The 458552-nt window shown below is 71.4% G+C and carries 409 protein-coding genes, 2 tRNA genes, 2 pseudogenes and 2 riboswitches (1 of these 415 only partly in view); of the genes and pseudogenes, 156 read left to right on the top strand and 257 right to left on the bottom strand.

Features of this window, described 5'->3' with window-relative positions; genetic code table 11:
* A protein-coding gene (locus ACQPZZ_RS16220) for an RICIN domain-containing protein (protein WP_432932891.1) crosses the window boundary here: on the bottom strand, nt 1-767 show its 5' portion. It extends 313 nt beyond the left edge of the window; only the first 767 of its 1080 coding nucleotides appear in the window; it begins with the start codon at nt 765-767; its stop codon lies off the left edge, out of view.
* A gap of 748 nt (nt 768-1515) precedes the next feature.
* Nucleotides 1516-3963, bottom strand: a complete 2448-nt coding sequence (locus ACQPZZ_RS16215) for a glycoside hydrolase family 2 protein (RefSeq protein WP_432932889.1) — start codon at nt 3961-3963, stop codon at nt 1516-1518.
* A 632-nt stretch (nt 3964-4595) separates the two neighbouring features.
* Here ACQPZZ_RS16215 and ACQPZZ_RS16210 point away from each other — a divergent pair.
* The 6 genes from ACQPZZ_RS16210 to ACQPZZ_RS16185 all read left to right on the top strand — a co-directional run bounded on the left by ACQPZZ_RS16210 (nt 4596) and on the right by ACQPZZ_RS16185 (nt 13490).
* Nucleotides 4596-6155, top strand: coding sequence for an ABC transporter substrate-binding protein (locus tag ACQPZZ_RS16210; RefSeq protein WP_432932887.1), 1560 nt, complete (start codon nt 4596-4598; stop codon nt 6153-6155).
* Between the two features lie 4 nt (nt 6156-6159).
* Nucleotides 6160-7155, top strand: coding sequence for an ABC transporter permease (locus ACQPZZ_RS16205; RefSeq protein ID WP_432932885.1), 996 nt, complete (start codon nt 6160-6162; stop codon nt 7153-7155).
* Complete coding sequence (locus ACQPZZ_RS16200; protein WP_432932883.1) at nt 7152-8915, top strand: dipeptide/oligopeptide/nickel ABC transporter permease/ATP-binding protein; 1764 nt, start codon at nt 7152-7154, stop codon at nt 8913-8915. Before ACQPZZ_RS16205 ends, ACQPZZ_RS16200 begins: the two co-directional genes overlap by 4 nt.
* Entirely contained in the window at nt 8912-9769 is an 858-nt protein-coding gene (locus ACQPZZ_RS16195) for an ABC transporter ATP-binding protein (RefSeq protein WP_432932881.1), read from the top strand. The genes ACQPZZ_RS16200 and ACQPZZ_RS16195 overlap by 4 nt, the downstream gene beginning before the upstream one ends.
* Before the next feature lie 42 nt (nt 9770-9811).
* Nucleotides 9812-11374, top strand: a complete 1563-nt coding sequence (locus ACQPZZ_RS16190; RefSeq protein ID WP_432932879.1) for a cellulase family glycosylhydrolase — start codon at nt 9812-9814, stop codon at nt 11372-11374.
* A gap of 88 nt (nt 11375-11462) precedes the next feature.
* Nucleotides 11463-13490 (top strand): beta-galactosidase, encoded by a 2028-nt coding sequence (locus ACQPZZ_RS16185; RefSeq protein WP_432932878.1) that lies wholly within the window; start codon nt 11463-11465, stop codon nt 13488-13490.
* A 184-nt stretch (nt 13491-13674) separates the two neighbouring features.
* On the opposite strand, the gene ACQPZZ_RS16180 is transcribed toward ACQPZZ_RS16185, so the two are convergent.
* From ACQPZZ_RS16180 to ACQPZZ_RS16155, 6 genes are all read right to left on the bottom strand, one after another.
* A complete protein-coding gene (locus ACQPZZ_RS16180) occupies nt 13675-14892 on the bottom strand; it encodes an ROK family transcriptional regulator (RefSeq protein ID WP_432932876.1) in 1218 nt (405 codons plus the stop codon).
* A 511-nt stretch (nt 14893-15403) separates the two neighbouring features.
* On the bottom strand, nt 15404-15688 hold the full coding sequence (locus ACQPZZ_RS16175; protein ID WP_432932874.1) for an SAM-dependent methyltransferase: 285 nt from the start codon (nt 15686-15688) through the stop codon (nt 15404-15406).
* The gene (locus ACQPZZ_RS16170) at nt 15630-15911 is read right to left on the bottom strand and encodes an SAM-dependent methyltransferase (RefSeq protein WP_432932872.1); all 282 of its coding nucleotides are present in this window, start codon (nt 15909-15911) and stop codon (nt 15630-15632) included. Before ACQPZZ_RS16170 ends, ACQPZZ_RS16175 begins: the two co-directional genes overlap by 59 nt.
* Nucleotides 15912-15939: 28 nt before the next feature.
* Nucleotides 15940-17235, bottom strand: a complete 1296-nt coding sequence (locus ACQPZZ_RS16165; RefSeq protein ID WP_432932870.1) for a cellulose binding domain-containing protein — start codon at nt 17233-17235, stop codon at nt 15940-15942.
* Nucleotides 17236-17774: 539 nt separating this feature from the next.
* Nucleotides 17775-19133, bottom strand: coding sequence for a glycosyl hydrolase (locus ACQPZZ_RS16160; protein ID WP_432934415.1), 1359 nt, complete (start codon nt 19131-19133; stop codon nt 17775-17777).
* 344 nt (nt 19134-19477) lie between these two features.
* Complete coding sequence (locus ACQPZZ_RS16155) at nt 19478-21694, bottom strand: alpha-galactosidase (protein ID WP_432932868.1); 2217 nt, start codon at nt 21692-21694, stop codon at nt 19478-19480.
* 158 nt (nt 21695-21852) lie between these two features.
* Between ACQPZZ_RS16155 and ACQPZZ_RS16150 the strand changes: the two genes are divergently transcribed.
* The 7 genes from ACQPZZ_RS16150 to ACQPZZ_RS16120 all read left to right on the top strand — a co-directional run bounded on the left by ACQPZZ_RS16150 (nt 21853) and on the right by ACQPZZ_RS16120 (nt 30971).
* The gene (locus ACQPZZ_RS16150; protein ID WP_432932866.1) at nt 21853-22977 is read left to right on the top strand and encodes an ROK family transcriptional regulator; all 1125 of its coding nucleotides are present in this window, start codon (nt 21853-21855) and stop codon (nt 22975-22977) included.
* A gap of 46 nt (nt 22978-23023) precedes the next feature.
* Nucleotides 23024-23944, top strand: a complete 921-nt coding sequence (locus ACQPZZ_RS16145) for a carbohydrate ABC transporter permease (RefSeq protein ID WP_432932864.1) — start codon at nt 23024-23026, stop codon at nt 23942-23944.
* An 11-nt stretch (nt 23945-23955) separates the two neighbouring features.
* Nucleotides 23956-24903 (top strand): carbohydrate ABC transporter permease, encoded by a 948-nt coding sequence (locus ACQPZZ_RS16140; RefSeq protein ID WP_432932862.1) that lies wholly within the window; start codon nt 23956-23958, stop codon nt 24901-24903.
* 31 nt (nt 24904-24934) lie between these two features.
* Entirely contained in the window at nt 24935-26272 is a 1338-nt protein-coding gene (locus ACQPZZ_RS16135) for an ABC transporter substrate-binding protein (RefSeq protein WP_432932860.1), read from the top strand.
* 204 nt (nt 26273-26476) lie between these two features.
* Nucleotides 26477-27424 (top strand): substrate-binding domain-containing protein, encoded by a 948-nt coding sequence (locus tag ACQPZZ_RS16130; protein ID WP_432932858.1) that lies wholly within the window; start codon nt 26477-26479, stop codon nt 27422-27424.
* A gap of 440 nt (nt 27425-27864) precedes the next feature.
* On the top strand, nt 27865-29331 hold the full coding sequence (locus ACQPZZ_RS16125) for a glycosyl hydrolase (protein WP_432932856.1): 1467 nt from the start codon (nt 27865-27867) through the stop codon (nt 29329-29331).
* Between the two features lie 173 nt (nt 29332-29504).
* Nucleotides 29505-30971, top strand: coding sequence for a ricin-type beta-trefoil lectin domain protein (locus ACQPZZ_RS16120; RefSeq protein WP_432932854.1), 1467 nt, complete (start codon nt 29505-29507; stop codon nt 30969-30971).
* A 539-nt stretch (nt 30972-31510) separates the two neighbouring features.
* On the opposite strand, the gene ACQPZZ_RS16115 is transcribed toward ACQPZZ_RS16120, so the two are convergent.
* A complete protein-coding gene (locus ACQPZZ_RS16115; RefSeq protein WP_432932852.1) occupies nt 31511-32842 on the bottom strand; it encodes an extracellular catalytic domain type 1 short-chain-length polyhydroxyalkanoate depolymerase in 1332 nt (443 codons plus the stop codon).
* 440 nt (nt 32843-33282) lie between these two features.
* Here ACQPZZ_RS16115 and ACQPZZ_RS16110 point away from each other — a divergent pair, with 440 nt between their 5' ends.
* Nucleotides 33283-34281: a LacI family DNA-binding transcriptional regulator gene (locus tag ACQPZZ_RS16110; protein WP_432932850.1), complete on the top strand. Its 999-nt coding sequence runs from the start codon at nt 33283-33285 to the stop codon at nt 34279-34281.
* Between the two features lie 303 nt (nt 34282-34584).
* Here ACQPZZ_RS16110 and ACQPZZ_RS16105 read toward each other — a convergent pair whose 3' ends face one another.
* The 3 genes from ACQPZZ_RS16105 to ACQPZZ_RS16095 form a co-directional block, all read right to left on the bottom strand.
* Nucleotides 34585-35922: a cellulase family glycosylhydrolase gene (locus ACQPZZ_RS16105; protein WP_432932848.1), complete on the bottom strand. Its 1338-nt coding sequence runs from the start codon at nt 35920-35922 to the stop codon at nt 34585-34587.
* A gap of 994 nt (nt 35923-36916) precedes the next feature.
* Complete coding sequence (locus tag ACQPZZ_RS16100) at nt 36917-37192, bottom strand: DUF6461 domain-containing protein (RefSeq protein ID WP_432934413.1); 276 nt, start codon at nt 37190-37192, stop codon at nt 36917-36919.
* Nucleotides 37192-37704, bottom strand: a complete 513-nt coding sequence (locus tag ACQPZZ_RS16095) for an Lsr2 family DNA-binding protein (protein ID WP_432932846.1) — start codon at nt 37702-37704, stop codon at nt 37192-37194. The genes ACQPZZ_RS16100 and ACQPZZ_RS16095 overlap by 1 nt, the downstream gene beginning before the upstream one ends.
* 544 nt (nt 37705-38248) lie before the next feature.
* Between ACQPZZ_RS16095 and ACQPZZ_RS16090 the strand changes: the two genes are divergently transcribed.
* Nucleotides 38249-39430: an IS481 family transposase gene (locus ACQPZZ_RS16090; protein WP_432932844.1), complete on the top strand. Its 1182-nt coding sequence runs from the start codon at nt 38249-38251 to the stop codon at nt 39428-39430.
* Between the two features lie 36 nt (nt 39431-39466).
* Here the strand turns inward: ACQPZZ_RS16090 and ACQPZZ_RS16085 are convergent.
* Nucleotides 39467-39540: transfer RNA gene (locus ACQPZZ_RS16085), tRNA-Pro, on the bottom strand.
* Between the two features lie 92 nt (nt 39541-39632).
* Here ACQPZZ_RS16085 and ACQPZZ_RS16080 point away from each other — a divergent pair.
* Nucleotides 39633-40067 (top strand): hypothetical protein, encoded by a 435-nt coding sequence (locus ACQPZZ_RS16080; protein ID WP_432932842.1) that lies wholly within the window; start codon nt 39633-39635, stop codon nt 40065-40067.
* Between the two features lie 9 nt (nt 40068-40076).
* Here the strand turns inward: ACQPZZ_RS16080 and ACQPZZ_RS16075 are convergent, their stop codons facing one another.
* Nucleotides 40077-40412 carry a DUF6458 family protein gene (locus tag ACQPZZ_RS16075; RefSeq protein ID WP_432932840.1) on the bottom strand — a complete coding sequence of 112 codons (336 nt, stop codon included), beginning with the start codon at nt 40410-40412 and terminating at the stop codon, nt 40077-40079.
* 118 nt (nt 40413-40530) lie between these two features.
* Here ACQPZZ_RS16075 and ACQPZZ_RS16070 point away from each other — a divergent pair, with 118 nt between their 5' ends.
* The 5 genes from ACQPZZ_RS16070 to ACQPZZ_RS16050 all read left to right on the top strand — a co-directional run bounded on the left by ACQPZZ_RS16070 (nt 40531) and on the right by ACQPZZ_RS16050 (nt 46240).
* The gene (locus ACQPZZ_RS16070) at nt 40531-41181 is read left to right on the top strand and encodes a hypothetical protein (RefSeq protein ID WP_363636357.1); all 651 of its coding nucleotides are present in this window, start codon (nt 40531-40533) and stop codon (nt 41179-41181) included.
* Nucleotides 41178-42068, top strand: coding sequence for a hypothetical protein (locus tag ACQPZZ_RS16065; RefSeq protein ID WP_432932838.1), 891 nt, complete (start codon nt 41178-41180; stop codon nt 42066-42068). Before ACQPZZ_RS16070 ends, ACQPZZ_RS16065 begins: the two co-directional genes overlap by 4 nt.
* A 7-nt stretch (nt 42069-42075) precedes the next feature.
* Entirely contained in the window at nt 42076-42270 is a 195-nt protein-coding gene (locus ACQPZZ_RS16060; protein WP_030509495.1) for a hypothetical protein, read from the top strand.
* A 239-nt stretch (nt 42271-42509) separates the two neighbouring features.
* Nucleotides 42510-44243, top strand: coding sequence for an ABC transporter ATP-binding protein (locus ACQPZZ_RS16055; RefSeq protein WP_432932836.1), 1734 nt, complete (start codon nt 42510-42512; stop codon nt 44241-44243).
* Nucleotides 44240-46240, top strand: a complete 2001-nt coding sequence (locus ACQPZZ_RS16050) for an ABC transporter ATP-binding protein (RefSeq protein ID WP_432932834.1) — start codon at nt 44240-44242, stop codon at nt 46238-46240. Before ACQPZZ_RS16055 ends, ACQPZZ_RS16050 begins: the two co-directional genes overlap by 4 nt.
* Before the next feature lie 48 nt (nt 46241-46288).
* Here ACQPZZ_RS16050 and ACQPZZ_RS16045 read toward each other — a convergent pair whose 3' ends face one another.
* From ACQPZZ_RS16045 to ACQPZZ_RS16035, 3 genes are all read right to left on the bottom strand, one after another.
* A complete protein-coding gene (locus ACQPZZ_RS16045; RefSeq protein ID WP_432932832.1) occupies nt 46289-47587 on the bottom strand; it encodes an NAD(P)/FAD-dependent oxidoreductase in 1299 nt (432 codons plus the stop codon).
* Nucleotides 47588-47602: 15 nt separating this feature from the next.
* On the bottom strand, nt 47603-48019 hold the full coding sequence (locus tag ACQPZZ_RS16040) for an ATP-binding protein (RefSeq protein ID WP_432932830.1): 417 nt from the start codon (nt 48017-48019) through the stop codon (nt 47603-47605).
* A 120-nt stretch (nt 48020-48139) separates the two neighbouring features.
* On the bottom strand, nt 48140-48919 hold the full coding sequence (locus ACQPZZ_RS16035) for a SigB/SigF/SigG family RNA polymerase sigma factor (RefSeq protein ID WP_432932828.1): 780 nt from the start codon (nt 48917-48919) through the stop codon (nt 48140-48142).
* Between the two features lie 186 nt (nt 48920-49105).
* Between ACQPZZ_RS16035 and ACQPZZ_RS16030 the strand changes: the two genes are divergently transcribed.
* A complete protein-coding gene (locus ACQPZZ_RS16030; protein WP_363636370.1) occupies nt 49106-49462 on the top strand; it encodes an STAS domain-containing protein in 357 nt (118 codons plus the stop codon).
* 53 nt (nt 49463-49515) lie between these two features.
* Here the strand turns inward: ACQPZZ_RS16030 and ACQPZZ_RS16025 are convergent, their stop codons facing one another.
* Nucleotides 49516-50226 (bottom strand): GAF and ANTAR domain-containing protein, encoded by a 711-nt coding sequence (locus tag ACQPZZ_RS16025; protein WP_363636372.1) that lies wholly within the window; start codon nt 50224-50226, stop codon nt 49516-49518.
* 97 nt (nt 50227-50323) lie between these two features.
* On the opposite strand from ACQPZZ_RS16025, the gene ACQPZZ_RS16020 reads away from it, so the two are divergent.
* From ACQPZZ_RS16020 to ACQPZZ_RS15995, 6 genes are all read left to right on the top strand, one after another.
* Nucleotides 50324-52129 carry a SpoIIE family protein phosphatase gene (locus tag ACQPZZ_RS16020; RefSeq protein WP_432932825.1) on the top strand — a complete coding sequence of 602 codons (1806 nt, stop codon included), beginning with the start codon at nt 50324-50326 and terminating at the stop codon, nt 52127-52129.
* A gap of 136 nt (nt 52130-52265) precedes the next feature.
* Entirely contained in the window at nt 52266-53195 is a 930-nt protein-coding gene (locus tag ACQPZZ_RS16015) for an anti-sigma factor RsbA family regulatory protein (RefSeq protein WP_432932823.1), read from the top strand.
* Between the two features lie 114 nt (nt 53196-53309).
* Entirely contained in the window at nt 53310-54362 is a 1053-nt protein-coding gene (locus ACQPZZ_RS16010; RefSeq protein ID WP_432932821.1) for a glycosyltransferase, read from the top strand.
* Nucleotides 54363-54452: 90 nt separating this feature from the next.
* Entirely contained in the window at nt 54453-55910 is a 1458-nt protein-coding gene (locus ACQPZZ_RS16005) for a hypothetical protein (protein ID WP_432932819.1), read from the top strand.
* A 127-nt stretch (nt 55911-56037) separates the two neighbouring features.
* A complete protein-coding gene (locus ACQPZZ_RS16000; protein ID WP_432932817.1) occupies nt 56038-57063 on the top strand; it encodes an RNA polymerase subunit sigma-70 in 1026 nt (341 codons plus the stop codon).
* A gap of 86 nt (nt 57064-57149) precedes the next feature.
* Entirely contained in the window at nt 57150-57590 is a 441-nt protein-coding gene (locus ACQPZZ_RS15995; RefSeq protein WP_432932815.1) for a hypothetical protein, read from the top strand.
* Between the two features lie 4 nt (nt 57591-57594).
* On the opposite strand, the gene ACQPZZ_RS15990 is transcribed toward ACQPZZ_RS15995, so the two are convergent.
* Nucleotides 57595-58650 (bottom strand): PucR family transcriptional regulator, encoded by a 1056-nt coding sequence (locus ACQPZZ_RS15990; protein ID WP_432932813.1) that lies wholly within the window; start codon nt 58648-58650, stop codon nt 57595-57597.
* A gap of 83 nt (nt 58651-58733) precedes the next feature.
* Between ACQPZZ_RS15990 and ACQPZZ_RS15985 the strand changes: the two genes are divergently transcribed.
* The 4 genes from ACQPZZ_RS15985 (at nt 58734) to ACQPZZ_RS15970 (ending at nt 62007) form a co-directional block, all read left to right on the top strand.
* Nucleotides 58734-59645 (top strand): proline dehydrogenase family protein, encoded by a 912-nt coding sequence (locus ACQPZZ_RS15985; protein WP_432932811.1) that lies wholly within the window; start codon nt 58734-58736, stop codon nt 59643-59645.
* Nucleotides 59645-61318 (top strand): L-glutamate gamma-semialdehyde dehydrogenase, encoded by a 1674-nt coding sequence (pruA, locus tag ACQPZZ_RS15980; RefSeq protein WP_432932809.1) that lies wholly within the window; start codon nt 59645-59647, stop codon nt 61316-61318. Before ACQPZZ_RS15985 ends, pruA begins: the two co-directional genes overlap by 1 nt.
* 132 nt (nt 61319-61450) lie before the next feature.
* Complete coding sequence (locus ACQPZZ_RS15975) at nt 61451-61738, top strand: type II toxin-antitoxin system Phd/YefM family antitoxin (RefSeq protein ID WP_363636392.1); 288 nt, start codon at nt 61451-61453, stop codon at nt 61736-61738.
* Nucleotides 61735-62007, top strand: coding sequence for a type II toxin-antitoxin system RelE family toxin (locus tag ACQPZZ_RS15970; RefSeq protein WP_432932807.1), 273 nt, complete (start codon nt 61735-61737; stop codon nt 62005-62007). Before ACQPZZ_RS15975 ends, ACQPZZ_RS15970 begins: the two co-directional genes overlap by 4 nt.
* 7 nt (nt 62008-62014) lie before the next feature.
* Here the strand turns inward: ACQPZZ_RS15970 and ACQPZZ_RS15965 are convergent, their stop codons facing one another.
* Together ACQPZZ_RS15965 and ACQPZZ_RS15960 are read right to left on the bottom strand one after the other, a co-directional pair.
* Complete coding sequence (locus ACQPZZ_RS15965) at nt 62015-62347, bottom strand: putative quinol monooxygenase (RefSeq protein WP_363636396.1); 333 nt, start codon at nt 62345-62347, stop codon at nt 62015-62017.
* A 13-nt stretch (nt 62348-62360) separates the two neighbouring features.
* Nucleotides 62361-63359 carry a serine hydrolase domain-containing protein gene (locus tag ACQPZZ_RS15960; protein WP_432932805.1) on the bottom strand — a complete coding sequence of 333 codons (999 nt, stop codon included), beginning with the start codon at nt 63357-63359 and terminating at the stop codon, nt 62361-62363.
* 124 nt (nt 63360-63483) lie between these two features.
* Between ACQPZZ_RS15960 and ACQPZZ_RS15955 the strand changes: the two genes are divergently transcribed.
* Nucleotides 63484-64086 (top strand): copper chaperone PCu(A)C, encoded by a 603-nt coding sequence (locus tag ACQPZZ_RS15955; RefSeq protein ID WP_432932803.1) that lies wholly within the window; start codon nt 63484-63486, stop codon nt 64084-64086.
* On the opposite strand, the gene ACQPZZ_RS15950 is transcribed toward ACQPZZ_RS15955, so the two are convergent.
* The 4 genes from ACQPZZ_RS15950 to ACQPZZ_RS15935 all read right to left on the bottom strand — a co-directional run bounded on the left by ACQPZZ_RS15950 (nt 64081) and on the right by ACQPZZ_RS15935 (nt 67960).
* Nucleotides 64081-65157: a hypothetical protein gene (locus ACQPZZ_RS15950; RefSeq protein WP_432932801.1), complete on the bottom strand. Its 1077-nt coding sequence runs from the start codon at nt 65155-65157 to the stop codon at nt 64081-64083. The two genes, ACQPZZ_RS15955 and ACQPZZ_RS15950, sit on opposite strands and share 6 nt — an antisense overlap.
* Nucleotides 65158-65214: 57 nt before the next feature.
* A complete protein-coding gene (locus ACQPZZ_RS15945; RefSeq protein ID WP_363636404.1) occupies nt 65215-65880 on the bottom strand; it encodes an esterase/lipase family protein in 666 nt (221 codons plus the stop codon).
* A 157-nt stretch (nt 65881-66037) separates the two neighbouring features.
* The gene (locus ACQPZZ_RS15940; RefSeq protein ID WP_432932799.1) at nt 66038-67168 is read right to left on the bottom strand and encodes a PP2C family protein-serine/threonine phosphatase; all 1131 of its coding nucleotides are present in this window, start codon (nt 67166-67168) and stop codon (nt 66038-66040) included.
* Nucleotides 67169-67960: an alpha/beta fold hydrolase gene (locus ACQPZZ_RS15935; protein ID WP_432932797.1), complete on the bottom strand. Its 792-nt coding sequence runs from the start codon at nt 67958-67960 to the stop codon at nt 67169-67171. It abuts the gene before it with no gap.
* Between the two features lie 230 nt (nt 67961-68190).
* Between ACQPZZ_RS15935 and ACQPZZ_RS15930 the strand changes: the two genes are divergently transcribed.
* A complete protein-coding gene (locus ACQPZZ_RS15930) occupies nt 68191-68352 on the top strand; it encodes a CBS domain-containing protein (protein ID WP_432932795.1) in 162 nt (53 codons plus the stop codon).
* Nucleotides 68353-68417: 65 nt separating this feature from the next.
* Here ACQPZZ_RS15930 and ACQPZZ_RS15925 read toward each other — a convergent pair whose 3' ends face one another.
* Together ACQPZZ_RS15925 and ACQPZZ_RS15920 are read right to left on the bottom strand one after the other, a co-directional pair.
* The gene (locus ACQPZZ_RS15925) at nt 68418-68945 is read right to left on the bottom strand and encodes a hypothetical protein (RefSeq protein WP_432932793.1); all 528 of its coding nucleotides are present in this window, start codon (nt 68943-68945) and stop codon (nt 68418-68420) included.
* A 74-nt stretch (nt 68946-69019) separates the two neighbouring features.
* Nucleotides 69020-71419 (bottom strand): ThuA domain-containing protein, encoded by a 2400-nt coding sequence (locus tag ACQPZZ_RS15920; RefSeq protein ID WP_432932791.1) that lies wholly within the window; start codon nt 71417-71419, stop codon nt 69020-69022.
* Nucleotides 71420-71860: 441 nt separating this feature from the next.
* On the opposite strand from ACQPZZ_RS15920, the gene ACQPZZ_RS15915 reads away from it, so the two are divergent.
* From ACQPZZ_RS15915 to ACQPZZ_RS15905, 3 genes are read left to right on the top strand one after another with little or no spacing between them, the layout of a single operon-like run.
* On the top strand, nt 71861-72271 hold the full coding sequence (locus ACQPZZ_RS15915) for a hypothetical protein (protein WP_363636418.1): 411 nt from the start codon (nt 71861-71863) through the stop codon (nt 72269-72271).
* A 21-nt stretch (nt 72272-72292) separates the two neighbouring features.
* Complete coding sequence (locus ACQPZZ_RS15910; protein ID WP_432932789.1) at nt 72293-72766, top strand: DUF6789 family protein; 474 nt, start codon at nt 72293-72295, stop codon at nt 72764-72766.
* A complete protein-coding gene (locus ACQPZZ_RS15905) occupies nt 72763-73578 on the top strand; it encodes an SDR family NAD(P)-dependent oxidoreductase (protein WP_432932787.1) in 816 nt (271 codons plus the stop codon). The genes ACQPZZ_RS15910 and ACQPZZ_RS15905 overlap by 4 nt, the downstream gene beginning before the upstream one ends.
* A 112-nt stretch (nt 73579-73690) precedes the next feature.
* On the opposite strand, the gene ACQPZZ_RS15900 is transcribed toward ACQPZZ_RS15905, so the two are convergent.
* Nucleotides 73691-74116 carry a PPOX class F420-dependent oxidoreductase gene (locus tag ACQPZZ_RS15900; protein ID WP_432932785.1) on the bottom strand — a complete coding sequence of 142 codons (426 nt, stop codon included), beginning with the start codon at nt 74114-74116 and terminating at the stop codon, nt 73691-73693.
* Between the two features lie 17 nt (nt 74117-74133).
* On the opposite strand from ACQPZZ_RS15900, the gene ACQPZZ_RS15895 reads away from it, so the two are divergent.
* A complete protein-coding gene (locus ACQPZZ_RS15895; RefSeq protein WP_432932783.1) occupies nt 74134-75009 on the top strand; it encodes an MBL fold metallo-hydrolase in 876 nt (291 codons plus the stop codon).
* Here ACQPZZ_RS15895 and ACQPZZ_RS15890 read toward each other — a convergent pair.
* Nucleotides 74960-75481 carry a hypothetical protein gene (locus ACQPZZ_RS15890; protein WP_432934715.1) on the bottom strand — a complete coding sequence of 174 codons (522 nt, stop codon included), beginning with the start codon at nt 75479-75481 and terminating at the stop codon, nt 74960-74962. The two genes, ACQPZZ_RS15895 and ACQPZZ_RS15890, sit on opposite strands and share 50 nt — an antisense overlap.
* Between ACQPZZ_RS15890 and ACQPZZ_RS15885 the strand changes: the two genes are divergently transcribed.
* The 3 genes from ACQPZZ_RS15885 to ACQPZZ_RS15875 all read left to right on the top strand — a co-directional run bounded on the left by ACQPZZ_RS15885 (nt 75434) and on the right by ACQPZZ_RS15875 (nt 77073).
* Nucleotides 75434-75907 (top strand): NucA/NucB deoxyribonuclease domain-containing protein, encoded by a 474-nt coding sequence (locus ACQPZZ_RS15885; RefSeq protein ID WP_432932781.1) that lies wholly within the window; start codon nt 75434-75436, stop codon nt 75905-75907. The genes ACQPZZ_RS15890 and ACQPZZ_RS15885 overlap by 48 nt on opposite strands.
* Nucleotides 75908-75924: 17 nt before the next feature.
* Complete coding sequence (locus ACQPZZ_RS15880) at nt 75925-76569, top strand: hypothetical protein (RefSeq protein WP_432932779.1); 645 nt, start codon at nt 75925-75927, stop codon at nt 76567-76569.
* A gap of 342 nt (nt 76570-76911) precedes the next feature.
* Nucleotides 76912-77073 (top strand): hypothetical protein, encoded by a 162-nt coding sequence (locus ACQPZZ_RS15875; RefSeq protein ID WP_432932777.1) that lies wholly within the window; start codon nt 76912-76914, stop codon nt 77071-77073.
* A gap of 140 nt (nt 77074-77213) precedes the next feature.
* On the opposite strand, the gene ACQPZZ_RS15870 is transcribed toward ACQPZZ_RS15875, so the two are convergent.
* The 3 genes from ACQPZZ_RS15870 to ACQPZZ_RS15860 form a co-directional block, all read right to left on the bottom strand.
* On the bottom strand, nt 77214-77705 hold the full coding sequence (locus ACQPZZ_RS15870; RefSeq protein ID WP_432932775.1) for a hypothetical protein: 492 nt from the start codon (nt 77703-77705) through the stop codon (nt 77214-77216).
* 541 nt (nt 77706-78246) lie between these two features.
* Nucleotides 78247-79245, bottom strand: a complete 999-nt coding sequence (locus tag ACQPZZ_RS15865) for a M48 family metalloprotease (protein ID WP_432932773.1) — start codon at nt 79243-79245, stop codon at nt 78247-78249.
* A 192-nt stretch (nt 79246-79437) separates the two neighbouring features.
* Entirely contained in the window at nt 79438-79743 is a 306-nt protein-coding gene (locus ACQPZZ_RS15860) for a hypothetical protein (protein WP_432932771.1), read from the bottom strand.
* 699 nt (nt 79744-80442) lie between these two features.
* Here ACQPZZ_RS15860 and ACQPZZ_RS15855 point away from each other — a divergent pair.
* Nucleotides 80443-82671, top strand: a complete 2229-nt coding sequence (locus tag ACQPZZ_RS15855) for a M4 family metallopeptidase (protein ID WP_432932769.1) — start codon at nt 80443-80445, stop codon at nt 82669-82671.
* 64 nt (nt 82672-82735) lie between these two features.
* Here the strand turns inward: ACQPZZ_RS15855 and ACQPZZ_RS15850 are convergent, their stop codons facing one another.
* The 3 genes from ACQPZZ_RS15850 to ACQPZZ_RS15840 form a co-directional block, all read right to left on the bottom strand.
* On the bottom strand, nt 82736-85630 hold the full coding sequence (locus ACQPZZ_RS15850; RefSeq protein ID WP_432932767.1) for an ATP-binding protein: 2895 nt from the start codon (nt 85628-85630) through the stop codon (nt 82736-82738).
* Nucleotides 85631-85867: 237 nt separating this feature from the next.
* Nucleotides 85868-86605: a lysophospholipid acyltransferase family protein gene (locus tag ACQPZZ_RS15845; RefSeq protein WP_432932765.1), complete on the bottom strand. Its 738-nt coding sequence runs from the start codon at nt 86603-86605 to the stop codon at nt 85868-85870.
* A 96-nt stretch (nt 86606-86701) separates the two neighbouring features.
* Nucleotides 86702-87640 (bottom strand): alpha/beta fold hydrolase, encoded by a 939-nt coding sequence (locus ACQPZZ_RS15840; protein ID WP_432932763.1) that lies wholly within the window; start codon nt 87638-87640, stop codon nt 86702-86704.
* A gap of 223 nt (nt 87641-87863) precedes the next feature.
* Between ACQPZZ_RS15840 and ACQPZZ_RS15835 the strand changes: the two genes are divergently transcribed.
* The gene (locus tag ACQPZZ_RS15835) at nt 87864-88454 is read left to right on the top strand and encodes a TetR/AcrR family transcriptional regulator (RefSeq protein WP_432932761.1); all 591 of its coding nucleotides are present in this window, start codon (nt 87864-87866) and stop codon (nt 88452-88454) included.
* Nucleotides 88455-88661: 207 nt separating this feature from the next.
* Here the strand turns inward: ACQPZZ_RS15835 and ACQPZZ_RS15830 are convergent, their stop codons facing one another.
* Both ACQPZZ_RS15830 and ACQPZZ_RS15825 read right to left on the bottom strand, forming a co-directional pair.
* Nucleotides 88662-90404, bottom strand: coding sequence for a thiamine pyrophosphate-binding protein (locus ACQPZZ_RS15830; RefSeq protein ID WP_432932759.1), 1743 nt, complete (start codon nt 90402-90404; stop codon nt 88662-88664).
* Nucleotides 90401-91174 carry a cyclase family protein gene (locus ACQPZZ_RS15825; protein WP_432932757.1) on the bottom strand — a complete coding sequence of 258 codons (774 nt, stop codon included), beginning with the start codon at nt 91172-91174 and terminating at the stop codon, nt 90401-90403. Before ACQPZZ_RS15825 ends, ACQPZZ_RS15830 begins: the two co-directional genes overlap by 4 nt.
* A 143-nt stretch (nt 91175-91317) precedes the next feature.
* Here ACQPZZ_RS15825 and ACQPZZ_RS15820 point away from each other — a divergent pair, with 143 nt between their 5' ends.
* The 4 genes from ACQPZZ_RS15820 to dhaM all read left to right on the top strand — a co-directional run bounded on the left by ACQPZZ_RS15820 (nt 91318) and on the right by dhaM (nt 95088).
* Complete coding sequence (locus ACQPZZ_RS15820; protein ID WP_432932755.1) at nt 91318-92874, top strand: hypothetical protein; 1557 nt, start codon at nt 91318-91320, stop codon at nt 92872-92874.
* 111 nt (nt 92875-92985) lie between these two features.
* Nucleotides 92986-93978, top strand: a complete 993-nt coding sequence (gene dhaK, locus ACQPZZ_RS15815) for a dihydroxyacetone kinase subunit DhaK (protein WP_432932753.1) — start codon at nt 92986-92988, stop codon at nt 93976-93978.
* Between the two features lie 29 nt (nt 93979-94007).
* On the top strand, nt 94008-94631 hold the full coding sequence (dhaL, locus tag ACQPZZ_RS15810) for a dihydroxyacetone kinase subunit DhaL (RefSeq protein ID WP_432932751.1): 624 nt from the start codon (nt 94008-94010) through the stop codon (nt 94629-94631).
* A gap of 82 nt (nt 94632-94713) precedes the next feature.
* Nucleotides 94714-95088 (top strand): dihydroxyacetone kinase phosphoryl donor subunit DhaM, encoded by a 375-nt coding sequence (dhaM, locus tag ACQPZZ_RS15805; protein WP_363636450.1) that lies wholly within the window; start codon nt 94714-94716, stop codon nt 95086-95088.
* A 33-nt stretch (nt 95089-95121) separates the two neighbouring features.
* On the opposite strand, the gene ACQPZZ_RS15800 is transcribed toward dhaM, so the two are convergent.
* On the bottom strand, nt 95122-97917 hold the full coding sequence (locus ACQPZZ_RS15800) for a BTAD domain-containing putative transcriptional regulator (protein ID WP_432932749.1): 2796 nt from the start codon (nt 97915-97917) through the stop codon (nt 95122-95124).
* A 116-nt stretch (nt 97918-98033) separates the two neighbouring features.
* Here ACQPZZ_RS15800 and ACQPZZ_RS15795 point away from each other — a divergent pair, with 116 nt between their 5' ends.
* Together ACQPZZ_RS15795 and ACQPZZ_RS15790 are read left to right on the top strand one after the other, a co-directional pair.
* Entirely contained in the window at nt 98034-98486 is a 453-nt protein-coding gene (locus ACQPZZ_RS15795) for a carboxymuconolactone decarboxylase family protein (protein WP_432932747.1), read from the top strand.
* Nucleotides 98487-98521: 35 nt separating this feature from the next.
* Nucleotides 98522-98812 carry a hypothetical protein gene (locus ACQPZZ_RS15790; protein WP_432932745.1) on the top strand — a complete coding sequence of 97 codons (291 nt, stop codon included), beginning with the start codon at nt 98522-98524 and terminating at the stop codon, nt 98810-98812.
* A 51-nt stretch (nt 98813-98863) separates the two neighbouring features.
* Here ACQPZZ_RS15790 and ACQPZZ_RS15785 read toward each other — a convergent pair whose 3' ends face one another.
* Entirely contained in the window at nt 98864-99379 is a 516-nt protein-coding gene (locus ACQPZZ_RS15785; RefSeq protein WP_432932744.1) for a MarR family winged helix-turn-helix transcriptional regulator, read from the bottom strand.
* Nucleotides 99380-99445: 66 nt separating this feature from the next.
* Between ACQPZZ_RS15785 and ACQPZZ_RS15780 the strand changes: the two genes are divergently transcribed.
* The 3 genes from ACQPZZ_RS15780 (at nt 99446) to ACQPZZ_RS15770 (ending at nt 101318) form a co-directional block, all read left to right on the top strand.
* Nucleotides 99446-99820, top strand: a complete 375-nt coding sequence (locus ACQPZZ_RS15780) for an HGxxPAAW family protein (RefSeq protein WP_432932742.1) — start codon at nt 99446-99448, stop codon at nt 99818-99820.
* A gap of 26 nt (nt 99821-99846) precedes the next feature.
* Nucleotides 99847-100659 carry a hypothetical protein gene (locus ACQPZZ_RS15775; protein WP_432932740.1) on the top strand — a complete coding sequence of 271 codons (813 nt, stop codon included), beginning with the start codon at nt 99847-99849 and terminating at the stop codon, nt 100657-100659.
* A 110-nt stretch (nt 100660-100769) separates the two neighbouring features.
* On the top strand, nt 100770-101318 hold the full coding sequence (locus tag ACQPZZ_RS15770; RefSeq protein ID WP_432932739.1) for a hypothetical protein: 549 nt from the start codon (nt 100770-100772) through the stop codon (nt 101316-101318).
* Between the two features lie 52 nt (nt 101319-101370).
* Here ACQPZZ_RS15770 and ACQPZZ_RS15765 read toward each other — a convergent pair whose 3' ends face one another.
* Entirely contained in the window at nt 101371-102111 is a 741-nt protein-coding gene (locus tag ACQPZZ_RS15765; RefSeq protein ID WP_432932737.1) for a DUF5984 family protein, read from the bottom strand.
* A gap of 80 nt (nt 102112-102191) precedes the next feature.
* Between ACQPZZ_RS15765 and ACQPZZ_RS15760 the strand changes: the two genes are divergently transcribed.
* Complete coding sequence (locus ACQPZZ_RS15760) at nt 102192-102566, top strand: PH domain-containing protein (protein ID WP_363636466.1); 375 nt, start codon at nt 102192-102194, stop codon at nt 102564-102566.
* A gap of 377 nt (nt 102567-102943) precedes the next feature.
* Here the strand turns inward: ACQPZZ_RS15760 and ACQPZZ_RS15755 are convergent, their stop codons facing one another.
* Nucleotides 102944-103396 carry a hypothetical protein gene (locus ACQPZZ_RS15755; RefSeq protein ID WP_432932735.1) on the bottom strand — a complete coding sequence of 151 codons (453 nt, stop codon included), beginning with the start codon at nt 103394-103396 and terminating at the stop codon, nt 102944-102946.
* Between ACQPZZ_RS15755 and ACQPZZ_RS15750 the strand changes: the two genes are divergently transcribed.
* Nucleotides 103395-103805, top strand: a complete 411-nt coding sequence (locus ACQPZZ_RS15750) for a hypothetical protein (RefSeq protein WP_432932733.1) — start codon at nt 103395-103397, stop codon at nt 103803-103805. The genes ACQPZZ_RS15755 and ACQPZZ_RS15750 overlap by 2 nt on opposite strands.
* 294 nt (nt 103806-104099) lie before the next feature.
* Here ACQPZZ_RS15750 and ACQPZZ_RS15745 read toward each other — a convergent pair whose 3' ends face one another.
* The 7 genes from ACQPZZ_RS15745 to ACQPZZ_RS15715 form a co-directional block, all read right to left on the bottom strand.
* Nucleotides 104100-104480, bottom strand: a complete 381-nt coding sequence (locus ACQPZZ_RS15745; RefSeq protein ID WP_432932731.1) for a hypothetical protein — start codon at nt 104478-104480, stop codon at nt 104100-104102.
* Nucleotides 104481-104691: 211 nt separating this feature from the next.
* Nucleotides 104692-105168, bottom strand: a complete 477-nt coding sequence (locus ACQPZZ_RS15740) for a deaminase (RefSeq protein ID WP_432932729.1) — start codon at nt 105166-105168, stop codon at nt 104692-104694.
* Nucleotides 105165-105857 carry a RibD family protein gene (locus tag ACQPZZ_RS15735; RefSeq protein ID WP_432932727.1) on the bottom strand — a complete coding sequence of 231 codons (693 nt, stop codon included), beginning with the start codon at nt 105855-105857 and terminating at the stop codon, nt 105165-105167. Before ACQPZZ_RS15735 ends, ACQPZZ_RS15740 begins: the two co-directional genes overlap by 4 nt.
* Nucleotides 105858-106296: 439 nt before the next feature.
* Entirely contained in the window at nt 106297-106551 is a 255-nt protein-coding gene (locus ACQPZZ_RS15730; protein WP_346227803.1) for a Smr/MutS family protein, read from the bottom strand.
* A gap of 84 nt (nt 106552-106635) precedes the next feature.
* Nucleotides 106636-107055 carry an SsgA family sporulation/cell division regulator gene (locus tag ACQPZZ_RS15725; protein WP_432932725.1) on the bottom strand — a complete coding sequence of 140 codons (420 nt, stop codon included), beginning with the start codon at nt 107053-107055 and terminating at the stop codon, nt 106636-106638.
* 66 nt (nt 107056-107121) lie between these two features.
* A complete protein-coding gene (locus ACQPZZ_RS15720; protein ID WP_432934411.1) occupies nt 107122-107565 on the bottom strand; it encodes a type II toxin-antitoxin system CcdA family antitoxin in 444 nt (147 codons plus the stop codon).
* A gap of 183 nt (nt 107566-107748) precedes the next feature.
* The gene (locus ACQPZZ_RS15715; RefSeq protein WP_432932723.1) at nt 107749-108177 is read right to left on the bottom strand and encodes a CBS domain-containing protein; all 429 of its coding nucleotides are present in this window, start codon (nt 108175-108177) and stop codon (nt 107749-107751) included.
* 131 nt (nt 108178-108308) lie between these two features.
* Between ACQPZZ_RS15715 and ACQPZZ_RS15710 the strand changes: the two genes are divergently transcribed.
* Nucleotides 108309-109784 (top strand): aminopeptidase P family protein, encoded by a 1476-nt coding sequence (locus tag ACQPZZ_RS15710; protein WP_432932721.1) that lies wholly within the window; start codon nt 108309-108311, stop codon nt 109782-109784.
* A gap of 18 nt (nt 109785-109802) precedes the next feature.
* Here the strand turns inward: ACQPZZ_RS15710 and ACQPZZ_RS15705 are convergent, their stop codons facing one another.
* Nucleotides 109803-110744 (bottom strand): cation diffusion facilitator family transporter, encoded by a 942-nt coding sequence (locus ACQPZZ_RS15705; RefSeq protein WP_363636478.1) that lies wholly within the window; start codon nt 110742-110744, stop codon nt 109803-109805.
* 38 nt (nt 110745-110782) lie between these two features.
* Between ACQPZZ_RS15705 and ACQPZZ_RS15700 the strand changes: the two genes are divergently transcribed.
* The 3 genes from ACQPZZ_RS15700 to ACQPZZ_RS15690 all read left to right on the top strand — a co-directional run bounded on the left by ACQPZZ_RS15700 (nt 110783) and on the right by ACQPZZ_RS15690 (nt 113555).
* Nucleotides 110783-111250 (top strand): MarR family winged helix-turn-helix transcriptional regulator, encoded by a 468-nt coding sequence (locus ACQPZZ_RS15700; protein ID WP_363636480.1) that lies wholly within the window; start codon nt 110783-110785, stop codon nt 111248-111250.
* Between the two features lie 125 nt (nt 111251-111375).
* Complete coding sequence (locus tag ACQPZZ_RS15695) at nt 111376-112023, top strand: LppX_LprAFG lipoprotein (RefSeq protein ID WP_432932719.1); 648 nt, start codon at nt 111376-111378, stop codon at nt 112021-112023.
* The gene (locus ACQPZZ_RS15690; RefSeq protein WP_432932717.1) at nt 112020-113555 is read left to right on the top strand and encodes an MFS transporter; all 1536 of its coding nucleotides are present in this window, start codon (nt 112020-112022) and stop codon (nt 113553-113555) included. The genes ACQPZZ_RS15695 and ACQPZZ_RS15690 overlap by 4 nt, the downstream gene beginning before the upstream one ends.
* An 18-nt stretch (nt 113556-113573) precedes the next feature.
* Here ACQPZZ_RS15690 and ACQPZZ_RS15685 read toward each other — a convergent pair whose 3' ends face one another.
* On the bottom strand, nt 113574-114041 hold the full coding sequence (locus tag ACQPZZ_RS15685) for a MarR family winged helix-turn-helix transcriptional regulator (protein WP_432932715.1): 468 nt from the start codon (nt 114039-114041) through the stop codon (nt 113574-113576).
* 62 nt (nt 114042-114103) lie between these two features.
* Here ACQPZZ_RS15685 and ACQPZZ_RS15680 point away from each other — a divergent pair, with 62 nt between their 5' ends.
* From ACQPZZ_RS15680 to ACQPZZ_RS15670, 3 genes are all read left to right on the top strand, one after another.
* Nucleotides 114104-114481, top strand: a complete 378-nt coding sequence (locus tag ACQPZZ_RS15680) for a cupin domain-containing protein (protein ID WP_363636489.1) — start codon at nt 114104-114106, stop codon at nt 114479-114481.
* Between the two features lie 111 nt (nt 114482-114592).
* Nucleotides 114593-115009 (top strand): cupin domain-containing protein, encoded by a 417-nt coding sequence (locus tag ACQPZZ_RS15675; protein WP_432932712.1) that lies wholly within the window; start codon nt 114593-114595, stop codon nt 115007-115009.
* Nucleotides 115010-115227: 218 nt separating this feature from the next.
* A complete protein-coding gene (locus tag ACQPZZ_RS15670; RefSeq protein ID WP_432932710.1) occupies nt 115228-115686 on the top strand; it encodes a DUF6220 domain-containing protein in 459 nt (152 codons plus the stop codon).
* Nucleotides 115687-115894: 208 nt separating this feature from the next.
* On the opposite strand, the gene ACQPZZ_RS15665 is transcribed toward ACQPZZ_RS15670, so the two are convergent.
* The 3 genes from ACQPZZ_RS15665 to ACQPZZ_RS15655 form a co-directional block, all read right to left on the bottom strand.
* Nucleotides 115895-118624, bottom strand: coding sequence for an arabinofuranosidase catalytic domain-containing protein (locus ACQPZZ_RS15665; protein WP_432932708.1), 2730 nt, complete (start codon nt 118622-118624; stop codon nt 115895-115897).
* Between the two features lie 451 nt (nt 118625-119075).
* Nucleotides 119076-119723 carry a response regulator gene (locus ACQPZZ_RS15660; RefSeq protein WP_432932706.1) on the bottom strand — a complete coding sequence of 216 codons (648 nt, stop codon included), beginning with the start codon at nt 119721-119723 and terminating at the stop codon, nt 119076-119078.
* On the bottom strand, nt 119714-120961 hold the full coding sequence (locus ACQPZZ_RS15655) for a sensor histidine kinase (RefSeq protein ID WP_432932705.1): 1248 nt from the start codon (nt 120959-120961) through the stop codon (nt 119714-119716). Before ACQPZZ_RS15655 ends, ACQPZZ_RS15660 begins: the two co-directional genes overlap by 10 nt.
* Nucleotides 120962-121101: 140 nt before the next feature.
* Here ACQPZZ_RS15655 and ACQPZZ_RS15650 point away from each other — a divergent pair, with 140 nt between their 5' ends.
* A complete protein-coding gene (locus tag ACQPZZ_RS15650; protein WP_432932703.1) occupies nt 121102-121335 on the top strand; it encodes a hypothetical protein in 234 nt (77 codons plus the stop codon).
* Nucleotides 121336-121492: 157 nt separating this feature from the next.
* Here the strand turns inward: ACQPZZ_RS15650 and der are convergent, their stop codons facing one another.
* The 3 genes from der to ACQPZZ_RS15635 form a co-directional block, all read right to left on the bottom strand.
* Nucleotides 121493-122923: a ribosome biogenesis GTPase Der gene (der, locus tag ACQPZZ_RS15645; protein ID WP_432932701.1), complete on the bottom strand. Its 1431-nt coding sequence runs from the start codon at nt 122921-122923 to the stop codon at nt 121493-121495.
* A 147-nt stretch (nt 122924-123070) separates the two neighbouring features.
* A complete protein-coding gene (gene cmk / locus ACQPZZ_RS15640) occupies nt 123071-123718 on the bottom strand; it encodes a (d)CMP kinase (protein ID WP_363637242.1) in 648 nt (215 codons plus the stop codon).
* A 154-nt stretch (nt 123719-123872) separates the two neighbouring features.
* The gene (locus ACQPZZ_RS15635) at nt 123873-124517 is read right to left on the bottom strand and encodes a MerR family transcriptional regulator (protein WP_432932699.1); all 645 of its coding nucleotides are present in this window, start codon (nt 124515-124517) and stop codon (nt 123873-123875) included.
* Nucleotides 124518-124643: 126 nt separating this feature from the next.
* On the opposite strand from ACQPZZ_RS15635, the gene ACQPZZ_RS15630 reads away from it, so the two are divergent.
* The gene (locus ACQPZZ_RS15630) at nt 124644-126836 is read left to right on the top strand and encodes an MMPL family transporter (RefSeq protein ID WP_432932697.1); all 2193 of its coding nucleotides are present in this window, start codon (nt 124644-124646) and stop codon (nt 126834-126836) included.
* A gap of 105 nt (nt 126837-126941) precedes the next feature.
* Here the strand turns inward: ACQPZZ_RS15630 and ACQPZZ_RS15625 are convergent, their stop codons facing one another.
* The gene (locus ACQPZZ_RS15625; RefSeq protein WP_432932695.1) at nt 126942-127724 is read right to left on the bottom strand and encodes a hypothetical protein; all 783 of its coding nucleotides are present in this window, start codon (nt 127722-127724) and stop codon (nt 126942-126944) included.
* A 254-nt stretch (nt 127725-127978) separates the two neighbouring features.
* Between ACQPZZ_RS15625 and ACQPZZ_RS15620 the strand changes: the two genes are divergently transcribed.
* Entirely contained in the window at nt 127979-129097 is a 1119-nt protein-coding gene (locus tag ACQPZZ_RS15620; RefSeq protein WP_432932693.1) for a MerR family transcriptional regulator, read from the top strand.
* Entirely contained in the window at nt 129094-130581 is a 1488-nt protein-coding gene (locus ACQPZZ_RS15615) for an MFS transporter (protein WP_432932691.1), read from the top strand. Before ACQPZZ_RS15620 ends, ACQPZZ_RS15615 begins: the two co-directional genes overlap by 4 nt.
* Here ACQPZZ_RS15615 and ACQPZZ_RS15610 read toward each other — a convergent pair.
* From ACQPZZ_RS15610 to ACQPZZ_RS15570, 9 genes are all read right to left on the bottom strand, one after another.
* Entirely contained in the window at nt 130538-131632 is a 1095-nt protein-coding gene (locus ACQPZZ_RS15610; RefSeq protein WP_363636516.1) for a prephenate dehydrogenase, read from the bottom strand. The two genes, ACQPZZ_RS15615 and ACQPZZ_RS15610, sit on opposite strands and share 44 nt — an antisense overlap.
* 169 nt (nt 131633-131801) lie before the next feature.
* Nucleotides 131802-132161, bottom strand: a complete 360-nt coding sequence (gene aroH / locus ACQPZZ_RS15605; RefSeq protein ID WP_363636518.1) for a chorismate mutase — start codon at nt 132159-132161, stop codon at nt 131802-131804.
* 114 nt (nt 132162-132275) lie between these two features.
* Nucleotides 132276-134258: a pseudouridine synthase gene (locus ACQPZZ_RS15600; RefSeq protein WP_432932688.1), complete on the bottom strand. Its 1983-nt coding sequence runs from the start codon at nt 134256-134258 to the stop codon at nt 132276-132278.
* The gene (scpB, locus tag ACQPZZ_RS15595; RefSeq protein ID WP_432932686.1) at nt 134258-134860 is read right to left on the bottom strand and encodes an SMC-Scp complex subunit ScpB; all 603 of its coding nucleotides are present in this window, start codon (nt 134858-134860) and stop codon (nt 134258-134260) included. Before scpB ends, ACQPZZ_RS15600 begins: the two co-directional genes overlap by 1 nt.
* Nucleotides 134861-134966: 106 nt before the next feature.
* Nucleotides 134967-135842, bottom strand: a complete 876-nt coding sequence (locus ACQPZZ_RS15590) for a segregation and condensation protein A (protein WP_432932684.1) — start codon at nt 135840-135842, stop codon at nt 134967-134969.
* A 43-nt stretch (nt 135843-135885) separates the two neighbouring features.
* Entirely contained in the window at nt 135886-136773 is an 888-nt protein-coding gene (locus tag ACQPZZ_RS15585; protein WP_432932681.1) for a ParA family protein, read from the bottom strand.
* Nucleotides 136774-136859: 86 nt separating this feature from the next.
* Nucleotides 136860-137798 (bottom strand): site-specific tyrosine recombinase XerD, encoded by a 939-nt coding sequence (locus ACQPZZ_RS15580; protein WP_432934408.1) that lies wholly within the window; start codon nt 137796-137798, stop codon nt 136860-136862.
* Nucleotides 137799-137812: 14 nt separating this feature from the next.
* Nucleotides 137813-138442: an NUDIX domain-containing protein gene (locus ACQPZZ_RS15575; protein ID WP_432932680.1), complete on the bottom strand. Its 630-nt coding sequence runs from the start codon at nt 138440-138442 to the stop codon at nt 137813-137815.
* Complete coding sequence (locus tag ACQPZZ_RS15570) at nt 138439-140109, bottom strand: CTP synthase (protein ID WP_432932678.1); 1671 nt, start codon at nt 140107-140109, stop codon at nt 138439-138441. Before ACQPZZ_RS15570 ends, ACQPZZ_RS15575 begins: the two co-directional genes overlap by 4 nt.
* Nucleotides 140110-140265: 156 nt before the next feature.
* On the opposite strand from ACQPZZ_RS15570, the gene ACQPZZ_RS15565 reads away from it, so the two are divergent.
* Nucleotides 140266-140961: an acyltransferase gene (locus ACQPZZ_RS15565; protein ID WP_432932676.1), complete on the top strand. Its 696-nt coding sequence runs from the start codon at nt 140266-140268 to the stop codon at nt 140959-140961.
* A 100-nt stretch (nt 140962-141061) separates the two neighbouring features.
* Nucleotides 141062-141640 (top strand): Uma2 family endonuclease, encoded by a 579-nt coding sequence (locus ACQPZZ_RS15560; RefSeq protein ID WP_432932674.1) that lies wholly within the window; start codon nt 141062-141064, stop codon nt 141638-141640.
* A 48-nt stretch (nt 141641-141688) separates the two neighbouring features.
* On the opposite strand, the gene ACQPZZ_RS15555 is transcribed toward ACQPZZ_RS15560, so the two are convergent.
* The 3 genes from ACQPZZ_RS15555 to uvrB form a co-directional block, all read right to left on the bottom strand.
* Nucleotides 141689-142294, bottom strand: a complete 606-nt coding sequence (locus tag ACQPZZ_RS15555; protein WP_432932672.1) for a DUF4126 domain-containing protein — start codon at nt 142292-142294, stop codon at nt 141689-141691.
* A gap of 126 nt (nt 142295-142420) precedes the next feature.
* On the bottom strand, nt 142421-142969 hold the full coding sequence (locus ACQPZZ_RS15550) for a hypothetical protein (protein WP_432932670.1): 549 nt from the start codon (nt 142967-142969) through the stop codon (nt 142421-142423).
* Between the two features lie 261 nt (nt 142970-143230).
* Nucleotides 143231-145342 (bottom strand): excinuclease ABC subunit UvrB, encoded by a 2112-nt coding sequence (uvrB, locus tag ACQPZZ_RS15545; RefSeq protein WP_432932668.1) that lies wholly within the window; start codon nt 145340-145342, stop codon nt 143231-143233.
* A 239-nt stretch (nt 145343-145581) separates the two neighbouring features.
* Here uvrB and ACQPZZ_RS15540 point away from each other — a divergent pair, with 239 nt between their 5' ends.
* Genes ACQPZZ_RS15540 through ACQPZZ_RS15530 form a run of 3 tightly spaced genes read left to right on the top strand, consistent with a single transcriptional unit; the run spans nt 145582 to nt 148138 of the window.
* Entirely contained in the window at nt 145582-146619 is a 1038-nt protein-coding gene (locus ACQPZZ_RS15540) for a hypothetical protein (protein ID WP_432932666.1), read from the top strand.
* On the top strand, nt 146616-147323 hold the full coding sequence (locus tag ACQPZZ_RS15535; protein ID WP_432932665.1) for a hypothetical protein: 708 nt from the start codon (nt 146616-146618) through the stop codon (nt 147321-147323). Before ACQPZZ_RS15540 ends, ACQPZZ_RS15535 begins: the two co-directional genes overlap by 4 nt.
* Nucleotides 147296-148138 carry an inositol monophosphatase family protein gene (locus ACQPZZ_RS15530; protein ID WP_432932663.1) on the top strand — a complete coding sequence of 281 codons (843 nt, stop codon included), beginning with the start codon at nt 147296-147298 and terminating at the stop codon, nt 148136-148138. Before ACQPZZ_RS15535 ends, ACQPZZ_RS15530 begins: the two co-directional genes overlap by 28 nt.
* 17 nt (nt 148139-148155) lie before the next feature.
* Here ACQPZZ_RS15530 and ACQPZZ_RS15525 read toward each other — a convergent pair whose 3' ends face one another.
* The 6 genes from ACQPZZ_RS15525 to ACQPZZ_RS15500 form a co-directional block, all read right to left on the bottom strand.
* Nucleotides 148156-148761, bottom strand: a complete 606-nt coding sequence (locus ACQPZZ_RS15525; protein WP_432932661.1) for an energy-coupling factor transporter transmembrane component T family protein — start codon at nt 148759-148761, stop codon at nt 148156-148158.
* The gene (locus ACQPZZ_RS15520; protein WP_432932659.1) at nt 148758-149432 is read right to left on the bottom strand and encodes an energy-coupling factor ABC transporter ATP-binding protein; all 675 of its coding nucleotides are present in this window, start codon (nt 149430-149432) and stop codon (nt 148758-148760) included. Before ACQPZZ_RS15520 ends, ACQPZZ_RS15525 begins: the two co-directional genes overlap by 4 nt.
* Entirely contained in the window at nt 149433-150578 is a 1146-nt protein-coding gene (locus tag ACQPZZ_RS15515; RefSeq protein WP_432932657.1) for a thiolase family protein, read from the bottom strand.
* A 14-nt stretch (nt 150579-150592) separates the two neighbouring features.
* Complete coding sequence (locus ACQPZZ_RS15510; RefSeq protein ID WP_432932655.1) at nt 150593-151975, bottom strand: AMP-binding protein; 1383 nt, start codon at nt 151973-151975, stop codon at nt 150593-150595.
* A gap of 7 nt (nt 151976-151982) precedes the next feature.
* Nucleotides 151983-152594 (bottom strand): biotin transporter BioY, encoded by a 612-nt coding sequence (locus ACQPZZ_RS15505; RefSeq protein ID WP_432932653.1) that lies wholly within the window; start codon nt 152592-152594, stop codon nt 151983-151985.
* 129 nt (nt 152595-152723) lie between these two features.
* Nucleotides 152724-153569, bottom strand: a complete 846-nt coding sequence (locus ACQPZZ_RS15500) for an NAD(P)H-binding protein (RefSeq protein ID WP_432932651.1) — start codon at nt 153567-153569, stop codon at nt 152724-152726.
* A 109-nt stretch (nt 153570-153678) separates the two neighbouring features.
* On the opposite strand from ACQPZZ_RS15500, the gene ACQPZZ_RS15495 reads away from it, so the two are divergent.
* Nucleotides 153679-154080, top strand: a complete 402-nt coding sequence (locus ACQPZZ_RS15495) for a winged helix-turn-helix transcriptional regulator (RefSeq protein ID WP_432932649.1) — start codon at nt 153679-153681, stop codon at nt 154078-154080.
* Between the two features lie 63 nt (nt 154081-154143).
* On the opposite strand, the gene ACQPZZ_RS15490 is transcribed toward ACQPZZ_RS15495, so the two are convergent.
* Nucleotides 154144-155334: an SLC13 family permease gene (locus ACQPZZ_RS15490; protein ID WP_432932647.1), complete on the bottom strand. Its 1191-nt coding sequence runs from the start codon at nt 155332-155334 to the stop codon at nt 154144-154146.
* 77 nt (nt 155335-155411) lie between these two features.
* On the opposite strand from ACQPZZ_RS15490, the gene ACQPZZ_RS15485 reads away from it, so the two are divergent.
* Nucleotides 155412-161321: a TIR domain-containing protein gene (locus tag ACQPZZ_RS15485; RefSeq protein WP_432932645.1), complete on the top strand. Its 5910-nt coding sequence runs from the start codon at nt 155412-155414 to the stop codon at nt 161319-161321.
* Between the two features lie 49 nt (nt 161322-161370).
* On the opposite strand, the gene ACQPZZ_RS15480 is transcribed toward ACQPZZ_RS15485, so the two are convergent.
* From ACQPZZ_RS15480 to ACQPZZ_RS15470, 3 genes are all read right to left on the bottom strand, one after another.
* Nucleotides 161371-161925 (bottom strand): TetR/AcrR family transcriptional regulator, encoded by a 555-nt coding sequence (locus ACQPZZ_RS15480; RefSeq protein ID WP_432932643.1) that lies wholly within the window; start codon nt 161923-161925, stop codon nt 161371-161373.
* On the bottom strand, nt 161918-162778 hold the full coding sequence (locus ACQPZZ_RS15475; RefSeq protein ID WP_432932642.1) for an alpha/beta fold hydrolase: 861 nt from the start codon (nt 162776-162778) through the stop codon (nt 161918-161920). Before ACQPZZ_RS15475 ends, ACQPZZ_RS15480 begins: the two co-directional genes overlap by 8 nt.
* 68 nt (nt 162779-162846) lie before the next feature.
* Nucleotides 162847-163686 carry a helix-turn-helix transcriptional regulator gene (locus ACQPZZ_RS15470; protein WP_432932640.1) on the bottom strand — a complete coding sequence of 280 codons (840 nt, stop codon included), beginning with the start codon at nt 163684-163686 and terminating at the stop codon, nt 162847-162849.
* Between the two features lie 240 nt (nt 163687-163926).
* Between ACQPZZ_RS15470 and ACQPZZ_RS15465 the strand changes: the two genes are divergently transcribed.
* The gene (locus ACQPZZ_RS15465) at nt 163927-164949 is read left to right on the top strand and encodes an aldo/keto reductase (protein WP_432932638.1); all 1023 of its coding nucleotides are present in this window, start codon (nt 163927-163929) and stop codon (nt 164947-164949) included.
* A 289-nt stretch (nt 164950-165238) separates the two neighbouring features.
* Here the strand turns inward: ACQPZZ_RS15465 and coaE are convergent, their stop codons facing one another.
* Together coaE and ACQPZZ_RS15455 are read right to left on the bottom strand one after the other, a co-directional pair.
* Nucleotides 165239-165844: a dephospho-CoA kinase gene (gene coaE, locus ACQPZZ_RS15460; protein ID WP_432932636.1), complete on the bottom strand. Its 606-nt coding sequence runs from the start codon at nt 165842-165844 to the stop codon at nt 165239-165241.
* A 59-nt stretch (nt 165845-165903) separates the two neighbouring features.
* On the bottom strand, nt 165904-167424 hold the full coding sequence (locus ACQPZZ_RS15455) for a hypothetical protein (RefSeq protein WP_432932634.1): 1521 nt from the start codon (nt 167422-167424) through the stop codon (nt 165904-165906).
* Nucleotides 167425-167509: 85 nt separating this feature from the next.
* Between ACQPZZ_RS15455 and ACQPZZ_RS15450 the strand changes: the two genes are divergently transcribed.
* Both ACQPZZ_RS15450 and ACQPZZ_RS15445 read left to right on the top strand, forming a co-directional pair.
* A complete protein-coding gene (locus ACQPZZ_RS15450) occupies nt 167510-168673 on the top strand; it encodes a sensor histidine kinase (RefSeq protein ID WP_432932632.1) in 1164 nt (387 codons plus the stop codon).
* A complete protein-coding gene (locus ACQPZZ_RS15445) occupies nt 168670-169326 on the top strand; it encodes a response regulator transcription factor (protein WP_363636578.1) in 657 nt (218 codons plus the stop codon). Before ACQPZZ_RS15450 ends, ACQPZZ_RS15445 begins: the two co-directional genes overlap by 4 nt.
* A gap of 88 nt (nt 169327-169414) precedes the next feature.
* On the opposite strand, the gene ACQPZZ_RS15440 is transcribed toward ACQPZZ_RS15445, so the two are convergent.
* The 5 genes from ACQPZZ_RS15440 to ACQPZZ_RS15420 form a co-directional block, all read right to left on the bottom strand.
* Nucleotides 169415-169885 carry a GNAT family N-acetyltransferase gene (locus ACQPZZ_RS15440; protein ID WP_432932629.1) on the bottom strand — a complete coding sequence of 157 codons (471 nt, stop codon included), beginning with the start codon at nt 169883-169885 and terminating at the stop codon, nt 169415-169417.
* Nucleotides 169886-169977: 92 nt separating this feature from the next.
* Complete coding sequence (locus ACQPZZ_RS15435; RefSeq protein ID WP_432934406.1) at nt 169978-170391, bottom strand: sigma factor-like helix-turn-helix DNA-binding protein; 414 nt, start codon at nt 170389-170391, stop codon at nt 169978-169980.
* A 2-nt stretch (nt 170392-170393) separates the two neighbouring features.
* Nucleotides 170394-170570, bottom strand: coding sequence for a hypothetical protein (locus tag ACQPZZ_RS15430; protein ID WP_432932627.1), 177 nt, complete (start codon nt 170568-170570; stop codon nt 170394-170396).
* 147 nt (nt 170571-170717) lie between these two features.
* Nucleotides 170718-172184 carry a 30S ribosomal protein S1 gene (gene rpsA, locus ACQPZZ_RS15425; protein WP_432932625.1) on the bottom strand — a complete coding sequence of 489 codons (1467 nt, stop codon included), beginning with the start codon at nt 172182-172184 and terminating at the stop codon, nt 170718-170720.
* A 206-nt stretch (nt 172185-172390) separates the two neighbouring features.
* Entirely contained in the window at nt 172391-173437 is a 1047-nt protein-coding gene (locus ACQPZZ_RS15420) for a polysaccharide deacetylase family protein (RefSeq protein WP_432932623.1), read from the bottom strand.
* Nucleotides 173438-173511: 74 nt separating this feature from the next.
* Here ACQPZZ_RS15420 and ACQPZZ_RS15415 point away from each other — a divergent pair, with 74 nt between their 5' ends.
* Entirely contained in the window at nt 173512-174318 is an 807-nt protein-coding gene (locus ACQPZZ_RS15415; protein WP_432932621.1) for a DUF2127 domain-containing protein, read from the top strand.
* A gap of 51 nt (nt 174319-174369) precedes the next feature.
* On the opposite strand, the gene polA is transcribed toward ACQPZZ_RS15415, so the two are convergent.
* Nucleotides 174370-177051, bottom strand: a complete 2682-nt coding sequence (gene polA / locus ACQPZZ_RS15410) for a DNA polymerase I (protein WP_432932619.1) — start codon at nt 177049-177051, stop codon at nt 174370-174372.
* A 98-nt stretch (nt 177052-177149) separates the two neighbouring features.
* On the opposite strand from polA, the gene ACQPZZ_RS15405 reads away from it, so the two are divergent.
* Complete coding sequence (locus ACQPZZ_RS15405; protein ID WP_363637246.1) at nt 177150-177530, top strand: PaaI family thioesterase; 381 nt, start codon at nt 177150-177152, stop codon at nt 177528-177530.
* A gap of 290 nt (nt 177531-177820) precedes the next feature.
* Here ACQPZZ_RS15405 and ACQPZZ_RS15400 read toward each other — a convergent pair whose 3' ends face one another.
* Genes ACQPZZ_RS15400 through ACQPZZ_RS15380 form a run of 5 tightly spaced genes read right to left on the bottom strand, consistent with a single transcriptional unit; the run spans nt 177821 to nt 182764 of the window.
* On the bottom strand, nt 177821-178675 hold the full coding sequence (locus tag ACQPZZ_RS15400; RefSeq protein ID WP_363636594.1) for a hypothetical protein: 855 nt from the start codon (nt 178673-178675) through the stop codon (nt 177821-177823).
* A 21-nt stretch (nt 178676-178696) separates the two neighbouring features.
* Nucleotides 178697-179548: an ABC transporter ATP-binding protein gene (locus tag ACQPZZ_RS15395; protein ID WP_363636596.1), complete on the bottom strand. Its 852-nt coding sequence runs from the start codon at nt 179546-179548 to the stop codon at nt 178697-178699.
* Nucleotides 179545-180474, bottom strand: coding sequence for an ABC transporter ATP-binding protein (locus ACQPZZ_RS15390; protein ID WP_363636598.1), 930 nt, complete (start codon nt 180472-180474; stop codon nt 179545-179547). Before ACQPZZ_RS15390 ends, ACQPZZ_RS15395 begins: the two co-directional genes overlap by 4 nt.
* Nucleotides 180464-181450, bottom strand: a complete 987-nt coding sequence (locus ACQPZZ_RS15385) for a branched-chain amino acid ABC transporter permease (protein ID WP_363636600.1) — start codon at nt 181448-181450, stop codon at nt 180464-180466. The genes ACQPZZ_RS15390 and ACQPZZ_RS15385 overlap by 11 nt, the downstream gene beginning before the upstream one ends.
* Nucleotides 181451-181462: 12 nt before the next feature.
* Nucleotides 181463-182764 carry an ABC transporter permease subunit gene (locus ACQPZZ_RS15380; RefSeq protein ID WP_432932616.1) on the bottom strand — a complete coding sequence of 434 codons (1302 nt, stop codon included), beginning with the start codon at nt 182762-182764 and terminating at the stop codon, nt 181463-181465.
* Nucleotides 182765-183038: 274 nt separating this feature from the next.
* Between ACQPZZ_RS15380 and ACQPZZ_RS15375 the strand changes: the two genes are divergently transcribed.
* Nucleotides 183039-183479, top strand: coding sequence for a hypothetical protein (locus tag ACQPZZ_RS15375; RefSeq protein WP_432932614.1), 441 nt, complete (start codon nt 183039-183041; stop codon nt 183477-183479).
* Between the two features lie 99 nt (nt 183480-183578).
* Here the strand turns inward: ACQPZZ_RS15375 and ACQPZZ_RS15370 are convergent, their stop codons facing one another.
* Both ACQPZZ_RS15370 and ACQPZZ_RS15365 read right to left on the bottom strand, forming a co-directional pair.
* Entirely contained in the window at nt 183579-184868 is a 1290-nt protein-coding gene (locus tag ACQPZZ_RS15370; protein ID WP_432932612.1) for an ABC transporter substrate-binding protein, read from the bottom strand.
* Nucleotides 184869-185066: 198 nt separating this feature from the next.
* Nucleotides 185067-185663 carry an ANTAR domain-containing response regulator gene (locus ACQPZZ_RS15365; protein ID WP_346227737.1) on the bottom strand — a complete coding sequence of 199 codons (597 nt, stop codon included), beginning with the start codon at nt 185661-185663 and terminating at the stop codon, nt 185067-185069.
* Between the two features lie 121 nt (nt 185664-185784).
* On the opposite strand from ACQPZZ_RS15365, the gene ACQPZZ_RS15360 reads away from it, so the two are divergent.
* Nucleotides 185785-185858: transfer RNA gene (locus ACQPZZ_RS15360), tRNA-Leu, on the top strand.
* A 484-nt stretch (nt 185859-186342) separates the two neighbouring features.
* Here the strand turns inward: ACQPZZ_RS15360 and ACQPZZ_RS15355 are convergent.
* Nucleotides 186343-187521 carry a PucR family transcriptional regulator gene (locus ACQPZZ_RS15355; protein WP_432932610.1) on the bottom strand — a complete coding sequence of 393 codons (1179 nt, stop codon included), beginning with the start codon at nt 187519-187521 and terminating at the stop codon, nt 186343-186345.
* A gap of 187 nt (nt 187522-187708) precedes the next feature.
* Between ACQPZZ_RS15355 and ACQPZZ_RS15350 the strand changes: the two genes are divergently transcribed.
* The 7 genes from ACQPZZ_RS15350 (at nt 187709) to ACQPZZ_RS15320 (ending at nt 193447) form a co-directional block, all read left to right on the top strand.
* Nucleotides 187709-188599, top strand: coding sequence for an ABC transporter ATP-binding protein (locus ACQPZZ_RS15350; protein ID WP_432932608.1), 891 nt, complete (start codon nt 187709-187711; stop codon nt 188597-188599).
* Nucleotides 188596-189480, top strand: coding sequence for an ABC transporter ATP-binding protein (locus ACQPZZ_RS15345; RefSeq protein ID WP_363636615.1), 885 nt, complete (start codon nt 188596-188598; stop codon nt 189478-189480). The genes ACQPZZ_RS15350 and ACQPZZ_RS15345 overlap by 4 nt, the downstream gene beginning before the upstream one ends.
* Complete coding sequence (locus tag ACQPZZ_RS15340) at nt 189480-189659, top strand: hypothetical protein (protein WP_432932606.1); 180 nt, start codon at nt 189480-189482, stop codon at nt 189657-189659. The genes ACQPZZ_RS15345 and ACQPZZ_RS15340 overlap by 1 nt, the downstream gene beginning before the upstream one ends.
* A gap of 6 nt (nt 189660-189665) precedes the next feature.
* Nucleotides 189666-190370: an ABC transporter permease subunit gene (locus ACQPZZ_RS15335; protein WP_432934403.1), complete on the top strand. Its 705-nt coding sequence runs from the start codon at nt 189666-189668 to the stop codon at nt 190368-190370.
* 142 nt (nt 190371-190512) lie between these two features.
* Nucleotides 190513-191613, top strand: coding sequence for a branched-chain amino acid ABC transporter permease (locus ACQPZZ_RS15330; RefSeq protein WP_432934401.1), 1101 nt, complete (start codon nt 190513-190515; stop codon nt 191611-191613).
* Entirely contained in the window at nt 191574-192860 is a 1287-nt protein-coding gene (locus ACQPZZ_RS15325; protein WP_432932604.1) for an ABC transporter substrate-binding protein, read from the top strand. Before ACQPZZ_RS15330 ends, ACQPZZ_RS15325 begins: the two co-directional genes overlap by 40 nt.
* A 161-nt stretch (nt 192861-193021) precedes the next feature.
* Nucleotides 193022-193447, top strand: coding sequence for an acyl-CoA thioesterase (locus ACQPZZ_RS15320; RefSeq protein ID WP_363636621.1), 426 nt, complete (start codon nt 193022-193024; stop codon nt 193445-193447).
* A 13-nt stretch (nt 193448-193460) separates the two neighbouring features.
* Here ACQPZZ_RS15320 and ACQPZZ_RS15315 read toward each other — a convergent pair whose 3' ends face one another.
* The 8 genes from ACQPZZ_RS15315 to gltB all read right to left on the bottom strand — a co-directional run bounded on the left by ACQPZZ_RS15315 (nt 193461) and on the right by gltB (nt 208137).
* Nucleotides 193461-194069: an NAD(P)-dependent oxidoreductase gene (locus ACQPZZ_RS15315; RefSeq protein WP_363636623.1), complete on the bottom strand. Its 609-nt coding sequence runs from the start codon at nt 194067-194069 to the stop codon at nt 193461-193463.
* Entirely contained in the window at nt 194066-194236 is a 171-nt protein-coding gene (locus ACQPZZ_RS15310) for a hypothetical protein (RefSeq protein ID WP_432932601.1), read from the bottom strand. Before ACQPZZ_RS15310 ends, ACQPZZ_RS15315 begins: the two co-directional genes overlap by 4 nt.
* A 200-nt stretch (nt 194237-194436) precedes the next feature.
* Nucleotides 194437-196230, bottom strand: coding sequence for an ABC transporter ATP-binding protein (locus ACQPZZ_RS15305; protein WP_432932599.1), 1794 nt, complete (start codon nt 196228-196230; stop codon nt 194437-194439).
* A gap of 224 nt (nt 196231-196454) precedes the next feature.
* Nucleotides 196455-198236 (bottom strand): ABC transporter ATP-binding protein, encoded by a 1782-nt coding sequence (locus ACQPZZ_RS15300; protein WP_432932597.1) that lies wholly within the window; start codon nt 198234-198236, stop codon nt 196455-196457.
* Between the two features lie 140 nt (nt 198237-198376).
* A complete protein-coding gene (gene pyk / locus ACQPZZ_RS15295) occupies nt 198377-199810 on the bottom strand; it encodes a pyruvate kinase (protein ID WP_363636631.1) in 1434 nt (477 codons plus the stop codon).
* A 442-nt stretch (nt 199811-200252) separates the two neighbouring features.
* Nucleotides 200253-201893 (bottom strand): S8 family peptidase, encoded by a 1641-nt coding sequence (locus ACQPZZ_RS15290; RefSeq protein WP_432932594.1) that lies wholly within the window; start codon nt 201891-201893, stop codon nt 200253-200255.
* Between the two features lie 177 nt (nt 201894-202070).
* Entirely contained in the window at nt 202071-203555 is a 1485-nt protein-coding gene (locus ACQPZZ_RS15285) for a glutamate synthase subunit beta (protein WP_432932592.1), read from the bottom strand.
* A gap of 55 nt (nt 203556-203610) precedes the next feature.
* Nucleotides 203611-208137, bottom strand: a complete 4527-nt coding sequence (gene gltB, locus ACQPZZ_RS15280) for a glutamate synthase large subunit (protein WP_432932590.1) — start codon at nt 208135-208137, stop codon at nt 203611-203613.
* Nucleotides 208138-208295: 158 nt separating this feature from the next.
* Here gltB and ACQPZZ_RS15275 point away from each other — a divergent pair, with 158 nt between their 5' ends.
* Nucleotides 208296-209888 carry a bis-aminopropyl spermidine synthase family protein gene (locus ACQPZZ_RS15275; RefSeq protein WP_432932588.1) on the top strand — a complete coding sequence of 531 codons (1593 nt, stop codon included), beginning with the start codon at nt 208296-208298 and terminating at the stop codon, nt 209886-209888.
* A gap of 535 nt (nt 209889-210423) precedes the next feature.
* On the opposite strand, the gene ACQPZZ_RS15270 is transcribed toward ACQPZZ_RS15275, so the two are convergent.
* Nucleotides 210424-210579 (bottom strand): hypothetical protein, encoded by a 156-nt coding sequence (locus ACQPZZ_RS15270; RefSeq protein ID WP_432932586.1) that lies wholly within the window; start codon nt 210577-210579, stop codon nt 210424-210426.
* Between the two features lie 283 nt (nt 210580-210862).
* Here ACQPZZ_RS15270 and ACQPZZ_RS15265 point away from each other — a divergent pair, with 283 nt between their 5' ends.
* The gene (locus tag ACQPZZ_RS15265; protein WP_432932584.1) at nt 210863-211570 is read left to right on the top strand and encodes an ABC transporter ATP-binding protein; all 708 of its coding nucleotides are present in this window, start codon (nt 210863-210865) and stop codon (nt 211568-211570) included.
* A complete protein-coding gene (locus tag ACQPZZ_RS15260; RefSeq protein WP_432932582.1) occupies nt 211567-213621 on the top strand; it encodes a hypothetical protein in 2055 nt (684 codons plus the stop codon). The genes ACQPZZ_RS15265 and ACQPZZ_RS15260 overlap by 4 nt, the downstream gene beginning before the upstream one ends.
* A 43-nt stretch (nt 213622-213664) precedes the next feature.
* Here the strand turns inward: ACQPZZ_RS15260 and ACQPZZ_RS15255 are convergent, their stop codons facing one another.
* The 25 genes from ACQPZZ_RS15255 to ACQPZZ_RS15135 all read right to left on the bottom strand — a co-directional run bounded on the left by ACQPZZ_RS15255 (nt 213665) and on the right by ACQPZZ_RS15135 (nt 241878).
* Nucleotides 213665-214573 carry a hypothetical protein gene (locus tag ACQPZZ_RS15255; RefSeq protein WP_432932580.1) on the bottom strand — a complete coding sequence of 303 codons (909 nt, stop codon included), beginning with the start codon at nt 214571-214573 and terminating at the stop codon, nt 213665-213667.
* A complete protein-coding gene (locus ACQPZZ_RS15250; protein ID WP_363636647.1) occupies nt 214570-215289 on the bottom strand; it encodes a VIT1/CCC1 transporter family protein in 720 nt (239 codons plus the stop codon). Before ACQPZZ_RS15250 ends, ACQPZZ_RS15255 begins: the two co-directional genes overlap by 4 nt.
* Nucleotides 215286-216314 carry a prolipoprotein diacylglyceryl transferase gene (gene lgt / locus ACQPZZ_RS15245; protein WP_363636649.1) on the bottom strand — a complete coding sequence of 343 codons (1029 nt, stop codon included), beginning with the start codon at nt 216312-216314 and terminating at the stop codon, nt 215286-215288. The genes ACQPZZ_RS15250 and lgt overlap by 4 nt, the downstream gene beginning before the upstream one ends.
* A 73-nt stretch (nt 216315-216387) precedes the next feature.
* On the bottom strand, nt 216388-217371 hold the full coding sequence (locus tag ACQPZZ_RS15240) for an ADP-ribosylglycohydrolase family protein (protein WP_432932578.1): 984 nt from the start codon (nt 217369-217371) through the stop codon (nt 216388-216390).
* A 105-nt stretch (nt 217372-217476) separates the two neighbouring features.
* Nucleotides 217477-218166 carry a hypothetical protein gene (locus ACQPZZ_RS15235; protein WP_432932576.1) on the bottom strand — a complete coding sequence of 230 codons (690 nt, stop codon included), beginning with the start codon at nt 218164-218166 and terminating at the stop codon, nt 217477-217479.
* A 387-nt stretch (nt 218167-218553) separates the two neighbouring features.
* Nucleotides 218554-219300 (bottom strand): DsbA family protein, encoded by a 747-nt coding sequence (locus ACQPZZ_RS15230; RefSeq protein WP_432932574.1) that lies wholly within the window; start codon nt 219298-219300, stop codon nt 218554-218556.
* Between the two features lie 51 nt (nt 219301-219351).
* Nucleotides 219352-219921 carry a DoxX family protein gene (locus ACQPZZ_RS15225; RefSeq protein ID WP_432932572.1) on the bottom strand — a complete coding sequence of 190 codons (570 nt, stop codon included), beginning with the start codon at nt 219919-219921 and terminating at the stop codon, nt 219352-219354.
* A 136-nt stretch (nt 219922-220057) separates the two neighbouring features.
* Entirely contained in the window at nt 220058-220852 is a 795-nt protein-coding gene (gene trpA / locus ACQPZZ_RS15220) for a tryptophan synthase subunit alpha (protein WP_432932570.1), read from the bottom strand.
* A 23-nt stretch (nt 220853-220875) separates the two neighbouring features.
* Entirely contained in the window at nt 220876-222096 is a 1221-nt protein-coding gene (gene trpB, locus ACQPZZ_RS15215; protein ID WP_432934399.1) for a tryptophan synthase subunit beta, read from the bottom strand.
* A 50-nt stretch (nt 222097-222146) separates the two neighbouring features.
* Nucleotides 222147-222971: an indole-3-glycerol phosphate synthase TrpC gene (trpC, locus tag ACQPZZ_RS15210; RefSeq protein ID WP_432932568.1), complete on the bottom strand. Its 825-nt coding sequence runs from the start codon at nt 222969-222971 to the stop codon at nt 222147-222149.
* A gap of 145 nt (nt 222972-223116) precedes the next feature.
* Nucleotides 223117-223548 carry a DUF2752 domain-containing protein gene (locus ACQPZZ_RS15205; protein WP_432932566.1) on the bottom strand — a complete coding sequence of 144 codons (432 nt, stop codon included), beginning with the start codon at nt 223546-223548 and terminating at the stop codon, nt 223117-223119.
* A 5-nt stretch (nt 223549-223553) separates the two neighbouring features.
* Nucleotides 223554-223907 carry a CD225/dispanin family protein gene (locus ACQPZZ_RS15200; RefSeq protein WP_432932564.1) on the bottom strand — a complete coding sequence of 118 codons (354 nt, stop codon included), beginning with the start codon at nt 223905-223907 and terminating at the stop codon, nt 223554-223556.
* A 57-nt stretch (nt 223908-223964) separates the two neighbouring features.
* Complete coding sequence (locus tag ACQPZZ_RS15195) at nt 223965-224354, bottom strand: DUF4190 domain-containing protein (RefSeq protein ID WP_432932562.1); 390 nt, start codon at nt 224352-224354, stop codon at nt 223965-223967.
* 173 nt (nt 224355-224527) lie between these two features.
* On the bottom strand, nt 224528-225154 hold the full coding sequence (locus tag ACQPZZ_RS15190; RefSeq protein WP_432932560.1) for a Trp biosynthesis-associated membrane protein: 627 nt from the start codon (nt 225152-225154) through the stop codon (nt 224528-224530).
* The gene (hisI, locus tag ACQPZZ_RS15185) at nt 225151-225501 is read right to left on the bottom strand and encodes a phosphoribosyl-AMP cyclohydrolase (protein ID WP_346227706.1); all 351 of its coding nucleotides are present in this window, start codon (nt 225499-225501) and stop codon (nt 225151-225153) included. The genes ACQPZZ_RS15190 and hisI overlap by 4 nt, the downstream gene beginning before the upstream one ends.
* Before the next feature lie 107 nt (nt 225502-225608).
* Nucleotides 225609-226571: an LLM class flavin-dependent oxidoreductase gene (locus ACQPZZ_RS15180; RefSeq protein ID WP_432932557.1), complete on the bottom strand. Its 963-nt coding sequence runs from the start codon at nt 226569-226571 to the stop codon at nt 225609-225611.
* Nucleotides 226572-226602: 31 nt separating this feature from the next.
* Complete coding sequence (locus ACQPZZ_RS15175; protein ID WP_432932555.1) at nt 226603-228801, bottom strand: peptidase domain-containing ABC transporter; 2199 nt, start codon at nt 228799-228801, stop codon at nt 226603-226605.
* Complete coding sequence (lanM, locus tag ACQPZZ_RS15170; protein WP_432932553.1) at nt 228798-231629, bottom strand: type 2 lanthipeptide synthetase LanM; 2832 nt, start codon at nt 231627-231629, stop codon at nt 228798-228800. Before lanM ends, ACQPZZ_RS15175 begins: the two co-directional genes overlap by 4 nt.
* 83 nt (nt 231630-231712) lie before the next feature.
* Complete coding sequence (locus tag ACQPZZ_RS15165; RefSeq protein ID WP_363636677.1) at nt 231713-231916, bottom strand: hypothetical protein; 204 nt, start codon at nt 231914-231916, stop codon at nt 231713-231715.
* Nucleotides 231917-232018: 102 nt separating this feature from the next.
* Nucleotides 232019-235018, bottom strand: coding sequence for a type 2 lanthipeptide synthetase LanM family protein (locus tag ACQPZZ_RS15160; RefSeq protein WP_432932551.1), 3000 nt, complete (start codon nt 235016-235018; stop codon nt 232019-232021).
* 89 nt (nt 235019-235107) lie between these two features.
* Complete coding sequence (locus tag ACQPZZ_RS15155) at nt 235108-235293, bottom strand: plantaricin C family lantibiotic (RefSeq protein ID WP_432932549.1); 186 nt, start codon at nt 235291-235293, stop codon at nt 235108-235110.
* A gap of 141 nt (nt 235294-235434) precedes the next feature.
* Nucleotides 235435-235761 carry a helix-turn-helix domain-containing protein gene (locus tag ACQPZZ_RS15150; RefSeq protein WP_432934397.1) on the bottom strand — a complete coding sequence of 109 codons (327 nt, stop codon included), beginning with the start codon at nt 235759-235761 and terminating at the stop codon, nt 235435-235437.
* 970 nt (nt 235762-236731) lie between these two features.
* Nucleotides 236732-238120: an ATP-binding protein gene (locus ACQPZZ_RS15145; protein WP_432932547.1), complete on the bottom strand. Its 1389-nt coding sequence runs from the start codon at nt 238118-238120 to the stop codon at nt 236732-236734.
* A gap of 136 nt (nt 238121-238256) precedes the next feature.
* Nucleotides 238257-240062: an ABC transporter ATP-binding protein gene (locus tag ACQPZZ_RS15140; RefSeq protein ID WP_432932545.1), complete on the bottom strand. Its 1806-nt coding sequence runs from the start codon at nt 240060-240062 to the stop codon at nt 238257-238259.
* Nucleotides 240063-240099: 37 nt separating this feature from the next.
* Nucleotides 240100-241878, bottom strand: coding sequence for an ABC transporter ATP-binding protein (locus ACQPZZ_RS15135; RefSeq protein ID WP_432934395.1), 1779 nt, complete (start codon nt 241876-241878; stop codon nt 240100-240102).
* A 306-nt stretch (nt 241879-242184) separates the two neighbouring features.
* On the opposite strand from ACQPZZ_RS15135, the gene ACQPZZ_RS15130 reads away from it, so the two are divergent.
* The 3 genes from ACQPZZ_RS15130 to ACQPZZ_RS15120 all read left to right on the top strand — a co-directional run bounded on the left by ACQPZZ_RS15130 (nt 242185) and on the right by ACQPZZ_RS15120 (nt 243400).
* Nucleotides 242185-242820, top strand: a complete 636-nt coding sequence (locus ACQPZZ_RS15130; RefSeq protein WP_432932543.1) for a TIGR03085 family metal-binding protein — start codon at nt 242185-242187, stop codon at nt 242818-242820.
* A gap of 102 nt (nt 242821-242922) precedes the next feature.
* Nucleotides 242923-243087: a hypothetical protein gene (locus ACQPZZ_RS15125; protein WP_363636687.1), complete on the top strand. Its 165-nt coding sequence runs from the start codon at nt 242923-242925 to the stop codon at nt 243085-243087.
* Between the two features lie 151 nt (nt 243088-243238).
* Nucleotides 243239-243400 (top strand): hypothetical protein, encoded by a 162-nt coding sequence (locus tag ACQPZZ_RS15120; protein ID WP_167530286.1) that lies wholly within the window; start codon nt 243239-243241, stop codon nt 243398-243400.
* A 373-nt stretch (nt 243401-243773) separates the two neighbouring features.
* Here ACQPZZ_RS15120 and ACQPZZ_RS15115 read toward each other — a convergent pair whose 3' ends face one another.
* Nucleotides 243774-244061: a chorismate mutase gene (locus ACQPZZ_RS15115; protein WP_432932541.1), complete on the bottom strand. Its 288-nt coding sequence runs from the start codon at nt 244059-244061 to the stop codon at nt 243774-243776.
* Nucleotides 244062-244291: 230 nt separating this feature from the next.
* Here ACQPZZ_RS15115 and ACQPZZ_RS15110 point away from each other — a divergent pair, with 230 nt between their 5' ends.
* Nucleotides 244292-244522 (top strand): hypothetical protein, encoded by a 231-nt coding sequence (locus ACQPZZ_RS15110; RefSeq protein WP_363636692.1) that lies wholly within the window; start codon nt 244292-244294, stop codon nt 244520-244522.
* Nucleotides 244523-244562: 40 nt separating this feature from the next.
* Here ACQPZZ_RS15110 and hisF read toward each other — a convergent pair whose 3' ends face one another.
* From hisF to hisD, 9 genes are all read right to left on the bottom strand, one after another.
* The gene (hisF, locus tag ACQPZZ_RS15105; protein WP_363636694.1) at nt 244563-245333 is read right to left on the bottom strand and encodes an imidazole glycerol phosphate synthase subunit HisF; all 771 of its coding nucleotides are present in this window, start codon (nt 245331-245333) and stop codon (nt 244563-244565) included.
* Between the two features lie 63 nt (nt 245334-245396).
* On the bottom strand, nt 245397-245816 hold the full coding sequence (locus ACQPZZ_RS15100) for a RidA family protein (protein ID WP_363636696.1): 420 nt from the start codon (nt 245814-245816) through the stop codon (nt 245397-245399).
* Nucleotides 245813-246538, bottom strand: a complete 726-nt coding sequence (gene priA / locus ACQPZZ_RS15095) for a bifunctional 1-(5-phosphoribosyl)-5-((5-phosphoribosylamino)methylideneamino)imidazole-4-carboxamide isomerase/phosphoribosylanthranilate isomerase PriA (RefSeq protein ID WP_363636698.1) — start codon at nt 246536-246538, stop codon at nt 245813-245815. The genes ACQPZZ_RS15100 and priA overlap by 4 nt, the downstream gene beginning before the upstream one ends.
* Nucleotides 246539-246542: 4 nt before the next feature.
* On the bottom strand, nt 246543-246926 hold the full coding sequence (locus ACQPZZ_RS15090) for a hypothetical protein (RefSeq protein ID WP_363636700.1): 384 nt from the start codon (nt 246924-246926) through the stop codon (nt 246543-246545).
* Between the two features lie 134 nt (nt 246927-247060).
* A complete protein-coding gene (hisH, locus tag ACQPZZ_RS15085) occupies nt 247061-247693 on the bottom strand; it encodes an imidazole glycerol phosphate synthase subunit HisH (protein ID WP_363637258.1) in 633 nt (210 codons plus the stop codon).
* Nucleotides 247690-247842: a hypothetical protein gene (locus ACQPZZ_RS15080; protein ID WP_363636702.1), complete on the bottom strand. Its 153-nt coding sequence runs from the start codon at nt 247840-247842 to the stop codon at nt 247690-247692. Before ACQPZZ_RS15080 ends, hisH begins: the two co-directional genes overlap by 4 nt.
* Nucleotides 247842-248447, bottom strand: a complete 606-nt coding sequence (hisB, locus tag ACQPZZ_RS15075) for an imidazoleglycerol-phosphate dehydratase HisB (protein ID WP_363636704.1) — start codon at nt 248445-248447, stop codon at nt 247842-247844. The genes ACQPZZ_RS15080 and hisB overlap by 1 nt, the downstream gene beginning before the upstream one ends.
* Nucleotides 248444-249520, bottom strand: a complete 1077-nt coding sequence (locus ACQPZZ_RS15070) for a histidinol-phosphate transaminase (protein WP_432932536.1) — start codon at nt 249518-249520, stop codon at nt 248444-248446. The genes hisB and ACQPZZ_RS15070 overlap by 4 nt, the downstream gene beginning before the upstream one ends.
* The gene (gene hisD / locus ACQPZZ_RS15065; RefSeq protein WP_432932534.1) at nt 249517-250824 is read right to left on the bottom strand and encodes a histidinol dehydrogenase; all 1308 of its coding nucleotides are present in this window, start codon (nt 250822-250824) and stop codon (nt 249517-249519) included. The genes ACQPZZ_RS15070 and hisD overlap by 4 nt, the downstream gene beginning before the upstream one ends.
* A 199-nt stretch (nt 250825-251023) precedes the next feature.
* Between hisD and ACQPZZ_RS15060 the strand changes: the two genes are divergently transcribed.
* From ACQPZZ_RS15060 to ACQPZZ_RS15050, 3 genes are all read left to right on the top strand, one after another.
* Nucleotides 251024-251788: a DeoR/GlpR family DNA-binding transcription regulator gene (locus ACQPZZ_RS15060; RefSeq protein WP_432932532.1), complete on the top strand. Its 765-nt coding sequence runs from the start codon at nt 251024-251026 to the stop codon at nt 251786-251788.
* 74 nt (nt 251789-251862) lie between these two features.
* The gene (locus ACQPZZ_RS15055) at nt 251863-252219 is read left to right on the top strand and encodes an arsenate reductase family protein (RefSeq protein ID WP_432932530.1); all 357 of its coding nucleotides are present in this window, start codon (nt 251863-251865) and stop codon (nt 252217-252219) included.
* Nucleotides 252220-252370: 151 nt separating this feature from the next.
* Entirely contained in the window at nt 252371-253255 is an 885-nt protein-coding gene (locus ACQPZZ_RS15050; RefSeq protein WP_432932528.1) for an alpha/beta fold hydrolase, read from the top strand.
* A gap of 295 nt (nt 253256-253550) precedes the next feature.
* Here the strand turns inward: ACQPZZ_RS15050 and ACQPZZ_RS15045 are convergent, their stop codons facing one another.
* Nucleotides 253551-256109, bottom strand: coding sequence for a DUF222 domain-containing protein (locus ACQPZZ_RS15045; protein WP_432934393.1), 2559 nt, complete (start codon nt 256107-256109; stop codon nt 253551-253553).
* A gap of 293 nt (nt 256110-256402) precedes the next feature.
* On the opposite strand from ACQPZZ_RS15045, the gene ybaK reads away from it, so the two are divergent.
* Both ybaK and ACQPZZ_RS15035 read left to right on the top strand, forming a co-directional pair.
* Nucleotides 256403-256900, top strand: a complete 498-nt coding sequence (gene ybaK, locus ACQPZZ_RS15040; protein WP_363636717.1) for a Cys-tRNA(Pro) deacylase — start codon at nt 256403-256405, stop codon at nt 256898-256900.
* Nucleotides 256901-256977: 77 nt separating this feature from the next.
* Nucleotides 256978-258450 carry an amidase gene (locus tag ACQPZZ_RS15035; protein WP_432932525.1) on the top strand — a complete coding sequence of 491 codons (1473 nt, stop codon included), beginning with the start codon at nt 256978-256980 and terminating at the stop codon, nt 258448-258450.
* On the opposite strand, the gene ACQPZZ_RS15030 is transcribed toward ACQPZZ_RS15035, so the two are convergent.
* Nucleotides 258447-258932, bottom strand: coding sequence for a hypothetical protein (locus tag ACQPZZ_RS15030; RefSeq protein ID WP_432932523.1), 486 nt, complete (start codon nt 258930-258932; stop codon nt 258447-258449). The two genes, ACQPZZ_RS15035 and ACQPZZ_RS15030, sit on opposite strands and share 4 nt — an antisense overlap.
* A 128-nt stretch (nt 258933-259060) precedes the next feature.
* Here ACQPZZ_RS15030 and murA point away from each other — a divergent pair, with 128 nt between their 5' ends.
* From murA to ACQPZZ_RS15010, 4 genes are all read left to right on the top strand, one after another.
* Complete coding sequence (murA, locus tag ACQPZZ_RS15025) at nt 259061-260365, top strand: UDP-N-acetylglucosamine 1-carboxyvinyltransferase (protein ID WP_432932521.1); 1305 nt, start codon at nt 259061-259063, stop codon at nt 260363-260365.
* A 52-nt stretch (nt 260366-260417) separates the two neighbouring features.
* Nucleotides 260418-263177, top strand: coding sequence for a transglycosylase domain-containing protein (locus ACQPZZ_RS15020; protein ID WP_432932519.1), 2760 nt, complete (start codon nt 260418-260420; stop codon nt 263175-263177).
* A 65-nt stretch (nt 263178-263242) separates the two neighbouring features.
* On the top strand, nt 263243-263623 hold the full coding sequence (locus ACQPZZ_RS15015) for a hypothetical protein (RefSeq protein WP_432932517.1): 381 nt from the start codon (nt 263243-263245) through the stop codon (nt 263621-263623).
* A 4-nt stretch (nt 263624-263627) separates the two neighbouring features.
* On the top strand, nt 263628-266162 hold the full coding sequence (locus ACQPZZ_RS15010; RefSeq protein ID WP_432932515.1) for a tetratricopeptide repeat protein: 2535 nt from the start codon (nt 263628-263630) through the stop codon (nt 266160-266162).
* Between the two features lie 18 nt (nt 266163-266180).
* Here the strand turns inward: ACQPZZ_RS15010 and ACQPZZ_RS15005 are convergent, their stop codons facing one another.
* From ACQPZZ_RS15005 to ACQPZZ_RS14995, 3 genes are all read right to left on the bottom strand, one after another.
* On the bottom strand, nt 266181-266369 hold the full coding sequence (locus tag ACQPZZ_RS15005; RefSeq protein WP_432932513.1) for a hypothetical protein: 189 nt from the start codon (nt 266367-266369) through the stop codon (nt 266181-266183).
* Nucleotides 266370-266512: 143 nt separating this feature from the next.
* The gene (dnaE, locus tag ACQPZZ_RS15000) at nt 266513-270034 is read right to left on the bottom strand and encodes a DNA polymerase III subunit alpha (protein WP_432932511.1); all 3522 of its coding nucleotides are present in this window, start codon (nt 270032-270034) and stop codon (nt 266513-266515) included.
* A 79-nt stretch (nt 270035-270113) separates the two neighbouring features.
* The gene (locus ACQPZZ_RS14995; protein ID WP_432932509.1) at nt 270114-271142 is read right to left on the bottom strand and encodes a chorismate mutase; all 1029 of its coding nucleotides are present in this window, start codon (nt 271140-271142) and stop codon (nt 270114-270116) included.
* 369 nt (nt 271143-271511) lie between these two features.
* Between ACQPZZ_RS14995 and ACQPZZ_RS14990 the strand changes: the two genes are divergently transcribed.
* On the top strand, nt 271512-274202 hold the full coding sequence (locus ACQPZZ_RS14990; RefSeq protein ID WP_432932507.1) for a serine/threonine-protein kinase: 2691 nt from the start codon (nt 271512-271514) through the stop codon (nt 274200-274202).
* A 190-nt stretch (nt 274203-274392) separates the two neighbouring features.
* Here ACQPZZ_RS14990 and ACQPZZ_RS14985 read toward each other — a convergent pair whose 3' ends face one another.
* A complete protein-coding gene (locus ACQPZZ_RS14985) occupies nt 274393-274884 on the bottom strand; it encodes a hypothetical protein (RefSeq protein WP_363636737.1) in 492 nt (163 codons plus the stop codon).
* Between the two features lie 236 nt (nt 274885-275120).
* A complete protein-coding gene (locus ACQPZZ_RS14980) occupies nt 275121-275894 on the bottom strand; it encodes a MerR family transcriptional regulator (RefSeq protein ID WP_432932505.1) in 774 nt (257 codons plus the stop codon).
* A gap of 203 nt (nt 275895-276097) precedes the next feature.
* On the opposite strand from ACQPZZ_RS14980, the gene ACQPZZ_RS14975 reads away from it, so the two are divergent.
* Complete coding sequence (locus ACQPZZ_RS14975) at nt 276098-276802, top strand: GNAT family N-acetyltransferase (RefSeq protein WP_432932503.1); 705 nt, start codon at nt 276098-276100, stop codon at nt 276800-276802.
* 15 nt (nt 276803-276817) lie between these two features.
* Here ACQPZZ_RS14975 and ACQPZZ_RS14970 read toward each other — a convergent pair whose 3' ends face one another.
* Together ACQPZZ_RS14970 and rpsD are read right to left on the bottom strand one after the other, a co-directional pair.
* Nucleotides 276818-277345: a hypothetical protein gene (locus tag ACQPZZ_RS14970; protein ID WP_432932501.1), complete on the bottom strand. Its 528-nt coding sequence runs from the start codon at nt 277343-277345 to the stop codon at nt 276818-276820.
* Between the two features lie 119 nt (nt 277346-277464).
* Complete coding sequence (gene rpsD / locus ACQPZZ_RS14965; RefSeq protein ID WP_432932499.1) at nt 277465-278079, bottom strand: 30S ribosomal protein S4; 615 nt, start codon at nt 278077-278079, stop codon at nt 277465-277467.
* 67 nt (nt 278080-278146) lie between these two features.
* Between rpsD and ACQPZZ_RS14960 the strand changes: the two genes are divergently transcribed.
* The 7 genes from ACQPZZ_RS14960 (at nt 278147) to ACQPZZ_RS14930 (ending at nt 286431) form a co-directional block, all read left to right on the top strand.
* On the top strand, nt 278147-278866 hold the full coding sequence (locus ACQPZZ_RS14960) for a DUF2470 domain-containing protein (protein ID WP_432932497.1): 720 nt from the start codon (nt 278147-278149) through the stop codon (nt 278864-278866).
* Nucleotides 278867-279150: 284 nt separating this feature from the next.
* Nucleotides 279151-280563, top strand: a complete 1413-nt coding sequence (locus ACQPZZ_RS14955) for a PLP-dependent aminotransferase family protein (protein WP_432932495.1) — start codon at nt 279151-279153, stop codon at nt 280561-280563.
* Between the two features lie 436 nt (nt 280564-280999).
* A complete protein-coding gene (locus ACQPZZ_RS14950) occupies nt 281000-281740 on the top strand; it encodes an AfsR/SARP family transcriptional regulator (RefSeq protein WP_432932493.1) in 741 nt (246 codons plus the stop codon).
* A 58-nt stretch (nt 281741-281798) separates the two neighbouring features.
* Entirely contained in the window at nt 281799-282341 is a 543-nt protein-coding gene (locus tag ACQPZZ_RS14945) for a dihydrofolate reductase family protein (protein WP_432932491.1), read from the top strand.
* Nucleotides 282342-282627: 286 nt separating this feature from the next.
* Nucleotides 282628-284463 (top strand): cellulose binding domain-containing protein, encoded by a 1836-nt coding sequence (locus tag ACQPZZ_RS14940; RefSeq protein WP_432932489.1) that lies wholly within the window; start codon nt 282628-282630, stop codon nt 284461-284463.
* A 187-nt stretch (nt 284464-284650) separates the two neighbouring features.
* Complete coding sequence (locus ACQPZZ_RS14935) at nt 284651-285799, top strand: sensor histidine kinase (protein WP_432932487.1); 1149 nt, start codon at nt 284651-284653, stop codon at nt 285797-285799.
* On the top strand, nt 285796-286431 hold the full coding sequence (locus ACQPZZ_RS14930) for a response regulator (protein ID WP_432932485.1): 636 nt from the start codon (nt 285796-285798) through the stop codon (nt 286429-286431). The genes ACQPZZ_RS14935 and ACQPZZ_RS14930 overlap by 4 nt, the downstream gene beginning before the upstream one ends.
* 54 nt (nt 286432-286485) lie before the next feature.
* Here the strand turns inward: ACQPZZ_RS14930 and ACQPZZ_RS14925 are convergent, their stop codons facing one another.
* Nucleotides 286486-287916 carry a M1 family metallopeptidase gene (locus ACQPZZ_RS14925; protein WP_432932483.1) on the bottom strand — a complete coding sequence of 477 codons (1431 nt, stop codon included), beginning with the start codon at nt 287914-287916 and terminating at the stop codon, nt 286486-286488.
* A 63-nt stretch (nt 287917-287979) separates the two neighbouring features.
* Entirely contained in the window at nt 287980-290811 is a 2832-nt protein-coding gene (locus tag ACQPZZ_RS14920) for a M14 family zinc carboxypeptidase (RefSeq protein WP_432932481.1), read from the bottom strand.
* 412 nt (nt 290812-291223) lie between these two features.
* On the opposite strand from ACQPZZ_RS14920, the gene ACQPZZ_RS14915 reads away from it, so the two are divergent.
* The gene (locus ACQPZZ_RS14915) at nt 291224-293194 is read left to right on the top strand and encodes a protein kinase domain-containing protein (RefSeq protein WP_432932479.1); all 1971 of its coding nucleotides are present in this window, start codon (nt 291224-291226) and stop codon (nt 293192-293194) included.
* Between the two features lie 93 nt (nt 293195-293287).
* On the top strand, nt 293288-294913 hold the full coding sequence (locus ACQPZZ_RS14910; protein ID WP_432932477.1) for a protein kinase domain-containing protein: 1626 nt from the start codon (nt 293288-293290) through the stop codon (nt 294911-294913).
* A gap of 44 nt (nt 294914-294957) precedes the next feature.
* On the opposite strand, the gene ACQPZZ_RS14905 is transcribed toward ACQPZZ_RS14910, so the two are convergent.
* Genes ACQPZZ_RS14905 through ACQPZZ_RS14895 form a run of 3 tightly spaced genes read right to left on the bottom strand, consistent with a single transcriptional unit; the run spans nt 294958 to nt 296865 of the window.
* Nucleotides 294958-295887, bottom strand: coding sequence for an RluA family pseudouridine synthase (locus tag ACQPZZ_RS14905; RefSeq protein WP_432932475.1), 930 nt, complete (start codon nt 295885-295887; stop codon nt 294958-294960).
* A complete protein-coding gene (gene lspA, locus ACQPZZ_RS14900) occupies nt 295880-296506 on the bottom strand; it encodes a signal peptidase II (protein ID WP_432932473.1) in 627 nt (208 codons plus the stop codon). The genes ACQPZZ_RS14905 and lspA overlap by 8 nt, the downstream gene beginning before the upstream one ends.
* Nucleotides 296470-296865: a TraR/DksA family transcriptional regulator gene (locus tag ACQPZZ_RS14895; RefSeq protein WP_363636771.1), complete on the bottom strand. Its 396-nt coding sequence runs from the start codon at nt 296863-296865 to the stop codon at nt 296470-296472. Before ACQPZZ_RS14895 ends, lspA begins: the two co-directional genes overlap by 37 nt.
* Before the next feature lie 808 nt (nt 296866-297673).
* Here ACQPZZ_RS14895 and ileS point away from each other — a divergent pair.
* Nucleotides 297674-300832 carry an isoleucine--tRNA ligase gene (gene ileS / locus ACQPZZ_RS14890; protein ID WP_432932470.1) on the top strand — a complete coding sequence of 1053 codons (3159 nt, stop codon included), beginning with the start codon at nt 297674-297676 and terminating at the stop codon, nt 300830-300832.
* 89 nt (nt 300833-300921) lie between these two features.
* Here the strand turns inward: ileS and ACQPZZ_RS14885 are convergent, their stop codons facing one another.
* From ACQPZZ_RS14885 to mraZ, 19 genes are all read right to left on the bottom strand, one after another.
* On the bottom strand, nt 300922-301116 hold the full coding sequence (locus ACQPZZ_RS14885; RefSeq protein ID WP_432932468.1) for a DUF3099 domain-containing protein: 195 nt from the start codon (nt 301114-301116) through the stop codon (nt 300922-300924).
* Between the two features lie 74 nt (nt 301117-301190).
* A complete protein-coding gene (locus ACQPZZ_RS14880; RefSeq protein ID WP_432932467.1) occupies nt 301191-303494 on the bottom strand; it encodes a hypothetical protein in 2304 nt (767 codons plus the stop codon).
* A 46-nt stretch (nt 303495-303540) separates the two neighbouring features.
* Nucleotides 303541-304404, bottom strand: a complete 864-nt coding sequence (locus ACQPZZ_RS14875) for a DivIVA domain-containing protein (protein ID WP_363636777.1) — start codon at nt 304402-304404, stop codon at nt 303541-303543.
* A gap of 49 nt (nt 304405-304453) precedes the next feature.
* Nucleotides 304454-304741, bottom strand: a complete 288-nt coding sequence (locus ACQPZZ_RS14870) for a YggT family protein (RefSeq protein WP_030509057.1) — start codon at nt 304739-304741, stop codon at nt 304454-304456.
* Between the two features lie 83 nt (nt 304742-304824).
* Nucleotides 304825-305352 (bottom strand): cell division protein SepF, encoded by a 528-nt coding sequence (locus tag ACQPZZ_RS14865; RefSeq protein ID WP_432932464.1) that lies wholly within the window; start codon nt 305350-305352, stop codon nt 304825-304827.
* Nucleotides 305353-305486: 134 nt separating this feature from the next.
* Nucleotides 305487-306185, bottom strand: coding sequence for a YggS family pyridoxal phosphate-dependent enzyme (locus tag ACQPZZ_RS14860; protein ID WP_432932462.1), 699 nt, complete (start codon nt 306183-306185; stop codon nt 305487-305489).
* A gap of 24 nt (nt 306186-306209) precedes the next feature.
* Complete coding sequence (gene ftsZ / locus ACQPZZ_RS14855; RefSeq protein WP_363636784.1) at nt 306210-307658, bottom strand: cell division protein FtsZ; 1449 nt, start codon at nt 307656-307658, stop codon at nt 306210-306212.
* 247 nt (nt 307659-307905) lie between these two features.
* Nucleotides 307906-308577, bottom strand: coding sequence for a cell division protein FtsQ/DivIB (locus ACQPZZ_RS14850; RefSeq protein WP_432932460.1), 672 nt, complete (start codon nt 308575-308577; stop codon nt 307906-307908).
* Between the two features lie 43 nt (nt 308578-308620).
* Nucleotides 308621-310045: a UDP-N-acetylmuramate--L-alanine ligase gene (gene murC, locus ACQPZZ_RS14845; RefSeq protein WP_432932458.1), complete on the bottom strand. Its 1425-nt coding sequence runs from the start codon at nt 310043-310045 to the stop codon at nt 308621-308623.
* Nucleotides 310042-311121: an undecaprenyldiphospho-muramoylpentapeptide beta-N-acetylglucosaminyltransferase gene (gene murG, locus ACQPZZ_RS14840; RefSeq protein ID WP_432932456.1), complete on the bottom strand. Its 1080-nt coding sequence runs from the start codon at nt 311119-311121 to the stop codon at nt 310042-310044. Before murG ends, murC begins: the two co-directional genes overlap by 4 nt.
* Nucleotides 311118-312488 (bottom strand): putative lipid II flippase FtsW, encoded by a 1371-nt coding sequence (gene ftsW, locus ACQPZZ_RS14835; protein WP_432934391.1) that lies wholly within the window; start codon nt 312486-312488, stop codon nt 311118-311120. Before ftsW ends, murG begins: the two co-directional genes overlap by 4 nt.
* 110 nt (nt 312489-312598) lie before the next feature.
* Entirely contained in the window at nt 312599-313975 is a 1377-nt protein-coding gene (gene murD, locus ACQPZZ_RS14830; protein ID WP_432932454.1) for a UDP-N-acetylmuramoyl-L-alanine--D-glutamate ligase, read from the bottom strand.
* Entirely contained in the window at nt 313957-315033 is a 1077-nt protein-coding gene (gene mraY / locus ACQPZZ_RS14825) for a phospho-N-acetylmuramoyl-pentapeptide-transferase (protein ID WP_432932452.1), read from the bottom strand. Before mraY ends, murD begins: the two co-directional genes overlap by 19 nt.
* A complete protein-coding gene (locus ACQPZZ_RS14820; protein ID WP_432932450.1) occupies nt 315030-316397 on the bottom strand; it encodes a UDP-N-acetylmuramoyl-tripeptide--D-alanyl-D-alanine ligase in 1368 nt (455 codons plus the stop codon). The genes mraY and ACQPZZ_RS14820 overlap by 4 nt, the downstream gene beginning before the upstream one ends.
* A gap of 60 nt (nt 316398-316457) precedes the next feature.
* Nucleotides 316458-318029: a UDP-N-acetylmuramoyl-L-alanyl-D-glutamate--2,6-diaminopimelate ligase gene (locus ACQPZZ_RS14815; RefSeq protein ID WP_432934389.1), complete on the bottom strand. Its 1572-nt coding sequence runs from the start codon at nt 318027-318029 to the stop codon at nt 316458-316460.
* Nucleotides 318030-318153: 124 nt separating this feature from the next.
* Nucleotides 318154-319884, bottom strand: coding sequence for a peptidoglycan D,D-transpeptidase FtsI family protein (locus ACQPZZ_RS14810; protein WP_363636804.1), 1731 nt, complete (start codon nt 319882-319884; stop codon nt 318154-318156).
* 953 nt (nt 319885-320837) lie between these two features.
* Nucleotides 320838-321689, bottom strand: coding sequence for a hypothetical protein (locus ACQPZZ_RS14805; RefSeq protein WP_432932448.1), 852 nt, complete (start codon nt 321687-321689; stop codon nt 320838-320840).
* Nucleotides 321686-322609, bottom strand: a complete 924-nt coding sequence (rsmH, locus tag ACQPZZ_RS14800; RefSeq protein ID WP_432932446.1) for a 16S rRNA (cytosine(1402)-N(4))-methyltransferase RsmH — start codon at nt 322607-322609, stop codon at nt 321686-321688. Before rsmH ends, ACQPZZ_RS14805 begins: the two co-directional genes overlap by 4 nt.
* Before the next feature lie 286 nt (nt 322610-322895).
* On the bottom strand, nt 322896-323327 hold the full coding sequence (gene mraZ, locus ACQPZZ_RS14795; RefSeq protein ID WP_079318531.1) for a division/cell wall cluster transcriptional repressor MraZ: 432 nt from the start codon (nt 323325-323327) through the stop codon (nt 322896-322898).
* Between the two features lie 479 nt (nt 323328-323806).
* Here mraZ and ACQPZZ_RS14790 point away from each other — a divergent pair, with 479 nt between their 5' ends.
* The 3 genes from ACQPZZ_RS14790 (at nt 323807) to ACQPZZ_RS14780 (ending at nt 328670) form a co-directional block, all read left to right on the top strand.
* Entirely contained in the window at nt 323807-324787 is a 981-nt protein-coding gene (locus ACQPZZ_RS14790; protein WP_363636809.1) for an AAA family ATPase, read from the top strand.
* 161 nt (nt 324788-324948) lie between these two features.
* Nucleotides 324949-326190 carry a DUF58 domain-containing protein gene (locus ACQPZZ_RS14785; protein ID WP_432932443.1) on the top strand — a complete coding sequence of 414 codons (1242 nt, stop codon included), beginning with the start codon at nt 324949-324951 and terminating at the stop codon, nt 326188-326190.
* Nucleotides 326191-326225: 35 nt separating this feature from the next.
* Nucleotides 326226-328670 (top strand): transglutaminase TgpA family protein, encoded by a 2445-nt coding sequence (locus ACQPZZ_RS14780; RefSeq protein WP_432932441.1) that lies wholly within the window; start codon nt 326226-326228, stop codon nt 328668-328670.
* A gap of 157 nt (nt 328671-328827) precedes the next feature.
* Here ACQPZZ_RS14780 and ACQPZZ_RS14775 read toward each other — a convergent pair whose 3' ends face one another.
* The 16 genes from ACQPZZ_RS14775 to ACQPZZ_RS14700 form a co-directional block, all read right to left on the bottom strand.
* On the bottom strand, nt 328828-329205 hold the full coding sequence (locus tag ACQPZZ_RS14775) for a DUF3040 domain-containing protein (protein ID WP_363636815.1): 378 nt from the start codon (nt 329203-329205) through the stop codon (nt 328828-328830).
* Between the two features lie 147 nt (nt 329206-329352).
* Nucleotides 329353-330597, bottom strand: coding sequence for a DNA polymerase IV (locus ACQPZZ_RS14770; RefSeq protein ID WP_432932439.1), 1245 nt, complete (start codon nt 330595-330597; stop codon nt 329353-329355).
* Nucleotides 330598-330639: 42 nt separating this feature from the next.
* Nucleotides 330640-331362 carry a methyltransferase domain-containing protein gene (locus ACQPZZ_RS14765; protein WP_432932437.1) on the bottom strand — a complete coding sequence of 241 codons (723 nt, stop codon included), beginning with the start codon at nt 331360-331362 and terminating at the stop codon, nt 330640-330642.
* A gap of 85 nt (nt 331363-331447) precedes the next feature.
* Entirely contained in the window at nt 331448-331858 is a 411-nt protein-coding gene (gene nusB, locus ACQPZZ_RS14760; RefSeq protein WP_363636821.1) for a transcription antitermination factor NusB, read from the bottom strand.
* 1 nt (nt 331859) lies between these two features.
* Nucleotides 331860-332420, bottom strand: a complete 561-nt coding sequence (efp, locus tag ACQPZZ_RS14755) for an elongation factor P (protein WP_346228513.1) — start codon at nt 332418-332420, stop codon at nt 331860-331862.
* Nucleotides 332421-332445: 25 nt separating this feature from the next.
* Nucleotides 332446-333504, bottom strand: a complete 1059-nt coding sequence (locus ACQPZZ_RS14750; RefSeq protein ID WP_432934387.1) for a M24 family metallopeptidase — start codon at nt 333502-333504, stop codon at nt 332446-332448.
* Between the two features lie 117 nt (nt 333505-333621).
* Nucleotides 333622-335412 carry an FtsX-like permease family protein gene (locus ACQPZZ_RS14745; RefSeq protein ID WP_432932434.1) on the bottom strand — a complete coding sequence of 597 codons (1791 nt, stop codon included), beginning with the start codon at nt 335410-335412 and terminating at the stop codon, nt 333622-333624.
* A 5-nt stretch (nt 335413-335417) separates the two neighbouring features.
* Nucleotides 335418-336176, bottom strand: coding sequence for an ABC transporter ATP-binding protein (locus ACQPZZ_RS14740; RefSeq protein ID WP_432932432.1), 759 nt, complete (start codon nt 336174-336176; stop codon nt 335418-335420).
* Nucleotides 336173-336706, bottom strand: coding sequence for a PadR family transcriptional regulator (locus ACQPZZ_RS14735; protein ID WP_432932430.1), 534 nt, complete (start codon nt 336704-336706; stop codon nt 336173-336175). The genes ACQPZZ_RS14740 and ACQPZZ_RS14735 overlap by 4 nt, the downstream gene beginning before the upstream one ends.
* A 178-nt stretch (nt 336707-336884) precedes the next feature.
* The gene (locus ACQPZZ_RS14730) at nt 336885-337919 is read right to left on the bottom strand and encodes an LLM class F420-dependent oxidoreductase (RefSeq protein WP_432932428.1); all 1035 of its coding nucleotides are present in this window, start codon (nt 337917-337919) and stop codon (nt 336885-336887) included.
* Nucleotides 337920-338032: 113 nt separating this feature from the next.
* A complete protein-coding gene (locus ACQPZZ_RS14725; RefSeq protein WP_432932426.1) occupies nt 338033-338833 on the bottom strand; it encodes an SAM-dependent methyltransferase in 801 nt (266 codons plus the stop codon).
* Between the two features lie 77 nt (nt 338834-338910).
* A complete protein-coding gene (locus ACQPZZ_RS14720) occupies nt 338911-339486 on the bottom strand; it encodes a nucleotidyltransferase family protein (protein WP_432932424.1) in 576 nt (191 codons plus the stop codon).
* The gene (locus ACQPZZ_RS14715) at nt 339483-340586 is read right to left on the bottom strand and encodes an XdhC family protein (RefSeq protein WP_432932422.1); all 1104 of its coding nucleotides are present in this window, start codon (nt 340584-340586) and stop codon (nt 339483-339485) included. Before ACQPZZ_RS14715 ends, ACQPZZ_RS14720 begins: the two co-directional genes overlap by 4 nt.
* The gene (locus ACQPZZ_RS14710; protein WP_432932420.1) at nt 340579-341799 is read right to left on the bottom strand and encodes a vWA domain-containing protein; all 1221 of its coding nucleotides are present in this window, start codon (nt 341797-341799) and stop codon (nt 340579-340581) included. The genes ACQPZZ_RS14715 and ACQPZZ_RS14710 overlap by 8 nt, the downstream gene beginning before the upstream one ends.
* Nucleotides 341792-342694 carry an AAA family ATPase gene (locus ACQPZZ_RS14705; protein ID WP_363636837.1) on the bottom strand — a complete coding sequence of 301 codons (903 nt, stop codon included), beginning with the start codon at nt 342692-342694 and terminating at the stop codon, nt 341792-341794. The genes ACQPZZ_RS14710 and ACQPZZ_RS14705 overlap by 8 nt, the downstream gene beginning before the upstream one ends.
* A 114-nt stretch (nt 342695-342808) precedes the next feature.
* Nucleotides 342809-343150 (bottom strand): ArsR/SmtB family transcription factor, encoded by a 342-nt coding sequence (locus ACQPZZ_RS14700; RefSeq protein WP_432932418.1) that lies wholly within the window; start codon nt 343148-343150, stop codon nt 342809-342811.
* A gap of 87 nt (nt 343151-343237) precedes the next feature.
* On the opposite strand from ACQPZZ_RS14700, the gene ACQPZZ_RS14695 reads away from it, so the two are divergent.
* Nucleotides 343238-344524: an MFS transporter gene (locus ACQPZZ_RS14695; RefSeq protein WP_432932416.1), complete on the top strand. Its 1287-nt coding sequence runs from the start codon at nt 343238-343240 to the stop codon at nt 344522-344524.
* Between the two features lie 34 nt (nt 344525-344558).
* Nucleotides 344559-345173, top strand: a complete 615-nt coding sequence (locus tag ACQPZZ_RS14690) for an HD domain-containing protein (protein ID WP_432932414.1) — start codon at nt 344559-344561, stop codon at nt 345171-345173.
* Between the two features lie 62 nt (nt 345174-345235).
* Here the strand turns inward: ACQPZZ_RS14690 and ACQPZZ_RS14685 are convergent, their stop codons facing one another.
* Complete coding sequence (locus tag ACQPZZ_RS14685; RefSeq protein ID WP_363636847.1) at nt 345236-345502, bottom strand: DUF4031 domain-containing protein; 267 nt, start codon at nt 345500-345502, stop codon at nt 345236-345238.
* 1045 nt (nt 345503-346547) lie between these two features.
* On the opposite strand from ACQPZZ_RS14685, the gene ACQPZZ_RS14680 reads away from it, so the two are divergent.
* Nucleotides 346548-347141 carry a hypothetical protein gene (locus ACQPZZ_RS14680; protein WP_432932412.1) on the top strand — a complete coding sequence of 198 codons (594 nt, stop codon included), beginning with the start codon at nt 346548-346550 and terminating at the stop codon, nt 347139-347141.
* A 33-nt stretch (nt 347142-347174) separates the two neighbouring features.
* Here ACQPZZ_RS14680 and ACQPZZ_RS14675 read toward each other — a convergent pair whose 3' ends face one another.
* Complete coding sequence (locus ACQPZZ_RS14675; RefSeq protein WP_432932410.1) at nt 347175-348308, bottom strand: epoxide hydrolase family protein; 1134 nt, start codon at nt 348306-348308, stop codon at nt 347175-347177.
* 89 nt (nt 348309-348397) lie between these two features.
* On the opposite strand from ACQPZZ_RS14675, the gene ACQPZZ_RS14670 reads away from it, so the two are divergent.
* The 6 genes from ACQPZZ_RS14670 (at nt 348398) to ACQPZZ_RS14645 (ending at nt 355876) form a co-directional block, all read left to right on the top strand.
* Entirely contained in the window at nt 348398-349363 is a 966-nt protein-coding gene (locus ACQPZZ_RS14670; protein ID WP_432932408.1) for a helix-turn-helix transcriptional regulator, read from the top strand.
* A gap of 69 nt (nt 349364-349432) precedes the next feature.
* A complete protein-coding gene (locus tag ACQPZZ_RS14665; RefSeq protein ID WP_432932406.1) occupies nt 349433-350287 on the top strand; it encodes an ABC transporter permease in 855 nt (284 codons plus the stop codon).
* The gene (locus ACQPZZ_RS14660) at nt 350260-351063 is read left to right on the top strand and encodes an ABC transporter ATP-binding protein (RefSeq protein WP_432932404.1); all 804 of its coding nucleotides are present in this window, start codon (nt 350260-350262) and stop codon (nt 351061-351063) included. Before ACQPZZ_RS14665 ends, ACQPZZ_RS14660 begins: the two co-directional genes overlap by 28 nt.
* Nucleotides 351060-352049 carry an ABC transporter substrate-binding protein gene (locus ACQPZZ_RS14655; RefSeq protein ID WP_432932403.1) on the top strand — a complete coding sequence of 330 codons (990 nt, stop codon included), beginning with the start codon at nt 351060-351062 and terminating at the stop codon, nt 352047-352049. Before ACQPZZ_RS14660 ends, ACQPZZ_RS14655 begins: the two co-directional genes overlap by 4 nt.
* Nucleotides 352046-353251 (top strand): LLM class flavin-dependent oxidoreductase, encoded by a 1206-nt coding sequence (locus tag ACQPZZ_RS14650; RefSeq protein ID WP_432932401.1) that lies wholly within the window; start codon nt 352046-352048, stop codon nt 353249-353251. The genes ACQPZZ_RS14655 and ACQPZZ_RS14650 overlap by 4 nt, the downstream gene beginning before the upstream one ends.
* Before the next feature lie 99 nt (nt 353252-353350).
* The gene (locus ACQPZZ_RS14645) at nt 353351-355876 is read left to right on the top strand and encodes a CHAT domain-containing tetratricopeptide repeat protein (RefSeq protein WP_432932399.1); all 2526 of its coding nucleotides are present in this window, start codon (nt 353351-353353) and stop codon (nt 355874-355876) included.
* A gap of 21 nt (nt 355877-355897) precedes the next feature.
* Here the strand turns inward: ACQPZZ_RS14645 and ACQPZZ_RS14640 are convergent, their stop codons facing one another.
* From ACQPZZ_RS14640 to ACQPZZ_RS14620, 5 genes are read right to left on the bottom strand one after another with little or no spacing between them, the layout of a single operon-like run.
* On the bottom strand, nt 355898-356857 hold the full coding sequence (locus ACQPZZ_RS14640) for an ATP-binding protein (protein ID WP_432932397.1): 960 nt from the start codon (nt 356855-356857) through the stop codon (nt 355898-355900).
* A 9-nt stretch (nt 356858-356866) separates the two neighbouring features.
* Nucleotides 356867-357190 carry a hypothetical protein gene (locus ACQPZZ_RS14635; protein ID WP_432932395.1) on the bottom strand — a complete coding sequence of 108 codons (324 nt, stop codon included), beginning with the start codon at nt 357188-357190 and terminating at the stop codon, nt 356867-356869.
* 31 nt (nt 357191-357221) lie between these two features.
* Nucleotides 357222-357692, bottom strand: a complete 471-nt coding sequence (locus ACQPZZ_RS14630) for a hypothetical protein (RefSeq protein WP_432932393.1) — start codon at nt 357690-357692, stop codon at nt 357222-357224.
* Nucleotides 357693-357716: 24 nt separating this feature from the next.
* Nucleotides 357717-358205, bottom strand: a complete 489-nt coding sequence (locus tag ACQPZZ_RS14625) for a hypothetical protein (RefSeq protein ID WP_432932391.1) — start codon at nt 358203-358205, stop codon at nt 357717-357719.
* Between the two features lie 32 nt (nt 358206-358237).
* Complete coding sequence (locus tag ACQPZZ_RS14620; protein ID WP_432932389.1) at nt 358238-358828, bottom strand: hypothetical protein; 591 nt, start codon at nt 358826-358828, stop codon at nt 358238-358240.
* Between the two features lie 188 nt (nt 358829-359016).
* Between ACQPZZ_RS14620 and ACQPZZ_RS14615 the strand changes: the two genes are divergently transcribed.
* Nucleotides 359017-360327 carry a macro domain-containing protein gene (locus tag ACQPZZ_RS14615; RefSeq protein ID WP_432932387.1) on the top strand — a complete coding sequence of 437 codons (1311 nt, stop codon included), beginning with the start codon at nt 359017-359019 and terminating at the stop codon, nt 360325-360327.
* Nucleotides 360328-360335: 8 nt separating this feature from the next.
* Here the strand turns inward: ACQPZZ_RS14615 and ACQPZZ_RS14610 are convergent, their stop codons facing one another.
* Both ACQPZZ_RS14610 and ACQPZZ_RS14605 read right to left on the bottom strand, forming a co-directional pair.
* Nucleotides 360336-361961 carry a CATRA conflict system CASPASE/TPR repeat-associated protein gene (locus tag ACQPZZ_RS14610; protein ID WP_432932385.1) on the bottom strand — a complete coding sequence of 542 codons (1626 nt, stop codon included), beginning with the start codon at nt 361959-361961 and terminating at the stop codon, nt 360336-360338.
* Nucleotides 361962-361968: 7 nt separating this feature from the next.
* The gene (locus tag ACQPZZ_RS14605) at nt 361969-362328 is read right to left on the bottom strand and encodes a CATRA system-associated protein (protein WP_432932383.1); all 360 of its coding nucleotides are present in this window, start codon (nt 362326-362328) and stop codon (nt 361969-361971) included.
* Between the two features lie 428 nt (nt 362329-362756).
* On the opposite strand from ACQPZZ_RS14605, the pseudogene ACQPZZ_RS14600 reads away from it, so the two are divergent.
* Nucleotides 362757-363745, top strand: a pseudogene (locus ACQPZZ_RS14600) (IS5 family transposase).
* A gap of 19 nt (nt 363746-363764) precedes the next feature.
* Here the strand turns inward: ACQPZZ_RS14600 and ACQPZZ_RS14595 are convergent.
* The 6 genes from ACQPZZ_RS14595 to ribD all read right to left on the bottom strand — a co-directional run bounded on the left by ACQPZZ_RS14595 (nt 363765) and on the right by ribD (nt 368580).
* Nucleotides 363765-364214 carry a PH domain-containing protein gene (locus ACQPZZ_RS14595; protein ID WP_363636879.1) on the bottom strand — a complete coding sequence of 150 codons (450 nt, stop codon included), beginning with the start codon at nt 364212-364214 and terminating at the stop codon, nt 363765-363767.
* A gap of 146 nt (nt 364215-364360) precedes the next feature.
* Nucleotides 364361-364831 (bottom strand): 6,7-dimethyl-8-ribityllumazine synthase, encoded by a 471-nt coding sequence (gene ribH, locus ACQPZZ_RS14590; RefSeq protein ID WP_432932380.1) that lies wholly within the window; start codon nt 364829-364831, stop codon nt 364361-364363.
* A gap of 114 nt (nt 364832-364945) precedes the next feature.
* A complete protein-coding gene (locus ACQPZZ_RS14585; protein WP_363636883.1) occupies nt 364946-366235 on the bottom strand; it encodes a bifunctional 3,4-dihydroxy-2-butanone-4-phosphate synthase/GTP cyclohydrolase II in 1290 nt (429 codons plus the stop codon).
* Nucleotides 366232-366867, bottom strand: coding sequence for a nicotinamide mononucleotide transporter family protein (locus tag ACQPZZ_RS14580; protein ID WP_363636885.1), 636 nt, complete (start codon nt 366865-366867; stop codon nt 366232-366234). The genes ACQPZZ_RS14585 and ACQPZZ_RS14580 overlap by 4 nt, the downstream gene beginning before the upstream one ends.
* Nucleotides 366864-367460 (bottom strand): riboflavin synthase, encoded by a 597-nt coding sequence (locus tag ACQPZZ_RS14575; protein ID WP_363636887.1) that lies wholly within the window; start codon nt 367458-367460, stop codon nt 366864-366866. The genes ACQPZZ_RS14580 and ACQPZZ_RS14575 overlap by 4 nt, the downstream gene beginning before the upstream one ends.
* A 1-nt stretch (nt 367461) precedes the next feature.
* On the bottom strand, nt 367462-368580 hold the full coding sequence (gene ribD, locus ACQPZZ_RS14570) for a bifunctional diaminohydroxyphosphoribosylaminopyrimidine deaminase/5-amino-6-(5-phosphoribosylamino)uracil reductase RibD (protein ID WP_432932377.1): 1119 nt from the start codon (nt 368578-368580) through the stop codon (nt 367462-367464).
* 133 nt (nt 368581-368713) lie between these two features.
* A riboswitch (FMN riboswitch) is annotated at nt 368714-368865 on the bottom strand.
* Between the two features lie 338 nt (nt 368866-369203).
* Between ribD and ACQPZZ_RS14565 the strand changes: the two genes are divergently transcribed.
* The 5 genes from ACQPZZ_RS14565 to ACQPZZ_RS14545 all read left to right on the top strand — a co-directional run bounded on the left by ACQPZZ_RS14565 (nt 369204) and on the right by ACQPZZ_RS14545 (nt 375241).
* Nucleotides 369204-370223: an ABC transporter permease gene (locus ACQPZZ_RS14565; RefSeq protein ID WP_432932376.1), complete on the top strand. Its 1020-nt coding sequence runs from the start codon at nt 369204-369206 to the stop codon at nt 370221-370223.
* 32 nt (nt 370224-370255) lie between these two features.
* Nucleotides 370256-372052 carry an ABC transporter substrate-binding protein gene (locus tag ACQPZZ_RS14560; RefSeq protein ID WP_432932374.1) on the top strand — a complete coding sequence of 599 codons (1797 nt, stop codon included), beginning with the start codon at nt 370256-370258 and terminating at the stop codon, nt 372050-372052.
* Between the two features lie 76 nt (nt 372053-372128).
* On the top strand, nt 372129-373109 hold the full coding sequence (locus ACQPZZ_RS14555; RefSeq protein ID WP_432932372.1) for an ABC transporter permease: 981 nt from the start codon (nt 372129-372131) through the stop codon (nt 373107-373109).
* Between the two features lie 39 nt (nt 373110-373148).
* Nucleotides 373149-374213 (top strand): ABC transporter ATP-binding protein, encoded by a 1065-nt coding sequence (locus ACQPZZ_RS14550; RefSeq protein WP_363636897.1) that lies wholly within the window; start codon nt 373149-373151, stop codon nt 374211-374213.
* A complete protein-coding gene (locus tag ACQPZZ_RS14545) occupies nt 374210-375241 on the top strand; it encodes an ABC transporter ATP-binding protein (protein ID WP_432932370.1) in 1032 nt (343 codons plus the stop codon). Before ACQPZZ_RS14550 ends, ACQPZZ_RS14545 begins: the two co-directional genes overlap by 4 nt.
* A 22-nt stretch (nt 375242-375263) precedes the next feature.
* Here the strand turns inward: ACQPZZ_RS14545 and rpe are convergent, their stop codons facing one another.
* From rpe to pyrR, 22 genes are all read right to left on the bottom strand, one after another.
* Complete coding sequence (gene rpe / locus ACQPZZ_RS14540) at nt 375264-375935, bottom strand: ribulose-phosphate 3-epimerase (RefSeq protein ID WP_363636901.1); 672 nt, start codon at nt 375933-375935, stop codon at nt 375264-375266.
* Nucleotides 375936-376188: 253 nt separating this feature from the next.
* A complete protein-coding gene (locus ACQPZZ_RS14535; RefSeq protein WP_432932368.1) occupies nt 376189-377076 on the bottom strand; it encodes an MBL fold metallo-hydrolase in 888 nt (295 codons plus the stop codon).
* 231 nt (nt 377077-377307) lie between these two features.
* The gene (locus ACQPZZ_RS14530; protein WP_432934385.1) at nt 377308-378591 is read right to left on the bottom strand and encodes an RsmB/NOP family class I SAM-dependent RNA methyltransferase; all 1284 of its coding nucleotides are present in this window, start codon (nt 378589-378591) and stop codon (nt 377308-377310) included.
* 504 nt (nt 378592-379095) lie between these two features.
* Nucleotides 379096-380025: a methionyl-tRNA formyltransferase gene (fmt, locus tag ACQPZZ_RS14525; protein ID WP_432932366.1), complete on the bottom strand. Its 930-nt coding sequence runs from the start codon at nt 380023-380025 to the stop codon at nt 379096-379098.
* Entirely contained in the window at nt 380025-380573 is a 549-nt protein-coding gene (def, locus tag ACQPZZ_RS14520; protein ID WP_363636909.1) for a peptide deformylase, read from the bottom strand. The genes fmt and def overlap by 1 nt, the downstream gene beginning before the upstream one ends.
* Nucleotides 380574-380619: 46 nt before the next feature.
* The gene (locus ACQPZZ_RS14515) at nt 380620-381861 is read right to left on the bottom strand and encodes a hypothetical protein (protein ID WP_432932364.1); all 1242 of its coding nucleotides are present in this window, start codon (nt 381859-381861) and stop codon (nt 380620-380622) included.
* Nucleotides 381862-381884: 23 nt separating this feature from the next.
* On the bottom strand, nt 381885-383567 hold the full coding sequence (locus ACQPZZ_RS14510) for a hypothetical protein (protein WP_432932363.1): 1683 nt from the start codon (nt 383565-383567) through the stop codon (nt 381885-381887).
* A gap of 40 nt (nt 383568-383607) precedes the next feature.
* Nucleotides 383608-386118: a primosomal protein N' gene (locus ACQPZZ_RS14505; RefSeq protein WP_432932361.1), complete on the bottom strand. Its 2511-nt coding sequence runs from the start codon at nt 386116-386118 to the stop codon at nt 383608-383610.
* 138 nt (nt 386119-386256) lie between these two features.
* A complete protein-coding gene (gene metK, locus ACQPZZ_RS14500; RefSeq protein ID WP_363636917.1) occupies nt 386257-387444 on the bottom strand; it encodes a methionine adenosyltransferase in 1188 nt (395 codons plus the stop codon).
* Between the two features lie 187 nt (nt 387445-387631).
* A complete protein-coding gene (locus ACQPZZ_RS14495) occupies nt 387632-388000 on the bottom strand; it encodes a hypothetical protein (protein ID WP_363636919.1) in 369 nt (122 codons plus the stop codon).
* Nucleotides 388001-388068: 68 nt separating this feature from the next.
* Nucleotides 388069-389367: a bifunctional phosphopantothenoylcysteine decarboxylase/phosphopantothenate--cysteine ligase CoaBC gene (coaBC, locus tag ACQPZZ_RS14490; RefSeq protein WP_432932358.1), complete on the bottom strand. Its 1299-nt coding sequence runs from the start codon at nt 389365-389367 to the stop codon at nt 388069-388071.
* A gap of 14 nt (nt 389368-389381) precedes the next feature.
* A complete protein-coding gene (gene rpoZ / locus ACQPZZ_RS14485; protein ID WP_030508986.1) occupies nt 389382-389645 on the bottom strand; it encodes a DNA-directed RNA polymerase subunit omega in 264 nt (87 codons plus the stop codon).
* Nucleotides 389646-389658: 13 nt separating this feature from the next.
* Nucleotides 389659-390219, bottom strand: coding sequence for a guanylate kinase (gene gmk / locus ACQPZZ_RS14480; RefSeq protein WP_432932356.1), 561 nt, complete (start codon nt 390217-390219; stop codon nt 389659-389661).
* Between the two features lie 122 nt (nt 390220-390341).
* The gene (mihF, locus tag ACQPZZ_RS14475; RefSeq protein WP_030450375.1) at nt 390342-390665 is read right to left on the bottom strand and encodes an integration host factor, actinobacterial type; all 324 of its coding nucleotides are present in this window, start codon (nt 390663-390665) and stop codon (nt 390342-390344) included.
* A 276-nt stretch (nt 390666-390941) separates the two neighbouring features.
* Nucleotides 390942-391640: an orotidine-5'-phosphate decarboxylase gene (pyrF, locus tag ACQPZZ_RS14470; RefSeq protein WP_432932355.1), complete on the bottom strand. Its 699-nt coding sequence runs from the start codon at nt 391638-391640 to the stop codon at nt 390942-390944.
* Entirely contained in the window at nt 391637-392611 is a 975-nt protein-coding gene (locus tag ACQPZZ_RS14465; RefSeq protein WP_363636928.1) for a dihydroorotate dehydrogenase, read from the bottom strand. Before ACQPZZ_RS14465 ends, pyrF begins: the two co-directional genes overlap by 4 nt.
* Nucleotides 392612-392632: 21 nt before the next feature.
* The gene (locus ACQPZZ_RS14460) at nt 392633-393490 is read right to left on the bottom strand and encodes a dihydroorotate dehydrogenase electron transfer subunit (protein WP_363636930.1); all 858 of its coding nucleotides are present in this window, start codon (nt 393488-393490) and stop codon (nt 392633-392635) included.
* Between the two features lie 74 nt (nt 393491-393564).
* Nucleotides 393565-396843 (bottom strand): carbamoyl-phosphate synthase large subunit, encoded by a 3279-nt coding sequence (carB, locus tag ACQPZZ_RS14455; protein WP_432932352.1) that lies wholly within the window; start codon nt 396841-396843, stop codon nt 393565-393567.
* A complete protein-coding gene (gene carA, locus ACQPZZ_RS14450) occupies nt 396836-397951 on the bottom strand; it encodes a glutamine-hydrolyzing carbamoyl-phosphate synthase small subunit (RefSeq protein ID WP_432932350.1) in 1116 nt (371 codons plus the stop codon). Before carA ends, carB begins: the two co-directional genes overlap by 8 nt.
* Nucleotides 397948-399249: a dihydroorotase gene (locus ACQPZZ_RS14445; protein WP_432932348.1), complete on the bottom strand. Its 1302-nt coding sequence runs from the start codon at nt 399247-399249 to the stop codon at nt 397948-397950. The genes carA and ACQPZZ_RS14445 overlap by 4 nt, the downstream gene beginning before the upstream one ends.
* Nucleotides 399250-399275: 26 nt before the next feature.
* A complete protein-coding gene (locus tag ACQPZZ_RS14440) occupies nt 399276-400211 on the bottom strand; it encodes an aspartate carbamoyltransferase catalytic subunit (protein WP_432932347.1) in 936 nt (311 codons plus the stop codon).
* A complete protein-coding gene (pyrR, locus tag ACQPZZ_RS14435) occupies nt 400208-400765 on the bottom strand; it encodes a bifunctional pyr operon transcriptional regulator/uracil phosphoribosyltransferase PyrR (RefSeq protein WP_363636940.1) in 558 nt (185 codons plus the stop codon). Before pyrR ends, ACQPZZ_RS14440 begins: the two co-directional genes overlap by 4 nt.
* Nucleotides 400766-401234: 469 nt before the next feature.
* Between pyrR and bldD the strand changes: the two genes are divergently transcribed.
* Complete coding sequence (bldD, locus tag ACQPZZ_RS14430) at nt 401235-401729, top strand: transcriptional regulator BldD (RefSeq protein WP_030508976.1); 495 nt, start codon at nt 401235-401237, stop codon at nt 401727-401729.
* A 121-nt stretch (nt 401730-401850) separates the two neighbouring features.
* Complete coding sequence (locus tag ACQPZZ_RS14425) at nt 401851-403095, top strand: arginine deiminase (protein WP_432932346.1); 1245 nt, start codon at nt 401851-401853, stop codon at nt 403093-403095.
* A gap of 157 nt (nt 403096-403252) precedes the next feature.
* On the opposite strand, the gene ACQPZZ_RS14420 is transcribed toward ACQPZZ_RS14425, so the two are convergent.
* Together ACQPZZ_RS14420 and ACQPZZ_RS14415 are read right to left on the bottom strand one after the other, a co-directional pair.
* Nucleotides 403253-403690, bottom strand: coding sequence for an SAV_6107 family HEPN domain-containing protein (locus tag ACQPZZ_RS14420; RefSeq protein WP_076432068.1), 438 nt, complete (start codon nt 403688-403690; stop codon nt 403253-403255).
* A 399-nt stretch (nt 403691-404089) separates the two neighbouring features.
* On the bottom strand, nt 404090-404950 hold the full coding sequence (locus ACQPZZ_RS14415) for a L,D-transpeptidase family protein (protein ID WP_432932344.1): 861 nt from the start codon (nt 404948-404950) through the stop codon (nt 404090-404092).
* 127 nt (nt 404951-405077) lie between these two features.
* Here ACQPZZ_RS14415 and ACQPZZ_RS14410 point away from each other — a divergent pair, with 127 nt between their 5' ends.
* Together ACQPZZ_RS14410 and ACQPZZ_RS14405 are read left to right on the top strand one after the other, a co-directional pair.
* Nucleotides 405078-405554, top strand: a complete 477-nt coding sequence (locus ACQPZZ_RS14410; protein ID WP_432932342.1) for a YbaK/EbsC family protein — start codon at nt 405078-405080, stop codon at nt 405552-405554.
* Nucleotides 405555-405597: 43 nt separating this feature from the next.
* Nucleotides 405598-406170 carry a GNAT family N-acetyltransferase gene (locus ACQPZZ_RS14405; RefSeq protein ID WP_432932340.1) on the top strand — a complete coding sequence of 191 codons (573 nt, stop codon included), beginning with the start codon at nt 405598-405600 and terminating at the stop codon, nt 406168-406170.
* A gap of 41 nt (nt 406171-406211) precedes the next feature.
* Here the strand turns inward: ACQPZZ_RS14405 and metF are convergent, their stop codons facing one another.
* Nucleotides 406212-407141, bottom strand: a complete 930-nt coding sequence (gene metF / locus ACQPZZ_RS14400) for a methylenetetrahydrofolate reductase [NAD(P)H] (RefSeq protein WP_432932338.1) — start codon at nt 407139-407141, stop codon at nt 406212-406214.
* A gap of 138 nt (nt 407142-407279) precedes the next feature.
* Here metF and ACQPZZ_RS14395 point away from each other — a divergent pair, with 138 nt between their 5' ends.
* A complete protein-coding gene (locus ACQPZZ_RS14395) occupies nt 407280-408347 on the top strand; it encodes a polyprenyl synthetase family protein (protein WP_432932336.1) in 1068 nt (355 codons plus the stop codon).
* A 100-nt stretch (nt 408348-408447) separates the two neighbouring features.
* On the opposite strand, the gene thiE is transcribed toward ACQPZZ_RS14395, so the two are convergent.
* The 3 genes from thiE to ACQPZZ_RS14380 are packed head-to-tail and all read right to left on the bottom strand — an operon-like array spanning nt 408448 to nt 410727.
* The gene (gene thiE, locus ACQPZZ_RS14390) at nt 408448-409101 is read right to left on the bottom strand and encodes a thiamine phosphate synthase (RefSeq protein WP_432932332.1); all 654 of its coding nucleotides are present in this window, start codon (nt 409099-409101) and stop codon (nt 408448-408450) included.
* 29 nt (nt 409102-409130) lie between these two features.
* Nucleotides 409131-409505, bottom strand: coding sequence for an Rv2175c family DNA-binding protein (locus ACQPZZ_RS14385; RefSeq protein ID WP_363636957.1), 375 nt, complete (start codon nt 409503-409505; stop codon nt 409131-409133).
* 43 nt (nt 409506-409548) lie between these two features.
* Nucleotides 409549-410727 (bottom strand): NAD(P)/FAD-dependent oxidoreductase, encoded by a 1179-nt coding sequence (locus ACQPZZ_RS14380; RefSeq protein WP_363636959.1) that lies wholly within the window; start codon nt 410725-410727, stop codon nt 409549-409551.
* Nucleotides 410728-410927: 200 nt separating this feature from the next.
* Nucleotides 410928-411038, top strand: a riboswitch (TPP riboswitch).
* On the opposite strand from ACQPZZ_RS14380, the gene thiO reads away from it, so the two are divergent.
* From thiO to pknB, 4 genes are all read left to right on the top strand, one after another.
* On the top strand, nt 411027-412163 hold the full coding sequence (gene thiO, locus ACQPZZ_RS14375) for a glycine oxidase ThiO (protein ID WP_432932330.1): 1137 nt from the start codon (nt 411027-411029) through the stop codon (nt 412161-412163). It overlaps the preceding riboswitch by 12 nt.
* Nucleotides 412160-412360, top strand: a complete 201-nt coding sequence (thiS, locus tag ACQPZZ_RS14370; RefSeq protein ID WP_363636963.1) for a sulfur carrier protein ThiS — start codon at nt 412160-412162, stop codon at nt 412358-412360. The genes thiO and thiS overlap by 4 nt, the downstream gene beginning before the upstream one ends.
* 2 nt (nt 412361-412362) lie before the next feature.
* Entirely contained in the window at nt 412363-413127 is a 765-nt protein-coding gene (locus tag ACQPZZ_RS14365; protein ID WP_432932328.1) for a thiazole synthase, read from the top strand.
* Between the two features lie 207 nt (nt 413128-413334).
* The gene (pknB, locus tag ACQPZZ_RS14360) at nt 413335-415404 is read left to right on the top strand and encodes a Stk1 family PASTA domain-containing Ser/Thr kinase (protein ID WP_432932327.1); all 2070 of its coding nucleotides are present in this window, start codon (nt 413335-413337) and stop codon (nt 415402-415404) included.
* Nucleotides 415405-415721: 317 nt separating this feature from the next.
* Here the strand turns inward: pknB and alc are convergent, their stop codons facing one another.
* The 9 genes from alc to uraD all read right to left on the bottom strand — a co-directional run bounded on the left by alc (nt 415722) and on the right by uraD (nt 423824).
* On the bottom strand, nt 415722-416687 hold the full coding sequence (alc, locus tag ACQPZZ_RS14355; RefSeq protein WP_432932325.1) for an allantoicase: 966 nt from the start codon (nt 416685-416687) through the stop codon (nt 415722-415724).
* Nucleotides 416684-417988: an allantoinase AllB gene (allB, locus tag ACQPZZ_RS14350; protein ID WP_432932323.1), complete on the bottom strand. Its 1305-nt coding sequence runs from the start codon at nt 417986-417988 to the stop codon at nt 416684-416686. The genes alc and allB overlap by 4 nt, the downstream gene beginning before the upstream one ends.
* A gap of 131 nt (nt 417989-418119) precedes the next feature.
* Entirely contained in the window at nt 418120-419277 is a 1158-nt protein-coding gene (locus ACQPZZ_RS14345) for a glycerate kinase (protein WP_432932321.1), read from the bottom strand.
* Between the two features lie 31 nt (nt 419278-419308).
* Nucleotides 419309-420676 (bottom strand): 8-oxoguanine deaminase, encoded by a 1368-nt coding sequence (locus ACQPZZ_RS14340; RefSeq protein WP_432932320.1) that lies wholly within the window; start codon nt 420674-420676, stop codon nt 419309-419311.
* Nucleotides 420677-420774: 98 nt separating this feature from the next.
* Nucleotides 420775-421266 carry a (2Fe-2S)-binding protein gene (locus tag ACQPZZ_RS14335; protein WP_432932318.1) on the bottom strand — a complete coding sequence of 164 codons (492 nt, stop codon included), beginning with the start codon at nt 421264-421266 and terminating at the stop codon, nt 420775-420777.
* Complete coding sequence (locus ACQPZZ_RS14330; protein ID WP_432932316.1) at nt 421263-422123, bottom strand: FAD binding domain-containing protein; 861 nt, start codon at nt 422121-422123, stop codon at nt 421263-421265. Before ACQPZZ_RS14330 ends, ACQPZZ_RS14335 begins: the two co-directional genes overlap by 4 nt.
* A gap of 3 nt (nt 422124-422126) precedes the next feature.
* Entirely contained in the window at nt 422127-423005 is an 879-nt protein-coding gene (gene pucL, locus ACQPZZ_RS14325; RefSeq protein ID WP_432932314.1) for a factor-independent urate hydroxylase, read from the bottom strand.
* A gap of 1 nt (nt 423006) precedes the next feature.
* Nucleotides 423007-423354: a hydroxyisourate hydrolase gene (uraH, locus tag ACQPZZ_RS14320; protein WP_363636983.1), complete on the bottom strand. Its 348-nt coding sequence runs from the start codon at nt 423352-423354 to the stop codon at nt 423007-423009.
* Nucleotides 423351-423824, bottom strand: coding sequence for a 2-oxo-4-hydroxy-4-carboxy-5-ureidoimidazoline decarboxylase (gene uraD / locus ACQPZZ_RS14315; RefSeq protein ID WP_432932312.1), 474 nt, complete (start codon nt 423822-423824; stop codon nt 423351-423353). Before uraD ends, uraH begins: the two co-directional genes overlap by 4 nt.
* Nucleotides 423825-423960: 136 nt before the next feature.
* On the opposite strand from uraD, the gene ACQPZZ_RS14310 reads away from it, so the two are divergent.
* The gene (locus tag ACQPZZ_RS14310; protein ID WP_432932310.1) at nt 423961-424800 is read left to right on the top strand and encodes a deoxyribonuclease IV; all 840 of its coding nucleotides are present in this window, start codon (nt 423961-423963) and stop codon (nt 424798-424800) included.
* A 594-nt stretch (nt 424801-425394) separates the two neighbouring features.
* Here ACQPZZ_RS14310 and ACQPZZ_RS14305 read toward each other — a convergent pair.
* Nucleotides 425395-425651 (bottom strand): annotated as a pseudogene (locus ACQPZZ_RS14305) (ATP-binding cassette domain-containing protein); the annotation flags it as partial.
* Nucleotides 425652-425665: 14 nt separating this feature from the next.
* Here ACQPZZ_RS14305 and ACQPZZ_RS14300 point away from each other — a divergent pair.
* Complete coding sequence (locus ACQPZZ_RS14300; RefSeq protein ID WP_432932308.1) at nt 425666-425878, top strand: hypothetical protein; 213 nt, start codon at nt 425666-425668, stop codon at nt 425876-425878.
* Between the two features lie 33 nt (nt 425879-425911).
* Here ACQPZZ_RS14300 and ACQPZZ_RS14295 read toward each other — a convergent pair whose 3' ends face one another.
* Nucleotides 425912-426640, bottom strand: coding sequence for a LytR/AlgR family response regulator transcription factor (locus tag ACQPZZ_RS14295; RefSeq protein WP_363636989.1), 729 nt, complete (start codon nt 426638-426640; stop codon nt 425912-425914).
* Between the two features lie 216 nt (nt 426641-426856).
* Between ACQPZZ_RS14295 and ACQPZZ_RS14290 the strand changes: the two genes are divergently transcribed.
* On the top strand, nt 426857-428221 hold the full coding sequence (locus ACQPZZ_RS14290; protein WP_432932306.1) for a sensor histidine kinase: 1365 nt from the start codon (nt 426857-426859) through the stop codon (nt 428219-428221).
* A gap of 43 nt (nt 428222-428264) precedes the next feature.
* Here ACQPZZ_RS14290 and ACQPZZ_RS14285 read toward each other — a convergent pair whose 3' ends face one another.
* Nucleotides 428265-429407 (bottom strand): sensor histidine kinase, encoded by a 1143-nt coding sequence (locus ACQPZZ_RS14285; protein WP_432932304.1) that lies wholly within the window; start codon nt 429405-429407, stop codon nt 428265-428267.
* A gap of 27 nt (nt 429408-429434) precedes the next feature.
* A complete protein-coding gene (locus ACQPZZ_RS14280; protein WP_363636995.1) occupies nt 429435-430055 on the bottom strand; it encodes a molybdopterin-dependent oxidoreductase in 621 nt (206 codons plus the stop codon).
* Nucleotides 430056-430306: 251 nt separating this feature from the next.
* Here ACQPZZ_RS14280 and aroF point away from each other — a divergent pair, with 251 nt between their 5' ends.
* Complete coding sequence (aroF, locus tag ACQPZZ_RS14275; RefSeq protein ID WP_432932301.1) at nt 430307-431347, top strand: 3-deoxy-7-phosphoheptulonate synthase; 1041 nt, start codon at nt 430307-430309, stop codon at nt 431345-431347.
* A gap of 170 nt (nt 431348-431517) precedes the next feature.
* Here aroF and thiI read toward each other — a convergent pair whose 3' ends face one another.
* Both thiI and ACQPZZ_RS14265 read right to left on the bottom strand, forming a co-directional pair.
* Entirely contained in the window at nt 431518-432714 is a 1197-nt protein-coding gene (gene thiI, locus ACQPZZ_RS14270; RefSeq protein WP_363636999.1) for a tRNA uracil 4-sulfurtransferase ThiI, read from the bottom strand.
* A 235-nt stretch (nt 432715-432949) separates the two neighbouring features.
* Nucleotides 432950-433975: a 6-phosphofructokinase gene (locus tag ACQPZZ_RS14265; protein ID WP_432932299.1), complete on the bottom strand. Its 1026-nt coding sequence runs from the start codon at nt 433973-433975 to the stop codon at nt 432950-432952.
* A 263-nt stretch (nt 433976-434238) separates the two neighbouring features.
* Here ACQPZZ_RS14265 and ACQPZZ_RS14260 point away from each other — a divergent pair, with 263 nt between their 5' ends.
* Entirely contained in the window at nt 434239-435147 is a 909-nt protein-coding gene (locus ACQPZZ_RS14260) for a bifunctional helix-turn-helix transcriptional regulator/GNAT family N-acetyltransferase (RefSeq protein ID WP_432932297.1), read from the top strand.
* Between the two features lie 220 nt (nt 435148-435367).
* Here ACQPZZ_RS14260 and ACQPZZ_RS14255 read toward each other — a convergent pair whose 3' ends face one another.
* Entirely contained in the window at nt 435368-435826 is a 459-nt protein-coding gene (locus tag ACQPZZ_RS14255; protein WP_432932295.1) for a winged helix-turn-helix transcriptional regulator, read from the bottom strand.
* An 87-nt stretch (nt 435827-435913) separates the two neighbouring features.
* On the opposite strand from ACQPZZ_RS14255, the gene ACQPZZ_RS14250 reads away from it, so the two are divergent.
* On the top strand, nt 435914-437134 hold the full coding sequence (locus tag ACQPZZ_RS14250; RefSeq protein ID WP_432932294.1) for an MFS transporter: 1221 nt from the start codon (nt 435914-435916) through the stop codon (nt 437132-437134).
* Nucleotides 437135-437247: 113 nt separating this feature from the next.
* On the opposite strand, the gene ACQPZZ_RS14245 is transcribed toward ACQPZZ_RS14250, so the two are convergent.
* Nucleotides 437248-438330, bottom strand: coding sequence for an alkaline phosphatase PhoX (locus ACQPZZ_RS14245; RefSeq protein ID WP_432932292.1), 1083 nt, complete (start codon nt 438328-438330; stop codon nt 437248-437250).
* Between the two features lie 458 nt (nt 438331-438788).
* On the opposite strand from ACQPZZ_RS14245, the gene ACQPZZ_RS14240 reads away from it, so the two are divergent.
* The 3 genes from ACQPZZ_RS14240 to mmuM all read left to right on the top strand — a co-directional run bounded on the left by ACQPZZ_RS14240 (nt 438789) and on the right by mmuM (nt 444133).
* Nucleotides 438789-439826, top strand: coding sequence for a MerR family transcriptional regulator (locus ACQPZZ_RS14240; protein ID WP_432932290.1), 1038 nt, complete (start codon nt 438789-438791; stop codon nt 439824-439826).
* 4 nt (nt 439827-439830) lie between these two features.
* Complete coding sequence (locus ACQPZZ_RS14235) at nt 439831-442461, top strand: VIT domain-containing protein (protein ID WP_432932288.1); 2631 nt, start codon at nt 439831-439833, stop codon at nt 442459-442461.
* 817 nt (nt 442462-443278) lie between these two features.
* The gene (mmuM, locus tag ACQPZZ_RS14230; protein ID WP_432932286.1) at nt 443279-444133 is read left to right on the top strand and encodes a homocysteine S-methyltransferase; all 855 of its coding nucleotides are present in this window, start codon (nt 443279-443281) and stop codon (nt 444131-444133) included.
* A 96-nt stretch (nt 444134-444229) separates the two neighbouring features.
* Here mmuM and ACQPZZ_RS14225 read toward each other — a convergent pair whose 3' ends face one another.
* Both ACQPZZ_RS14225 and ACQPZZ_RS14220 read right to left on the bottom strand, forming a co-directional pair.
* Complete coding sequence (locus ACQPZZ_RS14225) at nt 444230-445768, bottom strand: MDR family MFS transporter (RefSeq protein ID WP_432932285.1); 1539 nt, start codon at nt 445766-445768, stop codon at nt 444230-444232.
* Between the two features lie 227 nt (nt 445769-445995).
* Nucleotides 445996-446694 carry a lysophospholipid acyltransferase family protein gene (locus ACQPZZ_RS14220; RefSeq protein ID WP_432932283.1) on the bottom strand — a complete coding sequence of 233 codons (699 nt, stop codon included), beginning with the start codon at nt 446692-446694 and terminating at the stop codon, nt 445996-445998.
* A 118-nt stretch (nt 446695-446812) separates the two neighbouring features.
* On the opposite strand from ACQPZZ_RS14220, the gene ACQPZZ_RS14215 reads away from it, so the two are divergent.
* Nucleotides 446813-447577 carry an alpha/beta hydrolase gene (locus ACQPZZ_RS14215; RefSeq protein ID WP_432932282.1) on the top strand — a complete coding sequence of 255 codons (765 nt, stop codon included), beginning with the start codon at nt 446813-446815 and terminating at the stop codon, nt 447575-447577.
* Between the two features lie 12 nt (nt 447578-447589).
* Nucleotides 447590-448057 (top strand): hypothetical protein, encoded by a 468-nt coding sequence (locus ACQPZZ_RS14210; protein ID WP_432932280.1) that lies wholly within the window; start codon nt 447590-447592, stop codon nt 448055-448057.
* Between the two features lie 46 nt (nt 448058-448103).
* Here the strand turns inward: ACQPZZ_RS14210 and ACQPZZ_RS14205 are convergent, their stop codons facing one another.
* The 7 genes from ACQPZZ_RS14205 to ACQPZZ_RS14175 all read right to left on the bottom strand — a co-directional run bounded on the left by ACQPZZ_RS14205 (nt 448104) and on the right by ACQPZZ_RS14175 (nt 454253).
* Nucleotides 448104-449306 carry a hypothetical protein gene (locus tag ACQPZZ_RS14205; RefSeq protein ID WP_432932278.1) on the bottom strand — a complete coding sequence of 401 codons (1203 nt, stop codon included), beginning with the start codon at nt 449304-449306 and terminating at the stop codon, nt 448104-448106.
* Nucleotides 449307-449472: 166 nt separating this feature from the next.
* Nucleotides 449473-450285 carry an endonuclease/exonuclease/phosphatase family protein gene (locus ACQPZZ_RS14200; protein ID WP_432932276.1) on the bottom strand — a complete coding sequence of 271 codons (813 nt, stop codon included), beginning with the start codon at nt 450283-450285 and terminating at the stop codon, nt 449473-449475.
* Nucleotides 450286-450289: 4 nt separating this feature from the next.
* A complete protein-coding gene (locus tag ACQPZZ_RS14195) occupies nt 450290-451231 on the bottom strand; it encodes an ROK family glucokinase (protein WP_363637030.1) in 942 nt (313 codons plus the stop codon).
* A 202-nt stretch (nt 451232-451433) separates the two neighbouring features.
* Nucleotides 451434-451880 carry a DUF5304 family protein gene (locus tag ACQPZZ_RS14190; protein WP_432932274.1) on the bottom strand — a complete coding sequence of 149 codons (447 nt, stop codon included), beginning with the start codon at nt 451878-451880 and terminating at the stop codon, nt 451434-451436.
* Entirely contained in the window at nt 451877-453037 is a 1161-nt protein-coding gene (locus ACQPZZ_RS14185; protein ID WP_432932272.1) for an ArsA family ATPase, read from the bottom strand. Before ACQPZZ_RS14185 ends, ACQPZZ_RS14190 begins: the two co-directional genes overlap by 4 nt.
* Nucleotides 453034-453471: an SRPBCC family protein gene (locus ACQPZZ_RS14180; protein ID WP_432932270.1), complete on the bottom strand. Its 438-nt coding sequence runs from the start codon at nt 453469-453471 to the stop codon at nt 453034-453036. The genes ACQPZZ_RS14185 and ACQPZZ_RS14180 overlap by 4 nt, the downstream gene beginning before the upstream one ends.
* A 14-nt stretch (nt 453472-453485) precedes the next feature.
* Nucleotides 453486-454253, bottom strand: a complete 768-nt coding sequence (locus tag ACQPZZ_RS14175; RefSeq protein WP_432932268.1) for a metallophosphoesterase family protein — start codon at nt 454251-454253, stop codon at nt 453486-453488.
* Nucleotides 454254-454490: 237 nt separating this feature from the next.
* Between ACQPZZ_RS14175 and ACQPZZ_RS14170 the strand changes: the two genes are divergently transcribed.
* The 3 genes from ACQPZZ_RS14170 to ACQPZZ_RS14160 all read left to right on the top strand — a co-directional run bounded on the left by ACQPZZ_RS14170 (nt 454491) and on the right by ACQPZZ_RS14160 (nt 458548).
* Nucleotides 454491-456290 carry an AMP-dependent synthetase/ligase gene (locus ACQPZZ_RS14170; protein WP_432932266.1) on the top strand — a complete coding sequence of 600 codons (1800 nt, stop codon included), beginning with the start codon at nt 454491-454493 and terminating at the stop codon, nt 456288-456290.
* Nucleotides 456291-456523: 233 nt separating this feature from the next.
* A complete protein-coding gene (locus ACQPZZ_RS14165; RefSeq protein ID WP_432932264.1) occupies nt 456524-457357 on the top strand; it encodes an SAM-dependent methyltransferase in 834 nt (277 codons plus the stop codon).
* Nucleotides 457358-457531: 174 nt separating this feature from the next.
* Nucleotides 457532-458548 carry an RNA polymerase sigma factor gene (locus ACQPZZ_RS14160; protein WP_432932262.1) on the top strand — a complete coding sequence of 339 codons (1017 nt, stop codon included), beginning with the start codon at nt 457532-457534 and terminating at the stop codon, nt 458546-458548.
* The last annotated feature ends 4 nt before the right edge of the window (nt 458549-458552 follow it).

Below are 458552 nucleotides of genomic sequence, written 5' to 3'. Positions count from 1 at the left end.
GTACCCGCGTTCTGACTGGCGCCGTACACATCCAAGCATCGACCCGACTGCGCACCCACCAGGGCGAACGTCCCGGTGGGGCTGGTGGAGCCGCTGAGCGCGGCGGTGACGGCAGGGTACCAGCGGCTCTCAAGCTTCTGGATCCCGGATGTGTCGTTGGGATGCACTCCGTCGACGGTGTCTGTGGCGGTGTTGAAGCCCGACCACTGGTCCACGACTGTGATCGGCGACTGAGCGGTGCTGTTCGCCTGCGCCCATCCGGGGATGGCGTTGTTCAAATTGATCGCGCCTTGCGCACAGTCGGTGCAGCCGCTTGGAGTCATCGGCGGGATTTTGGCGATGATGAGCTTGGTGTTGGGGTTGCTGGCGCGCATCTGGCCCAGCAGCTTGGAGTAGGCAGTTGTGATCGTGGACGCGGGGAAGTGGCTCCACACGTCGTTGGTCCCGAGCATCATCAACACGATGTCGGGATGAGTCGCCGACAGCCATCCGGGCAGGTTGTTGTTGTTGGCGATCCCGGTAGCCGAGTAGCCACCGTGCCCTTCATTGTCGACGTCGAAAGAACCCGAGCAGTACGGGTTGTGTAACGTGCCGACGAAGTCGATGTTGGTGTAGCCGGTCTGCTGCAAGTGCTGCCACAAAAGGGCGCGCCAGCATCCGTTGGAGCCGGTGATGGAGTCGCCGAGCAACATGATTCGGGTCGGCGCGAGGGCCATGGCGGGACTGCTGACGAGTTGCGAGCCCGCCGCGACCAGTATGGCCAGCATAAGGAGCACAAGCCGGCGCAATGGGCGGTGGAGTGATGGTGTGCGCATGGTTCTCCCTGACGGCATGGACGTTGAACGTGCGGTGAGGGGGTGGTCAGGCCGGGCGACGCCAGAAGCGCCGGCCCGCTCCCGGATTACTTTGACTTGGGGACCTCGTCGCGGGTGACCACGTGGCCAGCCTCCGGCGGTTATGAACACGAATTGTTACGTTAAAACCGTCGTTCTGCCTAGTGGATCTGTTGTTCCAGAGCTGGTCCGATCAGCGCGGTCCGATGAGACATGGAGGTCACGGCCGGACCGGGTGTCCAGACTGAGCAGTGAAACGGATGAAACGTACATCACCTTCAAGCGTCAAAAGCTGTGTATGAGACCGGGTGAACGTGCTCCCTATCGGGTGATCAGGGCGTGCCGGTGGCCTCGGCGTCGGCTGACAGCCGATCGATCCCATCGGGCTGCGACAGGGCGGGCGGCGCGGCCAGGAGATGGTGCTCTATGTGCGGGTACGACGGTGTCGGCGCGGCGATGACGATTGCGCCGCGAGGACCTTTGCCGAGCAGGTGCCAGGGCTGACGGTCCGCTATCGCCACTACAGGGTTCGGCCTCGTGATCGGTGACGACGTGCAGCAGCACGGGCCGATCGTGCTCGGCGAGCAGCTCTTCGATGCCCGCGATGAACTCCAGGAAGAGGGGTTCGCACCCGGCAGGCGCGGCGGCCTTACGAGCACCAGGCCAACAGGGCTGCCCGCGCTCACGGTGCCGCTGTCGTCAGCTCGTTGGCGCTGCACAACACGCCGGGAGCGGCGAGGGCGGACGGGTCGTCCAGCACAGCTGAGGTCCGCACGAAGAATGTGTGTGATTGCCCGGCCGGCAGTGAAACCAGCATCTCGTCCACCACCGCGTCGGCGGCGACCTTGTCGGCCAGCAGTGCGATATCGCGGGTGAAGGAGACGGCCTGTACCCCGACCCGATAGCCGCCGGGCGTCCTCTCGACCGTCGTGGTCAGCGATGCAGGCTCGTACGCCAGGTCTCGGTCCTCCCCGAACAGGTGACAGACGCGGACGGCGCCGACGGCCATCACCAGCACCTCTCGCTTGGCGTCGGCCGGTTCGAGCAGGTCTTCGGGCAGTTCGACGGACGCCACCGACCGAGGCGGCACGGCGAGGGCCAGATGGGCGGTGGCCAGCACGTTCCCGGCGAACGTCTGCCGGATGGCGAGCACCGTCCCCGTCCAGGTCTCGTCGTGGTCATTGACGGCGATCAGAACGGTCCGGCCGTCCCTCGGCTGCACGGTGAGCAGCCGGGGTGCGAAAGCGTGCTTCAGGGCGTAATAGAGGGGCTTGGGTCGTCCGTCGCCGTCCACGGCCGCCCAGGATGTGACCGGCCAGCAGTCGTTGAGCTGCCACACCAGAGCCCCGGCGGTCCGCGGCCACCAGGAGCGGAAATGTTCGATGCCGAACGCGACGGCGCGGGCCTGGTTGAGCTGTGCCGCCCAGTGCCAGTCCTCGAAGGAGGCAGGGACGGGAAGGTGCGGCTCCATTCCCCGATCGATCTTGACGCCGCCATTGTCGGCCTTCTGATGAAGCAGGAACCCCGGGGAGGTCGGCGTCATCGGCTCGTCGTGGATCCATCTGGTCAGGGTGCGCCAAGCGGGCGGTCCCTGGAAGCCGAACTCGGCGCAGAAGCGAGGGATCTGGTCGCGGTAATGCGAGTAGTCGACCTCGTTCCAGACGGCCCATTCGTGCCGGGTGCCGTGGTCCTCGTCATTCGGCGGCAGGCCGACGGGGCTGTAAGGACTACCGGGCGAGTAGGGTCTGGTGGGGTCGAGCTCGGCCACGATTCTCGGCAGCAGTTCGGTGTAGTAGCCGAGCCCCCAGGTGCGCCCCTGCAGCGTGTCCCGCCAGCCGGGCCAGTCCGTGAAGGCGACCAGGTTCTCGTTGTTGCCGTTCCACAGTGCCAGTGAGGGATGGGAGACCAGGCGGGTGACGTTCTCGCGCGCCTCGGCCTCGACCTCGCTCCGCAGCGGCTCCTCCTCGGAGTAGAAGGCGCAGGCGAAGGGGAAGTCCTGCCACACGAGCACGCCCCGCTCGTCGCAGACGTCGTAGAAGTCGTCGCTCTCATAGATGCCGCCACCCCAGACGCGCAGCATGTTCATGTTCGCCGCGACGGCCTGATCGACCCTGCGGGTAATCCGCTCACGGTCGACCCGAGTGAGGAAGTGATCGTCGGGAATCCAGTTGGCGCCTTTGGCGAAGACAGGCCTGCCGTTCACGACGAAGGTGAAAGGGCTGCCGATGTCGTCGGGGCCAGTGTCAAGAGTGATCGTGCGGAAGCCGACGCGGCGCCGCGCAACGTCCACCGGCCGGTCTTCCTGGAGGAGCGTGACCGTCAGGTCATACAACGCCTGGTCACCGTAGCCGACCGGCCACCACAACCGCGCCTGCGGTACCAGCACGGTGACTGTGGCCGCGCCACCGGATACGGGCACCCGCTGGGAGCGGTCTCCCACGTTGACCGTGATGCTGTAGTCGCCGGCGCAGGCATAGTCGAGTTCCACATGTACCTCGACGCGGCCGGTGCCGTCCGGATCCATGGTCACCAGCGGGCGTACGCGGGAGAGCCGGGCGGTGCGCCAGCGCTCCAGCCGTACCGGCTTCCAGATGCCGGCGGTCTGCAGGTCGGGGCCCCAGTCCCAGCCGAATGAGCAGGCCATCTTTCGGATGGCGTTGTACGGATGTGGGTACGCGCGCTTGCGCGAACCCAGTTTCTCCTCCACCTGCTCGGCATGGTTCAGGGCGGAGTGGATCGTCACCTCGAGTTCGTTTGCGCCGTCCCGCAGGGTCTCGCCCACGTCGAAGCGATATCCGCGATGCATGTTGGCGGTGCGGCCGAGAAGCCTGCCGTTGAGGCGTACCGTCGCGACCGTGTCGATGCCGTCGAATACCAGGTCCACCCGTTCCCCGGACCGCGCGGCCGGTGCCTGGAAGGTCGTCGCGTACCTCCAGTCGGCGCGGTGCATCCATATCAGCTCGGCTTCGTTCCGGTCCAGGTACGGGTCCGGGATGAGGCCTGCCGCCATGAGGTCGAGGTGCGAGCTGCCTGGCACCCGCGCCGGGATGTCGCGGCCGGCAACGGCATCCGGGATGGCCTCCCCGGCTGCCCGCAGGTGCCACTCTTCGTGCAACAACTCGCGGATCATTCGCGTCCTCTTCTCTCAGATGCCCGGAACAGCGATCTGGGGTATTTCTTAGGTAACTTACTGAAGTTAGTCAAGTATCGCTTTGGGAGCGCATGCTGCCGGCGGCATCCGGGAGAAGGCGCGCTCAGGACGCGCGGTGAGTTCGCTGGCCGACATCATCGACCTCGAAGTGCGTGTACTGACCGGGCCGACTTCGCCGTCGCGGGCTCGGCCCACCTCCCGGTCGTCCAACAGGAGCTCCGGCGGACGGCCTTCTCTCTCGCCGCACACACCGGCCAGCGCCCCCGGCTCGCGGCCGGCGGATCAGCGCCGAGATCGCAGGCCCGGCGGGAGCCGGTGGCGATGACCAGGCCGACGCGGCTGATCGTGCCTGCGGCCCTGATGGCGTCCTACCTGAAACTTTCACAACCCATTGACTTACTTAAGTCATCGAATTAAGAATGCTCACCACCGTTCGAGAGGACCCGTCTGCTATGTCCGTGAAGACATCCTGCGCGTTCACTCGCGCAGCTGCTGGACTCGCCGCATTCCTAATCGTCACCGGATGCTCCTCGTCAGGAGGTTCGCCGGGACAGGCCGCCGGAGCGACGTCCGGGGCCGGCGGCTCGGCGGCCTCCTCCGAGCCTCTGGTCGTGTACACCGGCGGGTCAGGTGATATCCAGCCCATCTTCAACCCCTACCTCCCAGGGGCCCTCGGCGGCGGAGGCACGTTCTTCGAGTCGTTGTTCTTCTACAACATCGTCCGCAGCGAGGCGCCCAGGCCCCGGCTTGGCGAGAGCTTCTCCTGGAACGACGACGGCACGGAGTTGTCGATCACGCTGCGCAGCGGCGTCAAGTGGTCCGACGGCCAGCCGTTCACCGCCAAGGATGTCGTGTTCACGCTGAGAATGATCGCGGAGCACAAGGCCCTGAACGGCACGGGCTACCGGGGCAAGGCGACCGCCACCGACGACACCCACGTGGTGATCAAGTTCGACGAGCCGTCCTTCCTGGACGGCCCGCAGATACTCGGCAGGATCTGGATCGTGCCCGAGCACAAGTGGAAGGACATCCCCGACCCCACCAAGGAGCAGCTACGAGAGCCCGTCGGCACCGGACCCTATCTGGTGGATGAGCTCAAGCCCCAGGCGTTAACGCTGAAGGCGAACCCCGGCTACTGGGGCGGCGAACCTGCCGTGAAGAAGATCCGTTTCCCCTCGCTGTCGGGCAACCAGTCCGGCGCCACCGCCCTCAAGGCGGGCCAGATCGATTGGCAGACCGGACCGGTGCCGGACATCGCGAACGTGGAACAGAGCTACCCCGGGTACAAGTTGATCATCACCCCGATCAACCAGATGGTGCTGGACACCTGCGCCAATGCCGACCTGGGGTGTAAGGGCCCGCAGACCGACCCCGCCGTCCGCCAGGCGATCTACTATGCCGTCAACCGGACCCAGTTGAACGCGCTGGCCTTCGAGAACACCAGCACCGAGATCTCGCCGAGCATGGCCCTGCTGCAGCGGGACCAGGCGGTCATCTCCGGCCGGCTGCAGAACAAGGTCGCGCCGATGCAGCCGGACGCGGCGAAGGCGCAGCAGATCCTCGAGAGCGCGGGCTACACGAAGGGCGCCGACGGGATCTACGCCAAGGACGGCAAGCCCGTGAAGCTGACGCTCAAGACGGTCGCCGGATGGACCGACTACATCACCGCGGCCGACACACTGAGTCAGCAACTGGCGAAGGCCGGCATCAAGGTCACCGCACAACAGCTGTCGTACAACGAATGGGCCGGCGCGCGAGGGCGCGGCGACTTCCAGCTGATGCTCGACTCGTTGGGCCAGGGCCCGGCCGCCGACCCGTTCTACGTCTACAGCTACTCCTACAGCACCGACAGTACCGACAAGGTCGGCGAGACATCCGGGACGAATTTCAGCCGCTTCTCCGATCCTGACGTGGACAAGGCCATCGCCGAACTCAAGAAGATCAACGTGTCGGACACCGCGGCGCGGCAGCCGTACTTCGACACGATCCAGACCCGCATCGAGCAGTCGATGCCCTATATCCCATTGCTCACCCAGGGGACGATCAACATCTACAACGCCAGGAAGTTCACCGGCTGGCCGACAAAGGAGGACCTGTACGCCTTCCCGGCGGCCTGGCAGGCCCCGGACGCCTCGGAGACCTATCTGCGGCTCAGGCCCACGGGCAAGTGAGCCGATGCGGTACTACCTCCGCAAGTTCGGTTTCTACCTGGCCGCCTTGTGGGCGGCGGTCACACTGAACTTCTTCATCCCCCGGATGATGCCGGGCGACCCCGTGAGCATCCTGATGGCGAAGCTGCAACAGCGGGGCGGCTCGGTGAACCCCGAGGCTCGCAGAGCCTACGAACTGCTGCTCGGCACCGACACGGGCGAGCCGTTGGCCAAGCAGTATCTGTCCTATCTCGGCAACATGCTGCACGGCGACTTCGGAATCTCGGTCAGTGCCTACCCGGTGCCCGTCTCGGAGGTCATCGCGACCTCCCTGCCCTGGACGGTCGTGCTGGTGGGCATCGCGACGGTGCTGTCGGTCCTGGTCGGCGTCGGGCTGGGAACGGTGGTGGGATGGCGGCGGGGCACCTGGCTCGACTCGCTGGTGCCCGCGACCACGGTGCTGGCGGCGGTGCCCTACTTCTGGCTGGCGCTCGTCCTCGTCGCCGTTTTCGGGTCCGCGCTGGGCTGGTTCCCGCTCATCGGCGGCTACGACGTCGACTTCACCCCCGGGTGGAACCTCGACTTCCTCGGCTCGGCCGTCCACCACGGCATCCTGCCCGCGCTGACGATCGTGATCTCTTCGGTGGGCGGCTGGCTGCTGGGAATGCGCAACATGATGGTGTCCACGTTGTCCGAGGACTATGTGCTCACCGCCACCGCGAAGGGGCTGCCGAACAGGCGCGTGATGATCTGGTACGCCGCCCGCAACGCGGCACTGCCGTCGATTGCCGGGTTCGCCATCTCCCTCGGATTCGTGGTGGCCGGCTCCATCGTCACCGAACAGGTGTTCTCCTACCCCGGCATCGGCTCCAAGCTGCTGGAGGCCGTGCAGAACAACGACTACGCGCTCATGCAGGGCATCTTCCTGGTCACGACCGTGGCGGTGCTCGGAGCCAACCTTGTGGTCGACCTGCTCTACAGCGTCATCGACCCCCGAACCCGCGCGGGAGCGAACGCATGACCGATCTCGGTCCGAATTCCCCGGCGCCCCGGCGCGCCGTGCTGCCCCGGTTGTCGCCCAAGCTGGTCACCGGGCTCGCTCTGATCGCCGCGATCACCTTGTTCGGCGTCGCCGGCCCGCTCTTCGCCGGCGATCCGGACGCGATCAACGACATCGGACTGACTTCGCCCGGCGAAGGCCACGTCCTCGGCACCACGCAGATGGGCCAGGACGTGCTGGCCCAGATCGCGTACGCGACCAGGGGATCGCTCTACATCGGCGTGCTCGTCGGCGTGCTGGCCACGGTCCTGTCGGCGCTGTTCGGCATCGTGGGCAGCTATGTCGGCGGCGCGGTGGACGAGGCGTTCTCGCTGTTCTCCAACGTGATGCTGGTGATCCCCGGTCTCCCGCTGGTCATCGTCATCTCCGCGTTCGTACCACCCGAGCAGCGGGGGGCGTGGACCATCGCGGTGGTGCTCGCGATCACCGGCTGGGCCGGGTCGGCCCGGGTGCTTCGCGCGCAGACGCTGACGCTGCGCAACCGGGAGTACGTCCTGGCCGCCCGCGTGGCAGGGGAGCCGGCATGGCGGATCATCACCGTCGAGGTCCTGCCGAACCTCCTGCCGCTGCTGGCCTCCCAGTTCGTGTTCTCGGTGATCGCGGCGATCCTGTCGGAGGCGGGCCTGTCGTTCCTCGGGCTTGGCGCCTCGAATTCCTCCACCCTCGGCACGATGCTCTACTACGCCCAGAACGGCTTCGCGCTGCAACGCGGCGCGTGGTGGTGGTTCGCGCCGCCGGGCCTGATCATCGCACTGTTCGGATGCGGCCTCGCACTGGTCAACTTCAGCATCGACGAGATCATCAACCCCAAGCTGCGCGCCGTACCGCGCCGGATCCCGCACCGGCGGCGCGACCCGGCGCCGGTGGAGCGGCCCTCGCACGACACCGTGGTGAGCGTGCGGAACCTTTCGGTGGCCTACGGGAACACGGTGCGGGCGGTCAAGGACGTGTCGCTGGACGTACGGCGGGGCGAGATTCTGGGCCTGGCGGGCGAGTCGGGCAGCGGGAAGACGACGCTCGCGTACGCGATCAACCGCCTGCACCGGCCGCCGGCGGAAGTCACCGCCGGATCGGTCACCTTTCACAACCGAGACGGCGGGGACGTGGACGTGCTCGCCCTGCCGCCCGGCGAGCTGCGGGCCTTCCGGTGGTCCCAGCTGTCGGTGGTGTTCCAGGGAGCGATGAACTCGCTGAACCCTGTCATGACGATCCGGGCGCAACTGGAGGACGTACTCACCACGCACCGCCCCCAACTGCCGCGGAGCGATCGCCGGGCGCGCTGTGCCAAGGCGCTGGAGCTGGTAGGCGTGGACCCGGCACGGCTGCGCTCCTACCCGCACGAGCTGTCCGGAGGCATGCGACAGCGCGTCATGATCGCGATGGCCATGCTGCTCGACCCCCAGGTCATGATCATGGACGAGCCGACCAGCGCCCTGGACGTGGTGGTGCAACGGGGCATCCTCCGCGAGATCCTGCGTCTGCGCGACGAGCTGGGGTTCGGGATCGTGCTCATCACCCACGACCTGCCCCTCCTACTTGAGGTGAGCGACCGCATCGCCGTGATGCGGGGCGGGGAGATCGTCGAGTGCGCCGCGACCGAGGAAATCCTCGCCGGACCCCGCCATCCCTACACCCGGCGCCTGCTCGAATCGTTTCCCAGCCTCACGGGTGAGCACGGCGCGTTCGTCCGCACCGGTGAGGCCACCGGAGGTACACGGTGACGACGCTCGACGTGAAGGATCTCGTCAAGGACTTCCGCATCCGAGATGGCCTGCGCGGACGGCGGCTGCGGGCCGTGGACCACGTCTCGTTCACGCTCACACCCGGCCGTACGGTCGCCCTGGTCGGCGAGTCGGGTTCGGGCAAGTCCACGATCGCCAGGATCATCGCCCGGCTGGAACGGCCCACCGCCGGACAGGTCGTCCTGAAGGACGAGCACGGCGGCCGGGTGCCCGACCGAGCGTATCGCGACCACGTGCAGATGGTTTTTCAAGATCCGTTCTCCTCACTGAACCCCTTCCACACTGTCGAGCACCATCTGACCCGCCCGCTGCTGCTGCACAGGCAGGCCCGTACCGGTGCCGATGCCCGGAAGAAAGCCGCCGACCTGCTGGAACGGGTCAACCTGCCCGCGCGCGACATCGCCCACCGCCGCCCACACGAGCTGTCCGGCGGCCAGCGGCAGCGAGTCGCCATCGCTCGCGCGCTCGCGCCGGGGGCGAAGGTGATCGTGGCCGACGAGCCCGTGTCCATGCTGGACGTCTCCATCCGGCTGGGCGTGCTGAACCTGCTGGCGCGCCTGCAACGCGAGGAGAACCTGGCCGTCCTCTACATCACACACGACCTGGCCACCGCACGGCACTTCTCCGACGACATCCTCGTGCTCTACCGGGGCCGGGTTGTGGAGCGCGGCCCGGCGGACGAGGTCATCCTCGACCCGCGGCACCCCTACACCCAGCTCCTCGCCGCCGCCTCGCCCAATCCGGAGGCGCGTGGCCGTTCTTTCGACATCGATGCGGCGGCTGTCGTGGCCGCCGGCGAGGCCCCCGCCTACGACCATCGGATCCAGTCGTGAGGCGGCAGATCTCCGGATCCACAAGGTAGAAAGAGGAGATCCATGAAACATCGCGTCGCGTTAGTGACGGCGGCCGTCGGCCTCGTGGCCGCGGGCGCCGCGCTCGTGAATGCACCGGCCTCAGCCGCCGCCAGCGGCTGCTCAGTGAAATACAAGGTCACAGGTGAGTGGTCGGGCGGCTTCCAGGGTGACGCCTCGATCACCAATCTGGGCGACCCGCTGACCAGTTGGACGCTGGAGTTCGATTTCCCCAATGCCGGTCAGGGTGTGAACAATGGCTGGAGCGCCGACTGGTCGCAGTCCGGCGCCCACGTCACCGCCAAGAGCTTGAGCTGGAACGCCAAGGTGGCCACCGGCGCCTCGGTGTCGATCGGCTTCATCGGCAAGTGGAGCGGGAGCAACCCGGTTCCCACCGCGTTCAAGGTCAATGGTGTCGCCTGCATCGGCCAGTCCCCCAGCCCCAGCCCCAGCTCAAGTCCCAGCGCAAGTCCCAGCTCGAGCCCCAGCGCAAGTCCCAGCTCGAGCCCCAGCGCAAGTCCCAGCTCGAGCCCCAGCGCGAGTCCGAGCCCTGATCCCGGTGGCCCCGCGCCGCAACTGCACGTCTCCGGCAACAAGATCGTCACTGCGGACGGCAAGCCGTACCGGCTGCTGGGCGTCTCCCGTTCCAGCGGCGAGTTCGCCTGCGTCCAGGGCAAGGGGATGTGGGACTCCGGCCCGGTGGACCAGGCGTCGGTCGACGCGATGAAGAGCTGGAACATCCACGCCGTCCGCATCCCGCTCAACGAGGAGTGCTGGCTCGGCCTCAACGGCTCGCCCAGCGGCACCGCCTACCAGCAGGAGGTCAAGAAGTACGCGGACCTGCTGGTCGCCAACGGCATCACGCCGATCCTCGACCTGCACTGGACCTCGGGCGCCTACAGCAACGGACCGGACTGGCACTGCAAGGACGCCACCGCGACGTGCCAGAAGCCGATGCCGGACGCGCAGTACGCTCCCCAGTTCTGGACCGGCGTCGCGAAGACCTTCAAGGGCGACAACGCGGTGGTCTTCGATCTGTTCAACGAGCCGTACCCGGAGGTCGGCAGCGACTGGAACAAGACCTTGGGCTGGCAGTGCCTGCGAGACGGCGGCACCTGCACCGGCATTCCCTATGAGGTGGCCGGCATGCAGGACCTCGTCGACGCGGTCCGGGCGACCGGCGCGACCAACGTCCTCATGGTGGGCGGCCTGGAGTGGGCCAACGACATGCGGGAGTGGCTGGCGTACAAGCCGAACGACCCGCTGAACAACATCGCCGCATCCTGGCACTCCTACAGCTTCAACGCCTGCGCCACGGCGTCCTGCTGGGACAGCCAGATCGCTCCGCTCGCCGCCAAGGTCCCCGTGGTGACCGGCGAGTTCGGCGCGGACAACTGCGGCTACGACTACATGGACCAGCTCACGAAGTGGGCCGACAAGAACGGCGTGTCGTACCTCGCCTGGACCTGGAGCCCGTGGGGCTGCAGCACGGGCGCCGTGCTCATCAAGGACTACGCCGGCACCCCCGAGCCCGGCATCGGCGAGGGCTACAGGGCGCACCTGCTCACCCAGAACCCGTACGCATGATCACCTGTCCTGACCGCAGGTGACAGTGCCGGGCCCAGCCACCGGACCGCGGTGGCTGGGCCCGTAACGGCTCGCCAAGGAGCGTCACATGACCAACCCTCGTATGCACGCCTTCAGGAGCCGCCTGGGCGGCCTGGCCTACGGAGGCGACTACAACCCGGAGCAGTGGGACCGTGCCACCTGGCGAGAGGACGTCCGGCTCATGCGTGAAGCCGGGGTGAACCTGGTCTCACTTGGGATCTTTGCCTGGGTTTCGATCGAACCGGAGCCCGGAAAGTACGAGTTCGACTGGCTCGACGAAGTCATGGACCTCCTGCACGAGGGCGGCGTCAGCGTCAACCTGGCCACCCCCACCGCCGCGCCGCCCGCCTGGCTCACCCAACTGCACCCGGACGTGTTCCCCATCATGGAGGACGGCCGGCCTCTCGGTCTGGGCAGTCGCCAGCACTTCGACCACTCCTCCCCTGTCTACCGCGAGTACGCCGCGAACATCGTCACCCGGCTCGCCGAGCGCTACTCCTTCCACCCGGCGCTGGCGATGTGGCACATCAACAACGAGTACGGCCCCACCTCGTACAGCGATGCCGCCGCCGACGGCTTCCGCCGCTGGCTCCAGCGCAGGTACGGCGACCTCGACACCCTCAACGACGCCTGGACCACCCGCTTCTGGGGCCAGGTCTACACCGACTGGGAGCAGATCGAGGTGTCCAACGTCATGGGCGTCTGGATGAACCCCGCCCGCCGCCTCGACTTCCGGCGCTTCACCTCCGACTCCCTGCTCGAGTGCTACCTCGCCGAGCGTCACATTCTCCGCTCCTTCCGCGACGACATCCCCGTCATGACCAACCTGATGCCCCTTTACCCGCACGCCGACTACTGGAAGTGGGCACCTGAGCAGGACGTCGCCACCCTCGACATCTACCCCGACCCCGGCGACCCCGGTTCGCACATATCGGCCGCCTTCCACTACGACATGTTCCGCTCGCTCAAAGACGGCCAGCCGTGGATGGTCATGGAGCAGGCCGCGAGCGCCGTCAATTGGAGAGACCTCAACCTGGTCAAGGAGCCTGGGCGGATGCGGCTCGGCTCGCTGCAGGCACTGGCCCGCGGATCCGACTCGGTGATGTTCTTCCAATGGCGGGCCGCCCGCGGCGGGCAGGAGCGGTTCCACTCCGCGATGGTTCCCCACTCCGGGCCGGACTCGCGGACCTTCCGGGAGGTCGCCGACCTCGGACGCGAGCTGAAACTCCTCTCCCCCGTGGCGGGCACCACCATGCGGCGCGCCGACGTCGCGATGCTGTTCGACTGGGACGGCCGGTGGGGGCTGGAGGACACCGGACGGCTGCCCCGCAACGACTTCGACTATTGCGATACCGTGCTGCGCCACCACCGGCCGCTGTGGGAGCATCACCACACGGTCGATGTCGTGTCGCCCAAGAGCGACCTGACACGGTACAAGGTCCTGATCGTCCCCAATGCGTACCTGATCGGCGACGAGGGCGTGGCGGCCGTCACCGAGTTCGCCCGTACTGGCGGCACGGTTGTGATGTCCTTCTTCTCAGGTGTCGTCGACGAGTGCGACCGTGTCCGCCCCAACGGCTATCCGGGGGCCTTCCGCCATCTGATCGGAGCGAAGATCGACGAATACTGGCCGGCGCGTCCTGGCGAGCGGTTCACGGTCCAGTTCGCCGACGGGCGCACCGCCACCGCGAGCTGGTGGCGTGAGGACATCCATCTCGAAACCGGCACCGCGCTGGCGACGTACGCTGACGGGCTGCTGGCGGGGCACGCCGCGGTCGTCACGAACGCCCACGGCTCCGGACGGGTCGTCTACCTCGCGACCCTCCTGGAGGACGCCGCCTTCGACGCCGTACTTCTGGACGCTGTCCGGAGCGCCGGCGTGAGGGACCCCTTCCCCGGCGTCCCCGCCCACGTCGAGTGCACGGTACGCGAAGACGAGCGGAACGCGTATCTCTTCCTGCTCAACCACAGTCCCGACATGGCCGTCACCGTTCCCCTGAACCGCCCGGGAACCGACGTTCTCACAGCCGCTCCGGCCGCCGGGGAGATCACGTTGGTCCCCCTCGGCGCCGCGGTCCTTCAAAGGACTCGGTGAACCATTGCTATCCGGTCACGCTCCGAAGGGGTTGTCGATGGGAAGCCGGTGACGCCGGCGCATACAGCACGTCAGGGACTCCATCAGCGCCGCCACTTTCTGTGGCCTGCCTCCACTCAGGAACGCGCGCAGGTGGCGGTCGATGATCCGCCGCCGAGCAAGCCGGAGAGCGACGCCTTCTATGTCAGGCCCGTGCGTCCAGTTGCAGGGAGGCAAGCTCGCTTTGCAGGACGAGTACGGCTCCGCCGATCGCGGCCGCGTCCGATCCGCTGACCGAGGTGACCACCCGCACCGGGTGCGCCCGCCGGGCGAAGGTGCGCCGTTGTACCTCTTCTTCGATCACTGACTGGTATATGGGTCCGGCCGTGGCGAAACTGGGGCCGGCGAGCACGATCAGATCAAGGTCGAACAGGCTGGTCATAGTGACGGCGGCGGTGCCAAGGTGGCGGGCGGAGCGCTCGATGAGGTCGCGTGCCGTCGGGTCTCCAGCGATGGCGGCGGTCGCGATTCGTGCGAAACCGGTCACGACGTCTGTGGCGGCAGGACTGAGCTCCAGTTGCCGGCCGAGGCTTGACTCTTCCATTGCCTGCCTGATCACGGCAGTGGGCTCCGCGTAGTTCCCAAGGCAGCCGTAGTTGCCGCAAGCGCAGGGTTCTCCGTTGATGTCGATGGTGATGTGGCCTATTTCGACTCCGTTGGAGGAGATGCCGCGATACACCTCGCCGTCGACGACCACGCCGCCGCCGAGTCCGCTGGCCATGTAGATGCACCCGAAGGTGTCCTGCTCCACCGCGCCCAGCCAGTGCTCTCCCATCGCCGCGGCCGCCGCGTCGTTGTCAAGCAGTACTGGCTGGCCCAGGATCTCGGACAGGCGCGGCGCGACCGGGTATCCGAACCATTCCGCGGTCGGCTGATGAGTGAGCAGCACGCCCGCTTCCCGGTCTTGGGGCCCGTAGGTCGCCAGCCCCACTCCGAGCACCTTGCCTCGGTCGACTCCGGCCGCGTCGAGCAGGGCGTCCACTCGCGAGGCCACCAGAGAGAGGGCTTGCTCGGGAGGCAGCAACGCCGTACCGGGAAACGAGGTCCTCGCCACCTGCCGACCCGTCAGATCGACGATGACGATGACGCAGATGTTGCGTTCGAACAAGATGCCAACGGCGTACCGCGCATGCGGATTGAGCTGCAGCAGCGTCGGAGGCTTACCACCGGTCGATGCGCCGCGCCCGACCTCGAGGACCAGCCCTAGGTCCATGAGCTCACGGACGACCTGGGTGATGGTCGCCGCCGTGACTCCGGTATTGGCGGCGAGCTCAACCCGGCTGATGGTGCGTGCCTTCCGGATACTGTTGAGCACCATGCCGCGGGTTTTCGGCCTCCCGGCCCCGATGGGGCTGGTTGCCATTAGGCCTCCTTGAAGCCACCGACCGACCACAGGTTGTGATGTTGGTGGGGACGTGTCTCATGTGATTCAGCGATAACCGTTCATTGATCAACCAATGAACTATCCTCCCATCGTCCTGTGCAGTTGTCGTATACGGCTGCGCTGCCGACGGTGGCGACCCGCCCTGGGATCGATGCGAGAGCATGTCAGAGATCGAGCTTCCCCCGTTCTCTGGACACCTGACCTGAGGTCGCCCCCGATGGGTGGCCAGTACCTCGGTGTAGGAGACGAGGGAGAAGGGTCGGTACCGCCGGCGTTGGCGCGCCGCATCAAGAACCCGGGCGACCTGCTCGCCTGCTCGGCAGGGGGCGACAGGCAGTCGAAGGGCACAGCACATGATCACGCTCGCCCGGCGGCCGGTGAGGATCTCCAGCAGCAGCATCCTCATAACCGGCCCGGACCTCGGTGTGGGAAAAGAGCGCCTCCGGCTGCCGCAGGTCGGCCTCGATCACCGTCGTCATCACCGTCCCGGTCAGCAGAGCCGGCCGTGGGCCAAGATGATCGGGTCCTTGTCCACATAGACCACCCGCGCGTCGGGGTCGACCTCCTGCGCGATCTCGTGAAGGTTGCTCTGGGTGGGGATACCCGTGCCGATGTCCAGGAAGTGGGACCTACCCGACTTAGCGAGATGGCGCACAGTCGTAGGAAGGCACGGTCGGCGCGCACACCTCACGCGTGCCGGGCGACCGCCGGAGCAGTTACTCGGGCGCTTCGCGGTCGGTCGCGAAGTTGTCCTTGCCTCCCGGCAGATAGTCATACACCCGGGCCTGGTGCGCCACCGCGGCGTTGATCCGCGTAGCGGGCTGTGCTGGCGCGCACCGTATCCTCCGGCCCGTCTCGATCTGGGTCGCTCCCCTGATCGCGGGACCGTCTTGTCGAGGGCCGCCCGTCCTCGCCCGCTCATGGCGGGCAGTCCCTGGACGAGCGGCCCTCGGTGGTCGGGCAGGTGTGGTCGGCCTCCTTGCGAGATGCCCCCGCATGCCCGTCAGGAGCCTCCTGCGTTGGTGTCTATGGGCTGGTGCAGGTGAGGGCGGCGGTTGAGGGTGTGCCCGCGGCGATGAAGCCGAAGGTGGTGGAGGTGGACGGCTGGAGGGAGCCGTTGTAGGAGACGTTGCTCACCGATACGGCCGAGCCGCTGGTGCTCAGCGTGCCGTTCCACACCTGGCTGATGCTCTGGCCGCTGCTCAGGGTCCACGTGACCGTCCACCCGTTGACGGCCGAGGCGCCCGCCGTCACGGTGACCTCGCCCTGGAAACCACCCGGCCACGAGTTGACCGTACGGTAGCTCGTAAGGCAGGGCCCACCGGGCACCGGCGACGGCGAGCTCGATGGCGACGGGGTGGGCGAGCTCGTCGGCCCGCCGGATGGGACGAGCGGACAGGTGTTGCGGTAGGTCCTGATGCCGGTGGAGTCCTTCAACGACGGGCACAGGAACTGGGTGTAGCGGGTGTCGTCGTCGACGAAGGTCTTCAGCCAGGGGATGAGGATCCGCATCTCGAGCGTGTTCGGCTGGGTCGGGAAGCCGTGACCGGCCCCGCTGAGCTCCAGGTAGGCGCTCTCCGTCGTGGACGGCAGCGTGTTGTACAGGTTGACGACGGAGGACGGGGTGACGGTCCCGTCGTTCTGGCCGGAGATGAGCATCGTCGGCACCCGGTCGTTGGTCAGATTCCCCGACGGCATGAACGGCATCAGCCCGACCGCGGCCTTCAGCGACGGACGCTGGACCGCCGCGCCGAGGGCTCCGCCGCCGCCCATGGAGTGGCCGATCACCGACAGGCGGTTGGCGTCGACCCTGGTGCGCACCGAGCTCTTCTGGGTGAGGTAGTCCAGCGCGGCGAGCAACTGGGTCGCCCGCGCCGTGTCCCAGTCGTTGGGGCTGTTGGTCTCGACACCGATCACGACGAAGCCGAAGGATGCCAGCCAGTGCCCCATCCAGGCTTCTTCGACGGCGAACCGGGCGGTGTAGCCGGGCATGATTCCCACCGCGCCGAACGTTCCCTGGCTTGTGTCCGTCGGGAAGTAGATCGTCCCACCGTTGAAGCCGTTGCCCGGCGGCACGCTGACCTCCGCGGTGGCGAAGGTTCCCCTCGTGGCCGAGACGCTGGCCAGAGTCGGGTCCGGCCCACGCTGGTACGCACTGTCCGCAGCCGACGCCGGGCGAGTCGCGACCCCGGCCGCGAGCATTCCCAGGACGGCCACGACCGCGGCCGCGGCCCGCCACCATAACCGTCCCGAGGAGCCGGGCTCCGGCCGGCCGGTTCCGGAACCCGGCGCCCTGGTGGGCTTGTCGTCGTTTTGTGGCACGGAGGTACCTCCCTAAGGTATCGGCGAAGGAGATGGGTCAGGCTCTCCCTGAGACGACAGCAGTGGCGTGGCTGCGCTCCGGCCCGTCCGCGGCGGAGCCGGTCGCAGAGGTGTCGAGCCTGCCGACCGCGTCCGCGCTACACGGGGGTACCGGTCCCGTGAACACGGCGGACCGGCAGGTCAGTTGCAGGCGATCGAGAGGCTGTCGTTGACGACGTCGGACTGGCCGGCGGTGCCGTGATCCCGAAAGACGCCGATCCCGACGGTGAGGGTCCCGGCGGCACCAGGACCGGCGCCGCCGAGATCCTTTTCATGGTTCCTCCGCTCAGGGGAGGGATGGTCTGGAAGAACCCCCGAACCCTCGGTGCCGTGCCACTGTCAGGCGCCAGCACGACGCCGAGAGCTAGGTGCGGGCTGCGATGCCGCCGCCGGGCGTGATCACCGACTCCGGGTCGCCGGAGCTGGAGCATTTCGGGCAGGTCACATACCCCGGCGCTTGAGGACAGGGACAGCGGATGCCGGGTCGCGCCGGGCGGTCGTCACCTCAGGTTCGGTACTTCGTCGCGGGTTACGACGTAGCCGCTGTTGTAGACCGTCCTGAGGTAGTTGGCGTCCTGGCCGGTGATCCAGTTGCTGTTCCAGGTATTGAACAGCACCCAGCGGGTGCCGGTGGACTGGAGCTGGGCCGGGTCGGGGATGGCGCCGTTCTCGTGCAGGGCGATCGGAATGGTGGTTCCCACGATGTTCCTGGTGGTGTTGAACATCGACGTCAGCGGCCCGCGGTCGTTCACGTAGGTGTCCGCGCCGCCCACGTCGACGTACGCCCTGCCCGGATAGAACGAGGCGTCCGGGGAGCCGTTGTACGGCATGAGCCACACCAGGTTGTGCACGCCCTTGGTCTTGGTGAAGTAGTCGAACTGGAACTTGTACAGGCGCTGGTACTGCGCGCCGCCCTCCTTGCTCCACCAGAACCACGTACCGCCGGCCTCGTGGTACGGCGCCCACAGCACGGCGACGTTCTGGGACTGCAGCTGGAGCAGCGCGCCGGCGGCCTCGTTGAGCTCACCGATGTAGGAGTTGTACTCAGCTGTACCGGGAGTCAGGGTTCTCGTGATGGAGGCCGTGCCGCCGTAGTTGCACCGACTGGTCGCGGGGGCACCCACGTGCCACCGGAACAGCGGGATGCCCCCCGCGTTCCACCAGGCGGCGGCCCGGTTGATGGAGCCCGGGCGGTCGCACATGTCCATCCCGCGGATCGCCGGGACCTTGCCCGTGTTGTTGTAGATGAAGTTGAACTCGTTCTCGCTGCCGTTCGTCTCCTGCTGACCCGAGATGATGTGGTTGCCGTACTGGCTGTACAGGTAGCAGAGCAGGCGGCGGGCCGCAGCGGTGGCCTGGGGGTCGACGGGCGACGCGTTGCAGGTCTGGCCGCCGGTCGGGGTGGGCGAGGGGTTCGGGTTGCCGCCCCCCTGCGTCCATCGCTGGTTGGCCTGGCCGTTGCAGTTCCACAGGTTCACGGCGGTGCCGTTCGCGGTGCCCTGGTTGTAGACGTCGAGGCACAGCCCGGACTGGACTCCGGTGATGCTGCCGTCGGAGTTGAGGCGCCACTTCTGGTTGGCGCCGCCGTTGCAGTCCCAGATCTCCACCTTGGTGCCCGGGGCGGTGCCGCCGGCGTACGCGTCCACGCAGCGAGTGCCGTTGAAAACGCGCAACTCACCCGCGGAGGTGAACTCGAACGCCTGGTTGGCCTGCCCGTTGCAGTCCCAGATCTCCAGGAGGGCGCCGTTGGTGTTGCTGTTGTCGGTGACGTCCAGGCAGCGGTTGGAGCCGACGCCGACCAGCGGCGTCGGCGCCGCCGCGGCTGGAGACGCCAGAGCGGTGAGAGCTGCGGCGACCATCGCTGCCACGAGCGAAACGGTGACGGCCAGGCGTGACGCAGGCCGCCGTCTGGCTAACTCGACAGGGGGGGTGGTCATGAGACTCCTCGGTGAGAGCTGGGCCCGCGGTGATCACGGCATTACCAAAATTGTGACGTTAAAATTCCCGTCGCAACAATCGACTAGCCACCCGCTGAGAGGGTCACGTCAAGAACGCTCAGCTCAGCTGCTTAGCGGGGAGGGGCGGCTTTCCAGGTACGGATGAAAATTTCAGCTGAGACCGAAAGAAAGCCGAAAAGTCGATACCGGACCACTCACCGCCTCTCCGGACTCTTCTGCGGGGCGGCGGCGGTCGCCGTCGACGGTCAGCGGAGGCGGTGATGTCTGCGCAGGACGATCATGTCGCTGCGGTAGTCGGCACCGATCGGTTCCCAGGCCGCCGACCGCAGACCGACTGCCATGAGGACCGACCCGTGCCAAAGAGAGCCTCGCCGCAGGAGACCCGGGCCGTCGCCGGTCCCGCCCGCGTCCACCACCTCGTAGAGCGCGTCCGGGTCCAGCCCGGCCAGGCGCAACCAACGTGGGCCGCGCTTGGCGTTGCCGTACGGGTTGTAGATCAGCACGACGACCTCGTCGTCCAGGACGTACTGGACCGCGGAGCGATCCTGGCCGGGCGTGCCGGCCAGACGGTACTGCCGGCCCTGCTGGATCACCCGCCGAATCGACTTGTACGCGTCGATGAGCTCCGCGGCTTCGTCCAGGTCCTGCTGGGACCATGTGGTGAGGTCGCCGCCGATGCCCAGAACCCCCGACATGGCCACGTGGAACCTGTATCGCAGCGGCGCGGACCGGCCGGTGTTCGGGTTGGGCGAGTCGGTGACCCACGCGGACATCGTGCCGGCCGGGTAGATCTGGGAGAACCCGTGATGGACGATCTGCCGGTCCCGGGCGTCGGTGTTGTCGGAGGGCCAGACCTCGTCGGTGTGGCGCATGATCCCGAAGTCGACGCGCCCTCCACCACCGGAGCACGACTCGATCCGCAGATGGGGATGGCGCTTCCTCAGCAGCTCCATCACCCTGTAGACGTTGCGCGTGTGCTCGATCCACAATCGGTCCTGCGCCGGGCCTGCCTCCGGCCATCCGGCCTGCGTGAAGGGCCGGTTCATGTCCCACTTGAGATAGTCGAGACCCAGGTCGCCGACCAGGCGGTCGAGCCAGCCCAGGGCCCAGTCACGGACCTCGGGGCGGGCGAAGTTCAAGACGAGCTGGCTGCGTTTCTCGTCGTGGCGCCGGTTGTCCATGCGCAGGATCCAGTCCGGGTGTGCGCGATAGAGCTCGCTGTTCGCGTTGACCATCTCGGGCTCGACCCACAGGCCGGCCTTCATGCCGAATCCCCGGATACCGTCGAACAGCCCGCGCAGCCCGTCGGGGAAGCGTTCGGGGTGAGGCCACCAGTCGCCGAGCGAGCGGGTGTCGTCGTCGCGGCTGCCGAACCAGCCGTCGTCGACGACGAACAGCTCTACTCCGAGTGACGCTGCGATCTTCGCGAGGGCGAGCTGGCCGGCCTCGGTCACGGCGAAGGTGGTGGCTTCCCAGGAGTTGTAGAGGACCGGCCGCTCCTCCTGTGGCGTGGGCAGGATGTGCCGGCGCGCGTGATCATGCCAAGCCCGGCTGGCCGCGCCGAACCCGCCTCTGGTGTACAGGCCCAGGACCGGAGGAGTGGTGATCTCATCGCCTGGGCCGAGCCTCCAGCGCACCCCCTCGTGCCCGAATCCCGCGGACACCGCCACGCCGCCTTCGGGCCGGTGGGTGACGGTGAGCCGCCAACTGCCGCTCCAGGCGAGCGCCACCCCCCAGACCTGACCGTGCTCCTCGGTCGCATCACCGGGGTCGATCATTATCCATGGGCTCGCCTGATGGCTTGTGATGCCCTGCCGACTGGTGAAGGTGAGCTCCCCGATCGGCAATGGTGCGCGTTGCAGCTGGAACTCCTCTGCCCAGGCACCGAAGACGCCGCTGTAGCGGTAGACGGCCGAGTCGGGCACGAACCAGCTGCCGGAGTCGAATCTGGTGATCTCGATGGGCGCGTCGCCCGTGCCTCCCCGGTGTCGTACGGTCGCCCAGCGTTCGATGACGTCGCTGTCGTGGAAGACGCGCACGGACAGCACCAGTTCGAAAGGGAAGCAGCGGTCTTCCAGCGCTATGTCCAGCCGGTCCCCCCCGGCTTCGGTGGTGACGGACACTCCGGCCAGCCGCAACTCCAGCGACCGCACCTGCCCGAAGGCCACCTGGACGGACGGCACACCCCACCGGCAGCCGCCGTCGACCGGCAACAGCTCCTCGATCTCGACGGGACGGGAGAAGCTGGTCATGTGCCTCCTGGCGCCCCCGGGGTTCGCCGGCCCTCCGCTCATGCCCGCCACCCGTCGCGCCGCCTCGAGCGAGAGCGCGGGACCCCAGTATCGCTGGAGCGGTGCCGCCTCTCCCGTCTCCGGGTCGACCTCCACGCTGATCACGTAGGTGGAGTTGGGTGTGGTCAGCGCCCACCACCCTCCGTCTGCATCGAGTCTGTCCACCGGCATGGCGCACACCTCACCTAATTTGTGTATCAGGTCAACTAAGACGACCGTAGTAGACGAATTGTTACGTTGGAAGGGGGAGATTGAGAACGAGTTGCTTGACATAGTGCACAAAAGAGGCGAACCATTGCCTCGTGCTCTCACACCCCGCAGGACAGCCTGTGCGAATCACCGACGCCATGCGCGCGGTGTTCGTCGAACTGCTGGTCCACGGCCCGATGTCACGGGCGGAGGTGGCCCGGCGGCTTGACCTGTCTCCGTCCGCGCTGACGAAGGTCGCCAAACCGTTGCTGGACGCGGGCTACCTGATCGAGCAGTCGAGCGACGGCCAGAAAGGGGTCGGCCGGCCCTCCCAGCCGCTCCAAGTGGACGCGTCCCGGCTGTCGTTCATCGGGATCAAGCTGACTGCCGACGAGTTGTTCGCTGTGCGGGCCGACATGACCGCCGTCATTCAGGACCAGCTCTCACTGCCCCTGGCGGGTCACGATGTCGACACTATCGTGGCGCAGATCGCCGAGGTCGTACGGCGTCTTACAGAAGCTCACCGGGACGTCGCGGGGGTGGGCATCAGTCTGGCCGGAACCGCGACGCCGGGCGACCCGGTGGTGGGCACATCTCCCTTCCTCGGCTGGAGCCAGGTCCCGCTGGCCCGGCTCGTGGAGGAGGCGGTCGGTATCCCCACCGTCATCGACAACGACGTGCGCGCCCTCACCGTGGCTCAGCAGTGGTTCGGCGAGGGCGTGGGACGCTCCTCATTCGCCCTCCTCACCGTCGGCGCCGGAATCGGCTGCGGGCTCGTCCTCGGCGGTCGGGTCGTGACCGGCAGGTCCGGCGCAACCGGCATGATCGGGCACCTGGCAATAGACGACCGGGGCCCGCTGTGTGAGCGCGGACACCGTGGCTGCGCCCGCGCCTACGCCACCTCCACGGCGATCCGCCGCACGATAGCCATCACGCTCGACCAGCCCGATCTCACCTTCGACGACTGCCTCGAGCTCGCCCGCCGGGGACAGCCGGTGGCCCGCCGGGTCCTCGATGACGCCGGCCGGGCCCTGGGGCAGGTGATCGCCACCGTAGCCAACATCATCGGCCCGGAACTGGTGATCCTGTCCGGCGAGGCCGTCCATATGTACCCTCTCTGCGCCGATGCCCTGCAGGCGGCGCTCACCCAGCACACCCACTGGACGTCCACCCCCGTACCGGTGAGCGTCAAGCCCTTCACCTTCGCCGAATGGGCCCGCGGGGCGGCGGTTTCCGCTCTGCAGCATCTGCTTCTGCACAGCTGACCCCCACGAGCGGCCCGTTCTCGGCAGGGGGAGCAAGGAGGACCGGTTGAGCATCCCCCATCCCTCCGTCCGCCCGGCCGGCCCGACAGGTCGGCCGCGACGCCGCGGCGACCTCGTGCCAGCCGTCGCGTTCGTTCTCCCGGCGGGGATCGGGTTCGCGCTCTTCTACCTATGGCCGGCGATACGCGGCCTCTATCTCGGCTTCACCTCCTACAACGTCTTCACACCGCCGCGGTTCGTCGGCCTGGACAACTACAAACGACTCCTCGGCGACCATCTGTTCTGGAACGCCATGAAGGTCACCGCCGAGTACGTCGTCATCAACATCGGCGTCCAGACCGTGACGGCCCTGCTGCTCGCGGTGCTCATGCACCGGCTGACCAGGTCCCTCGTCGTTCGAGGGGTGATCCTGTTGCCGTTCCTCGTGGCCAACGTGATCGTCGCGCTGGTCTGGTTCTGGATGCTCGACTTCCAGATCGGCGTGGTCAATCAGGTGCTCGACTGGCTGGGGCTGGAGCGCGTCGCCTTCTTCGGCGAGCCGGACCTGGCCATCCCGACCATCGCCCTGGTCAACACCTGGCGGCACCTCGGCTACACGGCGCTGCTCATCTTCGCCGGGCTTCAGATGATCCCACCCGCGGTTTATGAGGCCGCCGCGATCGACGGCGCGTCGGAACGGCAGATGTTCTTCCGCATCACCCTTCCCCTGCTGCGTCCCGTCATGGCGCTCGTCCTGGTGCTGACCGTGATCGGATCCTTTCAGATCTTCGACACCGTCGCCGTGACGACGTCCGGCGGGCCGATCAACGCCACGAGGGTCATCTACTACTACATCTTCGACATGGCGTTCAACCGCTTCTCTTTCGGTTACGCCGCCGCCCTGTCCTCGGTGCTGTTCGTGCTGCTGGTCGGGATCGCCTACATCCAGCTCCGGCTTACCCGAGCCGGTGAGACGGACCTCGCCTGAGAGGAGGCGCGATGCTCGACCTGGCAGACGCGCGTGCCACGGAAGAATCTCGTTCCCCGAGGATCGGCGCCCGCTTCTCACCGCCGAAGATGCGCTGGGGACGGGCCGCCGCCTGGGCGGTCCTGATCCTTGTCATGCTCGTGACCCTGTTCCCGTTCTATTGGATGCTGCGTACATCGTTGTCCAACACAAGAGCGTTGGCGGCCGGGTCGGCGAGCCTGCTTCCCGTCGACTTCACCTTCGGGGCGTACAAGCGAGTGCTGGGTCTGTCGCCCCCTGCGGAGGCGATCGCCGAGGGCGGGACGGGCGCGACCCTGAACTTCTGGCTCTACCTGCGCAACTCCGTGATCGTCGCGACGACCGTCACGATCGGTCAGGTCTTCTTCAGCAGCATGGCCGCCTACGCATTCGCGCGGATGCGGTGGCCGGGGAGAGACGTGATTTTCCTGATCTTCCTCAGTGCGCTGATGGTCCCGCCGATCTTCACCACGTTGCCGAACTTCGTCCTCATGAAGGATCTCGGGCTGCTCAACACCTATCTGGGAATCGTCCTGCCCGGGCTGCTGATGACACCGTTCGCCGTCTTCTTCCTCCGGCAGTTCTTCCTGGGCATCAACCGTGAACTGGATGAGGCGGCACGCCTCGACGGCGCCGGGCACGCACAGATCTTCCTGCGGATCATCCTGCCGGTGGCCAGGATGCCGATCACGACGCTGGCCGTCCTGGTCTACATCGGTGTATGGAACGACTACTTCTGGCCCCTGCTGGTCGGCAAGGACGAGGGCGTGCGTGTCCTTACGGTGGCGCTCGGCATCTTCCGGTCCCAGACGCCGCAGGGCAGCCCGGACTGGGCCGGCCTGATGGCCGCGACACTCGTCGCCGCCCTCCCCGTCATCGTGATCTTCGCCATCCTCGGCCGCCGGGTCATCGACTCGCTCGGCTACACCGGCGTCAAGTGACGCTCCACCCCCCACTATGAAGAGGTCTGCAATGAAGGGACGCATCTCCGTTCTCGCCGTCGCGGCGCTCCTACTGGCCGGATGCAGTCAGTCCGGCGGCGACTCGGGCTCCGGGCCCGTCACCGTCAACTACTGGATGTGGGACGCCAATCAGCAGCCGCAGTACCAGGCCTGCGCCGACGCCTTCCACAAAGCCAATCCCAAGTACACCGTCAAGATCAGCCAGTACGGGTGGGACGACTACTGGAGCACCCTCACCGCGAGCTTCGTGTCCGGAACCGCCCCGGACGTCTTCATCAGCCACCTGTCGAACTACCCGCAGTTCGCCGCTCAAGGGCAACTGCTGCCCATTGACGACTTCGTGGCCCGCGACAAGATCGACCTTTCGAATTACCAGAAAGGCCTCGCAGATCTCTGGGTCACCAAGGACGGCAAGCGCTACGGGCTGCCCAAGGACTTCGACACCGTCGCTCTCTTCTACAACAAGAAGAAGCTCCAGGAGGCGGGGGTCGAACCGGGTGAGCTGGACAACCTCCAGTGGAACCCCCAGGACGGCGGCACCTACGAGAAGCTCATCGCTCATCTGACCGTGGATGCGAGCGGCAAGAGGGGCGACGAGCCGGGGTTCGACAAGAAGCATGTCGCGACGTACGGGTTAGGCCTGAACGCCTCAGGAGGGGGATTCGGCCAAACCGAGTGGAGCATGTACGCGATGAGCGACGGCTGGGACTACGCCGACCAGAACCCCTGGCCGACGAAGTTCAACTACGCCGACCCCAAGTTCAAGGAGACCATCAAGTGGTTCACCTCCTTGATCGACAAGGGATACGTGCCTTCACTCGCGATCGCCACCTCCGGCGTGGCCCAGATGGACGCCTACGGCGCCGGCAAGTACGCGATGGTGACCGAGGGAAGCTGGAACACCAAGGCGTACTGGGCGCTCAAGGGAGTCGAGTCGGGCATCGCCCCGGTGCCCATCGGCCCTATCGGCAAGCGAGCGAGCCTGTTCAACGGCCTGGCGGACAACATCTCCGCCACGACCAAGAACCCCGAGGCCGCGTGGGCGTGGGTGAAGTTCCTGGCCTCCCCCGCGTGCCAGACCGACATCGTCGCCGATCACGGTGTCATCTTCCCCGCCATCAAGGACGCCACCGTCCGCGCGGAGAAGGCTTTCGCCAAGCAGGGCATCGACGTCCAGCCCTTCACCATGCACGTCGAGCAGGGCACCACGCATCTCGCCCCCATCGCCGACCATTGGGCCGACATCTCCGCGATCATGACGGAGACGATGGACGCCATCTTCTCCTTCAAGGCTTCCGTCGAGTCCCTCGACCAGGCCAACGAGAAGGTGAACGGGCTGTTGCGCTAGCACCGACAGCGACCTCGCGTGTTCCGGCAGCGGAAGCCATACCGCACGGTGGCGAACGCCGTATGCGAGGCAGCGGGATCCGCTGTCATCGTCGCGGCCGGGACATCCACGTCCGCGATCCTCCCGGCACCGGACGAAGACGCCGACGGTCGGCGGCTACGTCACCTTCACCAGCGTCAACAGTGACCGTGGCTCGAGGTCTGGGTGGCGCGACCACCGACGCCGCGGGCCGGCTCACCGCATATGGACATCGAACTTATGAAACAGCTCGAATTCACTGATGACGGATCGGCCCGACGGCTCCGCGGGGTATCCGGCCGCCTGGTCGCTGCGATCGTCACTGATATCGCCAGCCCTTTCTACTCCGAGGTCAATCGGGTCACCGAGGACCGTCTGGCCGAAGACCACTGCATGATGCTGATGTGCGGCATCGGTCTTCAGGCGGACCAGGAGGCCCGGATGCTGACATGGCTGCAGGAACAGGGGGTTCGCGGCATCGTGATCTCCCCCGTCCGCGACGACCTGACCCGGCTGCAGGAGATCAGCGGGCGCGGCACTCCCGTGGTCCTGCTCGACCGTCTGCCGGGCCGGGCGGACCTGTGTGCGGTCAGTGTCGATCACCGAGCGGGAGGCATCCTGGCCGGGGAGCATCTCCTGCGGCTGGGCCATCGGCGGATCGCGTTCCTGGGCCCCTCTCCGGTCACGGTCACGGCGGTGAAGGAGCGGCGGCAGGGTCTACGCGAGGCCATGCGGGACGCGGGACTGGACCCCGATCGCGACCTCGTCGACATCAGAGTGCCCGCTCCCAACCTCGTCGAGGCCGCCGACGCCGCGGTGAACATGATCGTGACGATGAAGGATCCGGTGACGGCAATCGCCTGCATGAACGACATGACGGCCCTCGGGGTGTTACAGGGGCTCGGCCGCCATGGCGTTCACGTGCCCGAGGAGATATCGGTCATCGGCTACGACGACGTCACCTTCGCCTCCCGTCTCGCCCCGGCCCTCTCCACAATCCGCCAACCCACTCATGCACTGGGACGCACGGCGGCGGAGTTGCTGCTCGAGGAGGCCGAGCCGGGACACCAGCACAGAACGGCTCGCTTCCAGCCACAACTGATCGTCCGAGCATCGACCGCGAAAGCCGGATGACCGGTCACACTCGGGCCCACCTCATCGGGAGGGTCTTCGTGGCGTACCCAGAGGACGGCATGCGGTCAGACGGTCACCCTGGTGGGACTGCAAGGGAGTGGCCATCGGAGTCCGACACGCACGAGGCGTCCGCCCGACGGAAGGCGTTCCCTCCACGGCCGGGAGAGGAACATCCGTCAGCCTGCCGACCGAAACTTTCATCAGCCCCACCATAGACAGAGCGCGACAACTCGCGATTGACCTGCGGATACTTCGGATTCCTGGAGCAACCACTGTTTTGAATCAGCGCCCATCTGGGCGTTCCCAAATTTTAACGTCACAATTCTGATTTATATCCGTATGCCGGGGCTGAGAACGGACGTCGTCCCCGGGGCCTATCCGTCTCCCCACGTCGCCTTCTCCACCTCGGCCTCCGCACCCGTCACCAGACAGGAGATCTCATGCCCTCTCGAGGATCCGTTCTCATCCGGCTGCTGCGATTACCGTTCCGCGCCACACTCGCGGCCTCCATAGCCGTCGCCCTGCTCACCACCGTTGTCGCCCTTGTGGCCGCGCCGGCATCGGCGGCGACGACAGCGCTGGTCGGCGTCGGCTCCAACCGCTGCCTGGACGTCACCGACAACAGCAACACCAACGGCGCCCTCCTGGAGATCTGGGACTGCAACGGGCAGGCCAACCAGGCGTTCGAGTTCACCTCCGCGGGTGAGTTGCGCGTCTTCAACGGCACTCGCTGCGTGGACGCGTACGCCGGCGGCACCGCCCCGGGCACCAAGGTGGAGATCTGGGACTGCAACGGCGGCGCCAACCAGAAGTGGCGCCTCAACTCCGACGGCAGCATCACCGGAGTCCAGTCCGGGCTGTGCCTCGACGTCTACAACCAGGGCACCGCGAACGGTACCGCCGTGAACCTGTGGAACTGCAACGGCCAGGCCAACCAGCGATGGACGCAGGGGGGCGGCAACCCGAACCCCTCGCCCACCCCGACCGGCGGCCAGACCTGCAACGCGTCGCCCGCCGACCCCCAGGCCACCGCTGCGGCCCGCCGCCTGCTCTGCTACCTGTACAGCCAGTACGGCAACCACATCATCTCGGGTCAGCAGGAGTCGACCTGGGTCGGCGGCCCCGACTACGAGATGAACTACATCCGCAACAACACCGGCAAATACCCGGCCATCCGGGGCATGGACCGCGGCGACTCGCCCGACTTCGGAAGCCGGGCCTTGAGCTGGTGGAACTCCGGCGGGATTCCGATGGTCGGCTACCACATGGGCTCCCCCGCCCAGGGCACCGACGGGTACGCCGGTTCCCAGATGAACGCCAACATCAACGCCGCGCTGACGCCCGGGACGGCCGACTACAACCGCTTTATCCAGCGTCTGGACGGAGTGGCCGCGGAGCTGGCCAAGGTCCAGGCCGGAGGTGGCGCGGTGATCTGGCGGCCCTTCCACGAGGCCGGCGGCACCTGGTTCTGGTGGAGCAAGGAGGGCGGCAGCCAGTACGTGCGACTGTGGCGCTTCACGTTCGACTACCTCACGAAGACAAAGGGCATCCACAACTTGGTCTGGCTGCTCCCCTACAACGGTCAGCCCCAGTCCTCCTTCTATCCGGGCAAGGCCTACGTGGACATCGCCGGGGCCGACACTTACGCCGGTGACCACGGGCCGTTGACGTCGCTGTTCAACTCCACGCGGAGCATCGCCGGCTCGAGCATCCCCATCGCGCTGCACGAGAACGGGCCCATCCCCGACCCCGACCAACTTCAGTCGACGGCCACCCGCTGGGTGCTCTTCAACACCTGGCACACCGACTGGATCACCAACACAGGCACCAACCCGGTCTCGCTGCTCCAGAAGGTCTACAACAGCTCGTACGTGGTGACCCGCGACGAGGTCCCCAACCTGAGATGAACTGGCGGGCCGGTCGGCGGCTTGCACGCCGACCGGGCTCGGGCACGAGGGCCTGGGCGGCCCGGCTGACCGTCGCCCGGCCGACTCAGACGGCACAACCATGCGTGCCGCAGGTGTCGCAATCACGCCTACCTGCAGATCCACTTCCGAACAGCACGAGTCACGGAGAAAAGATGAGCATCAGCGGACACCGGCTGAGCCGCGTGTCCCCGGTCGGCATGATCCTCGCCCTACTGCTGGGTTACTTCAGCATTCAGGCGGGCAACGCCGCGCCGGCGCACGCAGCGACCGGACAGTTCCACGGTGTGAACTGGGCAGATCCTCGGGACAACTTCCTGTGGGACGAGAACGTGCCGGTCGGGCTGTCCAAATTGGACAACTACTCGGTTACCTACACCAAGGCCACCGCGATTCTGAAAGGTTTCCAGGGCCTGGGCGCGAACACGGTCCGGTTCGGGATCAATCCGCAGACCACCTCGTCGTCCTGGTGGAACAGCCTGGTCGCCGCCTACGACGCGGCCAGCGCGCTGGGCATGAACGTCATGATCGCCCCGTGGACCCCGCCCGACGGCAGTGGCCGCTTCGCCGACATCAACGCCTTCTACCGGATGTGGACCACCGTCATCGGCAAGTACGGCGGCAAGAACAACTTCTACTTCGACATGGCCAACGAGCCCTGGGGCTACAGCGCCGGCGAGCTGACCAACCTTGCCGCCGACTGGCTGGGGCGCTACACGAGCATCCCGCGCAACAGGATGATCATTCCAGGGCTGTGGTCGGACATCGATCTGTGCGCGGTGGGCGGCGACTCGCGGCTGAACGGCACCCTGCTGTCGATCCACATGTACACCCTGGGCGGGGAGACCCACCCCACCGAGGCCGACTGGGTTACCAGCTTCAAAGGCCGTTTGTGCGGGTACGCCGACCGGGCCGTGCTGACCGAGTTCGGCGTGCCCATGAACACCGGGGTGAACTACAACGGCCCCCGTGACGGCAACAACAACGTCTCCTACTTCTACGCGCTCACCGACACGGTCCGTAGCCTTGGCATGGGATCGCTCCTGTGGACGGGTGTCAAGCAGGCCAACCAGACGCAGGGCCCCGGCCCCTGCTTCAACGCCTCCTGCGCGATCACGTCCCTGAACGGCAGCGGCACCAACCTGTCGCTGACCATCACCAACCAGTCCGGCCTCGACCGCCTCCAGTGGGGCTGGGGAATCGGCACCAACCCCGGCGGCAACCCCGGTGGCGGTAACAGCGGGGTGCTGCGCGGCACGGGCTCCAACCGGTGCCTGGACGTGCCCAACGCGGCGACGGCCAATGGCACGCTGCTGGCGATCTGGGACTGCAACGGCGGCGCCAACCAGAGCTGGACCTACCTGTCGAACGGCGGGCTGCAGGTCTACGGCAACAAGTGCCTGGATGTGCCCGGCCACGCCACCGCCGCGGGCACCCGGGTGCAGATCTGGGACTGCAACGGCGGTGCCAACCAGCAGTGGAATCTCAACTCCGACGGCACCGTGGTCGGCCGCGAGTCCGGGCTGTGCCTGGACGTGACCAGCGGGGGCACGGCGAACGGCACCGCAGTGGAGATCTGGAACTGCACCGGCGGCGCCAACCAGAAGTGGACCCGACAGTAGTAACCAGCACAGCCTGAAGCTTCAGGCTCGGCCCACAAAACCTCGAAGCCGGATGCGGACCGGGTGCACGAACGTGGCACCCGGTCCGCGACGTCACAACCTCAGTGCCCCTCATCCGGCGCTCATCCCGACAGAACCCCAGCCAGTCGCACAGCGTTGATGGAGACCGAGCGGGCGGAGACCGTGCTGCGGGAGCTGAGCACCCCGCTGCTCATCCACCAACCGCGCTCCTCGTGCTCGACCGCTGGGATGAGGACGGCCTGCTCGACACGCTGAAGGGCGGCTGCATCGCCTACTCCCCCTGGCGCAGGGCCCGCTGACGGGTCGCTACCTGGACGGCACCGTGCCCCGCTGCCGCCCGAGGAGCTGGCGGAGATCGAGCGCCTTCTCCGAACGGCCCCCTCGGCGCGCCCGCCCATTCCGCGCCGCGCCTAGTGAAGGGGCGGGCCGCGCGCGGGGCGGATTCCCGCGCGTTGGTCCCGCCCCCTCACGCCTCCGCAGGGCGCGCTCCCGGAGTCCGAGAGCGCGGGTGGGTCACGTCAGGCGACCGCGCAGTTCGCTCCGTTGAGGCTGAAGGACGAGGGCTTGCCGGTATTGCCGTTGTGGCCGGCTTGGAATCCGAAGGACGTCGACGCGCCGGGTGCGATGGTCCCGTTGTAGGCGGCGTTCTTCGCGGTCACCTGGCCGCTCGACGGGGAGATGGCGGCGTTCCAGGCGGAGATCACCGTCTGCCCGCTCGGCAGGGTGAAGGTGAGCGACCAGGAGTTGATCGTGGACGTGCCGGTGTTGCTGATGGTGACGTCCGCCGTGAAGCCGGTGTTCCAGGCGTTCATGGTGTAGGCGACCCGGCACGGACCGTCCGGCGAGGACGGCGACGGGGACGGGGACCGGGTCGGAGAGGGAGACGGGCTGGGGGTGGGCGAGGGCGATCGGGTGGGAGAGGCAGACGGGCTGGGGGTGGGGGCGCTGCCGTCCAGGCCGAAGAAGTGCACGACCTCGTCGGCGAGGATCTGCAGGTTGTGCGGCTGGCCCTGCTCCTTGATGGCCTCGACCTGGCTGCCGTACCGAGTGCGGGTCCACGTGGACCTCGGGATGTTGTACTCCGTCGAGGTGGGGGTCTGGCTAACCCCGAGGACGTCGGTCCACTGCTTGATCTCTTCTTCGAAGTTGTGGAAGTAGAGCACGTCGTCGTTGGTTCCGTGCCACAACTGCATCCGCGGACGAGGGCCGGTGTAGCCCGGGTAGGCGTTGCGGACGAGGTCGCCCCACTGTTGCGGGTTCTTGGTGATGGTGCCGGTGGCGCAGGCGGTGCTCCAGCTGTCGCTGCCGGCGAAGCAGCCGAATGGCACTCCGGCGAAGGCGGCGCCGGCCTTGAATACGTCCGGGTAGGAGCCCAGCAGGACATTGGTCATCATGCCGCCGGAGGAGTGGCCGGTGACGTAGACGCGGTTGGGGTCGCCTCCGTTGTGCTGCTCGACGTAGCGGACCATCGAGACGATGCCGAGGGGGTCGCTGCCGCCGTTGTGGGTGAGCGCGGCTTGGGAATGGACGTCCCAGCAGCCGTCGCTGCTGCTCGCGGAGGGGTAGACGACGATGAACCCGTACCTGTCGGCCAGGGAGGCGAACTGGGTGCCGGAGTAGAAGTCGCGACCGGTGCCGTGGCACCAGTGCACCCCGACGAGGATCGCGGGGTGTGCCGGCACGTTGTTGGGGACGTACAGGTACATCTTCAGGTTCGTCGGGTTGGTCCCGAAGTTCGTGATCTCCTGAAGCGTCGCCGCCGACGCCGGGACCGCGTTGCCCACGAGCGTGGTGAGCGCGAGCACGAGGGCGGCGAACAGTGCCGCCAGCGCTCGGAATCTACTGGCCAATGGATACTCCCTTTCCAGGTCGCATGACCTCGTCTTGTGGTCGCCCCGCCGGTGTGCGCAGGGCTCAGGGCCGCCGAAACGTACAGCCCGCCCGGATCGGGGCCAGGGCGCCGATCCGTTTCCGCGACCCGGGCGCACGTGGCGGGCGAGCGCCGGCAGGCCGGGCGTCGAATCCGGATGCCCGGGTGGGCGGCCTGCCGGTAGCGTGTATGGAGCCGGAGAGACAGCTGCGGGATACGGCGAGCTCGGAAGCCGGCTGTACTGGGCACGTCCGGAGATGCCGGCCGAGAGAGATTCGGGCGATCTCCATCCCCTACCCGCTCATGCAGGCGCAACCTGGTCTCGAATTCGATCAAGTTCAATGAGTCCCGATGCTCTGCCCGTGCGCCGCCGGTTATTGTGAACAAGTGGCGAGTGGTGCTGCATCTCTTGGACGAGGTATGCGCGCGGTCGCGCAACAGGCCGGTGTCTCGGTGACCACGGTCGCCAACGTGCTCAACAGGCCGGAGATCGTGGCTCCCCCGACTCGTATGCGAGTGGAGGAGGCCATGAAGCGGGTCGGCTTCGTCCGTAACGGACTGGCTCGCCAGCTTCGCGGGGTGCCGAGCCGCTTGGTCGGCGTGGTCGTTCTCGACATCGCCAACCCCTTCTATGCCGAGGTCAATCGGGGAATCGAGGATCGCCTGGCGGAAGACCAGTGCATGATGCTGCTCTGCAGCATCGGCCCGCAGGCGGACAAGGAGACCCAAACACTGACATGGCTCCAGGAGCAGGGGGTTCGCGGCATCGTCATCTCTCCTGTCCGTGACGACCCGGCGCGATTGGAGGAGATCAGCGGACAGGGCACACCCGTCGTCCTGCTGGACTATCTTCCGGACGAAGCCGACCTGTGCGCCGTCGGCGTCGACCACTACGGGGGAGGCCGCCTGACCGGCGACCATCTCCTGGAGCTGGGTCACCGGCGGATCGCCTTCCTCGGCGGCCCTACCACCGTCAAGGCGGTCAAAGAACGCCGCCAGGGGCTTCGCGACGCCCTCCAGGACGCCGGGCTGGACCTCGCACACAGCCTCGTCGACATCGATATGCGCCCGGCCAACCTCGTCGACGCCGCTGATGCGGCGATCGACAGGCTCATGCTGATGAAGGATCCCGTCACGGCGATCGTCTGCATGAACGACATGGCGGCCCTGGGTGTCCTGCAGGGACTCGATCGCCATGGCGTTCGCGTCCCCGATGAGATGTCGGTCGTCGGCTATGACGACATCGCCTTCGCCTCCCATCTCACCCCCGCCCTCACCACGGTCCGCCAGCCCACATACGAGCTGGGATGTGTGGCGGCGGAGCTTCTGCTTGAGGAGGCCGAGCCTGGACACCGCCATAGAACGGTCTGCTTCCCGCCCCAGCTGATCGTCCGCGCGTCGACCGCGGACGCCAGATGAGGCGTTGTCGCGCAGGTGCTCACGCACGGCCGACACGGCAGCCCTTCTTCCGGCTTGCCGTAGTCCTGCGGTTGTCGGCGGCCGGGTACATGAGGCGCGTCCAATTCGAGTCGTCTCCAGGAGTCGTGGGCGGATGAAGACCGGTAGCCGTCCGCGCCTCGGTTTCGACGCGGGGGCATCGTCTACGCGTGAATCAAGTCGGTCGAGGAGTGGCGAGGTCTGCCGTGTCTTCCGTCCGCGCTCGGCCGGCGGCACCGGGCCGGGTGCCTCGCCGCACCGGGCCCGGCCCGTGCCTTCGTTCCGTCAGGTCGCGGTGCAGGACAGCGTGGGGACGCTGTTGCTGCCGTTCCACGACCCGAGGAATCCGAAGGTCGTGGAGGCCCCGGCGCCGAGGCTGCCGTTGTAGCTCATGTTGCGGGCGGTCACGCTGGATCCGCTGCTGCTGATGGTCGCGTTCCAGGCGTTGGCGACGGTCTGGCCGTTGGCGAAGGTCCACGTCACGGTCCAGCCCTTGATCGCCGAGCTGCCCGCGGTGACCGCGGCCTCACCCTGGAAGCCGCCGCTCCACTGGCCGACCACCTTGTAGGTGGCCGAGCAGCCGCCGGGCTTGGGCGACGGCGAGGCGCTCGGAGACGGCGAGGCGCTGGGCGACGGCGAGGGGCTGCTGCCGCTGTAGATCGACGCCTCCTTGGCGGTCGCCTTGATGCCGTTGGCGCCGTTGAAGATCCTCGTGCCGAAGGTGGTGAGCTGCTTCGGGTCGAAGTTGACCGTCATGTCCAGGATCGGGTCGCTGTTGCCACTCCACGACCAGGCGATCCAGCCGAGACCGCGCGACTGCGCCTCGGACAGGATCGTCTCGTGGTCCACCTCGCCCGACTGGAACTGCCAGCCGAACTCGCCGATGACCAGCGGCCACCCCTTGGCCTGGAACCGGTTGAGGTAGTCGACGATGCTGGAGGCGGTGTTGAACACGGCGTACATGTGGATCGACAGCACGGTGTTGTGCCGGCTGTCGGCGTCGAGGATCGTCTGGGCGTTGTCGCGCATGACGTACTGCCAGTCCTGGCCCCAGTTGGGCGCGTCGACCATGAGCAGATGCTCGAAGCCGTTGCTGCGCATCTTCTTGATCGCGTTGGCGGTGGCGTCGGTCCACTGGGCGGCGTTGGTGTTGCCGATCGGCTCGTTGCCGATGTTGATCACGACGTAGTTCTCCTGACCGGCCAGGACGCTCTTCTGGCTGATCCAGTAGTTGACCGCCTCGTCCAGTGAGGCCGCGGCGCCCTCCTCGCCGTACCCGGTGGTGTCGTGCACCTCCAGCACGCAGATCAGCCGGTTCTGCTTGCACAGCGCGACCACGTTGGCGACGTCGTTCGACGGCCCCCACCGCTTCCCGCTGCCCAGCACCACCCGTACGGTGTTGGCGCCGAGCGCCTTGATGTTCGCGAACGAACTGGTCTGGCCGGTGTACCAGACGTGGGGGTGGTTGACGCCCCGCATGATGAATTCCCGGCCGTTGGCCTCGACGATCTTCGTGCCGCTGACGTGCAGGCCCACGGCCGCGGACGCGGGCTGGACCGAGACCAGGATCGACGCCAAGGCCGCGAGTACGGCGGCGCCGAAGGCGAGAAGCTTTCTCCTCATGTACCTACCTCGTGATCGAGGGCCGACAGTTTCGGGGCGAAGGGGAGCGCCGGCCCGACCCACGTGGCCACGGAGGTGAGCGGCGCGATTGTAACGTTGCGAATTGCGGATACGAGCGGCGTCACGACTAACTGAAACGGTTAAAGGGCAGCGCTAGTCATCCGTCTCGTCAAGGCGCCCCGTCAGGCCTTGTTCGCGTTGCCGGGACCATGAGTCGTCTACCAGCTTCATCACAACTTCATGCGGGGAACGACGGGTGAAAGATTCATGATAGGGAGAGTGGCGCGGGGTGTCGTTCGATCACGTACAAGCGTGAACACGCCCCCTCCCAAAACCGGTTACGCGGGCCCAAGCCGCGAACCACTTGGCTGACCGCCCCAATCGAGGCGGCCCAGGTATCCGATATTGAGCACGAGGCTGTGACGCCTGTTCCTGAGATAGTGCTCTTAGGGAGTCCTTCTTTACCTTGTAGATCTAACGTCGTGCGGGATCGGCGGGACCTTTGTGTTCCGACGGCCCTGACGCCAGACCGCCCGGCCGGAAGGGAGACGGCGCCGGCTCAGTGGCCCCAGTGGCGAGCTGCTCGACCTGCGCCGTGAGCCGTACCGGGGACGTGGCAGCCAGGCGGGCCCAGGCGTTGAATCCCACGCGTTCACCTCTTCCGATCACACGCACGATCAGTAGACCGAGAAGCCGTGTGGCTGCGTCAAGAAGCACCAGTGAACACTAGCCCCGAACGCCTTTGCCCCACCGTTCGAGCTCAACTTGAACCACAATTACGGGCAGGATTAAAAACACGATAAGGGACAATCCGACGCCTTCCGTAGCCGACCCCATGACCCCAGCGGAAGCACCTCCGACTATCGTCCGGCTTCAAGTCGGCCCGGAGAACTCGCAGTTGACCATCCGGCCTCTGCGCCGGTTCGGATCAGCCGGTCCGCCACCGGTGCACCTGATCTGGCCCGCACCGGGCACCGAGGCGGCAGAGCCGGCTTCAACGGGGGATCGCGGCACCGAGAACGGGACGCTCAATGTGCGCGGGTGTGACCACGACGCCGGAGATTCGGCCGGCGAGCGCCAGAACGGCCTGGATGGCGTTGTCGATCCAGTCGTCGGAGGCCGGGTCGATGCCGAGCTCGCGAAGATGCCGGTTGAGCCGGTCGGGTGCGGTGCCCCACCGGGTTCCGGGCCAGCAGGGATCGAAACCGGTGACAAGCTCACCATCGAGGGCGTAGGCGAAGTCGTGCCTGGCGGCGTAAACGTGTCGCATCACCGCGACGGCCTCACCGCCATCGCGGGACAGCTCACCGATGCCTCGCGTTGCACGCCGCGCCAGCCGCACTCCTCGATCACGATGGTCCAGTCCCCCACCCGCCGTACCACGACGATCTCGGTACGGCTGGAGTCGGGGTACTCATCCACATCGATCAGGCGGATGCGTTCCGGGGCGGCGCCCAGCCGTCGGAGCACCTCGTGCTCCTCCACTCCCCTGACGAGGGTGATCGTGTAGATCGGTCCCAGCGGGCCCTCGTCCTGCCACGCATAGTCTTCCGGCGAGGCACCGGGCGTGCGGGCGGTGGCATGGACCGCCTCGGTCTTTTCAGCTCGCTCATACGCGTCAGGGTTGGCGGCGAAGAATGCCTCGATGAGCCCGTGCCCGACCCGGCCGCGCTCGCTGACCGGGTGTCCGTTGGCCCGTGCCCACTCCCGGATCGCCAAGTCGATGTCACGCCCGTACGCCAGTTGGGTGACACGCAGCGGAGTGAAGTCGGCGTCGGACATGATCGGAACCTACCGATCCTCGCCACAGGTGACAACGCACTGCTCCCAGCCGCGGCTCGTAGCTTTCCGCGTCCCCGGCGTCGGTATGGCGAACGACGGTCACCAAGTCGTAGCCAGGAGGGTCGCCACGGCAGCCACGGGCGTCTGCTATGGCTTCCTGCTGCGGATGCGTTGTCGACCAAGTTCGCACCGCTTCAAAGCGAGGTCCCTTACGGTGTAGATCTCTCGGTCCGTTTGAACACGAGGCGCTCCCCCGGCTAGAGGACCGGCGAACGCGGTGACACGCTGGACATACATCTGCCACCGGGCGGCACCGTACGGGAGGGCGACTCTTGATGACACCTGGGTGACACAACAGAAAAGCCACAATCCCCGATCTTGGGAACTGTGGCTCTGACCTGCTAGAACAGTGTCGGGACGGCGGTGTTGTGGTTCAGGACATAGGAAACGGGTGTCTCGAGACATAGGAAACCCCGGTGGGCGCGTGTCTCCGGAGATGGGAAACACGGAGAGTTAGGGCCTGCGGGCGGTTGAGAGTCGGCCCGTGTCGAAGGCCAGACTCATCATCACGGCGGTCGTCGAGGGCCGCTCACAGGCGGAGGTCGCCCGCTGCTACGGCGTCTCCAAGGGCTGGGTGTCCAAGCTCGTCGCCCGCTATCGGGCTGAGGGCGAGACAGCGTTCGAGCCCCGATCCAGACGACCCAAGACCTCACCGACGGCGATCGACGCCGAGATCGTCGAGCTGATCGTCCGCCTGCGTAAGGAACTGTCCGGCCAGGGCCTGGACGCCGGGCCGGACACCATCGCCTGGCACCTGCACCACCATCACCAGGTCACCGTGTCCCGGGCGACGATCAGCCGCTACCTCACCCGCGCCGGCATGGTCACCCCCGAGCCGGGCAAACGGCCACGCTCGTCCTACATCCGCTTCCAAGCCGAGCAGCCGAACGAGACCTGGCAGGCCGACTTCACCCACTACCGCCTGGCCGACGGCACCGACGCCGAGATCCTCACCTGGCTGGACGACCACTCCCGCTACGCCCTGTCGGTGACGGCCCACCCCCGTGTCACCGGCCCGATCGTGCGGGACACCTTCCGCCACGCGGTGGCCGCCCACGGCGTGCCCGCCTCCACCCTGACCGACAACGGCATGGTCTTCACCACCCGGCCGGCCGGCGGCCGCGGCGGCCGCAACGCCTTCGAAAGCGAGCTGCGCCGCCTGCACGTGACCCAGAAGAACTCCACCCCCAACCACCCCACCACCTGCGGAAAAGTCGAACGGTTCCAGCAGACCATGAAGAAATGGCTGCGCGCCCAGCCCGACCAGCCCGCCACCATCGGCGACTTACAAACCCTCCTCGACTGCTTCGTCGACGCCTACAACCACCACCGCCCCCACCGGTCGTGGCCGCACCGGGCCACCCCCGCCGCGGCCTACAGCACCCGGCCCAAGGCCCAACCGGCCGGCACCCGCGAGGGCGACACCCACACCCGGGTCCGGCACGACCGCGTCGACCACACCGGCGTCGTCACCCTCCGGGTCGGCGGCCGGCTCCACCACATCGGCATCGGACGAACCCACGCCCGAACCCACGTCATCCTGCTCGTCGACGATCTCCACGTCGGCGTGGTCAACGCCACCACCGGAGAGCTCCTCCGCGAGCTGATCATCGACCCCACCCGCGACTACCAACCCCAGTACACGAAGAAACCCCCGAACCCGTAGGTTCGAGGGTTTTCGATGTCTTGCGACATCACAGTGTCGGGACGGCGGGATTTGAACCCACGACCCCTTGACCCCCAGTCAAGTGCGCTGCCAAACTGCGCTACGTCCCGTTGCCCTGGTCTCCCTGGGCACATCCAAACCTTAGCGCAGATTCCGCCCTCGTGCGTACACGAACCGCGCCGGTGGGCCTAGGCTGGCGATCATGGGGAGGAAGGCGCGCATCGACCAGGAAGAACTCGTCCGGCTGGCGGCGGAAGGATGGACCAACGCCCGCCTCGCGGAGCACTTCGGGGTCACGGAGTCGGGCGTCCTGCAGGCGAAGCGCGCGGCCGGTCTGTCCAAGCCGATGACGGACCACAGCCGTGCCCTGCCGTGGAAGCTGCGGCGCGAGCACAGCCAGAGCGGCCCCGCCACCAACCTGCGGAGCCTCTCCGCCGCGGCCCAGGGGCGCCAGGTCCCCAAGGACAAGCTCAACACCGCTCTACGGTGGGCGGGCCGGCTGGTCGACAACGGACTGGACATCGCCTACGACCCCGAGCAAGGCTTCCACGAGGTGCCGGCCCGGGACGACTCGCACGTCGCCCGGGTCCTCGCCGAGGCCCGCGACGCCACGAACGCGGCGGGCACCACTCCCTGACCGTACGGCTCACACACCGTCGCGCGGCAGGGGCGTGGTCTCCTCGCGTACGTGCACGTGGCGCTCACCCGGGTGAACGGCGGTGTGCGACTCGGTCTCGTGGACGTGGACGTGCGGTTCGGCCGCCGGGTCCACTGTGTACATCGTGTCCGGCTCGATGGTCTCCACCGTCTCCTCCGTCCGCGGACGGCGGGTGTAGCGACCGGTCAGCACCATTCCGACGACCCCCACGGCCATGAGAATCCAGCCGATCATTTGAAGGTCGATTCCAGGAACGTCCCATTTGACGGCGAACGCGAGGACCGCGCCGACCGCGATGAAGGCGAGACTGGCCCCGAAGCCCATGGCTACCTCCTCTGCTGGTCAACGGCCCTTTACCCCGAGAATTCGCGATTACGCAAGGCGTGAAGGCCGTATTCCCGGGCAGTGCGGATGAACAACGCACTCACCCCTGGAGGCAGATATGAACGCCGCAGCATGGGTGGCCGTGGTGATCGTCGCCGTGCTGGTGATCCTGGCAGTCGGCTACCTTGTGTCGGCACGCAACCGTCGGCGCCACCTGCAGGACCGTTTCGGACCCGAGTACGAGAGGACGGTGCGGGAGAGCGACAGCCGCCGGGAGGCCGAGCAGGACCTGCGCGCCCGTGAGGAGCGCCACGCCAAGCTGGACATCCGTCCGCTCGACCCGCGGACCCGCGACCGGTACGCGAGGAAGTGGACCGAGGTGCAGGAACGGTTCGTCGACGCTCCCGGCTTCGCCGTGACCGAAGCGGACGCGCTGGTCACCGCCGTCATGGCGGAGCGCGGCTACCCCACCGACGACTTCGAGCAGCGTCTGAGCGACCTGTCGGTGGCCCACGCCGCCACGCTCGACCACTACCGCAACGCCCACGACATCAGCAGCCGCGCCGCCCGGCAGGACGCCACCACGGAGGAGCTCCGCCAGGCGATGGTCCACTACCGCGCGCTGTTCGAGGAGCTTCTCGGCGACGGCGCCGACGCCGAGGTGAACGGCCACGTCCACGACACCCTGAACGGCGACACCCACGTGACCGACGGCTATGACGGCGCCTCGATTGGCCGTCACGCGGACGTACGGAAGGCGGGACGATGACGATGCGGACGAACAGGTACGACGAGCGCGGCGAGGTCGCCGAGCAGCCGACTCCCGAGACCCCCGAGCCCCTCGAGGAGGAGGCGCGCAGAGAAAGGGCTCTCGCGGACGCCGAGCGGGACGAGCACGAGGGTCCCGGCCCGGTCTACTCCCCCAGCGACGCGTACACCGCCGGCTACGCGGACGGGACGGCGCAGGACACCGGCGCCGACCGTGCGCGCGATGACGCGGTGACGGACGGGACGGCCGACGCGGATGCGGAGGGCTCCCGCTTCCGGGAGCCGTACGGCCAGGCGGGCGACGACGTCCTCACGTCGCCCCGGACCGGCGGCAGGCACACGGAGGAGAGCGACCGCCTCGTCGCGGGCGGCCCTGTGGACGCCGACGACCCCGCCCCCGCTCCCGCCACCGGCATGTACGAGACCCGCGGAGACGACACGGACACGGCCGGCACCGGATACGCCCGGGACGACCTGACGGCCGCCGGCACCGCGACCTCCACCGACGCCACGACCGGCACCGGCACCGGCACCGATGCCACGGCGGACACCACTGCTGACGCCACCGCCGCTACCACGACCGGTCTCAGCGTGGACGGCCCCGTGGCCTACCCCGTCACGACCACGACCGCCGCCTCGGGCGCGGCGTCCGTGCTGGACGAGGCGCTGGAGGGCCGGTGGCGCGAGATCAAGACGGGCTTCGTCGACGATCCCCGCCGGTCCATCGAGCAGGCGGACGCACTCGTGGAGGAGGCTCTGTCGGCCCTCACCAGCCGCCGGCAGGCGCTGCTCGACAAGTGGAAGGACGACGAGCGGGGCGACACCGAGGCGCTGCGCCTGGCCCTGCACGAGTACCACGCGTTACTGGCCCACCTGACCCGGAAGTGAGGTAACAATGCTAGCCATCGCCGCGGCGGTCGTCTTCGGGATCGCCTTCCTCCTCGATCTCCTCAACGCGAGCATCGGCATCGGCCTGACCGCGCTGCTCGCCCTCGGCCTGTGCCTGCTCTCCCTGCACCAGGCCGGCGTCGGAACCGCCGGGGTGAACTCCTGGCGCGGCGGCTGGCGCGGCGGACGCGTCCGTCGCTGACCCCGGCCACTCCCTCTGCCGAAGACTCACGGGTCTCGCGGGACACCGTCCCGCGAGACCCGTTGTACGCGCGGTCGCGCCACCGCTTGACGGCGTCCGGACGGCCGGGTTTCCCGGCGGCGATCGGGCGACGGCCCGTGTTCGCTCCTGCCGAAAACCACGGGTGACCGAGCTAGCTGCTCATATACCGTGTTCCGCATGATTTTGCCCCTCCCGCGACGCGCTCCTGGACCGCGGCCATGCTGAGCAGGCTGCTCCGCACGTACCTGCGGCCCTACTCGCCGGCGCTCACATTGGTGGTGCTGTTCCAGCTCGTCGGCACCATCGCCTCCCTGTACCTGCCGAGCCTGAACGCCGACATCATCGACCAGGGCGTCGCCACCGGCGACACCGGATACATCGTGCGCACCGGCGGGTGGATGCTGACCGTGTCCCTCGTGCAGATCGCCTGCTCGATCGCGGCGGTCTATCACGGCGCCCGGGTGGCGGCGGGGTTCGGCCGGGACGTCCGGTCGGCGGTGTTCCACCGTGTGAGCGGCTTCTCCGCGCGGGAGGTCGCCCACTTCGGAGCGCCCTCGCTGATCACCCGCAACACCAACGACGTGCAGCAGATCCAGATGCTCGTGGTGATGACCTGCACGATGCTGGTCGCCGCGCCCATCATGGGGGTCGGCGGCATCATCATGGCCCTGCGTCAGGACGTCGGGCTGTCCTGGCTCATGCTGGTCTGCGTGCCCGTGCTGCTGATCTCGATCGGGCTGATCGTCTTCCGCATGGTCCCGCAGTTCCGCGCCATGCAGACCCGCATCGACGTGGTGAACCAGGTGCTCCGCGAGCAGCTTTCCGGCATCCGCGTGGTGCGGGCCTTCGTTCGGGAGCGTGAGGAGACCCGCCGGTTCGCCGAGGCGAACGACGCGCTGACCGGGACGGCACTGCGCGTCGGGCGGCTGACCGCGCTCATCTTCCCCACCGTGATGTTGATCCTCAACGCCTCCAGCGTCGCGGTGCTGTGGTTCGGCGCCGCCCGGGTGGACAGCGGTGAGATGCAGGTGGGCGCCCTCACCGCGTTCCTCATGTACCTGCTGCAGATCCTCATGTCGATGATGATGGCCACCTTCATCTCGATCATGATTCCGCGTGCCGCGGTCTGCGCCGAACGCATCTCCGAGGTGCTGGACACCGAATCGTCGGTGCGCCCGCCCGGCGATCCCGTACGGCAGGTGGACCGCCGGGCCGACCTGGAGTTGCGTGACGTCGAGTTCCGCTATCCGGGCGCGGCGGCGCCGGTGTTGTCCGGTGTCTCCTTCCGCGTGACCGCGGGACAGACCACCGCCGTCATCGGCAGCACCGGGTCGGGCAAGACGACCCTGGTCTCCCTGGTGCCCCGGCTGTTCGACGCCACGTCGGGCGCCGTCCTGATCGACGGGGTCGACGTACGCGACCTCGACCCCCAGATGCTCTGGACCCGCATCGGCCTGGTACCGCAGAAGCCGTACCTGTTCACCGGCACCGTCGCGAGCAACCTGCGGTACGGCAACCCGGACGCCACCGACGAGGAGCTGTGGGAGGCACTGGAAATCGCCCAGGCCCGCGACTTCGTCGAGGCGATGCCCGAGGGCCTGCAGGCGCCGATCTCCCAGGGCGGCACGAACGTGTCCGGCGGGCAGCGCCAGCGCCTGTCCATCGCCCGCGCGCTGGTCGCCAAGCCTGAGATCTATCTGTTCGACGACTCGTTCTCGGCCCTCGACCTGACGACCGACGCCCGGCTACGCGCCGCGTTGCGCCCGTACACCGCCGACGCCGCCGTGGTGATCGTCGCCCAGCGGGTCTCCACCATCGCCGACGCCGACCAGATCGTCGTCCTGGACGACGGCGTCGTCGCCGGCATCGGCACCCATGAAGAGCTGCTCGGCTCCTGCCCGACGTACACCGAGATCGTCGAGTCCCAACTGACCGCGGGGAGTGCGGTATGAGCGACCGGCCCACAGCACCGGCACGACCGCGGCCCGCCGGAGGTGGCGGTTTCGGTCCCTTCGGCGGCGGGCAGATGCCGGCGGAGAAGTCGATGAACTTCGGCCCCTCCGCCCGGCGGCTGCTACGGCGGCTGAATCCCGAACGGCCGAGGCTCCTGGCCGTGGTCGGCCTCGCGGTGATCAGCGTCGTGTTCTCCGTCATCGGGCCGAAGCTGCTCGGCCGCGCGACTGATGTGATCTTCAGTGGTGTGATCGGCGGACGGTTGCCCGCGGGAACGACCAAGGAGCAGGCCGTGCAGGCGCTGCGCGCCTCCGGCCACGGCGATTTCGCCGACATGCTCGCGGGGATGGACGTCGTCCCCGGCCACGGCATCGACTTCGGCGAGCTGGGCACCGTCCTGGCGTGGGTCCTCGGGCTCTACCTGGCCGCCTCGCTGTTCATGTGGCTGCAGGGCTACCTGCTCAACGACGTGACGCAGCGTACGGTCTTCCGCCTCCGGGCCGACGTCGAGGACAAGCTGAACCGGCTGCCGCTGAGGTTCTTCGACGGCCAGCCGCGCGGCGAGCTGCTCAGCCGGGTCACCAACGACATCGACAACGTGTCCCAGACGCTGCAGCAGACGCTGAGCCAGCTGCTGAGCTCGCTGCTCACCGTGATCGGCGTGCTGGTCATGATGTTCGTGATCTCGCCGCTGCTCGCGGCGATCGCCCTGGTCACGATCCCGGTCACGATGATCGTCACCGGGCAGATCGCCAAGCGTTCACAAAAGCAGTTCGTCGCGCAGTGGGCCCACACCGGCACGCTGAACGCCCACATCGAGGAGGCGTTCACCGGTCACGAGCTGGTGAAGGTCTTCGGCCGGGGCCCGGAGGTCGAGCAGGTGTTCCGGGAGCGGAACGAGGCGCTGTACAAGGCGAGCTTCGGCGCCCAGTTCATCTCCGGGATCATCATGCCGGCGATGATGTTCATCGGGAACCTCAACTACGTCGCCATCGCGGTCGTCGGCGCCGTACGGGTGGCCGGCGGGTCGATGAGCCTGGGCGACGTCCAGGCGTTCATCCAGTACTCCCGGCAGTTCACCCAGCCGCTGACCCAGGTCGCCTCGATGGCCAACCTGCTGCAGTCGGGGGTGGCCTCCGCCGAACGGGTCTTCGAGCTGCTGGACGCCGAGGAGCAGAAGCCCGACCCCGCCGACCCCGCACTGCCCGCCACCCGGCGGGGGCGCGTCGAGTTCGAGCACGTGTCCTTCCGGTACGAGCCCGAGCAGCCCCTCATCGAGGACCTGTCGCTGGTGGCCGAGCCCGGGCACACGATCGCGATCGTCGGCCCGACCGGCGCGGGGAAGACCACGCTGGTCAACCTGATCATGCGCTTCTACGAGCTGGACGCGGGCCGCATCACCCTCGACGGCGTCGACATCACCGCGATGCGCCGCGAGGACCTGCGTTCCCAGATCGGCATGGTGCTCCAGGACACCTGGCTGTTCGGCGGGACGATCCGCGACAACATCGCCTACGGCGACCCCCGGGCGACCGACGAGGAGATCCAGGCCGCGGCGCGGGCGACGTACGTCGACCGGTTCGTCCGCACCCTGCCCGACGGGTACGACACGGTGATCGACGAGGAGGGCGGCAACGTCAGCGCCGGCGAGAAGCAGCTGATCACCATCGCCCGCGCCTTCCTCGCCAACCCGTCCCTGCTCATCCTGGACGAGGCGACCAGCTCGGTCGACACCCGCACCGAGGTCCTGGTGCAGCACGCGATGGCCGCGCTGCGCAGCGACAGGACGAGCTTCGTCATCGCCCACCGGCTGTCCACGATCCGCGACGCCGACCTCATCCTGGTGATGGAGGCGGGGAGCATCGTCGAGCACGGCACCCACGACGAGCTGCTCGCCGCCCGGGGCGCCTACCACCGGCTGTATTCGGCCCAATTCAACGGGGCGCTGGTCGCCGGCGCCCTGTCCGGCGACGACGCGACCACCGCGGCGCAGTGAGCGGTGCCGCGTGACCCCGGGTCACGCGGCACCTCTCGACAGGCCAGGTCACGAACGGGCGGACAGGGTGAACTCCTTGCGCGGTTCCTCGATGGCCCCCATCGCGATGATCTCCCGGGGGAAGAACAGCCCGAGCGTCCAGTCCATGAGGATCCGGGTCTTCTTGTTGAAGGTGGGCATCCGCGTCAGGTGGTAGGTGCGGTGCATGAGCCAGGCGGGGAACCCGCGCAGCTCCCGGCCGTAGATCTGCGCGACGCCCTTGTAGAGCCCCAGGGTCGCCACCGACCCGGCGTACTTGTGCCGGTACGGCCGCTGGGGCTGCCCGCGCAGCGCCGCCAGCAGGTTGTCGGCCAGCCTCCTGGCCTGCCGTACGGCGTGCTGGGCGTTCGGCGGGCAGAACTCGCCCGGCCGGGTCAGATCGGGCACGGCGGCTGAGTCGCCCGCGGCGAAGGCGAAGTCGGCACCGTGCACGCGCAGGTATGGATCGACCCTGATCCTGCCCTTCTTGTCCAGGGGCAGGTCGCCCGCGGCGACCAGCGGGTTCGGCTTGACGCCCGCCGTCCAGACGAGGGTGTCGGTGTCGAACTCCTCGCCGTCGCTCAGCACGATGTGGCAGCCCTCGGCGGACTTCAGCAGTGTGCTCATGCGGATCTCGATGCCGCGCTCGCGCAGCTGCTGGACCGTCCACTTGCCCATGTCGGCGCCCACCTCGGGCAGGATCCGGTCGGTGGCCTCCACGAGGATCCAGCGCATGTCCTCGGGGTTGATCCCGTCGAAGTACTTGAGGGCGTCGGCCGCCATGTCCTCGAGCTCGGCCAGGGCCTCCACGCCGGCGTAGCCGCCGCCCACGAACACGAACGTGAGAGCCCTGCGGCGGACCTCGGGGTCCGGTGTGGACGCCGCGATGTCGAGACGGCCGAGCACGTGGTTGCGCAGGGCGATGGCCTCTTCGATGGTCTTGAAACCGATGCCGTGGTCGGCCAGGCCGGGCACGGGCAGCAGCCGTGAGATCGAGCCCGGCGCCATGACCAGGTAGTCGTAGTCGATGGTGAGGTCGGGCCCCTCGTGCGGGGTGAACTCCGCCCTGCGGTCGGCCAGCCGCACCTGGGTGATCCGTCCGCTGAGGATCTGGCACCTGTTCAGCACCCGCCTGAGCGGGACGACGACGTGCCGGGCCTCGATGTTCCCTGCGGCCGCCTCCGGCAGGAAGGGCTGGTAGGTCATGTAGGAGTCGAGGTCCGCGACGGTCACGAGCGCCTCGCCGCGGCGGAGCCTGCGCTGCAGGCGGAGTGCTGTGTACATGCCGACGTATCCGCCGCCGACGATCAGAATCCGTGGGACAGCCATGGCTGTCCCCTACCCCTACTCAAGGAGGAAACGCATCGTCACCCTGGTTCCCCTGGGACCGGTGGTGACCTGGAGGTCGTTGCTCAGCAGGCGCGCCACCCACAGCCCCATGCCGCTGGTCGCGTCCTCCGGAGGCGGGTCGTGACCCGGTTCGCCCTCCAAACGCCACTCCCTGCCGTCGTCGTGGACGGCGACCACCAGGGCCGGCCCCTCCCGCCAGATACCCAGCCGGGCCTTGGTAGACCCGTGGGTGACCGCGTTGGTGGCGACCTCGTTGAGCGCGACGAGGAAGTCGCCTATCGCGTCTTCCCGCATGCCGCGACGCAGCGCCTCGGCGGCGGCGAACTCCCGCAGATCGGGCAGGTCGGCTAAGGAGAAGGCACGCTCCCTGGCCGCTCCGGTGACGTGCGCGGGAACGCCGTCATCTTTCACCCGGTACACGCCTCCCGCCGGAAATGTGGCCGTCTCAGAATCCATGGGCTGTGGGCAGGACGAAGATACCCCGGGACACCGCCGTGGCACAGGCGGTGTCCCGGGCATCGTCGCATCCTCTCATCCCGCGACGAGCTCCGCCCGGAGCTGGTCGAGGGTCTTGCGAAGGATCCGCGAGACGTGCATCTGCGATATGCCGAACTCCGCCGCGATCTCGGCCTGCGTCATGTTGCCGTAGAACCGCAGCAGGAGGATGTTCTTCTCCCGCTCGGGGAGAAGGTCGATGAGAGGCTTCAGCGCCTCGGCGTCCACCAGGGTGTCGAGCGCGTCGTCCTCTTCGGGGATCACGTCGCCGAGGGCGGCGGCGTCGTCGTCGGCGCCGATCGGCGCGTCGAGGGAGAGCGTGCTGTACGCCGCCGAGGCGTCCATGGTGAGGAGCATGTCCTCCTCGGACAGGCCCATCTTCTTGGCGAGCTCGGCGACGGTGGGGAACCGGCCCAGCTCCTGGGTCATGTCGGCGACGTGCCGGTTCAGTTCGGCCCGGCGCTCCTGGTAGAGGCGGGGCACCCGGACGGCCCAGGTGCGGTCCCGGAAGTGCCGCTTGACCTCACCGGTCATGGTGACCATGGCGTACCCGCGGAAGCTGTGGCCCAGGGTGGGGTCGAAGCCGTTGATGGCCTTCATGAGGCCCACGTACGCGGCCTGGAGGAGATCTTCCATCGGCTCGCCGCGGTTGAGGTACCGCCGGGCGATGTCCCTCGCCATCGGGCGGTGCATTTCGACGATCTTCTCACGGAGGCGTTCCCGCCGCTCCTCGGACAGTCCGCCCTCGGCCAGCTCGGCCAGGAGCTCTTCGGCGGTCGGATTGCTGACGGTCTCTGCACGGACCTCGGCAGCCATCTGCGCAGTCCCCTCGTATTTTCTCGCGAGGGCGCCTACGCGGTGGGGTCACCAAGCAGAAGGCACGCCTCGCTACAGTGTCGAGACGAGGCCCTCTGCTGGACCTCTGCTTCAGTATATTGCCCCAAAATCAGGAGTATCACCACCCCTTCGGCACCAGTAATGTTGCCGCAGAGGAGGCGCGAGGTGTCTAACAACGGACTGCTGTCCCTGACGTCCAGTATGGCGGGGGACATTGTGGTGATCCACGTGAACGGTGTCCTCGACGCCACGACCCGTGACCAGTTCTCGGACTATCTCGACGCCGCGGCGGACGACCACGGCCCCGACATGATCCTTGACCTGGGCGGCGTCACCTTCATGGACTCCCGGGCGCTGGGCCTGATCGTGCACAACTGGCAGCGCTCGACCACGGCCGGCGGCAACTTCGCGCTGGTCTCGGTGCAGTATCCGAACTCCAAGGTGATGTGGGTGACCGGCCTGTCGGAGCGGCTGCCCCTGTTCGACACCCTCGACGAGGCCCTGGCCGCGTTCGCCGCCTGATCCCGCCGCCCCGCTGTCACAACCCGCTGCCGCCGCCCGCGCGTACGGCCCGCTCAGGCCGGGGCGGCCCCGCCGTGCTTCTGCTGGTGCTCGGTGACCAGGAGCTTGGCCAGATCGGCCACCTTGACCTGATGGTGCTGCGACACCCGCCTGAGCTCCTCGAACGCCTCCTCCGCGGAGCAGCCGCTCTTCGACATGATGATGCCCTTGGCCTGGTCGATCACCGATCGGCCCGCCAGCGCCTCCTGCATCTGCGCGGCGCCGGTGAGGACGTCGTCGAACTCCCAGATGTTGGCCAGCGCCACGGTGACCTGCTCGCGCAGCAGGGCCATGAGCGAGCCGCCGGAGGTGAACACGCCGGGGCGCACGCCGTACAGGCCGATGATCGCGACGGCGCCCTCCACGGCGATCGGCACCACGAGGACCGACCGCACCCCGTGCCGCACGGCGGTGGCGGCGTAGCGGGACCAGCGGGACTCGCGCATCACATCGGGGATCGTCACCGGGCGCCCGGTGGACAGCGCCTCCCTCGACGGGCCCTCGCGCAGGCCGCGCTCCCGGTCGATCAGCACGGTGAGCTCGCTGTGGGAGGCGGCCAGCAGCACCCGCTCCTCCATCCACAGTTCGGCCGTGCCGCCGGCGCAGCCGGGCACGCCTCGCGCCACCGCCTCGGTGATGCCGCGCAGGACACTCTCCGCCGACGTGCCCTCCGTCACACGGCCCAAAGCCGCGAGGTCACGCGCGAGAATGGATGTCGTCTCCATGGTAGAAAGACCATTCCCATAGTTTCCGGGTTAATCCAGGCTGGATCGATTAGACCCGGGGTTTGGCGTAGCGTCTACGTCGAGAGAGGGGGGCAGCTTGCCCGACACCGCCGAGCTCGAGCGCGCGTTGAGCGGGCTCGCCGACCGCATCGCCACCCTACGGGACGATCCCGATCCGGGTGCGATGCTACGGGAGCTGGACGCCGCCGAGGAACTGTGCCGCAAGGCCCTGAGTGAGCTGGTGCGCAGTCGCAGGCGCAGGGACGGCGGCAGCCAGCGCGAGCAGAAGCTGCTGCGCCAGGTGTTCCGCGCGCTGCCGATCCCTGTGATCATCATGGACACGGGCGGCACGGTGCGCCGCATCAACAACGAGACCACCCGCCTGCTCGGCAGCCCCGCCGGCTATCTCATCGGCCGCGCCTTCCCGCTGCTCGTCGACGTGACCGCCCGCGCCGCGTTCCGGCAGCGCCTCGCCGCCGTCCTCCACGGCGACGACAGCGCCTCCTTCCAGACCCGGCTGGCCCACCAGGGCCGCGCCCACACCGTACGGCTGGTGCTGAGCCGCCTGCGGATGCCGGGCGAGCCGCAGGAGATGATCGCCGGGGTCGTGCTGCCCACCGAGGTCCAGCTGCCCGAGCCGGCCGCGCGGACGGGCGCGCCCGACGACGCGGCGGTCCTGGCGGCGGCCAGACGGCACGAGCTGCTGTCGCGGCTGACCGGGCTGCTGCTGGACGAGGAGAGCCTGCGCGAGCCGGTCGCCCTGCTGCGGGCGGCCCGCCTGCTGGCCGCCGAGACGGCCGACTGGGTGATCGCGGACGTCGTCAGGGACGGCGACCTGGTCCGCTCGGTCGTGATGGGACCGAGTGACCAGCCGGTCGGGCGGCTGCAGCGGACGGTCGAGGAGGCCCCGCCCGCGCTGGCGCCGGTGGTGGAGCAGGTGCTGGCCACCCAGAGCGGCGTCGTCCACGAGATGCTGAGCGACGACTCCCTGCTCGGCGGCGACATGCTCCAGGCGATGCGCGCGGGTTCGCTGCTGAGCGTGCCGATCCGTACCGACGACGAGGCGCGCGGCGTGCTCACGCTGGTACGGCTGCGCGACCGGCAGCCGTTCGGCCTGGCCGATCTGGGCCTGATGGAGGAGATCGGCCTGCACCTCGGCCTGGCGATGCGGGCGCAGCAGGGGTTCCAGCGCCGGGCGCAGGCCGCCGACACCCTGCAGACCGGCGTGCTCCCCCGCACACTGCCCGACATCCCCGGTTTCGAGATCGCCGCCGCCTACCACCCCGGCTCCGGCATGCGTGCCATCGGCGGCGAGTTCTACGACGTGTTCCCCAGCAAGAACGGGTGGGGCTTCGTGATCGGCAGCGCGGCGGGGCGAGGCGAGGAGGCCGCCGCCGTCACCGCCATGGTCCGCAACGGCCTGCGCGTGCTGAGCGTGTGGGAGGACGACCCGGGACAGGCCCTGCGCAAGGTCAGCGACGCCCTCGTCGCGCAGAACACGGGCCTGTTCGTGATGGCCGCCGCCGGCTTCGTCCGGGGCCGCAAGGTGCGGCTCGCCTCCGCGGGCCATCATCCCGCCGCGCTGATCCAGCCGGGCGGCGGTGTCCGGTTCCACGAGGGCGGCGGCGTCCCGCTGGGCTTCGAGGAGGGTTCGGTGCCCGCGACCGAGGAGCTCACGCTGTCGGCCGGAGAGGCGCTGGTGCTGTACAGCGACGGCCTGGTGGGCGCGCAGAGCCCCGGCGGGGACAACTATGGCGAGCAGCGGCTCACCGAGACCCTCGCCCGCTGCGCCGGGCAGCCCCCCAGCGCGGTCGTCAAGGCCATCGAGGAGGACCACCGGGCCTTCTGCGGCAGCCACGCGGTCGACGAGATCACGCTCCTCTCGCTGCGCCGATCCCGCTGACGGGATTTGCCGCCCCCACCGCGAAGTGGTGGACTGGAGTCAGCGCGATGCGTGGGGGCGATCGCATGGGCGAACGAAGCAATAGGCACAGCGCGAATCGCTCATGCGACTCCGAGCCGTCAGGCGAGGAGGCGGCATGAGCGCGTTGGTTCACGAGGCCGGTCTGTACGGCTCCGACGACGAGTTCCTCGAGATCGCCGTACCGTTCGTCCGGGACGGGCTCGACGGCGGCGAGCCGGTGATGGTCACCACGACCGCCGGAAACCTCGAACTCCTCGGCGCCGCCCTCGGTGACGACGCCCGGCGCGTCGACTACGCCGAGAGCGCGTACTTCGGCCGCCGCACCGCGCATCGGGCGACGGCCTTCCTGCGCTATTGGGAGCGGAACGCGGCGCGCGGGCGGGTCCGCATTCTGGCCGAGCCGGTGTGGGCGGGCCGCTCTTCCCGCGACGTCGTGGCCTGGAAACGGATGGAATCGGGCCTCAACGTCATCCTCGCCGGCACGGGCGTGTGGATGATCTGCCCCTATGACACCAGGGCGGCCGATCGCGGCCTCGTCGAGGACGCCCTGCGCACCCATCCCGCGATCAGCACCGGCGGCCGGGGGCGGCGGGTGTCCCCCGCGTACGCCGACCCGGCACGGTTCATCGGCGAGTGCGATCGGCAGCCGCTCCCGCAGGCTCCCCCCGGGGCCGCGGTCGCGCGGATCGGCCACCTGCACCGCGTACGGCACTTCGCCGGCCGGCAGGCCCTGCTTCACGGGCTGCCCGAGGACAGGGTCGCGATGCTGTGCGTGGCCGTGCACGAGGCGGCTCGCTACCTGGGCCTGCCGCTGACCGCCCGGGTGTGGGAGACGTTCGGGGCGCTGGTGTGCGACCTGTGGGCAGGCCGGGGGACCCGATGCGATCCGCTCGCCGGTTTCACGCCGCCGGGCGAGGCCGAGCGTCCCGAGGACGGCCTGTGGCTGGCCCGCCAGATCTGCGACTACGTGGACATCCGGCAGGAGGAGGGCGGCCGCCGGATCAGGCTGGAGGTGGCGACGTCGCGGCTGCAGGAGAGCGCGTGATTTTTCCCGATTAGGCGTTTAGCGCGAATCAGAGTAAGGTAAACATCATCTACATCGATCGTGCCTAGGACGCAGGCACACCCTTTCAAGCGCCTTCCTGTCTTGAGGTGTGCCATGGATATCGCGATCGTCTCCGCGCACGAACTGACTCCCGACACTCCCGCCATCGCCCGTGAGCTGGGCAGGGGCCACCGGGTGACCGTCTACACCCGGTCGAAGGTCACGGTGGACGGTGTCGAGCACGTGCCCGCCGGACCCGATGTGGAGCTGTCGGAAAGCGACCTCCTGCCCTACATCTCGGATTTCAGCGACGGCCTGCGGCGCAGGTGGCGGGAGCACCGCCCGGACATCATTCACGCCTACTCGTGGTCGAGCGGCCTGGCCGCCATCGCGGGTTCCGAGGGCCTGGGCGTGCCGGTCACCCAGACCTTCCACAGCCACTACGACGACAGCCGGAGCGCCGCGCCGGTGCGACGGCTGGAGTGCGCGATCGGACGCCGGGCCAGGGCGGTCATCGCCGCCTGCGCCGACGAGGAGTCCGAGCTGATCCGGATGGGCGTCCCCCGCCGTAACATCTCGGTCGTCCCGCACGGCGTGGACATCGAGCGCTTCCGCCGTCAGGGCCCCGCCTTCCCGAGGGGCGAGCGGCCGCGCCTCCTGCACGTGGGGCACGTGGGCGCCGACTACGCCGTGCACGCGCTGCGGGCCGTACCGGACGCCGAGCTCGTGATCGCCGGTGGCGACGACCAGAGCGTCGAGCGGCTGCGGGCCCTCGCCGGGGAGCACGGCGTGGCGGACCGCGTGGAGATGCTCGGCATGGTTCCGCACACCGCGATGCCCAAGCTCATGCGCAGCGCCGACCTGGTGCTGTCGCTGCCGCCGACCGTCCCCACGGGCACGGCGGCGCTGGAGGCCATGGCCTGCGGGATCCCGGTCATCGCCTCGGCCTCCGGGGCGCACCTCGACTCGGTGGTGGACGGCGTGACCGGATTCCTGACCCGGCCCGACCGCCCGCTGGAGATCGCGCACCGGATCCGCCGCCTGCTCGGCGACGCCACCCTGCGTACGGCCATCGGCTACGCTGCCGCCGACCGCGCCCGTTCCCGTTATTCGGTCGAGCGAATCAGCATGGAACTGCTTCGCGTATACGAGAAGACGTGCGCGTAAAGGCAAGCGATATTACCGGATTTAGGCCGTTATCTGAGTGAAATCATGTGATTAACTCGGCTCATGTCACGTCATGGGCCTGGTTTAGCGGTGGCGGCGGCGATGCTCATCGCCGCCGCCACGGCCTGTTCGAGCGAGGACTCCACGAAGGTGTTCAACGCCGGGAGCGAGTCCACCGCACAGGGGTCCGCGTCCTCCCCGGGTTCGTCCGGCGCGCCGCCGGGCAACGCGAACGCGGCGGGGCTGAGCGCGACGCGGACCGCCGCGGCTGCCGCCGGTTCCGGCGACGAGGCCGCACACAAGACCTCGGGAAAGATCGCGGGCAAGAGCGCGGACGAGAGCGGTGGGGAGGCCGCCGACAGGGTCGCGGAGAAGATCGGCGACATCCCCGCGGCTCCCGCGCCGCGTCCTTCCCCCCTCCTTTCCTCCGTCCCCTCCCCCGGTCTTTCCTCCGGACCGCGGGCGACGCCTTCGCCCACGGCCGCGGCCGAGCCTGCGATGCGGCTCGCGCGGTCCGCGGACGAACCGGTCGTGGTGGACGCCATCCAACCGGAGGACGTGCCCCGGGCGGAGCGCGTGCCCGTCGGGGTGAGCCCCGGAGCCGGGGGCGGGACCGCACGGGAGTCCTCCTCCCCGCCGTCGCGCGCGCCGTCCCCGGTCCCGTCGCGTACACCATCCCCGGTGGCGTCGCGCGCGCCGTCCCCCGCACCGCTCGCCCGCCCCAGCGGCGCCTCCGCGGGCGGCTGGGGCAGCCCGGCCCTGGCCGAGGACTTCGGCGGCGAGGCGCTGCGCCTCACCGGAGGCGGCGGCGACATGGACCTGTCCGGCTCGTCGGTCCAGCGGTACGGCCGCTGGGAGGTCCGCGTCCGGGCCGATGAGGGCGCCGCACCCGTCGCGTTGCTGCGGTCTGTCCAGTCGCAGGCCCGGCCGCGCGAAAACTCGCGGCACCGCGGCTCCCGGTACGGCAACTCCCGGCACGAGTCGTCGCGGTACGGCAGCTCGCAATACGGCGACTCCCGGTACGACAGCTCACAGTACGGCAGCTCACAGTACGGCGACTCCCGGTACGGCAGTTCGCAGTACGACGCGTCGCGGTACGGCAGCTCGCAGTACGACGACTCCCGGTATGACGACTCGCGGTACGGCAGCTCGCAGTACGACGACCCGGGATATGGAGACTCGCCGTACGACTCGGGATACGCGGATCCCCGGTACGACAGCCCGGAATCCGGGGGCACCGACGACCGGCAGACGGAAGACGCGGCGATCGGCGTGGCCGCGATCGGCGGGCGCAGCGCGGAGCTGTCCGTGCGGCAGGGCCGGGAACAGGCCCGGGCCGAGATGCCGGCCGACTTCACCCAGTGGCACACGATCGCCGTCGACTGGCTGCCCGGCCGGGTGACCTTCTGGCTGGACGGCAGGCAGGTGTGGAACTACACCGGTCCGTACGTCCCCCGGTCCGAGGGGATGGGCCTGGTGCTGCGCAACTCCGGCGGCGGCACGGTGTACGTCGACTCGGTGAGGATCTACCGGGCTCCGGAGCGGTAACCTGCCGGATGATCTCGATGCGTGACGGAGACGCGGGGCGGGTGTGAGCGGACAGGACGGCACGGCCGGGCGGCCCACGGCGGAACCGACCGCGGACCCGGATGGGAAACCGACGGCGGAGCCGGCTGTGGAGGCGGTCCGGGCGGGCGACGAGGCCGTGTTCGGGGAGCTCGCCGCGCGTCACCGGCACGAGCTGCGGGTGCACTGCTACCGGATGCTCGGGTCGTTCACCGATGCCGAGGACCTGGTGCAGGAGACGCTGCTGCGGGCCTGGCGCGCGCGGGAGAGCTTCGAGGGGCGCTCGACGTTCCGGGCGTGGCTGTACCGGATCGCCACGAACGCGTGCCTGGATGCGCTGTCCGGCCCGGCCCGCGCCCGCGAGGTGGCGGCGGACACCTCGCGGAGCCCGGGGCGTCCGGCTCCGGCCGACGTCCCCTGGCTCCAGCCCTATCCGGACGGACTGCTCGACCTGGCGGCGCCGGACGACGGCGGGCCGGACGCGGTGGCCATCGCCCGGGAGACCGTCGAGCTGGCGTTCCTGGCGGCGATCCAGCACCTTCCCCCACGGCAGCGGACGGTGCTGATCCTCCGTGACGTGGCCGGCTGGCCGGTGACCGAGACCGCCGAGGCGCTGGAGATGAGCGTCGCCTCGGTCAAGAGCGCGCTGCAGCGCGCCCGCGCGACGCTGCGCGCCCGTCTGCCCAGGCGGCGGGCGGACTGGGCCGCGGCCACCGAGCCCAGCCGGGACGAGCTCGACCTGCTGGAGCGGTACGTCACCGCCTCGAGGAACGCCGACCTGACGGCGCTGGCGGAACTGCTGCGCGAGGATGTCCGGCAGGCCATGCCGCCCGCCGCCCTGGTGTTCGACGGGCGCGCGGCCGTGCTCGGCATGTGGCGGCCGGTCCTGGAGGGCGAGGAGCGCTGGGGCGAGTGGCACTGCGTCCCGCTCGCGGTGAACCGGCAGCCCGCGGTGGCGAACTACGTGCGGCGGCCCGGTGAGATCTTCTACACCGCGGTCAACATCGACGTCCTGAGTGCCGAGGACGGCCTCGTCACGGAGATCACCACCTTCGGTCCCGAGCTGCTGCCCCTCTTCGGCCTGCCGCTCTCCATCGGCCCTTCCGCCACCGACCGGGCCGTTATCGGATCGTGACACCGATCGCCCGTCCGGACCGATTCCCTCATCCCGCCCGCACCGTCTCACGAGCGGTATCGCACGAACGGGAGAAGGAGAACACCATGCCGGACATCATCGAGACGACGCAGCCGGACGAGCAGGTCAGGGCGCTGGACCGGCTGGTCGGCTCATGGCGCGTGACGGGCGGCGCGGAGGGCACGGTCACCTACCGCTGGATGGAGGGGGGATTCTTCCTCATCCAGGACATCCGGCTGGAGCAGGACGGCCGGCCGATCGTCGGTTTCGAGGTCATCGGCCGCGAGAGGCCCTACGGGGCGGACGCCCCCAGCGAGGACATCAAGTCCCGCTACTACGGCGGCGAGGGCGACACCCTCGACTACGTCTACGAACTCGACGGCGACACACTGACCATCTGGGGCGGCGCGAAGGGGTCTCCCGCGTACTTCCAGGGCACCTTCACCGCCGATGGCGACGCGATGACCGGCGGCTGGCACTACCCGGGCGGCGGGGGCTACGAGTCGAACATGACCCGGATCGGATAGCCCGTCACGGATGGGTCGGGAGCAGGGCCGCCGCCTTCAGCGACAGGTGGAGCAGCAGGCGGTCCTCCCCGTCGGCGAGGTCGAGCCCGGTGAGGTGGCCGGCCTTGCCGAGGCGGTAGTACAGCGTCTGCCGGTGCACGCCCAGCGCCGCCGCCGTCTCCTGGACCTGCCCGGCGTGGTCCAGGTAGGCCTCCACGCTCGCCGCGATCCGGGGCGTGAGGGCGGCGGACTCGGCGGCGAGGTCGGCCAGGTCGCGCGGGGTCAGCCGGGCCAGCAGCCGGTAGACGCCGAGCCCGCTCCAGTCGGCGACCGGGGCGTGCCGCTCGACGTGCTCGGCCACCCGCAGCGCCAGCAGCGCCTCCCGCCAGCTCTGCCACGCCTCCCCCGGGTCGTCGCGCGGGCCCCCGACGCCGGCGGCCATGCCGTACAGGCCGTGCAGGAGGCGCGCGACGTGCGCGGCCTGCGCGGCGGGCGCCAGCACCGCGAGGAGCGGCGCGTCCATCGCCGTCCCGGTCACGTCCGGGTCGGCCAGCACGCCGCGCGGCAGCGTACGGGGCGGTCCCGGCACCTCCGGCGGCGTCCGGACGGCCACCGCCGTCACCGGGCCCTCGACCTCGACGCCGGCGGCGGCGCGGACCGCGGGATCGGCCGAGAAGAACTCGCGCAGCGGGGCGTGCCGCCCGCGGGCCTGCGTGGCCAGCAGCGCGGCCACCCGGCCGACCAGCGGCGCGACGGCGGCCAGGCGTTCGTCGGTGAGCTCCCCGGATTCGAGCGCCCACAGGTAGCCGTAGGTCACTCCGCCGTGCCGCAGCGGCACGCACACGCGGCCGAGCAGGCCGGGCAGTCCGGGGATGCGCACCGGGCCCGTCGCGGTGGCGATGCCGTACGCCTCGAAGTGGGCGCGTACCTCGTCGGAGGCGTGCCTGCGCAGGATCGACTCCTGCCGCACGCGGTCGATGTCCCCGCTCTGCGCGCCGTACGCCAGCAGGTTGAACGAGCGGTCCTCCAGTGTCACGGAGGCGTCGAGCAGGCGGGAGATCTCATCGACGATGTCTTGCATGCTGACATTCTTGTGCATTTGTCGAAAAATGCTGTGGCGGATGTCCGTGGAACTTCCGTGACGTGCGGATTTAGCCTGAGGCCATGCTCGGTTCCCTGCTTCTCGCGGGCTCACGCAGCCCGCTCGCCCGCCGGGCCGTGTCGGGGCTCCCGCTCACGCGCAAGGTCGTCGACCGCTTCGTGGCCGGAGAGTCCGCCGCGGACGCCGTCGCCGCGACGCGCCGCCTGACCGGCTCCGGGCTGTCCGTCACGATCGATCATCTGGGCGAGGAGGTCCGGGACCCCGGGACCGCCGTCGCCGCCGCCAAGGCGTACGTCTCGCTGCTGGAGGAGCTGCGGCCCCTCGGCCTCGGCACCCGGGCCGAGGTGTCGGTCAAGCTGTCGGCCGTGGGCCAGGCCCTCGACCCGGGCATGGCCCTGGAGAACGCGCGGCAGATCTGCGCGGCGGCCCGGGAGTGCGGCGCCACGGTCACCCTGGACATGGAGGACCACACCACCGTCGACGCGACGCTCGGCGTGCTGCGCACGCTGCGGGAGGACTTCCCGGAGACGGGCGTGGCGATCCAGGCCTACCTGTTCCGCAGCGAGGCCGACTGCCGCGATCTCGCGGGCTCGCGGGTGCGGCTGGTCAAGGGCGCCTACGCCGAACCCGCGTCGGTGGCCTGGCAGAGCAAGGCCGAGGTCGACCGCGCGTACGTGCGGTGCCTGCGCGTGCTCATGAACGGCACGGGCTACCCGATGGTGGCCACGCACGACGACCGGCTGATCGCGATCGCCGAGTCGCTCGCGGTGGGCGCCGGGCGCGGCACCGGCGACTACGAGTTCCAGATGCTCTACGGCATCCGGGCCGACAGGCAGGCGGCGCTGGCCGCGGCCGGGTCGCGGGTGCGGGTCTACGTCCCCTACGGCGACGACTGGTACGGCTACTTCATGCGCCGCCTCGCCGAGCGCCCGGCCAACGTCGCCTTCTTCCTTCGCGCTCTGAGGGGTAAATGATGAATGCGATCACCGAGGTCCCGGTGCCGGCGAACGAGCCGGTGCACGCGTACGGACCGGGCAGCGCCGAGCGCGCGGCCCTGGAGACCCGGGTCAAGGAGCTGTCGGGGACGTCCCTCGACCTGACGATGACGATCGGCGGCGAGCGGCGCATGGCCGGCGGCGCCCCGATCGACGTCGTGCAGCCGCACAACCACGCCGCCGTGCTCGGCCGAACGGCCGACGCCACCGCGGCCGACGTGCGGGCGGCGGTCGACGCGGCGCTCGAGGCCGCGCCGCGCTGGCGGGCCCTGCCGTTCGAGGAGCGCGCCGCGGTGTTCCTCAGGGCCGCCGAACTGCTCAGCGGCCCGTGGCGGGCCACGCTCAACGCGGCCACCATCCTCGGCCAGTCGAAGTCGGCGCAGCAGGCCGAGATCGACGCCGCGTGCGAGCTGATCGACTTCTTCCGGTTCAACGTCGCCTACGCCCGGCGGCTCCTCGCCGAGCAGCCGCAGTCGTCGCCCGGCGTGTGGAACCGCATGGAGTTCCGCCCGCTGGAGGGCTTCGTCCTGGCGATCACGCCGTTCAACTTCACCTCCATCGCGGCCAACCTGCCGGCGTCGGCGGCGCTGATGGGCAACGTCGTGGTGTGGAAGCCGTCGCCGACGCAGCAGTTCGCGGCGCACTTCACCATGCGGCTGCTGGAGGCGGCCGGGCTGCCGCCCGGCGTGATCAACATGGTCACCGGCAACGGCGCCGCCGTCTCCGAGGTCGCGCTGCCCCACCCCGAGCTGGCCGGGATCCACTTCACCGGCTCGACGGCCACCTTCCAGCACCTGTGGCGCACGGTCGGGGAGAACATCACGGGCTACCGGGGCTACCCGCGGCTCGTCGGCGAGACCGGCGGCAAGGACTTCATCCTGGCCCACCCCTCCGCGGAGCCCGGCGTGCTGTCGACCGCGCTGCTGCGTGGCGCCTTCGAATACCAGGGCCAGAAGTGCTCGGCGGCCTCCCGGGCGTACGTGCCGCGCTCGCTGTGGACCCGGATGCGCGACGACTTCGTCTCGGCGGCCGAGTCGCTCACCGTGGGCGACGTGTCGGGCGACCTGTCCACGTTCATGGGCGCGGTGATCAACGCGCGCGCCTTCGCCAAGCACAGGGACGCGATCGACCGGGCGCGGTCGGCGGACTCCATCGAGGTGCTCACCGGCTCCTACGACGACTCGGCCGGCTACTTCGTGCGGCCGACCGTGCTCGAGTGCGCCGATCCCTCGGACGAGGTCTTCGTGAAGGAGTACTTCGGCCCGATCCTCGCCGTCCACGTCTACGACGACGCGTCGTACGACACCGTGCTCGACCAGATGGAGAGCGTCGCGCCGTACGCGCTGACCGGGTCGGTCATCGCGCAGGACCGGTACGCGATCGCCGACGCCACCGAGCGGCTGCGCTTCGCGGCCGGCAACTTCTATGTCAACGACAAGCCCACCGGCGCGGTCGTCGGGCAGCAGCCGTTCGGCGGGGCCCGCGCCTCGGGCACCAACGACAAGGCCGGCTCGATCTTCAACCTGATCCGCTGGGTCAACGCCCGCACGATCAAGGAGACCTTCGTGCCCCCGGTTGTGAGCGGTCCTTACAAGGGCGACGTGCCGCAGGGCGGCTGGCAGCAGCCCGACCTCGGCGACCTCGGCTACTGACGGGCCGCGATGCCCTCGGAACCCGATGCGGGGTTTCGAGGGCATCGCCGTGCATCCCCGCTCACCTCAGCCCCATGGCCCTGTTGGCCGACTTGCCGGCCGGAATTCCGGCTAGACGACTACCATGGACGCATGGAGATAATCCCGATCAGTGAGGCCAAGGACCGGCTGACCGAGCTGGCCGATCGGGCCGCCCGTGAGCACGACCACTTCACTCTCACGCGCAACGGCCGCCCGCACGCGATGATCGTGTCAGTGGCTGAGTGGGAATCCCTGCAGGAGACGCTCGAAATCCTCGCCGACCCCGAGATGCGCGCCGATCTCGTCGAGGCCACCGCCGCCGAGGCGAGGGGCGATGTGACGACCGAGGAGGAGATGGCCGCCATCATGGCCGCTCGTCTCGGCAAGGCGAGTGCGTGAGCGACCGATACAGCGTCCTGCTCGCTCCGCCGGCGCGCCGCGCCCTCAGTGGCGGTCTCCCGGAGGAGGTGGCCGCCGCCGCCCGGGAGCTCATCACCGGCGCTGTGGCCCGTGAGCCGTGGCGGGTGGGCAAGCCCCTCCAGGAACCGTACGAAGGGCTGTACGTCGCCCGGCGCGGCACCTACCGGGTGGTCTACCGCATCGACGAGGACAAGCACGCCGTGACGATCCAGACGATCAAACATCGGCGGGACGCCTACCGGTTCTGAGGTCGTCTCAGTCCTCGGCGGGGACGGCCATCTCGCCGAGGAGGGACCAGTCGTCCTGCGGAACCGTGACGTTGACGATCCTCGGGGTCTCGGCGAGGTGGGGCGGCAGCGTACGCCGGGCCGTCCGGAAATGCTCCGACCCCACGTGCGCCGCGCCGGCCTCGTCGTCCCGGAACGCCTCGACGAGGACGTACTCTGCCGGGTCGTCGAGGCTGCGCGACCAGTCGAACCACAGGCAGCCCGGCTCGGCGCGGGTCGCCTCGGTGAACTCACGGGTGATCTCCGGCCACCGGTCGGCGTGCTGCGGCAGCACCCGGAACTTCGCGGTGATGAAAATCATCTGGCGTCTCCTCTCACAGGATCGCAGGCAGGACCACGTCCTCCAGGACCGCTCTCGGCGCGGTGTCCTGGCCCGGCCCGTTGTAGTCGCCGGCGGTGACGGCCACGACGAGATCGAGATCGGGCAGCAGGAACAGCCGCTGGCCGCCGTTGCCCATGGCCGACGCCCGCCCGTCCGGCCCCGCGTACCACAGGTACCCGTAGGAGACGCCCTCCCAGGCGGGCACACGCGGGCGCAGCATCTCCTCTGTCCAGCCGGGGGCGACTGTCCGGTCGAGCACCGCCTGCCCGATCCGGGCGAGACCGCGCGGCGTCAGGCGCAGGCCGGAGGCGGCCAGGGCCCTCCCGTCCGAACCGGCCAGCCATTCGAAGGCCCCCACGCCGAGCGGCTCGAACAGCGCGGTGCGGGCGAACTCCTCAAGGCGGAGGCCGGTGCCCCTCTCCACGATGGCGCCGACGAGGGCCGCGGCGCCGCCGCTGTAGCGCCACCGCTCGCCCGGCTCCTCCACGAACGGGCACTCCAGCACGTAGCGGCAGCGGTCCGGCGCCATCTCCATCGCGATCTCGCTGTTCGCCGGGCTGGTGTAGGGCGCGCTTTCGTCCCATTCCAGGCCCAACGTCATCGTCAGCGCGTGCCCGATCGTCAGCCCGGCCAGGCGGGGATCCGCCGCCAGGTCGGCGTACTCGGGGAAGGCGGTCAGGATCGGCTCGCCGGGCTCCGGCACCAGGCCGGACTCCAGCGCCAGGCCGTACAGCAGCGCAACCACGCTCTTGGTGACCGAGCGCACGTCGTGCAGCGTGCCCGGCCCGAAGTCCACGTGGCCGAGCGGGGTGTTCAGCGCGTGGTCGTCGCCGCCGCCGTACCACTCGAGGACGACATGGCCGTGCCGGGCCACCACGACGCCGTGCAGAGCCGGCGCCCCGCCCCGCCGTACGAGGGCCTCCAGGCGGTGGGACAGGTCCGGCGCGAACCCTGCCTTCTCCGGGGCCTTCTCCGGGGAGATCGACTGCATGCGTTTCCTCCGCTTTCTCGGCAATTCCTCCGTGTCCGAAGCCTCGCATTATTTCCGGGCGGTAGGCCACTGCCAGAGGGGGTACCGAGCCCGAAAGACGCCATCCGAGCGAGCCGAGGTCGACATGCGCAGGATCCTGGCGGCTCTATGCATCGCGACCGCGGCCGTCACGGCCTGCGGCGACATCAAGCAGGACTACTACACCCAGACGATGCCCCAGAACGACGGGGCGAACGTGAACCTGCCCGGTCTGCTGCTCCGCAACGCCTTCATCATCGGCTCGCAGCAGCCCGCCCCGCCGGGGACCGACATGCCGATGTACATGATGCTGCTCAACGAGAGCGGCCGCACCGACCGCCTGGTGTCGGTGGACACCGGGGGCCTGTTCCGGGGGGCCCGCCTGCCCGCCGGCGGCCTGGAGATCCCCGGCGGGAAGTACGTCGGCGGGACGCCCGTCCCTCAGGTGCAGCTCGCCGGCCTCACCCGCCCGCTGGGCAGCGGCGGCACGATCCCCGTGACGTTGCGGTTCCAGAACGCGGGGACGGTGCGGATCGACGTCCCGATCCTGCCGCCCGCGCAGTGGAGGAGCACCTACTCCCCCTGGCCCGGCGCGTCACCCACTCCGTCACCCAGCCCACCGGCCAGTCCGTCGCCCAGTCCGCCGCCCAGCCCGCCGCTCAGTCCGTCGCCCGGTTCCTCGCCGGCCGTCTCGCCGAGCCCGTCATGACCCGTCCCGGATCTCGCGGTGGACGGCAGGGTTCGCCGCGATGATCTCCTCGGCGACCGCACGCAGGCGGGGCAGGTAGGCGCTCACCTCGCTCGCCCTGCGCCGCAGGTCGTCCGGCGACCCGGCGCTTAGGTCGGCCGCCAGGTCCGCGAACCCGCCGAGGTGGCCGTTCTCCCCCGGCGCGTCCGCGGCGAGGATCTTCAGGCACCGGGCGTACGTCGCGGCGATCCAGAAGACGGCCTCGCGGTGCAGTCCCCGCGCGACGAGGTCGCGGCTGCCGTCGACCGCCACCGGCCGCGCCGCCTCGGTGATGTCGGCCGAGAAGGGGAAGGGCGTGCGGGCCGTGGCCGCCGCCGCGTCGAACGCCCTCGTCATCGTCGTGATGTGGACGGCGACCCGCTCGGGGGTCAGGTGCGCGCAGCCGAGCAGGCCGAGCAGTTCCTCGTAGACGTCCATCCGGCCGTACGCCCGCAGGAGTTCGCGGACGGCCGGGTAGCGCAGCCGTACGGTGGGGTTGCGCAACCCGGCGGTGAGAAGCACGTGGGTCGTGATGCCGGCCGGGAACAGCCAGGCCGTGACCTGATCGTGGAACGGCCGGCGGGCGTCGAGCCCCGCGAGCCCGCCGGTGATGCGGCGCTCGGCGTCCTCGCACCGCAGGCGGACCCAGCGCCGATCGGCGAAGCCCGCCGCCACGGCGGCACGGAGCCGGGCCAGCCGCCCGGTGGGGTCGGCGATCAGGGTGCCGGGGTCGCCGGCGCGGAAGGCGCCGGCCAGGTGGCAGGAGGCCAGCACGTCGCGTGCGGAGGTGAGCCGGTCCCAGGACAGGTACGTGACCTCGACGAGCACGCCCTCCCACGGGATCTTGCCGAGCTTGGGCGGCGCGACGGGGTCGGTGACCACGACCGACACGTCGACGTCGGAGGTGGGCGGCAGCACCGCGTCGGGGTCCGCCCAGGCCGTCGAGCCGGTCAGGAAGGCCCCCGCGAAGTTCGGGGCGGCCGCGGCATGGCGGGCGACCCAGCGTGCCGCCGCGGCCCGCGCGTCCCGGACCCGTGTTCCCGGTGTCGTCATCCCGCCATCATGGCGCGGCCGGGCGGCCACGGGGCCGCCCGGCCGGGAAGGAGGGGGTCAGCTGTTGAACAGGTCGCGGATGCCGGACATCGCCTGAACATTGCTCAGGATCGACAGGTGGTCGACGCAGGCGAGGGTGTGGTTGTCCGCGCCGGACAGCCGGGTGCTGGTGTAGGGGATGATGATGCCGTCGCAGGGCGACACCCAGGTGCCGTACTTCGCCGATCCCGGCGTCTCGTCACCGCTCAGCGAGATGATGTACGCCGAGCCGGGCAGCATCTCGATGCACGAGACGTAGACGGTGCAGGCACTGGCGTAGGTCGTGCCGTGGTTGGCGCCGGCCAGTGAGGCGACGTGGTCGACGTTGGCCGCTCCGCCGAGCTTCTGCAGGTAATACCGCGTCACCAGGCCGCCCATCGAGTGGTTGACGATGTCGACCTTGGACGCGCCCGTGCCGGCCTTGATCTGGTTGACGAGGGCGGCCAGGCCCTGGGCGCTGATGATGTTGGACCCTGCCCAGTTGTAGTTGTAGCCGTACAGCCGGTTGCTCTGCCAGCCGTTCGCCACGAGGTACGCCTGGAGGGCGGCGAAGTTGGTGCTGTTGCCCGTGTAGCCGTGCACGAAGACGACGGGGTTGTGGGTCGCCGCCTGGGCGGGGACGGCGGGAGCGAGGAAGCCGAGCAGGGCCAGGATGCCGAGGAGGGGGCCGACGATCCTACGCATGAGATCTCCTTGCCGTGGGGGATGACAGGAGTCTCGCGATCGGTTCGGGTCACGGCATCGGGGAAATCACCAGTCGCCGTCCCCCGTTTCACCGCGAGTCGCCGCGGCGGGCGGGGGGACACGGCCCTCACGGGGCGGGGCCGCGACGGCGGCGCGATCAGCCGGGGATCTTCAGCACGACGACGGCGATGTCGTCACGGGGCAGCCCGGACTGGAAGGCGACGACCTCGTTGACGACGGCGTCGGCGATTTCGTCCGCCTCCATGCCGCGGGAGGCGGACAGCAGGCGCCGCAGCCGCGCCTCGCCGTACAGCCCCTCGCCGCCGCGCGCCTCGATGACGCCGTCGGTGTAGAAGAGGACCGCGTCGCCCGGCGCGAGTTCGACCTCGACGTCGGTCAGCCTGACCTTGGGCAGCAGGCCGAGGACGTTGCCCGGTCTCCCGATCTCGCCGACCGCGTCCCCCCTGGCCCGCAGCGGGGGCGGGTGACCGGCCAGGGAGAGCGTGAGCCGGAAGTGGTGATCGGCGGGCACGAGCTGGCCGTACACGGCTGTCACGAACCGGCCCGCCCGCTCGTGCAACAGGGTCCGGTTGAGCGCGGACAGGACCGCGGAAGGGCTCGGCTCACGGATCGGCGCGGCCCGCAGCGTGTAGCGGGCGAGGCTCGTGACGACGGCGGCCTCCACCCCCTTGCCGCACACGTCGCCGAGGGCGAGCGCCCAGCCGGCGTCGGTCTCGTACATGTCGTAGAAGTCGCCGCCCACCAGGTCGCCGTCCCCGGCAGGCCGGAACGCGCCGGCGACCTGCAGGCCCGGGATCCGCGGCAGGGCCGGGGGGATGAAGCTGCGCTGCAGAGTGCGGGCGAGCTCGCGCGCCTCCGCCTCCGACCGCTCGGCGCGCTGGCGGGCACGCAGCAGCTCGCGCTCGTACTCCCGCCGGTCGGTCGCGGCGAAGACGCAGAAGCGGATGACCCTCGGATCGTCCCGCATGACCGCGTTGAGCAGCACCGGCAGCCGGGTGCCGTCGGCGCGGCGCACGTCGACCGCGATCTCGCGGACGACCGACTGCATCGCGAGCAGCGGGGCGAAGTGGGTCTCATAGAAGATGCGGTCGCCGACCGCCAGCAGGTTCTGGATCCGCATGCCGCCGGTGAGCTCGCCGGGGTCGTATCCGGTGAGCTCCAGCAGCGTCCGGTTGACCCGGATGATCGTCCCGTCGGGCAGCGTGGACAGGTGACCGCAGGGCGCGTGCTCGTAGAGCTCCTCGAAATCCCCCTCGGCGAGGCTCACCTAGAGGAACGCCTTGATCGCGGCGATGGTCTCCTCGGGCGCGCTCAGGTTGGGGCAGTGCCCGGTCGCCCGCATCAGCACCAGCTCGCTGCCGGGGATGTTCTCGTGGACGTACTTGCCCACCTCCACGGGGGCGATCACGTCGTCGGAGCACTGCAGGATCAGGCAGCGCCCCGGCACGCGGGACAGGTCGGCGCGGTTGTCCGACATGAACGTGACGGTGGCGAACCGCTTGGCGATCTCCGGGTCGGTACGGCAGAAGCTGTTGGTCAGCTCGGTCCCCAGCTCGGGGCGGTCCGGGTTGCCCATGATGACCGGTGCCATGGCGCTGGACCAGCCGAGGTAGTTGCTGTCGAGCGACTCCAGCAGCTCCTCGATGTCGGCCACGCTGAAACCGCCGACGTAGCTCTCGTCGTCGATGTAGCGGGGTGAGGGCCCGACCATCACCAGCGCCCCGAACCGCGCCGGCTCCCTGATGGCCGCCAGCGCGCCGATCATCGCGCTCACCGAGTGGCCGACGAAGACGGCGTCGCTCAGGCCGAGCTCGGCGCAGATGTCCAGCACGTCCTGCGCGTACCCCTGCAGAGACGAGTAACGCTCGGGCGAGTAGGCCGACAGGTCGGAGTCACCGGACCCCACGTAGTCGAACAGGACGATCCTGTACTCGTCCTCGAAGGCGGGAGCGACGAGGCGCCACATGTTCTGGTCACACCCGAAGCCGTGGGCGAAGACCATCGGGCGGCCGTCCGGCCGGCCGGTGATTCGCACGTTGTTACGCACCATCACGCTCATGACGCGCAAGCGTACAAAGCATTTCACTTCGCGTGTGATTCGGGGCAGTCGTGTATGCCGCGCCTTCGGGGATAGGCGGCGGGGGTCCCCCACTCCCCCGGAGGCGTCATGGGCGCCCTTCCCATGCGGACCACCGCACCTACGTCAGTGCTGGTGGACGCCGGTCTCCCGGGCCTCGGGATGATCGCTCTCGGTTTCCCGCCGTCCCCCAGGACGGTCGCCGACAGGGTGTGGCGTGGGGTTCCCGACCGCGGCCGTCCGGCCGCGCGCATGACCGCCTGCCCGTCGTCGACGGTCACACGCTGGTGGGCATCGTCGCGCTGGCCGACGTGGCCCGCGCCCTGCCCGATCGCCCGGTGGGCGACCTCGTGGACGCCATCAGCACCGACTGATGCGCGCCGCCGCACGGCGGGCGTCTTTCCGGGCCCCGGTCCTCCCGGCCGGGGCCCGGCGCCTGTCATCCCGCCTCGCCGTGTCCGGTCACCTGACCGAAGGTCCTGCTGCCGGCCAGCTCCGAGAGTTGCACCGTGTCGACGCCGTCGCAGACCAGCTCGGTCGACGCGATCACCGCACGCACCGCCGGGGAGTCCTCCCCCGGCACGGCCACGGTCGCGGTCTGCAGGTAGGTCCAGTCACGCAGCGCCTGCACCGATGCGGCGGGCAGCCGCGTCGAGTACTCGATCACCAGGGCGTCGTCCTTGACGAGCAGGTGATCGAGGCTCGCCCTGGTGGGGATGTCCTGGTCTGTGGGGCTGTAGAAGGACTGGGCCGGGTGCGTCCAGGAGGTCGCCTCGCCGGGCGGCGTGCGCGGCCGCATGTCACACGTGACGGGGGACGCCGCCGTGCCCGCCCCGGAGCCGGTCGCGGCCGGGGGCACGGCGGAGGACGCGGCCGAGGAGGACGCGGCGGAGGTGGCCCCGCCGCACCCGGCGCAGAACGCGAGCGACGCCACGGCGAGTGCGACCCGGGTGAGGGCCTGGCGCATCGATCCACTCCTGGTCTCGTCGAGAGGCGCCGGCGGCCCGGGCGCGGTGCGCGCCCGGGCCGCCGGAGCGGGGGTCAGCGCCCGCTGACCTTGAGGGACGCCGAACGGGAGACGATCTCGCCGGTCGGGTCGGTCACGCGGACCCGGTACTCGGAGCCGGACAGCTCCGGCGCCGCCGTGACGGCGATCGCGAAGGACGTCTCGCCGGTCATGTCGGTCCACTCGGGCGAGCCCGGCGACTTCACCTGCCACTGGTAGGCGACGTTCCGGCCCTCGGCGGTAGCGGAGAAGACCACGTCCTCACCGTTGTGCACGGCCGTCGTCTTGGGCTGGGACACGAACCTCAGGTGGACGCTCTTGTCGTCGAGCGCCTTCATCCAGTCGACGAGCTCGTGGGCCCGGTCCCGGAGCGTGCTCTGGGCACGTCCGCCCAGGTGGCCGGAGTCGGCCGTCTGACGGAACGCCTTCGCCTGCGCGAGCGCCTCGGCGTAGTCCTTCACCAGGTAGGCGTCGTACGACGCGGTGAGCGCCTGGTTCAGGCGGGCGGCCAGGTCGGCGCCGACGGTCCCGTCCGCCGCACCGGCGGCGACGAGCTTGCGCAGTTCCTCGTGGCTGACGCAGTTCGCCTCGGTCTGTCCGGCGGCCCACTTGATGCCCTCGAGCATGTTCTTCTGGAACAACGGGTCGAGGGTGTTCGCCCAGTTGTGCAGCAGCGCCTGGGAGAACGAGCGCCCGCCGTCGTAGTTCTGGCACCACGAGATCGGGTGGTCGGCGCCCTCCACGCGGCCCGCGGTGGCGCCGATGCTGCCCACGTACGTCGACTCGTTCAGCGTCTGCAGGACGTGCGTCTTCTGGCGCGGCAGGCCGACCCAGTTGTAGAGCTCGTCGACGATCTTCAGCGTCTCGGGGAACTGGCGCGTGGCCGGGTTGGTGCCGTCCTCGGTCACCAGTTCGCCGATGTTGCAGGCCCCGCAGGTGTTCTGGAGACCGCTGCCGTTGGAGCCGTGGTTGTCGAACTCGCCGCCGGCCAGGCCCTTGTACCAGTCCCACCCGTGCATGGAGTCGGTGGCGCCGTGCAGGGCGACGAAGCCGCCGCCGTTGTTGACGTACTGCTTGAGGACGGCCTGCTCGTCGACCTTGACGTTCGGGTCGGCCTGAGTGGGGCGGGCCGTGGAGAACACGCCGTTGCCGACGCTGGAGACGCCGACGACCACGTCGTACTGCGACAGGCGCTCGATGCTCTCGAAGGGGTTCGGCACCGAGACGTCGGGGCTGAGGTAGTCGTACACGTCGACGTCGAAGTTGTTGGCCCGGCCCATGTCCTGGATCACGGCCATGGTGAGCGGGATGTGCTCGTGCCGGAAGGCGCCCGGCTGGTTGCCGAAAAGGAGGACCCGGAACTTCGGCTTCTTGTTGCGCACGGACTCGGTCGGGAGCCGGAACGGGGCACGCTCCATACCGGGCGCCGCGCTCACGGTGACGCCGGTGGCCACGTCGGGGTGCTTGACCCCCCGGAGCTCCTCGACCAGGTAGGCGGCGTCCTTCACGAGGGAGTCACGCATGCGGCCCTCGGGCACGACCTGGCCGGCCAGCGCGCCGAAACGCGTCAGCGCGGTCACGGCGGCCTCTCCGCCGGCGTCGGCCTGGGTGAGCAGCGCCAGCAGGCGGTCGCCGTTCGACGCCGAGACCTTGCCGGCGGTGACGTAGCGCTGGACGAGGGCGCGGAGGTCCGCGACCGAAGTGGTGATCTGGAAGGTCAGGGTGTACTTGGCGCCGTTGCCGGCGGCGTCGCCGAGGGTGACCGCCCACGTGTGCGCGCCGACGGACAGGGTGGCCGGGTCGAGCGGCAGCGGGTAGGTCCACGTGCCGTCGATCCACATGTCCCGCACCGCGGCGCCACCCGATCCGGGGGTGGGGTCGGTCCGCGTCGGTGTGATGGAGGAGGCCGCCGCGCTGTGCGGCACCTTGCCGCCCGAGACGCCCGGCCACGCGGCGACCGGCGGCTTGGTGTCGATCCGTACGCTGATCGTCTTGGCGGCCGAGGCGTTGCCGGCGGCGTCGACCGCGACGTAGCGGACCGTGCTGTTGCGGTCGCCCCTGACGACGTAGGTGGCGGTGCCGCGGGTGCCGCTCCGTACGGCCGGCACCTCGACGGTGGCCTCCGTCCCCACCGTCACGCGGAACGACGCGACGGCGTCGTCGTCCGTGGCGGACAGGTTCAGCGTCACCTCGTCATTGGTGAACCAGCCGTTGGTCCCGGTCGTGGTCGACGGGGTGTACGCGGTGTTCGTCGCACCGTTGTAGTTGGGCTCGGCGACCGGCGACAGCGTGGCCGTGTCGAGAACGGGCGCCGCTCCGGACTCGGCGGCGGCCGCCAGGCCCGGAGAGCCCAGCACCAGGGCCGGCACCGCGAGTACGGCCGAGGCCAGAGCGGATCGCGACCGCAGCCTGGGACGTGTGCGCGAGGATCGCATGTCACTCCTCTTGTCGGGACGAAAAGCGCATCGCGCTCGGACGCCGACCCCACGAGCGCCGACCCAGGTGAGGGGAAGGTCTGACGGATAACGCGATGACTTCCGGAAGTGTGCGGCCCGCCTCGAAACTTTGTCAATCATCTGACAAAGTCTCGTTCGCAACAAAAAAAGTTACTGACAAAAAGTGCGAAACTTAGGAAGGTTGTGTCAGAACTTCTCCCACTGTAACCAGAAGTCTGTCCGGCTCGCGTCGATCGCCGGGTCCAGGCGGCGAGGAGTCGCGGACGGCGCCGGGACACCGCGCCCTGTTTGAGCCCGGTCGTGAGGGTATGGCGGCTTTGCGGCGCCCTCCCCGCCGGGAGCCGGGGGCGGCGCCGCGACGACGGGGCCCGCAGCGCTCGATCCGCGGGCCCCGGGACCGAGGCGCCGGGAGGGCTAGCGATGACCGACGACACCACCGCGGGCAAACCGGAGCGCTACGCGTTCGACTTCGACCCCCGATTCGCCCCGCTGCTGTCCGTCCTGGGCATCCGCCCGGACACCGCCGGCGTCCTGGTCGGCCCGGGCACCCTGCGGGTCCGCTTCGGGCCGTGGGTGACCGAGACTCCGCTGGCCAACGTCTCGGGAGTCGAGACGACCGGCCCCTACTCCCCGTTCCGGGCGATCGGGGTCCACGTGTCGCTCGCCGACCGGGGCCTGACATTCGCCACCAACGCCCGCAAAGGGCTGTGCGTGCGGTTCCACGAGCCGATCCCGGGCGGCGAGCCGTTCGGGCTGCTGCGCCATCCCGGCCTGACCGTGACGGTCGCCGATCCCGCGGGACTCGCCGAGAAGCTCTCCCGGCGCCTGTAGCAGTCACCTGAAGGGAGAACCTTGATTCGCCAACTCGTACGCGGCGCGGCGGCCGGCGCGCTGTCCACGGTAACGATGAGCGCGGTGATGCTCGCCGGGCGGAAGGCCGGCCTGATGCCGGGCCAGCCGCCCAAGCACATCGTGAGGGCGGCCCTGCCGGGCCACCGGCACCGGCCGAAACCCGGGGAGAACGTCCTCGGCGCCGCCGCGCACCTGGGCTTCGGCGCCGCGTGCGGCGCGGCGTTCGCGCTGCTCACCCGCGGGCGAAGGCCCGGCGTCCCCCTCGGCGTGGGCTACGCGCTGCTGGTCTGGCTCGGCGCCTACGAGGGCTGGGTGCCCGCACTGAACATCCTGCCGCCCGCCTCGCGCGACCCCGCGCGCGGCCGCCCGGCCGTCATGGCCGCGGCGCACGTGGTGTACGGCGCCACGCTGGCACTCACGGTCCGCGCGACGCGCGGAGCGGGCGGACGACACGATTCGAAGGAGGACGGATGACGACGACGGAACGTCCGCTGGCGCTCGTGACGGGCGCCTCCAGCGGCATCGGCTACGAGCTCGCCAGGCAGTTCGCCCAGCACGGCTTCGACGTGGTGGTCACGGCGGAGGACGCGGAGCTCGACGCCGCGGCCGAGTCGCTGAAGGAGTACGGCGGGCAGGTCATCCCGGTGCGCGCCGACCTCACCCGGTACGACGAGGTGGAGCGCCTGTGGACCTCGGCCGTCGCGGCCGGCCGCCCGCTGGACGCCGTTGCGATCAACGCGGGCGTCGGGGTGGGCGGCGCCTTCGCCCGCGACACCTCGCTGGCGGCCGAGCTCAAGCTCATCGAGCTCAACGTCACCTCCGCCGTGCACCTGGCCAAGCGCGCCGTGGCCGCCATGACCACCCTCGGCAGGGGGAAGATCCTGTTCACGTCGTCGGTCGCCGCGCTCACACCCGGGCCGTTCGAGGCCGTGTACGCCGCCAGCAAGGCGTTCCTCCACTCGTTCTCCGAGGCGCTGCGCAACGAGCTGAAGGACTCGGGGGTCACCGTCACCTCGCTCCTGCCGGGCCCGACGGACACCGAGTTCTTCGAGCGGGCCGGCATGGAGGACACACGGGTGGGCTCGGGCAAGAAGGACGACCCGGCCGAGGTCGCCCGGCAGGGCTTCGACGCGCTGATGAAGGGCGATGACAAGGTCGTCGCCGGGTCGTTGGCGAACAAGGTGCAGGGCGTGGCGGGCAGGCTCACCCCGGACACGGCCAAGGCCGCCATGCACCGCCGCATGGCCGAGCCCGGCAAGGGCGACACGTCCGAGAAGGACGAATAGGCCCGTCCGGCGAGCGGGGAGCCCGGTCGGCGGTGAGAGCGGTGAGGGGAGGAATCGCCCCTCGCCGCGTCTCCGGCGGCCCACGGCGTCGCCCGGCCGAGCGCGAGACGGCTCAGGAAGCGACGTCCTTGAAGGCGACGACCTTGCCGACGCGCAGCCGCACCAGGAACTCCCCCGGGACGCCGTTGCGCCGGCCGTACTCCTCGGCCCGGTCCTCCCCCATGTAACGGCCGCCGAGCACCGCCGCCCAGTGACGCACCTCGTCGAGGTCGTCCGACAGCGTCGCCTCCCCCTCGAGCATCACGTACGAGTACGGCGGCCGCTGGTCGTCGACGCACAGGGTCGCGCGTGGTTCGCGCCGAAGTTCGCGGGCCTTCACGCTGCTCTCGTGGGTGGTGAAAACCACGTCGTCCCCGTCGAGGGCGAACCAGATCGGGGTGACGTGCGGCCGCCCGTCCGCCCTGGTGACGGCGAGTTTGCCGGTCTTGGTGCCGCTCGCCGCGAACTCCCGCCACTCCGCCTCGGTCATCTGTTCCATGGCCTCGAACCTAGGACATGTCCGGGCCGTTCCCGGCACACGTATTCCGACCCGCACCGCGGTCCCAGGAGGACTGTCATGCCCACGCACAGCATCGCCTTCGGCGACGTCCAGGTCACACGCATCGTCGATACGACCACGTCGGCTGGAACCCGCGGTCGCGCGACGGCGAATGGGTGCCCACCTTTCCCAACGCCACGTACCTGATCCCCCGCGCCGACAACCTCTACTTCGACCCGGACACCGCCCACCGCGGCCGGGCTCCGCGCGACGAGCACGAGCGCGTCCGCTGGGAGGGCAGCACGCTCGTGTTCAACGACAGCATCGCCCCCGTCCACCGAGCCGGACAAGCGGTGCTGTGGGAGGACGCCCACCGCATCGACGGCAACCTGCTGCTGGAGGCCGCGCCGGGCCACACTCCCGGTTCGTCCGTCCTCACTCTGCGCTCGGGCACCGACCGCGCCGTCTTCGTCGGGGACATGCTGCACAGCCCTGTCCAGTCCTTGAAGCCGGCTGGAACAGCTGCTTCTGCGACGACCTCCAGCTCTCGGCCACGACCCGCCGCGCCTATCTCTCGCGCGCCGCCGAACTGCGCGAGATCGTCATCCCGGCCCACTGGCCGGGGCACGGAGCCGCCGAGGTCCGGCGCGATGGCGACGGCTTCGCCCTCTCCTCTTGGGCCGCCTTTCCCCGCAGCCGATTCAGTCAGTAGCGATCGCCTGGAACAGGAGCGCTGGAGCCTGCCCATGACCTGCGCATCTCGGTTCTCCCTCCGTGCCGGGACGAGGCGGGCGGTGTCTCCGGATTGCGCTGCTCGCGGGGCTCGAGGGCTCCCAGGGATTCCTAGAGGGCGGCCTGTGCCGCCTCGGCGACCCGCTTCGCGACCGATGTGAGGGCCTGCCCCGCCGCGGTGACTTCGTTGATGTACGCATGGAAGAGGCCGGTGTCGCCGTGATCCAGGCTCTGCCGGCAGTGCCCGCCGGCTTTCTCCAGCTGGGTGGTGAACGTCCGCCAGAATGATTGGATCCCGGGGTCGGGAGCCGGGAAGTAACGCTTCGCGTCGCGGGCGATCTGCCCCATGTCGGCGCACACGGGGCGGATACGGGCCGGATCGATGCCGCCGTGCCCGGAGGCCGCAGCATCCTTCAGATCCGCGTCAAGGCGCTTGAGGTCGGTGATGTAGCGATCCTGCAGGTCCTTTCCACCGAGGAACCACCAGGAACCCACCTGCAGACGCCTGGTCCTGTCCGGGACGGTCATGTCGTCGACGGGCACCGACCACTGCGGTTCAGGCCCGAGGGCGCGTCCGGACGAGCTATGTGTTGCGGCGACGGTTGCCGCCACCGCTGTGGCGGACAACGTCACCACGCAGAGGCGACGGGCGGTGAGTGCACCTCGCGCCCGTCCCTCTCCCGGCAGAACAATAAATCCTGGAAGAAAAAAATAACACCAAGAGTCGCGACCTGTGCAGGAAGCTGTTGTCCGATTACCGATCGCAAAGACGCCGTACTCGGCGACAAGCGTTACCATAAGGTCTACGCGTGCGACGAGTTCCCATTCCAGTCCACCATGCAAGGGACCTGGGTCTCCGTTGAAAGACTCAACAGCCCTGGCGCCTATGCGTGCTCAGTCCGGCCCGCCTGGTACGTGCGCAATACCGAAGACGGGGGGCAGCTCGCCGCCTTCTACGGCACGGAACGCATCCTTGCTGTAGACGGGAATCGTAGGAAGACTACATTGGACTACTTCTACGTAGAAGCATACGTGCCCGGGCAGAATCCGCAACACTAGCTGTATGATTCGAGAACATGCCTCAGGATCGCATCGCGGCGATCCTGGGGCCCCGGCTACCCGGAAAGGCCTGTGGACTCATTCTGGATGAGATCGTCGCTCGCTATGATGACATTTTGGATCGCCTCGGTCTTGACACCTTCGCATATACAGTGACGATCCCCGACGCCGGTTTTCTCGCAATTGAGGATGCTGTACGTCGCCTTGGATTCGACTCCGCCGCAGTGCACGGTCCCGGAGGGTCGCAACCCAGCGGAGGTATTTCCCTGTACCAGGTCGGTACTGGTCTCGTCACTCTGGACTGGACCAACCCAAGCGATGACCGCAAACAGGTGACCGATCGGCTCGCCGGCGAAGGGTTCCGGCACTGGTACCTGTCCTTTGACATCGAAGGAAACACCAGTTTGTACGCCCGCTACGGGAAGGCCGAAGGGTACCTCGATCACCCCGAGCCAGTAGACATCCCCTTCACTGATTGGAGGGATTGCCTCGGTCCCCTGAGTCGCTATACGGAGTTGCTTGTGAGCGGCTACGACAATGAGGAGGAGGCGCAGGTGGACATTACGGCGGCATGCCTGGCATTGATCGAGGCGGAAAGCGGCGTCCGCTTGAACGAGGAACTGATGGATAGCCATAAATCAGTTTTGGCGATATCTCACTAACAGGGGTATCGCTAACCTCGATCTTAGCGCCCATCCGGTGGCTGGCTGAGCGATTCGGCTAGCACCGTGCTCGGAGGCCCCTGTCGGTGTCGCCGCAGATTGCTAGAGAGGCTCAATGGCTGGGGTTACGGGGGTCGGAAGTCTAGACCGGTCTTGGCGAGGAAGCCGGTGACGAGGGCGGGGCCGTATTGTCTCCGTTTGAGCCGGTTCTTCACCAGGGCGATCAGCTGATCGACGGTGCGCATGGCGAGATTGGCCGGGCGTATGGATCGACAGATCGCCGAGACGGCCCGGTCGACCGTCGCCGGAGCCCTGCCGAGAGTGGTCAGGTGGGCGATGTAGTTGAGGACCGTTGCCGTGGTGGCCGGCAGCGGGGACGCGCCGTTGGCGGCGCACCAGTCGGGCCTGCTGGAGCAGTTCGGCGGCCTCGTCGCTGAGGACCTCCTCCACGGCGGCGAGGTCCATGGGGCGAGGGACGATATATCCCTCGATGGTCGGTTCTAGCTCTACCTCGCCGCGCATGTCCGAACTACCTCAAGACCTTCGAAGCTGGTTTCCGATAAAAGTCATTATCGGAATTCAGAGTTCATCGAATCAAGCGGGGACGGTAGGGCGTCCCGAGTTGTGCGAGCGCCTCTCTGTTCTTAGTGACGGTCAGGCCAAAACTGCAGGAGAAAGACTTCGGCCTCGTACTCCTCGGCCCCCAACTCGAAGTACTCGACATCTTCGGGATTTATTTCGACCTCGCGAGCCGACAACCTGACCCGCCAGTGCATGGCACGCGTGCCCAAGTCGACCTGAAGCGGACTCGCCACTTCGTCATCGTCCTCGAGATGGACGACCCCCGAGGTCGCCCGAAACTGAACGACGATCTGCTCATCCCAAACATCGCTCGGCGTGGGTGGTGGCTCAGCAGTCCAGACCTCGAAGACGAACCTGCCCCTCATCAGTTCCATCACGTCGTCGCGCCTTACGATGGACTCGATAACCATCAGGTTCTGAGTGGTGGAGCATAATTCGCCGCCCAAGAGCCGCGCATCCTCTGTGTCGATGGTCGGACCATCGGCGTCAGCGAGCAGGTAGCGTCCATATCTGCGCTGGAAGATGTCTTCGACGGTAATCAGCAGCTCAGCCATAAGCGCTTATGCTGGCACAGACGGCGGGACAACTCGGCCCGAGTTGGGTGGTTCCCCTCGGCCCCGAGCTATGTCGCTGCGCGCTGTTGCCCGAGTCTTGTAGGCATCTGGGCGCTTGGGACATGTGCCGCGGAGAGTTCACCAGCGTCGATGTCCGCCGTATCCGCATAAGTTCCGGCGCCAGATGGTGCGGACTGGTCCGCGGCGGCAGAACGTTTGGTGGAACTACTGCCAGGACGGCCAGGGCGGGCGAGGCCGGAGCAGTTCGCGGCCACCGCTCCTGCTCCCAGCCACAACCCGGCCCGCACGCCGGAGGGCATGCGGCGCCCTGTGAGCACCGCGTGGGCCACGGCCCGCCACAGCGCGGTCCCGGCCACCCCGCTGGTCAGTCCCGCTGCCACCAGCGCAGTCGTCGTCCGGGCCGACCAGGTGTCGTTTGCGAGTTACCAGTAGGCCTGCGCCTGAGCTTCGATCAGCAGAGCGGCGGCCCCGGTCAGGAACATCGGCAGCGCCTGCACACCGAACAGTGCCGCCGGATCGGTCAGAGCGTCCCGGCGCAACTCCCAGCGCGGATGGGTGCGCCACACTTCGACGAAGAAGCCGAGTGCCCGGCGCAGTCTGCCCTGGGGCCGGCCGGATGCGGTGAACGCCCAGCCGCGCGGATCCGCGCCCCAGCGCACCGCGGCGAGGTCCGCGTAGATCTCCCGGTTGCGCAGCACGTCGGAGCGGGCGAGATGGACCAGCGTGACCATGACGACCACAAGCAGCAGCTCACGCGTCGCATACGGTGCGTAACGGGCCAGAACCGCGACCGGGCGGAAGCGGGGATGTCGCTGAGCTCCCAGACGACGTACGACAGGAGCACCAGGCCGATGAACACTCGCCACACGGCGATGGTGGTGTAGGTGAGAGTGACGTCGCCGTTGCGGACGTGGGCGAACTCGTGCAGGGCCACCGCTCGGAAGGCGGTGGGGTCGGTGCTCATGCGGGCGAGCAGGCCGCCGTGCAGGCACACGATCGGCCGGCGGTTGCTGCCGAAGACCACCGCGCTGGTGGATGCTGCCGCCGGGTCGACGACGACGCGCGGCAGGCGGTCCAGTCCGGCCACCGCCGCGAAGTCCGCCAGCCTGCGCCGGATCTCGCCGTCGTGGTCGATCGCCTCCAGCGGGACGAAGCGGCCGCGCCGTGCCTTCCATCGCGGTAGGCACCGAAACAGCACGACGGTAGCGGTCACCAGCAGGGCCGGCCACAGCAGGGTCAGCCACAATGGCGCCTCAGGCTCGAAGCGGTCCCGGCATGTTTGGACGGCCGCGAAGTATCGGGTGATCCTGGCGGCATAGGATTGTATGCCCTGGTTGGGATCACCTCCGGCGGCGAGTAAGCAGCCGTAGTTGTCCGCGCCGTAGAGCCGGTTGATCACGCTCTGCATCATCGAGCCACTACTCACCAGCAGCAGGACCAGCAGCAGCGTGAACCGCACGGTCGTGCCTGCGACCATCGACCGCTCGTCGATTCGTGGCGGGGCAACCATGCTGCCCATCGCTGGTCCGGCACTGCGGCGCCGCCGCTGTCCGGGCCGCCCGGTTCGTCGGCGTCGTCCTGCGCGGAGACCAGTGCGAGCCTGCCCGTTACGGCGTCGGCGATGAGCCGCGCGCGGCCGTCCTCCAGCCCGTGCTTCACGGCCGTCTCGACGACCTGCCGGTGGATTCCGGCAAGCTGTTCACGTGTCAGGTCAGGGACGACCACGGCTGGAGCCGGCCTGCGCAGGAGCTTGCCGCAGCACGGCTTTCGTCCCCTTGGCCGCGCCTTCCCCGGCCGCGCTCCCGATCCGCCGCGCGCCCTCCTCGACCACCAGCCACACCACCGGAGTCACCAGCGCTGCGACCTCGCCCAAGCCGAACCCCAACGGTTCGCGCCGACCGCCCCTGCGGCCCAGCCGCCGTATGACCGCGTCGGGGTCGAGCCCGGCCAGCCCGTCCACGAGCACGAGTTCCTCCGGCGCGATCTCGGCCACCACATCGCGGACCACGTCGAGCACGCTGGTCCCGTCCGCCTTATGCGCGTTGTCGCTGCCTGATAAAGCTGCTTCCGACCTCACGGCATCCCCACTTTGTCGCATCCCGCACCGAATACGGCAGCGCGCAGGAGCACTATCGTGACCGCAGTAGCCTGACGACGCCGGCGAATTCGCGAGATGTTCGCATTCACCCTCGCCGCTCCCCGTTCAGCCAAGCATGGCTGCCGACGTCCACCAATCGGTGAATCCGGACAGGCCGCAAATGATTCCTTTCTGGCGCCGCCACGGCGACAGCCTCGATGTACCGGCAGAAGGCGCCCGCTCGCCGGCCGTGGTCTTACGGCATACGCACAAAGCCAGTCGCTTTTCGGTAGATGTACGGATATCGCTACGGATGTTCGAGCCCCGAGCGGGGTTCTAACGTCGCGCACGAGCCGGATTCCCCGGCCGGGTCGGCGAAACGAGGCGCTGCGTGACGTAAATCCCTCCTTTTCTCCCAGCCGTTTCCGCCATGGGAGAGACGTTCCCGCTCGTGCCCGCCACGGCGGGAACACGCGTTTCCGCTCGTGCCCGTCGCGGCGGATACCACCCTCCATTTCTCTCATCACCCCCCGAATCCCACCAGTGTCCGTTGCCCGGGCTCGTGTCCCGGAGGCGCGACCGCCGGTGTCCGCCCACAAGGCGGGACGCCACGTGGGAGGCAGAGAAAGGACGACGCCCATGAGGCGCACAGCACTGCTCGCGGCGGCCGCCGCACTGGCCGTGACCGGCGTGGTGGCACCCTCCACCGCCGCTGTGGCGAAGCCCCCACCCGGCAGTGAGAGCGCGGTGAAATCCCTCGCCGACGACCCGGCGCAGCGGGCCGCTGCCGCCGCCGACCAGGCCGTCGCGAGCGGCATGGACGACCTGCGCGTGTCCCCCGGCGAGACCTACCGGCGCACCGCCGTGACGGCGGGCGGCGGCATGTACTACGTCACCTACGAGCGCTCCTACAAGGGCCTGCCCATGGTGGGCGGCGACGCCGTCGTGGTCACCGACGCGAACGGGCGGGTGCGCGACACCGAGGCGGCGACCGGCGCACTCCCCCTGGGCGTGCCGACCTCGCCGGCGGTCGGCGCCGAGACGGCCGCCGCGACGGCGAGGACCGTGCTCTCCCGGGTCGACGACACCGCGGCCCCGCGCCTGGTGGTCCTGACCTGGGGCGACAGGCCGCGTTTGGCGTGGGAGGCGCTGGTCGCCGGCATCGCCGACGGCAGGCCGAGCAAGCGGCACGTGTTCGTCGACGCGACCACCGGCGAGATCGCCGACTCCTACGACGAGGTCAAGGCGGGCACCGGCAACGGCTACTACTACGGCACCGTCACCATCAACACGAGCGGCTCGGGCAGCTCGTACTCGATGACCGACTCCACTCGCAGCGGCATCAGATGCGGCGGGCAGAACGGCTCGGCCTACACCGGCACCGACGACTCCTGGGGCAACGGCAGCGGGACCAACCTGGAGACGGCCTGCGTGGACGTGCTCTACGACGTCCAGCGGGAGTGGGACATGCTGCGCGACTGGCTCGGCCGCAACGGCATCAACGGCAACGGCGGCGGCTTCCCCGCCCGCGTGGGCCTGGCCGACGTGAACGCGTACTGGAACGGCAGCTACACCAACTTCGGCCACTCGCAGGACAACGCCCGTCAGGCCACGCCGATCGACGTCGTGGCGCACGAGTTCGGCCACGCCATCTTCCAGACCACGCCCGGCGCCGCCGGCTCCGGCAACGAGAACGGCGGCATCAACGAGGGCACCGGCGACATCTTCGGCGCGCTCACTGAGGCGTACGCCAACAACCCGAACGACCCGCCGGACTACCAGGTGGGCGAGGAGGTCGACCTCGTCGGCGACGGGCCGATCCGCTACATGTACAACCCGTCCCTCGCAGGCGACCCCAACTGCTACTCCTCCTCGATCCCGCGCACGGAGGTCCACTCCGCGGCCGGCCCGCTCAACCACTGGTTCTACCTGCTCGCCGAGGGCTCGTCGCCGGGCGGCGGCAAGCCGAGCAGCCCGATCTGCTCCGGCGGCCCCTCCTCGGTGACCGGCGTCGGCATCCAGAAGGCCGGCAAGATCTACATGGGCGCGCTGATGCGCAAGACCTCGACCTGGAAGTACGTCAACGTCAGGACCGCGTCGCTCGCGGCGGCGGTCGAGCTGTACGGCGCGAGCAGCGCCGAGTGCGCGGCCACCGCGGCGGCGTGGAGCGCGGCCGGCGTGCCGGCGCAGTCGGGCGAGCCGAGCTGCGGCTCCTCGGGCAACGACTTCTCCCTGTCGCTCAGCCCCACCGGAGGCACGGTGACGCCCGGCCAGTCGGCCACGACCACGGTCGCGACGGCCACCACCTCGGGTAGCGCGCAGACGGTGAGCCTCAGCGCCTCCGGGCTTCCGTCGGGCGCCACCGCGAGCTTCAGCCCGTCGTCGGTGAGCTCCGGCGGCTCCGCCACGCTGACCGTCTCCACCAGCGCGTCGACCCCGGCCGGCGCCTACACCGTCACCGTCACGGGCAGCGGGTCGTCGGGCGGCCACACCGCGGCGTACACGCTGACCGTGTCGGGCAGTTCGGGCGGGCGCACGTTCACCAACGGCACCGACTACACGATCAACGACCTGACCACGATCACCAGCCCGATCACCTCGACCGCCACGGGCACCGCGGTCTCCCCGGTCAAGCTCAGCGTGACGATCTCGCACAGCTGCGCCGAGGACCTGCGGATCAGGCTCCAGGGCCCGAACGGCACCTGGTACACGGTCAAGTCCAGCGGCGGCCTGAGCTGCACGTCGTTCGGCACCCGGACCTACTCCGTCCCGGTCACACAGACGGCGGCGGGCACCTGGACCCTCGAGGTCCGCGACCAGTACACCTACGACACCGGCTACCTCGACTCGTGGAGCGTCACGGTCTGAGCGACGACGGCGGAGATCCCCGGGACCGGACACGGTCCTGGGGATCTTCCGTGTCCACGGCCGGTCAGGCGGGCGGCGCGATCTGGGTCCGCGACCGTACGCCGAGCTTGCGCAGCACGGTGGCGACATGGGTCTCGACCGTTCGTGTGGACAGGAAGAGCACGTCGGCGATCTCGCGGTTGGTCCTGCCGAGCGCGACGAGCCTGGCGACCTCCCGCTCCCGCTGCGACAGCCCGCCGGCGCCCCGCCGCCCGCCGCGCGGAAGCGGGACGTCCACCCCGATGTCGCGCAGCGCCCGCCTGCACCGGGCGGCGTCGTGGGTGGCGCCGAGCCTGCCGTACCAATGCGCGGCGTCCCGCAGGCCCGCCGCCGCGGCGCCGTCCCCGAGCGCGAGCCCGGCCCGCGCCTCGCCTTCGGCGGCCCGCGCCGCCGCGTACGGCTGGGGCAGGGCGGCGTACGCCTCCCGGGCCCGGGCGAAGAAGGCGGCGGCGTCGGCGTACCGCGCTCCGGCGGCGGCGAGCGCGCCGCCGGCGGCGTCGAGCGCGGCGTGCGCGGCGGGCGCGATGCGGCCCGCGATCCCGGCGGCGTACTCGTCCACCAGCTCCGCCGCCATCGCGATGCGTCCGGCCCCGGCGAAGGCGGCGACGGCGGACGGGACCACGCTCGCGCCCCACACCCACACGCCCTTGCGGCGCAGCCGCACGACCGCCCGCTCGGCCTCCGCGACCGCCTCGTCCACCATCCCGCGGGCGAGATGCAGATCGACGAGCCCTCCGGCGGCGGCCGTCACGATCGGGACGTTCCCGGCGTCCGGCGCGTCGAGCCCCGCGCGCCGGAACTGCCTGACCGCCTCCTCCCATTCACCCGTCGCCAGGGCGAGCAGCCCGAGCACCAGCCAGAGGTCCACCGCGATCAGCGGCGTCTCCGTGGCCGACTCCGCCAGGGACGCCGCCCTGTCGCGGAGTCCGTCCCACCGCCCCGTGAGCCACTCCCTGCGGATCACGGAGGCGTCGAGGAGAAAGGCGGGATACTGCGCCCCCGTCTCCAGGGCGAGCCGCCGCCCGTCCCTGGCGAACCGCTCGGCCGCCGCGTAGAGCCCCACGGTCGTCGCGGAGTTGTGGAGGTTGCAGTACGCCCGGGCGACCTCCCGCCGGACCGCCGTACGCGGGTCGGCGACCGGAAGCCGGGCGGCGACGTCGAACGCGCCGGGCGAGCCGGTCGTCATCGCGAAGGAGGCCCGGTTGGCCAGGACCGCGGCCGACAGCTCCGGGTTGTCGGCGGCGGCGACGAGCGCCTCGGCACGGGCCATCCACTCGGCGTGCTCCGCCAGCGACTCGGTGCCCCATTCCGGCATCGCCATGCTGGCCCAGCCGCGGGCGGCCAGCGTCGGCCGGTCGCTCAGCTCGGCGAGGGCGGCCATGATCTCCGGGCGGCCCGCCGCGGCGTCACCCGCCTGGTTGGACAGGACGACGCCGAGATTGAGCCGCACCTCGCCGCGCACGTCCCGCGAGAGGAAGTCGCCCCGAAGCACCTGGCGCAGCAGCCGCACCACCCGCTGGTGCGACAGGCCCGTCGCCGCGAAGCGGCTCAGCATCAGCACCAGCGGGCCCCGGCCCCGCACCGGCAGATCGGGATCGTCGAGCATGCCCTCGATCACCTCGATCGCCAGGGCGGTGTCGCCCAGCGCGGCGGCCTGCTGGGCGGCGGCGGTCCCGTGGCGCACCCAGGCCTCGGTGTCCCCCGCCCGCCGGGCGTGGAAGGCCAGCTGCACCAGCGGCGGCGCGTCCATCGCGGCGAGCGCGGCCGTCGCCCGCACGTGCGCCGACCGGCGTTCCGGGCCAGGGACGGCGTCGTAGACGGCCTGCTGGGCCAGCGCGTGGCGGAAGCCGTACCGGCCTCCGGGATGCTCGTGCAGGACCCCGGCGCGCAGCGCCTCGGCCAGCCCGGCTGAGCCCGTCTCGGTGAAGTCCGTCTCGGCGGAGTCCGGCCCGGCACGGCTCGCACCGGCGCAGCCGCCGCCGACCGCGGTGATCAGATGCTCGCTCGCGGGGAGCCGCAGCACCGCCGCCGCCCGGACCGCTCTCGCCGCCGGCGGGGACAGACCGGCGATCCGCTCGGCCATCGCCTCGCGCAGCAGCAGCGGCACGCCGGCCCGGTCGACGGCGCGGTCGAGCGCGTCCGGGTCGTCCGCGCCCGGCGGGGAGGCGGGCAGGGAGCGGACCAGCTCCTCCACCACGAAGGGGATGCCCGCCGTCCGCTCGTGCAGCCGCGCGACGAATCCCGGAGACAGGTCGGAGCGCTCCAGCAGCGCGCCGGCCAGGCCGGCCACGCCGGACACGTCCAGCGGCGCCAGCCGTACGACCAGGTTGGCCGTGTCCGGCTGATGCCGGTAGGCGCGGCCGAGCGGCGGCCCGGCCGAGCCGTCCCTGCGGTAGGTCGCCACCACCGCCAGTCCCCGCGGCGGCTGACCGGCCAGGAAGCGCAGCAGGTCGAGCGTGCCGTCGTCGGCCCAGTGCAGGTCCTCGACGACGAGCACGGCCGGTCCGACGGCCGCCAGCAGTGCGCGTATCGCGCGGAACACCCGGTGGCGTTCGGCCCGCGGGTCGTCCAGAGGCTGCGGCGACGGCGGCAGCGCGCCGGCCAGTTCGGGGAGGTGACCGCGGAGCGCCCCGGTGACCGGGTTGAGCCGGTTCGCCGCCGGGAGCCGTTCCCCGACATCCCGCAGCGCCTCGAATACCGGCCCGTACGGGAAGGGCTCGCGGATCTGGTGGCAGTAGCCGAGCAGGACGGCCCGGTCGCCCGACGGCAGGCGATCGAGCGCGGCGCGGACGAGCCGGGTCTTGCCGATGCCCGCCTCGCCCTCCACCAGCGCGACCGCCGGCGGGCGGGTCACCGCGTCGATGAGAGCCCGCAGCTCAGCCGCGCGTCCGACCAGTGGGGGCGGGGGCAGGATGCTCATGCACGGCTCCAAGGTACGGACTGCGGGCCCCCGTGTCGGTACGGCTCAGTTATCCCCGCCTCTTGACCCCCGGTCAACCCTCCGGCGTAACGGCCGTGTTGCGGAATCGGACAGACCTCCGCGGCCCCGCTCGTGGCCTTCTCAGGAGGAGGGCGTCGGGCGATGCCGCTGGGGCGCGGATGGAGAAGAGCGGCGAAACGGCGCAGGGAGCCGGCGGCGGCTGCGGGTGGCCGGCGGCTACTTGGGGCGCGGCCGGGCAGCGGCGTCGAGGGCGGCGGCCTCCTCGGGGGTGGGCGCCGTGCCGCCGAGGTGGGCCGGCTGCCACCACACGCCCCGCCGCTGGTCGGGGTAGGTCCGCTGGGCCTCGTCGAGCAGGTCCGCCAGCCGCCGTCGCAGGTCGCCGGTGAGGGCGGCGATGTCGTCGCCCGGCATCGGGTGCATGGGCTCGCCGACCAGGATCGTGATCGGGACGTGCCGCTGCAGCAGCCTGCGGGGCCGGCCCTTGGTCCACAGCCGCTGGCCGCCCCACAGAGCGATCGGGATCACGGGCACCCTCGCCTCGGCCGCCATGCGGATCGGCCCGCTCTTGATCTCCTTGACCGTGAACGACCTGCTGATCGTCGCCTCGGCGAAGTTGCCGATGATCTCGCCGTCCTTGAGGGCCCGTACGGCGGCGTCGTAGGCTCCCGTCCCGGCCGACCGGTCCACGGGAATGTGATGCATGCCGCGCATCAGCGGGCCCGACACAGGGTGGGCGAAGACCTCCTTCTTCGCCATGAACCGGACCAGCCGCCCGGCCGGGTGGGCGGCGAAGCCGGCGAAGATGAAGTCGAGGTAGCTGACGTGGTTGCTCACCAGGACCGCGCCGCCGCTGCGGGGTATCCGCTCCGTCCCCTCCATGCGGAACTTCAGGTCGAGCAGTTTGAAGGCGGTCAGCGCGGTCCGCAGGACCGGCGGGTACACGATCTCAGCCATGCCTGAAACCGTAACCTACTCAGCCGTAACTTAACCGGGCCGCTCGTGACTCCGCGCGGACTGGGGCGGTGCGCAGTCGGGCAGGCCTGACCGGTGTCAGTCGCCGTCGACGATGAAATCGGCTATGGCGGCAGCGACGGCTTCGGGCTGCTCATCGGGGATGAAGTGTCCGGCGTCGGGCACGACGACTCCGGTGGCGTCGTCGGCCCATGGGCTGATGGAGGCCGCCATGTCCGGGATGGAGCCATGGCTGCTGGAGATTCCGAGGATGGGCACGGTCAGGTGCTGCCGCTTGAGCGCCTCGTGGTTCTTGCGTGCCGACTCGGCGGCGTCTCGGTAGTAGGCGAGGGAAGCGCGGAGGCCACCGTCGACGGCGACGGCCGCTGCGTAGTGGTCGAGCTCGGCGTCGTCGAAGGTGTTGGGAGAGAGGGCCTTCGTTTTCAGGAACCAGCCGACGTAGTCCCGTTCGCGGCCGGCAAGCAGCGTCTCGGGCAGGTCGGGCACAAGGTGGAACGCGAAATGCCAGGTCTTCCACGCCCGATCCGGGTCGGTGGGAATCGCGTCGGGGAGGGTGATGCCGGGAATTCCGGCGTCGAGCAGAGCGACCCCGCGCAGCTGGCTCTCGAATTTGAGTGCGAGGGAGAAAGCGACCCAGGCGCCGATGTCGTGGGCGACCAGCCAGTAAGTCGGCACTCCGAGAGCTTTCACCGCGGCGTGGACGTGCGCTGCGACCGTGTGCGTGTCGTAGCTGCGCTCCGGACGCTCGGAGTGGCCCTGACCCGGCAGGTCGATCGCGACGACGCGAAACCGGTCGGCGAGGCTGGGCATGACCCTTCGCCATGCCCACCAGGTCTGCGGGAATCCGGCGAGCAGGACAACGGCCAGGCCGGTCGGCCGGCCGCCTTCGACGGCATGAAGGCGGACGCCGTCGGCGTCGACCCAGCGGTGAGTGAATCCCGCCAGGTCGTGCAGGGGCAGGTCGCGGACAGGATTACTTTTGGAGACATGCCAAGCGCTGGTCGCAGGGTCGGTCACGGGGATCCTCCATCGGTGTCAGGTGTGCTGGGTTCGGTGCTTCGCCCGAGGACGACGGCGGCGGCTGGCACTACCTGATGTGCTTGTCGCGCTGTCGCGAAGTGTGGGGGACGCCCGGCCAGGACGATGCTTGGACGCTAGCACATCTTGAACTGATCGGTTCAGAATAGACTGGGTGCGCAGCGCAGCCCGAGACAACGACACACCGGCAGGGAAGTGCCACGTGGCAGGCAAGAAGCAATTCGACATGGACACCGCACTTGACGCCGCGATGATCCAGTTTTGGCGCGCCGGCTACGCCGACACATCAGTGGACGATCTGTCCCGGGCAACCGGCCTGAACCGCAGCTCCATCTACTCCTCGCTCGGTGACAAGGACACGCTCTTCCTCCGCTGCCTGGATCGCTATGCCGCGCGCTACGGCGCAAAGTACGACGCCGCCCTGTCGTGTGCAGCCTCGGAGCCCCTTGCAGCCCTTCGTGCGTTCTTCGACGTCACCCTCGAACGCATCGCCGATCCCGAACTGCCGGATGGATGCCTGGTTGCCCAATCGGCCATGGCGATCCCGGTGCTGAGCCCGAAGGTCGCGGCACACGCGAAGGACGCGCTGGGCTTCCAGCGCTTGCGTCTACGCGCCGCACTGAAGGCCAGCCGATTGACCGAACAGGACGCCGAGGCCTTCGCTGAACACGTGGCGGCCGTGAACCAGTCTCTCGCCGTCATGAGCAGAGCTGGGGCGAGCCGGGCGCAACTTCTGGCCATTGTGGGCGTAACCGTCGACGCGCTCTCACAGGCGTTGCGCACGCGCACCTAGGCCCCAGGGCAACAGCTTGTGCCGCCGATCAGGGGCGATGCCCCGCACGGCTCGCGGCCGATGTAACCCTGTCCCGGCCGTGTGAGGGCGTGATACCCCACGACAGCCCCCGCAGGTGTGTCACTCACGCCCGTTGGGCGAAAAGCGACCGCTGCCTTACCGAACGCGAGCCGGCCGTCGTACCGCCGGACTCGGTGCGACCCGCGGTCAGTGGCCCCGGAACGCCTCCTCCAGCCACCACGACGGGCGGTCGGCGGTGACCTTCGCGTGGACGAGCAGGGGTCTGTCGCGCGGGCCCTTCAGCCATTCGGCGACCCCCGACAGGTCCTCCTCGCGCCGTACGGTCACCGCGTCGAAGCCGAAGCCCGCCGCGATCCGGGCGATGTCGGCGGGCGGGAAGGTGACCGTGCCGAGCGGGAACCCGTGCGGGCCGAAGTGATGGACCTCCGCGCCGTACCCGTCGTCGTCGTAGACCACGACCACCATGGGCAGGCCGAGCCGTACGACCGTCTCCAGTTCGGCGACGCCCATCAGGGCCCCGCCGTCGCCGAGCGCGGCGACCGTCAGCCGGTCCGGCCGCGCGACGGCCGCGCCGATCGCGGTGGCCAGGCCCAGCCCGACCGCCTGGAACGCCTGGGTGAAGCAGAACGCGCCGCCATCCGGGACCGTGAGGAACATCGACGGATATCCCATGAAGTTTCCGGAGTCGACGGCCACCACCCGCTCCTGCGGAAGCAGGTCGTCGAGCCCGATCGTCAGCGTGCGGGGGTCGATCCGCCCTCCGGCGCTCAGGTCCTCGTACGGCACGTCGCGCCAGCGCCCCTCGCGGGCGATGCGCTCGGCGATCTCCGGGGCGCGGTAGCCCCGCGTCCCCGCCTCTCCCCCGGCCGCGGGTTCGCCGAGCAGGGCGGCGACCGCCCGCGCGGTCTCGCGTACGTCGCCGACCACGCCGAGGTCGATCTCGCGGTGCACGCCGAGCGCGTCCGAGTCGAGGTCCACCTGGACGACCCTGGCCCGCGGCCCGATCAGCGCGCCGTGCCGGGTGGTCCACATGGTGAACGAGCAGCCCCAGCCGACGACGAGGTCGGCGCCGCGGATCAGCTCGGCCGCGAGCGGGGTGGCGAAGCCGCCGCTCACGTCAAGGTCCCACGGGCTGCCGTGGAAGTTGCCCTTGGCGACCGCCGAGGTGGCGAACAACGCCCCCACCCGCTCGCCGAGCGCCTCCAGCTCCCGCCGTGCGCCCCGGGCTCCCCGACCGGCCACGAAGACCGGCCGCTCCGCCTCCGCCAGCATCCGCGCGAACCGGGTCAGCTCGTCGGACGGCTCCGCCGGGAGCCCCTCCGGCTCCTCGTCGTTCTCGATGGGGAACGTCAGGCCCCAGGCCGCCGGCACGCGGTTCGCCACGTCGCGGTGCGCGCCGCCACGGCCGGCCAGCAGTTCGCGTACGGCCTCGGCGGCCTCCTCGGGCAGCGTCTCGGCCTGCACGTCGAGGGGCAGGTTGAGCACCACCGTCCGGCGCCCGAGCAGGGCGGCGAGGAAGGCCATCACGGTGTCGTCCACGACCGTGGCGGCCGACCCGACCCTGGCGCAGTGCGCGCCCACGGCCTCGGCGAGCGCGGTCTGGTCGATCCGGAAGTTCGAGGTGGGCGAGGTCACCTCGGGAGCGAGCACCAGCATCGGGGTCCGGCTCTTGGCCGCCTCGGTGACGCCGGTCAGCGCGTTGGTCAGGCCCGGCCCCTGGTGGACGGTGAGCACGGCCACGGTGCCGCTCATCCGGGCGTACGCGTCCGCCATCGTCGCGGCCCCGCCCTCGTGCCGCGCGGGGACATACCGCACGCCGTGCTCGATCAGGGCGTTGGTGAGGTGGAAGTTGCCGCTGCCGACGACGCCGAAGGCCGCCCGTACGCCGAGGGCGGCGAGGGCCGCGCCGACGGCCTCCGCGACGTTCACCGCTCCACCAGCGCGAGCACGCGGACCGGGCTGCCGGAGCCGCCGACGATCGGCAGCGGACCCGCGACCACCACCGCGCCCGTCGGCGGCAGCCGGTCGAGGTTGCGCAGCTGGGTCAGGCCGTACTTCCCCGCACCGAGCAGGTAGGAGTGGCAGGGGAAGGGAGGGTCGAGCGAGGGGGCGCCGCCCGCGTCGGTGCCCACGGTCTCCACGCCGATGCCCGTGATGGGCGTCTGTTCGGCGAGGTAACGGGCGCAGTCGGCCGACATGCCGGGCGTGTGCGAGCCCGTCTCGTCGGCGTTGAGGAACTCCGCCTGGTCGTGGGCGCGCACGTCCCAGCCGGTGCGGTACAGCAGCCAGCCTCCGTCGGGCAGCGGCCCGTGCTCGGCCTCCCACGCCTTCACGTGGTCGATCTCCAGCAGGAAGTCGGGGTCGGCGGCCGACTCGGCGCTGAAGTCGAGCACCACGGCGGGGGCGATCAGCTTGGCGGGGGCCACCTGCGACACGTCCTCGCCGTCGCGCCCGGTCACCCAGTGGTTGGGGGCGTCGAAGTGCGTGCCGGTGTGCTCGCCGGTGGTGAAGTTGTTCCAGTACCAGGCCGGCCCGCGGTCGTCGTACCGGCTGATCTCCTGCAACGTGAACGGCACCGTCTGGCCGAACGGCTCGGGCAGCAGCAGGATCGGCGTCGTGTCACTCAGCGGCGCGGTGAGGTCGAGCACCTCGATCCCCCCGCTCCGGATGCCGTCCACCAGATCCCGCAACACCGACATCGCGCCTCCCAACAGTCAGGACACCCCTGTGATCCTCCTACACGCCACCTCCGAACGCCACATCGGACGCGGGTGAACCGTACGACGCCCTTGATCGTCCAACCTCACGCGGGTTGTGCCGGACGGACGAGACGAGGTGACCGGTGAGCTTCCGAAGCCCGGGAACGGCCGCGGCGTGGCTCGGCCATCCCGCGACCCTCGCCGCGATCGCCGTGCTCCTCGTCAACGACCACCTGCTCAAACGCCTGTGGCCCGGCGTGGTCACCGGCAAGCTGAGCGACGTCGCGGGCATGCTGGTCGCCCCGCCGCTGGTGGCGCTCGCCGCGGCCCTCCCCTCGGCCCTGGCCGCGACCCTGGCCGTCCGGCGCCCCGCCGCCCCGGCTCCCGGGAGCGCCTCGCGGGGCGCCGCCGTCGCGCCCGGGGAGGCGGGCAGGCGGACCGCCCTGGCGGCGATCGCGCTGACCGGCGCGGTCTTCGCCCTCGTGAAGACCACGCCGTTCGGAGCGCGGGCGGCCGCCGAGGCATGGTCGCTGTTCACCCCCTCCGCCGGCGTCGTCATGGACCCGGCCGATTTGGTCGCCCTGCCCGCCCTCGGGCTCGCCTGGCTGGTCCGGCTGCGCGCCGTGGGGACCGCCGCGCGGGTCCGGCGTGCCGTACGGCGGGCCCGGCTGCTGGTCGCCCTGCCCACCGCCGTCCTCGCGGTCACGGCCACGGCCGCGCCCTTCATCCCGCCGTCCGCCGTGCACGTGGAGGCGCACGACGCCGTGATCGTCGTGTACACCAACGGCTACCCACGGTCGGGGGTCGCGACGAGCGATCAGGGCCGGACATGGCATCGCTGGACCAGCCCGCCGGCGGAGAAGTCGTCGCGGACCACCGCCTGCGTCCCCGGCGAGCCGAGGCGCTGCTACCGGGTGGTCCCGCCTCTGCTCCTGGTCGAGCAGTCCGACAACGGGGGAGCCACCTGGACGACGGCCTGGGAGGTCCCCGCCGCCCGGCGGCACTACATGTACCGGAACCTCGACACCTACGAGGGCGACCGTGCCGACAGGGCGGAGTCCATGGCCGTGGCGGTCCTGCCGGTGCCCGGGGGGCACCTCGTCGCCGTGGCCAACGGCCGCGACGGCGTGGCGTTGCGCGACGTCGCCGGACGATGGCACCGGCTCGGTCTCCTCGGGTACGAGGACCTGTCCGAGCAGGCGGCCATCCCCCTCTCCACCCCGGGAGAACACATCGAGGCGGAGACGGGGACGGCCTACCTCGTCGCGCTCACCGTGCTGCTGGCCGCTCTGGGGTTCGCCGGGTGCCGCCGCCGGTCGCCGTTCGGGTTCACGACCGCCGGGTTCCTCTCCTGGGTGGGCCTGTACATGACGGTGAAAGGCCCACCGGGCCTCTACGGCTTGCCCTTCACGCTCATCGGCGTGCCGCTCGTGACGATCGGGGGCATCGTGCTGGCCTGCATCGCCGCGTACACCCGCACCCGGGGACTGGCGTCGATCGTCGCGGCGCCGCTGACCTTCGCCGCGATCTATCTGCCCTATCGGGGCTGGAGCGCCGGCTGGCCCGGCGACTACGGCACCGCCACGCTGCTGGCGATCGTGCTGTGCGGCGCGGCCGTCGTCCTCGGCGCGTATCCCGCGATCAGGGCCCGGGGCGGCTACGGCAGGGTCGCGCGGGCCCTGCGTTCCCGCATGCGCTGACCCTGCCCCCCGGCGGCGGGCGACCCCCGGCGGGGCCCGCACGGCGCTTGCGGCTTCGCGAGGAACGGCGAAGCTGGAGAGCACGACCACCACGGCAGTAGGGAGCGCATCGTGAAGAAGCTCATCAACAGTGCCGACAGCCTCGTCACCGACGCGCTGCGCGGCATCGCCGCGGCGCACCCCTCGCTCCGCGTGGACGTCGACAACAGGGTCGTCTTCCGCGCGGACGCTCCCAGACCGGGCAAGGTCGGCCTGGTCTCCGGCGGAGGTTCGGGACACGAACCGCTGCACGGCGGGTTTGTCGGTTACGGCATGCTCGACGCGGCCTGCCCCGGCGAGGTCTTCACCTCCCCCGTCCCCGACCAGCTCATCGAGGCCACCAAGGGGGTGGACGGCGGCGCGGGCGTGCTGCACGTCGTGAAGAACTACACCGGCGACGTGCTGAACTTCGAGATGGCCGCCGAGCTCGGCGGCGACGAGGGCGTCGAGGTGGCGACCGTGCTCGTCAACGACGACGTGGCGGTGCGGGACTCCCTGTTCACAGCGGGCCGCCGGGGCACGGGGGCCACGGTGTTCGTCGAGAAGATCGCCGGCGCGCTGGCCGAGACCGGCGCGCCCCTGGCCGAGGTGGCGCGGGTCGCCCGGGAGGTCAACGAGCGCAGCCGCTCGTTCGGGGTGGCGCTGACGCCCTGCACGGTGCCGGCCGCGGGCAAGCCCACCTTCGAGCTGGGCGACACGGAGATCGAGCTCGGCGTCGGCATCCACGGGGAGCCCGGCCGCACCCGGGCCCCGCTGCGCGAGGCCCGCGAGATCGTGCGCACCGCGATGGACGCGATCGACGCCGACCTGCCACTGTCCGGCGAGACGCTCGTCATGGTCAACGGCATGGGCGGCACGCCGCTCATCGAGCTGTACGTCGTCTTCGCCGAAGTGGAGGCGTATCTGCGGGAGAAGGGCGCGACGGCCGTACGCAGCCTCGTCGGCAACTACGTGACCAGCCTCGACATGCAAGGCTTCTCGGTGACGACGTGCTCGCTGACCGGCGAGCTCACCCGGCTATGGGACGCGCCGGTGGAGACACCCGCGCTGCGCTGGGGCCGCTGACCGCACATCGGAAACTCTGGAGTCCCCTGGTGAACAGCCGGTTCTTCGCCTCCTGGATCGACGAGATCGCCGCCGCCGTGCGGGCGCGGCGCGACCACCTCACCCAGCTCGACGCCGCGATAGGCGACGCCGACCACGGCGCCAACCTCGACCGCGGGTTCACCGCGGTGCGGGAGGCGCTGGCCGGCGCCTCCCCGCAGACCCCCGGCGCGCTCCTCGTCCTCGTCGGCTCCACGCTGATCCGCAAGGTCGGCGGCGCCTCCGGCCCCCTGTACGGCACCGCCTTCCGCGAGATGGGCAAGGCGTTCGGCGAGGCCGCCGAGATCTCGCCGGCCGAGCTGAGCGCGGGCCTGGACGCGGCCCTGGCCGGGGTCCGGCGTCTCGGCGCCGCCGAAGGCGACAAGACCATGGTCGACGCCCTCGCCCCGGCCGCGAAGGCGCTGGCGCAGGCCGTACGGGACGGGCTGAGGCAGGAGGAGGCGCTGGAGGCGGCCGCCGCCGCGGCCGGGCAGGGGGCCGAAGCGACGATCCCGCTGCAGGCGCGCAAGGGGCGGGCCAGCTACCTGGGGCCGCGCAGCGTCGGCCACGAAGACCCCGGAGCCGCCTCGACGGCGCTCATCCTCGGCGCGCTGAGAGCCGCCGCCTCCGTATGACCCCGAGCCGGGGCCGGGCCGTGAGAAACGGAGCCCGGTGCACACCGGCGTGTCCGCTGCCGAACGACTTCAGGGATGGCGAATGGTTGGCATCGTACTCATTTCGCACAGCAGCGGCCTGGCCGCCGAGGTGGCCGCGCTGGCCAGGCAGATCGGCGGCGCGCAGGTGCCGCTGTCGGCGGCGGGAGGCACCGAGGACGGCGGCCTCGGCACGAGCCCCGACCGGGTGACCGCCGCCATCGAGGAGGTGGACCGGGGGGACGGCGTCGTACTGATCCCCGACCTCGGCAGCTCCGTGCTCACCGCCCGGCTGCTGGAGTCCCCCGGCGAGATCGTGATCGCCGACGTGCCGTTCGTGGAGGGGGCCGTCTCCGCGGTCGTCGCGGCGGGCGGCGGGGCCTCTTTGGACGGTGTGCTGGCGGCGGCGGAGGAGGCGTGGCACGTACGCAAGCTATGAGGGAGCCGTCCTGCGGCAGCACCGGTCACGACCTCACGAGGTGAATCCGGGCCCGCCTTCCGGCCCGACGGCGCGCTTCAGGAAGTCGCGGACCTCCTCGGCCTCCGGAACACCGAGCTCCTCGTAGAGGCCGAGAGCCAGCCCCCCGTGCTCGTGGGCCCGCTCCGCCCGCCCGAGCGCGAGGTGGGCGCGTGCCAGCCCGTAGTGCGCACGCGCCTGCTCCGGCCGGCTGCGCGCCAGATCGGCGAGCGCGAGCGCGGCCGTGTGCTCCTCGGCCGCGCGGGACGGATCGCCCGCCGCCTCGGCCAGCCCGTTGAGCGCGGCCGCCTCGTCGGCGGTGTTGCCGAGCGTGCGGTGGACGGCCGCGGCCTGCTCGTGGCGGGTGCGTGCCCGCGCGAGCTCGCCCTGGTGCCGCAGGACGACGCCGAGGTGATCGAGGACCACCGCCTCTCCGGCCGGGTTGCCCAGTTTGCGGTGGAGCGCCAGCGCCAGGTCGAGATCGCGCCGGGCCTCCTCCGTACGGCCGTCCCGGTCGAGGACGAGGGCGAGGATGGCGAGCACGTTGGCCTCGCCCCAGGCGTCGGCGCCGATGCGGGTGAGGTCGAGCGCCTGCTTGAGATGGCGCTCCGCCTGCGTGTCCCGGCCGAGGCGCAGGGCGACGTTCCCCAGGGTGAGCAGCGCCCTGGCCCGCTCGCCGGCCTCCTCGCACACGTCGAGGGCCTGGTGGGCATGCTCCTGCGCCCGCTCGTACTCGCCGAGCCGCCAGTAGGTCCACGCCAGGTCGGTGAGCGCTCGCGCCTCGACCTCGCGGTCGCCGAGCATGCGGCTGCGCCGGAGCGCCAGGCTGTGCAGCGTGAGCGCGTCGTCGTGGTGCGCCTGCAGGTCGAGGTAGGGGCGCATCGCCAGGGCCAGCATGCCGAGGCAGATCTCGGGCCCGTGGACGGCCGTCGCGATGATGTTGGAGCGCTCGGCGTCGAGCCAGGCGATCGCCTCGGCGGCGTCGCGGACGGGCGCGATCGGGGCGGCCGGCTGGGGGATGCCCTCCCGCTGGCTCACCGTGTAAGGGAAGAGCCGGTCCATCGCCGCACGGGAGCGGTGCAGGTAGTAGCCGAGCAGCCGCATGAGGGCGCCGTCGTCCTCGGCGAGCGAGCGGGCGTGCTCGCGGAGCAGGTCGTGGAAGGTGTATCGGCCCGGTTCGAGCTGCAGGAGCATGTGGGCGTCGAGGAGGCCTTCGAGGAGCTCCTCCGCCTCGTCCTCCGGAATCCCCGCCAGCGCGGCCGCGCCGCAGGCGTCGATGTCGCGGCCGGGCACCAGCCCGAGCAGGCGGAACATGCGCTGCTCCGCCTCGTGGAGTTGCGCGTAGGAGAGGGCGAAGGCCGCCGACACCCCGTCCAGGAGCCGGCGATGGTCCCGCAGGCGGCCGGCCAGATAGGACACGGTCCAGCGCGGGCGGTGCTGGAGGCGGGCGGCGCAGATCCTCAGGGCGAGCGGGAGACGCCCGCACAGGCGCAGCACCTCGTGTACGGCCTCCGGCTCGTGGCGGGCGCGTTCGCCCACGATCCGCTCGAACAGCTCGGCGGCGTCCGCCTCGTCCAGCACGTCGACCGACAGCGCCTGGGCGCCGTCCAGGTCCACGAGCCGCCGTCTGCTGGTGATCAGAACGAGGGTGTCGGAGTGCCCCGGCAGCAGGGGGCGCACGTGCTCCGCGTCGCGCGCGTTGTCCAGCACGGCGAGCACGCGCCGATCGGCCAGTTCGGCGCGCCACATGGCGCTCCGCTCGGCCAGGGCGACCGGGATGCGGCCGGCGGGCACCCCGAGCTGGCGGAGGAGCGCCTCCAGCGCGGCGGCGGCGTCGAGCGGCTCCCGGCCCGCGGTGTGGGCCCGCAGGTCGATGAAGAGCCGGCCGTCCGGATAGCGGGCGGCCAGCCGGTGGGCCACGTGGACGGCGAGCGTGGTCTTGCCGATCCCCGCCATGCCGTCGATCGTGACGACCGCCGGAACGCGATGGCCGTCGGCGAGCCGCTCCAGCTCGGCGGCCCGCCCGGAGAAATCGGGGATGTCGTAGGGAAGGAAGGTGGAGCGGCGCGGCGGGCCGGAGACCACCGGCGCCGCGGCGGCCGGGCGCAGGGCCGGGTCATCCGCCAGGACCGCCCGCTCCAGTTCCGTGAAGGCGTGTCCGGGGTCGAGGCCCTGTTCGTCGGCGAGAGCCGTACGGTAGGCGCGCGCGGCGGCCAGGGCGTCGGGCTGCCGTCCCGCCCTGTGCAGGGCCAGGACGAGATGGCCGTTGAGCTTCTCGCGGAGCGGGTTGGCGGCCACCTGGACGGCGAGCTCGTCGAGCAGATCGCCGTGCCGCCCGGCGGCGAGCTCGCCCTCCACCAGGCGCTCGTACGCCGACAGACGCCGGTCGTTCCAGAGCTCGCGGACGCCGGCGACGTAGTGCGCGTACACGTCCTCCAGCGCCTCGCCGCTCCACAGGTCCAGGGCCCTGCGCAGCTCGCCGGCGGCCACCAGCTCGACGAACTCCTGCGCGTCGACCTGTCCGGGCTCCGGCTGCACGAGGTAGCCGCCGGCGCGCGTCTCGAGGAGCCGTACGGCTCCCGCGGCGCGCAGCACCTTGCGGATCGCGGTGATCGAGGCATGGATCTGCGATCGGGCGGTGTCGGGCCGCTCGTAGCCCCACATCGCCTCGATCAGCCGCTCGATCCCGATCACCCGGCCGGCGTTCAGCAGAAGGTAGGCCAGGACAGCCCGATGACGTGGGGCGATACCCGTCAGAGGCGCGCCGTCGACCGTCACCTGGACGGGGCCGAGAAGGGTGAAGCCCAGCATCGTCCCCCCATAACCCCTGCATCGTGCGCGCATAGCGAATGTATCAATCCGGGCCGCCAGTCTGATCTCACCCGAACAGAGACGGCTCTCTCGGGAGCCGAGACGGAGGAAACACGATGGAAGCCCGGATGAAGAACCCCGCCACGATCATTCCCGCCGCGATGCAGCCGATCATGGAGCTGATGAAGGCGGCCCAGTCGCAGGGCCTCCCCCAGGAGCTCATGGAGATGATCCACCTGCGGGTCAGCCAGATCAACGGGTGCGGCTTCTGCGTCGACGCCGGACTCAAGAACCTGCGCAAGCTCGGCGAGAGCGACGAGCGCATCGGCCTGGTCGGCGCCTGGCGCGAGACCCCGTACTACACCGACGCCGAGCGGGCCGCCCTGGCGCTGGCGGAGGCTTCGACCCGGCTGGCCGACCGCGCCGACGCCGTCTCCGACGAGGTCTGGGACAACGCCGCCGACCACTTCGACGAGAAGCAGCTGGCCTCGATCCTGCTGATGACCGCCGTCACCAACCTCTTCAACCGGCTCAACGCCCCGATCAGGCAGATCGCCGGCAGCTGGTGAGCCCTACCCCTCAACGTGCAGAAGGAGAAACCGGCATGTCCGCCGTCCGCTCACACCGCTACTCCGTCGCCGAGGCCGACCTGGAGGAGTTCCTGGCCCGCAGGAGCTCGCTGATCGCGACCGTCAGGGAGGGGCACCCCGGCCTCACCCGCACCGTGCTGGTCCAGCTGCAGGACGGCACCTACACCGACACCTGGCACTGGGAGAGCGGCGAGCAGATGGGCGCGGCGCTCGCCGCGCTGCCCACCTTCCCTGAGGCGCCGCTGACCATGGCCCTGACCAAGGACGCCACCGCCCTGGACGGCCGGGTCGTCGACGAGCGCTGAGCCCCTGCGACCGTCGTCCGCCGAAGCCCGTGGAGGAGCCGGCCGGCCGCGTCAGCGGCTCCGCGTACGCCGGGTGCGGGGCGTGCCGGCGAGCTGGTCGCGCCGGATCTCCTCCAGATAGGTCCGCATGAGATCGCCCGCGCGGCTGAACCAGTCGGACAGCACGGCGATCTCCGCGGGCGTGTAGTCGGCGAACAGGTCGTTCAACCGCCGGTAGAAGGGCTCGTAGACGGCCGCGGCGGTGGTGAACGCGGCTTCGTCGGCGACGACGCGCACCCGGCGGCGGTCGGCGGGGTCCGGTTGCCGGTGCGCGTACCCGGCCCGTTCGAGGCGGTTCAGCACGCCGGTCACCGCGCCCGTGGTCAGGCCGGCCTGCTCGGCGAGCGCGCCCGCGCTGATCGGATCGTCTCCCGCCGCCAGGATGAAGCCCAGACAGGTGACGTCGGTGACGTTCAGCCCGAGCCGCTGGGCGATGTCGTGCTGCCCGACCAGGCTGAGCGCGATCAACTGATCCATGCCGGCCAGTGCCTGCTCGGGTGTCGCCTCCGGGCGCGGCTTGCCGTCCATCCCCAATCTCCTTAGTATCTAAGATGTTTAGTTCATGAGATAAGTATCTCGCCGTCAAGGAGAATCATGAGCGGCATTCACGATGACGTCGATCTCGGGCACACTGTCGCGGGCTGGACCGGCTGCGTCGTCGTGCTGTGCGGCTGCGCGACGGTGGGGGTGGCGATGTGCGCCGCCTCGCTCCCCGGCGTCTGGCTCGGTCTCGGCGTGATCGCCCTGGGCGGCCTGGTCACCTGGGCGCTCCACCTCGCGGGCTGGGGCAAGCCCAGCGGCCCCCGGCCTCCGGAGCAGTGGGACTGGCGGGTGAAGGACCCGATGACGGGCCACGGCGACTGTCTCGCCTGCCGTCTCACGGGCCAGGCACCCCGCACTGGAGGCGCCGACGATGCCGTCCGCGAGGAACCCGCCCTCTCCGAAATGTCGGTGATCGCCAACCGCTGAGTTTCGCCCTGTCCCAGCATCGTGCGGTGCTCGATCACGTACTCGATCAACGGTGCGACGACCTCTACCGTGCCGCGGAGGCGGAGGACGCCCCCCGCTTCCTGGCGACCCTACAGGACCTGTGGGAGAGGACAGAGGAATCGGACGCGCCCATCGCGAACGCCCTCCTCGTCCGCCTGTGCGGCCTGTTCGACCGGCTGCCTCCCGGACTCGGCGCGCGGCTGTCCGTGATGAGCGGCGCGATGGTCGAGAACGGAGCCGATCCCGCCCCGCTGGTCGACCCCGTGGTCGTGGGACTGTGCGACGCGCTGGAGCACTCCGCCGAGTTCGCCCGCGCCTGGCGCGCGGTCACCGACCGGCGCCTCCCGGAACCCGGTCCGCAGGATCGGGTGGTCCTCGGCGCGGCGCGCGTGCTCTCCGGCCCCTTAGGACTGCCGGGACGGTTCGGACTCGGCCGCCGGCTGCCCTTCGCCCGCGCCCTCGACCTGGCCGCCGGCTGGGCGCTCGCCGAGGACTGGAGCGCGGCCGCGACCACCGTGCTCCAGCGGTCGGCGGCCATCCGCGCGGACCTCTCCCGGCGCCCGCGACTCGCCGCGGCGGTCGCCGCCACAGAGGAGGACCGCCCTGACCTGTGGTGCCTGCCGAGGCTCCTGGCCGTACTCGACGACGAGCCGCTGCTCGACGGGCACCGCGTGCTGGTCCTGGACGAGCCGTCGCACCGCCATACGTGGAACATCGGCCGCACCTATCCGATGATGCGGCCGTCGATCACGCTCGACCGGGTGCTGCCGGAGGAGGAAGCGCGCATGTGGTCGTCCCGGGTGGCTCCCGGTCCATGACCCCCTCCCCCGCAGGCATCGACGGCTCAGCCGGGGGTGGGCGGGCATACCGCCGAGACTCGGGGGTATCGGTTCTCGTCATGCGTCGTCTGACCCGTGTGATCCTGCCGATGGCAGTGGTCCCCGCCGTGATCTCCGGCTGCGGGACTTTCGATCCCCATCTGATCGTCAACGGAACCTCCTACTCGGACGGGCCCGCCGCGATCGTCATGCTGCCGGACACGCTCGCCCACCGGCCGTACTCTCTGGGCGGCTGGAACATGTGCCTGGACCGGCCCGGTTCCGCCACCATCACCAAGGTCGAGCCGATCCGGCCCTACAACGACATCGTGATCCAGGCGTTCTCGTCCCGTCCGCATGCCGGCCCGGGGCTCGGCAACGCCGAAAAGCCGCTGACCGAGCTGGGCTTCCCCGCCCGCAGCCCCGCCGTCACCACGGTCTGCGACGAGAACGACCCCCACACCGAGCTCGCCCTGCAGTACGGGAAGACCCGCGACGACAGCGCGGGGGCCGAGGGCGTCCGCATCACCTACACCTCCGCCGGCCGTCGGCACACGGTCGACTTCCATCTCCGGGTGCTGCTGTGCGCGCCCGACGACCCCGTCGAGCGATGCGGAAAGACGTACGAAGAGCTTCAGACGTCGAGCGACGACGACTAGCGGCGGCCGCGTCGGCGACGTGGCCACCGTCGAACAGCGCGTCGACTCCCGGTCATTCCTGCACCGCCACGCCCTGGTGAAGCTCTGTCACTCCGGCGCGGACGGCTGTCCAGTCGGTTTCCGGCGCATCCCGCAGGGCTCGCGCCAACCACGTCATTCGATCGGCGTGCTCGGCGCGCAATTGCTCCAGATCAAGTGGAATGCCGTTCGGCGCCCCGGTCCTCTCCAACGCCCTGATTCTCCGTCCCATGGCGGTCATGAGGTCATGATGGAAGCGCCGGACGGCGGCGAGGAACGACTCGGATGGAATGACGACCTGACCGGATGGAGGAGCCGTGAACCGGACATCGCCGTCGTCGTCGTTCCGCCACGTCACCGTCACCACGTCGAGATCGTCCCTGACGGTACGCCACGCCCTGATGCGGGGCGGTTGCCGGAGGTAACCGAGATCCAAGGTGTGTCCGCCGTGCCAGACCGCGGCGGTCGACGCCGCATCGCTCTCCACCGGCTCCCAGGAGTCGGGGTCCGCGGCGACGAAATCGAGGAGATCGGCCGGCACCGCTTCGAGGACGGCCGGTGTCAGCTCGATGGGGTCTTCCCATAGGCGAGCCAGGTAGTAGTCGACATAGGGGGTCTGCCCGGGTGCTTCCTGCATGTGGCGCAACAACTCGTGACCGGCCAGTTCGATCCAGTACCAGCCATCGGTCAGCCCGAACCAGTGCAGGCTCCGATCCTCATCACCCCATGGAGCAACCCTGCCCAGGGGTGTCAGCACGAAGCGGAACCTGATCATCAGTGTGCTCCTCATCGGCTGATTCGTCCCGTCGGAACCATAACCGGCATACCTGTCCTTTGCGCAGCTAAGCTCGTCAAATGATCGACTTCAACAACGGCTCCCTCTTCAAGCTGAATCCGTGCCACCCACAAGAGGTCGGCCCGGCCGTGGCACCTCTCCTGCTCCACGGCGAACAGATCGTCTCCTCCTACAAAACGGTCCGGGACTTCGTCGTCTTCACCGACAAGCGCATCATCGCGGTCAACGTCCAGGGCTTGACCGGCAAGAAGCGCGACTTCTCCTCCCTGCCCTACAGCAAGGTCCAGGCATGGTCGGTCGAGACCGCCGGAAACTTCGACCTCGACTCCGAACTGGAGCTCTGGTTCAGCGGCCTGGGCAAGGTCCGTTTCGAGTTCAAGGGCAACTCCGACGTCATCCGCCTCAGCCACATGATCGCCGGCTACGTGCTTTGACGCGCTTCCCGACCTGAAGCCGAAGGCCGGGAATTGCGTCCGTGCCTCGCGTCGACGCGGCACCTGTGAGGCCTCCCTGCCCGCACGAGTCGCTGCGGGAGGCACTCAGGGAGACCAACGGGGCGGTCGTCTGCGGCGCCCCCGCTCGATCACCTCGCTCCGCTCGTCCGAGATCTTCACGTCATCCCGGCTGCGGTGATGGTCGTTCTTGTCATGCGACGGACCTTGCGGTGACGGCTTCTCCACGTTTCCCAGGCGACGCGCTCGCGTCCGGGAGAACATTGACGAACACTCGGAACCCCCGCCACCCGACGAAGGAGCCTCGACCTGCCGGCGAGAGTGGCCGATGTCGCGGTCGACAAGGCCACCTACGGCTCTCAATCGCGATGTGGAGAAGTCGGCAACCAGGGACTGGTCCTCCTGTTCACGTCGGGGGTTTCACGAGACAGGAGGTCGGACGTGACTTCGATCGGCTCCTCGGCCCCCGGATCGAAGGGCCCTTCACGACCGCCCCAGCGCGCCCGGACCTCCTGGCTCAATCGCGTCCACTGGGAGATGGTGAGCGCCCTGGCGGGCATTGCCGGGTTGATCGTCGCTCTTGTCGCACTTCGGCCGGATGGAGAACCTGGATCAGGGATGACGTCGGCGTCACCGACACCGACGGTGACAGTGACGGTGACCTCCTCGATTCCGGTTACCGGATCGGCGGCCCCGTCGTCCCGCTCTCGTTCCAGCACACACACGAAGCCGACGGCCGAAAAGGACCGGCCGACCGAGCCGACGGCCGAGGAGGACCCGCCGACCGAGCCGACGGGGTCGGCGTGCGTCATGACGCCGGGCGAGTGCCGGCTGGAGGCGATGCTCGGCTCGGCGGACGTGAGGAACTGCCGGCCTGCCGCTCGTCCTCCGGCCGACGCGGTGGCCGCTCTCGACTGCACGGCCGTCCGGCCGGGTCCGGTTCACGACCCGATGATCGTGCTGTTCCGCAGCGACACCGACGCCGAGACGTGGGTGGAGTCGTATTGGTGGGCTCTGCACGATGGCCGGGGAGGCAACTGCGCGACCGGGGCCGAGTACAAGGGCACATGGGTCAGGGGCAAGCTGCTCTGCACCATCAACGGGCCCTACTACGCCATGTCCTGGACATACAAAGGCCGGTCCGTGGCCGTCACAGCCGAGGCTCCGGCCCCGCAGCCGCTGTACGCCTGGTGGCAGGGCCTTTCACTGCTGAGCGGCTGAACGCAGGCCGGGCATCCGATCCGGCCCCAGACAGTCAGGTCTGGCGTAACTCAGCCACTACCGGCTCCTTCCGCCAGTGCTCGAGTTCCGCGTCCACCCCTGGTAGAGGCGAGGCGCCTTCACTTCCATTGGAAGTGATCGGCCGCCGTTCTGGCCTGCGGCAATCCTGACGTCTTCCATTGACTTTTGGCGTTTTACCGCCCCGGACGGAACCAGAACGGAACTGAGGGGCACCTGTCGATGTAAGGGATTGTGCGGCTCGGTTGCTGTACTTGGCTGACAGAAGTCGGGTCCTCAAGCCATGGCGTGCTGAGCAGCCATCAAAGCGTCAAAGAGGCGCCACCCGTCCAGTTCCTTTGTACCGGGCCCCGTGGGCAACTCTCCGCGCGCCGCTGCAATCTGGAGGAGGCGGCGGACGGTCTTAGGCTCGTAGAGGTTCAACCAGTTCTGTTCGGGGAGCGCTACCACGGTGCCGGCCTCGAAGTAGGTGTTGGAAATGATCCTGTCCGGGCCGGGCCGGAAGACCATCGACAGGCGGGAGCGTGAGTCCTCCCGCCAGAGCGACAGGATTAGACGGCAGTTCTCATACCGGTTCCTGTCGAGCTTCTGGCGTACAGACCAGAGCCACCTAGTGTCGCCATCGACGAGGTGGCGCACCCTGCGATCGTTCTTCACAACTTCGTCCTATAGTTGGCCGCCGCCGACTTCCCATATTCGCCATCGCCCGAATCTCGTCAATTGCAGGATAGTCAGCACGCTTGAAAGTGGGCACCTCTTTTTCAGTCGAGGCTTCAATCTCCTGATGTGAGCACCCAGAGGGACCTTTGGGGTAGTGGTGGCAGATAGAACATCTGTTGTCATATGCATTCGAAGCTGACTCCAGAATTCAACCGCCTCCTGTTGCAATTTGACTCGGCATGCCTACGGCGCCGGCAGCAGCGGCCAGATCGAGCACTTCGAGCACTTCGATGCCGTTGCCCGCGAGGAGTTCAACCCCTTGGCAGTCAGCGACAAACAGGCTCGGCTCACGCCATGCGATGACAACTCGGGGGATGCCCGCCTCGATGATGAGCTGAGTACATGTGCGCGGTCGCGATCGGCGTTCGGAGCAGGGCTCCAAGGTGCTGTATATCGTCGCACCCGTAAGGTCAGGCCCATCCATCATGTTGAGCTTGGCGAGGGCTGCTTCCTCCGCATGCACGTGCGGATCTGTCTCCCGAGAGTATCCGCGAGAAACCTCCCTGCCTTCGCCGTCCACAACGATCGCACCAACCGAAAATGCGGTCGTCGATGGCGGGCACTTTCGAGCAAGCTCGATAGCGGCCATGAGCCACTGGCGATCGCTCGGAGTAACCGCACTCATGATGTGGAATCCCCCGATGCTTCCTTTGGAAGGTAGCGAATCAAAACGACGTCGCCGATGGAGCGGACCTCGGCAACCTTCATCCTATGGGCAGAGCCTCCGGGGAACTTGCCGGCGCTGACGAACCTTGGGGCTGCCGAGTCGCCGACGAAGATGGGAGCGACGGCTAGGTGTATCTCGTCGGCCAGGCCCTGAGTAAGGAACTGCGTGTGGATCGTGCCGCCGCCCTCGACCATGAGATGCCGAACGCCTCGCTCCCCCAGGTCGTCGAGCATCACGCCAAGGTCGACAGTGGGGCCGGTGCTCACTACGTCCGCGAGATCGTCGAGCGTTTCGCGGACCTTGGTCGCTGCGGTGTCGGGGCAGTAGACGACCTTTTCCCCGCCGTGGTGCCAGAACTTGAGATCACGGCTCAGGTCGCCGCTGGCTGTGATCGTCACCTTGAGGGGGTAGGCCGGAAGCCCTCGGGAGACTCGCTGGGCACGTCGTTCCTCGGAGTCGACCAGTAGGCGCGGGTTGTCACGGCGCATGGTGGTTGCGCCGATGAGGATCGCATCGGTGTTGGCTCGTACTTCGTCCACTCGGTCGAAGTCGGCGGCGTTGGAGAGTAGGAGCCGTGCGGGGGTTGTGTCGTCGATGTAGCCGTCGACGGACATGGCACAGCTCAAGACCACATAGGGGTGCGGCATGGCGTGATTCTGTCCTATGGAGCTGGGGGAATCTAAGCCTGGTGGGCGACGAGGCCGTCGAAGGCCTGGCGGAACTCGGCCACTGCCGGCACCTTCTGCCAGCGCTCAAGTTGCCTGTCCAAGCGCGTCAGTTCGGTCATGATCTGGGCTGATCCGGTGGCCGCCGCGATGCTGAGAGCCTCCGCGCCGACCTTCGCGGCCTGCTCGGGCTCGCCCGCTCCAGCAGGATGTACGTCGTGGTCTCTGGATGGCCGATGGCGTAAGACCATTCAAGCGCGCGGTCTGTCCAGTACTGCGCGGAACGGAAGTCGCCGGCGTCGTGGGACGACCACCCGCAGAACTCGGCGTACTGCGTCTGAACGTGCAAGAGGTCGCGGGCATCGGCACCGCGGAGGCCCTGGCGAAGTTGCCGCTTCACGCTGGCAGACGCGAGGTGCCCTTACTTCCACTGGAAGTAGACGAACAGACGGCCGTGGTTCTTGGCGTCCTTGTCGATCCGGTGGTAGAGGGCCTTGATCTCCTTCTGCTCCAGGAACCGCAGCACCTTTTTCTTGAGCTGGCCGGACCCCTTGCCGGGGATGATCTCCACCTGGGTCGCCTTCTTGCGTACGGCCTCCTGGATGATGCCGTGCAGCGCCTTGTCGATCTCGCTGCCCTTGTTGTAGATGTCGTGGAGATCCAGCTTCAGCTTCACGCGACCGAGTCTAGGTCGCCCCGATCCGTGCGGGACAGACGGAGAACCGCCGAACTCCCCCTTCGCGGCGAACGGGCCGAGCCCCTAATACCCGCGTTCGTCTCCTCCCTCGTCGCCCGGGAAGCCGGAGACGAGAGCAGCGAACTCACGGTCCCAATCGATGTGCTCGCCCTCACGGCCCGGAGGCACCAGGGCGATCGTCTCCGCGAGGAACGCCCCGAGTGGATGACGCGGAAGCCACAGGGACAGCGCGTCCGGGGAACTCGGATGGACGGTGGCGAGGAGCCAGTCCGGGTCGTCGGACGGAAGGAGATGGAGCGAGGCGGACTCCACCGGCAGATTGGCGCCCTCCACGAGGACCGTCCTGGCGACGTCGACGGAGGGGCTCCCCGGAACAAGAAGCCGTACGAAGTACGGGTCTCCCGTCCGGTACACCAGAAACGCGGTCAGCGCGATGTCAGGCCGGTCGACGTGGTGCAGGACAAGACTCGTGCTCGCATTCACGACCACAACACTCCAGGGAAGACTTGGCGGGGGAACCATGGACTGCGGAGTACCGCGCCGGCGCCGCTAAACGTTCCACTTCAGCAGAGGGCGCGCGGCGGACCAGACCTCGCTCGCACCTTCGAGGACACCGCGCTCGTACGCCCTCTCCAGCTCGTAACCGTCCGGGTCCTCCCCTATGTAGGGGTCACACGTGAGCTCCACGATCGTCTCGTCGCTCTGCCAGCGCGCGTTCGGGACCTCTCCCGCCACCAGTTTCAGCTGGTAGACCGACGCCTCCTTCTTGGCCCACCGGACGCCCACGTCATAGCCCTGTTCGTACTTCTTGCGCATGATCTCCGGCATGGTGGCCTGGAGGCGTTCGGCGACCGCCTCGATGCCGTCCATGACCTTCTCCTCGAGCCGCGCGCGCCGGACGGCCTCCCCGAGAGCGTCCTGACAGATGCCCGAAATGGGCAGGTCGTAAGCCCTGACCTGCTCGGCCAGCTCTTCGGGAACCGAGATGTTCATACGCACGAATGCCAACCTCCGATACACACCGCTTACACAACATCATTACACAACGAGTGTGTATCGCACAACGCGTATGGAGGGACGGACTCCGGCCTGCGAGTCACCTGGTCGCGCCGCAAGCGCGCCATTGACGTTCTGCCGGAGTGCCAGGGCGTACGTCCGGTCCGGCCAGGGCTCCTGTCAGCCGTTGATGTAGCCGACCAGAGCCTCTTTTTCGCTCTCCAGCTCCTGGATGGAGGTCTTGACGACGTCGCCGATGCTGACGATGCCGGCCAGGCGGCCGTCGCGGACCACGGGCACGTGCCTGATCCTGTGGTTGGTCATGGTGCGGCGCAGGTCGTCGACGTTGGCGTCCGGACCGCAGGTGCGCACCTCCGCGGTCATGATCGACGAGACGGGCATGGCGAGCAGCGCGGCGCCGTGCTCGTGCAGCCTCCGCACGACGTCACGCTCCGACACGATGCCGTCGATGGACAGGCCGTCCTCCGAGACCACGACCGCGCCGATGTTGAGCTCCGCCAGCCGGGCCAGAAGCTCGGACACCGTGGCGTGCGGAGGAACGGTCGCCACACCTGTTCCCTTACTCTGCAAAATCGTCCCGATGAGCATCGACACCGCCTCTCAGGGGCACCCGGGGGGATGTCCCCCGCTTCCGCTCCCGCCGGCCGGCCGGAGCGGCGAATCCCGTTTCCCCAGGCAACAGCGGTCCTCTTACCTCGTCAAGGGTTCCCACCCCTACGATGGCGAAATATCACCGCACCCTGATCCACCGCACCCTGATCCACCGCACCCTGATATCACCTCACCCTGGGGGCACGCCGATGGCCGAGAAGCTCAACACCGGGAGCCATGACCTCCCGATCTCCGACGCGCTCGCGGAATTCATGCGCGACGGGTGGGCCGGCACGCGCGCGGACGTGGCGCCCCTGCCGGTCGCCGCGTACGCGGCCAAGCGGCGCGCGCGGCTCGCCGAACGCCTCCCCGGTGAGCGGCTCGTCATCCCCTCGGGCACGCTGCGGGCCCGTAGCAACGACGACGATCACCGGTTCCGTACGCACAGCGCGTTCGCGTACCTGACCGGCGGCCAGCAGCCCGACGACGTCCTGGTCATCGAGCCGTCGGGCGAGGCGCGGCTGTTCCTGCGCCCCCGCCCGTCCCGCGCCGAGTCGCAGGAGTTCTACCGCGACCGGCGGTACGGCGAGTTCTGGGTGGGCCGCCGGTTCGACCTCGCCGAGGCAGAGGCGGCGTACCAGATCGAGTGCGCGCACATCGACACGCTGCCGGCCGCGCTGAGCGGACCGGCACGCGTGCTGCGCGGGGTGGACGCCGCGGTCGACGCGCTCGTCTCCCCCGCCGGGGACGATCGCGACGCCGAGCTGGCCGCGGTGTTGTCGGAGCTGCGGCTGGTCAAGGACGAGTGGGAGATCGCCGAGCTGCAGCAGGCGGTGGACGCGACCGCGCGCGGGTTCGAGGACGTCGTACGCGCGCTGCCGGCGGCCCTCTCGCATCCGCGCGGCGAGCGGTACGTCGAGGGCGTCTTCGGTCTGCGCTCCCGGCTGGAGGGCAACGCGGTGGGCTACCAGTCCATCGTGGCCTCCGGGGCGCATGCCTGCGTGCTGCACTGGATCCGCAACGACGGGCGGCTCGACCCCGCCGAGTTGCTCCTGCTGGACGCCGGGGTCGAGGGCGACAACCTGTACACCGCCGACGTCACCCGGACGCTGCCGCTGTCGGGACGGTTCAGCCCGGTACAGCGGCAGGTGTACGAGCTGGTCTACGAGGCGCAGACGGCCGCCATCGCCGTGCTGCGGCCGGGGGCGCGCTTCCGCGAGTTCCACGAGACCGCGATGCGCGTCATCTCCGACGGGCTGCGCGAGTGGGGCGTGCTGACGCGGGCGCAGGCGGACGCGGGCCTGCATCGGCGCTACACCCTGTGCAGCAGCGGCCACATGCTGGGCCTGGACGTGCACGACTGCGCCAGGGCGCGGGCGGAGACCTACCTCGACGGCGTGCTCGAGGAGGGCCAGGTGCTGACCGTGGAGCCGGGGCTCTACCTTCAGCCCGACGACCTGACGCTGCCGCCGGAGCTGCGCGGAATCGGCGTCCGCATCGAGGACGACCTCGTGATCACGGCCGACGGCGCGCGGCTGATGTCGGCCGCGCTGCCCCGCCGGCCCGACGAGGTCGAGTCGTGGATGGCCGCCCTGTCGGGGTGAGCGAGCGGGCTCGCCGGGTCACCCCTCCCTGACGGCCGACCGGCCCGGGGTGGGGTCGAGGAAGACCTGCCGGATTTCAGGGAACCGCTCGGTGAGCCGGCGCTCCACCTGGTCGGAGGCGAGTTCCAGCCGCTGCCCCGACGTCTCGTCGCGGAAGTCGATCTTCGCCGCGACCATGACCTGGCCGGGGCCCAGCATGACGGTGACCAGCTCGACGACGGCCTCGACCTCCGGCTGGGCGGCGAGCTCGCCGTGGATCTTCTCCTGCAGTCCGCGCGGCGCCGCCTGGCCGATGAGCAGCGAGGCGTTGTTCCTGATCAGGGTCAGCGCCACGCCGAGCAGCAGCAGCCCGATGACGATCGACGCGACACCGTCCCACACGGCCGAGCCGGTGAGCTGCGACAGCAGCAGGCCGACGCCGGCCGTCGCGATGCCGATCAGCGCGGCGGAGTCCTCCAGCACGACGGCCTTGAGCACGGTGTCGGAGGTGCGCTGGAGCAGCCGCCCGGGGCTCACCCGCCAGCGCCGGGCCTCGCCGCGAAGCTGCCGCACAGCCCGCCACAGGGAGATCGACTCGATCCCGAAGGAGACCGCGAGCACGAGGTACGACACACCGATGTCGCCCAGGTTCTCCCCCGCGGTGATCGTGTGCCATCCGTGCGTGAGAGAGAACCCCGCTCCCACGACGAGCGTGAAGCAGGCCGCCACGATCGCCCACAGGTAGGCGGCCCGCCCGTGACCAAGTGGATGACGGGAGTCCGCGGGGCGTTCGCCGTGCCGGATCGCGGCGAACAGCACGACCTCGGTGGCCGTGTCGGCCGCCGAGTGGGCGGCCTCCGACAGCATCGCCGAGGAGGAGCTCATCAGGCCGGCCACGAGCTTGGCCAGCGCGATCGCGAGGTTGGCCGCGCCCGCGATCACGACGGTGCCGAGGCTCTCACCGTTCTCGCTGTCAGGCATTCCGCTCCGTCCGTAGAACTGATCTTATGCTGGTCGTCATGGACGCCCCCCTTTGGCTCACCCCGCAGGAGCAACGCGCCTGGCGGGCACATCTGGCCGCCCATCGCCTGCTCTTCCTTCAGCTCGACCGGGAGTTGCAGGGCACCGGGCTGTCGCTGAACGACTACGAGATCCTCGTCAACCTCTCCGAGAGCCCCGGCCGCCGCATGCGCATGAGCGAGCTGGCCGACGCCACGATCCAGTCGCGCAGCCGGCTGTCTCACCAGATCTCCCGGATGGAGGCCGCGGGCCTCGTGATCCGGCAGGACTGCGAGGACGACCGGCGCGGCACGTTCGCCGTGCTGACCGACCAGGGCTGGGAGAAGATCCAGCGGGTGGCGCCGGACCACGTGGCGAGCGTCCGCCGGCACTTCATCGATCTGATGACCTCCGAGCAGTTGTCCGCCCTGGAGCAGATCTACGCGCCGATCGTGGACCACCTCCAGGCGGTGCGCGGCGCCCGGTGAAAGGGCGCCGCACGGCGGCGGACGGCGCGGGATGAGCACCGGTCCCGACTGCCCCTGACAGATCACGCCAAACCGATTCCCGCGGCGTGCGCGTGCCGCCCCCACGCGCTCGCTACGATCCGGCTGTGCGAACAATCCTGGGGCTCGTCGTGGCCGGCCTGCTGCTCACGACCGCCTGCAGCGCGAAAAGCGAGCCGGCTCTGCCGGACGGTCCGGCCTTGCTGAAGCGCTCGGCCGACGCCATGCGGACGGTCAAGACGGTCGCCTTCACCATCGAGACCAAGGACAAGCCCGCCGTACCGGTGCGGCACGCCGAGGGCAGCCTCACCCGGGAGGGCGACGCCAAGGGCACGCTGCAGATCGAGGTCCTCGGGCTGCAGGAGATCGAGTTCGTGCTCGTCGGCGACAAGGTCTACTTCAAGGGCCCCACCGGCGGCTTCCAGACGATGACCCGGCAGCAGCTCACGGCCCTCTACGACCCCTCCGCCGTGCTGACCGGCGTACCCGACCTGCTGTCCACGGCACAGGACGTCCGGCCGCAGGCCGAGGAGAAGGTCGGCGACGCCGCCGCCTACCGGGTGACGGCCGCGCTGTCGCAGAAGGTGCTGGCGACGCTGGTCCCCGGCGTCCAGCAGAACGTCACCGGCACGGTCTGGGTCGACAAGGCCACCGGCCGGTTGCTCAAGCTCGACCTGCCGCTCACCGGGGGCTCCGTGGACGTGAGCCTGGGCGACTACGACGCCCCCGTGACCATCGAGCCTCCCGCGTCGTGACGGACACCACCGGGCAGACGGCGGCGGCCGGGACGACCGGCGGGCCGGCCACGCCTCGCCGGAGGCTCGCGCTCGGCGTCGGCGGAGCCGCCGTGCTGCTCGCCGCGCTCGACGCGTACGTGGTCGTCACCGTGCTCGTGGACGTGGCCGCCGACGTCGGCGTGCCGCTGAACCACCTGGAGCGGGCGACCCCGGTCGTGACCGGGTTCCTGCTCGGCTACGTCGCGGCGATGCCGCTGCTCGGCCGCCTGTCCGACCGGTACGGCAGGCGCGCGCTGATCCACGCGTGCCTGGCCGGGTTCGCCGCCGGCTCCCTCGTCACCGCCCTGGCGGCGAGCGTCCCGGCGCTGGTCGCGGGCCGTACGCTCCAAGGCGTCGCGGGCGGCGCGCTGCTGCCGATCACCATGGCCCTCATCGGCGACCTGTGGGACGAGCGCGCCCGGCCGGTGGCGCTCGGCGCGGTCGGCGCGGCGCAGGAGCTCGGCAGCGTGCTCGGCCCGTTGTACGGCGCGGGCCTGGCCGCGGTCGCCGGATGGCGCGGGATCTTCTGGGTCAATCTCCCGCTCGCGCTGCTGGCCGCCGTGGCCGTGCAGGTGGCCGTCCCCGCCGGACGCGAGCCGTACGGCCGGCGCTCCGGCGAGGTGAGCACGGCGAAGACGGACGCGGGCGGCGGCGTCCTGCTCGCGCTGGCGCTCGGCCTGCTGGTCGCCGGACTCTACAACCCCTCCCCCGGCACAGCCGTGCTGCCGCCGTGGGGACTGCCGTGCGTGGTCGCCGGGGCGATCGCGGCCGTGTCGTTCGTGCTGTGGGAGATCCGCTCACCGGTCCGGCTGCTCGACCTGACGGGCGTGCGCCGGACGCCGCTGCTCGCCACGCTGGCGGTGAGCCTGCTGGCCGGTGCGGCGCTGCTGGTCACGCTGGTCGACGTGCAACTCGCCGCGCAGACGCTGCTCGCCAGGGACGCGGTGGGCGGCGCCCTGGTGCTCACCCGGTTCCTCGCCGCACTGGCGGTCGCGGCGTTCCTCGGCGGGCTCCTGGTGCGGCGGTTCGGCGAGCGCCCGGTGGCCGTGGCGGGGATGGCGGTGGCCGCCGCGGGCTACTGGATGATCTCCCGGTGGCCGCTCGACCTGGCCTCCGCCGGCGTGCGGATGGACGTCGACCTCGTGGTGGCCGGCCTCGGCCTCGGGGTGGTGATCGCCCCGGTCTCGTCGGCGGTGCTGCGCCTGGTCTCGGCGGCGCAGCACGGCGTGGCGTCGGCGGCGGTCGTGGTGGCCAGGATGATGGGCATGCTGCTGGGCGTGGCCGCGCTGTCGGCCTGGGGCTTCCACCGCTTCCAGTCGCTCACCGCGCACCTCGACACGCCGCTGCCGTTCGGGGTGGACGCGGCCGAGTACGCCCGCAGGCTCGCGGATTACACGGCGAAGGTCCAGGCGGCGCTGCACGCGGAGTACACCGAGATCTTCCTGATCACCTGCGGGCTGTGCGTGCTCGGCGCGGCCGCCTCCCTCGCCCTGCCCCGCCGCCGCGCCTGACCTCACACCGGGACCGGGTCAGGCGCCGAACCAGCCGGGCACGTCGAGGCGGAAGACGTCGGGCGGCGTCACCTTCCTCAGGTCGGTCTCCAGCTCCCTGAGCCGCTCGTCGCCGATGACGGCGGCCCAGCGCGCCCGCAGGTCGTCGAAGATCCGGGCCGAGCGCACCAGCATGTCCGTCCCCGACGGCGTGAGCCGCACGATCTTGCGGCGCGTGTCGCGGGGGTCGCGGGCGCGCTCCACGTAGCCGAGGCGCTCCAGCGCCTCGATGGTCTTGCCCGCCGCCTGCTTGCTGACGCCCAGCGTGCGGCCCAGCTCAACCGCGGTGGTGCCCTCGGTGCCGATCGCCTGCATGACGAACCCGTGCATGGGACGGGCATGCGGGTGCCCCTGACGGGCGAGCTCGGCGTGCAGTTCGTCGATCAGGACGCGAAAGCCCAGGAAGAGCCGCAGGGGCAGCTCGAAGCCGGGCGGGTCGTTTGACACAGATAGACAACCAGGTTCACTATTAACGACAACGACGTTGTCTATCTTAGGAGACGCCGGCGATGCCTGTCATCCGTCATGCCCAATGCCGCAGATCCGAGACCCCCGCCGGGGTCATGACCACCTTCGCCTCACCCACCCTCGGCGACGCCACGCGGGCCGTGTGGCGCGTCGAGGCGATCCCCGGGACGAGCGGGCCGCTGCACGACTTCGACGCCGAGCAGGTGTGGACGTTCCTCGGCGGCGCCGCCACCGTCGAACTCGGCGGCGAGACGTTCACGGTCGCGCCCGGGGACACCGTGGTCATGCCGCCCTCGACCCCGCGCCGCGTCACCGCGGGCGCCGGTGAGGGCTTCACCGCCGTCGTCACGGCCCCCGCCGGAGCCAGGGCCATCCTGCCCGACGGCACCGTGCACGGCGTGCCGCCCTGGATCGCCTGACCCCGTCCCTTCATCCCGTCCCCGGCTCTTCTGGCCCCCGGCCCGGCCCGCCGCGCCGTCGGCCGCCCGGCTCCGCGCCCGGGCTCCCTCTCTCACATCAAGGAGTCACCCATGCCCGTCATCCGTTCCGCGGACAGCCGCAGGAGCACCACCCCCAACGGCGTCATGACCACCCTCGCCTCGCCCACGCAGGGAGGCGCGACCCAGGCCGTGTGGCGAGTGGACATGCCCGCGGGCAACAGCGGCCCCTACCACGCCTGCGACGGAGAGCAGGTGTGGACCTTCCTGTCGGGCGGGGCGACCGTCGAGCTCGGCGACGAGACTTTCGCCGCCGCGACGGGCGACACCGTCGTCCTGCCCGCCAACGTGGGCCGTCAGGTGCACGCCGGCACGCAGTCGGGCTTCAGCGCGATCGTGGTCGCGCCGGCCGGATGCGAGGTCTACAACCCCGGGGGCGTCTCCGCCCCCGACGCGTGCGATCTCGCTCCCCGGGGGAGCGACCGGCTCGTGCCGCCCTGGGTCCGCTGACGAGTCCGCACTCCTCACCGCGGAGCGGGCGCGGGCCGTACCGGCCGGGCGGGACGCGCACGCTTTCCCGGCGGCGAACTTCCCGGTGGACAGGGGCGGCTGTCCCGGGTGCCCGGGACAGCGCACGGTCCACCATTGCGGGCGTACCGTTCGCGGCTCTTCGCCGCCGCCCCGCAGAACCCCCGGGGCACTTCCCTTCCCGACTGAGGAGGCCCCAAATGCGCAAGGTGTTCTTCGGGTTCGCCGTTCTGCAGCTCGTCGCCGTGCTCGCCCAGTTCTATCTCGCCACGTTCGGCGCGTTCGAGACGCCGCACCCGGCGCCGGGCGATCCGGACGCCGCCATCGGCTACCACGCCATGAACGGCACGATGATCATGCCGCTCCTGTCGTTGCTGACGACGGTCGTGGCCCTGATCGCCCGTGCGGGCGGCAAGCTGGTGGGCCTGTCGATTCTGCCGTTCGTGCTGGTCGCTGTGCAGCTGTTGGTCATCTTCTCGCTGGCGGAGATCGCGGGGTGGACCGAGAACTCGACCACGACCGGCAGCCTCGTGGTCCTCGGCTTCCACGCCCTCGACGGCGTGGCCATCCTCGCCGTCGCCGTCATCCTGGTCCAGCAGGCCCGCGCCCTGATGAAGGCGACGGCCGGGACTCCGGTCGCGGAACGCGTCGCGGCCTGACCACCACGCGTCTGATCGCTCTCGATCGGATCCTGTTCGTCCCGGTCGCGGCCGCGTGGGCGGCGACCGGCACCTACCCGGTACCACAGCCACCAGAACTCCAGCGCCGCCGTGCCGCTGGGTGCCGGACGCCCGGCCGGGTGGTTGCCGCCGTTCCGGTGCCCGCCGTTGTGCGGCGGGCACCGGAGACGCCCGGCGACCGATCAGGTCACCTGGCGTTCGCCGCACCCGGCGTCGGCACGGTGGTCGTGATGAAATCGCGGCAGAGACTGTCGGTGTCGTTGCCGTCAGGCCAGCGGGCGTTGCTCCGCCCGGCGCCGGCGGCGGCGCCGGCCACCACCGCGATGCAGCCGCCCCTGCCCTGGTCGGCTTCCATGACGGCGAGCTCGGGGCTCGTGATGGTGCCGTTGCCGCTCGAACTGCTCTGCTGGGACCCGTAGACGACGGCGTCGACGACCAGGGCGCCGGTGGCGTCCCGCAGCGCGATCGAGCCGGCACTCGTGGACAGCGCGCCCCCGAACCACTGGTCGGGCGCCGGTGACCCCTGGTAGCCCGCCGTCGTGACCAGGGGGTCGACCACGGCCGCGCCGGTCGCGTGGCCCTGGTCCAGCGGACTGTCGAGCGTGATGCCGCCGCCCAGTGCCTGCACCGCCGCGCCGCTGGTGTGCGGCAGGCGCGTCGCCGGTGAGAAGCTGACGCCCGTTCCCGGGTCGGACACGTCGACGCCCGGCTCGTGGGCGAACCGCAGCGGGGCGGCCAGATCCACGCCCGTGCCGTTCGCGCCGGTGGTGCCGACGTTCGTGACCGTGACGACCTCCTCGTTCTCGCCGGTGTCCACCGTCAGCTTGTCACCGGGCGTCATGGCGGAGTCGGCCGCGACCTTGATGTTGGTCGCGCCCGCGGGCGCCGCCGCCGACAGGGTCGTCTGCGTGGCCGCCTTGCCGACCGCGGTGACCGTGGCCTGCTCGTAGGCGGCGCCCGAGTCGATGCCGATCTGCTGGCCGACCGTGAAGCCGGTCGCGTTCGTGACGGGCACGTTGGTGGAGCCGGCGGGAATCGTGATCCACGGCCCCGTCGAGACGGGCACGAACAGCGTGGTCGGGGTGCTCGCCGCCGTCCCGACCGCCTGGATCGTGCGGGTCTCCCGCTTGGCGCCGGTGTCGACCTCGATCCGCCGGCCGGCCGCGAAGCCGGTCGTGCTCCTGACGTTCACGGTGGTGGCACCCGGGCTCAGCGGAGCCGCCAGCCCCGAGGCGGACAGACCGAGCAGGTAGTAGGCGCCGCTCGCGAGCTTCGTCCCGGCCGGGATCTGCGCCAGCGTGGTGCCGGCCGAGCCACTGGGAGTGTTGGTCAGGGTCCAGCCGGACAGGTCGACGTCGACGTCGGAGGCGTTGTAGAGCTCGACGAACTGGTCGGTCGTGTTGCTGCTGGTGCGGTAGCGGACCTCGTTGATCCTGACCGGGATGACGTCGCGCACCGCCTGGGCGGTCTCGGTCGACTGCCTGCCCTTGACCGGGCCGGACGGGTTCGTCCACTCGGCCTTGCCGGTCAGGAAACCGGCGCCGGTCGCCGCCGCGGAGGTGACCGTGAAGGTCGCGCTCACGCTCTCACCGGGCGCGACCCGGTCGAACGTCACCGACTTGTCGTCGGTGCCCTTGACCAGGGCGGACCACCCCTTGGGCGCGGACATGCCCAGCTTGACGCCCACGGCGGCCGATCCCGTGGTGTTGGTGAACGTCTCGGTGACATCCTGGGCCGAGCCCCGCGTGAACGTCGTGGCCCGCGACAGGGTCAGCCGCTGTACGTCGTACCTAGCGGCCACGATGTTGGCCTGCACCGCGTCCGTGGTGGCCTCGGCCGGGTAGCCCTTCGTCATCACACCCTCGTAGAAGGTGCCGGACGAACCGTTGCCGTTGTCACCACCGGTGCCGAGGAGGACGGCCCCCTTCTTGTGCATCGGGTAGTAGCTGGCGTTGGTGAGCGACCCGGGACGGATTCCGCTGTAGAAGGTCGTCAGCGCGCCCTCCTGCGCGTTGCCGCCGCGCAGATCCCACTGGTTCCCGCCGCCGCCGTCGACGACGGCGGTGACGAACCGCCAGGAGTCGATCGTCGGATCGGCCGGGTTCTGCTTCGCGTTGTAGCCGGAGAACAGGCCCGCCTCCATGTCGGACATGATCCACGGGCCGGGGCCGCTGCCGCTTCCCCAGGCCGTGGCGGTGCCGAAGTAGGTGGTCTCCATGGTGCCGGTGCCCACGGCGCGGCCGTTGGTCGAGGCGTTGCCGTAGTCGAAGCAGCAGCCGCTGTCGTAGTGCGTGCCGTCGATGACGTAGTAGATGCCCTCCGGCTCGTCCCCCTTCGGAAGGCCGGTGGCGTTGTTGTTGCGGTACCCCATGCCCGGCATGATGTAGACGCCGTAGGCCTTGTGGCCGCCGATCGTGATCGGCGCCATGTCCGCGATCGAGAGGGTGTCGAATCCGCCGACGTCCGGGCCGCGGAAGGTGCCGGGGGGCGCCTGGTAGAGGTGGTTGCCCTTGCCGGACTGGTCGTAGATGGTGGTGATCAGGCAGATCGTGCCGGCGCAGAAGGAGTCCTGCTCCGCCGCGTCGGCGTACCCGCCCGCGTCCGGGAACGGCACGGCGGCGGGTCGGACGACGCCGATGTCCTCGACCGCGTTGTCGGATGTGCGCCTGATTCGGTACAGCGGGCCGTCGTAGGAGGCGTACAGCGCCCGCGTGGTGCTGTGGGCGGCCACGCAGGGGGTGCCGCCGTCGGCGTAGATGTCACATGGGCCCTGCGGCCTGGCCGGGGCGGCCGGCTTCGCCGCCTGCGCCGGGGACGTCATCGGCGCCAGCGTGAACGTGGCGCCGACCAGGGCGAGCGCGGTCGCCGTACGAGCGGCGAGCCTGCGTCGGATGCGTCGGGTGGGGGGTCCGAACATGTTGGATCGACTCCTCCATGTGTGCCGCTCGGCTGAGCCGAGCCTTCCTGGGCCGTGCGCCGGCCGATGCCCGCACCTGCGGTCGTCCGGGCGCGCCCCGCGGGACATGGGTGGTTCCGCCCGGGGCGTCTCTGCCGGCGCATTTTTTGTGTTAGCGCTAACATTTATGGGAGCGCTAACATCACCAGTAATTCGAGATTGGGGGATTTGTGGGGGAATCGGATGGCGTACGCTTGATCAGCCGCCCTGACTATTTCACCGGGCGTGCGTTACGTCAAGGTTGCGAACGGTGATATCGGCCCGCCCCTTTCCGGCCGGACTCACCGCCGGAAACCGGAGCACGACGTCGTCCCGAGACTCCTCACCCCGGCCGCCCGACTGACCTCCCGGCCGGGCCAGGGCGTCCCGGCCCGGCCGTGGGCGGCGAACACCGCCGGACCCGCAGGACCGGTCAGGAACGCAGATAGGCCAGCACCGCGAGGACGCGGCGGTGCTGGTCGCCGTCGTCGGCGTGCAGGCCGAGCTTGGTGAAGATGCCGCGGATGTGCTTTTCCACGGCGCCCTCGGTGACGACGAGGCGGCGGGCGATCGCGGGGTTCGACCTGCCCTCGGCCATCAGCTCGAGGACCTCCCGTTCGCGTGGCGTCAGCGAGACCAGCGGGTCGTCGCGCCGCCGCCGCACCATCAGCTGGGCGACGACCTGCGGGTCGAAGACCGTCCCCCCTGCCGCGACCCGCCGCAGGCCGTCCATGAACTCCTCGACGTCGACCACGCGGTCCTTCAGCAGGTAGCCGACCGCACCGCGGGCGTCGGCCAGCAGGTCGTCGGCGTAGGACACCTCGACGTACTGCGACAGGATCAGCACGGGCGCGCCCGCGACCTTCTCCCGCGCCTCGACGGCGGCGCGCAGGCCCTCGTCGGTGAACGTCGGAGGCATCCGCACGTCGACCACCGACACGTCGGGACGGTGGGCGACGACGGCGTCGACCAGGTCCTCCCCCGTGCCCACGGCCTCGACGACCTCGCAACCGAACTCCTCCAGCAGGCGGACGAGCCCCTCCCGGATGAGGACGGCGTCGTCGGCCACCACTACGCGCACGGAACCTCCGCCGTGATCAGTGTCGGCCCGCCCGCCGGCGACCGCACCGACAGCTCGCCGTCGACGGCCCGCAGCCGGTCGGCCAGGCCGGACAGGCCGTGTCCCTTGGCGACATGGGCGCCGCCGACCCCATCATCCCCGATCGTGAGCATGAGCGTGTCGCCGATCCTGGTCAGCCCGACCGAGCAGGACGTCGCCCTGCTGTGCTTGGCCACGTTGGTGAGCGACTCGGCGGTCACGAAGTAGATCGTGTTCTCGATGAGCGCGGGATACCGCTCGGCCGTCTGGACGTCCAGCTCCACCGGCACCGTGCAGCGGCCGGCCAGAGCGGCGAGCGCCGGGGCGAGGCCGCGGTCGGCGAGGATCGGCGGGGCGATGCCGCGCGACAGCGCCCGCAGCTCGTCCAGGGTCTCCCGGGTGGCGCTGATGGCCTTGCCGATCGTGTCGTGCGCGGCGGTGGCGTCCTTCTGCAGTTCCCGCTGGGCCCGCGACAGCTCCATCGCCAGGTGGACCAGGCGTTGCTGGGGTCCGTCGTGGATGTCGCGCTCCAGGCGGCGCAGCGCGTTCGCCTCGGCGTGCGCGGCGGCGTGACGGCCCTCGGTGAGGTCGTCGATGCGCTCCTGCAGCTCGGCGACGCCCGTCAGCAGCGCCCGGCCCAGCGACGCCTTGATCAGCGCGCAGGAGCGGACGACCGGGTAGAGCGTGAGCGCGAAGACCGCCCCCATGGCGACGTAGAAGACGCTGTTCACGACGTAGCCGCGCCCGAGGCCGAGCAGTTCGGGGAGCTCGTGGTTGTCCGGGATGTTCGACAGGATCCACCCGAACAGCGGGTAGGTCAGCCCGAAGAGCGTCACCGCCCACCAGGTGACGGTCACGCAGAATGTCACGATCGCGACCGGGAAGGTCAGCAGCGCGTACAGCGCGTCGAGCCAGGGCTGGCCCCCGGCGAGCGGGGTGACGGTCTTGCGGAACACGCCCGCCCCGGGCGGCGATACGGGATACCGCGGCCGGGGCATGTCCCTGCCCAGCACCGCGCGCATCCGGAGCCGTTCGACGTCGCCCATCCCCCGGGCGATGAGGAGGGTGAGAGCGAGGACTGGCACGCCCAGCCAGACCACCAGCAGACCGGCGCCGGCCGACAGGCCGGCCACCGTGAGGCAGAACGTGATGACCGCGAGGGGGAACCCGACGAGGATATAGACCGTGTCGCCGCCGAGGCGGGAGAGAAGTCGGCGCATGTCCCCAACGTTATTGAGCCGCCCGCCGGAGATCGATCCGGCGGGCGGCAGTCCCGGGGGTAGGGCATTCCCTACCAAGGGGCCCCGGCGGCCCCGACCAGGATCCTCAACAGCTCGTCCGGGGCGTCGCGCATGAGGTTGTGCCCGCCGTCCAGGGCGTACGTCGCCTCGACCGCTACCTCGACCTGCTGACCGGCATCGCCGAGCGCGCCGGAGCCGCCGATCCGCCGATCCTCGGGCGCCAGTTGCTCATGCTGGTGGAGGGCGCCACCGTCGTCGCCGCGCACCACGGCGCGGCCGGCACGGGCGAGCAGGCCCGCCGGGCCGCGCTCGCCCTGCTGTCGGCCGCCGCCCGAGGCGGCGGCGAAGACTGACGCCCGGAGCGGCGGCAGGGACCGAAGCGGCAGGCGGCGGAGACCGGCGTTCGGCCGGTGGCCCGGGGATGCCCTCTCCCCGCCCCGCAAGCCGGGACATCACCGCGCCGACCGGCCGGAAAGCTCCTGCCCGCTCCGGTCCTCACATCTCGCGGGCCTACTTCTTCTTGCGCTTCTCGCGGATCTTCATCGTGACCTCGATCGGAGAGCCCGCGAAGCCGAACTCCTCGCGGATGCGGCGCTCGATGAAGCGCCTGTAGGTCTCCTCCAGGAACGCCGAGGTGAACAGCACGAACTTCGGCGGCTCGGTCGACGCCTGGGTGGCGAACAGGATCTTCGGCTGCCGGCCCCCGCGCACCGGCGGCGGGGTGGCCTGCACCAGTTCGGTGAGGAACTGGTTGAGCCGGGCCGTCGGCACCCGCGTGCCCCACGACTCCAGAGCCCGTTCGATGGCCGGTGCGAGCTTCTCGACGTGACGGCCGGTCTTCGCCGAGATGTTCACCCGCAGCGCCCAGGGCGTGCGGACGAGCTGCCGGTCGATCTCCTTCTCCAGGTAGTACCGCCGGTCCTCGTCGACCAGGTCCCACTTGTTGAACGCGACCACCATCGCCCGGCCCGACTCGATCACCAGGCCGATGATCCGCAGGTCCTGCTCGGTCAGCACCTCGGAGGCGTCGATCAGCACGACCGCCACCTCCGCCCGCTCCAGCGCGGCCCGCGTGCGCATCGCCGCGTAGAAGTCCGCGCCCTTCAGCTCGCGGTCACGCCGCCGGATGCCCGCGGTGTCGATGAACCGGTACGTCGTGCCGCCCAGCTCGACCAGCTCGTCCACCGGGTCGCGGGTGGTGCCGGCCATCGGGTCGACGAGCACCCGCTCCTCTCCGGCGAGCTTGTTGAGCAGCGACGACTTGCCCACGTTGGGCTTGCCCAGCAGCGCGATCCTCCGCGGGCCCCGCCGCTCGCCGAACGTCTGCGGCGGCGTCTCCGGCAGCGCGTCGAGCACCACGTCGAGCAGGTCGCCGCTGGCGCGGCCGTGCAGGGCCGAGACGGGGTGCGGCTCGCCCAGCCCGAGCGACCACAGCCCGCTCGCCTCCAGCTCCATCTGCTGGTTGTCGACCTTGTTGGCGGCCAGCACGACCGGCTTGCCCGAGCGGCGCAGGACCGCGCCGACGGTCTCGTCGGAGTCGGTGACCCCGACGCTCGCGTCCACCACGAAGAGGATCACGTCGGCCAGCTCGGCGGCGATCTGCGCCTGCTCGGCGATGCGCAGGGCCATGCCGGTCGCGTCCGGGTCCCAGCCGCCGGTGTCGACCAGCGTGAACCGCCGGCCCCGCCAGGTCGCCTCGTAGGTGACCCGGTCGCGGGTCACGCCCGGCACGTCCTCCACGACCGCCTCACGGCGGCCGATGACGCGGTTGACCAGCGTCGACTTGCCGACGTTGGGGCGCCCGACCACGGCGACGACCGGCAGCGGGCCCGAGTCGGGCTCCCGCTCCGCCTCCTCGGCGGAAAGCTCGGCGAGCTCGGCCTCGATCCAGCCGCCCTCGTCCTCGTCGTACTCCCCCGTCACGTCCATACCCTGCCTCATCGGCTGCTCTTCCCGTTCTCCCCGGCCTCCCGTGAGGCCTCCCGGCGGACCGCTTCCGGGGCCGGGCTCGTTCGTACGTCGCACCGCGTGGCCAACCCCGGCGCGGCAGACGCGGCGCGGGAGGCGGTCAGGCGGGGCGTGCGGGCGTCAGGCCCGCTCCTTGACGAGCCGGAGCACCTCGGCGATCACCTCGTCCAGGTCCAGCGGCGTCGTGTCCAGCTCCACCGCGTCCGCGGCCATCGCCAGCGGATCGGCCTTGCGCGTCGAGTCGAGGGCGTCACGCCGGGCCATCGCGGCCTTCTGCGTTTCCACGGTCGTTCCGTCCAGCTCGGCCGTACGGCGCAGGGCGCGCGCCTCGGCGCTCGCCGTGAGGTAGATCTTGACGGGCGCGTCCGGCGCGACCACGGTGCCGATGTCGCGGCCCTCGACCACGATTCCCCCACCCGGGAGGGACTCGGCGATGATCTCCCGCTGCAGGGCCACCAGCCGGCGGCGCACCTCGGGCACGGCGCTCACGGCCGACACCGCGCCGGTCACCTCGGGGCCCCGGATCGGCCCGTTGACGTCGACGCCGTCCACGGTGACGCCCGGCGCGTCGGGGTCGGTGCTCATCACCAGTGCGGGCTCGGCGGACCTCGCGGCGATCTCGGCGGCGTCCTCCAGGTTCACGCCCCGCTGGAGCATCCACCAGGTGACCGCGCGATACATGGCGCCCGTGTCGAGGTAGCGCAGGCCCAGCGCCCGCGCGACGCCCCGCGAGGCACTCGACTTGCCCGATCCCGAGGGACCGTCCATGGCGACGACCAGACCCGACACCGGCTCTCCTTCTCCCTTTCGAATCGTCGTCCCCGAGGCTACCGGGATACCGCCGGAAAGCGTGCATCGGCGGCGGGACGGGGATTCCCGCACAATGATCCCGCGTTCGCCGGCGGCGCCCGCGAGACGGCTCTCAGGCGGTCTCCTCGGCGGTCCCGCCGAGGAGCCGGGCCGCCCGCGCCTCCTGGGCCAGGCGGCGCAGGGAGGCGATCACAGGATCGCCGAGAGCGGTCCAGATCACGATCGCCTCGGCCATGGCGTGCAGGTCGCCCCGCCGGCTGATCGCCCGCACCTCGGTGTCCGCCAGGTGCTCGGCGGCCTCGGCGTAGGTCTCCAGCAGCTCCAGGTAGTCGTCCTGGCCGAGGCGGTTCAGGGTCGCCAGCGCGTCCGCCAGCGTCCGCCTGGCAGGATTGCCGGGCTTGACCTGCCAGCCCCGCCGGGCGATCAGGTCCTCGACCTGCGCGGCGGCGTCGTCCCCGGCGTCGTCGCCGGCGCGTTCTCTGGGCGGGGTCAGCGCGTACTGCGCCTTGCCCAGCACGTCGAACTCCGAGATGCCGGAGGAGAAGATCAGAGCGAGCGCCTGACGGGCCGAGGCCACCGGCAGCCCGCCGACCTCGACCAGCGCCTTGGCCAGCCGCAGCCGCCTGACGTGCTCCTCGCCGTACCGCGCCTGGTTGGGGCCGGTCCGCTCGCCCTGCGGGACCATACCCTCTCGCATGTAGTACTTGATCGTGGGGATCGGGACCCCGGTCCGCCTGCTCAGCTCCGCGATCCGCATGTCCCTCTCCCTCGCCGCACCCTCCCAGGATAGGCCCGGGGCTTGCCCATGCCCACAGATATGGATAGCGTCGCTATTGATAATTATGGATAGTGACACTCTTCACTATTGGAATGGGGTAAGCGCATGTTCGGCGCTCTCGGCCGCTTCGCGGCCCGTCACCGTCGCCCGATCCTGCTGGGCGCCCTGCTGTTCACCGTGGTCGCGGGCGTGTGGGGCGCCGGTGTCTTCGGCCGCCTCGGCGGCGGCGCGGGCTTCGACGACCCCGGCAGCCCGTCCTCGCACGCCGATCGCCTGCTCGCGGGACCGCTGGGCCGCCACACGGCCGACGTCGTCGTCCTGTACGAAAGCGACCGCCTCACCGTGGACGATCCCGCCTTCGCCGGGCCCGTACGCCGGGCCCTCGACGCGGTCCCCCGCCAGGACGTCGCACGCCTGGAGTCGTACTGGTCGACCGGCTCGCCCGGTTTCGTGTCGCACGACCGGCACGCGACGTACGTCACCGTGCAGTTCCGCTCCCCCGACGATCAGGAGCGCGTACGGGCCCTGCGCGGCATCCGGGACAGGTTCGAGGCCGAGGGCCTGACCGTGCGGTTCGGCGGCCTCACGGCCATGACCGACCAGGTCAACGGCACGATCGCGCGTGACATCGGCCTGGCCGAGGCGATCTCCGTGCCGATCCTGCTGATCCTGCTTGCGGTGGTCTTCCGCAGCCTCCTGGCGGCGGCGCTTCCCCTGGCCGTCGGCGTGGTCGCCGCGCTCGGCACGATGGCGGTGCTGCGCCTGGTCACCCTGGTCACCGACGTCTCGACGTTCGCCATCCAGGTCGTCACGATGCTCGGCCTCGGCCTGGCGATCGACTACGCGCTGCTCGCGGTCACCCGGTTCAGGGAGGAGATCGGCAGGGGCGCGTCCGCCGAGACGGCGGTGGAGCGGACGACGGCCACGGCGGGCCGGACGATCGCGTTCTCCGGCGCGGTCGTGGCGCTGTCGTTCGCGGGGCTCGCGGTCTTCCCCTCGCGGTTCCTGCAGTCGATGGCGTACGCGGGCGTCGCCACGGTCGTCCTGGCCGTGCTGACCTCCCTCACCGTGCTGCCCGCGCTGCTGGCGGCCATCGGCCGGAGGGCCGGCGGAAAGGGACTCGGCCGGCGGGCCGGCCAAAGGGGGTTCGGCCGGCGGACCGGCAACGCCGGGTCCACCGCCTCCGGTGAGCGGTGGTATCGCCTGGCTCACGCCGTCATGCGGCGGCCCCTCGCGAGCGCCCTCGCCGTCGTCGCGGTGCTCGTGGCGCTCGGCCTGCCGTTCCTCGGCGTGAACTGGGCCCGCCCCGGCGACTGGGTGCTGCCCTCCGGCGCCGACGCGCGCGTCGTGACCCGGGAACTGGCGGAGCGCTTCGCCGCCGACCCGGCCAAGGTCGTGACGGCCGTCGTCGAGTCGCCGCGCGCCCTGGATCGGCCGGTGCTGGACGGCTACGCCGCCCGCCTGGACGCGGTGCCCGGCGTGGAGGGCGCGTCCGTCACCGGGACCACCGGCACTCTCGCCAGGATCACCCTCGGCTACGCGATGGACCCGATGTCCCGCGAGGCCGTGCGGATGGTGGCGGGCCTGCGTGCGGTGCCGCCTCCGGCCGGGGCCGCCGCGTCGTTCACGGGAATGCCCGCCTCGCGGGTGGACATCGTGGACATGGTCGTCTCCCGCCTGCCGTGGATGGCGCTGTTCGTGGCCGTGGTGTCGATCGTCATGATGTTCCTGGCGTTCGGCTCGGTGATCCTGCCGATCAAGGCGGTGCTGCTGAACCTGCTGTCGCTGTCGGCGTCCTTCGGCGCCATCAAGCTGATCTTCCAGGACGGGCGCCTGGCCGGGCTGCTCGGCGTCGAACCCGTCGGGGCCGTCGACGTGAACTTCCCCGTGCTGATCGTCGCGATCGCCTTCGGGCTGGCGATGGACTACGAGATGTTCCTCTTGTCGCGGGTACGCGAGGAGCGCGAGCGCGGCGCCGGTCCCGCGGAGGCGATGGCGCGCGGGCTGGCCCGGACGGCCGGGGTAGTCACCAGCGCCGCCCTCCTCGTCGCCGTGTCCGTCGCCGGGTTCGCCTTCTCCAACGTGACGATCATGAAGATGATCGGGATCGGCCTGGTGATCGCGGTCGCCGTGGACGCGACGATCGTGCGCGGCCTGCTGGTGCCTGCCACCATGCGGCTGCTCGGCGAACGGGCGTGGTGGGCGCCCCGGCCCCTGGCCCGCTGGTGGCGGCGGCACGGCCTGCCGGAGCACGCTCCCGCGGCGCCGTCTCCCAAGAAGGCGGTCACCGGCTCCTGATCGGAACGACGGGTCGACGAACCGCCGGATGCGGGCCCACATGTCCGGAGGAGGGCCGGGCGACCCGGCCCTCCTCCTCGATCGTCCGATCCCCGGGCGATCGCTCTAGGCGACGATCGCGATGACCGACTTGACGTATCCGACGGCGTCGAGCGCGGTCTTCACCGTGCCGTCGAGGTTGAGCTTGACGCTGTTCTGGCAGCTCCACGTGTACCCCGAGGAGGCACGCCAGGCCGTCGGCAGGGAGGAGATGGTGCCTGACTTGTTCCAGTTGTGGTCGCGGGATCCGGAGTCGAACGTCCCGTGGAGCCGCCCGAAGGTCTCGAAGACGAAAGCCGAGCCCGACGACGTGCGGACGACGCAGACGCCCGAGAAGTTGTAGCTGGTGCCGCCCGAGTCGTGCATGTGCCCGGACCACTGGTACGTCCCGTCGCGGTACACGGTCAGCGAGGTCCAGCCACCGACCGGGACCCCTCCGCTGAAGTTGACCCTGCGGTTGATGACGATCGGGGACGCGATGCCGGAGGACGAGGCCCGGCGACCGGCCGCGGCGGCGTTGTCGTTGCGCACCTGCTGACGTACGGCCGGCGTGACGCAGACGTCGTCACCGGTGAAAGCCTCGCGCCAGACGTAGCCCGTCACGCAGGTGTGCGGGCCGTATGCTCCGTTGGTCCAGCGGGAGAACCTGACGCTGTTGTCCTTGGCGGTCTGCGTGCGGACGGCCGGGGTGACGCAGACGTGGTCGGAGGGGCGTGCCTCGCGCCAGACGTAGCCGCTCACACAGGTGTCGGGGCCGTAGTCGGCGGCGGACGCGGAAGTGGCGACGGCGGGGAGGGCGGTGAGGCCGGTGATCGCGGCGGCGACCATGCCGAGAGCGGTGCGCTTCATGATGATCTCCTCAGGGGGTGGCTCCCGGCGTTTCCCCTGGCTGCCGGGCTTGTGCACTCAGTGAACGGCCGCCCCCTTGCAGGTCCCTTGATCTCCGCTGGCCGATCCGCGCTGCAAGCGAACGTCAAGGCGGCGGTCCGTCAGGGCGGGCCCCACCGCGTCCGCGTGTGGCTTCCTCCGCGTGTTGACCTTGCCCCTGGGTGAAGCCGCAGCATCGTCGGCACCGGCTATGACGGCCGGGACGAGGAGGAGTGGTGCGTGAGCTGCTGACCATCGGGACATTCGCGCGGGCCGCCCGGCTGTCGCCCAAGGCGTTGCGGCTGTACGACGAACTCGGGCTGCTGCGGCCTGCCGCGGTGGACGGCGAGTCGGGATACCGCTACTACGACCCCGGCCAGCTGGAGCAGGCCCGCCTGATCGCCTGGTTGCGGCAGATCGGCATGCCGCTGGCGCGCATCCGGCAGGTGTGCGACCTGCCCGCGCCGGACGCCGCCGAAGAGGTCGCCGCCTACTGGCGGCAGGTCACGGCCGAGACCGAGGCCCGCGGCAGGCTCGCCGCCTTCCTCGTCGATCACCTGTCGGGAAGGGGCAGTGCCATGGAGGACACCACGGCCGTGCTGGGCATCCGGTACGCCGCCCGGTCGGAGCCGGGCCGGGTGCGGACGAGCAACGAGGACATCGCCTACGCCGGTGAGCGGTTGCTGGCGGTGGCGGACGGGATGCGCGGCCCGGGCGGCGACCGCGCCGGTGCGGCGGCGGTCGACGCGCTCAAGCGCGTGCGGAGCCTGTCCGTGCCCACCGCCGACCTGCTCGCCGCGCTCGCCGACGCCGTCGGCGACGCCGAGCGGGCCATCAAGGACATCGCCGCCTCGACACCGTCGGGACAGGTGGTCACCACCCTGACCGCGCTCGTCCGGTCCGGGCCGCGGCTGGCACTGGTGCACATCGGCGACACCCGGGCGTACCTGCTCCGCGACGGTGGGCTGTTCCAGATCACGCATGATCACACGTACGTGCAGTCGCTGATCGACGAGGGCCGGCTCACTCCCGAGGAGGCCGTCTCCCACCCGCGGCGCTCGCTTCTGGTCCGCGCGCTGACCGGTACGGGAAACCACCCGCCGGATCTGTCGATGCACGACGCCGTCCCCGGCGACCGGTGGTTGCTCTGCTCGGACGGGCTGCCGAGCGTCGTGCCGGCCGCCGTGCTGCGCGAGACGCTCGCCGGTCCCGGAGACCCGCAGCAGACCGCCGACGAGCTCATCGACCTGGCGTACGCCGCCGGCGCCCCCGACAACGTCGCCTGCGTGGTCGCCGACGTGGTGGCGGATGAGGAGGAATCCGCGGGCGCCGGCGACGGCGGGGCCGCGCGATGAGCGCCACGAGCGTGCGGGCGCCCCGTTCCCGATCCTTCGCCGTCGACTGCCGGCCGCTGGCCATCCCGGCGTTCCGGCGGATGTGGGCCGCCTCGGTGATCTGTGCCGTGGGCGGATCCTTCAGCGTGGTCGCGGTGCCGACGCAACTGTTCACGGTCACCGGCTCGTCGGCGGCCGTGGGAGCCGCCGCGGCGGTGTCGTTCGCCGCGCTGGTCGTGGCGGCGCTGGGGAGCGGCGCCCTCGCCGACGTGATGGACCGGCGGACGATGCTGCTGGCCGCCGACCTCGGCCTGGCGCTGGCCTACACGACCTTGTGGGTCCAAGCCGTCCTGGGCGGCCGTTCCGTCCCCGTCCTGCTGGTTGCCGTGGCGTTGCAGGGGCTGGCCTTCGGGACGGTCATGACGACGACGGGGGCCACCGTACCCCGCCTCGTCCCGGCCGAGCTGCTGCCGGCGGCCAACAGCCTCAGCTCACTGGTCCGCTACAGCGGGTCGATCCTGGGGCCGGTGCTCGCCGGTGCGCTCGTCCCGGTCATCGGGCTCGGCACGCTGTACCTGTTCGACGCCGTCGCGCTGCTCGCCGTGGTGTGGGCCGTCGCCATGCTGCCACCGCTGCCGCCGCTGCCGTCGCCTCCCGCCGTGGGCCCTGCGGGCGCGGTGGGCGGGGTGGGCCCTGCGGGCCCTGCGGGCGCGGCGAGCGCGGCGAGCGCGGTAGGCCCTGCGGGCGGGGCCGACGGTGGCCGGAGCTCCTCGGCGACCGGCCGGACACTGGCCGGGTTCCGCTATCTGGCGGCCAACCGATTGCTGGTGGCGGTGCTGGCCGTGGATTTCGCGGCCATGGCCTTCGGCATGCCGTCGGCGCTGTTCCCCGAACTGGCCCGCGACGCCTTCGGCGGCGCGGCCGGGGGCGGCCTGGAGACGGGGCTGCTCTACGCGGCCTACCCCGCCGGGGTCTTCCTGGCCGGAATGCTGTCAGGCACGTTCACCCGTGCCCGGCGCCACGGCGCCCTCGTGGCGGGCGCCGCCATCGCCTGGGGGATCGCCGTCGTGCTCGTCGGCCTGGCCGTCGAGCTGTGGATCGCGCTGGCGGCGCTCGTGCTCGGCGGCGCGGTGAATTTCGTGCTGAGCACCTTCCGCACCACGATCATGCAGGCGCACACCGCCGACGCCATGCGCGGGCGCGTGCAGGGCGCGCTCACCGTCGTGCTGGTCGGGGGACCACAGATCGCGAACCTGCTGCACGGTATTGCCGGCGCTGCGCTTCACGATGTCGCCGGCGCGCTGTACGGCCCACGCCTCGCGATCTGCGCCGGGGGGCTGCTCACCGTGGTCACCGTGGCGGCGATCGCCTGGGCGAACCCAGGCCTGCGCCACCACACGGCCCCCGCGCCGCGTGCGGCGGCTGCCCGGACGCCGCCGGGCGGCCTGCCGCGGGACCGGGTCAGCCCGGCACCTGCCAGCCACGCTCCCGCAGGCCCTCGCTGAGCAGGTCCGCCGCCTCCGGCTGGACGTACAGCTCGGCCGCGCCGAGCGGCAGGCCGGGGGCGTGCTCCAGGCGGATGTCCTCGATGTTGACGCCGGTCTCGCCCGCGGCCTGGACCAGGCGGGCCAGCTCGCCGGGACGGTCGCCGATGAGCACCTGGACCACCGCGTACGTCCGCGCCGGGCCGCCGTGCTTGCCGGGGATCCTGCCGGTCCCCCGCACACCGCGCGACAGGAGCTCGGTGACCTCCCCCATGGCCGCGCCGTCACCCGCCAGCGCGCGAAGCGACCGGGCGGCGGCGCTCAGATCGTTCACGAGCGCCTCCAGCACCTCGGCGACGGGCAGCGCGTTGCCCGCGAGGATGCCGGTCCACAGCGACGGGTCGCCTGCGGCGATCCTCGTCACGTCGCGCACGCCCTGCCCCGACAGCCCGAGCGCCGTCTCCGACGCCTCGGCCAGCCGGGCGGCCACGGCGGCGGCCGTGACGTGCGGAGCGTGCGAGACGACCGCGACGGCGCGATCGTGCTCGGCCGCGGGGATCCGCACGGCGTTGCCGCCGCACAGGGAGATCAGCCGCTCCACCGCGGCCACCGCCCGCGGGGACGTCTCGTCCGTCGGGCAGTACGCCCAGGGGCGGCCGAGGAACAGGTCGGCGCGGGCCGCCGCCGGTCCGGACCGCTCACGGCCCGCGAGCGGGTGCCCCGCGACGTACGCCGACAGGTCACAGCCCAGCTGGGCGGCCTGGGCCAGCGGGAGCGCCTTCACGCTCGCCACGTCGGTGTAGAAGCGGGCGCTGTCGCGCTTTTGCAGGTCGAGGAGTTGCTGCGCCACGAACTGGGGCGGCACGGCGATGACCGCGAGGTCCGCCCGCTGCTCACCGGTCCAGTCCTCCCCCGCGCCCAGCCCACGCGCCAGCCGTACGGCTGCCGCGTCCCGGTCGGCCAGGAAGACCCGCACGTCCCGCTGCCGCAGCGCCAGTGCGATCGACGTGCCGATCAGGCCCGTCCCGATAACGACCACACTGCCGATCTCGGCGTCCTCGATGGGAGTCATCGTGCTCTTCCTGCCGTCGCCGTCCCCAGGCGCGCTGTCCTGTGACGGATGCCTTATGGGGAATTATGGTTGTCTGCGGACCCGCCGCCTCGAACTGCCGGACGAGGGCCTACGGAGCGACGTTCATCGGGCGGTGCTCATCGGTTATCGGGGCGGTGTCCGCGCGCCGTCACTGGGCGATGTCCACGCGCAACGCCACGGCGCCGCGCAGGTACACATGCTGGATCTCCTGCCGGGGACGGTCCGTCTGCACATGGGCCATCAGCCGCACCACGCGCGGGAGCGCGCCCGGCACGTCGATCTCGGTCGCGCACAGCAGCGGCACGTCGTGGAACCCGAGCTTGCGCGCGGCCAGCGCGGGGAACTCGGCGGTCAGGTCGGGTGTGGACGTGAAGATCACGCTGATGACGTCGTCGGTCGTGAGGTTGTTACGCCCCATCACCTCGGTCACCAGTTCCGTCGTCCCGGTGAGGATCGCGTCTCGATCGTTGCCGTCGACCTGGATGGCTCCGCGAATCGCCCGCACCATGTCGTAACCCCTCTCTGGGACGGGCCGGTCTCCTCCGGAGAGAAGCCCGGCCCATCTACGCACTTTCCGCCAATTCTTCCCGGCTTGAGGCTTTCGCCCGCCGCGCGGGAAAGGCTACAGGCCGACCGCCGCGTACAGCTCACCGATCTCCTGCACGGTGAGCGCGCGTACGGTTCCCGGCTTGAGCCGCCCGAGCTTGACCGGACCGAACTCGATGCGGGCCAGGTCGATCACCCGGTGCCCGACCGTCTCCAACAGCCGCCGGACGATGTGCTTGCGCCCTTCGTGCAGGACGACCTCGACGAGCGCCTGCTGGCCGTGCTCCTGCACGACGCGGAACTCGTCCACCTTGGCCAGGCCGTCCTCCAGCTCCACGCCCTTGCGCAGCACCTTGTGCAGATCGCGGGCGACGGGACCGGGCACCTTGGCCCAGTACTTCTTCTGCACGCCGTAGCTCGGGTGGGTCAGCCGGTGGGCCAGCTCGCCGTCGTTCGTCAGCAGCAGCAGGCCCTCGGTCTCGGTGTCGAGACGCCCCACGTGGAACAGCCGGGGCGCGAGATCCTGCACGTAGTCGTTCAGGCACGGCCGGCCCTCGGGGTCGTCCATCGTGCTCACCACACCGATCGGCTTGTTGATCGCGTAGTAGACGGTGTCCGAGGACGTCGGGATGCGCTTGCCGTCGACGTGGATGACCTGCTTGGCGGGATCGACCCGGGCGCCGAAGCGGCGCACCGTCTGGCCGTCCACCGTCACCCGGCCGTCGCCGATCATCTCCTCGCAGGCGCGCCGGCTGGCCACCCCGGCCTGGGCGAGCACCTTCTGCAGCCGCTCACCGCCCGGCACCTCGGTCGTGTCGCGCTCGTCGGTGTAGCCCTCGTCGTAGAAGTCCGGGTCGCGCAGCGGCTGCTTGGACGTCTTGAACGGGTTGCTCGCGCCGGAACTCCTGGGACCTCCCGCCGGCCGGGCCGCGCCCCGCGAGCCCGCGCCCGCTCCGGCCCCCGTGCCCGTTCTCGGGCCGCCGAACCTGCCGCGCCCGCCGCCCACGCGGCCGATCGTCTGCACCTCGTCACGGCTCGCCCGGCCCCTGCCGCCACCGCTCGCGGCACGGAAGTCGCCGCGCCCGGCTCGCGCACCCCGGACCTCACGGTCACCGCGCTCGCCCCGGTCGCTCCACGCCGGACGGCCGCCGCGCTCGCTCCGGCCGTCCCGGTCGCCGCGCTCGCTCCATGCCTGACGGTCGCCGCGCTCGCTCCGCGCCTGACGGTCTCCGCGCTCGCTCCATGCCTGACGATCGCCGCGCTCGCCGCGGCTGTCGTACCTGTCGCGATCGCCGGTCCTGCCGCCGCGCTCCTCGTCGCGGAAGGCCGGCCGTCCGGTCGCACGCCCCGTCTCCCGGGCCGTCTGGTAGCCGCCGTCGCGGTCGCGCAGCCGGTCCCGGCCGCCCTCCGGCCTGCCATAGCGGCCGCGCGAACCGGTCCCCTCGGTACGGAACGAGGGACGGTCGGCGGAGAAGGCCTCCCGGGTGCCGCGCTCCTGGCCGGAAGCGCGGTCGCGGTCGAAGTCACGCTGGGAACCACGGCCGTTGTCCCGGTCGAAGCCACGACCGGCGTCACGGCCACCCTCGGGCCTGCCGTACCGGCCGCGGGGTCCGCTCCGCTCGGCGCGGAAGGAGGACCGGTCGCCGCCGCGGTCCCGCTCGCCGCCGGAACGCGCGTCGCGGCGGCCGGAGTCGTCGTAACGACCGGTGTCACCATAGCGGCCGCGGGAACGGTCACCACGGGCGTCGCCGGTGCGGCGGTCGCCGTACCGGTCGCCGCGCGGTGCGCCCTCGTCACGGAAGCGCCTGGAGTCCGGCCTGTCCGACCTGTTGTCGGGCCTGGAGTCGGATCTGGAGTCCGACCTGTCGGGCCTGTCGGACCTGGAGTCGAAACCGTACCCGGGCCGGGAACCAGTGACGCGGGAGCCTCCGCGCCGGTCGCCCTGGGGGCCGAAACCGCCCGAACCCCCGCGGGATCCACGCGGGCTCGCGCCCTGCTGACCGGTGCTCCGGCTCCGACCGCGTCCCTCACCGGACGGGGTGCCACGCCTGTTGTTCACTACTTCTGCTCCTCAAGAATTTCCACGTCGTCCGGGAGGAACGGGGCGAGTTCGGGAAGCTCGTCAAGGCTCCGCAACCCCAGTCTCTCCAGGAAGTAACTCGTCGTCCGGTAGAGCACCGCCTGGCTCTCCGGGTCGGTTCCGGCCTCTTCCACGAGGCCACGTGCGACCAGCGTCCGCATGACGCCGTCGCTGCTCACGCCGCGCACCGCCGCCACCTTGGCCCGGCTGACGGGCTGCCGGTAGGCGACCACGGCGAGGGTCTCCAGCGCGGCCTGCGTCAGCCGCGCCTGCTGGCCGTCCCTGACGAACCTCTCCACCAACGGGGCGCATTCGGCCCTGGTGTAGAAGCGCCAGCCTCCGGCCACCTCTCGCAGGTCGAAACCCCGCCCGGAGGCCGTGTATTCCTCAGACAGCGCGCGGATCGCGGCGGCCACCTCCGCCGTGGGACGTTCGAGCACCTGCGCGAGGGTCACCTCGGCGACCGGCTCGTCCACCACCATGAGGATCGCCTCGAGGGCCGCGGTGAGCGCCGGCCCCACGGCCGGCGCCCCCTCCCCGGGGCTTGCGTCGCCGGAGCCGGGGGTGTCGCTCACTTCCATCGCTCCTCGCTCGTCGTGCGGGTGGTTCCGTCTCTGCCGTGCCGTCGCCGGCGCCGCTCTTCGGCGCTTCCCGTCCGGCGCCTCGGCACGACCGGAGCCGCCCGTCTCACTCGTCCCGTGCGGCGGCCGCCTCGTCGGGCCGCTCCTCGCGCCGGCCGTCGTCGTAGTCGTCGCCGACCGTGACGTCGCCGTCAGCGGTTCCCGTCCAGGTGACGTACAGGTCGCCGAGCGGTTCGACCTGCTCGAAGGAGACCGCGGCCTCCCGGAACAGCTCAAGGACGGCCAGGAAGCGGGCGACGACCTCGAACGTCCCCGCGCAGTCGGCGGTCAGCGCCCGGAAGGTCGCCGTCTGCAGCCGCCTCAGCCGCTCGACAAGGATAGCGGCTTGCTCCCGGACGCTCGCCAGCGGTTGATAGATGTGCGAGACCGACACCGACGGCGGAGCCTTCGGGGTGAAGGCCCTTGCCGCGATCTTGGCGAGCTGCTCGGGCCCGATGCCGAGCACGAGTTCCGGCAGCAGATCGGCGAAGCGCTTCTCCATCGGCACGACGCGCGGGAAGCGCAGCGCCTCCTCGGCCATCCGGCCGGAGAAGATCTTCGCGACCTCCTTGTACGCCCGGTACTGCAGCAGCCGCGCGAACAGCAGGTCGCGGGCCTCCAGCAGTGCGAGGTCCTCCTCGTCCTCCACCTCTCCGGTGGGCAGGAGCCGGGCCGCCTTGAGGTCGAGCAGGGTCGCCGCGACGAGCAGGAAGTGGCTGGTCTGGTCGAGGTCCCACTCCGGGCCTCGCGACCGGATGTACGCGATGAACTCGTCGGTGACCTTGTGCAGGGACACCTCGGTGATGTCCAGCTTGTGCTTGGAGATCAGCCCGAGCAGCAGGTCGAACGGCCCCTCGAAGACGTCCAGGTGCACCTGGAAGCCGCTCTGCGCGCTCTCCTCGCTCCCCTGGTCGGTCTCCTGGCCGGTCGTCACACCTGCCATTGTCCCCTACCGGCGTGTACGCCCGGCACCTACGTCATCACTGTCAGACGCGGGCGGGCCATCTGGCCAGCAGCTCGCGGGCCAGCTCGCGGTAGGCGGTGGCGCCCATCGAACCGGGGTCGAACTGCGTGATGGGCTCCCCCGCCAAAGTGGCGTCGGGGAAGCGCACCGTCCGGTTGATGACGGTGTGGAACACCTTGTCGCCGAAGCCCTGCATGATCGTCTGCAGCACCTCGCGGGCGTGCAGCGTCCGCGGGTCGTACATCGTGGCGAGCAGGCCGTCGATCTCCAGGTTCTTGTTGAGGCGCTCCTGGACCTTGCCGATCGACTCCATCAGCAGCGCCACGCCACGCAGCGCGAAGAACTCGCACTCCAGCGGGATCATCACGCTGTGCGCGCAGGTCAGCGCGTTGACCGTGAGCAGGCCGAGGGACGGCTGGCAGTCGATCAGGCAGATGTCGTAGTGCGGCAGCAGGGGCTCCAGGGCCCGCTGGAGGGCGTACTCCCGCGCGACCTCGTTGACGAGCCGGATCTCCGCACCGGACAGGAAGATGTTGCTCGGCAGGAGCTGCATGCCCTCGACGGTGGTGTCGATCAGCACGTCCTCGACCGTGACGTCGGGCTCCTCCATGATGAGGTCGTAGACCGTCGCCTCGAGCGGCCGGGGGTCGATGCCGAGACCGACCGACAGCGCACCCTGCGGGTCGAAGTCGACGAGCAGGACCCGCTGGCCCACCTCGGCGAGCGCCGCGCCCAGGTTGATCGTGGTCGTCGTCTTGCCGACGCCACCCTTCTGGTTCACCATCGCGACGATGCGCGCGGGCCCGTGCGACTCCGGCGGTGTCGGCTCGGGGAACACCGGACGGGGACGGCCGGTAGGCCCGATCGCGCCGGGAGCGCCCACCCACGTCCCGTCTGTGGTCGCAGTCACCTGTTGGTCCTCCCTGACGGCCCTCGAACCTGATCGAATCTAAAGGGTAGGCACGTGGTCGGCAAGGCGGCGCGCCACGGGCGTCTTTACAAATGCAACGCGCGGGGATGCGCCGCCGCGTAGACCTCCCGGAGCTTGTCGACCGTCACCAGGGTGTACACCTGCGTGGTGGTCACCGAGGCGTGGCCGAGCAACTCCTGGACAACCCTAACGTCGGCGCCCCCGTCCAGGAGGTGGGTTGCGAACGAATGGCGCAACATGTGCGGCGATACACCGGACAGTCCGGCTCGTTCCGCCGCCGCCTGAAGCACCTCCCAGGCGCCCTGCCGGGTGAGCCGCCCGCCCCGCGCGTTGAGGAACAGCGCGGGCGTCCCCCGGCCGTGCGCCGCCAGACCGGGCCTGGCCCTGACCACGTACGCGTCGAGTGCCTGGCGGGCGAAGCGGCCGAGGGGCACGATCCTGGTCCGCCCGCCCTTGCCGCGCAGCCGCACCTGCTCCTCGACGTTGTCCGGGCCTGTGGGCACGTCGTCCACCGCCAGCCCGACGGCCTCGGAGATCCGGGCGCCCGTGCCGTACAGGACCTCCAGCAGCGCGCGGTTGCGCAGGGCGAGCGGCGACTCCTCGGGGCCGCAGGCGGCGATGAGCCGCTCGACCTCCGCGACGGTGATCGCCTTGGGGAGCCGCCGGAGCTGCCGCGGCGGGCGCACCTCGTGCGCGGGGTCGTGACCGGCCACGCCCTCGCGGAGGGCGAAGCGGTGCAGCCCGCGCACGGCCGACACGGCGCGGGCGGCCGAGCTGGCGACCAGCGCCGGATGGTCCTCGTCGCCCTCCCGCAACGCGGCGAGGAAGGCGACCACGTCCGACTCGTCGACCTGCGCGAACGTCTCGAGCCCGCGCGCCCGCAGATGTTCGACGTATCGGCGCAGGTCGCGGCGGTAGGACGCGAGCGTGTTGGCAGACAGCCCCCGCTCCACCGCCAGATGGGCGAGGTAGCTGGACAGCACCGCCTCGGGCTCGCTCAGGATGTCTCCCTACGGACTCATGCCTCCGGCGCGTCGGCGGGACGAAGGCCCTTGAATCCGTCGGCGGAAGCAGCGTACGCGGCGAGGATACCGGCGACGGCAGGAGAATTGTGGATCATTCCGCTCAGCGCCTTGCCGACCGCCGTGGCCAGGGGGATCCAGACCGCCGGCATGTCGGTCTCCTCGTGGTGGCGCACGTAGGTGTTCTCCTCGTCGGGGATCGGCTCCACGCCGCGGGCCAGGAAGACCCGGATGCGCTCGTCCGACATGCCCGGGGAGGTGCGCAGGTCGACCAGCGTGTGCCACGTGCGCGCCCGGTAGGCGGCCTCCTCGGCGAGCTCGCGCGCCGCGCACTCCACCAGCGGCTCGCCCGGCACATCGCGGATGCCGGCGGGCAGCTCCCACAGCAGGCGCCGGGCGGGGTGCCGGTACTGGCGGATCAGCAGCACCCGGTCCTCGTCGTCGAGGGCGAGCACCGCGACCGAGCCGGGGTGGACGACGTAGTCGCGGTCGGCGGTCACCCCGCCGGGCATCTCGACGGTGTCGGTGCGCACCGTGATGATCCGCCCGGCGAAGCGCTCGGCGGAGGCGACGACGTTCCAGGACTCCTCGGAGTCCTCCACATTCACCGTGTTCTCCGTGGTCACTTGGCCCGCCCCGCCTTCGCCGCGTTCTCGCGCCGGCCCGCGTACTCCAGCGCGGCCTGGACCAGCCCCTTGAACAGGGGATGCGACCGGGTCGGGCGGGAGCGGAACTCGGGGTGGGCCTGCGTGCCGATGAAGAAGGGGTGCTGGTCGGTGGCCAGCTCGGCGTACTCGACGAGGCGGCCGTCGGGCGACAGGCCGGAGAACACCATGCCGACCTTCTCCAGCCGCTCCCGGTAGGAGTTGTTCACCTCGTAGCGGTGCCGGTGCCGCTCCTCCACCTTGGCCTTGCCGTACAGGCGGCGGGCCAGCGAGCCCTCCACGAGCTTGGCCGGGTAGAGGCCGAGCCGCATGGTGCCGCCCATGTCGCGCTCCCCGGCGACGACGTCCTTCTGGTCGGCCATGGTGGAGATGACCGGGTTGACGGTCTCGGGGTCGAACTCCGTGCTGTCGGCGCCCTCGATGCCGGCCAGGTTGCGGGCCGCGTCGATGACGATGCACTGCATGCCCAGGCAGATGCCGAGCAAGGGAACGCGCTGTTCGCGCGCGTGCCGTACGGCGCCGACCTTGCCCTCGATGCCGCGCACGCCGAAGCCACCGGGGATCAGCACGCCGTCGACGCCGTCCAGCTCGCGGGCCGCGCCCTCGGGGGTCTCGCAGTCGTCGCTCTTGACCCAGCGGATGTTCACCCGCGCGTCGTTGGCGAAGCCGCCCGCGCGCAGCGCCTCGGTGACCGACAGGTACGCGTCGGGCAGGTCGATGTACTTGCCGACCAGCGCGATCGTGACCTCCTTTGCCGGGCGGTGGACCCGGCGCAGGAGCTGGTCCCACTCGGTCCAGTCCACGTCGCGGAACGGCAGGCCGAGCCGGCGCACCACGTACGCGTCGAGCCCCTCGGCGTGCAGGACCTTCGGGATGTCGTAGATCGAGGCCGCGTCGATCGCCGAGACGACCGCGTCCTCGTCCACGTCGCACATCAGGCTGATCTTGCGCTTGAGCGAGGTGGTGATCGGACGGTCCGAGCGGCAGACGATCGCGTCGGGCTGGATGCCGATGCTGCGCAGCGCGGCGACCGAGTGCTGCGTGGGCTTGGTCTTCAGCTCCCCGCTCGGGCCGATGTACGGCAGCAGGGAGACGTGCAGGAAGAAGACGTTGTCGCGGCCGACCTCGTGGCGGACCTGCCGGACGGCCTCCAGGAACGGCAGCGACTCGATGTCGCCGACGGTGCCGCCGACCTCGGTGATTACCACGTCGACGTCCGGTCCGGCCATGCCGCGGATGCGGTCCTTGATCTCGTTGGTGATGTGCGGGATGACCTGGACGGTGTCGCCCAGGTACTCGCCGCGGCGCTCCTTGGCGATCACGTTCGAGTAGACCTGGCCGGTGGTGACGTTCGCGGAGCCGTGCAGCTCGGTGTCGAGGAAGCGCTCGTAGTGGCCGACGTCGAGGTCCGTCTCGGCACCGTCGTCGGTGACGAACACCTCGCCGTGCTGGAAGGGGTTCATCGTGCCGGGGTCGACGTTCAGGTAGGGATCGAGCTTCTGCATCGTGACGCGGAGGCCGCGAAGCTTGAGGAGACGACCGAGGCTGGAGGCCGTGAGTCCCTTGCCGAGACTGGAGGCGACGCCGCCCGTGACGAACAGATGCTTGGTTTGTGCGGCGCTGCGCAAGAGGAGCTCCCGTGGTCGATGTCGATCCGGCCGTCCGGATTGGACGCCGCGATGCCCACGGGCTCTCAGAATATCAAACGCTGGGCAACATTGGGCTTGCCACGTGCGCTAACCCGCCATAGCCGACAAGCCGACCTAACGGTAACTTGTCGCGTTATGTCGTTCGTGAAGCGCGCCGTCGGCCGTCTGGTGCACCGAGGGTGGGCCTACGTGCGGGAGGCCGCGGCGATCAGCCCGGCCGCACCCGCGGACTACCGGTTCCGCAGCATGGGCGAGGGAGTGTGCCTGTCCTTCCCCCAGGGCGCCATCTTCGGCGAGCAGTGGATCGAGATCGGCCCGCACACGCTCGTCGGGGAGCGGGTGTCGATCTCCGCCGGCATGGGCCCCGGCGTGGACCTCGGGCCCGCCTCGATCGTGCGGATCGGCCGGGGCTGCTCGATCGGCAGGGGCAGCCACATCGTCGGCCACCAGTCCATCGACATCGGCGACGACGTCTTCACCGGCCCCTACGTCTACATCACCGACCAGAACCACGTGTACGACGACCCGGAGACGCCCATCGGCCGGCAGTGGCCGCGCAACAAGCCGGTCTCCATCGGCTCGGGTTCCTGGATCGGGACGGGGGCGATCATCCTGCCGGGGACGCGGATCGGCCGCCAGTCGGTGGTCGCGGGCGGCGCCGTGGTGCGCGGCGAGTTCCCCGACCACTCGGTCATCGCCGGCGTCCCCGCCAAGATCGTCCGACGGCACTCCCCCGACCTCGGCTGGCACAGCCCCTCTGCCGCCCGCCGTACCTCCCCGCTGCCCGCCGACCCCCGCCTCCGCCCCGAGCACGAGTCGCGTACGGCCTGACCGAGCGCCGGCGACCTTCAGGAGAACGAGTCGCCTCCGACTACCGTGGGTGGCAGGATTGTCATGTCGAGTGATCGCTCTAGTGAGAGGAGGACACCGGATGACCGCGGCTTTCCCCGAGTGGTTCTATCCCGGTCCGCCGGGCGGATGGACCGCCGACATGCTCGACCACCTTCCCCCCGACGCCCCCGCGCACGTCGAGCTGATCGATGGGTCTCTCATCATGATGTCCCCCCACACCGCGTTCCACATGTTCATGCTGCGACTGCTTGAGCGGGAGCTCACGCCTCCTCAGGACCTGTGTGTCATACGCGAGATGAGCATCACCCTTGGTCTGCGGCAGCGGCCCGAACCGGACCTCATGATGGTCAAGCGCAGCGCGCTGACCGACCTCAAGACGACTTCCTTCCGACCGGAGGACGTCCAGCTAGTGGTCGAGGTGGTCTCTCCCGAGTCGGCGGAAAGGGACAGGATGACGAAGCCGATCAAATATTCCAATGCCGGCATCAAATACCTATGGCGCATCGAGCTGGAGGATCAGGAGCCGGTCGCGTACACGTTCGAGCTGGAGCCGAGCGTGAAGGCGTACGTGCCGACCGGGATCCACCGCAAGCGCCTCGCGACCTACGTCGGCTTCGACGTGGACATCGACCTGGACCTGAGCCGGTTCCTCGACTGATCCACCCTGTGGAGCGTCGGCGCGAGACGCGGATGCCGCGCCCCGCTCTCAGCCGGGCGACGCGGCGGCCCGGGCGCGGCGAGCCGCCCGATAACGCCGCACCCTGCGAATGAGCCGCCAGGCCACGAACGCCAGCAGCGCCAGCGCCACCACCACCAGGACGGGCAGGAAGATCGCGATCAGGCTCATGCCGAGCGAGCCCACGTCCTCGACCGTGCTGACGACCGGCGCACCCACACCCACCGTGGTGGCGTTCACCACCGGCCGCGCGGTGGCCTTGATCGTATGCACGGTGAGGGCGACGGCGATTCCCAGCAGCCAGCCGACCGCCGGGTGTTCGGCCATCCACGCCGAGTTGTCGATCTTCGCCGCGGCCGCCGTGGCGCTGAAGACCACGCCGCCCGCGGCGGGCCGCACCGCCGTCTGGATCATGTCGTTGACGTGGTCGACCACCGGCACCTTGTCGAGCACGAACTCGGCGATCATCAGCACGGCGACGATCGCGAGGACCCAGGTGTCGGACAGCCAGGCGTACTCGTGCGGCAGTCGCACTGCGTCGGTGAGCCGCGCGAGCACGCCGACGAGCAGCAACGGGATGTACGCGTTGAGCCCGGCGGCGGTCGACAGCCCGAGCCCGGTGAGCGCCGCGAACATGAGCACCTCCTCCGGCCGGTGGGGCGATCCCACCTTCCCGTCAACGGACGGCGCCGGCGCCGTGTCCCCGGCTTCTCCGGCGAATCGGCCCTGCGACACCCCACGGGCGCCGCGGAACTCGCGGCGTCACTGCCCTTGCCGGCCGGCGGGTTCGAGCACCAGCACGGCGGTGTCGCCCTCGACTCGTGCGAGCCGCAGGCCGACGTCGCCGATGCGGCCCGGCCTGCTCACGCTGATCGTCAGCGCTCCCCTGACCCGGCAGCGGTCGTTGTAGCAGCTCCGGCTGATGCCGATGTTCGTGCCGTCGACGACCGTCGAGGTGCCGGTGAAGGTGAGCCTCACGGCGTCTTCCCGCAGCCCGATCACCGTGATCTCGTCCACACCGAGCCCCGGATCGATCGGGATCCGGTCCCCTTCGCGCACTCGTGCCTCGCAGTCGCCGTCCCGGCACCCGGTGAGGTCGCTCGGCGTCGCCGACGTGCTGGGGACCGGCGCCGGCACCGGCGTCGCGGACGGGCCGGGAGAGACGGGGGCGAGCATGACCGGCCGGCTCACCGGCGTCGTGGCGGACGACCGCGCCGCACCCCCGCCGCAACCGGCGAGGAGCACGGTCACCGACCCGGCGGTGAGCGCGAGGCGAACGGCGGGGCCGGACGCGATGGTCGTCGAACGCATGATTTCCCCGATTGCCACAGACGGACTCGCCCGGCGGCAGCCGCTCCGCATGAGCCGCTCCCACAACGCGTGGAAGCGCATCCACACGCGGACGAATGCGTTCCCCGCACGAGCCCAGGTCAACCACGCTTCGCACCGTGCGCCGCTCAACTCCTCACGAACTGAAACGGCGTTTCCCCCGGATGCGGCGCTGCGGTTCGGCGCGATTTTTGTCGCGCGCTCATCCGCTGCCGGACGGGATATCGCGTGCTCATCGCGCCGTCACTTCACGCCGGCCTCGCGCATGTCGCGGACCTCCCGCTTGAGCTCCTTGATCTCGTCGCGCAGCCGGGCCGCCACCTCGAACTGCAGATCGGCGGCGGCGTTGTGCATCTGCTCGGTCAGCGACTCGATCAGCGACTCCAGCTGAGCACGTGGCATCTCCCCCGCGATCGCCTTCGCGTGCTGGCCCGCCCCGCGCGACGCGAGGCCGGGCACCGGCGCCTTGCCACGCGACTGCTGGCGCCCGGCGCCGCCGAGAAGCTGCGCGGTGTCGGCGTCCTCCCGGACAAGGCTGTCCAGGATGTCGGCGATCTTCTTGCGCAGCGGCTGCGGGTCGATGCCGTGCGCCTCGTTGTAGGCGATCTGCTTGGCCCGGCGCCGGTTGGTCTCCTCGATCGCCCGCTCCATGCTGGGCGTGATCTTGTCGGCGTACATGTGGACCTGACCGGACACGTTGCGGGCCGCGCGGCCGATCGTCTGGATGAGCGAGGTCTCCGAGCGCAGGAAGCCCTCCTTGTCGGCGTCGAGGATCGACACCAGCGACACCTCGGGCAGGTCGAGGCCCTCACGCAGCAGGTTGATGCCGACCAGCACGTCGAACTCGCCCAGCCGCAGCTCGCGCAGCAGCTCGATGCGGCGCAGCGTGTCGACCTCGCTGTGCAGGTAGCGGACCCGGATGCCGTTGTCGAGGAGGTAGTCGGTGAGGTCCTCGGCCATCTTCTTGGTCAGCGTGGTGACCAGGACCCGCTCGTCCCGCTCCGCCCGGGCCCGGATCTCCTCCATGAGGTCGTCGATCTGGCCCTTGGTCGACTTGATGATCACCTCGGGGTCCACCAGGCCGGTGGGGCGGATGACCTGCTCCACCACCTCGCCCTTGCTGCGGCCCAGCTCGTACGGCCCCGGCGTCGCGGACAGGTAGACGGTCTGCCCGATACGCTCCAGGAACTCCTCCCACTTGAGCGGGCGGTTGTCCATCGCCGACGGCAGGCGGAAACCGTGGTCGACCAGCGTCCGCTTGCGCGAGGCGTCGCCCTCGTACATCGCGCCGATCTGCGGGACGGTCTGGTGCGACTCGTCCAGGACGAGCAGGAAGTCGTCGGGGAAGAAGTCGAGCAGCGTGTGCGGCGGGCTGCCCTGCTCGCGGCCGTCGATGTGCCGCGAGTAGTTCTCGATCCCGGCGCAGGTGCCGACCTGGCGCATCATCTCGATGTCGTAGGTGGTGCGCATGCGCAGCCGCTGGGCCTCGAGCAGCTTGCCCTGCCGCTCCAGGTCGGCGAGCCGCTCCGCCAGCTCCGCCTCGATGCCGGCGATGGCCCGCTCCATCCGCTCGGGACCGGCCACGTAGTGGGAGGCGGGGAAGATGTGCAGCTCGTCGTCCTCGGCGACGACCTCCCCGGTCAGCGGGTGCAGCGTCGCCAGCTTCTCGATCTCGTCGCCGAACATCTCGATGCGGACGGCCAGCTCCTGGTAGACCGGGATGACCTCGACCGTGTCGCCGCGCACCCGGAACGTGCCCCGGGTGAAGGCCAGGTCGTTGCGCGTGTACTGCATGTCCACCAGCCGCCGCAGCAGCTGGTCGCGCTCGATCTGCTGGCCGACCTTGAGCCCGACCATCCGGTCGACGTACTCCTGCGGAGTGCCCAGGCCGTAGATGCAGGAGACCGAGGCGACGACCACCACGTCGCGGCGTGACACCAGCGACCAGGTCGCCGAGTGGCGCAGCCGCTCGACCTCCTCGTTGATCGAGGAGTCCTTCTCGATGTAGGTGTCGCTCTGCGGGACGTACGCCTCGGGCTGGTAGTAGTCGTAGTACGACACGAAGTACTCGACCGCGTTGTTGGGCAGCATCTCGCGCAACTCGTTGGCGAACTGGGCGGCGAGCGTCTTGTTCGGCTGCATGACCAGCGTGGGGCGTTGCACCCGCTCGATGAGCCAGGCCACCGTCGCGGTCTTGCCGGTGCCGGTGGCGCCCAGCAGGACGCTGTCCTTCTCACCGGCCCTGACCCGGCGCTCCAGCTCCGCGATCGCCGTGGGCTGGTCGCCGGACGGCGTCATTTCGGTGACGACCTGGAAGGGCGCGACCTTCCGCTGCAGGTCCGTCATGGATGTCATCGGCCGCTCAGCTCCTCACTCGCCCCGTCCACCGGCGCGGGCGGCCGCACAGACACGCGCGCCCGCTCCGGTTCACCTCCATAACCTACGCGCGGTCACCGACAATTCCGCTCCCCGCGCCCCGCCCGCCCGGTCCCGCGGGAAAGCCGCACGTCACCCGGCGGGATCTTGGCCGGACCATGACCCTGTCGTTACGATTCGAGCCGGGGCCGACACTGACGGGATGGCGGGGCTGACCTATGGCGGGGTTGCGAAGTGCCGTCGGCCAGTCGCTCGCGTGGGCGGCCAAGAACATCGACGGCGCCATCGCCCTCGTGCTGGCCGTGGCCGTGGGCGTGCTCGGCGTGCTGCCCGACGAGGTGATTCCCGAGAAGGTGAAGTCGCAGCTCGTCAGCGGCACCACGCTGGTCGTCCTGGCCCTGGTCGCGACCGCGCTGCTGCGCGACCGGGTCCGGCAGGAGCCCGTCGAGGAGGCCATGCACGCGACCTCGGGCGTCCTCACGCGGCTGCCCGAGCGCCTGGACCGGCTCGACGAGCTGGAGGACCTGGTCGCGGGCACCCGCCGGGCCCTGGAGGACATGGCGGTCATCCGCATCCTGGGCAGTCAGCACGAGATCGCGCAGGCGCACGCGGACGCGCGGCGGGGCACCGACCGCTGGACGTTCAAGGGCGGCACCGGCACCTACATGCGCGCGGTCACGCTGCCCGAGTGCGTGGCCGCCGCGCGGCGGGAGAAGCGTCACCTCACGGTCCGCCTGGAGATCATCGACCCGACGGACGAGGCGGTGTGCGAGAGCTACGCGCACTACCGCAGGTCGCTGTCGGACCGCCCGGACGGCACCGGCGAGGTGTGGACGACCGACCGGGCCAGGAAGGAGTCGTACGCGAGCGTCCTGGCCGCGTTCTGGTACCGCCAGCGGTACGGCCTGCTCGACATCGCGGTGGGGCTCTCGCCGGTCATGACGACCTTCCGCTGGGACATGTCGGGCCGCGCCCTGATCATGACGTCGGAGGACCCCAACCGGGCCATCATCGCCTTCAGCGGCTCGTTCTTCTACGAGAGCTGCGGCACCGAGCTGCGCACGAGCTTCGAGCAGGCCCGCCGCGTGCCGGTCGACCGCTACCGCTCGGTGCCGTTGAGCGACGAGCCGACCGTCGAGGAGGTCCGGAGGCTGTTCGAGCGCGTCGACCTCCCGCTGCCCAAGTCGTTCACCGACCGCGACGTGGTCGAGGTCACCCGCAAGGCGTTGCGCGCCAAGGATCCCTACGCGCCATGAGATATCAGGACGTGCTCGACGTGCTCGCCGGCGGAAGCGCCCGCGAGTGGGCCCTCGGTGTGCTCGGCGGGATCGCAGAGGGCGGCCCGCGCGGCTCGGGCGGCTCGGGCGGCCCGCGCGGCTCGGGCGGCCCGCGCGGCTCGGGCGTGCGGGGCGTGCGGCACCCGCTGGGGTTCCTCTGCCTGCCGCTGGTCCGTGAGGGAGACCTCGGCGTGTGCGTGCACGTCTGGACCGCCTCGGCGCGGCGCGCCCGCAGCACCACCTCCCAGGTCCACTGCCACAGCTGGGACCTGGTCAGTCACGTCCTCTACGGTCAGGTGCGCAACGTCCACGCCGTGGTGACCGACACCACCCGCTCCCCCACGCACCGCGTCTTCGAGGTGGTCAGCACCCCTTCGGGTGACGTCATCCGCCCCACCCCGAGGACCGTCGCGTACGCGCCCGGGCGCGCCGAGCTGTTCGGCCCCGGGGACACCTACACACTCGTCGCGGGCGCCTTCCACAGCAGCGTCATCCCGGAGGACGGCGAGGCCGCGACCGTGGCGCTCGGCCGCGGCAGGCCGGGCCTGGGCGATCTTTCGCTCGGGCCGCTCACCACGCCTCTCCACCACGTCAGGCGGGAACGCCTCGACGACGCCGAGACCGCACGTGCCGCCGAACTGGCCAGGAGGAGCCTGTGGACCTCGAACACGCCAGACGGGTAGCCGTCGAGGCCGCCCTGTCCGCCGGGGCCGTGCTGCGCGAGAGCGCGCCGGGGGCGGTCGCCGTCCACGACAAGGGCGGGTCGGGCGACGTCGTCACCGACCTCGACCTGGCCGCGGAGAAGCTGATCCTGGACCGCATCCGGGCCGACTTCCCCTCCCATCGGATCGTGGCCGAGGAGTCGGGCGTCCACGGCGGCGAATCCCCGGACGGCGGGTGGACGTGGCTCGTCGACCCCCTCGACGGCACGAACAACGTGGCGATCGGCCTTCCGGCCTACGTCGTGGGCCTGGCGCTGTGCGAGGGCGGCCGCCCGGTGCTCGGGGTGGTCCACGAGCCGCTCTCCGGTCACACCTGGTCGGCCGTCACGGGCGCCGGGGCCCTCGGGCCGGCGGGGCCGCTGACCGGGCCGCCCCGCCGTGACCTGCCGCACGGCCCGGTGCTCGCCTGGACGCAGGGCCACGGGGTCTCCCGGCGGGATCCGGCGGCACGGTCGCTGAAGATGACGATGGACGCCCGCGCCCGGCGGGTGCTCCAGCTCTGGGCGCCGCTGCTGTGCTGGGCGATGCTCGCCCGCGGCGACATCGACGGCATGATCGGCTACCGCGCGGAGGGACTCGACCTGCCCGCGGGGGCCCTGATCGCGCGGGAGGCCGGTGTGGAGATCCTGGGGCTCGACGGCGGTCCTTTCGAGGCGTCCGCCGAGGGCCCGCCCGAGGACCGCAGCTTCGTCGCCGGGCCGCCCGCCCTGGTCGGGGACCTGCTCGGCATGGTCGCCGAGGCCCGCCGCCTGGCGCCCGCCCTGCCGCCGCTCTGACTTTCCGCAGACCCAGGTCAGTCGTCGAGACCGCGCGCGGCGAGAGCCTCGCCCAGCGCGTCGGCGTGCCGCAGGGCGCCCACCACCAGCGGGACGGCGAAGGCGCGCGGGCTCCGCTCGACCCCCCTGGCGCGCTGGGCCTCCCGCACCCGGGCGACCAGATCCGCGATCACCGGCACGCTGCGCAGCGTGAGCGACAGCAGCAGCGACACGCGGAACGGATCGAGGCCGGCGAACCTGACGGGGGCGAGGCAGCGCTCCAGGCAGGCCATGAGCGCGCTGGTGCGCGTCGTGAGCGTGACCAGCCCGGCCAGGGCGACGGCGAGCACGACCCGGAGCGTCGAGGACGCCGCCGTGGGCAGATCCGCGAACACCAGCTGCACGCCGAACAGGGCCACGGCGAACCAGCGGACGGGCCGCACCTGCGCCCAGGCCGCGGCGAGCCCGACCCCGGAGAGGGCGTACAGGAGCACCACGACGGCCGCGGCGCCCGCCAGCGCCGCGGGCGAGCGCAGCAGCAGAAGCGCGGTGCAGGACAGGGCGAGCCCGGCGAGCTTGGCCCCGGCGGGCAGCCGGTGCAGGAGCGAATCGCCGGGCACGTAGGCGCCGGTGAGCCCGCTCACGCCATCATCTTCCTGTAGTGGCCGATCGCGGCGGCGGGCTCGGCGTCGGCGACGACGCGCCCCTCGTCGATCACGAGCACGCGGTCGAAGTCCTCCAGCAGCGGGAGGTCGTGGGTCACCACGACCACCTGCTGCGGAAGAGCCCGGAGCAGCGCGGCGACCTGCCGGGAGTGGCGCAGGTCGAGCAGCGTGGTCGGCTCGTCCATGACGAGGATCTCCGGTTCGAGCACCAGGACCGAGCAGAGGGCGAGCAGCTGCTTCTGACCGCCTGACAGGTGATGCGCGGGGTGGTCGGCGTGCTCGCCCAGACCGTACCTCTCCAGGATCTCCCGCACCCGGCGCTCGACCTCCTCGCGGGTCAGCCCCTTGCGGCGCAGCGAGAAGGCGACGTCCTCGGCCACCGTGGGCATCACGATCTGCGCGTCCGGGTCGGTGAACACGAACCCCACGCCGCGCCTGATGCGGGCCGCGTCGCGGCGGGTGTCGAGCCCCGACACCGTCACGGTGCCCGACGACGGCAGGACCAGGCCATTGACGAGACGGGCGAGCGTGCTCTTGCCCGACCCGTTGGCCCCGACCACGCCCACGCGGCGCTCGGTGAGCGAGGCGGTCACGCCGCGCAGCACCTCGCGCTGCCCGAGCCGCACATGGACGTCCTCCAGCCGGATCACTCACACCACCTCGAACAGGGCGGCGATCCCGAGCCCGCCGCCGACCGCCACCGCCGCCAGGCCCAGCGTCCCCTGCGGCGCCCCTAGGAGCCGGCTGAACAGCCGGGTCACCACCACGGCGCCGCTCGCGCCCCAGGGGTGGCCGAGGGCGAGCGCGCCGCCGTCGGCGCACACCCGATCGGTGTCCGCGCCGAGGGGGTCGAGACCGAGCGCGTCGGTGACCGCGAGCACCTGCGCCGCGAACGCCTCCACGATCTCCACCGCCGCCACCCTCTCCAGGTCCGTGCCGGTCCGCCGCAGCACGCGCCGTACGGCGGGCACCGGTCCCCACCCGGGGAGCGCGGGATCGCAGCCGGCGACGGCGCCGGCCAGCAGGCGCAGACCGGGCAGGCCGGCCGCCGCGCGCAGCCGCTCGGGCACGACCGCGACGGCCGCGGCCCCGTCGCTCACCGGGGAGGAGTTGCCGGCCGTCACCGTACCGCCCGGCACGAACGCGGCGGGCAGCCGGGCCAGCGACTCCGGCCGCAGCACGCGCGGGCGCTGGTCGTCCGTCCGGCCGCCGATCGGCACGATCTCGCGCGTGAACCGGCCCGCCTCCCGGGCGGCCAGCGCCCGCGCGTGGCTCCGGCAGGCGTACGCGTCCTGGCGTTCGCGGGTAACGCCGCGCGCGGCGGCGAGCGCCTCGGCGGCCGGGCCCATGTCGGGGTCGGGGTGCCCCTCCGGAGCGAACGGCGCCCGCTCGTACGGCACGCCCGGTCCGCCCCCGCGCCGGTCGAGCCGCAGCGGCGCGGTCGAGGCGCTCTCGACGCCCCCGGCCACGACCAGGTCCGCGTCGCCGCTGCGCACCGCCTGGGTGGCCAGCAGGATCGCGGCGAGACCGCTGCCGCACTGCCGGTCGACGGTGACGCCGGGCACCTCGTGACCCATCCCCGCGGCCAGCGCGCAGACCCGTGCGAGATTGCCCCCGGGTCCCGTGCAGTTGCCCAGCACCACATCGTCCACGGGGACGCCGAGGTGCGCCACGTCGCGGGCGACCGCCTCGATGACGGGCGCGGCGAGCCGATCGGCCGTCAGGGTCCGGAACGCGTGACCGGCCGTGCCGATGGGAGTGCGGCGGGCGGCGACGACGACGGCGTGCTCGTCCATGTCACTCGTCCATGTCAGGTGAGCCGCCTCAGGCCGGGGTCGTCACCCGCGGCCAGCCTGGTGGCGAGGAGCCCGCGGGCCGGCTTGCCCGCAGGGGTCCGAGGCAGGGACTCGGCGGCGTACCAGCGCCGGGGCCGCTGCGCCGGGTCGAGTTCGGCCCGCGCCGCCGCCTCCAGCGCGGCCCTCGACGCGCCGTCGCCCGCGGCGCCCCCCTCGACGACCGCGGTGACCACGGCGCCCAGGTAGGGGTGCGGCGTGCCGACCACGACCACGTCGTCCACTCCCGGCACCTTCCTCAGCACCTCCTCGACGTCCTCCGGCACCACCGTGGCGCCGCCGGTCTGGATCGCGCCGTCGCCCCGGCCGCGCAGCCGCAGGACCTCACCGGGCCGGTGCGGCTCCGCCAGGTCGCCGACCGTCATCCAGCCGTTGTCCTGCCGCAGGGGGCCGGTCGCACCGGCCAGGTAACCGTCGCAGAGCCACGGGGAGCGCACCCACACCTCGCCCAGAACCTGTCCGGGCGGCACCCTGACGTCGATCTCCACCCCGGGGAACGGCCGCAGCCCGGCGCCGTCGGCGTCCACGGCGACGAACGACAGCTCGGTGGCGCCGTAATAGGACACGACCCGCACTCCGGCCGCGGCGGCCCGGGTGCGGGCCCCGGCGTCCAGGGCCGCCCCGCCGACCACGGCCGTACGCAACCGGCCTCCGGCCTCGCCCAGGGCGTCGAGCACGGCGGGCAGCCGGTGGGGCACCACGTGGACCGCGGTGGCCCGCCGCAGCGGCTCGGCCAGCCCGCCGGGTGACCATCGGCCGGGGACCACGGCCGTCGCACCCGCCGCCAGCGCGTGCACCGCGGCGAAGCCGTACAGGGAGGAGACCAGCGGGCCGGGGATCAGCACGACGTCGTCAGGGCCGATCCCGGTCAGCGCGTCCAGGTGCGTGAACGACCCGGTCCAGGAGGCGCGGGTGCGCACCACCGCGCGGGGCCTGCCGGTGCTGCCCGAGCTGAAGCAGGCCCAGGTGAGGTCGTCCGGCGCGGGACGGTGCTCCACGGCCGGGCCGTCCGCCTCCGGCAGCGGGACGTCGAAGCGGGCGGCGACCGGCACAGCGGCCATGACCTGCGCCCGTCGTTCCTCGCTCCAGGCGTGGTCGCACAGCAGCGGCGTGGCTCCCGCGAGGTCGGCGGCGAGCACGGCGACGAGCAGGGCCACCGGGTCGGCCTGGGCGGCCGCCACGAGCGCGCCGCGGCCGATGCCCTCGTCGGCGAGGGCGCGGGCGGCGCGGCCGGCCCGGTCCGCGAGTTCGGCGTAGGTGAGGTCGCCTCCCGGACCGGACACCGCGATCCGGTCGGGGCGGACAGAGGCGTGCCGCATGACCTGGGCGGCTACCGGCACGGGCGCGTCACCGCCCGCCTGCGCGCAGCCGCTCGCTGTGCACCGCGGGGACCGCGTCGGGGTAGGCCCGCTGGGTGCCCCGCGCCACGAGCGACGCCAGCACCGCCTTGGCCAGGTCGCCCGGCAGGAAGGCGGCGCTGAGCAGCGCGGTCTTGCCCAGGGACAGCCCGGTGACCAGGGCCTGAACGGGGATGCCGCACAGGTAGACCACGCCGACGCCGCCGGCGAGGCAGGCGATCACCAGCCGCACCGTGCCCGGCGCGCGGCCGCCGCGTTCGACGATCCATCCGGTCAGGGCCGCGCCGGGAAGCCAGCCGATCAGGAAGCCGGCCGAGGGACCGGTGAAGACGCCGAGCCCGCCGCGGCCGCCGGCCAGCAGCGGCAGCCCCGCGGCGACCAGCACGAGCAGGACCACCACGGCGAGGGCGGACCGCCACGTCCCCAGGATCACCCCGGCCAGCATGACACCGAGTGTCTGCAACGTGATCGGCACCGCGTCGCCGAAGAGGTTCAGCGCCCCCGGCAGGCCGAGCACGGCGATCAGCGCGGCGAAGACGCTGACTCTGGCGATGTCCGCCGCGGGGAAGCGCCTCCGCGGCGTGCTCTGTTCGTCAGTCACGGATCGATCCCATACCAAGACCCTCCGCACGGCGAATGAGGATTCCCACAACATTCCGCCGTGTCGTTCTCACCCGCGCCCATAGCCGCCGGCCGCCCGGTGACCAGAACTCCGGAGGCGACGTCGCAGTTACCGGAAGGCTTCGGCGTTGCGGCGGGCCCACTCGGCGAAGGGGCGGGGCGCGCGGCCCAGCACGTGCTCGACATCCGGGCTGAGCCGCAGTTCGGCGGCGCTGGGCTCGCCGAGGACGGCCAGCGAGGTCTCCACGGACGCCTCCGGCATGAACGGCGCCATCCGCGCCCGCGCCTCGGCCCGGGTCAGCTCCACGAACCGCACCGGCTCACCGAGGGCCGCCCCGATCGCCTCGGCCTGCTGCCGGGGCGTGACGGCCGCCGGTCCGTTCAACACGTAGGCACGGCCCGCGTGTTCGTCCTTGCGCAGAGCCGCGGCCGCGACCTCCGCGATGTCCGCAGGATCGATCACCGGGATCCCGACGTCGCCGAACGGCGCGGCGACCGTCCGCTCGGCGCGTACCGACTCCGCCCAGGCGTAGGCGTTGGACGCGAAGACGCCGGGCCGCAGGATCGTCCAGGCCAGGCCCGACTCGCGCACCGCCTCCTCGACCGCCCGCATGACGCCTCCGTGGGACTCCGACTCCGGCCTGGTCACCACGCCCTGCGAGGAGAGCAGCACCACCCGCGCGATCCCGGCGGCCCTGGCCACGTCCAGGATGGCCCTCGGGTCGAGCCCGACGCCGCCCGTGCCGCCGTCGTGCAGGAACAGGGCCTCGGCGCCGTCGAAAGCGGGCCGCAGGGTCTCCGGCGCGGCCAGGTCGGCCCGTACGTGTCCGGTCCCCCTCGGCAGGTTCACCGGGGCTGTGCCCCTCGACACCGCCGTCACCCGCTCCCCGGCCTCCGCCATGGCCCGCACCAGCGACCGACCGACGTTCCCGGTCGCACCCGTCACCACAAACATGATCGACTCCCGCGTCTTTCCCAGTGGTCTCTCGCGATGACGGCGACGCTAACAGCCTCTGTATAGTAGGTACCTAGAGGAAAGTGACTACCTCAGAGGGGTGCAACCCGTGGCGACCGAGACGAGCCCGCCGGCGGCCGACCCCACGGCCGACCCCGAACTGGCCTGCCCGATCTCCCCTGTCGTCGACATCGTGTTCAGCCGGTGGACCTCGCCCATCCTCTGGTCGCTCCACGCCTTCGGCCGCCAGCGGTTCGTCGAGCTGGAGCGGCGCATCGAGAACATCACCCCCAAGGTGCTCACCCAGCGCCTGCGCCAGCTGGAGCGCGACGGCCTGGTCGTCCGCACCTACCATCCCGAGGTGCCGCCGCGCGTCGAATACGAGATCAGCGAGCTCGGCCGCACCCTCTCCCCGGTCTTCGCCCAGATCGCCGAGTGGGCCGCCACCAACCTCGACCACGTCGAACGGGCGCGGCGACGCTACGACGACGCCGGGGCGCCCCGCGGCTGAACCGTCCGCGAGCGCCGGGGCGGCCCTCGGGGCGGCTCGGGCGTGAGGATCAGGCGGTGAGAATCAGGCGGTGAGGATCAAGACGGTCACCGTCGCGGCGAGACCGGTCACGGCGAGACCCGCGCCGGTGGCGACGAACTTGGCCAGCGGCACCCGCACGTCCCCCCGCCGGCACCACTCGAACCACAGCAGCGTCGCGAGCGAGCCCCAGGGCGTGATCACCGGGCCGAGATTGGTGCCCGCGAGCAGCGACAGCAGCTGGGTGTGGTTCGCCGCGGGGATGACCTGCTCACCCGCGACGTACGCCGGGAGGTTGTTGAGCACGTTGGACAGGCCGGCCCCGGCGGCGGCGGCGCGGTAGGCGCCGTCCCCGTCGCCGCCCGCGCCGACGAGCGCGCGCATCACGTCCGCCAGGCCGAGGCGGCTGAGCGTCGGGACCACGAGGAACAGCCCGGTGACGAAGACCAGCAGCCGCCATGGGACGAGGCCCCACACGAGCTTGGCGCGGTCGCGCCAGGCGAAGGCGCCGACCACCGCCACCGCCGCGACGAGGGCCGCGACCTCGATCTTCACCCCCGCCAGGAGCGCGGCGATGAACAGCAGGCACGCCACCCCCGCGACGCCGAACAGCACCCGGTCGGCCACCGGCACCGGAGGCGGAGGCACGTAGCGGTCCTCGCCCCGCTCGCCGCGCCGCCAGTAGAACGCCCACAGGAACGCCATCGTCACCGCGATCGACACGACCTGGGGCGCCCACATCCGCGCGGCGAACTCCTGCGTGGTCAGCGCGACCCGATCCATGGCGAGCAGGTTGGTGAGGTTGGAGACCGGCAGCAGCAGGCTCGCGGTGTTGGCCAGCCAGACCGTGGTCATCACGAGCGGCAGCGGCGCGATCTTCGCGCGCGGCGCCAGGGCCAGCATGACCGGAGTCAGCAGGACGGCCGTGGTGTCCAGGTTCAGGAAGATCGTTACGAGCGAGGCGAAAGCCGTACAGAACAGGAAGAGAACGGCGTAGCTGCCCCGGCCGCCGATCGCGATGCGGGTCGCGATGACGTCGAAGACCTGCGCCTCCTTGGTCAGCTCCGCCAGCACGATCACCGCGCCGAGGAACAGCAGGAGTGGGGCGATGCGTTCGATGCTGTCCCTGGCCTCCTCGGCCGGCAGCAGGCCGGTGGCCACGAAGACCAGGCCCGCCGCGAGCAGCCCGAACCTGATCCAGTCGAGAACGCTCAGTCTCCGCAGCCCGGTCGCCACGCGCACACCCTATCTCGCCGTCCCGAGGATGATCGAACCCCTCCAAAGCGTCGGTGGCAGCGGTAATACTGGGCCTCATGACGCACAGCGGGCGGGGGGACGCGCGGACCGAGATCTTCGTCAGTTACTCCCCCGCCGACGAGCGGTGGGCGACGTGGATCGCCTGGCAGCTCGAAGCCGCGGGCTACCGCACGATGCTGCAGGCGTGGGACTTCGTGCCGGGCACCAACTTCATCGACTTCATGGACCGCGGGGTGAGCGAGGCCGACCTGGTCGTCGCGGTGCTCACCCGCAACTACCTGGGTTCGCGGTACGGCAGGCTCGAATGGCAGGCGGCGCTGCGCGCCGATCCCGGCAACCCGTCCAACAAGCTCGTGACGGTCCGGCTGGAGGACTGCCCGCTCGACGGACTGCTGTCCACGATCACCTGGGTGGACCTCCTCGGCGTGACCGACCCCGCCGAGGCGCGGCGGCTGCTGCTGACCCGGATCCGGCAGGCGCTCGCCGGGCGCGCCAAGCCGGCCGAGCCGCCCCGCTTCCCCGCGGGGCCGGGTGCGCATGCCCTCCAGCCGCCCGCCGACCCCGCGCCCCCCGCCGTACGGGTGCGCCGGGCCCGGCGCACCCCGGCCGCCGAGCCGGCGTTCCCGACGGCCGAGCGCGCGGGCGGCGCCTCCTCTGTGACCGTGCTGCACGTCGCCGGGCCCCGGTTCGGGCGCGGGCTGGCCGAGGCGGACGAGCCGCTCGACGCGGGCGAGCTGCAGGCGAGCGTGTGGGCCGACCTGACCCGCCTCGCCGACGCCGGGGTGCCCAGGCCCGACCTGCTGATGGTGACCGGCGACCTCACCGAGTCGGGCAGCATCCGCGAGTGCGAGCAGGCGCTGGCGTTCCTCACCGGGCTGCGCGTGCTGCTGGGGCTGGAACCCGGGCGGCTGGTCGTCGTCCCCGGGCCGCGCGACGTCACCAAGGCGGCCTGCCGGGCCTACTTCGCGACCTGCGAGGCCGACGACGTGCGCCCGCAGCCGCCGTACTGGCCGAAGTGGCGGCACTTCTCCACCTTGTTCGCGGAGCTGTACCAGGGCCTCGACGGCCCGGCCTTCGACAGCGCGCAGCCCTGGACGCTGTTCGAGCTGCCCGAGCTGCGCGCCGTCGTCGCCGGGATCAACTCCACGATCGCGATGAGCCACCGCGAGGAGGACGACTACGGCTTCGTCGGCGAGGCCCAGGCGGCGTGGTTCGCCGAGCGGCTGCGGCCGTTCGAGGGCTGGCTGCGGATCGGCGTCGTCGCCCACCCCCCGCGACCCGGGCTGCGGGACTCCGCCACCCTCGAGCGGCTGCTCGGCTCCCGGCTCGACCTGCTGGTGCACGGGCGGGGCCCCCGGCGCGGCGGCCCTGAGGAGGTCTGGGACCTGGAGGGGCTGCCGTGCGTGCCCGCGCTCGCCCCGGGCCGTCATCAGATTCTCCAGCTCACCCCCGAGGGGCTGCGCCGGTGGACCAGGGACCGGCCGGAGCTGGGCGACCCCGAGGTCGTGCCGTACGGCTGGCGCGGCTGGCGGCCGCAGGCCCCCTCCCCGGCGGCTCCGGAACCGCCGGCACAGGAGCCGGAGGAGCCCGCGGGCCCGGCCGACCTGCTGCTGGACCGGATCGCCGAGGTCTGCGAGACCCGATTCGAGCGGGCCAAGATCCGCCGCGTCGCGGGCGACCCGCCGCGCCTGCTCGTCACCCACCCCGAGGACGGGTTCGTCCGCCAGGTCCTGATCGGCGCGCACGCCGGGGAGCTGAGCCAGGATCGGGTCGAGGCGTTCCTCGGTCACGTCCACGCCGCGGGGCTGGAGCACGCCGCCGAGCTGGTCTACCAGGGCCCGCAGCCGTCCCGCGCGTTACGCGACGACGCCCTGCGCCGCGGGCTGCGGCTGCGCAGCTTCACCGAGTTCCAGGGCCTGCTCGACCTGTCGTCCTACGTGGCCGGGCAGACGGCCAGACTGCGGGGCGACCGCCGCTACCCGCCCGAGTTGTACGTGCCGCAGCGGTTCCGCGAGCTCGACCGGGCCGGCGGCGAGGTGCGCGACGACCTGACCGACGAGCTGATGCGGCTGCTCGCGACCGACCACGGACGGTTCGTGCTCGTGCTCGGCGACTTCGGCCGGGGCAAGACGTTCTCGCTGCGCGAGGTGGCCAGGCGCATCCCCGCCGAGCTGCCGCACCTCACGCCGATCCTGATCGAGCTGCGGGCCCTCGACAAGGCGCACTCGGTCGCCGGGCTGGTCGCGGCGCACCTCGCGAACCACGGCGAGGAGCTGATCGACCTCAAGGCGTTCCACTACATGCTGCGCCAGGGCCGGATCGTGCTGCTGTTCGACGGCTTCGACGAACTGGTCACCCGGGTGACGTACGAGCGGGCGGCCGACCACCTCGACACGCTGCTGCGCGCGGCGGAGGACAAGGCGAAGATCGTCGTCGCCGGGCGCACCCAGCACTTCAAGTCGCGCAGCCAGGTGATGACCGCCCTCGGGGAGAAGGTCGGCCTGCTGCCGAATCGCCGGGTGCTCAGCATCGAGGAGTTCACCGAGGAGCAGATCCGGGCGTACCTGGTCAACCGGTATGGCTCGCGGCAGGCGGCCGACGAACGCATGGCCCTGCTCACGGGCATCGCCGACCTGCTCGGCCTGGCGCACAACCCCCGCATGCTCAGCTTCATCGCCGACCTGCCCGCCGAAAGGCTGCGCGCCGTCGCCCAGGCCGGGGAGGCGATCAGCGCCGCCGGTCTCTACCAGGAGATCCTCGACACCTGGCTTGCCTTCGAGGAGGAGCGCGTACGCGGCGTGGCCGGGGCCCCCGGCGGGCTGACCCGCGAGGAGCTGTGGCGGGCCGCGACCACACTCGCACTGCGGCTGTGGGAGACCGGCGAGGCCTACCTGCGGCCGGCGGAGCTGGCGGAGGTCGCCGACACGCTCACCGGCCTGGCCGCCGACGCCCGCAATCCCGTGCCGTACGAACCGGGCGGCGGCCGGGGCACGCCGGACGCGGGCCCCGGGGAGGCTGAGCCCGGGCAGGCGGAGCGGACCTATCCGGTGACGTCGCGTCCGTCCGGTGCGGGAGCCCCGGGAGAAGCGGCCGCGAGGTCCGGCGCGCGATCTCCCGGAGGGCCGCCCGGCGCGGAGACATGGCGGGCGCAGGGAAACACGCGGCTGACGCCCGAGCAGGCCGTGCACGCCGTCGGAGCCGGCAGCCTGCTGGTCCGCACGGACGAGGGACTGTTCGGCTTCATCCACGCCTCTGTCGTGGAATGGCTGGTGGCCCGGCACCTGGCGGAGTCGCTCGGCACCGGTCTCGTGCCGGGGCTGGGCCTGCGGCCCTTGTCGGCGCTGGCCGTCGACTTCCTGTGCGACCTGGCCGACGCCTCGCGACTGCAGGCGTGGGCGGCCCGCACGCTCGCCTTCCCCGGGGCGGGCGACGTGGCGCGGGCCAACGCCATCAAGGTGACCACCCGGCTGCGCACCTCGGCCAGGACCGACCTGCGCGGAGCCCGGCTCAGCGGCGAGGACCTGTCCTACCGGGAACTGCAGGGCGTGGACCTCACCGGCGCCGACCTGACCGACACCCGGCTCGTCGGAGCCGACCTGTCCCACGCCGTGCTCAGGGACGCCCGCCTGGCCGGTGCCCGCCTCGACGAGGCCGTCCTCGTCGGCGCCGACCTGCGCGGGGCCGACCTCACCCGGGCCAGGCTCGCCCGTGCCGACCTGCGGGACGCCGTCATCGAGGGCAGCCGCTGGGACCGGGCGGCGCTCATCGACGTCACCGGTGTCCCCCGGGGAGCTCCGGAGCTGCGCGGCGCCGCCGTGGCGCCCGCCGTACCCGGGACCGACGGTGTCCCGCGGGGTGTCCCCGGCACGCACGACGGACGGGTCGGCGCCGAACTGGCCCCCGCCGTCGTCGGCGTGCCCTACGGCTACCACTTCGAAAGCAGCCGCCTGCCCGAGCCGGTCGCCTACCATCCCGACGGCGGCGTGCTCGCCCTCGGCGGAGAGGACGGCGGCGTCCTGATCTGCGACAGCGTCACCGGGTCCGCCCTGCGTACGCTGCAGGGCCACCGAGGCCGCGTCTACAAGGTCGCCTACGGCGAGGCCGGGCTGGTGACCGGCGCGAGCGACGGGACCGTCCGGGTGTGGGATCCGGCCACCGGAGAGCCGGTGCACGTCCTGCCCGGCCATCCCGAGGGCGTGTGGCCAGTGGTGACCTCCGGCGACCTGATCGCGGCCGGCGGCGCGGACGGGGTCATGCGGGTCTGGGCGTCCGGGGAGCTCGTGTGCGAGCTGCCGGGCCACACCGTCCCGATCTACACGGCCGTGTTCCTCCCGGGGCTGCTGGTGACCGGCGACAGCGCGGGGGCGATCCGCGTGTGGGACCTCGCCACCGGGCAGGTGCGCCACCACCTCCAGGGCCACAGCGGAGCCGTCTACCGCCTGGCCCTCAGCCCCGACGGCACCCGTCTGGCCGCCGGAGACGGCCAGGGCGTGCTGCGGATCTGGGATCCCCGCACCGGGGCCGCGCTGCACGAGCTGACCGGTCACCCCGGCCGGATCTACTCCCTCGCCTTCCACCCGGAGGGCCTGCTGCTCGCCTCCGGCGACACGGAGGGAGCCGTACGCCTGTGGGACCCGGTCACGGGCGCTGCCGCCGGGAGCCTCGCCGGGCATCGCGGCGCCGTCTACCAGGTCCTGTTCGATCCCACCGGCGAGCTGCTCGCGACCGGTGACAGCGACGGCGTCGTGCGGTTCTGGGACCACCGGACCGGTCAGGCGCGTGCCGAGCTGACCGGGCACCGGGGCTCGGTGTGGCCGTTCGCGTTCCGCCCGGACGGCCGCCAGCTCGCGACCGGCAGCAACGACGGCACCGCCCGGCTGTGGGACCCGCGTACCGGTCAGTGCGTCCAGACGATGCGCGGCCACGGCCGCCGCATCACGTCGGTCCGCTTCTCCGCCGACGGCGGCATGCTCGCCGCCTGCGGCAACGACGGCTACGTACGGTTGTGGGACCCGGTCACGGGACGGCGCCTGCGGTCGCTCACGGGGACCGCGGACCGGCTGGTGTCGGCCGTCTTCAGCCCGGCCGGCCCGCTGCTGGCGACCGCGAGCAACGACGGCGGCGTATACCTGTGGAACCCGGTGGCCGGGACGTACGAGCGCGAGCTCAACGTGGAGACCGACCATGTGTGGGCCGAGGCGTTCAGCCCCGACGGGCAGCTGCTGGCCACCGCAAACGACGACGACAGCGTCCGGCTGTGGTATCGCCCCTCCGGGCGGCAGGTCGCCAACCTCTCCGGGCACCGGGGGCGGGTCAGGTCGATCGCCTTCAGCCCCGGCGGCGAGCTCGTGGCCACCGGGTGCGACGACCGCGACGTCCGGCTGTGGGACGTGGCGAGCGGCCAGTGGGCGGCGACGCTGAGCGGCCACGACGACCGGGTGTACGCGGTGGCCTTCTCCCCGTCGGGCGACCTGCTGGTGAGCGCGAGCAACGACGGGACGGCCCGCCTGTGGGAGGTCGCCACCGGCGAGTGCCTGCACGTGCTCGCGGGGGGCGGGCGGCTGTGGACGGCCGAGTTCAGCCCGTCGGGCGACCTGCTGGCCACCGCCGGGGACGACCTCGCCGTCCATCTGTGGGACCCGGCCTCCGGCGCGCGCGTCGGCGTCCTCGCCGGGCACGGCCGCCGCGTCTGGTCGGTCGCGTTCCACCCCTCCGGCGACCTGCTCGCCAGCGCCGGAGACGACGGTGTCGTGATCCTGTGGGACGTCCCGCGGCGTGAACGCCGCGCGACTCTGCTCGGCCTGCCGGAGGGATGGGCCGCGTTCTCGCCCGGCGGGCTGTACAAGCTGGAGGGCGACGTGACGGGCCAGTTCTGGTACGTGATCGCCATGTGCCGGTTCGAGCCCGGCGAGCTGGACGAATACCTGCCCGAGGTCAGGCGGCTGGCCCTCGACGAGCCGTTCTAGTGCCACTCCCGCCAATCTTTGCCCCGGGCAAATCTTGTCGGTCGCGGCACTAGCGTGACGCGCGGAGCCCTGAGAGGACCATGTGTGCCAGCAGGGCGTGGCTCTCGTCGAGGTTCTCGGCGAGCTGGAACGCGCCCGCGGCCTCCAGGACGGCGAAGCCGTGCATGGCGGCGCGCAGGCAGCGGACCGCGTGGATCGCGGCCGGGCCCTCCAGCCCGTACGCCCGCAGCGCGGCGACCATGATGCCGACCAGCCGGTCGCCCGCCTCGGCCGTCTCGGGCTGCGGCGCCTGGATCAGCGCCGAGTAGCGGTGCGGATGCCGGGCGGCGTAGGAGCGCCAGCCGTCCATCAGGGCACGCAGCGCCTCGTCACCGGACCTGCCGAGCACGGCCTCGCTCGCGACCTCCGTCAGCTCGCCCAGCACCCGCCCGGAGACCAGGACGCGCAGCTCGGCGAGGTTGCGTACGTGCTTGTAGAGCGAAGGCGTGGCGACGCCCGCCCGCCCGGCGACCGCGGACAGGGTGAGCGCGTCGGGGCCCTCCTCGTCCACGATCCGCAGCGCGAGGTCGACGACGGCGTCCGGGGACAGGGCCGCCCTAGCCATGGACCCGCTCCTTGAGGAAGGCGAGCATCGCGGCGGCGACCTCGTCGGGGTACTGCGCGTGCGGGTAGTGCCCGGCGCCCTCGATCATCACCACTTTCCCGAGCCCGGCCGGCATGCCGGCGACGATCCCGTCCGCCTCGGCGCGGGGGTCGGCCCAGTCGGGGTCGCGGGTGCCCATCACCACCAGGGCCGGGCACCGGATGCCGTCGAGGTGGGCGCCGGCGTCCGTGGGCGCGGACGCGCCCATCACGCTCACCACGGCCATGCGGCCGGGCCTGCGCAGGTCGCCTTCCAGGGCGGCCATGTAGTCCGCCCAGTCGGCGGGCTTGACACCGGGATAGGCGAGGTCGAGGTAGCTCTTCCAGAGCCCGATGCTGCGCAGGAGCGCCACGCCCATGAGCCGCGTCATGCCCTTGCGGTAGCGGCCGTTGCTCAGCAGGCCGCCCAGGTCGGGCTTCTGGGCGCGGGTGAAGGGGCCGATCTCCACGATGGCGGTGACCAGTTCGGGCCGCTGCGCCGCCGCGATGGTGGCCGATCCCCCGGCGAAGGAGTGCCCGACGACGACGGAGGGCCCGCCCAGGTGCTCGATCAGGGCGACGATGTCGTCGGCGGTGTCGGTGCGGGTGTAGGAGTCCCAGCCGAGGCTCGACTCGCCGTGCCCGCGCAGGTCCATGGTCGCCACGCGGTACCCGGCGGCGGCCAGCGCCGGGGCGAGGAATCGGTAGGTGTTCCGGGTGATCCCCATGCCGGGGACCATCACGACCAGCGGGCCCTCCCCGGTCACGTCGTACGCGATCTCGCCTTCACCGATCTTCAGAAACTCGGTCACGCCGTCCTCCAGGCTCATACTCATAGCTAATAGGCTAATTACATTAGCCGAGAAGCGCAAGACGGAGCCCTGCTCGCGGCCCGGCGGACCGCTCAGTGGCTCAGGTCCTGGAGGCCGACCACCCGAAGCAGCTCCAGCCGATCGTGGGACTCGCTGCCAGGGCGGGCGGTGTAGACGACCAGCCGCTGGTCGTGCTCCGGGCTCAGCAGCACCTCGCAGTCCAGCTCCAGCAGGCCGACGACCGGATGCAGGAAGCGCTTGACGTCGGCGCGGCGCACGGCGACGTCGTGGGTGTCCCACAGCGCCGAGAACTCCTCACTGCGGGCGCGGAGCCGGCGTACGAGCCCTGCCAGCCGCGCGTCGTCCGGACGGCGGGCGAGCGTGGCGCGCAGATCCGCCACCGCCGTGCGGGCGGCGCGGTCACGGTCCTCGGCCGGGAAGAGTTCCCGCGCGGACGGGTCCGTGAAGTAGCGCCAGACAACGTTGTGCTCCGCCTCGGGGAGGGCGGACACGTCACCGTGAAGCGCCTTGTCCATCGCGTTCTGTGCGAGGACGTCGCCGCGGTCGCTCACCACCCGGGCGGGGGTGTCGATCAGCCGGTCGAGGACGAGCAGCAGGCCGGGACGGACATGCTCAGTGGCCGGCCGGTCCCGCGGCGGCTCCTCGCCGGCCAGGTGGAACAGGTGATCCCGTTCGTCGCCGGTCAGCCGCAGCGCGCGGGCGACGGCGGCGAGCATCTGGCGGGACGGGCGCGAGCCCCTGGCCTGCTCCAGCCGCGTGTAGTGGTCGGTGGACATGCCTGCCAGCTGGGCCACCTCCTCGCGGCGCAGTCCGGGGGTGCGCCGCCGCGCCCCCTGCGACAACCCCACGTCGGCAGGGCCGAGCCGGGCACGGGAGCGGCGCAGGAAATCGGCCAGTTCGGTTCTGTCCACGTCCCCACCATGCCCCGGGACTCCGGACACAGCCAGGGATCGCCCGTCCCCGGATAAGGGCGTCTCTCCCGCCGGCGCCCGCGGCGCCCCATGCTGAAGACCGGCTCGGCGGACCGGCGGCCACCGCGAGGGGCGGCGAGACGAGCCCCGGAGAGGCGCCGCGCGCGGCACTCCGGCTGTTCCGCGGGTTCGCCACCACTACGAACGACCCGCATCTCTGACAAGGAAGGCGTGATTCGCATGCGTTACCGCACACTCGGCCGGACCGGTATCAAGGTCAGTCCCTATGCGCTCGGCACACTGATGTTCGCCACGGCCGTCGGCAACCCCGACCCGGACGACTCGATCCGCATCATCCACAAGGCGCTGGACGCGGGGATCAACGTCGTCGACACCGCCGACGTCTACGGCGATTCCGAGGAGATCGTCGGCAGAGCGCTCGAAGGGCGTCGTGACAGCGTGGTCCTCGCGACCAAGTTCAGCCGTCCGATGGGTGACGATCCCAACCGGCAGGGCGCCTCGCGACGCTGGATCATGACCGCGGTCGAGAACTCGCTACGCCGCCTGCGGACCGACCACATCGACCTCTACCAGGTCCACCGGCCGGACCCCGACACCGACACCGAGGAAACGCTTTCCGCGCTCTCGGACCTGATCCGCAGCGGGAAGGTCCGCGCGATCGGCTCGTCCGCGATGCCCGTCTCCGACATCGTCGAAACCCAGTGGATCGCCGAGCGGCGCGGTCTGGAGCGGTTCCGCGCCGAGCAGCCGCCCTACTCGCTCCTCAACCGCGGCATCGAGAGAGAGGTCCTGCCGGTCGCGCAGCGCTACGGGATGGGCACGCTCGTGTGGGGTCCGCTCGCGCAGGGGCTGCTCACCGGCCGCGTCCGCAAGGGGCGGCAGAACGAACTCCGCCGCGCCGGCATCCTCAGGCACCTCAACGACGAGCACCGTCTCGACGCCGTCGAGCGGTTCATCGCGCTCGCCCAGGAGGCGGGTCTGCCGCCGACCCACCTCGCCATGGCGTTCGCCATCGCTCATCCCGGCGTGACCAGCGCGATCATCGGGCCGCGCACCATGAGCCACCTCGACGACCTGCTCGCCGGTGTCGAGGTCGCGCTCACCGACGACATCCTCGACCGGATCGACGAGATCGTCCCGCCCGGCACCGACGTCGGCACCCTCGACCAGGCCCATGTGCCTCCGGCCTTCCAGCGCGCGGATCTCCGCCGCCGCCCCGCCGGCGAACGCCCCGCCGCCTGACGTCCCCGCCACCGGCGCCTTCGGCAGCCGCCGCACGCCGTACCTCGGAGCTGAGCCGGAGATCGCAGTGGTCGCGGACGCGGCCGGCAGCGCCTCGTACCGAGCACGGCGTGCATCACTTCCACGGCCTGGGCCTCCGCGCCCAACGGTCGTGGGCGGAAGGCGCCGCCGAGCGCGCGCGGCGAGGGTGGGGGGCGCCCGCACGCTCGGCCTGACCGTCGTCGCCTTTACGTTGTAGATCCGCAAGGGGGTGGACAGTCGTGCGACTTCCCGCGCACGGACAGCTGGGTCAGCCTCCTGCGCAGACCCGGGCGCTCAGGTCCTGCCAGATCTTGTCGACCTGGGCGTCCAGGTCGTCCAGGGATCCCTCGTTGCGGATCACGATGTCGGCGATCCTCAGCCGGTCCTCGCGCGAGGCCTGCGCGACGATCCGCGCGCGGGCGTCCGCCTCCGGCATGTGCCGGAACCGCAGCAGGCGCTCCAGCCGCACATCGTCCGGCGTGTCCACGACGATCACCACGTCATAGAGCGCGGCCAGGTCGTTCTCCACCAGCAGCGGCACGTCGTAGACGACGACCGCCTCGTCCGGGGCCTCCCGCTGGAGCTGCTGGGTGCGCTCGCCCACCTTCGGGTGGACGATGCCGTTGAGGACTTTCAGCTTCTCGCCGTCGGCGAAGACGACGGCGCCGAGCCGTCCCCGGTCCAGCGTGCCGTCCGGGCGGAGCACGTGCTCGCCGAACGCCTCGACGATCTCCGCGAGCCCGGGGGTGCCCGGCTCCACGACCTCCCTGGCGATCTTGTCCGCGTCGATGACGACGGCGCCCAGGGCCGCGAGCCTGCGCGACACCTCGCTCTTGCCCGAACCGATGCCGCCCGTGAGCCCAACCTTCAGCACGTCCCGCAGCCTATCGGGCGGATCGCGGTATGCCCGACTCGGTCCTTCGCGGCCGGAGGTCACGGCGGCGCCGGGCACACGGAGGCGACGCGCTGTCGCCGGTCCGCGAGCCGATTTTCCGGCGCGCGAATCACGGCCGACCCTGCCACCGCCAGCGCGTACGCGCACAACACGGCGACACCGGCCCAGCCGGGGAGCGGGAAGTAACCGGCGGACGGCGCGTAGTGGGCGACCACCTGCGGATACTCCACCGCCGTCTGCTGGACGGCGAAGCCCGCGGCCGGGGTGAGCCGCAGCAGCCATCGCGACACGTCATCGGGCAGGAAGGGGAACGCGGTCACCGCGAAGGGCGCGGCGACCAGCGACAGCGCGAGGGTCACCGCCGCCCAGCCGCGCCGCAGCAGGACACCCAGCCCGTACGCGAGGACGGCGCAGAGAGCGAGCACGGCCGCGGTCCCGGCCACGACCCGGACGCCGGTCAGTGCGGAGACCGGCTGCACGGGGACGCCGTTGCCGTGCAGGATCGCGACGCCGGCCGGCAGGACCACGCCGACGGCGGCGAGCCCGGCCGCGATGGTCGCGGCGCCGACCACCACGCCCCTGGCGGCCAGGACCCGGCGACCTGCCGCCGTGTCCGGCCGGGCGCCGTATCGGGCGGCGAGGACGATGACGATGATCAACATGATCACCAGGCCGGGCAGCGTCCTCTCGACGGGGACGGTCCCCTCGCTCCCGCTCGGGCCGATGTCGCCGGTCCCGCTCACGGTGACGACGCCGTCCTTCTCTACCGCGCCGGAGGCGTTGTGGTGCTTCTCCCAGTCGGTCTGGTTCATCTCGCCGACGGCCTCGCCGCGCCATGCGCCGGCGGCCGCGCCCACGACGGTGACGTGGTCGAAGACGCCGGTGGCCTGCGTGAAGCGGCTCTCCTCGACCGCTCCGCCGAGTCCGACCTTCCGCAGGGTGAGATCGCCGGGGGACGTGGCGAACAGCCCGACCTGCACCGTTTCCGGGAGACCGGCCGGTTTCACCGTCCCGACCGCCTGCCAGCGCCGGCCGTCGGCCGATTGGAAACCGGTGACGGTGTCGCCGGAGCGCGTCAGGCGCAACCAGCGCGGGAACGGTGGCGTGAGGTCGCCCTCACCCGCGGCGATGTCGTGCCGGTAGTCGTACTGCATCCGCACGCCGTGCCCGCCGGTCATCATGAGCGCCGCGTAGGAGGAGCCCTGCCGGACGCCGTCCTTGACGATGATCCCGGCCTTCGCCCACGGCACCAGGCCGGAGACGATCCGGTCGTGGCGGGGCGGCGGATAGGTGATGGTGCCGGTCATCGAGGTCATCCGCACGGTGATGGAGCCCTCCCGGCCGAGATCGCGGTGCAGGAACCAGAACCGGTCGCCGACGATCGAGCCGTCCGCGGCGGTCGCGTCGGCCGGGCAGGGTCCCGCGCAGGACACCCGGTTTCCGAGGGCGTGGAGCAGGCCGGCGGCGATCACGATCAGGGCCGCCGCGGCCAGGGCGATCAGCCGGGCGGGGCGGCGGAAGGCCGTCCACTCCCGTTTGAGAAGTTCTCCGATGAGCATGCCGTCGTTCTACGGGCGCCGGCCCAACACCGCCCGAACCGCCGCTGTCACCCCGTTGTTAGGTCCGGCCCGGCATGCTGGAGGCGTGATCAGGCTGCGCAACGGGACCGTGGGACTCCGCTTCACGATCCTGTACGCCGGAGTGTTTCTCGTCTCCGGAATCGGACTGCTGTCGCTCACCTTCCTGCTCGCCGGCGAGGGAAGACACAGCGTCCCCGTCGACCGGCAACCGACACCCCTGGGCGGCCCGGACGAGCTGCACCAGCACGTTCGCCATCTACAGGAGCAATTGGCCGAGGTGAACGCGCAGCACTCCCGGCAGTTGCTGGCCGGCTCCCTGCTCGCGCTGACGGTGATGGCGGTCGTCTCCGTGCTGGCCGGCCGGGCGCTCGCCCGCCGGGTGCTGCGCCCGCTGCGGACGATCACCGCCGCGACCCGGCGTATCACCGCCGACGACCTGCACCGGCGGCTGAGCGTCAGCGGCCCGGCGGACGAGGTGAAGGACCTGGCCGACACCGTCGACGACCTGCTGGGGCGGCTGGAGGCGTCGTTCGCCGCCCAGCGCCGGTTCGTCGCCAACGCCTCGCACGAGCTGCGGACTCCGTTGGCGACCATGCGGGCGTCACTCGACGTCGCCGTGGCCAAGCCCGGCGTGGCGCGGCAGACGCTCGTCCTGGGCGACCGGCTGCGTACGCAGCTGGACCTGGTGGACCGGCTGCTCGACGGTCTCCTCGTGCTGGCGAGGGCTCAGCACGGCGCGCTGACCGGTGCCGCCGACGTCGATCTGGCCCGGCTGGCCGCGCGGGCGGTCGCCGATCGCACCGGCGGGATCGCGGCGAAACGGCTCAACGTGACCGAGGATCTGCGGGCAGGCATGGTCACGCCGGGCGACGCCGCGCTGCTTTCCCGCATGGTGGAGAACGTGGTCGACAACGCCGTGACGCACAACGAGGACGACGGCTTCATCCGGCTCGAGACCTTCCGGGAGGACACCGGCGTCCGGCTCGTCGTGGAGACCGGGGGGCGCGTCCTCGATCAGCGGGATGTGGACCGCATCGCACAGCCGTTCGAGCGGCTCGGCGAGGAGCGCACCGGGTCCGAGAACGGCTCCGGCCTCGGGCTGTCCATCGTCGCGGCGATCGCGGCCGCCCACGGCGGGCGGCTCGAACTGCTCGCGCGGCCGCGGGGAGGCCTGCGTGTGTCGATCGCGCTGCCGTCCGTCCCGGTCCCGGCCGAGGTGGGGGCATGAGGGTCCTGGTCGTCGAAGACGCACGGTCGCTCGCCGAGGTCGTCGCCGAGGGCCTGCGCGATCAGGGGATGGCCGTCGACATCAGTCACGACGGGCTGTCCGCCGCCGCCAAGCTCGACCTCACGGCGTACGACGTGGTGGTCCTGGACCGTGATCTGCCCGGCCTGCACGGCGACACGCTGTGCCAGATGATCACAGAGCGGCCGGACCGCCCGATGGTGCTGATGCTGACGGCCGCCGGGACACCCGGTGACCGCGTCACCGGCCTGACCCTCGGGGCGGACGACTACCTCACCAAGCCGTTCCACTTCCCGGAGCTGGTCCTGCGTGTCCAGGCGCTGGCCCGTCGTAAACCGGACGCGCGCCCGCGGATTCTGCGCGCGGCCGGGATCGAGCTGGACCCGGTGCGCCGGACCGTCGTGCGGGACGGCCGGCGGCTCGACCTGTCCGTGAAGGAGTTCGCCCTGCTACAGGCGCTGATGCGGGCGAGCCCCGGCTTCCTGAGCGCGGAGGCGCTGCTGGAGCGGGTCTGGGACGAGAACGCCGACCCCTTCACCAATACGGTGACGGTGACGATCGGCCGGTTGCGCCGCAAGCTCGGCGAACCACCGGTCGTCACGACGAAACCGGGCGTGGGGTATCGGCTCGCCTGAGCCTCTCCTCGCCCGCGTCGCGCGGGTGTGGAACATCCAGGGGCGGCGTCGGGAGCACCGTGCACCCCGTTGCCGGCCGCCCAACGGCTCAGGGCGTGCTCGCCTCGGCCGTCCGGCGCAGGTGGATCAGGGTCAGGTGGTCCTGCACCCGCTCCCGCCGGGTCTCGCGATAGCCGAGGCGGCGATAGAGCCGCAGGTTCCCCTCCGACAGGTGCCCCGTGAACAGGTCGAACGCCGTCGCCTCCGGCACGGCCTCGTGCATCGCGGCCAGCAGCGCGCTGCCGACCCCCCGTCCCTGCCGGTCCGGCGCGACCACGAGGCGCCCCACCAGGCAGGTCGAGCCGGACAGCCGGCCCCGGGCCGCGCCGACGATGCGCCCGCCGTCCTCGGCCTTCAGCACGATCCCCGTCTCGATCACCGTACGCACCTGGTCGAGCGACTCCACCAGCGGCGCGAGGAACGGGTCGCCGTAGAGCTGTGCCTCGGTCACGTACGCGGCCCGCTGCAGGGTGAGGATCTCCCCGGCGTCCCCGGGCAGGGCCCTCGTGATCTCCACCACGAGGGCCACCCTATCGGCGCAGCCGCCCCCGCCACGCGCGAGCCGGGCGCAGGGACGTCATTCGCCGCGGCCGGTCACCGCGTACCGTAGGATCACGTTCTCCGAGCCGTCCCTGCGACGGGTCTCCAGGAGCCGCAGCGGCGGGACCGGCCCGGCGAAGGCCGCGGTGCCCCCACCGAGGACGGCGGCGCCGACCATGAGGTGCAGTTCGTCGGCGAGCCCGGCGACCAGCAGGCGGGCAGCGGCGGCATGGTGAAGCAGGCGTCCTCGGACAGCAGGTCGAGCAGCGCCGGCACGTCGGCCCGCTCCCACGCCGCCACGAACGCGTCCACCAGCGCGCGGCGTCCGGACGGGCCCACCGCGGTCAGCTCGGCCTGCTGCGTACGGCCCGGCATGCGCTGCCGTACGACCGTCCGGGCGCGCTGCAGCGCGCTGTTCACCGACGCGGGCGTGGTGCCGAGGATCTCGGCGGCCTCCGCCGCGGCGAACCCGAGCACCTCGCGCAGGATCAGTACCGCACGCTGGGTGCCCGGCAGGTGTTGCAGCGTGGCGACGAAGGCGAGCTCGACGCTCTCCCGGCCCAGTAGCAGTGCGTGTAGATCTCCCCGCGATGCCGCTCGACCAGCAGCTCGAACGCCGCCTCGTCCGCGGACGGCTCTTGCGGTGATCCGGCGCCTTCGATCATGGCCCCATCATGCCGTCCGGCCGGTGGCACGCGCCGCCGCATTCGCCACCTATCGCCACCCCGGACAGCGGAAAGGCCCCGCCGAAGCGGGGCCTTTCGTGGTGCTGTGGAGGGCTCTGCCGCGACCTCCGGTCAGGAGACCGGAGGTCAGCTCTGGCCGCCCGCCAGCTTCTCGCGCAGGGCGGCGAGGGCCTCGTCGGAGGCCAGGGCGCCGCCGCCACCACTCGTCTGCGCGCTGGTCTCGCCGGTGTAGGACGACGGAGCGGCCTCGCTGGCCGCCGCCTCCTCCTGGCGGGCCTTCTCGATCTGCGAGCGGTGCGCCTCGAAGCGGGCCTGGGCCTCGGCGTACTGCCGCTCCCACTCCTCACGCTGCTTGTCGAAGCCCTCGAGCCACTCGCCGGTCTCGGCGTCGAAGCCCTCGGGGTAGATGTAGTTGCCCTGGTCGTCGTAGGTCGCCGCCATGCCGTACAGCGTCGGGTCGAACTCGACCTCGGCGCCGACGCCCTCGTTGGCCTGCTTGAGGGACAGCGAGATACGGCGGCGGTCCAGGTCGATGTCGATGATCTTCACGAAGATCTCGTCGCCGACCTGCACGACCTGCTCCGGAATCTCCACGTGGCGCTCGGCCAGCTCGGAGATGTGGACCAGGCCCTCGATGCCCTCCTCGACCCGGACGAACGCACCGAACGGCACCAGCTTGGTGACGCGGCCCGGCACGACCTGGCCGATCTGGTGGGTGCGGGCGAACTGCTGCCAGGGGTCCTCCTGCGTCGCCTTGAGCGACAGCGAGACCCGCTCGCGCTCCATGTCGACGTCGAGAACCTCGACGGTGACCTCCTGGCCCACCTCGACGACCTCGGACGGGTGGTCGATGTGCTTCCAGGACAGCTCCGACACGTGCACCAGACCGTCGACGCCGCCGAGGTCCACGAACGCACCGAAGTTGACGATCGAGGACACGACGCCCTTGCGGACCTGGCCCTTCTGCAGGGTGTTGAGGAAGGTCTGGCGAACCTCGGACTGGGTCTGCTCCAGCCAGGCGCGGCGGGACAGGACCACGTTGTTGCGGTTCTTGTCCAGCTCGATGATCTTGGCCTCGAGCTCACGGCCGACGTACGGCTGCAGGTCGCGCACGCGGCGCATCTCCACCAGGGAGGCGGGGAGGAAGCCGCGCAGGCCGATGTCGAGGATCAGGCCGCCCTTGACGACCTCGATGACCGTGCCGGTGACGATGCCGTCCTCGTCCTTGATCTTCTCGATCGTGCCCCAGGCGCGCTCGTACTGGGCGCGCTTCTTGGACAGGATGAGGCGGCCTTCCTTGTCCTCCTTCTGGAGAACCAGGGCCTCGACGTGCTCTCCGACCTCGACGACCTCAGCGGGGTCGACGTCGTGCTTGATGGAGAGCTCGCGGGACGGGATGACGCCCTCGGTCTTGTAGCCAATGTCGAGCAAGACCTCGTCTCGATCGACCTTGACAACGGTGCCCTCAACGATGTCGCCGTCGTTGAAGTACTTGATGGTCTCGTCGATCGCGGCGAGGAAGGCCTCCTCGGAACCGATGTCGTTGACCGCTACCTGCGGGGTGCTCGAGGTGGCCTCAGTGCTGCTCGTCATGTGTGGAATTGCTCCGAACCGGACAGATGTCGTTGTGACAGGAGCGTGGCGGGCCATTTTTCGTTCACCGGATGATCTGTTTCCTGGTAGCCACCAGATGACCGAGCGCGAGCCGCATCCGTCCGTGACGCGCGCGAGCCCACAACGCAGCGATCAGCATATGAGACGGAGCGAGCCGGGTCAATCCGAGGCAACCGGACGGGCGCCTAGTACGTGATCACGGTCCTGGCCCGGGCCGGCGAAAGCGTTGCCCGGAGTTTGCGCGGCACGGACACCCGGGCCGGATCCCCATCCGACGTATAACGCTCTCCTGGGTGTTTGTCGAGCCAGTCGAGCCAGTAGGTCGTGCACCAGCGCCGGCAGTCACCGTGTTTTCCGTTGGACTGCACTCTCGGGATCGCGTAACGCGGGAAACTTTTCGCGTAGGGCGAAACCGCGGGCTGCGCGCCCGCCAGGAAGACGGCGTCGAAGTGGTAGCGGGTGCCGTCCCACGTGCCGTCGTGAGCCCTGCCGAGCTTCCTCGGCCGCGACCCGTACGGCAGCGCGAAGGTCGTCGAGGCCGGCACGCCGATCTTCTTCAGCAGCCGCTCCTGCCGGACGATCTGCTCGCCGACCCCGTTGTTCGACAGCCGGCGCAGGTCGGGATGGGAATAGGTGTGGTTGGCCACCTCGAAGCCGTGGTCGAGCAGCCACTTCACCGCCTGCTTCTGCCGTTTCAGGTCGCGAAGGCCGAACGGGTCGCGGTTGACCCAGAAGGTCGCGGTGGGGCGGAAGTTCGGGTATTTCGCCGCGACCTCGTAGATGACGCCGACGGCCGTGTCGTTCTTCGGCATGCCGTTCTCGTCCATCGCGAAGTGGCTGGGGTGGCCGTCGTCGAAGGTCAGGACGACGGGATGGGTCCCGGCCGGAATGTCGATCTTCCTGGCGACCAGTTCGGCCGCGGTGATCGGCACGTAGCCGCTCCTGGCCAGGCGCTCCAGTTCCTTGCGCAACTGGCCGGGAGTCCGGTCGATGGACGCCACCCGCTTGTGCAGGATGCGGTGGTACATGATCACGGGCACCAGGCCGGCCTCGTTCGCCTTGGCCTTCCTGGCCGACTCGGCGGTCGCCTTCGGCGGGGCCGCACTGGGCTCGGGCGACGGCGGCCGCGCCTGCGCCCGCACCTGCGAGCGCCCGTCTCCCCCCGTCCGGGGCAGGAGCACGAGCGCGACAAGACCGATCACAACAACGACGACATTGGCGATTGCAGTCATTCGGGCAAGATTGCGCACAGTCATTTGACCTTACTGCCCGGCGTGTCCGCATTCACATGTGTTGCAATTTTCCTGTGGACTGGAGCCTTCGTGCCTGCGGACGGCACGGGCACGTCACCTACGCCCCGGACGAGGAGGCGCTGCGCGACCGCCTGCGCGCCGAGACCGCGCTGGGCGAGGCATGGCGCTGTCTGCGCTGCGGCGACTTCACCCTGGGCCCGCCGCACGGCGCCGGACCGGCCGGCGACGCGCCCGTCGTGCTGCGGGGCCGGGCGCTGCGGGACGCGGCCGTGCTACGGCTGATCGCCGTATTCCGCTGGGCCAAGGTCGTGCTCCTGGTCGCGGGTGCGTACGGCGTGTGGCGGTTCCGGGCCCATCACGACGCCGTACGGCGGGCGTTCGACCAGGACCTCCCCTTGATCAGGCCGCTGGCGCACAAGCTCGGGTGGAACCTCGACCAGTCGGGCGTGGTGCACACGCTGCGCACCGCGCTGGCGGCGCGGACGACTACCCTCGCCTGGATCTTCCTCGCCCTGCTCGCCCTCGCGGCCCTGCTGCTGACCGAGGGAATCGGCCTGTGGCTGTTGAAGCGGTGGGGCGAGTACTTCTCGGTGATCGTCACCTCGGTGTTCATCCCCGTGGAGATCTACGAGATCGCCGAGAAGGTCAGCCCGTTCCGGATCACGGTCCTCCTGATCAACATCGCTGCCGTGCTGTACATCGCGCTGAGCAAGCGCCTGTTCGGGCTGCGCGGCGGACGGGCGGCGTACGACTCGGAGCGGCATGAGGCGAGCCTGCTGGAGATCGAGGAGGCGGGCCTGGCCGCGGCCGGGCGGGGCCACCGCGCCGCGCGCCCAGCGCGCCCCACGCGCCACCCCTGACCCCTCGCCCGGCCGGCCCCGGCGGCCGGTCCGGGCACGCCCGCGCCGCGCTCAGTGGCCGGCGTCCTCCCAGGTGGTGCCGACGCCCACGCTGACCTCCAGCGGCACGCTCAGGTCGTAGGCCCGGCCCATCTGCGTGCGCACGACCTCGGTCAGCTCCTCCAGCTCGCCCGGCGCGACCTCGAACACCAGCTCGTCGTGGACCTGGAGCAGCATGCGGGAGCGCATGCCCTCGATCGCCTTCTGCACGTTCAGCATCGCGACCTTGATGATGTCGGCGGCCGAGCCCTGGATGGGCGCGTTGAGCGCCATCCGCTCGGCCATCTCCCGGCGCTGCCGGTTGTCGCTGATCAGGTCGGGCAGGTAGCGGCGGCGGCCGAGGATGGTCTCGGTGTAGCCGTCCGTGCGGGCCTGGGCGACGATCGACTCCAGGTAGTCGCGGACGCCGCCGAACTCCTCGAAGTACTCCTCCTTGAGCGCCCTGGCCTCCGCGACGGGGATGTTGAGCTGCCCCGACAGGCCGAAGTCGGACAGGCCGTAGGCCAGGCCGTAGTTCATGGCCTTGATCCGGGCGCGCAGGTCGGCGTCCACCTGCTCGGGCGGCAGGTCGAAGACGCGGGACGCGGTGGCCTGGTGGAAGTCGTGGCCCGACTCGAAGGCCGCGATCAGCGACTCGTCCCGGGACAGGTGCGCCATGATCCGCAGCTCGATCTGGCTGTAGTCGGCCGTCAGCAGCGTGTCGTAGCCCTCTCCCACCACGAAGCCCTTGCGGATGCGCCGGCCTTCGACGGTGCGGATGGGGATGTTCTGCAGGTTGGGCTTCTCGCTCGACAGCCGCCCGGTGGCCGCCACGATCTGGTTGAAGGTGGTGTGGATCCGCCCGTCGTCGGCGATCTCCTTGATCAGGCCCTCGACGGTGGTGCGCAACTTGGTCTGGTCGCGGTGGCGCAGCAGGATCACCGGCAGCTCGTTGTCGGTCTGCTGGGCGAGCCAGGCCAGCGCGTCGGCGTCGGTCGTGTAGCCCGTCTTGATCTTCTTGGTCTTGGGCAGGCCGAGCTTGCCGAACAGGATCTCCTGCAACTGCTTGGGCGAGCCGAGGTTGAACTGCTCCCCCACCGCCTGGTGGGCGGCCTCGACCGCCTGCTTGACGGCCGCGCCGAACTCGGCCTCCAGCGCCGCGAAATACTGCCGGTCGGCGGCGATACCCGCCCGCTCCATCTCGGCCAGCACCCGCACCAGCGGAAGCTCCACCTCGGTCACCAGCCGGGTGCCGCCGCGCTTGGACAGGTGCGCCTCCAGCGCGTCGGCCAGATCGCGCACGGCCTGGGCCCGCAGGGCCAGATCCCGGGCCACGCCCTCGTCGGCGTCGTCGAACAGCGAGGTCTGCCCGCCGGGCGCGGACTCGGCCCGCAGCTCGCGGTGGAGGTAGCGCAGGACCAGGTCGTCGAGCGGGAACGACCGCTGCCCCGGCATCGCGAGATACGCGGCGAGCGCCGTGTCGCAGGTGAGGCCGCGCAGGTCGTGCCCGTGCGCCCACAGCGCCAGCAGCGACCCCTTGGCGTCGTGCACGGCCTTCGGCCTGTTCTCGTCGGCCAGCCAGGCGCTCAGCGCCGCCTCGTCCTCCTCCGTGAGACGCGTCGGGTCGAGGTGGGCGGCGCCGTCCGGTCCCGCGATCGCGATGCCCTCGAGCCGCCCGGTGCCGCTGCCGGACGTGCCCTGGAAGGCCAGTCCGGCGCGGCCCTCGGGGAGCGCGGCGAGCCAGCCGGCCACCTGACCCGGCTGCAGCACCGTCACCTCGAGCTCGAAGCCCTCGCCGGCCTCCGGCTCGGTGGTGCCGAGGACCTTGAACAGGCGCTCGCGCAGCTCGCCGCGGATCTGTACCGCGTCGAGGAGCTTGTTGACCTCCTCGCGGTCCCACAGGCCCATCGTGAGCGCGGACACCTCCGCGTCGACCGGGGCGTCGCGCTTCAGCTCGGTCAGCATCCGGTTGTGGATCACCTGTCCGAGGTGCTCGCGCAGCTTGTCGCCGACCTTGCCCTTGACCTCGTCGGCCCGCCGGACCAGCTCGTCCAGCGATCCGTACTCCACGATCCACTTGGTGGCGGTCTTCTCCCCCACGCTCGGGATGCTCGGCAGGTTGTCGCTCGGGTCGCCGCGCAGGGCCGCGAAGTCCGGATACTGCGCCGGGGTGAGGCCGTACTTCTCCCTGACGGCCTCGGGGGTGAAGCGGGTCATGTCGCTGATGCCCCGCCTGGTCATCAGCACGGTGACCTTGTCGTCCACGAGCTGGAGCGCGTCGCGGTCGCCGGTCACGATGAGCACGCTCATGTCCTCGCCGGAGGCCCGCGTCGCCAGCGTCGCGATCAGGTCGTCCGCCTCGAAGCCGGGCACGGACAGGTGGGGGATCCGCAGCGCGTCGAGCAGCTCGAAGATGAGCTGCATCTGGCCGCGGAAGTCCTCGGGGGTCTCCGCCCGGTTGGCCTTGTAGCCGTCGTACGCCTCGTGCCTGAAGGTGGGCTCGCTCCGGTCGAAGCAGACCGCGACGTGGCTCGGCTGCTCGTCGCGCAGGATGTTGGCCAGCATGGAGGTGAAGCCGTAAACGGCCTCGGTGTGCTGACCGTCGGTGGTCATAAGGTTCGCGTCCTTCAACGCGTAGAACGCGCGATAAGCAAGAGAATGCCCGTCCAGGAGCAGCAGACACGGACGGGTGGGGGTCGCTTCACTCTTCGGCACACCCGCAGCCTAGTCTCCCTGTACGACAGAAAACCCGTGCTCTTCCCACAGGAGGCGTCCCCTTGACCTTGACGAATCCCGAGGAGTTCGTGGCGTTCATGAACGCGCCCGGGGACCACCTGCACCGGCGGATGGGCATCGAGATCCTGGAGGCGAGCGCGGAGCGGGTCGTCGGCCGCATGCCCGTCGGGGGCAACACCCAGCCGTACGGCCTGCTGCACGGCGGCGCCTCCTGCGTGCTGGCCGAGACGCTCGGCTCGACCGGCGCCGCCCTGCACGCCGGCGCGGGCAGGATCGCCGTCGGCATCGAGATCAACGCCACCCACCACCGCTCCGCCACCTCGGGGTACGTCACCGCCGTCGCGACCCGGGTGCACGGCGGGCGCACGCTCGCGACGTACGCCATCGAGATCACCGACGACGAGGGCGGCGCGGTCTGCACGGCCCGCCTGACCTGCATGCTCAGGGACGCCCGCTGAGGCCTGCCGGCGCGCGGACCGCGGTCTCGCGAGCCGGCCGGGCAAGCACCACGAAACCCCCCTTACGACGCATTGGGCCCCATAACGGAACGCCTTGCGACTCTCTTTGCACGGGAGTCGCTCGGGTCGCTACCGTTGTGGCTCCAGAGCCCGTGGGATGACCGAGTAGACAACGTGCGGAGCCGGGGAAGCTGTGTACGGTCCCAAAGGCTCCCACGGGCTCACCGCCATTCGTGCCCGTCAGGCCGGTCCCGCGGCCGGCGTGTGAGGCCGGGCGGGCAACGGCCCGATCAGCGGGGCTCGGCGCAGACCTCGGTGATGTAGGACTCGAAGAGCCGCTGGGTCGGCTGGTCCGGCACGACGATCAGCCGATAGGTCTGCGTCCCGGCCGCGGACGCCCACAGGGAGAACAGGAAGGCCTGCTTGGCCTCGCCCATGGCGTGCCGGTCACACCGGCTCGGCGTCACGACGACGGGCAGGTCACGCGTGCCGGTGAGGACGGCCACCGGCTTCCGTTCTCCCGACGCCGGCCGCAGGTCGTAGTGGGTCGTGCCGGCGATGTCCTGGATGGTCACCGGCCCGGCGCCCGTTTTGAGGCCCACCCGCAGCGCTCCTCGCAGCTCCCGCCCGGACCGGGTCCAGCCGGCGCCGAAGGTCACGTCGATCGACTGCTTCAGCAGGAACTCCCCGCACTCGGTGTTCACCAGTTGCCGCAGCAGCGGGTCGGGATGAGGAACGCGCCACCTGACCTCGTGCAGCGGGCCCTTCCCGACCGACACGTGCGCCACCACGGTCGCCGGTTCGACGTCGGGGATGCGCGTGGACGCACAACGGGCGGCCCCGTAGGAGATGGGAAAGTCCGTACGCGGAGTCCTTCCCAGGACCGTGTCCACCGGCTGGGGCGGCGTCTCCCGGAAGGAGTCCGTGAGCAGTCGCACGTCCTTGAAGTACACCGGAGTGGCGGTGTCGTTGCGTACGGCCACCTGCATCTTGTGCACCGGGACGTCCGAGCGGTTCTGCTGCAGGCTGACGCTGACGCCGGGCGGGGGCTCGGCCGGCGGTTCGGCGCCGTCGCCGCAGCCGGCTGCCGTGACCACGGCGACGACCGCCGCGGCGAGCAGGGAAAACCGCCGCCACTCCCCCACCCGGATGCTCCTCGTCTCGCGTCAGGCCCTCGCCAGTGTGCCCAGGTAGAGCTCGATCACCTTGGGATCGTTGATGAGATCGCGCCCGCTCGCCATGTACGCGTTGCGCCCCTGGTCGAGCACGTAGCCCCGGTGGCAGATCTGCAGGCACCGCCGGGCGTTCTGCTCGACCATGATGACGGTCACGCCCGCCTTGTTGATCTGCTGGGCCTGGATGAAGACCAGGTCCTGCAGTTTGGGCGAAAGACCCGCGGACGGCTCGTCCAGGAGGAGGACCGACGGCTCGGTCATGAGCGCACGGCCCATGGCGACCATCTGCCGCTCACCTCCCGACAGTGAGCCGGCGCGCTGCTTGCGGCGCTCCCTGAGGGCGGGGAAGATCTCGCAGACGAACTCGAACCGTTCCTTGAACTTGCCGGGCACCTGGAAGGCGCCCATCTCGAGGTTCTCCTCGATGCTGAGGCTGGGGAAGACGTTGTTCGTCTGCGGGACGTAGCCGACCCCGCGGGACACAAGGGAATGGGCCTTGAGGTTCGTGATGTCCTCGCCGTTCAGGGTTACCGTGCCGCTGCGCACGGGCACGAGCCCGAACAAGGTCTTGAGCAGGGTCGACTTGCCGGCGCCGTTGGGGCCGATGATGCCGATCAGCTCGCCCTTCTTCACGTACAGGTCCGCGCCGTTGAGAATGTTGACGCCGGGGATGTAACCGGCGTACAGCTCGTCGGCGCGCAGGAGCGCATCCTGGGCGCCGGCCAGGTGGTCGGAGCGGTCGGTGACGGCCGCCCGCGACTCGGCCTCGCCGGCGGTCTCGGGCCGCTCCTCGCCGACGGGGACGTCGAGCGCGGGGTCGCGGTCTGACTCGGGGGCGGTCATGCCTTCTCCTCGATCTCCGACTCCAGCTCGGCCTCGGCCTCCTGCAACTGCTCCTCGGCCTCCTCCGCAGACAACGGCGCGTCGTGGTGGGCGCCCAGGTAGGCGTCGACCACCCTGGGGTCCGACATGATGGTGTCCGGCGGGCCCTCGGCGATCACCGAACCCTGGGCCATCACGACGACCCAGTCGCTGATGTCGCGGACCATGTCCATGTCGTGCTCGACGAACAGCACCGTCATGCCCTCCTCACGCAGGTCCTTGACGTGACCGAGCAGCGACTGGGTGAGGGCGGGGTTCACGCCCGCCATGGGCTCGTCGAGCATGACCAGTTCGGGGCCGACCATCAGCGCGCGGGCCATCTCCAGGAGCTTGCGCTGGCCGCCGGACAGGGACCCGGCGAAGTCCTCGCGCTTCGCGGCGAGCTTGAAGCGCGTGAGGAGCTCTTCCGCGCGTTCGGTGATCTCGTTCTCCTGGCGGCGCCAGATGCCCGGGATCAGCGCGCGGAAGAAGTTCTCCCCACGCTGGCCCTGCGCCCCGAGGCGCATGTTCTCCATCACGGTCAGCCGGGACAGGGCCTTGGTGAGCTGGAACGTACGCACCATGCCCTGCCGCGCGACGCGGTGGGCGGGCATGCCCTTCAACTGCTTGCCGTTGAAGGTCCACGACCCCTCGTCGGCGGTGTCGAACCCGGTGAGCTGGTTGAAGAACGTCGTCTTTCCCGCGCCGTTCGGGCCGATCAGCGCGGTGATCGACCCTCGCTGGATCTCCAGGTGCTCGACGTCGACCGCCGTGAGGCCGCCGAACCTGCGTACGACCTTGTCGATGACCAGGATCGGGTCGGGCTTGGGGACCCCGGGCTCGGTGGGCAGGCCTTCGAAGACGGCCAGCGCGGCCGCCTTCCTGGTGGTGACGGCTTCAGCGTGCATCGAGCGCGATCTCCCTCTTGTCGCCGAAGATGCCCTGGGGCCGGTAGATCAGCAGGAGTATCAGGCCGACACCGACGAGCATGTAGTTGATGGAGCCCACCTGGTTCACGCTGATGAACGTGATCACGTGGTTGTTGACGGCCTCCTCCATGCCGGTCTTCACCAGGATCAGCAGCAGCCAGAAGATCGCCGCGCCCACCACGGGCCCGAGCACCCGCGCCGCGCCTCCGAGGATGAGGACGGTGTACGCGAAGAACGTGATCTCGGTGCTGAACAGGTCGGGCTGGGTGGCGGCCCGGCTCAGCGCGAAAAGGAAGCCGCCCAGCGCGCCGACGACACCGCCGAAGACGAGCGCCTGCATCTTGTAGGCGAACACGTTCTTGCCCAGGCTCCGCACCGCGTCCTCGTCTTCGCGGATCGCCTTGAGCACCCGGCCCCAGGGGCTGTTCATCACGAGGTACACCAGGACGCACGCCAGGGCGACGAGCACCCAGCCGACCGTGAGCACCCACATGGTGCGATGGTCGAACCCGATGGGCCCGATGCCGTACTCGCCCGGCGAGTAGGGGTTCATGGCGTAGAAGTCGTCGGAGAACGCCTCAAGGCCGTCCGTGCCCCCGAAGGTGTCCCGGAGTGCGACGGATCGCACGACCAGGCGCACGATCTCCGCGGCGGCGATGGTGACGATCGCCAGGTAGTCCGCTCTCAGCCGCAGGGTGGGAATGCCGAGGAGAAGGGCGAACACGACGGCGCCGGCGATGCCGGTGGCGATGCCCACCCAGAAAGGCAGGCCGAACGTCGCGATCGTGGTGGCCAGGCCGTACGCGCCCACCGCGAGGAAGCCGGCCTGCCCGAAGTTCAGCAGGCCCGTGTACCCGAAATGAATGTTCAGGCCGATCGCCGCGAGCGCGTAGATCACCGCTTCGGTGCCGATCCCCGCCTCTATCGCCCGCGTGAAGATGAGGTTCCAGTCCATGAGGGTGCCTTCCTACCCGATCCGCTCGCGGCGCCCGAGGATGCCTTGCGGCCGGACGAGAAGAACGATGATGAGCACGGCAAGCGCTCCCACCGTCTTCAACTCCGGCGGAATCCACAGCGTCGAGACCTGGACGAAGAGCCCCACCACGAGGGAGCCGACCAGGGCCCCGAAGGCGGTGCCGAGTCCGCCGAGGGTGACGCCCGCGAACATCAGCAGCAGCACCTGCTGCCCCATCTGGTAGTTGAGGATCTGCGTGGTCCCGAGCAGCACTCCCGCGAGGCCCGCGACCGCGGCGCCCATCGCCCAGACGATTCTGACGATGCGGTCCACGTTGATGCCGGAGGAGGCGGCGAGCGCGGGATTGTCGGAGACCGCGCGGGTCGCCTTGCCCAGTCGCGTGAACAGCAGGGCCGACCCCACCAGGATCAGGACGAGGATCTCGGCACCCATGGCCACCAGGCTCTTGGGGGTGGTGGAGATGGGCCCGATCTGGATGCCGTCCTGGGCGACGTACTGCCGGTAGGGCACGTTCTCCCCGCCGAACAGGAACAGGAGCAGATAACGCAGGAAGATCGCCACACCGATGGAGATGATCATCATGGCGATCAGCCCGCTCTTCCGCCGGCGCAACGGGCCCCAGAAGAAGCGTTCCTGCCCGTACCCGAAGATCCCGGCCACGATCACCGCCAGCGGCGCGGCGAGGAGCAGGTGCAGGCCGAGCGTCGTGTTGAAGACGTAGGCGATGAAGGCGCCCACGGTCAGCAGCTCACCGTGCGCGAAGTTCGTGAGTCCGGTCGTCCCGAAGATCAGCGAAATGCCCAGGGCTCCCAGGGCGATCACCAGGCCGAGATTGAGCCCTTCGAACGCCAGCTGGGCGAACTCGTCCCAGAAGGTGCTCTCGTCGTCGGCGGTGGCCGTGCCTCCCTGGTCGGCGCCCCCCTGCGCGGCGCCGGCCGGCACCAGGGGGAACAGGACGTTGCGCTTGTTGCCCTCGAACACCTGCAGGGTGAGCGAGGTGCGGTCCTTGAACTTCAGCGCGACACCCGCGGGAAGGGTCGACTGGTCCAGCGTCACCTTGTACGTGCCCGCCTTGGGAACGGGGATCTCCCACTTCCCCTCGGCGTCGGTCGCCGCATCGCCTACCGGCGCGTCGGCCTCCGTCACCGCGGTGATCTTCACGCCCTGCACTGGCTGGCCCTGGCTCTGGAGCGTGCCCCGCAAGCCCTCGCCGTCCGCCCACGCCGCGGAAGAAGTGAGCAGGATGACGAGACCGCCCAGGAAGGCCGTGAACGCAATCACGGCTCTGCGCAATGGTGCTCCCTCAAATGATCTTGTCGGGTTCGTGTCCCGAGGTAGGAGGCGGGATCGTGCCGCCCACTTTCGTCGGAGCTTAGTTCCCAACGTCCTATTACCTATGGTTTGTCACTGATTGGTGACCAGTGTGTGGCCCAGGTGTGAGCATTACCGAGGTCAGAGGCCGCGTGGACCTCCTTCGCGGCGGAATCGGCCGTGTCGATGCGCCTCCCCGTCCGCGGCGAGGTTTCGAAGAGACCCCCGCGCGCGACGAGGATGCTTCCATGGATCCATGAACAGGCGTCCCCTGGCCTTTCCCGTGGGAGCGGCGCTGGCCCTCCTCGCTCTCGCCGCGTGCGGTTCCCCCGCCCTTCCTCCGGCGCCTTCGCCGTCCTCGTCCGCGCATTTCCTCGTGGGCGCGGATTTCGGCGACGACCCCTGCGCCCGGATCGTCTCCGCGATCGGATACGCCGAGCCCCTGCTGGTGCCGGCGGGCGAAGAGGACACGCAGAAGTTCGGTGAGGGGGTGCGCGGCAGGCTCGCCTACGTGCACGGTGTCGTGCTCGAGTACGGCCCGCGCCTGCCGCGCGAACTGCTTCCCTATGAACCGATCCTGGTGGCGACGACGGATCGGCTCTCGCCGGCGGCCACCCCATTCGACCAGCAGGTCGGCGCGCTCAAGGAGTACAGAACCGCGGCCGCCGCCGTGAAGAAGGGATGTCCCGCCTCCTGAAACGCGACGGCGGACCCCACGGCGGCGACCAGGCCGCGGCCATGCCGAGGGCCCCGGCCGAACGCCAGGGCCCTCCATCTGCCGCTTCCCGGACTCTCGTCAGCTGATCTTGCCGGACTGGTAGCCCACGTTCTTGTACTTGTTGTCGTCGCCGTACTGGTAGACGCCGATCGTCGCCTCGGTCGGGTCACCGGCGTCGCTGAACTCGACCGGCCCGCTGATGCCGTCGTAGTCGATGTCCTTGCCGGCCTTCAGCAGCTCGACGCAGGACTTGAAGTCCTTGCACTTCTCGCCGCCCTTGCTGACCTCCACCAGCTTGGACGCGATGCCCTTGCCCGAGTCGTCCTGTGCGGCCTCGGCGGCCAGCGCGAGCAGATTCGTCGCGTCGTAGGCCTCCGGCCCGTAGGTGAAGTCCTTCAGCTCCGGGTCGACCTCGAGGATCTTCTTGCGGAAGTCGTCCGGGGCGGCCGCGCCGGGGATGGTCCCCTTGATGCCCTTCAAGGTGCCCTTCGGGAAGTCGTCGGCGTAGTCGGCCGTGTTGCCGTCGACGAAGTAGATCTTCACCTTGTCCGGGCCCAGGCCCTGCTTCTTCAGCTCGGGGATGATCTTCGTGGTCTCGTTGAACGCGATGAGCGCGATGGCCTTCGGCTTGGCGGCCTTGATCTTGGAGACGTCCGCGGAGAAGTCGGCGGCCGCCGGGTCGTACGCCGTCTTCGCCACGACCTCGCCACCACCGCTGGTGACCGACTTCTCCACCTCGTCGGCCAGCCCCGTGCCGTACGAGTCCTGCCGGTTGAGGATGGCGACGCTGTCACTGCCGTCCTGAATGATCAGGTCACCCAGCACGCGGCCCTGCAGCACGTCCGAGGGAGCGGTGCGGAAGTACAGGCCCTTGTCGTTGTAGGTGGTGAACTCCGGCGAGGTGTTGGCCGGCGAGAACTGCACGACGCCGGCATTGGTGATCTTGTCGATCACCGTCTTCGACACACCGGACGAGGCGGCCCCGATGATGGCGTCCGCCTTCTGCTGCAGCAGCTTGTCAACAGACTGGGAGGCAATGTCCGTCTTCGTGTCGCCCGAGTCCGTGTCGATCTCGGTCACCGGCTTGCCCAGAACACCTCCGGCGTCGTTGATCTCCTTGATGGCCAGCTTGATTCCGGCGAACTCCGGCGGGCCGAGGAAAGCCAGGTCGCCCGTCTGCGGCAACAGCGCGCCTAGGGTGAGAACGCCGTCACCCTGGGCGGTGGTGGCGGCGGGCGCGGAGGACTGGGCCGCCGGTGCCGAGGACGCCGGCGCGGCGCTGTCCTCGCCGCCGCCACAGGCCGTCAGCGCGAGGCTGGCGGCCGCGGCGACGGCCAGCGCCCGCCCAAGGGGGGCAATGCGGATCATGAAGCATCTCCTTCATCCAGGCCCGGGAATCGGCAGCGCTGCCGACTGGTACCCGATCGAATGGCTGAAAGGTACATAGGCCAGCCACGGCCCGACCAGGGATGCATCAGAACTGTCCGCACTTGGATGCGGAGTCGTAATAACTCCTCAACCGTGGCCCGCGGGCCCCTACCAGGAGCCTTCCGGGCGCGCACCCGCTCACGCGGGCGGCTGGGCCTCGCCTCCGCTCTCGTTCACCACGATCTGCGCCACCTGGCGCATGCTCATCCGCCGGTCCATCGACGCCTTCTGGATCCACCGGAAGGCCTGCGGCTCCGTCCACCCGTGCTGGGCCATGAGCAGGCCCTTCGCCCGCTCCACGAGCTTCCTGGTCTCCAGCCGCTCCGAGAGGGTGGAGACCTCCTTCTCCAGCGCGGCGATCTCCTCGTGCCGGCTGACCGCCATCTCGATCGCCGGAACGAGGTCGCCCTTCGTGAACGGCTTCACCAGGTAGGCCATCGCACCCGCGTCCCTGGCCCGCTCGACCAGGTCGCGCTGCGAGAACGCGGTGAGGATGAGGCACGGCGCGATCCGTTCGGAGACGATGCGCTCGGCCGCGGAGATCCCGTCGAGCACGGGCATCTTCACGTCCAGGATCACCAGGTCGGGGCGGAGCTCCATGGCGAGCTTGACCGCTGTCTCGCCGTCGCCGGCCTCGCCGACCACGGCGTAGCCGTCCTCTTCGAGCATCTCCTTCAGGTCGAGGCGGATCAGCGCCTCGTCTTCCGCGATCACCACTCGCCTCTGCGTACTCACGCACAAGAGGTTACCGACGTCCGCTACATTAGGACCACGGCAGGGGATGCCCTAAGCGATCTCCGTAACAGATCGATGGCTGAGGGGTAGCCGTTGCCAGAGCTGGACAAATCCAGAAATAGCCCCGATAGACCAATCGGCAGAGTCGATGGCCTCAAAATCCATTCAGTGTGGGTTCGAATCCCACTCGGGGCACGTGCACCACGTGTGATCGGCAGGAGCGGCCGGCGGCCAGCGCGACCGTGGTCATGCAGCCTCTCTGATGCGCCCTGGTTGTGCTCGAGTCGGCACCGGTGACACACTGTGATCGCCGGGCTCCGCTGGGGCCGCGGAAGTGAGGCCGGGACCTCCCGATGGAATCGGGCGCCCGGCCTTCGCGATTTCGGGTCAGACCCAGCGGCAAGCGGCTACAAGAACTCGATCTTAGGCCGGATGATGTCGAAGCTCTCACCCTCGCCTCCAAGCCACCACACGACACTGCCCACGAGCACGTCGGCAAGCCAGAGCAGAGGCTCCGCTCGACTCGTCCGGCCCCTCGCAGCGCATCCACCAACGCGCGATCTCGTCTGTCATGCCACTGGTCGCGCGCCTCGATGCAGACCGTCTCCGGAACGCCAAGAGAGCCACAGTGGGCAAAGGATACGTGTTGTTACCACTCAGTCACTCTGAATGCGCGAAATCAGCCGCCGGGGAGGAGTCGGACGGCGTCGAGGGCGAGGGAGAGCTCGACGACGTCCAGGGGACGGGCCAGCGACCGGCCGGTGAGCTGCTCGATGCGGCGGACCCGATTGAAGACGGTGTTGCGGTGGCAGTAGAGCTCGGCCGCCGCCCGGGCCGCGGACCCCTCGCAGCGCAGCCACGCCTCCAGCGTCGCCAGCAGCACGCCGCCGTCGGGTGAGGCGGTGATCGGGCCGAGGACGCCGCCGGCGAGGTGCCCGGCCAGCTCCGGCTGGCAGACCACCAGGGCGGCGGGCAGCCGCCGGTCGAGCCGTGCGATCTCCGGCCCGGTGCCCGAGCATGTGCGCATGGCCACCTCCGCCAGGCGGCGGGCCGTGCCCAGGTCGGCGAGGCTCTCCACCACCGGGCTGACGCCGGCGCTCGCGCATACGACCGGAGCGATGGCGGCGACCAGGTCGTCCAGCTCCCGGTCGCCGAGATACACGACCGCCACCTCCAGGTCGGGGCGCATGCGCCAGAGGAAGCGCAGCCCGCCGATCTCGTCGGGCCGGTGCACCCGGTCGGGCTGGGCGGGCAGCCGTGTCGCGACGACCGCATAGCGTCCGTGCTCGGGCAGGCCGAGGGCGCCGGCCGCCACGCCGGCCACCGCGGGATCGGCGCGGCCCTCCAGGAGGGCGTCGAGCATGGCGTCCACCCGCTGGTTCGTCCGGCCGAGCAGCTCGTTCTCCCGGCGGCGGTAGGCGTCGGCCGCCGCCACGGCCTGGCGGTCGATGGCATGCCACACGTGGGTGGCGCTGCGCAGCAGGGCGGGCAGCCGTTCGGGGCCCTGGTCGCCGATGATGCCGATGAAGCCGTCCCAGGTCACCTGCGCCGCCAGCCGGTAACTGCGCATGAGCGAGTCCAGCGGGAGCCCGAACTCGGCCCGCCTGCGCCCGACCGTCTGGGCGTAGGCGACGTCACGCCGCTCGTGCCGGGGCTGCAGGATCGCGGTGATGCCGACACGCAGCCCCTCGTGGGTGCTCTTCCAGTGGTCCTCGTAGGGGACCGTCATGCGGTAGGCCTCGTCGCTTTCCCTGCCGCGCTTCACCAGCTCGTCGGCGAGCTCGGGGAGCCGTTCCAGCAGGCCCGCGGCGGAGGCCCGCAGCATTTCGCGCACCTCGGAGTCCGTCCTGGACCTCATGTCCCGAATGTGCCAGCCGGCCGCGTCCGGAACAAGGTTCGGTTTTCGTTTCGTGATGCGGGACTGTGCTGGAGCACAACGCGCGGGCGACGGGCGTGGGCCGGCGTCCCGACTTGCCTCCCGGTGCTGGACGGCCCTCGACCACGGTGGGTTGGGTGTGCCTTCATCGAAGTCACAGGAGGCGCGGATGTTCGGTGAGGCGGACCCGGGGACCGGCGGCCCGGAGATCGGGAGCCCGGAGACTGCGAACCCGGAGACTGCGAACCCGGAGACCGGCGGCCTCGAGATCAGAGGCCTGGAGGTGCGGTACGGCCCCGTGCGCGCCCTGCGGGGCGTCCACCTGGCCGTGCCCCGCGGTTCGGTGGCGGCGGTGCTCGGCGCGAACGGCGCGGGCAAGACGACGCTGCTGCGTGCCGTGTCGGGGACGCTGCGGTTCCACCGGGGCTCGATCACGTCGGGGACGGTCGCCTTCGGCGGACTCCGGCTCGACGGCGTGCCGGCGGCGGCCGTCGTCCGGCGCGGCGTGGTCCAGGTGCCGGAGGGACGGCGGGTGTTCGCCCGGATGACGGTCGCGGAGAACCTGCGCGCCGGTGCGCTGGGCGTGCCGGGCAGGCGGGCGGCGGCGGCCCGTGAGCGGGTGCTCGGCCTCTTCCCGGTGCTGGCCGAGCGCGCCCATCAGCGGGCGGGCCTTCTGTCGGGCGGTGAGCAGCAGATGCTGGCCATCGGCCGGGCGCTCATGGCCGGGCCCTCGCTGCTGCTCCTGGACGAGCCGACGCTCGGGCTCGCGCCGCTGATGGCGGCCCGGATCGCCGAGACCGTGCGGCAGATCAACGCCCAGGGCACGTCGGTGCTGCTGGTGGAGCAGAACGCGGCGATGGCTCTCGCCCTGGCCGGGCGGGCGTACGTGCTGGAGGTGGGCGAGGTGGCGCTGTCGGGGCCGGCGGCGGACCTGGCGGCCGGCGACGAGGTGCGCCGCCGCTACCTGGGCGTTGGCGTGCCCGAGACAGACCGACCGGTCGGTACCGACCCTGCGCGGGCGAGGCGAGAGAGAAACGGGCTGACGAGATGGACGGCATGACGCACCGCCTCGGCGAACCGCCCGCGCAGCTCACGCGGCGCCTTCGCGTGCTCCAGAGAAACCAACCGGTCGGTACGGTCGACGGCGACGGGCCGGTGGAACTCGTGGTCAGCGAGGTCACGGTCCGGTTCGCCGGGCTCATCGCACTCGACGCGGTCAGCTTCACCGTGGCCCCCGGCGCCGTGCACGCGCTGATCGGCCCGAACGGCGCGGGCAAGTCGACCTGCTTCAACGTGCTGTCGGGCGTCTACCGCGCCGCCTCCGGCAGCGTGCGCCTGGGCGGCGCCGAACTGACCTCGCTGCGCCCGCACCGGGTGGCGGCGCTGGGCGTGGCCCGGACGTTCCAGAACATCGCCCTGTCCCCGCGGCTGACGGTCCGCGACAACCTCATGCTCGGCCGGCACCGCCTGACCCGGGCCGGTCTCGTGTCGGCCGGCCTGCGGCTGCCCTCGGCCAGGCGTGAGGCCCTAAGGCACGGCGCGCGCGTGGCGGAGATCGCGGAGTTCACCGGCGTCGGCGACGTGCTGTCCGCCCCGGTGGGGCTGTTGCCGTACGGCACGCAGAAGCGGGTGGAGCTGGCCCGGGCGCTGTGCATGGAGCCGCGGCTGTTGCTGCTGGACGAGCCGGTCGCGGGGATGAACGGCGGCGAGCGGCGGGAGATGACGGCCCTCATCCGGTCGGTGCGCGACAGCCTCGGCATCTCGATCCTGCTGGTCGAGCACGACATGGGCATGGTCATGCGGATCGCCGACGCCGTGACGGTGCTCGACTTCGGCAGGCGCATCGCGGACGGGCCGCCCGAGGAGGTCCAGCGCGACCCCGAGGTGATCCGCGCCTATCTGGGCGACTTCGGCGACGACCACAGCGGCGGGGAGGCGTGATGGCGGTCTTCCTGGAGCTGCTCGTCAACGGCATCTCGGTCGGAGCCGTGTACGCGCTGATCGCGCTCGGCTTCGTGGTGATCTACAAGGCGACCGAGGTGGTCAACTTCACCCACGCGTCGCTGCTGCTGGCCGGCGGTTACGTGATCGCCCGGCTGCACCCGCTGATCGGATTCTGAGCGGCGCTGGCCGCCGGGATCGCCGCGGCGGCGCTGGTCGGCGCGCTGGTGGAGTTCCTGATCCTGCGCCGGGCACGCGCCGGCTCGCGCGGCGTGCCGGCCATCGTCACGATCGGCGTGGACATCCTGCTCACGACCGAGCTCACCCGCCAGATCGGCACCGAGGTGCTCGCCCTGGGCGACCCCTGGGGCGACCGGGTGCTGCGGCTTGGCCCGATCACGGTCGCCGAGACCCGCGTCGTCGCCCTCGTGGTGGCCGCCGCGCTGATCGTGGCGTTCCTGCTCGCCTTCAGGTTCACCGGCTGGGGCGTGGCGATGCGCGCCACGGCCGAGGACGCGGAGACCGCCGCGCTGATGGGCGTGCGGCTCGGCCGGGTGTCGCTCGGCGCCTGGGCCGTCGCCGGGGCGCTGGCCGCGGTCGCGGCGGTGTTCCTGTGCGTCTTCCCGACGCCGGGTCTCGACAGGGGCACGGCCGCGGTGGCGATGAAGGCGTTTCCCGCGGCCATCCTCGGCGGGCTCGACTCGACCACGGGCGCGCTGGCCGGAGGGCTGATCGTGGGCGTCACCGAGACGCTGATGAACGGCTACCAGAGCGAGCTGGCCTTCCTGGGCCGCGGCATCGGCGACGCGGCGCCGTTCCTCGTCATGATCGTGATCTTGCTGCTGCGGCCCTCCGGGCTGTTCGGCACGAAGGAGCCGGCCCGTGTCTGAGCCCACGCCCGCGCCCGGCACGGCCCCCGCCGGGACACCCTCGCCGGACACCCGCACAGCCGGCACGCCCGCGCTCACCGCGTTCACCGCGCCCACCGCGCCCACCGCGCCCACCGCGCCCACCGCGCCCACCGCGCCCACCGTGCCCACGCCCGCCACGTCCGGGCGGCGCGCGTTCCGGCCCCTGCGGACCGCGCTGTGGGCGGCGGCGCTCGCGGTGGCCGTCGCGGTGCCCTTCTACCTGGAGGGGTTCTGGCTGCAGGCGGGGCTGTTCGCGATGTCGGCGGCGATCGGCGCGATCGGGATCACCCTGCTGACCGGGGCGACCGGGCAGCTGTCCCTGGGACATGCCTTCTTCCTCGCGGTCGGGGCGTACTCCTACGTCTCCCTGTCGTCGGACGCGGGGCTGCCGACGCCGCTCGCGGCCGTGGCGGCGGTGGCCGTCGCGGGGGTGGCCGGTGGCCTGTTCAGCCCGATCGCGGGCCGCCTCAGGGGCGCGTACCTCGGCATCGCCACGCTCGGCCTGATCTTCGCCGGCCAGCACATCCTGTTCAACGCCGAGCCGGTGACCGGCGGCTTCAACGGACGGCCGGTGCCGCCGATGGAGCTTTTCGGTCTCGTCTTCGCCGACACTCCGGAGCTGGTGGTGCTGAACGTGCCGTTCGGTTCGCTCGAACGGCTGTGGTTCCTCGGGATCGTGCTGCTCGCGGGGGCGGCGGCGTTCGCCAGGGGCGTGCTGCGCGGCCGTCCCGGCCTGGCGATGAACACGATCAGGGACCACGAGATCGCCGCGGGGGTCATGGGCGTCCCCGTCGCCCGGTACCGCGCGGGCGTGTTCGTCCTGTCGTCCATGTACGGCGGGCTCGCCGGGGTGCTGGTCGCCCTGGTCTTCCAGCAGGTCGTGCCGGACTACTTCGGCGTGCTGCTGTCGCTCGACTACCTCGCGATGATCGTGATCGGCGGCCTGGGATCGGTCGCCGGGGCGGTCGCCGGGGCCGCGTTCGTCTCCCTGCTCCCCCAGCTGCTCACGCGCTACAGCGACGCCCTGCCGCTGGTGGCCGAGCCGGGTTCCGGCGGGGTCTCCCCCGCCGAGGCCGCGCGGATCCTCTACGGCGCCGCCGTCGTCGCGGTGGTGCTGTTCCTGCCCGGTGGTCTGGCCGGGCTCGCCACGCGGCTCGGCCGCGTTCGACTCAAGGAGCTCAGATGGGCGAAATCGGCACCCGCGCCGGCGTCGCGGCGATAGCCCTGCTGTCCCTGGCCGTCGCGGCCTCGGCCGCGGGCTGCGCCAGCGGCAAGGCCACGGGCGGTGGCGGAGGCGCCGGGGCTGCGGCCGGCGGTGACGGGATCACGACCGGCCCCGGCGTCACGGCCACCACGATCACCGTGAGCGCGCTCACCGACCTCACCGGCCCGTACGCGTCGTTCGGCAAGAGCCAGACGCAGGCGCAGCAGCTGTACTTCGACCAGGTCAACGCCGCCGGTGGCGTCTGCGGCCGCAAGTACGAGCTGGTCGTGCGTGACCACGGCTATGACACGCAGAAGGCGGTGGCCGCCTACACCGAGGTCGCGCCCAAGTCGGCGGCCATCGTGCAGTTCATCGGATCCCCGATGATCACCGCGCTGAAGCAGCGCATCGACGGCGACAAGCTGCTCACGATCCCGATGGCGTGGGCGACCACGCTGCTCGGCAGCCGGGCCATCCAGGTGACCGGCACGACGTACGACGTCGACATGATCAACGCCGTCGAGTTCCTGACGAAGGAGAAGGGGATCAAGTCCGGCGACAAGATCGGGCATCTGTACTTCGAGGGCGACTACGGCGAGAGCTCGCTGAACGGCTCGACGTACGCCGCGGGCAAGCTCGGCCTGGAGGTCGTCGAACAGAAGATCAAGGCGACCGACCAGGACATGAGCGCGCAGGTGGCGGCGTTCAAGGCGGCCGGGGTGAAGGCCGTGCTCGTCTCGGTGGGCCCCCGGCAGACGGCCTCTCTGGTCGGCGTGTCCCTGGCCAAGGGCATGGACGTGCCCTTCGTCGGCAGCAACTCGGCGTACTCGCCGCAGCTTCTCGCGACGCCGGCCGGGCCGGCCCTGCTGAAGGACTTCTCCTACGTGTCGGCCGGGACGCCGGTCAGCGCGCAGAACCCGGCGATGCGGAAGCTGGTGGCCGACTACCGGGCGAAGTATCCAGGCGAGACGCTCGACAGCGGCGTGCCCACCGGCTGGAGCGCGGCGATGATCGTGGACGAGGCGATGAAGAAGGCGTGCGAGGCCAAGGACCTCACCCGGGAGGGCGTTCTGACCGCGCACCGCTCGCAGTCGAACTTCGGCGGCGACTTCGGCACGCCGATGGACTTCACGTTCTTCGACAAGCCCGCCTCCCGGTCGTCGTACGTGCTCAAGCCCGACAAGGCGGCGCTCGGCGGCGCGGTGGTCTCCAGGGAGGCGGAGGTCTCCGAGCTGGCGAAGGACTACCCGGTGCCGGTGGGCTGACACGGACAGGCCCGCGCCCGCGCCGGGGTGGGTGCTCGCTACTATCCCGGTACCGAACAATCGTCTGGAGAATCGATGCGACGTACCGTCTACGGCGAGGACCACCGGACCGGGGAACCCGCCGCCGGAGGCATGGCTCCGGCCTCCACGGACCTGGGCCTGTGAAGGACCGAGCAGCGTATCCGCACTGGCGGGACGTGCCCACCCGCTGGCAGGACAACGACGTCTACGGGCACGTCAACAACGTCGTGCACTACTCGCTGATGGACACCGTGATCAACACCTGGCTGATCGAGGAGGCCGGGCTGGACATCCACGAGGGCCCGGCCATCGGGCTGTGCGTGGAGTCACGCTGCTCCTACCGGGCCTCGGTGTCCTTCCCGCAGGTGATCGGCGTGGGCCTGCGGATCGGTCACCTCGGCAGGTCCAGCGTGCGCTACGAGCTCGGCCTGTTCGCCGGGGACACGCTGGTCGCCGAAGGCGTCTTCACCCACGTCTTCGTGGACCGGCGCACCCGCCGCCCGGTGGAGATCGGCCCGCCCCTGCGTCCCGCCATGGAGCGCCTCCTCCCTCCACCTCCGGCATGATCTCGTAGTCGGCTCAGCGCCCGTGGACGTTCACGGCCACGCCGCTCAGGTGACCCTCCTGCGCGATGTCCAGCAGGGTGTTCGCCACGTCCGCCCGGGTCAGGGCACGCGGCTTGGCCGGCAGCTCGCGGTGGATCACGACCGCCCCGGCGGCGGGCCGGTCGGTGAGCCGGGTCAGCCGGACGATGGTCCAGTCCAGGTCGCTCGCCCGGACGGCCTGTTCCAGGTCGCGGGCGTCGGCATAGGGGACGGCCAGCAGGCGGCGCAGCAGCCACATGAGCGGGAACGGCCTGCGGGCGACGATCGGGTAGGGGGTGGTGACGATCAGCCGCCTGACCCCCGTCTCGGTCATGGCCCGCATGATGGTGCGGGTGGCCTGCGCCGCGCGGTGCGGGTCGCGACTGTCGCCGCCGTTGATGATGGAGATCACCGCGTCGGCGCCCGCCACCGCCGTGCGCATCTTCTCCGGGTCGCGGCCGTCGCCTTCGACCACGACGTGCGGCCGCGCCTCCAGGGCCGCGGCGTCGCGGGTGAAGGCGGTGACCCGGTGGCCGCGCCGCAGCGCCCCGGCCAGGACGTGGCGGCCGGTGCGGCCGGTCGAGCCGACGAGAGTGAGGTTCACGACTCCACCGCCCGGGTGATCGCATCGACGCTGCCGTCGATGCGGTATTCGAGGCTGTGGGTGCGGTAGCGGCCCACGATCGTGACCGGGTCCTCCCGGCCGAAGGCCGGTTCGTACGGCGGGCGCGTCAGGAAGGCGTGGAAGCCGGACGTCACTCGGGTTCTCATGACCGGCAATCGTCGCCCCGCGGGAGACCGGCGTCGTCCCGCTCACGGAGTCATCTGCCGCTACCTCACAGGGATCACCCGCGACCGGCCGGGCTAAGACGCCGGGAGTAGTCCGGCGATCGCGAGACCACGAACGACGTCCGGCATGCGTGTACGGCCCGCGCGGGGATGTGTGCACGATCACGCGGGGTGGGAGGGGATCAGGCGAGGCTGTCGAGCCAGGCGCGGTGGAGGCGGGCGAAGCGGCCGGCGCCGGCGATCAGCCGATCCGGTGGGCCGTCCTCCACTATCCGGCCGTGCTCCATCACGAGCACCCGGTCGGCGATCTCCACGGTGGACAGGCGGTGCGCGATGATCAGCGCGGTGCGGTCGGCGAGGATCGTCCGCAGCGCCCGCTGCACGAGGCGCTCGCTCGGCACGTCGAGACTCGAGGTGGCCTCGTCGAGGATCAGCACGGCCGGGTCGGCGAGGAAGGCCCGGGCGAACGCCACGAGCTGCCGCTGCCCCGCCGACATGCGGCCGCCGCGCTTGCCGACCTGCGTCTCGTACCCGTCGGGAAGCGCGGAGACGAACATGTGCGCGCCGATGGCCTCGGCGGCCTCCGTGATCTGCGGCATCGTGGCCCCGGGCCGGCCGAACCGCACGTTGTCCGCGATCGTCCCGCTGAACAGGTAGTTCTCCTGGGTGACCATCACCACGTGGCGGCGCAGGGTGTCCTCGTCCAGGTCGCGCAGGTCCACGCCGTCGAGCAGCACCCGCCCGGCGACCGGATCGTGGAACCGGGCGATGAGCTTGGCCAGCGTGGTCTTGCCCGCGCCCGTGGTGCCGACGACGGCCACGGTCTGCCCGGCGGGGATCTCCAGGTCGAGCAGCGGCAGCACCGGCGGGCCGTCGGAGTAGGCGAACCGGACGGCCTCGAAGCGCAACTCCCCTGCGGCACGCGGCAACGGCGCCGGACGGCGGGGCTCGGCCACCGAGGGCCGTTCCTCCAGCACACCCGACAGCTTCTCCAGCGCCGCCCCCGCCGACTGCAGGGTGTTGTAGAACTGGCTGATCTCCTGCATCGGCTCGTAGAACTGGCGCAGATAGAGCAGGAACGCCGCGAGCACGCCGACCGTGACCGTGCCGTGCAGCGCGAGCAGGCCGCCGTACAGCAGGACCGCGGCGACGGTGACGTTGCCGATCAGCTTGATCCCGGGCATGAACACGGCCACCAGGCGCGAGCCGCGCACGTTGGCGGCGCGGTAGTCCGCGTTGAGCCGTTCGAAGATCTCCTGGTTGCGCGGCTCCCTGCGGAACGCCTGCACCGCGCGGATCCCGGTCATCGACTCCACGAAGTGGACGATGACCAGCGCGACCGCCTCCCGCGTACGGCGGTAGACGACGCTCGACTGGCGGCGGAACCACCGGGTGAACAGCAGCAGGACCGGCAGCGGCAGCAGCGCCACCAGGCCGAGGCGCACGTCGAGCACGAGCAGCATGACCGCGGTGCCGCACAGCGTGAGCACGGCCGTCACCAGGCCGTCGAAACCCGAGTCGAGCAGTTCCGCGATGGCGTCGACGTCGGAGGTCAGCCGGGAGATGACCCGCCCGGAGGTGTACTTCTCGTGGAACGACAGCGACAGGCGCTGGAAATGGTCGAAGACCCGGCGGCGCAGCTCCAGCAGGATGTCCTGCCCGATCCGGCCTGACATCTGCAGGAACGCCTGCCTGGTGAGCGCCTGCGTGAGCGCGGCGGCCAGCACCGCGCCGACGATCGCGAGCAACGTGCCCGTGCCCTGCCCGCGCAGCATGGGCGGGATGCCGTCGTCGATGCCCGCCTTCACCAGGTACGGCAGGGCCAGCCCGGCCGCGTTGGACACCACGATGACCGCCGTGAGCACGGCGATCGCACCGCGGTGCGGGCGCAGCAGGTCGCCGAGCAGACGGCGCGACCGGGTGCGCAGCAGCAGGGAGACACGCTCGGAGATGTCGTCCCTGTCCTCGGCGGCCACCCCCCGCCAGGCTGTGTTGCCCGCTCGCTCGTCGGGGCGCTCACTTCCGCCGGGGTCGCGCCGGAGGCGCGCAGTAAATGCTTCCCTCGTCGCTCGTTCCTCGCTCCTCAGTCCAGACCGGCGGCGCGCCCCTCCGGCTCGCTCGGTGTCTCCCGCTTCGCCATCGGTTCGCTCGGTGTTTCCCGCTCGCTCGTCGGCTCGCTTGGTGTTGCCCGCTTCGCGGCTCATCGCATCGATCCCTCGGGGTCGAGGTCGGCGTCCTGGGCGAGCAGTTCGCGATACTCCGGCACGGCCGACAGCAGGTCGCCGTGGCGGCCGACGTGCGTGACGGTGCCGTCGCGCAGCAACGCCACCCGGTCGGCGAGCAGCACGGTCGAGGCGCGGTGCGCCACGACGATGCCGGTGGCCTCGGCGAGCACCCGCCGCAGCGCCTCCTCCACCAGCGCCTCGGTCTCCACGTCGAGCGCCGACAGGGTGTCGTCGAGGACGAGCACCCGTGGCCGGCCGAGGATCGCCCTGGCCAGCGCGAGCCGCTGCCGCTGACCGCCCGACAGCGACATTCCCTGCTCTCCGATGCGGGTGTCGAGCCCCCACGGCAGGTCGTAGGCGAACGTCGCCTGCGCGATCTCCAGTGCCTGCCTGATCTCCTCCTCGGAGGCGTCGCCGTGGCCGAGCGTGACGTTCTCGCGCACGCTCATCGAAAACAGCGTCGGCTCCTCGAACGCGGTGGCGACCACCGAGCGCAGCGAGGTCAGCGACAGGTCCCGCACGTCGTGCCCGTCGATCGTGACGCGCCCGGCGGTGACGTCGAGCAGGCGGGGCACGAGCGCGGTCAGCGTCGTCTTGCCCGACCCGGTGGCCCCCACCAGCGCGACGGTCTCCCCTGGCCGCACCTCCAGCCACACGTCGCGCAGCAGCGGACGGCCGGCCCCCGGGAACCGGAATTCCACGCCCTCGAAGCGCACGAGGCCGCGCGGGCGGTCGATGACCGCCGGGCCGCCGCTGATCGCGGGCACCGTGTCGAGCACCTCGACCACCCGATCGGCGGAGGTCATGGCCTCCTGGCCCATGGCGAGGATGTAGCCGAGCGAGGCGACCGGCCAGACGAGCTGCAGGACCAGCGTGGTGAAGGCGACCAGGGTGCCGAGCGTCAGCGCGCCGGCGCCGACCGCGATCGCGCCGAGCAGCAGAACCAGGGCGAGTGTGACGTTCGGCACGACTTCGAGGAAGGTGAAGAACCGGGAGGCCAGCCGCACCTTCGCCAGGGAGGTGCGGCGGATCTCGCGGGCGGCGGAGGCGTAGCTCGCGAAGACGTGCTCGCGCCGGCCGAACGCCTTGACCGTGCGGACTCCCACGGCCGACTCCTCGACCAGCGTGGCGAGGTCGCCCTGCTGGTCCTGCACCTGCCGGGAGATGACGATGTAGCGCCGCTCGAACCGCAGCGACAGGACGACGACCGGGACGGCGGAGACGGCGACGAGCAGGCCGAGCGGCCAGTACATCCGCAGGAGCACCACGGTGACCGCGGTGAGCTGCAGGATGTTCATGATGAGGAACAGCACGCCGAAGCCGAGGAACCGGCGGATCGTCGACAGGTCGGTCGTCGCCCGGGACAGCAGCTGACCCGACTGCCAACGGTCGTGGAAGCCCATCGGCAGCCGCTGGAGGTGCCGGTAGAGGTCGTCGCGGATGGCGGTCTCGAGGCCGAGGACCGGCCCGGCCTGCGACCACCGGCGGACGAACGTGAGAACGGCCTCGGCGACGCCGAGGCCGAGGGCCAGCAGCCCGAGCGGGATCAGCCCGGCGAGGTCCCCGTGGGCCACCGGACCGTCGATGATCTCCTTGCTCACCAGCGGGATCACCGTGCCGGCGGCGATCCCGAGCAGCGCCGCGAGCCAGGAAACCACCAGGCTGGGCACGTACGGGCGCAGGTAGGACCTCAACCGCCACAGCGAGCGCCATGACGACAGGCGGACATCAGGCTCGGGTGCCTGGCGGGATGCCATCAACGGGCGCAGCGCTCCTCCGGCGTCTGACAGGACGGATCGACTCGCTCCTGCCATGCTCCGTCGAAGGGCGCCGCGCCTTCAAGGGGTTTTCCCCCGCCGCCGGGTGCCCCAGGCCCGCGGCCCTGGGGAAACCGGCGTCAGGACGACGGGTGGGCGACCGCCGAGCCGATCGTGTGGACCCGCAGCGCGTTGGTGGAGCCGTGGTTGCCGGGCGGGGAGCCTGCGACGACGACGACCTTGTCGCCCTTCTCGCACACGCCCAGCGACAGCAGCGACGCCTCCACCTGACGGACCATGTCGTCGGTGTGGTGGACGAACGGCACCTCGAACGTCTCGACGCCCCAGGTCAGCGCGAGCTGGCCGCGCACCTGCGGGTTGGAGGTGAACGCCAGCAGCGGGATCGGCGAGCGGTAGCGGGCCAACCGCCGGGCGGTCTCCCCGGACATCGTGAACGCCACCAGGGCCTTGGCCCCGACGATGGCGCCGACCTCGGCCGCGGCCCGGGCGATGGCGCCGCCGGTCGTCTCGGGCAGGCGCTCCAGCGTGTGGGTGGCCTGCAGGTAGGTGCCCTCCGCGGCGACCGCGATGCGGGCCATCGTGGAGACCGACTCGATCGGGTAGGTGCCGACCGAGGTCTCGCCGGACAGCATCACCGCGTCCGCACCGTCCATCACCGCGTACGCGACGTCGGACGCCTCGGCGCGGGTGGGCCGCGGGGCGCTCATCATCGAGTCGAGCATCTGGGTGGCCACGATCACGGGGTGGGCCTTCTCCCGGCACAGCTCGATGATGCGGCGCTGGACGATCGGCACCTGCTCCAGCGGGAGCTCGACGCCGAGGTCGCCGCGGGCGACCATCACGCCGTCGAAGGCGTCGACGATCTCCTCGAGGTGGTCGACGGCCTGCGGCTTCTCGATTTTCGCGAGGACCGGGAGGCGGACGCCCTCCTCCTCCATGATCGCGTGGATGAGCGTGGCGTCGTCCGCCGACCGGACGAACGACAGGGCGATCATGTCGAAGCCGGTGCGCAACGCCCAGCGCAGGTCCTCCTCGTCCTTCTCCGTGAGCGCGGGAGCGCTGACGGCGACGCCGGGGAGGTTGAGGCCCTTGTTGTCGGAGATCATGCCGCCGATGACGACACGGGTGACGACGCGCGGCCCTTCGACGGCGGTCACCTCGAAGTTCAGCCGGCCGTCGTCCACGAGGATCGTGTCACCGGGCTTGACGTCGCCCGGAAGGCCCTCGTACGTCGTGGAGACGATGTCACGGTCGCCGGGGACGTCCTCGGTGGTGATGGTGAAGACGTCGCCGTAGCCGAGCCGTACGGGGCCGGAGGCGAAGCGGCCGACGCGGATCTTGGGGCCCTGCAGGTCGGCGAGGACCCCGACGGCGCAGCCCAGCTCGTCGGCGGCGGCCCTGACCCGGTCGAACACCTCCTTGTGCAGCTCGTGGCTGCCGTGCGAGAGGTTGAAGCGGGCCACGTTCATGCCCGCCTTGATGAGCTCGCGTAGGCGCTCCGGCGAGGAGGTGGCGGGCCCGAGGGTACAGACGATCTTTGCTCGACGACTCACAGCACTACCCTAATTGGTACAGACCACTTGCAATGACGCGCACACAGCTGTCGCCAAATGTTCAGACACTTCACGCGATCATCCGCGTGCCCTAGCCTTGGCAGCCTTGGGACGTACCCGGACCTGGGGGGTAATAACGGCGCTGTTCACCCTGGCGGCGTGCGGAGGCCAGGGTACCGAATCGGACGCGCCGCCGTCGGGCGTTTCCGTGTCGCTCAACCGATGGCGCAGCGACGAGACGTCCCACGAGCTGGAGATCTCCGTGCGCGACGACACCGACACACCGGTGCGCTTCCGGGACGTCCAGCTCGTCACCGGCGCGTTCGCGACGCTCCCGCCGACCCGGATGGACACCACGCTCGCCAGGACGCCGCGATCGCGCGACCGGCCCGGGAGACGGGCACGCGACCAGGGCCGGCCACTCAGGGCGGCGTTCGAGGGATCAGGGCGAGACGGTGGCGGCCCGTGCCGCGTCGACCAGGCCGTGGCCGAAGAAGCCGTTCTTCGCCCCGGGACCCTCGCAGAGCTGGGTCTCGCCCGTGCCGTACCGGTGGGTCCGGGGGGTGGGGCAGCCCTTCGGGGTCGCCGTCGCGTACAGCAGGCGCTCAACCTGGGCGGGGTCCATCTGGAGCCCGCCCTTGCCCGGCTTGCCGAACCGCCCGATGATCAGCGCCGCCACTCCGGTGACGTGCGGCGCGGCCATCGAGGTGCCCTCCATGTACTGGTAGTAGGCGCACTTCCCGTCGTGGCACTCGCGGATCACCGAGGACGTCTTCGGCTTGCCCGCGGCGTCGATGAGACCCTTGGCACGCATGACGTTCTCGGGAGCGGCGGCCAGGATCTCCCGGCTCGCGCCCTGAAGACCGGTGCCGCTGTCGAACATGTCACCGCCCGGCGCGGCGATGTCGGTCTGCTCGACGCCGTAGTCGGAGTACGGCGCCTTGCGGCCGCTCGGGCCGACGGAGGACACCGAGATGACGCCGTCGAGTTCGGCCGGGACGTTGAGGCAGGTGTTGTCGATGGTTCGCTTCTTCTCGTGGCCCTTGGGGTAGTCCGGGCTGGAGGCGTCCGTCTTCGGCTTGCCGAGGTCGAGGCCCTCGTTCCCGATGGCGCTGATCATCGTGACGCCGTGCGCGCGGGCGTACTTGACCGCGCGGCGCATGCCCTCCAGGATTCCCCGCTGCTCCAGGCTCTCCCTGGTCGTGTCGCCCGGGTTGGCGGCGCAGTTGAACGTCCAGGGGTCGACGTAGAAGCTCATGTTGACCACGTCGACGCCCACGTCGGCGGCGTACTCCAGGGCGTCCATCGTGGGCTTGAGGAAGAAGAAGCCCGAGTCGGTGCCGGCGCGGAGGTTGACCAGCGACACGTCGGGGGCGACTCCGCTGACGCCGAGGCCGTTGATCGGCGAGCCGATCGTGCTCGCGACGTGGGTGCCGTGGCCGTCGTCGTCGACGTCGGCGGGGTCCTTGCAGCCCTTGTGCTCGCAGGGCCCGTCGAGCTGCTTGCCGTTCTCGTCGGTGGGCTGGTCGATGACGAAGTTGCGGCTGAGCGCGCGGTTGAAGTTGGGCGCGATGTCGGGGTGCTTGCCGTCGACTCCGGTGTCGATGACGCCCACCAGCACCTTGTGGCTGCCCCGCATCTTGGCGTACGACCCGGCGGGGGTGGCGCCGATCATCTTCATGTCCCACTGGCGGTCCGACAGCGGGTCGCCGCCGGGCGCCCGCCGGGCGGCGCCGCCCGCCGCGTGGTCCACAGGCCGGGCGGCGGAGGCGACGGGTGCGCCGGCGGCCTTGCCGATGGGACGGTCGAGCGTGACGCCGACCACGGAGGGGTCGGCGCCGATCCTCTCGGGGTCGGACGCGCGTACGACGAGGTAGCCGAGCTTGTCGTCCCTCCCTTGGACCGTTCCTCCGGCGGCCTCGGCCGCCCGCTGCGCGGCGTCGCGGCCGCCGTCCTTGTAGAAGACCAGGTAGTTCTGCGCGGGCTCGGTCGCGGACGCCGCCCCCGGCAGTGCCGCGGCCCCCAGCCCGCCGAGCATGGTGATGGACATGATGGCCCCGGCGAGCCGCCCCCGTGCGTGCAACGATCCTCCTCGGTTGCGGGACCCCTGCGCCGGGGTCCCTCGATCCGGGCTCAGCATCCTCCCCGGCGGCCGTGCGCACTCGCAACCCGGCCCCCCGAAAAGGGATATGCCCGCTTTATCCCCTACACCCCGACCGCCGTGGTCCGGTCCCCTGGGACCACGGCGGCGGGTCACATCTCAGACGAGAGGCCGCGCGGTCGGCGGAATGGGAACGGGCAGGACGGTCCGCCCGCTCAGGTAGCGGTCCACCGCCGCCGCCGCCGATCGGCCCTCGGCGATCGCCCACACGATCAGCGACTGGCCCCGGCCCATGTCGCCGGCCGCGAAGACGCCCTCGACCGACGTCTGGTACGACGCGTTCCTGGCCACGTTGCCCCGGGCGTCGAAGAACGACTCGGGGTCGCCGGACAGCGCCGCGAGGTCGTTCAGCAGCGGCCCCTTCTCCGGGCCCAGGAAGCCCATGGCGAGCGTCACCAGCTCGGCCGGGATCTCCCGCTCGGTGCCGGGGATCGGCGTGAACCCCGCCGCCGGGCCCTCGACCTCGACCAGGCGCAGCGCCCGCACGTTGCCCTCGTCGTCGCCCGCGAACTCGGTGGTGGACACCGCGTACACGCGGTCGCCCGCCCCGGCCTCCAGCTCCTCGTGGGCGCTCTCCATCTTGAACAGCATCGGGTACGTCGGCCACGGCTGACTGCCCGGACGGGCCGCCGGGGGCCGCGGCATGATCTCCAGCTGGGTCACCGACAGGGCGCCCTGGCGGATCGCCGTGCCGATGCAGTCGGCGCCGGTGTCGCCGCCGCCGATCACGACGACGTGCTTGCCCTCGGCCGAGATCGGCGACTCGGCGTAGTCGCCCTCCTGGACCTTGTTGGCCGGCGGGAGATACTCCATCGCCTGGTAGACGCCCTTGAGCTCGCGACCGGGCACCGGCAGGTCGCGCCAGGCCGTGGCGCCGCCCGCCAGCACGACGGCGTCGAACTCCTCGCGGAGCCGGGCCACGGTGACGTCCACACCGACGTTGACGCCGGTGCGGAACTCGGTGCCCTCGGCCTCCATCTGGGCGATGCGGCGGTCGACGTGCCGCTTCTCCATCTTGAACTCGGGGATGCCGTAGCGGAGCAGCCCGCCGATCCGGTCGGCCCGCTCGAACACGACGACGTCGTGCCCGGCGCGGGTGAGCTGCTGGGCGGCGGCGAGGCCAGCCGGCCCCGAGCCGACGACCGCGACCTTCCTGCCGGTCTTGGCGGCCGGGGGCTGCGGGGTGACCCAGCCCTCGGCGAAGGCGCGGTCGATGATCTCGACCTCGACCCGCTTGATCGCCACGGGGTCGGAGTTGATCCCGAGGACGCACGCCGACTCGCACGGCGCGGGGCACAGGCGGCCGGTGAACTCCGGGAAGTTGTTGGTCGCGTGCAGCCGCTCGATCGCCTCACGCCAGTCGTCGCGGTAGACGAGGTCGTTCCACTCGGGGATGAGGTTCCCGAGCGGGCAGCCGTTGTGGCAGAACGGGATGCCGCAGTCCATGCAGCGGGCCGCCTGCTTGGTGAGCGCGGGCGTGGGGAAGTCCTCGTAGACCTCACGCCAGTCGCGGATGCGCACGTCCACCGGGCGGCGCGCCGGCAGCTCGCGCCCGTGTGTCAGGAACCCCTTCGGGTCAGCCATCGGTGTACCCCCCTTTATCGCTGAACGGTGATGGTTGTGGTGATTCGCATCGGCGTCACCCGTGGGCCGCGGCCATGACGGCCTCGTCGATGTCCCGGCCCTCGGCCTCCGCGGCGGCCCGCGCCAGCAGGACCCGCTTGTAGTCGGACGGCATGACCTTGACGAACCGGCCGAGCGCGGCGTCCCAGTCCTCCAGCAGCGCCTTGGCGACCGTGGAGCCGGTCTCCGCCAGGTGCCTTTCGACGATGTCCCGAAGGAACTCGGCGTCCTCGTCGTCCAGCGCCTCCAGCTCGACCATCTCGCGGTTGACCCGCTCGGGCCGCAGGTCGAGCACGTACCCGACACCGCCCGACATGCCGGCCGCGAAGTTGCGGCCGGTCGCCCCGAGGACGACGGCCTTGCCGCCGGTCATGTACTCGCAGCCGTGGTCGCCCACGCCCTCGACGACGGCGGTCGCGCCCGAGTTGCGGACGCAGAACCGCTCGCCCACGATGCCGCGGACGAAGACCTCGCCGGACGTCGCGCCGTACAGGCCGACGTTGCCGGAGATGACCTGCGTCTCGGCCTCGAACGGCGCGTCGGGGTGCGGCCGGACGACGATGCGGCCGCCCGACAGGCCCTTGCCGAGGTAGTCGTTGGCGTCGCCGGTGAGCCGCAGCGTGACGCCGCGCGGCACGAACGCGCCGAACGAGTTGCCCGCCGAGCCGGTGAACGACACGTCGATCGTGTTGTCCGGCAGGCCGGCGCCGCCGTACCGCTTGGTCACCTCGTGGCCGAGCATCGTGCCGACCGTGCGGTTGACGTTGCGGATGGGCAGTTCCAGCGTGACCGGGTCGCCGAAGTTCAGCGCGCCCTCGGCGAGCTGGATCAGCGTGTTGTCCAGCGCCTTGTCGAGCCCGTGGTCCTGCTCGACGACCTTGCGCCGCGGCGTGCCCTCGGGCAGCTCCGGCTGGTGCAGGATCGGCGACAGGTCGAGGCCGGAGGCCTTCCAGTGCTCGACCGCGCGGGTGGTGTCGAGCAGGTCGGCCCGCCCGATGACCTCGTCCAGCGAGCGGTAGCCGAGCTCGGCGAGGTACTCGCGCACCTCCTGGGCGATGAACTCGAAGAAGTTCACCACGAACTCGGGCTTGCCGCTGAACCGCTTGCGCAGCTCGGGGTTCTGCGTGGCCACGCCCACCGGGCAGGTGTCGAGGTGGCAGACCCGCATCATGACGCAGCCGGAGACCACCAGCGGAGCGGTGGCGAAGCCGTACTCCTCGGCGCCGAGCAGCGCCGCGATGACGACGTCGCGGCCGGTCTTGAGCTGGCCGTCGGCCTGGACGACGATGCGGTCGCGCAGGCCGTTGAGCAGCAGCGTCTGCTGGGTCTCGGCCAGGCCGAGCTCCCAGGGGGCGCCCGCGTGCTTGACCGAGGTCAGCGGGGAGGCGCCGGTGCCGCCGTCGTGGCCGGAGATCAGCACGACGTCGGCGTGGGCCTTGCTGACGCCCGCCGCCACGGTCCCGACCCCGACCTCGGCGACCAGCTTCACGTGGACGCGGGCCCGCGGGTTGGAGTTCTTCAGGTCGTGGATGAGCTGGGCCAGGTCCTCGATCGAGTAGATGTCGTGGTGCGGCGGCGGCGAGATGAGGCCGACGCCGGGCGTGGAGTGCCGGGTCTTGGCGATCCACGGGTACACCTTGTGGCCGGGCAGCTGGCCGCCCTCGCCGGGCTTGGCGCCCTGCGCCATCTTGATCTGCAGGTCGTCGGCGTTGACGAGGTACTCGCTGGTCACGCCGAAGCGACCGGAGGCCACCTGCTTGATCGCGCTGCGCCGCTCGGGGTCGTGCAGCCGCTCGGGGTCCTCGCCGCCCTCACCGGTGTTCGACTTGGCGCCGAGCCGGTTCATCGCGATGGCCAGCGTCTCGTGCGCCTCCATCGAGATCGAGCCGTACGACATGGCGCCGGTGGAGAACCGCTTGACGATCGACTCGACCGGCTCGACCTCGTCGATCGGCACGGGCGCGCCGGCGGGGCGCAGCCTGAACAGGCCGCGCAGCGTCATGAGCTTCTCGGACTGCCCGTCCACCAGGGACGTGTACTCCTTGAAGATCTCGTACCGGCGGGTGCGGGTGGAGTGCTGCAGCTTGAAGACGGTGGTCGGGTTGAACAGGTGCGGCTCGCCCTCGCGGCGCCACTGGTACTCGCCGCCGACCTCCAGCCGCCGGTGCGGGTTCTCCGCGCGGGGGTAGGCCCGCGCGTGCCGCTCCAGCGCCTCCGCGGCGAGCACGTCGAAGCCGACGCCGCCGAGGCGGGAGGTGGTGCCGGTGAAGCACTGGTCGATGACCTCGGCGCCGAGGCCGAGTGCCTCGAAGATCTGCGCGCCGGTGTAGGAGGCGACCGTCGACACGCCCATCTTGGACATGACCTTCAGCACGCCCTTGCCGTACGCCTTGATCAGGTTGCGCACGGCCTTGCGCGGGTCCATGTCGAGCCGGCCGGTGGCGACCATGTCCTCGGCCGTCTCCAGCGCGAGGTAGGGGTTGATCGCGCTGGCGCCGTAGCCGATGAGCAGGGCCATGTGGTGGCACTCGCGGGCCTCGCCGGTCTCCAGGACGAGACCGACGCGGGTGCGGGACTTCTCCCGGATGAGGTGGTGGTGCACCGCGCCGGTGAGCAGCAGCGACGGGATCGGCGCCCGCTCGCGGGAGGAGCCGCGGTCGGACAGCACGATGATGCGCGCGCCGTCCTCGATGGCCCGGGAGACCTCCTGGCGGATCTCCTCCAGCCGCCGCACCAGCGCCTCGCCGCCGCCGGCCGCGTCGAACAGGCCGGACACGACGTACGGCTGGAAGCCGGGCAGCGCACCCTCGTCGTTGATGTGGACGATCTTCGCGAGCTCGTCGTTGTCGATCACCGGGTAGGGCAGCACGAGCCGGCGGCACGAGGCCGGGCCGGGGTCGAGCAGGTTGCCCTCGGGGCCGATCGTCGACTGCAGCGAGGTGACGAGCTCTTCGCGGATGGCGTCCAGCGGCGGGTTGGTGACCTGCGCGAACAGCTGGCTGAAGTAGTCGAACAGCAGCCTCGGCTTCTCGCTCAGGACGGCGACCGGGGTGTCGGTGCCCATCGAGCCGATCGGCTCGGCGCCGTTCTTCGCCATCGGCGTGAGGATGACCCGCAGCTCCTCCTCGGTGTAGCCGAAGGTCTGCTGCCGCTTGACCAGCGCCTCGTGGGTGGGGTGCTCGTGCTCGCGCTCGGGCAGCTCCTCGAAGCGGACCAGGCCCGCGTGCAGCCACTCGCCGTACGGCTCGGCGGCGGCGAGGTCGGCCTTGATCTCGTCGTCCTCGATGATCCGGCCGCGCGCGGTGTCCACGAGGAACATGCGGCCAGGCTGCAGGCGGCCCTTGCGGACGACCTTCTCCTGCGGGATGTCGGACAGCACGCCGGCCTCGGAGGCGAGCACGACCAGGCCGTCGTCGGTGACCCAGAACCGGCCCGGGCGCAGGCCGTTGCGGTCGAGGACCGCGCCGACCAGCGTGCCGTCGGAGAAGGTGATGGACGCGGGGCCGTCCCACGCCTCCATCAGCGTGGAGTGGAACTCGTAGAAGGCCCGGCGGGCCGGGTCCATCTCGGTGTGGTTCTCCCACGCCTCCGGGATCATCATCAGCACGGCGTGCGGCAGCGACCGGCCGCCGAGGTGCAGCAGCTCCAGCGTCTCGTCGAACGAGGCGGTGTCGGAGCCGTCGGGGTCGCAGATCGGGAACAGCCGCCGCAGGTCGCCCGGGATGAGGCCGCTGGCGAGCATCGCCTCGCGGGCGCGCATCCAGTTGCGGTTGCCGCGCACGGTGTTGATCTCGCCGTTGTGCGCGACGTACCGGTACGGGTGGGCCAGCGGCCAGGAGGGGAAGGTGTTGGTCGAGAAGCGCGAGTGGACCAGCGCGATGGCGCTGACGTAGCGCTCGTCGGACAGGTCGGAGAAGAACGGCTCGACCTGCAACGAGGTCAGCATGCCCTTGTAGACGATGGTCCGCGAGGACAGCGAGGAGAAGTACACGTCCGCCTCGTGCTCGGCCCGCTTGCGGAAGGCGAACACGATCCGGTCGAGGTCGACGCCGGTCTCGCCGCCGGGCGAGGTGACGAACAGCTGGGCGAAGTGGGGCATGACCGCCCGCGCGGTGGCGCCGGGCAGGTCGCGGTCCACCGGCAGGTCGCGCCAGCCGAGGACGGTGACGCCCTCCTCGGCGGCGATCTGCTCGATGAGGCCGATCGCGGTCCGCCTGGCCTGCTCGTCCTGCGGCAGGAACGCGGTGCCCGCGGCGTAGGCGCCCTCGGGCGGCAGCGCGAAGTTCGCGACCGCGCGGAAGAACGCGTCGGGGATCTGGGTGAGGATGCCCGCACCGTCGCCGGTGTCCGGCTCGCTGCCGCTGGCACCCCGGTGGTCGAGGTTGCGGAGCGCGGTCAGTGCCTTGGCGACGATGTCGTAGCTGCGGCGGCCCCGCACGTCCGCGACCATGGCCACGCCACAGGCATCGTGCTCGAATGCGGGGTCGTAGAGTCCCTGGGGCTCGGGGAGACCTCCGGGAAGGCCAAGGCGGGCAGCAGGCATGTAGTCACTCCCGTCGTCAACGTCTGCGTGGAACAGAGGGACGACGCTGGCCCTGCTGCGGTTGAGTGCTTAAGAGATTACAACACGCTGCCGGAATAGTGCCCCCCAGGCCCGCTTCGCGAACCTTGGCAGGTCAGCGCCGTGGATATGGTTTGCGCATGAGTGGTCATGAGGCGATCGACGAACTGCTGGCGGAGGCCGGTGTGGACGGCCTGCGCCTGCGCGGAGCGCTCGCGCTCCTGGCCGGCGGCCGCTGGTGGACCCTGCCTGACCTGGTCCGGGAGACCGCGACGTCGCGGCGGACGATCGAGTCGCTGCTGCGGGTGCTCCCCCTTGAGCACAGCGGCGACCGCGTCCGTATTCCCAGCGATCAGGTCAACCGCTACAACGTCGGCATAGATACGGATATTTCCGGTCTCGGGAATCCGGTCGCCGAAATGGTCCCGGCGCACGCGGAGGCGCTCGGACGCCTCGAGACGCTGATCGCCGAGGCCCCCCGGGGACGGCACGCGCTCGACCACGTCTCCGCGACCGCGGAGACCGTGCTGCGCCGCGCCCTGCTGCTGGGGAGGCGGTTCTGGCTGCCCGGCGCCCGCCTGCTGTGCGTCGGCGACCACGACCTGACCTCTCTGGCCGTGCGGATGATCCACCCCGAGGTCGAGGTCGCCGTGGCCGACATCGACGACCGCATCCTGGAGTACATCGACGCCCAGGACCTGGGGGTGCGCACCCACTGGGCCGACCTGCGCCTCGGCCTGCCGCCGTCGCTGCGCGGCCGGGCGGACCTCGCGGTCACCGACCCGCCGTACACGCCCGAGGGGATCGGGCTGTTCGCCGCCCGCGCCGCCGAGGGCCTGCGCGACCGCGACCGGGGACGGATCCTCGTGGCGTACGGCGCATCCGAGCGCACCCCGATGCTCGCGCTGAAGGTGCAGAAGGCCCTCCTCGACCTCAACCTTCTACATGAGGCCATATTTCCGCACTTCAATCGGTATCACGGCGCGGAGGCGATCGGCAGCGCGGCGGACCTGTACGTCCTGCGGCCGACCACCAAGACCTGGCCGGCGATCGCCTCCCGGCTCGACCGTCTCGCGACGGCCATCTACACCCAGGGTCCCCAGTCCGTCGAGTCCGCTCCCGCGGCTCCGCCGGACGAGACGGCGGTGACCGCGTTCGGTCCGGACCTGCTCGCCGGGGATTGGCCGCGCGGCCTGCTGCCGAAGGTTCCGCGCACCCGGCTCGCCACCCTGCTGAGCAAGCCGTACGCCGCCGATCCCGAACGGGTGGCGATCGCCGTGCCGGCCGGGCTGGAGGCGGCGCTGCCCCGCCTGCTGCTCGCGACGCGCGCCCGGCACGTTCGCGTGCTCACCGCGGGCCCGGTAACGGACACGGTAACGGACACGGTCGCGGACCTGCCCGCGCTCGCCGCCCTGCTGGCCCCGGTGTACGAACTCGTCCACCGCCCGGCCGCCGAGGGCCACGTGCTCGACGCCGTACGGCTGCCGCCCCCGGACGGCGGCCCCGCCCGGGTGCTGCGCAAGATCATGGACAGCGCCCACGGAAAGGTCGCCAACACCTGGCGTGAGGCGCTGACCGAGACGGCCGGCCTCACCAAGCGGCAGGCCAGGGCGGCCGTCGAGGAGGCCGCGCCGTGGGCCGGCGACGTCACCCCGCTCGAGCTCCCCCTCCACCGCCTCACCACTCTCCCGGCCGCCGTCCTCCGCACCCTCGACGCCGGCGGGGAGCGATGAGCGGCCCGCGAAGCGCGTGCGCGGCGGAGGAGGCGATCGGCCGGGACTCGCCGCCGCAGGCCGACGTCTTCCGATTATCCGAATCAGTCCGGAACGACACGGCCCGGCCAGGACTACATTTGTTCTAGACGTCGGCTAGATATTTTCTAGAGAAACTCCCCACTGGAGTCTCCGCCACATCCACCCACGTCAGGCCCCGAATCAAGCCCTGAACGAGAAGTTCGTTTCTGATGGCCGCCGCCCCGCCGGCGGCCATCCGTTAATTCCCATAAATGCTTGACACCCGAGAAGTCGATCATGTTAGCATGCCTGTCGTTCGGGCGTGTCAGGATAATTCCGGATACCGATGCATCCCGTTCTCCGCGAGGGGGGAACGGGCTCATCATTCCCCTTCGGTCGTCATGTCGTATCCGGGACACAACGAAGGGCTCGGCAATGGCCAGAAGTAATCGCTTCACATCTGCAACCCGACGACCGGCCCCACCAAGTATCGCTCCGCCGGTCTGACGTTCTCGGGATCGGGCCTTCCCACGAGCTACAGCATCACCGGCTGTGGTTCCAGCGCGATTTCCGGCCGGCAGGTGACCCTCAGCCCCAACGGCACGGTCACCGTCACCGTGAAGAGCATCACGGGCGCGACGGGGAGCCGCACGATTCCCCGGTAGTCCTCCGCGGAAGGGTGGTCAGTCACATGGAATCCGCACCGATCGATCCGCCCCCGCCTCCGCCTCCCGTCGCGATGGAAGCGGGTCATGAGCTGGTCGTCGGCCACGGCTCGTGCACCGCCTGCGGAGCTCCGGCCGTTCGTGATGGCCGTTGTGCCGAGGACTTCATGCGCGCCGCGCTCCGCGACACGACGCGGCGCTCCAGGCAGGTGGTGTCCCGGGACACTCCCTGATCGCCTCTTCACCGAGACAGGCGGCCTCCCAGCCGGCGGGGCCGCCTGTGCGACTCATGAGGAAAGGCAAGCCCGCGTGGCGAACCAGGAATCGGCAGTCTTACGACTGGACGACGTCTCAATCTCCTTCGACGACCAGGCCACGCTCACCTCGGCCGATCTCACCCTCGAGAAGGGCGAGTTCGTCGCTCTGGTCGGTCCCAGCGGAAGCGGCAAATCGACGCTGCTGCGGTGTGCCGCCGGGCTGCTTCCCCCCGATTCCGGGCGGGTACTGTTCGCCGCCGAATCGCTCTATCGGCTCCGTCCGGCCGACCGCACGGCGCTGCGCGCCCGGCGCTTCGGCTTCGTCGCCCAGCACGGTGATCTCATCGACGAACTGACCGTGCGGGAGAACATCCAGCTGCCTCTGGAGCTGAACGGCATGCCGGACATCGGCCTCCGGACAGGGCAGATCATGAGGATGCTGGGCCTCGACCACCTGTCGAAGCGACATCCATGGCAGATCTCCGGGGGAGAAAGGCAGCGTACGGCGATCGCCCGCGCGCTCGTTCATCACCCCGACGTGTTGTTCGCGGACGAGCCGACCGGAGCGCTGGACGCCGCCAGCAGCGAGATCGTGGCCGACCTGCTCGTCACCGCGGCCCGGCGTCACGGCACCGCGGTCCTGCTGGCCACCCACGACCTGCGGATCGCCGAACGCGCCGATCGCGTGGCGACGCTGACCAACGGCCGAATCGTCGCGTCGGAGGAGGTTCTGACACCGGACGGTGGAGCGAGACTATGACGCCGCTGTCGGCCCGGCTGGCTTATCGCATGCTGCGCGGTTCGCCTCGCGCCGGGCTGAGCCGGATGGCCGCCTTCGTGATATGCGCGGCGGCCGCGGTGCTGTTCGGCCTCATCGCCGCTTCGGTGCCAGGCATAGCGGACGCGCAGCTGACGCGGGACCGTCTCCGTGCCGTGCGGGACGACACCGGCCGCATCGCGGCGGAACCGGACGCCGGAATGAAGATCTTCGTCTCGGACGTCATGGTCGCCGAGACCAGACGATGGCGCCGGGTCTTCGTCTACGACGTGCGGAATCCGGCGCGAGCGGCGACGCCGCCGGGCATCACGCACGCTCCGCTGCCCGGTGAGGTGTTCCTGTCTCCGGCCGCCGCCCGGTTGATCGACTCGCAGCCGCGATACGCCACGTGGGCCCCGGGACGACGCGCGGGCGTCATCGGCCCCGCCGGGCTCGGCCACCCCGACGAGCTGTACGCCTATGTGGGACGGGCATCGAACGCACCGCAGGAACCCAACCTGGACGTCACCTTCGGAGTCAGTCCGGCCGAATACCGGATCACTCCTGACCGGTCGGGAATGACCTGGGAGACGTCCTGGAGCCAGGGCACCATGCAATACCTGGACGCCGGAGCCGTTGTGATCCGGCTTGTTCCCACCACCCTGGTTCCCGTCGCCGCTCTCACCCTCGCCGCGCTCGGCATGTCGTCGGGGGTCTACCGCCGCCGCTGGGCGCGCGCGCACCTCGCGGGCATGTCCCGCGGGCTGATCGGGCGGATCGCGGCATGGGAAGGCGCGGCCGCGGGACTGACCGGCGGCGTCGCCGGGTGCCTGGCGGCCGCGCTCGCCTGGCCCGGCCTCGGCACCGCCGGCATCACCCAGCTGAGCTGGTATCCGCAGGACGCCGCGCTGCCGCCGTCGGTCCTCGTCGCGGCGGTCGCCGTCGCGACGATCACGCTCGCGGGTGTCACCGCGCTGTCGGCGGTCCGGTGCCTGCGGCCGGACGGGCAGGTCCGGCGAGGGGCGCCGAAGGCCCAGCGGCTCTTACCCGCCGCCGCCGTGCTGGCCTGGTCGCCGGCCGCCGTCCCGCTGGCGGACTACAAAGGCCTGTTCGGACGCCCGGATCCCGGCGGGCTGCTGGCACGGACGTACTCTCCGCAGGTCAGCTATGCGCTCATGACCATCGCGATCGCCGTGACCATCGCCGCGATCGAGCCGATCACCGTGGCCCTCTCGTCTCTCGTGCGCCCTCGGCACGCGCTCCCGACCCGGCTGGCCGCCCGCTTCGCCGCGGGAAACCCCGCACTTGCCCCTCGGCTGGTGGCCGTTCCCATGTTGCTGATCAGTCTGCTCGGCCTGCACGCCGGGAACCTCGACGCCGTGAACGAGGTCAGGCAGAGCGCCTACGGAGCCGACGGGCGGCAGAGCGTCGGGATCGACCAGATAGACGAGACGCTCAAGCAGCGTTTTCTCGCATCCCCGGTGGCCCGCTACGCGCGGGTCACCCGGCAGCGGAACGGCACCGAGAGCCTGGACATCGTCTTCCCCCGAGCACGCGCCGACGACGTGATGTCCGACGTCCAGGCGATCACGCCGGAACTGCGGTTCGAGCGCGGCATGGAACAGACCCTCCAGCAGCGTGCACAGCTCTACGCGGTGCTGCTACCGGCGATCTTCCTGATCGGCCTCGCCTTCTCGATGCCCATGGTGGTCCTGGGCGCGGCCGACGCGCTGCGGGGTGACAACCGATTCGCCACGGCGCTGCACCTGATCGGGGCACCGGAGAGGCTCACTCGCTCGGCGATCTCCCGGGCACTGACGGCCATGACGTTCGCCGGACTCGTCGTGGCCTCCATCGCGGTCGCCGTCACCTACAACGTCGTCTACCTCGGCACGCTGTACGGCACGGAAACAGAGCCCGCCTTCGGCTTCCCGGCGGCCTACGTGCTGGGCGGCGCGGTAGCGATCGGCCTGGTCCTGTGGCTCTGCCGGCGCACCTGCGCACGCTGCTCGCGGCCGGAGGGGCTTGTCCTCCCCGGGAGACGGCGAGGGTGAACCGACGGCTCCGCCCCGGATGGTCTCCCCGCACGCTCCCGATTCACAGAGCAGTGGAGGGCGAGGGGGTGGAGGAGATCGCCGGGGAGGCACCGGGGTCGGTCGGAGGAGCCTCCGAGGGCTGCGCGGTGTCGGCCGGGCCCGGCGGCTGCGCGGGGTCCGACGGCACCCCGGCGACCTTGACCACGCGGCGGAAGACCGCCTTCTCGACCTCCCGTACGGCCAGGCCGAGCATGATGAAGTCGTCCTTCTCCCCCGGCTCCGCGCCGTCGGTCCGGCCGATCCAGGCCACCCCGAGGTAGTGCCCCAGGGCATAGGCGTTCGCCTCGCTGTAGGCGCCGAACTTCGCCCGAGGCGACTCGAGTGGCTGCACCCAGGCGCCCCGGTAGAGCGAGGCCAGCGACTTCGCCAGCGACTCGGCCGCCGCGACGTCCGCGAGGTTGAAGACGGTGTACTGCGCGACGTACCCCCCGTCCGCCGTGCCGTACAGGCCGCGAACCGCCTGGCTGCATCCGGCCTCCGCCAGGGCGTCGGTGAGATCGGCTCCCCACACGGCTCCCGCGCACGCCTGGTCCAGGCGGGCGGCGAGCCTGCGCAGCGTGACCTTCCCGGCCGTGAGCGTCCGCGCGCCGAACACCTCTTGCGCGGTCAGCGGCGCGGTGTCGGCCTTCCTGTCCGCGATCGGCGCCAGTTCCTTCAGCGAGGGCCAGTCCTGGAAGGACACGGGCAGCCCCTCTCCGACCACCCCGCCCGCGGCCTGCGCCGGCTGCGACGGTGCCCCGCCGATCGCGTTGACCGTCAGCGTCAGCACCAGGGCGATCACCAGCACTCCCACAGCGGTGACCGACCACACGAACACCCGCTGCTGCCTGTCGTCCAGCCCCAGCTCGGTGAGGGTGGACCCGGTCCAGCCCTCGGCCGGCGCGGACGACCGGCGCTTGCGCCTGGTCATAGACCGCCGGTTCCGATCAGCGAGCCCAGGCCCCAGGTCAGCGCCGCCGCCACGGCCCCCACCACGAGCTGGCGCAGGCCGCTGAACCACCAGCTGCGGGCCGTCACCCGGGAGACCACGGCGCCGGCGGCGAACAGCGCCACCATCGACACCACGGCGGAGACCCACAACCCCCGCACGCCCAGCAGGTACGGCAGGAGCGGGACCAGCGCGCCCAGGCTGAACGACAGGAACGACGACACGGCGGCCAGCACGGGCGAGGGCAGGTCGTCGGGGTCCACGCCCAGCTCGGCCCGCGTGTGGACGGCCAGGGCCTCCTCCGGGTCGCGGGAGATCTGCCGGGCGACCTCCCTGGCCGTCTCCGGGTCCACGCCTCGCTGCTCGTACATCCGGGCGAGCTCGGCCTCCTCGGCCTCCGGGTGCCGCTCCAGCTCCCGGCGCTCCACGTCGATCTCCGCCAGGGCGAGCTCCCGCTGGCTGGCGACCGACACGTATTCGCCGCCCGCCATGGAGAACGCTCCGGCGGCCAGACCGGCGATGCCGGCGAGCGCGATGATCCTGGTTTCGGCGGTGCCGCCGGCGACGCCCGCGATCAGCGCGAAGTTGGAGACCAGCCCGTCCATGGCACCGAAGACGGCGGGGCGTAACCAGCCGCCGTTGACGTCGCGGTGCTCGTGGTGGACCTCGGCCCGCGCCCCCGTCGACGCCTTCGTCATCGCCGGCCGGCCTCGGGCTCCGCCGCGCCGTCGACCGCGGCGCCCGCCGTCTCCTTGCCGGAACCGCCGTCCCGTTCCTGTCGATCCTGTGCCGTCACGTCTTCCGCCGTCGTCTCCTGGGCCTCCTCGCGCAGGAGTTCCGGCTCGTCGGCCTGGTCCGGCCCATGGGCGGGGTCGGCGGGGCCGGGGCCGGCGTCGCCGCTCTCCACGCCCAGCGGCTCCTCGCCCGTACGGTTGCGGGCCAGCCACAGGTACGCCAGGGCGCACAGGAAGATGAGGATCGAGGTCCACTGGTTGAGCCGCATGCCGAGGATCTGGTGGGCGGGGTCCACCCGCAGCCCCTCGATCCAGAACCGGCCGAGCGTGTAGCCCGCGACGTACAGCGCGAACACGCGGGCGTGCCGCAGGCTGAACCGGCGGGCGGCCAGGATCAGCACACCGGCGAGCGCGAGGTCCCACAACGACTCGTACAGGAACGTCGGGTGATAGGTGGTCGCGCCGGGGACGGTGCCGGGGCGGCCCGGCTCGATCTCCAGGCCCCACGGCAGGTCGGTGGGGCCGCCGAACAGTTCCTGGTTGAAGTAGTTGCCCCACCGCCCGATGGCCTGCGCCACGGCCACGCCGGGGGCGAGGGTGTCGGCGACGGCGGTGAAGGAGATGCCGCGCCGGCGGCAGGCGATCCACACGCCGAGCGCGCCGAGGGCGATGGCACCCCAGATGCCGAGGCCGCCCTCCCAGATGAACAGCGCGTCGATCGGCCGCTTGGGCGCGTCCGAACCGAAGTAGATCTGCCAGTCGGTGATGACGTGGTAGAGACGTCCGCCGACGAGGCCGAACGGCACGGCCCAGACCGCGAGGTCGACGATCGTCCCGGGGGCGCCGCCACGGGCGCGCCAGCGGCGTTCGCCGATCCAGACGGCGACGATGACACCGAGCACGATGCACAGCGCGTACGCGCGGATCGGGATCGGTCCGAGATTCCAGACCCCCTGCGAAGGGCTGGGAATCGAGGCGAGGAGGGGCATGTAACGTGACGTTACCGCAAGAGAGGGCGAGCCTGGAGCGAGGCGCGGGCATCCGCCGCGCGACCTGCGCCGATCACCCCGCGCCCTCCGCCCGGAGCCCGGCGGCGGCCGTCTCGCGGAGAGCCGACAGGCGTACGGCGAGGTCTCCCAGGCCCGGGTGTTCACCGAGATCCACCAGCCTCAGCCACCCGAGCGCGGTGACCCCGTCGGGGTCGCGCGCGCCGAGGACGCCGCCCGCGAGCGCCGCGACCGTGTCGGTGTCCCCGCCGAGCGACACGGCGTACGGCAGGGCCGCGGCCGGGCCGGGAGTCTCGCGGATCACGTGGACCACCGCGGCGACCGTTTCCACGGCGTCGAGGGAGACACCTTCGCGCGGAGGCGACCACCGGCCGCGGGCCGCGTCCGCCACGGCGTCCATCGGCCCGTAGCGCTCGCCCGCCCAGCGGGCCTCGGCCGCCGCCGCGTCCAGCAGATCGTCCGCACCGGCCCCCTCCACCGCGAACGACGCCATGGCCGCGATCACGCAGGCCGCCCCCACCGCCGCCGGCGCCCGATGCGTCGCGGCCGACAGCGTCTCGCACAGACTCCGCCGGCGCTCGGTCCTGTGGGGTGGTACGGCCCAGCCGACCGGGGCGATGCGCATGGCCGCGCCGTTGGTGGGCAGGTCGGCGGCCGAGGGCGCCGGGAGCTCCGCCGTGGCGTGGAAGTGCGCGAGGGCGCGCAGCGTCGTCGGCCCGAGGCCGCGCACCCCCGGCGCCGCGTCGGCCAGACGGGTGAGGAAGTCCATGGAGGACGGCCGCCCGCCCGTGTCGGCCAGGCACCGGGCGGCCAGCACCATCTGCGCGGTGTCGTCGGAGGTCGAGCCGCGCGGCCATCCCCTGTCCGGCGCCGGCAGCCGGACGACCTCGGCCGCGTCGACGCGCTCCGGCGGACGGCCCTCCCAGGGCACGCCGAGCGCGTCGCCCGCCGCGAAGGCGACCATCGCCCCGTGGATCCTCCTGGCGGCGTCCCCGGGTCCGGCGGATGTGTCGAGAGGAGACCGGTCGTCGTTCGGCATGCGGGCATGCTAACCACGCACCCGGAGGCGAAACCCCGGTGAGATCGGCGGGGAAGGCGGCCGCGCGGCGGCCGCCCGGTCCCGGCCCCGCCCGGGGCGGGCGGATCAGAGCTGCTCGCGCACGCCCGCCTCGTGCGCCAGCCCCTTCGTCTGGTCGTGCAGGTCGCCCCGGACCGCCGTACGGGCCCGGCCCCGGCGGGCGACGGGAAGGAGCGCACGCCCGTGCGCGTCCTCCAGTTCGAACGCCAGGGCGGCGTAGTAGGCGACGACGGCGAGCACCAGACCGGCGATGCCCGCCGCGGTCCTCCACCCCGAGGACGCGGTGATCTCGAAGACGCCGGTGATCGCGAACCTGATGGCGGACAACGCCATCACGACGGCGGCCACCAGCTTGGGCAGGCCCGCGAGGGCCGGGACGAGCATCGCCGCGGCGGCCGTGAGCAGGACGACGCCCAGCGCCGGGTTCGTCGTGCCGGGCGCGGAGGTGAGCGTGACGCCGCCGATCACCGCCCACGTGCCCGACAGGACGCCCATCGCGGCTCCGGCGACCGAGTCGCGGGCGAGGAAGCCGAGGATCGCGACGAGGAACTGCAGCGGCGCGGTGAACAGCAGCGCGGCCAGAGCGACGACACGCCCCTGCGCGGCGGGCACCCAGCCGAGTTCCATGGCGCCGAAGGCGGTCGTGGCGAGGGCGAGGCCGAGGAAGCCCAGCGGCAGCGGGCTTCCCATGGGCCTCAGGACGACGCGGGCGACGCCGTCCCGCCCGGCGGCCTGTGCACCGGTGTGAGCGGGCACGGCGCCTCCTCGCTCAGCTCGTCGCTTGCGGTTCGCTCGCGCGAGCCGTGGACGGGACTGGTGTGGACGGGACACGACCGCGCCCACGACCGCACTCGGACCGCACCGGCGATCACACCTGCGGCCGCACCCACGCTCGCACCGGCGATCGCTCCCGCGGCCGCACCACGCTCGCGCCGACGATCACGCTGGGGCCCGCCCTGCGCGGAGCCTGTGACATCGCGCCGATACCCGGTCGCGGGACGGCCACGCGGCCCTTGCCCGATTCTTGGCGACGACGCCTCGGGGCGACGACCTCTCGGCGACGCTTCCTGGAGCGAGGGCCTCCCGGGCGACGGCTTCCCAGGCGGCAACCTCTCGGCGACGGCCGGGCGGGGACGGCGTCTCCTACTTCCCGGCCTTCTGCACCGCGTCGCGCAGCGAGCTCGGCGAGAAGAGGGTGGTGAGCTCGAGCTCCTTGCCGTCGAGCTTGACGGTCGGTGTGCCGGCCAGCTTCTGCGCGGCCATGGTCTGCTGGGAGAACTGCTTGTGCGCGGCGACGTTGCGCTGCTCCCGCACGCAGTTGTCGAAGTCGGGAGCGGTCACGCCGGCCGCCTTGCCCCACTTGATCAGCTCGTCGGTCGTGAAACCGGTCACGGTCTCGCTTGGCTGGTTCTGGTAGAGCTTGTCGTGGAACGCCAGCCACTGCTGCCCGTCGGTCACGCACCGGGCCGCGTTGGCCGCCCGCAGCGAGTTGCCCGCGGTCGGCTCCTGCGTGAAGATCGTGATCGGGTGGTACACGACCTTGGCCTTGCCCTCGGCGGCCAGGTTCTTCAGCGTGGAACCGCTGGTCGCCTCGAACTCCTTGCACGTCGGACACTGGAAGTCCTCGTACACGTCGACCACGGGCGCGCTGACGCCGGACTTGGCCATCACGACCGTCCCGTCCTTCTGGACGGTGATGGGCGCGAGGCCGCCCGCGACCTTCTCCGAGCTCCCCTGCCGCACCGACCACACGGCGACGGCGGCCGCGATCAGGACGATCACCACGGCGGTGACGATCATCGTGATCCGCTTGCGCTGCTCCTGCTTGCGCAAGGCCTCCCTCTGGGCCGCGATGCGGGCCCTGGCCGCCTCACTCGTCCGCTTACTCACGAAACTTCCCCCCTGGCTGTTCTCACGGCGGCGTCCCGCGGTCGTCCGCGGTCACGCGCCGTCGTCCTCCCCGCCGTCCGAGCCGTCCTCGTCCGCCGTTTCCCGCTCCCCCGTGAAGCCCAGCGCGGAGTCGAGCGACAAGCGGCCCGCCGGCCTGGCGACGATCCACGCCGCGCAGACGAGCAGCCCGAAGTCGCGCATCAGCTCCCAGAAATAGTTGGGGTCCTGTCCCGCGGCGAGCGTGCCGTCGCCGCCGAAGCAGCCGCAGTCGATGCGCAGCCCCCTGGCCCAGGCCGACGCGATGCCGATGACGAACGCCACCATCAGCACCCCGGCGACGACCGCCGCCGCACGCGTGAACAGGCCGACGAGCAGCAGCAGGCCGGTGATGATCTCCAGGACCGGCAGGCCGTACCCGACGATCTGCGCGACGGAGCCGGGCAGGAGCTCGTAGGCCCGCACCGCCTGCACCGACAGCGCGGGTGCTCCGATCTTGAGCGCCCCGGCGACGATCAGTACGCCGGCGAGCACGACCCGTGCGGCGGTCGTGACCCAGGAGAGCGCGGGTTTCGCAGGCTGTAACCGTTCGGACACCGAGGCGCCGGATGCCAACTGAACCATGAGTCTCCTCGCCCGGTAGGCAACACCGACTGAACAGTACCGGGACCCAACCTCACCATGTGCTGGATAAGAGCATGGTAAGCCGCCTTATCTCGGCTGGTCGCGGCGCATGTGCGGGAAGGAAACCCCGGGTGGCTCAGCGCCGGACACCCTGGGCTAGTTCGGACGCGAGCTCGCGTACGGCCGCAAGACCGGACTTCTCGTCCGGCGCGTCGAGCAGGCGCCGGATGAAGGCCGACCCGACGATGACGCCGTCGGCGTACGCCGCGACCTCGGCGGCCTGGGCGCCGGTGCCCACGCCGAGCCCGACGCAGACGGGCAGCGACGTGTGCGCCCTGGTCCGCTTGACCAGGCCCTCCGCCGCCGAGCTGACGGACTCCCTGGCACCGGTCACGCCCATCAGCGAGGCCGCGTACACGAAGCCCGTGCAGCAGGCGGCGACCCGGGAGATGCGCTCGTCCGGCGAGCTGGGCGCCACGAGGAAGACCGTGTCGATGCCGGCCTCCTTGCTCGCGGCGAGCCAGGGCTCGGACTCCTCCGGCGTCAGGTCGGGCGTGATGGTCCCGACACCGCCCGCGGAGGCGAGGTCGCGCGCGAAGCGCTCGGCACCGTAGCGGTCGATCGGGTTCCAGTACGTCATGACCAGCGTCGCGGCACCCGACTTCGCCACGCCCTCGACGGTGCGCATCACGTCGGCGATGCGGGTGCCGTTGATCAGCGACCGGTGCACCGCGTCCTGGATGGTCGGGCCGTCCATGAGCGGATCGGAGTACGGCAGGCCGATCTCGATCACGTCGCAGCCGGCCTCGACCATCGCGGTCGCCGCGGCGACCGCGCCGTCCTTGGTCGGGAAGCCGGCCGGAAGGTAGCCGACCAGCGCGGCCCTGTCCTCGGCGCGGGCCTTGTCGAACACCGCTTGGAGTGTCGTCATCGGGATGTCCTGTCGATGCTGGATCAGAGGTTGAAGTACTTCATGGCGGTGCCCATGTCCTTGTCACCGCGGCCCGACAGGTTCACCAGGATGACGGCGTCGGGACCGAGCTCGCGGCCCAGCCGCAGCGCGCCCGCCAGCGCGTGCGAGGACTCGATGGCCGGAATGATGCCCTCGGTGCGCGCGAGCAGGGCGAAGGCCTCCATGGCCTCCTTGTCGGTCACGCCCTCGTAGGTGGCGCGGCCGGTGTCCTTGAGCCACGCGTGCTCGGGGCCCACGCCCGGGTAGTCGAGACCGGCCGAGATCGAGTGCGACTCGATCGTCTGGCCCTCCTCGTCCTGCAGGACGTAGGTGCGGGCGCCGTGCAGCACGCCCACGGTGCCCTCGGTCAGGGTCAGCGCGTGTTCGCCGGTCTCCGCGCCCCGGCCGCCGGCCTCGTAGCCGTACAGCCGGACGTTCCGGTCGTCGACGAAGGCGTGGAAGACGCCGATGGCGTTCGACCCGCCGCCGACGGCGGCGCAGACCGCGTCGGGCAGGCGGCCGGTGAGCTCCAGCACCTGGCGGCGCGCCTCCACCCCGATGATCCGGGCGAAGTCCCGGACGATCTCGGGGAACGGGTGCGGCCCTGCGACCGTGCCGAACAGGTAGTGCGTGTGGTCGACGTTGGTGACCCAGTCGCGGAACGCCTCGTTGATGGCGTCCTTGAGGGTCTGGCTGCCGTTGGTCACCGGCACGACCGTCGCGCCGAGGAGCTTCATCCTGGCGACGTTGAGCGCCTGGCGCTCGCAGTCGACGGCGCCCATGTAGATGACGCACTCCAGGCCCATAAGCGCCGCGGCGGTGGCGGTGGCCACGCCGTGCTGGCCCGCCCCGGTCTCAGCGATGACGCGCCGCTTGCCCAGGCGCTTGGTCAGCAGCGCCTGGCCGAGCACATTGTTGATCTTGTGCGCGCCCGTGTGCGTCAGATCCTCGCGCTTGAGCAGGATCCGCGCGCCGCCCGCGTGCTCGGCGAACCGCGGCACCTCGGTCAGCGTCGTGGGGCGGCCGGCGTACGTGCGCAGAAGGTGATCGAACTCGCGCAGGAAGGCGAGGTCGGTCTTGGCCTTCTCGTACTCCGCGGCGACCTCGTCGAGGGCCGGGATGAGCGCCTCGGGCACGTACCTGCCGCCGAACCTGCCGAACTTGCCGTGGATGTCCGGGTCGTTGCCGCGGACACCGCCCCCGGCCAGGTCGGCGGGGGTGATGATGGTTGCATCCGTCGGGGTCACGCGGCCTCCCTCTGCAGCGCCGTCGTTCACGAGTGCCTCTCGGAGCCGGTGTCCTGCCGCGAGGCCGGGTGGGCGCCCGCGGTCACCAGGTCGTTGACCGCCGTCTTGGGGTCCCTGCCGGTGACGAGGCTCTCGCCCACCAGCACGGCGTCGGCTCCCGCCCGCGCGTACGCGAGCAGGTCGTGCGGGCCGCGCACCCCGGACTCGGCGACCTTGATGACGCCGTCCGGCACCTTGGGCGCGAGCTTGGCGAACACCTCGCGGTCCACCTCGAGCGTCTTGAGGTTGCGGGCGTTGATGCCGATGATCTTCGCGCCGGCGTCGACCGCGCGGACCAGCTCCTCCTCGGTGTGCACCTCGACGAGCGGGGTGAGCCCGATCGACTCGGCCCGCTCGATCAGCGAGACGAGTGCCGACTGCTCGAGGGCAGCCACGATGAGCAGGGCGAGGTCCGCGCCGTTCGCCCTGGCCTCCCACAGCTGGTAGGAGGTGACGATGAAGTCCTTGCGCAGGACGGGGATGTCCACGGCCGCGCGCACGGCGGCGAGGTCGGCGAGCGTCCCGCCGAACCTGCGCCGCTCCGTCAGCACGCTGATGACGTGGGCGCCGCCCTCCTCGTAGTCCGCCGCGAGGGCGGCGGGGTCGGCGATGGCGGCGAGCGCGCCCTTCGAGGGGCTCGACCGCTTCACCTCCGCGATGACCGACACCCGGTCGCCGCCGAGCGCGGCGTAGGCGTCCCGGGGTTCCGGCGCGCGGGCGGCGAGCCGCTTGAGCTCCTCGATCGGCATGTCACGCTGCCGCTCCTCGAGGTCCTCCCGCACACCCGAGATGATGTCCTCAAGAACACTCACGCGTCCTCCTCGCCTTCAGCTCGGAGCTCGCGCGATTTGCCTGTCCGCTCGCTCACGCGTAAGGGTCCCCTCCGGTCGGCTGCTCTGCGTGTCCTGCCCTGCGATGGTATCGGCCCGTCTCGCGTCGATCCGCCACCGGGTCGATTCACGGTGCGAGGAAATGCCCGAAAGGCGTATTACGCACCACCCAGAAAACGATCACGATGGCGAGGAGCCCCCACAGGTACGCGGGGTGCGCGAGGCTCGTGCGCACAGGCCGTCCCTGCCATGATCGTAATGCCCACAGGGCCCAGCGGTAGAACAGGAACGGCACGGCCACGACCGTGAGCGGGTTGAGGTGCAGAGCGCTCAGCACGTCGGCGTGTCCCAGGGCGTGGACGGCGCGCAGCGAACCGCATCCGGGACAGTAGAGCCCGGTGAGGAACAGGAACGGGCAGGTCGGATAGTGCCCGGGCTGGTTGGGGTCCACGGCGGCGACGTACGCGGCCGCCGCCGTGGCAACGGCCGCCACGCCGAGCGGCGCCAGCAGGGACCGCAGCCGGTCCGCCGGGCGCCGCGCCGGGACGGTCGATGTCATGACCCTCAGTATGACGTGGTCGTGGTGGCGCTGAAGACCCCGAGCACGACGAAGAAGAGGAGGTACAGGACCCAGATCACGATGCCGGTGATCAGGGACGCCATCCACCACTTCTTCGCCGACTCCGAGGACGCGACGGCGCCCTGGTAGTCGCCCGCCATCCACTTGGAGTTCACCTGGGTGGCGTAGACGATCGACACGACACCCAGAGGAAGGCAGCACAGGATCGTGCTGACGATCGCCATCACGAGGTGGTTGTTCGGGGGGGTGCCGCCGGGCTGCATCGGGGCGCCGTAGCTGCCGGGGGGCGGAGGCGGCGGGAAGCCGCCGGGATTGCCGGGGTCGTTGCCGTAGGCCATCTTCTGTCGCTCCTGCTGTGCGTAGGGGGAGAGGTTCGATGTGAGACGGGACCGGGGTCAGTGACCGCTGTTCGAGGCGCCCATGGCGATGACTCCCGGGATGCGGAGCACCACCGGAACGGGCCACGCCATGCCCGCGTGGGGCGTGACGAGGCCGGCGACCGCCATGCCGCGACCCTCCTGGCCGTTCCGCCTGATCTGATTCAGAGCGACGTTGCCGAAGATCACATCGAGGTTCGACGTGAAGCCGCACGTGAGCAGGCCGGCGACGCCCGGGACGGGCGACGCGACCGGCGTTCCGCCGGCGCCCCGCCCCAGGTGTGGCGGGCAACCGTACGGAACCGGAGACGGATGCCCGTCACCACCCGCGTGCGGGTGCGGGCATCCCCCGGCGGACGGGCGGGGACCCGGGCCCCCGTAGCCGTCCGGCCGGTGCTGGTAGCTCATCCGAAGCTCCCGTGAGATCCTTCAAGTCGGCGGGAAGCTTAGCGAGAAGGAACGACCCTACAGGGCAAAATTTCGCTTCGTGGGCAACTTGTGATGAAAGAGTTGGGAACGATCCAATGGGCGTCCCAGGACGACCGCTCCTCCCTTTCCGCGGAGCGGTCCACTGGGCCGTGCTACCGGACGGTGGGGTCGTCACCCTCGTCGATCGCGTCCCACATCGCCCTGTCGGCGTCCTTCACGCGGCCGGCCCCACCCGTTTCCGCGCGCCCGGTCCCCCGCTCGTACCTGCTGGACATGCCGGGCCAGCGCGGGCTCAGGACCGCCGCCGCCGCGCCCGCCCCGGCCAGGACGAGCCCGCCCGCGGCGGCCAGCACCGGCCAGGCCCAGGCGCGCGACTCCACGGAGATGTGACCGGCGGCCGTCACCGCGCCCGTCATGTGCCCGGCGGCCGCCGCGATCGCCCCGCCGCGCGTGCCGTCCCAGGCCCCGGCCGCCACCGCCAGGCCGAGGAGGGCGACGACGACGCTCGTCACCCGGCGCGCCACCCCCCGGGCCGCCAGCACGGCCAGCACGGCGGCGAGCGCGGCCAGCGCCGCGGGGGTCAGCCAGGCCACCAGGTCGTTGCCGGTGAGAGAGCCGGCGCCCGCTCCTGCGGGGCTCCCCGCCGTGCCGAGCGTGACCCAGACGCGGCCCGCGGCCAGCAGCGCGAGCCCGCCGCCCACGGCGCAGGCGGCCAGCCAGGCGAGCAGCGAGCGCCGGGCCGTACGCGCCCGGTCGCGGGCGGGGGCGGCGGCGGTCACGGCGCGCCGCTCACGTCGAGGACGTCGGCGTCGAAGCAGGTGCGGTCGCCGGTGTGGCAGGCCGCCCCCACCTGGTCGACCTTGAGCAGGATGGTGTCGCCGTCGCAGTCGAGCGCCACGTGCCTGACCCACTGGACGTGGCCGGAGGTGTCGCCCTTCACCCAGTACTCCCCGCGGCTGCGGGACCAGTAGGTCGCCCGGCCGGTGGTGAGCGTGCGGTGCAGCGCCTCGTCGTCCATCCACGCGAGCATGAGCACCTCGCCGGTGTCGTGCTGCTGGACGATCGCGGGCACCAAACCGTCCGGCGTGCGCTTGAGCCGGTCGGCGATCTTCGGGTCGAGGGCCATGAGGCCAATTGTGCCGCAGGCGGGTGGCGCCCTTTCCTCCTCCCGGCCCTGGGCGGCGAGCGCCCTCATCCGGGCGGCCCGCTCCCCGTCGCGTCACCTCGCGCGCGTCAGGCAGGCGTCGCCGAGACGATCGTCTCCAGTTCGTTGAGCGCCGATCTGAGGCCCTCTTTCAGGAAGACCCCGGTGGGGTTCAGAACGATCTCGTCCACGCCCGCGCGCCAGTAGTGCGACAGCTTGCTCACGATGTCGCCCACGTCACCGAAGAGGAACGCGTCTCCCGCCGCGAGCGCCGCGCCGCTCGCCTGCGGGTCGCGCATGTCGACCGCGATCCCCGACCTGCGCAGCATGTCGACATAGTGCGGAAGAAGCATGTGTGCGGCGCTGCTCGCCAGAGCCATGTCACTCGCGTCACGACCCGGACCGGACAGCGCGAAGGGAACGATCGCCACCAGGCGAGGCACGGGACGACGCGCCGCGGCGGCGCCCGCGGCCATCGAAGGCAGGATGACGTCTCGCAGATACGCCGCGGGCGCGAGCCAGGCGACGGCCACGTCCGCGACCTCACCGGCCAGCCGCGCCGCCCCCGGCCTCAGTACGCCCAGCCCGACCTCCACCGGCGGCCGGGAAAGAGACGGGAGTTCGGCGTGGCAGGTGAAGTACTCTCCCGCGCAGTCCGCCTTCCCCTCGTCCAACAGGGACTTCATGATGACGAGGTACTCTCTGGCCGCTCCGATCTGGCTGCCGTAGGCACGGCCGAGCAGCATGTGCTGGAGAGCCGCCCAGCCCGACCCGTATCCGGCGACCACCGGATGCTCCATGGTCGTCGCGAGATGGCTCGCCTCCAGGGCCGCGCCGAGGGGATGCCGGAACGGCATGAGTGACACGCCGATTCCCACCGGCAATCGGTAGCCGCGTCCCGCGACGTAGGCGAACGTCTGGTGCGGGTCGCAGGTCATGCTCTGCCCCTGCCACAGGCGATGGGCGCCGCTCTGCCGGGTGAAGGCGGCGAACGGCAGGGCCTGGCCCGACCACGGGGTGGCGTGCGGAACGAAAACCGAGAGCTTTCCCATTCAACGGACTCCATGGAGTCGGACGCACGGCTCAGGACATCGCCTGGTCGTGCTCCGCGTAGGCGGACATTTCGCGGCTGTACGCACCGCTGACGGCGACCTGCGAGCGCACCAGATCCCGATACACGCCCGGCACCGAGAGCAACTCCTCGTGCCGTCCGGTCTGCACGACCCTCCCCTGCTCGAGCACGACGATCAGGTCCGCGCTCATGATCGTGGACAGCCGGTGGGCGATGATGACGCGCGTGCACTTCAAGCCGTCGAGCGCGTTCGCGATGAGCGACTCGGTCACCGTGTCGAGCGCGCTCGTCGCCTCGTCCAGCACCAGGACCCGCGGACGCCGGGCCAGAGCGCGGGCGAGAGCGATGCGCTGACGCTGCCCTCCCGACAGGTTCCCGCCCAACTGCCGGATCTGTGTGAAGTAGCCCAGCGGCATGGCTTCGATTTCACGATCGATGTGCGCCTGCCGGGCGGCCTCCCGCACCGCCTCCATGTCGATGTCGCCGTTGCCGAATTTGATGTTCTCGGCGATCGAACGATTGCTGAGGACGATCTCCTGGGGGACGTAGGAGACACTCCGGTAGAGGGAGTCCGGGCTCAGGTCGCGAAGCGGTATGCCGTCGTAGGCGATATCCCCCGCCTGCACGGGATAGAGGCCGAGGAGGAGTTTCCCCAGTGTGCTCTTTCCCGAACCGCTGCTCCCGACTATGGCGACCCGCTGCCCGGGCCGGACGTCCATCGACACTCCTTCGAGCGCCGGCACCTTGCCGCCGGGATAGGTGAAGCTCACCTCGCGCAACGAGATGGCCCCCTCGATCCCGGCCTGGCGGTCTCCGAACGTGTCTCGCGAGGCGGGCTGGTTCACGATGTCGCCCAGACGGTACACCTGTGCGTTGACTGTGATCATCTGCGTGAACGCGCTGGACAGCGACGCGACTCTGCCCAGGCTTGTGGCGGTGAGCGTCTGCACCGCGATCGCCGATCCGAGGTCGAGGCCCCCGCTCAGGACCAGCCACAACCCCGCCAGCAGGACGAACAAGGGGCCGAACATCTGCAGGAGGGCGTATCCGCTGGAGACCGCTCCCTGCAGGACGATCCGCCGCCGCGTCTGGTTCAAGGCCCCGGCATAGGTACTCTCCCATTCCTTGAAGAACGCGTCCGTCATTCCCGAAACCTTCAGCAGCTCGATCGAGGAGAGCGCCTCCAGTTGCATGGACGTCGATTTGACGGTCTCGCCGATCTCACGATCCGTGGTGTTCCGGATCGGCCGGTACGTGACCAGCGCCAGGACGAACATGCACAGGAAGACCCCGAGCGCCGCGAAGCCGAGTGAAGCCGAGCGGAAGAAGATATAGGTGAAGGCCGCGATCAGGCTGCCGACATCCAGCAGCACGGTCGAGACCTCGCCCGAGATCAGGTCGCGTACCGAGGTGATGCTCGACAGGCGATACATGAGTTCGCCCTGGGACCGGCCGGAGAAGTACTTGTAGGGCAGCCCCAGCAGCGTCTTGAAGGTCCTGCCCATCATCACCTCCCCCAGGTTGCGTATGGCCTGGGCCAGGCAGAGGCTCCGCACCAGGGAGACGGCGAAGTAGGCGACCATCGACACGGTCAGCATGAGGATCACCAGCGCCAGCGGCCTGCCCTGGAAGAGGCCCGCGTATTCGTTGACGGCGAACTGCGTGGCGATCGGCAACAGCAGCGTGAACGCGTAGAGCAGAAGCGACATCGTGAAAACGCCGGCCAGCGGTCGCGCCTCGCGTCCGCCCGCTCGCAGGAACTCCCGCCATACGCTGGGCTCGCGGTCACGGACCGGCGTGTAGGAGGCGCCGGGCGTCGCCTCGATCACCAGGCCGGAGTAGATCTCCTCGAACTCCTCGATCGAGTACTTCCTGCGGCCCGCCGTGGGATCCACGACGGTGACGCTCTTTTCGCCGACGGTCTCCACCACGACCAAGTGGCTGTCGTAGCAATAGGCGATGAGGGGCAGGGCAAGACCGCCCAGCCTGTTCACCGTCGCGCGGAAGAACCTCACCCGCATCCCGTGGTCCCGCAGGATCGACGCGACCTCGCCGAGGGTCAGCCCGTCACGACCGACCTCGTACCGGCGGCGCAACTGCGAGATGCAGTCCCGGGACCCGTAGGCCGTAAGGACCATCGCGGCGCAGCAGAGCCCGCACTCCGCCTCGGTGAACTGCTGCACTTCCCTGACCCGGCGCACGCGCGTCATCGTCCTCCCAGGCACAGGGGCAGCCCGATCGCAGGCGCCTCGATCATCAGTTGCGCGTAGTACCACCCGGACAGACCGAAGAAGAAGGAGGGAAGCCCCGCTATCGGGCCGATCCCGCACCTCCAGCCCGCCTCGGCGGACCGCTCGATGAAGCGACTGCTCAGGTTCTTGGCCTCGTCGTGCAGTACCGGCCAGGAAAGACGTCCGGCCAGCCAGCACGTCAACGCCAGCCGGCCCGCGACGCCGTGGCAGAAGCTGATGTCGTCGCCCGGATCGCCGTAGAGCATTCCTTCCACTTCCGGCGTGATCGCGTCACGGATTTGCGCGTCGGAATACCCGACGGCGGCCAGGAGCTTGGTCATGGCGAAGGTCACGCCGGCGTACCCCTTGCACCAGCCGGCTCCGCGCGCGGGGTCCCGGAGGCAGTCGTCGGTCCACCTCCCCCTGAGGTAGGCCGACGCGAAGCGCGTCAGATGCTCCCGCGCGCGTCCATCGGTGTCGGCCCCCGCGGCGACGAGCGCGCTCATGGCCGCGATACGGCCGAAGCGCCCGTGGACGAGCCCCAGATCGCCCTCCTGCTCCTCCGGAAGCCCGTCGACCTCCACGAGGCGCCGCAGCAGCCGTCCCGCGGCCGCTTCGGCCACTGCGGGAACACGGTCCCCGTAGTACTCCGAGAGAAAGACCGCGTATCCGCCGAAGCCGTTGAGGTAGTCGAAATCCTCCTTCGACAGCCCATCGACCTCGACCTCGTTGGCGAGGGAGAGCGCTCTGTCCGGCCCGGAGGGCCCACCGACGTCCTCGCCGGTCCAGCCGTCGCCGGGTATGTCGACGCCGCATCTGCGCAGTTCGAGGCCCGTGACCAGACGCGACAGTATGCCCGTGAACGGCGAGACCGTCAGTGGTGTGACGACTTCGCCGATCCTCAGCGGGTGTGCCGCTGCGTAGATCTTGCCCACGTCCCACCCGAACGCGGTATGCCCGTCGACCGCCGCCGACCGGGCAAGGTAGAGCAGCAGTCCCCCGCCCTCGTGCAGCAGCGTGTTGGCGGCGCCGAGCCGCAGCCCCTCCCCGTCCAACTGGGGCATCAGAAACGACGGCGTATCGCCGTCGCCGACCACGAGGTCCCGCAGAGCCGCGATCCAAGGCCGCGGATCACTGAGATCCGGCAGAGCGTCCCTGTGACGCGCGCCTGCACGTCTCTGCACGGGACGCGCCTCCCACACATCGTCGGAGGAACTGGCCAGGGAGTACGTGATGTAGGCGAGGTCACGGCGCACGGGCCGGCCGAAGAAGCCGTCGATTCTCGCCAGGAGGGATTGCCGGGGAGTGCCCAGCACGCCGTTTTCCACCTCCGCGCGCCGGCCCAGCTGCAGGTCACGTGAATCGCACCGAACACCGAAGAAGGGAACGTCGAGATCGAGGAGCGCTCGTACCTCCTCATCGTGCACCGCATCGGTCACCTCCGTCGCGATCCCCTGATGCTGTCTCGGCAGGTGTGCGAGGAAGTCCTCCCGGCTTTCCCTGCTCGTCAGGTACGCGGGATGCGTCGACGCCTCGAGGAACCGGGCGTACAGGAAGGTCGGACGTGGGATGTGACGAACCGACCAGCCGTCGATTCGTGACGCCACGTGCCGGATGGCGTCATGGTTGGCGGCAAGGAGCTCACGGGCTTCCTCGAACCCCGTGAGGATCTCATCCATCCACAGCCGCGGGTCCACCGGTTCGCCGTTCACGGCCGCCATGTTCGTGCCGTGGTTCATGACCACCGGCACGTGCTCGAATCGGATCCCGTCGGTCCCGGCGTCGACCACGACAAAAGTCTTCAATCGGTGAGATGGCGTCGGGTCCGGGCAACCGATCGCCGAGATGTCCACATCCAGCGCCGCCCCCTTGTAACGGGCCGGAAACATCAAGGTGTTGAGCACCGAGTTGTTGATGTCCAGCACGAGTGCGCCGAATTCCTCGCGAGCGAGCAGGGACACGAGTGTTTCCGCGTCGAGCAGGACGGGACCGGCGGGCAGGGCGATGACGTTCTCGAGATGCAGGTCACCGGCACCCAGCATGCTGAACAAGGCGGCCGCCCGGCCGAAGATCCGGAAATACCGGCCGGGTCCCGCACTCTCGCCGAGTTCCGCGTACTGGATGTACTCCTGCCACAGATGCGTCGGGCTGATGACCGCTTTCGGGTAGAGGGGGCCGAAGAAGGCGCCGTCCTCGTCGACGACGCGCCGCACTTCGGCGAGCAACTTCTGACAACTCTCATGCTGCGGTTTGTAAACCGCCGACACCCCGTTACTCCACCACACCCGGGAGACGCTTCTGCCGCCGCAGTGAGAGTCGCCCATCCCCATGGTGATCCTGATGACCCGGCCGGACACGCCCAGAGCGGCCTCCAGGGACGCCCGGTCCCGCCATGCCGCGCGCAGCACTTCTTCCGCATAGGACATCTGCCGCTCGGTGATCAGGATCAGCAACCGGTGCAGTTCGGGGAACCGGGCGAGGATCGTGTCACGGCCCTCCGTGCCGCCGGCCCATTCATGGAACCCTTTGTAATCCAGCGCCGACTGGCCGCGGAAAGTCGTGATCAGGGTTCGCGTGCCGATCGTGATGAGGGAGTCCATGACCGATGGGAGCAGAGAAGCGGCCACTTGGGCGAGCTCGATCGACTCGGCGAACTCCGGCTCCCATTCACGCTCCCACTCCCGCAGTCTCAGGGCGCACGCAATCAGAAAAGGCGAGTAGAAGTCCCCGAACACGTCGGCCCTGGCGTGGGCGCAGTCACGCAACAGCTGGTCCAAGTCCGCGTCGTCCAACCCTGTCGTCGTCACCGTTCTTCTCCTGATCACTCACCCTCCGAACGGGGCGCCGCTACCGGTGAGGACGGGTAGCGGCGCCCCTCACCTGCGGCTTGTCAGCAATAGTTGGTGCAGGCCTGAGTCGGGCAGGCACCACCCAGAGCCACGCTCACCCCGGTGATGGAGGCCGTGATCGCGGTCGCACAGAGAATGCCGCTGGCGTTCACGCCGGCGACGAGGTCGTCCGGCACCTCCGCAAGCTGCACCAACTCGTCCACGGGCACGAAACCGGTGCTCGCGTCCTTGATGAGATCGGCCATCTCTTCTCCTTTGCTTTCCTTGTTCCTGTCGGGCCTCCGGCGGTTCCGGAAACCCCGCTGAGAACGCGCTCCACCGCTCCACGACCGGGACTTCCCGGCCGCTCACTCGAAGCGCAGGACGGACGGATATGTCTCGGGATCCAGGTGCCGGAGGATCGACCAGGCGAGACCCGCCCGCCCGACCATGAAGCTGTTGCTGTAGGCGTACTTGTTGTCGTTTCGGTCCTCGTAGCGTTCGAGGACCTCGATGAACAGCCGGGGATACAGCTGATCGACGACGCCGGCGCCGAAGAGTCCGGGGACATCCCGCTCGGCCAAGCCGATGATTTCCGCCGCGCCCAGGTCGCCGTGACAATAGGTCAGATTTCTGCCGAAGCCCCGTTCGAGGGTCAGCTCGGCAAGCCGGGCCAGCCGCTCCGGGGAGACGAGGCCGGGCGCGTGGCGGGCGAACGTGAGCGCCCCGAGGAGCATGCCCGGCGCGCCGTGGCACCAGGCGTACGAGCGGACCGGTTCCTCCCAGGCCCTCGGCCAGTCCCCGTCCTGTTCGTCGAAGGCGTCCAGGGCGGCCTTGGCGACACTCGTCGCAAGCAGACGCGCATCGGGGTCGCCGAAGAGGACTCCGTACTCGAGGAGGGCCGGGCCTATGCCCATGGACCCGTGCGCGAATCCGGTGTGCGAGGTGACCCGGCCGTCGGTCCCCGCCGACCGGCGCACCGCGCCGATCAGCGCGCCCGCGACGCTCCGCGCCGCGTCCTCGGCCCGCCTGCCGTCGGTCCCGCCGTCCGCGTGGCGCCAGAGCGCCAGACAGACGCTCAGTGTGCCGGCGAGGCCCGAGACGAAGTCGATCTCGCCCCTCGGGTCGGACCGGCGGGCGAGCCGGGAGGCCAGCTCACCGGTCGTCATACGGCCGCCGACCCCGAGCAGCCTCCTGGCCAGGGCGAGCGCGTAGACGATCCCCGCGAGGCCGGTCATCCCGTCGCCGGGAATCAGGGTCGTCTGAGAGCTCTCGGTCTCGAGCGCCGCCTCGATGGGATCGAACACGCGCAGGGCGGCGTCGGCGTACCGATGGTCCCCGGTCTCACGGGCCAGACCGGCCAGGAAGAGCGCGGGCCCGATGCTCCCCCCGTACAGCTCGAAGCCGAGGCTCCCCGGCATCCACTGCCTCTGGTCCGGGACTGTGATCAGAGGAGCGATCCACGTGGCAGGGGCGTTCCTTCCGCCGCCGTCGATCATGGTATCGACGAACGCATCGCCGATCCGGACGGCCTCCTGGACGTATCTCGACCGGCTAGGTCGCGGCATCGGACCGTCGCCCGCACCCGGGAAACCTGTCAGCTCCTGGCCCGGGGGAAGCTTGTTGACGAAGGCGAGATCGATCATCCTGAGCTGCCGTTCGACCACGTCCGGCCCGAGCTCGCGGATGCGGGTCCGCACCGTCTCCAGAGCCGGCTCCTCGAAGGCGTGCGGATAGACGATTTTCCCGCCGCTGGACAGCGCGCAGGAGCGTGGCCGGAAGGAGAAGTAGGGGACGTCCCCATCGCTCAGCTGCCGCGCCTCTTCGTCGGCCACCGAATGGTCGGCTCCCGCGGTCAGGGCCACGCGGTTCAGTACGGCCGCCCTGACAAGCGGGTCCGTGATGGCATCGGGATGCGTCGCCATCCGGAGCAGCTGGGAGTAGAAAACGGTGGGATTGTTGATGTACCGGAGCTGGACGTCGCCCAGGTACTTCTCGACGGCTGCGCAGACCTCTTCACGGTTGGAGAGGGCATGGGCCAGGACCCGGCTGAACTCCGACTTGATGATCTCTCGTTGTCTGCGTACCGGCAGTTCGCCGGTGCTCTGCACCGAGGGATTCGCGTTGACCGCGGTCATCTCGGCGTCACCCAGTTCGATGTACATGTCGTCGCGGCCCACGTTGCGCAGCTGCAGCGTTTTGAAAGGAATTCGCTGCCCCGGGTCGTATCCGATGGCTCCGACGTCGAAACCGTCCCCCACGCCCACCAGCATCGGCAGGATTCCGATCCTCGCGACCGACTCGTGAGCCTCGCGGATGGCGTTGAGGGATACACCGGCATCCACCTCGTTCACGAGGCGGAGACGTGGAGTGAGTAATGTCTCCGTGTCGACGACCACCGGCCCCGCGGCGCAGGTCACCACATTCTCGTAGTGGATGTCGGTCGCCTTCAGGAGATAGAGGATTCCGGCGAGCTGCCCGATCTGGGCAAAATAGCCCTCGGCACCACGCAGGCACTCCTCGGTCTCCACGTATTCGACGAATCCGCCGCCGTCGCAAGGGAGTACGGCGATGGTACGGAGATGCGTTCCCATGCCCTCGTTGATCCAGGCGACAAAGGAGTTGTAGCCCTTCTCGGCCTCGACCGGATGCGGCTTGTAGAGGACACGGCCGGAGTCGGCGAACAGAATTCTCGCCACCGATTTCGCGCCGTTGTGCGTGTCGCCTTCTCCGAGCCCGATACTCATGATTCGGAGACTGTCGCCCAGACCGGGAATGGCGTCGATCAACCGGTCCCGGTTCCTCTCCGTCTCGGCGATGACATGCGCCAGGTAGTCAGCGGCCGACCGGACACGCCTGCGGGCGAAGCGGAACAGATACGGGTATCGGTTCAGGAGATGGGCGTGTCCGGCTTCGCTGCTCATCCACTCGCGGTAACTCCGGTAGCGATCCTCCGGCGTGTCTCCGGACAGAAGACCGGCCACCTTGCGCTCGTGAAGCTCCTCGAGCAAGGTCCTCGTCATGATGCCGGCGACCACCATCGCCTGGTTGTCAACGAAATCCTCGACGATGGTATTGCCGCGGGCCGCCATGTCGCATGTCTCGACGGCTGTCCGCACCGGCCCCGACCACAGGGTGACGAAGTGAGAGAAGTAATCCGAGAAGGCTCCGTCGGAATCGCGCGCCGGGTCGTATGGCGGCGGTGCGGCCGGTTGGCCCGGCCTCAGGCGGTCGGTCCCGGATTCTGCCACCCGGAGCAGCTTCTCGTAGAGGTGATCTCTCGTGTCCTCTGAGGACAGCTCCGGAAGATATTTGGCGAGTATGTCCGCCACATCGTTCGGACTCGGGATTTCGACAGTCGTCACCATGCACGCCGTTTCTGATCACAACAGGAGATTGCAAAAGGAGACACGACGAAAGAAGGCGCCTGACGCATGGCGCCAGGCGCCCGGGAGAATCAGTGCTGGCAGCTCTTCTGGCACTCCACGCTGAGAGTGCAGATCGCGCCCGGGTTGCCGAGGACCCAGCTCGCCACCGTGTAGCACTCGATCAGGGTGAGGCTACCCGCCGACCTGGCGGTCTCGATGTCCTGGTTCTCGATCTCCTGCAGGATGCCGGCGTTGGGACTGGTGGTTCCCTTCATTTCCGCTTCCTTTCCCGAAGACGGACGTTCACGGGCATGGGGGAATCCCACAACGGAGGGCGACTGTCCCCCGTCCCGCTTCTTCGCGGGCCGGAGTGGGGTTCCCTCCAGAGAATCGCATCGCGATCACCGCGCCAGCAATTACTCGTTCGAGTTATCTTTTCCGTCGAAGCCGTGACGGCAGATCATGTACGTATAGCCGACGATGCCGGCCTGCAGGCGGGACTCTACGCCCAAGGCCTCGAGCACTCTGGACGTGTGAATTTTCACCGTATGCTCGGTGAGAGTGAGATGCGCCGCGATGTCCTTGGTCGTCATTCCCAGCCCAAGGCATTGCAGCACCTCTCGTTGACGCCTGGTCAGGCTACGGACACGTCCGGTGAGTTCGGCCGACCTGCATGGGCATCGACCGTTCACACGCGTCTTTTCATTTGAATGGAAATCGTTGTAACCGGCCTCTTTCGACATCACCGTTCACTCCTCGCCGGGAGCGACGCCTGCGATTGACAGGATGGCGGCCGGGGCCCGGTCCCGACTGATCCTTTGCGGCGGTGAGACCTGCCGGCCGCGGCTTCTACAGCGGCGCCACAGGGGCAGAGCCACCACCGTGCCGAAGACGTCGTCTCAGCAAATCAATAGTGGACATGCGTTGACGGACCGCACGGCGAACGCCGGGAACGGTGATACTCGCCCCGATCGATCGACGTCACCGTCGAGAATGGCGACCGGTCAGCGCCCGATCGTGAACCAACGGCTCCCCCGTCTCAGGGAGTCCGCATGTGGAGACTTATCGCTCGGACACATGGGGACTGAGCCGGCGGGTGCTCGATCGATACCGTGAAAGTCCCACAGCGGCCCCGCGGGACCGAGGATCGCCAGGGCCGGCACACCCGGGTCCGGGCACGCCTGAGCAGACAGACATATGCAAGCAGTCCCCCCGTCGAGAAGAAAGTCGACCTCATACGCATCGGTCTGTCCGTGAGTCACAGAAGACGATGCACTCGCGCCCCCGCTCGCGTCCCCGCGGAGCGGGGGAACGAAAACCTTGGGTGTCGTCCAGGTCCGAGGACACAACGGACTCCACTAGTTTCGGTCATCTCTCATGTTCATTTCGGGTGCGTCACAACTGTCGCGCACCCCTCCCACCTGGGCACACGTTTTGACAACGATGATTACCAGTTGACCTCAGGGAAGTAATGAGAACTTATAAGGATTGCTCAGGTTACGTCCATATTTCACCGATGTGACGTACGCCACACAAATGTGATATCTAGAAAATATGTAGAGTATGCCGCTGCCCATAACGGTGACGACGTTTCGGCCGCGCCATCGCTGTCGATCTGCGGATCGCGATCCTGAGCCGTGCGACGTCCCGCATCGTCCCGGGACGGTCAGCCGTCCGCGCCCGTGAGGGAGCGCAGACAGGGCGCGCGCCTGATCAAGGCCGGAAGACGTCGGCCGCGGTGATCGGCAGAACGCCCTCACGCACATGCGTGACCTCCTCGCGGGCGCATACGGCGTACTTCAGCGAGTCCACGTCGCCGGTGAGGTTGACCGCCTTGCGCGACAGCCGCGCCCGCAGCCGTTCCGCGTCCACCGTACGGCTCCATTTGGCCTCGCCGACGAGGACCGGAACGCGTGTGCGGGCGGGTTCCGCGAGCACGACGGCGTCGATCTCGTCCTGGCCGTCGTCCTTCCACCAGGGCCCGACGGCGACGACCCGGGGCCCGAGTTCCCCCGCCGCGGCGCGCCGCCTCAGGTGGTCGCGGAACGCCTCCTCGTAGACCAGCCCGAGATGCTCGCTCATCGCCTCGTACAGGGCCTGGGCGACGTCCGGCCCGGCGCCCTGCTCGATGTCGGCCCGGTAACGCGAGAGCGGGCCCAGGTAGAAGGCGAGGAAGGGGTCGGCGATGCGGTAGATCTTGCGCCGCGTCCGCTGCTCGGACTCGGTGACGGGAAGCACACGTTCGAGGAGCCGGAGCCGGACAAGCTGCCGCAGCGTCCGGCTCGGATCCGCACCCAGCGCATCGGCGATCTCGTGATGGCGGGTCTTGCCGTTCGCCACGGCCTGCAGGACGGCCGCTGGATACTCGCCGGCTTCCGCCTCCGTGGCCAGCACGAGCTCGCCTTCGGTGAGCAGGCGCGCCCCTGGCCTCCCCGCCAGGCGAAGCAGGTTCTGCTCGACCGTCAGCTCCTGGCGCCACCAACTCAGGTACAGGGGCGTTCCGCCGACGACGCCGTACACCACCGCACGGTCGGCCGGGGCCAGATCCGGCAGCATCATGGCCGCCTCATGCGGCCGGAACGGATGCACCTGCAGGGCCAGGTCGAACCGCCCGTAGAGAGGCGCTCGATATTCCTGCATCTCCCACATCGTCCGTACGGCTGAGCCGCAGACGATAAGACGCAAATGTCCCGTCCCCTCCGGCCGGTCCAGAAAGGCGCGCAGAACGCCCGGCAGTTCGGGAGACGACTTCATCAGCTCGGGAAACTCGTCCAGGATCAGCAGGAGCGGGCTGTCCTGCGCCTGCAACACCAGGTGCTCCAGCGCGTCGTCCCAGTCCCGGTACGGACGGTCCTGCGGATTGCGACCACCGGTGGTGGTAACCGAGGCCGCCCGGACCGACAGCGCGGCCAGTTCGGCGGGCGCGGGTCTCGTGCCGCCGATGTGATAGAGCGCCCGAGCACCGCAGCGAGCAGCGAACTCGGTGATGAGCGCGGTCTTGCCGACTCGCCGCCGCCCCCAGACCAGGGCTGGGCGCGCGTCGGTCGTCTCCCACCACTCCTGAAGTCGCGCCAGCTCGGCTACACGGTTGACGAATCCCATGCCTCATTACTAGCAGGCGACGTCACTGGCAACCAACGTCGGTGACGTCAAGCGTCAGTGACGACGGGCGTCACCGAGGTCCTGGCGACAGCGGGGGCATGTCACCGCAGCCGATGGTGGCTTCGCACCTCAGCGGTCAGCGGGCGGTGGTGGCGGTGGTCCAGGAGGCGTAGAGGTCGGCGTACACGCCGGGCTGCCCGACCAGGACGGCGTGCGGGCCGCGCTGCACGATCCGGCCGTGCTCGAACACCAGGACCTCGTCGGCCGCCTGGGCCGTGGACAGGCGATGGGCGATCGAGACGGCAGTACGGCCCCGGGTGACGCCGTCGAGGGCGCGGGCGAGCCGCACCTCGGTGGCGGGGTCCACGGCGGAGGTGGCCTCGTCGAGCAGCAGCAGGTCGGGGTCGGCGAGGTAGGCCCGGGCGAGCGCGACGAGCTGCCGCTCCCCGGCCGACAGGGACTCGCCCCGCTGACCGACCGGAGTGTCCAGGCCGGCGGGCAGGCCGTCGAGCCAGTCGGCCAGGCCGAGCTCGGTCAGCGCCCGCGCGATCTCCTCACGGGTCGCCGAGGGCCGCCCGAACCGGATGTTGTCCTCCAGCGTCGAGTCGAACAGGAAGCCGTCCTGCGGGACCATCACGATCCGCTCCCTGAGCGAGGAGAACCTGACCGTGCGCAGATCCACCCCGTCGACCAGGATCCGGCCGGAGGTCGGGTCCATGAGCCGGGTGAGCAGCTTGGCGAAGGTGGTCTTGCCCGATCCGGTCTCCCCCACCACCGCGATCCGCGTGCGCGGCGGGATCTCGACCGACACCTCGTGCAGGACGGGCGGCCCGCCGGGGTAGGCGAAGCCCACGCCGTCGAAGCGGACCGAGATCGGGCCGCGCGGCAGCGTCGCGCCGTTCTCCGGGTCGGCCACGTCGGCAGGGGTGTCGAGCACACCGAGGATGCGCCGCCATCCCGCGATGGCGTTCTGCGCCTCGTTCAGCACCTCCGTCGCGGTCTGGAGCGGGCTGATGAACAGCGTGATCAGGAACAGGAACGCGATGAGCCGCCCCGCCGTGATCGACTCGGCCACGCCGAGCCACACCCCGGCCACGACCACCAGCGCGACCGTGATCGAGGCGACCAGCTCGGTGGCGGGGAAGGTGAACCCGACGATCTTCTGGGCCCGGGTCTGCGCCGCGCGCATCCCGTCCACCGCCGTGTCGATCCGCTCGGCCGTGCGGTCCTCCGAGCCGTACGCCCGGATCACCGCGCTGCCGACGACCGACTCGCTGACGGCGGCGAGGACGTCGCCGGCGCGCTCGCGCACCCTGGTGTACGCCCTGGCCACCAGGCGCTGGAACCGGGGCAGGGCCAGCACCAGCGGCAGGAAGCAGGCCCACACGATCAGCGTGAGCTGCCAGGAGTAGACGGCCATGAGCACGGTCGCCACCACCAGCTGGCCGGCGGAGACGATGACCATTAGGCCGCCCCACTGCATGAACGTGCTGATCTGGTCGACGTCGCCCGTCACCCGGGAGACCAGGCCGCCGCGCCGCTCGGTGTTCTGCGTCAGCACCGACAGGTCGTGCACGTGCCGGAAGCCCTTGCCGCGCAGGGCCGCCAGGCCCGACTCGGTGGAGCGGTAGAGCCGGACGTTCATCAGGTAGCCGCACAGCGCGGTCAGCACCACGGCGAGCGCGCACAGGGCGACGGCGTTGCGGATGAACGGCAGGTCGGGCCCGCCCGCCCGCAGGCCCCGGTCGATGACCTGCTGCACGGCGATCGGCACGACGACCTTGCCCAGCGTGGCCAGCACGGCCAGCACGAGCGTCCCGGCGAGCCCGCGGCGGAACTCCGGCGACAGACGCAGGCCCTGCCTGAGCGTCGCCAGCGCGCTCCGATCGGCCGCCCGCAGGGACGAGGTCCCTCCGGCGGCCGTGTCCGTCACGACGGTCACCGCGTCACACTCCTCGCGAAGGGCTTCGAACCGTGCGTCATGCCACGATCTCCTCATCGGTGTCGAGGGTGGCCCGCTCGGCCTCCTCGCGCTCGTACGCGGTCACAAGGGCGCGGTAGCCCGCACAACGGGCCAGCAGCTCCTCGTGCGTGCCGTGGTCGGCGACCACGCCCTGCTCCAGGTAGACGACCTCGTCGGCCAGCGCGATCGTCGCCATCCGGTAGGCGACCACGATCACCGTGGCCTCGGCGGCGCCGTCGCGCAGCCCGTAGAGGATGCGCTTTTCGACCTGCGGGTCGACGCTGGAGGTGGCGTCGTCGAGGATGAGCAGCCGGGGCTCGCGCACGACCGCGCGGGCCAGCGCGAGGCGCTGCCGCTGCCCGCCCGACAACGTCGCGCCGCGTTCGCCGATCCGGGTGTCCAGACCGGACGGCAGCGCGCTGACGAAGCCGTCGGCCTGCGCGAGCCGCAGCGCGGCCCAGACCCGCTCGTCCGGCACCTGCCCGCCGAGCGCGATGTTGCCGCGCACGGTGTCGTCGAACAGGAACGTCTGCTGCGGGACGAGCGACACCGAGGCGCTCACCTCGCCCCTGGCCACCTCGCGCAGGTCGGTGCCGTCGACGCGGACGACGCCCTCGCCGGGGTCGATCAGGCGCGCGAGCAGCTGGGTGAGCGTCGACTTGCCCGCCCCGGTCGGCCCGACGACCGCGATCGTACGGCCCGGCTCGACGGCGAGGCTCACGTCCCTCAGCACCGGGTTCCCCGGCACGTACGCGTAGGAGACGCCCTCGGCCTCTATGCGGGCCGGGCCCGAGGCGTCCAGGCGGGCGGTGCCGTACTCCATGGAGCCGGTGGCGTCGAGGACGTCCCTGACCCGCGTCCAGCCGACGACGCTGCGCGGCAGCTCGGCCAGCACCCAGCCGAGCGCCCGGATCGGGAAGGCGAGGAGGGTGAACAGGTAGGCGACCTGGATCAGGTCGCCGGCCGCGACGCCGCCCGACTCCAGCCGAAGCGACCCGACGAGCAGCACGGCCAGCACGCCCAGCGTGGGCAGTGCCTCCAGCATGGGATCGAACAGCCCGCGGACCCGGCCGACGGCGACGTTGGCGTCCCGCAGCGCGTCGGCCTTCGCCTGGAACCGCGCGGTCTCCGCGTCCTCGCGGCCGAGCGTCTTCACGACGAGCGCGCCGTCGAAGCTCTCGTGCGCGACCTCGCTCACCTCCGCCCGCAGTTGCTGGGCCCGCATCGCCAGCGGGGACAGCCTGCGCTGGTAGACCAGGTTGAGCACGGCCACGGCCGGGAAGATCAGAAAACCGACGACGGCGAGCACCGGGTCGACCAGCACGATCGCCACGGCGGCCGTCACCAGCATCACGACCACGCCCACCGCCATCGGCAGCGGCGCGAGCGGCGCCCAGGCCGCCTCGACGTCGGAGTTGGCGTTGGACAGCAGCTGCCCGGTCGGGTGGCTGTGGTGCCAGGCGAGGGGCAGCCGCAGGTACTGCCGGGTGACCGCGCGGCGCGAGTGGGCCTGCATGCGGTACTGGTGGATCCCGGCCATGATGCGCCTGCCCATGATCCCCGCGGCCTTGAGCACCGCCACGCCCACGATCAGCAGCGCCGCCGCGACCAGCGCGCCGGTGCTCGCCGTGCCGTCCCGGAACGCGGGCAGCACGGCGTTGTCGGTGGCCCAGCCGAGCGCCCAGGACGAGGCGACGGTCATCGCGCCGTAGAGGGCGCTGGCGAGTACCGCGCCGGTGAAGATCCTCGGCTCGGTCCTGATCGCCACGCCGATGACCTTGAGACCCTGGAGCATGACTGAGCTGCCGGGCCGCGCCGGAGACTCCTTTGTCGGCACGCGGTGCTTTCCTTCCGATCTGGGGATCAGCCGGGCCGCTCCCTGTGAGCGCCCCGGAAGGGACATTAGTCACTCGGGGACGCCACCGGATCGGTCACCGGACCGACGCCGCCCAAGCCCTTGGTCCTACTCATGTCTCGCCGATCACCCGCGACCCGCGCGGCGTCCGCCAGACACTCTCGACACTCCCTATCATCCTGATCAATCCGTTTATTCCTCGGACACGCCCGGCCGCCGCCCGTGGCCGGCGCATAGGCTGATCACGTGACACACGCCCAGACGGAGCGCGCGGCGCTCTGCGACCTGCTCGACCGCCTCGGTCCTGAGGCGCCCACGCTCTGCGAGGGATGGGCCACCGGGGACCTCACGGCCCACCTCGTCCTGCGCGAGCGCCGGCTCGACGCCGCGCCCGGCATCGCGCTGCCGTTCCTGGCGGGCTACACCGCCGCCGTGCAGGACCGCGTCAAGCGGCGCCACCCCTACCCCGAGCTGGTCGGGCTCGTCCGCCACGGCCCGCCGCGCTGGACGCCGTACGGCCTGGTCCCCCGCCTGGACGAGATCGTCAACACGGTGGAGCTGTTCGTCCATCACGAGGACGTGCGCCGGGCGCAGGCCGGATGGGAGCCTCGCGTCATCCCGAGGGACCTGCAGGAGGCGTTCTGGAACCGGCTGCGCGGCGCCGCCCGGCTCTTCCTGCGCAGGGCCCCGGTGGGGGTCGTGCTCCGCCGTCCCGACGGGGCGAAGGCCGCCGGGCGGAAGGCCGAGCCCGCGGTGGTGGTCACCGGCGAGCCGTCGGAGCTGCTGCTGTTCGCCTTCGGCCGGCAGGCGCACGCCCGGGTGACGTACGACGGGGACGCCGCGGCGGTCGCCCGGCTTCAGGAGGCCCGGTTGGGGCCATGAGGACGCCAGGGCGGGACATGTCCGGAAACCTCCACGTAAACGTCGTGCGATGGGGCAGCATGAGACCAGCACACGATGTGTGGGAGCGTTTGGGAGCCCCGGATGAACCTCAAAAAGGTCCTGACCTATGTGGCCATCGCGTTCGTGATCTTCTATCTGTTCACGCAGCCGGCGAACGCCGCGGGCGCGGTCAGGAACGTGTTCGAGGGCGTCACCACGGGAGCCGAACGCCTGTCCGCGTTCTTCACCTCGCTCTTGTCGCACTGAGCCGCTCTCTTGCCGGGCCGGGCCGCGACCGGGCGTCCGCGCCCTCCGTCTCACGATGAGGGCGGAACGGCCTCATGTCCTCTCGGCTAGTTATGATCAAAACTGCCGCCGGGTACAAACGACCGGGATACCGACTGCAGGAGGCCCCCCGATGAAGGCGAAGAAGGTTCTTACGTACGCGGCCATCGCGTTCGTGGTCTTCTACCTCTACAGCCAGCCGCAAGCGGCGGCGGGCGCCGTGCGAGGCGTGTTCGACACGGTCAACACCGGAGCCAGCCGGCTGGCGACCTTCTTCACCTCGGTCCTGAGTTGAGGCCGCGGACCCCCCGTCCCCGAACTCTTTCCGGCGACCCCGACCGTCACCACAGTCGGCGACCGGCGACGGCACGACAGCAGCCGACGTAGCAGTAGCAGACAAAACGACAGTCAGAGCCGCGAGGCTCTCCGCGCACAGGGCCGGCAGGGCATCCGCCTTGCTCCGCCGGCCTCTTCTCCCGCATTCCCACGAGTCGCTCCCGCATCCCCGCGCGACTTTCTCCCGCGTGCCTACGCGATCGGCGACGAGCGCACGCACCCGGCACGCCGTGGAAGGCTCATCCCCGGATCGGGGTCGTCTCCCCTGCCCCGGCATCGCGCTCTCACACCTGTCCGTCCCCACTGGGAGCGGACCAAGGCGGCCGCGGGCGTCACCCGCCTCGCCGGTGCTCGGTGAGCTCATACTCCACGAACGCGCCGATCATCGCCCGCCAGACGGCCTCGGCGACCTCCGGAGACAACCCCTCACGCTCCGCCCGCTCCCGGGCCGCGGCCACGACCCGCTCCACCCTGCCGGGAGCCCGCACGGCCTGCTCGTCGGACTTGAAGGCGGCGGCCGCGCGGACGAGACGCTGCCGCTCGGCCAGCAGCGTCGTCAGCCGGGCGTCGATCCCGTCGATACGGCTGCGGACCTCGTCGAGCGAGGTGGGATCGGACATGCGTTTCCTCCCGATGGCCGCGGTGATCACTGGTCGGCGGTGATCATTGGCAACCCTAGAGGACCTGACCGAACATGACCGATAAAGAACACACAATCCCGCATGCCGGTTTTCGCCCACTATCACCCTATTTGCGGCGTTTGGTATGGACGATGGCGTGATGGTCGGCTGACCATGAGGAAGGCGGACTCCGGAGCGCCGCACGGTTCCTCTACGGACAGGAGACAGCTATGCGTGCCAAGCGTTTCCCGAGCCTGCTGGGCCTCGCGTTCCTCGCCGCCGTCGGTCTGGCCGCGGCCCAGCCGTCCCACGAGGCGTCCGCGGCCACCACCTGCTGGGGCGACCACGGGTGCGGCAACGGCGGATCCTTCCAGGGGCAGTGGCAGTACCAGTCGATGGCGTCCTCCTCGCTCGGCACCGGCCCGGACGCCTTCCCCACGGCGATCGTCGACATCGACTGACACCACGACCGGGGGCCGGAACCCGGCCCCCGGCAGGCGTTCACCGAACCGGGTGACCGGCCGAACGCAGCGTGTCCTTGACCTCGTGGATCTTGAGCTGCCCGAAGTGGAAGACCGAGGCGGCCAGCACGGCGTCCGCCCCCGCTTCCACCGCGGGTGGGAAGTCCTCCAGCCGCCCCGCGCCACCGGAGGCGATCAGAGGGACGCTCACCGCCGCCCGTACGGCCCGCAGCATCTCCAGGTCGAACCCCGACTTCGTGCCGTCGCCGTCCATCGAGTTGAGCAGGATCTCGCCGACGCCGAGCTCCTCCCCCCGCCTGGCCCACTCCACCGCGTCGATGCCCGTCCTCCGGCGCCCGCCGTGAGTGGTCACCTCGAACCCGGAGGGCGTGGGCGGACCGTCGACCACCCGGCGCGCGTCCACCGACAGCACGATGCACTGCGAGCCGAACCGGCGCGACGCCTCGGTCAGCAGTTCGGGCCTGGCGATGGCGGCGGTGTTGATGCCCACCTTGTCGGCGCCCGCGCGCAGCAGCCGGTCCACGTCCTCGGCGGAACGCACTCCCCCGCCGACGGTCAGCGGGATGAACACCTGCTCGGCCGTGCGGCGCACCACGTCGAGCATGGTCCCGCGCTCGCCGGAAGAGGCGGTGATGTCGAGGAAGGTCAGCTCGTCGGCCCCCTCGGCGTCGTAGCGCGCGGCCAGCTCGACCGGGTCGCCGGCGTCCCTGAGGTTCTCGAAGTTGACCCCCTTGACGACCCGGCCGGCGTCGACGTCCAGGCAGGGGATCACCCGTACCGCCACCGTCATCACCACACCTCCTTCGACACCACGGGCCCCGGCACCACGGGACCCACCGCCAGGATCACGGGCTCAGCCCTCATCGTTGCCACGTTCCACCGGCCGATACGCCTCGACCTCCACCTCGACCAGCATGCGCTCGTCGACCAGCCCGGCGACCTGCACGCTCGTGCACACCGGCCGTACATCGCCGAAGATCTCCCCGTGCGCCTTGCCGACGGCGTCGAAGTCGGCGGCGTTCACCACGTACAGGCGGGTGCGCACCACGTCGGCCCGGGTGGTGCCGGCCTTCTCCACGGCGTCCAGCGCGATGGAGAAGGCGGTGAGCGTCTGCTGGTAGGCGTCGCCCACGTGCCGGACCTCGCCGCCCACGGTGGCGGTGCAGCCGGACACGAGCACGTGCGGCCCGGCGACGACCGCGCGGGCGTAGCCGTAACGGTCCTCCCAGGGACCGCCGGAGGAGATCCGCCCTTCGGGCATCTGGGTGCTCATGCGCTCTTCACCACCGCGAGCGCCTCTTCCAGGGTGAACGCCTGGGCGTACAGCGCCTTGCCCACGATGGCGCCCTCCACACCGTCCGGCACGAGCGTCGCGATCGCCCGCAGGTCGTCCAGCGAGGACACGCCGCCGCTGGCGATGACCGGGCGGTCGGTCCGCGCGCAAACCTGGCGCAGCAGGTCGAGGTTGGGACCGCGCAGCGTGCCGTCCTTGGTGACGTCGGTGACGACATAGCGGGGGCAGCCCTCCGACTCCAGCCGGTCGAGCACCTCCCACAGATCGCCGCCCTCCTGCGTCCAGCCGCGGGCGGCCAGCGTGGTCCCGCGCACGTCCAGTCCCACCGCGATGCGGTCGCCGTACTCGGCGATCGCCTTGGCGCACCAGGCGGGGTCCTCCAGCGCGGCGGTGCCGATGTTGACCCGGCGGCAGCCCGTGCTCAGCGCGGCGGCGAGCGAGGCGTCGTCGCGGATCCCGCCGGACAGCTCCACGTTCACGTCGAGCGCGCCGACGACGGAGGCGAGCAGCTCGCGGTTGCTCCCCCTGCCGAACGCCGCGTCGAGGTCGACCAGATGGATCCACTCCGCGCCGGCCTCCTGCCAGGCCAGGGCGGCGGCGAGCGGATCCCCGTACGAGGTCTCCGTCCCCGCCTCGCCCTGTACGAGGCGGACGGCCTGGCCGTCGGCGACGTCGACGGCGGGGAGCAATACGAGCGACATTTGGTCATGACCTCCGGTCGAAAACGATGGTGACGAGCACCGGGAGCAGCAGGATCGAGCCGAGGAACACGCCCAGCCGGGCCATCCACGAGTCGAGCAGGATCCAGGCGAGCACCTGGACGAGGAACCACAGCACGGCGACGACGGCGTTCTCGGTGCGGCGGCGGCGGGCGAGATATCCGCGCTGCCGGGCCACCCGGACCGGTTTCGCCGTCCGCGGCAGCACCGCGCCCACGACCCCGGCCACGGCTCCGGCGACGGGAGCGACGACCCGCTCGCGCATCTCGCGCCGTCTGGCGGCCCTCGCCTCGCGCTCGGCACGGGCCGCCGCGAGGCGTTCGCGCTCGGCTTCGCGCTCCGCCCTCCGGCGTGCCCGTTCCTTGCTCATCGGGCCTCCCGATCAGGTCCGGTCACGGCCTGGCCGGCCGAACGCGCCGCGGCCGGGCGACGGATGGACACCGTCGCGTGCCGCCGATCTCCAGTGTCGCACCGCTGCCCCGAGATTTCGCGTGCCGCGCACGCTCAGACCGTGCTCAGCCAGTTGGACAGCAGCACGGCCCCCGCGTCCCCGGACTTCTCGGGGTGGAACTGGGTGGCCATGAGGGGACCGTTCTCGGCGGCGGCCACGAACGGCACGCCGTGCTCGGCCCAGGTGACCAGCGGCTCGCGGAAGCCGTCGCCGGCCTGCAGCCGCCAGTCGCGCACCCCGTAGGAGTGGACGAAGTAGAAGCGCGTCTTCTCGTCCAGGCCGCGGAACAGCACGCTGCCCTCGGGCGCGGTCACGGTGTTCCACCCCATGTGGGGCAGCACGGGCGCGTCGAGCCGCTCGACCGTGCCGGGCCACTCGCCGCAGCCCTCCGTGTGGACGCCGTGCTCGACGCCCTTCTCGAACAGGATCTGCATGCCGACGCAGATCCCGAGCACCGGGCGCCCGCCGGCCAGGCGGCGGCCGACGATCTGGTCGCCGCGCACGGCCTTCAGCCCCTCCATGCACGCGGCGAACGCCCCGACGCCGGGGACGACGAGCCCGTCCGCCTCGACGGCCGCGTCGAAGTCGGCGGTGACGGTGACGTCCGCCCCCACCCGGGCCAGCGCACGCTCGGCCGAGCGGAGGTTGCCCGAGCCGTAGTCGAGCACGACCACCCGCTTGTTCACTGCCACCACATCACCCCCGCGGTGATCGCCAGGGCCGCGCCGACGCCGGCGAGCGCCGCCAGCAGCTTGAGGCCCTGCCGTATGCCCGATATGACCCCGCCGATCAGGAAGAGGCCGATGAAGATCATGCCCCCGGACGCGAGGGTCATCAGAGGACGCCCTTGGTGCTGGGCACCCCGCTCGCCCGCGGGTCCCGCTCCGAGGCCTCCCGCAGCGCCCGCGCGAGCGCCTTGAACTGTGCCTCCACGATGTGGTGCGCGTTGCGCCCGTACGGCACGTGCACGTGGAGGCAGATCGCCGCCTGCGCGACGAACGACTCCAGGATGTGCCGGGTCATGGTGGTGTCGTAGTCGGGCCCGATCATCGGGGCCATGCCCTCGGGCTCGGTGTGGACGAGATAGGGCCGGCCGGACAGGTCGACCGTGACCTGCGCCAGCGACTCGTCCAGCGGGCAGGAGGCGTTGCCGAACCGCCGGATGCCCGACTTGTCGCCCAGGGCCTCACGGAACGCCGCGCCGAGCGCGAGCGAGGTGTCCTCGATCGTGTGGTGGGCGTCGATGTGCAGGTCGCCCTCGGTCTTCACGGTCAGGTCGAACAGGCCGTGCTTGCCGAGCTGGGCGAGCATGTGGTCGTAGAACCCGACGCCGGTCGAGACGTCGACGATCCCGGTGCCGTCGAGGTTCACCTCGACCAGCACGGACGTCTCCTTGGTCGTGCGCTCGACCCGGCCGCGACGCTCGTTGAGCTCGGTCATGACAGGACCCCCTCCAGCGCGGCGCGGAACGCCGCCATCTCTTCCGGCGTGCCGATCGACACGCGCAGCCAGCCCGCGGGACCGGTCTCCCGGATCAGCACCCCGCGCTCGAGCAGTCCCTCCCATACGGACCGCCGATCCGGAAACGTACCGAACAGCACGAAGTTGGCGTCGGAGTCGGCGACCTTCAGGCCGCGCTCGCGCAGCCAGGTGACGGCGGCGTCCCGCTCGGCGCGCAGCGCGTCCACCGTGCCCAGCAGTTCCTCGCGGTGCGCCAGCGCCACCCGGGCCGCCGCCTGGGTCAGCGTGGACAGGTGGTACGGCAGGCGGACCAGCAGCATGGCCTCGACCACCGCGGGGTCGGCGGCGAGATAGCCGAGCCGGGTGCCGGCCATCGCGAACGCCTTCGACATGGTGCGCGTCACGATCAGCCGGGGGTTGCCCGGCAGCAGGGTCAGCGCCGACGGCGTGCCGGTGCGGGCGAACTCGGCGTACGCCTCGTCCACCACGACCATGCCCGGCGCGGCGGCGAGGATCCGCTCGATCACCTCCAGCGGCAGGGCCGTGCCGGTCGGGTTGTTCGGCGAGGTCAGGAACACCACGTCGGGGCGGTGCTCCTCGATCGCGGCCACCGCGGCGGCGGGGTCGATCGCGAAGTCCTCCTCGCGCAGGCCCTCGATCCACCGGGTGTTCGTGCCGCCCGCGATGATCGGGTGCATCGAGTACGACGGCTCGAACCCGATCGCCGAGCGCCCGGGGCCGCCGAACGCCTGCAGGATCTGCTGGATGATCTCGTTGGAGCCGTTGGCCGCCCACATCTGGCGTGCGGTCAGCCCGTGACCGAGGTAGTCGGCGAGGTCCTTGCGCAGCTCGACGGCGTCCCTGTCGGGGTAGCGGTTGAGCGTCGCCGCGCCCTGCCGTACGGCACGGGCGAGGTCGTCGATCAGCGCGGCCGACGGCGGGTAGGGGTTCTCGTTGGTGTTGAGCTGGACGGGCACGTCGAGCTGCGGCGCGCCGTAGGGCTGCTTGCCGCGCAGGTCGTCGCGGATCGGCAGGTCGTCGAGGGTCGTCATGCGGGCACTTCCCAGTCGAAGCGGGCGCGGATCGCGGCGCCGTGGGCGGGCAGGTCCTCCGCGTCGGCGAGCGCGCACACGTGCGGCGCGGCGCCGGCCAGTGCCTCGCGGCTGTAGTCGACGACGTGGATGCCGCGCAGGAACGTCTGCACCGACAGGCCGGAGGAGTGGCAGGCGCACCCGCCGGTCGGCAGCACGTGGTTGGAGCCCGCCATGTAGTCGCCGAGCGACACCGGCGCGTACGGCCCGATGAAGATGGCACCGGCGTTGCGCACCCGGGCGGCGACCGCGCGGGCGTCGGCCGTCTGGATTTCCAGGTGCTCGGCGGCGTAGGCGTCCACGACCTTCAGGCCGTCCTCGACGTCCGAGACGAGCACGATGCCCGACTGACGGCCGGCGAGCGCCTCGGTGATGCGCTCGGAGTGCCGCGTGGCGGCCACCTGGCCGGGCAGCTCCTTCTCCACCGCGTCGGCCAGCTCCGGGCTGGTGGTGACCAGGACGGCCGCCGCGATCACGTCGTGCTCGGCCTGGCTGATCAGGTCGGCGGCGACGTGGGCGGGATCGGCGGTCTCGTCGGCGAGGATCGCGATCTCGGTGGGGCCGGCCTCGGAGTCGATGCCGATACGGCCCTTGAGCAGGCGCTTGGCCGCGGCCACATAGATGTTGCCGGGGCCGGTCACCATCGTGGCCGGGCGGCACTCCTCGGTGCCGTAGGCGAACATCGCCACGGCCTGGGCGCCGCCCACGGCGTACACCTCGTCGACGCCGAGCAGCGCGCAGGCGGCGAGGATCGTGGGGTGCGGGAGCCCGCCGAAGTCCTTCTGGGCGGGCGAGGAGACGGCCAGCGAGGGCACGCCCGCCTCCTGGGCGGGGACCACGTTCATGACCACGCTCGAGGGGTAGACGGCCCGGCCGCCGGGGACGTAGAGCCCCACGCGGTCGACCGGCACCCAGCGCTCGGTGACCGTGCCGCCCGGCACGACCTGCGTGGTGGTGTCGGTGCGCCGCTGGTCGCGGTGGACGAGGCGGGCGCGGCGGATCGACTCCTCCAGCGCCGCGCGCACGGCCGGGTCCAGCTCCTCCAGGGCGCGGGTGAGCGCCTCGGCGGGCACCCGGGCGGACTCCAGCTCGACGCCGTCGAATCTCGCGGTCAGCTCCCGTACGGCTGCCGCGCCACGATGGCGTACGTCCTCACAGATGGGCCGCACCTTGTCCAGGGCGGCCTCGACGTCGAGTTCGGCGCGGGGCAGCACGTCGCGCAGGTCGGCAGGAAGGGACCCGCGCAGGTCGATACGGGAAATCACCGTCCCAGTCTACGGATGACCAGGGACGGATCCGCGTGTGTCCAGCATGCGGGACGGGCGTTTCACCGGCGCGCGCACCGGCCCGGAGCTGCGGCGTCGCCGCCGGCGGCCGATTCGGGGCTCCGCGCTTGACAGGTTTTCGGGCACCCGTCCACACTCTCGGGCACCAGCAGTCGCATTCGGTCACAGGAAGGATCTCGTGCTTCCGGCCCAACGCCACCAGCGGATCACCGAGGCCCTCGGGCGGAAGGGCACGGTGCGCACCGAGGACCTGGCCGCGCTGCTCGGCGTCTCCCACGAGACCGTGCGGCGCGACCTGGCGTTCCTGGAGCGCCGCGCGCTGCTCGTCCGGGTGCACGGCGGAGCGACCGCGGCGCCGTCCGGCACCGGCGAGGAGTCGTCCTACCTGGAGCGCTCGACGAGCCGGTCCGAGGCGAAGGCGATGATCGGCGAGCTCGCGGCGCGGCTCCTGAGGCCGGGCCAGACCGTGATCATCGACGTGGGCACCACGGCCGTCCACGTCGCCAGGGCCGTCCCTCCGTCCTTCCGCGGGGTGGTCGCCACCTGCTCGCTGCTGGTGGCGGCCGAGCTGGCGGGCCGGCCCGGCGTGGAGGTGCTGGTGGCGGGCGGGCGCGTACGGCGGGGCGACCTGGCCGTCTCCAACGCCCACACGCTGGCGTTCTTCCGGGACCTGCGCGCCGACGTGGCGTTCCTCGGCTCGGGCGGGATGGACGCGGAGGCCGGGCTCACCGACCACTTCCTCGACGAGGTCGCGACCAAGCGCGTGATCCTCGCCACCACCGCACGGACGTACGCGCTCGCCGACAGCGCGAAACACGGCAGGGTCGCCGCCTACCGGGTGTGCGGCCCGGAGGACCTGGCCGGCCTCGTCACCGACGAGGAGCCCCCGCCACCCCTCGTCTCCGCCCTGGCCAGGGCGGGCACGGAGGTGATCGCCCCATAGCCGGCCCGGCGGGGCGGCCGCGCCGGGTGGGCGCGAGGGCCCGTCCACGCATGGCCGGGCGGGACAATGGCCGCATGGAGATCTGGATCAATCCGGCCTGCTCGAAGTGCCGGTCGGCCCTGTCCCTGCTGGACGCCGAGGGCGCCGGGTACACGATCCGGCACTACCTGGAGGACCCGCCGGGCGTGGAGGAGCTCGCCGAGGTGCTGCGCCGCCTCGGGCTGGAGCCCTGGGACGTCACCCGCCTCGGCGAGCCCGTCGCGGCCGAGCTGGGCATGGAGTCGTGGGCGCGCGACCCGGCGGACCGTGAGCGGTGGATCGAGGCCTTGTCCGCCCACCCGATCCTGATCCAGCGGCCGATCATCACCGCCGACGACGGCTCCGCCGTGGTGGCCCGCTCCCCTGAGGCCGTGCGCTCGGTCCTGCCCTGACGCGTCGCACACGGACCGGCGTACGGACGCGGGGCGGCGGACGATCCCGGTAGCCCGCCGTCCCTCCGGGCATGTACGTTCGCCGTGCGCTTGTACCGCGACGTGTACGGCAATCCGCGCGCCACCTGACGCCGAAGGGGCCTGTGCCGAGATGACGACGACAACGCACACCGTGGAGACCACCGGAGCCACCCTCGTGTACGACGTGGACGGCCCGCCGCCGGCCGCCGGGGGCCGCCCGCCGCTTTTCATGGTCGGCCAGCACATGGACGCGACCGGCTTCCGCACGCTGGCCTCGTACTTCCCGGACCGGACAGTGGTCAGATACGACCCACGCGGCCGGGGCCGCAGCACGTGCGAGGACGGCCGGGCCGCCAGCTCTCCCACGGTCCAGGCGGGCGACGTGCACGCCGTCATCGAGGCGCTCGGCGCAGGACCCGTCGAGATGTTCGCGAACGGCGGCGGCGCGATGACCGCGCTCGCGCTCGTGGCGGCCCATCCGCACGACGTGACCACCCTGGTGGCGCACGAGCCGCCGCTCATCCGCCTGCTTCCCGACGCCGAGGCCGCCGAGCGCGCCTTCCTCGGATGCATGCGGGCGTACGAGGCCAAGGGGTTCGGCGCGGGCATGGCGGCCTTCCTCACGATGACGAGGTGGCGAGGTGAGTTCACGGACGCCTACTTCGCGCAGCCCCCGGCGGACCCCTCCCAGTTCGGGCTGCCCGCCGAGGACGACGGTTCCCGTGACGATCCCCTGCTGTCCGACCGATCCACGGGTGTCGGCAGCTATCGCCCCGACGCCGGGGCGCTGGCCGCGGCGCCGACACGTGTCGTGATCGCGATGGGCGAGGAGTCACGCGACCTTTTCACCGGGCGCACCGCGGCCGCCACCGCCGAACTGCTCGGCCAGGAGGTGACCGTGTTCCCGGGTCACCACCGCGGCTTCCTCGGCGACGGCGTCGGACGGCCCGAGGCCTTCGCCCGCGCGCTGCGCGAGGTGCTCGACGCAAGCGCCCGGCGGAGCTCCGGCGGGTGATTCGCCGGGCACGGCCGTGACGCGGTGACGAGCCGCCCGCAGGGGGCGGGCAGGAGGCGGGCAGGGGGCGCGCCGCACGACCTGATGGAGTGTTCATGGGTCTCGGCGGGGTCGGTCGCTGCGCCGTGTCAGTCGCTGCGCCGTAAGGAAGCTCCGGTCTTCGCGAAGCCGGCTCCGCTGGGCGCAACGCTCGCGGTCCTGGCTTCCTTCCGCTCCGTTCCCTCAGTGGCGATGGAGCCCGGTTCGATGGAGTCCGGTGGACAGCGCACAGACGACCCTCGCGTCGGCCCTGTCGTCATCGCCCTAGTCGTGTGGCTCCTGTCAGCCGGTGGTAGGTGAAGGCCCAGCGGTCTTTGCCGGTTGTGTGGCGGGTGTAGCGCTCGGGGTGCTGGTAGCGGTCGCGGTTGTGGAACTGGCAAGCCGGGCCGAGCAGCTTCAGGTCGGTCAGGCCGCCGGTGCTCCAGTTGTCGGCGTGGTCGATCTGGCACATGGTCGCGGGCAGGGGGCAGCCGTCGATCCAGCAGGTGGCGTAGCGGGCGAAGACCGCCCGCCGCTGGGCCGGGGTGGCCAGCCTGACTTTTCGGCCCATGTCGAGCACCTGTCCGTCGGCGTTCATGACCAGGCGTACCAGGGCGGAGGTGCGGGCCAGGCGGTGCACGCCGGAGACCGGCAGCACCTGCCCTGTGGCCAGAAGCAACCCCGGGGCCCTGCCCAGCAACGCTCCCGGCAAGGTTCCCGGCCATGTCTTCGGGCCCGTCTTCGGGCCTGGACCCAGCCCCGGCCCTTGCTCCGGGGCTTTTCCCGGCCCTGCGGATGGCGTCTGCGGCGCTCCTTCCGGTGGTCCCGGTGGTGTCACCGGCGACTCGCTCGACGAGCGTCGCGCCCCGCCGCACCCGCACGCGCTCTCGCCGTGCCCCCAGCGCCCGTCACCGTGATTCACACAGCCGTGGATCTCACAGCCGTGGATCTCGCACGTACCCAGGCCAGGCGTGCGCTGCCCGCCGCGCACGTCGCCGTAGGCCTCGCACATGTCCAGCCCATGCCGGGTTCCCCCCGCAGGCCGAGGCCCGGCGTGGGCGTGACGGGCAGAGATGTCTCCGGGAGGAGGATCCGGCGGTTGCCACTCAACCCAGCGCGACCTACCCGACCCTGGCCCGCTCTGCTGTGACTCGCCCTGCTGTGACTCGCCCTGCTGTGACTCGCCCTGTTGCGGCTTCTCCTGCTGCGATTCACGCTGTCGCGGCTTGTGCTGCTGCCGCTCGCTCAACCGCGCCCTCTCCGGCTGCACCTTCTCCGACTGTGCTCCTTCCGGCTGCGTTCCTCCCTGCTGCCCGACCTCCGGCTCGTTGCTCTTCGCCTGTGCGCATCCGTCCGCGTCACCGAGCCCGGCGGCACCGGTGCCGGGGGCCACCGCGTCAGTCCCTCCGGCCTCGCCGGGCGCACCGAGTGTGAGCTCGACCGCCTCGGCGGGTTCCACGGACTCGCCCGAGTCGATGAGCTCGGGGGCGGTCGGCTCGGTGGCGTACGTGCCCTGCCCGTCGCGGCCATCCCGGCCGTCTTGAACGTCCCCGGGGTGGTTGGCGTCGTCACCCTGCTCGCCCTGCTCGCCCTGCTCGCCCTGGTCTGCGACCGGGTCGGCGTCCGGGGCGGGGTCGGTGGGAAGGGATTCGGCGTTGACCAGGACCAGAAGCTCGGCGACGATCTTCTGTTCCAGCAGCGCGATCAACGCATCCGCCTGACGCACGCTCAGCGGCCGGTCATCCCCCTCCGCCCGTGGTCGGGCGTAGGCGTCCAGAAGCGCCCGCAACCGGGCGGCCGCCTCACGCGGGAGATGGAATTCTCCTTCCAGCCCGCCGCCCTTGCCCGGGCGGACCCGCAGGAAGCGCCGCCCGTAATCGGCCCGCTCATCACGCTCTTCCCCGTCGGGGTCCAGCACCGCCCGCAGATACCGGCCCGCCCTGGCCACCTCCGCCGGGCCCCCCTTGACGGCCAGTTCCAGCAGGATCGGCTCGGCCAGCCCCGCCTGCTCCTCCTTCAAGCCCGCGGTGGCCGTGCAGATGGCCTCCACCACTCCCGCCGTCAACCGCCCCTCAGCGAACGCTTCCTGCACCCGCGGCAACCGGGCCAGTTCGATACCCAGGGTGAGCAGCCGGCCGGCACCCGCGACGGTCATTCCTCCGGCGGTACGCAACCAGCTGCGGGTGGAGGCATGCCCATACTGCTTGGCCAGCCCCGACCGATGCACCCGACCGACACGGCCGGCCAACGCAGAGGTGATCCGATCCCGGACCACCATCAACTCCTCAGCCTCAGCCAGGCAAACGCCCGCATCGTCGGGAAGTGGCGTCAGCGCCAGCGCCTGCGCCGACTCCCGCAACGACCCCACCAGCACCCACGACGACCTACGGCCCCCGTCCCGGCCTGCGCCCCGGCCCCGGCCTGCACCACCATCTGCATCCCCGGCATCACCCAAACCAGCACCAGCACCGGCACCAGCACCACCAGCGCTACCGGTATCGACCCCGGCGGAATTAGCCCCAGCGGCATCGCCGGCAGTGGCCGTGTCGTCCTCCGCATTGGCCGAACCGTCCCCGGCCGAACCGCCAGTGACGGCACCGCCAGTGACCGAAGCGCCCTCGGCTGAACCGGCGCGCGGGCTCCCGGAACTCCGTGATTCGGGGTTTCCGCCGAGAAGATGACCAACACCGAGAAAATGACCAACAGGGAATCCGTCACGGGCGAGGGAACCCTCCGATGACCACAACGGGGAATTGGCGATCAGCTGATTCCACCAGTCGCCGTCGGCCCTGTTCGATCGACGAGAGTGCTCAGGATCAGAACCAAACGGATCCATCGCACCCCCTTCAACGAATTCGAAAACCTGTATGAATTCTGTCACCGCCCCGCCACTCACAGCAACCATCAGAAGCGGATAGTTGGAGCAGCAGGTCACCCCGAGAACGGGCACCAGCGCATGAGGCCACCTGCCGCGCCGTCCATCCATGTTCACCGCAGTGAAGGGAGCGGAAGGAGCGAGTACCACGAGCGTTGCGCCCAGCGGAGCCGGCCCCACGAGGACCGGAGATTCCTTTCGGCCCGGCGACCGACCCCGCCGAGGGCCACGGACACCCAACTAGGCTTGCCGGCGTGAGCAAGACCAAGAGCAAGGGCGGCCAGGGCACTCCGGCGACGGTCGCCCTCACGCAGGCGAAGGCGGAGTTCACCCTCCACCCCTATGACCACGACCCGAACGCCCAGGCGTACGGCGAGGAGGCGGCCGACGCGCTCGGCGTGCCGTACGAGCGCATCTTCAAGACGCTGGTGGCGGAGACGGAGGCGGGCCTGGCCGTCGCGGTCGTGCCGGTGGCGGGCAAGCTCGACCTCAAGGCGTTCGCGGCCGCGCTGAAGGGCAAGCGGGCGGCGATGGCCGACGCGGCCAAGGTGGAGCGCGTCACCGGCTATGTGGTCGGCGGCATCAGCCCGCTCGGCCAGCGCAAGCGGCTGCCGACCGTGGTGGACGCCTCCGCGCTCGGCTTCGAGAGCATCTACTTCTCCGCCGGGCGGCGCGGCCTGCAGATCGAGACCTCTCCGGGCAACCTCATCCGGCTCGCCCAGGCGGTGACCGCCCCCATCGCGAAGCTCTGAACCTGTCGAGTGTTGCCATCGCCCGTACGGCTCCGGCCACCCGAGACTGGCGGAAGCCGTAAGGAACCGGGGGGAAAGTGAACGAGCACGAGCGGACCGGGCAGGACGGCGGCCGCACCGAGGTGGCGGGCGCGGAGCGGGCGGGCGCACCCGCCGGCCTCGCCGGCCTGACCGCGACGGAGATGGCCGCGTTGCTGCGGGCGCGCGAGGTGAGCGCGGTCGAGCTGACCGAGGCGTGCCTGCGGCGCGTCGAGGAGACGAACCCGCACGTCAACGCCATCGTGACGCTGACCGCCGAGCGGGCGCTCGACCGGGCCGCGCGCGCCGACGAGGACCTGCGGCGCGGCCTCGTGCGCGGCCCGCTGCACGGCATCCCCGTCGCGCACAAGGACCTCGCCGACACGGCGGGCGTGCGGACCACGTACGGCTCGCGGGCGTTCGCCGACCACGTCCCCGCCGAGGACGACCCGCTCGTGCGGCGCATTCGCGAGGCGGGCGGGATCGCGCTGGGCAAGACGAACACCCCCGAGTTCGGCACCGGCTCGCACACGGTCAACGAGGTGTTCGGGGCGACGCGCAACCCCTACGACCTGTCGAAGAGCGCGGGCGGCAGCAGCGGCGGCGCGGCGGCGGCGCTGGCGTGCCGGATGGTGCCCCTCGCCGACGGCTCCGACATGGGCGGGTCGCTGCGCAACCCCGCGTCGTTCTGCAACGTGGCGGGCCTGCGGCCCACCCCGGGGCGGGTGCCGGCGAAGTCGTCGACGGCGGCCTGGTTCACGCTCAGCGTGCCGGGGCCGATGGCCCGCACGGCCGCCGACCTGGCGCTGTTCATGTCGGCCGTCGCCGGGTTCGACCCGGCCTCGCCGTTCTCGATCCGCGAGGACGGCGCGGCGTTCGCGGGGTCCCTCGACGTGGAGCTGTCCGAAGTCCGTGTCGCCTTCAGCCCCGACCTCGGCGGCCTCCCGGTCGACGCGCGCACGGCCGCGGCGACGGCACGGGCGGCCGAGACGCTGGCCGGTCTGGGCGCGCAGGTCGAGCAGGTGGACCTGGACCTGTCCGACGCCGAGGATGCGTTCCGCGTCTACCGGGCGTGGTACTACGCGCTCAACTTGGGCGACCTGCCCGAGGCGGGCCCCAACGTGGCCTGGAACGTGGCGCAGGGACGGAAGGTCACCGGTGAGGACCTCGCCCGGGCCGAGCGGCTGCGCACCGGGCTGTTCCACCGCATGCGGGAGTTCTTCGGACGGTACGACTTCCTGGTGGCGCCCGTCAGCCAGGTGCCGCCGTTCCCGGTCGGGCAGCCGTACGTCACGGAGGTGGCCGGGGTGGAGATGCCCGACTATCTGGCGTGGATGCGCTCGTGCTACTGGATCAGCGTGCTGCACGCGCCCGCCATGTCGGTGCCGTGCGGTTTCACGCCCGAGGGTCTCCCGGTCGGCCTGCAGATCGTGGGCAGGCCGTGGGCCGACATGGACGTCCTGCGCCTCGGGCACGCCTTCGAGCAGGCGACCGGCCTCTGGCGGACAGAGCCGCGCCTCGACGGCTTTTAACGGCGCCGCTGGTTGTAGGTCACGGCGAACTCGACGACCCAGAATACGGCGGTGGCCACGAGCGGCCAGGCGAACAGCACCCCGTACGCCGTCAGACCCAGCGAGGACGTCATGGTGTACCCGCCCGGTCCCGCCGCCTGCACCTCGCCCTCGGCCCTGCCGCCGACCAGCATCGCGACGTACCCGGCGAGCAGCCCGCCGGCGGCGAGCCCCACGAGGACCTCGACCGGCCGGGTGCGCGACAGCACGTATCCCACGATGCCGCTGACCAGGCCGAACCCGCCGGTGACCACGGCGAACCAGCCGTCGGCCTCGATGAGCGACTGTGACTCCGGATCGGCCGGATGCGGCACCCCGTCGATCAGCACGTATCGCGTGGCGGGGGCCAGCGCCCACCACACGTATCCGGCGACCACACCGAGGACGGCGAGCACGAGGACGGTTACGACGATCGTCGCCAGATTGCCCCTCAGATGCCGCACCGTCCCGATAGTACCCACCTGGTGATCGGGTCCGGTCCCGTTAGTCTTGCTGCACGTGCCCGATCGAGAGTGCCGAATCGAAACAGGGCGCGGGGGGCGCACGGCACATGTGGGGCCAAGGAGGCCGAGTGAGCGAAGAGGTATGGCAGATCGACCCGTCCGGCCCGTTGCGGGGGGACGTGGAGGTCCGGGGATCGAAGAACGCGGTCTCGAAGCACATGGTGGCGGCGATGCTCGGAACCGGTCCGAGCACTCTGCACAACGCCCCGGAGGTCGGCGAGGTGGGGCTGACCGCCGCCATGCTCGAAGCCCTCGGCATCCACGTGGAGATCACGCCGGGTGAGATCACCATCGAGCGGGGCGCCGACATCCGTCCGCGCGTGCCGGAGGAGTACACCGGGCTCAACCGCATCCCGATCCTGATGCTCGGCCCGCTGCTGCACCTGGCGGGCGAGGCGTTCGTCCCCCTCGTCGGCGGCGACCCTATCGGCAGGCGGCCGGTCAACTTCCACGTCGAGGCGCTGCGGTCGATGGGCGCGGAGATCGAGGTCGGCGACAAGGGCATCACCGCCAAGGCGGCGCGGTTGCGCGGCAGCCGCATCACGCTCCCCTACCCCAGCGTGGGCGCCACCGAGACGGTCCTCATGACGGCGGTGCTCGCCGAGGGCAAGACCGTCATCAAGGGCGCGGCGATGGAGCCCGAGGTGGTGGAGCTGGCGCTGTTCCTGCAGCGCATGGGCGCGATGATCGAGCTGAGCCCCGACCGCCGCATCGTCATCGAGGGGGTCGAAAAGCTGCACGGCGCCTCCACCTGGCTGGCCGGCGACCGCATCGAGGCGTTCTCCTACCTCGTGGCGGGCCTGGTGACGGGCGGCGAGGTGCGCGTGCACGGCTGCCCCCAGGATCGGCTCGTCACCGCGATCACCACGCTGGCCCGGATGGGCGCGCGGTTCGAGATAACCGACGACTGGCTGTGCGCCTCGGCCCCTGACGGCCTGCGCGCGGCGGCGGTGCAGACCGACACCCACCCCGGGTTCATGACGGACTGGCAGACGCCGCTGATGGTGCTGTTCACCCGCGCCGAGGGCATGTCGGTGCTGCACGAGACGGTGTTCGAGAACCGGCTGGTGTACGTCCCCGCGCTGCAGAAGATGGGGTGCGAGATCGAGGTGTTCGCCCAGTGCCTCGGCGGACCGGCGTGCCGCTACCACGACACCAACGCCAAGCACTCGGCGGTCGTACGCGGAATCTCCAGCCTGCGCGGGGCCGACGTCACGCTCCCCGACATCCGCGCCGGGTTCTCCGCGGTGCTGGCCGCCGCCGTGGCCGAGGGCACCTCGACCCTGCGGGGCGTCAACCACATCGAACGCGGTTACCACAGGCCGTTCGAACAGTTCACCTCCCTCGGGTTGAAGATCAACAGGTTGACGTAAAGCTTCGCGGCCCGCGGGTTTGGACAAACGCCAGAGGTCGCACTGATATCCCGTGACCACTCGTCTTCTCGGGCGCGCCGCCCTCGCGTTGGTCCTGTGCGGCACGGCCGGGGGCACGCTGGTCGCCGGGCTGGTCATGCCCTATGTGGGCGGGGCCGGCCTGGCGGCCAAGAGCGCCGCCTCCACCTTCACCGACCTGCCCGCGCCGCCGCGCGAGGAGCCGCTGCCCGAGGTGACGCGGCTGCTCGACCGCGACGGGCGGCAGATCGCCCAGTTCTACTATCAGAACCGGCAGTCGGTGCCGCTCAGCGCGGTCGCCCCGGTCATGCGCCAGGCCATCGTGGCCATCGAGGACTCCCGGTTCTACGAGCACGGCGGCCTGGATCTCAAGGGCACGCTGCGGGCGTTCGTCACCAACACCCAGGCCGGCGGGATCCGGCAGGGCGGGTCGTCCATCAGCCAGCAGCTCGTCAAGAACATCATGCTGAACCAGGCCGAGTCGGAGCAGGAGCGGGCGCAGGCCCTCGTCCGTTCGTTCCGCCGCAAGCTGGACGAGCTGCGGTACGCGCTGGCGCTCGAACGCAAATACACCAAGGACCAGATCCTCGAGCGCTACCTCAACATCGCCTATTTCGGCGCGGGGGCGTTCGGCGTCCAGGCGGCGGCCAGGCGGTTCTTCGGCGTCGACGCCGCCGACCTCACGCTCACGCAGGCCGCGACGCTCGCCGGCGCCGTGCGCACGCCGTACGACACCGATCCGTCCCTGGGCGATGAGCACCGTGACCGCCTGCGCACGCGGCGCGACCTGGTCCTGAGCCGGATGGCCGAGCTCGGGATGATCGGCACGGACGCGGCGCGCACGGCGGCGGCCGAGCCGCTGACGCTGCACCTGCGCCCCGAGCCCGGCGGCTGCGCGGGCAGCGCCTATCCCTTCTTCTGTGTGTACGTGGAGCGCGAGGTGCTCACCAACCCCGCGTTCGGCTACACCAGGGCCGACCGGGAGCGGCGCCTCCAGCGGGGCGGGCTCACCATCTGGACGACCATCGACCCGGCCGCCCAGCGGGCCGCGGAGCGGGCCATCGCCGCGCGGGTCAGGCCCCGCGACAACCAGACGGCGTCCGAGACGATGATCGAGCCGGGCACCGGGCACATCCGCGCGATGGCGGTGAGCAAGCGGTACGGCCGCAACCCGCACGACCGCGACCTCGGGCCGAGCACCACCTACAACCTGGCCGCCGACACCGCGCACGGCGGCGGGCTCGGCCTGCAGGCGGGCTCCACGTTCAAGGTCTTCACGCTGGCCACCGCGCTCAAGCAGGGCATGCGGTTCGGCGACGGCTTCACGATCCCCGGCTCGTACGTCCCCTCCTACGGCTACCGCGACTGCTCGGGCAGGGCCGTCAACGACCCGCACACCGTCATTCACAACGCCGGCGGCGAGGGCGGCGGCGGGCCGTACAGCCTGGAGATGGGCACCTGGCAGTCGGTGAACATCTTCTACATGCGACTGGAGCGCGAGGTCGGCCTGTGCGACGTCGTGCGGACGGCCACGTCGCTCGGCATCAGGCGGGCCGACGGCACGCCGCTCCACGAGGTGCCGACCTTCACGCTGGGCGCCAACGAGATGGACCCCACGACCGTGGCGGCGGCGTACGCGGCGTTCGCCGCCCGCGGCCGCTACTGCCGGCCGATGGCCATCGCCGCCGTCGTGGAGCGCGACGGCACCCGCACCGAGATACCACCGGCCTGCGAGACCGCGCTCGAACCCGCGGTCGCCGACGCGGTGAGCCACGTGCTCACGGGAGTGTTCACCAAGGGCACGATGCGCGGCCAGTCCATCGGCCGGCCGGCCGCCGGCAAGACGGGGACGAACAACGGCTACACCTCGGCCTGGTTCGCCGGGTACACACCCGGCCTCGCCGCCGCCGTCAGCGTGGGCGACATCCGCGGTTCCTATCGCTATCCGCTCACCGGCGTCACCATCGGCGGCCGGTACTACGGTTCCGTGCAGGGCGCCTCGCTGCCCGGCCCGATCTGGGTGGACTCGATGCGCGCGGCGCTGAGGGACACCCCTGTGACCGGCTTCGTCCCGCCCGACATGGCCCGGTTCGGCGGCGGGTTCACGCCCGGTCTGAAGGAGGCGCTGGAGAAGCAGCGCAAGAAGGAGAAGAAGAAGCGGCAGGCCGAGCGTGACAAGCACGACGACGACCACGGCGCCTCGACCTCCGAGGAGGACGCGACGGACGGCGCGGCGCGCGGCGGCGCGGCGGCTTCCGGCAGCGCCGGCACCACCCCCGCCGCCGCCCGGGCCACCGCCAGGACCACCCCCACCGCCGTGCGGGCCGCCGCTCCCGCGGCCCCTTCGAGCCGCTCGGCCACGGTCCACCCCGCCCGCAACCCGTCGGCCGCCGCCGGCACCCACTCGGTGGCCCGCGGCGTCTCACCTCGTGCGCCACTTCGCAGAGGCCCCGGCCGCACGCAGTCGAGCGAGGCGGGCTGGGCGACTCTCGCCCGCCCCCACGCCGCTCCCCCAGCGGCGCCGCCCGCCGTCCGGCACGCCAAGGCCCACCGTGGCCCGGCCCGGCCCGGCACGGCGAAGCGCGGGACGCCGGAACACCGCGCGGCGGGCCCGCCCCGCACTCCCCGCGGCCGCAGCCATGCCGTGAGCCACGAGGGCCGGCGCCCGCGGACCACCACCCACGACGCGGCGCACGCGGCGAAGCACCCGGCGCCGCGAAGCCGGGGAGCCCGCCGGGCCGAAGGGCCGGCCCGGCACCACCATCCCGTCCACCGCGTGCGGCGCCACGCCTGAGCGGCCGGACGCCGCGCCCGCCGTTGCGCCCGCCGCGGAGGGAGGCGGGGGGCCATGATGGGGGCATGCGCGGACGTGCTCGCACACGTATTCTCACTTGGGCCGGCGGGATCGCCGCGCTCGGCGCCGGCGCGGCGCTCGCCGTCTACCTCTCCTCGGTGGGGCTGGACAAGGCCGACAAACTCGCGAGCGTCATCGGGCTCTTCGTCGGCCTCGCGGGCCTGGCCGTCGCGGTATGGGGGCTGCTGCCGACGCGCCGGCAGGAGACGACCCCACCGGCGAGCGGCACCGGCAGGGTGAACCACGCGGTGAACCGTGCGGCGAACCACGACGTGCACACCGCGGTTCACAACGAAATCAGCGGCGGCACGGTCCACGGCCCGGTCATCCAGGCGCACACCGTCAACGGACCGGTCGTGCCGGACGAGCGCGCGGGTAAGGACTGAGCGCGTGGCCGCGACGCGCAACACGATCAGCGGCGGGCTCTTTTTCAACGCGGTGATCCAGGGACACACGATCACCGTGCGGCTTCCCCCGCGGGTGACCCCGGCGCTGTCCGGGGCGCCCCCGCGGTCGGAGGCGTTCACCGGCAGGGACGACGAGCTGTCCATGCTGCTCGGCCTGCTCGACCCCGCTCGGGACACCGGTGCCGGCACGGGCGCCGGGCCGGACCGGCCGCGCGCCGCCCTTGTCACGGGCCTCGGCGGATCGGGCAAGACCGAGCTCGCCCTGCAGGCCGCTCATCTCGCCCGGGAGCGCGGCTGGTTTCCCGGCGGGGTGCTGTTCACCGACCTCCAGGGCTACAGCGACATCCCGTGCCATCCCGAACAGCAGGACGACCACCCCTCCGGGACCGGGCACCGCGGCGGAGCGCCGGGCCACCCCGGCACCCGCCCGGACGAGGGGTCCGGCCGCCGCGACAGGGCGGGACACGGTCGAGGGTGCGGTGCGCGGCCGGTCGAGGTGCTCGGCGAGCTGCTGCGGGCGCTGGGGCTGGACCCAGAACACGTCCCTCCGGGCCTCCAGGACCGGACCCGGCTGTTCGCGACGGTGCTGGACGCGTACGCCGAGCAGGGCCGACCGATCCTGCTGATCCTCGACAACGCCTCCTCGGCCGAGCAGGTCAGGCCGCTGCTGCCCGGCACGGGAAAGGTGCTGATCACCTCCCGGCACACACTGGACGTGGGGGCGCGCCTCCTCGATCTCGGCATGCTCGCGCCCGGCGCGGCCGTCGAACTCCTGGCCCGCGCGCTTCGCCTGGCCCTGGGCGACGCCGACACCCGGGTCGCCCGGGAGCCCGCCGCGGCGGCGGACATCGCGGAGCTGTGCGGAGGGTTGCCGCTGGCCGTGCGGATCGTGGCCGCGCTCCTGGCCGCCGATCCCTCCCGTCCCCTGCGGGCGATGGCCGAGGATCTGGCGGAGGCCGCGACCCGGCTCGACGAGCTGTCGTACGAGGAGCGCGGGGTGCGCGCGGCCTTCGAGTTGTCCTACCACCGCCTGGAGGCGGAGGAGGCCCGGATGTTCCGGCTGATGACCGCCGCCTCCGGCCCGGACCTGTCCACCGAGAGCGCCGCCGTGGTGGCGGACCGCGAGCCCCGCCGTGCCCGCCGTCTGCTGGAGGCCCTGCACCGTGCGCATCTCGTGGAGCGCGGCGGCGCGTACGGCCGGTGGCGCATGCACGACCTCGTCCGCCTGTACGCCGAGGAGCGGGCCCGCGACCAGGCAGGGCCCGACCGGCACGAGGAGGCCTGCGAGCGGTTCGCCGGCCACTGCTGCGCCCGGGCCCGTGCGGCCGGAGCGTGGCTGTCCCTGCCGGAGGCCCGGGCCCGGCACGAGACGCAGAACCGGCGGGAGGCGTTCGCCTCGAGGGAAGAGGCCGTGGCGTGGCTGGACGCCGAGGGACGCACGCTCGTGGCGGCCGTCACCGCCGCGGCCGGACGCGGCGACTGGGCACGGTCGCACGCGCTCGCGGTGGACCTCGCGCCCTACTTCGAGTTCCGGCAGCGCGCCGGCGAATGGATCACCACGGCCCTGGCCGCCGTGGACGCGTCGGAGCGACTGGGACATCACGCCGAACTCGCCGCGGCCATGACCCTGGGCAACGCCTACCGCCTCGCCCGCCGCTACGACGAGTCCTCCGCCCAGCTGCGCAGGGCCCTCGGGCTGGCGCGCGACGACCGCGCCCGCAGCCCGGTGCTGCACAACCTCGGGCTCACGTACCTGCGGATGGGGGCCCTGGCCAAGGCGGAGGCGTGTCACCGCCGCGACCGCCGCATCTGCGCTCTCGCGGGCGATCTGCGCGGCAGGGCGCAGGCCGCCGTCGCGCTGGGCGACGTGCTGCGCGCGAGACGGCGCTACGGGGAGGCCGCCACGGTGCTGACCGAGGCCGTCACGCTGCTTCAGCGGCTCGGCGCACTCGGCCTGGGCAGCCGCACCGCTCTCATGCACGCGCGGGTCAACCTCGCGCTCACCTACCTGGCGGGCCGCCCGGAACGCACGCCCACGTACATCCTCTGGCAGTTGTGCGCCGCCCTCGCCGCCGCGCGCGACCTCGACGACCGCCACGCACAGGCCATGATCTTCATGAACCTGTGCACGGCCTACCGGAACAGGTGCGCGGCCTGCCACGGACCGTCCGCTCTGGCGTGGGGCCGGCTCGCGGTCGCGCTGTTCGACGAGCTGGGCGATCCCTACCACCGAGCCCTGGCGCTGACGGCGCTCGGCCTGGCGGCCGGGCCGGAGGAGGCCCGCCGCAGCCTGGCCGAGGCGCTGTCGATCTTCCAGGGTCTCGGCGCCGAGCGGGAGTGCCGGGAGGTGCGCGCCCTGTCGCGGACGGACCGCACGGAGCCGCCCCGCCGGGAGGCGTGTACGGCCGACGAGTCCGAGCAGGTGCGCGACTGGGTGGACGACCTCCCGCACGCCGTGCTGCGCGGCGACGACGGGCGCCTCGGCGAGGTGCTCATCCCCGGCTGCAACGTCGGCTGAGACGCACCGCGGCGGAGATCAGCCGGGGTCCTCATCGGGGCCGGGACGGTCGCCGTTCATCTCCTCCGCGCGGCGAAGGGCGTCGGCGAGTGGGGGCACGTCCCATTCGGCCCGTTCCTCGTCCGTGGTGGCCGGATCGACCCGGTACAGGCGCCATCTTCCCCCTGTGCCTGCGTACTGCGTTCCTGAGCGCCTCCGCCTGCTCACGCCCCGACCAGGCGTCGGCCGCCCGGGACCGGGCCGTGCGCCTGTGATGCCGTGAACCGCTCATCGCGCCGGGCCGGGAGCAGGCGCGTGGACGCCGGACCCCCCCGCTGTCCACGCGCCTGTCACGTTGGCCGGGCGACCGGTCAACCGGCCAGGCAGGCCGGGCCGAGCAGTTGCTTGAGGTCGCCCATCAGGGCGGGTGAGGGGCTCACGCGGAGCCGGTCGTCCAGCCGCATGACCGTCGTACGCGGCCCGTTGTGCACCTGGAGGTGGACCTCCGTGGTCCCCGGGTGGGTGGTGAGCACCTCCTTGAGCCGGCCCACGACGGGCGGCGTGCAGCGGTTGATCGGCATGCTCACCACCAGCGGCCCGCCCGACTCGGCCGTGAGGTCCGGCGCGGTGACCTCCATCGCGATGATCTTCGCGACGTCCTCCCGCTTGTCGATCCTGCCCTTGACGAAGACGATCGCGTCCTCGGCGAGCACGGTCGCGCAGAGCTGGTAGGCCGACGGGAAGATCATGACCTCGATGGAGCCCTCCAGGTCCTCCAGCATCGTGAGGACCCAGGTGTCGCCCTTCTTGGTCACCTTGCGCTGCAGGCCCGACAGGATGCCGCCGACCGTGACGACCTGCCCGTCGGGGCGGCTGTCGTCCTGCAGCGCCGCGATCGAGCAGTCGGCGCCCGCCGACAGGATGTGCTCGACGCCGAACAGCGGGTGGTCGGAGACGTACAGGCCGAGCATCTCCCGCTCGAACTGCAGCAGCGTCGTCTTGTCCCACTCCCCCGGCGGGATCTGCACGTCGAAGGTCTGGTCCTCGGCGCCGTCGATCGCGCCGAACAGCGAGTCCTGGCCGATCGCCTCGTTCTTCTTGATGTCGATGATCGCGTCGACGGCCTGCTCGTGCACCATGAGCAGGCCCTTGCGCACGTGCCCGAACGAGTCGAACGCGCCGGACTTGATCAGAGACTCGATGACGCGCTTGTTGCAGACGATCGCGGGGACCTTGCGCAGGAAGTCCTTGAAGTCGGTGAACCTGCTCTTCTCCTTGCGCGCCGCGATGATCCCGTCCACGACGTTCGCGCCGACGTTGCGGATGGCCGACAGGCCGAACCGGATGTCGGTGCCGCGCGGGGTGAAGTCGAAGTCGGAGTCGTTGACGTCCGGCGGGAGCACCTTGATGCCCATGCGGCGGCATTCGTTGAGGTAGAGGGCCGACTTGTCCTTGTCGTCCTTGACGCTGGTGAGCAGCGCCGCCATGTACTCGGCCGGGTAGTTGGCCTTGAGATAGGCGGTCCAGTACGACACCAGGCCGTAGCCGGCGGTGTGGGCCTTGTTGAAGGCGTAGTCGGAGAACGGGAGAAGGATGTCCCACAGGGCCTTGATGGCCGCGGCGGAGAACCCGTTCTCCTTCATGCCCTTCTCGAAGAACTCGAACTGCTTGTCCAGCTCGGACTTCTTCTTCTTGCCCATCGCGCGGCGGAGCAGGTCGGCGCCGCCGAGCGTGTAGTTGGCCACCTTCTGGGCGATGGCCATGACCTGCTCCTGATAGACGATCAGGCCGTAGGTCGTGTTGAGGATGTCCTTGAGCGGCTCCTCCAGCTCGGGGTGGATCGGGATGATCTCCTGCTGGCCGTTCTTACGCAGCGCGTAGTTGGTGTGCGAGTTGGCGCCCATCGGGCCGGGCCGGTAGAGCGCGAGGGCCGCGGAGATGTCCTCGAAGTTGTCGGGCTTCATCAGCCGCAGCAGCGTGCGCATGCCGCCGCCGTCCAGCTGGAAGATGCCGAGCGTGTCGCCCTTGGCCAGCAGCTCGTAGGTCCTGGTGTCGTCCAGCGGCAGATCGAGCAGCTCGATCCTGTTCCCGGTGTTGCCCTCGATCATCTTCAGGCAGTCGTCGATGATCGTGAGGTTGCGCAGGCCCAGGAAGTCCATCTTCAGCAGGCCGAGCGTCTCGCAGGTCGGATAGTCGAACTGCGTGATGATCGCGCCGTCCGAGTCGCGGCGCATGATCGGGATGTGGTCGGTCAGCGGCTCGGCCGACATGATCACGCCCGCGGCGTGCACGCCGGTCTGCCGGATCAGGCCCTCCAGGCCGCGCCCGAGGTCGATCGTCGCCTTGACGTCGACGTCCTCGTCGTACAGCTTGCGCAGCTCGCCCGCCTCGTTGTAGCGCGGGTGGTCGGAGTCGAAGATGCCCGACAGCGGGATGTCCTTGCCCATCACGGCCGGGGGGAACGCCTTGGAGATGCGATCGCCCAGCGCGTACGGGTAGCCGAGGACGCGGCCGGCGTCCTTCACGGCCGCCTTCGCCTTGATGGTGCCGAACGTGGCGATCATGGCGACCTTGTCGGCGCCCCACTTGTCGGTCACGTAGCGGATCACGTCGGCGCGCCGGCGCTCGTCGAAGTCGATGTCGATGTCGGGCATCGAGACGCGCTCGGGGTTGAGGAACCGCTCGAAGATCAGGCCGTGCGGGATCGGGTCGAGGTCGGTGATGCCCAGCGAGTACGCGACCAGCGAGCCGGCGGCGGAACCACGGCCGGGACCGACCCGGATGCCGTTGTTCTTCGCCCACATGATGAAGTCGGCGACCACGAGGAAGTAGCTCGGGAAGCCCATCTGGAGGATGACGCCGATCTCGTTCTCGACCCAGACGCGGTGTTCCTCGTCCACGCCGCCGGGGAAGCGGCGCTTCATGCCCTCCCAGACCTGCTGCCGGAAGTACTCCTCCTCCGTCACCCCCTCGGGGATCGGGTAGGTCGGCATCAGGTTGTGGTAGGGGAAGAAGCCCTCGGGGTCGACCTTCTCGGCCACCAGCAGCGTGTTGCGGCAGCCCTCCTGCCAGATGTCGGAGGAGTCGACCGCGCGCATCTCGTCGGCGGTCTTGATGTAGTAGCCGCTGCCGTCGAACCGGAACCGGTCGGGGTCGCTGAGCTGCTTGCCGGTCTGGATGCACAGGAGGGCGTCGTGACCGGCCGCGTCCGACTCGTAGGTGTAGTGGGAGTCGTTGGTGACGACCGGAGGGATGTCCAGCTCGCGGCTGATCCGGATCAGGCCGTCGCGGACCCGGCGCTCGATGTCGAGGCCGTGGTCCATGATCTCCAGGAAGTAGTTGTCCTTCCCGAAGATCTCCTGGTACTTCGCCGCGGCCTTCAGCGCCCCGTCGTACTGGCCGAGCCGCAGCCGGGTCTGCACCTCTCCCGACGGGCAGCCGGTGGTGGCCATCAGGCCGTCGGCGTGCTCGGCGAGGATGTCGGCGTCCATCCGGGCCCACTTGCGGACGAAGCCCTCGGTGTAGGCGCGCGAGCTGAGCTTCATCAGGTTCTTCAGCCCGGTCTTGTTCCGCGCCCAGATGGTCATGTGGGTGTAGTAGCCACCCGCGGACACGTCGTCGCTCTTCTGGTGCGGCTCGCCCCACAGCACCGGCTTCTTGTGCATGCGCGACTCGGGCGCGACGTACGCCTCGATGCCGAGGATGGGCTTCACCCCGGCGCCGGTCGCCTGCTTGTAGAAGTCGTAGGCGCCGTGCATGTTGCCGTGGTCGGTGATCGCGATCGCGGGCATCTCCAGCTCGCCCACGAGTTTGAACATCTGCTTCAGCCGCGCCGCTCCGTCGAGCATCGAGTACTCGGTGTGGACGTGCAGATGCACAAACGAATCACCCATGAGACCCCCATCGTCACCGGACCGCGGACCAGAGCCTACGCCGTGATCGCCAACCAGTGGGACTCAGGTGAAACAGAGTTTATCTCCGTTCCTCGCCGTCCCGCCGCTCCTCCGACAGGCGCAGTCCCGCCTCGATCACGGCGTTCATGATCGGGGCCAGCAGCCCGGCGCCGAGACGGGGCGCGCGGCGGGCCATGGCCGCGACGAGGCGGCGCTCGCGCTCCATGTCCCGTCCCTGGAACCCGCCGACGGGCTTGAGCCGCTGGATCCGCCCGGCCAGCGCGACCCGGCGTTCGAGCAGCGTGGCGAGGGCCGCGTCCACGCGGTCGATCGCGGCCCTCGCGGCGTCGAGAGTTCCCGGGTTCTCCGGCCGTACGAGCGCCGCCATGACGGTGGCCGCCTCGTGCGCCGCCGCGAGCGTCCCCTCGGACGCGGCCGGGCCGACGAGCAAACCGTCCGCCCCCGCCGCCACCGCGGCGCCCGCCAGCGCGCCGTCGCCGCCCAGGCCCGCGAGCACCGGGCGGCCGCTGCGGTCCCGCGCCGCGCGCATCAACCCGAGATCGGGCGCGGCGTCCTCCGGCTCGCCGCGGCCGCCGCTCTCGCAGAGCACGACCGCCTCGTTGCCCTCGGCCACGCAGTCGTCCACCGCGGCCAGCCACTCCTCCAGCGTCGCCACGCGCCCGCCCCGCACGACCCCCCGCTGCAGGACGACGGGCAGCCCGAGGCGGGCCGCGGCGCGGACGAGGCCGGGGTCGCAGGCCCAGCCCGCCCCCACCACCACCGCGTCGGCGTGCCGCGCCACGGCGGGCAGGTCGTCGGCCGAGGCGGGCTCCATCAGCAGCGGCCCCGCCCGGCGCGCCCCGGCCGTCCCGGCCGCCGCCGTGTCCGGCGAAGACCCGGCCGCCGTGTCCTTCACCGCGTCCTTCACCGTGTCCTTCACCGTGTCCTTCACCGGGCCCGCGATGTCGCCCGTTGACGGGCCGCCGTCGCCGCGCAGCCGCAGCCAGCGGGCGTCCCGGCCGCCGATGACCACCACGGGTAGCCCGTCGCCGATCACGAGATCGCCGATCCGTACGGCGTCGCGGTCGAGTTGGGCTGCCTTCGACATGTGTGCTCCTCCGTACGCAGGCCCAGCGGAACCGGCCGCCTGACACCGGGACTCGCTGGGATCGGACTGTGCTTGGGCTGTGCTTGGACTGGGTTCGGACTGGGCTCCGACTGCCGGAAAACGAAAAAGGCAGAGACGATGGCGTCCCTGCCTCAAGCCGGCTCCGGATGGTCGCTAGCTCATCGTCACGCGACCGGCCCTCCCGGAGCCGGCCTTGTAAACGAGCTGTACGTACCCATAACAAGGACCTTAGCAGCGACAGGCCACGACTCGAACCGATCTGTCTCGCATTCCGGGATCGTCGGCCATGGAGGCGGTTGATCCCTTTGCCATCCATGGGACGATTCATGGGTCCAGGAAGGGGTTCGAGTGTCGCGTGCGGAAGGCCGGCTCGTCGGAGGCCGGTACCAATTGGTGGAGCCGATCGGCCGGGGTGGCATGGGCGTGGTCTGGCGCGCCCACGACCAGTTGCTGGACCGCGAGGTCGCGGTCAAGGAGGTCCGATACGACAGCGCCATGGGCGACGAGCTCAGCGACCTCAACCGGCGGACCATGCGCGAGGCCCGGGCCGCCGGGCGCCTCACCCACCCGAACGTGGTGGTCGTCCACGACGTGATCGAGGAGGACGACCGGCCCTGGATCATCATGCAGCTGGTGCCGTCCCGCTCGCTGGGGCAGGTGATCAGGGAGGACGGCCCGCTGTCCCCCGAGCGCACGGTCGAGATCGGCCTGCAGATCCTGGACGCGCTGCGCGCCGCTCATCGCCAGGGCGTGCTGCACCGCGACGTCAAGCCCGAGAACGTGCTGCTCACCGACGACGCCCGGGTGGTCCTCACCGACTTCGGCATCGCCCGGCTCGAAGCCGACTCCACCATGACCCGCACCGGCCTCGTCGGCACCCCCGCCTTCATCGCCCCCGAACGGCTCCGCGGTGAGGCCGCGCAGCGCGAGTCGGACCTGTGGTCGCTCGGCGCCACGCTTTACACGGCGGTGGAGGGCAAGCCCCCGCACGACCGCGGCATGGCGATGGCCACCATGCACGCCGTGCTGAACGACGCCCCCGCCCCGCCCCGGCGCGCGGGCGCGCTGGGCCCGGTCCTGCTGCGGATGCTCGCCAAGGAGCCCGTCGACCGGCCCGGCTACGAGGAACTGACCCGGCTGCTCAAGCGGGCGTCGCGGGACCTGTCCCCGTCGTCGTCCCGGCCCGCCTCCCCCGCTCCCGCCGAGCCTGCTCCGCGGTCCACCAAGCCCGAGGCCCGGAGCCCGCGCACGCCCGCCTCCGGGTCCGGGGCGGGCAAGGCGTCCCGGGGCGCGGCGCCGTACCCGCCCGTGTCCTCCCCGCCCGTCTCTTCCCCGCCCGTCTCTTCCCCGCCCATGTCCTCCGCATCGTCGCCGGCGCGTGACGACGCGGCGGGGCCGAGCCGTACGGCGTCCGCGCGCGCGGACGCCGAGCGCGGCGCGACCCGGGACGGAGCCGCGGACGAAGCCGCGGGCCCCGGCGAGATCACCTCGCCCCTCCCGGTCATCCAGGACGACTTCGAGGCCCCGCAGGCGGAGGACGGCAAGGCTCCGGGAAAGGCCGGGAACGCGTCCGCGCCCATGCCGGAGACCGGCGTGCAGGCCCCGCCCGCCCGTACGACGCCGTCGGTGAGCCCGACCGCCTCCGGGAGCGGACAATCCTCGGAGGCGAAGGACGCGGACGGCACGGTCAAGGTTTCCTCAGCCGGGACGAGCGCCGCCGGCAAAGCCGGGAAGACGGGGAAGGCCGGCAAGGACGGCAAGACCGGGAAGGACGGCGGAACGCCGAAGGGCGGAGCGGCCTCCGGCGAGGCGGCGGCCCCGGCGGTCTCCACCACGGGCGGGACGCCGCAGGACTCCGCGAGAACGGGCGGGGACGCGACCGGCACGGGCGCCGGCACCGCCCGGAAGGGCGATTCATCCGGCGCGGGCACAGCCTCGGCGAGCGCGACGAGCGCGGGCGCAGGCACGAGCACCGCAGCGGACGGGGCCGCGCGTCCGGCGTCGCCGTCGCTCCGCGAAGCGGGCGGCTCCGGTGCCGCCTCCGGAGCCGCCTCCGGTGCCGCTTTCAGGGCGGGGGCCGGGGGCGCCGGCCGTACGGACCTCGCGGGCGACCGCGCCGAGAGGCCCACGCCCAGCGGCGGTTTCGCGCGGGGCACGGACGACGAGCGGCGTGCCGCCGCGGCCGACCGGGTGAAGGACGCGCCGGGCGCGGGCGGGATCGCCGGCGCGGGAAGCCCGATCGCCGGGCTGAGGCAGGCGCCCGCGGCGGTGCCCCCGCAGGGCGGCCAGATGTGGCACGAGGTGTCGACCACCCCGGTCCAGCCGCGATCGTCGAACAGCCTGCTGAAGGTCGCGCTGGTCCTCATTCCCGCGCTGCTCCTGGTCGCGGGCATCGCGGGCTATCTCGGCCTGAAGGCGGGCGGGAACGACTCGGGGGACGATTCCGCCGCCGCGTCCGACCCGGCCGGAACGGGCACGACCTCAGGGAAGCCCTCCGCCTCGGCGCCCTCCTCCGGCGAGCCGTCCGCGTCCCCCTCGGACCAGGCCGCGTCCCCGTCCCCCGAGCCATCCACCGGCTCAGAAACCCTCCAGCCCGGGGACGTCCCCGAGGGCTGGCACAAGTACAAGCACCCGAGCGGGTTCTCCATCGCGCTGCCGAAGGGATGGCACGCCGACGGCAGCGGCAACGGCGAGGTTCGCCTCCGCGGCGACTCGCACACCTATCTGGAGATCCACCACACCTCCAGTCCCGAGTCGGACGCGCTGAAGGTGTGGCGGCGCGATGTGCCCGGGATGAGCCGCAACTTCCCCGGCTACAAGCTCGTCGCCATCAGAGAGGTCAAGGACTACTGGAAGACCGCGGCCGACTGGGAGTTCACCTTCGGCGACAGCCGCTACCGGTCGCGCGTGATCGACCGCGGCTTCGTCACCGACAAGCACAACGGCTACGCCCTGCTCTACAAGACGCAGGACAAGGACTGGAAAAAGAAGAAGAAGCTCTTCGAGACCATGGCCGCCACCTTCAAACCGGCGAAGTAGCGCGGCGGCCCCGCCTCAAAGCCGGCGGCGGCCGGGGTGTTCGACGCCCGGCCGCCGGTGCCGAAGGGGACGGCGGAAACGAGGGACGAGCCTCTCACCCTGCCCGGCGGGCCTGTCACAGGTGGCGGATGGGCGCCTGCCGGCGTCGCGACGTACCGGGGTCACGGCAGGGTGGCGGCGCGATGCGAGGTCAGGGCTGGCCGACGTAGTCGACCAGGACGGTCGCCGCACGGGCGGTCCAGCTGGTGGGCACCGGCGTGAACGTCACCTTCCCCGACCCGTAGCACGGCAGCGTCGCGGTGACCGGGATCTCCGCCTTGACCCCGTAGTAGCGCAGCGCGAGCGCCCTCGCGACGGTCGACGTGTCGCCCAGGTCCACCGCGATCGTGGTGCCACCGCCGCCGGTGTAGCCGGCGCTCGCCGCCGACGACGAGATCGCAAGGGGCCGCACCTCCACACTCTGCCCGGCGAGCGGATGACCGGTCTGTCCGGGGTACACCGGCCCGAAGCACGCCATCTTGATGGTCGCGTGACCGGTCTGACCATTGACGAAGCCGTAGAAGTACTGGTGGGGGGCGATGGGAGCGGGGTCGACGACCTCGGCCGAGGCGGGCAGCGCGGTGGCCGCCACGAGGGCGGCGGCGGCCAGGGGGACGAGGCGCGCTGCTGCGGTGCGGAACACGGGACCTCCGGCGGACGACAGGGACGGGGGCGTGCGACCCGCACGGTAGGCCGGTCCTTCCGGCGGGTCAACGCTCCCGTTCCCCGCCGGATCCGGTGCTCGGGAGACGCGGCGGACCCCGTGAAAGGTTCACCCCGCACCGAGGGCCGCCTCCGGCACCCGGCGTGGCCGGCTCCGCCTCCACCGCGGACGCGGCGGGACCGGGGTGAAGCACCGTGTCCGCCGTGGTGGCGGGCTCAGCCCGCCCGGCGGGCCTCCCCCAGGTAGGCGACCAGGCCGGCCATCCGCTCGGCCGGCCAGGGCAGGGTCCCTCCGATCTCCGCGCTGTTGTCCCGCCACATCCTGCGGGCCGCCGCCGCGGTCTCCGCGCCCGCGGGTCCCTCCGGGTGGAACCGGCCCGCCAGCGCGTCCCAGCGGCGTACGAGGTCCCGGGCCCGCGGGTCGTCCGCGGGGGTGCCGCCGGCCAGGTGCCGCAGGCCCTCCTCGACGAGGCCGGCCCACTCGCGCCTGGCGTCCTCGACGCCTTCGGGGCCCAGCGCGTCCCTGCGCTCGGCGAGCCGGCCACGCTGCTCTTCAGTGAAATATGTCTCGAACACCGACACGACCTCCAACGTCGTCATCAACCGATCCGGATCGGGGCCGTACGGGTCGTCGGCCTGCCGGAGCAGGTCACCGATCCGCTGCCGCAGCACGCCGATCCGCTCGGCGTGCTCGTCGAGCCTGCGCAACTGCTCAGCCAGCAGGTCGCGCAGCGACTCCGGGTCGTCCGCCGTGCCCGCGAGGACGGCCGCGACCTCCTCCAGCGGCAGCCCGAGCCCGCGCAGTGCCCGTACGCGGTAGAGCCGGCGCAGGTCGCGGGTGGTGTACCGGCGATGTCCGGCGGCCGTGCGCTCGCTCGCGACGAGCAGCCCTATCTCGTCGTAGTGGTGCAGCGCGCGGACGGTCGTCCCGGCCGCCCGCGCCAGTTCTCCGATGGACCACCGTCGTCCGGCGTCGTCTGCCCCGCTCACGCCGGAAACGCTACGACCTCCCCCGACGTGAGGTTCAAGGGCCACCGGCCCGCTGGGGTGGCCGGGGTGGCGACGGTCCTGGCCTTTTCACGCGTCACCCGGACGACGAGGCGCGGACACCAGGTCGGAAACCGCCTGGCTAGACTGCGGCTGGACGCAGGTCGCGGCCCGGCACGGAAGGCACGAGTGGAAGGCACTGGGCGATGATCGACCGCGACGCCGTCGCACTCGACGACCCTGTCGGCGAGTCGCTCCGCGGCCACCACACGCACCTGGCCCGCCGGTCCGGCAGGGCGGCCGGTTACCTCCCGGAGGTCGCGACCTTCTCCACGGTGTCCGCCGACCCCGACCCGGCGGAGTGGGCGGACCTCGCACGGCTGCTCGGCCGTGGCGAGCTCGCCGACCTGTTCAGCTGCCCGGCCACCCCGCCCGCGGACTGGGAGCCGGTCTTCCGCTTCGGCGGCTTCCAGATGATCCGTCCCGCGGGCAGCCCGCCCGGCCGCGCCGATGCCGAGACCGATCCGGAGATCGTCGAGCTGGGCGCCGACGACGTGCCCGAGATGCTCGAGCTCACCGGGCGGACCCGGCCGGGGCCGTTCTGGCCCCGCACTCGTGAACTCGGCGCCTATCTGGGTGTTCGCGAGAACGGCGCCTTGGCCGCCATGGCGGGCGAACGACTCCACCCGCCCGGATGGACCGAGATCAGCGCCGTCTGCACCGCCCCCGAAGCCCGCGGGCGAGGTCATGCCGCCCGCCTGGTGCGCGCCCTGGTCACACGAATCACGTCCCGGAACGAGCGCCCGTTCCTCCACGTCTCCGATGCCAACATCGGCGCGATCAGACTCTACGAGCGGCTCGGCTTCACGGTCCGCAGGCGCGTGACGTTCCGCGGCTTCCGGACGCCGTGACCCCCTGGCCGCCGATCAGGCCGTAACGACTCCGGCGCCTACCCCGAGGAGTTCGCGGAACTCGCCGACAGTCCTACGGCCTCGCTGGTCCACCGGTATGGCCCGCAGCACCAGGTGTCCGGTCTGCACGATGTGGTGGCTGCGATAAGCGGCCGGAAGAGTGGTGATCACGGTGGCGGCCTGGCGCATGCCTGTGTCCACTCCTCCCTTGGAGACGGTGCAGAGCGCCTCGTGCAGGCGGACGTTGGCGTCGTACTGGTAGTCGCGAGTCGTGGCGAGCACCTGCTCCCTGGCGCGATCCGCCGCCGCCTCGTCGCCGGCCCCGGCGAACACCCAGCTCTGCGCGAAGTGGATCTGGTCGGGCTCCCAGAAGCCGAACGTGTCACATTCGACGCCGCCGGCCGCGAGAGCGACAAGGGCGGTCACCGTGTCACGCGCCTCGTCGTGCCTGCCCAGCACGCTCAGCGCCTTCGCCCGGGTAGCGAGCAGGTGAGCCGTCGGCCCGCCCGCGATCCGCTCGGCGCTCTCCACGAGGCGCAGCACGGTCTCCGGGTCGCGCTGGCCGTACAGCCCGTGGCCTGCCTCTCGCCGAGGCGTGTCAGCGCGTTGGCTTGAACGTTGAAGGTCCAGCCAATGTCGGAAACGAGGGAGAGGCCGGGGCGTCAGCGGGAGTAGTACTCGACCACGAGCTGCTCGTCCACCGGGACCACGATTTCCTCGCGCGCGGGGCGCCGCAGCAGGGTGAAGTTCAGCCCCCGGTGGTCGACGTCGAGGTAAGGGGCCGTCCGATCGTCCGCGTACGTGCCCTCGGCGGCGGCCACGAACGGCTGCCTCCCGGCCGACCGGTCCCGTACGCCCACCGACTGGCCCGGCTTGACCTGGTAGCTCGGGATGTCCACCTTGCGGCCGTCAACGGTGATGTGCCCGTGGTTCACGTACTGCCGGGCGGCGTAGATCGACGGCGCCAGACCGGCCCGCAGGACGAGCGAGGCGAGCCGGGTCTCCAGCAGCGCCACCAGTTCCTCCCCCGACCGGCCGGGGCGGCGGACGGCGAGGTCCCAGTAGCGGCGGAGCTGACGTTCCGACACGTCGTAGTACCAGCGGAGCTTCTGCTTCTCCAGCAGCCGCATGCCGTAGTCGCCGGTGTTGCGCCGGCTGGTCTTACGGCCGTGCTCCCCCGGCGGGTAGGGCCGGGCCTCGAAGTACTTCACCGCCTTACGGGTGAGCGGAACGCCCGCCCGCCGCGACAGCCGCACCTTCGGTCCCGTGTATCGCATGACCCCTCTTCTCAAGTTAGGTAGCCCTTACTAAGGTAAGCCTAACCTACTTAATCAAGGAGCTCCCATGCGCCACCCGGTCACCGCCGCTCCCGCCCCCGAACGCGTACGCACGCTCGCGGCCCTGGCGGCGCCCACACACGTCTCCGTCGCCGGGTCCGACGTACCCGCGGCCGCCGCCCGCGGCGGCGTGGACGACAGAGGGCGGCCGGTCCTGCTGGTGAAGCCGGGCGAGACCCTGTACGCCGCGCCCGCGGAGACCCTGGTGACCGTCGACCTCACGGCGAGCAGGGAGGTCGGCGGGGTCGAGAGGCCCCGTGCCCTGCTGAAGGTGCGAGGGTGGACGCAGCCCGTGCCCGCGGCGGAGACGCGCGCCGCCGCCGTCGCCATCGCGGAGGCGTGCCCCGACGAGGGCCTGTTCGCGGCCGTCGAGGGCTGCGGTCCCGAGCTGCTGCGCGTCGACGTCTGCCACGTGATTTACCTGACCGGACAGGAGTCGGGCATCCTCGACGCCGAGAGTTACCTCGCCTCGGCTCCCGACCCGTTGCTTCCCCTGGCCGAACGCATGGTGCGCCACGTCAACGAGTCCCACTTGCAGCAGTTGAGGGAGACGGCGGAGAGGCTGACGGGGGAACCTGCCCAGGAGGTGTGGCTCTGGGAGCTGGACCGCTACGGCGCCACGTTGCGGCCGGGCCCCGGCCATTTGGTCAGAGTCTCCTGGCCGTCGCCCGTCGCGACGCCCGCGGCGCTAGAACGTGCTCTGACCTGCCTCATGCAGCCCTCCTGAGCGGCGGCCTCCCCGCAAACGGCAGGCCGCGCCCGCGCGGGCCGCGTTCGGCACACCTGCGGACATCCCGATGCGGCACGCTCAAGGTCTCCCGCTCTTTGCAACGCTTTTGTAAGCGAACTGAAAGTCGGCTGAGATTGCCTGTTTCGGGAGCCGCGACGGTGGAGTGGCCGTTCCGCGAAGCCGGCGCAGACCAGAGGCCGGCGTAACCCAGCGGACCTCCCGCCCCGCCGGCCGCGGCGTCACCCGTGCGAGACCCGTAGTTTGTGGAGAGCCGAAGGGGCATGATGCGGACGTCGACGACTCTGTCGATCTATGTCGAGCTGGCACGTGGTTCTGCCGAGTCGATGGCGGCGCAACTGGCCAGACAGCTGCGGCAGGCCGTGCAGGACGGCCGCCTGCCGCCGGACACGCGCCTGCCGTCCAGCCGGACCCTCGCCGAGCTGCTGGAGGTGTCCCGGCCGGTGGTGCAGGAGGCCTACCGCGTCCTGGAAGCAGAGGACCTGATCGAGAGCAGGCGGAGGTCGGGGACCTACGTCAAGCGGGCGGAGAAGGCCGCCGGGGAGCCCTACCGGGAAAGGCCGCCCGCGGAACCGGCCCGCCGGGCCCTCGTCGATCTGTCCCCCGACCAGCCGTCCGGAGAGGACTTTCCGGTGCCTGTGTGGCGGGCCGCGTGGCGCCGGGCCGCGCACCGGATCCCGGACGTGGTGGAGGGGCCCGGCGAGGCGGTGCTGCGCCGTGCGGTGGCCGCGCACCTGCGGGCGACACGCGGCCTGGATGCCGATCCGGAGAACGTGCTGATCACCACCGGGGCCCGCCAGTCGCTGGACCTGGTGGCGGCGGTCGCGATACAGCCGGGCACCCTCGCGGCGGTCGAGGACCCCTGCCTGCCCACGGTGATCCGGCTGCTGCGCCAGCGCGACGTCGCTCCCGTGCCCGTGCCCGTGGACGCGGACGGAGCCCTGGTGGAGGCCGTGCCCCCCACCGTGGGGGCGGTCGTGGTGCGCCCCTCCCACCAGATGCCGCTGGGAGTGGAGCTGTCCCTGGCGCGGCGGCGCGCGCTGATCGAGCTGGCGGTCGCGCGCGGCGCGCTGATCGTGGAGGACGACCGGGACCACGACTTCACCGAGACGATCCGGCCGCAGTCGCTGTGGGACCTGAGCCGCGGCCGCACCGACGAGGCCGTCTACGTGGGCTGCCTGTGCCGGGTGCTCCCGGACGTCGTGTGCACCGGGTACATCCTCGCGCGCGGGCGCCGGCTGCGGCAGCTGGCCGAGCACCTGTCACTGCGGCAGTCGGGCACCGTGGCGGTGGCGCAGCGCGCCGTGGCCGAGATGCTCGGCTCGGCCGAGACCCGCGCCCGCGTCGACCGGCTGCGCAACGCGTACCAGGCCAGGCGCCAACTCGTGGTGGAGTCCCTCGCCGGCCACCCGGCTGTGGAGCGGCTGGGCGGCACCCGGTCCGGCTCGCACGTGCACGTCGAGCTGCGCCCCGAAGCACCCGTCGACCGGGTCGTGCGTGCGTTCGAACGGGAGGGCGTCGTGACGCCGACCACCGCGCGATACGAGTGGAGCGGCCTGGTACGTCCCCGGAACGGTTTCCTCGTCAGCCACAATCACCTGGCCGAAGCGGTGCTGTCCCGCACGCTGGAGAAGATCACTCGCTGCCTGGATCGCGTGGTCCCCTGTCCCTGCTGACGCGCGGGCGCCTGTCCACTAACGACCGCGAATGCCCGCCAACTGGCTATCCTCGTCCGTCCCGTGCACCGGCAGGATGAGAAGCAGCCGGCCGGGCCCGTCAACGTGGACGTGGGAGCGCCGCGTCGCCATGGGCGCGTGAGAAGGCGAACCCCCGCCGGCGTCGACGCCGACGCCCCCCGATGAGCCGCGACCGGAAGCGGGCGCCGCCGCCCGGCCTCCCCGCTCCTTCCGGCCCCCGTCGCGGCGTCCGGTACGCCGCGGAGCCGGTGCGTGGACGGCCGGGCACGAACTCCCCGCCTCACCCGCCGGTGAACCGGCCTTCGCAAGAGGCCGCCGCATCCGAGTGCCAGAGAAAGGCCACAACATGCTCTTCCGCCTACTGGGACGTGTTCAGGTCGGCGACGACGCACCCCTGACCGTCGGATCTGCCCCGGTGAGGGGACTGCTCGCCGCGCTCCTGCTCGAAGAGGGGCGGTCGGTGCCGATGGAACAACTGATGAGATACCTGTGGGAGGACCCGCCCGGCTCTGCCCGTAAGAACCTGAGACTGCACGTCGCCCGGCTGCGTGGCCAGCTGGCCGCCCTGGGCCTGCGCGACCGCCTGATCACCCTGCGGGGAGGCGGCGGCGAGGGCGGCTACCGGCTGCCGGCCATGGCAGAGGAGGTGGACGCGGTCATGTTCAGGCGGCTCGCCGCCGAGGGCTTCGCCCGGCTGCGCGCCCGGGAGCCCCACGAGGCCGAGGAAGCGCTCACCGGGGCCCTCCGGCTGTGGCAGGGGCCGATCGGGCAGGACTGCACCGCCTCGGAGCTGTTGCGGTCCCGGTTCACGGCCTTCGGCGAGCTGCATCTGACGGTGCGGGAGCGGCTGGTGGAGGCCCGCCTGGGCTTGGGCCGCACGATGGACCTCATTCCCGAGATCCTGGAGGTGCTGGCCGACGCCCCCTTCCGGGAGACCTCCTGGGCGCACCTGATGCGCGCGTACTACCTGGGCGGAGATGTGGCCGGGGCGATCTCGGCCTGGGGGCGCGCCACGACGGTGCTCGGCGACCAGCTCGGCCTCGACCCGTCGGCCGAGCTGCACGAGCTCCACCTCGCCGTGCTCCGCCGGGACGACGACGCCGTCCGGGGCGCCGTCGTCCCCCAGCCGGAGGCCGCCCTCTGGCTGGTGCGGTGACCACCACCGGCCGAACTATGATCCAGGTCTCGGGCTTGAAGATCTCCGGAGAAAACGCATGAGTGATGTGAGCACCGGCACCGGCAAGGTGGTCGTGAACAGGGCGATGTCACTGGACGGCTTCATCGCCGGTCGTGGCCACGCGATGGGCTGGGTCGCCGAGCACCTGACTCCGGACGCGATCCCGGAGGTGATGGCGGCCACGGGCGCCATGCTCATCGGCCGGGGCACCTACGAGGTCGCCAAGCGCATGTCCGCCGAGGGCACCGCCTACGACGGGGGAGCACAGTTCGTCCTCACCCACAGGCCTCCCGACGAGCCGGACCCTGCCGTCACGTTCCTCACCTGTGAACTCGAGGAAGCCGTCGCCACGGCACGCAGCGCCGCGGGCGACAAGAACCTGGAGATCCTCGGTGCCGACCTGGCCGCCCAGTGCCTGCGGCGCGGGCTCGTCGACGAGATCCTGGTGTATGTCCTCCCCGTGCTCCTCGGCGACGGCGTCCGCTTCTCGCCTCCGAGCCTGGGCAGGATCGACCTGGAACCTTTCAGCAACACCCAGTCGGGCGCCGTCACGACGCTCCGCTTCCGCGTGCGGAAGTAGGCGCGGAACTTACGCGCAGCCGAGGCGCCGGCGTCGCGCCGATGCAGGAACGCGTGCAGCGGGCGGGCCAGAGCGGGTGGATGAGCACGCTGGGCCGCCCCGCCCGCCGACGGCCCGGGCCGGCCTCCTCCCGCCGATGAAAGTTGCACGTCCAAACGAATTCAGCACCAGGTCAGGGTCTTGCGGACCGCCTTCGCGTTGACCGTCCGGCAGGGCAGGCAAAAGGATGCCCTCGACGTTCGCCCCCGGAGAGGGCGACAGCGCGACCGCTCGAAGGAGCTCCCCCATGCACGGCTCGCTCACCCGCCGGCGGCGCGCCGGCCTGGCCCTGCTGACGTCCGCGGTGCTCGCCGCCGCGTCGGCCCTGGTGGCGGCGACGGCCGTCACCGCACCCGCCTCGGCTGCCACTTCGGCCACCGTGTCGGTGAACACCGGCACGAGCCTCGGCACGATCCCGGCCGCCGGGCACGGCGTCAACGTCGCCGTCTACGACGGGAACATGAACAGCTCTCCCATCTCGGGCCTGCTGCGGGACGCGGGCTTCACCGCCGTCCGCTACCCCGGCGGGTCGTACGGCGACATCTACCACTGGAAAACGCACACCACCGAGGGCGGCTACGTGGCCCCGGGCACCGACTTCGACACCTATGTGAGCACGGTGCGCTCGGCCGGCGCGCAGCCCGTCGTCATCGCCAACTACGGCACGGGCACCGCGCAGGAGGCCGCCGACTGGGTGCGCTACGCCAACGTCACCAAGGGCTACGGCGTCAAATACTGGGAGATCGGCAACGAGGTCTACGGCAACGGCCACTACGGCTCGGGCTGGGAGCAGGACAACCACTCCGACAAGAGCCCGAAGGCGTACGCGAACAACGTCCTGCAGTACATCTCGGCGATGAAGGCCGTGGACTCCTCGATCAAGGTGGGCGTCGTGCTCACCACCCCCGGCGGCTGGCCGGACGGCGTCGTCGGCTCCGGTGACACCGCGGACTGGAACAACACGGTCATGTCGATCGTGAAGGACAAGGCCGACTTCGTCATCGTCCACTGGTACCCGGGCGCCACGTCGGCGGCCGACAGCCTGACGAAGGTCTCGCAGATCGCCCCGATGGTGAGCACGATCCGCTCGCTGCTCACGAAGTACGCCGGGAGCGGAGCGTCGGGCATCGGCATCGCGGTCACCGAGGCGAACCTCAACTATCAGCTCAACAGCGCGACGACGGCCCTGGGCGCCGCGGACAGCTACCTCACCTGGTTCGAGAACGGGGTGATGAACGTCGACTGGTGGAGCCTCCACAACGGCACCAGCAGCAGCCCGAAGACCAACGACGACGGGACCGCCGACTACAACGACTTCGGCATCCTGTCCTCGGGCAGCTCCGGGGAGCCCCCCGTGAACACGCCCCTGCCGCCGTACTACGGCCTGGCCATGGTCGGCAGGGCCGGTTCGCCGGGTGACACCCTGGTCAAGACCTCCTCGTCCAGCTCCCTGCTCGCCGCGCACGCGGTGCGGACCTCCGGCGGCGTCAACGTCGTACTGATCAACAAGGATCTGAACAACTCCACGACGGTCTCGCTGTCCTACTCCGGCTTCTCCCCCGGCGGCGCGGCCACCGTCGTGCAGTGGCGCAAGGGCGCCACCTCGATCAGCACGAGCAGCGCGTCGTCGGCCACCTCGATCACGCTTCCGCCGTACTCGGTCACCGTGCTGAAGGCGGCCGGCGGCGGCACGCAGTCGCCGTCCCCGTCCCCGTCGCCGTCCGCCTCGCCCTCACGTACGCCGTCGCCGTCCCCGTCGCCGTCGGTCTCGCCCGGCGCGGGCCAGGGGTGCTCGGCGGCGTACAAGGTGGTCAACTCCTGGCCCGGCGGCTTCCAGGCCGAGGTGACGGTCACCAACACCCGCACCACCGCGATCTCCGGCTGGACCGTGGGCTGGTCGTTCCGCAACGGCCAGACGATCGGCTCCTCGTGGAACGCCTCGGTGTCCCAGTCGGGCGCCGCCGTCACCGCGAAGAACGTGAGTTACAACGGCGCCCTCGCGGCCGGTGCGTCCGCGTCGTTCGGCTTCACCGCCGACGGCGCCGGTGACGTGCCGTCGCCCGTCGCCTGCACCGCCGGCTGACGCCCGCGGCGCCCGCCCGTGCGCTCGTCGCCGGGCGGGCGCGGCCCCCGCCGCTCCCAGGCCGTCTCGCCGGGCACCGGAACGGGCGCCGGCCCGCGGCGCCACCGGCGGATGGACGCGGGCATGACCGCGGTCATGGTTCCATCGGGCGATTGCGTCCGGTCCGAATCGCTCTAGGGTCGAGACCATGGCGCGTTTCGACCGGCTTCGCGACGCCGACCGGCCGTTCCTGTTCAACATCGTGTTCTGGGCGATGATGGCCATCCTCGCCTTCGGCTTCGCGCAGGGGGTCGTGACCGGCACCGGCACCCCGCTCGACTACGTGCTCTTCGGCGGCAATCTCCTGCTGCTCGCGATGCTCTGGCCGGTGCTCCCCTGGAATCGGGCGCGGGGCCGTCACTGGCTGGCCCCGCTGTTCCTGGCGGCGGCGATCATGCTGGGGTTCACCGGGTCGTGGCAGACCCACCTGCCCCTGATTCTCATCGCGGTGGCCGACCTCGCCTTCCTGTACGGCATGCGCCTCGCGACGGTCATCCTGTCCTGCGTCGTGGCCGGGTCCCTGTTCGTCCCCCCGCTCCTCGGGTCGACGATCACCGACGGCGTCGTCCAAGCCGCCGCCATGGCGGTGTTCTCCGCGTTCGTCCTGGGCATGGCGGCGTCCACGCTGGAGGCGCGGCGCAGACGCGAGGAGGCCCAGGGGCTGCTGGAACGCATCAGGGAGCTGGCCGTCGCCGAGGAGCGGGCCCGGATGGCGGCCGACATGCACGACTCGGTCGGCCACCACCTGACCGTCATCAAGATGGGCCTGGAGAACGCCGAGCGCTTCCGCGAGCGCCGCCCCGAGGCCGCCTGGGCGGAGGTCCGCCAGGCCAAGGAGCTCACCGTGGAGGCGCTGACCGACGCGCGGCGCTGGGTGCGCGCGCTGCGGCCGCTCGCGCTGGACGGCCGCGTCGGCAGCGCCGCGCTCGAACGGCTCGCGGCGTCGTTCGACGGCACCGGCATCAGCGTGAGCTTCGAGGTGCGGGGCGAGGAGCGGAATCTGGAGGCCGACACCGAGCTCGTCCTCTACCGGGTGCTGCAGGAGGGGCTCACGAACGCGCTACGGCACGCGAAGGCGCAGCATGTGCACGGCACGCTCACGTTCGGCGACGACCGGGTGGCGCTCGTGGTCAGCGACGACGGAACGGGCAGGGACGACCGGGCGCGCGGCGGCTTCGGGCTGACGTCGCTGGCGGATCGGGCCAGGGCCCTCGGCGGCACGCTGGCCGGTGGCAACAGACCGGGCGGCGGGTTCGAACTGCGCGCCGAGCTGCCGTCGCCGGGGGTGCGGGCATGACGCCGGTCAGGGTCGTACTCGTGGACGACCAGGCGCTGCTGCGCCAGGGGCTGCGCAAGCTGCTGGAGGTCGAGGACGGCGTCGAGGTCGTCGGAGAGGCGGCCGACGGGCACGAGGCGCTGCGGGTCATCGGCGAGTGCCGCCCCGACGTGGCGCTCGTGGACATGCGGATGCCGGGCATGAACGGCGTGGAGCTGATCGTCCGCCTGGCCGCCGAGCACCCGGGGGTGGCGGTCGTCGTGCTCAGCACGTTCGACGAGGACGAGTTCATCTTCGGCGCGCTGCGCGGCGGCGCGACCGGTTACCTGCTGAAGGACTGCTCGCCGGAGGACCTGGTCACGGCCGTGCACCGGGTGAGCCGCGGAGAGACCGTGCTGGGCAGCCCGGTGGCGGCCCGCCTGGTCGCCGAGCTGCGGCACCTGCCGGTGAGCCCGGTCGCCTTCCGCGGGCAAGAGTTGCTGTCGGCTCGCGAGGTGGAGGTGGCGCGGATGGTCGCCGCCGGAGCCGCCAACAGGGAGATCGCGGCGCACCTGCTCATCACCGAGGGCACGGTCAAGAACCATGTGTCCAGCGTGCTGCGCAAGCTGGGCCTGCGCGACCGCATCCAGCTCGCCCTGCATCTGCGGGCATGACCCCGCCGCCCGGACCACCGGCGGCTCCCCGGCCGGGGAGCCGCCGGCGCGGGATCACCAGGAGGCGGGCTTGCCCTTCTGGTAGAGCCACACGTCGAAGAACGCCTTGAGGTCCATGCCCGAGACCTTCTCCGCCGCGCGGATGAAGTCGGCGGTGCTCGTGTTGCCGTACCGGTGCCGCGCCGCCCAGTCCTTGATCAGCGAGAAGAAGGCGGAGTCGCCGATCTTGCCGCGCAGCGCGTGCAGCGTCATCGCGCCGCGGTTGTACGGCACGTTGCCGAACATGTCCTCGGGCCCGGGGTCGGCCGTGACGATCTGCCAGAACGACGAGGTCGCCGCCCGGCCGTAGTTGCCGGCGCTGTTGAACGTCTGCTGCGCGGTGGCGCCTCCGGTGTGCTCGGTCCACAGCCAGGTCGCGTATGTCGCGAAGCCCTCGTTCAGCCAGATGTCGGACCACTTGCCGACGCTCACGCTGTCGCCGTACCACTGGTGCGCGAGCTCGTGCGCCATCGTGCCGACGCTCGGCGCGCTGGAGAAGATCGGCTTGGTCTGGCTCTCCAGCGCGTAGCCGACGTCCGGCGCGCGGTCGATGATGGCGCCCGCCTGGTCGAAGGGGTACGGCCCGAAGATCGAGGAGAAGTAGTCCAGGATGTCGGGGATCCGCGCGACGGCCGCGGCCGACTGGGTCACCAGGCGCGGGTCCACCGCCGTGTAGACCGGGATGCCGCCGGGCGTCGTCGTCTCGTTGACGACGAAGTTCCCCAGGGTCACCGTGGCGAGGTAGGTCGCCATCGGCTCGGCCGAGTCCCAGACGAACGTCGTCTCGCCGTTCGCGGTCGTCTTGGACACCAGGCGGCCGTTGCCGACCACCGTGACGCCCTCGGGGACCGTCGCCCGGAAGGTGAACGTCGCCTTGTCGGCCGGGCTGTCGTTCGACGGCAGCCACGCGGGCGCGCCCTGCGGCTCGCCCGGCACGAACACGCCGTCGTCGGTCGGCACCCAGCCCTCGATCGAGCCGTCGGGGTCGGTGACGACCGGCGGCGTCCCCGCGTACGTCACCGTGACCGTGAAGACCTCGCCGGTCTTGAGCTTCGGCCGCGGGGTGACGACGAGCTCCTGACCGTCGCGGGTGAAGCCGGCCGGGTGCTTGCCGACCTTCAGCGACGTGATCCGCGGGCCGCGGAAGTCCAGGTTGAACCGGTCCAGGTCCTGGGTGGCGACCGCGGTGATCACCGTCGTGGCGTCCATGACCCTGGTGGCGGGGTCGTAGGCGAAGGTGACGTCGTAGTGCCGCACGTCGTAGCCGCCGTTGCCCTGGTCGGGGAAGTACGGGTCGCCGAGGGAGGGGGCGCCGGCGGAGTAGCGCGGCTCCCCGGGGTTGCCGGGAGCCGCGAGAGCGATGTTCGCCTGGGTCGCGGTGAGCAGCGCGGCCGCGAGGGCCGCGCCGCCGATCCGCGCCGCCCGGCGCGAACGGGACGATGTCATGAGAGTCCTTTCGAGGGACCGGGCGGCCGAGGCCGGCCGCCCGGTCCGGTTCTTTACGTGAGATCAGGCGACGACGGAGCGGAGCGGGATGCCCGCCGCGCCGAGGTCGCGGACCAGGTCGCGGACGAACGGGTGCTCATCGGCGGACAGCCCGTCGGGGTTCGGGATCGTGATGTAGGACGAGCCGTCCGCGGACGCGGTCAGCGCCGTGTCCGTGTAGCGCTCGACCACCGCCCGCGTCCGCGCGAGGTCGGCGTCGGCCACCTGGATGACGATCGGCCGCCACTCCCCGCCGAGGTTCGGCGGCTCCTGCGCCGTCGCCGCGGCGCTGCGCAGGGACTCCGTCTCCGGCAGTGCCGAAGCGATGCGCTGCTTCGCCTGCGGCGCGCCCGCCGGATACAGCAGCGCGTTGGCGAGGAGGTGGATGCCGTTCTCGTTGTACGCCCTGAAGAGCGGGTTGTACGCGAACAGCACGGCGTGTCCCGCGCCGGTCGGCTCGTCGACGAGCGAGGCCGTGCCCTTGAGCGCCTCGGCGCCCACCGTGTAGCCGTTGGACCAGAACGTGTCGTCCGAGGGGTAGGTGAGCACGTTCACCCCGGTCTGGCTGGGGTTGAGGATCGGGTCGCCGTTGTTGAACTGGAAGTCCTCCGCCGGACGGCCGAGCGACACCGGGCTGCCCTGGGTCACGTCCACCCGGAAGTGCGAGCCGATGACCTGGTAGCCGGTCGGCTTGGCCTTCTCGGTCGTCGAGGTCAGGCCCGCGGACCTGGCGACCCGGGTGCCCTCGTTGCGCAGCCCGACGTACGTGCCGCCGGCGGCCACCCACTGCCTGAGGTTGGCCAGGCCCTGCGCGGTCAGCCCGCCGTTCGCGCTGCTGCCGTCCGGGACGAGCAGGACGGTCCGCCCGGTGAAGGCCGGGGTGTTGCCGTTGATGTCGGCCGTGGTCACCGGCGTGAGCCGAAGGCCCCAGCGGTCGCCGAGCACGTAGCGGGCCTCGCCGTACGAGCCAGAGGTGGTGGAGACGCCGGTGCCGGCGAACAGGCCGACATCGGGGGCGCGCAGCGCGGCGCCGGAGGCCGGGGCGGCGGCGCCCTCGACCGTCACGCCGAGCGAGCGGGCCAGCTTGTCCAGCTCGCCGCGGTTCATCGCCGTCGCGGGCAGGCCGACGACCCCGGTCCGGTCGTCACGCGTGAGCGGCACGCCCGCGCCGAGCAGCCGGAAGGTCAACTCGGACGCGGCGGCCGAGTCCATCGGGTAGGAGTACGACCCGCCCCGGGGCGCGGCGGAGGCCACGCCGCCGTCGACGGTCTTGACGAGGTCGGCCTTCGGCGACAGCACGTCGCCGGTGGAGATGGTGTTCACGCCCGCGAGCAGCGGGTTGCTCCACGAGGAGACGTCGTAGAAGTAGGGGAACGGGACGTACGGGTCCTCCCCCATGACCGCCTGGATCCAGTGCTTCTGCGGCTGGTCCATCGGGATCCAGTAGGCCCCCTCGGGGACGGTCACGTCACTGGCCGTCCGGCCGCCGAAGACCCGCGCGGAGGGCACCTTCACGGGCTTGCTCACCCGGTAGACCTCGACGTCCATGCGGCGCAGCCGCTCGACCAGCCGGCGCACGTCGCCGAGCTGCCGGTCGGGCAGCAGGAAGTACGACCGGATCGTGATGCCGGGCACCGGGAACCGGACGGCGTTGGCCGGCTGGACGACCTCGTTCGGCTCCAGCGCCCCGGCGGCCCCCTCGGCGAGCGCGGTCCGCCAGATCGAGTAGTAGCCGTTCAGGACCTCGCGCCGGTTGTCGGCGGCCCAGCCCGTCGTCGCCCACTGGGTGTTGAACTGCTGCTGCACCCGGTCCTCGACCGCCGACGAGCTGCCCTTCTCGAACGTCATCCCGGCCGCGCCGAAGCCCGCGGCCGGGACGCTGTCGCCGTAGCCCATGTAGAACAGGTCGTACGTCGCGTAGTTGAAGTAGCACTCGGTGGTGACCGCGCCGGCGCAGGCGCCGTTGTAGCCGAAGCCCGCCGCGTTCGCCGCGCCGATGCGGTTGATCCAGTTCACCGGCTGGTCGGCGATCTCATGGTGGATCGGGTCGGCGTTGGGCGGGAAGAAGTACTGCCGCCCGCCCATCTCGTGCGCGTCGACGAAGACCTGCGGCGGATACTGACGCAGCATCTCGATCTTGCCGTCGGTCTCCGGCTGGGTGCGGGCGAACCAGTCCCGGTTGAGGTCGAAGCCGTACTCGTTCGTCCTGCGGCTCGCATCGCGGCCGTCCGGGTTCTGGGTCGGCATGATGACCGTGACCAGGTTGTCGTTGCGCTTGGCGACGTCGCAGGACAGGCCGTCGGCCAGCTCGTACAGGGTCTTGAGCGCGGCGTCGGCGCCGCTCTTCTCGCCGCCGTGCACGTTGCCGGCGATCCAGACGATGGCCGGCGAATCGTCGGCGATGCGCGCCGCCTTGTCCGCCCGCAACGACCTCGGGTCGCGCAGCGAACGGATCTGGTCCGCGATCTTCTTGAGCTGCCCCGGGACCATGTTGTGGGAATTCGACACGATGGCGTACGGCAGGTCCTGGCCGGTCACGCTGTGCGCCACGGTGCCCGTGACCACGCGGTCCGAGGCGCCTCCCACGGCTTCCACGTACTTCTTGATCTCTTCGGTCGTGAGCACCCGGGGCTGGCCCTTGCCCAGCGGGAAGCCGAAGAACTGCTCGGGAGCCGGGACCTTGCCCAGGTGGGCGTCCGGGTCGGTGCTGCATCGATCGGGCGCTTTACGCGCGCCGGCCGGGTCGGCATGCACGGGGGACGCGGGCGTCAGCGTGAGCGCGGCCGACACCAGGACCGCGACGCCGAGCGCCATGCCGTAGGGGGATCTTCCGCACAACGTCGTGCGTAACCGCATCTCGCCTCCAGGCGGGGGGACGGGGGGATGTCTCGGGGGAGCACCCGTCCGGGAAACGACAAAGTCACTGCGGACAGTATTAGAAGGGAATAAACCGGACAAGACGCCGCGAAATATAACCACACCCGGATGGAAACTGTGAGCAATGGCGTTTCCGCATGTCAATGTGGAATCGTCTGACCGAATCGTCCTTTTATAACGTCCGATAACGACTGGGCATCGGCTTCGCCCGCTGTCGATCTCGGTGCGATCGGGGCGTTCGTCGCCGTCGCCGAGGACGGGCGCTCCTCGAGGCCGCGGCCGGGCTGGGCATCAGCCGGCAGGCCGTCTCCGAGCGCACCGCCTCCTGATCGAAAACGGACGGCCGCGCGCCGGGCTGTGGGACCATTCAGGGGGTTTAGAGGAGGGCAGGGTGGACGAGGAGCGTCGGGTGGCGGGCAGGTATCACCTGCTCGAACCGATCGGCCGCGGAGGCATGGGCGTCGTCTGGCGTGCCCACGACGACCTGCTCGACCGTACGGTGGCCGTGAAAGAGGTGCTCTACCATCCCACCTCGGAAGAGGACAGGGAGACCTTCAACCGGCGCACCATCCGCGAGGCGCGCGCGGCGGGCCGCATCGACCACCCGAACGTCGTCGTCGTCCACGACGTGATCGAGGAGGACGGCCGCCCCTGGATCGTGATGCAACTGGTGCAGTCGCGGTCGCTTGGCCAGGTGCTGCGTGAGCAGGGCCCCCTCCCGCCCGGCAGGGTCGCCGCGATCGGCCTGCAGGTGCTCGACGCGCTGTGCACCGCGCACGCCGCGGGAGTGCTCCACCGGGACGTCAAGCCGGAGAACGTGCTGCTCAACGGGGAGACCCGGGTGGTGCTGACGGACTTCGGCATCGCGACGATGCCGGAGGAGAGCGGACTGACCATGACCGGGGGCATCGTCGGCACCCCCGCGTTCATGCCGCCCGAGCGGCTGAACGGCCACCCCGCGACTCCCGAGTCCGACCTGTGGTCCCTCGGCGCGACGCTGTACGCCGCGGTCGAGGGCAGGACACCGTTCGACCGCAACTCCCCCGTGGCCACGATGGCGGCCGTCCTGCACGACGACCCGGCCCCGCCTCAGCGGGCGGGCGCCCTGACACCGGTGCTCGAGGGCCTGCTGCACAAGGATCCGGCCCGGCGCATGGGCGCGGCCGAGGCCGCCGCCCTGCTCAACGCCGCCCTGCCGGCCGGCCCGGGTTCCCCCGCCGCGGAACCGGGCTCGTGGAGCGGCGCGCCGCCGCGGCCTTCCGCCGGCCCGTGGCCGCAGACCCCGTCCGGCGCGTATCAGTCGTACGGCGGGCCGCACGGGTCCGGTGGTTTCGAGCCCTGGCCGGGGGCCGCCGCTCATCCCGGGGCGACCGGACCGGGCGGCGGGGCCTACCCGAACGACCACGCCACCGGCCACCCCGAGGGCCCCGGGATCACCGGGCCGGGCGCGGGACGCTTCGCCACGAACCCGGGCGGCGGCGGGGCCCACCCCGGCCCGGACGGCTACGGCCCGAACGGCTTCGGTCCGAATGCCCACGGTCCGAATGCCCACGGATCAGGCGGCCCGGCCGGTCCCGCGGCACCGGGCCCGCGGCGCGCGGGACGCGGCTCCGCCAGGGTGGCCCTGTTCGTCCTGTTACCGCTGCTGCTCGTGGCCCTCGCCGCGGGCGGCTGGTACGGCTACACCAAGCTGAACGGCGACGGAACCGTCGCCGAGAATCTCACCCCGTCGGATTACGGTCACACCTCGGGCGCCGCCGGTCCCACTCCGGCCGACACCGGGGCGACCGGCGCCACGACCAGGCCGAGCACCGCCGGGGACGCGTCCGGCGAGCCGTCCGCGCCGCCGTCGCGGACACCGCTGGAGGAGCCGTCGCAGGAGCCGTCTCCGGCACCCCCGACGCCGACGGCGGCCAGGCCGCCCGCCGGATGGAAGACGCACCGCGACCCGCTGGGCTTCTCGATCGCCCTGCCGGCCGGTTGGGTCGCGTACGGCAGGGAGGCCACCCGGGTGCGCTTCCACGACCCGCGCGGACGGGACTACCTGCAGGTGGACCTGACGCCCTGGGACACCACGGATCCGGTGACCGCCGTGCGCACGGTCGAGGCGGCCTCGACCAAGAAGGGATACCTGCGCGGTTACGAGCGCATCGGCATCACCAACGGGGAGTACCTCGGTGTGCCCTCCGCGGACTGGGAGTTCACCCACAGGACCGACGCCGGCAGGGTGCGGGTGCTCGACCGCGTCTTCAGGCTCGACGACGGCCGCTGCGTCGCCATCTACTGGCAGGTCGCCGACTCTCGATGGACTTCCGGTTTGTCCTACTTCAACGCCTTCACGCGCACCTTCCGACCGAAATAACGATTCGGTGAAGATCCGCAGGTCGAGGGGGATTTCTCCCCTCAAGAGCGATGATGTCGCATGCGTTCGCTCAAGAGGGGTAGCGCGACAATCATGGCTGATGCGCAGACCTCCGAACGTGTCGTGGCAGGACGCTATCGCCTGATCGAGCCGCTGGGGCGGGGCGGCATGGGCACCGTGTGGCGAGCCGTCGACCAGGTGCTCGAACGGGAGGTCGCCGTCAAGGAGCTGCTCGCGTCGGCCGAGCTCACCGGCCCGGAGCGGGAGGTCTTCACCATCAGGACCTTCCGCGAGGCCAGGGCCGCGGGCCGGTTGAGCCATCCGAGCGTGGCGGCGGTGTACGACGCCTTCGAGGAGAACGGCTACCCCTGGATCGTCCTCGAACTGATCCCGTCCCGGACGCTGGGGTCGGTCATCCGCGAGGAGGGCCCCCTGCCACCCCGGCGGGTGGCGGAGATCGGGTCGCAGGTGCTGGCCGCGCTGCGCGTCGCCCACGCGAACGGGGTGCTGCACCGGGACGTCAAACCCGACAACGTGCTGCTCGCCGACGACGGCCGGGTCGTGCTGACGGACTTCGGCATCGCCGCGATGGAGGACGACTCGCCGGTCACCCGCACCGGCATGCTGATCGGCACACCCGCGTTCATCGCCCCCGAGCGGGCGGCGGGACGGCAGGCGCAGCGGGCGTCGGACCTGTGGTCGCTCGGTGTGACGCTGTTCATGGCCGTCGAGGGCCGCTCGCCGTTCCATCGGGGCCACGCGCTCGCGACGCTGGCCGCGGTTATGTACGAGGAGGCCGGCCCGATGCACCACGCCGGCCCGCTGGCGCCGGTCATCGAGGGCCTGCTGATCAAGGACCCGGCCCTCAGGATGACCGCGGACTACGCCGCGCAGCACCTGCACGCCGTGGCGTCCGGTCAGGTGACCGGCCCGGTGGTGCCGCGTCCGCGGCAACCGCCCCGGCTCGCCCGGCTGATGCCGATGTTCGACACCACCGCGCCGACGCCCGCGCCCACTCCCCTGCCCGGGGTGACCCCGACGCCGGCCCCGGTGCCCGCCGCCGTACCGGCGGGCGGACACCGCAGGCCCTGGGCGCTGGCGGCGGGCTCCGGGGCTCTCGTCCTGTTCGTCGGCCTGGCGGCCGGCGCCGTCGCGTTCGCCACCGCCCGGCACCCGGCCGACCCGAGGGGGACCGCCGTGGTGAGCACCCCCACGGTGACGGTCTTCGCGACCAAAACCGCCGAGGCCGCGAAGACCACCGAGGCCGCCAAGGCCGGCAAGCGGACCGAGAGCCGCGGGGCGGAGAAGACCACCACCACCCGGCCCGTGACGAACACCGGGAGCGGCGCGTACGGCGGCGCCGGCGGCGGGCACCGCACGGACGACCGCGGCGGGCCGGCGGACGGGGTCGGTCGGAGACCGCCCGGCGGATCCGGCCGGGACAAGCCCGAGAAGAAGCACACCGGAGCCGCGTCCAAGGGTGCGGGCTCGTCCAAGGGCCAGGGCAGGTCCAAGGGATCTCCCCCGGCGAAGCAGGCGGGCAAGGGACCCGGCAAGGGGAAGCCCTCCACGCCCGGGAACGGCCGCGGAAGCGCCGCGCCGTCCCAGGGCAAGGGTGGGGGCCCGGGAAAAGGCGAGGGCCAGGAGGCCACCACGGACGAGGGCATCGGTGACATCCCCGACGGCTACACCCAGCCGGAGAACGACTGGGACGCCTGACCGGCGAACGGCGCGGAAGACTCCGCACCGCCGCTGACGCCGCGTCAGCCCTCGTCGGAGAGGATCTCCAGTGCCCGGGCCAGGTCCGGGGGGTAGTCGCTGGCGAAGGTCATCCACTCCCCCGTCGCGGGGTGCTCGAACGACAGCGAGACGGCGTGCAGCCACTGCCGGCTCACCCCGAGGCGGGCGGCGAGGGTGGGGTCGGCGCCGTACAGCATGTCTCCCACGCACGGGTGCCTGAGCGCGGCCATGTGCACCCGGATCTGGTGGGTCCTGCCGGTCTCCAGCTTGATGTCGAGCAGCGAGGCCGCCCGGAACGCCTCGACCGTGTCGTAGTGCGTGACCGAGTCCTTGCCCCCGGCCACCACCGCGAAGCGCCCGTCGCCCGACGGGTGCCGGTCGATCGGCGCGTCCACGGTGCCCCGCAGCGGGTCCATGTGCCCCTGAACGAGCGCGTGGTAGCGCTTGTCGACCGTGCGTTCCTTGAACGCCCGCTTGAGATGGGAGTAGGCCCGCTCGCTCTTGGCGACGACCATGACGCCGGTGGTGTTGGCGTCGAGCCGGTGGACGATGCCCTGCCGCTCGGCCGCGCCGCTCGTGGACACCCGGTGGCCGCCGCCGAGCAGGCCGCCGATCACGGTGGGGCCGGTCCAGCCGACGGTGGGGTGCGCCGCCACGCCGATCGGCTTGCTCACCACGACGACGTCGTCGTCCTCGTACAGGATCGTCATGCCGGGCACGGGCTCGGCCACGGGCATCGGCGCGGCGGGCGGCGGCGGGATCGTGACGTCCAGCCAGGCCCCGGCGTGGACGCGGTCGGACTTGGCCGGCACGGCGCCGTCGACGAGCACGTCCCCCGAGGCGATCAGTTCGGCCGCGCGGGTGCGGGAGAAGCCGAACAGCCGGGCCAGGGCCGCGTCGAGGCGCTCGCCCTCCAGGCCGTCCGGCACGGGCAGGCTGCGCTGGTCACCCATCGGCCCGCTCCTCTGTCTGCTCCTGCGCCCGATCCTGCGCCCGGTCCTCCGCACGGTCCTCGCCCGGTTCCGTCTGGCGGGTGCCGTCGATCTGGTAGCCGCGCCAGGCGAGGAACACGGCGAGCACGCCGCCGCACACGATGGCCGAGTCGGCGAGGTTGAACACCGGGAACCGGGTGGCCGGGAACACCTGGATGAAGTCGACCACGTGCCCCTGGAACGGGGCCGGCCAACGGAAGATCCGGTCGGTCAGGTTGCCGACCGCGCCGCCGAGCAGCAGGCCGAGCGTGATCGCCCAGGGCAGGCTGTGCAACTTCCGCGCCGTGCGCAGGATCGCGACGACGACGGCCAGCGCGATCACGGTGAACACGATCGTCATGCCGGTGCCGATGCTGAAGGCGGCGCCGGCGTTGCGGATCACGGTCAGCACCAGTGCCCCTGGCACGACGGTGAGGGGCTCCTCGTGCTCCAGGAACTCCACGACGAGGTACTTGCTGACCTGGTCGAGCGCGTAGACGACCGCGGCCACGACGACGAGAAGGGCGATCCGCCGCGCGCGGCCGGGCCTCGCCGCACCACCGCTCAGCGGCGCTCCTCCCGCTGCTTGCACGCTACGCACAGCGTCGCCCTCGGGAAGGCCCGCAGGCGATCCTTGCCGATCGGCTTGTGGCACGATTCGCACTCTCCGTAAGTCCCCGCCTCGACGCGGGCGATCGCCCGCTCGTTCTGCGCGAGCAGGTCGCGCGCATTCAGGGTAAGGGCGATCTCGCGCTCACGCTCATACGTCTTGGCCCCGGCATCAGCCGGATCGTCCCCCGCGCCCTGGCTCACGTCCCCGGACGCGAGCTGTTCCTCCGCCCTGGCGATGTCGGCGCGCAACTCCTCGATCTCGTGCCGCAGCCGCTCATGGACCTCGGCGAGCTCCTCGTCGGACCAGACGTCGTCACTGATGGCGGTTCTCGCCGTGCGCGTCGTCATTGCGGGCCTCCCCTTCGCCCATGAACGTTCGAGCCCCGGGGCCTGCGAGCCCCCGGACCCTTCGAGCCCGGAGCCCTTCGAGCTCCGGAATCTGCAGTCCCGGACCCTTCGAGCCCCGGAATCTTCCGAGCAGGGTGCACATCGAGCCGGTCCGGGCAGAATAAGTCGCCGATAACGGATCGGCAACGGACTCGCCGAGGCTTTTACCCCACCCGTACCCGGGTGACGCATTCGGCCAGTTCCTCCTCATCGCCCCCTATTTTGATCAATCGCGAGGGATCGGTGCCGCCGGACGACGTCGGCGCCTGCCTCCGCGGGCGGCACGCGCACGCGCCCCGGGCCCCCCGAACGGCTGCAGCGACGGCCCGCCGGGCCTCCCCCGCCCCCCGCCTACTCCCGCGTACCCGCTCAGAAACCACGGAGTCTCCGTACGCTCCTCCCACGTATTCCCGCGATGAACCGGGTCTCACTCGGATCGTCACGCGCATATCGGGAAGCCCTTCCGGCCTGGTTGCGTTATCGTCATAGTCTGCAAGGCGTTGATGGGGACGAGTACCTCCGCAACCGCCCGCTCAGCGACCCGGGGACGGTGTGAGCCCGGGGCGGGCCGCGTAGGGAAGATCACCCCGGAGCCGCCGGAAGAAAGGCCGTCAGGCCGAGTAGACCCGGCAGCGGAGGAAAACGAGAGGGCGCCCGGCCGTCGGTCCGGACGTCAAGAAGGGTGGTACCGCGGAGCCGTCCGGCGGCTTCGTCCCTTCACGCCATGTCAGCAGCTGTCACAGCCACCGCGTGGAGGTCCCGCCCGACGATGTCTTCCCACTATTTCCGCTCACTTCCCGCGCAGGTCGACCTGCCGGCCCTCGAACACGAGACCCTCGAACGCTGGCGGGACGGGAAGGTTTTCGAGCGCTCGCTGGAGCAGAACGCCGGCGGCCCGTCCTGGGTGTTCTTCGAGGGCCCGCCCACCGCCAACGGCATGCCCGGCGTGCACCACGTCGAGGCCCGCGTCTTCAAGGACGTCTTCCCCCGCTACAAGTCGATGCGCGGCTACCACGTCCCACGCAAGGCCGGATGGGACTGCCACGGCCTGCCCGTCGAGGTCGCCGTCGAGAAGGAACTCGGCCTGTCCGGCAAGCCCGAGATCGAGTCGTACGGCATCGCCGAGTTCAACGCGCGCTGCCGCGAGTCGGTGCTGCGGAACGTCGACGCGTTCGAGGAGATGACCGAGCGGATGGGCTACTGGGTCGACATGTCCCAGGCCTACCGCACCATGGACCCCCAGTACGTCGAGGCCGTGTGGTGGTCGCTCAAGACCGTCTGGGACAAGGGCCTGCTCTTCCGCGACCACCGGATCACGCCCTACTGTCCCCGCTGCGGCACCGGCCTGTCCGACCACGAGCTCGGCCAGCCCGGCGGCTACGAGACCGTCTCCAGCCCGTCGGTGTACGTCCGCATGCCCGTCGTCTCCGGCCCGCTGGCCGAGCTGGGCGCCTCGCTGCTCATCTGGACCACCACTCCCTGGACCCTGGTGTCCAACACCGCGGTGGCCGTGCACCCCGACGTGACGTACGTCGCGGCCCGGCGCGGCGACGAGGTGCTGGTGGTGGCCGAGCCGCTGCTGCGGCGGGTCCTCGGCGAGGACGCCGAGGTGCTGGCCACCTACCAGGGCTCCGAGCTGGAGCACACGCCCTACCGCCGCCCCTTCGACCTCGTGGACATCGAGGGCGCCCACTACGTCGTGCTCGGCACGTACGTCACGGTCGAGGACGGCACCGGCCTGGTCCACCAGGCCCCCGCCTTCGGCGCCGACGACATGACCGTCTGCAAGCGCTACGGCCTGCCGGTGGTCAACCCGATCGGCCCGGACGGGCGCTTCCTGCCCGACGTGCCGTTCGTCGGCGGCCTGTTCTTCAAGGACGCCGACGAGCCGCTGACGGAGAACCTGCGCGAGCGCGGGCTGCTGTTCCGCGGCGAGCACTTCGAGCACAGCTACCCGCACTGCTGGCGCTGCCACACCCCGCTTCTGTACTACGCGCTCCCGTCCTGGTACATCAGGACCACCGCGATCAAGGAGCAGCTCCTCGCGGAGAACGAGCGCACCAACTGGTTCCCCGAGACGATCAAGCACGGCCGCTACGGCGAGTGGCTGCGTAACAACGTCGACTGGGCGCTGTCGCGGTCCCGCTACTGGGGCACCCCGCTGCCGCTGTGGGTCTGCTCGGAGAACGAGGACCACGTCACGTGCGTCGGCTCGCTGAAGGAGCTGGGTGAGCTCGCCGGCCAGGACCTGACCGGCCTCGACCCGCACCGCCCGTTCGTCGACGACGTGACCTTCCCCTGCTCCGCCTGCGGGGCCGAGGCTCGGCGCGTGCCCGACGTCATCGACGTCTGGTACGACTCGGGCGCCATGCCGTTCGCCCAGTGGGGCGCCCCGCTGGTCAACAAGGACGTCTTCGAGAGCTCGTTCCCGGGCCAGTTCATCTGCGAGGCGATCGACCAGACCCGCGGCTGGTTCTACTCGATGATGACCGTCGGCACGCTGGTGTTCGGCCGGTCGTCGTACGAGAACGTGCTCTGCCTCGGCCTGATCCTCGCCGAGGACGGCCGCAAGATGAGCAAGCACCTGGGCAACGTGCTGCGGCCGATGCCGCTCATGGACCAGCACGGCGCCGACGCCCTGCGCTGGTACATGGCCACCTCCGGGTCTCCCTGGGCGCCGCGCAGGATCGGTCACGCCGCGCTGGAGGAGATCGTCCGGAAGGTCCTGCTGACCTACTGGAACACCGCGTCGTTCTTCACGCTCTACGCCAACGCCGAGTCGTGGTCGCCGGCCCGGATGACCGAGGCCCCGGCGTACGCCGAGCGGCCGCTGATCGACCGGTGGGCGCTTGCGGAGCTGCACCGCACGGTGGCCGACGTCACCGCCTCGATGGAGGAGTTCGACACCGCCCGGGCGGGCCGCCGGCTCACCGAGTTCCTGGACGACCTGTCCAACTGGTACGTCCGCCGCTCGCGCCGCCGCTTCTGGTCCGGTGAGGAGTCGGCCTTCGCCACGCTGTACGAGTGCCTGGAGACCGTCACCCGGCTCATGGCCCCGCTCGTGCCGTTCCTCACCGACTACCTGTGGGACGTGCTGCGCGACCCGGACGCCCCGGCCTCGGTCCATCTGGCGACCTGGCCGGAGGTGAACACCGCGCTGCTCGACCCCGAGCTGTCGGAGCGGATGGCGCTGGTGCGCCGGCTCGTGGAGCTGGGCCGGTCGGCGCGTGCCTCGTCGTCGGTCAAGACCCGTCAGCCGCTCGGCCGCGCCCTGGTCGGCGCCCCCGGCTGGGCCGCACTCCCCGGCGAGCTGCGCGACCTGATCGCCGACGAGCTCAACGTGCAGCGGCTGGAGGACCTGTCCGGGTTCTCCGCCGACCTCGTGACGTTCACGGTCAAGCCCAACTTCCGCAGCCTCGGCAAGCGCTTCGGGTCGCAGACCAAGCTCGTCGCCGCGGCCGTGTCGGCCGCCGACCCCGCGGAGCTGGCCCGCGCCCTGCGCGCGGACGGGTCCGCGACGGTCGAGGCCGGGGAGCTGGGCACGGTGGAGCTGGGCGCGGACGACGTGATCGTGACCGAGCAGCCCAAGTCGGGCTGGGCCGTCGAGACCGGCGCGGTGGACACCGGCACCGGCGAGACCGTGGCGCTGGACCTGGCGATCACCGACGAGCTGCGCCGGGCCGGCCTGGTCCGCGACGTGGTCCGGCTCGTCCAGGAGGCCCGCAAGTCCACCGGGTTGTCCATCACCGACCGCATCCACCTGTGGTGGTCGGCCGACGGCGAGCTGGCCGAGGCGCTGCGCGAGGGCGGCGACGCCGTCGCCGACGAGGTGCTCGCCTCCAGCGTCACCGAGGGCGCCCCGGACGAGGACCTGCCGGTCCACGAGGACACCGACCTCGGGCTGTCCTTCCGCCTCAGCAAGGCCTGACACCACGTCGGTGGGGCCGGTCGCCAACCGGCCCCACCGACGTATCCGTGAAACCGCGGTCCGCCCGAACCGCCCTCGTGACCGAGGCGTCACTCGTCATGGTCGTCATGGTCGTCGTCGCGACGGTTCGCCACGATGACGGCGAACGGCGGGATCACCAGTGCCACCACGAACATCACGATCGCCGCGGTGGTCGAGAACATCCGGACGACGGCGCCGGCCAGCACGAACAGCGTGAGGCACGTGCCCATCATCAGCAGGTACGCCTTCTGCCGGCGTCGCACGCCTCCAGCGTAGGGCCCGATCCGCATGACACGGCCACGGGCGGCATTTCCCAGCCTGGCGGGCCGGGAGCGCGTCAGCGGTCGTTCTGGCAGACCGAGCAGGGGGTGAGGCCGGCCTCGTCGGCCTCGGCCCGCGTCATCGTCTCGACGCCGCCGTCGTCCACACCCTTGACGAGGGGGCAGCTGCGGTTGTGGTAGCGACGCGTTCCGACGATGACCTGCACCGGCGTTCCCCCGGCGGCGCCGCCGTCGGCACCGGACCCGCTCCGGGCCGCGCCGCCCTTGTCAGCGCCACCCTTCTCAGCGCCACCCTTCTCAGCGCCACCCTTCTCAGCGCCGCCCTTGACCGCGCCGCCCGGGCCGGACAGCGTCGTGCCGGGACCGGGCGTGTCCGCGTCGTCAGGCGCCGTCCGCGTGGGTCCTTCGGCTCCCCGCGCGCCCCCGGTAGCAGAGGAACGCGGCGCATCGGACTCGCCGGCATCGGAAGAGGACGCCTCGCGAGCCTTCCCCGCGGCCGGCACATCGGCCGTGGCGGTGTTCTTCCCTGTGCTCTTCCCGGTGCTTTCCTCCGCGGCCTTGCCGACGGCTGACCTGCCGGAGGTGGAGCCGGCCGAGGCCGCGAATCCGGCGCGCCCGGATTCGCGGGTCTCTGCCGGCTCCACCGGCTTTCCTGTCCCCGTACGCGGGGACGTGGGAGCACCCTCCACGCGGGACGCGGCTTTCGCGTCCGCGCCGGAGTCGCCCTGGTCGTCACGGGCATGGTCGTCGCCGGCCTGCTCGTCCTCCGCCCGGGAGGAGGGAGCCTTCTTCGACGAGGCCGGAGCCGATGCGGGGGCCTTCTTCCCCGTCGCCGTCGCACCCGGCTCACCGTCTCCCGACGACGGCGCGTCCTTCGCCGCCTCACCGGCGGCGCCCGTGGAGCGTGCGGGGTCCCACGGCCGGGAGGCGCCGGGCCTGAACCAGTCGTGCTCCGCGGTGTCGGTCAGGGAGTCGTCCGTCTCGTCGTCCGTCCGGCCCGACGCCGATCCTGCCGCCGGCGGAGACCAGGCCGGTGCGGACCATGACGTGGCAGAAGGCCTGGACGGCGCGGGGGATCCCGACGGCGACCCGGAAGACGACTGCGAAGGCGACCCCGAAGACGCGGCGGAAGGCGAGGACGTCGGCTCGGCTGCGGCAGGCTCCGGCGCCTTCAAGCCGGACGACTGTGACGCGCCCCGGCCGAACCAGTCCACCGGCGTGTGGCCGTCACCATCGGTAGCGGCGTCGCCCTCGGTGGCCGTCTCGCCCTCCGGAGCGGCGATTGCGTCCGTCTCGGCTGCGGCGTCGCCGTCCCCGGGCGCCTTCCGCGGCGTCTCACGAGGCTCGTCCCGCGCTTCGCCGGAGGACTCGGACTGCTTGCCGTCGGACTGCTTGCCGTCGGACGGCTGCTTGTCCCCGGCCGGTGCGGACGGGCCGGCCGCGGCGGGACCGGCGGGACCGGACGCGGTGACACCCGCGACAGCGCCTGAGACACCGGGAACGGACGACTCTGAGACGGACGACTCGGGCAGGCGTGGCCCCGGGACGCCGGGCTGAGGGAACCGCACGACGGGCGGCTCGCGATCAGCGGACGTGGGACGGGGCGGTTCCTGGCCGGTCGTGCCGGAGGTCCCGGCTGGAGGCGTGATGGTCGGCGTGGCGGTCGTGGGAGCGGCTTCGGCGCGCAGGCTCTCGTCACGGACCGCGTCGTCGCGGATGGGGTCCTCGCGGACCGGGTCGCCGCGGAGTGCGGGCTCCTCCGGCCCCACCGTACGGGCGGAGGTCTCGGGGAGGCAGGTGGTGCAGGGGGTGAAGCCCTCCTCGCGGGCCTCCTCGTGCGTGAGCTCCTCGGTCTTACGCCCGGCGAGCTGCCGGCACGTGGCCAGGTGGAAACGCTTGCGCCCGGGGATCACGAGAACGATCGCGTCGGGGGCGAGGCCGCGCCCGAGGCCGGCCGGCGGCCGCGTGATCGGTGCCGTCGGCTGAGGGGCCGGGGACGGGAAGGTCTGGGGGGGCAGTGCCCCGTGATGCGTGACCGGCGGTGCCGCCACCATGGGCGTCGCCACCGGATGCGCCGGTGCCCCGGCGAGGGCTCCGCCGTACGCCCCGCTCACGGCACCGACGTGCGCGAGCTGGGGCACGGACGAACCCTGGGGGGTGGGGGCCGTTCCCTCGGCGGCGGCACGCCCGCCGGCCGGGAACAGCTCGTGGCGCCTCAGCAGTGCCCCGATCAGCAGACAGACCGCCGACAGCACGCTGACGACGATCGACCACATCACTAGAAGGGGCGTCCCCAGCACGACACCTGCGATGAGCAGGACGATTGCGGCGAGGACCAGGGCGGCACTGATGAGGATCACGGGGGGTTCTCCGAGCTACCGGGTCCCTGCGGGGACCCGTCACTACTTACCGGCGGTCGTTGTGGGGGCCGTCGGGTCCGGGGAAGGCGCCGGAGTGCTGCGCGGGCTCCTGGCCGAACGGGTTGGGGGCGGCGGTCATCTGCTGGGGAGCGGGGGCGACGGCGTGGGCCATGGCCGGGGCGGCACCCACGATCGGGAAGCCTCCGCTGCCCTCACCCGCGACGTTCAGCTCGGCGAGCTGGTTCTCCAGGTACAGCTTGAGGCGGCTGCGGTACTCGCGCTCGAAGCTGCGCAGCTCCTCGACCTTACGCTCCAGCTCGTCGCGGGTCTGCACCAGGGTGCCCATGGCCTGGCGGTGCCGCTCCTGGGCGTCGCGCTCCAGCGTCTCGGCGCGGGCGCGGGCGTCGCCGATGATCTGCTCGGCCTGGCGGCGGGCCTTGCCGAGGATGTCGTCGGCCTCGCGCCGGGCGCGGGTGACGGTCTCGTCCGCCTCGCGACGGGCGTCGGCGATCGCCTGGTCGGCCGTCTGCTGGGCGAGGGCGAGCACGCGGGCCGCGGTGTCCATGTTGTCCTCGGCGGGCGGCAGGCCCATGCCGACGGGCACCGGCTCGGGACGGGCCGGCTCCGGAGGCTTGATCGGCTCCGGCTGGGGGGCCATCATCTCGGGCTTGGGCTCGGCCACGGGGGCGGGCGCCATCTGCATGGAGCCGGGCATGCCCATGCCTCCGGGGACCTTCCCCCTGAGGCACTCGGCCAGCTTCGCGCGGAGTTCCTCGTTCTCCTGAATGAGTCGGTCCAGCTCTGCCTCGACCTCGTCGAGGAACGCGTCGACCTCCTCCTCGTCGTACCCCGGCCTCAGCCGGGTGGTACTGAACTGCTTGTTCCGCACATCGGCGGGCGTCAACGGCATTTGGGTCTCCTTGGCGCGCTTGGAGTCTGTCCGGTCGGACGGTACCCGATCAACGAAGCGCGTTCACGACTTGGATCAAGACCAAAACCACAATGAACAGCACTGTGAAGCTCAGGTCAAAGGCCACCGTACCCAACCTGAGGGGCGGAATGAAACGGCGGAGGAACTTGAGAGGCGGGTCGGTCACTGTGTAAACGACCTCCGCCAGCACCAGGACGACCCCGGTGGGCCGCCAGGCGCGGGCGAACGCCTGCACCGTATCTATGATCATTCTGCCGATCAGCAGAACCAGGAAGAGGGTCAGGGCGATGACCAAGATCTCGCTAATGATCCCCACGGTCGAGCCCCGCCTCCCCTCGGTCCAGCCGTCCCCGGGCCGCGCGGGCACCGTTCAGCCGGTCACTGTTCATGTAAGGAACTCTAGCTCTGGTTGAAGAAGCCGCGTTCCGCGATTCTGGCCTTGTCTTCGGCGGTCACCTCAACGTTGGCGGGGGACAACAGGAACACCTTGTTGGTAACACGTTCGATGCTGCCGTGTAGGCCAAAGACGAGACCTGCCGCGAAATCGACAAGGCGCTTGGCGTCGCTGTCGACCATCTCTGTCAGATTCATGATGACCGGCGTGCCCTCGCGGAAGTGCTCGCCGATCGTCCGCGCCTCGTTGTACGTGCGGGGATGCAGGGTGGTGATGCGCGCCAGATCGGTCGTACGGCGCTCCAGCACGGTTGTGGGGGGACGCGGAGCGGGGACGGCCGTCTCGGCGTCCTCCTCGCGCTCCAGAGGCTCGGCGTGCGGGAGCGAGGATCCGGCGAAGCCGCGCCGCGGCGACTCGTACTCCTCGTCGCCGTACTCCTCGTCGGTACCGTACTCTGCCGCGTACCTGTCTTCGTAGCGGTCGTCCTCCACGAGACCGAGGTAGACCGCCATCTTGCGCATCGCGCCGGCCATCGCTCGTCGTCCTCCGCGTTACTGGTGCCTTCAAGGTCCCTTCGGAAGGCCAGGGCGGTAGCCGTACCCCCCTTGGAGCTCACCGCTGATCGACCTCTACCTGTGCGCGGACACCATGGTCCACTTGGGGGACATTACCTGACGAAGGGCTTTCTGCGGCCGAGCAACGCCGTACCGACTCGCAGGTGTGTCGCGCCGTTCGCCACGGCCTGGGGGATGTCTCCACTCATCCCGGCCGATATCACATCGGCGGCGGGATGATCCTCCCGGACGCGCCCGGCGACGGCCCGCAGCCGGGCGAACGCGGCGGCCGGGTCCTCCCCCAGCGGGGCGACCGCCATGACCCCCCGCAGCCGCAGCCCCTCCGCCTTCGCGACGAGCGCGGCGAGCGCCGGCACCTCCTCCGGCACGGCGCCGCCCCGTCCCGCCCCGCCGTCCAGTGCGACCTGCACCAGGCAGTCCACCTCGCGCCCGGCGCGTGCGGCCTCGCGGCTGAGCGCGTCCACCAGGCGGGGACGGTCCACCGAGTGGACCATGTGGGCGTAGGAGACGACCGACCGGACCTTGTTGGTCTGTAACTGACCGATGAAGTGCCACGTCAGGCCGAGACCGGCGCACTCGGCCGCCTTGGCCGCGGCCTCCTGGTCGCGGTTCTCGCCGACGTGCGACACGCCCAGCTCCGCGAGCAGCCGCACGTCGGAGGCCGGGTAGGTCTTCGTCACGGCGATCAGCGTGATCTCCGACCGCGACCGGCCGGCGGCCCGGCAGGCGTCCTCGACGTGCCGCTCGACCTCGGCCAGAGCGGCCGCCAGCTCCTCGCGCCGGTCACCCACGGACCGCGACCCCGGTCGTGAGGGTCACTTGAGGAAGTCCGGCACGTCGAGCTCCTCCTCCTGCTCCTCGAAGATCACGCGAGGCCGGGGAGCCGGCTGCGCGGTCCGCGAGGTGATCGGGGTCGGCGGCTCGGGCGTGGGCCGCGGGATCGACACCGGGCCGGTGGCACCCTGGTCGCGCCCGCCGTCGGCCTGCGCGTCCCGCGGGAACGGCGTGACCGCCTCGGCCTGCTGCGCCTGCGGCACGGGCGCGGCCTGCTGGACCGGCTGGCTCGCGGGCTGGGCCGGCGGCGGCACCGGGTTCACCGGGACCTGGTTCACCGGGGCCTGGTTCACCGGCAGCTGGTTCACCGGCTGCGCGGAGGCGGGCGCGGGCTGCGCGCTCACCGGCCGGACGGGCGGCTGGGCCGGCTCCGGGCGCGGCTCCGGCTTGACCGGGGCGGGCGCGGGACGGGCCGCGGGCGCGGCCGGCGCCGGACGGGCCTGCTGGGGCCGCGACAGCGGCGCGGCCACCGACTTGGCCGGTTCCGGCTCGTCGAACCCGGCCGCGATGACCGTCACCCGCACCTCGTCGCCGAGCGCGTCGTCGATGACCGTGCCGAAGATGATGTTGGCGTCGGGCGCGGCGGCGTTGCTGACGAGCTGGGCCGCCTCGTTGATCTCGAACAGGCCCAGGTCGGAGCCGCCCGCGATGGACAGCAGCACACCGTGGGCGCCGTCGATGCTCGCCTCCAGCAGCGGGCTGGAGACCGCCATCTCCGCGGCGGCGACCGAACGGTCGTCGCCCCTGGCGTGGCCGATCCCCATGAGGGCGGAGCCCGCGCCGGACATGACCGACTTCACGTCGGCGAAGTCCAGGTTGATCAGACCGGGGGTGGTGATGAGGTCGGTGATGCCCTGCACACCGGACAGCAGCACCTGATCCGCGGCCTTGAACGCGTCGAGCACGCTCACCTGGCGGTCGGAGATCGACAGCAGCCGGTCGTTCGGAATGACGATCAGCGTGTCGACCTCCTCGCGGAGGGTCTCGATGCCGGCCTCGGCCTGCATGGCCCGGCGCTTGCCCTCGAAGCTGAAGGGCCGGGTGACCACGCCTATCGTGAGCGCGCCGAGCGAGCGGGCGATGCTGGCCACGACCGGCGCGCCGCCGGTCCCGGTGCCGCCGCCCTCGCCCGCGGTCACGAAGACCATGTCGGCGCCCTTGATGACCTCCTCGATCTCCTCCCGGTGGTCCTCGGCGGCCTTGCGGCCCACCTCCGGGTTGGCGCCCGCACCGAGGCCCCGGGTGAGCTCGCGCCCCACGTCGAGCTTCACGTCGGCGTCACTCATCAGCAGCGCCTGGGCGTCAGTGTTTATGGCGATGAACTCGACGCCCTTGAGTCCCTCCTCGATCATCCGGTTGACGGCGTTCACTCCGCCGCCGCCGATGCCGACGACCTTGATGACCGCGAGGTAGTTCTGCGGTGCTGCCACGACGAGGGGCCTTTCCGCTCGTTTGCGTTTCATGCGGGCAGGGCCCGCCGTCTTCTGAACTCTCACCCTCAAGTTGAGATTTAGAGTTATGTCAACCTGAGGATTGATACGGACAGTAGGGTTGCCCGTCCCCCAGGGTCAACTAACCGCGCCGCAAGGCCGTCCGGCGTGTCGCGCGCTGTCCTTTTCGCACGATGCCCCGCTCCGGGGCGGGCCCCGATCACGCGCTCACGGTCCGTGAGATATCTCACTTGACCGTCACCACCTGCGGCGAGCTGACATCGTAGCTGCTTCCGGGCTTGGCGAGGGCGGCGAGCAGGACACGCCCCTTCTGCGCCGAGTGCCCCGCGTCCCCCCAAACGACCGTCCGGCCGTCCGTGAGTTTGAGCGTTATCGACCGGGGCGAGGGGACGCGCAGCTCCCGCAGCCGCTCCAGAACGCTCTCCGGCAGCGCCTGCAGCACGGTGAGCCCTGCCCTGGTGGCGGGGTCGTCCATGGCGGCCCGCTGGACGCGCAGCACCGGCAGCCGCGGCGGGACCACGGTGACCTGCTGCAGGACGACCCCGTACCGGTCGATCACCGCGGTCGTCGCACCCATGGGCACGGCGGCGGCGGGGACGCGCTCGACCACGCTGATGCGCAGCGTCCCCGGCCAGCCGCGGTCGACAGCGGCCGACTCGACCGCGCGCATCGCCCGCAGCCGCCGTTCCACCTCGGCGAGGTCCACGGTGGCGAGCGGGGTGCCCGTGCGCACCGCGGCGGCCTGGCGCAGTTGCTCCGCGGGAATCCGGCTGTTTCCGGTGATCTCGACCTCACGCACGCCGAGGACGGGTGAGAAGAACACGACCCACGTGGCGACGCCCACCACCCCGCCGGTCAGCAGAGTGGCGAGGGCCGAACGCCGGACGGCCCGCCTCACCGGTCCCCCACGCTCCGGATCACTGCCCGGATCACTGGGCGGATCACTGGGCGGACAGCTCCGCGACGATCTTCGGGCCGAGTTCCGTCACGTCTCCCGCGCCCATCGTGAGCACGATGTCCCCGGCGCGGGCCCGCCCGGCGACGAGCGCCGGCACGGCCTGCCGCTCGGGCGCGTAGACGATCCGCTCGGCGGGAAGCGGGATCTTCCCGGCGACGAGCGCGCCGGAGACCCCGGGCTCGGGGTCCTCGCGCGCGCCGTACACGTCCAGCACGATCACCTCGTCGGCGAGGCCGAGCGCGGCGCCGAACTCGTCGGCGAAGAACCGGGTGCGCGAGTACAGGTGCGGCTGGAAGACCGCGATGACCCGGCCGTCGCCCGCGACGACGTCGCGGGCGGCACGCAGGTCCGCGGTCAGCTCGGTCGGGTGATGGGCGTAGCTGTCGAAGACCGTCACGCCCGCGGCCTCGCCCTTGGACTCGAACCGCCGTTTGGCCCCGGTGAAGGCGGCCAGGCCCTCCTTGACGTCGTCGAAGCGCAGGCCGAGGTGGAGCGCCACGGCGATCACCGCGGTCGCGTTGAGCGCGTTGTGCCGGCCCGGCACGGCGAGGCGGACCTCGCCCCGTCCGGGTCCTCCCGGCGCGGCGGGGCCGAGCTCAACGGCGAACTCCACCCCGAGCCCCCGTGGCACGATGCCGGTCGTGCGCAGGTCGGCGCCCGCGCTCTCGCCGTACGTGACGACGGTGAGGCCGCGCTCACGGGCGACCGGCACGAGGGCGGCGGCGCCCGGGTCGTCGGCGCAGACCACGAGCAGCGACCCGATCCGCTCGACGAACCGGGCGAAACTGTCGTGCACGGCCTGTGGGTCTCCGTAGTTGTCGAGGTGGTCGGCCTCGACGTTGGTCACCACGGCGATGCCCGGCGCGAGCATGAGGAACGAGCCGTCGCTCTCGTCGGCCTCCGCCACGAACACCTCGCCCGCGCCGTCGTCGGCGCCGAGGCCGGTCGTCACGAGCTGGCCCCCGACGCAGTACGACGGGTCCTCGCCGCACTTCTGCAACGCCACGGTCAGCATCGAGGTGGTCGTGGTCTTGCCGTGCGTGCCGGCGACGGCGATGCCGGTGCGGCCGGTCATGACCGACGCCAGCGCGGCCGCGCGCGGGATCACCCGCAGGTTCTGCCGCAGCGCCTCTCCCAGCTCGGGGTTGGAGTCGCGGATCGCGGTGGACACCACGACCGTGTCGACGTCCCTGATGTGGGAGGCGGCGTGGCCGACGTGGATGACGGCGCCCAGCTCGCGCAGCTCGGTCAGCAGGTCGGAGGGCCGCGCGTCGCTGCCCGACACCGGCACGCCCCGCTTGAGCAGGATCCGGGCGATGCCGGACATCCCGGCACCACCGACGCCGATGAAGTGCACCCGCCCCAGGTCGGCCACCGGGACGGGATCCACGAGCTTGACGAGACTCATCGGTGAGCGATCTCCAGCACCTTGCGGGCGAGCGCCATGTCGGCGTCCTTGCGGCCCATCCGGGATGCGGCCTCGGACATCGCGACCACACGCTCGGGGTCGTTCAGGATCGGCAGCAGCGTCTGGACGATCCAGGCCGCCGACAGGTTCGCGTCGTCGACCATCAGGCCGCCCCCGGCCCGCACGATGGGCTCGGCGTTGAGGCGCTGCTCGCCGTTGCCGTGCGGCAGCGGCACGAACGCCGCGGGCAGCCCCACGGCGGTGAGCTCGGCGCAGGTCATGGCGCCCGCGCGGGACAGCACGAGGTCGGCCGCGGCGTAGGCGAGGTCCATGCGGTCGACGTACGGCAGGATCACGTACTGCGGGTCGCCCGGCGGGGGCTCCACCTCGACGGTGTTCTTGGGCCCGATCACGTGCAGCACCTGGACGCCCGCCGCCCGCAGGTAGGGCGCGGCCTCCAGCGCCGCCTGGTTGACGGAACGGGCGCCCTGCGAGCCGCCGAACACGAGCAGCGTCACCCGGTCGGGCTCCAGCCCGAAGTACGACCGCGCCTTGTCGCCCATCGACAGGCGGTCCATCGTGCTGATCTCGCGGCGCAGCGGGATGCCGATGTACTCGGCGTTCGGGAGCACCGCGTCCGGATGGCCGGTGAAGACGCGCTCGGTGAGGCGGGCGCCGAGGCGGTTCGCCAGACCGGGCCGGGGGTTGGCCTCGTGGACCACGATCGGCACGCCACGCCGCCGGGCGCCGAGATAGCCGGGCGTGGCGACGTATCCGCCGAAACCGACCAGAACGTCCGCCCCGACCTTGTCGAGGATGCTCGCCGCGCTGCCGATGGCCCCGGCGAGGCGGCCCGGCACGGTGAGGAGCTGAGGGCTGAGCGATCGGGGCAGCGGCACGGCAGGCACGAGTTCGAGCTCGTAGCCCCGGGCGGGCACCAGGCGGGTCTCCAGGCCGCGCTCGGTGCCGAGGCAGGTGATGCCGATCCCCGGGTCGAGCCGGCGAAGCGCGTCGGCCAGCGCGAGCGCCGGCTCGATATGGCCGGCCGTCCCGCCGCCGGCGAGGACCACCCTCATGTCACTCCCTGTCTTCGCGGATGTTCTCGCGGATGCTCTCGCGGGTTCTCCCGCGTCCGTTCCTCCGTCGTTCCTCTTCGCGCCGTCCGTGGCCGTGCCGGCTGTGGGGCCGCCTGCCGCCGGGCCGATGCCCGCGAGGACGCGGGCCGCCGCCCGGCGCGGCCGTTCAGGCCAAGCCAGCTTAGAGCCCGCGCGACCGGTCCCGGGCCACGGGCGGCCAGCGCCTCGGCCGCTCCGGGCTCCCGTTTGGCGAACGACACCAGCATGCCGAGCGCGGCGAGCGTCGGCAGCAGCGCCGATCCGCCGTACGACACCAGGGGCAGCGGGATACCGGTGACCGGGAAGACCCCGATGACCGCGCCGATGTTGACGACGGCCTGCCCGGCGATCCAGGCGGTGACGGCGGCGGCCGACAGCCGGATGAAGGGGTCCTTCGTCCGCATGGCGATGCGCAGCCCGGCGTACCCGAGCAGGCCGAACAGCGCGACCACCACGAGCGTCCCCATCAGCCCGAGCTCCTCGCCCAGGATGGAGAAGATGAAGTCGCTTTCCGCGTGCGGAACGTAGTTCCACTTCTGCCGGCCCGCGCCGAGCCCCAGGCCGAACCAGCCGCCCGAGCCGATCGCCATCAGCCCCTGGGCGGACTGGAACCCCTCGTCCTGCGCGGTCTCCCACACGTGCATGAAGCCGGTGAGGCGGCCGAGCCGGTAGGGCTCGACGATGATCATAGTGGCGGTCGCCAGCGCGAGCAGCGCGAGCATCCCGCCGAACAGCCGCACGGGCGCGCCGACCACCCACAGCAGCGCCAGGAAGATCATCATGAGCACGAGCGTCGTGCCGAGGTCGCGTCCCAGCATCACCAGGACGGCCAGCAGCGCCACGCCCGGCATCAGCGGGATCAGCAGCTTGCGCCACTCGATGCGGCCGCCGCGCGCCCGCGCCGCGAGCAGGTCGGCGCCCCACAGCACCAGGGCCAGCTTCGCCGGCTCCGACGGCTGGACCGAGAACGGGCCGATGATGATCCACCGCTGGGCGCCCAGCACCTCCTGGCCGAGGAAGATGACCATCAGCAGACCGAGGATCGCCAGGCCCATCAGCGGATAGCCGGCCAGGCGGAAGAACCGCTGCGGCAGCCGGGAGCAGACCCACATCAGCGGGAGCCCGATCGCCACCGATGTGACCTGCTTGAGGAACCAGTAGAACGGGTCCCCGGTTTCCTGCAGTGCCGCGATGCTCGACGCCGACAGCACCATCATCAGCCCGAGCGCCAGCAGCAGCGCGCTGCAGCCGAGCACCAGGTGGTAGGACGTCAGCGGGCGGCCGAGCAGCTCGCGCAGCGCGGCGAGCTGGTTGGCGGCCCAGCCGATGGGCTCGGGCCCCCCACGCTCGGATCCCTGACGCTCGGGTCCCTGGCGATCCGCCTTCCGCGCGGCCGCGGTGCCGGCGGGACCGGTCGCCGGGCCCGTCCCTGGGCCCGTCACCGGGCCGCCAGCCGCTGCACGGCTCGGGCGAAGGCCTCCCCACGTGCTCCGTATCCGGCGAACATGTCCAGCGACGCCCCCGCGGGGGCGAGCAACACGGTGTCACCCGGGGTGGCGAGCCGGGCTGCTTCGGCGACGACACGGTCCATGACCCCAGTGTCTTGCCCCGGCACGTCCACGACGGGGACATTCGCGGCGTGTCGCGCCAATGCGCGGCGGATCACATCCCGATCGGCCCCCAGCAGCACCGCGCCGCGCAGCCTGGGCGCGGCCTGCCGTACGAGGTCGTCGACGTCGGCGCCCTTGAGCTGACCGCCCGCGACCCACACGATGGACCCGTAGGCGGCCAGCGACGCGGCGGCCGCGTGCGGGTTGGTGGCCTTGGAATCGTCCACGTAGTCGACCTCGCCGACCCGGGCCACGTGCGCGATCCGGTGCGGGTCGGGCGTGAACTCCCGCAGGCCGCGCCGTACGGCCTCGGGCGGCACGCCGTGCGCGCGGGCCAGCGCGGCGGCGGCGAGCGCGTTGGCGACGTTGTGCGGCGCGAAGGGGCGCACGTCCTCCAGCGAGGCGAGCTCCTCCGCCGAGGTCACCGGGTCGGCCACGAAGGCCCGGTCGACCAGCAGGTCCTCCACGACCCCGAGCTGCCCGGGCCGGGGCACGGCGAGCGTGAAGCCCACCCGGGAGGCGTACGGCTCGGCGAGGCGGGACGACCACGCGTCGTCGGCGTTGTAGACCACCGTCCCCGCTCCCGCGTAGACGCGCGCCTTGGCCGCGGCGTACTCCTCCATCGAGCCGTGCCAGTCGATGTGGTCGGGCGCCACGTTGAGCACGGCCGCCGCGAGCGGGGCCAGGGTCGACGACCAGTGGAGCTGGAAGCTCGACAGCTCCACCGCCAGCACGTCGTACGGCCCGTCGACGGCCTCGACGATGGGGACGCCGACGTTGCCCACGGCCACGGCCTTGTGCCCGGCGGCGGACAGCATGGACGTGAGCATGCGGACGGCGGTGGTCTTGCCGTTGGTGCCGGTCAGCGCCAGCCATGGGGCCGCGGACTCCGGCCGCAGCCGCCAGGCCAGCTCGACCTCCCCGATGACCTCGACGCCCGCGTCCACCGCGGCGGCGAGCAGCGGATGGGTGGGACGCCAGCCCGGCGAGGTGACCAGGAGCGAGGTCCCGGCGGGCAGGGCGGGCTCGCCGAAGCGCACCTCCACACCCAGCGCGGCCAGCTCGGCCGCCGACGCGCGCTGCCGCTCGCCGTTCGCGGCCTCCAGCACCGTCACGCGCTCGCCGCGCGCCGCCAGGGCCCGCGCCGCGGCGGCGCCCGACACGCCGAGACCGGCGACGACGACGTTCACTGTTTCGGCATCCATTCGAGGTAGAACAGTCCGAGACCGGCGGCCACGCACAACGCGGCGATCAGCCAGAAGCGCACCACGATCGTCGTCTCGGCCCAGCCCGACAGCTCGAAGTGATGCTGGAGCGGCGCCATCCGGAAGACCCGTCTGCGGGTCAGTTTGAAGGACCCGACCTGGATGATGACCGACATCGTGATGATCGCGAACAGGCCGCCCAGGATGACGAGCAGAAGCTGGGTCCGGGTGGTGAAGGCCAGACCGGCGATCACGCCGCCGAGGGCCAGCGAGCCGGTGTCACCCATGAAGATCTTGGCCGGCGGGGCGTTCCACCACAGGAAGCCCAGGCAGGCGCCGAGCACCGCCGCCGCGACCACCGCCAGGTCGAGGGGATCTCTCACCCAGTAGCAGTTGGGGCCGAAGCCGACCGTCGTGCAGCTGTTGCGCAGCTGCCAGTTGCCGATCAGCACGTACGCCGCGAGGACCAGGCAGGTGGCGCCGGAGGCCAGGCCGTCGAGCCCGTCGGTCAGGTTCACCGCGTTCGAGAAGCCCACGATGAAGAAGACGACCCAGATGATGAAGCCGATGAGCCCGATGGACGGGCCGATGTCCCGCAGGAACGACACGTGCGTGTCGGCCGGGGTCACGGCGTAGGCGTTGGGGAACCGCAGCACCAGCACCGCGAAGATCGCGCCGATCACCAGCTGCCCGCCGGCCTTGGCGCCGCTGCGCAGGCCCAGGCTGCGCTGCTTGTAGATCTTGATGAAGTCGTCGAGGAAGCCGACCGCGCCGAGGCCCGTCATCAGGAACAGCACCAGCAGTCCCGAGGCCGTCGGGGGGTCGCCGACCGCCGAGAAGACGGTCGCCCCGTGGGCCACGAAATAGCCGATCAGCGACGCGATGACGATCACCGTGCCGCCCATCGTGGGAGTGCCCTTCTTGTCGTAGTGTCCCGACGGGCCCTCCTCCCGGATGTTCTGGCCGTAGCCTCTGCGGGCGAACAGCCGGATGGCCAGCGGCGTGCCGACCATCGACAGGATCAGCGAGATCGCCCCCGCGATGAGGATGTTCCTCACCGGGCGTCACCTCCGAGGATCGCCTCGGCGACCCGCTCGAGTCCGGCCGCACGCGGCCCCTTCACCAGCACGACGTCGCCGGGCGCGAGCCGGTCCGACAACTCCCGCGCCGCCGCCGCGACGTCCGGCACGTGGATCGCGCCGGGCGCGCCCCGGAGCACCGGCTCGGCGTCCTCCCCCACGACGACGACCGCCTCCAGGTCCGCGCCCGCGGCCAGCCGCCCGAGGTCCTCGTTCAGCGCCGGGCCGTCCTCGCCCAGCTCGATCAGCGCGGCGATCACCGCGAACCGCCGCCGCCCCTCCCCGATCACCGCGAGGCTGCCGAAGGCCGCCCGCATGGAGTCGGGGTTGGCGTTGTAGGCGTCGTTGATCACGGTCACGCCGTCGGGCCGCTCGGTGACCTCCATGCGCCAGCGGCTGCGCGGCTCGGCCGCCGACAGCTCCTCGGCGATGGCGGCGACCGGCAGCCCCAGCTCGTGCGCGGCCGCCGCCGCGGCCAGGGCGTTCTCCACCGTGTGCCGGCCGTACAGACGCAGCCGGACCGGGGCCGTGCCGGACGGCGTGCGCAGCGTGAACGAGGCGCGGCCGGACGCGTCGAGCGTCTCGTCCTCCGCACGCACGTGCGCCTCCGGCGAGCGCCCGAAGTAGGTCACCCGCGCGCTCGTACGCCCGGCCATCGCGCGCACCAGAGGATCGTCGGCGTTGAGCACGGCGACCCCGTCGGCGGGCAGCGCCTCGACGAGCTCGCCCTTGGCCTGTGCGATCGCCTCCTTGCCGCCGAACACCCCCAGGTGCGCGGTGCCGACGTTGAGCACCACGCCGATGCGGGGCGGGGCGATCCTCGCCAGGTAGGCGATGTGGCCGATGTTGCGCGCGCTCAGCTCCAGGACCAGGAACCGGGTGGTCTCGTCGGCCTTGAGGACGGTCAGCGGGTGGCCGATCTCGTTGTTGTGGGAGCCGACGGGGGCGACCGTGGGACCGAGCCTGGCGGCGAGGCCGGCCAGCAGGTCCTTCGTCGTGGTCTTGCCCGCGGACCCGGTCACGCCGACCACGGTCGTGGCGGGCAGCTCCGACAGCACGGCCGTGGCGAGCGAGGCCAGGGCCGCGAGCGGGTCGCCCACGATCACGGCCGGCTCCTGTACGGGCCGGGTGGCGAGGACGGCGGCGGCGCCTGCGTCACAGGCCTGCCGGGCGAAGTCGTGCCCGTCGGCCCGCTCGCCCTTGATCGCCACGAACAGCGAGCCCGGTCCGGCCGCACGCGAGTCGATCACGACGGGGCCCCGGACCACGGCCGCGGGGTCGGCCGCCCCGTTCAGTTCTCCGGACGTGATCTCGGCGACCCGGGCCAGCGGCAACGGGATCATGGTTTTCCTGCTCTCTTTCGCGTCGCTAACTCGGCCGCCGGGGCACGACCCGGCATCGGCTCACGCATCGGCGGCCTCTCGCGCCGCCCGCCGCGCCCGGCCCCGCTCCGCGATGGCCGCGGCGGCCACCTCGCGGTCGTCGAAGGGAACGACCTCGCCCCCGACATACTGCCCCTGCTCGTGCCCCTTGCCGGCCACAACTACCACATCTCCGCACGCGGCACCGCCGACCGCCAGGCGGATGGCGGCCGCCCGGTCCGGCTCCACGACCACGTGGGCCCGCTCCTGTATGGGTACCCGCAGCGCGCCCTCGAGCATCGCGGCGAGGATCGCGAGCGGGTCCTCCGTACGAGGATTGTCGCTGGTGAACACGACCAGGTCGGCGAGGCGGACGGCGGCCTCGCCCATCATCGGGCGCTTGCCGCGGTCGCGGTCGCCGCCGCAGCCCAGCACGATCACCAGGCGGCCGCCGGGCCCGTCGTCCAGCACGGCGCGCAGCGAGCGCAGCACCGACTCGACCGCGCCCGGCTTGTGCGCGTAGTCCACGATCACCTGGACGTCGTCGGCGCCCGGCACCCGCTCCATCCGGCCCGGCACGCCGGCGAACTCGCCGACGCCGGTCACCGCGGCCTGCAGCGGGACCCCGGCCTCCACCAGCGCCACCAGCGCGCCAAGGGTGTTGGCCACGTTGAACGGGCCGGGCAGGGCCACCGACACATCGGCCTCGACCCCTCCGGGACCGACCAGGCGGAACCGGCTGCCCGCGGCGCCGAGGCGCACGTCCTCGGCACGCCAGTCGGCCTCCGGCGCCCCGGCGGCGGAGAAGGTGGTAATCGGGATCTTGGCCATGGCGGCCAGCTCCCGCCCGTGGGCGTCGTCGATGTTCACCACGCCCGCCCGGCTGAACTCCGGGGTGAACAGGCGCGCCTTGGCCGCGAAGTAGTCGTCCAGGTCGCGGTGGAAGTCGAGGTGGTCCTGCGACAGGTTGGTGAAGATCGACACGTCGTAGAAGAGCCCGTCCACCCGGCCGAGGGCCAGGGCGTGGCTGGAGACCTCCATGGCGGCCGCGCTCACGCCCCGCTCGCGCATCAGCGCGAACAGCCCCTGCAGGTCGGTCGCCTCGGGAGTGGTGAGCTCGGGGGTGAACCGCACGTCGCCCGCGCGGATCTCCACGCCGCCCACCAGGCCGGTGCGGTGGCCCGCCGCCCGCAGGCCCGCCTCCAGCAGGTATGTGGAGGTGGACTTGCCGCTGGTGCCGGTGACGCCGATGAGCGTGATGCCGGCCGTCGGCTTGCCGTACACCCAGGCGGCGACCTGTCCGAGCACCGCCCTGGGGTCGGGCACGACGAGCACCGGCAGCCCGGTGGCGACGGCCCGGTCGCGGCCCTCGGCGTCGGTCAGGATCGCCGTCGCTCCCGCCGCCAGGGCGTCGCCGGCGAACTCCGCGCCGTGCCGGGCCTTACCGGGGGCGGCCACATAGAGGTCGCCGCGCCGCACCCGGCGCGAGTCGAGGGTGACGCCGGTGACCGTGCCGCGGACCACCCGCGCTCCGGGGGACGGGACGGTCGCCGGCGCGCCGAGCAGCGACACGAGCGCGGACAGCGGGCGGGCCTGGACGGCCTCGGGACGCATGGACGACGGGGAACGCACGGCGAGAGCGTACCCCTCTCCGCCGCTCTCCCCTGCCACTCCGGCACCGGTCCCCCCGGCTCCGGCAGCTCCGGAACCGGGCACTGCGACTCCGGTCACTCCGCGGTCACTCCACCGGGCGAAGGACCATCGCGGGCGCCTTCGTGCCGGTCGGGGGGATCTTCCTGCTCTTCAACGCGAAAGTCATGACGTCCTTGAACACCGGGGCGGCGACGGCGCCGCCGTAGTGGCCTTTCTTCGGATCCTGGATCACCGCCAGGGCCATCAGCCGGGGCTGGTCCGCCGGGGTGAAGCCGACGAACGTCGCGGTGTATCCGCAGTATCCCGCGCACTTCTCGTCGTATCGCATGGCGGTGCCGGTCTTGCCCGCGACGCGGTAGCCCTCGATCGAGGCCTCCTCCCCCGTCCCCTCGTGGCCCACAGCCGCCTCCAGCATCAGCGCGATCCGCCGGGCGGTCGTCTCACTGATCACCCGCGTGCCCTTGGCCGCCGGGCTGGGAACGAACGCGCCGTGCGCGTCGGTGGTGCCCGCCACGATCGAGGGGGTCACCCGCACGCCGCCGTTCGCGATCGTCTGGTAGACGCTGGCCATCTGCAGCGCGGTGACCGAGATGCCCTGGCCGTAGGCGATCGTACAGCGCTGGCTGCCCGACCATGTCTCCCACTGCGGCAGCAGGCCGGCCTGCTCGCCGGGGACGCCCGATCCGCTGCGGGCGCCGAAGCCGAAGGACCGGAACATGTCGTACAGCCGCTGGCTGGAGATCTTGTCGGATACCATGATCGTGCCGACGTTGCTCGACTCGGCGAGGATCCCGGTGAACGTCAGCGGCTCGGGCTTGTGCGGGTGGGCGTCCCTGAGCTGCCGGTCGGCGCACTGGATGTGGTCGGGCACGCGGAAGACGCTGTCGGGGGTGACCACCCCCGCCTCCATCGCCGCCGCGGCCGTGATCACCTTGTTGGTGCTGCCCGGCTCGAACACCTCCGACACGGCACGGTTGGCGCGCTCCTCCGCCGTTGCCGACTGCCAGTGGTTGAGGTCGGCCTGGGGCGCGTTCGCCATGGCGAGGATCTGCCCTGTGGGAATGTCCATGACGATCACACTGCCGCTGCGCGCCCCCGTCGCGCGGACCTGCCGGTCCAGCGACTGCTCCGCGGCCCACTGGATGTCCCTGTTTATGGTCAGACGCACGTCACGCCCCGGCACCGGAGCCTCGCGCTGGCTGCGCGTCATCGGGATGCGCTGCCGGTTCGCGCCGAGCTCGATGCTCTGTTTGCCGTCCTTGCCCGCCAGGATGTCGTCGTACGCGCTCTCCAGGCCCTCCAGGCCTCTGCCGTCGACGCCGACGAAACCGAGCAGGCCGCCCGCCAGCGAGCCTCCGGGATAGAGGCGGCGGTAGGTGTCCTTGACGCCCACGCCCTTGAGCTCGAAGCCCATGATGCGCTTGGCCCGCGGCGGCTCGACGTCGCGGGCCAGCGGGATGTACCGCTGCGTGGTCTTGGCCAGCGCGGCGGCGATCTCCTCCTTGGGCTTGTTCAGCTCCCGTGCCAGCGTGGTCGCGACCAGGTCGCGCTTGGCCGGGTCGACGTCCTTGGGATCGACGTAGATCTCCCTGCCCTCGACCGTCACGGCGAGGTCGTGGCCGTCGGCGTCGGTGATCGAGCCGCGGCGCGCCGGCAGCGTCTCCGGCTGCACACGCTGCTGCGCGGCCCTCGCCTGGAGCACTTTGGAGTCGAAGCCCTGAAGCTGCACCAGCCGGCCGGCGAACAGCGACAGCACGATCGCCATGACCACCAGCGCCGCCCTCAGCCGCCGGGCCGGATTGCCCAGCCGGAGCACGGCGGGCGGACGCGGCGGGCCCGGCGGACCCGGCGGGCCCGGTGGGCGCTGCGTGCCGGAAGAGCGCTGGGAGCCTGGGGGACGCTGCGGACGCGACGGGCCGCCGCCGGGACGGGGACGGCCCGCGCCGGTCCCGCCGGGTGTCCCCGGTGCGGAAGCCCCCGGCATGGCAGGCCTCGAAGTGAAAGGCCTCGGTGTGGAAGGCCTCGGTGTGGAAGGCCTCGGCACGCCGGTCCTGCCGGGGGCCCCGGCCTTGGCGGAAGCACCGTCCGCGGGACCCGGCACGCCGCCACGCGGCCGGTCGGGGGCGCCGGAGGCGCCCGCCCGTGACTGCCCCGACCCCGCGCCGCCCGCGCCCGTCCCCCGCGATCCCGCCGGGGACCGCTTGTCGTTCCCGGATCCGGCGCCCCGAGGCCGGTCCCCCGCGTCGCCCGGTCCGTTCGCCCGCCCGCCGCGCGGGCGCCCCTCATCGGGAACCGGGTGCTGTGCGACGGCGCGGCGCGGGCCGCCGCCGGGCACGCCGGACCCGTCCCTTCTCGTCGTACGCGCGGGTGACGGGGACCTGCCCGAGGCACGGGCGGACGCGCCCGGCGCGGACCCGCGCCTCCCGGGCGACTCGCCTGAGCGGTCGTCCCGGGCGCCGTCACGTCCGCCCGCGGCGTCGCGTGCGCCGTCCGCCCGGCCGCCCTGCCTGCCGCCCTTCTGCCTGCCGCCGCCATGCGGGGCGCCGCCGTTCCCGCCGCGCCGGACCGGGCCGCTCGCCCTGCCGTCAGGGCCGGTGTCGTCAGGGCCGGGATCGGAGGACCGGCCCGGACGACCGGGCCTCGGCGGCCCGTCCTGCCTCGACGGCCGCCCCGGGGAGCCCGGGCTCCTTTTGTCACCGCCCGGGCCCTGGCCACCGCCGCGCCCGCTGGGACCCCCGCGGCCGGGACCCGGGTTCCGGCCGCTGTCTCTCACCGGTCCGTGCCCTCCTTCTGGGCTTGCTCCGGCGTCGTCGCGCCGCCGCCCGCGTCGATGAACTTCGGTGCGGTCCTGTCGGGTTCGAGGCCCTGCCCGGCGGCCTGCTCCCGCACCGCGTTCGGCTGCGTCCACTGACGGAGCTGGTTCTCCTGCTCCGCGGCCTGCTCGTGCAGCTCGTCGATGCTCGACCGCAGGTCGCTCAGTCTGAACGAGTCCTGCGCGAGAACCGTGTTGAGCAGCAGGAGAGTCACCAGGCCGCCGCACATGAGGCCCACGACGAGGAGCACGAACGGCGCCCTCGCCGGCCGCCGGAACGCCCGCCGCGCCATTGTGGCACGCGTGGACGCCGCCGGCCGGGTTTCGGAGCCGCCGCGCCGGGCGGTCCGCGGCGTGGGCGCGACCTCGGTGAGGCTCCGGGCCTCACGGGACGGCGCGGGACGGGCGCCCGTGCGGGGCGTGGCCGTACCGGGAGCGGCGGGGGCGGCCGTACGCGCCCGGGCGCCGTCACGCTTCGGGGCCGCGACGGAACCGGCGGACGCCGCCCGCGCGCCGTCGGGCCGGGCGGCCGGAACCGCCTCACCCCGGCGCGCGTCCGTACGGGACCTCCGGGGAGCGGGAACGGCCTCGCCTTGGCGCCGGCCGTCCGTGCCCGGCCGGGGAGCCGGAACGGCCTCGCGCGCACGCTCGTCACCCGCCGTGGGGGCGCCGGGGCGGACACGGCGCTTGCCCGGAGTGGCCGCGGTCTCGCCCGCCGTCGCGGCGGCCCGGCCCGGCGTGCGGCCGGGCACGCGCGGCGGCACGGCCGTGCGCGCGGCCGCCCTCCTGGTCTCCTGCTCTGTCCTCATCCCTCGCGGATCCTCTCTGCCGCCCGCAAGCGGGCCGAGGTCGCCCGCGGGTTGCGGGCCACCTCCTCGTCGTCCGGGAGCTCCGCTCCCCTCGTCAGTAGGCGGAACCGGGGCTGGTGAGCCTCCAGGGGGACGGGCAGCCCGGGGGGGCTGGTGTCCCTGGTTCGCGCCACGAGGACCTGCTTGGTGAGCCGGTCCTCAAGGGAGTGATAGGCGAGCACGACCACGCGCCCGCCCAGCGCGAGCGCGTCGAGCGCGGCGGGGAGCGCGCGCTCGAGCGCCGACAGCTCCCCGTTCACCTCGATGCGCAGCGCCTGGAACGTTCTCTTGGCGGGGTTGCCCCCGGTCCGCCTCGTCGCGGCGGGTATCGCCGCGCGGACCAGGTCGGCAAGCCGTTTCGTGCTGGTGATGGGGTCCTTGGCACGCTCCTTGACGACGAGGTTCGCGACGCGTGCCGCGAAACGCTCCTCGCCGTAGTCGCGCAGGATGCGGGTGAGGTCCGCGGCGGAGTAGGTGTTCACCACATGCTCGGCGGTGAGCTCCTGCTCGCGGTCCATCCGCATGTCGAGGGGAGCGTCGTAGGAGTAGGCGAAACCGCGCTCGGCCTCGTCGAGCTGAGGGGAGGACACGCCGAGGTCGAACAGCGCGGCGTCCACGCGGGGCCGTCCGGCGTCGTGGAGCACGTCGGCAAGTTCGTCGGAGACGGCGCGCACCAAGGTGACGCGGTCCGCGAACGGCGCGAGCCGTGCGGTGGAACGCTCGATGGCGGTGGGGTCGCGGTCGATGCCGATGAGATGGAGGGAGGGGTGGGCGGCCAGAAGCGCCTCGGCGTGCCCGCCGAGACCCAGGTTGGCGTCCACGGCCACCGGCTCCGGCCCGGACAGCGCCGGAGCGAGCAACTCCAGTACGCGATCGAGCATGACCGGAACGTGACCACCCGGCTGACCGGGCTCTTGCGACAACGCTTCCAACCCCCATTTACGCCGCAGTACTCGCGGATTCGCGGCTGTGCCGCCGGTGACTACCCAACGGATCCCCACCCATGCCGGTTCCCGGGAGGAAACCGACCCGTCCGGCCAGGTCCCCATCCGCGTCGCCGGCCGTGGCGTCTGACACCGGGGAAGGTGCATCAGCTGCCACATGGGAGCGGGTGGAGACCTCGCCGAACGTCACCGACGGGTCAATTGATCAAAAGGAAAGAACGATCTACAGAATCCCGGGCAGCACCTCCTCCGACAGATCGGAGAATGCCTGCTCCTGGGCCTCCAGGTAGGTGTCCCACGCCTGGGCGTCCCAAATCTCCAGCCGCGTGTTGGCGCCGATCACGACGCAGTCACGTTCCAGCCCGGCGTACCGCCGCAGCGTCTGGGGAATCGTGATGCGTCCCTGCTTGTCCGGCACCTCGTCGGACGCGCTGGCGAAGAAGACACGGCTGTAGTCGCGGACCGCCTTCGCCGTCACCGGAGCGGTGCGCAGGGCCTCGGTGATGCGCTGGAACTCCTCTACGGGGAAGACGTAGAGGCAGCGCTCCTGGCCTTTGGTGATCACCAGACCCTCCGCCAGCTCCTCGCGATACTTCGCCGGCAGGAACAGCCGTCCTTTGTCGTCGAGGCGTGGGTGGTGGGTGCCGAGGAACACCGGACCCACCTCCTGTGCCTTGTGGAGCGCTCAGCGCTATAGCCCCTGCCCTCCACTGCGCACCACCATACTCCACTTCTCCCCACCGTCAACTGATTCTGCACGTGCCGGCATTCAAAATCGGCGGCGTTTTCGCAGGTGAAATGGGGTGGGCCGGAGTGGGGCGCCGCGGCGCCCCACAGCGCGCGCACGGGCGTGTCGGCACCCGCGAAACCTCCGGCGGCCACGGGGTTCCGGGGCAGCCCCGGGGGCCGGGTGGGGGGAAGTGGAGCGCGCCGGGGCCGCCCCGCGTTTGTGTGTCACGGGATTCGGACGAGCGCGGCACGTGACCGCGAAGAGATGCCACAACACTGTGGGCAGTTCACTCGGATTTCCGGACAAAGTCGCCCTGGAACGACAGGGGACATAGGGTCAGTACACAGAATGGAAAAGGAACGTTTAATGCCCCATTCTCGGGGACGCACCCTCATGGAGGCCTGGTGGCAGTAACACCTGACGTCACCGATGCGGCAGCCCGGCTCGAGGATCTGGTCGACACCGCTCACCGGATCCGCAACGCGATCGAATCAGTGATCGAGGGCAAGAGCGACGTCGTCCGCCTGACTCTCACCGTGCTCCTGGCGGAGGGCCACCTGCTGATCGAGGACGTGCCCGGCGTGGGCAAGACGATGCTCGCCAAGGCTTTGGCGCGCTCGATCGACTGCCCGGTCAAGCGCGTCCAGTTCACCCCCGACCTGCTGCCGAGCGACATCACCGGGGTCAGCGCGTACAACCAGCAGACGCGGGAGTTCGAGTTCAAGCCCGGACCGGTCTTCGCCAACATCGTCGTCGGGGACGAGATCAACCGGGCCTCCCCCAAAACGCAGTCCGCCCTCCTGGAGTGCATGGAGGAGCACCAGGTGACGGTCGACGGCGTGACGTACGCGCTGGAGTCGCCGTTCATGGTCATCGCGACGCAGAACCCGATCGAGATGGAGGGCACCTATCCCCTCCCCGAGGCGCAGCGCGACCGCTTCACCGCCAAGATCGCGATGGGGTACCCGGAGCCGGCCGCCGAGCTGGAGATGCTCGACGTGCACGGCGCCTCCCAGCCGCTGGACAAGATGGAGCCGGTCGCGACCACGGCCGAGGTGGCCGCGCTGATCCAGGCCGTCCGCGCGGTCTACGTCTCGCAGCCGGTCAAGCGTTACGCCGTCGACATCGTGGCGGCCACCAGGCACTCTTCCGACCTGCGGCTCGGCGCCTCCCCACGGGCCACCCTCCATCTGGTGCGCAGCGCGCGGGCCCACGCCGCGCTGTCCGGCCGCGACTACGTGATCCCCGACGATCTGCAGGACCTGGCGGTCCCCGTGCTGGCGCACCGCCTGATGCCGAGCCTGGAGGCGCAGGGGCAGCGCCGCCACCCGGAGCAGCTCGTCGGCGAACTGCTCCGGCGTGTCCCCGTCCCCGACGCCTCGTGACACGGACACCCGCGAAGCACCCAGTGAGGCCACTTCGGTGACGACCCCAGTAATACGGACGACCCACGCGCGGCGGAACCCCGCGCCACGCCACACCTTCGGGGGCGTCCGGTTCGGTGCCCGCTCCCGCGAAACGACAGCCGGCGAGTGACGGAGGGCCGATGACCGGGCTCAAGGCTCTGACCCCGCGAGGACGCTCGTTCCTCGCCTCCGGCGTGGCGGCCCTGCTGTGCGCCCTCGTGCTCGGGGAGCAGGACCTGCTCCGCGTGGCCGTGTTGATCATCGCGATGCCGTTGCTCGCGTCGCTGGTCGTGGCCCGCACCCGTTACCGGCTGGCCTGCGCGCGGCGGCTGGGCCCGGCACGGGTGCAGGCGGGCGAGGAGAGCACGGTGACCCTGCGGCTGGAGAACGTCACCCGTCTGCCCACCGGCCTGCTGCTGGTCGAGGACACCCTGCAGTACGCGCTGGGCACCCGGCCGAGGTTCGTCCTGGACCGGATGGAGCCACGCGGCATCCGGGAGATCGACTACAAGGTGAGCTCGGACCTGCGCGGACGCTTCCCGATCGGGCCGCTGTCCGTGCGGATCGCCGATCCGTTCGGGCTGGTCGAGCTGGCCCGTTCGTTCACCATCACCGACACGCTGGTGGTCACCCCCGAGGTGGTGCCGCTGCCGCCGGTGCGTCTGTCGGGCGAGTACAGCGGCGGAGGCGACAGCAGCACGCGCTCGGTCGCGGCGGCGGGAGACGACGACGTGGCGCCTCGCGAGTACCGCCAGGGCGACGACCTGCGCCGGGTCCACTGGCGCTCCACCGCGCGGCACGGCGAACTGATGGTCAGGCGCGAGGAGCAGGAGTGGCAGAGCCGGGGCGCGCTGCTGCTCGACACCCGCAGGCACGCCCACCGGGGAGAGGGGCCGCGCTCGTCGTTCGAGGTCGCGGTCTCGGCCGCCGCGTCCATCGGCATACACCTGTCCGCCGAGGGGCTCGCCCTGCGCCTGGTCACCGACCAGGGCGCGCGGCACGTGGTGGAGACCGGCCAGTCGTGGTCGCTGCTCGACACGCTCGCGGTCATCCGGCAGAGCACGGCGCGGTCGCTCGAGCACGGCGTCGGCGCGCTGCGCCAGGGCGGCGGCGAGGGGCTGATCGTCGCGGTCCTCGGGGCGCTCGACCCGGAGGAGGCCCGGACGCTCGCCCAGCTCAGGCACCCGGGCGTGACCGCCGTCGCGGTCCTGCTCGACCTCGCCTCCTGGGACGGCGCGTCCTGGGACGCCGTCGCCGCGGAGAACGCGCGGACGGCGCGGTCGGTCCTGACCGGTGCGGGGTGGCGGGTGCTCGACCTGCCCGCCGGCGCCTCGCTCGCCGGCGTGTGGCCGCAGGCCGGAAACAACAGGAGCGCGGCCTGAGCCGGCCGCTCCGGCGTGACGGAAGGTAGAAAGCGATGAAACTGCCGGTTGCGGCGGGGCTGGCCACGGCGGCCGTCACGGTCACGCTCTATCCGCTCTTCGAGGGCGGCGCCTGGTTCTGGTCCTGCTTCGGCGCGATCCTCGTCGCCACCGTGGCCGGGCTGGCGGTCTCTCTCCTGGGCGCCCGCCCGTGGGTCGCGCCGGCCGCGTCGTTCGTGGCGGTCCTGCTCTACCTGACGCTCGTCTTCACGCCGGAGGAGGCGTGGCTGCGGATCGTCCCCACCAAGGACTCGATCGTCCGGCTCGCCGAGCTGGTCGGCTCCGGGTTCGACGACATCCAGCGGTACGCCGCCCCGGTGCCGGACGATCCCGGCATCACGCTGCTCACCACGGCGGGAGTGGCGCTGATCGCCCTGCTCGTGGACGTCCTCGCGGTGCGGCTGCGCCGGGCCGCGCTGGCCGGGCTGCCGCTGCTCGCCCTGTTCACGGTGCCCGCGGCGGTGGTCACGGAGCCGATCGGGTGGATCGCGTTCGTCATCGCGGCGTTCGGCTACATCGGCCTGCTCGTCGCCGACGGGCGGGAACGCCTGAGCCGCTGGGGCCGGGCCGTCGTGGTGCGCCGTTCCTCCGGCTCCGCGCGCGGCGCCGCCCCCGACACCGAGCGGCTGGCCCTGTCCGGCAAGCGCATCGGCGTGACGGCGATCGCGCTGGCGATCCTGGTGCCCGCGGCGCTGCCGGCGCTCTCCCCCGACCCGCTGTTCGGTTTCGGCGTGGGCAACGGCTTCGGCGGGGGCGGCGGCAACATCGGCATCCCCGACGCCATCGCCAAGCTCGGCGGCCAGCTCAGGCAGCAGCGCAACGCCACCGTGCTCACCTACACCAGCAGCGACGACGTGTCGCGCTATCTGCGGATCTACTCCCTCGACATCTTCGACGGGACGAAGTGGACACTGGCCCCGCTGCGCGGGCGCCCGGAGGACCGCGTGTCGGAGGGGCCGCTGCCGCCGACGCCCGGGCTCCGTCCCGGGGTGTCGGTGAAGCGGGCCGAGATGCGGGTCACGATGAGCGAGGACATCGGCACGCTCAACTTCCTGCCGCTGCCGTACCCGGCCCGGCAGGTCGAGGCGGACGGCGACTGGCGCGCCGACCGGGACTCGCTCATGGTCTTCTCCACCGAGGACGAGGCGGCCGGGATGGAGTATCGGGTGGTGACCGAGGAGCCCGAGCCCACCCTGACGGAGCTGCGCACGGCGGTGACGCTTCCGGACAGCGACCGTTACCTGCAGCTGCCCGACGGGCTCGATCCCCGGGTGGCCGCTCTCGCGCGCCGGGTGACCGCCGACGCCACCACGCCGTACGAGGCCGCGGTCGAGCTCCAGGAATGGTTCACCCAGGCCGGCCGGTTCACCTACGACGTGCGCGCGTCCGGGTCGGGCGCGCAGGCGCTGTCCCGCTTCCTGTTGCGCGACCGCAGGGGCTACTGCGAGCAGTTCGCCGGGGCGATGGCCGTCATGGCTCGTCTGCTCAACATCCCGGCGCGGGTGTCCGTCGGCTACACGGGCGGCACCAAGATCGACAACGTCTGGACGGTCCGCACCCACGACACGCATGCCTGGCCCGAGCTGTTCTTCGACGGCATCGGCTGGCTGCGGTTCGAGCCCACCCCCGCCGGGACGGGCGGGCAGGGCACGGCCCAGGTGCCGTCGTATTCGCTGCCCGTCACGCCGACGGCCGATCCCACGGCGGGCCCGTCCGCGGGGCCGACGTCGGACGAGGAGGACACCGGCCAGGACGCCGGGCCGGTCCGGCCGAACCCGCGCCAGCTCGACCGCGACCTCGACGGCACGGCCATCGCGGCCGACCCGGGCACGCCCGTGGCCGTCAAGGCCGGGATCGGCGCCGCCGCCGCGCTGGCGCTGCTGTTGCTGCCCGCCGCCGCACGGCTCCTGGTGCGCCGCCGGCGCCTTGGCAGGCTCACGCGGACGGCCGCGGACGGCCACGCCGCCTGGGCGGAGCTGCGCGACACGCTCACCGACCTGGGCATGGCCGGGGAACCGGGCGAGACGCCGCGCGCGCTCGGCCGCCGGATCGCCGGGCGGCACCCGCTCGGGCCGCAGGCCGCCGAGTCGCTCGCCCGCGTCGTCACATCCGAGGAACGGCTGAGGTACGCCCCCACGCCCTCGGCGTCGGGGCCCGTCCCGGCGGACCTGCGTCACATCAGGCGCGATCTGGCGGCGAGGACCTCACGGTGGCGGCGCCTGGGGGCCGCACTTGCCCCGATGTCCGTCCTGCTGCGGGTGCGGGCGGCCGGCGAGGGCGTGCTCGACGTGTTCGACCGGCTGGAGGGACTGCGGCTCCGGCTCTGGCGGACAGGGCGGACGGGTACGCGTGAGACGGCCGCGGCCGCGAGGCGTCCCGGCGCGGCGGCCGGAAGCGGCGATTCCGGCAAGGACCGGACCCTGACCGGCGCCCGCCGCTGATCTGCCGCCTCCCCGCGCCCGCCCCTGCCGTGCGGGGACGGAAGCCCCTGCCGTGCGGGGACGGGAAAGAGCGCCGGTCGCCGCAGACGACTCGGTGGGCCCGCGGAGCGGGCCCACCGGCGGTGGCTCAAATGGGGAGCGGTGGTTCAGATGGGGATCAGTGCTCGTCGTGGCGGCGACGCCAGCGCTCTTCCATGCGCTCCATGAAGCTCTGCCGCTGGGGACGGCGGCTCCGGTTGCGGGACGGCGGGGAGTCATTGAACCCGTTCATGCGCTTCCAGCTCGACAGGCCCCACAGACAGGTGGCCAGCATGACCACGAAGCCGGCGGCACCGAGCCAGATCTGGGCCGCGACGACGCCGACCATCAGCAGGACCACGCCGAGTGCGAAGCCTATGGAGGCCTTCACCAGGCGGCGCTTGTAGTGGCTGCGCGGATCACTGATCCGTACGGTGTTCGCCCACTTCGGGTCCTCGGCATAGAGGGCCTGCTCGATCTGGTCGAGCAAGCGCTGCTCGTGCTCAGACAGCGGCACGGCGCCTCCCAAGGACGGCCCCATTCAGGGGAAGACGGCAACGGACGACACGGGGTGTCCGAACCTCGCGGTCGGTTATCCCCAGAATACGAGGCCTCAGACGTAGGCGAAAGAAAACGTCCAACGCGGCCCAAACCGGAGGTGACGTCATGGACCTATTGGACCAAACGGACGCCGAACAAGCGACGCCGGCTTCACCGCGTCCGGACCGAAGCGGCGAGCGGCGCGGTCCATGGCCTGTTCCGCCTCCCGCCAGCCGGTCTCCCGCTCGCCCAGGCCCAGCTGACGGGTCGCCGCGGCGGCCGGGAGCAGGTTCTCCACGCGCACGCCGACCAGCCGCAGCCGCACCCGCTCCAGCCCGGCGGCCTCGAAGAGCTCGCATGATGTGTCGAAAATCTCCTTCGCGACGTCGGTAGCCTCGCGCAGCGTACGCGACCGGGTGATGGTCGTGAAGTCGGATCGGCGGAGTTTGACGCTGACCGTTCGGCCGACGTGCCCGCCGGACCGCAGGCGCGCGGCCACCCGCTCCGACAGCCGCAGCAGCTCACGCCTGATCGTCTCGGGGTCGTCGACGTCGTGGGGGAACGTCTCCTCGTTGCCGATGCTCTTGTCGGGCGCGTGCGGCACCACCCGGCGCTCGTCGCGGCCCCATGCCAGGGCCGCGAGGTGCGCGCCGACGGCGCCGAACTCACGCTGGAGCGTCGTCACCGGCACCTGGGCCAGATCCCCCACGGTGCGGATGCCGAGCCGTACGAGGGCCTGCTCGGTGCGCTCCCCCACACCCCACAGGGCGGCGACGGGCAACGGGTGCAGGAACTCCACGACCCGGTCGGCCGGGACCACGAGCAGGCCGTCCGGCTTGCACTGCCGCGAGGCGAGCTTGGCCACGAACTTCGTGCTCGCCACCCCCACCGAGCAGGTGATGCCGTACCGCTCGGCGACCTGGGCACGGATCATCCGGGCGATGGCCACGGGGCTGCCGAGCCTGCGGCGGGCCCCGCCGACGTCGAGGAACGCCTCGTCGGAGGCGATCGGCTCGACCTCCGGAGTGATCGACTGGAAGATCTCCATGACGCCGCGGGACACCTCGGCGTACGCGGCGTGCCGGGGCGGGATGACCGTGGCCTGCGGGCAGATGCGCCGGGCCCGCGTCATCGGCATCGCCGAGTGGACCCCGAACCGGCGGGCCTCGTAGGTGGCGCTGAGCACCACTCCTCGCGCGCCGGTCGCGCCCACGATGACCGGGGTGCCCCGCAGCTCCGGACGGTCGAGCAGCTCGACGCTGGCGTAGAAGGCGTCCATGTCCACGTGCAGGATGGGGCAGCCGCTGTCGTCGACCGGCCCGTCCGGCGGTGGCGACGGATCCCGAGGCAGCAGCTGGTTCCGGGACATGAGGCCAGCCTACCCGACCACCGCATTATCCGAACATTGTTTCTACTGACGGTAGGCGACAACGTGGATCTGGGTGGCGACGTCGCGGAGCACCGGATGGGTCGCCGCCGCCCGCTCCAGCGCGACCAGGCCGTCGGGGTCGCCCTCGGCCAGCATGCCCGGGACGAGGTCGGCGAAGATCCGCACGCCCTGCACCTCGCCGACGGTGAACCCGGCGCCGGCCAGCAGCGCGCCCAGCGTCTCGCGGGAGAAGCGGCGCGGCGTGGGGTCGCGTTCGCCCCAGCGGCCCGCCGGGTCCGACAGCACCCGGCGCGCCTCGTCGAAGTGGCCGGCCAGCGAGCGGTGGACGGCCGTGGCGACCGAGTTGGCGGCCAGCACGCTCACCACCCCGCCCGGCCGCAGGATGCCGCCGACCGCGCCCAGCGCGCCCGCCGGGTCCTCGACGTACTCCAGCACGCTGTGGCACAGCACCAGATCGGCGCTGCCGGGCTCCAGCAGCTCGCCGAGGTCGGCGGCGTCGCCCTGCAGCCCCTTCACGCCGACGCCCGTCTCCGCCGCGCGGCGCTCCAGCGCGGCCAGCGAGTCCGGGGTCGGGTCGACCACGGTCACGGCGTGCCCGAGCGTGGCCAGCGGCACGGCGAAGCCGCCCGTGCCGCCGCCGGCGTCCACGATGTCGAGCGTGTCGCGCCCGGTGGCGGCCGTCCGCTCGGCCAGGAGCGCGCGCAGCGCCTCCCAGACGACGGCGCGGCGTGTGGCGTCACGCACTTACGGCCTCCCTGTCGGGCCTCTCGAAGCTGTCGGCCCCCGGAACCGCCGGTCTCCCGGAGCCGCCGGGCCGAGGGACGTGGGGTCAGAGCGAAAGCGAGGGCTTGAGCTGCTTGAAGCGGGCCAGCAGTCCGTTGACGAACTGCGGCGACTCGTCGGTCGACAGCTCCGCGACCAGGTGCACCCACTCGCTGATGACCACGCCCTCCGGGACCTCCTCCGACCACAGCATCTCGTAGGTCCCGCCGCGCAGAACGTTGCGGTCCACGGCGGGCATGCGCTCCAGGGTCCAGCCCTCGGCGTACGTCGAGATCAGCTCGTCGATGCGCTCCAGGTGCCGGACCACGCCCTCGACGAGAAAGGACGTGTATTCGTTGACCGGCGGGTCCGCCCGCTCCACCCGCTCGGCGAGCACGTCGAGCGGGCTCAGCTGCCGTGCCTCGGCCTCGAAGAGGATGTCCAGCGCGCGGCGGCGGGCCTTCCCTCGAGCCGACACGTCAGGCCCGACCGAGGTACTCGCCGGTGCGAGTGTCGACCTTGACCTTTTCGCCGGTCGTGATGAAGAGCGGGACCTTGATCTCGGCGCCGGTCTCCAGGGTGGCGGGCTTGGTGCCGCCGGTGGAGCGGTCGCCCTGCAGGCCCGGGTCGGTGTGTGAGATCGTCAGCTCCACGGCGGCCGGGAGGTCGACGTAGAGCGGGTTGCCCTCGTTGAAGGCGACGGTCGCGGTCGTGTTCTCCAGCATGTAGTTGGCGGCGGTGCCCACCACCGAGCGCGGGATGTTGACCATGTCGTAGGTCTCGGTGTCCATGAACACGAAGTCGTCGCCGTCGAGGTACGAGTACTGCATGTCCCGCTTGTCGACGTTCGCCACGTCGACCTTCACGCCGGCGTTGAAGGTCTTGTCGACGACCTTGCCGGACAGGACGTTCTTGAGCTTGGTGCGGACGAACGCGCCGCCCTTACCCGGCTTGACGTGCTGGAACTCGACAACGGTCCACAGCTGCCCATCGTCGAGCTTGAGCACGAGTCCGTTCTTCAGGTCGTTCGTCGTCGCCACGTAGCGTCTCCCGCGTGCGGCTGCCCTACAGGACGAGCAGCTCCTTGGTCGTCAGTGTGAGAAGCTCCGGCCCGTCACCACGCGTCACCAGCGTGTCCTCGATGCGCACACCGCCCCTGCCCGGGAGATATACCCCCGGCTCGACGGTGATCGGAACTCGATCCTCTAGTCTACCGGTCCTGCCAGGGCCCAGGAACGGCAGCTCGTGGATCTCCAGGCCGACTCCGTGACCCAGCCCGTGGCCGAACCGCTCGGCGTGGCCCGCCCGCGCGATCACGTCACGAGCCGCGGCGTCCACCTCGTGCGCCGTCGCCCCCGGCCGTACGGCGTGCCGGCCCGCACGCTGGGCCTGCCGTACGAGGTCGTAGAGGTCGCGCTGCCACGGGGTGGGCGGGCCCACGGCGACCGTGCGGGTCATGTCGGCGTGGTAGCCGTCGTAGCGGGCGCCGAAGTCCATGGTGACCAGGTCACCCCGCTCGATCGGCCGCTCCGAGGGCGAGTGGTGCGGGATCGACCCGTTGGGGCCGCTCGCCACGATGGAGTCGAAGGCCGGCTTGTCGGCGCCGAGCTCGACCATGGCGGCCTCCAGCCACCGGGCGATCTGCCGCTCGGTGACGCCGGGAGCGATGCGCTCCACGACCAGGGAGAACGCCTCGTCGGTGATCCCGCAGGCCCGGCGCAGCGCCGCGATCTCCCCCTCGTCCTTCACGGCCCTGACGGTCTCCACGAGTCCGCCGACCGGCGCCAGGGCGGCGTGATCGGCGGACAGCCGCAGGAACAGCCCCACCGGCATGTGGTCGGCCTCCACCAGGACCTTCGCCGCGCCCGGCCCCCGTGCGAGCAGGGCTCCCGCGACGTCGCGGTCCTCGATCACCTCGACGCCCGAGCACGTCGCCCGGGCCGTCTCCAGATAGCGCGAGTCGGTGGCGAGCACGGCCTCACCCGCCGCGGTGACGAGCACGGCGGCGTTGGAGCTCGTCAGACCGGTCAGGTAGCGGACGTTGACCGGCCAGGTGACGAGGGCCGCCGCGGCCTCGTGCTCGCGCAGCGCCCCGGCCAGGCGCGCGCGGCGGGATGTGTGCATCACGCCCGGGACTTTACGCCCACGCGGGGCGCCTCTCACCTGGCAGATCCAGTTCCGGAGCCTGGGCAGGCCCCTCGCCGCCGGTCTGACGGCCGGCGGTCCGCCGGACGGGGCCGGTCACGCCGCTTCGGCGCTGAGGGTCTGTGCCACGGACCGGCGGGCCGCCAGGCGTGCGGGCAGGGCGGTGAGTGCCGCCGTCGCCACGAGAGTCGCGAGTGTGGCGCCGAGCAGCCAGGAGGAGGGTGCCTCCACCGCGTTCCCGGCCGAGAAGAGCGAGAGCAGGCCGGCGCCCAGAGGGCCGCCGATGAGGGCACCGGGCAGGCTGGGCAGGAGCTGGGCGGCGGACAGCCCCGCGGAGATCTGCCCGGGGGTGGCGCCGAGCGTACGCGCGATGGCCGTGTTCGCCCGGGCCTCCATGGCGGTGGTCCAGGTGAAGGTGACGGTGTTCACGACGGCGAGTGCGACCAGCAGGATGGTGACGGCGAGCATCAGCATGCGGTCGTGCTCGCCGCGCAGGTTGGGCAGGGCGGATGAGCCGTTCAGGCCGTAGCCCCTCTCCGGCTGGGCGTGGAGGGTCAGCAGGGCGACGATCGCGATCACCGTGGTGGCGGTGGCACACGCCTGCAGCACGGCGCGGCCCGGCCGGCGGGCGGTCAGCCGCAGCCCGAGCAGCAGCGGCGTGGGCAGCAGCGCGGACAGCGCGGTGAGCCAGGGCCGGTGACGGGGCTGGTGAGCGGTGGCGGACAGCGCCGTGACGGTCGCCGTACGCATGGCCCGCAGCGTGGGACGCAGCGTGGACAGCACCGCCACCGACACGGCGAGGACGGTCGCCGCGGCGACGGTGGCGCCACCGGGCCCGAAGGCGTCGCCGATCCGGCTGGCGGTGGGGCTGGCGATGGCGGGCACGGTCAGGCGGGCGATCACCAGCCCCAGCGCGTCGCCGGCCAGCGCCAGCGCCAGATACTCGGTGAGCAGGACGGTGGCGATCAGGCCCGGGGCGGCGCCGACGGCCTTGAGCAGCCCGGCCCTGCGCGTCTGCTCGACGGCGCGTCCCGCGGCCAGCGCCGCCACTCCGGTGATGGCCAGGAAGCTGAGCAGCCAGCTGCCGACGACCAGGATCGGCTGGGTGTCCCTGAGGATGACCATGTCCTGTACGGCGGTGAACTGCCAGGAGTGGAAGTTGATCCTGATGTCGACGAGCCGGTGGGCGTGGCGAAAGGCCTCGGCGGCGGCGGGGTCGCGCAGCTTGAGGTCCACGGCCGTGGTCACCGGGAGATCGTGGGACGACGCCAGCGTCCGGGCGTCCGACCGGGTCATCCAGGCCAGGCCGCTGTAGTCGCTGGGGCCGCCGCCCGGGCCGATCTGCGCCGCCCAGGGGTAGATGGAGGTGGCCGCGGTGACGGCGATCCCGACGACGGGGTAGGACCGGCCGGCGATGGTGACGTGGTCGCCGACGCCGACGCCCAGCGCGGTGGCGAAGCCGCGCTCGAGGACCGTGCCGCCGGAACGTACCCAATGGCCCGAGGTCACCAGCGGCCGGTTGACCGCGCCGGGCGTCTCGGCGAAGCCCTGCACCACCACCGGGGACGAGACGGAATCGCGCGTGCCGAGGGTGGCGTAGACGATGCGATAGGGACCGTGGTGGGCGATCACTTCGGGAGCGTCCGCCAGCGAGGCCAGGGCCGAGGTCACGGCGGGCCCGGTGTCGCCGGAGAGCGCCACCACGTCCGGGCCGGCGGTGGCCGCGCGGGTCTGCTCGTACAGCGCGTCGCTCACGCCGCGCAGGGACAGGCCCAGGGCCATCGTGGCGGTGGCCACGGTCACCGCGAGCAGGAGCATCGCGGCCTGTGCCCTGTGCCGGCGCACGTCGGCCAGCACCAGACGCACGACGAGCACGACGGAGCCCATGGCGTTCAGCCCTCCAGCCCGATCAGCCCGCCGAGCCCGCCGAGCCCGCCGAGCCGCCCGGTGCCGGTGCCGGCCAGCCGGGTGTCGTCGACGAACATCCCGTCGCGCATCGAGATCAGCCGGTCGGCGGTGGACGCGACCCGCTCGTCGTGCGTGACGATCACGAGGGTCTGCCCGGCGGCCCGCAGGTCCTCGAAGATCCTCAGCATGTCGAGGGTCGCCGCGGTGTCGAGGTTGCCCGTCGGCTCGTCGGCGAAGACGACCAGCGGGTCGTTGACCAGCGCGCGAGCGACGGCGACCCGCTGGCGCTGCCCGCCCGACAGCCGCGACGGCAGGTGCCGGGCGCGGTCGGCGAGCCCCACCCGCTCCAGCAGCAGGCTCGCGCGGCGCCCGGCCTCGCGGCGCGAGCGCCCCGCCAGCAGCGCGGGCAGCTCCACGTTCTCGGCCGCCGACAACTCCTCCACCAGATGGAAGGCCTGGAAGACGAACCCCACCGACCGGCGCCGCATGCGCGCCAGAGCCCGCTCGCTCAGCGTGTCGATGCGCCGCCCTGCCACCCACACCTGTCCGTCCGTGGGCCGCTCCAGGCCACCGAGGAGGTGCAGCAGGGTCGACTTCCCGCAGCCGCTCGGCCCCATCACCGCCAGCGTCTGTCCCTGGGGCACCTCCAGGTCGACCTCGTCCACCGCGCGGACCCGGCCCTGCCCCCGGCCATGCGTCTTCACCAGGCCGCGGGCCCGGACCACGGCGCTTGACACGTTCATCCGTCCTCGTTTCCGTGGCCGGCCCCGGACCAGGCCCGCTCACAGGCGTCCAGCCAGCGCAGGTCCGCCTGCAACCGCAGCACGACCCCTTCCAGCAGCAGGCCCGCGCCCGACCCCGCCGGCTCGGCCAGCGCCGCCTGCTGCGCCTCACGCAGGTGGCGCAGCAGCTCCCGGCGCTGCGCCGCCACCAGGTGCACCGGGTCGGCCAGCCGGGCCGCGGCGGCGGCGGCGAGCTTGAGATGAAACTCCGCCAGGTCCGGTTTCGGCCAGCCCACCTCGGCCAGCCAGGCGGCCACCCGTTGCTGCCCGGCCGGCGTCAGCGCGTAGACCTTGCGCTCCGGCCGCTCGGGCAGGCCGTCCGCCCGCTCGCAGACGACCAGCCCCGCCCGCTCCAATCGGGCCAGCGTCACATAGATCTGACCGCGATTCATCGACTCGCCCAGCGGGCCGAGACTGCGCCGCAGCCGGGCGTGCAAGTGGTACCCGTGCGACGGCTCCTTGGCGAGCATCGCCAGCACCGCGTCCTGCATGTCACCCCCTAACGGTTGGCCAATAGATAGCGGTTACCCATAGGACGTGTCAAAGCGCTGCACATGGCGATCTCGTGGACTCGCCCGCCGCCGATCGGGGAGGGAGGCGAAGACCGCGGGGGCGGGCGGCGCGGGACAGGCGGCGCGGGACAGCCGGCTCCCCGCGCCGCCGGACGGCTCAGGAGGCCAGGTCGCGGATCTTCTCGATGAGCCGCACGCGCTCCCCGTGGGTGTGGGCCACGGGGGCGACGTTGAGCGTCGTGACCCCCGCCTCGCGCAGGGCCGCCAGCCGCTCCCTGATGTGGCCCTCCGGGCCGACGAGCGACACACGTTCCAGCAGTTCCCGCGGCACCAGCGCCTCGGCCTCCTTCTTCTTGCCCTCCAGGTAGAGGTCCTGGATCTGCTCGGCCTCCTTCTCGTAGCCGTAGCGCCGGGCGAGGTCGTTGTAGAAGTTCTTCCCCTTGGCGCCCATGCCGCCGATGTAGAGGGCGGCCATGGAACGGCCCAGCTCCAGCACGCCGTCGGCGTCGTCGCCGATCGCCAGCACGGCCTGCGCGATCACGTCCAGCTCGCCGAGAACGGGATCCCGGCGCTCCCGGCCGGCGGCCAGCGACGGGCCCCAGACCTCGCCGGCCTTCTCGGGCATGAAGAAGATCGGCTCCCAGCCCTCCGCCAGTTCGGCCGCGAGCTCCACGTTCTTGGGCCCGATGGCCGCGATCACGATCGGGACGCGCTCGCGCACCGGATGGTTGATCAGCTTGAGCGGCTTGCCGAGGCCGGTGCCGCCCTCCAGCGGCAGCGTGTAGTGCCTGCCCGCGTACTCCAGCCGTTCGCGCCGCCACACCTTGCGGCAGATCTCGATGACCTCTCGGGTGCGGCCCAGCGGCGCGGTGTAGGGCACGCCGTGGAAGCCCTCGATGACCTGCGGCCCGGACGCGCCGAGGCCCAGCGTGAAACGCCCGTCGGAGACGTAGTCGAGCCCCGCGGCCGTCATGGCCAGCAGGGCCGGCGTGCGGGAGTAGATCGGCAGGATGCCCGAGGCGATCTGCAGCCGTTCGGTCCTGGCCGCGATGTAACCGAGCTGGCTGACGGCGTCGAAGCTGTACGCCTCGGCCACGAACACGATGTCGAGCCCGGCCTTCTCGTAGTCGGCCAGCTCGGCGACGGTCTCCTTGAAGCCCCCCGAATAGTTGAGGGCCATCCCGATCCGCATCCGCTTCGTCCTTCCACGCGTGAACCCGTCGGTAACCGAATGATGTTCCGTATCCGAATACCAAGGCTAGTGCCGCGACCGACGAGATTGCCCGGACAGAGCGGTGGCCACTTTCAGGGGCGGCGGCCGACGCCTCCGAGTATCGGCAGGAAGTCACCGCGCAGCGGCAGCGCGCCGGGCTCGGGCCGCCACTCGTTCAGCGGCACCACCCCGGGCTCGACCAGGTCGAACCCGTCGAAGAACCGGGCGATCCGCGCGGCCGGCCTGGCCTCGAAGGGCGCGTTTGCCCTGCCGTACACGCCGCCCGCGGCGGCCATCGCCTCGGGCACGGGGTCGGAGCAGACGTGCGAGACGACGACGTAACTGCCGGAGGGGAGCAGTTCGCGGTAGGCCGCCACGACCCCCTCCGGGTCCTCCTCGTCCGGCACGAAGTGGAGGCAGGCCACCAGCAGCAGCGCGACGGGCCGGTCGAAGATGAGACCGCTCGCCGACGCCGCGGCCACCACCTCCTCGGGCCTGCGCAGGTCACCCTCCAGGAAGCGCACCCGCGGATCACCCTCCAGCAGCGCCCGCGCGTGCGCCGCCACCACCGCGTCGTTGTCCACGTACGTCACCAGGGAGTCGGGAGCCTCCTGCAGCGCGATCTCGTGGACGTTGCCCTGCGTCGGCAGGCCGGCGCCGAGGTCGAGGAACCGGCGTACGCCGCACTCGGCCGCCAGGTAGCGCACGGCCCGCCTCAGGAACGCCCGGTTTTCCTGCACGGTCTCCCTGACGTATCCGTACGACAGCTCGATGACCCGCTCGGCCGCGGCCCGGTCGGCCGGGAAGTGGTTCTTACCGCCCAGGTAGTAGTCGTACATGCGGGCGACGTTGGGCTGATTGACGTCGAACCCGCCGGGCGCCTGCTCCGTCATGACGCGCTCCCCGCTCGGCCGGACTGCTCTTCGCGATCATTGTGACGGAGCTCACCAAAAGCAGCGAATCGGATGAATCACTCCTTATGGAGTCGCCGCAGGTCATCGGGGGTGTCGACATCGGCCGGGTCGCCGACGTCGTCGCAGGGCACGGCCGTGACCAGTTCCGGGTGCGCCCGCAGGAAGGGACGCGCGCCCACGTCGCCCTCGGCGAGCGCGGCCACCTCCGCCAGGTGCTCGCGCGCGATGAGCACCGGGTTGCGGAGCGCCCCGCCGTACGCCGCGACGGCGACGCGGGCGCCCGCCTCGAACGCGGCGATCAGCCGGCGCACCGCCCCGGGCCGCACCAGCGGCTGGTCGGCCAGCGCGATCACCACCGCGGGGGCGTCCGGCGCAAGCGCGCCCAGCCCCGCCCGGAGCGACGACCCCATGCCGGACGCCCAGCCGGGATTGCGCACGACGACCGCGCCGGCGACCGGCACGTCGGCGGCCCCGAGGACGACCAGCACCGGCCGGCACCCGCCCTCGGCGAGCAGCCGCACGCCGCGGTCGGCCAGACGCTCCCCCTCGAACTCCACCAGCGCCTTCGGGCCGCCGAACCTGCTGCCGCCCCCGGCGGCCAGCAGCAGACCGGCGACCGCCGCGCCGCTCACCGCGGCTCGCCGTGGATGCGTCCCGACGTGTCGGTGAGCGGCCTGCCGCTGCCGCCCCACCGCAGCTGGATCAGCTCGGCCGCGATCGACACGGCCGTCTCCTCCGGCGTACGCGCGCCGAGGTCGAGCCCGATCGGCGACCTCAGCCGGGCCAGTTCGTCCTCGGTCAGGCCGGCCTCGCGCAGCCGCGCCAGCCGGTCGGAGTGGGTGCGCCGCGACCCCATCGCCCCCACGTACGCCGCGGGGGTGCGCAGGGCCACCTCCAGCAGCGGCACGTCGAACTTCGGGTCGTGGGTGAGCACGCAGATCGCGGTGCGCTCGTCGACCTCGGCGGCGGCCAGGTAGTCGTGCGGCCAGGCCACCACGACCTCGTCGGCCTCGGGGAAACGCCTGGCGGTGGCGAAGACCGGCCGCGCGTCGCACACCACCACGTGATAGCCGAGGAAACGCCCGATCCGCGCGACGGCCGCCGCGAAATCGATGGCGCCGAAGACCAGCATGCGCGGCGGCGGCGCGAACGACTGGACGAACACCCGCAGGTCGTCCAGGCGCCGCTCGCCCTCGGGACCGTAGCGCCGCACACCGGTCAGGCCCTGCGCGAGCATGCCGCGCACGTCGTCGTCCACCGCGTCGTCGAGCCGGGCCGAGCCGAGCGGGCCCGCCGCCCGGTCCGGCCAGACCACGCGGCGCGCCCCCACGCGGCCGGGGCCCGCGACGATCGTGGCCACCGCGACCGGACGCCGCGCGGCGACGTCGGCGGCGACCTCCGCCAGCTGCGGATAGTCCCGTCTGGAGACCGGCTCCACGAACACGTCGATGATCCCGCCGCAGGTCAGGCCGACCGCGAAGGCGTCGTCGTCGCTCACGCCGTACCGCTGCAGCACCGGCGTTCCGGTGGTGACCACCTCCGCGGCGAGCTCGTAGACCGCTCCCTCGACGCAGCCGCCCGACACGCTTCCGGCCGCCTCGCCGTCGTCGAGGACGGCCATGGCGGCTCCGGGCGGGCGCGGCGCGCTGCGGAAGGTGCCGACCACGGTGGCGAGCCCGAAGCGCCGCCCCTCCTCCCACCAGCGCAGCATCTGGTCGAGCACGTCACGCACCGGCCCCTCCCTTCCGTGCGGCCCGTACGGGCCGGTCGCCGGCCAGCAGCGCCGCGAGCTCCTCGTACGCGGCCAGGCTGTGCCCGGCGACGAAGTCCGTGACGTACGGCAGCGCGGCGCGGATGCCCGCGGTCAGCGGCCGGTACGCCGGGTCGCCCTTGTGCGGGTTGACCCACACGACGCGGCGGGCGAGCCGGGACAGCCGGGCCATCTGCGCGCCGAGCAGGTCGGCCGGGCCCCGCTCCCATCCGTCCGAGGCGATCACGACGATCGCGCCCCGGGGGTCGGGCAGGCGCAGCAGCGCGCGCAGCTCCTCTCCCAGCCGGGTGCCGCCGCTCCAGTCGGGGATCGCCGCGAAGCACTCGTCCATGGCGAGGCCGGGGTCGCGGCGGCGAAGCGCCGCGGTGATCCTGGTGAGCCGGGTCCCCGCGCTGAACACCTCGGTCGCCCTCGGCTCCGCGCGCACGAGCGCGTGGGCGAAACGAAGCAGCGTGCCGGCGTAGGCGGCCATCGAGCCGCTGACGTCGACGAGCATGACGACCCGCCGCGGCCGGTCCTCGCGCACACGGCGGCGCAGCCGGGCCGGCTCGCCGCCGTGCCGCAGGATCTCCCTGATCGTGCGCCGCGGGTCCGCCGCACCGCCGTGGGGCGACGGGCGGTGGCGCCGGGACCTGCGCGGCTGCCGCGCGCCGCGCAGCAGCGCGAGCAGCCGGTGCACCTCCCGCCGCTCGGCCTCGCTCATCCGCGCCACGTCCCTGTGCCGCAGCACCTCGATGTCGCTCGCCGTGGCCGGCGGCGCGCCGGGCTCGTCCGTTCCCTCCCGCTCCCCCGCGCCGTACGGCACGGCCACCGGGCGGGTCACGGTGACGGTCGTTCCCCGTGCGCGGCGCTGCGGGGGGAGCCCGCCGGAGAAGTAGGCGGCGAAGCAGCGGTCGTAGCCGGGCAGGTCGCCGGGCCCGGCGCACAGGGTGAGACGGCCCGCCCAGTAGACGTTCCGCCCGTCGGCGGCGTCGAGATGGCCGAGCGCCGCGAGGAAGTTCCCGGTGCGATGATGGTCGGCCGCGACGCCGGCCGCCCGGAGCGCGCGGGCGAACCCGGTCACGACACGGGCGATCCGCATGGCGTCGCCGGCCGCCGTCTCCCGGGCGTCGGTCACGCCGCCGGGGCCCGGCGTGTCGCGGCCCGCGGGGGGACGGGGGCGGGCGTCAGCCACGGCCGCCGTCCGGTGTGAGCAGCCTCTGGGCCCGCACGGCCTCCTGGTCCTCCCGGTGCTTGAGCACCGCGCCCAGTGTGGCGGCGGCCAGGACGGGGTCGAGTTCGGCCGCGCCGAGCGTGAGCAGGGCCTCGGCCCAGTCGAGGGTCTCAGCGATGCCCGGCGGCTTCAGCAGGCCGGCCGCGCGCATCCGCCCCGCCGCCCGCGCCACGTCCGCCGCGAGCCGCTCGGCGCATCCGGGCAGGCGCCGCCGCAGGATCGCCACCTCCCGGTCGAACCCCGGATGCTCGAGCCAGTGGTAGAGACAGCGCCGTTTGAGCGCGTCGTGCACCTCGCGGGTCCGGTTGGAGGTCAGGACGACGACCGGCGGGGTCACCGCCCTGATCGTCCCGATCTCCGGCACCGAGATCGTGAAGTCGGACAGCACCTCCAGCAGGAACGCCTCGAACTCGTCGTCGGCCCGGTCGATCTCGTCGACGAGGAGCACGCTGGGCTGCGTCTCCAGGGCCCGCAGCAGCGGCCTGGCGACGAGGAACCGCCGGTCGTAGATCTCGCCCTCCAGCGCGGCGACGTCGGCCGCCCCGGCCGCCTCGGCGGCCTTGAGATGCAGGAGCTGACGCGGGAAGTCCCAGTCGTACATGGCCTGCGCGGCGTCGAGCCCCTCATGGCACTGCAGCCTGATCAGCGGTGCGCCCAGGATCGCCGCCAGCGTCTTGGCCAGCTCGGTCTTGCCGACGCCGGCCTCGCCCTCCAGGAAGAGCGGCCGGCCCATCTTCAGGGCGAGGTAGGCCGCGGTCGTCACGCCCTCGTCGGCCAGGTAGTCGTGATGGTCGAGCAGCTCCGCCAGCCTCGCCGGCGCGTCGATGTCCGAGATCGTGGTCGTCCGCCGCAGCACACGGACAGGCTACGCGGCGGGCCTTCCGCAAGGCTCTGGCCGAATCCACCAAAGCCTGGCGAACCACGCGGCGCCGCGCCGCCACGATCACACAGATCCCCGGCTTCCCGTGCCCTACCGGCCTGGGGTGTTCTGCGGCGGTGAAGGCGCGCCGAGCACGGCGTCCAGCAGGCCGGGGAAGCGGCCGTCCAGGTCCTGCCTGCGCAGGCTCACGTAGCGCTGCCGGCCCTCCGGGACGTTGCGGATGACACCGGCCTCGCGGAGGGTCTTCAGGTGGTGCGACAGCGTCGACTTCGGCACATCTCCCCCGGTGGGCTGGCACGCCGCCACCTCCAGCGGGCCCTGCGTGAGCCGCCGCACGAGCTCCAGTCGCGAGGGGTCGCTGAGCGCGAACAGCACGTCGGTCAGCACCAGGCTCGCGGTCTCGGGGTGCGGGAGGTCCCGGGCTCCAGGCATGGTTCGATAATAGTTGAACTATCGACCATCTCGTCGTACGGTGTGACGGTTCGACAATTTTGGAACAATCGAACCGGGAGTGCCGTGATGACGAACTCGGGGGGCTGCGCCACGCCCGTGAACACCCAGGACCGGGCGGTCCGGGCGACGGCGGGGACGACGGCGCGTGGCCGGATCTCCCACAGGGCCGGGTTCTGGCTGCTCGCCGGCACCCTGGTGGCGTTCATGACCGCCGCGAGCACCCCCTCCCCGCTGTACGTGATCTACCAGCAGCGCTGGGGATTCTCGGCGGCCACGCTGACCGCCGTGTTCGCGGTCTACGCCCTCGCGCTGCTGATCGCACTGCTCACCGTCGGCGAGCTGTCCGACCACGTCGGCCGGCGGCCCGTGCTGATCGCGGCCCTGGTGGCCGAGGCGGCCGCCATGGTCGCGTTCCTGACGGCGGACGGCGTCGGGCCGCTGCTGCTGGCCAGGGCGGTGCAGGGCCTGGCGACCGGCGCGGCGACGGGCGCGATCAGCGCCGGCCTGGTGGACCTGCAGCCGGGGTCTCGCCGCGTCCGTCAACTGGGCGCGCTGGTGAACAGCGCCGCGCCGACCGGCGGCCTGGCCGCGGGAGCGCTCGGTGCCGGGTTGTTCGTGCGCTACACGACGACGCCGACGACGTCGGTCTTCGTCCTGCTCACGGCCGTCTTCGTGGTGCTGGCGGCCTTGATGGCGCTGCTGCCCGAGCCGGTCGCGCCCCGTCCCGGCCGGGTACGGGACGCGCTCGTCTCGCTGCGCCCGCGTGCGGGCGTGCCGCGGCACGCCCGCGGCGCGTTCACGGCGGCCGTTCCCTGCCTGGTCGCCACGTGGGCCGTGGGCGGGCTCTACCTGTCGCTGGGCGGCTCGCTGACCACGGGCGTCCTGCGCGTTTCCGACCGCCTGGCCGGCGGGCTCGTCGTCGCCGCGCTCACCGCCGCGGGCGCCGTGGCGTCGGTGGCCGTACGCGACAAGCCCGCGGGGCGGGTCATGGCGGGCGGGTCCCTGGTGCTCGCCGCCGGCACCGGCCTGACCCTGGCGGCGCTCGCCACCGCCTCCACGCCGCTGTTCTTCACCGGGACGGTCGTCGCGGGCTGCGGGTTCGGCAGCGCCTTCCTCGGCGCGCTCCGCTCGCTCGCGGCGCTGGCCGGCCCGGCGGAGCGGGCCGCGCTGTTCGCCTCCGTCTACGTCGTCAGCTACCTCGCCTTCAGCGTCCCCGCGCTGGTGGCGGGGCTCGCGGTGTCGTCGCTCGGCCTGCGGGCCACGGCCACCGTGTACGGCTGCGCGGTCGTCGTCTTGGCCCTTCTCGCGGCGGTCCTGGGCGTCGTCCGCGAGCGTGCCGCCCGCACGGCCTGAAAAGACCCCGCGCGGCGCCCTTAGGGTTCGGCACATGACCGACGATCGGAGCCTGCCCCGGCCCGGCTGCCTCACCGGCTCGCCGGCCGGGCGGGCACTCGCCGCCGAACTGGCCGCCCGCTGGGCGGAGCCGCATCGGCGCTACCACACGACCGACCATCTGCGGGTGGTCCTGGCCGCGGTCGAGCCGCTCGCAGCCCAGGCCGCCGACGCCGACGCCGTACGGCTGGCCGCCTGGTTCCACGACGCCGTCTACGACGGGCGGCCGGGATGGGACGAGGAACGCAGCGCCCAGCTCGCGCAGGCCCGGCTGCCCGCCTGCGGTCTGCCCGCGGGACAGGTGCGTGAGGTGGCCCGGCTCGTGCGGCTCACGGCGGGGCACGCCTACGAGCCCGGCGACATGAACGCGGCCGTCCTGTGCGACGCCGATCTGGCGATCCTCGCGGCGCCGCCCGCCGCCTACGCGGCGTACGCGAGGGCCGTACGGGAGGAGTATCGGCACGTGCCGGACGCGGCCTTCAGGGCCGGACGGGCCGGGGTGCTGCGGGAGCTGCTCGCCAAGCCCCGCCTGTTCGGCACTGCCGTGGGCCGCGACCTGTGGGAGCTGCCGGCACGCGAGAACGCCGTCGCCGAGCTGGCCGGTCTTTGAGGCCCTGCCACCGTCTCATCGTTCCGGCCCGGCCACCCGGCCGCGCGCCTTTACGGTGTAGATCAGGTGCGGGTCTTCGGCCGGCGCAGGCCCGACTCGCGCAGGCGGCGCACCAGTTCCCGGCTGCCGACGGGCTCGGCCCCGAGATACACGGCCCGGTCGTAGACCGTCTCCGGCACGTCGTAGTGATCCCGGTCGAAGGCCCGCTCGGGCACGCCGAGCAGCCGGGCGAACTCGTGCAGCTCCTCCAGCGAGGAATCGCTGACCAGATGGGACCACAGCAGGCCGCGGGGTCCCGGCCAGTTCGGCCGGTCGATCAGCACCGTCATGCGCCCTCCCCTGCTCCGGGGCGAGCATAGCCCGGGCGGCGGCCGCGATTGCGCCCCGCGCCCGCGCGGACGAAGAGCGATACGGCGGGGCCCGGGCCAGAGCACATGCGGACACCGCCCGGGGACGGACCGCCGCCGATCACGTTCGAATCGTCAGGTGACCGGAGAGGGGCAGGCGCGAGCGGCCCCGACGGGGGCCGCCACGACACGGCCCGTCTCCGCGTTCACCGCGATCGCCCTAGCATGTCCCCTTTACCCTCTGACATTTGGGACAGCACTTGTATTTGCGATGGTTTGTGCATCGATAAGTGCACTTGGGCGGCTTCGGCTTCGCGTACGAATTGCCAGGGGCCGCTTGCACGACCGCCGCGTCGCCGGCGCCCGCGAACGCCGGGGCCGCTCCGGCCGGCCAGAGCACCATCGCGCCGAGCAGCACCGAGCCGGCGATCTTACTGAGACGCGCACCTCGCATGACCTTTCCCCTCTCCGATCATGCCATGAATGGCGGATTGGGTTGTTCCTCCCTCATTGTCCGAGTCGCTTCCGGGAGGCGTCCAGACCACCATCCGGTGCCCGGGATGATCCAGAGGAAATCCCGCACGAACCCTCATTCGGCGATTGACATGGATCGACGAACAACGCGCGGGATCGCACCCGTATTTGTTTTCCCGCCGCACCCTTCTGGCCTGTGATCTACGCCCGGACAAACCGCCCGGCCGCGCCTGCCGGGATTTCCCCGGCGAAATGGTCAGGCGTTCCACGCTCTCGCCATACGAACCGCACGGCGGTCTCAAAATGTCCGTCCGGGCGCGGCATGGAAAGCGCCCCAACCCGGCAAAAGCCCGCATAGTCGGCGCAAGGGTGGCAACCGTCGTCCAGAACGCGCCCTCGCGCCGGAGGTCAGGACGGCCCGCGACATCGCGACCGCGTCGTGAGCGCTCGCGGCGAAGGGCGCCGGCCACACCCGCGACCGCCCGGATCCGGGACGCCAGACGGTGCGCGGGCCGGTGCGCCGCGGAACCACAGGGTCCCATAGGGGGAAACGATGGCTGCACGAACTGTTCGATCCCTTACCGCGCTCGCGGCGGCGGCCGTGCTGACGATGGCACTGCTCGTCGGCTGCGGCGGCGGCACGACTACCGCCCCGGCGTCCGGGGGCGCCGTCGCGGCCGGCCCGGCGGCGCTCGTCACGCCGACCGCGGCCGAGACCGAGTACAACTCGCCGTGCCCGACCGGCGGCAACGCCAAGAGGTTCGCCAAGACCCGGTTCGCGCTGCACGCGGGTCTCGCGCTGGGCGCCTTCCACCGCTATATCTACAAACCGCTGCGCAGCGGCGGCTTCAAGGCCGGAGCGGAAAAGCGCAAGCGCACGATCGCCAAGGCCGCGATCGCCGGCGCCTTCGCCCTGCACCAGCTGAAGGTCGCCAAGAGCTTCGCCACGGCCAATCCGAGCCTGTGCAGGGCCGTGGAGGGCGTCAACTCCCAGTTCGCCGCGCTGACCGACAAACTGCACAACGGCACCGCCACGCCGGCCGACGTCGAGGCCGGCAAGAACTCGATGACGGGCCTGCAGCGCGACGCCGCGAAGAGCGGCTACAAGTTCAAGGAGCAGAACGTCAACATCCCGGGCGCGAGCTGACCCCCGCCAGGGGACGCGGCCGGTCCGCGCCGGTCAGCCCACCTTCGCGAAGAACTCGCGGATGTCGGCGGCGAGGCGATCCGGCTGGTCCATCGCGATGAAGTGGTGGCCACCCGGGTTGTCCTCGGGCCAGTGGAGGATGGTGTTGTGGCGTTCGGCGAGCCTGCGGATGCCGGGCGGTCCGCTGTACACACCGGTCGGCGCGACGGTCTGGCCCTCCGGCCAGCCGAAGCCGGTGCTCTCGTAGTACGGCCACGCCGACGTCCCGAACGTCCCGGTGAACCAGTACAGGCTCACGTTGGTCAGGAACAGATCCCGGTCGATCACCTCCTCGAGCGGCCTGCCCGAGGCGTTGAACTCGTGGAACTTCTGGGTCATCCAGGCCAGTGCCGCGAGCGGGGAGTCGTGCCAGCCGTATGCGAAGGTCTGCGGCGCCGCGCGCAACAGCGCGTGGTGGTCGACGCCGTTCATCCAGTCCTGCTCCATCAGCCGGGCATAGGCCGCCCGCTCGTCCTCGGTCATCTCCGGAAGATCTTTCTCGGTGGGGAAGCCGAGGCCGCTGACGACGTAGACGCCGGCCACGTCGCCCGGCGCCGCCTTGGCCACCTCCGGGGCGACATAGGCCCCGAAGTCACCGCCCTGCGCGCCGTACCGGTCGTAGCCGAGGCGACGCATCAGCTCGGCCCAGATCCGCGCCACGCGCGCCGCGGACCAGCCGGCGCCGCGCGGCGGCGCGGAGAAGCCGAAGCCCGGCAGGGAGGGCACCACGACGTGGAACGCCCGGGCGGGGTCGCCGCCGTGCGCACGGGGGTCGGTGAGGCGGCCGATGAGCTCGGTGAACTCCAGGAACGAGTTCGGCCAGCCGTGCGTGAGGACGAGCGGCAGGGCGCCGGGCTCGGCTGAGCGTACGTGCAGGAAATGGATGTCCTGACCGTCGATCTCGGTCATGAACTGCGGGAACTCGTTCAGCCGCGCCTCCTGCGCGCGCCAGTCGTAGTCCTGGCGCCAGTGGCGGGCGAGCTCCCGGAGGAAGGCGGCGGGGACGCCGCGGCTCCATCCGTCGCCGGGCAGCTCACGGGGCCACCGGGCGCGGTCCAGCCTGTCGTTCAGGTCGTCCAGGTCGGCCGAGGCGATCTCGATGCGGAACGGGCGGATCTCGGTGCTCATGTCTCTCCCGATGCGGTGTGATGACGAGATCGACGTTATGGCGCATGTAGGTCGCGATCTGTCCTACATGACCGGGCATGCTTGGTGCCGTGAGTGACATGTCCGCACGGTTGCTGGCTCTGCTGTCGCTGCTGCAGACTCCCCGCGAGTGGCCGGGGAGCGAGCTGGCCGAGCGCCTGGAGGTCAGCCCGCGGACCATCCGCCGCGACGTCGACCGCCTGCGCGAGCTGGGATATCCGGTCCAGGCGACGATGGGCGCGGTGGGCGGTTACCGGCTCGCCGCGGGTGCGGCGATGCCGCCGCTGCTGCTGGACGACGAAGAGGCGGTGGCCATCGCCGTCGGCCTGCGCACGGCCGCCGCGCATCCGGTGGACGGCATCGACGAGGCGTCCGTGCGCGCCCTGGCCAAGCTGGAGCAGGTGCTGCCCTCCCGCCTGCGGCACCGGGTGGGTGCGATCGCCGCCGCGACCGTGCCGATGCTCGCCGGAGCCGAGCCGCCGGTGGACCCGCGGACCCTGGTGGTGCTCGCCGTGGCCGCCGCCAACCGCGAGCGCCTGCGCTTCGCCTACCGGTCCGGCGACGGCGCCGAGACCAGGCGCCTGACCGAGCCGTACCGCCTGGTCGCCTCCGGACGCCGGTGGTACCTGCTGGCGTACGACAACGACCGCGACGACTGGCGGATCTTCCGCGCCGACCGGATCGGCGACCCTCACCCGACCGGCGTACGGTTCCCGGCCCGCGTGCCGCCGGAACAGGACCCGGCCGAGTTCGTCGCCGCCATGCTGTACTCGTCCGCACCCGTCTACGAGGTGGTGGCGATCCTGCGTCTTCCGGCCGGCCAGGCCGCGCGCCGGCTCGGCGGGGCGGCGTGGAACGTCGAGCCGATCGGCGAGCACAGCTGCCGCCTGCGCGGACCGGCCGACACCCTGGAGTGGCTCGCGTCGCGCCTGCTCATGCTCGGCTGCGAATTCGAGGTGCACGAGCCGCCCGAGCTGCGGGCGTATCTGCGTGCGCTCGGCGCCCGTGCCACTCGTGCCGGTGCCAGCATGGAGTAAACCTATTGACTTGGTAGGGAATATGGGCAATTCTGGTGGCGCTTTCGTCGTCATCTGAGAGGTGTGTCCATGTCCGTCGTCGAACTCGAGGGCGAGTTGGGGAGCGCGGTCCGGGGCGATCCCCGCCCCCGGACCCGCTCCGCCCCCCTCTCCGGGGTTCGCGGGCTCGGGAGAGGGTGGCACAGGTGGGTCAGTCCCCTCGTCGTCGTGCTGCTGTGGCAGGCCGCCAGCGCGTCCGGGCTGCTGCCCGCCCGGCTGCTCGCCGCCCCGACGCGGATCGCCGCGACCGCGCTCGATCTGGTGGGCTCGGGGACACTGCCCACGGCGATCGCGGTGTCCCTCGAACGGGTGCTCCTCGGCTTCGCCGCGGGAGCGGTCGCCGGCGTCGGACTCGCGCTGGTCGCCGGGCTGAGCCGGGCCGGTGAGAACGCCGTCGACCCGATCATGCAGATGCTCCGGGCGCTGCCGTTCTTCGGGCTGATCCCGCTGTTCATCCTCTGGTTCGGGATCGGCGAGACGCCCAAGGTGCTGCTGGTGGCCCTCGCCGTCTCCTTCCCGCTCTACCTCAACACGTTCGCGGGCATCCGGGGCGTGGACGGCAAGCTCGCCGAGGTCGCCCGGACGCTGAGGCTCGGCAGGGCCGCGCTCGTACGGCACATCGTGCTGCCCGGCGCGCTCCCCCAGACGCTCGTCGGTCTGCGGCAGAGCCTCGGCGTGGCCTGGCTGGCGCTGATCGTGGCCGAGCAGGTCAACGCAGACGCCGGCCTCGGTTACATGATCAACGACGCGCGGGAGTTCCTGCGCACCGACGTGATCGTGGTCGGCCTGCTGGTCTACAGCGCGCTCGGCCTGCTCACCGACGCCCTGGTCCGGCTCCTGGAAAGGAGGGCGCTGGTATGGCGCCGCGAGTTCCTGTCCCGCTGACCGCCCCCGCCCCGCCTGCCGAGGAGGCCCCGCGAACCCGGGACCTTCCCGGGGACGGGGCCCACGGCGCCCGTCCCGCGGCCACCGTACGCGGGCTCACCCGCAGGTTCGGCGACCGCACCGTGCTCGACGGCCTCGACCTGACGATCGGGCGCGGCGAGTTCGTCGCGCTCCTCGGCCGCAGCGGCTCGGGCAAGTCCACGCTGCTGCGCGCGCTCGCCGGCCTGGACGGAGAGGTCGAGGGCGGCCTTGAGGTGGACGGCTCGGTGGCCGTGGCCTTCCAGGAGCCCCGGCTGGTGCCGTGGAAGCGGGTGCGCGACAACCTCACACTCGGCCTGGACGCGCCCGACCCGGCCGCGAAGGCGGAGGCCGCGCTGGCCGAGGTCGGCCTGGCCGAGCGGGCGCGGGCGTGGCCGCTGACGCTGTCCGGCGGCGAGGCGCAGCGGGCGAGCCTGGCCCGCGCCCTCGTCCGCGAGCCGGGTCTGCTGCTGCTCGACGAGCCGTTCAGCGCGCTCGACGCGCTGACCCGGATCACCGTGCACCGCCTGGTGCTCGACCTGTGGGCGGCGCACGGCCCGGCCGTGCTGCTGGTGACCCACGACGTGGACGAGGCGCTGCAGCTGGCCGACCGGATCCTGGTGCTCGACGACGGACGCGTCGCGCACGAGTGGACCGTCGCCGCGCAGCGCCCCCGGCACCGCGACCACCCCGACCTGCTCACCCTGCGCGCGGCCCTGCTGGCCGCCCTCGGCGTCCCCCCGGAGGGAACGGCATGACGAGAAGACTCCTCGCCGCACTGCTTGTCCTGGCGGCCGGCACGGCCTGCGCCTCGGCGGGGCAGGGCGCGTCCGGCGGTCAGGACGGACAGGCCGGGGGCCGCGTCACCCTCCGGGTAGGCGACCAGAAGGCCGGATCGCAGGCCCTCCTCAAGGCCGCCGGGCTGCTCGACGGCACCTCGTACGCGATCACGTGGTCGCAGTTCACCTCCGGGCCGCCGCTGCTGGAGGCCGTGAACGCCGGCGCGGTCGACATCGGCGGCGTGGGCAACACCCCGCCCGTCTTCGCCGCCGCCTCCGGCTCGAAGATCAAGGTCGTCTCGGCGTACCGGCAGAGCGCCAAGGGATCGGCGATCCTCGTCCCCGAAGGGTCCCCCATCACCTCGCCGGCCCAGCTCAAGGGAAAGAAGATCGCGGTCGCCAAGGGCAGCTCGGCCCACTACCACCTGCTGGCCGTCCTGAAGAAGGAGGGCCTGTCCTTCACGGACATCCAGGCGCAGTATCTGCAGCCCGCCGACGCCCTGGCGGCGTTCTCGTCCGGAACCGTCGACGCCTGGGCCATCTGGGACCCCTTCACCTCGCAGGCCGAGATCCAGCACAGGGCGCGGCCGGTCGTGGACGGCTCGGGCATCGTCAACGGCCTGGGCTTCCAGGTCGCCGCTCCCGCCGCGCTCGACGACGCGGGCAAGCGGGCCGCGGTCGGCGACTTCCTCACCCGCCTGGCCAAGGCACGGATCTGGGCCGCGGCCCATCTGAACGAGTGGGCGAAGGTCTGGGCACAGGAGACCGGCCTGCCCGGCGAGGTGGCGGACGCGGCCGTCGCCAACGCCGTGGCCACCCCGGTCGTGATCGACGACTCCGTCGTCTCCTCCGAGCAGGAGATCGCCGACGCGTTCACCGCCGAGGGCCTCATCCCGGGCACGGTCACGTTCTCCCAGTTCGTCGACGACCGCTTCAACGACGTCGTCAGGAAGGCGCAGCAATGAGATTCCACTGGTTCCTTCCCACCTCGGGCGACGGCCGCTCCATCACCGGCGGCGGTCACGGCCTGGCTCGCCAGCACGGGCAGTCGAGGGCCGCGGCGTCCCGGCCGCCCACGATCGACTACCTCGCCCAGGTGGCCCGCGCGGCCGAGCAGGCCGGCTTCGAGGCCGTGCTCACCCCCACCGGCACCTACTGCGAGGACGCCTGGCTGGTCACCGCCGCGCTGACCCAGGTGACGACCCGGCTGAAGTTCCTGGTCGCGTTCCGGCCCGGGGTGCTGTCCCCCACGCTCGCGGCGCAGATGGCCGCCACCTACCAGCGCCTGTCCGGCGGCCGGCTGCTGCTGAACGTGGTGACCGGAGGGGAGGCGGCCGAGCAGCGGCGGTTCGGCGACCACCTGGGCAAGGACGAACGGTACGCGCGGACCGCGGAGTTCCTGTCGATCGTGCGCGGCGCGTGGGACGGCCCGTTCGACTTCCGGGGCGACTACTACGACGTCGAGGGAGCGACGGTCGCCGAGCGGCCCGACCCGGTGCCCGAGCTGTATTTCGGCGGCTCCTCCGCCGCCGCGGGCCCGGTGGCGGCCCGGCATGTGGACGTCTATCTCACCTGGGGAGAGCCGCCGGCGCAGGTCGCGGCCAAGCTCGACTGGATGCGCGAGCTGGCCGCCGCCGAGGGCCGCGCGCTCCGCTTCGGCGTACGCCTCCACGTGATCACGAGAGACACGTCCAAGGAGGCGTGGGCGGAGGCGAAACGGCTGCTCGACCAGATCTCCCCCGAGGACATCGCGTCGGCGCGGGCCGTCCTGTCCCGCAGCGAGTCGGTCGGGCAGCAGCGGATGCTCGCGCTCCACGAAGGCTTTCACGGGGGCTTTCACGGGGGCTTTCACGGGGGCTTTCACGGGGGCTCTCGCGGACGCTCCGGCAAAGGCTCCCGCGGCGGCGGGGTCAGGGATCTGGAGATCCACCCCGGGCTGTGGGCCGGGGTGGGCCTGGTGCGCGGCGGCGCCGGCACCGCGCTCGTCGGCAGCCACACGGAGGTCGCCGACCTCGTCGAGGAGTACGCCTCCCTCGGCGTCGAGGAGTTCGTCCTGTCGGGCTACCCGCATCTGGAGGAGGCCTTCTGGTTCGGCGAGGGCGTGCTCCCCGAGCTGCGCAGGCGCGGCGTGCTCGGCGCCGCCGCGCCCGTACGGCTGAGCGCCTGAGGGCCGACGGAACGATTTCCCCGCGCTCGCGGTAACGGGGAGGACGCCGGACGTCGATGTGCGGGCTGAACCCGCACGCCAGACCCGGAGAGCCCGCCCATGACGACCGTTCCCGACGCCTACTACCGGCTGTGCGCGAAGATCGACCTCGCGCTCCGGTCCGCCGCCGATGCCCTGAGGACGCGCTTCCTCGCCGAGCACGCCCTGGGCTGGTGCCGTCGCCATCTGCCGGGCGACGACCCGGAGCTGGCCGCGGCGCTCGTACGGGCGGGGCACACGGCCTTTCACGGCAACGCCGTCATCGAGCAGGACAACGAGATCCTCTGGCACTTCGAGCCCTACTTCGAGGAGGCCGTGAAGATCCGGCGGTCCGTCTACGGAGCCACCAGCGCACCGGTGCTGGACACCCTGGACACCCTGAGCCTCCTCCTGATGAGAAAGGAGAGGTGGCAGAAGGCCGCCGGCCACCTGCGCGAGCAGATCTCCATTCTGGAGGGACTGCACGGGCCGGAGCATCCGGGCGTCGCGAGCGCCGAGCAGCGCCTCGCCGACTGCCTGCAATGGTCGGGGAACCATGACGAGGCCGAAAAACATTACCTGACCTCGCTCGCCATCTGGAGATCCAACCCTTTCGCTCACGGAGCCCACCTGGCCTGGTCCGGCTGGGGTTTTCTCTGTGAGAACAGAGGTGATCTGGGCACGGCGAGAACGGCGTTCACGGCGGCGGCGGAGATCCTGCGGGCACACGCGGGAGTGGCCGCCCCCGGTCTGGGCATCTGCCTGCCGGCGATCGGGCGTGTCGCGTCCAAACAGGGCGAGCTGGAGGAGGCCGCACGGCTGTACCGGCAGGCGGTGGCGATCCAGCGGGCGGTTCTCGGCGCTGCCGACCCGCAGGTCGCGGCGAGCTGGGAGACCATCAGCCACCTGACCGCGGCGAGTGACCTCGCACGGTCGCTGGAAGCGTCGCGGGAGGCTCTGCGGGCGGACGGGCACTGGTTGAGGGCGGGCGCGGCGATCGGCCCGGGTCAGGGAGGCGTCTACGGCAGGCTGTCCACGTTGATCGCCCGCTCCGACCACCACCTGTCGCTGCTCCTGACCGGAGGTCCCGCCACGGATGTGACGGCGGAGGCGGTGGCGGTCGCGGCGTGGCGGCGCCGGCTGCCCGGGCTGCTCGTCCACTTCTCCTGGTTGACGTCGCCGGGCGCCGACGCCGACCTCGCCGAGCAGATGCGCAGGCTCTCCGCCGAGCAGGCGGCGTACCAGCTGAACGAGCTGACCCCGATGGAGAACACCATCGATTCCTGGCTCAGACGGGCCTCTTTCCGAGGGCCGGAAGCTCTCGGCGACACCCTTCGATCCGCATCGGCGCTCCGGCCCGAGTCCGACCCCCTGCCGTCTCCACCGCCGGACCCCTCCCGCGTGGCACCGCCGGACGAGTGCGTGGTGGAGTTCATCCGCCTCCCCGGGCACTCCGGAGTGCGGTATCACGCCGTCGTCTTCGCGCCCGGTGATCGTGCGGCCACCGCGGTCGATCTCGGTCCCACCGAGGAGATGGACACCGCCGCGTTGCGCGCCCGGATCGCCCTGATGGGCGGCGGGGGCGCGGACGCGTTTCGCGGCGCGCTGCCGGAGGACGCCGGGGAAATCGACGCCGAGGCGCCGCACACGCTGCGCCGCCTCGTCGTCGATCCCCTCATGTCACTGATCGAAGGCTGTCACACGGTGACCTTCGTACTCGACGGGCAGCTGCTGCACGTTCCGCTCGGCGCCCTGCCCATGGGCCGCGACTCCCGCCCCCTGCTGACGGAGTTCTCCGTCAGGTACGCCAACGGGCTGGACGAGGTGGTGCGCGGCCGGCAGCCGTACGAGACGATCGCACCCGGTCCCGATGTCGTGGTCGCCGCGCCGGACTTCGACCTCGGGATCGAGCCGTCCGCGCCCTTCGGCCGCTTGTTCGACGATCTCCTGGGAACCTGGCTGGAGGGAGAGGAGGTAGCGGAGAAGCTCGGCGGCGCCATCCTGCTCACCCGCGATCAGGCGCTGAAGTCCCGGGTCCGTTCGGTGCGGTCTCCGCGAGTGCTGCACATCGCGAGCCACGGCTACGCGTTCTCCCTGACCGAAGCCCCTCCCGACGACCCGGAGCCATGGCCGCGCTTTCTGCGGCTGCGCCGGCATCGCGATCCGGCGCTGCGGAGCGGGCTGGCGCTGGCGGGGGTCAACACCTGGCTCTGCGGCGGCGACCCCGGCCCCGAGGCCGAGACCGGCCTGCTCACCGCGGCCGACATCGCGGGACTCCACCTCGTGGGCACCGATCTGGTGGTGCTGTCCGCGTGCGACACCGGCCGCGGCGACATCGATCGGGTTCTCGGGCACGCGAGCCTCGGTTTCGCGTTCCTCCAGTCGGGCGTGCGGACGGTCGTCGCGAGCCTGTGGAAGGTGCCCGACAGCGCCACCCGGAAGCTCATGGCCAGGTTCTACGATCACCTGCTGGACGGCCGGGGCAAGATGGAGGCGTTACGGCTCGCCCAGCTCGACATGCGCCGGGCCGGATTCCCCGCCTCGGACTGGGCGGCCTTCGTCTGCTACGGCGACGCCGGTCCGCTGAGCCGTACCGCCTCCGGATGACCCCTCTCACGCGGACGCGCTTCAGCCGGCCTCGCCGGCGTCGGACGTGACCGGGACGGGCAGGGCGTCCAGGTGGTCGGCCGACACCTCTCTCATGGGCCGCGGCTGCTTGCCCACCTCGGACCTGGCCTGCCGTACGGCGTCGATCTCCGTGAGCAGGTCCGGCGTCCGCACCACGCGGTCGGCTTCCGGCCGGCCGACGGCCGTGGCGGCGGCGGCCATGATGACGTTCACCATGTCGCCGCCCGCGAGGCCGGTCGATCGCTCGGCCAGCGCGTCGAAATCGAGCAGCGCCGAGCCCGGCAGCTCCGGGGGCGTCAGCGTCTGCCACAGGCGGCGGCGCGTCGCCGCGTCGGGCAGGTCGAACCGTACGTGGGCCAGGATGCGGCGCACGAAAGCGGCGTCGTAGTTGCGGGGGAAGTTCGTCGTGAAGATCACCAGCCCGCTGAACCTGTCCAGCTGCGACAGCATCACCGCCCTGGACACGTTGACACTGTGGTCGGCGCTCTGCGTCACGTTGCTCAACCGGCTGCCCAGGATGGAGTCGGCCTCGTTGAACACGAGCACGGCCCCCTCGCGTCTGGCCGCCTCGAAGCAGGCGATGATGTTCTTCGGGGTGTCGCCGACGTACTTGGACTCGATTTCGGCGTAGTCGACGTCGATGAGCGGCCGGCCGCGGTGGTGCGCGATGGCCTCGGCGGCCAGCGACTTGCCGGTGCCCGAGTGGCCGTAAAGGTTGAGCGCGGTGCCCTTGCGATGCGGGTCGATCTTCTGCAGGTTCCACTCCTGATAGAGCACCTTGTGGTGGTCGAGCTGCCGGAGTGCGAGATCGATCCGGGCTCGGACGGCGTCGGGCACGATGAGTTCCTTCATCGAGCGGATGGGCGGCCGCACCTCGAAGCGCGGAGTCGTCTCCTTCGCGGCCTCGTCGCGCGGCGCGGTGGCGGCCGTGAACGGCTCTTCCCGCCAGTTGCCGGGCATGGGTCCTCCCTACAGGTGATGCATGATGTCGATGCTCGTGTGGCGGTCGCGCGCCAGTTGCGCTCTGACCGCGGGGTCGTCGATCTGGTCGTACGTGATCTCCTCGTCGGAGATGACCCGGACGCCGTGTTGCCTGGTCTGCACCCGGATGCGCCGTCGCACGGTGGAGGCGGTGTCATCCAGCAGGATCACCGCCGACATCAGGGCGCCATGGTTCAGGTCGTTGCGATGGAGCCAGGCCGCCACGGAGGTCCTGACGTCGTCCCAGAAGACGACCGTGACCGTCGCGGCGCCGGCGGCCGCGACGACGGCCGCCACCACCCACCAGATCATCCGAGCCCCGCTTCCTCGCCGCCGCCGGGGATCACGTGACCGCCTGCTCTTCCGGTACGGCACGCCACGTGCGGGAGGCGGTGGACCGCCCGGTCTGCAGAAGCTCCACCCGCACACCGTCGGGAAGTGACTCCCAGGGCAGGCGGAGCCGGGCGGTGGAGTGTGCGCCGTCATGCCGGTAGGCGACGGTGACCGTCGCCGGCGCGCCCCCTCCGCTGTGGTCGAACCGCACGTCGACCACACCGATCTCCCTGTCGATCCGCTCGCGCAGGTCCGGGTGGGCGTCCCCGAGGACCGCGTCGCGCACCTCCTCACGGGAGCGTCCGAACTGCTTGGCCCACTCGGTGCCGTACGCGTCGAGCACGACCTTGCCGACGGCGTTCGTCCGCAGGTCCCTCGCGTTCGCGCGGTCGGCGGGCGGGTGCTTCTTCAGCCGGCCGGCCCATCGCCTGGCGAAGACGGCGGCCACGACCGCCACCGCGCCCATCACCAGCCACGTCATGGTCTTCCTCGCTTTTCTCATCGGTCAGTTCGTTTCGGTGAGCAGGCGGTCGTGGACGTCGACCATGTCGACCAAGACGTCGTCGACGCCCTCGCGCAGCAGGTGACTGCGCACGTGGGGAGGCAGGTCCTCCCAGCTCAGCGCCTCCTCCGACTCGCTGATCCTGCGGACGAACCGCTTGTCGCCCCCCTCCGGCTGCTTCAGATAGGAGGTGATGCGGACGATCCACTTGTCGCTGCCGGGCACCCGCAGGAACTCGACGACCTGCGAGAGGAGGAACGAGCGGATCCGCTGCCAGGCGTCCTTGATCACCGCGCGGGCGGCGGAGGCGAGTCGCTCCGCCTCCCCGAACACCAGGCGGATGTCGTGGGCGAACATCGGCAGGTTGCGGTCCACCCAGGGAAGCAGGTGGTTGTGCGCCCAGAGCGATATGCGGGGCCAGAAGTGGAGCAGGGCGCCCGCGACCGCGCCTCCGACGAGGGGCACGAGCACGAAGACAAGAGCGGGCAGCATGAGGAGTCCTCCGTTGTCGCAGAGGGCCGGGCTCAGCCGGCCAGGGGATAGAGCCGGAACCGGATGGCCTGCTGCCGCTTGGCCATGGCGCGTCGCCGCACGTCGGCGGGCACGTCCTCCCAGCGCAGCTCGGTGACGTCGCTGAACTTCCGCATGTTCCTGTGCGTGCCGGTCTGGTCGAAGAGGATCTCGATGAGCCGGCGGGGCGGTTCCTTCGGCGGCACCTGGTAGGTGACGGTGATCCACAGGAGGTGCCTGCCCAGCAGGGCGAGCAGCTCCGGGCCGGTGGGCCGCAGATCGCGGATCAGCGGCCGCGCCTTCTCGTCGTCGCAGAGCTCGATCAGCGCCGGCAGGACCTCGTCGATCCGCCGGCCGACCAGGGGTGCCACGCGCTCGGCCACGACCTGGTAGACCAGTGCGATCTCCGCCATCTCCTCGTCGGCGAGGCCGGCGACGGGGTCGTCCAGCAGCCGTTTGAGCAATGTGACGGCGTAGGCCGCCGCGGCTTCGACCAGCTGACTCTGGAGAGGGGAGCGTTCCTGGAAAGAGTTCCACTCGTGCCGTGCGCGCGCCAGATACGCCTTGGCCGTGCCGGCGAGCGGGTTCGGCGGGCATGCGGTCATGACTCCCCTTTCAGTCAGGGGTGAGGTGGTATGCCGACGTCCTTCAGGCAACCGCCATGGGCTCTTCCGGCGAAATGTCGTGACGCTTCCGGTCCGCTTCCGATGCCCTTCTTTCCATCCTGGCCATCGCGATCCACCGCATTTCAGTAGCATCGGGGCGGATGATCGGGGGGAGGGAGGATTGTCTGATGGGGGTCCGGCTGACCCTTATGGACCGTGCCAGGCTGGAGCGCGACGGCGTACCCGTTCCGCTGGAGCCGCGCTTCATGGCGGTGTTGATCCGGCTCGCGGTCGACGCCGGCAAGAACGTCGATGTCGACGACCTCAGCCGGGACGTGCTGCTGCCGAACCCCGGCCCCGGTGACTCCCTCCGGCTGCGCCGCAGCCACGTGCACAAGTGCGTCTCCACCTTGCGTAAGGCGCTCGACCCCGGCCGGCCGGGAGACGCGTCGACCGTGCTGATCACCGATCGGGGCAGCAACCCCAGCTATCGCCTCGAACTCGGCGCCGGCGAGATCGACCTGCTGCGCTTCCACCACCTGATCTCCGCCGCACGCGCCGCACCGCCCTTACAGGCGATATCGGCGCTGGAAGAGGCGCTGAAGCTCTGGCAGGGCCGCCCCCTCGTGGACGTCAAGCACCATGAATGGGCCCACAAGCGCGTCGTGCTGCTGAACCAGGCGTACGACGAGGGCAGACGCCGGCTTGTGGAGCTGTACGCCGGCATCGGGCGGGTCGACCGGGCCATCGAGACGGCCAACGCGCTGCTCGCCGATCACCCCGGCGATCCCGAGATCCGCGGGCGGCTCCCCGCCTTCTACCAGGAGTACGCCCCCACGGCTGTCAACGTCCGCCGCCTGGCCCCTCCGGGCACCGAGATCAGCGTCTGCGCCGGGGACCTGTTCGACCAGGACGACGCCCACCTCGTCGTCGGCTTCAGCGACACCTTCGAGACCAACACCGACAACGACTTCCTGGTCAGCCGGGCCAGCGTTCAGGGACAGCTCGTCTACCGGCTCTACGGCGGCGACCATCGGGCGCTGGACCGGGAGCTGCGCAAAGCGCTGCGGAACGCCCCCAAGACCGTCGAAAGTCGCGCCGTGAAGAAGTACGGCAAGCTGACCAGGCGTCCGGTCGGCACGGTGGCCGTGCTGCACCAGGGGGGACGCCGCATCTTCGCGGTGGCCTACAGCAGGGTCGACGCGGACGGCGTGCGGGCCCAGTCCAGCATGGAGCGCATGCGCCACAGCCTCGATCAGCTCTGGCTGGCCGTGCGCGCGGAAGGGCAGCACCGCCCGGTCGCCATGCCGATCGCCGGCTCGGGACTGGCCAGGATCTACGACCTCGACCGTGAAGGGCTGATCGAGCTGGCCGTGGGATCGTTCCTGGCCCATGCCCGCCGCGGCAGGCTCGCCGACGAACTGCGGATCGTGGTGCCGCCCGCGGAGCTCTCCAAGATCGACATGAATCGGGTCGACGAGCTGATCCGGCGGCTGTGAGCCACGTCCTACGATCGCCGGCTCCAGGCGTCGAGGCCGGCGAAGTACCCGGTCTCCGGCCGGCCTCGTTCCGGGTCGCGCACCGGGCATCCGGCGATCTTCAGACGGGAGACGATTTTGTCCTCGCAGTCGGCCGAGTCGTCCAGCCGGATGTAGTTGAGGGCGGCGAGGTCGGCGACGCCCCTCATGTGACCGGCGGAGACGATGATCGTCCGGGTCGGATACAGCGCGTAGGCCATGCCCAGCTCGAAGAAGACGTTGGGCCGTGACTGCATGCCGTGCCCCGATTCATCCGGAGTGTCCCAGGGCAGTTGCAAAGCGGGGTGCAGGAGCACGGAGTCGTCCGGCGACATGATCGCGACGACCGCCGCGGCGAGCGCCAGGCCGCGGGCGATCGGGGCGCGCAGGTCCGGGGTCGCGGCACCCGTCGCGCCGACCAGCGACTCCCATTCCAGCGGTCGCAGGCCCAGCTCGCGAAGGAAGCCGAACACGCGGATCCGCAGCTGCTCGTCCCGTCCGTGGATGACGAAGACCCTGCGCGAGTCGAAGGGTTCGACGCCGGTGCCGGGGCGTGTCACCAGGGTGGCGCCGGTGACCGTACGAGCGGGCGTGTCCCCGGCCGGGCTCTGCCGGGCCGCCGCGTCGAGGTAGACGGCGTCGTCGTCGAGTTGTGTCGCGAACCACGCGGCCAGTCCCCGGTCGTCGTGGAACGGCCCCCGGTCGACGGCCGCGACCCCGGCGATGCCGAGCGCCCGCTCCATGTTGTCCGCGGTGATCTCCACGGTGCGCCGCATGGCCCTGACCCTCGCGGCGGCATCGGCGGCCCGTTCGCCCGTCGCCGACTCCACCGCGCCGTGATCGCGCTGCCACACCCGCAGCTCGTACCGGAGTTTGGCCGCGTGCAGCAGATAGCGCGCCAGCGGCGGGATGGCGCAGTCCCCCCGCGACCACAGCCAGGCGCTCACCTGGGGGTCACGGGCGGCGTCGCCGAGCACGAGCATCCGGCGCAGCTCGCGGGTGTCCCCGCCCGACAGCTCCCACAGTGTGCACCCGGCGTCCACGTCTGCCCCGCGCGTCCACCACTCCCCGGTTTCCGGGCCCGCCGGGAGAAGCGGCCGGATCCGGCGCGCGAAACCGCCGTACGACCCCTGGCCGGCGTCCTGTCCCGCCGCCGGCCGGATACTCGCCAGATAGATCCTCGCCTCGCCCAGGAGGGACTCACGCGCGTCGTCGACGACCTCGCCCCACTTCTCGTCGGCCTCATGCCAGCCCGGCCACTCCTCCATCGGCTGCCCGGCGGCCGGAGGCGTGACGGTCACCGGCACCGCGACCGACAGGTTGAGCGCGTCGTGATGGCGCCGCAACAGCACGTGGCCGCCGTTCGGGTCGCCCTGGGCGGCCACCGTCAGCTCCGGAATCGTGGGCTGCGGGAAGGCCGGGAGGTCCGCCGCCGAGCGGGGGAGGTGGGACGGCACATCCAGGCCGGGAAGGGGGTCGGTCGTCGCCAGCACCCGGCGGCACCGTGACCAGATCTCGCGGACAGCGTGGTAGGCGTCCGCGGCCCGGGGACCGTCGGCGGGGGCGTAGAGGTGGACGATGAGGTGCTGCTCCACCAGCAGGAGTTCGCTCGTCACGGCCGAGTCACCGCTCGGTGTGGTCGTCGCCCTGCTCCACCTGCTCGGTGAGCGCGTGGATCATCCGGTTCAGCCGTTCCCGCACCGGGTCGGGAGGAGGCACGGCGGGAGAGGCTCCGGCCCGGAGGATCCGGTGACCGCTCGCCGCGTCCTCGACTTCGCCGACGAGGGCCGCGGAGAAGAGGCCGGCCCCGGCGATGACGTCCTCCTCAAGCCTTTCGAGCGCCCTGTCGGTTCGCGTCCAGGAGTCGGCCGGCAACCGCAGCATGCCGAGCAACCGGACGATCCGCAGCACCTGGCCGGCGGTCAGGTGCTCCTCGCTCGCGGACGCGGCGTTCCGCTCACCTTCGGTTTCGGGGATTCGCATGCGCTGCTCCTCGCGGCGGCCGGCGATCTGGACCGCCCTCCGGGCCGGACACGAGGACGCCGGAGCATGCCGGCGCCGCTCCTTCGGCGGCCGCGGAGGAGACGGGTCCGTAGTCCGGGTCCCGGCATCGGCACGGGGATCGCGCCACATCGCTTCGACGGGGTAGGCCAGCGATCTTTCCGACATCGCGGCGAGCATGTCAACCACTCGTGAAGCGGGCCACGCGACCCGAGGGGATCCGACCGGCAACAGCCCGCGGCCGGCGGCGAACGGCGAAATTCCGGCGCCTCGCGGCCGCGCCCCGGACAGCCTCGGGCACCAGGGACAGCGCGACTCCGGCCGGGAGGGGCACTAGGGCGCGTATCGGGTTGTGATCAATGATCGGGATTCGCCCTCGCGGCAGGGTCTGATCCGGTAGGTCGTCATGGGTGACCCGGACCCAGTTGACAGACGAAGAGTGGGAGTTCATCAAGCCTTACCTGCCGATCGGCAGGTTCGGTCCATACCCCGAGCGGCTGCGGCAGCAGTTCGAGGGCGTGATCTGGCGGTTCAAGACGGGCGGGCAGTGGCGGGAGATGCCCGAGGAGTTCGGCGCCTGGCCGACCGTCCACAACCGCTTCCGGCAGTGGAGGGACGCCGGCGTCTTCGAAGCCCTGCTGGAAGGGGCGATCGCGGAAGCCGCCAAATGCGGCGAGGTGGACTTATCCCTGGTCAGCGTGGACTCCACCACTGCCCGGGCTCATCACGATGCCGCCGGGATGCACCTCGGCCGCGACCTTGTCGCCGTCCTGGAGAAGGCCACCGAAGAGCAAAAGGGGGCGAGTCGGAAGGACGACAGGAGCAGAACGCCGCAAACGACGCCGGGGCAGAACAACGGCAACGCGTCCGGCGCCAGCGTAAGCTCCGGCTGAAAGCTGCCCTGCTCGGACGCTCCAGGGGCGGGCAGACCAGCAAGATTCACCTTGCCGCCGACCGCAAGTGCCGCCCGCTGGCGTTCGTCTTGACCGCGGGACAGGCCGCCGACAGTCCGCAGTTCATCCCGGTGCTGAAGAAGGTACGCGTCCGGGTGCCCGTCGGCCGTCCCCGCACCCGGCCCGGCGCGGTCGCCGCCGACAAGGCCTATTCCTCCCGCGGCAACCGCACCTACTTGCGAAGACGTCGGATCCAAATAGTCATCCCGGAAAAGAGGGACCAGGCCGCCAACCGGAAGAAGAAGGGCAGCAAGGGCGGCCGGCCCGTCAGCCACGACACCGAGCTCTACAAGGAGCGCAACACCGTCGAACGCCTGATCAACAAGCTGAAGGCCTGGCGAGGCATCGCCACCCGCTACGACAAGACCCCTGGCAGCTACCTCGCCGGCCTCCACCTCCGCGCTGCGATGATCTGGATCAAAGACCTCACTCGGACCACCCCTTGATCACAACCAAATACACGGCCTAGGTCGGGTCCGGGGCCTCGCCGCGCTCGCGGATGAGGGCGGTGAGCTGGGCCACCGCCCGGCGCGAACGCTCGCGCTCGCTGCTCTGGATGCCCATCGCGCCGAGGCTGATTCCGTCGGCGAGGTCCAGCTTGGGCCAGGGGTCGCCCTCCAGCATCGTGACGTCGAGCACCTCGGCCCATTCGAAGCGGTGCACCCGCAGCGGGTTCACCACCGTGATCCCCTTCTCGTCCGCCCGCACCCGCAGGCGGCCGAGCAGGTGCAGCACGCACGCCACCGCCACGCCGAAGGCGACCATGCCGATCCGGTCGAGAATCCTGAACTGCTCCGGCAGGATGACGGCCAGCACGATCGAGCCGATCACCATCACCGCCGCCATGCCGTACGCGATGATCGTCGTGACGCGGGGCCGCCAGGTGACGGGCAGCGGCGGCGTGCTCTCAGGCATGACGCCACCCGCCGGCGGGCACGGCGCGGTGACGTACGGCGTGCCCGGCCGGCGAGGCCGCGGGCGGATACTGCGTGATCACCAATAAAGTCTTCCCGGCTCGGCTCTGCGGATGTGCAGGGTGCGACGACGAGGATCGCGCGAGGTCAGCCGGCGAGGCCGCGCAGGAGGAGCGCGGTCTCCAGGGCGGCGATCGTCGCCTCGTACCCCTTGTCCTCCTTGCTGCCCGGCACACCGGACCGCTCAACCGCTTGATCAAGGGTGTCACAGGTCAGCACCCCGTTGCCCACCGGGGTCGACTCGTCGAGCGAGACCCTGGTCAGGCCCGCGGTCACCGAGTCGCAGACGTAGTCGAAGTGGGCCGTCTCCCCCCGGACCACCACCCCGAGCGCGACGACGGCGTCGCAGCGCCGGGCCAGGGCCTGCGCGATCACCGGGATCTCCAGCGACCCGGCCACCCGGGCCGTGACCACGGCCGCGCCGCTGTCCCGCGCCGCCCGCTCGGCCCGTGCCAGCAACTGGTCGGTGATCTTCTCGTGCCACCGGGCGGCGACGATGCCGACGGTCAGCCCGCCCGCGTCCACCGCCGCCGCGTCCGGCCGTCCCGCACCGCTCACGCGTCCTCCTCAGCCGAAATCTCACAGCCGCACGAGCGGATCACGCCGTGTCCGCCGATTCGCCTGCTTCGCTCGCTCATGCCGTTTCCTCACGCTCGGCGCCGGTCCGGTCGTTCACGACGCCTCCCTGCCGAAGTGCTCACCGTGGATGTCGCGGGGCACCCCGCCGGAGATCTCGTGGCCGAGCCGGTCGCGCTTGGCCGTCAGGTATCTCTCGTTGTACGGGTTCATCGCCACCGGCATGGGCTCGCGGCCCAGGACCTTGATGCCGTACCCGTCCATGCCCCGCACCTTCGCCGGGTTGTTGGTGAGCAGCCGCACCGACCTCACACCGAGGTCGGCGAGCATCTGCCCGGCGTTGGAGAACTCCCTGGCGTCCACCGGCAGCCCCAGCTCCAGGTTGGCGTCGACCGTGTCGCTGCCGTTGTCCTGCAGGCTGTAGGCCTGCAGCTTCGCCAGCAGGCCGATGCCCCGTCCCTCGTGGCCGCGCAGGTACACGATCACGCCGCGCCCGTTCTCGGCGATCACGCGCATCGCGGTGTCGAGCTGCACGCCGCAGTCGCAGCGCAGCGAGCCGAGCACGTCGCCGGTGAGGCATTCCGAGTGCGCCCGGACGAGCACGTTCTCGCCGTCCTCGATGTCGCCGTAGACCAGCGCCAGGTGCTCGCCGCCGTCGAGGGCGCTGGCGTAGCCGTACGCGCGCCAGACGCCGTAGCGGTTGGGGATGCGGGTCTCGGCGACCCGGGTGACCATCCGCTCCGACCTGCGGCGGTGCTCGATGAGCTGCTCGATCGACACCAGCGCGAGATCGTGCTCGTCGGCGAACTCGCGCAGGCGGGGCAGGCGGGCCATCGTGCCGTCGTCGTTGACGATCTCGGCGAGCGCGCCGGCCGGGGTGAGCCCGGCGAGCCTGGCGAGGTCCACCGACGCCTCGGTGTGTCCCGGCCGCACCAGCACGCCGCCCTCCCGGTAGCGCAACGGGAAGATGTGCCCCGGCCGGACCAGCTCGTACGGCTCGGTGGCCGAGTCGCACAACGTCCGGATCGTCTTGGCCCGGTCGGCGGCGGAGATGCCCGTCGTCACCCCGTCCCTGGCGTCCACGCTGATCGTGTACGCGGTGCGCAGGCGCTCGCGGTTGTCCTGCACCATCAGCGGCAGGCCGAGCCGGTCGAGGGTGGCGCCCTCCATACCCACGCAGATCACGCCGCTGGTGTAGCGGATCATGAACGCCACCAGCTCCGGCGTCGCCTTGGCCGCCGCGAAGATGAGGTCGCCCTCGTTCTCGCGGTTCTCGTTGTCCACGACCACCACGGGCCGGCCGTCCGCGATGTCGCTCACGGCCCGCTCGATCGGGTCCAGCCTGATCACGCCCTGCTCACCCGTTCGCCCGCCTCGCTCACTCATGCGGTCACCGCCCGCAACTCGCGCGACTGCCGCAGCCAGCCGCGGAACCCGATCACGACCATCACGAAGAACACTCCGTAGACCAGGCCGGAGACCACCAGCCCGGAGCTGAACGCCAGCGGCACGCCGACGAGGTCCACGGCCACCCAGACGACCCAGAAGTCGACCAGGGCCCGGCCCTGCGCCCACGTCGCGACCGCGCTGCCGACGAAGATGTACGCGTCCGGCCAGGGCGCCCAGGAGATGTTCAGGCCCAGCGTGTTGAGATAGGTGAACACCAGGGCGACCGCGACCGTCCCGGCGACCATGACGCCCACGAGTGCCGCCCGCTCCACCGGCCGCGCCGAGCGGATCGGCAGCTCCGCGCCGCCCCGCATGCCGCGTGACCACTTCACCCAGCCGTAGATCGCCAGGATGCCGAACAACGCCTGCTTGAGCGCGTTGCCGGTGACGTGCGCGCTGACCGAGGCCACGAACAGCAGCACCGACCCGAGCAGCTGCACCGGCCAGGTCCAGATCGTCTTCCTGATCGCGAGCACGACCGTGCCCAGCGCGCACACGTTCCCCACCAGGTCGGTCCACAGCACCGGCTTGCCGAACACATAGAACGCCGCGGCGTCCGTCCAGCTCATGCCACCAGCCCCTTGGTCAGCTTCTCGACGTACTTGGCGATCACGTCCACCTCGAGGTTGACCGGCTCGCCCGGCTGCTTGCGGCCCAGGGTGGTCAGGTCGAGGGTGGTGGGGATCAGGCTGACGGCGAAGGAGTCGTCCGTCACCGCGGCCACGGTGAGGCTGACGCCGTCCACCGCGATCGATCCCTTCTCCACGACGTACCGGGCGAGGTCCGCGGGCAGCGAGAGCCGGACGACCTCCCAGTGCTCCCCCGGCTCGCGCGACAGCACCTCCCCGGTCCCGTCCACGTGGCCCTGCACGATGTGCCCGCCGAGCCGCTGGTCGGCCCGTACGGCCCGCTCCAGGTTGACCCGCGAGCCGGGGGTCAGGGCCCCGAGCGAGGACCGGTCGAGGGTCTCCTTCATCACGTCGGCCGTGAAGGAGTCCCCCTCGGCTCCGGCCACCGTGAGGCAGACGCCGTTGACGGCGATCGAGTCGCCGTGGCGGGCGTCGCCGGTGACGACCGCGCCGCGCACCGTGAGGCGCGCTGAGTCGCCTCGCGGTTCGAGCGCCACGACCTCGCCGAGCTCCTCGACGATTCCGGTGAACATCTCAGCTCTCCTTAGGGGACTGCAGGCCGGCGGACTTCGGACGCAGGACCAGCCTGAGATCCGGTCCGACGGGGGTGACTTCGGCGAACTCCAGCCGGTGGATCTCGGTGATCGTCGAGACTCCGGCGGAGCCGAGCGCGGCCGCCCCCGCGCCCAGCAGCGCCGGGGCGAGGTAACCGACGACCCGGTCGACCAGGCCCTCCTCGAGGAAGGCACCGGCGAGGGTGGGCCCGCCTTCGAGCAGCACGCTCACGATCTGCCTCCCATGCAGCTCAGCCAGGAGAGCGTGAAGATCTATTCCCCCGTGGGCGCGCGGGAGCCGTACGGCATGGCGGGACAGGTGGGCGGGGACGTCGGCGTCCTCGGCCACGGCGACCAGCGTGGGGGCCTCGTCGTCGAGGACGCGGGCTGTGGCGGGGGTGCGGGCGCCCGGGTCGACGACGACGCGCAGCACGGGCGCCGCGCGCGGCGGGGCGGGGACGCCGGCGGTGAGCCGGACGGTCAGGCGGGGGTCGTCGGCGAGCACGGTGCCGATGCCGGCGACGACGGCGTCGCTCCCGGCCCGCAGGCGGTGCACGTCGGCCCTGGCCTCGGGCGAGGTGATCCACTGGCTGGTGCCGTCCTCGGCCGCCGAGCGGCCGTCCACGGTGGCGGCGAACTTCCAGGTCACATGCGGCCTGCCGGCCCGCACGAAGGTCAGCCAGGCGGCGTTGACCTCCTCGGCCTCGGCGGTCAGCACGCCCTCGTCGACCACGACGCCGTGCCGCCGCAGGACGGCGGCGCCGCCCGCGGCCTTCGGGTTGGGGTCGGGAACGGCGACGACGACCCGGGCCACGCCCGCCTCCAGGAGGGCGGCGGAGCAGGGGCCGGTCCTGCCGGTGTGGTTGCAGGGTTCCAGGGTCACGTAGGCCGTGCCGCCCCTGGCCCGCCCGCCCGCCTCGCGCAGCGCCACGACCTCGGCGTGCGGGCCGCCCGCGTAGGCGTGGAAGCCCTCACCCGCGACCTCGCCCGACGGGCCGAGGATCACGCAGCCGACGACGGGATTGGGGCTGGTGCCGCCCAAGCCCCGGGCGGCGAGCGCGATCGCGCGCCGCATGTGAAGGATGTCCCCTGAGGTCACCCCGGTCTTCCTCTCGCCGTTGTCTACGGCGGGCCCCGGGGATCTTCGGGATGCGGCCTCGCATCACCGGCACGGACGGCGCCGCTGCCGGCGCGGCCGCATCCGGCCGCCCGGCGGCGTCACGGCCGCCCGCTCGCGCGCTTCCTCCCATCCGGACTTTCACCGTCGGTCCTGGAATCTCACCAGGTCCACCGGCCGATGGCTTCGGCCGGGTCGCGGACTGTCACCCCTGGGGGCAGGGATGTCACCGCCGGTTCGGAATTACACCGACCCCGGAGCACGCTGCTCTGCTACCGCCAGTGTAGCCATGCCCGGCTCGTTGCCCTAGCGGGGGATTGCGGTGATCTGGGGTGGGTGATTACCGCACGCGGTCCGTCTCGACCACGTGCGGGTTGTGTCACAAAACTGTGACACAAAGGCATTTGTGTAATAAGTAGTATTCCGCACCGCGTATACCGAGGTCAACGCGGTCGCAGGACACAAGGTGATTTACTTTGCACAACGAAGCAAGCAAGTGGCGAACTACCCGCGTCAAGTGATTGACCCCTGCCAAATAAGTTGCCAGGGTTCCCTATAGTCGGATCTCTTCCGATCGTTATTGGGCCATCCGGGAGCACAGCACCATGACGTTCCCCTCCTCGACCGCGACCGACGCCACCGCGGGGTCCGCGGACACCGCCGGCTCGGCCGAGTCCGGCATCGCCGTCGTCGGCCGCTCGCCCGGCCAGCTGATGTGGCGCCGTTTCCGGCGCGACAAGACGGGCGTGGTCTCGGCGATCATCGTGCTCGCGTTCTTCCTGATCGCGCTTCTGGCTCCCGTTATCGCGGCGCTGTACGGCAAGGACCCGTACACGACCTATGGCCAGAACCAGCCCGGCCTGCTCAACGAGTTCGGCTATCCCATCGCGCCCAACGGCGGCATGAGCGGCGAGTTCTGGTTCGGGCTCGAGCCCGGCCTGGGCCGCGACGTGTTCATGCAGCTCGTGTACGGCATCCGCACCTCGCTGAGCATCGCGGTCATCGTGACCGTGGTGTCCACGATCGTCGGCATCGTGATGGGCATCACGTCGGGCTACATCGGCGGCAAGACCGACTACGTGATCGGGCGGGTCATCGACACGCTGCTCGCCTTTCCCTCGCAGCTCTTCCTGATCGTCTTCCTGCCGGTGGTCGAGGCGGCGTTCGTGCTGCCCGAGGAGGAGACGCCGGTCTGGCTGCGTTACGTGTCCATCTGCGTCGTCCTCACCGTCCTCGGCTGGGCCACGATCGCCCGCCTGCTGCGTGCCCAGGTGCTGTCGCTGCGGGCTCGCGAGTTCGTGGAGGCCGCCCGCGTCACCGGTGCGTCGCCGGCACGGGTGATCTTCAAGGAACTGCTGCCCAACCTGTGGACGCCGATCATCATCCAGGCCACGCTCGCGCTCCCGCTGTACGTCGGCGCGGAGGCCGGCCTGGGCTTCCTCGGCGTCGGCATGACCGAGCCCACCCCCGACTGGGGCCGGATGTTCCAGGTGGGCGCGAACGTCTACCACTCCGACGTGACCTACCTCCTGTTCCCCGGCGTGTCGATGCTGATCTTCGTCGTCGCCTTCAACCTGCTCGGGGACTCCATCCGCGACGCCTTCGACCCCAAGACAAAGCGCTGACCACGCGCGCTCTCCCCCATAGGAAGGACCACATGAGATCGCACAGCAGGCGGATCGCCTCGATGACGGCCGTGCTCGCGGCGGGCGCGCTGGCCCTGGCCGGCTGCGCCAAGGGCGGGGGCGGCGGGGCGCCCCAGGGCGCGGCGGGCACCTCCCAGAAGCCGCTGGAGAACAAGGCCGTCAGCGCGATCGCGGTCGGCACCGCCGCCGACTCCACCGGCCCCGCCCCCGAGGTGCCGGGCGCCAAGTCCGGCGGCACGGTCTACATGATCGACCGCGACGACTTCAGCCACCTGGACCCGGGCCGCATCTACCTGAACTACAACGCCTCGGTGTCCAAGCTGTTCACCCGCACGCTCACCGACTACAAGCGCGACGACGCGGGCAACATCAAGCTGGTCGGCGATCTCGCCACCGACACCGGCACCACCACCGACGGCGGCAAGACGTGGAAGTTCACGCTCAAGGACGGCCTGAAGTGGCAGGACGGCACGCCGATCACCTCGGCTGACATCAAGTACAGCTTCGAGCGCCTGTTCGCCGACTTCATCACCGAGGGCCCGGACTACGCCGAGACGTGGCTGGTGCCGGACCCGAAGAAGCCGTTCCGCGAGCAGTACAAGGGCCCGTACGACGGCAAGGAGCTCGACACGATCGAGACTCCGGACGACAAGACGGTGGTCTTCCACCTCAACGGCGCGCACCCGGACTTCAACTTCACCGTGGCCATGACCGGCTACGGCGCGGTGCCCAAGGCGCAGGACACCAAGCAGAAGTACGACAAGCAGCCGTTCTCCTCGGGTCCCTACAAGATCGTGAGCCACATCACGGACAAGTCGCTGGACCTGGAGCGCAACGAGAACTGGGACCCGAAGACCGACCCGATCCGGCACGCCTACCCGGACAAGTTCCACATGGAGTTCGGGATCCAGGCCCAGCAGACCACCGAGCGTTTCCTCGCCGACGCCGGCAACGACAAGTACGCGTTCACCTTCCACAACGCGGTCGCCCCCGAGCGGGTCCAGGAGGTGCTCGGCAACGCCGAGGCGATGAAGAGGTCGATCCAGGGCCTGACGCCGTTCACGACCTTCTACAACATCAACACCAAGCGGATCACCGACATCAACGTCCGCAAGGCGATCATCACGGCATGGCCGGCGAAGCAGATCCAGCAGATCGGCGGCGGTGAGATCAACACCGGCAAGATCGCCACGACGGTGATGAGCCCGACCGTCCTCGGCTACGAGGCCTTCGACCTGTACGGCAAGCTGGCCAAGCCCGAGGGCGACCCCGAGGCGGCCAAGGCGCTGCTCGCCAAGTCGGGCACCCCGAACCCGACCGTGGTCTACGCCTACAACCAGACGCCGACCCAGGAGAAGGTGACCGTCGCCATCAAGGAGGCGCTCACCAAGGCCGGCTTCAAGGTCGTGGCCAAGCCGCTGAACGCCGGCACCTACTACGACGCCATCGGCCCGGTGGACAACAAGTACGACATCTACTGGGGTGGCTGGGCCGCCGACTGGCCGACCGGCTCCACAGCGATCCAGCCGCAGTACGACGGCCGCCTGATCACGGACAACTCGCCGAACTACACGCACCTCAACGTGCCGGAGATCAACGACGCCATCGACAAGGCCAACGCGATCACCGACGCCGCCGAGGCGGGCAAGGCGTGGGCCGCGATCGACCGTCAGATCATGGAGCAGGCCGCGATCGTGCCGGAGTACTACCAGACGTACTTCGGCCTGTACGGCTCGGGACTCGGCGGAGTGCGCTTCGACCCGGTCTGGGGCGAGCAGTCGGCAATCGACATCTACGTCAAGCAGTAGCAACCCGGGTCCGCCGCCCCTCCGCGGGGCGGCGGGCCCCCGGCCCGTCCCGCCCGCAGGGAGCAAGTGCGAGACCATGACCAGCTATCTGGTACGCCGCGTCACCGGCGCCCTCGTGATCCTGGTGATCATCAGCGCGATCACGTTCTACCTCTTCTACGCCGTCCCGCGTGACCCCGCCCGGGCGTTCTGCGGCAAGATCTGCCAGCCCGAGACGCTGGCGCTGATCCGGCACAACCTGGGCATGGACGAGCCGCTGTTCGTGCAGTACTGGCACTGGCTGGTCGGCATCTTCGCGGGCCGGGACTTCGTCCAGTTCGGCTCCTGCCCGGCGCCCTGCCTCGGCTACTCCTTCGCCACCCAGGAGCCCGTCTTCAGCGCCATCGTCGACCGTTTCCCGGTGACGCTGTCGCTCACCCTCGGCGCCTCGGTGGTCATCCTGGCGTTCGGCATCCTCACCGGCATGATCGCGGCCTGGAAGGTCGGGCAGCCGCTCGACAAGATCGCCAGCTCCTCGTCGGTCATCGGGGCCTCGCTCCAGATCTACTTCGTCGGGCCGCTGCTGGCGTTCTACCTCGTGGACACCCTGCAGCTGATCCCGAGGCCGTCCTACGTGCCGATCACCGAGAACCCGCTGGACTGGTTCACCCACCTGCTGCTGCCGTGGGTGGTGCTGTCGATCATCTTCACCGCCAACTACACCCGTATGACCCGCTCGCAGATGGTCGAGCAGCTCGCCGAGGACTACGTCCGCACGGCGCGCGCCAAGGGCATGTCGAGCCGCACGGTGTTCTTCCGCTTCGCCTGGCGCGGCGCGATGATCCCCATCCTCACGATCTTCGGTGTCGACCTCGCCACGCTCCTGGGCGGCGCGATCATCACCGAGCAGACGTTCAGCCTCCACGGCATCGGCGAGCTGGCCGTACGCGCCGTGCAGAACACCGACCTGCCGATGCTGCTCGGCGTGACCATCGTGGGCGCGGCGGCGATCGTCCTGCTGAACATCGTCGTGGACGTGCTCTACGCGTTCATCGACCCGCGGGTCCGCCTCAGCTGAGCCGCCTCCCATACGTCGACCCTGTAACTGGAGCAGCAAGTGACCACCGTGTCGTGGAGCGGCGAGCCGGGGACCTCGCGCGGCCCCGGGCCGTTCCTGTCCGTCCGCGACCTGAGCGTCGAGTTCAGCACCGAGGACGGCATCGTCCACGCCGTCGACGGCCTGTCCTTCGATCTGGAGAAGGGCACCACGCTCGGCATCGTCGGCGAGTCCGGATCGGGCAAGTCGGTGACCAACCTCGCCATCCTCGGCCTGCACGACCCCGCCCATACGAAGATCGGCGGGGAGATCTGGCTGGAGGACCAGGAGCTCATCTCGGCGGGCCGCGGCACGATGGAGAAACTCCGCGGCAACCGCGTCGCGATGATCTTCCAGGACCCGCTCACCGCGCTGTCGCCGTTCCACACGATCGGCAGGCAGATCGGCGAGGTCTACCGCAAGCACAAGGGCGCGAGCAAGAAGGAGGCCCGCGACCGGGCCGTCGAGATGCTCCGGCGCGTGGGCATCCCCCAGCCGGAAACGCGGGTGGACCACTACCCGCACGAGTTCTCCGGCGGCATGCGGCAGCGCGCGATGATCGCGATGGCGCTGGTGTGCGACCCCGACCTGCTCATCGCCGACGAGCCGACGACCGCGCTCGACGTGACCGTGCAGGCGCAGATCCTCGACCTGCTCAAGGAGCTCCAGCAGCAGTTCGGCACCGCGATCATCCTCATCACCCACGACCTCGGCGTCGTGGCCGGCACCGCCGACAACGTCCTGGTCATGTACGCGGGACGGGCGGCCGAGCGCGGCACCGTACGCGAGGTGCTGCGCGAGCCGCGCCACCCCTACACCTGGGGCCTGCTGTCGTCGATGCCGCGCCTGAACTCGTCGGTGGACGTCCCGCTGAAACCGGTGCGCGGCACTCCCCCGAGCCTGCTCAACCCGCCGTCCGGCTGCCCGTTCCACCCGCGCTGCGACTACCCGAAGCTCGCCGGGCCGGAGCTGTGCTTCAACCAGCGGCCGTCGGTCTCCCCCGAGACCGGGCACGGCGACGCCTGCTACCTCACGCTGGAGCAGAAGAAGGAACTCCGCACCGCCCAGACCAAGGATCACGCATGAACGAGACGCTGCTGGAGCTGCAGGGGCTGGTCAAGCACTTCCCCGTGCGGGGCGGCACGCTGATCAAGCGTCAGGTCGGGGCCGTCCACGCGGTGGACGGCATCGACCTCGCGGTCGGCGCGGGCGAGACCGTCGGCCTGGTGGGCGAATCGGGCTGTGGCAAGTCCACCACCGGCCGCCTGGCGGCCCGTCTGCTCGAGCCCACCTCGGGCACGATCCTCTACCAGGGACAGGACATCAGCCACAGCTCGCGCAGGCAGCTCAAGCCGATCCGGCCCCAGATTCAGATGATCTTCCAGGACCCCTACAGCTCGCTCAACCCGCGCCAGACCGTGGGCACGATCATCCGCGGGCCGATGGAGGTCAACGACATCAACCCGCAGGGCGGGCGCAAGAAGCGGGTCCAGGAACTGCTGGAGATCGTCGGCCTCAACCCCGAGCACTACAACCGCTTCCCGCACGAGTTCTCCGGGGGCCAGCGGCAGCGCATCGGCGTCGCGAGGGCCCTGGCGCTCGACCCCAAGCTGATCATCGCCGACGAGCCGGTGTCGGCGCTGGACGTCTCCATCCAGGCGCAGGTGGTCAACCTGCTGCAGGAACTGCAGCGCGATCTCGGCATCGCGTTCCTGTTCATCGCGCACGACCTCGCGATCGTGCGGCACTTCTCGCAGCGCGTCGCGGTCATGTACCTCGGCAAGATCGTCGAGGTCGGCGACCGCCAGTCGATCTACGAGCGGCCCCGGCATCCGTACACGCACGCCCTGCTGTCGGCCGTGCCCGAGCCCGACGTGTCGAGCGAGCCGCGCGAGCGAATCCGCCTGGCGGGCGACGTGCCCTCGCCGATCAACCCGCCGTCCGGCTGCCGGTTCCGCACACGCTGCTGGAAGGCTCAGGACAAGTGCGCCACCGAGGTGCCGCCCCTGGTCCGGCTCAGCGGCAACCGCGAAGGTCACCTGACCGCCTGCCACTTCCCCGAGGCGCCCACCACCCAAGGCGAAGACGTCGTCCTCGACCCCGCCCTCGCCTGACCCCACACCTGGGGGGTGACGGTCAGGCGGGCGGGGTGACGCCGGAGGCGAGAGAGCGAAGCTCCTGGACGGCGCGGACGGGGTCGTCGGCGCCGTAGACGGCGTTGCCCGCCACGAAGACGTCGGCCCCGGCCTCGGCGCATCGCTCGATGGTCTCCACCGAGACGCCGCCGTCGACCTGGAGCCACACCTCGCCGCCGTGCTTGTCGATCAGCGCTCTCGCCCGCGACACCTTCGGCAGCACGACGTCGAGGAAGCGCTGCCCGCCGAAGCCCGGCTCCACGGTCATGACGAGCAGCATGTCGATCTCGGGCAGCAGATCCTCGTACCCCTCGACGGCGGTGGCCGGGTTCAGCGCCAGACCGGCCCTCGCCCCCGCCGCGCGGATCGCCCGCAGCGTACGCACGGCCGCCTTGGCCGCCTCGGCGTGGATCGTGACGCTGCCCGCTCCGGCCTCCGCGTAGTCCGGCGCCCATCGGTCCGGGTCCTGGATCATCAGGTGGCAGTCGATCGGCGTCGAGGTCGCCTTCAGCAGCGATTCGACGACCGGCAGGCCAAGGGTGAGGTTGGGCACGAACTGGTAGTCCATCACGTCGACGTGAAGCCAGTCGGCGACGTTCTCGACCCTCGCGGCCTCGTCGGCGAGGCGGGCGAAGTCTGCGGACAGGATGCTGGGCGAGATCTGAACGGCCATAGTCCCTGAAGTCTATTCAGCCCTCGCCCCTCCTTCAGGACGGGCGGCTCCGTCCCTGACATGGGCGTGTCCACGCCGCGGATTCCCCCGGGCCGACGGTTGCGGCCGCCGCCTGCCGGAGCCGGCCGCGCGCCTCGGGTGGCGCTGTGTCGCTGGTGGCATGTGGCGCGGGTGGCGCTGTATCGGGGGTGGCACTGTGTCGCGGGTGGCGCCGGTGGCGCGGCCCTCCCCGGGCCGCGCCACCCGTGGAATGTCAGGCGACGGGGATCCAGGTGAACCGGCCGTCGGGGCCGCGCTCGGCCCGTCCGAAGACCACGTCGGCGAAGTGGCCGCCGTAGCCGATGGTGCCGGGACGGCTCAGCTCTTCGACCAGGCGGTGGCGGCGTTCCGCCGATTCCGTGGGGTCGTGGTCGATCGCGCAGGACCACTCGGGATGGATGACCTGGACCGGCGAGTGGAGAGCGTCGCCGAAGGCGATGAGCCTCTGGTCGCCGCCGGTGATGACGTAGGTGGTGTGGCCGACGGTGTGCCCGGTGGCGAACGACGCCCGGACGCCGGGGAAGACCTCCTCGCCGTCGTCGACCGTGCGGACTCGGGAGGCGAAGGCGGCCAGGCGGTCCGCGGTCGCCCCGGCCTGGGCGGCCAGTTCGCGCCGCTCCCATTCGGGCGCAGCGACGAGGTGGGGAGCGTGCGCGAACGGCGGAGCGCCGTCGCCGGGGGCGGCGCTCCAGGCCCAGCCCAGGTGGTCGATGTGCAGGTGGGTGATCGCGACGGCCTCGATCTGGCCCGGCTCGCGGCCCAGCCGCCGCAGGTTGTCGAGCAGTTCACCGCCGGACAGGCTGCCCAGCAGCGGGTTGCCGGGGTCGTCGGGGAGCGACGCGGGCCCCAGGCCGGTGTCGATGAGCAGCGCCCGCTCGCCCCGCTCCACCAGCAGCGCGCCGAAGGCTCCGATCAGGAAGCCGTCCTCGTCGAGATAGTCGTGGAGGGTCTCCCAGTCGGCGGCGGTGCCGGCGGGCAGCCATCCGCGCTTCAGGCGCCCCGCCCCGTCCGGGACGAAGCTGACCGTGAGCTCGCCCAGGCGCAGCGAGCGGATGCGCGGCGGGCTGGTCAGCCGGGCGCGGTCGAAGTCGGTCGTGGTCATGGGCCTGCCTCATGCTCACCAAGGCGCCGCCGGGTCGCGGCACGGCCCGAACGTTACCAACCAAGATCCGTCCGCACCCGGGGAACAGCCGCGAAAACGCCGTCGCGGCCGATCTTGTCGCAATGGGTCCGACCGGTACGCCGGATATGGACGTCCTCCTCGACGCGCCTTCGAAACACCCCGCGTCAGGAGGACCTCGTGGCGTTCACGATCTCCGAGGACCCACCACGGCTAGGCCCGGCGCAGCAGCGCCAGGAACATCGCGTCGGTGCCGTGCCGGTGCGGCCAGAACTGCGCGTACGGCCCGTCGCCGAGCCCTGACACCTCGGGCAGGAACGCGCGGGCGTCCAGCACCTCGACCCGGTCGCGCACGTCCTCCACCACGGCCCGGGTCTCGGCCAGGTGCGGCGAGCAGGTCACGTAGGCCACCACACCGCCCGGCCGCACGGCTTCCAGCGCGGAGTCCAGCAGCCGCCGCTGCAGCGCGGTGAGCTCGGGGATGCTCCGGGGGTCGCGCCGCCAGCGGGCCTCCGGCCGCCTGCGCAGCGCGCCGAGCCCGGTGCAGGGGGCGTCGAGCATCACCCGGTCGAACGCGCCGGGCCGCCAGGCGGGCCGCGTGCCGTCGGCGGTGATCACCTTCGCCTCGCGGGTGGTGCCCCACACCAGCCGGGCGCGGTGATACTGCACGTCGGCGCCGAGCAGCCGGGCGCCCCGCTGCGTCGCCACGGCGTCGAGCAGCCCGGCCTTCCCGCCGGGGCCCGCGCACATGTCCAGCCAGCTGCCGTCCCGATCGAGCGGCACGCGAGTCAGCGCGAGCGCCACGAGCTGGCTGGCCTCGTCCTGCACCGCCGCCCTCGCCTCCCCCACCGCGAGGATGGCGCCCGGATCGCCCTCGGGCAGATAGGCCGCGTACGGCGAGTAGGCGGCCGGCTCGGCTCCGGCCGCCACCAGTTCCTCCACCGTGGCCCGGCCCGGCCGCGCCACCAGCGTCACACGGGGCCGCTCGTTGTCCGCCTCCAGCAGCGCGGCCGTCTCGTCCACGTCCCCGCCCACGGCGTCGCGCAGGGCGCTGACGATCCAGCGCGGGTGGCTGTAGGTGACAACCAGATTGCCGATTGGGTCCTGCGCGCGCGGCGGAGCGACGATCTCCAGCCACTGCTCCAGCGTGCGGCCCGCGACCTTGCGCAGCACGGCGTTGGCGTAGCGGGACGGACCCGGCCCGACGCGCAGCCGTACGAGGTCGATGGTGGCGCTGACCGCCGCGTGCGGCGGGATCCGCGTGCGCAGAAGCTGGTGGACGCCGAGACGCACCGCGTCGAGCAGCGGCGGGTCCACCTCCTCCGGCGGCCGGTCGCTGCACGCGGCGATGACCTCGTCGTAGGTCCCGAGCCCGCGCAGCGTGCCGTACGCCAGCTCGGTGGCGAGCGCCGCGTCGCGGCCGGTGATCCGCCGCTGCCGCAGCAGCGTCGGCATGAGCAGGTTGGCGTACGCGTCGCGCTCGTCGACGGCCCGCATCAGGTCGTAGGCGGCGTTGCGCGCCTCGTCGCGGGGCGGGCGCCCACGGCCCTGCCTCGGCTGCTGCCCGGCGTGCGCGGCGGCCGCGCCCTGCCCGGCCCCGCCCTGCCCGGCGCGGCCCTGACCCGTCTTGCCGCCACGACCCGGGCGGGCCTGTCCCGCGCCGCCCTGTCCGCGCCGGGGCCCCGCGCCCCGCGCGTCGCCGCCCTGACCTCTGCCCTGCTTCACCCTGCCACCTTCGGCCCTGCCACCTTCGGCCCTGCCACCCTCGGCTCCGCCACCCTCGGCCCTGCCATTTACCGGTTCGCCGCCTTCGCCGTCCTCGGCTCCGTGGTCCTCTCACGTCGTCCGCCGCCCCCGGGCCCGGTCCGGCGAAGCCCGCCGCCGCGGCCCGCGTACCGGCCGCACGCCGTCCGCCCGGCCGTCTTCCCTCCGGTGCCGTCTCTACGGCGCCGTCTCTTTTGGGCACGGCATCGGAGCGGGGTGCCGGCGGACAGAGGCCCTTCAGACCAGGGTCTCACCCTCCGTGAAGCGGACACCGCGGCCCCACTCGGCGGCCGCCATCTGCCGCTTGCCCTGGGGCTGCACCTCGCCGAGCTCGACGGGGTGGGTGCCTGTCCCCACGAGGACCGACTTCCTCGTGGCCGCGATCTCTCCGGGGGCGAGCTTGTCCGCGTCGGGCGCGAGCCGCACCGGGCCGATCTTCACTCGCTGGCCGCGGAACTCCGCCCATGCGCCCGGAGCCGGAGCGCAGGCCCGGATGAGCCGGTCCACCCGCATCGCGGGCGCGGCCCAGTCGATCCTGGCGTCCTCGACCGTGATCTTCGGCGCGAGGCTGACACCGTCCGCGGGCTGGGGACGCGCCTCGAGCGTGCCGTCCTCGACGCCGTCGAGCGTGGCCAGCAGCAGACCGGCACCGGCCTCCGCGAGCCGGGCGAGCAGCGTGCCGCTGGTGTCGCCGGAGCGGATCGGCTCGGTGAGCACGCCGAAGACCGGACCCGCGTCCAGCTCCTTCACGATGCGGAAGGTGGAGGCGCCGCTCACGTCGTCGCCGTGCAGCACGGCGTGCTGTACGGGGGCCGCGCCGCGCCAGGCCGGCAGCACCGAGAAGTGCAGGTTGATCCATCCCTGGGCGGGAATGTCGAGCGCCGCCTGCGGCAGCAGGGCGCCGTAGGCGACCACCGGGCAGCAGTCGGGACCGATCGCCCTCAGCCGGTCGAGGAACTCCGGGTCCCCGGCCTTCGCCGGTTTGAGCACCTCGATGCCCGACTCCTCCGCGAGCTGGGCCACCGGGCTCGGGTGCACCTTGCGACCCCGGCCGGACTGCGCGTCCGGACGGGTCACCACGGCCGCCACCTCGTGGCGGGGCGAGTCCAGCAGGGCGCGCAGCGACGGGAGCGCGGTCTCGGGGGTGCCGGCGAAGACCAGGCGCACTACACGGCCCTTCCCTGCGTGGCGTGCGGCGAGAACTTCACCACCGGCGCCGACAGGCCGCTCCACTCGGCCTCGCGGATCGCCTTCATGGCGAGCTTGCGCTGCTTGAGGTCCATCCGGTCGATGAACAGCACACCGTCGAGGTGGTCGGTCTCGTGCTGGAAGCAGCGTGCCATGAGGTCGGTGCCCTCGATCGTCACCGGCTCGCCGTGCATGTCGAAGCCCCTGGCCACCGCCCTGATCGCGCGGGGTGTCGGGAAGGACAGGCCGGGGAAGGACAGGCAGCCCTCCTCGCCCTCCTCGTCCAGCTCGCTGCCGAGGTCGAGATCGGGGTTGATGAGGTGCCCGAGCTGCTCGTCGACGTAGTAGGTGAACACGCGCAGGCCGACGCCGATCTGCGGCGCGGCCAGGCCGGCGCCCGGCGCGTCCATCATCGTGTCGGTCAGGTCCTTGACGAGCTTGCGCAGTTCCTTGTCGAAGTCGACCACCGGCTCGGCCGGGGTGCGCAACACCGGGTCGCCGAACAGGCGGATCGGCTGAATGGCCAAGGGTTGGCTCCGTTCACGTCGCATGCACGAGGAGGATCACCCCAGTCTACGGGCGTGAACGCACCTTCATCGCCGTCTTCCTGGCGGTCTTCGCGATCAGCGGATCGGGATGGTGCCTGCCGAGCATCTCCAGCACCGCGAGGGCGTCGGGGTGGTCGGCCCGGCCCATCTCGGGCACCAGCGTGAGCAGGTCCTCCCCGAGGAGGTCGAAATGGGCCACGGAGGCGACCGGAGCGCCGATGTAGAGCAGGGCGGCGAGGGTGTCCACCGCCACCCAGGCCCCGTCGCCCTGGCCGAGGGCGGGCGCGTCCAGGTCGCGTACGCCCAGCCAGGCCGCGGCGTAGCGCCACATCATCGGTTCGTCCAGGGCCTCCCGTACGGCCTGCTCGGCCTCCGGGCCCAGCTCCTCCAGCACGGTCCCGGCGGTGCCGCGCTGGGCGGCGTTGCCGGACGCGGCGATCTTGATGAGTTCGCGCGCCGCGTCCTCCGGCACCCGGCGCTCCAGCCACAGCGTGGCGGCGCTGGCGGAGGCCCGGCCGGTCAGCATGGCGTCGATGAGGTCGGCGGCGCCCAGCTCGGCGAGCGCCGCCACCTCCCCGAGGGACGGCGCGTCATGGCCCTCCCTGAGCAGATCGCGGCGCACGGCCCACACGCCCGGCTGGGTGAGCCGCACCAGCTCGCCGGTCAGCTCGACCAGCCCGCAGTACTCCAGCAGCGCCATGGCCGCCGCCAGTTCCCCCGGCAGGGTCATCCGCAGCCGCCGCAGGTCCGCGGGCCGCGCGTCGCACCCCACCTCGTGCGCCTGGAGGATGCCTCCGGCCAGGGCGGCGAGCGGCATGCCCTCACGGACCGAGTAGATCGTCGCGAGGATCTCGGTCAGGTGCTCGTCGATGACGGCCGAGCCGGTCAGGCCCTCCTCGGTCCGGTCGAGCACGTCCATGACCACGCCGTCCCAGAACTCCATGGGGTCCGGCACGCCGGGCCCGGGGCGGGCGCCCTGCCGGGTGACCTCCACGAGACGGCCGTTGACGGCGACCACCCACAGCAGGCGCAGCCTGCCGGCCTCCAGCCCCAGCTCGGCGACCGCCGCCTCGGCCTCGGCCGGATGCGGCATTCCCTGCTCGGTCACCTCGCAGACGCCCCGCGAGGAGGCCGCCGAGCGGCCCGCGACCCACTCGGCGAGGCGCCGGGCGTCCCGCACGAGCGGGACCTCCCGCACCGCGTGCGCGATCTGCTCGTCGGAGGCGATGTCGACCGGCGGGAAGGTGAGCACGTCGCTGTCGGCCATTCCAGCAACTTACTGCACAGCAGTCACCCGATGCCCCGCGAACGAGCCTTGAAAGCCGCTTTCCGGGCGGCTTTGGCGGCCGCCTGGTCCGGCAGCGTGCTGCCGAGCAGTTCGAGAACCTCGACCACGTCGGGGTGGTCCACCCGCCACATGTCCTCGATCAGATGGGCGGGCGGTCCCGAGGCCGCGATGTTCTCCGCGAAGCCCTCCGGATCGGCCTCGGCGGCGGGCAGCGCCAGCGCCAGCATGTCGACGCTCACCCACAGGACCTCCTCGGGGGTGAGCGCGGGCGCGTCCAGGCCACGCGAGGACAGCCAGTGGATGGCGTGCGGGCGGAGCTCGGTGTCGTCCAGGTAGGACCGCACGACCGGCGCCGCCTCCGTCCCCAGCCGGTCCACGATGGTCACCGCGACCCCGCGCACCTCCGCCGGGGCGCCGGCCACGGCGGCGAGCAGCTCCGCCGCCGCCTGCTCGGCGGTGCGCCGCGACAGCCACTCGGCGATGTCGCGCTCGGCCGCCTCGTCGGCCGTGCCGTCGCCGATCAGGCCGGCGATCAGCCCGCTCGCGTCCCCTTCGGCAGGGGCGGGCGCGAGCGGCGCGTCCAGGCCCATGCCGGCGTACAGCTCGCGCAGGCCCCACAGCGCGTGCGGGGTCAGGGCCAGGCCGTCCTCGGTACGCTGGACCGTTCCCGCGTACGCCAGGGCGGTCAGCGCCTCGTCGAGCCTGCCCACCGGCCGCCCGGCGGCCACCTCGCGCAGGTAGTCGGCCAGCGCGTCCACCGGGACGGGCGACTGCAGCCGGTAGAGCAGGTCGTGGATCTGGGACATCCCCTCGTCCACCACCGCCTCCCCGGTGAGCGGCCCGCACCTTTCGACGAGGAACTCCAGCGTCCCCCGCCACAGGCCGAGCAGCTCCTCCTCGGCCCGGGAGTCCAGCTCGCGGAACACCTCCCCGATCGCGACGGCGGTGCCGTCGAGCCGGGCCAGGCCCAGGTCGAGCGCGAGACGCCAGGCCGGCTCGGGGCACTCGACACCGAGCTCGGCCGTGCACGCGCGCGCGTCCCTGACCCGCAGGGACCGGCGCGTCGTCACCGTGCGTCCGCCCTCCACCAGCCATGTCACCACCCGGTGGGCGTCGCGCAGCAGCGGCACCTCGCGCACGGCGCGCGCCACCTCCTCGCGCGGCGCGAGCCGTACGGGCGGCAGGGGCGCGCAGCCGGGGCAGTCACAGTCGTCGCCGTCCGCCGCGCCCTGTGTCCCCACACCCTGGGCCCCCACGCCCCGGGCCGCGTCGAGCTCCAGCGAGTCGGGGCCGATGGCGCTGAACAGGCTCTTGGCCATGCCGAACTTGGACGTGTCGGCCAGCGCTCGCGGCATCTCCGGTTCGATGCGGTCGATGGTCTCCCGCATCCGGACGGCCGTCTTGCTGCCGATCTCGCCCGTGTCCAGCAGGAACTCGACCAGTGTCCGCGCCGCGGCGACCGTCTCCGCTGCGCTCTCCGGCGGCGCGATGACCTTACGCGGGTAGATCTCCAGCAGGAGCTCCTCGAAGGTGCCCGGCCGGAAATCGCCCAGTTCGTTCACCTCCAGGTAGTCGCTGGCGTAGTCGCACAGCAGACGTACCTCGTCGACGTCGACCTCGACGCTCCGCTCGCGCCCCCAGGCGCGGAGGCCGTCGATGGCCCGGTTCACCCATTCGATCGACACACAGGCACGCTAACGGCTCGCTTTGTGCGAGGCGAATCGGTCAGATGAGGTCGAGAGGATCAATGTTCACACGTACCACGTCCGGTGCCTTGCGCGCGGAGCGCACACCGGAGGCGCCCTTGAGCGCGCGGGCCAGCGCGGACCCGAGGTGGCGCGGCACCCGGACCATGGCCCGCTCCAGCCCGCCGTCCACCGGCACCGGCCCCAGCACCTGCGCCCCCGTGGGCAGCACGGCGTCCGCCAGCGTCTCCCTGACGGCCGCCCCCGGGCCCGTCAGCGTGGCCATCCGCACCGCGGGGGGAAAACCGAGCTCCGCCCGCTCGTCGAGCTCGCGCTCGGCGAAGGTGACGGGATCCCAGCGCAGCAGGGCCTGTACGGCGGGCACCGCGGCGTCGGCCAGGACGACCAGCTCCCCCGCGGGCCGCAGCAGGGCGGCGGCGTTCGTCCAGCGCCGCAACGCCTCCTCGGCCGCGCGCAGATCGGGGCGGCCCAGCAGCGCCCATCCGTCGAGCAGCACGGCGGCCGCGTAGCCGCCGTCCGGCACCGGCTCGGCCCCCGGCGTCGCCACGACCAGCGCCGGGGCTCCGCTCACCGTGGCGAGCACGCCGTCGCGCCCGCTGGTGCGCACGGCCACCGAGGGAAAGGCCCGGCCCAGCTCCTCGGCGGTGCGCCGCGCGCCCACGATGACGGCCCGCACTCCGTTCCCGCCGCAGGACGGGCAGCGCCAGTCGCCCGCGATCCGGCCGCACCAGCGGCAGTACGGCACGGCGTGCCCGCCGCGCAGCGCGAGCGGGCCCGAGCACACCGGCCCCGTGGCGACGGGCTCCGGGGCCGGGCGCACCGGCGGCAGGCCCGAGCAGCGGGCGGGGGCGCGGCAGTGACGGCACGCCAGCGCGGGCAGATAACCCCTGCGCGGCACCTGGACGAGCACAGGCCCGTGCTCCAGTCCCTCCCGCAGCGCCCGCCAGGCGAGGCTGGGCAGGCGGGCCGCCCGGGCCGCCTGGTCACGCGCCAGCTCGGCGTCGTCTCCCGCCGGGCGCACCCGGGGCGCCCGGGCCCGGACCACCGCCCGGTCGGGGACGAGCGGGGCCGCCCAGCCCGTCTCGACGAGCGCCGTGGCCTCGGCCGTGCGCGTGTAGCCGCCGACGAGCAGGCCCGCACCGGCCTGGTGCGCGCGCAGGCCGAGGACCTCCCGTGTGTGCGGGTAGGGCGCGTGGCGCTCGGCGTGCAGGTCGTCGCCGTCGTCCCAGACGACCGCCAGCCCGAGTCGGGCCATCGGCGTGTACGCCGCGGGGCGGTTTCCCACCACGATCCCGACCTCGCCGCGCAGCGCCTTGAGCCAGCGCCGGTAGCGTTCGGCGGGGCCGAGGTCCGCCGTGATCGCCACGTGCGGGGTCTCCCCCAGGGCCGCGGTCACCAGCGCCACGTCCTTGCCGTCGGGGACCACCACGACGACGCCCCGGCCGCCGTCCAGCGTCGCCCGCGCGGCGGCCGCTATGGCGTGCGGCCACGAGGGCCCGGCGGCGTCCGTTCCGGGCAGGGCCGTCCACACGGCGCGCGGCGCCCTGCCTTCGGCCAGCGCCTCCAGGAAGGACGCGCCCGCGGGGTAGGCCCTCCACGCGTCGCCGTGCGCCCGCGCCGCCCACCGCCCTGCCGCCTCGTGTGCCGCCGCCCCGTGTGGCGCAGTCTCGTGTGGCGCAGTCTCGTGTGGCGCAGTCTCGTGCGGCGCCGTGCCCCCGTGGGCCTCCTCCTCGCACGCTGTCGCCGCGGGTGCCGCGTCGTCGCGGGCCGCCGCCTGCTCTGTATGGCCCGCATCTGCCTGGCCGGCATCCCGCTCTGCGAGCCCCGCATCCTGCTCTGTCTGGCCCGCATTCCGCTCTGCGGGTTCCGCTCCCTCGACGGGGCTCGCATGCGGGCCACGGGTGTCCGCCGTCACGCGTACGGGCTCCTCGGCGGCCGGGGACACGCCGGCGCCGGGGGGAGCCGCCCGCCGTGCGGGGGCCCTCGCCTCGGCCTCGACCCGGGCGTGCCGCGGCGGGACGGCCAGCCGCAGGATGTCCGGCATGGTCCCGGCGTACCGGTCCGCCACGGCGCGGGCCAGCCGCGCGATGTCGGGGGTGAGGACGGGCTCCGGGGAGATCACCCGCTCCAGGAAGGACAGCCGGCCCGTGTGCTCGCTCTCGGCCAGCCGTTCGAGCAGGTAACCGTCGGCGAGCTGGCCGGCGAAGCGGACGCGCACCCGGCAGCCGGGCACCGCCTCGGCGTCCATCGTGGTAGGGACGAGGTAGTCGAAGGGCCGGTCGAGATGCGGCAGCGGCGTGTCCACCACCACCCGGGCGACGGGGAGGTCCGGCGCCGCCTCGCGAGCGCCCTTGGCCGTGCCTGTGGCCGCGCGTGCAGATGTGCCTCTGGATGCGCCTTTGGACGCCCCCGTGGACGCGCTCGCCCGCTCAGCCGTTCCCCGCGTACGCTCGGCGGCCCGCCGCGGGGCGGCCGGAGGCGCCGGAATAAGCGCCTCCTGAGGATGCGGGGCGCGGGTCGGCTCGGTCACGTCTACGTCCTACCAGACCCGGCGAGCCGCAATCACACGTACGCCCGCCGTCTGTGGACGTCCGCGCACGCGCAAACGGCGCCCGCCGCGAGGGGCGGGCGCCGCCGGGGCGATGATGGGTCGCTCGTCAGGAGGGGGTCACAGGCCTGCGGCCGTACGCAGGGCGTCGGCCCGGTCCGTGGACTCCCAGGAGAAGCCCTCACGGCCGAAGTGGCCGTAGGCGGCGGTCTCGGAGTAGATCGGGCGCAGCAGGTCGAGGTCGCGGATGATCGCGGCGGGCCGCAGGTCGAAGACCTGGAGCACCGCGTCCTGGATCGCGTCGATCTGCACCTTCTCCGTGCCGAACGTCTCGACGAACAGGCCGACCGGCTGGGCCTTGCCGATGGCGTAGGCGACCTGGACCTCGCAGCGGTCGGCCAGGCCGGCCGCGACGACGTTCTTGGCGACCCAGCGCATGGCGTAGGCGGCCGAGCGGTCGACCTTGGACGGGTCCTTGCCGGAGAAGGCGCCGCCGCCGTGACGGGCCATGCCGCCGTAGGTGTCGATGATGATCTTCCGGCCGGTGAGCCCGGCGTCACCCATGGGGCCGCCGATCTCGAAACGGCCGGTCGGGTTGACCAGCAGGCGGTAACCCTCGGTCTCGATCTCCAGGTCGGCCAGCACCGGCTCGACCACGTGCTCGCGGATGTCGGGGGTCAGCATCTCGCGCAGGTCGATCTCCGGGGCGTGCTGCGTGGAGACGACCACGGTGTCGAGGCGGACCGGGCGGTCGCCGTCGTACTCGATCGTGACCTGGGTCTTGCCGTCGGGGCGCAGGTAGGGCACGGAGCCGTTCTTGCGCACCTCGGACAGGCGGCGCGCCATGCGGTGCGCGAGCTGGATCGGCAGCGGCATGAGCTCAGGGGTCTCGCGGCAGGCGTAGCCGAACATGAGGCCCTGGTCGCCGGCGCCCTGGCGGTCGAAGGCGTCGCCGCCCTCGCCCTCGCGGTGCTCGTAGGCGTCGTCCACGCCCTGCGCGATGTCCGGAGACTGCGCGCCGATCGACACCGACACGCCGCAGGAGGCGCCGTCGAAACCCTTGTGGGAGGCGTCGTACCCGATCTCGAGGATCTTCTCGCGGATCAGCGCGGGGATGTCGACGTAGGTCTCCGTCGTCACCTCGCCGGCGACGTGGACCTGGCCAGTAGTGATCAGCGTCTCGACGGCGACCCGGCTCTTGGGGTCGTCCTTAAGCATGGCGTCGAGAATCGCGTCACTGATCTGGTCGGCGATCTTGTCCGGGTGGCCCTCGGTGACCGACTCGGAGGTGAACAGGCGACGGGACAACTCAGGGCTCCTCATGCAGCGGCTGCTGACGTCCATGAGTGACCGGCGGTAGAGCCGTGCCCTACCTGCGGCCACTCGATGCTCACGCGAGTCTAGCCTTACGGGCTGCGGAGCCGCGAAGCCGTCCGGGTTACGGTCATCGGCGCAGCGGCCGGCGAGAGGACCCGACGCGTCTCCGGACACGCCGTCAAAGGTCGGGTAAGGGATCTCTGGGCAGGTCGCCGGGCGAGAAGGCCTCCGCGTCGGCCGCCGCCACCACGGCGGCGTACTCGTCGTCGACCTCCAGGGTCATGCCGCCGATTTCGATGCGCGGCCCCGATCCGAACTCGACCGGGCCGAGGCGGGTGCGGCGGGGGTAGCGGGCCCACACGCCGGACGGCTCGTTCCTGCTGAACATCTTGGTGGACAGCAGAGTGACGGAGCTGTCCGTGACCACGACGAGGAAACCGATCGTGGCGGGAGGCGGCAGCGCCACCGCGGGAAACACATAGCGGATGTCCTCGCCGGGGCCGAGCATCGCCCGGCAGCGCTCCCTGATCGTGGCGGACACCGGCATGGCGATCGCTCCCTCGACGCACGACCTACGGGGGCGGGGCGGGCGCCCGCACCGGCACCACGCGGAATTCAGGCGAGACGCTGCGCCACCAAATCCCACACTACGTCGGCGAGATCCTCTTTGGGACCCCTCGGAATCTCCACGGAGCCGCCCTCCGCCGTGAGGACGACGGCCGCGTTGTCCGGCGTGCCGAACGCCAGGTTCTCCCCGACCTGGTTCACCACGAGCAGGTCGCAGCCCTTGCGCGCCAGCTTGGCCCGGCCGTTGGCCAGAACGTCGTCGGTCTCCGCGGCGAAGCCCACGATCACCCGCGGCCCCGGCCCTGCCCCGGCCTCCTGCGCGGCGCCAGGCCCGTGTCCGGCTACGCCCCGGCGACCCGCCGGAGCCTCGGGCGCGGGCGCGTCTCCCGCGGCGTACGCCTCTCGCCTGGCCCGGCGGTTCTCCCCCAGCTCGGCCAGGATGTCGGGATTTTTCGTCAGATGGATTGGATCGGGTTCGGCGGACGACTTCTTGATCTTCGTGTCGCTCTGCCGTACGGGCCGGAAGTCCGCGACCGCGGCGGCCATCACGACCGCGTCGGCATGCCCGGCCGCGGAAAGGACCGCGTCGCGCAGCTGCCGCGCCGACTCCACCCGCACGACCTTCACGCCCGCGGGATCGGGCAGCGTCACGTTCGCCGCCACGAGCGTGACCTCCGCGCCCCGGGCGACGGCCGTACGGGCGAGGGCGTATCCCTGCAGCCCCGAGGACCGGTTGCCGATGAAACGCACGGGGTCGATCGCCTCACGGGTGCCACCGGCGGAGACGACGACGTGCCGCCCGGCCAGGTCCTCGCGCCGGCCCGCCAGCACGCGGCGGCACACCTCGAAGATCTCGGCGGGGTCGGGCAGCCGCCCCGGGCCGGTGTCGGCGCCGGTGAGCCTGCCGACGGCGGGCTCGATCACGATCGCGCCGCGCTCGCGCAGCGTCGCCACGTTCGCCCGCGTGGCCGGGTGCTCCCACATCTCGGTGTGCATCGCGGGCGCGAACACCACCGGGCAACGGGCCGTGAGCAGGGTGTTGGTGAGCAGGTCGTTGGCCATGCCGTGCGCGGCCCGGGCCAGCACGTCCGCCGTCGCCGGGGCCACGACGACCAGATCGGCCGACTGCCCGATGCGCACGTGCGGCACCTCGTGGACCGACTCCCACACCTCGGTGGTCACCGGATTGCCCGACAGCGCCGCCCAGGTCGGCTCGCCGACGAACCGCAGAGCGTCCCGGGTCGGCACGACACGCACGTCGTGTCCCGACTCGGTGAAAAGGCGGAGCAGCTCGCAGGACTTGTAGACCGCGATGCCCGCGCTCACGCCCAGCACGACAGACGTCATGACGGAGGCGGTGCTCAGCCCTCGATGGGCTCAGAGGTGAGCAGGCCCTCGGAGACCTCGCGCAGGGCGATGGACAGCGGCTTCTCCTGGGCGTGGGTCTCCACGAGGGGCCCCACGTATTCCAGCAGGCCCTCGCCGAGCTGCGAGTAGTAGGCGTTGATCTGGCGCGCCCGCTTCGCCCCCATGATCACGAGGCTGTACTTGCTGTCGACGATGTCGAGGAGCGCGTCGATCGACGGGTTGGTGATGCCTTCCGCGTAGGCGGAGCTGCTTGCCACGTCAGTGATTCCCCTAGCTAGGTGAGTTTCCCATCAAGGTTATCAGCCGGTGGCACACGTCCTTGACGGACGTGTTGACGATCGTGAGGTCGAACTCCTTTTCCGCCGCGAGCTCGATCCGGCCCGCCTCGAGACGGCGGGCGATCACGTCGGGAGGCTCGGTGCCGCGGCCGCGCAGCCGCCGCTCCAGCTCCTCCCAGCTCGGCGGGGCCAGGAACACGAGCAGGGCCTCGGGCATCGTCGTGCGCACCTGCCTGGCGCCCTGCAGGTCGATCTCGAGCAGGGTGGGGACGCCTGCCGCCAGCTTCTCCAGCACGGGCCGCCTGGGCGTGCCGTACCGGTTGCCGGCGAACTCGGCCCACTCCAGGAGCTCGCCGGAGGCGACGAGCTCGTCGAACTCGTCGTTGCCGGCGAAGAAGTACTCCACGCCGTGCCGCTCCCCCGGACGGGGCTTCCTGGTTGTCACCGAGACCGACAGCCACACCTCCGGGTGGGACCGCCGGAGCTCGGCGACGACCGTGGACTTCCCCACACCCGACGGACCGGACAGGACCGTCAGGCGCGGGCGAGGCATGGAGTCACCGCCGCGTGCCCGGAACCCGCTGGTCGCGACTGCCTCGTGGGCCCGATCTCCAGCGGACCGGGACGTGTCGGTCACTCCGTACCCCCGTGAAACTCGTTCGTACGCCGCCGAGATCAGCTCTCGGCGCCGCCGAACTCGCGCTCCAGGGAGGCGCGCTGGTTGGCGCCGAGACCCCGCACACGGCGGGATTCGGCGATACCAAGGCGCTCCATGAGCTGCTTGGCGCGGACCTTGCCGACGCCAGGGAGCGACTCCAGCAGAGCCGAGACCTTCATCTTGCCGATGACGTCGTCGGTCTGCCCATCCTTCAGCACCTCAGCCAGAGAAACCGCGCCGTGCTTGAGCCGGTTCTTGACCTCGGCACGCTCCTTGCGTGCCTTGGCAGCCTTCTCAAGAGCTGCGGCGCGCTGCTCGGGGGTCAGGGGAGGAAGAGCCACGCCGGGTCACCTCGAATTTCTTGTCGATGTACTCGGACGATGGGGGAAACTAGCTGGTCTTGGCCGTAACGGCAACGTCAAGCGGGGGTTCTGCGACTACAAAATTGATTTTACTACTTTTGGTATTCGAAAAGTTACTCTTCGTAGATCAAAACCGCCTCAGCAGGCCCGGAACCGGATGACGCTTGGTGACGGCCGCATGAGACGTTCACGGGCCGCGAAGACCCTCGCCGAGCCGTTTCCCTGACGGCTCGCGGACTCGCGTCCGGCGAGCCGTCAGGGGCTCACGCGGCGCAGCGCGGCGGCGATCCCGGCGGCGGCCGCGCCGGGGTCGGGCGCCCCGGTGATGGGCCGGCCGATCACGAGGAGGTCGGCCCCCTGGGCGATCGCGTCCTCCGGGGTGGCCACCCTCGCCTGGTCCTGGGTGTCGGCGCCGACGGGCCGTACGCCCGGAGTGATGAGCGTCACGTCCGGACCGACCTCGGCGCGTACGGCGGCGACCTCCCTGGGCGAGCAGACGAGGGCCTGCGCCCCCGCTCCGACGGCCACGGCGGCCATACGGCGCGCGGCGTCGACCGGGGGTCCCTGGATGCCGACCTCGCGGAGATCGGCCTCGGAGAGCGACGTCAGAAGCGTCACGGCCGCGATCCGTGTGCCGGGGGAGGCCTCGACGGCCGCCCGCACCATGGCGGGCCCCCCGGCGGCGTGCACGGTCAGGTAGGTGGGCTTGAGCCGGGCGACGGCCCGGGCGGCGGCGGCCACGGTGTTCGGGATGTCGTGCAGCTTGAGGTCCAGGAAGACCTGCACGCCGCTCGCGCCGCGCACCGAGGCGATCACGTCGGGCCCGTACCGCAGGTAGAGCTCCAGTCCCACCTTCACCGTGGAGACGTGCGGGGTGACCAGGCCGGCCCAGCGGGCCGCGGTCTCCAGGTCGGGCGCGTCCAGGGCGACGGCGATGGGAGCGGGCGTGGTCAAAGCGAACTCTCCTCGAGATCTGTGCGTGTTCGTGGTTGCGCGCCCGCCGGGCGGTGGGCCAGGCCCACGACGTCGGCGAGCCGGTCGAACCCGCGCTCCTGCAGGAGCTCCTCAAGCTCCCTCAGGACGCGCGGGCAGGCGTAGGGGTCGTGGAACAGCGCCGTGCCCACCGCGACGGCGCAGGCGCCCGCCAGGATGAGCTCAAGGGCGTCCCTGCCAGTCGTCACGCCGCCCATGCCCACGATGGGCACCCCGGGCAGCGCCGCGTGGACCTGCCACACGCAGCGCACCGCCAGGGGCCGTACGGCGGGGCCGGACAGGCCGCCGGTGCCGGCCGCGAGCGCGGGGCGCATCGTGTCGACGTCGATGCTCATCCCGACCGGCGTGTTGATCATCGCGAGGGCGTCGGCGCCGCCGTCGACGCACGCCCGCGCGACCGCGACGACGTCCGCCACGTCCGGCGACAGCTTGGCGATCACCGGCACCTCGTACGGCGTGGCCGCGCGCACCGACGCCACGACCTCCGCCGCGGCGGCCCCGTCACGGGCGAACACCCTGCCGCGGTCCTCGACGTTCGGGCACGACAGGTTGATCTCCACGGCGGTGATGCCGGCGGCGCCGGCCAGGCGCCGCGCCAGCGCGGTGTACTCGGTCACGGTGCCGCCGCCGATCGAGACCACCGTGCGGGCGCCCCGCTCGGCCAGCCAGGGCAGCTCGCGCTCCAGGAACGCCTCGACGCCCGGGCCCTGCAGGCCCACGGCGTTCAGCAGCCCGGAAGGGGTCTCGGCCATCCGCGGCGTCGGCCGTCCCGCGCGGGGGGCCATGGTGATCGACCGGGTGACGAACGCGCCCAGCCGGTGGACGTCGGAGAACTGGGCCAGCTCGCGGCCGGTCCCCCCGCAGCCGGAGGCGGTCAGCACCGGGTTGGGCAACTCCACATGCGCCAGATAGGTCCGGAGGTCGGCCGTCACCGCCGGTCCCCCCGTCCCGGCTCAGGCATGCCGGCCACCGGGCGCGCCGAGCGCGTCGAACGGGATGGTCCCGACGTCGTCGAACCGCACCCGCTCGCCCCGGAACACCGGGCCCTCGGTGCAGGCGCGGACCATGCGGGTCACGCCATCGTCGCCGATCACCGGCACCACGCACGTCATGCAGACGCCGATGCCGCAGGCCATGGACTCCTCCACGGCCACCTGCACGGGGATGTCGAAGTCGGCGGCGACCGCCGTGACGCCGCGCAGCATCTCCATGGGGCCGCACGCGTAGACCGCGTCGGCCCGAGCGTCGGCGATCACGCCGGGCAGCACGTCGGTCACCGTGCCGCGCATGCCGAGCGAGCCGTCCTCGGTCGTCAGCGTGGTCGTCTCGCCCATCCGGCGGGCCCGCAGCGCCCCGAAGACCCGGTCGGCCGACGGCGCCCCCAGCACGAAGTCGATGCGGCACCCCCGCTGCTGCAACGCGTCCCCCAGCGCGAACAGCGCCGCCGCGCCGTGCTCGTCGCCCACCAGCACGCAGGTGCAGGGGTCGCGCGGCAGGGGGAAGGGACGGCCGAGCGGGCCGACCAGGTCGAGCGTGTCGCGCGCCCGCAGGTCGGCGAGCCAGGCCGTCCCCGCGCCGCGAACGCCGAAGACGAGCTCCACCGTGCCACCGTAGTCCGGCTTCACGTCGTGAATCGTGAAGGCCCGCCGGGTGAGCATCGAGGAGTCGCGGCCCCCGACGGCGACCGTGACGAAATGGCCGGGCCGGAACCGGTCGGCGATGCCCGGTGCGACGACGGTCAGCGCATGGTAGGCGTCCACGCGGCGCGTCGTCAGCACCGTGCCCGTGACCTGAACCGGACTGCCGGCCACTCCCTGCTCCCTGTTCCTGGCGCCCGCTCCGCTCGCGCGGCGACGGGCGCCCAAGCCCTCCGCGTGTGTTCGGGCTAGTCTCGCAGCCTCCTGGCGTGTTCCTGGAGGGAACGCACGTCGATGTCACCCCTGGCGATGTGCAGGATGCCCTGGACGGCGGCCGCCAGGCCCTGGACGGTCGTGACGCAGGCGATGCCGCGGTTGACGGCGGCGGTGCGGATCTCGTACCCGTCCAGGCGCGGCCCGGACTGGCCGGGGCTGCCGAACGGAGTGCTCACGATGAGGTCCACCTCCCCGTCGAGGATGCGCCGCACGATCGTCGGCTCGCCGTCGGGACCGGTGCCTTCGCTGTGCTTGCGCACGATCTTGGCACGTACGCCGTTGCGGCGCAGCACCTCGGCGGTGCCCTCCGTGGCCAGGATCTCGAAACCGAGGTCCGCGAGCACCTTCACAGGGAAGATCATGGCCCGCTTGTCCTTGTTCGCGACCGAGACGAACGCCCGCCCCTTGGTCGGCAGCGAGCTGTAGACCGCCAGCTGCGACTTGGCGAAGGCCGTGCCGAAGAACTCGTCGATGCCCATGACCTCGCCGGTCGAGCGCATCTCCGGCCCGAGCACGATGTCCACGCCGCGGAACCGGTTGAACGGCAGCACCGCCTCCTTGACCGCCACCGGCGCGTCCATCGGCAGCGTGCCGCCGTCGTACCCGTCCGGCAGCATGCCCTCGGCGCGCAGCTCGGCGATCGTCGCGCCCAGCATCACCCGCGCCGCCGCCTTCGCCAGCGGCACCGCCGTGGCCTTGGACACGAACGGCACCGTACGGCTGGCCCTGGGGTTGGCCTCCAGGACGTACAGCACGTTGGAGGCCAGGGCGTACTGGACGTTCAGCAGGCCGCGCACGCCCACGCCGCGAGCGATGGCCTCGGTGGCCGCGCGGATCCGCTTGATGTCGAACCCGCCCAGCGTGATCGGGGGCAGGGCGCACGCCGAGTCGCCGGAGTGGATGCCGGCCTCCTCGATGTGCTCCATGACGCCGCCGAGGTAGAGCTCCTCGCCGTCGAACAGCGCGTCCACGTCGATCTCGATGGCGTCGTCGAGGAACCGGTCGATCAGCACCGGGTGCTCGGAGGCCGCCCTTGCCATGTAGGTCGCCAGCGTGTCCTCGTCGTACACGATGGCCATGCCCGCCCCGCCGAGCACGTACGACGGCCGTACGAGCACGGGGTAGCCGATCTCGTCGGCGACGGCCTTGGCCTCGTCCACGGTCATCGCGGTGCCGTGCTTGGGCGCGGTCAGCCCGGCCTCGGCGAGGACCCGGCCGAACGCCCCGCGGTCCTCGGCGAGGTGGATCGACTCGGGCGAGGTGCCGACCACCGGCACCCCGGCGTCCTTGAGCGCCTGCGCGAGCCCGAGCGGCGTCTGGCCGCCGAGCTGCACGATGACGCCGGCGACCGGCCCGGTCTCCTGCTCGGCGTGCACGACCTCCAGGACGTCCTCCAGCGTGAGCGGCTCGAAGTAGAGCCGGTCGGAGGTGTCGTAGTCGGTCGAGACGGTCTCGGGGTTGCAGTTGACCATGACGGTCTCGTAGCCGGCCTTGGCCAGCTCGAACGAGGCGTGCACACAGGCGTAGTCGAACTCGATGCCCTGGCCGATGCGGTTGGGCCCGCTGCCCAGGATGATCACCTTGGGCCGGTCCCCCACCGGCACCTCGGTCTCCTCGTCGTACGTGGAGTAGAGGTACGGCGTGCGCGCGGCGAACTCGGCGGCGCAGGTGTCGACGGTGTTGTAGACGGGCCGCACGCCGAGCTCGTGGCGCTCGGCCCGCACCTCGGCCTCCGGCACGCCCAGGATCTCGGCGATCTGCGCGTCACTGAAGCCGTTCCGCTTGGCCAGCTCGAGCGTGGGCCGGTCGAGCGCGGTGATCGACCGGGCGACCTCGTCGATGGCGAAGAGCTGGTCGACGAACCACGGGTCCACCTTCGTGGCCTCGTGGACCTGCTCGGGGGTGGCGCCCGCCCTGATGGCCTGCTGCATCGTGCGCAGCCGCCCGTCGTGGGGCCTGCGGCAGGCCTCCAGGAGCTCGTCCAGGTCGCCCGGCTCGCCCGCCCAGCTGAACGAGGACCCCTTCTTCTCCAGCGACCGCAGCGCCTTCTGCAGCGCCTCGGGGAACGATCGGCCGATCGCCATCGCCTCGCCGACCGACTTCATGTGGGTGGTCAGCGTCTCGTCGGCCCCGGCGAACTTCTCGAACGCGAACCTCGGCACCTTGACCACGATGTAGTCGAGCGACGGCTCGAACGACGCCGGGGTCTCCTTGGTGATGTCGTTGGGGATCTCGTCGAGGGTGTAGCCGATCGCGAGCTTGGCGGCGATCTTGGCGATCGGGAAGCCGGTGGCCTTGGACGCCAGCGCCGACGACCGCGACACACGCGGGTTCATCTCGATGACGATCATCCGGCCGGTCTGCGGGTCGACCGCGAACTGGATGTTGCAGCCGCCGGTGTCGACGCCGACCTCGCGGATGACCGCGATCGCGACGTCGCGCATGTTCTGGTACTCGCGGTCGGTCAGGGTCAGCGCGGGCGCCACGGTCACGCTGTCGCCGGTGTGGACGCCCATCGGGTCGATGTTCTCGATGGAGCACACGATGACCACGTTGTCGTTGCGGTCCCGCATGACCTCCAGCTCGTACTCCTTCCAGCCGAGGATCGACTCCTCCAGGAGGACCTCGGTGGTCGGGGACGCGTCGAGGCCGGCGCCGGCGATGCGGCGCAGCTCCTGCTCGTCGTGGGCGAAGCCGGAGCCGGCGCCGCCCATGGTGAAGCTCGGGCGGACGACGAGCGGGTAGCCCAGCACGTCGGCCCCGCGCAGGCACTCGTCCATGGTGTGGCAGATCACGCTGCGCGCCGACTCGGCGTTGAGGCCGCGCTCGGCGGCCACCTTGGCGACGATCTCCTTGAACCGCTCGCGGTTCTCCCCCGCCTGGATGGCGTCGATGTCGGCGCCGATCAGCTCGACGCCGTACTTGTCGAGCACGCCCGCCTCGTGCAGTGCCACGGCCGTGTTGAGCGCCGTCTGGCCGCCCAGCGTGGGCAGCAGCGCGTCGGGCCGCTCCTTGGCGATGATCTTCTCGACGATGTCCGGCGTGATCGGCTCGACGTAGGTGGCGTCGGCGAACTCCGGGTCCGTCATGATCGTGGCCGGGTTGCTGTTGACGAGGATGACCCGGAAGCCCTCGCTGCGCAGGACGCGGCAGGCCTGGGTGCCGGAGTAGTCGAACTCACACGCCTGTCCGATGACGATCGGGCCGGAGCCGATCACCATGACGGACCTGATGTCCGTACGCTTAGGCACCCTGGGCCCCCTTCTTCTCCATCAGCTCGCAGAACTCGTCGAACAGGTACGCGGCGTCGTGCGGGCCCGCGGCCGCCTCGGGGTGGTACTGCACGCTGAACGCCGGGCGGTCCAGCAGGCGCAGCCCTTCCACGCAGTCGTCGTTGAGGTTGACGTGGCTGACCTCCGCCGCGCCGTACGGCGTCTCGAAGGGCCCGTCCAGCGGCGCCCGCACGGCGAAACCGTGGTTGTGCGCCGAGATCTCGACCTTGCCGGTCCTTCGGTCCTGCACCGGCTGGTTCACCCCGCGGTGGCCGTACCGCAGCTTGTAGGTGCCGAGATCGAGCGCCCGGCCGAGGATCTGGTTGCCGAAGCAGATGCCGAAGAACGGCACGCTCTCGCCCAGCACCTCCCGCAGGGACTCGACCGCGTATCCGGCGGCGGCGGGGTCGCCGGGGCCGTTGGAGAAGAAGACGCCGTCGGGGTCGAGGGCGAGGATGTCGGCCGCCTTGGCGGTCGCGGGCAGCACGTGCACCTCGCAGCCCCGCTCGGACATCCGCTGCGGGGTCATGGCCTTGATGCCGAGGTCGACCGCCGCGACGGTGAAGCGCTTGCGCCCCACGGCCGGCACGACGTAGGGCTCGCCCGTGCTGACCTCGCGGGCCAGGTCCGCGCCCTCCATGCCGGGCGAGCGCCGCACCCGCTCGACCAGCTCGGCGACCTCGCCGCCCTCGCTGAAGATGCCCGCGCGCATCGCGCCGCGCTCGCGCAGGTGACGGGTGAGGGCGCGGGTGCCGGGCATCGCGATGCCGACGACGCCCTGGTCGCGCAGGTAGTCGTCGAGCGTCCTGCGGGAGCGCCAGTTCGACGGGATCCGCGACGGCTCGCGCACCACGTAGCCCGCGACCCAGACCCTGCCGGACTCCGGGTCCTCGTCGTTGACACCGGTGTTGCCGATGTGCGGCGCGGTCATCGCCACGATCTGGCGGTGATAGGAGGGGTCGGTGAGCGTCTCCTGGTAGCCGGTCATGCCGGTGTTGAAGACCATTTCGCCGAACGTCTCGCCAACGGCGCCGTACGGCGTTCCCTCGAAGACGCGTCCGTCCTCGAGCACGAGCAGGGCTGTCATACGAGCTTCCCTTCGAGAACGGTGGGACGGCCGCGCAGGAAGGTGGCGACGACGCGGCCGGGCAGGGTCAGTCCCTCGTAGGGGGTGTTGCGGCTCCTCGACGCCATCGCCGCCGGGTCCACGGGCTGCCGGACCGACGGGTCGTACAGCGTGATGTTGGCGGGGACGCCGGGCTCGATCGGGTGGCCGTGCCCGGCCAGCCGGCCGATCCTGGCCGGCCGCGCGGACATGCGGTCGGCGACGCCGGCCCAGTCGAGCAGCCCGGTCTCGACCATGGCCTCCTGGACCACGGACAGGGCCGTCTCCAGGCCGATCATCCCCATGGCCGCCGCGGCCCACTCGGTCTCCTTGTCCTCGACCGGGTGAGGCGCGTGGTCGGTGGCCACGCAGTCGATCGTGCCGTCGGCCAGCGCCTCGCGCAGCGCCCGCACGTCCTCGTCGGTGCGCAGCGGCGGGTTGACCTTGTAGATCGGGTTGTACGGCCCGAGCGGCGAGCTCTCCGCGCAGGAGTCGGTCAGCAGCAGGTGGTGCGGGGTGACCTCGGCGGTCACGTCCCAGCCCTTCGACTTGGCCCAGCGGATGATCTCGACGGACCCGGCGGTGGAGACGTGGCAGACGTGCAGCCGGGACCCGACGTGCGCGGCGAGCAGGCAGTCACGGGCGATGATCGCCTCCTCGGCGACCGCCGGCCAGCCGGTCAGTCCGAGCCTGCCCGACACCGCGCCCTCGTTGAGCTGGGCGCCCTCGGTCAGCCGCGGCTCCTGGGCGTGCTGGGCGATGACGCCGTCGAACGCCTTGACGTACTCCAGCGCCCGGCGCATCAGCACGGCGTCCGACACGCACTTGCCGTCGTCGGAGAAGACCCGCACGCGGGCCGCGGAGTCGGCCATCGCGCCGAGCTCGGCGAGCTGGCGGCCCTCCAGGCCGGAGGTCACCGCGCCCACGGGCTGGACGTCGCAGTGGCCGTGCTGGCGGCCCAGCCGCCAGACCTGCTCCACGACGCCGGCGGTGTCGGCGACCGGGGAGGTGTTGGCCATGGCGTGGACGGCGGTGTATCCGCCGCGCGCCGCGGCCTGGGTGCCGGTCTCGACGGTCTCCGCGTCCTCCCGGCCCGGCTCGCGCAGGTGGGTGTGCAGGTCCACCAGGCCGGGCAGGGCGATCAGCCCGTCGGCGTCGATCGTCTGGTCCGCCCGCGTGCCCGCGAGGCCGCCCGTCTCCGCCACGGCGCCGTCGCGCAGCAGGATGTCGCTCGGGGCGCCGCCCAGGATCCGGGCGCCCCTGATGAGGATGGTGGTCACAGTCTCCTCGTGAAGGTCGTACGTGCTCATTCGGCGCCCCCGATCGCCGGCTCGGAACCGCCGAGCAGCAGGTAGAGAACGGCCATCCGGACCGTCACGCCGTTGGCGACCTGCTCCACGATCGTCGAGCGCGGCGAGTCGGCGACCTCCGCGGAGATCTCCATCCCGCGGTTCATCGGGCCGGGGTGCATGACGATGGCGTCGTCGTGCAGGCGGGCGAAGCGGTCGCGGTCGAGGCCGTAGCGGCGGCTGTACTCCCGCGCCGAGGGGAAGTAGGCCGCGTTCATCCGTTCGAGCTGGACCCGCAGCATCATCACGACGTCCGACTTGGGCAGCACGGCGTCGAGGTCGTAGGAGATCTGGCAGGGCCAGCTCTCCACCGCGACCGGCAGCAGGGTCGGCGGCGCGACCAGCGTCACCTCCGCACCGAGCGTGTGCAGCAGCAGCACGTTCGACCGGGCGACCCGGCTGTGCAGCACGTCGCCGACGACGGCGATCTTCAGGCCCTCGATCCGGCCCAGCCTGCGGCGGATGCTGAAGGCGTCGAGCAGCGCCTGGGTGGGGTGCTCGTGGGTGCCGTCCCCGGCGTTGACCACGCTGCCGCGCACCCAGGTGGCCAGGCGGTGCGGCGCGCCCGAGGCGCCGTGCCGGATCACGACGGCGTCGGCGCCCATGGCCTCCAGGGTGCGCGCGGTGTCCTTCAGCGACTCGCCCTTGGACACGCTCGACCCGCGGGCGGAGAAGTTGATGACGTCGGCCGACAGGCGTTTGGCCGCGGCCTCGAAGGACATGCGGGTCCGGGTGGAGTCCTCGTAGAAGAGGTTCACCACCGTGCGGCCGCGCAGCGTCGGCAGCTTCTTGATGGACCGCTGCGAGACCCGGGCCAGCTCCTCGGCCGTGTCGAGGATGAGGAGCGCGTCGTCGCGGGCGAGGTCGCCGGCCGAGATCAGGTGCTGCTTCATCGGTCGTCCTCCTTGATGAGCACGACCGCGTCGCGCCCGTCCGTCTCCTCCAGGAAGACCTTGACCTTCTCGCTCTTCGAGGTCGGCAGGTTCTTGCCGACGTAGTCGGCGCGGATCGGAAGCTCCCTGTGGCCGCGGTCCACGAGCGTGGCGAGCTGGACCGCCCTGGGCCTGCCCACGTCGTTCAGCGCGTCGAGCGCGGCGCGCACGGTGCGGCCGGAGTAGAGGACGTCGTCGACGAGGACGACGGTCCTGCCGTCGACGCCGTCCGGCGGCAGATCGGTGTGGCCGAGTGGGCGCGCGGGCCGCAGGCGCAGGTCGTCGCGGTACATCGTGACGTCGATGGCGCCGACGGGAACCTTTATCCCCTCGAACTGCGCGATGCGCCCGGCCAGGCGCTGCGCGAGGGTGGCGCCACGGGTGGGGATGCCGAGCAGGACGACGCTCTCCGCGCCCCTGGTCCGCTCGATGATCTCGTGCGCGATCCGTGTGAGCGCCCGGTGGATGTCGGGCCCCTCCAGGACGGAACGGGCCTGATTTCGGGCATCAGACATGAAACTCACCACCTTTCCCGCCTCACGGGACGGGTCTTAAAAGGGTGTCAGGTCTGCTTAGAGTATCAGGGCCGTCTGGGAACCCCCCTCCCGCCAGGGGCGATGCCCCGTGGAGGGACCGTTCACCGGCGGCGTGACGAGGACGCGAGGCGGAAGCCCGGGGACGTGCGGGGGACGTGGCAGGGGACGTGGCAGGGGACGCGTCAGGGGATCGGAAGCCGCATCACACCGGGTGTCGGGGATTTCGGTGAGAGCACTGTTTGACGCTCTTTTTTCCAATCAGCTTGACCTTTGGGAGTGTCGGCTTTACCGTCACTGTCCGTAACCACAACACGCGACCTTCCTGGGTAAAACCCGACGCAGCGGTCACCGAAGGTGCCGGTCACGGTGCCAGCCCCGGTGTTTGGAACGCTTAGGACAAGGACGCACAATCAAGTGAGAAGAGACATAGAAAGCCGGGGGCCACACGATGCCGTCTGACTACGCCAAGTCGCTGGGCGCGCGCCTGCGCGCCATCCGAACCCAGCAGGGACTGTCCCTGCACGGTGTGGAAGAGAAGTCCCGCGGACGGTGGAAGGCCGTCGTCGTGGGCTCCTATGAGCGGGGCGACCGCGCGGTGACCGTGCAGAAGCTCGCAGAGCTCGCGGATTTCTACGGAGTGCCGGTGTCCGAGCTTCTTCCGGGCGGAGCCGCCCCCAGCCCGCTTGCGCCCGCTCCCAAGCTGGTCATCGATCTGGAGCGGCTGTCGCAGCTGCCGAAGGACAAGGCCGGTCCGCTTGCCCGTTACGCCGCCACCATCCAGAGCCAGCGCGGCGACTACAACGGCAAGGTGCTGTCGATCCGGCAGGAGGACCTGCGCTCGCTCGCGGTCATCTACGACAAGTCGCCGGTCGAGCTGACCGAGGAGTTCATCCACTGGGGCGTGCTCGACGCGGAGGCCCGCCGCGCCGTCGAGTCCTTCTGACCTCCCGTCCGGTCCGTACGCGGCTCCCCGTGCCCGCCCTCTCGGCGTAGTCACGGGCGGCGCCTCCGCATCGGGGAGCCGCCGGTACGAGTGATTCCTGTCACGCGGGGATAGGCAGGATATGACGTTTCACGTGGGCTCCGAGGTGGGCAGGCTTCGCCGCGTCCTGGTCGACATCCCCGAACTCGCGCTCAAGCGGCTCACCCCGGGCAACAAGGACGGCCTGCTGTTCGACGACGTGCTGTGGGTGCACCGCGCGCTGGAGGAGCACCGGGAGTGGTGCGAGGTGCTCGCCGGGCGCGGCATCGAGGTGCACCACCTCGGCGACCTCCTGCGGGAGGTGATCGAGATCCCCGACGCACGCAAGCACATCCTCGACGGCAGCGTCGACGAGCACTGGTTCGGCCCGCTGGCCGCCGACGCGATCCGCAACACGCTCGACGCCCTCGACGCGGACACGCTCGCACCGCTGCTGACCGGCGGGATCACCAAACGCGAGATCATGGAGCTGGGCTGTGACCCGGGCTCCATCACCTTCCACACGCTGGGCATGGACGATTTCGTCCTCCCTCCGCTGCCCAACCACCTGTTCGCCCGCGACACCTCCTGCTGGGTGTACGACGGGGTCTCGATCAACCCGATGCGCAAGAAGGCGCGCAGGCGGGAGACCGTCAACTACGAGGCGGTCTACCGGTGGCACCCGCTGTTCGCCGCGGGATACGGCAACCCCGCCGGCGGCGGGTTCAACGTCTGGTACGAGGGCGTGCGGATGGCCCCGGCCACCATCGAGGGCGGCGACGTCCTGGTGCTCGGCGACGGCGTGGTGCTGGTCGGCGTGAGCGAGCGCACCCAGCCGCAGGCGGTCGAGATGCTCGCGACCAACCTGTTCCGCGCGGGATCGGCGACCCGCATCGTGGCGCTCGATCTGCCCAAGACTCGCGCGTTCATGCACCTCGACACCGTGATGACCAACGTCGACGTGGGCGTGTTCACGAAATACGCCGGGCTCGGCATGCTCCCCTCCTACACGGTGGAGCCGGGCGACACCGACAAGGAGCTCAAGGTCACCGATCACCCGCCGGAGGACATGCACAAGGCGATCGCGCGAGCCCTCGGCCTGGACGACATCAAGGTCCTGACGCCGACGCAGGACGTGCACGCGGCCGAGCGAGAGCAGTGGGACGACGGCTGCAACGTGCTGGCGCTGGAGCCGGGTGTGGTGGTCGCCTACGAACGCAACACCACGACCAACAACCACCTGCGCAGGCACGGCGTCGAGGTCATCACGATCCGCGGCAGCGAGCTCGGCCGCGGACGCGGCGGGCCGCGCTGCATGAGCTGCCCCCTGGAGCGCGACCCCGTCTGACCGCCCGCCGTGAGTATGGTCCCGGGTATGAGCGGAGGCGGGAAGGCTCGGATCACGATCACCGTGGGCCGAGGCGTCCTTGCATACGCCGAGCACCTCGTGGCGACCGGCAGAACCACCAGCGTCGCCGGTGCGGCTCACGGCCCGGGACGCGGCGTCAGCCCGCCATCGGCAGGGTGGGGCGGCCGGGCAGGCCGAGGATCGACTCCACCTCTCCGACGAACCTGTCCGCCTCCGCTATGATTTCCTCCGCGTCGTTCTGCGTGACGGCGCGGACCATTCCGGCCTCGGCCGCCGCACGCTTGGTCGCGCTCACCGCGAAGTAGGCCGCCCAGTCCGCGAGCTTGGGCTCGGCCTCCGGCAGCAGCTCCCAGGCGCTGCGCAGCCGCCGCCTGCGGCCGTCCATCGGACGTGGACGGGCCGCGAGGATTCCGGCCGCCGCACGCAGGGCCGCCAGATGGGCCGACACGTAGCGGTCCGCGGGGGTGGGCCCGACGGTGGCGTCCGCGAGGCATGCCCTGGCGTCCGCGAGGTGTGCCAGAACCGCCTGAGAGAGCCGGGGCCCGCTCTTCTGATCGTCGTTCTGCTCAGTCATGCCCGCCTCCTTGAGTCGTGGCACTCCGGCGAAGGTCGCCGGTGACTTCACAGTCGCAGACCGCACCGACAATTTCGCCGGCCGGGAGATCTCGTGAACCGCCCGAGATCGCCCGACGCTTTGTCCCGTGGGCGGCCGGACGAGGAGCTTCCCCTCTCCCCGTCCGGCCCACGCCGCGGGCCGTGCCGCATCCGTCTCCGCCGACGACGAAGGCACGAATCCAACGGGGTGGGCGCGAGCCGCGAGTCTCGCGCCCACCCCATCGAACATAAATTCGATCGTGTCCCCTGTCAAGGATGTCAACGAATACGTGTTCGAGGACTGCGTCACAAAAGGGGGCGACAGACGACGAAAGGGCCCCGCGCGACCACCTCGCGCAGGGCCCCTCCGGGGGTGGAACTAGCGCTGGAAGGCGCCCCTGACGTGCACCGGGACTCCCTTGCCGAGCATGCCCGGCAGGATCTCCGCCACGTTCATGGGCAGCCGCACGCAGCCGTGCGACGCCGGATAGAGCGGCACCGACAGCGCGCCGTGGAGCGCGATGCCGCCGTTGAAGAAGACGGGGTTGTAGAGCTGCCCCAGGTAGGACCGGTGCCAGCCCTTGACCCGCCAAGTGGTCTTGTAGTCGCCGGTCGGCGTGCGGGCGCTGCCGGAGAAGCGCTGCCGCTTGCCGTTCCAGGTGGCGTACTCGGTGTAGGGGACGCCGCTGCCGCTGGAGATGTGGCTGATCAGCACCGGCTCACCGCCCCGATACAAAACCATCACCTGCTTGGTCAGGTTCACCTCGACGCGATTCGCCTTACCCCCGGACACCAGAACCTTGGGCGCACGGGGATTCTCCAGCGCCCTCCAGGTGCGGGCGGCGATCGTGCTGGTCGGGGTGATCCCCTGCACCTTCTGGAACGCCCAGACCGCCGTCAGTGTGGCCCCGCCATACTGGCCGTCGAGGCTGCCGGGCACGTATCCCAGCTCCTTGAGCCGGGCCTGCAGCGCCTTGACGGCGGAGCCCTTGGCGCCGAGCTTGAGCGTCTTGCCCGGGGCGGTGAACGACGGGTAACCGGTGGCACGGGCGGGGACGGCGCTCCGCGCCGCGAGCGCAGGGAGCGCCGTGGACACCGGGAGCACGGTCCCCGTGGTCACGACCCCCGCGGACACGGCGGTGCGCGCCTGCGCCGTGCCGCTCACGCCGGTCGCCGCGAAGGCGGTCGCGAACGTCGCCGCCCCCACCGCGACGAGCAGTCGCCGTCGACCTCTCATCATGACCAAACCCCCTCATAAGTCCGTTTCTCGATCAAAGGACTCACCTTACGGTCCGATTGTGAGCCGCGTGATCGTAAGTGGCCATAATCGGCCGCGTATGTACTGGCAATCCGTTTAGAGTGACCGGGTGGCAGAAAAGTTGCATCCCAACGTCGTCCGGGTTCAGGAGGCCCTGCGGGCCCACGAGGTGGAGGGCCGCGTCGTCGTCCTGGACGAGGCCGCCCCGACCGCCGCCACGGCGGCGGCACAGCTCGGCTGCGAGGTCGGCGCGATCGCCAACAGCCTGATCTTCGACGCGGACGGCGCCCCGCTGCTGGTGCTGACCAGCGGCGCCCACCGGGTGAACACCGATCTGATCGCCCGGCTCGTGGGCGCGGCGAAGGTACGCAGGGCCACCCCGGAATTCGTCCGCGAGCACACCGGTCAGCCCATCGGCGGCGTCGCCCCGGTCGGGCACCCCGCGCCCGTACGGACGCTGGTGGACACGTGGCTGGGCAAGCACGACGTCGTGTGGGCCGCCGCGGGCCACCCTCACACCGTCTTCCCCACGTCCTACGAGGAGCTGCTGCGCATCACCGGAGGCACGGCCGCCGAGGTGGAATGACGCCTGCGGACCGGTCCTGCCGGGTTTTGCTAGTGTGCGACGCGTGATCGAACTGCGACGGGTGGGGGCCGACCGATTCAGGGCGGTGCTGGACACGGTGCTGGAGATCTACACGGTCGCCATGCTCCCGCCGTCCGACCAGCTCGCGGGCCGCCTGGCGATCATGCGCAACCACGCCACCTATCCCGACTTCGCCTGCGTGCTCGCCGAGGACACGCAGGAGCCCGGCGGCGTCGCCGGCTTCGCGTACGGCTTCCACGGCGGCCGCGGGCAGTGGTGGCACGACGTCGTACGCGGGGCGCTGCAGGACCGGGCCGGGCCGGTGGTGGCGGAGGACTGGTTCGGCGACGCCCTGGAGATCGCCGAGATCCACGTGCGCCCGGAACACCAGGGCCGGGGAATCGGCCGTCGGTTGATCCACGCGCTGTGCGAGGACCGCCCGGAGCGCACGGCCGTGCTGTCGACGCACGACGCGCCCACGGTGGCCCGGCACCTCTACCGAGACGTGGGGTTCGCCGACCTGATGACCCGGTTCGTCTTCCCCGGCGGCTACGAGGAGTACGTCATCGCCGGGGTGCGGCTGCCGCTGCCCGGGCGCGAAGCCCGCGAGAACTGACGGACGCGAACACTGACGGAGGCCGACGGGACGGCCGGGGCTCAGCCGGCGACGGCGGCCGGCGCGCTGTGCAGTGCCTGGAACACCTCGCGGGTCGCGCTCGACCGATTGAAGGTGATGAAGTGGATGCCGGGCGCTCCCTCGTCGAGAAGCGTCTGGCACAGCTCGACGGCGTGCTCGATCCCCAGGCGGCGGACCGCCATGGGGTCGTCGGCGACGGCCTCGAACCGCTCGGCCACCTCCGGCGGGAACGGCGCGCCGGACAACTGCTCCGACCGGGCGATCGTGCTCATCTGGGTGACGGGCATGATGCCGGGGATGATCGGGGTGTCGCACCCGCGGGCCGCCACGCGGTCGCGCAGCCGCAGGTAGTCGTCCGCCCTGAAGAACATCTGGGTGATCGCGTAGTCCGCGCCGGCCCGGCACTTCTGCACGAAATACTCGGTGTCCGACTCGATGGTCGCCGACCTGGGGTGCTTGTAGGGGAAGGCGGCCACCCCCACGCAGAAGTCGCCCGCCTGGCGGATCAGCCGCACCAGGTCCTCGGCGTACAGGACCCCCTCGGGGTGCTTGACCCACTCGTCCAGGGGGTTGCCGCCGCGCGGGTCGCCGCGTACGGCGAGGATGTTGCGCACGCCCGCGTCGGCGAACCTGCCGACGAGGTGGCGCAGCTCGCGGATCGAGTGGTCGACCGCGGTGAAGTGGGCGACGGGGGTCAGCGTCGTCTCGTGCGCCAGCCGCTCGACGATGTCCACCGTGCGGTCCCGGGTCGAGCCGCCGGCGCCGTAGGTCACGGAGACGAACGTCGGCCGCAGCGCCTCCAGCTCGCGGATCGCCCGCCACAGCTGGCGCTCCCCCTCGTCGGTCTTCGGCGGCATGAACTCGAACGAGAACGAGCGCTCGCCCGCCGCCAGTAGTTCGCGGACCGTCGGGACGCGATCAGGAAGCCGCGAGGGCAGACCGAGAGCCATACAGGAGAGGTTACAGCGCTCCGCTTTTTCCGATGGTCGCAGTCTTGCTATGTGGACGTTTTCCTTACGCAGTGAGTTAACCCACTTGAAGGGGATCTGCTGCTGGGTGTCCGGATCAACCCCGGTTAGTCTCAGAGCATGACCGCTTCCGCCGTCTCGCTCGATTCCATCCGTACGGAGGTGGACCGCGCACTCCGGGAGTTCCTCGACCGGCAGCGACCACACTTCGGTGATTCTCATTTGGCCGCCCTGCTCACCGCCGCGGAGGATTTCCTGGCGGGCGGCAAACGGTTGCGCCCCGCCTTCTGCCACTGGGGGTGGCGCGCCGCCGGGGGCGGCGACGACCCGGGACTGCATTTCGCCGCCGCCTCGCTGGAACTGCTCCAGGCCAGTGCGCTCATCCACGACGACGTCATGGACGCGAGCGACGTGCGCCGGGGCATGCCGTCGGCGCACCGCCGGTTCGAACGGATGCACGCCGAGGCGGGCTGGCACGGCTCGGCGCGGCAGTTCGGCGAGGGCTCGGCCGTGCTGCTGGGGAACCTGTTGCTCGTGTGGGCCGGGGAGATGTGGCGCACCAGCGGCCTGGCGCCCGAGGCGATCGCCGTCGCCCAGCCGTTGCACGATTACATGCTCACCGAGCTGATGTGCGGGCAGTACCTCGACCTGCTCGAACAGGCGCAGGGCGAGAGCACGTTCGACAGCGCGCTGCGGGTGGCCCTCTACAAGAGCGGGAAGTACTCGGTCGAGCAGCCGCTCCGGCTCGGGCTCGTCCTCGCCGCCCAGGCCCAGCACCCGTGGATCGACCGGCTCTGCGTGCAGTACGGCCAGCAGGTGGGCATCGCCTTCCAGCTCCGCGACGACATCCTCGGCGTGTTCGGCGACCCGGCCGAGACCGGCAAGCCCGCCGGTGACGACCTGCGCGAGGGCAAGCGGACCGTGTTGATCGCACGCGCGCTCGCCTCCGCCACCCCCGCCCAGGCGGAGGTCGTGCGAGCCCTGCTCGGCGATCCCGGACTGGACGCCGAGGGGGTCGGACGGCTGCGCACGGTCATCGAGGAGACGGGCGCGCTCGCCTCGTGCGAGGGCATGATCAAGCGCTATCTCGACGACGCGCTGCACGCCCTCGACCAGGCGCCGATCGAGGAGGGGGCCCGCGAGGCGCTGGCCGGCCTGGCGGTCGCCGCGACCTCCCGCCGCACCTGACCCGCCGCGCCCGGCAGGAGGGGCCCCGCCTCCCGGACCCCACGGCGTTCCCGGACCTCCGGATCCCCGGAGCGTCCGGCCGCCCGGGGAGCGTACGGGGTCAGATCGGGACGGCGGACAGCCGCGCCCTGAGCGCCGCGGCGGCGGCGCCGGGGTCGTCGGCCTCGGTGATGGCGCGGACGACCACGGCGCGGCGCACGCCGTGCGCCATCACCTCGTCGAGGTTGCCCAGGTCGATGCCGCCGATGCCGAACCACGGCCGGTCGGCGCCGAGGCGCGCGGCGTGCTCGAGCAGAGCCGGCCCGGGCGCGGGGCGTCCGGGCTTGGTGGGCGTGGGCCAGATCGGCCCGCAGCAGAAGTAGTCCACACCCGGCTCCACCGCGGCGGCCGACGCCTCGGCGGCCGAGTGCGTGGACCTGCCGATGAGGACATCGGGACCGAGGATCTCCCTGGCCACCGGGACCGGGAGGTCGTCCTGGCCCAGGTGCAGGATGTCGGGCCGGGCGGCGTAGGCCACGTCCGCCCGGTCGTTGACGGCCAGCAGCGCACCGTGCCGGTCGCAGGCCGCGCGGAAGACCTGGAGCAGGTCGAGCTCCTCGCGCGCCTCCAGGCCCTTCTCCCTGAGCTGGACGATGTCCACCCCGCCGGCGAGGACCGCGTCGAGGAATTTCTCCAGGTCGCCGCGGTTCCTCCTGCCGTCGGTGCAGAGGTAGAGCCTGGCCTGCGCGAGCCGCTGTCGCCGGGTGTCGTTCACCCGACCAACAATGCCACGGGGCGGGACGGTCAGAAGCCGAGGGCCTGGGCCCTGCGCTTGACCTCCGTGTGCCGGCCCTTCACGATCGCGTCGATCGGGGCCCCCGGCAGCGAGTCGTCCGGGGTGAACAGCCACCGGATCGACTCCACCTCGTCGTATCCGGCGTCCGACAGCACGGTGAGCGTGCCGGGCAGGCCCTTGAGCACCTCGCCGTCCGCGACGAACACCGCGGGGATCTGCGGCTCTCCGCCGCCCCGCCGTACGCCGGCGAGCTTCTTGTCCTTGAGGAGTTGCTTGGCGCGGCCGATGCTGAGCCCGAGCTTCTTGGCGGCCTCCGAGAGGGGGAGCCACTCCCCTACGAGCTGGTCGGTCTCCCGGTCGATCTTCGCAACAGTAAGCGTCACGGATCCACCTTTACCACAGCGGAGCTGCCGGGAAACACCTCGATTACGTCATAATGCAGTCGCGGAGCGGCACGGCCGGGTCGGCCACCCGCGTGGGATCGAGCCGCCGACCGCTCTCGACGATCCGGCGGCCCTGCACCACGTCGCGCGGCCGGTCGACGGTGAGCACCGCGGCGAGCCGGTCCTCCGCCGTCAGCCAGCACACCGCCCACTTCGCGTCCGTACGCGGGTCGCCGCGCAGCAGCACGCGGTCACCGGCCTCCCGATGACCGGCGAACTGCACCATGTGACCGAACTGCTCCGACCAGAAGTACGGCACGGGGTCGTAGACCGCCTCCTCGCCCAGCAGGGTGGCGACGGCGGTGTCGGGAGCCTGGAGCGCGGTGTCCCAGTGCTCGACCCGCAGCCGGGTGCGGAACCTGCGCGACCACCAGTTCGCGCAGTCGCCCACCGCCACCACGTTGGGCAGCGACGTGCGCAGGTGCTCGTCGACGGCCACCCCGTCGTCGAGCCGGACGGCCGAGCCCTTCAGCCAGTCGACGGCCGGGCGCACGCCGACGCCGGTGACGATCACGTCGGCCGGCACCCGGGCGCCGGACATGAGCGTGAGGCCGTCGGCGTCCACGGTGCCGACCATCGCGCCGAGAAGCAGTTCGACGCCCGCCCGCGCGTACCAGGAGGCCGTGTGGCTGCCGACGGCGGGCCCGAGCGCCACGGCGAGCGGGCTCTCCCCCGCCTCCACGACGGTCACCCGGCAACCGGCCCTGGCCGCGGCCGTGGCGACCTCGGCGCCGATCCAGCCGGCCCCGACGACGGCCACGCGGGCGCCGGGGACCAGCCGCTCGCGCAGCGCCAGCGCGTCGTCGATCGTGCGCAGCACGTGCTGGACGCCCTCGCCGCGCAGGCGGATCGGCGTGGCGCCGGTGGCGATGACCAGGCCGTCGTAGTCCAGCTCGCCCTCGGTCGTCTCCAGCACGCCGTCACGCAGGCCCTTGGCCGCCGTGCCGAGGCACAGCCGCACGTCGAGGGCGTCGAGATCGGAGTCGACCACGGTCGAGTCGGTGCCTCCCAGCAGCACCGCCTTCGACAGCGGGGGCCGGTCATAGGGGCGATGGTGTTCCTCGCCGATGAGCGTGATGCGGCCGGTGAATCCACGGGCCCTCAACGCCTCGATGCTTCGCACGCCGGCCAGGCCGGCACCCACCACCACGACGTGATCCACAGCTTGACCATAGATTGTCAACCGGGGCCCTGGCCAACGGGCCCCCCATAACGAGTTGGGCAATTGACGCGCACTTTCGCGGGGGCCTGCGTTGTGAGGAAACGCCGCGTACCCGCCGGACCGCCCGGGTCCGGACGTTCGCGTGCGACGGCCGCCGGTCCGGCGATAGGCCGTTATGGGCGACGTACTACGCTGGTGGGCGTAAGACGCGCGGGAGCCCGGCGGACCGGGCTGAGAGGAGAGCGCGAGGCTCTCGACCGCCCCGACCTGATCCGGGTAATGCCGGCGAAGGGAGCGCTGTGTCCCGCACATCGCCATCCGATGCCCAGTCCGGCTACGACGTCGTGATCGTGGGTGGCGGCGTGACCGGCCTGGCCGCCGCCTGGCGCACGGCGCGGCGGGGCCTGTCTGTGGCGGTGGTGGACCCCGCACCCGGAGGCGGCGCCACGTACGCGTCGGCCGGGATGCTCGCGCCGGTCAGCGAGGTGACCTACACGGAGGAGCCGCTGCTGCGGCTCGGCCTCGCCTCGCTGGCGGCGTGGCCGGCGTTCCGCGCGGAACTGGAGGACGAGACCGGCGCCGACCTCGACTACCGCACCGAGGGCACGCTCGAGGTCGCCCGCGGCGCGGACGACATGGCCTACCTCGACGACCTCGCGGCCTTCGAGCGGACGCTCGGCCTGCGGGTCGAGCGGCTCACCGGGCGCGAGTGCCGCTCCTTCGAGCCCATGCTCTCCCCCTCCGTACGGGGCGGGCTACTCGCCCGCGACGACGCCTGGGTCAACCCCCGCAGGGTCGTGCGCGCCCTGCTCACGGCGTTCGAAAAGGCGGGCGGAACGCTGGTGACCGAGCGCGTCGCCGGGATCGACGACTCCGGGACGGGCGGCCCGTCCGTGCGGCTGGAGTCCGGCGCCGCCGTCGCCGCGGGCCAGGTCGTCGTGGCGGCCGGATCGTGGTCGGCGTCCCTGCTGCCCGGCCTGCCGGTACGCCCGATCAAGGGAGAGATCCTCCGGCTGCGCGGGCCCCGCGGGTTCCTCAGCCGGTGCGTCCGGGGGCTGGTGCACGGCTCCCCCGCCTACCTGGTCCCCCGGGGCGACGGCGAGATCACTTTGGGGGCCACGTCGCAAGAGCTGGGGTACGACGCGCGGGTCACCGCCGGCGGTGTGTACGAGCTGCTGCGCGACGCCCGCGAACTGGTGCCCGGCATCACGGAGCTCGAACTGACCGAGACGACGGTCGGCTTCCGCCCCGGCACGCCCGACAACCTGCCGCTCATCGGCCCGGCGGGGCCGCCCGGCGTGTTCGCGGCGACCGGGCACGGACGCAACGGGGTGCTGCTGTCCCCGATCACCGCCGACGCCGTCGCCGCGTTCCTGACCGGCGGCGAGGCGCCCTCCGTCGCCGGATTCTGCGATCCAGGGAGATTCAGCGAGTGAAAGTCACGATCAACGGAGGCGCGGCCGAACTGCCGGACGGCGCCACGGTCGGCGACGCCGTACGGACCCTCACGTCCCTCACGTCAGGGGTCGCGGTTGCGGTGAACGGCGAGGTGGTGAGCCGGAGCGCCTGGGACTCCACTTATGTGGCGGACGGGGACGGCGTCGAGGTGCTGACCGCCGTACAGGGAGGATGAGCATGACCGACGACGTCTTCGTGCTGGGCGGGGAGAAGTTCACCTCGCGTCTCATCATGGGCACCGGCGGCGCGCCGTCACTGGAGGTGCTCGACCAGGCGCTGGAGGAGTCCGGCACCGAGCTGACGACCGTCGCGATGCGCAGGCTCGACCCGGCGTCGCGCGGTTCGGTGCTGGACGTGCTGCGCGCACGCGGCATCAAGGTGCTGCCGAACACGGCGGGCTGCTTCACCGCCGGGGAGGCCGTGCTGACCGCCCGCCTGGCCCGCGAGGCGCTGGAGACCGATTGGGTCAAGCTGGAGGTCATCGCCGACGAGCGGACCCTGCTGCCCGACCCGATCGAGACCTTCGACGCCGCCGAGCGGCTGGTCGCCGACGGTTTCGTGGTGCTGCCGTACATCGGCGACGACCCGGCGCTGGCCCGCAGGCTCCAGGACGCCGGGTGCGCCGCCGTGATGCCCCTGGGCGCCCCGATCGGCTCCGGGCTGGGCATCCGCAACCCGCACAGCATCGAGCTGATCGTCGAGGCCGCCACGGTTCCGGTGATCCTCGACGCCGGCGTCGGCACGGCCAGCGACGCCGCGCTGGCGATGGAGCTGGGCTGCGACGCCGTGCTATTGGCGAGCGCGGTGACCCGGGCGCACCGGCCGGACCTGATGGCCGCCGCCATGCGGCAGGCGGTCACGGCCGGGAGGCTGGCCCGTCTCGCCGGGCGGATCCCGCGCCGGCGCTACGCCGAGGCGTCCTCCCCCGGCCGCCCGTCCTGAACCCCGCCGCTCCTCCTTTCCCGCCCGTCCGTCCCGGGACCGTTCCGGGCTGTTCCCCGGGCGGCGGGAAGGGGCGGAATCCAGGTCTGGTAAGCCCGGTTTTCGCAAACGGCACGGCTTTTCGGACGGCCGGGACGGCGCCCGAATAGGTCTCGGTTTGGGATTCGGGAACACGCCAGGCGGCAAATCACCCGTAAACTTTGGCGAGTGGACACGACGCTAACCGACCCGCTCGTGGGGCAGTTGCTCGACGGGCGCTACCGCGTCGAGTCCCGGATCGCCCGGGGTGGCATGGCCTCCGTATACCTGGCTCTGGACGTCCGGCTCGACCGCACGGTCGCCGTCAAGGTGATGCACCGCTCACTGGCCGAGGACCCGCAGTTCGTGCGGCGGTTCATCGGCGAGGCCAAGTCGGTGGCGAGCCTCTCGCACCCCAACATCGTGCAGGTCTTCGACCAGGGCACCGACGGGGCACACGTCTACCTGTCGATGGAGTACGTCCCCGGCAGGACCCTGCGCGACGTGCTGCGCGGGCGCGGGCGCCTGCCTGCGCGCGAGGCGCTGGAGATGGTCATCCCCGTGCTCGCCGCCCTCGGCGCGGCCCACCAGGCCGGGCTCATCCACCGGGACGTCAAGCCCGAGAACGTGCTGCTCGCCGACGACGGCCGGGTGAAGGTCGTGGACTTCGGCCTGGCCCGCGCGATCGAGGCGACCAACCAGACCAAGACCGGCATGATGATCGGCACGATCGGCTACATGTCGCCCGAGCAGGTCACGACCGGCACGGCCGACGCCCGCAGCGACGTGTACGCCGCCGGGATCATGCTGTTCGAGCTGCTCACCGGGCGGCAGCCGTACGCGGGCGAGACGCCGATGTCGATCGCCTACCGGCACGTGCACGAGACCGTCCCCGCGCCGTCCTCGATCATGCCCGACGTGCCTCCGCAGATGGACGCGTTCGTCGCCGCGGCCACCGACAAGGACCCCGCCGTGCGCCCGGCGGACGCGACCGCCATGCTCGTCGCCGCCGTCGAGATCCACCGGACGCTGCCGAAGACCGGGCACACCGGCGCGCACGCCGCCCCCCACGGGACCCAGGACAGCGGTGCCCGCACCGGCGCCCACAGCGGCGTGCGGACGGGCGCGCACCAGACCTCCCCGCCGCCCGGCGGGTCCTCGTCGTTCGGCACCGGATCGTTGGGCAGCGGGTCGTTGGGCACCGGGTCGTTCGGCACCGGGTCGTTCGGCAGCGGGCAGCACGCGCTCGCGGAACCCGAGTCACCGCTCGGCCAGACGATGATCCAGCCGCGGTCGGAGCTGCTCACCGGCGCCGCCGAGGGGAGACGGCGGCGGCGCAGGGGCAGGTCCGTATGGCTCGTCGCCGCGCTGGCCCTCGTCATGCTGGCGGGTGTCGCCTTCACCGGCTGGTGGTTCTCCCAGGGCCGCTACACGAAGGTGCCCGACCTGGTGAACAAGCCCGTCACGGTCGCCAGGCAGGTGGCGCAGCAGGCCGGTTTCGAGGTCCGGGTCGGCGAGGCCCGGTTCGACGACAAGGTGCCGAAGGACGTCGTCCTCGACACCGAGCCGGGGCTGGGCGCCGAGGTGGTCAAGGGCTCGGTGCTCACCCTCATCCCGTCGGCCGGCCCGGAGACGATCACCGTGCCGAACGTCACGGGCGCCAGCCTGACGGACGCCCGGGCGAAGATCGCCGAGGCCGGGCTGACCCCCGGGCGGGTCAGCAAGAGCGCGAGCGACACCGTCCCCCGCGACCAGGTCATCCGCACCAACCCGCCGGTGGGCAAGCGCGTCAAGAAGCGCAGCACGGTCAACTTCGTCGTCAGCGCCGGACTGCTGATGCCGGACGTCACGCAGATGATGCGCGACCAGGCGGAGAAGTTCCTGCGCGAGAAGGGCTTCAACGTCCAGGTCGACGAGACCGCCGACGACACCCCGCCGGGCACCGTGATCGCGCAGGACCCCACAGGAGGCGCCGAGGTGGTGTCGGGGGCGATCGTGCACCTGACCGTGTCGCGCGGGCCGGACCAGGGCTTCCACTGGCCGTGGGAGGTGGTCAATCCCGCCGACCCCAACCAGCCCCCGCCCGCCGTCGTCGAGGTGCCCAACGTGATGTTCAAGTCTGTCCACGACGCGGTGAACGAGCTGAAGACGGCCGGCTTCAAGGTCAACGTCCGCAAGGTGGTGGGCACGGACCGCGTGGTCGGCGAGAAGCCGCTCGGCCAGCAACCCCCGGGCTCCACCATCACGCTCTGGCACTGACGCCCGGGCCGGCCGTTCCGGGGCGCGGCGGAGGCGCGCCTCTCGCGGCCCCGTCGCCCGCGTGACGGCAGGCCACTCGGGAGCCGGCCACTCCGCACGGGCGGGGCGACGGAGGCGTCGGCAGGCCGACGGCCGTCGATGTACGCCTGGTTGCGCCGCCGTGCGTCGGCGACGGCCTCCTCCCCACCGGACTCTGCGACGATGTCCGCCCGGACATCGTGCCACTTGGGAAAGTTCGTCATCACTGGCTCTCCTCCGCCTCGCGTTCCCTCAATTCCTCGTACAGCTCCTCGGCCAAATCTGCCGTCAGGACGGAATCAGGGCGTGAGGGAGCCGAGGAGGCGGAGGCGGGCGAGGCCGCCGTCGGGGTAGACGTCGAGCCGGGCGTGGGTGATCCGGCGGTCGTCGTCGAGGCGGAAGCGGTGGCGGGTGTCGGGCTGCAGGCGTGTCCTGGGCAGCAGCGGGAACCAGGCGTCCTCGTCCTCCAGCGGCCCCCGGTCCGCGTCCGCGCCCTTCAGCGACGCCCAGCCGGGGGCGTTGAACACCAGGTTGGTCGTGTCGATCTCGGCCATGGCCACCCGGCCGGGGCCGGCCAGGGCGACGACGAGCCAGTCGTTGCCGCCGTCGCGGCGGCGGGCGGTCTCCCAGCCCTCGGACTGGTCGCGGGCCAGGCCGGGCGCGAGGACGTTGTCCGGTGAGGAGTAGAACTCGTCGGAGCAGGCCGTGACCAGGCCGCCGTTCTCCAGCGCGGCGAGGTCGACGGTCAGGCCCTCCAGGAACGCCCGGTCGGGCACGACCCGCCCGTGGACCCGCAGCCGCGCGACGCCGCCGTCGGGGAAGATGTTCAGCCGCACGTGCGTGAAACGGCGGGGGTCGGTCACGGCGAACTCGTGGACCGCGTCGCCCTTCAGCGGGCTTTTCGGCACGATCTCCACCCAGCCGGTCAGTTCGCCGGGTGACGGGTAGCCCTCGGCCGCGCACGCCTCGACCGACGCGTACGGCGGGTAGTTGCCGCGGAACCACGCGGTGTCCACCACGACGCCCCGGATGACCCCCGGCAGGCCGAGCCGGACGATCGCCCAGTCGTGGCCGGGCTCGCGCCGCCGCCGGGTCTCCCAGCCGTCGTAGACCTGGCCCTTGGCGCCGAAGGTGTGCGGCCGGAACTCGGCCGGTCCCGGCCTGATCAGGGCCTCCCGCGCGGCGAACGACTCGTCGTTGGCGGCCACGACCGAGCCGCCGTACGCGCGCAGGGCGAGGTCGGGCAGGCGGGTGAATCCGGTCATCGTGCCTCCCTGGTGAGCAACCGTCCGCGCGGCGTGACGAAGTCGACGGGAACGCCGCGCAGCCAGGTGGTGCGCACGACGCCCGCCAGGCGCGCGCCGTGGTAGGGGGACACCGGGTTGCGGTGGTGGAGCGCCGCCACGTCCACGGTGAGATCGGCCTCGGGGTCGAAGGCGACCAGGTCGGCGTCGTTCCCCACCCGGATCGCCCCCTTGCGCGGCAGGCCGGCGAGGCGGGCCGGTCCCCCGGCCATCCAGCGTGCCACGTCGGCCAGGCCGTACCCGCGGGCGCGGGCCGCCGTCCACACGACGGGCAACCCGACCTGGAGCGAGGAGATGCCGCCCCAGGCCGCGGCGAAGTCGGGCACCTTGAGGTCGGGCGTCGACGGCGAGTGATCGGAGACGATGCCCATGAGCACGCCGTCGGCGAGCGCCCGCCACAGCGCGTCGCGGTTGGCGGCCTCCCTGATGGGCGGGCAGCACTTGTAAGCGGGCCCGGTGACCTGCTCGGCGGCCAGGGTCAGGTAGTGCGGGCAGGTCTCGGCGGTGACGCGCACCCCCGCCGCCCGCGCGGCGCGCAGCGGTCCGACGCAGGCGGCGGCCGACACGTGCACGACGTGCGCCCGTGCGCCCGTCTCGGCGGCGAGGGCGATCACCTGCTCGACGGCGCGCCGCTCGGCCTCCTGGGGACGCGACCGCAGGAAGTCGTCGTACGCCGGGCCGCTGGGCTCCGACAGCAGGCCGGGGTCCTCGGCGTGCGCGATCAGCAGGCCGTCGAAGGCCGCCACCTCCGCCAGCGCGGCCCGCAGTCCCTCGCGGTCGAGCGCGGGGAACTCGTCGACGCCCGACGGGGACAGGAAGCACTTGACGCCCGCCACGCCGGCCTCGTGCAGCGGCCGCAGATCGGCGAGGTTGCCGGGGACGGCGCCGCCCCAGAAGGCGACGTCAACGTGACAGCGCCCCTCGGCGGCCTTCCGCTTGACCTCCAGCGCCGCCACGTCGACGGTCGGGGGCAGCGAGTTCAGCGGCATGTCCACGATCGTGGTCACGCCACCGGCCGCGGCCGCCCTGGTGGCGGTCGCGAAGCCCTCCCAGTGGGTGCGGCCGGGCTCGTTGACGTGCACGTGGGAGTCGACCAGCCCGGGCAGCAGCGGCAGGTCCCCGAGGTCGGCGGCCTCCCTCGCCGCCGGCGGCTCGTCGTACGGGTGCAGGGCCGCGATCACGCCGCCGCGTACGGCGACGGCCAGCGGACGCTCCCCCTCCGGCGTCACGACCCGCCGCGACCGCACCACCAGCTCGTACACCCGCCACCTCCCGTCGTGATCATGTAACGTGTCGCAGGCCGTGCCGCCGACCTGCGGCGATAAGCGCCGTGATCATGTACTAATTCGCCGCCTCCCTCACGCCCCGGCCGTTCACCGTTCGTGATCTCGCCCTACCCGTCCGCGAGATGCCCGGCGGCGACGCGCGCCGCCAGCTGTTCGAGCAGCGGCCCGGCCTCGGCCAGGCAGCGGCTCACGTCGGGCTCGATGTCGGTCAGCGCGTACGCCGCCTCGATGCCTGCCGCTCTCAGTTCCTCGTCTCCCACCGACCGCCGGCCGCAGACCGCGACGACGGGCACCCCGTGCTTGGCCGCGGCCGCCGCGACGCCCACCGGGGCCTTGCCGCGCAGGGTCTGCTCGTCCATGGAGCCCTCGCCGGTGATCACAAGGCGGGCGCCCTCCACGTGCCGGTCGAACTCCACCAGATCCAGCAGATAACCGATGCCCGGCCGGATCTCCGCACCGAGGAACGTCAGCGCGCCGAAGCCCACCCCGCCCGCGGCGCCGGCCCCCGGCCGCGCGGCCACGCCCATCGCACGGACGACGCCGTCGTGCTCGGCGGCGCCCGCCAGGCCGTGCGTGTGCGCGGCGACCGCGGCCAGCCGGGCCAGGCCGGCCTCCAGCACGGCCACGTCCCGCGCGCTCGCGCCCTTCTGCGGGCCGTACACCGCCGCCGCGCCGTACGGCCCGAGCAGCGGGTTGTCCACGTCGCTCGCCACGACGACCTCGAACCCGCGCAGCCGTCCGGAGGCGTCGATCGTGTGCAGGTCGCGCAGCGCGGCGCCGCCCGGCGGGAGGTCGTCGCCCTCGGCGTTCAGCAGCCGTACGCCGAGGGCCTGCGCCATGCCCGCACCGCCGTCGGTGCAGGCGCTGCCGCCGAGGCCGAGCACGATCCGCGTCGCGCCGTGCCGTACGGCGTGGGCGATCAGCTCCCCGGTGCCGCGGCTCGTGGCGGTCAGCGGCATCAGATCGCCGGGCAGCCGGCGCAGGCCCGATGCCTCGGCCAGTTCGACGACCGCGACCCGGCCGCCGGGTTCGTTCCGTACGGCGTAGCTCGCCCGGGCCTGGCCGCCGGCCGGCCCGGTCACCTCCGTCTCGACGCGGGTGAATCCGCTCGCCACGACCGCGTCGACGGTGCCGTCGCCCCCGTCGGCCACCGGCAGCCCGACGGCGGGGACGTCACCCAATCCGGCCGCCACATGCGCGGCCACCTCGGGAGAGGTGAGCGACCCGCGGAACTTGTCCGGCGCGATGACGACGTGCCCTGTCATGCCCTAGCCCTTCGATCGAGTCCGGGATGTCTCAGACATGATCCTGGGCGCTCAACCGGCGGTGCGCGGCGGCCCCCGCCCGCGCGGCCGCCTCGGCGGAGACCGTGCGCAGTTCGCCCCCGTTCACCACGGTCCGGCCGCCCACCAGCAGTCGTTCCAGCGGCGGCGTGGCGCCGTACGCGAACGCGACGACAGGGTCGTCGATCGCGGTGTGGAAGCCGCCGAGCCGCCACAGCGCGACGTCGGCGAGCTTGCCGGGCTCCAGCGAGCCGATCTCGGCCTCCCGGCCGAGGCAGCGGGCACCGCCGAGCGTGGCCATCTCCAGGGCCTGGCGGGCGGTCAGCGCACGGGGGCCGTATCTGGCCCGCTGGGTGAGCACGGCCATGCGGATCTCCCCGGCCAGCGGGGTCATCTCGCTGGAGGCGGCGCCGTCGACGCCGAGCCCGACCGGCGCGCCCGCGGCCAGCAGGTCGCCGATCCTGGCGATGCCGGCGCCGAGGCGGCCGTTGGAGGACGGGCAGTGGGCCGCGCCCGTGCCGGTCTCGGCGAGGCGCCGCACGTCCTTGTCGGTCAGGTGGACGCAGTGGGCGAGCCAGACGTCGGGCCCGAGCCAGCCGAGCCGGTCGAGGTACTCGACGGGCAGCACGCCGAACTGCTCCCTGCAGTGCTCGTCCTCGTCGGCCGTCTCCGCCACGTGGGTGTGCAGCCGTACGCCGTGGGAGCGCGCGAGGTCGGCCGAGCGGGTCATGAGCTCGCCGCTGACCGAGAACGGCGAGCAGGGAGCGACGGCCACCCGCAGCATCGACCCAAATGACGGATCGTGATATTTCCTGATCGCGTCGTCGGTGGCCTGGAGGATCTCGTCGATGTCCTCCACGACCTCGTCCGGCGGCAGGCCGCCGCGCGAGGCGCCGCGGTCCATCGACCCCCGGCAGGGGTGGAAGCGCAGCCCGACCCGGCGCGCGGCCTCGATCTCCGCCTCGAACAGGTCTCCCCTGCCCTTCGGGAAGATGTAGTGGTGGTCGGTCGAGGTCGTGCAGCCCGACAGGGCCAGCCAGGCCAGGCCCGCCGTCGCCGCGCCCGCCACCACCTCGGCGTCCATCCGCGCCCACAGCCGGTAGCTCGCCACCAGCCACTCGAACAGCGTCCCGTCGGGCGTCACGCCCTGCGCCGCCCACTGGTAGAGGTGGTGGTGGGTGTTGACCAGGCCGGGGGTGGCCAGGCAGCCGGAGGCGTCGACGCGCTCGGCCTCCCCCGCCGCGTACGGCGCGGGCCCGGGGCCGACCGCGGTGATGAGGCCGTCTTCGACGACGACATGGCCGGACGGGATCTCCTCCCCCACGACCGGGACGACGTAGGCGTTCTCGATGACCAGTCGCGGCGGTGCAAGATCACGCAATGCGAACTCCCAGGTCAGGTGGTGCCGGTGTGATTGTCCGCGTGATCACGGAAGGTTCCGGCGCGGGTCACGGGGGATGAGTGCGACGAACCACACGATCACGGCGTGGGATGGGGGTCGGGGTGGTCGCGGCGGGCGGCGGCGAGGCGGACGGCGTCGAGGATCTTCTCGTATCCGGTGCAGCGGCACAGGTTGCCGGCCAGGGCCTCCCTGATGTCGGCGTCCGGCGGCACCCCCTCTGCGGCCGCGAGCAGCGCGTGGGCCTGGACGACGAGACCGGGCGTGCAGAAGCCGCACTGCACGGCCCCCGCGTCCACGAACGCGCGCTGCACCTCGTCGAGCCCCTTTCCGGCGGACAGGCCCTCGACCGTCACCACCTCGCGCCCCTCCGCCTGCCCGGCGGCGACCAGGCACGCGCAGACGGGGCTGCCGTCGAGATAGACCGTGCAGGAGCCGCATTCGCCCTGCTCGCAGGCGTTCTTGGCACCCGGCAGGCCGAGCCGTTCACGCAGGACGTACAGCAGGCTCTCGCCCTCCCACACGTCGTCGGCCGTCATCGGGCGGCCGTTCACGGTCACGTTCACCCTCATCGCGCGCTCCCCCTGAATTCGTCCCAGGCCCAGCCGAGCGCGCGCCCCGCCAGCACGGCCAGCGCGTGCGTGCGGTAGGCGGCGCGGCCACGCACGTCGTCGATCGGCGCGGCGGACGCGGCCACGAGTTCGCCGAACCGGCGGGCCACGCGGGGTTCGAGCGGCCCCCGGCCGTCCCAGTCCAGTTCCGCGGAGGCGAAGTCCTCGGCGTCCGGGGCGCTGCGCGGGGTCGGCGCGGCCGAGCCGATCCCGGTGCCCGCCCGCCGCTCCCCCGCGTCCAGGGCGATCGCGAACGAGCACACCGCGATCACCATGGCGTTCCTGGTGCCGATCTTGGAGAAGTACTGCGGTCCTGCGGCGGACGGGACGCGCACGGCCCGGATCAGCTCGTCGGGGGCGAGCGCGTTGCGCTTCACTCCCGTGTAGAACTCCCCGACGGGGATCAGCCGGTCGCCGCGCGCCGACTCGACCTCCACGACCGCGCCGCAGGCCAGCAGCGGCGGGTGGCTGTCGCCGGCCGGCGAGGCCGCGCCGAGGTTGCCCGCGACCGTGCCCCGGTTGCGGATCTGCGGCGACCCGACCGTACGGGACGCCTGGGCCAGACCGGGTAGCTCGCCACCGAGCTCGGCGATCAGCCGGGAGTAGGTCACGCCCGCGCCCACGCGGATCTCGCCGCCCTGCCGCGTCCACTCCCGCAGTTCGGGGATCGGCGTGAGGTCGAGCAGGGCGGCCGGACGGCCCTTGTCGAGGTTGATCTCCACCATGACGTCGGTGCCGCCCTGGATCGGCGTGGCCTCGGGCCGCTCGGCCTTCAGCGCCAGGGCCTCCGCCCAGGTCCGCGGTCGCAGGAAGTCCATCGGCTACTCCCAGGCCGGGCCGGCGCCGGGCGCGTCCTCGCGCAGCACGGTCCCCTCGATCAACCCGTACGGCCGGTCGGCGGCGAAGAAGACCTCGCCGTCGTTGTCCAGGCCGAAGGGCGTGAGGTCCACCAGGAAGTGGTGCTTGTTCGGCAGCGACAGCCGCACCTCGCACACCCCGGGGCACGCGGCCAGCACCCGCGTGCCCATGGCGTACAGCGTCTGCTGCAGGGACAGGCTGTAGGTGTCGGCGAAGGCCTCGAGCAGCGCCCCCCGCGCGTTCTCGTAGGTCTTGTCCCAGTCCTGCGAAGGGTCGCGGTCCTGCGGAGGCTCGCCGTGCCGCCACGCCGCGTCCACCGCGGTGGCGAGGACGCGGTCGCGGGTCTCCGGCAGCGTGGTGAACTCGTCCTTCGCGAAGCCCCAGAACTCGGAGTTCGTCGTGTTGAGCACGACGAGGTCGCGCAGCCCGGAGACCATCCAGGACCGCGTCCCGTCGTAGTGCGCCACGCAGGTGCGGACCTCCCTGCCGGACCGGACGAACGAGTGCCCGAACGCGCCGTTGCGCTCCCAGGCGTGCTCCTCCACTTCGACCCTGGCGTGGTGGATCGCGGGCTGGGAGTCCACGAAATGACGCGCGAGCAGCAGCGCGAAGTCCTCGATCGCCCCGACGCCGTGCTTGTTGGCGAACGCGAAGACCGTGTTCTTCTGCGTGTCGGTGGGCAGGACGGCCGAGTTGTCCCCGCTCAGGTGCACCTCGGCCATGTCGCCCGACAGCGCCGTGCCGACCGTGAGGTCCTTGATCCGGTGGGCGTCGCCGTGCCGCGTCACCCGCACGACCCTCGTCTCGGCCTTGCCGTACCTGTTGGGCCCCAGAACGGCCACGTCAGCTCCCTCGGTAGGTCGAGTAGGCGAACGGGCTCAGCAGCAGCGGCACGTGGCAGTGCTCGCCGGCCCCGCGGATGACGAAGACGACGCTCACCTCGGGGAAGAACGCCTCGTCCCCCAGGTAGGCGCCGGTGTCGAACACGAGCCGGTAGGTCCCCGGGCGAGGATCTTCGGCCGGATCCCACTCCCGGCCCAGCGGGGTCCACTCCCGGATGCGGCCGTCGCCGTCGGTGCGGCCCTCCGCGACCGGCACGAACCCGTGCGCGGCGCGCCGCGACAGCCGTACGGACACGTCCTTGGCCGGCCGTCCGGCGGCGGTGTCGAGCACGTGCGTCGAAAGGCTCACCGGCCCTCCCAGAGCTTGGCCAGCCGCAACGCGACGATCTTCGACAGCTCGTCCCTGACGACCTCGCGCTCGGTCTCCTCGTCGTTGCCGAGCCGGTCCCGCAGCAACGCCAGCAGATCGCCGGCGTCCCGTCCGGTCGCGCAGACCAGATAGACGTGGCCGAACCGGCGCTCGTAGGCGGCGTTGCCCTCGCGGAGCCCGCCGAGCACGTCCCGCCCGGCGTCCGCGGTCCCGGACTGCTCCGACCGCGACCACGCGGCCTCGCGTCCCGCACCGCCGGGCCGTTCGCCGATCCTCGGGTGCGCCGCCAGCGCCTCACGCACGTCGTCCCAGGTCAGCGCCGCGAGGGCGGAAACGCTCACGCGGCCGAGCCCGGCGAGATCCCGGTACGGCCCACGCGCGGCGACCGCCTCCACCCATCTGGCGGAGGCGCAGCAGGACCGCAGGTCCTCCCGGCTGAGTTCGCGCATGCCCGTCAGTCAACCGCCGGGCCGCAGGCGGGTCCAGCGGCGCGAAGTCCGAACCGAGTGCCCTGCTCCGGGGGCCGCTTTGTACGTTGTGACAAAGGGGGCGCCACCGACCGGCGCCACTAACCTGGAGGTCATCATGACTCCTTCCACTCTCATCGGCGGGCACGTCTTCGTCGCCGGCGGCCTGGCCAAGGGCGGGCTGAAGTACGCGGCCGACATCGGCGCGGAAATGATCCAGGTCTTCGTCACCAACCCGCGGGGCTGGGCGCTCAGTGAGGGGAACCCCGTCGAGGACGCCAAGCTGCGCGAGTCGGGCGTGCCGGTCTTCCTGCACGCCGCCTATCTCGTGAACTGCGGGTCGCCGACGCCGGAGACCTTGGACAACTCGATCGCGGTGATCCGCCACACCCTGCGCAGGGGTGTCGAGACCGGCGCGCTCGGCGTGGTCGTCCATACCGGCTCGGCCGTGAGCCAGTCGCGCGAGGCCGCGATGCGCCAGATCCACGAGCACCTGCTGCCGGTGCTCGACGAGCTCCCCGAAGACGGCCCCGACCTGCTGCTCGAACCGATGGCGGGCCAGGGGCAGATGCTGTGCGCGACCGTCCAGGACCTCGGGCCCTATCTGGAGGCTCTCGATCACCATCCCAAGGTCGGCGTGTGTCTCGACACCTGCCACGCCTTCGCGGCGGGGCACGACCTGGCCGCGCCGGGCGGGGTGAAGGAGATGATGGACGCGCTGAACGACGTGGCCCCCGGCCGGCTCAAGCTGATCCACGCCAACGACTCGAAGGACCCCTGCGGCTCCAAGCGGGACCGGCACGAGAACATCGGGGCAGGGCACATCGGCGCCCAGGCGTTCGGCGAGCTGATGCGCCATCCCACGGCCGCCGGAGTGCCCGTCTGCATCGAGACCCCGGGCAAGGTGGAAAAGCACCGCGAGGACATCGAACTGCTCAAGAAGCTGCGCGGCGACTGACCGGTGCCGCGCCGCCGGCCGCCGCAGCGCGGTTCTCGGCGGTGTCCGGGAGTAGCGGCCCTTCCGGGAAAGCGAGGATGGGGCGTTCGCGGCGATCCGGCGCCCCCGTATGGCCGGATCGCCGCGCACCCCCCGGTACGCGTCGGCGGGGCCCTTCCCCCCCGAGTAGGGCCCCGCTCGGTAACCACTCGGTGACAATCTGCTCACTTTGCGATTACCCCGCGTGTCTTGCGACGTGCGAAAGACTACGAGGTGTAGTCGGGCGACGGGATGGCCGTTCGGACGAGCGGTCTCTAGTTAGCGCCATGCGGCCCGCTCCCGCACGACGAGCGGGCCCCGGGAGACGACGAGCGGTAGATCGGGGCGCGCGAAGACGCCCCCGCCCGGCCGCACGCCCCCGACCGCCAGCGGGTTCCACGCCGCGATCGCCCCGAGCCGGCCCGGCAGGAGCGCCGGGGACACGAAGGTGTTGGCCACCATCGTGAGCGGCAGCAACGGCAGCCAGGCCGCGCTCGCCGCCTCCGGGGTGAGCGCCGGCCCGAGGCAGATCCCCACCCGGATGAGCGCGAAGCGCAGCAGGAGGAGCAGGCCCACGGCGGCCAGGTCGAGACGCCGTCGCATGCCGCCGGAGTAGTGCCTGACCCTCCGGTCGGTCGCCTCGGACAGCCCGAACCGCTCCAGGAGCTCGCCGGCGCGACGACGCGCCGCCGCGCCGAGGTGGTGGAGCCGCCCCCCCACATCTCGAGGTTCTCCCGCCCGGTGAGGATCTCGTCCACGGCCGCCTGCTGCCCGGCCAGGCCGATGCGGCGGCGCACCTCGGCCGACTGCCGTGCGACGTCGAACCCGGCCACGAGCGAGTCTGTCCGTGCCGACCGCTGTCAGCCTCATCGAGCACGGCCAGGCCGAGGGCGTGTTCGACCCCGGCGTCAGTGCCGAGTGGATCCAGCAGGTGCTGTGGGCCCTCACCTACACGGGCTGGGAGGCGGCCGAGAATGGGCTGCTCCCCCGGCACGGCGTCGCCGCCGCCGTGACCCGCGCCTTCGAGAGCGGCATGGTCGTGTCCCCCGCCCGTCCCTGAGGGACCGCAGGGTGCGGGGTGACGCGTGGAGGCTCAGGGGCGGAACTGGCGGACGAGCTGCTCGCGCACCTGCCGGGTGTGCCGCCTGCTCACCGGCAGCGTCTCGCCGCCCACCTGCAAGACCACCCGCCCGGCGTCGAAGCGCAGCTCGCTCACATGCCGGGCGTTGACGAGGGTGCTGCGGTGGGCCCGGACGAACCCCGCGCCCGCCCAGCGGCGTTCCAGCGCCGCGAGGGACATCCGCACGAGGTAGACGGCGTCGGCCGTGTGCAGGCGCACGTAGTCGCCGTGGGCTTCGGCGTAGCTCACGTCCTGCCGGGCGACGAACTTCGTGCGGCCCCCGAGCTCGACCGGGATCGTCTCCAGCTCCTCCTCGGTGCCGGGAGGCGCGACGGCGGCCGAGAGCCGGCGTACGGCCTCCGTCAGGCGTTCCGGGCGCACGGGCTTGAGCAGGTAGTCGACGGCCTCCAGCTCGAACGCCTGGACGGCGCAGTCGTGGGCGCTGACGAAGACCAGGCGGGGAGGAGTGGGGAACCCGCCGATGAGCCGGGCCAGGTCGAGGCCGTCGAGGCCCGGCATGCGCACGTCCAGGAAGACGCCGTCGAGGCGCTCCCCGTCGGCGATCATCTGGACCATGTCGTGCAGGGCGGCCCCGCCGTCGGTCGCCGTGCTCACGTGCTCCACCCGGGCGTCCTGACGGAGCAGGAAGGCGAGCTCGGACAGGGCGGGGACCTCGTCGTCCACCGCGAGGACACGCAGCATGGCGTCCACCGTGCCGCGTGGCCCGCCCTCCGCGCAAGGGGTGACCGAGCGGTAGGTGACATTCCCGATACCCTCCGCCACCTTCACGGCCGGTGCCGAGGCAAGTTCCAGGCCAAAACTAGGTAGAGCTATTCGCCTTTCGCCGTCCGAAAGTCCTTTCATCCACCACGGCTGCTTACCGTTGACAGGGAGACCAGGCCCGAACGAGGAACTTAGATGAGCATCAGGCCGGGCACGTTCCTTCCCCTCTCCCACTCCATCCAGGCGCGCGTGACGCTGGCCGTGGCGGCGGTGTCCGTGCTCGTCGCCGCGGTGATCGCGGCCGGCCTGTGCCTGCTGATCCGGAACCGGGTCGAGAGCGAGATCTTCAAGGAGACACGGCGCGTCGCCACCGAGTGGATCGGCCTGATGGAACGCGGGCAGGTTCCGCCGCCGGCGCCGACGGCGCGGGCCCCGCTCATCCAGCTCGTCGACTCGCGGGGCCGGGTGGTGACGGCCGGGCCAATGGCCGGCGATCGGCCGCTGAGCACGGTCAGGCCGACCGAGGAGAACCGTTTCCGCGACGTGACCGAGTGCCCCGAGAGCGAGCGGTGCGTCATGCTCACGGCCGGCCGGATCCCGTCGTTGCAGTCCTGGGAGCTCTGGCGGGGCGAGCCCCACTTCGTCTACGTCGGCACGGACCAGCCTCCCGCCCTGCGCGGGCAGCGACTGGAGCTCCTCATCGGTAGCGGCGGGGCGCTGCTGGCGGCTCTGTGGACGTGGACGACCTGGCGGGCGACGGGCCGCATCCTGCGCCCCATCAACGCGATCCGGCAGCGGATGTCGGAGATCAACGCCAACGACCTGTCCCTGAGGGTGCCGCAGCCGTCCGGCCGGGACGAGATCGCCCGGCTCGCCCGCGCCGCGAACCAGACGCTCGGCCGGCTGGAGTCGGCGGTCACGCGGCAGCGGGAGTTCGCCGCCGTCGTGTCCCACGAGCTCAAGTCCCCGCTCACCGGTCTGCGTACCGGGCTGGAGGAGGCGCTGCTCTACCCGGAGATCGACGCACGGGAGGCGATCGCCAGGTCGCTGCCGGCCGCCGACCGCATGCAGCAGATCATCGACGAGCTGCTCGCCTTCGCCCGGTTCCGCAACACGCCGCGCTCGTCCGAGCCGGTGGACCTCGGGGCACTCGTAGTCGCCGAGGCGGCGGCGCGCACGGGCGTGCCGGTGCACGCGAGGACCGAGCCGGACGTGCGGGTCCTCGGCAACCGCGTGCAGCTGGCCAGCATCGTGACGAACCTTCTGGTGAACGCGCAGCGCCACGCCACCGGCCAGGTGGACGTGAGCGCCGAGCGCGCCGGCGCCCAGGCGCTGGTGGTGGTGCTGGACGACGGCGACGGCGTCGGCAAGGAGGACAGGGAGCGCATCTTCGAACCCTTCACACGTCTGGAGGCGGGACGTCGCCTCGATCCCGACGGCAGCGGCCTCGGCCTGGCCCTGTGCCGGGCGATCGCGGTGGCGCACGACGGCAGCCTGTGCGTGGAGGACTCCCCGCGCGGCGCCCGGTTCGTCCTCCGGCTCCCGCTCCTGACCGGCTGAGCCCCCGCTCCGGCCGTCGTGGCATGGCGGCGGCTGTGGCGGGTCAGGGGCGGGCCGGGGCGGTGCGCGGACGGGTCTTGGGGATGCGCAGCCGGATGCGGGTGCCCTTGCCCGGCGCCGTCTCGACCATGAGCCCGTAGTCCTGGCCGTAGAGGTGGCGCATGCGCACGTCGACGTTGCTCAGCCCGATCCCGCGGCGTTCCTCCGTGAGCGCGGCCCGCAGATGCTCGGGGTCCATCCCGACGCCGTCGTCCTCGACCCAGATGTGCGCCTCCGGCCCCGCGTCCCTGATCACGACCCGGACCTCCCCCGGCATGCCGTGTTTGATGGCGTTCTCCACCAGGGGTTGCAGGCACAGGAACGGCACGTCGACCTTCAGCACCTCGGGGGCGACCTGGACGGTGAAGCGCAGCTTGTCGCCGAACCTCGCCTGTTCGAGCAGGAGATAGCGGTCCACGCAGGTCAGCTCGTCGGCGAGCGAGGTGAAGTCGGCCGCCCGGCGCAGCGCGTACCGGATGAAGTCGGCGAAGTCGAGCAGCAGTTCGCGGGCGCGCTCGGGGTCGGTCCGGACGAACGAGGCGATGGTGGTCAGCGAGTTGTACACGAAGTGGGGCGAGATCTGCGCCCGCAGGGCCCGCGCCTCCGCCTCCAGCGTCCGCCTGCGGGAGGCGTCGAGTTCGGCGAGTTCGAGCTGGCCGGACATCCAGCGGCCCACCTCGGCCGCCGTGCGCAGCAGGGCGGCGCCGATCCGCGCGTCGTACGCCGCGAGCGCGCCGACCGCCCGGCCCTCCACGGTCAGGGGGACGACCACCCCGTGCCGATCACCTCCCGAAGCGGAGGCGAGGCGCGGCCTGCCGCCCGCCATGGTCGCGCGCACCTCGGCGAGGACCGCCTCGTCCGCCGGCACCCCCGTGCCGTTCCTGGCCAGGACGCGATCGTTCGTGGCGACGACCAGGCCCGCGGTGCCGAGCAACGTCCGCAGGTGCGGTACGGCACGGCGGGCGGAGCCGCGGGTGAGCCCCGCGCGCAGCGAGGAGGCCGCCAGCCCGGCGACGCGCAGGGCGAGGAACGTCGCCTCACCCGGCAGTTCACCGGGGGCAGGCGCGCGGTGGGCGAGAGCGCGGCCCAGCGCGCCTCCGCAGACCCCGCAGAGAGCGCACAGCGTGACCCAGACGGCTGATGACACGCCGGACACCGTAGCCGCTCCGCGGCCTCACGGCGGGCCGTCGCCCGGGTCCTCCTGGTATGAGTAGCGCTGCTCCTTCCAGGGGTCGGCCAGGTTGTGATAGCCGCGCTCCTCCCAGAAGCCGCGCCGGTCCTCGGTCAGGTACTCCACCGCGCGCACCCACTTCACGCTTTTCCAGGCGTACAGGTGAGGCACCACCATCCGTACGGGGTAGCCGCGTTCGGGGGACAGCGGACTCTCGTCGAGGTGCGTGGCGAACAGCGTGGTCGGACGGTCGAAGTCCGACAGCCGCAGGTTGGCGCTGTAGCCGTACTCGGCCCAGATCATGACGTGGCGCACGCCCGGCGCCGGGGGGACGCGGTCGAGCAGCGCCGAGGTGGGAACGCCGCCCCACTCGTTGCCCATCAGGGAGAACTTGGTGACGCAGTGGAAGTCCGCCATGACCGTTGTGGTGGGCAACGAGGAGAACTCCTCCCACGAGAAATCGTGGACCTGGCCCGAGGCCGTGGCGCCGAACACCTGGAAACGCCACGTCTCAGGGCGGAACGCCGGGACCCTCCCGTAATGGACGACGGGGCGTCCGCGTGGGACGTACTGGCCCGGGGGCAGGCGCGTCTCCTCCTCAGGTTTCTCCGGCACGGAGGCCATCCTGCCATCCGCTCGCAGGACGACCACACCGGACCCCGGGCACATGCGGGGTGTCACGATCAAGGGAGCGTGCGCTATATTGCGTCACATGCGCACCGCTTGGTCGTTTTGGTATGGCGACGGACCCGTGAGGACCGATCGCCTCCATGCGCTGCGCTGACAGCCACGGCGAACGAAGGCCCCGGGTCCATACGGACCCGGGGCCTTCGTCGTTTTCCGGACCCGCACCGTTCACAGGAAGAGGAGTCACCATGGTCATCGTCATGACCCCCGAGGCCACGCAGGACGACGTCGAGGCGATCGCCGACCTCGTCGCCGCGGCCGGAGGGGAGGCGTTCGCGAGCCGCGGCGTGAGCCGTACGATCATCGGCCTCATCGGCGACGTCGAGCAGTTCGCCACGCTCAACCTGCGCGGCATGCCGGGCGTCGCGGACGTCGTACGGGTCTCCACGCCGTACAAGCTCGTGAGCAGGGACAATCATCCGCAACGCTCCACTGTGAGCGTGCGCGGCGTGCCGATCGGGCCGGACACCGTCACTTTGATAGCGGGCCCGTGCGCGGTCGAGACGCCGAGGCAGACGCTGGAGGCCGCCCTGATGGCCAAGGCGGCCGGCGCGACGCTGCTGCGCGGCGGCGCCTACAAGCCGCGCACCTCGCCGTACGCCTTCCAGGGCCTGGGCGAGGAGGGCCTGCGCATCCTGGCCGACGTGCGCGAGCAGACCGGGCTGCCGATCGTCACCGAGGTCGTGGACGCACACGACGTGGCACTCGTGGCGTCGTACGCCGACATGCTGCAGGTCGGCACCCGCAACGCGCAGAACTTCGCGCTGCTGCAGGCCGTGGGCGCGGCGGGCAAGCCGGTCATGCTGAAGCGGGGTATGACGGCGACCATCGAGGAGTGGCTGATGGCGGCCGAGTACATCGCCCAGCGCGGCAACCTCGACATCGTGCTGTGCGAGCGCGGTATCCGGACCTACGAGCCCGCCACCCGCAACACCCTCGACATCTCGGCGGTCCCGGTCGTCCAGCGACTGTCGCACCTGCCGGTGATCGTGGACCCGTCGCACTCCGGCGGCCGGCGTGACCTCGTGCTGCCGCTCACCCGCGCCGCCGTCGCCGTGGGTGCCGACGGCGTGATCATCGACGTGCACCCCCACCCCGAGCAGGCCCTGTGCGACGGCCCGCAGGCGCTGGTCGACGGCGACCTGGACGCCCTCGCGGCGATCATGCGCGACTTCCCCCCGCTGCTGGGCCGCACCGCCGCCACGGCGGCGTCCTCGGTCCCCGCCTGAACCGGTTCCCGCCTGAACCAGTCCTCGTCTGAGCCCGTTTCCGCCTGAGCGGGCTCACGGCTGGATCGCGGCTGGACCGCGTCTCGCCGGGGCCCGGGGCCGCCCGATGCGGCCCGGGTTCCGGCCACGGCGGACGACCGCCGATCCGGTGACCGCCCACCGGCGTCGCGTCAGACGTCGAGCTTGTACGGCTGGATCGAGTCGGCCAGCTGGGCGGCCAGGTCCTCGGCGTCCAGGCGCCTCTCGATCTGCTTGAGGTCCTCGATCTTCGCCCGGGTCTCGGCCTGCTTGGGGGCGAGCAGCGTGCAGCAGTCCTCGTCGGGCAGCTCGGAGATCTCCAGCGTCCCGATCCTGCGAGCCTCGGCCATGATCTCGGTCTTGTCCAGGCCGATCAGCGGACGCAGGATCGGCAGGTCGACCGCGTGGTCCTGGGCCGTGATGTTGGCCAGGGTCTGCGAGGAGACCTGGCCGAGGCTGTCTCCGGTGACCAGTGCCTCGGCGTGGATGCGGTGGGCGACCTCCTCGGCCGTCTTGAGCATCAGCCGCCGCTGTGCGATCACCGCGAGCCGGTCCTGGCCGGAGTTCTTGATGGACTGCTGCGCCTTGCCGAACGGCACCACCCACAGCCGCGACTTGCCCTGGAACTTGTCCAGGTTGCGCACCAGCGCGTACGCCTTGTAGATCGACTCGGAGGTGGTGAACGGGATGCCGGAGAAGTGCAGGAAGTCCACCCGCAGGCCACGCCGCATCATGCGGTAGGCGGCGACGGGTGAGTCGATGCCGCCGGACAGCAGCGCCAGCGCCCGGCCACTGGAACCGACCGGCAGGCCGCCCTGGCCCGGTCGCCCGCCGGTGAACAGGAACGCCTCGTCCTTGTCCACCTCGATGTGCACGGTCAGTTCCGGCTTGCTCAGGTCGACCGGCAGCCCGAAGGTGTCGTTGATCGCGCCGCCGACCACGCGGTCCAGCTCGTTGGAGCGGAGCGGGAAGCGCTTGTCCCTGCGCCGCGACCGTACGGCGAAGCGCGCCTTGCGGGCCACCTCGTCGGTGTCCCTGATCAGCTCGATCGCGGCCTTGGTGATCGCGTCCGTGTCCTTCGGCACCCGCCAGGCCAGGTGGACCAGCACGATGCCGGGCACGTCGGCCACGCGCGCCGCCACCGTCTCGGCCTCCTCCACCTCGGTCCCCGGAGGCAGGAACAGGGCGATCACCCCGTGCCGCTGGCGGATGTCGACCCGGTGGTCCTTGAGAGCGTGCTTGATGTTCGCCCGCAGGCGCATCTCGAAGATCTCGCGGTTCCGGCCCTTCAGAACCACCTCGCCTAGCTTGAGCAGCACCGACGGCTCTCCGAGGGCGGTCATGGTCATGTGGAAACCTCCGGACGGACAAGGGCGGCCGCCACACCGGGGAGGGCACGGCCGGGGGACATACGCCAAGGACAACGCGTCAGCGCGATGCGGGCTTCCCCACTGTAATGCCGGCGTGCCACAGCGCCGATTATCCACCGGCCGAGTGCGGTCCCCGCATGCGTACGGCTCCCGCGGGGCGACGCGGGAGCCGTACCAGATCGTGCACGGGCCGTGGTGACGGGCCCGCGACCGATCAGCCGAAGAAGACCTCGGCCTCCTCGTAGCGGGAGGCCGGCACGGTCTTGAGCTCGGCGGTCGCCTCGGCGAGGGCCACGCGGACGATGTCGGTGCCGCGCAGCGCGATCATCTTGCCGTAGTCGCCCTCGTGCACCGCGTCGATCGCGCCGAGGCCGAAGCGGGTCGCGAGCACGCGGTCGTAGGCGGTGGGCGTGCCGCCGCGCTGGATGTGGCCGAGGACCGTGGTGCGGGCCTCCTTGCCGGTGCGCTTCTCGATCTCCTTGGCGAGGACCTCGCCGATGCCGCCGAGGCGCACGTGGCCGAACGCGTCCAGCTCGCCCGCCTGCAGCGCCATCTGGCCCTCGAGCGGGTGGGCGCCCTCGGCGACGACGATGATCGGCGCGTAGCGGGTCTTGAACCGCGACTCGACGTAGGCGCAGACCTTCTCGATGTCGAACGGCTTCTCCGGGATGAGGATGACGTTCGCACCGGCGGCCATGCCCGCGTGCAGCGCGATCCAGCCGGCGTGGCGGCCCATGACCTCGCAGATCAGGGCGCGGTGGTGGGACTCGGCCGTGGTGTGCAGCCGGTCGATGGCCTCCATCGCGATGTTGACCGCGGTGTCGAAGCCGAAGGTGTAGTCGGTGGCGTTGAGGTCGTTGTCGATCGTCTTGGGCACGCCGACGACATTCACGTCGCGGTCGAAGAGCTGCTTGGCCACGCCCAGCGTGTCCTCGCCGCCGATGGCGATCAGCGCGTCGACGCCCTGCGCGGCGAGGTTCTCCTTGATCCGCTCGACGCCACCCTCGATCTTGATCGGGTTGGTGCGGGAGGAACCGAGGATGGTGCCGCCGCGCGGCAGGATCCCACGGACGGCCTGGATGTCGAGCGGCATGGTGTCGCCCTCCAGGGGGCCACGCCAGCCGTCGCGGAATCCGACGAACTCGTGCCCGTACACGCCGACGCCCTTGCGGACGACGCCGCGGATCACCGCGTTCAGCCCGGGGCAGTCGCCGCCTCCGGTCAGGACTCCAATACGCATGACGGGTTCTTCCTCCATCTGGGATTACGCGTGGAACGGCGCGGCGGCCCGACGCAGACCCCGGCGCTGCACCGCACCGCATTCTGCCCCAGCCTCGCACAATGGTCTAGACCAAAAGGAGAGGCTACGCCACCCGGCCGACCAGACCAACTCAGTCTCGCACGCCGAGACCGCGCACGCCGCGAGAGGCGGCTTCCCAATGGCTCGCCGTGGCATTATGTTTGACCGAGTCAAGCATTTCCTTGAGATAGGCAAGGGAAAAGATGGACATCGTGCCGGAAATCCGCTCGTTCAACCGCTTCTACACGTCGGTAATCGGGGTGCTCGGGGCGGGGATGCACGACACGCCCTACTCCCTGACCGAAGCGCGGGTGCTGTTCGAACTCGGCACCCGGGAGACGGCGGACGCCGCCGGCATCCGGAGCGTGCTCGGTCTGGACCCCGGCTACCTCAGCCGGATCCTCGCCAGGTTCGAGACCGACGGGCTCGTGTCCCGCGAGCGGTCGGCCGAGGACGCCCGCCGCCAGGTCGTACGGCTCACCCCCAAGGGCCGCGACACGTTCGCCGTGCTCGACAAGCGCTCGGCCGCCGAGATCGAGGCCATGCTGGCGAAGCTGGGCGACCCCGAACGCCGGCGGCTCGTCACCGCCATGAGCACCGTACGGAGCCTGCTTGAGCCCCCCGATCGGCGCGAGCCGTACGTGATCAGACCGCCGCGGGCGGGCGATCTCGGCTGGGTGGTGCAGCGGCACGGGGCCCTCTACAGCGAGGAGTACGGCTGGGGCGCCACGTTCGAGGCCCTGGTCGCGCGGATCGTCGCCGACTACGCCGAGGACCACGACCCCCGCCGGGAGGCGGCCTGGATCGCCGAGGTGCGCGGCGAGCCGGCGGGGAGCGTCTTCTGCATGCGCAAGGACGACACGACGGCCCAGCTCCGGCTGCTGCTCGTCGAGCCGTCCGCGCGCGGCATGGGCATCGGCGGACGACTGGTCGAGGAGTGTCTGCGCTTCGCCGCGTCGGCCGGCTACCGGCGAATCATGCTCTGGACCCGCGACGTCCTCGCCGGCGCCCGGCGGATCTACCAGGCCGCGGGGTTCGAACTGGTGGAGCAGCACCCGGCCGAGGAGTCGGGCATCCCCGTCACCGACCAGGTATGGGCCATGGACCTGTGACCTGCGGCTCCGCCCGGCGGCTGCCGTGGCCCTGGCGGTGACATCACGGCGTTCGGGCAGGTGGACGGGACACCAGGCGATGAGGGTTCCGGCGACGCAGGGCCGGGCGGGCTTCACGAGGTTCGCCCGCCCTGCATTCGGCCTTGCCGCTCCTCCCCCGGACGCGGCGCCGGCACGATGAAGCCGGCGAGGCCACCTCGTCACGGCGCGGCCCGGTTCGTTATCGGGTTTTCCGCACGAACGTGGTGCCGGTGTCGAGAGGGGTGCCGTCGGCGCCGGTCGGCGTGACTTGCGGCACGGGGATGCCGTGCCGGTCGACGAGGACGGAGTGGGTCTCGCCGGGGGCGAAAGCGTGGCGTTCTCCCCACTGCCGCAGGGTGAGGATGACCGGGAAGAGGTCGCGGCCCGCGTCGGTGAGCACGTATTCCTGCCGGCGTCCCGACCGTGCGGTGTGCTGGGCGAGGAGCCCTTGCGCGATCAGCCTGCGGAGGCGGTCGGCGAGGATGTTGCGGGCGATGCCGGTGCGTCGCTGGAACTCGGTGAACGACCGCGCCCCGTCCATCGCGTCACGGATGACGAGAAGGCTCCACCTGTCGCCGACGAGGTCGAGCGTGCGGGCCACCGGGCACTCGGGGTCGGTCCAGGCCGGGTCCGGGACGCCCATGGTGCTGGTCGACACGACACCTCCCAATAAGTTGCAGATTGAAACCATTCTGCCCTACGGTCGAATTGGTTGCGATTTGCTACTGATAGGGATCGGAGTGGGATGGACGCGTGGCGGCGGTTACTGCTCGCGGTCGTGTGTGGTGTCGCTGTGGCGAGCATCTATGCCGCGCAGCCGGTTCTGGAGCCGATGGGACGCGATCTCGGTCTGTCCGCAGACCTCGCTGGATGGATCGTCGCGACCGGCCAGATCGGCTATCTGGCCGGGCTGGTGCTGCTGGTGCCGCTCGGCGACGTGGTCGACAGGCGCCCGCTCATCGCCGCGCACCTGGCGATCAGCGCTGCGGGCATGATCGTGACGGCCTCGGCGTCGGCCGCATGGGTGGCGCTCGCGGGGATCGCGGCGGCAGGGGTGTTCGCGGTCGTGGTGCAGACCACCGTGGCCTACGCCGCGTCGGTCTCGCCGCCCGCCGAGCGCGGACGGAACATCGGTGTCGTGACCTCGGGCGTCGTGGCCGGCATCCTGGGCGCGCGGGTCGTCACCGGAGCACTCGCCGAGGCGTGGGGCTGGCGGAGCGCCTACGCCGTGCTCGCGGTGCTGTCACTCGGGCTCGCGGCCCTCGTCCTCGCCGTCCTGCCGTCGGAGGAGCGCCCCAACCGGCATCAGGGGTACAGGCAAGCCGTCGTCTCGCTCGGCGGACTGTTCGGGCAGCGACTCTTTCTGACACGCGGGCTCATCGCGTTCTTCTTGTTCGCCTCCTTCGGAACCCTGTGGAGCGGAATCTCCCTGCCGCTCACCGGCATGCCCTGGCAGCTGAGCCAGAGCCAGATCGGACTGTTCGGCATCGCCGGACTCGCCGGCGCACTCGGAGCGGCACGCGCGGGACGATGGGCGGACGCAGGACGGGCGGCCCCGGTCACCGGTCTCGCGCTCACCCTGCTCGTCGTCTCGTGGGCGGCGATCGCGCGGCTGCCATCGTCCTTGGGCCTCCTCATCGCCGGAATCGTGGTTCTCGACTTCGCGGTCCAGGTCGTGCATGTGAGCAACCAGCACCTGCTGACCGCCGCGCGTCCGGATCGCACCAGCAGCGTCATCGGCGGCTACATGGTCTTCTACTCGCTCGGCTCCGCCCTCGGCGCGGCCGCGACCACCGCCGTCTTCACCGCCCACGGCTGGGCGGGCTGCAGTCTCCTCGGGGCCGCGTTCGCGGCCTGCGCGCTGGTCGTCTGGGCGGCCGGCAGGGACCACTCCTCGATAGCGCGAACCTCCGATCCGAGAAGGCGGGCACACGCGCCGGGCGCAGCAGGAAACGCAAGAGGCTGACCAAGCCGACCGGTTCACAGAGCATCCGCCGAAGCGTCTTAACCTCGCCGCGTGTGCTGCGCGGCGTGCATCTCGGCGTGACGCGGAGCAGTCCGGCTTGTGGGGGCGCCGGCTCAGGCGCCGGCGAGATCGTGGAACGGCCCGCGGACCTCGACGGTCACGGGGGCCGGGGCCGGCGACCCGTTCCGGGGTGGACGGCAGGAGAAGTAGAGCCGGTCGCCGGCCGGGGACATCGAAGGGCCCGCGACGGTCCAGCCGCCCGTGACGCGCAGAAACGGCACCGCTCGATCACCGGCGACGAGGACGATCTCACCGTCCGCACCGCCGTCCGGCCCTCCGGCCGTTTCGCGCAGCACCGTCAGGCGCTCGCGGTCGGCGTCGTACGCCCACTCCCGGCCGTCGCCCTCGGTGACGAACCGCACCAGGCCGCCGGAGCAGCGGCAGTCACCTCCGCCCGCGAACCTCCTGGCCCCTTTGACCTGCTCACGCAGGGGCACGTGGTCAGGGAGGGCCGGGATCGGCACCCGTTCCCAGGTCACGAACTCCTCGCCGGGGTCGCCGGCCATCACCTCCAGCACGCCCGTCGTGAGGTCGCCCCAGTCGTCAGGACGGAACCGGTACAGGCATCCGTCCGGCTCCCCTTCCGTCAGGTAGACGACGCCCCGGCCGGGATCGCAGGCCATGCCACCATGGGTGAACAAACCCATCGCGAGCCGGGGCATGGGGGCGCGCAGGCCGTACGGGTCGCATTCGAAGACCCGGCCGTTCGGCGTCCGCTCGCCCGTCAGCCAGGTGTGCCACGGTGTCGCGGCGCCGGCCTCGCAGCGGTCGGCGCCGGACAGGATGCGGTATCCGCCGCGCAGGGTCCCGTCCGGGGCGAAACGCAGCGCCGTCACGCCGCCGAGCAGTGGCAGCGCGCAGTTGGACACGTATATCCAGCCGTCTTCGTCGGGAAAGCATCCGCCGCCGTCCGGGGCCGCGTGCCAGAGGACTCCCCCGGCACGCTCGCCCGACCGCGCCACGACCCGGCCGGCGAAACCCGGCGGCAGGGCCCGCAGCACGTCCGCCGGGAACGGGCCGTCCGGATCCCCCGGCCCGTACGGCTCGCCTCCGGGCGGCTCGCCTCCGTCGTCCGGCCGTGCGAACGTCGCGCGCCACATCGCTCCCGGCAGCGCCGAGGGCGCCGCCGATCGCACGGAAGTACCCTGCACCGCTGACCGCCTCCTTGACCTGACCGGTCATGCCGGCCGCCCACCGACGGCCGTTCGCTCGTTTCCGCGCGGCCACCGCGCCGGGCCGGATCGGGCCGAGCCGCCTCGCTCCCCTGCCCGCCCGGCGGGCACCGGACCGGGGGTTCCCGCCCCCGCGTCCGCCTGTCCCGCGCCGTGTCTCGTTGTCTTCCTGCTCCGCGCTCGGTTGCTCCGCCGTGGGCTGCTGCGTGTTCGGCTCCGCGTCTGCCTGTACGGCGTCTGCCGTCCCGCGTTCTCCTGTCCCGCAGCGGCGCGTCGCACACGTCGCGGCACCCAGTCGAGCCGTCTCGTGTGAACGACGGGAGAAGCGGCGTCCCTCGCCGAGACGAACTCTTCGAAAACCATGCCGCCGCATGACGGAAGCGATATTGACAGTGTCATTGTGACAGTGTCATCGTGGAGGCATGAGCGACACCTGGACGATCGGCGAACTGGCGGAGCGGGCGGCGGACCTGCTCAGCCAGGAGCGGCACGTCCACGGCCGGGAGCCGCGCGACGACGGTCCGGAGCCACAGGCCAAGGACCGGGAGCCGCGCGACGACGGTCCGGAGCCACAGGCCAAGGACCGGGAGCTGCGCGTCGGCGGTCCGGAGCCGCGCGCCAACGGCAGGGTCCGCGAAGTGCCGAACGAGCGCCTCATCCGCTGGTACACGACGATCGGGCTGCTCGACCCCCCGCTGGGCCGTCGCGGCCGCGTGGCCCTCTACGGCCGCCGTCACCTGCTCCAGCTTGTGGCCGTGAAGCGCCGCCAGGCGGACGGCCTGTCCATCGCCGACATCCAGGCGGAACTGGCGGGCGCGACCGACGCCATGCTCCAGCGCGTCGCCGGGCTCGCCGAGCCGTTGTCCGGACCGGCGCCTCGGCCGCTCTCCCCGCCCCCTCCGCGCAGCCCGGCGGTCCCGGCCCCGGCGAACGGCGCGAACCGCCCTCTTGGCCCGCCGGACACCGCGACATCGTCGGCCCCCGGCTGGTGCGGGACGAGTCCGGAAACCGGCGCCGAGCCCGCCACCGAGCCCGCCATCCCGGACGTCGCGCGGCCGCCGGCGCGAGACCGCTTCTGGGCGCGCCCTGCCTCATCCGCCGCCACGGCGGACTCCGGCCACTTCCTGACCGCGCACAGAGACACCCCGCACAGGGACACCACACGGGGGGACGCTGCGCCCGTGAACAGTGGGGCCGTCGACGCCGTGGGCGCGAACACCGTGACCCCGGGCGTCGTGCACGGTGTACGGCTCGCGCCCGGGGTGACGGTCCTACTCGATCCGGCCCACCGGGTCCCACATGGACACGACGTGGCCGCGCTGCGCCAGGCCTCGGCGCCGCTTCTCGCGGCCCTCGCCACGCTCGGTCTGGCCGGGCCGTTCGAGAGCGCCCATGACCCCCGTGACGCCTCGGCACTCGAACCACACGCTTCCAACATGCCCGACACGCTGGAGGGATGACGTCATGACCGTTCCCATCACACCTCTGCGGCCGGAGGAGTGCCGGCCCGTGCCGGACGCCGGGCTCGGAGCGCTGGAGACCGAGAAGGGCAACCTTCCGCTGGAAAGCGTGGACGTCGCCGCCCACGTCACCGGACTGGTGGCGGGCGTCGAGGTCGTCCAGACCTTCCGCAATGCCTTCGACGTGTCGCTGGAGGCGACGTACGTCTTCCCGCTGCCGCCGCGGGCCGCGGTCACCGCCTTCCGGATGGAGGCGGACGACCGGGTGGTCGACGGCGTGCTCAAGGAGCGCGGGCAGGCACGGGCCGACTACGACCGGGCACTCGCCGAGGGCAGGCGCGCGGCGATCGCCGAGGAGGACCGGCCCGACGTGTTCACGATCAGGGTCGGCAACATCGTTCCCGGGGAGCGCGTGGTGGTCCGCCTCACGCTGAGCCAGCCGCTTCCCTACGAGGACGGCGCGGCCGAGTTCCGCTTCCCGCTGGTCGTGGCCCCCCGCTACATCCCCGGGGCACCGCTGCCCGGCCCGTCTGCCGGTGGCGGCGTGGCACCCGACACCGACGCCGTGCCCGACGCCTCCCGGATCACGCCGCCCGTCCTGCTTCCCGGCTTCCCCTATCCCGTACGGCTGTCGCTCGCGACGACGATCGACCCCACCGGGCTCGACCTGCGTGAGGTCCGTTCCAGCCTGCATGAGGTCGGCAGGGAGGGCGACACGATCAGGCTGCAGCCCGGCGAGCGGCTCGACCGTGACTTCATCCTGCGCCTGGCGTTCGACGCCTCCTCATCGCTCGCGCTCGTCCCGGACGACGCCGCGAACGCCGGCTCACCCGGCGAAGGCACGACCGACGGCAGCGGCTCCGCCGAAGGCACAGCGAGGGACACGGCGAAGGACACGGCCGACGCCGGGGGAACCTTCGTGCTGACCCTGCTGCCGCCGCCGGAGGACGCCACTCGGACCGCGTCCCGTGACGTCGTCCTGCTGCTCGACCGCTCCGGCAGCATGACGGGCTGGAAGATGGTGGCCGCGCGCCGCGCCGCCGCCCGGATCGTCGACACGCTGACCCGGCATGACCGGTTCGCCGTGCTCTCGTTCGATTCGGTGGTGGAGCGGGCCTTCTCGGGCGGACTGGTGGATGCGAGCGACCGCAACCGCTACCGCGCCGTCGAGCACCTGTCCCGGCTCGACGCGCGCGGGGGGACGGAGATGCTCGCTCCCCTGGAGGAGGCCCTGTGGCTGCTCGACGGCCACACTGCGCCCGCTCCGGGGAAGGCCACCGGCACGAACCCCGGTCAGCCGGGTGAGGACGGCCGGCACGGTGGATTCGGACTGTACGGCGAGCAGGCACGCGATCGGGTGCTCGTCCTGGTGACCGACGGTCAGGTGGGCAACGAGGACGAGATCCTCGAACGCATCGGCGCCCGGCTCCACGGGGTACGGGTGCACACCGTGGGCATCGACAGAGCGGTGAACGCGGGGTTCCTCGGGCGGCTGGCCCTGCTCGGGTCGGGGCGGTGCGAACTCGTCGAGTCGGAGGACCGGCTCGACGCGGCGATGGAGCACATCCACCGGCGCATCGGCTCGCCGCTGGTGACGGACGTCGCGCTGAAGGCGGAGGGCATGGATCTCGTGGCGGACACCGTCACGCATGCCGGTTCGCTCTACCCCGGCGTCCCTCTGGTCGTGAGCGGGCGTTACCGGGGACGGCGCCCCGCCGGGGCCCTCACCGTGCACGGCCGCACGGCCGACGGCCGCCCCTGGGAGGAGCGGATCGAGGGTCGTCCCGCCCACGGCCCGGCGACCCGGGCCGTGTGGGCGCGGGCGCACCTGCGCGGCCTGGAGGACCGATACGCCACGGGTGATCACTCCCTCGAACCGCGAATCGTCGACATCTCGCTGCGTTTCGGCGTGCTGTGCCGGTTCACCGCCTTCGTGGCCGTCGACACCCGCGTCGCCGGCGAGGGGGGCCCGGAGCATCGCGTGATCCAGCCGGTCGAACCGCCGAGCGGCTGGGAGCTGCCGACCACGGTGCCGATGATGGTCGCGGGCGCGCCGATGATGGCGAGAATGGCCGCTTTCACCACGGCCGGGCCTGAGACCGCCACCGGCTCGGCGGCGGACCGGCCCATCGCCGCGGCCCCGCCGCCGGGCGCGCCCCCTGCGGCGCCTGCTGCCCCGCCGTACGCCGCCGTGCCCGCGCCTGCTCCGCGACGAGCGTCCCGTGGGTTCTCCGTCGGCGGCTCCCGAGGAGCCTCCGCCGGCGGGTTCCTGCCTCATCCCGGCGAGGGCACCGCACCGGTCACGGATTTCGCGGGCATCCGGCCACTGCTGGCCGAGGAGCTCGCGAAGCTGGGCCAGGCGGAGTCGCTGCCGGAGCGGGAGAGGCGGCGCTATTTGGCGGATCTCGCCAGCCGCCTGCGCGTCGTCGTCCAGATGGCGGGCGGTCATCCGGAACTCGCCGCGCTCGCGGGCGACCTGGAAAGAGCCGAATGGGCGGAGGTCTCGCTCGACGACCTGTGGCGGCGGACGGCCGACCTGCTGACCGCTCTGGCCGGCGGCGCCGGCTCCGCTCCCGGCGGCAAGGCGGCTCCCGGCGCGAGGGAGGGCCGGCGTCCCTTCTGGAAGCGGTCGTGAGACGGCGCCGGAGAAACCATCACCCGGCGGAGCTGACGCAGGGGCAGCGGGGGTACCGGCGAGGAGAGCAGCCGGCCGTGCTTGGCCGGGACCCCGGCGGGGAAGCCGGGCCCGGCCACGCCGGTTGGGTTTCGCTCAGAGCGAAGCCACTACGAGGGTTCCGGTAGGCGAATGACGTCGGACGGCGGGGTGGGTGCGGGACGCCGCGGCTCCCTCACCCCTCCCGTGTCGGGCCGGTCGTCGCGTCCACCTGCGGGGACGGGAGACCGGCGGCGCAGCAACCGATTGATGAGCCCTTTCAGCCCCATGTGCCGCCAACGCACCGAGCCGGCGATCGGTTCCCCTGAGGGTCGCGGCGCGCCACGGGCGCGCCCGGCTCGATCCCTCCCGGCACGCCACCCGCGACCGCCCAGCACGAGGTCGACCGCAGCAGCAGCCGTCGACGTCCGCGACAACGTCGACGCCGGCACCGAGCGAGCACCGAGCGTGCGCGCGCCCCGGCTCGGTCTCAGGCCTCCTGGCAGGCCGGGACCCAACCGGGAAACCGGGGGCAGGCAGGCCGGGCAAGCCGGGGCCAAACCGGGAGGCCGGGACCAAACCGAGGCCAAACCGGGAGGCCGGGGCAGGCCGGGGCAGGCCGGAACCAAACCGGGGACAAACCGGGAGGCCGGGACCAGTCCGGGGCCAGGCCGGCTCGCGTGCCGGGAGAGACCAGGACCGAGGCTCACCGCGCCGCGCTTCGTCCTGCCCCGCGGCTCGGCGTCGTCCGCCTCCCCCGGCTCATATCCATCTCCCTCAGCACGTAATGTTGCCGGGTATGAACCCAATCGTCCTCGACGGCGGCCTCGCCACGCACCTGGAGGCACTCGGCTGCGACCTGAGCGACGACCTGTGGTCGGCACGGCTACTCGCCGACGATCCCGACGTCATCCGGCGGGCGCACCTCGACTACTTCCAGGCCGGGGCCGACGTCGCCACCACGGCGAGCTACCAGGCGAGCATCCCCGGGTTCGTACGGCACGGACTGACCCCCCGGCAGGCCCGCGACCTCATCGGGCTGTCGGTGCGGATCGCCGTACAGGCGAGGGACGAGGCCGGGCATGGGCTGGTCGCCGCGAGCGTGGGACCGTACGGCGCCTACCTGGCCAACGGCGCGGAATACACCGGCGACTACGACCTCGACGAGGACGGCCTGGCCGACTGGCATCGGGAACGTTTCGAGATCCTCGCCGGGGCCGGGGCCGACCTGCTGGCTTGCGAGACGATCCCGTCTCGTGCCGAGGCGCGGGCGCTCGCGAGGCTCCTGCGCGAGACGCCGTCCGTACGGGCGTGGGTCACCTTCTCCTGCCGTGACGGCGAGCACATCAGCGACGGAACACCGTTCGAGGAGTGTGCGGCGATCTTCGCCGGCCTCCCTCAGGTGGTAGCCGTGGGGGTGAACTGCACCGCGCCGCGCTTCATGCCCGATCTGATCAAACACGGAGCCTCGATCGTCTACCCGAACTCCGGCGAGACATGGGACGCCACGAACCGCCGATGGCTGGGTCTCGCCGATCCCGTCGAGTTCGGCAGGGCGGCGGCCGGTTGGGCCTCGCTCGGCGCCCGTTATGTGGGCGGCTGCTGCCGCACGGCCCCCGCCCATATCCGTGAGATCCGCGCGCACCTCGCCTGACGCCGTCCCGACCGCGCACCGCCGGACCGGCGCACGCCGCACACCCTGACCGCGCACGCCCGGACCGCGGCTCCGCACAACGGATACGCGCCGGCGTCAGCCCATCGCGGCCGGGCCCTCGGTGTTCCGCGCGGCGAGCGGGATCTCCTTGAGGAAGAGGGCCACGACCAGCGCGAGTGCGACGAAGGGCAGGCTGGCGAGGAACACGTCGTCGATCGCGCTGGTGAACGCGACCAGCACATGGTCCTTGACCGGCTGCGGCAGCCGCTGGATCGCCTGCACGTTGTTGGCGTCCACGCGCCCGGGCGGCATCTTGCCGCCGAACTCGGCGGCCAGGTAGTGGGTGAGCCGGTTGGTGAGGACCGCGCCCATGATCGCCGTGCCGATGGCGGCGCCCATCGACCGGAAGAACGTCGTCGAGCTCGTCGCCACGCCCATGTCGCTGCGCTCCACCGCGTTCTGGATCGCCGTGACGATGGTCTGCATGGTGAATCCGAGCCCGGCGCCGAAGAAGTAGGCGTAGACCGCCACCTGCCAGTACGGCGTGTCCACCTTGATCGTGGAAAGCAGCCACATGGCCACCAGGAGGACCGCCCCGCCCAGAATCGGGAAGATCTTGTATCGGCCGGTGCGGCTCATGATCTGCCCCGACGCGATGGACGTGGAGAAGATGCCGCAGACCGCCGGCAGCAGTGCCAGGCCCGACACTGTCGGCGACATCCCCTGGACCGCCTGGAGGTAGACCGGCAGGAAGATCATGCCGCCGAACATCGCCAGACCCGCGAGGAAGCTGAAGCCGTTGCCCACGCTGAAGATCTTGTTGCGGAACAGCCGCATCGGCAGGATCGGCTCGGCCGCCCGCAACTCGACGAACACGAACAGGGCCGCGAGCGCCACGAATGCGGTGAGGAGGGCCAGCGCGCCGGGAGAGGTCCAGCCGAGTTCGCCGCCCGCCCAGTCGAGGTAGAGCAGGAAGCACGACACACCGGCCACGATCAGCCCCGCGCCCAGATAGTCGATGCGGTGGCTGCGGCGGGTGAAGGGGATCCGCAGCGCCATCGAGGTCACGACGAGCGAGATGAGCCCGATCGGGAGGTTGATCCAGAAGATCCACCGCCAGCCGGGGCCGTCGGTGAAGAAGCCGCCGAGCAGCGGCCCCGCGACGCTGGAGGTGCCCCAGACGGCTCCGAAGTAGCCCTGGTATCGGCCGCGCTCACGCGGCGGGATGACGTCGCCGATGATGCTGAACGCCAGCGCCATCAGGCCGCCGCCGCCCAGGCCCTGGATCGCCCGGAAACCGATGAGCTCGCCGATGTTCTGGCTCAGCCCGGCCAGCACCGAGCCGAGCAGGAAGATGCCGATGGCGGTCTGGAAGATGATCCGCCTGCCGTACAGGTCGGAGATCTTGCCCCATAGCGGGGTCGCCGCGGTCGAGGTGAGCAGGTAGGCGGTTACCACCCACGACAGCTTGTCGAGGCCGCCGAGTTCGCTGACGATGCGCGGCAGGGCCGTGCCGACGATGCTCTGGTCGAGGGCGGCCAGCAGCATTCCCGCCGCCACCCCGGAGAGCACGACGAGGATCTGGCGGTGCGGCAGATAGCCGGACTCGGCCTGCTGCTCTTCGCGGACGCTCATCCGGCGCACCCGCGAACGACGTCCCTGGAGGCGGGCCTGCTCGCCGGGATCGTGGCCGGGCTGCCCGCTCCGTTGTCCGCTCCGTTGTCAGTTTCGTGCCTGCGGGCGCCGGGCGTGGCCCATGTGCCGTGCCTGTGTGCTGGCATGCTCTACGCCTTCCGATCCTGAGGACGTGTCTGAACCGTGCGCGGCGGACATCGCCACGTTACCCGTCCGGTCCGGAAGTATTAGGAATTCTCGCGAGCTGCCCTCGTCGTTTCCGTCTTGGCCGCCGAGGCGTACTTGTCGACGTACTCCTGGCCCGACAGCTCCATCAGCGCGTACATGATTTCGTCCGTCACCGCGCGCAGGACGAGTCGGTCGTTTTCCATCCCGTAGTAGCGGGAGAAGTCGAGCGGCTTGCCGTACCGGACTCCGGGGCGGATGCCGAACTTGGGGATCGGCCGGCCGGGCGGCATCATCTCGAACGTGTTGACCATGGCCCACGGGATCACCGGCGCCCGGGCCTCCAGCGCGAGCCGGGCCACGCCCGTCTTGCCCTTGTAGAGGCGGCCGTCGGGCGAGCGGGTTCCCTCGGGGTAGATGCCGAGCACCTGGTTCTCCCTGAGGATGCGCAGACCGGTGCGGAGCGCCGCCTCGCTCGCCTTGCCGCCGGAACGGTCGATCGGCACGGTGCCGACGCCGGAGAAGAAGGCGCGGCTCACCATTCCCTTGAGTCCGCGGCCGGTGAAATACTCCGCCTTGCCCAAAGAGATCACTTTGCGGGGCAGGAATCCGGCCCCGAAGAAGTGGTCCGCGAACGACAGGTGGTTTCCGGCCAGGATGACCGGTCCCTCCTTCGGCACGTTCTCCACCCCCTCGGCCCAGGGGCGGAACACGAAGCGGAGGATGGGCCAGAGGATGGCCTTCACCACCCAATAAAACACGCGGGCACCCCCTCGGCTCAGATGTGCAGTCATCTTCGCACGCCCAGCCCTCTCGCACTAACGCTGACCAACGTGCGAGTATCGGGCGGAACACGCCGCCGTTTCACGGAGGTATCCCATGCCAGTGCTGCCCGGTGCGGAGCCGTACCACCACGAGGGCGGCGAGATCGGCGTCCTGCTCTGTCACGGGTTCACCGGCTCGCCGCAGTCCCTCCGGCCATGGGGCGAACACCTCGCCCGTGCGGGGCTCACGGTGTCCCTGCCACGCCTGCCCGGTCACGGCACGACGTGGCAGGAGATGAGCCGCACGCGCTGGGAGGACTGGTACGCCGAGCTGGACAAGGCGTTCGCCGATCTGCGCGGCCGGTGCACGCAGGCGTTCGCGATGGGCCTGTCCCTCGGCGGCTGCATGGCGCTGCGCCTGGCCGAGGTCCACGGCGACGCCGTGACGGGCGTCGTCGTGGTGAACCCGTCCGTGATCAACGACGTGCCGCTGCTGCGGCTGGCTCCGGCGCTCAAGTACGTCGTACGCTCGATCCCGGGGGTCGCGGGCGACATCAAGAAGGAGGGCGCGAGCGAGCTCGGCTACCCGCGCACGCCCGTCCGGGCCGCCGCCACGCTGCCCCGGCTGTGGAAGCTCGTCCAGTCCGACATCGCCAAGGTGACCCAGCCGGTGCTGGTGTTCCACAGCAGGGACGACCATGTGGTAAAGCCGGAGAGCGTCGCGTTCCTGCAGGCCAGGATGGGAAACAATCTGGAGGTCAGAGAGCTGGCGGACAGCTACCATGTCGCCACCCTCGACAACGACGCGCCTGTGATCTTCGAAGGGAGCCTGGAGTTCATCCGCTCCCACACCTCGGTACCCTTGACCAAGGACTTGTGACCCGGGATCGACGTGACGCCGCAAAGTGACGAGGACGAGGTCTGGCGCCAGATCGTCGCCTCGTTCAACGAGACAGCCGAGGACGCCTCGGCCGAACAGCCATGGCCCGACCGGGAGAACATCACCGAGGAGACCGTCGCCGGGGGCACCGGCGACAGCGCCCCCGGCGACGGGACCCGGGACGTCGAGGAGACCGGCGAGCAGCAGCCCGCCGCGCCGGTCGGCGACGACGAGGACCACTACATCCCGCCGCCCCCTCCGCCGCTTCCGCCGGGGGACGCGCTCAGCCGGATCTCCTGGCTGGCGCTGTTCGGCGGTCCCGCCTACCTGCTCCTGGCCGCTCTGCTGCACTGGCCCATGGACGGCTGGATCGTGTTCGCCGCGGTGTCGGCGTTCATCGCGGGGTTCGTGATCCTCGTCGTGCGCATGGGCGACGGCCCGCCGGCCGACTCCGGCTGGGACGACGGCGCGGTCGTCTGATTACCGGCACCCACCCCGCCCCGGCCGCCCTCACCGCGCGGGATTCTCAATCCGCGCTGGGGGCCGCCTCCACCGCCGCCGCGTCCGCGCCGCCGGACGGCGGGGCGAACCGCTCCACGAGGTCGACGTAGCGGCTCTTTCCGTCCAGCGTGTGCCCGACCGCCATCGTGAGGTCGTCGACGTGCGCGACCGCCTGGAGCCGCACCGTGCGATCCGCGGCCGCCTCCTGGCCGCGCAGCGTCGTCCAGCGCGAGCCGTCGTACCGGAGCAGGAAGCCCTCCGTCTCGTGTCCCGGGTCGTATCCGGAGATCCAGAAGGTGCCGTCGCCGTCGCCGGTGACGCCGTACAGTTCGGCGCGCCGCTCCGGCGGCGTCACCCGCTTCCAGTGCCGGCCGTCCCATTCGAGGACCAGCGGGGAGATGCCGCCGCTCTGGTAGACGCCGCCGATCGCGACCGCGCGCTTGCGGCCGTCCGCGTACACGTCCCGCAGGAAACCGCCCTTGATCTCCGGCAGGTCGGCCTGTTTCCACCCGCTGCCGGTCAGGCGCATGGCCAGGGGGCCCGAGCCGGAGTCGCCCACCGCCCAGCCGTCGGACCGGCCCGCGAGCGCCACGCCGTACATCGCGCCCTCCGGGCCCTGGCCGGTCTTCCAGGTCGTGCCCTTGGCGGCGCCGCCGCTGCTCAGCAGGAAGGCCTTGCCGTCCCGGCTGCCGACCGCGACCAGCCGGCCGGAGGAGGCGGCGACGCCGCCGAGCCAGTCCCCCGTGCGCAGTTGCGGCACGCCGACGCGGTCGAACCCGTCGCGCGAGCCCTTCGCGACGTACGGCAGGCCGTCGTGGCCGTCGCCGACCGCCCAGATCTCGGTGGCGGAGGCGGCGGCGACGGACCGCAGGTGCCCGGCGCCGGTGGCGTCGCCCCGGATCGGCACCTCGCTCCAGGAGGATCCGTTCCAGTGGGTGATGACGCCCTGGTTGCGCCAGAAGTCCCACGCGTTCGCCTGGCCCACGGCCCAGATGTCCTTGGCCGACAGGCCGGCGACGTCGGACAGCGAACCGTCGGACTGGAGTCGTCCGGTGGAGGAACCCGCGTCCTGGGCGACCTCGTCCCCCGACGGGCTGCGCTCCGCCTGGGCGCGGTCGGTCCCTGCGTACGCGTGCGCGACCGATGTGGCGCGCGGGAGGAGTCCGGCCAGCAGGCCGGCGAACAGCACACACAACGGCACCGCACGCCGTATGAGGCGGCGGGTCATGAAACGATCGTACGGGTGAGCGGGCACTCCCCGTCACACAGGCCGCGAATCCGATTACCCGGAGATGCGGGTGCGCGGCGGTGTCACTCCTGCCCGACCGGAGGGAATCCGGGTGCCCGCCGTCCCCTGCGACCAGCGCGTACGCCGGACGCGGGCGAAGGGGGCGTCAGGCCCGCGCGGACGACGTGAAGGCGATCTCGGCGACGACCGGCCGATGGTCGCTCGCGACGGCCAGGTCGCCGGGCGGGACGTCCGCGCCGCCGTACGACACGACGGTCAGGTCCGGACCCGCGAAGATCGCGTCGATGCGCACGCGGGGATCGCGGGCCGGGAACGTCGCGCCGGCCCGGCCGGCGTCCCCGTCCGCGGCGGTCTCCAGCCCGGTGATCGGCCCAATGATCGGCCCGGTTTCCGGCGCGGTCTTCGACCCGGTTGCCGAACCGGTTGCCGGCGTGGGGCCTCGCGCGGCCGTGAAACAGTCCGTGTAGCGGCCGCCGAGCAGGCGCCAGACCGGGGCTCCGGGAGCCTCGTTGAGATCACCGGCGAGCACCGGCGCGGCCCCGAACTCGCGGGCGGCGCGCTCCAGGAGCGGCACGATCTGGGCGGCGTGGCTCAGGCGCGCCGCCGCCAGGAGATCGAGATGGGCCGAGCACACGGCGTATCTCTCGCGGTCCTTCTCCACCACGGCGAGCGCGACGGAGCGCCACTCGAGCCCGGCGAACCACCGCAGGCGGTGCCCACGCCCGTGCAGGAGCCGTACGGCAGGGGCGATCAGGACGGCGGTCCCGCCCACCCGGCCGCCGGCTGCCACGGACAGACCGGCCGCGCGGGCCAGCGTGCGCCGCTCCCGCCGCCAGCCCGGCAGGCGGGGGGCCTCCTGGAGGCACAGGACGTCCGGCCGGAGGGCCCGGATCACCCGGACCAGCGCCCTCCGGTCGTCCCTGAGCCCCCGGACGTTGTAGGTCGCGACCCGCAGCACGCCGTCAGCGGAGCCGGGCGAGATCACCGGCTCCGACCAGCCCGGCCGACGGGCCCATTTCGGCCACCCTGATCTCGGCGAGCGGGCGGTGCCCCCGGCCGGTCAGCCGCGCGGCGAACTCCTCACGCACCCGGTCGACGAACAGGTCCGCTGCGCCGGAGACGCCGCCGCCGATGATGAAGCACCCGGGGTCGAGGACCGCGGCCAGGTCGGCCAGTCCCTGGGCGAGCCAGCCGGCGAGCGACTCGAAGGCGTCGATAGCCGCCCGGTCGCCCCGGCGCGCCGCCTCGGTCACGTGCTCGCCCTGGATGCCCTCGACCGAGCCGCCGAGCCGCAGCAGGTGCGTGGCGCCCGCGGGGTCGGCCTGCGCGTTGTCCCTGGCCTCCATCAGCAGCGAACTGCCGCTGGCGTACCGCTCCCAGCAGCCGCTGTTGCCGCAGCCGCAGGCGCGGCCGCCGGGCACCGCCTGCATGTGGCCGAGCTCGGCGCCCATCCCCCACCGTCCGCGGTAGAGCTCGCCGCCCAGCACGATGCCGCCACCGATGCCCGTGCCCACGGTCACGCACACGACGTGGCTCTCGCCCCGGCCCGCGCCGAAGCGGTACTCACCCCATGCCATGGCGTTGGCGTCGTTCTCGACGACTACCGGCAGGCCGACCAGCTCGCCCACCTTCTCGCGCAGCGGCTCCTCGCGCCAGGCGAGGTTGGGGGCGAAGCGGATGACCGAGCGGGTCTCGTCGACGAAGCCCGCCGCGCCGATGCCGACCGCCTCGACCTCGTGCCGGGCCGCGAGCTCGGCCACCGCGTCGGCGATCGTGAGCGCCATCTTCTCCGGGCTGCCCGCCGGGCTGTGCCGCAGACCACGCTCGAGTATGGCGCCGTCCTCGCCGACGACACCATACGCGATCTTGGTACCGCCCACGTCCACGCCGATGGTCAGCGCCATGCTGTCTTCCTTCCGCCCGATCCGCTTCAACACGAGCCGCTTCCACAGGAACCGCTTCCGCACGAGCCGCTTCCACCGGAGCGTCGTTCACACGAGCCGCTTCCGCCGGAGCCGGTTTCACACGAGGCATCACGCCGCGCCGATTGAAGCCGATCGAGCCGGGTTGTGGCAATCCCGCCGTCGCCCGCCTTCAACCTGGGCGTCAGCCCAGGTCTATGTGCTCCACCTTCGGCTCACCGGACCGCCGTTCCCCGGCCGGGTGCGCCCTGCCGCTCGCCGGGGGCCGCTGCAGGGCGTCGACCGCCTGCCGGAAGGCCGCGAAGAGCTCCCCGCCCGCCGCGATCAGATGGCCGGTGACGTCGCCTCCGGCCTCGCGGCGCGCGGCGATGACCCGGCACACCGGGCAGGCCCGGCAGACGTACTCGTCGTGGTCCTCGGAGACGGCCTCGCTCCACACGTCGTCACCCCGGCCGCCCGCGCCGGCTCCGCCGAAGGCGGACCCGAAGCCGCTCACACCGCCCTTCACCAGGCCCTTGCCGAACTCTCGGCCCATCCGCCGTTGTACGGCGTCCAGCAGCTTCATCGCCTCCTCCGCGGCCGACCCGAGCGGGTCCTGGCTGCGCGGGGTGGTGTCGTTGGAATCCGTCATATCGCCCCTCCTGCCTCGAACCGTACCCGGAGCCGGCCGTTCCGGAGCGCGGCCGAGGAGATCTCACGGCGGGCGAGGGCGGCGGGCAGGGCGATGACGCGCCGGTAGGACCCGGCGGTGACGATGATCTCGTCCCCCTTGCGGGCGAGGTCGAGGTCGTCGCGGTCGGCGAGCGGCAGCGACAGGGCCAGCTCGTCCGCGGTGAACCTCAGCGGCGGCTCGACGTCCGGGCGCGCGAAGGGGTCCCGGTCCGCGTACATCCGCGCGGCGAGCCCCGCGAGGGCGGCGGTCCCCACCGGCTCCGCCGGGAGATAGGGGACGGTGAGGACGGGCAGCGGCGCGAACGACTCGTGCACGGTGGCGAGCTGCCTGGCCTGGGCCTCCACCCAGCCCAGCCGCCACTCGTCGGCGCCCTCCGCCGGAAAGACCCGGTTGGCGATCACCGCGTCGACGCGATAGCCGTACAGGCTGAGAGAGGTGAGCGTACGGCGGGCCTCGGCGACGACCACGGCCTCGGGGGTCAGCACGAGCCGCACGGACGCGTCGTCGCCGGTGAGCAGCGCGCGCACCTCGAGCAGGCCCCGGTGCAGCCGCTCCCCCGCCGAGACGACCTGGCCCTCGGGCACACTCACCTTGGCGACATGCCGGATGACCGGCGACAACGCCCTGAGCATCCGCCTGCCCGCCGGGAGCAGCCGGTTGACGTGCCAGTCGAGCGCCTCGGGCAGGGCGAGCAGGCGCAGCGTCTCCGCGGTCGGCGCGCAGTCGACGACGATCACGTCCCAGCGGCCGGTGCGGGCCTGCTCGCGCAGTTCGAGCAGCGCGAGGATCTCCTCGGCGCCCGGCAGCACGGTGATCTCCTCGGCGGTGACCTCGTCGAGGCCGAGCTCCGCCAGCACGTTGCCGGCGTAGTCGCGTAACTCGCCCCAGTGCCGCTCCAGCGACTTCTGGGTGTCCACCTGCTGCAGGTGCAGGCCGGGGGCGGCCTCGACCGGCTCGGCCGAGGGCGGCACGCCGAGCGCGTCGGCGAGCGAGTGCGCCGTGTCGGTGGAGACGACCAGCGTCTTGTTGCCGCGCTCGGCGGCGAGCGTGGCGGTCGCGGCGGCGGCCGTGGTCTTGCCGACCCCGCCCTTCCCCGTGAAGAGGAGGGTCCTCATCGGCTCTCGACGCGCCGCTTGAGCCCCTTCAGCGCGGTGTCGACGATGACCTTCTCGGCCTTGCGCTTGATCATGCCGATCATCGGGACCTTCAGGTCCACGGCGAGGTCGTAGGTGACCTCGGTGCCGCCGCCGTTCTCGGCCAGGCGGTAACTGCCGGTCAGGCCCGAGAGCATCTTCCCGGTCTCGGTCATCCGCCAGCTCACGCCCGCGTCGTCGTCCCAGTCGTACCCGAGGACGTACTCGTCGCTGATCACGCCCGCGTCGAGGACGAAGCGGACCCGGGAGGCACGGCCGTCGGCGTCCGTCTCCAGGACCTCGGCCTTCTTCACCTGGCCGGCCCACTCCGGATAAGAGGGGAAGTCGGCGATGACGGCCATGATTGTCGACCGGCCGGCGCCGATCGTGATGCTCGACGAAGTGCGATCAGCCATGCGCCAACCGTACTTCACCATTCCAGGGCGAAAGGCGTGCCGCTGCCGCGGAAGTGGCCGACGTTGACGCATTCCGTGCGACCGACACGGGTGCGGCTGACCAGCGGCTGGTGGACGTGACCGAACAACGCCAAGCGCGGCTGCGTCCTCCTGATCGCCTCCAGCGTGGCCTCGCTCCCCCGTTCGAACCGCCGGGCCACCACGTCGTACAGCAGGTCGGGGATGGCGGGCGGGATGTGGCAGCACAACACGTCCACCTCGCCCACCGCCTCGACCTTGCGCGCGTACTCCTCGTCGTCGATCTCGTACGGCGTGCGGTACTTCGTGCGCAGGCCGCCGCCGACGAACCCGAAGGTCAGCCCGCCGATCTCGACGACCTCGCCGTCCAGGACCCGCTGCCCTGGCCGCAGGTGGTCGGCCCACAGGCGCGGCAGGTCCACGTTGCCGTACGTGAGGTAGGCCGGCGTCGGCATGGCCGAGAAGATCTCCTCGTACTGGCGCCGGACCGCGGCCTCCATGAGGTCGCGGGGGTCTCCGTCGAGGGAGGCCCACAGGCCGGCGGACAGTTCCCTCGCCTCGTCGAAGCGGCCCGCCGCGCGCAGGTCCACGTACTCGCTCGCCCTCTGCGGGCCGAACAGGTCGGGGAAGATGCCCTGTGAGTGGTCGGCGTAGTCGATGAAAAGGAGCAGGTCGCCGAGGCAGATCAGGGCGTCGGCCCCGTCGCCCGCGCGGGCGAGCGCGTCGGCCCGGCCGTGGACGTCGCTGACCACGTGGATGCGCATGCCGACATGGTAACGGCCGCTTTACCTAGCAACCGCTTGGGTCACGGAAAGGTGTCGGACCCGGCGTCTCGGGGACACTGATAGCGTCGATTTGTCCCTGGATAACGCCTGGGTGACGAATCTACCCACGCGTAACATCGCGCGGTAGCGTCCAGTGAGACACAAAGAGTCATGCCCGCAACGCGGCCCCTGCCCTGCGCTCCGGGGACCGCGCGGCCGTGCGCGAAGGAGTGACCCGTGCGCGAGTTCAGCGTTCCCGTGCTGGTGGACGTGCCTCCGTCCGCGAACTGCACCGACGTGGTGTTCCAGCGCGGCGTGGACGAGCCGGACGCCGTCGTCATCCGCCGCAAGGAGGGCGAGGCTCCGGGCACGCCGTGGACACCGGTCACCGCGGCCCAGTTCAGGGATCAGGTGGCGGCCGTCGCCAAGGGCCTGATCGCCGCCGGGATCGAGCCCGGCGACCGGGTCGCCCTGATGTCGCGCACCCGGTACGAGTGGACGGTCGCGGACTACGCCATCTGGGCGGCGGGCGCGGTCGGGGTGCCGGTCTACGAGACCTCCTCCGCCGACCAGGTGAAGTGGATCCTGAGCGACAGCGGGACCAAGGCCGCGATCGTCGAGCAGGCCGCCCACGAGGAGACCGTACGCGAGGCCGCGCCCGATCTGCCGCTGCTGTGGCGGATCGACGGCGGCGGATTCGCCGAGCTGGAGCGGCTCGGCGCGGAGGTGACCGGCGACACGCTCGCCGAGCGCAGGGCGAGCCGGGGCGGGCGCGACCTCGCCACGATCATCTACACCTCCGGCACGACCGGCATGCCGAAGGGCTGCCGTCTCACCCACGACAACCTGCTGTTCACCGCGCGCAACGTCTCTCTCGGGCCGCTGGAGATGCTGTTCGACGTGGAGGGCCGGGCCGCGCTCCTCTTCCTCCCGCTGGCGCACAGCTTCGCCCGGCTCATCCAGGTCGTCCTGATCGAGACCGGTACGGTGCTCGCGCACAGCCCGAACATGAAGAACGTGGCCCCCGACCTGCGGGAGTTCAAGCCCACGTTCCTGCTGGGCGTGCCGCGCGTGTTCGAGAAGGTCTACAACGCCGCCGAGCAGAAGGCCACGGACGAGGGCAAGGGGAAGATCTTCCACGCCGCCGTACGGGCCGCGATCGAGTGGAGCAAGGCCGAGAGCTCCGGCGGGGCGGGCCTCGGCGCCCGGCTCAAGCACGCGGTCTTCGACAAACTCGTGTACGGCAAGCTGCGGGCGGCCACGGGCGGCGCGCTGACGGCGGCGGTCTCCGGCGGCTCGGCCCTCGGCGAGCGGCTCGGCCACTTCTTCCGCGGTGTGGGCATCGAGGTGTTCGAGGGCTGGGGGCTGACCGAGACCAGCGCGCCCTCGACCGTCAACATCCCGGGCGCCAACAAGATCGGCACGGTCGGCAAGCCGTTCCCCGGCGTGAGCATCCGCATCGCCGACGACGGCGAGATCCTGGTGAAGGGCCGCCACGTCTTCGACGGTTACTGGAACAACGAGCGCGCCACCAAGGAGGCGATCGACCCCGAGGGCTGGTTCCACACCGGGGACGTCGGCCGCCTCGACGACGACGGCTACCTGAGCATCACCGGCCGCAAGAAGGAGATCCTCGTCACCGCCGGCGGCAAGAACGTGGCCCCGGCGCCCCTCGAGGACGCCATCCGCGCGCACCGCCTGATCAGCCAGGTCATGGTCGTCGGTGACGACAGGCCGTTCATCGGGGCGATCGTCACACTCGACCACGAGGCGATGGAGCAGTGGAAGCAGGCCAACGGCCGAGCCGGCGCCTCCATGGCCGAGCTCTGCTCCGACCCTGCGGTCCTCGCCGAGGTGCAGCAGGCCGTGGACGACGCCAACCGGACGGTCTCCAAGGCCGAGCAGATCAAGAAGTTCAGCATCCTCGACATCGAGCTGAGCGAGGAGACCGGCCACGTCACGCCGAAGCAGTCGATCAAGCGGCACGTCGTCGCCCGCGACTTCGCCAAGCAGATCGACGAACTATACGGCGGCTGACTCTCCACGGGGGAGTCGGAGGACGAAAGGTTTCGGTGGGCCGGGCCTGTGTAAATTTCACACACGGCAGTGCTGAGCACCGGATTCTTCGTCTGTGCCGAACCAAGCGAGCTGGTCGGACGCCTTCCTTCGACGCTCGTCGCCGAAAATATCGCAGCGAATCCGCAACGTTGCGGTTCCCTTGGTTATGCTCCAGACGCAATCCGTGATCAAGGATTGGAGAAGGGCGGGCGATGGGCGACAGGGTCGGCAGCTGGAACTGGGCGCACCGCGATCCCGGCTACCTCCCCCCGGAGATCGACACGACCAAGCCCAGCATCGCGCGGGTCTACGACGCGTTCCTGGGCGGCAAGGACAACTTCGCCGTCGACCGCGCGGTCGCCATGGAGGGCATGCGGCACTTCCCCGACCGCGGCGAGGGCGCCCGCAACAACCGCGCCATGCTGTTCCGCGGCGTGAAGTACATGGCGGAGCAGGGCATCGACCAGTTCCTGGACATCGGCTCGGGCCTGCCCACGATGGACAACACCCACTCGGTCGCGCAGCGGATCAACTCCGCCGCGAAGGTCGTCTACGTCGACAACGACCCCATCGTGCTGGCCCACGCGCGGGCGATCCTGCAGACCGACGAGCGCACGCGCGTGATCACCGCGGACCTGCGCGAGCCTGAGGTGATCCTCAGCCATCCCGCGGTCGAGGCCTTCCTCGACTTCTCCCGTCCCGTCGGCCTGCTGCTGGTGGCCGTGGTCCACCATCTCGCCGACGCGGAGGACCCGCAGGGCCTCGTGAACGCCTACAAGGCGCGCCTGGCCCCGGGCAGCTACATGCAGCTCACCCACTTCTGCTCCTGCGCGCCGGAGATGCGCGAACTGGAGGCGGTGCTGCTGCAGATGCTCGGCACCGGACGGGCCAGGGACATGCCCGAGATCGTGCGGTTCTTCGACGGCCTCGACCTGGTCGAGCCCGGCGTGGTGCACGTCCCGGAGTGGCGCCCCGAGGAGCCCGCGTCCTACCCCCTCGACCTCGGCGGCATCTGCGTCGCCGGCGGCATCGGCCGCAAACCCTGACACCCCGTCACGAGCCCGGCCACTGGCCAGGCGCCTGGTCGCCCGGCGCCCGGCGCCGGCCGAAGTACCGGAGCAACCCCACAGCGAAGCCTGCTTCTCGGCCCCTACCGAGATGTCACCGCGCCGGCCGGAAGCTCGCGACACACCTGTGGGCCTGCCGGACATGACGCAGGCATGAACGACACCGACACCGGACCACCGCGCGCCCAGCGCTTCGCCCACATCTACGAGCAGACATATGCCGCGTTACTGCGGTTCGTCGAGCGTCGCGTCCACCCCTCCCACGCCGAGGACGTGATCGCCGACGTGTTCCTCGCCGCCTGGCGGCGCCTGGACGGCCCCACAGGCCGCGCGGGTGCTCGGCATTTCCCCCGTCGCGTTCCGGCTTCGGCTCACCCGGGCCCGGCGTGCCCTGCGCCACCACGCCGACGCGGCCCTCACCACTACAACCCAGCCCGTGGCGACCGCCACCGTGGACCCCCGGAGCACGCGATGAACGACACCCTCGGCCACGCCCTGCGCGACCTCGACCCGGCCGTCACTCCCGCCGACCTGGACACCGGCGCCGACCCCAGGGCTCGTGCCCTGCTGGGGGTGAGCGGTGACAGGGCCGCCGAGGCCCAGGAGAAGTGCCTCGACCGCGCCCAGGACATCGCCAAGCGCACGACCGGGCGCGAGCTCGGCTTCCGGCCCGTGGTGACTGAGGGCAGGGGGCCGTGGACGCTCGTCTACGTCAACGACAGCAGCCATCTGGCCGAGATCAGATGCCTGTTCCGCGATGGCGACATCGCCGCGGCGGGTGGCTCCACGCCGGGGGCCGACGCACAACCGCTTCCGCCGGTTCCCGCGGGGTCGGCGCGGGCCGCCCTCGGCTCGGTCGTGAGCTCGAGTGAGGAGAGCGTGCGTATCGTGACGGGCAGGGTCGGTGCCGGCGTGGTGGGCCTGCAGCTCTCCACGGAGGCGAAAGGCAGCGTGAACGCGACCGTCACCGGCGGCTACTTCGCGGCCTGGTGGCCGGACGCGCCGACGACCGAGGAGCGCGAGAACGCCTCACCTCGTGGCGGCGTCAAGAGCGTCACGACGATCCTCCAGGACGGGTCGCGGCACAGCGTCTCCCCGGAGGAGCTCACCGGCCGGACGAGCGCGCAGTTGAGCACACCTGCCACGGGCGGCTCCGTGAAGCTCGACTGACCCG

The organism is Microbispora sp. CA-135349 (assembly GCF_050947365.1).
Taxonomy (GTDB): Bacteria; Actinomycetota; Actinomycetes; order Streptosporangiales; family Streptosporangiaceae; genus Microbispora.
This window is presented reverse-complemented; position numbering and strand designations above follow the sequence as displayed.

Excerpts from the sequence above, each read along its gene's own strand:
- ACQPZZ_RS16215 (WP_432932889.1), bottom strand. The coding sequence starts at position 3,963 with ATGATCCGCGAGTTGTTGCACGAAGAGTGGCACCTGCGGGCAGCCGGG.
- ACQPZZ_RS16205 (WP_432932885.1), top strand. The coding sequence starts at position 6,160 with ATGCGGTACTACCTCCGCAAGTTCGGTTTCTACCTGGCCGCCTTGTGG.
- ACQPZZ_RS16200 (WP_432932883.1), top strand. The coding sequence starts at position 7,152 with ATGACCGATCTCGGTCCGAATTCCCCGGCGCCCCGGCGCGCCGTGCTG.
- ACQPZZ_RS16190 (WP_432932879.1), top strand. The coding sequence starts at position 9,812 with ATGAAACATCGCGTCGCGTTAGTGACGGCGGCCGTCGGCCTCGTGGCC.
- ACQPZZ_RS16185 (WP_432932878.1), top strand. The coding sequence starts at position 11,463 with ATGACCAACCCTCGTATGCACGCCTTCAGGAGCCGCCTGGGCGGCCTG.
- ACQPZZ_RS16180 (WP_432932876.1), bottom strand. The coding sequence starts at position 14,892 with ATGGCAACCAGCCCCATCGGGGCCGGGAGGCCGAAAACCCGCGGCATG.
- ACQPZZ_RS16175 (WP_432932874.1), bottom strand. The coding sequence starts at position 15,688 with ATGACTATCTGCCGGGAGGCAAGGACAACTTCGCGACCGACCGCGAAG.
- ACQPZZ_RS16170 (WP_432932872.1), bottom strand. The coding sequence starts at position 15,911 with ATGCGGGGGCATCTCGCAAGGAGGCCGACCACACCTGCCCGACCACCG.
- ACQPZZ_RS16160 (WP_432934415.1), bottom strand. The coding sequence starts at position 19,133 with ATGGTCGCCGCAGCTCTCACCGCTCTGGCGTCTCCAGCCGCGGCGGCG.
- ACQPZZ_RS16155 (WP_432932868.1), bottom strand. The coding sequence starts at position 21,694 with ATGCCGGTGGACAGACTCGATGCAGACGGAGGGTGGTGGGCGCTGACC.
- ACQPZZ_RS16140 (WP_432932862.1), top strand. The coding sequence starts at position 23,956 with ATGCTCGACCTGGCAGACGCGCGTGCCACGGAAGAATCTCGTTCCCCG.
- ACQPZZ_RS16135 (WP_432932860.1), top strand. The coding sequence starts at position 24,935 with ATGAAGGGACGCATCTCCGTTCTCGCCGTCGCGGCGCTCCTACTGGCC.
- ACQPZZ_RS16125 (WP_432932856.1), top strand. The coding sequence starts at position 27,865 with ATGCCCTCTCGAGGATCCGTTCTCATCCGGCTGCTGCGATTACCGTTC.
- ACQPZZ_RS16120 (WP_432932854.1), top strand. The coding sequence starts at position 29,505 with ATGAGCATCAGCGGACACCGGCTGAGCCGCGTGTCCCCGGTCGGCATG.
- ACQPZZ_RS16110 (WP_432932850.1), top strand. The coding sequence starts at position 33,283 with ATGCGCGCGGTCGCGCAACAGGCCGGTGTCTCGGTGACCACGGTCGCC.
- ACQPZZ_RS16105 (WP_432932848.1), bottom strand. The coding sequence starts at position 35,922 with ATGAGGAGAAAGCTTCTCGCCTTCGGCGCCGCCGTACTCGCGGCCTTG.
- ACQPZZ_RS16100 (WP_432934413.1), bottom strand. The coding sequence starts at position 37,192 with ATGCGACACGTTTACGCCGCCAGGCACGACTTCGCCTACGCCCTCGAT.
- ACQPZZ_RS16095 (WP_432932846.1), bottom strand. The coding sequence starts at position 37,704 with ATGTCCGACGCCGACTTCACTCCGCTGCGTGTCACCCAACTGGCGTAC.
- ACQPZZ_RS16080 (WP_432932842.1), top strand. The coding sequence starts at position 39,633 with ATGGGGAGGAAGGCGCGCATCGACCAGGAAGAACTCGTCCGGCTGGCG.
- ACQPZZ_RS16075 (WP_432932840.1), bottom strand. The coding sequence starts at position 40,412 with ATGGGCTTCGGGGCCAGTCTCGCCTTCATCGCGGTCGGCGCGGTCCTC.
- ACQPZZ_RS16070 (WP_363636357.1), top strand. The coding sequence starts at position 40,531 with ATGAACGCCGCAGCATGGGTGGCCGTGGTGATCGTCGCCGTGCTGGTG.
- ACQPZZ_RS16065 (WP_432932838.1), top strand. The coding sequence starts at position 41,178 with ATGACGATGCGGACGAACAGGTACGACGAGCGCGGCGAGGTCGCCGAG.
- ACQPZZ_RS16060 (WP_030509495.1), top strand. The coding sequence starts at position 42,076 with ATGCTAGCCATCGCCGCGGCGGTCGTCTTCGGGATCGCCTTCCTCCTC.
- ACQPZZ_RS16055 (WP_432932836.1), top strand. The coding sequence starts at position 42,510 with ATGCTGAGCAGGCTGCTCCGCACGTACCTGCGGCCCTACTCGCCGGCG.
- ACQPZZ_RS16050 (WP_432932834.1), top strand. The coding sequence starts at position 44,240 with ATGAGCGACCGGCCCACAGCACCGGCACGACCGCGGCCCGCCGGAGGT.
- ACQPZZ_RS16045 (WP_432932832.1), bottom strand. The coding sequence starts at position 47,587 with ATGGCTGTCCCACGGATTCTGATCGTCGGCGGCGGATACGTCGGCATG.
- ACQPZZ_RS16035 (WP_432932828.1), bottom strand. The coding sequence starts at position 48,919 with ATGGCTGCCGAGGTCCGTGCAGAGACCGTCAGCAATCCGACCGCCGAA.
- ACQPZZ_RS16025 (WP_363636372.1), bottom strand. The coding sequence starts at position 50,226 with ATGGAGACGACATCCATTCTCGCGCGTGACCTCGCGGCTTTGGGCCGT.
- ACQPZZ_RS16015 (WP_432932823.1), top strand. The coding sequence starts at position 52,266 with ATGAGCGCGTTGGTTCACGAGGCCGGTCTGTACGGCTCCGACGACGAG.
- ACQPZZ_RS16010 (WP_432932821.1), top strand. The coding sequence starts at position 53,310 with ATGGATATCGCGATCGTCTCCGCGCACGAACTGACTCCCGACACTCCC.
- ACQPZZ_RS15995 (WP_432932815.1), top strand. The coding sequence starts at position 57,150 with ATGCCGGACATCATCGAGACGACGCAGCCGGACGAGCAGGTCAGGGCG.
- ACQPZZ_RS15990 (WP_432932813.1), bottom strand. The coding sequence starts at position 58,650 with ATGCAAGACATCGTCGATGAGATCTCCCGCCTGCTCGACGCCTCCGTG.
- ACQPZZ_RS15985 (WP_432932811.1), top strand. The coding sequence starts at position 58,734 with ATGCTCGGTTCCCTGCTTCTCGCGGGCTCACGCAGCCCGCTCGCCCGC.
- pruA (WP_432932809.1), top strand. The coding sequence starts at position 59,645 with ATGAATGCGATCACCGAGGTCCCGGTGCCGGCGAACGAGCCGGTGCAC.
- ACQPZZ_RS15975 (WP_363636392.1), top strand. The coding sequence starts at position 61,451 with ATGGAGATAATCCCGATCAGTGAGGCCAAGGACCGGCTGACCGAGCTG.
- ACQPZZ_RS15965 (WP_363636396.1), bottom strand. The coding sequence starts at position 62,347 with ATGATTTTCATCACCGCGAAGTTCCGGGTGCTGCCGCAGCACGCCGAC.
- ACQPZZ_RS15960 (WP_432932805.1), bottom strand. The coding sequence starts at position 63,359 with ATGCAGTCGATCTCCCCGGAGAAGGCCCCGGAGAAGGCAGGGTTCGCG.
- ACQPZZ_RS15955 (WP_432932803.1), top strand. The coding sequence starts at position 63,484 with ATGCGCAGGATCCTGGCGGCTCTATGCATCGCGACCGCGGCCGTCACG.
- ACQPZZ_RS15950 (WP_432932801.1), bottom strand. The coding sequence starts at position 65,157 with ATGACGACACCGGGAACACGGGTCCGGGACGCGCGGGCCGCGGCGGCA.
- ACQPZZ_RS15945 (WP_363636404.1), bottom strand. The coding sequence starts at position 65,880 with ATGCGTAGGATCGTCGGCCCCCTCCTCGGCATCCTGGCCCTGCTCGGC.
- ACQPZZ_RS15935 (WP_432932797.1), bottom strand. The coding sequence starts at position 67,960 with ATGAGCGTGATGGTGCGTAACAACGTGCGAATCACCGGCCGGCCGGAC.
- ACQPZZ_RS15925 (WP_432932793.1), bottom strand. The coding sequence starts at position 68,945 with ATGCGCCAGGCCCTCACCCGGGTCGCACTCGCCGTGGCGTCGCTCGCG.
- ACQPZZ_RS15920 (WP_432932791.1), bottom strand. The coding sequence starts at position 71,419 with ATGCGATCCTCGCGCACACGTCCCAGGCTGCGGTCGCGATCCGCTCTG.
- ACQPZZ_RS15915 (WP_363636418.1), top strand. The coding sequence starts at position 71,861 with ATGACCGACGACACCACCGCGGGCAAACCGGAGCGCTACGCGTTCGAC.
- ACQPZZ_RS15905 (WP_432932787.1), top strand. The coding sequence starts at position 72,763 with ATGACGACGACGGAACGTCCGCTGGCGCTCGTGACGGGCGCCTCCAGC.
- ACQPZZ_RS15900 (WP_432932785.1), bottom strand. The coding sequence starts at position 74,116 with ATGGAACAGATGACCGAGGCGGAGTGGCGGGAGTTCGCGGCGAGCGGC.
- ACQPZZ_RS15895 (WP_432932783.1), top strand. The coding sequence starts at position 74,134 with ATGTCCGGGCCGTTCCCGGCACACGTATTCCGACCCGCACCGCGGTCC.
- ACQPZZ_RS15885 (WP_432932781.1), top strand. The coding sequence starts at position 75,434 with ATGTGTTGCGGCGACGGTTGCCGCCACCGCTGTGGCGGACAACGTCAC.
- ACQPZZ_RS15880 (WP_432932779.1), top strand. The coding sequence starts at position 75,925 with ATGCCTCAGGATCGCATCGCGGCGATCCTGGGGCCCCGGCTACCCGGA.
- ACQPZZ_RS15870 (WP_432932775.1), bottom strand. The coding sequence starts at position 77,705 with ATGGCTGAGCTGCTGATTACCGTCGAAGACATCTTCCAGCGCAGATAT.
- ACQPZZ_RS15865 (WP_432932773.1), bottom strand. The coding sequence starts at position 79,245 with ATGGGCAGCATGGTTGCCCCGCCACGAATCGACGAGCGGTCGATGGTC.
- ACQPZZ_RS15855 (WP_432932769.1), top strand. The coding sequence starts at position 80,443 with ATGAGGCGCACAGCACTGCTCGCGGCGGCCGCCGCACTGGCCGTGACC.
- ACQPZZ_RS15850 (WP_432932767.1), bottom strand. The coding sequence starts at position 85,630 with ATGAGCATCCTGCCCCCGCCCCCACTGGTCGGACGCGCGGCTGAGCTG.
- ACQPZZ_RS15845 (WP_432932765.1), bottom strand. The coding sequence starts at position 86,605 with ATGGCTGAGATCGTGTACCCGCCGGTCCTGCGGACCGCGCTGACCGCC.
- ACQPZZ_RS15825 (WP_432932757.1), bottom strand. The coding sequence starts at position 91,174 with ATGTCGGTGTTGCGGGATCTGGTGGACGGCATCCGGAGCGGGGGGATC.
- dhaM (WP_363636450.1), top strand. The coding sequence starts at position 94,714 with ATGGTTGGCATCGTACTCATTTCGCACAGCAGCGGCCTGGCCGCCGAG.
- ACQPZZ_RS15800 (WP_432932749.1), bottom strand. The coding sequence starts at position 97,917 with ATGCTGGGCTTCACCCTTCTCGGCCCCGTCCAGGTGACGGTCGACGGC.
- ACQPZZ_RS15795 (WP_432932747.1), top strand. The coding sequence starts at position 98,034 with ATGGAAGCCCGGATGAAGAACCCCGCCACGATCATTCCCGCCGCGATG.
- ACQPZZ_RS15790 (WP_432932745.1), top strand. The coding sequence starts at position 98,522 with ATGTCCGCCGTCCGCTCACACCGCTACTCCGTCGCCGAGGCCGACCTG.
- ACQPZZ_RS15785 (WP_432932744.1), bottom strand. The coding sequence starts at position 99,379 with ATGGACGGCAAGCCGCGCCCGGAGGCGACACCCGAGCAGGCACTGGCC.
- ACQPZZ_RS15780 (WP_432932742.1), top strand. The coding sequence starts at position 99,446 with ATGAGCGGCATTCACGATGACGTCGATCTCGGGCACACTGTCGCGGGC.
- ACQPZZ_RS15770 (WP_432932739.1), top strand. The coding sequence starts at position 100,770 with ATGGCAGTGGTCCCCGCCGTGATCTCCGGCTGCGGGACTTTCGATCCC.
- ACQPZZ_RS15765 (WP_432932737.1), bottom strand. The coding sequence starts at position 102,111 with ATGATCAGGTTCCGCTTCGTGCTGACACCCCTGGGCAGGGTTGCTCCA.
- ACQPZZ_RS15760 (WP_363636466.1), top strand. The coding sequence starts at position 102,192 with ATGATCGACTTCAACAACGGCTCCCTCTTCAAGCTGAATCCGTGCCAC.
- ACQPZZ_RS15750 (WP_432932733.1), top strand. The coding sequence starts at position 103,395 with ATGACGCCGGGCGAGTGCCGGCTGGAGGCGATGCTCGGCTCGGCGGAC.
- ACQPZZ_RS15755 (WP_432932735.1), bottom strand. The coding sequence starts at position 103,396 with ATGACGCACGCCGACCCCGTCGGCTCGGTCGGCGGGTCCTCCTCGGCC.
- ACQPZZ_RS15740 (WP_432932729.1), bottom strand. The coding sequence starts at position 105,168 with ATGAGTGCGGTTACTCCGAGCGATCGCCAGTGGCTCATGGCCGCTATC.
- ACQPZZ_RS15735 (WP_432932727.1), bottom strand. The coding sequence starts at position 105,857 with ATGCCGCACCCCTATGTGGTCTTGAGCTGTGCCATGTCCGTCGACGGC.
- ACQPZZ_RS15720 (WP_432934411.1), bottom strand. The coding sequence starts at position 107,565 with ATGAACATCTCGGTTCCCGAAGAGCTGGCCGAGCAGGTCAGGGCTTAC.
- ACQPZZ_RS15715 (WP_432932723.1), bottom strand. The coding sequence starts at position 108,177 with ATGCTCATCGGGACGATTTTGCAGAGTAAGGGAACAGGTGTGGCGACC.
- ACQPZZ_RS15710 (WP_432932721.1), top strand. The coding sequence starts at position 108,309 with ATGGCGAAATATCACCGCACCCTGATCCACCGCACCCTGATCCACCGC.
- ACQPZZ_RS15705 (WP_363636478.1), bottom strand. The coding sequence starts at position 110,744 with ATGCCTGACAGCGAGAACGGTGAGAGCCTCGGCACCGTCGTGATCGCG.
- ACQPZZ_RS15700 (WP_363636480.1), top strand. The coding sequence starts at position 110,783 with ATGGACGCCCCCCTTTGGCTCACCCCGCAGGAGCAACGCGCCTGGCGG.
- ACQPZZ_RS15680 (WP_363636489.1), top strand. The coding sequence starts at position 114,104 with ATGCCTGTCATCCGTCATGCCCAATGCCGCAGATCCGAGACCCCCGCC.
- ACQPZZ_RS15675 (WP_432932712.1), top strand. The coding sequence starts at position 114,593 with ATGCCCGTCATCCGTTCCGCGGACAGCCGCAGGAGCACCACCCCCAAC.
- ACQPZZ_RS15670 (WP_432932710.1), top strand. The coding sequence starts at position 115,228 with ATGCGCAAGGTGTTCTTCGGGTTCGCCGTTCTGCAGCTCGTCGCCGTG.
- ACQPZZ_RS15665 (WP_432932708.1), bottom strand. The coding sequence starts at position 118,624 with ATGTTCGGACCCCCCACCCGACGCATCCGACGCAGGCTCGCCGCTCGT.
- ACQPZZ_RS15655 (WP_432932705.1), bottom strand. The coding sequence starts at position 120,961 with ATGCGCCGACTTCTCTCCCGCCTCGGCGGCGACACGGTCTATATCCTC.
- der (WP_432932701.1), bottom strand. The coding sequence starts at position 122,923 with ATGAGGCAGGGTATGGACGTGACGGGGGAGTACGACGAGGACGAGGGC.
- cmk (WP_363637242.1), bottom strand. The coding sequence starts at position 123,718 with ATGGACGGTCCCTCGGGATCGGGCAAGTCGAGTGCCTCGCGGGGCGTC.
- ACQPZZ_RS15635 (WP_432932699.1), bottom strand. The coding sequence starts at position 124,517 with ATGCGGATCGCGGAGCTGAGCAGGCGGACCGGGGTCCCGATCCCCACG.
- ACQPZZ_RS15630 (WP_432932697.1), top strand. The coding sequence starts at position 124,644 with ATGTTCGGCGCTCTCGGCCGCTTCGCGGCCCGTCACCGTCGCCCGATC.
- ACQPZZ_RS15625 (WP_432932695.1), bottom strand. The coding sequence starts at position 127,724 with ATGAAGCGCACCGCTCTCGGCATGGTCGCCGCCGCGATCACCGGCCTC.
- ACQPZZ_RS15615 (WP_432932691.1), top strand. The coding sequence starts at position 129,094 with ATGAGCGCCACGAGCGTGCGGGCGCCCCGTTCCCGATCCTTCGCCGTC.
- ACQPZZ_RS15610 (WP_363636516.1), bottom strand. The coding sequence starts at position 131,632 with ATGACTCCCATCGAGGACGCCGAGATCGGCAGTGTGGTCGTTATCGGG.
- aroH (WP_363636518.1), bottom strand. The coding sequence starts at position 132,161 with ATGGTGCGGGCGATTCGCGGAGCCATCCAGGTCGACGGCAACGATCGA.
- scpB (WP_432932686.1), bottom strand. The coding sequence starts at position 134,860 with ATGGAAGTGAGCGACACCCCCGGCTCCGGCGACGCAAGCCCCGGGGAG.
- ACQPZZ_RS15590 (WP_432932684.1), bottom strand. The coding sequence starts at position 135,842 with ATGGCAGGTGTGACGACCGGCCAGGAGACCGACCAGGGGAGCGAGGAG.
- ACQPZZ_RS15565 (WP_432932676.1), top strand. The coding sequence starts at position 140,266 with ATGTCGTTCGTGAAGCGCGCCGTCGGCCGTCTGGTGCACCGAGGGTGG.
- ACQPZZ_RS15560 (WP_432932674.1), top strand. The coding sequence starts at position 141,062 with ATGACCGCGGCTTTCCCCGAGTGGTTCTATCCCGGTCCGCCGGGCGGA.
- ACQPZZ_RS15555 (WP_432932672.1), bottom strand. The coding sequence starts at position 142,294 with ATGTTCGCGGCGCTCACCGGGCTCGGGCTGTCGACCGCCGCCGGGCTC.
- ACQPZZ_RS15550 (WP_432932670.1), bottom strand. The coding sequence starts at position 142,969 with ATGCGTTCGACGACCATCGCGTCCGGCCCCGCCGTTCGCCTCGCGCTC.
- uvrB (WP_432932668.1), bottom strand. The coding sequence starts at position 145,342 with ATGACATCCATGACGGACCTGCAGCGGAAGGTCGCGCCCTTCCAGGTC.
- ACQPZZ_RS15540 (WP_432932666.1), top strand. The coding sequence starts at position 145,582 with ATGGCGGGGTTGCGAAGTGCCGTCGGCCAGTCGCTCGCGTGGGCGGCC.
- ACQPZZ_RS15535 (WP_432932665.1), top strand. The coding sequence starts at position 146,616 with ATGAGATATCAGGACGTGCTCGACGTGCTCGCCGGCGGAAGCGCCCGC.
- ACQPZZ_RS15515 (WP_432932657.1), bottom strand. The coding sequence starts at position 150,578 with ATGGACGAGCACGCCGTCGTCGTCGCCGCCCGCCGCACTCCCATCGGC.
- ACQPZZ_RS15500 (WP_432932651.1), bottom strand. The coding sequence starts at position 153,569 with ATGTTTGTGGTGACGGGTGCGACCGGGAACGTCGGTCGGTCGCTGGTG.
- ACQPZZ_RS15485 (WP_432932645.1), top strand. The coding sequence starts at position 155,412 with ATGACGCACAGCGGGCGGGGGGACGCGCGGACCGAGATCTTCGTCAGT.
- ACQPZZ_RS15480 (WP_432932643.1), bottom strand. The coding sequence starts at position 161,925 with ATGGCTAGGGCGGCCCTGTCCCCGGACGCCGTCGTCGACCTCGCGCTG.
- ACQPZZ_RS15475 (WP_432932642.1), bottom strand. The coding sequence starts at position 162,778 with ATGAGTATGAGCCTGGAGGACGGCGTGACCGAGTTTCTGAAGATCGGT.
- ACQPZZ_RS15465 (WP_432932638.1), top strand. The coding sequence starts at position 163,927 with ATGCGTTACCGCACACTCGGCCGGACCGGTATCAAGGTCAGTCCCTAT.
- ACQPZZ_RS15455 (WP_432932634.1), bottom strand. The coding sequence starts at position 167,424 with ATGCTCATCGGAGAACTTCTCAAACGGGAGTGGACGGCCTTCCGCCGC.
- ACQPZZ_RS15445 (WP_363636578.1), top strand. The coding sequence starts at position 168,670 with ATGAGGGTCCTGGTCGTCGAAGACGCACGGTCGCTCGCCGAGGTCGTC.
- ACQPZZ_RS15430 (WP_432932627.1), bottom strand. The coding sequence starts at position 170,570 with ATGATCGAAGGCGCCGGATCACCGCAAGAGCCGTCCGCGGACGAGGCG.
- rpsA (WP_432932625.1), bottom strand. The coding sequence starts at position 172,184 with ATGACGAGCAGCACTGAGGCCACCTCGAGCACCCCGCAGGTAGCGGTC.
- ACQPZZ_RS15420 (WP_432932623.1), bottom strand. The coding sequence starts at position 173,437 with ATGACTGCAATCGCCAATGTCGTCGTTGTTGTGATCGGTCTTGTCGCG.
- ACQPZZ_RS15405 (WP_363637246.1), top strand. The coding sequence starts at position 177,150 with ATGAACGCGCCCGGGGACCACCTGCACCGGCGGATGGGCATCGAGATC.
- ACQPZZ_RS15395 (WP_363636596.1), bottom strand. The coding sequence starts at position 179,548 with ATGACCGCCCCCGAGTCAGACCGCGACCCCGCGCTCGACGTCCCCGTC.
- ACQPZZ_RS15390 (WP_363636598.1), bottom strand. The coding sequence starts at position 180,474 with ATGCACGCTGAAGCCGTCACCACCAGGAAGGCGGCCGCGCTGGCCGTC.
- ACQPZZ_RS15385 (WP_363636600.1), bottom strand. The coding sequence starts at position 181,450 with ATGGACTGGAACCTCATCTTCACGCGGGCGATAGAGGCGGGGATCGGC.
- ACQPZZ_RS15375 (WP_432932614.1), top strand. The coding sequence starts at position 183,039 with ATGAACAGGCGTCCCCTGGCCTTTCCCGTGGGAGCGGCGCTGGCCCTC.
- ACQPZZ_RS15370 (WP_432932612.1), bottom strand. The coding sequence starts at position 184,868 with ATGATCCGCATTGCCCCCCTTGGGCGGGCGCTGGCCGTCGCCGCGGCC.
- ACQPZZ_RS15355 (WP_432932610.1), bottom strand. The coding sequence starts at position 187,521 with ATGAGGTCCAGGACGGACTCCGAGGTGCGCGAAATGCTGCGGGCCTCC.
- ACQPZZ_RS15350 (WP_432932608.1), top strand. The coding sequence starts at position 187,709 with ATGTTCGGTGAGGCGGACCCGGGGACCGGCGGCCCGGAGATCGGGAGC.
- ACQPZZ_RS15345 (WP_363636615.1), top strand. The coding sequence starts at position 188,596 with ATGACGCACCGCCTCGGCGAACCGCCCGCGCAGCTCACGCGGCGCCTT.
- ACQPZZ_RS15340 (WP_432932606.1), top strand. The coding sequence starts at position 189,480 with ATGGCGGTCTTCCTGGAGCTGCTCGTCAACGGCATCTCGGTCGGAGCC.
- ACQPZZ_RS15325 (WP_432932604.1), top strand. The coding sequence starts at position 191,574 with ATGGGCGAAATCGGCACCCGCGCCGGCGTCGCGGCGATAGCCCTGCTG.
- ACQPZZ_RS15310 (WP_432932601.1), bottom strand. The coding sequence starts at position 194,236 with ATGAGAACCCGAGTGACGTCCGGCTTCCACGCCTTCCTGACGCGCCCG.
- ACQPZZ_RS15300 (WP_432932597.1), bottom strand. The coding sequence starts at position 198,236 with ATGGCATCCCGCCAGGCACCCGAGCCTGATGTCCGCCTGTCGTCATGG.
- ACQPZZ_RS15285 (WP_432932592.1), bottom strand. The coding sequence starts at position 203,555 with ATGGCTGACCCGAAGGGGTTCCTGACACACGGGCGCGAGCTGCCGGCG.
- gltB (WP_432932590.1), bottom strand. The coding sequence starts at position 208,137 with ATGCCTGCTGCCCGCCTTGGCCTTCCCGGAGGTCTCCCCGAGCCCCAG.
- ACQPZZ_RS15275 (WP_432932588.1), top strand. The coding sequence starts at position 208,296 with ATGAGTGGTCATGAGGCGATCGACGAACTGCTGGCGGAGGCCGGTGTG.
- ACQPZZ_RS15260 (WP_432932582.1), top strand. The coding sequence starts at position 211,567 with ATGACGCCGCTGTCGGCCCGGCTGGCTTATCGCATGCTGCGCGGTTCG.
- ACQPZZ_RS15255 (WP_432932580.1), bottom strand. The coding sequence starts at position 214,573 with ATGACCAGGCGCAAGCGCCGGTCGTCCGCGCCGGCCGAGGGCTGGACC.
- ACQPZZ_RS15250 (WP_363636647.1), bottom strand. The coding sequence starts at position 215,289 with ATGACGAAGGCGTCGACGGGGGCGCGGGCCGAGGTCCACCACGAGCAC.
- lgt (WP_363636649.1), bottom strand. The coding sequence starts at position 216,314 with ATGCCCCTCCTCGCCTCGATTCCCAGCCCTTCGCAGGGGGTCTGGAAT.
- ACQPZZ_RS15240 (WP_432932578.1), bottom strand. The coding sequence starts at position 217,371 with ATGCCGAACGACGACCGGTCTCCTCTCGACACATCCGCCGGACCCGGG.
- ACQPZZ_RS15225 (WP_432932572.1), bottom strand. The coding sequence starts at position 219,921 with ATGGTTCAGTTGGCATCCGGCGCCTCGGTGTCCGAACGGTTACAGCCT.
- trpA (WP_432932570.1), bottom strand. The coding sequence starts at position 220,852 with ATGACGACACTCCAAGCGGTGTTCGACAAGGCCCGCGCCGAGGACAGG.
- ACQPZZ_RS15205 (WP_432932566.1), bottom strand. The coding sequence starts at position 223,548 with ATGACATCGACCGTCCCGGCGCGGCGCCCGGCGGACCGGCTGCGGTCC.
- ACQPZZ_RS15200 (WP_432932564.1), bottom strand. The coding sequence starts at position 223,907 with ATGGCCTACGGCAACGACCCCGGCAATCCCGGCGGCTTCCCGCCGCCT.
- ACQPZZ_RS15195 (WP_432932562.1), bottom strand. The coding sequence starts at position 224,354 with ATGAGCTACCAGCACCGGCCGGACGGCTACGGGGGCCCGGGTCCCCGC.
- hisI (WP_346227706.1), bottom strand. The coding sequence starts at position 225,501 with ATGGCCCTCGACCCGAAGATCGCCGACCGGCTCAAGCGCACGCCGGAC.
- ACQPZZ_RS15180 (WP_432932557.1), bottom strand. The coding sequence starts at position 226,571 with ATGGGAAAGCTCTCGGTTTTCGTTCCGCACGCCACCCCGTGGTCGGGC.
- ACQPZZ_RS15175 (WP_432932555.1), bottom strand. The coding sequence starts at position 228,801 with ATGACGCGCGTGCGCCGGGTCAGGGAAGTGCAGCAGTTCACCGAGGCG.
- ACQPZZ_RS15165 (WP_363636677.1), bottom strand. The coding sequence starts at position 231,916 with ATGGCCGATCTCATCAAGGACGCGAGCACCGGTTTCGTGCCCGTGGAC.
- ACQPZZ_RS15160 (WP_432932551.1), bottom strand. The coding sequence starts at position 235,018 with ATGGTGACGACTGTCGAAATCCCGAGTCCGAACGATGTGGCGGACATA.
- ACQPZZ_RS15155 (WP_432932549.1), bottom strand. The coding sequence starts at position 235,293 with ATGAAGGGAACCACCAGTCCCAACGCCGGCATCCTGCAGGAGATCGAG.
- ACQPZZ_RS15150 (WP_432934397.1), bottom strand. The coding sequence starts at position 235,761 with ATGTCGAAAGAGGCCGGTTACAACGATTTCCATTCAAATGAAAAGACG.
- ACQPZZ_RS15145 (WP_432932547.1), bottom strand. The coding sequence starts at position 238,120 with ATGGGATTCGTCAACCGTGTAGCCGAGCTGGCGCGACTTCAGGAGTGG.
- ACQPZZ_RS15135 (WP_432934395.1), bottom strand. The coding sequence starts at position 241,878 with ATGCTCCAGGGTCTCAAGGTCATCGGCGTGGCGATCAGGACCGAGCCG.
- ACQPZZ_RS15125 (WP_363636687.1), top strand. The coding sequence starts at position 242,923 with ATGAACCTCAAAAAGGTCCTGACCTATGTGGCCATCGCGTTCGTGATC.
- ACQPZZ_RS15120 (WP_167530286.1), top strand. The coding sequence starts at position 243,239 with ATGAAGGCGAAGAAGGTTCTTACGTACGCGGCCATCGCGTTCGTGGTC.
- ACQPZZ_RS15115 (WP_432932541.1), bottom strand. The coding sequence starts at position 244,061 with ATGTCCGATCCCACCTCGCTCGACGAGGTCCGCAGCCGTATCGACGGG.
- ACQPZZ_RS15110 (WP_363636692.1), top strand. The coding sequence starts at position 244,292 with ATGCGTGCCAAGCGTTTCCCGAGCCTGCTGGGCCTCGCGTTCCTCGCC.
- hisF (WP_363636694.1), bottom strand. The coding sequence starts at position 245,333 with ATGACGGTGGCGGTACGGGTGATCCCCTGCCTGGACGTCGACGCCGGC.
- ACQPZZ_RS15100 (WP_363636696.1), bottom strand. The coding sequence starts at position 245,816 with ATGAGCACCCAGATGCCCGAAGGGCGGATCTCCTCCGGCGGTCCCTGG.
- priA (WP_363636698.1), bottom strand. The coding sequence starts at position 246,538 with ATGTCGCTCGTATTGCTCCCCGCCGTCGACGTCGCCGACGGCCAGGCC.
- ACQPZZ_RS15090 (WP_363636700.1), bottom strand. The coding sequence starts at position 246,926 with ATGAGCAAGGAACGGGCACGCCGGAGGGCGGAGCGCGAAGCCGAGCGC.
- ACQPZZ_RS15080 (WP_363636702.1), bottom strand. The coding sequence starts at position 247,842 with ATGACCCTCGCGTCCGGGGGCATGATCTTCATCGGCCTCTTCCTGATC.
- hisB (WP_363636704.1), bottom strand. The coding sequence starts at position 248,447 with ATGACCGAGCTCAACGAGCGTCGCGGCCGGGTCGAGCGCACGACCAAG.
- ACQPZZ_RS15070 (WP_432932536.1), bottom strand. The coding sequence starts at position 249,520 with ATGACGACCCTCGACGACCTGCCGATCCGCGACGACCTGCGCGGCAAG.
- ACQPZZ_RS15055 (WP_432932530.1), top strand. The coding sequence starts at position 251,863 with ATGGAGATCTGGATCAATCCGGCCTGCTCGAAGTGCCGGTCGGCCCTG.
- ACQPZZ_RS15050 (WP_432932528.1), top strand. The coding sequence starts at position 252,371 with ATGACGACGACAACGCACACCGTGGAGACCACCGGAGCCACCCTCGTG.
- ACQPZZ_RS15045 (WP_432934393.1), bottom strand. The coding sequence starts at position 256,109 with ATGGATCCGTTTGGTTCTGATCCTGAGCACTCTCGTCGATCGAACAGG.
- ACQPZZ_RS15015 (WP_432932517.1), top strand. The coding sequence starts at position 263,243 with ATGCGCGGACGTGCTCGCACACGTATTCTCACTTGGGCCGGCGGGATC.
- dnaE (WP_432932511.1), bottom strand. The coding sequence starts at position 270,034 with ATGGGTGATTCGTTTGTGCATCTGCACGTCCACACCGAGTACTCGATG.
- ACQPZZ_RS14995 (WP_432932509.1), bottom strand. The coding sequence starts at position 271,142 with ATGTCGAAGGCAGCCCAACTCGACCGCGACGCCGTACGGATCGGCGAT.
- ACQPZZ_RS14975 (WP_432932503.1), top strand. The coding sequence starts at position 276,098 with ATGATCGACCGCGACGCCGTCGCACTCGACGACCCTGTCGGCGAGTCG.
- rpsD (WP_432932499.1), bottom strand. The coding sequence starts at position 278,079 with ATGCGATACACGGGACCGAAGGTGCGGCTGTCGCGGCGGGCGGGCGTT.
- ACQPZZ_RS14960 (WP_432932497.1), top strand. The coding sequence starts at position 278,147 with ATGCGCCACCCGGTCACCGCCGCTCCCGCCCCCGAACGCGTACGCACG.
- ACQPZZ_RS14955 (WP_432932495.1), top strand. The coding sequence starts at position 279,151 with ATGATGCGGACGTCGACGACTCTGTCGATCTATGTCGAGCTGGCACGT.
- ACQPZZ_RS14945 (WP_432932491.1), top strand. The coding sequence starts at position 281,799 with ATGAGTGATGTGAGCACCGGCACCGGCAAGGTGGTCGTGAACAGGGCG.
- ACQPZZ_RS14940 (WP_432932489.1), top strand. The coding sequence starts at position 282,628 with ATGCACGGCTCGCTCACCCGCCGGCGGCGCGCCGGCCTGGCCCTGCTG.
- ACQPZZ_RS14935 (WP_432932487.1), top strand. The coding sequence starts at position 284,651 with ATGGCGCGTTTCGACCGGCTTCGCGACGCCGACCGGCCGTTCCTGTTC.
- ACQPZZ_RS14930 (WP_432932485.1), top strand. The coding sequence starts at position 285,796 with ATGACGCCGGTCAGGGTCGTACTCGTGGACGACCAGGCGCTGCTGCGC.
- ACQPZZ_RS14925 (WP_432932483.1), bottom strand. The coding sequence starts at position 287,916 with ATGACATCGTCCCGTTCGCGCCGGGCGGCGCGGATCGGCGGCGCGGCC.
- ACQPZZ_RS14920 (WP_432932481.1), bottom strand. The coding sequence starts at position 290,811 with ATGCGGTTACGCACGACGTTGTGCGGAAGATCCCCCTACGGCATGGCG.
- ACQPZZ_RS14910 (WP_432932477.1), top strand. The coding sequence starts at position 293,288 with ATGGCTGATGCGCAGACCTCCGAACGTGTCGTGGCAGGACGCTATCGC.
- ACQPZZ_RS14905 (WP_432932475.1), bottom strand. The coding sequence starts at position 295,887 with ATGGGTGACCAGCGCAGCCTGCCCGTGCCGGACGGCCTGGAGGGCGAG.
- ACQPZZ_RS14895 (WP_363636771.1), bottom strand. The coding sequence starts at position 296,865 with ATGACGACGCGCACGGCGAGAACCGCCATCAGTGACGACGTCTGGTCC.
- ileS (WP_432932470.1), top strand. The coding sequence starts at position 297,674 with ATGTCTTCCCACTATTTCCGCTCACTTCCCGCGCAGGTCGACCTGCCG.
- ACQPZZ_RS14875 (WP_363636777.1), bottom strand. The coding sequence starts at position 304,404 with ATGCCGTTGACGCCCGCCGATGTGCGGAACAAGCAGTTCAGTACCACC.
- ACQPZZ_RS14865 (WP_432932464.1), bottom strand. The coding sequence starts at position 305,352 with ATGGCCGGCGCGATGCGCAAGATGGCGGTCTACCTCGGTCTCGTGGAG.
- murC (WP_432932458.1), bottom strand. The coding sequence starts at position 310,045 with ATGAGTCTCGTCAAGCTCGTGGATCCCGTCCCGGTGGCCGACCTGGGG.
- murG (WP_432932456.1), bottom strand. The coding sequence starts at position 311,121 with ATGAGGGTGGTCCTCGCCGGCGGCGGGACGGCCGGCCATATCGAGCCG.
- murD (WP_432932454.1), bottom strand. The coding sequence starts at position 313,975 with ATGGATGCCGAAACAGTGAACGTCGTCGTCGCCGGTCTCGGCGTGTCG.
- ACQPZZ_RS14820 (WP_432932450.1), bottom strand. The coding sequence starts at position 316,397 with ATGATCCCGTTGCCGCTGGCCCGGGTCGCCGAGATCACGTCCGGAGAA.
- ACQPZZ_RS14815 (WP_432934389.1), bottom strand. The coding sequence starts at position 318,029 with ATGCGTCCCGAGGCCGTCCAGGCCCGCCCGCTGTCCGCGCTCGTGTCG.
- ACQPZZ_RS14805 (WP_432932448.1), bottom strand. The coding sequence starts at position 321,689 with ATGAGGACAGAGCAGGAGACCAGGAGGGCGGCCGCGCGCACGGCCGTG.
- rsmH (WP_432932446.1), bottom strand. The coding sequence starts at position 322,609 with ATGCTCGATCGCGTACTGGAGTTGCTCGCTCCGGCGCTGTCCGGGCCG.
- ACQPZZ_RS14785 (WP_432932443.1), top strand. The coding sequence starts at position 324,949 with ATGACCGGGCTCAAGGCTCTGACCCCGCGAGGACGCTCGTTCCTCGCC.
- ACQPZZ_RS14780 (WP_432932441.1), top strand. The coding sequence starts at position 326,226 with ATGAAACTGCCGGTTGCGGCGGGGCTGGCCACGGCGGCCGTCACGGTC.
- ACQPZZ_RS14770 (WP_432932439.1), bottom strand. The coding sequence starts at position 330,597 with ATGTCCCGGAACCAGCTGCTGCCTCGGGATCCGTCGCCACCGCCGGAC.
- ACQPZZ_RS14750 (WP_432934387.1), bottom strand. The coding sequence starts at position 333,504 with ATGCACACATCCCGCCGCGCGCGCCTGGCCGGGGCGCTGCGCGAGCAC.
- ACQPZZ_RS14745 (WP_432932434.1), bottom strand. The coding sequence starts at position 335,412 with ATGGGCTCCGTCGTGCTCGTCGTGCGTCTGGTGCTGGCCGACGTGCGC.
- ACQPZZ_RS14740 (WP_432932432.1), bottom strand. The coding sequence starts at position 336,176 with ATGAACGTGTCAAGCGCCGTGGTCCGGGCCCGCGGCCTGGTGAAGACG.
- ACQPZZ_RS14735 (WP_432932430.1), bottom strand. The coding sequence starts at position 336,706 with ATGCAGGACGCGGTGCTGGCGATGCTCGCCAAGGAGCCGTCGCACGGG.
- ACQPZZ_RS14730 (WP_432932428.1), bottom strand. The coding sequence starts at position 337,919 with ATGCGGATCGGGATGGCCCTCAACTATTCGGGGGGCTTCAAGGAGACC.
- ACQPZZ_RS14725 (WP_432932426.1), bottom strand. The coding sequence starts at position 338,833 with ATGACGGAGCAGGCGCCCGGCGGGTTCGACGTCAATCAGCCCAACGTC.
- ACQPZZ_RS14700 (WP_432932418.1), bottom strand. The coding sequence starts at position 343,150 with ATGCCTGGAGCCCGGGACCTCCCGCACCCCGAGACCGCGAGCCTGGTG.
- ACQPZZ_RS14695 (WP_432932416.1), top strand. The coding sequence starts at position 343,238 with ATGACGAACTCGGGGGGCTGCGCCACGCCCGTGAACACCCAGGACCGG.
- ACQPZZ_RS14690 (WP_432932414.1), top strand. The coding sequence starts at position 344,559 with ATGACCGACGATCGGAGCCTGCCCCGGCCCGGCTGCCTCACCGGCTCG.
- ACQPZZ_RS14685 (WP_363636847.1), bottom strand. The coding sequence starts at position 345,502 with ATGACGGTGCTGATCGACCGGCCGAACTGGCCGGGACCCCGCGGCCTG.
- ACQPZZ_RS14680 (WP_432932412.1), top strand. The coding sequence starts at position 346,548 with ATGGCTGCACGAACTGTTCGATCCCTTACCGCGCTCGCGGCGGCGGCC.
- ACQPZZ_RS14675 (WP_432932410.1), bottom strand. The coding sequence starts at position 348,308 with ATGAGCACCGAGATCCGCCCGTTCCGCATCGAGATCGCCTCGGCCGAC.
- ACQPZZ_RS14665 (WP_432932406.1), top strand. The coding sequence starts at position 349,433 with ATGTCCGTCGTCGAACTCGAGGGCGAGTTGGGGAGCGCGGTCCGGGGC.
- ACQPZZ_RS14660 (WP_432932404.1), top strand. The coding sequence starts at position 350,260 with ATGGCGCCGCGAGTTCCTGTCCCGCTGACCGCCCCCGCCCCGCCTGCC.
- ACQPZZ_RS14655 (WP_432932403.1), top strand. The coding sequence starts at position 351,060 with ATGACGAGAAGACTCCTCGCCGCACTGCTTGTCCTGGCGGCCGGCACG.
- ACQPZZ_RS14650 (WP_432932401.1), top strand. The coding sequence starts at position 352,046 with ATGAGATTCCACTGGTTCCTTCCCACCTCGGGCGACGGCCGCTCCATC.
- ACQPZZ_RS14645 (WP_432932399.1), top strand. The coding sequence starts at position 353,351 with ATGACGACCGTTCCCGACGCCTACTACCGGCTGTGCGCGAAGATCGAC.
- ACQPZZ_RS14640 (WP_432932397.1), bottom strand. The coding sequence starts at position 356,857 with ATGCCCGGCAACTGGCGGGAAGAGCCGTTCACGGCCGCCACCGCGCCG.
- ACQPZZ_RS14635 (WP_432932395.1), bottom strand. The coding sequence starts at position 357,190 with ATGATCTGGTGGGTGGTGGCGGCCGTCGTCGCGGCCGCCGGCGCCGCG.
- ACQPZZ_RS14630 (WP_432932393.1), bottom strand. The coding sequence starts at position 357,692 with ATGACGTGGCTGGTGATGGGCGCGGTGGCGGTCGTGGCCGCCGTCTTC.
- ACQPZZ_RS14625 (WP_432932391.1), bottom strand. The coding sequence starts at position 358,205 with ATGCTGCCCGCTCTTGTCTTCGTGCTCGTGCCCCTCGTCGGAGGCGCG.
- ACQPZZ_RS14620 (WP_432932389.1), bottom strand. The coding sequence starts at position 358,828 with ATGACCGCATGCCCGCCGAACCCGCTCGCCGGCACGGCCAAGGCGTAT.
- ACQPZZ_RS14615 (WP_432932387.1), top strand. The coding sequence starts at position 359,017 with ATGGGGGTCCGGCTGACCCTTATGGACCGTGCCAGGCTGGAGCGCGAC.
- ACQPZZ_RS14605 (WP_432932383.1), bottom strand. The coding sequence starts at position 362,328 with ATGCGAATCCCCGAAACCGAAGGTGAGCGGAACGCCGCGTCCGCGAGC.
- ACQPZZ_RS14595 (WP_363636879.1), bottom strand. The coding sequence starts at position 364,214 with ATGCCTGAGAGCACGCCGCCGCTGCCCGTCACCTGGCGGCCCCGCGTC.
- ACQPZZ_RS14585 (WP_363636883.1), bottom strand. The coding sequence starts at position 366,235 with ATGAGTGAGCGAGGCGGGCGAACGGGTGAGCAGGGCGTGATCAGGCTG.
- ACQPZZ_RS14580 (WP_363636885.1), bottom strand. The coding sequence starts at position 366,867 with ATGAGCTGGACGGACGCCGCGGCGTTCTATGTGTTCGGCAAGCCGGTG.
- ACQPZZ_RS14575 (WP_363636887.1), bottom strand. The coding sequence starts at position 367,460 with ATGTTCACCGGAATCGTCGAGGAGCTCGGCGAGGTCGTGGCGCTCGAA.
- ACQPZZ_RS14565 (WP_432932376.1), top strand. The coding sequence starts at position 369,204 with ATGACGTTCCCCTCCTCGACCGCGACCGACGCCACCGCGGGGTCCGCG.
- ACQPZZ_RS14560 (WP_432932374.1), top strand. The coding sequence starts at position 370,256 with ATGAGATCGCACAGCAGGCGGATCGCCTCGATGACGGCCGTGCTCGCG.
- ACQPZZ_RS14555 (WP_432932372.1), top strand. The coding sequence starts at position 372,129 with ATGACCAGCTATCTGGTACGCCGCGTCACCGGCGCCCTCGTGATCCTG.
- ACQPZZ_RS14545 (WP_432932370.1), top strand. The coding sequence starts at position 374,210 with ATGAACGAGACGCTGCTGGAGCTGCAGGGGCTGGTCAAGCACTTCCCC.
- rpe (WP_363636901.1), bottom strand. The coding sequence starts at position 375,935 with ATGGCCGTTCAGATCTCGCCCAGCATCCTGTCCGCAGACTTCGCCCGC.
- ACQPZZ_RS14535 (WP_432932368.1), bottom strand. The coding sequence starts at position 377,076 with ATGACCACGACCGACTTCGACCGCGCCCGGCTGACCAGCCCGCCGCGC.
- ACQPZZ_RS14530 (WP_432934385.1), bottom strand. The coding sequence starts at position 378,591 with ATGCGGGCCGTCGACGAGCGCGACGCGTACGCCAACCTGCTCATGCCG.
- ACQPZZ_RS14515 (WP_432932364.1), bottom strand. The coding sequence starts at position 381,861 with ATGGCCGACAGCGACGTGCTCACCTTCCCGCCGGTCGACATCGCCTCC.
- ACQPZZ_RS14495 (WP_363636919.1), bottom strand. The coding sequence starts at position 388,000 with ATGCCGGTGTCCGCCACGATCAGGGAGCGCTGCCGGGCGATGCTCGGC.
- coaBC (WP_432932358.1), bottom strand. The coding sequence starts at position 389,367 with ATGACGTCTGTCGTGCTGGGCGTGAGCGCGGGCATCGCGGTCTACAAG.
- gmk (WP_432932356.1), bottom strand. The coding sequence starts at position 390,219 with ATGCCTCGCCCGCGCCTGACGGTCCTGTCCGGTCCGTCGGGTGTGGGG.
- carA (WP_432932350.1), bottom strand. The coding sequence starts at position 397,951 with ATGACAGCCCTGCTCGTGCTCGAGGACGGACGCGTCTTCGAGGGAACG.
- ACQPZZ_RS14440 (WP_432932347.1), bottom strand. The coding sequence starts at position 400,211 with ATGAAGCAGCACCTGATCTCGGCCGGCGACCTCGCCCGCGACGACGCG.
- pyrR (WP_363636940.1), bottom strand. The coding sequence starts at position 400,765 with ATGTCTGATGCCCGAAATCAGGCCCGTTCCGTCCTGGAGGGGCCCGAC.
- bldD (WP_030508976.1), top strand. The coding sequence starts at position 401,235 with ATGCCGTCTGACTACGCCAAGTCGCTGGGCGCGCGCCTGCGCGCCATC.
- ACQPZZ_RS14425 (WP_432932346.1), top strand. The coding sequence starts at position 401,851 with ATGACGTTTCACGTGGGCTCCGAGGTGGGCAGGCTTCGCCGCGTCCTG.
- ACQPZZ_RS14420 (WP_076432068.1), bottom strand. The coding sequence starts at position 403,690 with ATGACTGAGCAGAACGACGATCAGAAGAGCGGGCCCCGGCTCTCTCAG.
- ACQPZZ_RS14415 (WP_432932344.1), bottom strand. The coding sequence starts at position 404,950 with ATGATGAGAGGTCGACGGCGACTGCTCGTCGCGGTGGGGGCGGCGACG.
- metF (WP_432932338.1), bottom strand. The coding sequence starts at position 407,141 with ATGGCTCTCGGTCTGCCCTCGCGGCTTCCTGATCGCGTCCCGACGGTC.
- ACQPZZ_RS14395 (WP_432932336.1), top strand. The coding sequence starts at position 407,280 with ATGACCGCTTCCGCCGTCTCGCTCGATTCCATCCGTACGGAGGTGGAC.
- ACQPZZ_RS14365 (WP_432932328.1), top strand. The coding sequence starts at position 412,363 with ATGACCGACGACGTCTTCGTGCTGGGCGGGGAGAAGTTCACCTCGCGT.
- alc (WP_432932325.1), bottom strand. The coding sequence starts at position 416,687 with ATGACCGGATTCACCCGCCTGCCCGACCTCGCCCTGCGCGCGTACGGC.
- ACQPZZ_RS14345 (WP_432932321.1), bottom strand. The coding sequence starts at position 419,277 with ATGACAGGGCACGTCGTCATCGCGCCGGACAAGTTCCGCGGGTCGCTC.
- ACQPZZ_RS14335 (WP_432932318.1), bottom strand. The coding sequence starts at position 421,266 with ATGAGGGTGAACGTGACCGTGAACGGCCGCCCGATGACGGCCGACGAC.
- ACQPZZ_RS14330 (WP_432932316.1), bottom strand. The coding sequence starts at position 422,123 with ATGGACTTCCTGCGACCGCGGACCTGGGCGGAGGCCCTGGCGCTGAAG.
- uraD (WP_432932312.1), bottom strand. The coding sequence starts at position 423,824 with ATGCGCGAACTCAGCCGGGAGGACCTGCGGTCCTGCTGCGCCTCCGCC.
- ACQPZZ_RS14310 (WP_432932310.1), top strand. The coding sequence starts at position 423,961 with ATGACTCCTTCCACTCTCATCGGCGGGCACGTCTTCGTCGCCGGCGGC.
- ACQPZZ_RS14295 (WP_363636989.1), bottom strand. The coding sequence starts at position 426,640 with ATGCTGCGTGTCCTCGCGGTGGACGACGAGGTCCCCGCCCTGTCCGAG.
- ACQPZZ_RS14290 (WP_432932306.1), top strand. The coding sequence starts at position 426,857 with ATGAGCATCAGGCCGGGCACGTTCCTTCCCCTCTCCCACTCCATCCAG.
- ACQPZZ_RS14280 (WP_363636995.1), bottom strand. The coding sequence starts at position 430,055 with ATGGCCTCCGTGCCGGAGAAACCTGAGGAGGAGACGCGCCTGCCCCCG.
- aroF (WP_432932301.1), top strand. The coding sequence starts at position 430,307 with ATGGTCATCGTCATGACCCCCGAGGCCACGCAGGACGACGTCGAGGCG.
- thiI (WP_363636999.1), bottom strand. The coding sequence starts at position 432,714 with ATGACCATGACCGCCCTCGGAGAGCCGTCGGTGCTGCTCAAGCTAGGC.
- ACQPZZ_RS14265 (WP_432932299.1), bottom strand. The coding sequence starts at position 433,975 with ATGCGTATTGGAGTCCTGACCGGAGGCGGCGACTGCCCCGGGCTGAAC.
- ACQPZZ_RS14260 (WP_432932297.1), top strand. The coding sequence starts at position 434,239 with ATGGACATCGTGCCGGAAATCCGCTCGTTCAACCGCTTCTACACGTCG.
- ACQPZZ_RS14250 (WP_432932294.1), top strand. The coding sequence starts at position 435,914 with ATGGACGCGTGGCGGCGGTTACTGCTCGCGGTCGTGTGTGGTGTCGCT.
- ACQPZZ_RS14240 (WP_432932290.1), top strand. The coding sequence starts at position 438,789 with ATGAGCGACACCTGGACGATCGGCGAACTGGCGGAGCGGGCGGCGGAC.
- ACQPZZ_RS14235 (WP_432932288.1), top strand. The coding sequence starts at position 439,831 with ATGACCGTTCCCATCACACCTCTGCGGCCGGAGGAGTGCCGGCCCGTG.
- mmuM (WP_432932286.1), top strand. The coding sequence starts at position 443,279 with ATGAACCCAATCGTCCTCGACGGCGGCCTCGCCACGCACCTGGAGGCA.
- ACQPZZ_RS14225 (WP_432932285.1), bottom strand. The coding sequence starts at position 445,768 with ATGAGCGTCCGCGAAGAGCAGCAGGCCGAGTCCGGCTATCTGCCGCAC.
- ACQPZZ_RS14215 (WP_432932282.1), top strand. The coding sequence starts at position 446,813 with ATGCCAGTGCTGCCCGGTGCGGAGCCGTACCACCACGAGGGCGGCGAG.
- ACQPZZ_RS14205 (WP_432932278.1), bottom strand. The coding sequence starts at position 449,306 with ATGACCCGCCGCCTCATACGGCGTGCGGTGCCGTTGTGTGTGCTGTTC.
- ACQPZZ_RS14195 (WP_363637030.1), bottom strand. The coding sequence starts at position 451,231 with ATGGCGCTGACCATCGGCGTGGACGTGGGCGGTACCAAGATCGCGTAT.
- ACQPZZ_RS14190 (WP_432932274.1), bottom strand. The coding sequence starts at position 451,880 with ATGACGGATTCCAACGACACCACCCCGCGCAGCCAGGACCCGCTCGGG.
- ACQPZZ_RS14185 (WP_432932272.1), bottom strand. The coding sequence starts at position 453,037 with ATGAGGACCCTCCTCTTCACGGGGAAGGGCGGGGTCGGCAAGACCACG.
- ACQPZZ_RS14180 (WP_432932270.1), bottom strand. The coding sequence starts at position 453,471 with ATGGCTGATCGCACTTCGTCGAGCATCACGATCGGCGCCGGCCGGTCG.
- ACQPZZ_RS14175 (WP_432932268.1), bottom strand. The coding sequence starts at position 454,253 with ATGCGCATCCACGTGGTCAGCGACGTCCACGGCCGGGCCGACGCGCTC.
- ACQPZZ_RS14165 (WP_432932264.1), top strand. The coding sequence starts at position 456,524 with ATGGGCGACAGGGTCGGCAGCTGGAACTGGGCGCACCGCGATCCCGGC.
- ACQPZZ_RS14160 (WP_432932262.1), top strand. The coding sequence starts at position 457,532 with ATGAACGACACCGACACCGGACCACCGCGCGCCCAGCGCTTCGCCCAC.